The organism is Pseudomonas chlororaphis subsp. chlororaphis, from assembly GCF_003945765.1.
Lineage (GTDB): Bacteria > Pseudomonadota > Gammaproteobacteria > Pseudomonadales > Pseudomonadaceae > Aquipseudomonas > Aquipseudomonas chlororaphis.
Genome location: NZ_CP027712.1, coordinates 6,264,614 through 6,716,040 on the forward strand (window position 1 = coordinate 6,264,614; position 451,427 = coordinate 6,716,040).

Genomic DNA, 451,427 nt, shown 5'->3' on the forward strand with positions numbered 1-451,427 from the left:
GGCTTACCCGCGCCCGCCAGCCCCCGCCACCGACCAGTGGCGCGACAAGTTTCGGGTTGGCGTGTCGCCTCTGTAGCCGCTGCCGAGCCTGCGAGGCTGCGCTCGAGGACGCAGTCCTCGCAAAACCTGAGCACGCGATATGCCTGGAAGAACAGGTTGCCTGGTTTTACGACCGCTTCGCGGCCGAGCGCAGCCTCGCCAGCTCGGCAGCGGCTACAGGGCGTTCGCAGCGACAACACTCACCGTCAGGCCAGCAGGTTGCGCAGCATCAGCAGCAGGAGGAAATGCCCGGGATACAGCAGATAGGCCCAGCGCCGCATCGGTGGCGGCGAAAAACCGCGCATCCGGCGCAGGATCGCCAGCCCCAGCCACGGCGCCAGCACGCAGGCGAACAGCGCCCAGGCGGCCACCTGATTACCCAGTCGCGCCGCCGGCAGCAGGCTTTGCCACTGGTTGGCCGCCAGGCACAGCAGCCCCGGCAGCAGCGCCCAGTACCAGCGGCGCTGGAGCACCAGCAACATCGCCAGCGGCAGCAAGACGCCGAACAGGCCGAACATCAGGTACCGGTCGAACAGCCCGCCGAGCAAGGCCGCGCCGATCCCCAGCCACAGCACCAGCCCGCCGCGACGCTGCCAGGCGCGGGCCACCAACAGGCCCAGGGCCAGGGTCGGCAGCACATTCAGGGTGTCGGGGCCGGGAATGTACAGCCGGTACGGCACCTCGCTGAGCAGGCTGAACAACAGCAGCCAGCCCAGGTAACGCCATTGCCCCGCGCCCTCGCGACCCACCGCGCCGGCCCGCGCCACATTGGCCGCCAGCGCCAGGCAGAACCAGGGAAATGCCAGGCGCCCGGGCACATACAGCAGATCGAGGCTCCAGCCGACGTAGCGCAGGTGATCGAGCAGCATGCTCAGCAGCGCCAGCCACTTGAGCAGGTCCAGGGCGCCATCGCGCCGGGCGGCCAGCGGCGTCAGCAGCGGGTCTGGCATATATCCTCATGGCCTGTGCATTTTTCACCCATAAACAGAGCGTGTGCTCCCCCCTCAATCTTGGGTAAAGTGGCGCTCCACCGATCTCTGCGGGGCCTGCGCTGTCCTGCCGGCCCAGACCTCGTTGCGGACGCTTTACCCAAGGGCTCCTTACCCAGGAGCGCCTTATCCGGAGCCCTTTATCGAAGGACTCCCCTCTCGGACCCTTAGCACGGAAGACGGCCATGACCGACAAGAGCCAACAATTCGCCAGCGACAACTATTCCGGCATTTGCCCCGAGGCCTGGGCGGCCATGGACCAGGCCAACCGCGGCCACGAACGCGCCTATGGCGACGACCAGTGGACCGCGCGCGCCGCCGATTATTTCCGCAAGCTGTTCGAGACCAACTGCGAGGTGTTCTTCGCCTTCAACGGCACCGCCGCCAACTCCCTGGCCCTGTCGTCGCTGTGCCAGAGTTACCACAGCGTCATCTGCTCGGAAACCGCTCACGTCGAAACCGACGAATGCGGCGCGCCGGAATTCTTCTCCAACGGTTCCAAGCTGCTGATCGCCGGCACCGAGAACGGCAAGCTGACCCCGGACTCGATCCGCGACATCGCCCTCAAGCGCCAGGACATCCACTACCCCAAGCCACGGGTGGTGACCCTGACCCAGGCCACCGAGGTCGGCAGCGTCTATACCCCGGAAGAAATCCGCGCCATCAGCGCCACCTGCAAGGAGCTGGGGCTGAACCTGCACATGGACGGCGCGCGCTTCTCCAACGCCTGCGCCTTCCTTGGCTGCTCGCCCGCCGACCTGACCTGGAAAGCCGGGGTCGACGTGCTGTGCTTCGGCGGTACGAAAAACGGCATGGCGGTGGGCGAGGCGATTCTGTTCTTCAACCACAAGCTGGCCGAAGACTTCGACTACCGCTGCAAGCAGGCCGGCCAGCTGGCCTCGAAGATGCGCTTCCTGTCGGCGCCCTGGGTCGGCCTGCTGGAAAACGACGCCTGGCTCAAATACGCCCGCCACGCCAACCATTGCGCGCAATTGCTGGCCGAGCTGGTGGCGGACATTCCAGGGGTGGAGCTGATGTTCCCGGTGCAGGCCAACGGCGTGTTCCTGCAACTCTCGGAACCGGCCATCGCCGCACTGACCGCCAAGGGCTGGCGCTTCTACACCTTCATCGGTAAAGGCGGCGCGCGCTTCATGTGCTCGTGGGACACCGAAGAAGCGCGGGTCCGCGAACTGGCCGCGGACATTCGCCAGGTCATGGCCGGCTGAATGCCCTCGTCGGCCTGCCGCCTCCTGTCGAGATCGGGAGCGGTGGGCCGGCACTGCGTGACATCAGTTCACAAATTCCTGAACTGATTATTTCCCTCCACTGATTCAACATCACAGGCGTATATCCGAGACTCCGGGGTCAATTTATAAAAACAAGGCACTGCCCCATGACCAGCCTGCCCGCGGCAACGGAAAAAGCCCCGTCCCCCAGCCTCAAGATCGAAACCCGCTCCATCGACTACGTGCCGCGCCACGAGCGCCACGGCAAGGTCTGGCACCAGGGCCCGTTCTGGTTCACCGGCAACTTCGTCCTGACCACCATGGTCACCGGCTTCACCGGCGCCGCCCTCGGCCTGAGCCTGCACTACTCGATCCTGGCCATCGTCCTCGGCGTGTGCCTGGGCACCTTCTGCATGGCCTTCCACGCCAACCAGGGGCCACGCATGGGCCTGCCGCAGATGATCCAGTCGCGGGCGCAATTCGGCCTGCGCGGGGCCATCGTGCCCTTTACCGCGGTGGTCTTCGTCTACATCGGCTTCAACGTGTTCAACGTGATCCTCGCCACCGACGCCATCAACACCGTGGTGCCTGGCGCGCGGGCGCCCTGGTACAGCCTGATGATCATCCTCGCGGTGATCATCGCTGTGGTCGGGCATGACCTGCTGCACGCCGTGCAGCGCTGGCTGACCTACATCATGATCAGCGTGCTCACCGTGCTGACCATCAGCGCGCTGATGACCCTGCAGGCCGACGCCGCCGTGGCCGACGCGCACTTCTCCTGGTCGGCGTTCCTGATCCAGCTGTCGGCGGCCGCCGGCTACCAGATCAGCTACTCGGTGTATGTCTCGGACTATTCGCGCTACCTGCCGCACAAGACCTCGTCGCGCCAGGTGATTTTCTGGACCTACCTGGGCGCCGCGGGCTCGGCGCTGTGGCTGATGTCCCTGGGTGCCTTCCTCGCGTCCGCCCTGCCGTCCCCGGACGCCATCGGCAGCGTTCGCGAAGTCGGCAACCAGATGATCCCGGGCTTCGGCACCTTTACCGTGCTGATCGCCGTGCCCGCCTTGGTCGGCATCATGGCGGTCAACTGCTACGGCGCGATGCTCACCGGCATCAGCGCCATCGACGGCTTCCTGCAGATCCAGCCGAACCTCAAGAGCCGGGTGGTGGGCATCGCCCTGGTGGCGGTGGTGATCTTCCTGATCGCCATGAACATTCCCGACAGCTACCTGGCGAGCTTCAACACCTTCGTGCTGCTGATGCTGTATTTCCTGGTGCCCTGGACCGCGGTCAACCTGGCGGACTTCTACGTGGTGCGCAAAGGTCACTACGCCATCAGCGACATCTTCAACCCGGCCGGCATCTATGGCCGCTGGGCCATGCCCGGGCTCATCGCCTATTTCCTCGGCCTGGTCGCGATGATTCCGTTCATGTCCCTGAGCTTCTACCAGGGCCCGGCGGCCCGGGCGCTGGAGGGCGCGGACATTGCCTTTGTCATCGGCCTGGCCGTGGCCGGCGTGGCCTACTGGGCGCTGACCCGTGGCCTGGACCTGGACGCCGAGCGCCTGGCGATCCAGGCCAGCGAACGCCAACTGGAAGGAGCCGGCCAATGACTGGATTGCCCACCCTGAAAGTCGCCTGCCAGCAGATCGCCCCACGGGTGGGCGAGCTCGACTACAACCGCGAGCTGGGCCAGCGGGCCATTCGCCAGGCCGCTGCCCAGGGCGCCCAGGTGGTGGTGCTGCCGGAACTGGTGCAAAGCGGTTACGTGTTCACCGATCGGCAGGAGGCGCTGGCGCTGTCCGAGGCCCTCGACGGGCCGACGCTGACCCTGTGGAAGGCCCTGGCCGCAGAGCTGCAGGTGGTGATCGTCGGCGGTTTCTGCGAGCGCCTGAATGCCGGGCAGGTGGCCAACAGCGCCGCGCTGGTCGAGCCCGAAGGACGGGTGACGGTGTATCGCAAGGCCCATCTGTGGGACCGGGAAAAGCGGGTATTCACCGTGGGCGAACAGCCGCCACCGGTGGTCGAAACCCGTTTTGGCGCGATCGCGATGCTGATCTGCTACGACCTGGAGTTCCCGGAATGGGTGCGCCTGCCCGCGCTGGCCGGCGCCGCCCTGCTCTGCGCCCCGGTCAACTGGCCGGACGGGCCACGCCCGGCGGGCGAACGCCCGGCGGAAATGGTCCGGGTCCAGGCCAACGCCGCGGTCAACCGCATGTTCATCGCTGCTTGCGACCGCTGCGGCGACGAGCGTGGTGTGGCCTGGGTCGGCGGCTCGCTGATCGTCGACGCCGACGGTTATCCGCTGGCCGGCAGCGCCCGTCATCCCCAGCAGCAACTGCTGCTGGCGGAGCTGCCCCTGGCGGACGCCCGGCACAAGCACATCAGCGCCCACAACCACGTGCATCTGGACCGCCGCCCGGCGTTGTACTGAGCCCTCTCCCGGCCGCAGGCAACGCCCTCGGCCCTTCGCCTTTTCGCCCCTGATCCGCGCGCGCCGCCAGACATGAACTAGATTGTCTGGCGAGCCGCTGTACCCGCTCGGATAACGACAATAATCAGGAGCGCATCCATGTCCTTACAAGGCAAGACCCTGTTCATCACCGGCGCCAGTCGTGGCATCGGCCGTGAAATCGCCCTGCGGGCGGCGCGGGACGGGGCCAATATCGTGATCGCGGCGAAAAGCGCCGACCCTCATCCCAAGCTGCCCGGCACCATCTTCAGCGTGGCCCGCGAGGTCGAGGCGGCGGGCGGCAAGGCCCTGGCGTTGCAGGTGGACGTGCGTGACGAAGAGACGGTGCGCCAGGCCCTGGCCAAGGCCGCCGAGCAGTTCGGCGGCATCGATGCGCTGGTCAACAATGCCGGGGCGATCAAGCTGACCGGGGTGCAGCACATCGAGCTCAAGCGCTTCGACCTGATGCACCAGATCAACACCCGCGCCGTGCTGCTGTGCAGCCAGGCGGCCCTGCCCTACCTGAAAACCAGCGGTGGGCACATCCTCAACCTGTCGCCGCCGCTGAATCTGGCGAGCAAATGGTTCGCCCAGTACAGCCCCTACACCGTGACCAAGTACGGCATGAGCATGCTGACCCTGGGCATGAGCGAGGAATTCAAGAACTACGGCATCAGCGTCAACTCGCTGTGGCCGCAGACCATGATCGCCACCGCCGCCATCGAGTTCCAGCTGGGTTCGCGCGAGTCGTTCAAACATGCGCGCACGCCGGCAATCATGGCCGACGCGGCCCACGCGATCCTTTCCAGCAGCCAGCGCCGCATCACCGGGCGCTTGCTGATCGACGAAGAAATACTGCGCGAACAGGGGGTGAGCGACTTCGCCCATTACCGCTTCGATCCCGACAGCAGCGAAACGCTGATGACGGATCTGTTTATCGATTGAGCGAGCGGATCAATCTGTAGCCGCTGCCGAGCCCGCGAGGCTGCGAGCGAGGTGGGCGGCATTCCGACGCAGTCCTCGCAAAACCTGAACACGCGCTGTTCCAGAAAGAACGGGCTGTACGGTTTTACGACTGCTTCGCAGTCGATCGCAGCCTCGTACCTCGGCAGCGGCTACGGGTTACCGGTCCGCCGCTCAATACTCGACCCGCACATCCCCCTTCGGCACGCTGCAGCAGGACAGGATGTAGCCTTCGGCTTCGTCTTCCTCGGTGATCCCACCGTTGTGGTCCATCTCCACTTCACCGCCCAGCTTGAGCACCTTGCAGGTGCCGCAGATGCCCATACCGCAGGCTTTGGGGATCATCAGGCCGAGCTTGGCCGCGGCGGCGTGGACGGTCTCGCCCGGCGCCACGCGGATGCTCTTGCCAGACGCGGTGAACTCCACCTGGTGCAGGTCGGCGACGTCGATTTCCGGCGCCTCGGCGGCCTGCTCGGCCTGTTCCACGGCGTCGGCACGGGCTTCCGCCGGCGTCGCGCCGAAGGATTCCTCGTGGTAGCGCGACATGTCGAAGCCGCTGGCTTCGAGCAGGCGCTTGACCGCGTTCATGTACGGCGTCGGGCCGCAGCAGAACACCTCGCGCTCGAGGAAGTCCGGCGCCATCAGCTCCAGCATCTTGTGGTTCAGGTAGCCGCGATAACCGGCCCAGGGCTCGCCCAGGCCATGTTTCTCGCAAATCAGGTGCAGGCTGAAGTTGTCGATCCGCGACGCCATGTGCTCCAGCTCGCGGTGATAGATGATGTCCTTCGGCGAACGGGCGCTGTGGATAAACACCATGTCGACATTGCCGTTGGTGTCGTAGAACCAGCGCGCCATGGACATCACCGGCGTGATGCCGACGCCGCCGCTGAGGTAGAGAACTTTCGGGCTCGGGAAGTCGATGGCGTTGAACAGCCCCACCGGCCCGTGCACCGCCAGTTCCTGGCCTTCGTGCAAGGTGTCGTGCAGCCAGTTGGAAACCTTGCCGCCCGGGACGCGCTTGATGGTCACCGAGAAACTGTATGGCACCGAGGGCGAGCTGGAAATGGTGTAGGAACGCATGATCGGCTGGCCTTCGATCTCCAGCTCCAGGGTGACGAACTGCCCCGGCTTGAAGAAGAACATGATCGGCTGGTCGGCCATGAAACAGAAGGTGCGCACGTCCCAGGTTTCCTGGATGACTTTGACGCAACGGACGATGTGTCGGCCATTGGCCCAGGTCTGGGTGGTTACCGGGTTCAGGAAGTTGTTGGACATGCTGATCTCCACGGCCGACTGCCGGCCTTTATGGTGGCGATTGTGCGCAGGCCCATAAACGCCCATTTACCTATCTGCGACATTCACATACTTATCGCGACCAGCCCCCAACCACCGGGGCTTGCGCGTCGGGAACAGATTGGGCCATGTCGCCCATGGATAAGGTTCCGGGCCGCGCCGGCCCCACACTCGCCTCAACTGAGAACCGCTGATTTTTCAGCCTTGCGTCGTAACCGTGGCCGGTGTGACGGGCTTGTGCGGAGCAAGCCCGTTACACCGGCCACACTGCCACTTTCGCCGGCCACACAGATGGCCATGAGGACCAAAACGATGGACGTCACCGCAACCCTGAGCCTGGGCGATCCGCTGGAACCCGCACGCAAGGCCACCGCGCAAATGCTCCAAGAACGCGAGCGGACCTTTTCCCTGCCGCAGCCGTTCTACTGCGACGAGCGCCTGTTCGATATCGACATGCAGGAGATCTTCCAGAAGGAATGGCTGATCGCCGGCATGACCTGCGAGATTCCGACCAAGGGCAACTACATGACCCTGCAGGTCGGCAAGAACCCGATCATCGTGATCCGTGGCGCCGACGGCGTGGTCCATGCCTTCCACAACGTCTGCCGCCACCGCGGTTCGCGCTTGTGCACCAGCGACAAGGGCAAGGTCGCCAAGCTGGTCTGCCACTACCACCAGTGGACCTACGAGCTGGACGGTCGCCTGCTGTTCGCCGGCACCGAGATGGGCGCCGACTTCGACATGAAGCAATACGGCCTCAAGCCAGTGAACGTGAAGACCGCCGGTGGCTACATCTTCATCTCGCTGGCCGAGAACCCGCCGGCCATCGATGACTTCCTGGCGACCCTGACGCACTACATGGAACCCTACGACATGGAGAACACCAAGGTGGCGGTGCAAACCACCTTGATGGAAAAGGCCAACTGGAAGCTGGTGCTGGAAAACAACCGCGAGTGCTACCACTGCGGCGGTTCGCACCCGGAACTGCTGAAGACCCTGCTGGAGTGGGACGACGTCACCGACCCGCGTGCTGACCAGGCGTTCAAGGACCACGTGGCCGCCTCCGCTGCCGCCTGGGAAGCCGAGAAGATCCCTTATGCCCACGCCAGCTTCGGCCTGCGCAACCGCATCGTGCGCATGCCGCTGCTCAAGGGCACCGTGTCCATGACCATGGACGGCAAGCAGGGCTGCGCCAAGCTGATGGGCCGGATCAAGAACCCCGATCTGGGCTCGATGCGCATCCTGCACCTGCCGCACTCGTGGAACCACTGCATGGGCGACCACATCATCGTGTTCACCGTGTGGCCGATCAGCGCCCAGGAAACCATGGTCACCACCAAGTGGCTGGTGCACAAGGACGCGGTCGAAGGCGTGGACTACGACGTCGCGCGCATGCGCCAGGTGTGGGACGCCACCAACGACCAGGACCGTCGCCTGGCCGAAGAGAACCAGCGCGGCATCAACTCCACCGCCTACCAGCCAGGCCCGTACTCCAAGACCTACGAGTTCGGCGTGGTCAACTTCGTGGACTGGTACAGCGAGCGCATGCTGAGCAACCTCGGCGCCGAACCGGCTCCGTACCTCAAGGGCGTGCCGGTTCACGGCTGATCCCGGGCTGGGCTTCTGTAGGAGCGAGGCTTGCCCGCGAAGGCCGCGACACGGTGTACCCGAACCACCGCGTTAGCGTTCATCGCGAGCAAGCTTCGCTCCTACAGGGGCAAGCTTGCTGTACGTTTTTTGATCGGAATCCCTCCCGGCCATGGCCGACAAGGCTCCCAGCCTTCCGCGAACAAGTTATCCACACCTCCACCCACAGCAAATGTGGGCAACTCGGCTTTCAGCCGGCGGATCCACTGGCAGAACCTGAAGAAAATCCGTGACTTATCCGGAAAGGCCTTTTTCACAAGACTTTGTTCATTTTTTGAACAGCGCTCTGTAAGCCACGTTTTTAAAGGCCCGCAGATGAAGGCGAACACCTTATCCACAGAAGCGCCAACAGACTTTGGGGGCAACTTTGCGGCCAAGGGCCGCGAGCTGTGGAAAACCGCCGAATAGCACGAAATATCGAGGCTTCAGTGCCGCCGGCGGGGCAAAACTTCGGATTTGCCTGTTTTTTGACCAGACCTCTGCAGACCACTGTTTATAAGGCCCTCAGCGGATAGCGAACATCTTATCCACAAAGAGGCCAACAGACTTTGGGGGCAACTCGGCAGCGGCAGAGGACCGAGGGAATTCCTTATCCACAGAAAAACCTTCGGAAAAACCTCGACTTAGCTTGATCGTTTTTCGTACAACGCGCTGTAGCGCTTGATTGGCGAGGCTTGCAGAGAGGGACGAACATCTTATCCACAGAGGCGCGCACAGGGATTGTGGGTAACAGTGGATACAGGAGGGAAATCAGTCACAAGCAAGCCACGCCCCTGCAGGAGCGAAGCTTGCTCGCGATAACGATAGTGCGACAGGCCTGGCCCTAACGGACCACGCCTTCTTCGATCAGCAGCTTGAGGATGGCCTCGGCCCCGGCTTCGGCGCTGACGCCCTTGAGCACCTGGCCGCCACCGCCGCTGGCCTTGGCGGTCGCGGCTTTCATGCGGTCGGCGCCGCTCTTGGCCTTGATCACTTTCAGACGCTTGGGCCGCGGTTTGGCCGGTTGCAGGGTGGCGCTGGTGAATAACTCATCGTCGAGCACTTCCACCTGCCGCGCCTGCAGCAGCCCACGCCGGGCCGGGCCGTAGGCGCTCTGCCGTGGCTTGGGCGCGGCGTTATCCACAGTGGCGAGGAACGGCAGGCGCACCTTCAGCCGACGGCGCTGGCCGCGCGGCAGGGCCTGCAGCACCAGGGCCACGCCACTGTCGATGGATTCCACCTGGGCCAGACCCACCACCAGTGGCCAACCGAGGTTTTCCGCCAGCAGGAACGGCAGCATGCCCGAGCCTTCGCCGGTTTCCGCCTGGCTGCCGGTCAGCACCACTTGCGCCCCGGCATCGCGCAGATAATCGGTCAGCGCCGGCAGCGCATCGGCACCGGCCGACTGCTCCAGCACGTGCATCTGTTCCAGGCCCATGCCCAGGTACGCGCGCAGGGCCGGCTCGGCAATATCGCCGGCGTGCAGCACCTGCAGCCTGTCCCCGGCCAGTTGCAGCCCCAGCTCGACCGCCCGCGCATCCTGCTCGGCGCGCCGGGGCCGGCCGGAAGTCGGGTGGGCGCCGATGGACACCAGGCTGATCACATTGGTACTCATAAGCTCTGTCCTTCCCTTAAGCCGCATCGCGCTTGGCGCCGTTGCGGTAGGCCTCTACCGCCGCGATCAAGGCTTGAAGCAGCTCGGCGCTTTCGCCAATCACCGACAGGTCGGCGCGTTTGATCATGTCGCAGCCCGGATCGAGGTTGATCGCCACCACCTTGTCGCAGGCACCGATGCCCTGCAGGTGCTGGATCGCCCCGGAAATCCCCACCGCCACGTACACCCGGGCGGTAACCCAGGTGCCCGAGGCGCCGACCTGACGGTCGCGGGCCATGAAGCCATCGTCCACCGCCACCCGCGACGCGCCTTCGGTGGCGCCCAGGGCCGCGGCGGTTTTGTGGAACAGCTCCCAGTCCTTGACCCCGTTGCCGCCGGAGAAAATGAATTCGGCCTCGGCCATGGGAATCGCCGCCGGGTCCACCGCCACCGCGCCCAGGTCCTCGATTCGCGCCAGGCTGCGCGCCACCGTTGTGGATAACTCCACCGGCAGGGCTTCGTGGCGGGTTTCACTGACCGGCTCCGCGCATTCGGCAGCGGCCAGGATCAAGCGCGCCAACGGTCGCGCCAGGTCCTGCAAGCCGGCACCGGCGCGGCCGATGCATTGCGCGTCCTTGACCTGCCAAACCCGCGTGGCCGGGCGTTCGCCCAGGGCCGCGGCAAAACGCCGGCCCAGTTCGCCGCCACCGGTGCGGCTGTCGGGCAGCAACCAGTGGCGTGGGCTGAACTGGTTATCCACAGCCCGCAGGCCCTGGACTCGCTGTTCCGGTGCATAACCGCTGAATTCGTTGCCTTCGAGCACCAGCAGACGGTCGACGCCGGCCGTGGCGAAGGCGTTTTCCTTGTGCTCGCCAAACACCACCGCCAGCACCGCGCCGTCCTTGCCGGCCAGCTGGTGGGCCAGGCCCAGCAGGTCGCGGTCGTGGCTGCTCAGGCGGCCGCCGACCATGTCCGGCACCACGCTGATGTAGAACGCCGGCTGCGCCACCTGATGCAGCGGCAGCTGGACTTCGACCGCGGCGCTGCGCTTGACCGCCCCGCCCTGCTGGGCGCCGCTGCGGTCGATGCGCTTGATACCGTTGGGGCCGATGAAACCGATCCCGTGGGGGTTCTTGCGGATGATGCCGTTGGGCCCCATCCAGCTGTGCTGCGCCGGCTGCATGGCCGCGTGCAGCGGGTGCAGGCGGTTACGGGCGATCCATTCGGCCCGCGGATCGCGGCGGATAATGTCGCTCATCAGTGGGCCTCCGCAGGTTCACGTTTGGCCGGGGTCACCGGCTTGCCAGGCGCGGCGTCTTCGAGCAAGGCGTCGGCCACCAGTTCGGCGATGTCCTTGATCAACGGTCGCGGCTCGACCACGCCTTCGAGCATCGCGGTGCATTGTGGACAACCCACGGCCACCAGCTCGGCGCCGGTTTCGCGGATGTCGTCCATGCGCATGTCGGGGATCCGCTGCTTGCCCGGGATGTCGGTGATCGGCGCGCCGCCGCCACCGCCGCAGCAGCGCGAGCGGAAACCGGAGCGTTGCATTTCCTTGACCTCGATCCCCAGCGCCCGCAGCACTTCGCGCGGTGCTTCGTACTCGCCGTTGTAGCGGCCCAGGTAGCACGGGTCGTGATAGGTCACGCTGTTGCCTTTGTGCTGGCCCAGATTCAGGGCGCCGCCGGCGATCAGCTCGGCCATGTAGGTGCTGTGGTGCTGCACCACGTACTCGCCGCCGAGGGCGCCGTATTCGTTTTTCAGCACATGGAAACTGTGGGGATCGCAGGTGACGATGCGCTTGAAGCTGTACTTGGCCAGGGTCTGGATATTGCGCTTGGCCAGCAGCTGGAAGGTCGCCTCGTCGCCCAGGCGCCGGGCCACGTCGCCGCTGTCACGTTCTTCCAGGCCCAGCACCGCGAAGTCGACCTTGGCCGCTTTCAGCACTTTGACGAACGCGCGCAGGGTGCGCTGGTTGCGCATGTCGAAGGCACCGTCGCCCACCCAGAACAGCACGTCGGTGGTTTTCTTCTCACCCAGCAGCGCCAGGTTGAGGTCCGCCGCCCAGTTCATCCGCCCGCCCGGGGCAAAACCGCCCGGGTTGTCGGTGGCGATCAGGTTTTCCAGGACTTCGGCGCCCTTGTTCGGGGTAGCGCCCTTTTCCAGGGTCAGATGACGGCGCATGTCGACGATGGCATCGACGTGCTCGATCATCATCGGGCATTCCTCGACGCAGGCGCGGCAGGTGGTGCAGGACCACAGGGTCTCGGCGTCCACCAGGCCGTTGACGATTGGCTGGTGCGGATTGCCGCTGTGTTCGCCAATGGCTTTGCCGGGATATGGGCTGCCAGCGAACTTGGCATCGGTACCGCCAGCCAGGCCGACGACCATGTCCTGGATCAGCTTTTTCGGGTTCAGCGGCTGGCCGGCGGCAAAGGCCGGGCACGCGGCTTCGCATTTACCGCACTGCACGCAGGCGTCGAAGCCCAGCAGTTGGTTCCAGGTGAAGTCCTTGGGTTTTTCCACCCCCAGCGGGGCGTTCGGATCTTCCAGGTCCAGCGGCTTGAGGCCGGTGGAGCGGCCACCACCAAAGCGTTCGGCGCGGCGGTGCCAGGCCAGGTGCAGGGCACCGGCGAAGGCGTGCTTCATCGGGCCGCCCCAGGTCATGCCGAAGAACAGCTCGGACACGCCCCACAACACACCGATGCCGAGGATCGTGGCCAATACCCAGCCACCGAAGTTTTCCGGGAGGATCCCGGCCACCGGCAGGGTCACCAGGAAGAACGACGCCGAGAACGCCAGCAGGCTTTTCGGCAGGCGCATCCACGGGCCTTTCGACAGGCGCGCCGGCGGGTTGCGACGGCGCAGGTAGACGAAGATCGCGCCGACGAACATCACCGCCGACATCAGCAGCAAGGCGTAGCCGAGGATGCGGTTATGCAGGCCGAAACCATGCACCAGGATCGCCAGCACGATGGACGCCACCGCGCCGCCGGCCGTGGCCACGTGGGTGTTGGCGATGTATTTGTCCCGCGCCACCACATGGTGCAGGTCGACCATGTAGCGCTTGGGCATGGCCAGCAGGCCGCCGATCAGGTCGACCTTGGACGCACGGCCCCGGCGCCACATGGCCACCCGCCGCAACGCGCCCAGGACAGCCAGGCCGATGGCTGCGAACAGCAGGATGGGAAGAAGGGTGTTCAACATGGTGGAGCTCCCAAAGACCAGCTCGGTCGTTGTAGCCGTTGCCGCAGGCTGCGATGAAGTCCGCAGGACTTCCCTGCGAACTCAAGAGCACGACTGCTTCGCAGTCGATCGCAGCCTTCGGCAGCGGCTACAGGTATGGCTTAGAAATCCTTGCAGATCCGCAGGGCGTCATAGATGGCCGCGTGGGTGTTGCGCTGCGCCACGCAGTCACCGATGCGGAACAGCAGATAACCGTCGCCCGCCTGGCTCAACGAAGGCTGCGGCTTGATCGCGAACAGCGCTTCGACATCGACCTGGCCCTTGTTGCGCGAGCCTTCCTTGAGCGCGTAGTAGATCGCTTCGTCGGGCCGCACGCCGTTCTCCACCACCACCTGGTCGACCACCCGCTCCTCCTTGGCGCCGGTGTATTCGTTCTCCAGCACCGCCACCAGCTTGTCGCCTTCGCGGTAGACCTTTTCCAGCATCATGTCGCCGGTCATGATCACTTCCTTGGGGTACATGCTGCGGTAGTAGGTCGGGAACGACGTACCGCCGATGGCCACGCCCGGCTTGATGTCGTCGGTGACGATCTCGACCTGGCTGCCCTTGTCGGCGAGGAAGTCGGCCACCGACATGCCGGTGAACTCGCAGATGGTGTCGTAGACCAGCACGTTCTTGCCCGGCGCAACCTTGCCGTCGAGCACGTCCCAGCTGCTGACCACCAGCCCTTCGGCGGCGCCCCAGTGTTCGTTCTGCTCAAGGAACGGATGCCCGCCGACGGCCAGCACCACGATGTCCGGACGCAGGTCGAGGATGGTCTCGGCATCGGCCGCGGTGCCCAGGCGCAGGTCGACCTTCAGGCGTGCCAGCTCCAGCTGATACCAGCGGGTGATACCGGCGATCTGGTCGCGCTGCGGCGCTTTCGACGCAGTGGTGATCTGCCCGCCGATGGCCTCTTTCTTCTCGAACAGGGTCACGTCGTGGCCACGTTCGGCCGCCACCCGCGCCGATTCCATGCCGGCCGGGCCGGCACCGACCACCACCACCTTGCGTTTCGGCCCGGTGGACTTCTCGATGATGTGCGGCACGCCCATGTATTCACGGGAGGTCGCGGCGTTCTGGATGCACAGCACATCCAGGCCCTGGTACTGGCGGTCGATGCAATAGTTGGCACCCACGCACTGCTTGATCTGGTCGACCTGGCCCATCTTGATCTTGGCGATCAGGTGCGGGTCGGCGATGTGCGCACGGGTCATGCCGACCATGTCGACATAGCCGCCTTCCAGGATACGGGTGGCCTGGTTCGGGTCCTTGATGTTCTGCGCATGCAGTACCGGAACCTTGATCACTTCCTTGATCCCGGCAGCCAGGTGCAGGAACGGCTCCGGTGGATAACTCATGTTCGGAATCACGTTGGCCAGGGTGTTGTGGGTGTCGCAACCCGAACCCACGACGCCGATGAAATCGAGCATGCCGGTGTCGTCGTAATACTTGGCAATCTGCTTCATGTCCTCGTGGGACAGGCCGTCCGGGTGGAACTCGTCACCACAGATACGCATGCCCACGCAGAAATCGTCGCCGACTTCGGCGCGCACCGCCTTGAGCACTTCCAGGCCGAACTTCATCCGGCCTTCGAAGCTGCCGCCCCATTCGTCGGTCCGCTTGTTGACCCGCGGGCTCCAGAACTGGTCGATCATGTGCTGGTGCACGGCGGACAGCTCGACGCCGTCCAGGCCACCGGCCTTTGCGCGACGGGCAGCTTGCGCGTAGTTGCCGATTACCCGCCAGATCTCCTCCGGCTCGATGGTCTTGCAGGTGGCGCGATGCACCGGTTCGCGGATGCCCGACGGCGACATCAGGGTCGGCCAGTTGAAACCGTCCCAGCGCGAGCGGCGGCCCATGTGGGTAATCTGGATCATGATCTTGGCGCCATGCTTGTGCATGGCGTCGGCCAGGTTCTGGAAGTGCGGAATGATGCGGTCGGTGGACAGGTTCACCGAGCTCCACCATTCCTGCGGGCTGTCGATGGCCACCACGGACGAACCGCCACAGATCGCCAGGCCGATACCGCCCTTGGCTTTCTCTTCGTAATACTTCACGTAGCGGTCGGTGGTCATGCCGCCATCGGTGGCGTAGACCTCGGCGTGCGCGGTGCTGAGCACCCGGTTGCGGATGGTCAGTTTGCCGATCTGGATCGGCTGGAACATCGCTTCGAAAGCCATTTTTCTTAACTCCGCTTACAACGGCTTGACGGTGAACAGGCCATCGTCGTGGCCTTCTTCGGAACCGCCGTAGACCTGTTCGGCGACGGTGCGGATCTTGCTGCCGCGGGCCGCCAGGATCTGGTCCATGGCGCCGGCGAACCAGCCGGTGAACATGTAGTCGACCTTGCGCCCGACCTTGCCGTACACATAGACGAAGGCCGAGTGTTCGAGCTTGACGCTGGCGGTGCCCTTGTCGAGGTCGATGTCCTGGATCTTGAACAGACCCCAGCCGCGCTGCGACAGGCGCTTCATGTAGTGCTCGAACACCGCGACGCCTTCCAGGCCGTGGCATTCGGCTTCTTTTTCACACCAGTGCCAGGCGGATTTGTAGCCAGCCTTGTAGAGGATCTCGGCGTAGGCGTCGGCGCCCAGTACTTCCTCGATGCCCATGTGGTTGTTGACGAAGAAGTGACGCGGCACGTACAGCATCGGCAGGGCGTCGGAGGTCCAGACACCGGTTTCGCTGTCGACTTCGATGGGCAGTTGCGGGGCGATCTTGGCCATGTTTCAAAACTCCGGAATTCTTTTGGATTGGTGCATCCGTAGCCGCTGCGAAGGCTGCGATAAGACTCGAAGAGCCTTCCGAGGGCCGCAGGAGCGCGTCTCCTTCGGAGCCGATCGCAGTCTTCGGCAGCGGCTACAGGTGTGTGCTGTGGAGGGTTGGCGTTATTCGCCCCAGACGTCCTTGAGGACGTTCACCCAGTTCTCGCCCATGATCTTGCGTACCACACGCTCGGAGTGACCGCGCTTGAGCAGGGTCTCGGTGAGGTTGGGGAACTCGCCCACGGTGCGGATGCCCAGCGGGTTGATGATCTTGCCGAAGTTGGTCAGGCGACGGGCGTAGCCCTTGTCGTGGGTCAGGTATTCGAAGAAGTCCTGGCCATGGCCCTGGGTGAAGTCGGTGCCGATGCCGATGGCGTCTTCGCCGACGATGTTCATGGTGTATTCGATGGCCTCGGCGTAGTCGTCGATGGTCGAGTCGATGCCCTTGGCCAGGAACGGCGCGAACATGGTCACGCCGACGAAACCGCCGTGGTCGGCGATGAACTTCAGCTCTTCATCGGACTTGTTGCGCGGGTGTTCCTTGAGGCCCGACGGCAGGCAGTGGGAGTAGCAGACCGGCTTTTTCGATTCGAGGATGACTTCCTCGGAGGTCTTGGAGCCGACGTGGGACAGGTCGCACATGACGCCGACGCGGTTCATCTCGGCGACGATCTCGCGACCGAAGCCCGACAGGCCGCCATCGCGCTCGTAGCAGCCGGTACCCACCAGGTTCTGGGTGTTGTAGCACATCTGCACGATCCCCACGCCCAGCTGCTTGAACACCTCGACGTAGCCGATCTGGTCCTCGTAGGCGTGGGCATTCTGGAAGCCGAACAGGATGCCGGTCTTGCCCAGTTCCTTGGCCTTGCGGATGTCGGCGGTGGTGCGCACCGGCATCACCAGGTCGCTGTTCTCGCGGATCAGCTTCTGGCTGGAGGCGATATTGTTGACCGTGGCCTGGAAGCCCTCCCACACCGACACGGTGCAGTTGGCCGCGGTCAGGCCGCCCTTGCGCATGTCTTCGAACAGCTCACGGTTCCACTTGGCAATGATCAGCCCGTCGATAACGATGCTGTCGGCGTGCAATTCGGCTGGGCTCATCAGGCAGTCCCCTTATTGGCAATTCATGCGCCGAATCGTCTGCCGGCGCTTTGGGGTCAGCATATGCCTCGGTGCCCGGGCAGCCGGGTGCAAAAACGACAGGGGAATTGCCGAAAGCGTCAATCCGCGACAAAGGGTCTGCCGGGCGTCCCTTGCCCCATCTGTTCTTTGTCATGCGCATGGGCCAGAATCCGCCGCATCACTGGATTAGAGGGGGCTGCGACGCAATGAAATCGATCTTCCTGGCTTTGGCACTGCTGGCGACGGGCGCACAGGCGGCTGAAGAAGCCGACAACTCCCCGTGCGACAGCGTCGAACAGGATCAACAGACTCTGGAATGCGCCACCTTCAACAAAACCACCGCCGAGCAACTGCTGAGCGACAACCTGCAGGGCCTGCTCGAACGCCTGGGCACGCAATACGGCAGCGACAAGGCGCAGCTGGCCGACATCACCGCCAAGGTGCAGAACGCCCAGCAGCTGTGGCAGAAACAGCGCGACGCCGACTGCGCCGTCGACACCTTCCCCGCCAAACCCGGCAGCAAGGCCTACGCCATTGCCCAGGCCGATTGCCTGGCGCGCATGAGCGATGAACGGTCGGAATTTCTTGAGTCGATCGGGCAGGAGTAACGAGTCGGCCGCAAGTTTTTCTACAACAGGAATACCGCAATCGCGGGCAAGGACTGGGCGTCCCCCCTGCTCCTACAGAAACATGAGCAATACCCGGACAAGGTTCTCGCCTTGGCCCGCGAGCGAATATAAGCAAAGATTGATTAATCTTATAAAAGACTTATATTCGTTCATGAACAGCATCCTGTGGACCCGTAAGGCCGTCAAACAACTGCTGCGATTGCACAGCGCCCATCAGGTACAGATCCGTGACGCGGTGACCTTGCTCGGCGACATGCCCGACACCGGCAACGTCAAGGCGCTCAGCGGCCACGCCTATGCCTACCGCCTGCGAGTAGGCAGCTATCGAATCCTGTTCGACTGGGATGGCGCTATCAGAGTGGTCAGTATTCAAGAGGTCAAGAAACGTGACGAACGCACCTACTGACATCCAGATCATCAACGGCACGGACGGCAAGCCGGCGTTCGTGGTGATCCCTTATGCGGACTATGTGGCGCAACGCCAAGAGCGGGACCTGATCCCCCATGACGTGGTCAGCCGCATCGTTGACGGCGCCACGCCGATCCGCGCCTGGCGCGAGCACCTGCACCTGACCCAGGACGAGGTCGCCAGGCGCCTGGGCATTTCCCAGCCGGCCTTCGCCCAGCAGGAAAGCGTCGCCAAGCCCCGCCGCGCCACCCGCGAGAAGATCGCCGCGGCCTTCGGCATTCGCGCCGACCAGCTGGAACTGTAAGCTGCACGCCATTCATCGAGAAAAGGTTTTCCCATGAGCATCTGCGGCATCGAAATCAAAGGCAGCGAAGCCATCTTCGCCCTGGCCACCCTGCAAGACGGCACGGCGCAACACCTGGCCAACACCTGTAAGAAAATCGCCCTGGACGACGATGACGAAGCCGCCAACGTCAAAGCCTTCGCGGCCCAGGTGGCAGCCTTCGTCCGCGACAACGGCATCAGCCGCATCGCCATCAAGAAGCGCAGCAAAAAAGGCGAATTCGCCGGCGGCCCGACCACCTTCAAGATCGAAGGCGTGTTCCAGCTGCTGGACAACTGCGAGGTGACCCTGCTGTCGCCGCAGACCATCAATGCGCAGAACAAAAAGCACAACTTCGACCTGCCGGCGACGCTGAACAAGTATCAGCATGAGGCGTACAAGACCGCCTGTGCGGCGTTGCTGAAAAAGTAATCCTGTCTCTGTAGGAGCAGTCCTTGCTCGCGATGCAGGCAACGCGCTGGGTCAGGCAGACCGCCATCGCGGGCAAGCCTCGCTCCTACAGAATCAGCAGCTTAGGCCTTCAGGCTTTGGCGCCGGTCTTCCCGCGGGCACTGGGCAAAGCGCGCGCGATAGCTGCGGGTGAAATACGAGGGTGATTCGAAGCCGCAGGCGATACTGACTTCCAGCACGCTCATGTCGGTCTGGCGCAGCAGTTGCCGGGCCTTTTCCAGGCGCAGCCCCAGGTAGAAGTTGCTCGGGGTGTCGTTCAGGTGCAGGCGGAACAGGCGTTCGAGCTGGCGTCGGGTGACCTTGATCGACTCGGCCAGTTGCAGGGTGCTCAGGGGCGGCTCGCTGTGCTGTTCCATCTCGCCGATCACCTGCACCAGCTTCTTGTTGCGGATGCCGTAGCGGGTGGCGACCTCCATGCGCTGGTGGTCCTTGCGCGGGCGGATGCGCCCGAGCACGAACTGTTCGCTGACCTGGATCGCCAGCTCCGGGCCGTGGGCCTGGCCGATCAGGTCGAGCATCATGTCGATGGACGCGGTGCCGCCGGCCGAGGTGATGCGCCGCCGGTCGATCTCGAACAGCTCCTGGGTCACGCTGAGCTGGGGGTAGGACTCCTTGAACGCCTCGATCGCTTCCCAGTGCAGGGTCACGCGGTGGCCTTCGAGCAGCCCGGCCTGCGCCAGGACCACGCTGCCGGTGTCGATGCCACCCAGGGTCACGCCTTCCACATCCAGGCGGCGCAACCAGTGCACCAGCGCCGGGGTGACGAACTTCAATGGTTCGAAGCCGGCCACCACCAGCAGGGTCGCGCCCTTCTTCAATGGCTCCAGCGCCGCGTCGGCGTTGACCGACATGCCGTTGCTCGCCAATACCGCGCCGCCATCGGCGCTCAGAACATGCCAGCGATACAGCTCGCCGCGAAAGCGATTGGCCACGCGCAGCGGTTCGATGGCCGAGATGAACCCGATGGCCGAGAAGCCCGGCATCAGCAAGAAATAGAAATCCTGGGACATGGAACGCACTCGGATGACGGGCAGCGTGGCCACTGTGATACGCCGTTTCCACGCCGGGTTCAAGACGAAGGTCGCTGCAGTGCAAGAGCCGGTCGCCGCTGTGCGTTTTCAGCGCCCGCCGGCTGCGTAACGTGGCATCACCGGCGCACATAGACGCCGGAACCGACAATAACGACCTGCCGAGGAAACCTTCATGAAACGACTGATCAGCAGTTGCGTCCTTGCACTCAGCGGTACCGTCTTTCTCAGCTCCGGCGCCATGGCCGCCGACGCCGCCAGCTGCCAGAACGTGCGCCTCGGCGTGGTCAACTGGACCGACGTGATCGCCACCAGCGCCATGGCCCAGGTGCTGCTCGACGGCCTCGGCTACAAGACCAAGCAGACCAGCGCCTCGCAGCAGATCATTTTCGCCGGCATCCGCGACCAGCGCCTGGACCTGTTCCTCGGCTACTGGAACCCGCTGATGACCCAGACCATCACCCCCTTCGTCGACGCCAAGCAGGTCAAGGTGCTGGCCGAGCCCAGCCTCAAGGACGCCCGCGCCACCCTCGCCGTGCCCACCTACCTGGCGGACAAGGGCCTGAAAACCTTCGCCGACATCGCCACATTCGAGAAGGAACTGGGCGGCAAGATCTACGGCATCGAGCCCGGCTCGGGCGCCAATACCCAGATCAAGGCGATGATCACCAAGAACCAGTTCGGCCTGGGCAAATTCCAGCTGGTCGAATCCAGCGAGGCCGGCATGCTGGCGGCGGTGGATCGCGCGGTGCGACGCAAGGAAGCCGTGGTGTTCTTCGGCTGGGCGCCGCACCCGATGAACGTCAATGTGCAGATGACCTACCTCACTGGCAGCGACGACGCCCTGGGCCCGAATGAAGGCATGGCCACGGTGTGGACCGTCACCGCGCCGACCTACGCCGAGCAGTGCCCGAATGTCAGCCGGCTGCTGAGCAACCTGACCTTCAGCGCCGAGGACGAGAGCCGCATGATGCAACCGCTGCTCGACCACAAGGACGCCCTGGAATCGGCCAGGCAATGGCTGGCCGAGCATCCGCAGGACAAGGCGCGCTGGCTCCAAGGGGTCACCACCTTCGACGGCAAGCCGGCCGCCGACAACCTGAAACTGACCAGCCAATAACCACCCCGAACTCCCTCTGCGCAGCGCCAAACGCCTGCGCAGCGACCCACCACGCCTGTAAGGAACCCGCACCATGAACCACGACGTCATCATCACCTGCGCACTCACCGGTGCTGGCGACACGACCGCCAAGAGCCCCCACGTGCCGGTCACCCCGAAACAGATTGCCGCCGCCGCGGTGGAAGCGGCCAAGGCCGGCGCCACCGTGGTCCACTGCCACGTGCGCAACCCGGACACCGGCAAGTTCAGCCGCGATGTCGCGCTGTACCGCGAAGTGATGGAGCGTATCCGCGAGGCGGACGTCGACATCATCGTCAACCTCACCGCCGGGATGGGCGGCGACCTGGAGATCGGCGGCGGCGAAAACCCGATGGAGTTCGGCCCCAATACCGACCTGGTCGGCCCGTTGACCCGCCTGGCCCACGTCGAGGAACTGCTGCCGGAAATCTGCACCCTGGACTGCGGCACCCTGAACTTCGGCGACGGCGACACCATTTACGTGTCCACCCCGGCGCAACTGCGCGCCGGCGCCAAGCGCATCCAAGAGCTGGGGGTGAAGGCCGAGCTGGAAATCTTCGACACCGGCCACCTGTGGTTCGCCAAACAGATGATCAAGGAAGGCCTGCTGGACGACCCGCTGTTCCAGCTGTGCCTGGGCATTCCCTGGGGTGCGCCGGCCGACACCACCACCATGAAGGCCATGGTCGACAACCTGCCGGCCGGCGCGGTCTGGGCCGGCTTCGGTATCGGCCGCATGCAGATGCCGATGGCCGCGCAGGCGGTGCTGCTGGGCGGCAACGTGCGGGTCGGCCTGGAGGACAACCTGTGGCTGGACAAGGGCGTACTGGCGACCAACGGCCAGTTGGTGGAGCGCGCCGGCGAGATCCTCAGCCGCCTCGGCGCCCGCGTCCTGACCCCGGCCGAGGGCCGGGCCAAGATGGGCCTGCGCAAGCGCGGCTGACCCCGAAGGCGGTTGCCTGTAGCCGCTGCCGAGCAACGCGAGGCTGCGCACGGTTGCAACACAGCCGCCACAAGGGCCACCACGAATGACCTGATTTACCGCGCCGTCTGGCCTTACGACTGCTGCGCAGCCGCACGCAGCCTCGCGTTGCCCGGCAGCGGCTACAGATACGTCCACTTTTGACTTTCAGGAAATGACCATGAGCTTTATCACCGAAATCAAAACCTTCGCCGCCCTGGGCAGCGGTGTCATCGGCAGCGGCTGGGTAGCGCGCGCCCTCGCCCACGGCCTGGACGTGGTGGCCTGGGACCCGGCGCCCGGCGCCGAGGTGGCCCTGCGCAAGCGCGTGGCCAATGCCTGGGGCGCCCTGGAGAAACAGGGCCTGGCACCGGGCGCGTCCCAGGATCGCCTGCGCTTTGTCGCGACCATCGAGGAGTGCGTGAAAGACGCCGACTTCATCCAGGAAAGCGCCCCGGAACGCCTGGAGCTGAAGCTCGAGCTGCACGCCAGGATCAGCGCCGCGGCCAAGCCCAATGCGCTGATCGGCTCCAGCACTTCCGGCCTGCTGCCGAGCGAGTTCTACGAGAGCTCCACCCACCCGGAACGCTGCGTGGTCGGCCACCCGTTCAACCCGGTGTACCTGCTACCGCTGGTGGAAGTGGTCGGCGGCAAGAACACCGCGCCAGAAGCCGTGCAGGCCGCGATCAAGGTCTATGAATCCCTCGGCATGCGCCCGCTGCATGTGCGCAAGGAAGTCCCGGGCTTTATCGCCGACCGTCTTTTGGAGGCGCTGTGGCGCGAGGCCTTGCACCTGGTCAACGACGGCGTCGCCACTACCGGCGAAATCGACGACGCGATCCGCTTCGGCGCCGGCCTGCGCTGGTCGTTCATGGGCACTTTCCTGACCTACACCCTGGCCGGGGGCGATGCCGGCATGCGCCACTTCATGGCCCAGTTCGGCCCGGCCCTGCAGCTGCCGTGGACCTACCTGCCGGCCCCGGAACTGACCGACAAGCTGATCGACGACGTGGTCGAAGGCACCGCCGAGCAGCTCGGCACCCACAGCATTTCGGCGCTGGAGCGCTATCGTGATGACTGCCTGCTCGCCGTGCTCGAAGCGGTTAAAACCACCAAGGCCAAACACGGCATGAGCTTCAGCGAGTAACCCTGACGCCCCCTGTAGCCGCTGCCGCAGGCTGCGATAAGGCTCGAAGAGCCTTCCAGGGGCCGCAAGAGCGCGTCTCCTGCGGAGCCGATCGCAGCCTTCGGCAGCGGCTACAGGTTCAGCCCGCCATTTTCGTGAGCCCATGACATGCCCGCACTCACCACCTACACCACCCGCATCAGCCCCGACTGGGTCGATTACAACGGCCACCTGCGGGACGCTTTCTACCTGCTGATTTTCAGCTACGCCACCGACGCCCTGATGGACCAACTGGGCATGGACAGCAACCACCGCGAAGCCAGCGGCAACTCGCTGTTCACCCTGGAGCTGCACCTCAATTACCTGCATGAAGTGAAGCTCGATACCGAGGTCGAAGTGCACACCCAAATCATCGGCCACGACCGTAAGCGCCTGCACCTGTACCACAGCCTGCACAAGGTCGGTGACAACCTGGAACTGGCCGGCAACGAGCAGATGCTGCTCCACGTCGACCTCGCCGGCCCGCGCTCGGCGCCGTTCAGCGAGCCGGTGCTGAACAGGCTGCGAGCCATCGCCGCCGAGCAGGCCGACCTGCCCGCCCCCGCCTGGATCGGTCGGGTGATTGCCCTGCATCCGGAAAAATAACCGCCCATAAACAGGAGCGCACCGTGAATACCTCCACCGCTTTTGCCGACTTCCGCAGTTACCCGTTGATCAGCGCGTTGACCGCCGTACAAGCCCAGGCGGACCGTGTTCAGGTGCAGTGGGCCGACGGTCGCTCGAGCCCCTTTCATCATCAGTGGCTGCGCGACAACTGCCCCTGCGCGCACTGCGTCTACAGCGTGACCCGCGAGCAGGTTCTGGAGATCGTCGACGTCGCCGAAGACCTGGCCCCGGCCGCCAGCCGGATCGACGCCCAGGGCTGCCTGAGCATCGACTGGCAGGACGGCCACCTCAGCCGCTTCGATCCGGGTTGGCTGCGGGCCCACGCCTACGACGATGAAAGCCGCGCCGAGCGCCGCGCGCGTCGCCCGCACAGCCAACTGTGGGACAGCCGGCTGCAACTGCCGGTGTTCGAGTACCAGGCGCTGATGGAGGACCCGCAGGCGCTGTTGCAATGGTTGCTGGCAGTGCGCGACATCGGCCTGACGCAGGTCCGTGGGATGCCCACCGAACCGGGGTCGCTGGCCCAGGTCGCCAAGCGCATCGCCTTTATCCGCGAGAGCAATTTTGGCGTGCTGTTCAACGTGCAATCCAAGGCCGACGCCGACAGCAACGCCTACACCGCCTTCAACCTGCCGTTGCACACCGACTTGCCCACCCGCGAGTTGCAACCGGGCCTGCAGTTCCTGCACTGCCTGGTGAACGACGCCGAAGGCGGCGAAAGCATTTTTGTCGACGGTTTTGCCATCGCCGACGCCTTGCGCCGCGAAGACCCCGAGGCGTTTCGCGCGTTGTGCGAGATCCCCGTGGAGTTTCGCAACAAGGACCGCCACAGCGACTACCGCTGCCTGGCGCCGGTGATCGCCCTGGATGCGCTGGGCGAGGTCACGGAGATCCGCATGGCCAACTTCCTGCGCGGGCCATTCGAGGCCTCGGTGGACGACATGCCCCGGCTCTACCGCGCTTATCGACGCTTTATCGCCATGACCCGCGAGCCGCGCTTTCGCCTGATCCAGCGCCTCAACCCGGGCGAGCTGTGGTGCTTCGATAACCGCCGCACCCTGCACGCGCGCAACGCCTTCGACCCCGCCACCGGCGCGCGGCATTTCCAGGGTTGCTACATCGACCGCGACGAGTTGCTGTCGCGGATCCTGGTGTTGCAGCGCTAGACCGCGTCGCGTCAATCGCGAGCAAGCTCGCTCCTACAGGTTCGCGTCGTAGCACGATGCTGGGTACGACATCGCCTCTGTAGGAGCGAGCTTGCTCGCGAAAAAATCTCCCAGGCAGCACCTTTTTCCCAGACAAAAAAAGACCCCGATCAAGCCGTGACAGGATCGGGGCAGAGGAGGTTTTCTGAGGAGCCGACACGAGGGTGACCAAACCTTCGATGACCGAGCTGGAATCCAGTGTGCCCAGTCGCCTTCAAGCCAAGTTAGCCGAAAACGACCTGTTCATAGGCATCCCGGCCATTGCGACAATTCGCCCTTGCCGACTGTCCGGGTGGCTACCAGAATCGGCTCACGACCACGCTCCCTGAACAAGGATAAGAGTCATGATGCACGCGGATCTGATTGACCAGGACGACCTGCTCGGCCAGCTGAGGGCCCTGGGTTTTGAAATGCCGGCCGGCGCCACGGCCGACCAGGCCTGCGAGTGTGCGGTGCGCGGCTTGAGCGATGCCCGGGCCAAGGCCCTCAAGGGCATGGTCGAGCAGATGCTCACCGGCAATGCCACCATCTTGCCGGCCGTGCGCCAGGCCATCGACAAACAACTGTTGCCGGCCCTGGCCCAATTCCAGAACAGCCGCGCCTGAGCCTTCGCCGGGAGCGGATCGCGGAGTAGAGTGCGGTGCCTGCACACCAAGGAGCCGCCCCCATGATTCGAATCGAACCCTGCCAGCCAGCCCATCAAGCGGGCTGGCTGCCGTTGCGCCAGGCGCTGTGGCCCGACTGTCCGGCCGAGGAACACCGGGACGAAATCGCCAGTTTGCTGGACGACCCGCGGCGCTATATCAACCTGCTCGCTTATACCGCCGATGGGCAGCCAGTAGGGTTGGCCGAGGCTTCGTTGCGCCACGACTACGTGAACGGCACCGAGCATTCGCCGGTGGTGTTTCTGGAGGGTTTGTATGTCAGCGCCGAACAGCGGCGCCAGGGCATTGCCGAACGACTGATCGATGCCGTCGCCCAATGGGGGCGGGATCAGGGCTGCGTGGAAATGGCTTCGGATACCGGCCTGGAAAACCTGGTGAGCCAGACCGTGCACAAGGCGCTCGGTTTCGAGGAAACCGAGCGCGTCGTGTACTTCAGGAAAAGCCTGTGATTACAGCCTGACGCTGGCGAAGGTCGATTCGTTGCGCGCCTGGCTCAGCGAGGACATCGGGCCAGCCAGCACCAGCGCCTGCGGAATCGGCATCATCGCCACCTGCTGGGCGGTGTTGGAGCCCACGCGTTCGTCACGCGGAGGAATGCCGAAGTACTCGCGGTAGCACTTGGAGAAGTGCGGCGTGGAGACAAAACCGCAGACCGAAGCCACTTCGATGATCGACATCGGCGTCTGCTTGAGCAGTTGCCGGGCGCGGATCAGCCGCAGCTTCAGGTAGTAGCGCGATGGCGAGCAGTGCAGGTATTTCTGGAACAGCCGCTCCAGCTGGCGACGGGATACCGAAACGTAGACCGCCAGCTCGTCAAGGTCGATCGGCTCTTCCAGGTTGGCTTCCATCAGCGCAACGATTTCCTGCAGTTTCGGCTGGTTGGTGCCGAGCATGTGCTTGAGCGGCACGCGCTGGTGATCCTGCTCGTTGCGGATACGTTCGTAGACGAACATTTCCGAGATCGCCGCCGACAGTTCACGGCCGTGATCGCGGCTGATCAGGTGCAGCATCATGTCCAGCGGCGCGGTGCCGCCGGAACTGGTGAAGCGGTTGCGGTCGAGGGTGAACAGACGGGTGCTCATGGCCACCCGCGGGAAGGCTTCCTGCATCGAGGCCAGGCATTCCCAGTGCACGCTGCAATCGAAGCCGTCGAGCAGGCCGGCGCAGGCCAGGGCCCAACTGCCGGTGCAGACCGCGCCGAGACGGCGGGACTGGCGCGCCTGGCTTTGCAGCCACGACACATGTTCGCGGGTCACGGTGCGCTGGATGCCGATGCCGCCGCAGACGATCACGGTGTCCAGGGCCGGGGCTTTGTGCATGGAGGCGTCGGGGGTGATCTGCAGGCCATCACTGGCCCAGACCTGGCCGCCGTCGACGCTGAGGGTGGTCCAGCGATACAGCTCGCGGCCGGACAACTGGTTGGCCATGCGCAGCGGTTCGACCGCGGACGCCAGGGAAATCAGCGTGAAATTGTCCAGCAGCAAAAAGCCGATGGATTGAGGCGCACGGTTCTGGGGTTGAGCCCCGGAGTTGAACGTCGTCATCGCGGTATCTCCTCACACAAAGCAGGTGATGGCCTCAGGCGGAGGCTCTTGTTATTGCCATCATTCTCACGCGGGAGACGGGCTTTGTGAGGACAGAGCAATTGCCATGCCTAAAATTGAATGGCCATTCAATAACTCCTGAAAACGACGTCGCGATGCGTCTATATAAGCCGTGCGCAATGTGCGGGTTATCAGTGTCGAATCGGCCTGGAAGGGCCCTGGCCCGGTGGCTGTGAGCAAATCGGTAGCACTTGTGGGAACGGCGAGAAACGTCCCGGGAAAAGAGTGTCACCGCAAGCACAGGTGGGCGCTCAGCCGAGGTCAGCGAAAAACCTGACCGATGGGCCTTGGGACTTACCTGTTTGCGACGCTCCAAAAGGTGGCGAGGGCGTCGCGGGGTGTTCAATTTATGAGCAGTGGGCTGGAAACAGGCGGTGGACTGCGCAGCAGTCCCGCTGTTAAAGCATCAACACTCCACAGCGCTGACCGCCAAGCCGCCGCGGGATGTCTCCTTGTATTTGTCGTGCATGTCGGCGCCGGTATCGCGCATGGTGCGGATCACCCGGTCCAGGGAAATGAAGTGCTGGCCGTCGCCGCGCAGGGCCATTTGCGCGGCGTTGATGGCCTTCACAGCGGCAATCGCGTTGCGCTCGATGCACGGCACCTGCACCAGGCCGCCGACCGGGTCGCAGGTCAGGCCGAGGTTATGTTCCAGGCCGATTTCCGCGGCGTTGCACAACTGCTCCGGCGACGCCCCGAGAATCTCCGCCAGGCCGGCGGCGGCCATGGCGCAGGCGGAACCCACCTCGCCCTGGCAGCCGACTTCGGCGCCGGAGATCGAGGCGTTTTTCTTGCAGAGGATGCCCACCGCCGCCGCACCGAGGAAAAAGTCCACCACGTTGGCGTCGGTGACGTCCTCGCTGAAGCGCATGAAGTAATGCAGCACCGCCGGGATGATCCCCGCCGCGCCGTTGGTCGGCGCCGTCACCATGCGTCCGCCGGCGGCGTTTTCCTCGTTCACCGCCAGGGCGAACAGGTTGACCCACTCCATGGCGCTCAGGGTCGAGCCGATCACATTGGGTTTGTTCAATTCCTGCAGGCTGCGATGCAGCTTGGCCGCGCGGCGCCGCACATTGAGCCCGCCGGGCAGGATGCCTTCGTGTTTCAGGCCCTGCTCGACGCAATCCTGCATGGCCTGCCAGAGCTTCATCAGGCCGGCGCGGATCTCCTCCTCCGAACGCCAGACCTTCTCGTTGGCCATCATCAGTTCGGCCACCCGCAGGTTGTGCTTCTGGCACAGGCTCAGCAGCTCCACGGCGCTGGAGAAGTCATAGGGCAATTCGGTGCGATCCAGGTCCACCACGCCGCTGCTGGCCTGGGCCTGGTCGACGACAAAACCGCCGCCCACGGAATAATAGGTATCGCGGTGCAGCTCCCCGGAGTCGCCTTCGACCACCAGGGTCATGGCGTTGGGATGGAACGGCAGGTTCTCGTCGATCAGCAGCATGTCGCGCGCCCAGACGAAGGGAATCGGCAGGCGGTTGTCGAGCAGCAGGGTATTGGTTTCGCGCAGGGTCTCGATGCGACAGCCGATCTGCGACGGATCGATCGCATCCGGCCATTCGCCCATCAGCCCCATGATCACCGCGTTGTCGCTGCCATGGCCGATGCCGGTGGCCGACAGCGAACCGTAGAGCCGTACCTCGATGCGGCGCACCTGGCCCAGCAGGTCTTTCTCACGCAGGGCCTGGACGAACAGCGCCGCGGCGCGCATGGGTCCGACGGTGTGGGAACTGGAGGGGCCGATGCCGATTTTGAACAGGTCGAAAACACTGATAGCCATGACTGCGAAACTCCTCGATGAGCACACGCCGGGCGCCAAAACGCCCGGTGGCGAAGCTGCTACGCTCAAGCAGTAATCCGCCGAGATACGCGCATCATCAGGCTTTTGCAGTGTCGTTCGACGTCTCACACCGACTCACTCATGCTCACCAACGCCGTGGCCCGCCGACCTCCGGTTCTGGCCGTTTTTTTGCGGTTCAGATGGGCAAAAAGTGCTGAAAAAAGCTGTAAGCGACCTCACCGACACTGGATGCGACCCTCCCTGTACTGGATACGACGCACCCTGTAGGCGTCAGATTTTCACTGGTACATGATCAGTCTCGACTCGATTGCAAGGCACTGTGGTAGAGCTGTCCCACTCGCCCCAACCGCAACACTTATAAGTGCGGTCAGACACACCGCCAGAAAACACCCAGGAGTCCACCCCATGAAAGGTTCCCCGTCGTTGTTGTTGGCCGCCATGCTGAGTCTGCCGCTTCTGGCGCACGCCGCAGAACCGGCGCAATGCAGCACCGTAAACTTCTCCGATGTCGGCTGGACCGACATCACCGTCACCACCGCGACCACCAGCGTCGTGCTCGATGCCCTTGGCTACAAGACCAAGACCACGATGATTTCCGTACCGGTGACCTACAAGTCCCTGGCCGACGGCAAGAACATGGACGTGTTCCTCGGCAACTGGATGCCGACCATGGAAAACGACATCAAGCCCTACCGCGATGCCGGCACCGTGGAAACCATCCGCGCCAACCTGGAGAACGCCAAGTACACCCTGGCGGTCCCGGAAGAGCTGTACAACAAGGGCCTGAAGGATTTCGCCGACATCGCCAAGTTCAAGAAAGAACTGGACGGCAAGATCTACGGCATCGAGCCGGGCAACGACGGCAACCGCATGATCCAGAGCATGATCGACAAGAACGCCTTCGGCCTCAAGGACGCCGGCTTCAAGGTGGTCGAGTCCAGCGAGGCGGGCATGCTGTCCCAGGTCGAGCGCGCGCAACGGCGCAGCACCGCGGTGGTGTTCCTGGGCTGGGAACCGCATCCGATGAACACCCGTTTCAAGATGAAGTACCTGACCGGCGGCGACGATTTCTTCGGCCCCAACTACGGCCAGGCGACCATCTACACCAACACCCGCAAGGGCTACGCCGAGGAATGCAGCAACGTCGGTCAGTTGCTGAAGAATCTGTCGTTCACCCTGAACATGGAAAGCACCCTGATGGGTAACGTCCTGGACGACAAGATGAAGCCCGAGGCGGCCGCCAAGGCCTGGCTGAAGAAAAACCCCGAGGTACTCGATACCTGGCTCGCTGGCGTGACCACCATTGACGGAAAACCTGGCCTGGAGGCCGTGAAAGCCAAGCTTGCACAGTAAGTCGCTTATGCCGGGCGGGGTCGCCCGCCCGGGCTGTTTATTCCTTGCATGCGGACGTTCAATACCATGCTCATTGATCAGAAAATCCCTTTAGGCCAGTACATCGCTGCCTTCGTCGAATGGTTGACGCAACACGGCGCCAACACATTCGATGCGATCGCATCGACCCTGGAAACGATGATCCACGGCGTGACGTTTGCGCTGACCTGGTTCAACCCACTGGCCTTGATCGGCCTGATTGCCTTGCTGGCGCACATCATTCAACGCAAATGGGGCCTGACCGCCTTCGTCGTGCTGTCCTTCCTGCTGATCCTCAATCTGGGTTACTGGCAGGAAACCATGGAAACCCTGGCCCAGGTGCTATTCGCCACCCTGGTCTGCGTGCTCATTGGCGTGCCGTTGGGCATCGTCGCCGCGCATAAGCCGATGTTCTACACCATGATGCGTCCGGTGCTCGATCTGATGCAGACCGTACCGACCTTCGTTTACCTCATTCCTACCCTGACCCTGTTCGGTCTGGGCGTGGTACCAGGCCTGATTTCCACGGTGGTGTTCGCCATTGCCGCGCCGATCCGCCTGACCTACCTGGGCATCCGCGATGTACCACAAGAGTTGATGGACGCCGGCAAGGCCTTTGGCTGCTCCCGCCGTCAACTGTTGTCGCGTATCGAGCTGCCCCATGCCATGCCGAGCATCGCCGCCGGCATCACCCAGTGCATCATGCTGTCGTTGTCGATGGTGGTGATCGCGGCCCTGGTGGGCGCCGACGGCCTGGGCAAACCCGTGGTCAACGCACTGAACACCGCCGATATCGCCCTGGGCTTCGAAGCAGGCCTGGCAATCGTACTGCTGGCGATCATGCTCGACCGTATCTGCAAACAACCCGAAGCCAAAGTAGGGGGTGACGCATGAGCATAATCCGCTTCGATAACGTCGACGTTATCTTCTCCAAGGATCCACGCGAGGCGCTCAAGCTGCTGGATCAGGGCATGACCCGCAACGAGATCCTGAAAAAGACCGGCCTGATCGTCGGTGTGGAAAAGGCCAGCCTGGACATCGAGAAAGGCGAAATCTGCGTGCTGATGGGCCTCTCCGGTTCCGGCAAGTCGAGCCTGCTGCGCTGCATCAACGGCCTCAACACCGTCAGCCGCGGCAAGCTGTTCGTCGAGCATGAGGGCAAGCAGATCGACATCGCTTCCTGTACCCCGGCGGAACTGAAGATGATGCGCACCAAGCGCATCGCCATGGTGTTCCAGAAGTTCGCCCTGATGCCCTGGCTAACCGTTCGCGAGAACATCAGCTTCGGCCTGGAAATGCAGGGCCGGCCGGAAAAGGAACGGCGCAAGCTGGTGGACGAGAAACTCGAGCTGGTGGGCCTGACCCAGTGGCGCAACAAGAAGCCCGACGAGCTGTCCGGCGGTATGCAGCAACGTGTCGGCCTGGCCCGCGCCCTGGCGATGGACGCCGACATCCTGCTGATGGACGAACCCTTCTCCGCCCTCGACCCGCTGATCCGCCAGGGCCTGCAGGACGAACTGCTGGAGCTGCAACGCAAGCTGAGCAAGACCATCGTGTTCGTCAGCCATGACCTCGACGAGGCCCTGAAACTGGGCAGCCGCATCGCCATCATGAAAGACGGGCGGATCATCCAGTACAGCAAGCCGGAAGAAATCGTGCTGAACCCGGCGGACGACTATGTGCGCACCTTCGTCGCCCATACCAACCCGCTCAACGTGCTCTGCGGCCGCAGCCTGATGCGCACCCTGGACAACTGCAAGCGCATCAACGGCTCGGTGTGCCTGGACCCGGGTGGCGACTCTTGGCTCGACCTGGCCGAGGGCAACACCATCAAGGGCGCACGCCAGAACGGCGCCAGCCTCGACCTGCAGAACTGGATCCCGGGCCAGGCGGTGGAAGGCCTGGGCCGCAAGCCGACCCTTGTCGACTCCAACATCGGCATGCGCGACGCGCTGCAGATCCGCTACCAGACCGGCAACAAGCTGGTGCTGCATGACAACAACAAGGTGGTGGGGATCCTCGGCGACAGCGAGCTCTACCACGCGCTGCTCGGCAAGAACCTGGGGTAATAGCGACACGCAAACAAAACGCCGCGACATCAATCGCGGCGTTTTTGTTTTATCGGGTAAGGCTTCAGCAGATCGCCCCCCTGTTGCAGGAGCCAGCTTGCTGGCGATGGGGACGTTGCTGATGTTGCAGTGAGCCAGATGGATCGCGATGAACGCGACGCGGTACCCGGTGAACCCGGACCCGCGTCTTTTTCAGACCTTAGCTGTAGACCCGGCCAAGGAGCTGCCGATGGCTTTCGAACTGATCGAGCACGTCACGGGTGATCTGCTCCTGCGTGAAGCCCATCAAGTCGTATTCCTGGCTGCCGTTGTGCAGGTAGACCTCGGCGCGGTAGTAGCGCGCACGCTCTTCGGGCGCATCGGCCGATTCGCTCGGCGCCGCCAGATAGCCGTCCAGGCTCACTTCATAGACAAAAGGGTTGCCCTCTTCCATCTCGATCCGCACGCCCATGCAACGCTTGGACTTGCCCAGCAGGGTTTGCACATCCAGGCCCTGGTTGCGCAGCTGGGTCGCGGCCTCTTCCAGTGCCGGCGTCACGTGCTTGTCCATGAAACGCTGGACCACCGCCTGGGTCGGCTGCAGGTCCAGCTGGGTCAAGCGCTCGCTGAAACCACGACGACCACGGGCCGCCAGTTCCGCCTGTTCCTGTTCGATCTGCGTGTCCTGGCGCATGGCCTTGTGCAGGCCGAACATGAAGCACACCAGCACCACCGAGAACGGCAGGCCGGCCAGCACCACCATGGTCTGCATGGCTTCGAAGTTACCGGCGAACAGCAGGCCGACGGTCACCAGGGTGATCACCACCGACCAGAAGATCCGCAGCCAGTGCGGGGCGTCTTCGTCGACGTTGCCGCCCTTGCAGGACAGGTTGGCCATCATCACCGCGCCGGAGTCGGCCGGGGTCAGGAACAGCACGAAGCCGACGAAAATCGACACGCCGATGACAATCTTCGACGCCGGGTAATGATCCAGCAGCTGGTAGATCGCCATGGACGGCTGTTCCAGCGCCGTCTTGCCCAGCTCCACCGCGCCATGGTTCATCACCAGGTCCAGGGCCGAGTTACCGAACACCGACAGCCAGGCCAGGGTGAAGCCCAGCGGAATCAGCAGCACGCCCGCCACCAGTTCGCGCACGGTACGGCCGCGGGAAATACGCGCGATGAACATACCGACGAATGGCGCCCAGGAAATCCACCAGGCCCAGTAGAACAGGGTCCACAGGCCCAGCCAGCGGTCGGACTTGGCACTGTCGCCTTCGTACACATAGAGGTCGAAGGTCTTGAGCACCACACCGTTGAGGTAATCGCCGACGTTTTGCACGAAACCGTTGAGCAGGTGCAGGGTCGGACCAAACAGCAGCACGAAGATCAGCAGGCCGCTGAACAGCACGATGTTCAGGTTGGACAGGCGGCGGATGCCGTTTTCCACACCGGATACCGCGGCGATAGTGGCCACGGTGCTCATGACGATGATCACGATCAGCAGGTTGGTGTTGCTGTGTTCCATGCCGAACAGGTTTTCCAGGCCGGAAGACACCTGCATCGAGCCGATGCCCAGGTTGGTCACCAGGCCCAGCAGGGTCACGAACATGCCGAAACCGTCCACCGCGTGGCCTGCCGCGCCCTTGACCCAGCGCTCGCCCACCAGCGGGTACAACGCCGAACGCAGCGCCAGCGGCTGGTTGTGGCGGTAGGCGAAGTAGGCCACGGCCAGGCCGACCAGGGCGTAGATCGCCCAGCCGTGCAGGCCCCAGTGCAGGAACGTCAGTTGCAGCGCCGAACGCGCGGCCTGGTTGCTGCCCGGTACGCCTTCAGGCGGGTTGAAGTAGTGGTCCAGCGGTTCGGAAGCGCCGAAGTACAGCAGCGAAATGCCGATACCGGACGAGAACAGCATGCCGGCCCAGGCGCCATAGCTGAAATCCGGAGTGTCTTGCTTGGTCCCCAGCTTGAGCTTGCCGTAGGAGGAAAACGCCAGGCCGACGACGAACACCAGGTAGGCGGCGATCACCACCATGTAGTACCAGCCGAAGCTGCGGGACAACCAGGCCTGGGCAATGCCGAGCAGTCTGCCGGCCTCTTGCGGGGCGATGATCAGAATGGCGGTCAGCAGCAGGATCAGCGCGGTGGAGGTGTAGAACACCCAACCGTTGACCCGCACCTTTTCCGGTGGGGTCTTTATAAGAGAGGCAGAACTCATGGCACAGATGCTCCAGGCAGTGCGAGAGAAGAACACAAGGCAACACGGCACCCGACCAATCGGTTAGTTGGCAGCCGACCGACGGGTGATATAAAGACACCCCGAAAAAAGCCGAACCCGCAGGGGTTGCGTTGAGAACCAGCGTCGAGGGCCTTGTGCAAACGTGCAGTTCGTCACCTGGCCTTAAGCGTCTTGCCCATTCAACACATCCGTCCTCGCTGGCTCACGCTATGCCCTGCTTGGGTTTCAGACTTTTTCGGAGGTCGCTTTTCCGCCATCTACGCGCAGGAAGGACCTGGAGGCAGCGACGATTTGTCGCAGATCTTATTCTTTGTTGATTGAACGTTCAATCAAAACAAAATAGACTGGCCCTCACGCCGGTAGCCGTTTCACGACTGCCAGCAGGCCTAAGGAGATGTGCAAGATGCCCAAGGTCGGTATGCAACCCATACGCCGCCAGCAGTTGATCGAAGCCACGTTGCTGGCGGTCGATCAGGTCGGGATGGGGGACGCCAGCATTGCGCTGATCGCCCGTTTGGCCGGTGTCTCGAACGGCATCATCAGTCACTACTTTCAGGACAAGAACGGCCTGATCGCCGCCACGGCGCAGTATCTGATGAGTGTCCTCAGCGAGAACGTCACCGCGCGCCGTCAGGCGCTGGAGGACAGCAGCCCGCGGGCGCACCTCCAGGTGATCATCGAAGGCAACTTCGACGCCAGCCAGGTCAATGGCCCGGCAATGAAAACCTGGCTGGCCTTCTGGGCCACCAGCATGCACCACCCGTCTTTGCACAGGTTGCAGCGGATCAACGATCACCGCCTGTATTCCAACCTGTGCTGTCAGTTCCGCCGCGTCCTGCCGCTGGATGATGCACGCAGCGCGGCGCGAGGCCTGGCAGCCCTGATCGACGGTTTGTGGTTGCGCGGCGCGCTGTCGGGAGACGCTTTCGACACCGAGCAGGCGCACCGGATCGCTTACGAATACATGGATTTCCAACTGGCTAAGCAGGAGCGCTAGAGCACATTACAAGACGCTCGGCCCCCTGAACCGCCACTGACCAGCGCGCCCAGGCTACACGGCGCGCCCAGTGGTCAACGCCAACCACTCATGCACTTGCGAGGACTATCATGGCCCGTTTCGAACTGCAAAAACTCTACATTGACGGCGGCTACACCGACGCCGGCAGCGACGCCACCTTCGACGCCATCAACCCGGCCAACGGTGAAGTTCTCGCTCAAGTGCAACGTGCGACCTTTGATGACGTCGAGCGTGCAGTCGTCAGCGCCGAAAAAGGCCAGAAGATCTGGGCCGCGATGACCGCCATGGAGCGTTCGCGCATCCTGCGTCGCGCCGTGGACATCCTGCGCGAGCGCAACGATGAACTGGCCGCCCTGGAAACCCTGGACACCGGCAAGGCCTACTCCGAAACCAAGTATGTCGACATCGTCACCGGCGCCGACGTGCTGGAATACTACGCGGGCCTGGTACCGGCCATCGAAGGCGAGCAGATCCCGCTGCGCACCACTTCGTTCGTCTACACCCGTCGCGAGCCACTGGGCGTCGTGGCCGGTATCGGCGCGTGGAACTACCCGATCCAGATCGCCCTGTGGAAATCCGCGCCAGCCCTGGCGGCCGGTAACGCGATGATCTTCAAGCCAAGCGAAGTCACTTCGCTGACCACCCTGAAACTGGCCGAGATCTACACCGAAGCCGGCGTTCCGGCTGGCGTGTTCAACGTCCTGACCGGTAGCGGCCGTGAAGTCGGCACCTGGCTGACCGAGCACCCGCGCATCGAGAAAGTCTCCTTCACCGGCGGCACCGACACCGGCAAGAAGGTCATGGCCAGCGCTTCCAGCTCCTCGCTGAAAGACGTGACCATGGAACTGGGCGGCAAGTCGCCGCTGATCATCTTCGACGACGCCGACCTGGATCGCGCCGCCGACACCGCGATGATGGCCAACTTCTACAGCTCCGGCCAGGTCTGCACCAACGGTACCCGCGTCTTCGTACCGAGCCACCTGAAAGCCGCTTTCGAAGCCAAGATCGTCGAGCGCGTCGCGCGCATTCGCGTTGGCAACCCGGAAGATGAAAACACCAACTTCGGCCCTCTGGTCAGCTTCGCCCACATGGAAAGCGTGCTGGGCTACATCGCCAAGGGCAAGGAAGAAGGCGCCCGCCTGCTGTGCGGCGGCGAACGCCTGACCGACGGCGCATTCGCCAAAGGCGCATTCGTGGCGCCGACCGTGTTCACCGACTGCACCGACGAGATGACCATCGTTCGCGAAGAAATCTTCGGCCCGGTGATGAGCATCCTGACCTACGAAACCGAAGAAGAAGTGATCCGTCGCGCCAACGACACCGACTTCGGCCTGGCCGCCGGTGTGGTAACCCGTGACCTGAACCGCGCGCACCGCGTGATTCATCAGCTCGAAGCCGGTATCTGCTGGATCAACGCCTGGGGCGAATCCGACGCCAAGATGCCGGTCGGCGGCTACAAGCAGTCGGGTGTTGGCCGTGAGAACGGGATCAGCTCGCTGAACAACTTCACCCGCATCAAATCGGTACAGGTCGAGCTGGGCGACTACGCCTCGGTGTTCTAAGACACCCAGCCTGAACGACAACCTGTAGCCGCTGCCGAGCTTGCGAGGCTGCGACAAGGCCCGCAGGGCCTTCGAGGGCCTCAAGAGCGCGTCCCGTTCCGGGCCGATCGCAGCCTTCGGCAACGGCTACAGGCCTATTGCTCGTCCGATCTGACCCCATCTCAAAGAGGGTGCATTCAATGTCCCAAGAATACGATTACATCATCATCGGTGCCGGCTCCGCCGGTAACACCCTGGCGACCCGTCTGACTGAAGACGAAGGCGTCACCGTGCTGCTGCTCGAAGCCGGCGGCCCGGACTACCGTTTCGACTTCCGCACGCAGATGCCGGCCGCCCTGGCGTTCCCGCTGCAAGGCCGTCGCTACAACTGGGCCTACGAAACCGACCCAGAGCCACACATGAACGGTCGCCGGATGGAATGCGGCCGCGGCAAGGGCCTGGGCGGTTCCTCGCTGATCAACGGCATGTGCTACATCCGCGGCAACGCCATGGACTACGACGGCTGGGCAAAACTGCCAGGTCTGGAGGACTGGACCTACCTGGACTGCCTGCCGTACTTCCGTAAAGCCGAAACCCGCGACATCGGCCCGAACGACTACCACGGCGGCGAAGGCCCGGTCAGCGTGACCACGCCGAAAGCCGGCAACAACCCGCTGTTCCACGCCATGGTCGAAGCCGGCGTGCAGGCCGGTTACCCGCGTACCGAAGACCTCAACGGCTACCAGCAGGAAGGTTTCGGCCCGATGGACCGTACCGTGACGCCTAAAGGCCGTCGCGCCAGTACCGCCCGCGGTTACCTCGACGTGGCGAAAAAACGTTCGACCCTGAGCATCGTCACCCACGCCCTGACCGACAAGATCCTGTTCGAAGGCAAGCGTGCCGTTGGCGTGCGTTACCTGGTCGGCTCCGCCGAAGAGCGCGTCGAAGCCCGTGCCCGCAAGGAAGTGCTGCTGTGCTCCGGCGCCATCGCCTCGCCACAGATCCTGCAACGTTCCGGCGTCGGCCCGGCCAAGCTCCTGGAAAGCCTGGACATCCCGGTGGTCCACGACCTGCCGGGCGTCGGCGAGAACCTGCAAGACCACCTGGAACTGTACCTGCAGTACGCCTGCACCCAGCCGGTCTCGCTGTACCCGTCGCTGCTCTGGTACAACCAGCCGGCCATCGGTGCCGAATGGCTGTTCAACGGCACCGGTATCGGCGCCAGCAACCAGTTCGAAGCCGGCGGCTTCATCCGCACTCGCGAAGAGTTCGAATGGCCGAACATCCAGTACCACTTCCTGCCGGTGGCGATTAACTACAACGGCAGCAACGGTGTGCAGGAGCACGGTTTCCAGGCGCACATGGGCTCCATGCGTTCGCCAAGCCGCGGCCGGATCCAGCTCAAGTCGAAGAACCCGCGCGATTACCCGAGCATTCTCTTCAACTACATGGCCACCGAGCAGGACTGGCAGGAATTCCGCGACGGCATTCGCCTGACCCGGGAAATCATGCAACAGCCGGCGCTGGACGCCTTCCGCGGCCGCGAAATCAGCCCGGGCATCGAGGTGCAGACCGACGAGCAGCTGGATAAATTCATCCGCGAGCACGCCGAAACCGCGTTCCACCCATCCTGCTCGTGCAAGATGGGCACCGACGAAATGGCCGTGGTCGATGGCCAGGGTCGCGTGCATGGCATGCAGGGTCTGCGCGTGGTCGATGCCTCAATCATGCCGATCATCACCACCGGCAACCTGAACGCGCCGACGATCATGATGGCCGAGAAAATCGCCGACAAGATCCGTGGCCGTCAGCCTCTGCCACGCAGCAAGGCCGCCTACTACGTGGCGGGCGATGCCCCGGTACGTGGCAAGCCGGTACGTGAAGTGAGCGCTACCGCGCAGTAACTTCGAACGGCGCCGATCGCAACGATCGGCGCCCTTTTGCTGTATCCGACCTGTAGCCGCTGCCGCAGGCTGCGATCGGCGGCGCAGCCGACGTAAACCAGCCACCACGATTCACCAGGCAAGAACCCGATTGCCGAATCACAGCCCTTGGCCACAACTACAGTTCTCCAACATTTCCCTGCCCCTCCCCGCTTGATACCGCCCATCGCACAGGCCTAATCTAGGCGCTCGCAGCATTCCCCAGCACCTTTTCCGACCTGGCTTCAAAGCCCTTCGGGCTTTATCGCGAGCAATCGAGCGTCGACCGGCTGCTCCTACAGAAAACCCCTGGCCCGACGCCCGCTTGCTCTCGATAAGGCCTGCAACAGCCAGACTGTTCACATGGAGGTTCCTCAGATGTTCGATTTTCACCCCCAGCTCAAGCAGCGCTTCGCTGCCTTGCGCACGGGCGCCGAATTCTTTTCCCTGCGCTACGTGCGCGAATCCGGCCAGTACCTGTCGGTGCGCAAGAACGTCGCGGAGCCGCCGAGCCTGAGCCGCGACGAAGGCGCGATGCTCACCGTGCGGGTCAATGGCGTCGAGGCTTACGCCGCCACCAACGACCTGTCGCAAAGCGGTCTGCAGGCCGCGCTGCAACGCGCCGAGCAACAAGCCCGGCTGATCGCCGTCCATGCCCTGCTCGACCTGCGCGAACAAGCGGTGTCCAGCGACCGTGCCGATTACTTCTCGCCCAACCTCGAGCAGCCCTTCCCGTCCCTGAGCGACTGCTACCAGTTGCTCGGCGACGAGTCAGCGGCCGTGCCCAAGGACGAGCGCCTGGTGAACTGGCAGGTCAGCCTCGGCCTCACCCAGGTCGAGCAGATCTACCTCAACAGCGCCGGCGCCGAACTGCGCCAGGCCCAGCGCTTCGTCTACCCGGGCATGGACGTCACCGCCTACGACGGCAGCGACAGCCAGACCCGCAGCCTGGGCCGCGAAAACTTCGGCCAGCAGGGCGGCGCCGACGTGATCAGCCGCTGCGGGCTGATCGGCGCCGGGGCCCAGGTCGCCTACCAGGCGCTGCAATTGCTGCTGGCGCCCAATACGCCCCAAGGCCCGCGCGACCTGTTGCTGATGCCGGACCAGATGATGCTGCAGATCCACGAATCCATCGGCCACCCGCTGGAGCTGGACCGTATCCTCGGCGACGAGCGCAACTACGCCGGCACCAGCTTCGTGAAAAGCAGCGACTTCGGCAGCCTGCAATACGGCTCCAGCCTGCTCAACGTGACCTTCGACCCGGACATTCCCGAGCAGTTGGCCAGCTACGGCCATGACGACGACGGCACGCCCGCCAGCAAGCAGTTCCTGATCAAGCGAGGCCTGCTGCTGCGCCCGCTGGGTGGCGCGCTCTCGCAATTTCGCGCCGGCCTCGACGGCGTGGCCAACAGCCGCGCCTGCAGCTGGAACCGCCCGCCCATCGACCGCATGGCCAACCTCAATATCGAACCCGGCGACCAGTCGCTGGAGAAGCTGATCGGCGGTATCGAGAACGGCATCCTGATGTCCACCAACCGTTCCTGGTCCATCGACGATGCGCGCAACAAGTTCCAGTTCGGCTGTGAATGGGGCCAGTTGATCGAGAACGGCGAACTCAAGGGCGTGGTGAAAAACCCCAACTACCGGGCGATTTCCGCGCACTTCTGGAAAAACCTCAGCGCCGTCGGCGACGCCAGCACCTTCAAGGTCCTGGGCACGCCGAACTGCGGCAAGGGCGAACCGAACCAGGTGATCCGCGTCGGCCATGCCTCGCCGGCCTGTGTGTTCAGCCATGTCGATGTATTTGGAGGAGATGCCTGATGAGTACGTCCCTGAATCAGGCCGAGCAGTTCAAGGCTTTGGTGGACTGGCTGCGCGATGCCGTGCGCGAGCCCGAACAGTTCACCCTGAGCTACGCCGCCGAGTCTTCGCAGTTCATCCGTTTCAACCACGCCAAGGTGCGCCAGGCCGGGCAAGTGCAGCAGGCCAGCCTCGGCTTCAAGCTGATCGACGACGGGCGCCATGCCGACCTCGAGATCACCCTCGCCGGCGACCCGCAGGTCGATGCCCAGCGCCTGGCCGAAGGCCTGCAGCAGTTGCGCGAGACCCTGCCGCTGCTGCCCCGGGACCCGTACCTGCTGCTCAACCCCGATGCCTGGAACACCCACAATGTGCAGGAGCACCCGCTGCCCAGCAGCGAGCAGGTAGTGGCCGAAATCGGTCAGGCCGCCGCCGGGCTGGACCTGGTGGGGTTCTATGCGGCCGGCCCGATCAGCCGTGGTTTTGCCAGCTCCTCGGGAGCCTTTGGCTGGCACCAGGCCAACAGCTTCAACTTCGATTTCAGCCTGTTCCACGAAAATGGCCAGGCCGTCAAAGCCAGCTACGCCGGGCACGAATGGAGCAGCCAGGGCTTCGCCCAGCGTTTCCAGCAGGCCCGGGAACAGCTGGCGTTTCTCGGACGACCGTTGCGCACCCTGGCGCCCGGGCAGTATCGCGCCTACCTGGCGCCGGCGGCCCTGGAAGAAATCATGGGCATGCTGAGCTGGGGCGGGTTTTCCGCGCAGTCCATCGCCAGCAAGCACAGCCCGCTGCAAAAGCTCTATGCCGGCGATGCCAGCCTGAGCCCCCTGGTGTCGCTGGACGAGCAGGTCAGTGGCTCGTTGAGCCCGGCGTTTTCCGATGAAGGCTACCCGCGCAGCGACCTGTCGCTGATCGCCGGCGGCGTCGCCCAAGGGCAACTGATCAACTCGCGCAGCGCCGCCGAATACAGCCTGGCCACCAACGGTGCCGGCAGCGGCGAATACCCCAGCGCGTTGAACATGGCGCCCGGGCAGTTGTCGCAGCAGGAGATTCTCAAGCAACTGGGGACCGGCCTGTACATCAGCAACCTGTGGTACCTGAACTACTCGGACCAGCCGGCGGCGCGCCTGACCGGCATGACCCGCTTCGCTACCTTCTGGGTGGAGAACGGCGAGATCCAGGCTCCGGTCAGCACCATGCGTTTCGATGACAGCGTCTACAGCCTGCTGGGTTCGCACCTGGAAGGCCTGACCCGGGAGCGCGAGCTGCTGCTGTCGGCCAGTACCTACAGCCAGCGCCAGACCGCCTCGGCGCAATTGCCGGGCGCGCTGGTGAGCCGGCTGACGTTGACCTTGTAACCGCTGTCGCACGCAAATCTCGCTCCTACGGGATGGCGTCTGTAGGAGCGAGGCTTGCCCGCGATGCGGTTGCAGGGGGGATAGGTGTTCACCACAAGAAAGAGGTCCCATGCCCAACCGTGCCGAACTTGACGCCACCACCGCCCGCTGGCTGCCGTGGGTGGTGGCCATCGCCTTTTTCATGCAATCCCTCGACGGGACCATCCTCAATACCGCCCTGCCGGCCATGGCCCGCGACCTGGCGGAAGATCCGTTGCGCATGCAGGGCGTGGTCATCGCCTACATGCTCACCGTGGCGCTGCTGATCCCGGCCTCGGGCTGGATCGCCGACCGTTTCGGCACCAAGAAGATCTTCTTCGGCGCCATCCTGCTGTTCAGCATCGGCTCGTTGCTCTGTGCCCTGTCCAACTCCCTGAGCATGCTGGTCGGCGCTCGGGTGATCCAGGGCCTGGGCGGCGCCCTGATGCTGCCCGTCGGCCGGCTGGTGGTGCTGCGCGCCTACCCGCGCTCGGAACTGGTGCGGATCATGGGTTTCATCACCATTCCCGGGCTGCTCGGCCCGCTGATCGGCCCGACCATGGGCGGCTGGATGGTGCAGTACCTGACCTGGCACTGGATCTTCCTGATCAACCTGCCGGTGGGCGCGATCGGCTGTTATGCCGTCTGGCGCTTCATTCCCGACCTGCGCGGCAGCGAGCGCACGCGTTTCGACGGCCTGGGCTTTTTGTTGTTCGGCGCGGCGATGGTGCTGATCACCATCGCCATGGAGGGCCTGGGCGAACTGCACCTGCCGCACCTGCGGGTGATGTTGCTGCTGTTCGGCGGCCTGGCCTGCCTCGCGGCCTACTGGCTGCGGGCCGGGCATATCGACAACCCGCTGTTCGCGCCTTCGCTGTTCAAGGTGCGGACCTTTGCCGTAGGCATCCTCGGCAACCTGTTCGCCCGCCTCGGCAGCGGCGCCCTGCCGTTCCTGGTGCCCTTGCTGCTGCAAGTGGCCCTCGGTTATTCACCATCCCAGGCCGGGATGAGCATGCTGCCGCTGGCCGCCGCGGCGATGCTCGCCAAGTCCATCGCCCGTCCGCTGATCGAACGCCTGGGCTACCGCATCGTCCTCACCGGCAACACCCTGGCGTTGGGGATCATGCTCGCCAGCATGGGTCTAGTGACGGAACAGACCCCCTACCCGCTGCTGCTGGGCATGCTGGCGGTGCTGGGGGCGATCAACTCGCTGCAGTTCACGGCGATGAACACCGTGACCCTGATCGACCTCGACGACGCCTCCGCCAGCAGCGGCAACAGCCTGCTATCGGTGGTGGCGCAACTGTCCCTGAGCCTGGGGGTGGCCTGCGCCGGCGCGCTGCTCGGCGGCTTCACCGCCGAAGTCGGCAACGATGGCGTGAACACCGTGCTCGGCGCCTTCCAGCTGACCTTCCTCACGGTGGGGATCATGGCAATGCTGGCGGCGGCGATCTTCCTGCAGCTGTCGCCCAAGGACGGCCGACGGGCGAAGAAGGTCCAGGAGCATATCGAGCACTGAGCCGCATCGGATAAAACATGCAGCTCGATTGACGTCGGCTGCGCCACCGATCGCAGCCTTCGGCAGCGGCTACAGGAGCGAGCGATGGCTCGCTCGTCCAGAAATTGCAGGTAAAGGGAGCGGGACTGATACACTGCGCGACATTTTGTTTTGCAGGCCCGTCCCGTGACCACCATTGCCACCGCTTTTAATACTTTGCCGCTGTCCGCCGCCATGCTGGCTAACCTCGACTCACTCGGTTATGCCCAGATGACGCCGGTCCAGGCGCAAAGCTTGCCGGTGATCCTCAAGGGGATGGACCTGATCGCCCAGGCCAAGACCGGCAGCGGCAAGACCGCCGCCTTCGGCATCGGCCTGCTGAATCCGATCAATCCGCGCTACTTCGGTTGCCAGGCCCTGGTGATCTGCCCGACCCGCGAGCTGGCCGACCAGGTGGCCAAGGAAATCCGCCGCCTGGCCCGCGCCGAAGACAACATCAAGGTCCTGACCCTGTGCGGTGGCGTGTCCTTCGGCCCGCAGATCGCCTCGCTGGAACACGGCGCGCACATCATCGTCGGCACCCCGGGCCGCCTGTCCCAGCACCTGCGCAAGGGCTCGCTGAAACTCGACGGTCTCAACACCCTGGTCCTCGACGAAGCCGACCGCATGCTGGACATGGGCTTCTACGACCCGATCGAAGAAATCATCGCCTACACCCCCGAGCGCCGGCAGACCCTGCTGTTCTCCGCCACCTACCCGGTGGGCATCAAGCAGTTGGCCTCGAAGTTCATGCGCGACCCGCAGCAGGTGAAGGCCGAAGCCCTGCACGCCGACAGCCAGATCGAGCAGCGTTTCTACGAGATCTCGCCGGAAGAACGCATCGACGCTGTGGTCAAGGTACTGAACCACTTCCGTCCAGAGTCCTGCGTGGCCTTCTGCTTCACCAAGCAGCAGGTCCAGGAAACCGTCGACCACCTGACCGCCAAGGGCATGTCCGCAGTGGGCCTGCACGGCGACCTGGAACAGCGCGACCGCGACCAGGTATTGGCGATGTTCGCCAACCGCAGCACCTCGGTGCTGGTGGCCACCGACGTGGCCGCCCGCGGCCTGGACATCGATGCCCTGGACATGGTGATCAACGTCGAGCTGGCGCGGGATTCGGAGATCCACATCCACCGCGTCGGCCGCACCGGCCGCGCCGGCGAGAAGGGCCTGGCGGTCAGCCTGGTGGCGCCGTCCGAGGCGCACCGTGCCCAGGCCATCGAGCAATTGCAGAAGTCGCCCTTGAACTGGGAACAGATCGACAGCCTGAAATCCCAGGGCGGCGGCCCGCTGCTGCCGGCCATGAGCACCCTGTGCATCGGCGCCGGGCGCAAGGACAAAGTGCGTCCGGGCGACATCCTCGGCGCCCTGACCGGTGAAGCCGGCATCCCCGGCACCCAGGTCGGCAAGATCGCGATTTTCGACTTCCAGGCCTATGTCGCCGTGGACCGCGGCATTGCCAAGCAGGCCCTGCAACGCCTGAACAGCGGCAAGATCAAGGGTCGTTCGCTGCGCGTGCGCATCCTGTAATACCACCGCGGCCAATGCCTGCTCTCCTGTAGGAGCGAGGCTTGCCCGCGATCAAGGCACCGCGGTCTGCCAGGTACAACCGCATCATCGTTCATCGCGGGCAAGCCTCGCTCCTACGGGAACGGGGTTGCCTCGACACTTGTGTGAGGACACCGTTTTGCGCTCTACCGAAGTCGTGATCATTGGCGCTGGCGCCGCAGGGTTGATGTGCGCGCTGACCGCGGCCGGCCGTGGCCGCCAGGTGCTGCTGCTGGACCACGCCAACAAGGCCGGCAAGAAGATCCTCATGTCCGGCGGCGGGCGCTGCAACTTCACCAATATGTACACCGAGCCGGGCAATTTCCTCTCGCACAACCCGCATTTCTGCAAGTCGGCCCTGGCCCGCTACACCCAGTGGGATTTCATCGGCCTGGTGGCCAAGCACGGCGTGCCGTACCACGAGAAAAAACTCGGCCAGCTGTTCTGCGACAACAAGTCCAGCGACATCCTCGGCATGCTGCTCGACGAGTGCGACCAGGTCGGCGTCCAACTGCACCTGGACACCTCGATCCAGCAGATCGAGAAGCTCGACAGCGGCTACCTGCTGGAAACCACCCTCGGCCAGCTCCAGTGCCAATCCCTGGTGATCGCCACCGGCGGCCTGTCGATTCCGACCCTGGGCGCCACCGGCTTCGGCTATCAGGTGGCCAGGCAGTTCGGCCACGAGCTGCTGCCGACCCGCGCGGGCCTGGTGCCGTTCACCATCACCGACCAGCTCAAGGAGCTGTGCGGCGAGCTGTCCGGCACCTCGGTGGACTGCCTGGTGAGCTGCAACGACATGAGCTTTCGCGAGAACATCCTGTTCACCCACCGAGGCCTGAGCGGTCCGGCGATCCTGCAGATTTCCTCGTTCTGGGAATCCGGCGACACGGTGGAGATCAACCTGCTGCCGGACCACGACGCCGCAAGCTGGCTGCAACAGCAACAGGCCGAACGCCCGAACAGCGAGCTGAAGACCCTGCTCGGCGAGATCTTCACCAAGAAGATGGCCGGCCTGCTGGCAGACAACTGGTTCGTCTCCAAACCGATGAAGCAGTACACCCACGCCGAACTGGCGCAGATCGCCGAGCAACTGGCGTGCTGGAAAGTGGTCCCGGCCGGCACCGAGGGTTATCGCACCGCCGAAGTGACCCTGGGCGGCGTCGACACTCGCGAGGTGTCGTCCAAGACCATGGAGTCGCTGAAGAGCCCAGGGCTGTATTTCATCGGCGAGGTGCTGGACGTCACCGGCCACCTGGGCGGCTTCAACTTCCAGTGGGCATGGGCCTCCGGCTACGCGGCCGCACAGTACGTCTGATCCGCCGTTCACCTGGCCTGTAGCCTCTGCCCCAGGAGCCGCAGAACCGGCCACTGCGGTGGGACAGGCCGAACACAGTCGCCTGTTATGCGGCCGCTGCGCGCCCGATCGCAGCCTCGCGGGGCTCGGCAGCGGCTACAAGGTTTCCCCATTTCCTGTAGCCGCTGCCGCAGGCTGCGATCGACCCGAAGGGGCGCTGCGATCTGACGCCTCCCTGAAGTCCTGCGGACCTATCGCAGCCTTCGGCAGCGGCTACAGGTACCGATGAAGATCAGCGGGAACAGAATTTGCTGTCGGATGTGACGACCCCATTGCGCGGTCGTCAATACTGGCTCAATTTAGCGGCATCGCCCCGGAAGGCTTTCTCACTTCATGTCATCGACCAGCTTTCGTCAGTCACTGCGGCGCCTTTGGGCGCTGGATAAATTCAGCTACAGCGTGCGGGTGTTCATCGCTCTGACCGGGAGCATGGCGCTGTGCTGGTACCAGGACGAAATGGCCTTGCTGATCCCCTTGTTCCTGGGGATTATCGCCAGCGCCCTGGCCGAGACCGACGACAGCTGGCAAGGCCGGATCAATGCCCTGGCCGTGACCCTGGTGTGTTTCAGCGTCGCTGCCCTTTCCGTCGAACTGTTGTTCCCCTACCCCTGGATCTTCGTCATCGCCCTGGCGCTGGCCAGCTTTGGCCTGACCATGCTCGGCGCCCTGGGCGAACGTTACGGGGCGATTGCCTCCGCAACCCTGATCCTGTCGGTCTACACCATGATCGGCGTGGACCAGCGCGGCGGCGCCGTCACCGACTTCTGGCACGAACCGCTGCTGTTGGTGGCCGGTGCCGCCTGGTACGGCCTGCTGTCGGTACTCTGGCAGGCGATGTTTTCCAACCAACCGGTGCAGCAGAGCCTGGCACGCCTGTTCCGCGAGCTGGGCTATTACCTCAAGCTCAAGTCGTCGCTGTTCGAGCCGATCCGCCAGCTGGACGTGGAAGCACGCCGGCTGGAACTGGCGCAGCAGAACGGCCGGGTAGTGGCGGCCCTGAACGCCGCCAAGGAAATCATCCTGCACCGGGTCGGCAACGGCCGGCCGGGCTCGAAAGTCAGCCGCTACCTGAAGCTGTACTTCCTCGCCCAGGACATCCACGAACGCGCCAGCTCGTCCCACTACCCCTACAACGCCCTGGCCGATGCGTTCTTCCACAGCGACGTACTGTTCCGCTGCCAGCGCCTGCTGCGCCAGCAGGGCAAGGCTTGCCGGGCCCTGGGCGAATCCATCCAGCTGCGCCAGCCCTTCGTCTACGACGCCAGCTTCGCCGAGGCCCTGAGCGACCTGCACGCCTCCCTGGAACACCTGCGCATCCAGAGCAACCCGGCCTGGCGCGGCCTGCTGCGTTCGCTGCGGGCGCTGGCCGCCAACCTCGGCACCCTCGACCGCCTGCTCAGTGACGCCAGCAACCCCGACGCCCTCGCCGACGCCACCGACAGCAGCCTGCTGGACCGTTCGCCGCGCAACCTCAAGGACGTCTGGACCCGCCTGCGCACCCAGCTGACCCCGACATCGCTGCTGTTTCGCCACGCCCTGCGCCTGCCCCTGGCCCTGAGCATCGGCTACGGCATGGTGCACCTGATACACCCCTCCCAGGGTTACTGGATCATCCTCACCACCCTGTTCGTCTGCCAGCCGAACTATGGCGCCACGCGGCGCAAGCTGGGCCAGCGAATCATCGGCACCGCCATCGGCCTGGTGGTCGCCTGGGCGCTGTTCGACCTGTTCCCCAGCCCGCTGGTGCAGTCGCTGTTCGCGATTGCCGCCGGGGTGGTGTTCTTTACCAACCGCACCACCCGCTACACCCTGGCCACCGGCGCCATCACCATCATGGTGCTGTTCTGCTTCAACCAGGTGGGCGACGGCTACGGGCTGTTGCTGCCGCGCCTGTTCGATACCCTGCTGGGCAGCCTGATCGCCGGCCTGGCGGTGTTCCTGTTCCTGCCGGACTGGCAGGGCCGACGCCTGAACAAGGTGCTGGCCAATACCCTGACCTGCAACAGCATCTACCTGCGGCAGATCATGCAGCAGTACGCGGCCGGCAAGAGCGACGACCTGGCTTACCGCCTGGCCCGGCGCAACGCCCACAACGCCGACGCGGCGCTGTCCACCACCCTGGCCAACATGCTGATGGAGCCCGGGCATTTCCGTAAGGAAGCGGACGTGGGCTTTCGCTTCCTGGTGCTCTCGCACACCCTGCTCAGTTACCTCTCCGGCCTCGGCGCGCATCGGGAAACCCAGCTGCCGGCGGAAGTCCGCGAGCACCTGATCGGCGGGGCCGGGGTCAGCCTGGCCAGCAGCATCGATGAAATCGCCCAGGGCCTGGCGAGCAAGCAGCCGGTGGCGATCCAGAGCGATGCCGAAGAGGCCCTGGCCAATGAGCTGGAGCAGATGCCGGACGAAATCGATGAAGGCCAGCGGCTGGTGCAGACCCAACTGGCGCTGATCTGCCGCCAACTGGGCCCCTTGCGGACCCTGGCGGCGCATCTGATCAAGGACACCGGCGAAGAACAGGCCGCGTAGCCGCTGCCGCAGGCTGCGATCGCCTCCGCAGGAGGCGCAAGCTTTCAAGAACGCCACAGAGGTTTCGGCCTCGGCGCCAGCCTGCTGCAGCAGCTTTAATGGCGCCGTTTCACATCCCGTGCTGGCGCAGCAAGCGGTCGTAGCTGCCGTCGGCTTTCATCGCCTCGATCTCTCGATCGAACCCCGCCACGATCTGCGCATGTGCGGGGTTCTTCAGGCTGACCAGGATATGCAGGCCGTTCTCGCTCAGGGAATTGGGCAGGAACTCCACCGCGTTACGCACCCGCGGCGACTCCCGCGCCAGGTAATAGCGGGCAACGTACTCGTCCTCCAGGGTCAGCTTGACCCGGTTGGCTGCCAGCATGCGCACCGCCATCGCGAAGTTGTGCACCAGGACCTTCTGCAGCTCTGGATCGTTGTCAAAATCGGGGGAGTAGGCATAACCGCGCACCACCGCGATGGGGTACTGGTGCAGTTGCTTGAGGGTGGTGTATTCGATGGGGGCATCCTTGCGCCGGATGAAACGCACCCGATTGACCAGGTACTCCGAGGAGAATTGCCCCAGCTGGGTACGGGCCTCATTGAACCAGGCATTCACCAGCACGTCGTAACGCCCCTCGCCGACGCCAAGCAAGGCCCGCGCCCAGGGCACCTGTTCGAACTCGCTGGCATAACCGGCCCGCGCCAGCGCGGTGCTGACGATGTCGGTGGCCAGCCCGCCGTTGACCAGCGTCGCATCCGTGAAGGGTGGCCAGGCGTCGGCGACCAATCGCAATTTTTCCGCATAAGCGCTCTGGCCCAGCAACAGCAATCCGATCAAAGCAAAGGCTCGATGCAATCGCGGCATGCTAAAAGATCCTTAGCGGGCGGACAGCCCTGCGTGTTTTTTGCCCAGACTCGAGGTTCTCCGGCCGGTGGACGGCCGCGACCCAGCTCCTAACAGTAGCTTATGGGCGCCACTGCACAGCGCTTCAGCGCAGATTACACAAAGAAGACCGCCACGAACCAATGCGATGATGGCATTTTGACCTACCTCACAGAAACGCCACTCCAGCGCCAGACAAGACAAGCCACCCGCCAGGCGCTTAACATCCGGGCACCGCTTTCCAAAGGATGAAACGATGACAATCGAATGGGTCTGCAAACACCACACCGATCTGGGCAAGGAGCAGTTGTACGCGATCCTGCAGTTGCGTACCGAAGTCTTCGTGGTCGAGCAGAAATGCGCCTACCAGGAAGTCGATGGCCAGGACCTGGAAGGCGACACCTGCCACCTGATGGCCTGGGATGATGACCAGCTGGTGGCTTATCTGCGCCTGCTCGACCCGACCTCCCAGGGCGGCGACGTGGTCATCGGCCGCGTGGTGATCGCCCCGCAAGCGCGGGGCAAGGGGCTGGGCCATGAACTGATGGAGCACGCCCTGAAACAGGCGCAGAAACACTGGCCGCACACGCCGATCTATCTGTCGGCCCAGGCGCATTTGCAGGGGTATTACGGGCGCTACGGCTTCAACGTCGTGGGCGAGGAGTATCTGGAAGACGATATCCCCCATATCGGCATGCGCCGGGCCTGACAGGACAATCGCAAGCCTGCTGGCGCCAGCGGGCTTGCATTCAGATCGAGTCCCTCAGGGATACTCCAGCACCGTCTTGATCCGCGACAGGTTCGCCTCGATCCAGCCCTTGTCGATCGCGCCCCAGCTTTTGATCCGATAGCTGCCGGCATGATTGCGCGCGCCGTCCTGCTGCTCGAACTCACAGACGATATCCAGATCCGCCAGGGCGGCGATGGTGTCCTGCGCCGTGCGCCGCGGCATGCCGGTGGCCTCGGTCAGGGCCGGGACATTGCTGGCCAGGTCGCTGTCGATCAGGTACGCCACATACAGCCGGCGGTAAAAGCTGCTCTTGGTCTTGCTCACGTCCATCGCCCGTTCCTTGTACAGGGTTACTCGGAACCACCTGCCCTGGCTTGCAGGTCGCGCCAGGTCAGGTAGACCCGCAGGTCGAATTCCAGTTGGTGATAGCCCGGCAGCATGTGCTCGCAGAGCTTATAGAACGCCTTGTTGTGCTCGCTTTCCTTGAAGTGCGCCAGCTCGTGGACAACGATCATGCGCAGGAACTCCGGCGCCGCCTCCTTGAACAGCGAAGCGATGCGGATTTCCTTCTTGGCCTTGAGCTTGCCGCCCTGGACCCGCGAGATCGTGGTGTGCAGCCCCAGGGCGCGGTGCGTCAGGTCCAGGCGGTTGTCGAACAGCACCTTGTCGATGGCCGGGGCGTTGCGCAGGTACTCCTGCTTCAACTCCAGGGCATAGCCGTACAGCGCCTTGTCACTCTGCACCCCGTGCTTGCCGGGGTACCGCTGGCTCAGGTAATCGCCCAGCCGCCCTTGCGCAATCAGCTGGCGCACTTGCTCTTGCAGGGTGGCAGGATAGGCCTGGAGGTATTTCAACGCGGTCATGGGGCGCCAATGCAATCACGAAAGGCCGCCAGTGTAGCGAATTCAACCCGGCAACGCGCTCCAGTCGAAAGGCTCGGCAAAGCGCTCGGCATCCGCGGCGATCAACGGCCGGGCCACCAGGAAGCCCTGCACGTACTCGCAGCCGTTGGCCTGCAGCCAGCGGTACTGCTCCAGGGTCTCCACGCCCTCGGCGATCACCAGCACGCCGAACGCCTTGCACAGGTCGATCACGCAGCGCGCCAGCGCCGCATCCCGTGCCGAATCCGGCAACCTGGCGATCAGGTGACGGTCGAGCTTGAGGGTATCGAGCTGCAGATCCCGCAGGTGGGCCAGCGAACAGGCGCCCGAACCGAAGTCATCCAGCGCCACCCGCACCCCGAGACTGCGCAACAGGCGCAGCTGCTTGCGCGACTCGTCGAGGTTCTGGGTCAGGGCGTCTTCGGTGATCTCGACCTCCAACTGCCGAGGTTCCAGGCCATGACGCTCCAGGACCTGGCGCAGTTCGGTGGCGAGGTTCGGCATGGCGAACTGGGTGCCGCTCAAACTCACACCCAGCACGGTCTGCTCGGCGAACAGCGTTTTCCAGGACGCCCGCTGGCTCGCACTCTGCTGATAGATCCAGCTCCCCAGGCGGCTGATCAGCCGCGCCTCCTCCAGCAGCGGCAGAAACAACCCCGGCGGCACATCGCCAACGCTCGGATGCCGCCAACGCAACAGGGCTTCAAAACCGCGCAGGCGCCCATCGGCAATCGCCACCTGGGGCTGGTACACCAGGTTGAACTCCTTGTGCTCGACCGCGCTGCGCACGCTTTCCTCGAGCATCAGCCGCGAGCGGGCACGGCCGTTCATTTCGTGGTCGTAATAACGATATTGCTGGCGCCCGGCACGCTTGGACTCGTACATGGCGATGTCCGCCGCGCGCATCAGGCCATCCAGATTGGAACCGCAATCGGGGTAGATGGCGATACCGATACTGGCCCCCAGCGCGACCTCCAGGCCATCGAACTGCTGACAGATCGATATGCGCTCGATGAGCTTCTCGGAAATCTTCGCCGCCTGTTCCGGAAACTCCAGCTCCAGCAAAGCGGTGAACTCATCGCCGCCTATGCGCGCCAGGATGTCGAAGGAACGCAGGCAGGCCTTTATCTGTTCGGACACCCAGCGCAGCACCCGGTCCCCCGCATCATGCCCCAGGGAGTCGTTGACCCGCTTGAAACCGTCCAGGTCCAGGTACAGCAGCACCAGCGACTTGTCGGAGCGCTCGCTGCGCAACAACAGGCTTTCCACGGTCTGGTAGAAGCCACGACGGTTGAGCAGGCCGGTCAGCGGATCGGTCACTGCCTGGTATTCCAGTTGCTGGTGCAGATGACGGACTTCCGACATGTCGAGCAGGGTCACCACCATCGCCTTCTGCTCGCTCGGCAGTGGCGCGCAGGACAACGCCACCGACACCTGCTGGCCCGGAGCCGTACGCAACGTGGCGTCGTGCAGGCGGTAGGTCTCGCCCTTGCGATAGCTGGCATACAGCTCGGATTCGGCCCACTGCGGCACATGGGGCTTTTGCAGATAGTCGAGCAGCCACGCCCCCTCCAGCTCATTCACCGGAGCGTTGAGCAAGCGTGAAATCGCCGGATTGGCAAAGCGGATGACCCCGCCCTCATCCACCACCAGAATCCCCTCCGCCGCGTTCTCCAGCACCGAGGCATTGAAGGCCCTGGCACTCTCCAGGTCATGGCTCAGGCGCTGCAGTGCGCGGCGATTGCGTTGCTGCTCCAGTAGCGCCTGTACCTTGGGCTTGAGAATCTGCGGATCGAACGGCTTGAACAGATAATCCACCGCGCCGCTGGCGTAGCCCTTGATCACCGCGTCCTTGGACTGCTCGTTGGCGGTGAGGAAAATGATCGGGGTCAGGCGGGTTCGCTGGCTGCCGCGCATCAGGCGGGCGACTTCGAAACCGTCCATTTCCGGCATCTGTACATCCAGCAACACCAGATCGATGTCGTGTTCCAGTAACAGACCCAGGGCCTCGACACCCGAGGCGGCGGTCATGACCTGCCAGTCGTGGCGCTGCAGGAGTGCACGCATGCTGAGCAGATTTTCGGGGTAATCATCAACAATCAGTAAGACCGAGCGGGCTTCACCTGGCCGAGTTTGCGCGCATTCCATGCTGCTTCTCTTGTCTGTGTAGGGTCGGCCTGCGAACAAGACCGGACAAATACTGAGACTTCACTCTAGACCTGGATCCAATAAAGCAGAAGCTGTCACAGCGCCATCATTTAGCCAAAGCCCGAGGCACCCGACTAACGGTCAGCCCCATAGCTGCTGAAACCGCTGGAGGCGTTTTTTCGACAGATGGTTGACGCCAATTATCCGCCGGACGGGCATTAACAAAAGTCCCTTCTACGCTTATAAAGATCGCCTTCAAAAGCGCAGGCTAAAGCCTTTGTCGGTTTTTTATCCGGCATCAAATCGGGAAGCTTTGACTATGATCGACCTCGCAACCTGGAATCTGAGCATTCCCGAAGGCAGTCCACCGGCGACTATCGACACCCCCCGACTGGTGGAGGGCTTCAAGGATCAATATTTCCATTCCGACACCGGCACCCTGTTCTTCTGGTCGCCCGTCACCGGTTCCCGCACCGCCAACGCCATCTACCCGCGCAGCGAACTGCGTGAAACCTACTCCAACGGCACCCTGAAGAACTGGACCTACCCGGAAGCCGACAACCTGCTCTACGCCACCCTGGCGGTGAACCAGGTGCCGTCCACGGGCAAGATCGTCATCGGCCAGATCCACGCCTACAACAGCACCAAGCCCCTGGTGAAGGTCGAGTACCAGTACAAGACCACCACCCAGAGCGGCAACATAGTCGCCAAGGTCCGCATGCATCCGGACGATACCGATAGCCGGGTGATCATCGTCGCCGAAAACGTGCCGCTGGATCGCGAGTTCTCCTACCTGATCCACCTGAGCCCGGGCGGTGCCCTGGGCGTCAGCGCCGCGGGCTATCAATGGGACACCCAGCTCAGCAGCACCTGGCGCGACAAGCCGCTGTACTTCAAGGCCGGGGTGTATGTGCAGGACAACACCGGCTACACCACCGAAGGCGGCAAGGTGACCTTCTACAGGCTGGATATCGATCACAACGAAACCTGATCTTCTGTAGGAGCGAGGCTTGCCCGCGCGACATCCATGGCGAATGTCAGGCCCTCGTCGCGGGCAAGCCTCGCTCCTGCACGATGAGGTGTTTGCCACAGGCACAAAAAAGCCCGCATCGCTGCGGGCTTTTTCGTTCAACACAAAGGCTTAGTTGACCTTGGCGTTCAGCTCACCTTTGAGGTAACGCTGGAACATCGCTTCCAGGGAGATCGGCTTGATCTTCGAGGCGTTGCCAGCGGTGCCGAAGGCTTCGTAACGGGCGATGCACACGTCGCGCATGGCGGTCACGGTGGCGCCGAAGAACTTGCGCGGGTCGAACTCGCTCGGGTTGGTGGCCATCAGGCGACGCATCGCACCGGTGGACGCCAGGCGCAGGTCGGTGTCGATGTTGACCTTGCGCACGCCGTACTTGATGCCTTCGACGATTTCTTCAACCGGCACGCCGTAGGTTTCTTTGATGTCGCCGCCGTATTGGTTGATGATCGCCAGCCACTCTTGCGGAACCGAAGACGAACCGTGCATCACCAGGTGGGTGTTGGGGATGCGCTTGTGGATCTCTTTGATGCGGTCGATGGCCAGTACGTCGCCGGTAGGCGGCTTGGTGAACTTGTAGGCACCGTGGCTGGTACCGATGGCGATGGCCAGGGCGTCGACCTGGGTCTTCTTGACGAAGTCCGCGGCTTCTTCCGGGTCGGTCAGCATCTGGCTGTGGTCCAGCACGCCTTCGGCGCCGATGCCGTCTTCTTCACCAGCCATGCCGGTTTCCAGGGAACCCAGGCAGCCCAGCTCGCCTTCCACCGAAACGCCGCAGGCGTGAGCCATGGCCACGGTCTGCTGGGTCACGCGAACGTTGTACTCGTAGTCGGTCGGGGTCTTGCCGTCTTCGCCGAGGGAGCCGTCCATCATGACCGAGGAGAAGCCCAGCTGGATCGAACGCTGGCAGACGTCAGGGCTGGTGCCGTGGTCCTGGTGCATGCACACCGGGATATGCGGGAATTCTTCGATCGCCGCCAGGATCAGGTGGCGCAGGAAAGGCGCGCCGGCGTATTTGCGGGCACCGGCCGAAGCCTGGACGATCACCGGAGAGTCAGTCTTGTCAGCTGCTTCCATGATGGCGCGCATCTGTTCAAGGTTGTTGACGTTGAAGGCTGGAACGCCGTAGCCGAATTCGGCTGCGTGGTCCAACATCTGGCGCATGCTGATGAGTGCCATTGTGTGTATCTCTCCCGGTCGAGGGTCGTTAATCGTGCAAGCCTGCCGTAGCGGCGGCTGCTATTCAAGTGATTGCAGATCGGGGGTCAACCCGGCCTGCCGATTCGTTACTGCATCAATCTTGCGAGCCACGCCTATCTCTGTAGGAGCGAAGCTTGCTCGCGATCAGGGTCATCACATTCAACATTCCTGTTGACGGTTGGATCGCTATCGCGAGCAAGCTTCGCCCCTACAGGTTCAGCATCGGCTCCCGGCCTACGGCGCTTTACAGCCGCGGCCGATCAAATCGTTGGTGGCGACCCAGTAAACCAGGCCTTCGTCACCTTTTTCGTGAAACGCCAGCATGTCGTTGCTGTACAGCGAACCGGAACCGCTCGGCTCCAGCTTCAGGCGATAGACCTGATCGGCCCCGCCCAACCGCACATCGACTTCCTTGCGGCTGCTGTCGGTGTAGCGCCAGACCACTTGCGCCTGGCTGTCGCACACCCAGGTCGTCCAGTTGTCCGTCTCGGCCGGCTTGAACAGGTCGAAGTTGGCGCAACCTGCCAGCAATCCCAGCGCAGCCACGGCGATAAAGCCTTTCATCGGTGTTCCTCGGCTGACGGCCCACGGCCGCCAGCACAACGCGTTATCGAATCAGACCCGTCAAGGGCAACCATGTTCCTTGGCCTTGGCTGGAGTCTCGTACTTGTCCAGACCATCGGGTCCCATGCGCTTGTTGATCACAGGCGCGGTCTCGGCCTGCCAGTCGGCCTGATAGCAACCTCTCTCAGGCTCTCCCGACTCGGGCTCCGGCTGGGCCGGATGGCTGCCGCAACCGGCCAGCAAGCCCGCGACGATCAACAGCGGTAACGTCTTGACCATATGAACACTCCTTTGCCTGGCCATCGGGACTTCAGGCTTTGGCCCGGCTTTCCAGGACTTCGACCGCCGGCAGCACCTTGCCCTCGACGAATTCGAGGAAAGCGCCACCGCCGGTAGAAATGTAGGAGATTTGCTCGGCCACGCCATATTTATCGATGGCTGCCAGGGTGTCGCCGCCGCCAGCGATGGAGAACGCCGCGCTCTCCGCGATGGCCTGGGCCAGCACCTTGGTGCCGTTACCGAACTGGTCGAACTCGAACACGCCGACCGGACCGTTCCACAGGATGGTCTTCGACGACTTCAGCAGCTCGGCGAAGTTCGCCGCGGTTTGCGGGCCGATGTCCAGGATCATGTCGTCGGCCGCCACCTCGGCAATCAGCTTGACGGTAGCGGTCGCGCTTTCGGCGAATTCCTTGGCCACCACCACGTCCACCGGCAGCGGCACGCTGACCTTGGCGGCGATGGCGCGCGCGGTATCCAGCAGGTCCGGCTCGTACAGCGACTTGCCGACCGGGTGACCGGCAGCGGCGAGGAAGGTGTTGGCGATGCCGCCGCCAACGATCAGTTGGTCGCAGATCTGGCTCAGGCTATTGAGCACGTCGAGCTTGGTCGACACCTTGGAGCCGGCGACGATAGCGGCCATCGGCTTGGCCGGGGCGCCCAGGGCCTTGCCCAGCGCGTCCAGCTCGGCAGCCAGCAGCGGGCCGGCAGCGGCGACCTTGGCGAACTTGGCCACGCCGTGGGTCGAACCCTCGGCGCGGTGCGCGGTGCCGAAGGCGTCCATCACGAACACGTCGCACAGGTCGGCGTATTGCCGGGCCAGTTCGTCGGCGTTCTTTTTCTCGCCCTTGTTGAAGCGCACGTTCTCGAACAGCACGATGTCGCCGGCCTTGACGTCGACGCCGCCCAGGTAGTCGGCCACCAGCGGCACTTCACGACCCAGGGCACGGCTCAGGTAGTCGGCCACTGGTTTGAGGCTGTTCTCGGCGGAGAACTCGCCTTCGGTCGGACGGCCGAGGTGCGAGCAGACCATCACGGCCGCGCCTTTTTCCAGGGCCAGCTTGATGGTCGGCAGCGAAGCCAGGATACGCGCATCGCTGGTGACAACACCGTCCTTGACTGGGACGTTGAGGTCTTCGCGGATCAGTACGCGCTTACCTTGCAGATCGAGGTCGGACATCTTCAACACGGTCATGGGTCGCAATTCCTGGGTTACTGTTTTTTTGGAAACGGGAAGTTAAGAGACAGCTTTGGGTGCGGCTGTTTGCAGATAGTGTCCTGCAACGTCCAGCATTCGGTTGGCAAAACCCCATTCGTTGTCGAACCAGGCCAGGATGTTCACCAGCCGCGGGCCGGAAACACGGGTCTGGCTGGCATCGACGATCGCCGAATGCGGATCATGGTTGAAATCACAACTGGCGTGCGGCAACTCGGTATAGGCCAACAGGCCCTTGAGCGGACCGCTGGTGGCGGCCTCGCGCAGGATCCGGTTGACTTCGCCGGTGTCGGTATCGCTCACGGTCTGCATCGTGATGTCGAGGCAGGACACGTTGACGGTCGGCACGCGCACAGCTTTGGCCTGAATTCGCCCGGCAAGTTCCGGCAGCAGCCGTTCGATACCGCGCGCCAGACCAGTGGACACCGGGATCACCGACTGGAACGCCGAACGGGTGCGGCGCAGGTCTTCATGGTGATAGGCGTCGATCACCGGCTGGTCATTCATCGCCGAGTGGATGGTGGTGATCGACACGTATTCCAGACCAATGGCCTGGTCCAGCAGGCGCAACAGCGGCACGCCGCAGTTGGTGGTGCAGGACGCGTTGGACACCAGCAGCTCGGCGCCGGTCAGGCAGTCCTGGTTGACGCCGTAGACGATGGTGGCGTCGACATCCGCCTCGCTGGCCATCGGCTGGGAAAACAGCACCCGCGGCGCACCGGCGTCGAGGAAACGCTGGCCGTCTTCACGGGTGTGATAGGCGCCGGAGCATTCGAGCACCAGATCGACGCCCAGGGACGCCCAATCGATGCCTTCGGGGGTGGCACTGCGCAGGACCTTCACGCAGTTGCCATTGATATGCAGACAGTCGCCGTCGACCTTCACTTCGCCAGGAAACCGGCCGTGGGTGGAGTCGAAGCGTGTCAGGTATTCCACGCTGGCCATGTCGGCCAGATCGTTGATCGCGACAATCTCGAACCCGGCCGCAGCCCCCCGTTCGAACAGGGCACGCAAGACACAACGACCGATCCGGCCGTAGCCGTTGAGTGCAACTTTGTAGGGACGCAGTTGAGGCATGGGGTTCTCGATTACCGGGGTGAATCCGTCACGGTCGCGTTGCCTGTTCCATTGTCATCGTCGGATCGCCGCCCGGACCGAGCCTCGCTCCTACAGATCATCACGATCCCGTAGGAGCGAGGCTTGCCCGCGAAGAACAGCAGACAACGCGGCTGGCGGACTTAGTCTTCCAGCAGCTCTTCGGCCTGACCCAGGATGTTTTCCAGGGTGAAACCGAACTCTTCGAACAAGGCCGGCGCAGGCGCCGACTCGCCGTAGGTGGTCATGCCGATGACGCGACCTTCCAGGCCGACGTACTTGTACCAGTAGTCCGCGTGAGCGGCCTCGATGGCGATACGCGCGCTGACCTGCAGCGGCAGGACCGACTGCTTGTAGCCGGCGTCCTGGGCATCGAACACGCTGGTGCATGGCATGGACACCACGCGCACCTTGCGGCCCTGCTCGGTCAGCTTGTCGAAAGCCTGCACCGCCAGGCCGACTTCGGAACCGGTGGCGATCAGGATCAGCTCAGGCTCGCCTGCGCAGTCCTTGAGCACGTAGCCGCCGCGGCTGATTTCAGCGATCTGCACGGCATTGCGGGTCTGATGCTGCAGGTTCTGGCGGGAGAAGATCAGCGCCGAAGGACCGTCCTTGCGCTCGATCGCGTTTTTCCAGGCCACCGCCGATTCCACGGCATCGGCTGGACGCCAGGTGTCGAGGTTCGGGGTGCAGCGCAGGCTGGCGATCTGCTCGATCGGCTGGTGCGTCGGGCCGTCTTCGCCCAGACCGATGGAGTCGTGGGTGTAGACATGGATCACGCGCTGCTTCATCAGGGCCGACATGCGTACCGCGTTGCGCGCGTATTCCATGAACATCAGGAAGGTCGCGCCGTAAGGCACCAGGCCGCCGTGCAGGGCCACGCCGTTCATGATGGCGGTCATGCCGAACTCACGAACGCCGTAGTACATGTAGTTGCCGCTGGCATCTTCGGCGCTGACGCCCTTGCAGCCTTTCCACAGGGTCAGGTTGGAACCGGCCAGGTCAGCCGAACCGCCGAGGAATTCCGGCAGCAGCGGGCCAAACGCGTTCAAGGCGTTCTGGCTGGCCTTACGGCTGGCGATGGTTTCGCCCTTGGCCGCGACTTCGGCGATGTAGGCATCGGCCTTCTCGGAGAAATCGGCCGGCAGGTCGCCGCTCAGGCGACGCACCAGCTCGTTGGCCAGCTCAGGGAATTCGGCGGAGTAGGCGGAGAAACGCTGGTCCCACTCGGCTTCGACGGCGCGACCGGCTTCCTTGGCATCCCATTCGGCATAGATGTCGGCCGGGATTTCGAACGGACCGTGGTTCCACTTCAGCGCGGCGCGGGTCAGGGCGATTTCCTCGGCGCCCAGTGGCGCACCGTGGCAGTCTTCCTTGCCTTGCTTGTTCGGCGAACCGAAGCCGATGGTGGTCTTGCAGCAGATCAGGGTTGGCTGCTCGCTTTTGCGCGCGGTGTCGATTGCGGTCTTGATCTCTTCCGGGTCGTGACCGTCGACGTTGCGGATCACCTGCCAGTTGTAGGCTTCGAAACGCTTTGGCGTATCGTCGGTGAACCAGCCTTCGACTTCGCCGTCGATGGAGATGCCGTTGTCATCGTAGAAGGCAATCAGCTTGCCCAGGCCCAGGGTGCCGGCCAGGGAAGCGACTTCATGGGAAATGCCTTCCATCATGCAGCCATCACCCAGGAACACGTAGGTGTGGTGGTCGACGACGTTGTGGCCGGGACGGTTGAACTGCGCCGCCAGGACCTTTTCCGCCAGGGCGAAGCCCACGGCATTGGCCAGACCTTGGCCCAGCGGGCCGGTGGTGGTCTCGACGCCCGGGGTGTAGCCGAATTCCGGGTGGCCCGGAGTGCGGCTGTGCAGCTGGCGGAAGCTCTTCAGGTCGTCGATGGTGACGTCGTAGCCGGTCAGGTGCAGCAGCGAGTAGATCAGCATCGAGCCGTGGCCGTTGGACAGCACGAAGCGGTCACGGTCGGCGAAAGATGGATTGCTCGGGTTGTGCTTCAGGTAGTCACGCCAAAGTACCTCGGCGATATCCGCCATCCCCATGGGGGCGCCGGGATGGCCGCTGTTGGCTTTTTGCACGGCATCCATGCTGAGGGCACGAATGGCGTTGGCACGCTCACGACGGCTTGGCATCGCTGATCTCCTGGGGGTTATCTAAGTCGGGTTGGATAAAACGAATCGGAAAAAGGCGTGCATTTTCCCTCAGCGGTAGGCCGGGGGCAATGACAGATAGTGACTCTGGCGCGTTTTTCCGGTCGATAAAGGGGCAATCGCCTGATGAAACCATTCCGCGGTTCGTTTGTAGAACACAGGGACCTGCGTTAAGTGCCACCTATCGACCAATATCAAAACTTTTTGATATTGGTCTTGCGAGGTTGGGGGTGCGTCACTAGACTGCTGGCCTTATGAATTTACGCGCGCCTTCCATGAAGCATGACGACTGCGACGAGCTGGCGACCCTGTGCAAGGCCGGCGGCGATCCGCTGCGGTTGAATGTATTGCGCGCGCTGGCCAACGACTCGTTCGGCGTACTGGAACTGGCACAGATCTTCGCCATCGGCCAATCCGGCATGAGCCACCACCTGAAGGTCCTGGCCCAGGCCGACCTGGTGGCAACCCGCCGCGAAGGCAACGCGATCTTCTACCGGCGCGCCCTGCCCCACACCGAACTGCTGGGCGGCAGGCTGCACGCCGCCCTGCTGGATGAAGTGGACAACCTGACGCTGCCCGGCGAAGTGCAATCGCGTATCGGCCTGGTGCACCGCCAGCGGGCGGCCGCCAGCCAGGACTTTTTCTCACGGGTCGCGGAGAAGTTTCGCGCCCAGCAGGACCTGATCGCAGGACTGCCCCAGTACCGCGAAAGCGTGCTGGCGCTGCTCGACAAGCTGCACTTCACAGACACCGCCACGGCGATCGAAGTCGGCCCCGGGGATGGCAGTTTCCTGCCGGAACTGGCCCGTCGTTTCGCCCGGGTGACCGCGCTGGACAACAGCCCGGCCATGCTCGAACTGGCACGCCAGGTCTGTGAACGCGAAACGCTGGCTAACGTCAGCCTGCAATTGGCCGATGCACTGAATGGCGTGAGCCTGGCGGCCGACTGCGTGGTGCTGAACATGGTCCTGCACCATTTCGCCGCGCCAGCCGATGCGCTAAAACGCCTGGCCGGCTTGCTGCAACCGGGCGGCAGCCTGTTAGTGACAGAGCTGTGCAGCCACAACCAGAGTTGGGCCAGGGAGGCCTGCGGTGATCTCTGGCTGGGGTTTGACCAGGATGATCTGGCCCGCTGGGCCACCGCTGCGGGACTGGTTCCCGGAGAAAGTCTGTATGTAGGTTTACGTAATGGTTTCCAGATCCAGGTCCGCCACTTTCAGCGACCGGCTGGCGACACTCACCATCGGTAAATTTTAGGAAACCGTCGAGATGAGCGAATACTCCCTTTTCACCTCCGAGTCCGTGTCTGAAGGGCATCCGGACAAAATCGCCGACCAGATTTCCGATGCGGTGCTGGACGCCATCATTGCCCAGGACAAGCACGCCCGCGTAGCGGTGGAAACCCTGGTCAAGACCGGTGTGGCCATCGTCGCCGGCGAAGTCACCACCTCGGCCTGGGTTGACCTGGAGCAGATCGTTCGTGACGTCATCACCGACATCGGCTACACCAGCTCCGACGTCGGTTTCGACGGTGCGACCTGCGGCGTGCTGAACATCATCGGCAAGCAGTCCCCCGACATCAACCAGGGTGTCGACCGCGCCAAGCCTGAAGACCAGGGCGCCGGCGACCAGGGCCTGATGTTCGGCTACGCCAGCAACGAAACCGATGTGCTGATGCCGGCCCCGATCACCTTCTCGCACCAACTGGTGCAGCGCCAGGCCGAAGCCCGCAAGTCCGGCCTGCTGCCGTGGCTGCGTCCGGATGCCAAGTCCCAGGTCACCTGCCGCTACGAAGGCGGCAAGGTGGTCGGCATCGACGCCGTGGTCCTGTCGACCCAGCACAACCCTGACGTGTCGTACAAAGACCTGCGCGAAGGCGTGATGGAACTGATCGTCAAGCACGTGCTGCCGGCCGAGCTGCTGTCCAAGGACACCCAGTTCCACATCAACCCGACTGGCCAGTTCATCATCGGCGGCCCGGTCGGCGACTGCGGCCTGACCGGTCGCAAGATCATCGTCGACAGCTACGGCGGCATGGCCCGTCACGGCGGCGGCGCGTTCTCCGGCAAGGACCCATCGAAGGTCGACCGTTCGGCCGCCTATGCCGGTCGTTACGTGGCCAAGAACATCGTCGCCGCCGGCCTGGCCGAGCGCTGCGAGATCCAGGTGTCCTACGCCATCGGCGTGGCGCAACCGACTTCGATCTCGCTGAACACCTTCGGCACCGGCAAGATCAGCGACGACAAGATCATCAAGCTGGTGCGCGAAGTGTTCGACCTGCGTCCGTACGCGATCACCACCATGCTCGACCTGCTGCACCCGATGTACCGCGAAACCGCGGCCTACGGCCACTTCGGCCGTACCCCGCAAACCAAGACCGTGGGTGATGACACCTTCACCACCTTCACCTGGGAAAAGACCGACCGCGCCGAAACCCTGCGCGCCGCTGCCAACCTGTAATCCCGGCAGCGCTTACCCAAGCCCCGCACGGCTCGCCTTGCGGGGCTTTTTTGTGGCTGAAGGTTTCATGATTTGCAGGGCGCTCCTACGGGGTCAGCCTGATTTCTAGGGGTATAAGGCGGCTCGCGAAAAAACTGGCGCATCGTCCAACCAGCCCGCGAAATACCCGGCAATCCATACGCCCTTTCTCCCTCCCGCCCACCCCTCTAGCCTGCAGCCTGACTCCCCCGAGCAAGGATGCTCCCCATGCCCTACAGAGCCACACTATTGGCCGCAATCCTCCTGAGCGCCATCGCCCTGCCAAGCGTCGCCAGCCCGTGCCCCGACTGGACACCTGCCCAGGCGCAAACCGAAACGGCCACCCTGCAACAGCAAATCAATCGCTGGGACGACAGCTACCACCGTGAAGGCCTGTCGCCGGTGACTGACGAGCTCTACGACCAGTCCCGCGCCCGGCTCGAACATTGGCAAAGCTGTTTCCCCACCGTCAGCGCAGACCGCGCCAACCCGCTACGCACCGCACGCGGTACTGTCCCGCACCCCATTCCCCATACCGGCGTGGAGAAACTGGCCGATGAAAGTGCCGTACGCCAGTGGCTCGCCGGCCGCGAGGAGGTCTGGGTCCAGCCCAAGATCGACGGCGTGGCCGTGACCCTGATCTATCACCAGGGACGCTTCCAGCAAGCCATCAGCCGCGGGGATGGCCTTCAGGGCCAGGACTGGACCGGGCCCGCGCAACTGATAAGCGCCATCCCCAAACGCCTGCCCGAACCTCGGGATCTGCTGCTACAGGGCGAGCTCTATTGGCGCCAGAACGATCACATACAGGCCAAGGCCGGCAGCCTGAATGCCCGCGGCCAGGTCGCCGGCCTATTGGCCCGCAACCAGCTGGACCCTCAGCAAGCCAGCCGGATCGGCCTGTTCGTCTGGGACTGGCCCCAAGGCCCGAGCACCCTGGCGCAGCGCCTGGCCGACCTCAAGGCCCTGGGGTTTACCCACAGCAGCGAATACAGCCAGCGCGTCAGTACGTTCGCCGAGGTCCGGCACTGGCGAGAGCACTGGTATCGCTCGGCCCTGCCCTTCGCCAGCGATGGCATCGTCCTGCGCCAGAGCCGACGTCCAGAGGCGCAACGCTGGCAGGCCAAGGCGCCCTATTGGATCGCCGCGTGGAAATACCCGTTCGCCCAGGCCCTGGCCAGGGTGCGCAAGGTCGACTTCAAGATCGGCCGCACTGGCCGGATCACCCCGATGCTCGAACTGGAGCCGGTCCTGCTCGACGACCGGCAGATCAGGCGGGTCAGCGTCGGCTCGCTGCCGCGCTGGCAAAAGCTGGATATCCGCCCTGGCGATCAGGTGTCGATCAGCCTCGCCGGCCTGACCATCCCGCGCCTGAACGCGGTGATACTGCGCACGCCCCAGCGTGTTCCGCTGCAGGTTCCGGATGCCTCGGCCTTCCATGCGCTCAGTTGCTGGCACCCCCTGCCCGGCTGTGAGAGCCAGTTCCTCGCACGCTTGACCTGGCTGAGCGGAAAATCCGGGCTGGACCTGCCCCATGTCGGCGCCGGCACCTGGGAGAAGCTGGTGGACGCCGGACTGATCAACGGCTTGGTCGATTGGTTGACCCTTGAACCTGCAGAGCTTGCTAACATTACCGGCCTTGGCGAACGCAGCATCGCGCGTTTGCTGAGCAGCCTGCACAGCGCCCGCCGGCAGCCGTTTCATCGCTGGCTCAAAGCCCTTGGACTGCCACCGACCGGCGACGCCAGGCTCGAAGATGGCTGGGCGGCGCTGGCGGCCAGAACCACCGAACAATGGCAGGCCCAAAGCGCTATCGGCCCGGGACGCGCCGCTCAGTTGAGCGCCTTTTTCCGCGATCCGCAGGTCCTGGCCTTGAGTGAAGAATTACGTGCCGCCGGAATCGAAGGCTTCTGAGGCTTTTACAGCCGGCAGCGTTGAACCCCGGGGACGCAGATGGCTCAAACAGCCCGTCGCCCCACTCCTGCTATTCATCTTTTCACATGGAGCCTTTATGAAATTTCTTGCACCGCTCACCCTCTTCGCCGCATTCGCCCTGACAACCCCAGCCCTGATGGCCGCCGAGCAGGCCCCGGAACTCACCGGCTGCGCCGCCAAGCGCCAGGCCATCAGCACCCAGTTCGAACAGGCCAAGGCCCACGGCAACAGCGAACAACAGGCCGGCCTGGAAAAAGCCCTGAACGAAGTCACCGCGAACTGCACCGACGCCTCGCTGAAAAAGGAACGCGAAAACAAGGTGCTGGACGCCAAGCACGAAGTCAGCCGGCGCCAGACCGACCTGGACAAGGCCATGAAAAAAGGCGACGCCGAGAAGATCAACAAGCGCAAGGACAAGCTGGCCGAGTCCCGCAAGGAATTGCAGGAAGCCCTCGACGAACTGGACAAGTAAGTTCGAGCCGCTGCGGCAGATGTGCCCGCCGCAGACACCTCAGGCGACAGGATCAGTGATCACGAAACTCTTTATGGCAGGCGCTGCAGGCATCTTCGACTTTCTGCACCGCCGGCCCCAGGTTGCTGGCCTTGTATGGCTGGACCTTGCTGGCGATGACCAGTTCACCGGTGGCCGCCTCGAGGGTACGGGCCAGTTCCTGGAAACGTGCCTGCTTCTGCCAGACATCGTCAGTCGCGCTGCTGTGCTCCTGTTCCTTGACCTGCGGGAAGTGCTTCCAGGGTTCGTGGGACAGGTTGTCCAGCTTGATCGCGCCTTCGGTAAAGCGCGGGCCGTCGAACGGGATACGCCCACGGAGCATGCCGCCCAGGTCTTCACCGGTCTTGAGCATCTGTTTGAAGATCGCCTTGCGCTGACCCAGCGGGGAGTTCGGATCGACACCGCCGCAGGCGGACAACGTCAGGCAGGCCAGCAATACAACAGAGAGTCTTTTAAGCGTCATGGCGGCTTCGGGTCACGGGAAACGGCCGCCAGTATCCTCGCCTGTCCGGCAAAGACCAATAGCCCTATTAACAATATGGATTGCCTGACGTTGCCATGTGCCCAGGCAAGCCACAAAGGAAGTACCCAATGAACACCCGTTTCAAGCTGTGGCGTCGACACCTGGCCTGGGCCTTGCCGACCGCGATCCTGCTGGCCGGATGCAATGGCGGCGAAGTCGGCAAGCCACCCCAGCCCCATGCCATCGCCACCTATACCAGCGCCAGTTGGGAAACCTTGCCCACTGTGTCCGACGACGACCTGCTGGCCGGCTTCGGTTCCTGGCGCAGCGCCTGCACCCGGCTGAAAGCCGACCCGGTGTGGGGCCCGACCTGCGCGACGGCGGCCAATGTGCCGCTCACCGCCCTCGATGTCCGCAGCTTTCTCAAGCAGCACCTGGACGTCTACGGCCTGCGCTCGGCCAGTGGCAGCAGCAACGGCCTGATCACCGGCTACTACGAGCCGGTCTATCCGGGCAGCCTGACCCAGACCCAGGCCGCGTCAGTACCGGTCTATGGCGTGCCGGAAGACATGATCATCGTCGCCCTCGACAGCATTTATCCCGAACTCAAGGGCAAGCGCCTGCGCGGCCGCCTCGAAGGCCGGGTGCTGAAACCCTACGACGATGCCGCGACCATCGAGACCAAGGGGGTCAAGGCGCCGGTGATTGCCTGGCTGACTGACCCGATGAACCTGCAATTCCTGCAGATCCAGGGCTCGGGTCGTATCCAGCTGGAAGACGGGCGCCAGTTGCGCATCGGTTATGCCGACCAGAACGGCCACCCCTACCGCCCCATCGGCCGCTGGCTGGTGGATCAGGGCGAGCTGAAGAAAGAAGACGTGACCATGGGCACCATCGCGGCCTGGGCCAAGGCCAACCCCAATCGCATCCCGGAATTGCTGGGCAGCAACCCCAGCTACGTGTTCTTCAACCGCAACCCGGACAGCAACGAAGGCCCGCGCGGCTCGCTGAACGTACCGCTGACGTCCGGCTACAGCGTGGCGGTGGACCGCAAGGTGATTCCGCTGGGCAGCCTGTTATGGCTCTCCACCACCAGGCCCGATGGCAGCAGCCTGATCCGCCCGGTGGCGGCACAGGACACCGGTGGCGCGATCGCCGGCGAAGTTCGCGCCGACCTGTTCTGGGGCACCGGCGACGCGGCCGGGCAACTGGCGGGAGACATGAAACAGCAGGGCCAGATCTGGATGCTCTGGCCCAAGGGCGCCACGCTGCCGAAAGTGCCTGAAGTCACCGACAGCAAATAGCCCTGGCACCGCTGCCGCCTCTTCGAGAGGCGGCGGCAGTGACGAAGGTCAGATCGAAACGAAAAAGAAGCTGGCAATCAGCGCCATGCCGACGAACCACACCAGCGACCGCAGGATCGCCCAGTCCGCCAGGTAGCAGATGATGTACAGCAGGCGGCTGGTGATGAACAGCACCGCCAGCACATCGATGGTCACCAGTTCGGCGACGTTGGCGATGTGGGCAATGATCACCCCCGCGGCAAAGGCCGGGGTCACTTCAAAACTGTTGAGCTGCGCCGCTTGCGCCCGCCGGGCGAAACCCTCGAGGGTCTCGAGGTAGGCCCGCGGGTCATGGTTCTGCCGCAGGCCAAAGTTGCCCCCGCTGAACTTGGCGATGCTGTTGCACAGGTACGGCAGGAAGATGGCGATCAATACACACCAGAAAGCGACGGTCATGGCAGAGTCCTTTTTAAAGTCATGAGGGGAGCGGGGTCAGAACTTCATCACCAGCATGCCGATCAGCACCAGCCCACAAGCTAAGAGCCGAGGTCGGCCGAAAGGTTCTTTCAGGTAACGCATACCGAACAACACCACCAGGATCACGCTGATTTCCCGCAGCGCCGCCGCCTCGGCGATCGATCCCAGCTGCATGGCCCACAGCACCAGAGCGTAGCTGAACAATACGCAGAACCCGACGCTCAACCCCAGCCTCCATTGCTCGCGCCAGAACAGGCTGAAGGCCGCACGCTTGCGCAACAGCGCCAGCAACGGAAAGGGCCAGGCGCTGAGCAGCGTCACCCACACCAGGTAATCCAGCGGATGGGACCAGCGGCGCAATGCCTGGCCGTCGATAAAGGTGTAGCAACCGATGCACAGGCCGATCAGCGCCACCACCGGCAACATCGACCATGGCAGGCGGTCGCCGCCACCGCCCTGCCACAGCAGGCACAGCATGCCGAAAGGGATCAACAGGATGCCGAGGATCTGCTGGGGGCTGAGCACCTCGCCCGCGAAGATCAGGGTCAGGGCCAGCACCACCAGGGGCGAAAGGCCGCGCATCAGTGGATAAACCAGACCCAGGTCACCAACCCGATAGGCCTGGATCAGCAGGTAGCGGTAGAGCAACTCGAAAACCGCCGACGCCAGGATCCACGGCCAGACCTGCAACGGCGGCCACTCGACGAACCCCAGCATCAATGCCACGAACAACAAGGCGACGCTGTCCATGCAGGCCACCACCAATAACCGTTCGCCACTGAATTTGATCAGGGTATTCCACACCGCATGCAGCAGCGCCGCCGCCAGAACCAGAGTTGTCGCCAGCACCTCACACTCCCTGTTTGCGATAAGAGAATCGATTCACCTAAGGGCCTCGGCTGTCTATACTGACGCCGACCACGCCGCACTCAGTTGCGCATATCCATTCCAATAATTCCTGCCGCTGCCGATCCGCCGGACCTGATCCGATGGAGGAGCAATGCCGGCATGCGTATGCCTGATCAGGGCGTCAAGACTACAGACAGAGAATCCTCGCATGCCACTCGCCTTGCTCGCACTGGCTGTTGCCGCCTTCGGCATCGGTACCACTGAATTCGTCATCATGGGCCTGCTGCCCGATGTCGCCCGCGACCTGTCCGTCAGCATTCCCCATGCCGGCCTGCTGATTACCGGTTACGCCCTGGGCGTGGTGTTCGGCGCGCCGATCCTCGCCGTCGGCACCGCCAACATGCCGCGCAAGGCCACGCTGCTGGGCATGACCCTGATGTTCATCCTCGGCAACGTGCTCTGCGCGCTGGCGCCGAACTACGCCACGCTGATGGCCGCGCGGGTGATCACCGCGCTGTGCCACGGCGCGTTTTTCGGCATCGGTTCGGTGGTCGCCGCCAGCCTGGTGGCGCCGAACAAACGCGCCCAGGCGATCGCCATGATGTTCACCGGCCTGACCCTGGCCAATGTGCTCGGCGTGCCGCTGGGCACGGCACTGGGGCAATACGCCGGCTGGCGCTCGACCTTCTGGGCGGTGTCGGTGATCGGGGTGCTCGCCGCCATTGCCCAGTGGTTCTGGCTGCCCCGGCACATCGCCATGGACAAGGCCAACCTGGCCAGCGAGTTCAAGGTCCTGGGCAAGACCAACGTGCTGCTGGCCCTGGGCATGAGCGTGCTGGCCTCCACCAGCCTGTTCAGCGTCTTCACCTATATCGCGCCGATCCTGCAGGACGTCACCGGCGTCAGCCCCCATGGCGTGACCATCATGTTGCTGCTGTTCGGCGTCGGCCTGACGGCCGGCAGCATGCTCGGCGGCCGCCTGGCCGACAGCCGCCTGCTGCCGTCGCTGGTGGCCATGGCGCTGGCCGTGGTGTTGGTGCTGGCCGCGTTCAGCCAGACCAGCCACATGCTGATCCCGGCGGCGATCACGTTGCTGCTGTGGGGGATTTTCGCCTTCGCCCTGTGCCCGATCCTGCAATTGCTGATCATCGACCAGGCCCATGAAGCGCCCAACCTGGGCTCGACCCTGAACCAGAGCGCCTTCAACCTGGGTAACGCTGCCGGTGCCTGGATCGGCGGCCTGGTCGTCGCCAGCGGTGCCGACCTGGCCGACCTGCCGTGGACCGGCGCACTGGTCGGCGGACTGACGGTGCTGACCGCGCTGCTGTTCATTCACCTGCAACGTCGCCAGGCGGCCGCGATCAATGTATCCGGCTGAGCCCCGACGAGCGCGCGACTGACCCACGGTCGCCTGCAGAACCGCGCACTGGCCGACCGGCTCACCGACAGAAGAATCTGAACTTTCCTTGTCGGTGTGCCCCGGGCCGCCAGCAGCCCATCAAACCCTTGCCCGATGGCTTTCGGGCTTTCTTTTCACGTTTCTATCCAAGGGACTCCGGATGCTTGAACTCGTTGCCGCCTTCATCTGCCTGACCACCCTGCTCACCTACGTCAACTTCCGCTTCATCGGCCTGCCGCCGACCATCGGGGTAATGGTCACCGCCCTGCTGTTTTCCCTGCTGCTGCAAGGCTTGAGCTTCCTCGGCTATCCCGGCCTGGAAGAGCATGTGCAACAGCTGATCGGCCAGATCGACTTCGGCGACCTGCTGATGAACTGGATGCTGTCGTTCCTGCTGTTCGCCGGCGCCTTGCACGTCAACCTCAACGACCTGCGCAGCTATCGCTGGCCCATCGGCCTGTTGGCCACGGTCGGCGTACTGATCGCCACGTTCGTCATCGGCAGCCTGGCCTACTGGATCTTCGGCCTGTTCGGCTGGCACGTGAGCTTCCTCTATTGCCTGCTGTTCGGCGCCCTGATCTCGCCGACCGACCCGATCGCGGTGCTCGGCGTGCTGCGTACCGCCAACGCCTCCAAGCCGCTGAAAACCACCATCGTCGGCGAGTCGCTGTTCAACGACGGCACCGCGGTGGTGGTGTTCACCGTGCTGCTGGGTATCGCCCAGCTCGGCGAAACCCCGACCATCGGCGCCACCGCCCTGCTGTTTGCCCATGAGGCCATCGGCGGCGTGGTGTTCGGCGGGCTGATCGGCTACCTGGTGTACCTGATGATCAAGAGCATCGAGCAACACCAGATCGAGGTGATGCTGACCCTGGCCCTGGTGATCGGCGGCTCGGCGATGGCCAGCGAACTGCACGTCTCGGCACCGATCGCGATGGTGGTGGCGGGCCTGATCATCGGCAACCTGGGACGCAACCTGGCGATGAACGACATGACCCGGCGTTACCTGGACGGTTTCTGGGAACTGCTCGACGACATGCTCAACGCCCTGCTGTTCGCCCTGATCGGCATGGAGCTGTTGCTGCTGCCGTTCAACTGGCTGCACCTGCTGGCCGCGAGTCTGCTGGCGGTGGCGATCGTGCTGTCGCGCCTGCTCACCGTGGCTCCGGCCATCGTCCTGCTGCGCCGCTGGCGCAGCGTGCCGCGCGGCACTATCCGGGTACTGACCTGGGGCGGCCTGCGCGGCGGGGTTTCGGTGGCGCTGGCCCTGGCCCTGCCATTGGGCCCGGAGCGCGACCTGGTGCTGAGCATCACCTACATCGTGGTGCTGTCGTCGATCCTCCTGCAGGGCCTGACCATCGGCAAACTGGTGCGCCATGTCACCCAGGATGCACCGGAGGTCACCCAGGACACTCACTGATCGTTTTTTGATCGATCGCGGACCCGCCCAGGGTCCGCAGTCGTTTTTGGCAGGCCACTTTCACTGCGCACCTGGGCATGGCTGATCAGGGCGAAGATGAAGCTGCCGCCGATGATGTTCCCCGCCAGCGTCGGCCCGGCGAACACCCACCAGAAATCCCGCCACGGCAACTCACCGGCGAACACCAGGTACGAGACCTCCACCGAACCGACCACGATATGAGTGAAGTCCCCCAGGGCCATCAGGTAAGTGATCAGGATGATGATCCACATCTTGGCGCTCTCCATGGACGGGATCATCCAGACCATGGTGGCGATCATCCAGCCGGAGACGATGCCCTTGGCGAACATCTGTCCGGCATCGTTCTCCATGACCTTGCGCCCGATATCGAGGAAGGCCAGGTCGGTCCTGGTGTCGAAAATCGGCAGGTGCAGCATCACGTAGGCCACCAGCAGCGTGCCGCACAGGTTGCCCACCAGGACCACGCCCCACAAGCGACACAGGCGCGCGAAATTGCCCAGGGTGGGTTTGCTCATGATCGGCAGCACAGCCGTCAGGGTGTTTTCGGTGAACAGTTGCTGGCGCGCCAGGATCACCGCCAGGAAACCCGCGCAGTAACCGAAACTGGCAATCACCTTGAACCCTTCGCCGTCGGGCAGGCGCGAGTCGAGCAGGCCCATGCCCATCAGCGACAGGCCCATGGTCAGGCCGGCGGCCAGGGCCGACCACCAGAGCGCCGCGACGCTGCGCTCCAGCTCCTTGTCGCCCTGGGTGCGGATGATCTCGTGCAAGACCGCCGCGCGGGGCGGCTGGTTCTTGTCTACGTCGTGCTGCTCTTCGGAAGAAAGGCCCGGGGTCTTGCCGTCTGTCTGCACGTTAATGGCTCCTGAACCTGTGGGTACCTTGTCAGGTACGACATCCGGGGTTCAGGGCTCGTTCAGTGCCCTCATGCAGGAGCCGACAGACTCACGCCCACAGCGGTCAGGCGATGGGCTCGTCGTCCTTGAACTGGTCTTTCACGTACCGGATCTCGGTACGACCGTGAGGAGCCGGCAAACCGTCCTCGCCCAGGTTGACGAAGACCATCTTCTCGACGGTGAGGATGCTCTTGCGGGTGATCTTGTTGCGCACTTCACAGGTCAGGGTGATCGAGGTCCTGCCGAACTCGGTGGCGGTGATGCCCAGCTCGATGATGTCGCCCTGGCGCGAGGCGCTGACGAAGTTGATTTCGGAAATGTACTTGGTGACCACGCGCTGGTTGCCCAGCTGGACGATGGCGTAGATCGCCGCTTCTTCGTCGATCCAGCGCAACAGGCTGCCGCCGAACAGCGTGCCGTTGGGGTTGAGGTCTTCGGGTTTTACCCATTTGCGGGTGTGGAAATTCATACTCACTCCTGACCGTCTTGCCGATTGATGCCGGCATCATGGCAGACCCCGGCGCAGAGCTCTATTGAGCTTCTACTATGGTCGCGATAACCGTTCGATCATCGTCCGACAGAAATCCTTGGGAAGTCGCTGGCAGACGGCTATAATCGCCTCCGTTTCAAAACGGTAACGATCACCTGATACCGTTTTCCCGCCACCTGTCCGAGGGGCGCTGCAGCAGGTTCGACCTGTCAGGCTCGGATGGGGCGTTGTCTGGCCGTGATGGTTCGGTCAGTCACTAAACGCACAACGGCGCCCATTCGCATACTTACGAATGGAGGCTCTTCATGAGCGCTGTCATCACGCCTGCAGATTTTACCGACTACAAAGTCGCCGACATGTCCCTGGCCGCCTGGGGCCGTCGCGAAACCATCATCGCCGAATCGGAGATGCCGGCCCTGATGGGTCTGCGTCGCAAGTACGCCGCTGAACAACCGCTCAAGGGCGCGAAGATTCTCGGCTGCATCCACATGACCATCCAGACTGCCGTGCTGATCGAAACCCTGGTTGCCCTGGGTGCCGAAGTACGCTGGTCATCCTGCAACATCTTCTCGACCCAGGACCAGGCCGCTGCCTCCATCGCCGCCGCCGGTATCCCGGTATTCGCCTGGAAAGGCGAGACCGAGCAAGAGTACGAGTGGTGCCTGGAGCAGACCATCCTCAAGGATGGCAAGCCTTGGGACGCCAACATGATCCTCGACGACGGCGGCGACCTGACCGAGCTGCTGCACAAGAAGTACCCGCAGGTGCTGGATCGCGTCCACGGCGTGACCGAAGAAACCACCACCGGCGTGCACCGCCTGCTGGACATGCTGGCCAAGGGCGAGCTGAAGATCCCGGCCATCAACGTCAACGACTCGGTGACCAAGAGCAAGAACGACAACAAGTACGGCTGCCGTCACAGCCTGAACGATGCGATCAAGCGCGGTACCGACCACCTGCTGTCCGGCAAGCAAGCGCTGGTCATCGGCTACGGTGACGTGGGCAAGGGCTCGGCCCAGTCCCTGCGCCAGGAAGGCATGATCGTCAAGGTTTCCGAAGTCGACCCGATCTGCGCCATGCAGGCCTGCATGGACGGTTTCGAACTGGTTTCGCCGTTCATCGACGGCATCAACACCGGCACCGAAGCGAGCATCGACAAGGCTCTGCTGGGCAAGATCGACCTGATCGTGACCACCACCGGTAACGTCAATGTTTGCGACGCAAACATGCTCAAGGCCCTGAAGAAGCGCGCCGTTGTCTGCAACATCGGTCACTTCGACAACGAAATCGACACCGCTTTCATGCGCAAGAACTGGGCATGGGAAGAAGTGAAGCCGCAGGTGCACAAGGTTCACCGCACCGGCCCAGGCGCTTTCGACGCCCAGAACGACGACTACCTGATCCTGCTGGCCGAAGGCCGCCTGGTGAACCTGGGCAACGCCACCGGTCACCCAAGCCGCATCATGGACGGTTCGTTCGCCAACCAGGTTCTGGCGCAGATCTTCCTGTTCGGCCAGAAGTACGCCGACCTGTCGCCAGCCCAGAAAGCCGAGCGCCTGACCGTTGAAGTACTGCCCAAGAAACTCGACGAAGAAGTGGCCCTGGAAATGGTCCGCGGCTTCGGTGGCGTGGTCACCCAACTGACCAAGCAGCAGGCTGACTACATCGGCGTCACCGTCGAAGGCCCGTTCAAGCCGCACGCTTATCGGTACTAAGAGCAGTTGCAAGCCTTGAGCTTCAAGCGGCAAGCAAAGGCCACAAGCCGTGCTTGTCGCTCGAAGCTTTCGGCTTCGTCCCTATTTGCTTAAACAGTTTCAAGCAGCCCGTTCCAGGCACAAGAGCTGAGCGCACCTCCGCTACTCTTGCAGCTTGTGGCTTGCAGCTTGTAGCTGGAGGTTCCCTCCATGTCCCAAGACCGTCGCTACAGCTTCGAGTTCTTCCCGACCAAGACCGATGCTGGGCATGAAAAACTGCTCGCCACTGCCCGCCAGCTGGCCAGTTACAACCCCGACTTCTTCTCCTGCACCTACGGTGCCGGTGGCTCGACCCGCGACCGCACGATGAACACCGTGCTGCAGCTCGAAAGCGAAGTGAAGATCCCCGCCGCACCGCACCTGTCTTGCGTGGGTGACAGCAAGGCCGACCTGCGTGGCCTGTTGACCCAGTACAAGGCCGCCGGCATCAACCGTATCGTTGCCCTGCGCGGCGACCTGCCTTCGGGCATGGGCATGGCCAGCGGCGAGTTGCGTCACGCCAACGACCTGGTGAGCTTCATTCGTGAAGAGACTGGCGACCACTTCCACATCGAAGTGGCGGCGTACCCGGAAATGCACCCACAGGCGCGCAATTTCGAAGACGACCTCAACAACTTCGTGCGCAAGGCCAACGCCGGCGCCAACAGTGCGATCACCCAGTATTTCTTCAACGCCGACAGTTATTTCTACTTCGTCGAACGCGTGCAACAAATGGGTGTGAACATCCCGATCGTGCCCGGCATCATGCCAATCACCAACTACAGCAAGCTGGCGCGTTTCTCCGACGCCTGCGGCGCGGAAATCCCGCGCTGGATCCGCAAGCAACTGGAAGCCTACGGCGACGACAGCCAAAGCATTCAGGCGTTCGGCGAACAGGTCATCACCGAAATGTGTGAGCGTTTGTTGCAAGGCGGTGCGCCAGGATTGCACTTCTATACTCTGAACCAAGCCGAGCCAAGCCTGGCCGTCTGGAACAACCTGAAGCTGCCGCGTTAACCGCCCGACAGCATCGGAAAAAGGCCTTGGCGAAATCCAGGGCCTTTTTTTTAACCCCCATACATCCGAAGGATCGCCGTAGATGTCCACAGGCAGCACCGCAGCACGCCCACAATTGATCTATCTGGTTTACGGCGCCGCGACCTATCACCAGGAAGCCGCGTTCAGTATTGCCAGCGCCCTGGCCGGGCTGCGCGAAACACCGGGCGAAGCCCTCGATATCCAGGTCTTCACCGACAATCCCGCGCCTTACCGCGACCTGCCTGTGCGCGTGCGCCCCTTGGACGAAAACACCCGCCAGGCCTGGATCGCCCCACACGGCTACCACTTTCGCGCCAAGCACGTGGTGATGCAGCAGGTACTGCAAGAGTCCGAACTGGCGTTGCTGATCGACACCGATACCTTTTTCCACTGCTCGCCGCTGGAGCTGTTTCGCCGCATCCAGCCCGGCACCCTGCTGTGTAACGCATTCGGCATGTGCTACGGCGCCAACAAGGAGTCCGGCCTCTACCAGTGCCTGGCCGGCTTGCTGCGGGAACGCAAACTCGCCGACGACCAGATGCCGTTGCTGAACTCCGGCGTGATCGGCCTGCACCGCGCGGACGCCGATGTGCTGGACCGTTCCATCGCCCTGATGGACGAGCTGTACCCGCTGGCCAACGGCGCCTACACCCTCGAAGAGTTCTGCCTGTCGGTGGCGGCTTATCGCACCAAGAAGGTCCGCGAATGCCCCGACCTGATCCACCACTACTGGAGCCGCAAGCAGCTGTTTCGCGCCAAGATCAAGGCCTGGCTGGACAAGCACGGCGCAGCACCCACCAACACTGTCGCCCTGGACGAAACCCGCCTGGTCACCGCGACCCTGCCACGCCCGCCGGCGTTGCAACGCCTGGCCTACAAGATCGTGACCCTGGCCCTGCCCGGGCACCAGCGGCAGTTCATGCGCGAAATCCTCTACGGCTGCTACCGCCACACCAACGAATTCGACCAGGCCTGCGCCCCGGTCTGGTGGGAGAAAGCCCGGGAAAACGCCGAAGGCCGCCTGAAAAAACCGCTCAACAGCCATCAACTCGAGCGCTGGTTCAACCACCCGGTGATTCGCCTGGTACTGGGCCAGCGGCGCAAGGCCATCTACCTGCATCTGATCGAGACAAAGGCTGACTGAGGCTTGAGCTAGACGGCCTCTAGCATTGGACGACCTCCCGTCGTAATCTCCAGCGATGCCCGTCATTGCCCAGCTGCTGACAGCCTGTATCTGCGCTTGCCTGAGCCTCACCGCCCATGGCGAGAAGCTGCGCATTGTCACCGAGCCCTGGGCCCCTTATGTCTATGAGGAACAGGGCAAGGCCCAGGGCCTGGATTACGAAACCACGGCGATCGTCTTCCAGCGCCTGGGGATCGAAGTCGAATGGCAGTTCCTGCCCTGGAAACGTTGCCTGGCCATGCTCGAACAAGGCCAGGCCGACGGTGCCCTGGACATCTTTCACAGCAACGAACGCGAAAGCAGCCTGCTCTACCCCAGCGAGCCGCTGTCGGACGTCGAGTTCGTGATGTTCTATGCCAACGCCCGGCCCTTTCCGTTCCGTACCCTGGAAGACTTGCGCGGGCTCACCGTGGGCACCTCCCCCGGCTACCTGTACAGCCAGGACTTCAGGGAATCCACCCTGTTCAAGCACGAACCGGCGCCGACCCACGAAGCCAACTTCGGCAAGCTGCTGCGCGGCCGTATCGACCTGCTGATCACCGATCGCCGGGTCGGCCAGCACCTGCTCGACCAACTGAACATTCGCCAGCAGATCACCGAGAATCCGGTGGTCATCAGCCGCCAGAGCCAGTTTCTGGCGGTGCGGCGCAATGCCGGCATGGACTTGCTGGTGCAGCGTTTCGGCGCCGAACTCAAGCGCTTCAAGCGCGAGCCGGCCTACGCCGAACTGAGCGCCCGCTATGGCGCGGCGCCGGCCATCGCCGACTCAAGCGCAATGCCGCCCGGCACACCGCGCAAAACCGTTGAGCAGCAGGAAAGCAGCGCACGCTGATTGCTCTGTTATACTCCGGCCTTCCCGCCAGGCTCACGCCCGGACGCTCGATCCTGTTCAAGGCATCTCGATACCGCTACAGCGCAGCCACAAGGCCCGCGCGAGCCCTCGCCGATGAGCCTTCAGGAGCCAGCAGGACCGGACGGGATTGCGTCCTCTTAAACGCCATTCGCGCCAGGCAAGACTATCCCTCTGGGCCAAGCCCTCACTAAAACAGGATTACTCATGTCCTTTGCTTCCCTCGGTCTCTCCGAGGCTTTAGTCGGCGCCATCGAAGCCGCCGGCTACACCCAGCCTACTCCGGTGCAACAGCGGGCCATTCCCGCCGTGTTGCAAGGTCGCGACCTGATGGTCGCGGCACAGACAGGTACTGGTAAAACCGGCGGTTTCGCCCTTCCGATCCTGGAACGGTTGTTTCCCAACGGTCACCCGGACAAATCCCAGCGTCACGGCCCGCGCCAACCGCGCGTACTGGTCCTGACCCCGACCCGCGAACTGGCCGCGCAAGTGCACGAGAGCTTCAAGGTCTATGCCCGCGACCTGAAGTTCGTCAGTGCCTGCATCTTCGGTGGCGTCGGCATGAACCCACAGGTTCAGGCCATGGCCCGTGGCGTCGACGTGCTGGTGGCCTGCCCCGGCCGCCTGCTCGACCTGGCCGGCCAGGGCAGCGTCGACCTGTCCCACGTGGAAATCCTCGTGCTCGACGAAGCCGACCGCATGCTTGACATGGGCTTTGTCCATGACGTGAAGAAAGTCCTCGCGCGCCTGCCCGCCAAGCGCCAGAACCTGCTGTTCTCCGCGACCTTCTCCAAGGACATCACGGACCTGGCCGGCAAGCTGCTGCACAACCCCGAGCGCATCGAAGTCACGCCGCCGAACACCACGGTCGAGCGTATCGAGCAACGGGTGTTCCGCCTGGCCGCCAGCCACAAGCGTGCCTTGCTGGCCCACCTGATCACCGCCGGCGCCTGGGAACAGGTGCTGGTCTTCACCCGCACCAAGCACGGCGCCAACCGCCTGGCCGAGTACCTGGACAAGCACGGCCTGACCGCCGTCGCCATCCACGGCAACAAGAGCCAGAACGCCCGTACCAAGGCCCTGGCCGACTTCAAGGCCGGTGAAGTGCGGATCCTGGTCGCCACCGATATCGCCGCCCGTGGCCTGGACATCGACCAGCTGCCACACGTGGTCAACTTCGAGCTGCCGAACGTCGACGAAGACTACGTGCACCGTATCGGCCGTACCGGCCGTGCCGGTCGTTCGGGCGAAGCGATCTCGCTGGTCGCGCCAGACGAAGAGAAGCTGCTCAAGAGCATCGAGCGCATGACCAAGCAGAAGATCCCCGACGGCGATCTGATGGGCTTCGATGCCAGCGCCGTGGAAGCCGAGAAACCGGAAGTGCGCGAGCGTCCGGACGTGCGTAACCCACGCAATTCCCGTGGCCCGCGTGGCGACGGTCCGAATGGCGGCGGTGGCGGCGGCGGCCGTAAAGACAAAGGCAAGGACAAGGGCAAGGACAAACCGGCCGCTCGCGGCGACCGTCCGGCCCGTGAGCAGAAGCCTCGCGAAGGCACCCCGGCCCGCGAACAGCGCCAGCCGACGCCACGCGCCGACCGCGCCCCGGATGAGTTCCTGGACGACGACGTGGATAACTTCGGCAATCGCGCCGACTACGTCAGCCCGTACCAGAACAAGAACAACCAGGGCCGCGGCCGTCGTCCTGGCGCGCCAGCCCAGGGTGCAACCAGCAGCAACGCGCCACGCAGCGGCGGCCAGGGTCGCTCCGGCGGTCCGCGCACCAGCAACGGTGCCAGCACCGGCACCCCGCCTGCCAAGCGCAACGGCCCACGCAGCGGCGCTCCACGTGACGGCCAGGCCCGTCGCGAAGAGTCGCGCAATCGTCGTCCGGCCCGTGACGACCAGTCGCGTCAGGAGCCGGCGGTGCAGAACCCGCGCGGCAACCAGCCGAAGATCATGCACAAGGAGTCGAAAGCCGACCGCTTCCCGACACCCGAGCAGCTCGATCAACTGCCAAGCCGTCCACGTGGCGAGAAACCAGCCTTGCTGACCCGCAATCGCTGAAGTTTTCGCGACAATAAAAAACGCCCCTGATCTCGCGATCAGGGGCGTTTTTTTATGATCTCTGTAGCCGCTGCCGAGCCTGCGAGGCTGCGGCTACAGGCGAAGCATTACTTCGCTTTCACACCTTCGAAGGTGATGTACAGCTGAACGGTGTCGGACTGCGGGCCAACATCCATCCCGTCCTTGTTGAACTCTTTACGGCTGATGCTGGTGGTGCCTTCAAAACCGGCACGGTAGCCGCCCCATGGATCCTTGCCTTCACCCAGGAAGGTGGCCTTGACCACGATAGGCTTGGTCACACCGTGGAAAGTCAGGTCGCCAGCCACATCGGCGGTCTGCTTGCCATCAGCATTCTTGCCGGTTGGCTTGACGCTGGTGGAAACGAACTTCGCGTCAGGGAATTTGCCCGACTCCAGGAAGTCCTTGCTGTTGACGTGCTTGTCACGCTCGGCGTGGTTGGTGAACACGCTGGCGGTGCGCACGTTGACTTCGATCTTGGCGTCTTCAGGCTTGGCCGCGTCGAAGCTGAACTTGCCGTCCAGGTCCTTGAAAGTACCGGTGATGAAGCTGTAGCCCAGGTGGCTGATCTTGAAGTCGACGAAGGCGTGCTGGCCTTCCTTGTCGATCACGTAGTCCGCGGCCATCGCCTGACCGGCAGACAACAGAGCAGAACCGATTGCCAGAGCGGCGAGAGTCTTTTTCAACATGCTTTCTATTCCTTTTGAGTCGAGGTTGAGCATCAGGCTTTTTTGCGCCCCAGCATACGAGCCAGGGTCGCGTCACGATCGATAAAGTGGTGTTTCAAGGCAGCCAGAGCATGCACTCCGGCGAAGATCACCAGGGCCCAGGCCAGGTACAGATGCACCTCGCCGGCCACATCTGCCTGGTCCGGCAGTCCGGAAACCAGGGCAGGAATTTCAAACAGGCCAAACACCGGAATCCCGACACCGTCTGCGGTGGAAATCAGGTAACCGGCAATCATCACAGCGAACAGACTGAGATAAAGGAAGGCATGGCCGAAGGTGGCGCCCAGGCGCGTCAGGCGACCGTGGTTGGCCGGTGCCGGCGGCGGCGGGCTGACAAAGCGCCACAGCACCCGCAGCAACATGATCGCGAACAGCGTCAAGCCAATGCTCTTGTGCAGGTCCGGCGCATCTTTGCGCCAGGCACTGTAGTAATCCAGGCCGACCATCCACAGGCCCAGGGCGAACAATCCAAAGACTGCCAGCGCCACGCTCCAGTGCAGAAAAATGCTTACCCAGCCGTAGCGGGAAGAAGAGTTACCTAGCTGCATCACTTGAATCCTGTAAGAACTGCTGCCCAAGACTATCGATTTAACTATCGAATTAAAGCGGAAATTTTCGCTTTGAAATATCGAGAAATACGATGTTGATCCTACGAACACTAAATTAACCAGGCATTAAGGTCTACGGGGGAAAAACGTGACAGACCGTCCTGCGACCGCGACCAATTCGCCCTTCCGGGCATGCAATGGGTTGTGACACGGCCTGGCATTGCATAGGCTTGCGCGATTGTTTGCTCGCGTACTTCGAGCCGCCTCCAGGAGACTGAACATGGGCCTCAACAACCAGTGGATGCAACGCGATCTCGCGGTGTTATGGCATCCCTGCACCCAGATGAAAGACCACGAGCAGCTGCCGCTGATCCCGATCAAGCGCGGCGAAGGCGTGTGGCTGGAGGACTTCGAAGGCAAACGCTACCTCGACGCGGTCAGTTCCTGGTGGGTCAACGTGTTCGGCCACGCCAATCCGCGCATCAACCAACGCATCAAGGATCAGGTCGATCAACTGGAGCACGTGATCCTCGCCGGCTTCAGCCATCAGCCGGTGATCGAGCTGTCCGAGCGCCTGGTGAAAATGACTCCCGAAGGCCTGACCCGCTGCTTCTATGCCGATAACGGCTCGTCGTGCATCGAAGTGGCGATGAAGATGAGCTTCCACTACTGGTTCAACCGCGGTCAGAAAGACAAGAAGCGCTTCGTCACCCTGACCAACAGCTACCACGGCGAAACCATCGCCGCGATGTCGGTGGGCGATGTACCGCTGTTCACCGAGACCTACAAGGCCCTGCTGCTGGACACTATCAAGGTGCCAAGCCCGGACTGCTACCTGCGCCCCGAAGGCATGAGCTGGGAAGAACACTCGCGCAACATGTTCGCGGCCATGGAGCAGACCCTGGCGGAACACCACGACAGCGTTGCCGCGGTGATAGTCGAGCCGCTGATCCAGGGCGCCGGCGGCATGCGCATGTACCACCCGGTGTACCTCAAGCTGCTGCGCGAGGCCTGCGACCGCTACGGCGTGCACCTGATCCATGATGAGATCGCCGTCGGCTTCGGCCGCACCGGCACGATGTTCGCCTGCGAACAGGCCGGCATCCGCCCGGACTTCCTCTGCCTGTCCAAGGCCCTGACCGGCGGCTACCTGCCGCTGGCCGCGTGCCTGACCACCGACGAAGTCTATAGCGCCTTCTACGACGACTACCCGACCCTGCGCGCCTTCCTCCACTCCCACAGCTACACCGGCAACCCGCTGGCCTGTGCGGCGGCGCTGGCGACCCTGGATATCTTCGAGCAGGACAACGTCATCGAGAACAACCAGGCGCTGGCCCAGCGCATGGCCAGCTCGACCGCGCACCTGGCGGATCACCCGCACGTTGCCGAAGTCCGCCAGACCGGCATGGTGCTGGCCATCGAGATGGTCCAGGACAAAGCGAGCAAGACGGCTTATCCGTGGCAGGAACGCCGTGGCCTGAAAGTCTTCCAGCACGCCCTGGAGCGTGGCGCCCTGCTGCGTCCGCTGGGCAGCGTGGTGTATTTCCTGCCGCCCTACGTGATCACCCCGGAGCAGATCGACTTCCTCGCCATCGTTGCCAGCGAAGGCATCGATATCGCCACCAGCGACAAGGTCAGCGTGGCGGTGCCCAAGGACTTCCACCCAGGCTTCCGCGATCCGGGTTGAGCCCCTCGCCGGCAAGCCCGCCGTTCTGCAGAAGCGGGCTTGACGCAAAGATCCATTGACCCACCTCGAACCGAATTTTCCCAGAGAACCACCATGAGACTGTCCCGCTTCTTTATCGACGCCCCCCTGAGCCTCGGCGAGCACGAGCTGCCGGAAGCCCAGGCCCACTACATCGGGCGCGTACTGCGCATGGCCGAGGGCGACGCGCTGCAGCTGTTCGACGGTTCGGGCAACGAATTTCGCGGCACGCTGCTGGAAGTCGGCAAGAAGCGCGTGGTGGTCCGGCTCGATGAAAGCTTCGCCGGGCAGGTCGAGTCGCCGCTGCAGATCCACCTCGGCCAGGGCCTGTCCCGGGGCGAGCGCATGGACTGGGCGATTCAGAAGGCCACCGAGCTGGGGGTGAATGAAATCACCCCGATCTTCAGCGAACGCTGCGAGGTGCGGCTCAAGGACGAGCGCGCCGACAAGCGCCTGGCCCACTGGCGCCAGGTGGCCGTCAGCGCCTGCGAGCAATGCGGACGCTCGCGGGTGCCGGTGATTCATCCGCCGGTGCTGCTGGCCGACTGGATCAAGCAGACCCAGGCCGACCTCAAGCTGGTGCTGCACCCGGAGGCCGAGCCGCTGGTGAGCCACGCCAAGCCTGCGACCCTGGCGTTCCTGATCGGCCCGGAAGGCGGTTTGTCCGATGCCGAAGTGGACCAGGCCCAGGGTGCGGGTTTCCTGCCGGCGCGCCTCGGGCCGCGGGTGCTGCGCACCGAAACCGCGCCAGTAGTGGCGCTGGCCGTGGCGCAGCAACTGTGGGGCGATTTCTAACCCGCCCCCGCCTCTGTAGGAGCCAGGCTTGCCGGCGATGGTGGCGCTGCGGTGAGTCAGGCAAAACGCTTCGCGGGCAAGCCTCGCTCCTACAGAGGCGACTCAACGCTTACTCCACCGGATCGCTTACTGGTTTGGCGATGATCGCCTTCAGCTCGCTGGTCATCGGAAATTCCAGGTTCAGGCCCTTGGGCGGAATCGGCTGTTCGAACCAGCGCTGGTAGATGCCGTTGATTTCCCCTGAGCGGTACAGGTCCGCCAGGGTGGCGTTCACCAGTTCCAGGAACTGCGGATCGTCCTTGCGCACCATGCAGCTGTAGATTTCCCGCGACTGCTCCTCGCCGACTACCACCCAGTTGTGCGGATCGCGGGCCTTGGCCCGTTCGCCGTAGAGCAGCGCGTCATCCATGTAGAACGCCGCGGCGCGACCCGATTGCAGCATCTGGAAGGCTTCGCCGTGGTCCTTGGCGCTGATCACGAACATGTCGATCTTGTGCTCGACGTTGTAGCTCTTGAGGAAGCGCTCGTTGGTGGTGCCGGCGGTGGTCACCACGTTCTTGCCGCGCAGGTCGGCAAAACTCTTGATCCCACTGTCCCTGGCGGTCAGCAACTGGCCTTTGACGTAGATGAAGCCGTAGGAAAACGCCACCTGCTTCTGCCGTTCGGCGGTCACCCCGGTGGAGCCGCATTCCAGGTCCACGGTGCCGTTCTGCACCAGCGGAATGCGCGTCTGCGACGTCACCAGGTTGTACTTCACCGCCAGTTGCGGCAGCGCCAGCTTGTCGCGGATGCGTTCGACGACCTTGCTCGCCAGGTCCACCGAATAGCCCATGGGTTTGCCACTGTTGTCACCCACGTAGGAAAACGGCACCGAGGCATCGCGATAACCCAGGGTAATACTGCCGGCGGTGGCGATCTTGCCCAGGGTGCCGGTCAGCGGCGCCTCGCTGGCGTACAGCGGGGAGCCGAGCAACAGGCCCAGGGTGCAGCCGAGCAACGTGATTTTTTGCATTGTTATTCTCCGTTGTGGGTGAAGGCGTTAGCGGCGAACCGCGATGACAGTGATTTCCACCAGGATGTCCGGGCGCGCCAGGGCGGCCTGCACGGTGGTGCGGCTTGGCGCCTGGCCTGGGGACAGCCAGGCCGACCAGACCTCGTTCATCGCGGCAAAGTCCTGCTGGATGTTTTTCAGGTAGAGGGTCGCACTGAGCAGATGATCCTTGTCGCTGCCGGCCTCGGCCAGCAAGGCGTCGATCTTTGCCAGCACTTCGCGGGTCTGGCCGGCGGCATCGGTGGCCTGGCCCGGCACCTGGCCGGAGAGAAACAGCAGATCGGCAAAACCCACGACAGCGCTAAGGCGGTCATTGCTGTGGAGACGCTGGATGGTCATGGGACAGCTCCTTGTACGTGAAAGAAATCAGGCGGCATGGGGCGCGAGCCCCTGCATGTCGATGGAAGTGCGGCGCTGGCCGATCAGCTCGGCCAGCAGGCGCCCGCTGCCACAGGCCAGGGTGAAACCCAGGGCGCCGTGGCCGAGGTTGAGCCACAGGTTGCGGTAGCCGGTGGCGCCGATCAGCGGTACGCCGCTGGGAGTCGCCGGGCGCATGCCGGCCCACTCGATGGCGGCATCGTAGTCACCGGCATTGGCGAAGGTTTCCCGGGCCTGGCGCTGCATCAGGGCCAGGCGCTTGGGGTCCAGGGCCGGGTCGAAACCGACGATATCGACCATGGCCGCCACCCGCAGCTGCTGGCCGATCCGCGCGTAGACGATCTTGCGGTTGTAGTCGGTGATGCTGATTTCCGGCGCCCGGTGCCCCGCGCCGATCGGCACGCTGAGGCTGTAGCCCTTGAGCGGATACAGCGGCAGCTTCAGCCCGGGCAACGCCAGTTCGCCACTGCGATGACCGGCGGCGAGTATCAGTTGGTCCACCGCCAGCACCTCGTCGCCCAGCTCGATGGCCTGCACCTGGCCGCCGGCCTGACGAATACCGGTGACCTGGCGCCCGGTCAGCAGCTGGCAACGGCCGGAAGCCTGCAACCGCGCCACCAGTTGCTGGCAGAAGGCGTGGCAGTCGGCCACTTCTTCGTCCGGGGTGAAGATGCCGCCGACAAAGGGCGCGCCGCCAAGGGTCGGCTCCAGTTCCGTGCATTCACCAGCGGACAGCACCTGCTGCTGGCGCGGATCGGCCAGGCCGTGGCGGGCGTGCTCGAAGCTCGTGGTTTCACGAAAGGTCACCAGCTTGCCGTTGCGCCGCCAGTGAAAACCGTCGAGCCGGTCCTCCTCGCGCCAGCTCTGCAAGGTAGCCTGGCTCAGCAGCGCCAGGCGCAGCAGATGGGCACCGTTGCGGCGGTTGACCGAGCCGCGGCAGGCCGCCAGGAACCCGGCCATCCAGCGCCACTGCGCCGGGTCCAGGCGCAGGCGCAGCTTCAGCGGCGAGTCGCCACGCAGCATCCAGCCCAGGGCCTGCCAGGGCACGCCGGCATCGGCCAGCGGCGCCACGTAGCGGTACGACAGCTGGCCGCCGTTGGCGAAGCTGGTCTGGCTGGCGAAGGCGTCGCGCGCCTCCACCAGGCTGACGTCGAACCCCTCGTGAACCAGGGCGTAGGCGCTGGCCAGGCCAATGACCCCGCCGCCGATGATGCAAACCCGCTGTGCCATGTCAGTCCTTAAAGCCTTGTTGAGCGGGCTTCAGGTTAGGACCAGGTGACAGGCCCGGGACAATGAATAAAGATGGACCACCCATAAACAAAGGTTATGGACCCATCATGCGACTGCGCCATATCGAGATTTTCCAGGCCATCCGCCAGACCGGCTCGATCAGCGGCGCGGCGCAACTGCTGCACGTCTCCCAGCCAGCGGTGACCAAGGTCTTGCAGCACGCCGAGCAGCAGCTGGGCTTCCCGCTGTTCCTGCGGGTCAAGGGCAAGTTGCAGGCCACCCCGGAAGCCCTGGAGCTGGAGCGCGAGGTCGACAAGGTCAGCGAAAGCCTGCAAGGGGTACGGCGCCTGGCCCAGAGCCTGCGTCGCGAGCCGGGCCACAGCCTGCGGATCGGCGCCACGCCGGCGCTGGCCTTGTCCTTGTTGCCGCCGGCCATCAACCAGTGGACCCGGCGCTACCCGGACATCGTCTGCGAGCTGTCCAGCGCCCACAGCCGCGAGCTGGTGCAGAACCTGCTGATGCGCGAGATCGATGTGGCCCTGACCCTGCAACGCCCGGATCATCCGGGGCTGACCGCCCAGGCCCTGGCCAGCGGGGTGCTGGTGGCGCTGGCGCCGCTGGATTACTGGCCCCAGGCGGCCAGGGGCACGCCGCTGCCGCTGATGGAGCTGGCGGGGGCGCCCTTGATCGGCCTGTCCAGCGCCGACCCTCTGGCGGCGAAACTCGACGGTTACCTGAAAGCCGTGGAACCGGCGCCGCGGGTCAGCATCGCTGTGCAGACCTACTCCCTGGCCCGGGCCATGGTCGAATCCGGGGCCGGGCTGGCGGTGATCGACCCCTTCACCGCCCTCGGCGCCTCGCCCGCCAGCACCGCGATTCGCCCGCTGACCCCGGCGCTGCCGATCACCCTGTATGCCGTGACCCGCGCGGCGGAGGCCCTGCCGCACACCTTGAGCAGCCTGCTGGAGATCTTCGGTGGCCGGGCGCAGGAGCAGCTGGATCGGTTGATGACCGGGGATTGAGGCGGCCCTGCCGGGCCTTAATCGCGAGCAAGCTTCGCTCCTACAGGGATGTACGCTACCCGTTGTAGGAGCGAAGCTTGCTCGCGATGAACGATCACGCGCTCGCCGATCAGAGCACGTAGAACAAGATCGCCACGAAGTGCAGCAGGCTGCCGGCGATCACGAACAGGTGCCAGATCCCGTGAGCATGGCGCAAACGGCTGTCGAGGGCGAAGAAGATGATGCCCACGGTGTAGAGCACCCCGCCCGAGGCCAGCCAGGCGAAGCCGGCGGGGCCCAGGGCCGCCAGCAGCGGCTTGACCGCCACCAGCACGATCCAGCCCATCACCGCGTAGATCACGATGGACAGGATGCGCGCCTCGGAGCGCGGCTTGATCTCCTGCAGGATGCCGATCAGCGCCAGCCCCCAGACGATCCCGAACAGCGTCCAGCCCCAGGGCCCGCGCAGGGTCACCAGGCAGAACGGCGTATAGCTGCCGGCGATCAGCAGGTAGATGGAGAAGTGATCGACCTTCTGCATGATGCTTTTCGCCCGCCCGCGCACGCTGTGGTACAGGGTCGAGGCGCTGTACAGCACCAGCAAGGTGAAGCCGTAGATCGCCACGCTGACGATTTTCCAAGGGCTGCCGTCGAGGCTGGCCAGCACCACCAGCCAGATCCCCCCGACCAGTGCCGCAATCGCGCCCACCAGATGCGTCCAGGCGTTGAGTCTTTCCCCGTGATACATGTGCCACTCACCTCCCAAGGCGAAAATCTGCGCAAGGCTCAGGCCTGTAGCCTGAAAGCGCAATGTTTCCAAATAAAGCCATGGACGAAAAAACCTCCAGCCAAGTCATGACCCGGCAGGCACAATCGAAGCATTCGAATAAGAGCGCCCATCATGCTGATCGATGAAGAGTTGACCCTGAAAAAGCTCGAAGTGTTTCTGGCGTTCATGCGCACCGGCAATCTGGCACGCGCCGCCGCCGAGTTGCAGACCAGCAATGTCAGCGTGCACCGGGCCATTCACTCCCTGGAAAGCGCCCTGCGCTGCCCGCTGTTCAAGCATGAAGGACGTAACCTGACGCCGCTGGAAAGCGCCTTCGTCTTAGAAGAACGGGCGCAGAAGCTGATCCAGGACGTACTCGAAAGCGTGCGCCTGACCCGCGAAGCCGCTGGTTTCTCGGCGGAACGCTTCAAGCTCGGCTCGTTGTATTCATTGACGGTGAAGACCGTGCCGCAGCTGATCATGGGCCTGAAGCTGCGCCGTAGCGAGCTGAATATCGACCTGATCCTGGGCTCCAACATCGACCTGCTGTACAAGCTGAAGAACATGGAGGTCGACGCGATCCTGGTGTCCCTGGACGACAGCGTCAGCGACCCGGACTGCGAGCAGATCCCGCTGTTTTCCGACGATATCTTCCTCGCCACGCCGGCCGACTCGCCGTTCGCCCGGCAGGCGGAAGTCGACCTCAGCGATGTGCGCGACGCGACCTTCATCACCCTGACCCAGGGCTTCGCCACCCATCAGGACGGGGTGCGGGTGTTCAAGCAGGCGGGGTTCGAGCCGAAGGTGGCGATGCAGGTCAACGACATCTTCACCCTGCTGAGCATGGTCAGCTCGGGGGTGGGCTATGCCCTGCTGCCGGGAAGGATTGCCGCGGTGTACGAAAACCGCGTGAAGTTGATTCCGCTGCAGGCGCGCTATCGGCTGCAACAGCATATCGGCGTGGTGTTCCTCAAGGCCAAGGAGCGCGACCCGAACCTGCTGGCGCTCTTGGCGGAGTGCCGGATGTATTCGCGGGGGTCATAAAGACGCTATCGCGGGCAAGCCTCGCTCCTACAGAGGTATGCAATCACCTGTAGGAGCGAGGCTTGCCCGCGATGAGGCCAGGAGGCCCTACCCCACCAACCCGCGCACGATGAAATACAGCAACGAAGGCCCGAGCAGGCAACCCAGCCCGGTATGGAAGGTCGCGGTCAGCGCGCCGTAGGGCACCAGGCGCCGGTCGGTCGCCGCCAGGCCCGCGGTCACCCCGCTGACGGTGCCGGCCAGGCCGCCGAAGACCATCGCCGAACGCGGGTTGTCCAGGCCCATCCAGCGCGCCGCCATGGGCGTGCCGACCATCACCAGGATCGCCTTGATCAGTCCCGTGGCGATGGACAGCGCCACCACATCGGAGCTGGCGCCGATCGCCGCCCCGGTCACCGGGCCGACAATGTAGGTCACCGCGCCGGCGCCGATGGTGGTCATGCTCACCGCATCGCGATAGCCGAAGGCCCAGGCGATGCTCGCCCCGACAATGAACGGCAGCACCGTGCCGAGAAACAGCGCGATGGCGCCGATCATCCCGGCCTTGCGCGCCTCGGTGGCCTGGACCTCGAAGGCCGTGGCGACAATCGCGAAGTCGCGCAGCATCGCGCCGCCCATCAGGCCGATGCCGGAGAACAGCGCCAGGTCCGCCAGGCCCTTTTGCCCACCGGTGATCGTACCGCCAACCCAAGCCAGCACCAGGCCGATGACGATGGCGATGGCCGAGCCGTGCACCCGGCCGAACGTCAGGCGCTTGGACAGCAGCACCGAGACCCACATGATCACGCCGACGAAGGCGAAGGCGGTGACCAGGCCGTTGTGTTCCAGGCCTTTCTCGATCAGATCCCACATATCAACGTCCCCCTGCCGGAGCGGCACCAGGGGCGACAGCGTCCGGTTCGTCCGGCAACGGTTCGCCTTTGTTGGTGCGGCTGATCAGGGCGATGGTGCAACCACAGAGCACCACCGAACCAATGGCCGCCAACACCGCCACTGGGCCACCGTGCAGGGCGGTCACCACGTTCTGTTGCGCGGCCATGGCCACCACCACCGGGATGTACATGGCGCCCCAGAAGCCGACGCCCATCTCGCAGTCCTTGGTCATGCCGCCGTGCCTGTGCATCCACAGCCGCGCGCAAATCAGCAGGATCATGGCGATGCCGACACCGCCGACGTTGGATTTCACCCCCAGCAGGACGCCGAGCATGTCACCGATAATCACCCCTGCCAGCGTACAGATCGCCAGCAGCGCCACACCGTAAATAATCATTGTTGTAGTCCTCAAAGTGCATCGTCGAAGTTGTTGTTCTTGTGCTTCGCCAGCTTGAGTCGGTGTCTAGGGTTGGCGGTTTCCCTCCTCACGCAACAGCGCTTGCAAGGTGTCGAGCCGGGCCCCGTCGCAGGCCATCACGGTGCCCTGCTCGAACACCCGGCGCGCCAGAGCGGTCAACACCGCGCCGGGCGGCAGTTCGATCTGTAGCCGCACGCCGCGCTCGTAGGCGCTTTGCACGGTGCCGCGCCAATCCACCACCCGGCACATGTTGAACGCCAGGTCGTCGCGCAACTGCTCCGGCGTACGCAGCGGCCGCGCGCGGCTGCCGCTCAGGTAACCCAGGCGCGGCGGCTGCAACGCCACCCTGGCGAACGCCTCGGCCAGGGCCTGGGCCGGCTGCTCCAGCAGCGGGCAATGGGACGGCACGCTGACCGCCAGACGCTTGGCCACGCCGACCCCGCAGCCGCGGGCCAGCTCGGCGACCTGGGCCATGGCGGCATCGCCGCCGGCGATCACCACCTGGCTATCGGCATTGATATTGGCCAGGTACACCGGGTTGTCCGGGCTGTGCACCTGGGCCAGCAAGGCCTCCACCGTCGCCAGTTGCAGGCCGACGATCGCGGTCATGCCATAACCCTGTGGGTAGGCCTGCTGCATCAGCTCGCCGCGCAGGCTGACCAGACGCAGCGCATCGCCGAAATCCAGGGCGCCGGCCACCACCGCGGCGGGGTAGGCCCCGATCGACAGGCCCGCCACGTAATCCGCGCCCGGCCCGTTTTCCAGCAACACCCGGGCATGGGCCACGCCGGCGATCAGCAGGCACAACTGCACCGCCCGGGTAGTCGCCAGGGCCTGGGGCGAATCCAGGGCCAGGGCATCCTCGCCCAGGACCTCGCTCGCCTGTTGCAGGCAGGCCTCGGCCAGGGCGCTGGGCGGCAGCCGATGCAGCATCCCCGGCTGCTGCGCGCCCTGGCCCGGAAACACCAGCAGGCTGCTCACGCCACCTGCTCCAGGGCCTGCCACGGATCGCCGACCAGACGCGCGCCACTGGCGCTTTTCAGCAGCACCCGCGCCGATGTCCCGGCCCACTCGCGCAGGGCCACGGCGCCGTTGGGTGTCTGCAATTGCAGGTCCACCGGGCAGACGGCGGCGTCGAGCAGCGCCAGCAACGCCCGGGCCTCGGCCCGGGCCATGGGCTGGGCAGTGCGCAGGATCAGGTCCAGGTCACTCTGTCGATGCAGCGCCGGCACACCACTGGCCAGTTCAAAACCGGCGCTGCCGCTGACACCCCAGGCCAGGCCGAGGGCATCCAGAGGTTCACGCAACCGAGCCAGTGCCTGGAGTGCTGGCCAGGCCCGATCCGACTCGGCATAACGCAGCTCTTCCGGCCGCACCCGGCGCTCGATGGCCGTCACCGCCATCAGCGTCCCGTAGCGCTGTTCCCGCAGCCGCCCACGCACGCCCACCGCCACCTGCCCGGGCGCGGTCAAGGCGCGTCGCACCACCACCGGTTGCCCGGCGGCCATGGCCGCCACCGCCCAGGCCGGGGCATCGGCGGGCAACTGCCGAGAGGACAGGCCCCACAGCAGGTCATGGGGCAGCAAGGCGCTGGTCATGGCGCTCACCATTGCTCGCGCAACAGCTGGCGGACCCGGCTGGAAGCGCCGCGGTTGCTGGCCCCCAGGCGTCCCGACAGATCGCGGCCGTGGGTGCGCACATCGGCAATCGCCTGGCCCAGGCATTGCCGCACCAGGGTCAGGTCGTCGGCGCTCGGCTGTTCGATCTGGCTGACCGACAAGGTTTCCCAGAGCAGGCCGAGGCTGGCATAGCTGTCGATGTCGTAGGCCATGGGCGGCACGCTGGCGGCCAGGGCCTCCAGTTCCTCGACGCTGCGCAGGGTGACCCGCGCCGCCGAGACCTTGCCCATGGCGTGCACCATCACCCCCGGGTCGCGCAGGGCGATCAGGCGGTTGGCCTGGTAACCGTGGGCCAGGAAGGCCCCGGACATGGCCTTGCCCACCAGCAGGCCGATCACCGGATGCCCGGCCAGCCGGGCCCGGGCATAGCTGTCGGCGGCCGCGGCCAGGGCCTGATGGATGCCCAGGGCCTCTTCGCGACGCCCATAGGCCTGGCTCGGCACGTCGACTATGGCGATCAGCGCGCGCTTGACGCTCTGCTCGCGGTCGGCCTCGATCGCGTCGTCCACCGCCTTGGCCAGGCCCCAGCCTTCCAGCAGGCCGACCTCGCCATTGCGCGCCCGCACAAAAGGGTTGGCCGGGTCGGCGACCACGGCGATAAACCGTACCGGTTGCTGCTCCAGGGTGGCGTCCGCCACCTTCAACGAGGCCGGCAAACCCGCTACCGGGGCGGCACCCGCGCTCAGGGCCGTGAACCAATGCAGGCCCCGCAGGGAATAAGCACTCATGAGCGGTCTCCTCGATACAGCTGGCGAACCGTCGCCGGGTCGATCTGTGGGTGACTGTCCAGCCGGGCCAGGCGTTGCAGGTACAGCTCGGCCTGCCGGCTGCGTTGCGCGCTGGGCAGGCCCTGGGCCAGCAGTTCGCCGAGCTGTTGGCGGATCTGCGCCACGTCGTCGGCCACATAGCGGTCCGCCAGGCCGCTGGCGAAACGCTGCTCGCCGCCGGTCAGGCTCCAGATAAAGGGCCGGTCGCGGGAGTCATATTCCTCGAGGCCGGCTTCCTGCTCGATCACCTGCGGACCGTTGAGGCCCAGGCGCGCCTCCTGGGTCACCAGCAGGTAGCTGCACAGCCCGGCGGCAATCGACATGCCGCCAAAACAGCCGACGCTGCCGGCCACCACGCCTATCACCGGCTGGTACTGGCGCAGGTCGACGATGGCTGCGTGAATGTCGGCAATCGCCGCCAGCCCGAGATTGGCTTCCTGCAGGCGCACGCCACCGGTTTCCAGCAGCAGTACGGCGCGGGTAGCAATGCCCTTGCGGTTGTCTTCGGCCGCCAGCTCCAGGGCGCCGGCAATCTTCGCCCCGCCGACCTCGCCGAGGCTGCCGCCCTGGAACGCGCCTTCGATGGCGGCGATCACCACCGGCAGGCCGTCGATGCGGCCCTTGGCGATCACCACCCCGTCATCGGCCTGGGGCACCACGCCCTGGCGCGCCAGCCACGGCGACATGACGCGCTGGAACGGGTCGAGCAACTCGCGAAAGCTGCCGGCGTCGAGCAGGGCCTTGGCGCGCTGCCGGGCACCGAGTTCGACGAAGCTGTGTTTGTTGAGCAAACGGGCGCTATCAGTCATGGCCGATCTCCTCGAAGCCCTGCTCCAGGCGCAGGCGTACCACGCCCGGGGTGGCGCCGAAATCATGGATGTCGATGCTCAGGGCCGGCGGTGTCTGGCCGTCGAACATGCGCTCGAACAGATGCTGCCAGCGCGACGCGCTGCCGTTGACCGAGGTCTGCACCTGAATGCTCAGCTTGCCGGGCTGCCCGGGTTCGAGCAGCACCTCCAGGTCGCCCGAGCCGACACAGCCCACCAACGCCCGGCCCCGGGCGGGTTGCCCGGCGGGAAATTCGAAAGACAAGGTTTCCATCACACTGCTCCCTGGATGAAGGCGGCGCCGGAGGCGATCCGGTCGATCAACAGGCAGGCCGCGAGCAAGTCCGCGGCGCCACCGGGCGAGGCGTTCAAGGCCACCAGGCACTGGTCCAGCTCATGCAGGCGGCGACGCCCGGCCAGGCTGGCGCTGCCGCCGGCGTCGAGCACCGCCTGGGCCCCCTGTTGCATGGCCCGCAGGCCCGCCTCGCCGGCGCGATAGAGCACGCAGGTATCGGCCAGGCCGGTCATGATCGCCAGCAGCGCATCGAGCCGGGCGTTCTGTTCGCCATGCCCCTGGGCACGGCTGCGTTCGAGTTGCGGCAGGCCCCGTTGCAGCACCGCCGGAAAACCCAGCTGGGCTTCTTCGCGGGCGCCGCGCACGCCATAGCGCAGCGCCACTTGCGCGCCGTGGCTGAGGGGCCGTGGCGCGTAACGGTCGTCCAGCAGCGCCAGGCGCGCGGCCCGCAGGCACAGGGCGCCGGCGCTGTTGGCCTGAGGTTGCAGCGCGGCGGCGGCCACCAACAGGCCCAGGGCCCAGATCGCGCCACGATGAGTGTTCACCCCGTGAGTCGTAGCAAGCATCGCCGCTTCGCCTTCACGGCCAATGCGGCCCAGGGCTTCGCGCAGGGGCAGGCCGACCGTGCCGAACGTGCTGGCGGCATCGGCCATTTCCTTGAAGGCCGGCCACAGCGACAGCGCCGAGGCGTGCATCAGCCCCAGGTGCAGATCGCTATGGGCGCCGTTGCCGCGACGGTCGACCAGGGCCGGTTTCGGCGACAGGTCGGCTTCGTCGATCAGCGCGTCCACTGCCAGGTCCGCCAGGCGCTCGGCCAGGCTCAGGGGTTTGCTTTGCAGGTTGAAGGCGTGCATTTACCAGCTCCTGAACTTGGCGGGCGGGTTGTACAGGCCACCCGACCACTCCACCAGATCGGCGACGCTTTTCGCCGCCAGCAGCTCGCGGCTGGCGTCGGTGCGGCGGATACCGAGGTCTTCGGGCAAGGCGATTAGGCCTTCGCGGCGCATCCGCGCGGTGTCTTTCGGATTGTGGCGCAGGCCGATGGCAGTCACCCCGGCCACCGCCGCGATCATCGCCTGGCGCTCTTCGAGGGAACGCGCCTTGTACAGGTAGGCGATGCCCTCCTCGGTCAGCAGGTGGGTGACGTCGTCGCCATAGATCATGATCGGCGCCAGGGGCATGCCGCTTTTCTTCGCCACTTCCACGGCGTCGAGGGTTTCGACGAAGGTGGGTTTGCCGCCTTCCTGGAAAGTCTCGACCATCTGCACCACCAGCTTCTTGCCTCGCTCCAGCATCGGTTGTTGCGAGTCGTCGTGGCGCATATCCAGCCAGGCCGGGGTGCCGTGGCGCCGGCCACGGGGGTCGTGGCCCATGTTCGGCGCGCCGCCGAAGCCGGCCAGGCGGCCGCGGGTCACGGTGGAGGAATGGCCGTCGCCATCGACCTGCAGGGTCGCGCCGATAAACAGGTCCACCGCGTACTGGCCGGCCAGCTGGCAGAACATCCGGTTGGAACGCAACGAGCCGTCGCGCCCGGTGAAGAACACATCCGGCCGCGCGGCGATGTAATTTTCCATGCCCAGTTCGGTGCCGAAGCAATGCACGCTTTGCACCCAGCCGCTTTCGATGGCCGGGATCAGGGTCGGGTGGGGGTTGAGGGTCCAGTTGCGGCAGATCTTGCCTTTCAGGCCCAGGGATTCGCCGTAGGTCGGCAGGATCAGCTCGATGGCCGCGGTGTTGAAGCCGATGCCGTGGTTCAGCGACTGGACCTTGTGTTTTTCATAGATGCCGCGGATCGCCATCATCGCCATCAGCACGTGCACCGGCTTGATATGGCGCGGGTCGCGGGTGAACAGCGGCTCGATGTAGAACGGCTTGTCGGCCACCACCACGAAGTCGACCCAGGAGGCCGGGATATCCACCCGCGGCAGCTCGCTGACGTCGTCCACCAGCTGGTTGACCTGGACGATGACGATGCCATCGCTGAACGCCGCCGGCTCGATCAGCGCCGGGGTGTCCTCGGTGCTCGGCCCGGTGTAGATGTTGCCCGCGCGGTCGGCCATGAACCCGGCCGAGAGCACCACGTTGGGGATCAGGTCCACCACCAGCCGCGCATAGAGTTCGATGTAGGTATGGATCGCGCCGATTTCCAGCAGGCCGTCTTCCAGCAACTGGCTGATGCGCAGGCTCTGGGTGCCGGCGAAGGAGAAGTCGAGCTTGCGGGCGATGCCGCGTTCGAACAGGTCCAGGTGCTCCGAGCGGCCGACGCTGGGCATGATCATATGCAGGTCGTGCAGGCGGCCCGGGTCGGCCTTGGCCAGGGAGCGCGACAGGAAATCCGCCTGCTTCTGGTTATTGCCCTCCAGCACCACGCGGTCGCCAGGCAGAATCAACGCCTCCAGCGCCGCGACTATCTTGTCGGTGGGCAACACCGCGCCATCGGCGAGACCCCGCACCTGCTCGAGACGCCGCTGCTTTTCAGCGCGCCGCCGCGTCCAGCGCGAGTCGGGGGATATTATTGTTGTCATGCTCACTCCACGGGTTCGCTGTCGTGGCCGCTACCTTAGGAGCGCAGGAGGCATGGCATCAATCAAGCAGAGTGATGGATCGTTACGGTGAGGGTAATGATCAAGGGCGCAGGCCATCGCGCCTACGCCCCATAAACAACCTTGCGCTTAAGCCTCGATCCGCCACTGCAACGCATCCAACGCATCGCAGCCATCCTGCAACAGCAGATGGGCTGCATTGACGATGTGGTGCAGGTCCTGGTCGTTTACGCCTTTGAGACTCAGGCAGTTGAGGCTGTGCATCAGGTCGCGGGTGGCCTTGACGCGCTGGACGGCACAGCCGTGCAGGTCGGATGCCGGGGCGTTGGGGTTGAGGTAAAGCACGGGGGTGGTGGTGAGATTGCTGTGTAGCGGGATGAAGTCCGTCATGGGTGTTTCTCCATCTTGTGTAGAGCAACCACCCTTTGCGGCTAAACAAAATAGGTGGCAGCTGGGCGCGGGTTAGCCGGCCGGGACAAGAATGGAAGCCCGACACACCCGAAGGTGTCCCGCGCACAGCCGCCATAGCAAATGCCAAGCGACAAGCGCTCGGTATTATACGGGGCACTGATGCATCCATTAACTTGTTTCGACCGGCTAAGATCGGTCGCCGATGCGTCGGCGACAGCCCGGACTATGGAGCCTGATATCCGCCCCAGCAACCGGCAAACTGTTGCCACTCTCTACGGCTGAAATGCCCGCTAACACCTCCGGACACTGCATGTAGCCGCTGCCGAGCCTGCGAGGCTGCGCACGACCGCGAAGCGGGCGCAAAAGCAGACACCTCATTTCTCCCGATAGACCGCGTCGCCAGGTTTGGCGAGGACTACGTCCTCGTACGCAGCCTCGCAGGCTCGGCAGCGGCTACAGGGTTTGCGCCGACCGGTAGGTCGCGCCAGCGCCAGCTTTTGATCTTGATCTACCCGCCCCATCGGGAGGCCGAGTGGAGGTGTTCATCAGGGGGATGGCGCGCAGCGCCCCTCGACGCAGTCGAGGACATCGTATGGAGGTCGAAGCGAAGCCGACCGGAGTCGATGCCCCCTGATGGACGCCGGAGCGAGGGAACCTGAGCGCAGCGAAGGCCGTACGCAGGGGCAAGCGTTTTTTGGTTACTTTTTTTGGCGTTTGAAAAAAAGTGACTCGCCGTAAGGGCGAAACCGCCAGCCGCCGTTACCGCAGGAATGGATATGCACCCCGTCCAAAAAATGCAGCGCCAGGATGGGCGCCATCGCGAGCAAGCTCGCTCCTACAGGTCCGATGTCACACCAAAAACCAGAGGCTACGTCGCCCAACATAGTTGCCCCCATCAGTCCCAAATAGGGACCGATCGGTCCCTTTCTGGGACCGATCAAGCCGCTCGAAAGGATCTAGGACAACCCCGCCTTCACTAGCATCTCCTCCAACCCCAACAAATCCGGAATCTTCACCACCTGCTCCCCCACCTGCACCGCGGCCTTCTCCAGCCGGCACAGCGGCACGTCGACATAGCTCAGCTGGCTGTCGAGCCGGCAGGAGCGCGGGATGCCCTGGATCACCAGGGCGATGAACTTCAGGCGCTCGCGACCGCCCAGGGTATTGAGCACGACGATGCGCGCGCGCTCGCCAATGGCCAGGGGTTGGCCGCAAGCGGCCTCGAAGCTAATCAGCGGCAGCTGGCGGTCGCGCCAGGCAACAGAGCGCAGGTACCAGGGTGGCGCGTCGCTGGCCGGCTCGCCGCGTTGATAGTCGATCAATTCGGCCACCGCGACGTTGGGCAGGATCAGGGTGCGGTCGGCCAGGGGCAGCAGCAGCCCGGTGAGGAAGCTGGCGCGATAGTCATGCATGGGGTCTGCTCCACTGGGCGATGCTCTCCAGCAGCACCGACTCCTGGTAAGGCTTGCCGAGGTAGTCGTTGACGCCGATGGCCATGGCCCGGTCGCGGTGTTTCTGCCCGGTGCGCGAGGTGATCATGATGATCGGCAGCTGGTGCAGGCGCGGGTCGGCGCGCACCTGCATCGCCACCTCGAAGCCATCCATGCGCGGCATTTCGATGTCCAGCAGCATCAGGTCCGGGGTATGCTCCTGCAGCAACGCCATGGCATCGACCCCGTCCTTGGCGGTCAGCACGTTCATGCCGTGGCGTTCCAGCAGGCGGCTGGTGACCTTGCGCACCGTCACCGAATCGTCGACCACCAGCACCAGCCTCGGCCGCAATGGTTCGACCTCGACGCTCACTTCATCGCCAGCCGCCATGCGCGGCGCCGGCAAGCGCATTTGCAGGGCGCGGATATGCGCCAGCAGATCAAGGATCAGCACCACCCGGCCATCGCCGAGGATGGTCGCGCCGGACAGCCCCTGCACCGCCGCGAACTGCGGCCCCAGACTCTTGACCACAATCTCCCGGGTGCCGGCCATGGCATCCACCTGCACGGCGATCCGGTGCTCGTTGTAATGCACCAGCAGAACCGGCAGCGGCAGGCTCTGCCCCAGCAGCTTCGGCCGGGCCACGGTGTGCAGCAGCTCGCCGAGGTAGCACAGCTCATAGCGCTGGCCGGCGTATACGTAATGGGGCGGGTCGAGCTGGTAATGGCTTTCCAGTTCGTTGGGCAGCACCCGCACGATGCCCTCGATGGTGTTCAGCGGGATCGCGTACTGCTCCTCCAGGCACTGCACCATCAGCGCGCGGTTGACCGACAGGGTGAACGGCAGGCGGATGCGGAAATGCACGCCCTGCCCCGGGATCGAGTCGATGGTCATCGAGCCGCCGAGCTGGCGCACCTCTTCATGGACCACGTCCATGCCCACCCCGCGCCCGGAAATCTGGGTGATTTTCTCCGCCGTGGAAAACCCCGGCTGCATGATGAATTGCAGCACGTCACGGTCGCTGATCTCGGCATTGGGGGCGAGCAGGCCACGCTTGATCGCCTTGCGCCGCACCGCCTCCAGCGGCACCCCGGCGCCGTCGTCGCGCATGTCGAAAACGATATCGCCACCTTCGTGGGACAGGTCCAGGGTGATCCGCCCCTGCTCCGGCTTGCCCGAGGCGCGCCGCACCTCGGCGGACTCCAGGCCATGGTCGACGGCGTTGCGCAGCATGTGCTCCAGGGGCGCGACCATGCGCTCCAGCACGTTGCGGTCCATCTCACCCTCGGCGTTGCCGACGCTGAACGAGACATCCTTGCCCAACTCCTCGGCCACCTGGCGGACGATGCGCTTGAGGCGCGGCACCAGGCGCTCGAACGGCACCATGCGTGTGCGCATCAGGCCTTCCTGCAATTCGGTATTGACCCGCCCTTGCTGCTGCAACAGGTTTTCCGCGTCCTGGTTGCGCCGGTCCAGGGTTTCCTTGAGGTCGAGCAGGTCGGACGCCGACTCGAACAGGGCCCGCGACAGTTGCTGCAACTGCGAATGGCGGTCCATCTCCAGCGGGTCGAATTCCTCGTAGCCCAGGCGCTCGGCCTCGACCTGCTGGCGGCTGAGAATCCGCCCCTGGGTTTCGGTGTCCAGGCGGCGCAACTGGTCACGGATACGCTCGATGGTGGTTTCCATTTCGCTCAGGGCCACCCGCGCATCGTTGACCTGTTGCTCGATGCGCCCGCGGAAGATCGAGGTTTCCCCGGCCAGGTTGACCAGGTCGTCCAGCAGCTCGGCCGAGACCTTGACCATATCCCCGGCCACCGCCGCTTCCGCCTGCGCCACCGGCGGTTCGGGCTTGCTCGGCGGGCTAAGGTCGGGCAGCAACAGAGGCGGCGCTTCGGCCTGGGCCGGATGAGTAAAGCCGCGAATCGCCTCGATCAGGCTGTCGGCCGGCTTGATCGGTTGCTCGGCGCGGGCGGCGTCGAGCATCTGCGCCAGGCGGTCCTGGCTTTTCTGCAACAGGCCGAACAGCGCCGGGCTCGGTTGCAGCAGGCCCGCGGACAGGCCTTCATAGAGAAACTCCAGTTCATGGGCCAGATCGCCGATCGGCACGATCTCCACCATGCGCGCGCCGCCCTTGAGGGTGTGCAGGTCGCGCAGCAGGGTTTCCACTTCCTGGCGGCTGGCCGGCTCGGCCTGCCAGCGCGTCAGCGCCGCCCCCGAACTGTCGAGGATGTCGAAGCCTTCTTCGAGGAAGATCTCCAGCAGCTCCGGATCGTGGGCCGCCGAATCGTCGGTCACCGCGGCCTCGGGCACCTCGCTGGTGACCCCGCTGCGCTGGCGAAAACCGCGAATCGCTTCGATCAGCGCCTTGGGGTCGCTCAGCGCTTGCTGCGCCTGCAACTGCTGCAACAGCAGCGCCAGTTGCGCATGGCTGCGTTGCAGCAGGTCGACCAAGGCCTCGCCATGCTGGTAACGGCGATCCACCAGGCCTTCGTAGAGGTTTTCCAGTTCCTGGGCCAGGTCACCCACCGGGCCGACTTCAGCCATGCGCGCACCGCCCTTGAGGGTGTGCAGGTCGCGCTGCAGGGAAGACAGCGGCGCGCCGTTGTCCGGATCGGCCAGCCAGCGCTGCAAGGCCTGGCCGGCGCTTTCGAGAATATCCATCGCCTCTTCGAGGAAGATCGCCACGATTTCATCGTCCGGCTCCTCCACCTCGATCTGCGCCCTCTGCTCCATCTCGGCGGTGGCACTGGCCAGGTCGGTGATGCTCAGGGTGCGGCTGCCGTCGCTGCGGATCAGGCCCATGGCCGCAGGGTCGAGGCTTTCCTCGAGCAGTTCGCGCAAGGCCCGGACCATGGCCGGTTGCGGGCTGATTTCCTGGCCGGCGGCCAGTTCGTCGAGCATGTTGATCAGGGCTTCGTGGGCGTTTTCCGCCTCATGGAAAAACCGTTCGCCCACCGCCAGGCTGCTTTCTTCCACGGCGCCGTACAGGTCCAGCAGCGCTTCGCACAGCTCATCCATCGGCTGCAGGTCCGCCAGGTGCGCGCCTTCGCCAAGGGTGGTCAACTCGTCCAGCAGGGCGCTGAGTTCCTGGCGCTCGCCGGGGTGCTGTTGCCAGCGGCGCAGCAGGTTTTCGGCATCCAGCAGGATGTCCATGCCCTGGGCCAGGAAGCTGCTGATCAACTGCGCATCGCGCTTGACCCGCAGCCCGGTATTGGGCGCGTTGAGCAGGGCTTCCAGGCGCTCGGCGGTCAGTGCCTTGACCCGTTCGATCAGGTCGGCGGCGCCTTCGATGGGCGCCAGCGGATCGCTGCCCAGCTGTTGCAGGCCGCGGCGAAACAGGCCTTCGGCTTCCAGCAGCAGTTCGACCTCGTCCAGGTCCAGGGCCATCAGGTGCGCGCGATATTCCCGGGCCAGCAGGTCCAGCGGTGCCGCCAGCTCGGCGATCGGCAGCACGCCGGCCATGTAGGCGCTGCCCTTAAGGGTGTGCAAGGCGCGCTGCAATTCGTCGCTGGCCTGCAGCGGCAGATGCTCGGCAGCCTGATCGAGAAAGCGCTTGATGCCCTCCAGATGGGTTTCGGCCTCGTTGCGGAAGATCTCCAGCAACTGCGGGTCGAGCTCGTCTGCCAAGCCGTCTAGCGACGCCGTGTCGCCCTTGGCCAGGGCATGCGCCCGGGCAGCCAGGCGGTCGACATCGTCGCGCTGGCGCTGGGCCTGGGCGGCGAACTCGGCGACCAGCTCCGGCAGCAACTGCACGACCTCTTCAAGCAATTGCCGCACCTGCGGCCCTGGTTCCACGCTGTGTTCCAGGACCCGGTTGAGCAGGTTCTCCACGGCCCAGGCCAACTCGCCCAGCACCAGCGCACGCACCATCCGCCCGCTGCCCTTGAGGGTGTGGAAGGCCCGGCGGATTTCGCCCAGCGCCGCCTTGCCGTGAGGATCGGCGGCCCAGCGCGGCAGGTACTCGCGCAGCACATCGAGCACTTCGTCGGTCTCTTCGAGGAAGACTTCGCGCAGCTCGTCGTCCACCGGCGCTTCATCGCCCGGCGGCGGCAACAGGCTGCCCGGCGTGTCCAGCGCCGGCGGGTTGAGCGCCGAGACCGGGCTGGCCAGCACATCGGCCAGGGACTGCACCACTTCCGGGCTGTCCAGCTCCTGCAGGTCCTGCATCACCAAGGCTTCGTTGGGGCCGAGCACATCGCTGAGCAGCGGCACCTGTTCGCTTGCTACCCACTCGTCCGGTGCCTGCTTTTGTGGCGCATAGCCCAGCGCGGCCAGGCCCTGCTCGGCCACGTCGAGAATCTTTTCCCCCGGCGCCTGGGGATCGTCGCTCAGGCGCTCCAGGTAATACTCGATGCTGGTGATCACGTCGGCCAGATTGTCCAGCTGCTGCCAGCCGGGCTGGCGCGGGTCCAGCAGCAGGTGTTCGCGCACAAAACCATTGCAGGCTTGCAGCAGGCCCGCTGCCCGGCTCAAGGGAATCATCGCCAGGGCGCCGCGCACCTGGGTCAACAGCTCCGGCAGCGCCTGCAAGTGTTCGCGGTCCCAGCCGGCGTCGATGTAGTCGACAATCAGGTCCTTGGCCTGTTGCAGGCAGATCCGCGCCTCCTTGATCACCAGTTGGTGGATCTGGGTCAGGTCGGTGGTCGGCAGGCGACTTTCTTCGCGACTCTCGGGTTCGGCCGGGCCGACCATGCCGGCCAGGGTCGCCTCGACATACAGCAGCGCTCCGGCCACATCCATCAGCACCGCGTCATTCGGTTCGCGCTGGCCCTGGGCCAGGCTCAGCACCACCGCCAGCTGGTCGATGATCACCTTGCGCGGCTGACCGAAACCCAGCACCGCCAGGGTGTCGGCGATCTGCCGCAGGGGCGCCAGCAGGCTGTCCAGGTCCGACGCGTGCTGGCGGTCGCTGCGCACGAACAGGTCCAGGCGTTCCTTGACCCGCACCAGCTCTTCGCACAGGGCCGCCAGCACCGAGCGCATGGCGTCGCGGTCGGGACCGGCCATGCGCGCCCGCTCCTGGTCGACCAGCGCATTGTCGGGCAAAGCGTCATCGAGTCCGTAGGTGTCTTTCATGGTCTGCATCTGCGCGGTGGGGTAGCGGGCCTTGGCGATGTAAAACAGCAGGCTTTTCAGCAGTTCGTCGGGGGCCGCCTGGTTGACCCCGGCGATGCCTTGTTCATAGAGACGCTTGAGTTCGCGGTCGGCATCCTTGAGCAGGCTGCGCACCGCCGGGCTGTTGGCGATCGCCCCGCTGCCCATACCTTCCACCAGGGCCAGGGCGATCTGCCACAAGGGCCCCAGCGGGGCGTTCTGGCACAACACCTGAAGGCGCTCGAAGACCTTGGCCATGTAGCCCAGGCTGTTTTTTACATCCTGTTCGCGCAGCAGGTCGACCAACACGGTTTGCAGCATGTGCCGCAGCTTGCGCAGCAGGATGGTCAGGTCGGGGGGCGCCAGGCGGTTCAGTGCCGCCTGGTCCAGCGCCGGCAGGTCCGGCAGCTGCGGGCTGAACAGGCTGGTTTCGCTCAGCAGGCCTTCACCCCGGGCGCTGCGCAGGTCGTTGAGCAGCGGCAACACCACCAACGGCAGGTCGCGACGCGCGCTTTGCACCCGGTCGAGGTACTGCGGCAACTGGCTGATGGCTTGGCGCAGCAGATAGATCGCCTCGTCCCGCTGGGCCACGCGGTGCTCGCGCAGGGCCAGGGTCAGGGCTTCCATTTCTTCGGCGAGCAGCGCCGCGCCATAGAACTCGACCATCTGCAGGCTGCCGTGGACCTGATGGATACAGTCCAGGCACTGCTCGAGCGCTTCCACCGCCTGCGGCTCGTCGACCAGATGATCGAGCGCCTGGTGGGCCTGCTTCAGCGTTTCGGCAATTTCGCCCTTGACCCATTCCAGGGCCACATAGTCGTGCCGATCACCCATTACCATTCCCATCAAAGTCGTGCTCCGGCCTCAGCGGTTGTCCCGCGGCGTCTGCTCGCGACTGGCCGGCAAGGTGAAACCGGACACCGAGCGCCGCAGCTGGCTGGCCATTTTCGCCAGGTTACCGATGCTCTCGGCCGTCGCGGTCGAGCCGGACGAAGTCTGTGAAGTGATCTGCTGGATCACGTTCATGGTCAAGGATATCTGTCCGGCCGACGACGTCTGCTGCTGGGCGGCGTTGGAGATGCTCTGGATCAGCGCCGCCAGGGTCTTGGAGACGCCTTCGATTTCTTCCAGGGCCACCCCGGCATCCTGCGCCAGCCGGGCGCCGCGCACCACTTCCGAGGTGGTCTGCTCCATGGAGATCACCGCCTCGTTGGTGTCGGTCTGGATCGCCCGCACCAGGGTCTCGATCTGCCGGGTCGCAGCCGAAGAACGTTCCGCCAGGCGCTGCACCTCATCGGCCACCACCGCGAAGCCACGCCCGGCATCCCCGGCCATGGAGGCCTGGATCGCCGCGTTGAGGGCGAGGATGTTGGTCTGGTCGGCAATGTCATCGATCAGGCTGACAATGTCGCCAATTTCCTGGGACGACTCGCCCAGGCGCTTGATGCGCTTGGCAGTGTCCTGGATCTGCTCGCGAATGTTGTCCATGCCGTGGATGGTGTTGTGCACCACCTCGTTGCCCTTGTTGGCGATCTCCACCGAACGCTCGGCCACCGCCGAGGACTCGGCGGCGTTGGCCGACACCTGATCGATCGACTGGGCCATTTCGTTGATCGCGGTGGAGGCTTCGGAAATCTGCTGGGCCTGATGCTCCGAGGCTTCGGCCAGTTGCATCGCGGTGGCCTGGGTTTCCTGCACCGCGCCGGCGACCTGGCCGGCGGTGAGGTTGATGGTCGCCACCAGGTCGCGCAGCTGGTCCACGGAATAGTTGATCGAGTCGGCGATGGTACCGGTGAAGTCCTCGGTCACCGAGGCGGTCACGGTGAGGTCGCCGTCGGCCAGGTCTTCGATCTCGTCCAGCAAACGCATGATCGCGTTCTGGTTGCGTTCGTTCTTCTCCGCGGTCTCGTGCAGTTGGCGATTGGTTTCGCGGACCATCACCAGGCCAATGAGGATGATCGAGGCCAGCGCCGCCAGGCCCAGGACATAACCGCCGATGGTGTCCAGCGAACGGCCGCCGGCCAGGTTCTCGAAGCCGATGGCCAGGTGCGAGGCCTCGTCGAGCAGGGTCTGCGACAGGCTGAAGATATTGCTCGCCGACTCGCGGACCTGGAACAGCTCGGGGGAGGTTTCGAGGATTTCGTCCACTGAGCCGGAGACGAACTGGAACAGCTCGCTGATCTCGGTCAGGCGCGCCCGCGCATCGCGGTCCTCGACCTGGCTGATCTTCAGGGTCGGGTTGCCCTGGAGCATGCCGCTGAGCACCTGGCCGAAGCGCGCCGCGTCACGGCCGAAGGCATCCGCGGCCTGCACCGCGTTTTCGTCGCCGGCCAGCACAGTATTCACCGCGCCGAGAATGCGCTCGGCGAGCAACGACTGGCGTTGCGCCATGGCCACCTGGGCGGCCGGAGCGCCGCGCTGGAGGAGGATTTCCACGACCTTTTCATACTCGACCTGCAACTGCGGCACGGTTTCCGCCAGGGTCGCGGCCACCTGATGCAGGGACAATACGGTCTGTTCACTGGCCAGGATCGCGTCGGCGTTGTGCAGCAGCTTGTCCCAGTCCTGCTGCACCGCGCGCATTTCCTGACGCACCGCCACCGGCGCGGCGGGCAGCCCGGTGGCCGGGTCGCCTTTTTTCAGGTAGCCCCAGCGCTGGGCGAAATCGTTGCGCGCATCGCCCAGCAGCTTGAAGGCCGCGGCCTTGCCCGCGGCGGCCTCCGTGGCGTTCTTGGCAATGCGCTGGGACAGCACCCGCAACTCGCCGGCGTGGCCGATGTACTGCTTGTCGTACGTGGCCTGGGTGTTGAGGTAAGCGAAGTTGGCGAACAGCAGCATGATGAACACGATCAGGGCGATGAACAGCACGATGATCTGCGAGCGGCTGCGCGATCCTTCCATTGGCTTGCCTGGGTTGGCTTTTAGCATCTGCACACCTGAATTCCGGTTGTTCTGTTGCCCGCACAATGGACGGCGCGGTCCTGCAGGTTCATCGCGCAATATTCATCGCGAGCAGGTCTCGCGCCTACAGCGCCACATCCAGGAACCCCGGCGACTGCGCCAGGGCGAAGGGACTGAATACCCACCAGACCTGCTCGCACGGGAAATACCCCCGCAGGTACGGCGTGATGGCGCCCTGTTCGCTAGCGCTGGCCGCGGTTTCCAGGCTGCTCTGCTCGAAGTGCTGCATGCCGGCCACCTCGTCCACCATCAAGCCGGCGAACACCTCTTTGTGCTCGACCACCAGCACCCGCCGCTGCTTGCGCAGGGCCGACAGCTCATGGCCGAAGAACCCGCACAGGTCCATGACCGGCAGCAGCCGTCCGCGCAGGTTGGCCACGCCTTTCACCCAGGGCTTGACCCCGGGCAGCAGGGTGTAACGGGGCTCGTGCAGGACTTCGCTGACTTCGCCCATCGGCGCCACATACCAATGCTCGCCGATGCGAAAGCCGATACCGCTCCAGCCGTGCTGGCGGGTTTCCTGGGAAGGCAGGTCGGCTGCCAGCAGGCGGCAGCGCTGGTCGATCTCGAGCAGCAGTTCGAAGGCGGTTTGCGACTCGGCCATGGCGCGGGCGGTCAGCCGGCCAGGACGTTGTTCAGGGTCTTGATCAGGGTGTCTTCGTCGACCGGCTTGGTCAGGTAATCCTTGGCGCCCTGGCGAGTACCCCAGACCTTGTCGGTTTCCTGATCCTTGGTGGTGATGATGATCACCGGGATATGGCTGGTTTCCGCGTCCTTGGTCAACTGACGGGTAGCCTGGAAACCATTGAGGCCGGGCATGACGATGTCCATCAGGACCGCGTCGGGCTTTTCCTGGCGCGCCAGGGCCACGCCGTCGGCGCCGTTTTCGGCCTTCAGGACTTCATGGCCGTGCTTTTCCAGCATGCCGGTCAGTTTGTACATTTCAGTCGGCGAGTCATCGACGATCAGAATACGAGCCATGGTCTTCCCCATACGAATAGGCGTGCGGCCCGCTGGCCGAACCTCAATGTGCTTGTTCTACTGCGGCGAACCCCGGCACATGGGCCTTGATCGCGCTCAGCAGCTCTTCCTTGCTGAAAGGCTTGGTCAAAAACTGGTCAGAGCCGACGATGCGACCCTTGGCCTTGTCGAACAGACCGTCCTTGGAGGACAGCATAATCACCGGCGTGGACTTGAACGCGCTGTTGTTCTTGATCAACGCGCAGGTCTGATAGCCATCGAGCCGCGGCATCATGATGTCGACGAAAATGATGCCCGGGTGGTTGTCGGCGATCTTGGCCAGGGCCTCGAAACCGTCGACCGCGGTGATGACTTCACAGCCCACATTCTTCAGCAGCGTTTCGGCCGTGCGGCGAATCGTCTTCGAATCATCGATCACCATCACCTTGAGGGCGCTGGATTGCTGTTCCATATCTGCTCTACCATCGCCACAGCGAATCGATTTTCTGCCCGTACTGGTGGCCAATGCCTCAAGCCCTTGATGTTCAAGGCCTGAGCACGGCATGCGAGCCTTTTTAGCATACTCTCCCCATGCAATCTATCGGCCGACCGGCGCGGTGGTTTTTCCTTGACCGGGAACCGCCCGGACGCCACTCTGACGCCAATTTTGCAAGCCATTGCGCCCACTAATTTTCGAGGAAACCGCCCATGAGCGTTCGCGTCGGGATTGTCATGGACCCTATCGCCAGCATCTCCTATAAGAAGGACAGCTCGCTGGCCATGCTGCTGGCCGCCCAGGAGCGCGGCTGGACCCTGTTCTATATGGAACAGCGCGACCTGTACCAGGCGACCGGTGGCGTGGCCCGGGCGCGGATGCGTCCGCTGAAGGTGTTCGCCGACCCGCACAAGTGGTTCGAACTGGAAGCCGAGACCGACAGCGCCCTGAGCGAGCTGGACGTGATCCTGATGCGCAAGGACCCACCGTTCGACATGGAGTTCGTCTACTCCACCTACCTGCTGGAACAGGCCGAGCGCGACGGCGTGCTGGTGGTCAACAAGCCGCAGAGCCTGCGTGACTGCAATGAAAAGCTGTTCGCCACCCTGTTCCCGCAGTGCACGCCGCCGACCATCGTCAGCCGTCGTCCGGACGTGTTGCGCGAATTCGCCGACCATCACGGCGACGTGATCCTCAAGCCGCTGGACGGCATGGGCGGTTCGTCGATCTTCCGTCACACCGCTGGCCACCCGAACCTCTCGGTGATCCTCGAAACCCTGACCCAGCATGGCAAGCAGCAGATCATGATCCAGGAGTACCTGCCGGCCATCGTCGATGGCGACAAACGCATCCTGATGATCGACGGCGAACCTGTGGATTACTGCCTGGCGCGGATTCCCGCCCAGGGTGAAACCCGTGGCAACCTTGCCGCCGGTGGCCGTGGCGAAGCCCGGCCGCTGACCGAGAAAGATCGCTGGATCGCCGCACAGGTCGGCCCGACCCTGCGCGAGAAAGGCCTGCTGTTCGTGGGGCTCGACGTGATCGGCGAGCACCTGACCGAAATCAACGTCACCAGCCCGACCTGCATCCGCGAGATCGACAACGCCTTTGGCACCAACATCGGCGCAATGCTGATGGATGCCATCGATCAGAAGCTCAAGGCTCGTTGATCCAGAACTGCCAAGCACAAACCAACATTGCGTTATCATGCGCCGCCTGTGAAACGCGCGATGTTGGTCTTGTGATGCTTTTTGTGATGTTGAACCGCTGATGACTTTTGTGAACCGCTGATGGCTCTCCCTTCCGATCTGCCCCCCGAGCTGGCCCACAGCGGCGTGCGCCCGGCCGATCGCCTGGGGTTTACCCTGTTCCTGGCCGCCCTGCTGCATATCGCGCTGATTCTCGGCCTGGGTTTCTCCTTCGCCGAACCCAAGCAGATCAGCAAGACCCTGGAAATTACCCTGGCCACTTTCAAGAGCGAGACCAAGCCGAAGAAGGCCGATTTCCTCGCCCAGGAAAACCAGCAAGGCAGCGGCACCCTGGACAAGAAAGCGATCCCGAAGACCACCGAAGTGGCGCCGTTCCAGGAAAACAAAGTCAATAAGGTCACCCCGCCGCCTCCGGCCAAGACCGAGGTCAAGGAAGCCGCGCCCAAGGCCGCGGTCGCCACTACCGCGCCGAAGCCGAAAAAGACCGTCACCAAGCGTGAAGAGGTCAAGACCGAGGCCAAACCCAAGGTTCCCGTGCCGACGTTCGACAGCGAGCAGCTGTCCAGCGACATCGCCAGCCTGGAGGCCGAACTGGCCCAGGAGCAGCAGCTGTACGCCAAGCGCCCGCGCATCCACCGCCTGAGCGCGGCCTCGACCATGCGCGACAAGGGCGCCTGGTACAAGGACGAGTGGCGCAAGAAGGTCGAGCGCATCGGCAACCTCAACTACCCGGAAGAAGCCCGGCGCAAGCAGATCTACGGCAACCTGCGGCTGATGGTCTCGATCAACCGCGACGGTTCTCTGTACGAGGTGCTGGTGCTGGAGTCCTCCGGCCAGCCGCTGCTGGACCAGGCGGCGCAACGCATCGTACGCCTGGCGGCACCGTTCGCGCCCTTTACCGGTGACCTGTCGGATATCGACCGCCTGGAGATCATCCGCACCTGGAAGTTCGCCCGCGGCGACCGGCTGTCCAGCAACTGACTCCCTACCTCTTGTAGCCGCTGCCGAGCCTGCGAGGCTGCGTACGGGCGCGTAGCGGCGGCAAAAAATGTCCATGCGGTGTGCCAGGCAAACCGTGCGGGCAGATTTGCGCCTGCTGCGCAGTCGTACGCAGCCTCGCAGGCTCGACAGCGGCTACAGGATTCATGGGGAATGAGAGCATCCCCAGCTTGTCAGTTCGCCCCTCCACCGCCACACTAGCGCTCATGAAAAACGTCAGCCCCAGCTACCTCAAGCATCACTTCCTGATCGCCATGCCGCACATGGCCGACCCGAACTTTGCGCACACCTTGACCTACATCGTCGAGCACAATGCCAATGGCGCCATGGGGTTGGTGGTCAACCGTCCGCAGGACCTGAACCTCGCCGATATCCTCGAGCAATTGCGCCCCGAGATCGACCCGCCAGCGCTCTGCCAGCATGTGCCGATCTTCATCGGCGGCCCGGTGCAGACCGATCGCGGTTTTGTCCTGCACCCCAGCGGCCCGACCTTCCAGGCCACGGTCGAGCTTGATGGCCTGTCGCTGTCGACGTCCCAGGACGTGCTGTTCGCCATCGCCGATGGCGTCGGTCCGGCCAAAAGCCTGATCGCCCTCGGTTATGCCGGCTGGGAAGCCGGGCAGCTGGAAGCCGAGCTGGCGGACAACGCCTGGCTGACCTGCCCGTTCGACGCCGACATCCTGTTCAACACCAGCAGCGAACTGCGCCTGGAGGCGGCGGCCAGGCACCTGGGCATCAACCTCGCCCTGCTGACCAGCCAGGCGGGCCACGCCTGATGGCCCTGCGACTGATCCTCGGGTTCGACTACGGCACCAAGCAGATCGGCGTGGCGGTAGGCCAGGCCATCACCGGCCAGGCCCGCGAGCTGTGCACCCTGAAGGCGCAGAACGGCGTGCCGGACTGGAATCAGGTCGAAGCCCTGATCAAGGAATGGAAGCCGGATGCGGTGGTGGTCGGCCTGCCATTGAACATGGACGGCACCCCGAGCGAGATGTGCGTGCGCGCCGAGAAATTCGCCCGGCGCCTCAATGGCCGCTACAACCTGCCCTTCTATACCCATGACGAACGCCTGACCACCTTCGAGGCCAAGGGCGAACGCCTGGCCCGCGGCGGCCAGAAAGGCAGTTACCGCGACAACCCGGTCGACGCCATCGCCGCCGCCCTGCTGCTGCAAGGCTGGCTCGACGAAAACGCAGCGCTGTTGAACAACTGAAACGCCGAATCCTGAAGATGCGTGGTCAACCCCCGACCACGCGCCTCCTGGCCACAACACCAGCCGTAAGACCCTGCGCCTTGCTGCATGCAACCAGGCGCGGGCCCACGAAGGAGCAATCATGAGCCTGCCCAATCCCGCCGAACTGATCAGCCAGATGGCCGTGCGTCTCACCGCCCACCTGGAACAACGCGCCATCAGCGAGCCCCGCTATATCGGCATCCGTACCGGCGGCGTCTGGGTCGCCCAGGCCCTGCTCGCCGAACTGGGCAGCGACGCGCCGCTGGGCACCCTGGATGTGTCCTTCTACCGCGACGACTTCAGCCAGAACGGCCTGCATCCGCAAGTGCGCCCTTCCGAGCTGCCGTTCGAGATCGAGGGCCAGCACCTGATCCTGATCGACGACGTGCTGATGAGCGGCCGCACCATCCGCGCCGCCCTCAACGAGCTGTTCGACTACGGCCGCCCGGCCAGCGTGACCCTGGTCTGCCTGCTGGACCTGGACGCCGCCGAGCTGCCGATTCGTCCGAACGTGGTCGGCGCCACCCTGTCGCTGGCCGCCCACGAGCGGGTAAAATTGTCCGGTCCTGCGCCGCTTCAACTCGAGCTTCAAGACCTCGCCCTTTAATTCGCCCCTCTAAAGAGTCCATTGCGATGACGCCTCTAGACGCCAAGCGCCCGCTGCAGCTCAACGATCAGGGCCAGCTGCGCCACTTCCTCTCGCTCGACGGTCTGCGTCGCGAGCTGCTGACGGAAATCCTCGACACCGCCGACTCCTTCCTCGAAGTCGGCGCCCGGGCGGTGAAGAAAGTCCCTCTGCTGCGCGGCAAGACCGTGTGCAACGTGTTCTTCGAAAACTCCACCCGCACCCGCACCACCTTCGAACTGGCGGCCCAGCGCCTGTCGGCGGACGTGATCACGCTCAACGTGTCCACCTCCTCGGCCAGCAAGGGTGAAACCCTGCTCGACACCCTGCGCAACCTCGAAGCCATGGCCGCCGACATGTTCGTCGTGCGCCACGGCGACTCCGGCGCCGCGCACTTCATCGCCGAGCATGTGTGCCCGCAGGTGGCGATCATCAACGGCGGCGACGGCCGCCACGCCCACCCGACCCAGGGCATGCTCGACATGCTCACCATCCGTCGGCACAAGGGCGGTTTCGAAAACCTCTCGGTGGCCATCGTCGGCGACATCCTGCACTCGCGGGTGGCGCGCTCGAACATGCTGGCCCTGAGAACCCTGGGTTGCCCGGACATCCGCGTGATCGCGCCCAAGACCCTGCTGCCGATCGGCATCGAGCAATACGGGGTGAAGGTTTACACCGACATGGCCGAAGGCCTGAAAGACGTCGACGTGGTGATCATGCTGCGCCTGCAGCGTGAGCGCATGCAGGGCGGCCTGCTGCCGAGCGAGGGCGAGTTCTACCGCCTGTTCGGCCTGACCACCGCGCGCCTGGCCGGCGCCAAGCCGGACGCCATCGTCATGCACCCGGGCCCGATCAACCGCGGCGTGGAGATCGAATCGGCGGTGGCCGACGGTCCGCACTCGGTGATCCTCAACCAGGTGACCTACGGCATCGCGGTACGCATGGCCGTACTGTCCATGGCCATGAGCGGGCAGACCGCCCAGCGACAATTCGAGCAGGAGAACGCCCAGTGAAGCTCAGCATTCTCGGCGCCCGTGTCATCGATCCAAGCAGCGGCCTGGATCAAGTCAGCGATATCCATCTGGAAGCCGGCAAGATCGTCGCCATCGGCGCCGCGCCCGCCGGTTTCAGCGCGGTTGAAAGCCTCGACGCCAAGGGCCTGGTGGCCGCGCCCGGGCTGGTGGACCTGAACGTCTCCCTGCGCGAGCCGGGCTACAGCCGCAAAGGCACCATCGCCAGCGAAACCCGCGCCGCCGCGGCCGGTGGCGTCACCAGCCTGTGCTGCCCGCCGCGCACCAAGCCGGTGCTGGACACCTCGGCGGTGGCCGAGCTGATCCTCGATCGCGCCCGCGAGGCCGGCAACACCAAGGTGTTCCCGATCGGCGCCCTGAGCAAAGGCCTGGACGGCGAACAGCTGGCCGAGCTGATCGCCCTGCGCGACGCCGGTTGCGTGGCCTTCGGCAACGGCCTGGAGGGCTTTCGCAGCACCCGTACGCTGTGCCGGGCGCTGGAGTACGCGGCGACCTTCGACCTGACGGTGATTTTCCACTCCCAGGACCGCGACCTGGCCGAAGGCGGCCTGGCCCACGAAGGCGCCACCGCCAGCTTCCTCGGCCTGCCGGGCATTCCGGAAACCGCGGAAACCGTGGCCCTGGCCCGTGACCTGCTGCTGGTGGAGCAAAGCGGCGTGCGCGCCCACTTCAGCCAGCTGACCAGCGCCCGGGGCGTGGCCCTGATCGCCCAGGCCCAGGCCCGTGGCCTGCCGGTGACCGCCGACGTGGCCCTGTACCAGCTGATCCTCACCGACGACGCGCTGATCGACTTCTCCAGCCTCTATCACGTCCAGCCGCCGCTGCGCTCGCGCGCCGACCGCGAAGGCCTGCGCGAGGCCGTGAAGTCCGGGGTGGTCCAGGCCATCTCCAGCCATCACCAGCCCCACGAACGCGACGCCAAGCTGGCGCCTTTCGGCGCCACCGAGCCGGGCATCAGCAGCGTCGAGCTGCTGCTGCCGCTGGCCATGACCCTGGTGGAAGACGGTCTGCTCGACTTGTCGACCCTGCTGGCCCGCCTGAGCAGCGGCCCGGCCGACGCCCTGCGCCTGCCAGCCGGCAAGCTGGCGGTGGGCGCTCCGGCGGACCTGGTGCTGTTCGACCCGAGCACGTCCACGGTGGCTGGCGAACACTGGTTGTCGAAAGGCGAGAACTGCCCGTTCCTCGGCCATAGCCTGCCGGGCGTGGTGCGTTACACCCTGGTGGATGGACGGATCAGCCACAAGGGCTGAGTCCTGCGGCACCTGTTATCGCGGACAAGTCGGATCGCCGCCCGCTCGCTCCTACAGATAAAACATCCGTAGGAGCGGGGCTTGCCCGCGATGACGCTCTCGATACTTAACGCCGCTGCGCGTTACGCAACGACACCTGGTCGTTCAGCGTCCAGAAGTCATACAAGACCCCCAGAAAGAACACCCCGCCAGTCAGCAGGTACAGCAGGCCGCTGATCCATTTGCCCTGATACATGCGGTGCACGCCGAAGATCCCGAGAAAGGTCAGGAGGATCCAGGCGACGCTGTATTCGATGGGTCCCGGGGTAAAACGCAGGTCGGCCTCACGGTCCATGGCCGGGATCAGGAACAGGTCGATCAGCCAGCCGATGCCCAGCAAGCCCAGGGTGAAAAACCAGATGGTTCCGGTAACTGGCTTGCCGTAATAGAAGCGGTGGGAGCCGGTAAAACCGAAAATCCACAACAGGTAACCGATCACCTTGCTGTGGGTGTCATGGGTCGAACCGTCCGGGCGATAGGTGTTCATTGAGTACCTCGTTCCACGCAATAGATAAATTTTCTTTAATTCTTTGTGACTTTTTTACAGGCAGCCGACGTGTGGCAAATGTTAAGGTCGCTGCCATGAAACCCTTGTACTGCCTGACTTCTGTCGGACAATTGCGTCAATTTGCCGCCTCTTCAGCGAATTTGACCTCCAGGTTGAATCGACCAACGGCCTGAGAAGTGACAAAAAAGCTGTTATAAAGTTGCGCGCTAACCCATATGAGCCTTGCCTAATGCGTCCATTTTTCAAGACATGGCTAACCATTTGCCTATTGATGCCACTGGCTGCCCACGCCACCAATCGTGAGCAACGTCTTCCCAACGTGAACGGCTTCACTCCAAAAGCCCACGTCACCCAAATCAGCAAGAACAGCTCCAAGAACAAGCTGTCGGTCAAACGCCCGACTCACCTGAGCAGCGTCAGCAGCAAGCCGGTACCGCAGATGGCGGCCAAGCAGAGCAGCACCGTGCTCAGCCGTGCCGTCAACGTACTGGGTACTCCTTACCGTTGGGGCGGCAGCAGCCCAAGTAAAGGCTTCGACTGCAGCGGCCTGGTGAAATACGCCTTCAACGACGTCGCCGCCGTCGATCTGCCGCGCACCTCGAACGCCATGGCCAGCGGTCACGGGCAGAAAGTCGAGCGCAAGGACCTCAAGCCTGGCGACCTGCTGTTCTTCAACCTCAAGAGCCGCCGGGTCAACCACGTCGCCATCTACCTGGGCAACGATCGCTTCATCCACGCGCCGCGCCGCGGCAAGTCGGTGACCATCGATACCCTGAAGAAGCCGTACTGGGACAAGAACTACGTAGTGGCCAAGCGGGTCCTGCCAAAAGAGCAGAACACCCTGCGCATCGTTCAGCGCTGATCGCCCTCCCTGATCGCGAGTCATCGAGCCACCACGCTCGATGGCTCGCGATTGCATTTGCCGCCCCGATACCTCTTCAAATACTGTCCGGCGCCCGCGCCTTTTCCCGGGCGTGCTCCCGGCTGACCAGCCCCGCATCCACCAGCGCCTTCAGGCTCATGTCCAGGGTCTGCATCCCCAGTGCCCCGCCGGTCTGGATCGCCGAGTACATCTGCGCCACCTTGTCCTCGCGGATCAGGTTACGGATCGCCGCGCTGCCCAGCATGATCTCGTGAGCCGCTACCCGGCCTCCACCGATACGCTTCACCAGCGTCTGGGAAACCACCGCCTGCAGCGACTCCGAGAGCATGGAGCGAACCATCGCCTTCTCCTCGGCCGGAAACACGTCCACCACCCGGTCCACAGTTTTCGCCGCCGACGTGGTGTGCAGGGTGCCGAACACCAGATGCCCGGTCTCCGCGGCGGTCAGCGCCAGGCGGATGGTTTCCAGATCGCGCATTTCCCCCACCAGAATCACATCCGGGTCTTCGCGCAGGGCCGAGCGCAGGGCCGTGGAGAAGCTGCGGGTGTCGCGATGCACCTCGCGCTGGTTGATCAGGCACTTCTTCGATTCGTGGATGAACTCGATGGGGTCCTCGATGGTGAGGATGTGCTGGTGCCGGCTCTGGTTCAGGTGATCGATCATCGCCGCCAGGGTGGTCGACTTGCCCGAACCGGTCGGCCCGGTCACCAGCACCAGGCCGCGGGGCACTTCGCTGATGCGCCGAAAGACCTCACCCATGCCCAGCTCGTCCAGGCCCGGCACCTTGGCCGCAATGCTGCGAAAGACCGCGCCACCGCCACGCTGATGGTTGAAGGCATTGACCCGAAAGCGCGCCAGGCCCGGCACCGCGAAGGAAAAGTCGATCTCCAGCGCGGCCTTGAACTCGGCCCGTTGCGGATCAGTCATGCTGGCCAGGATCAGCTCATGCACCTGTTGCGCCTCCAGCACCGGCAGGTTGATCCGGCGAATATCGCCGTCGATGCGAATCATCGGCGGCAAACCGGCCGAGAGGTGCAGGTCCGAAGCGCCCTGTTTGACGCTGAAGGCCAGCAACTCAGTGATATCCATAGCGTTCCCCAATTCCAGTAGAATGCCGCGAACCCAAGACCCGCTGGCGTACATCGAATGTCCACGATAGCAGACAACATCGCCCTGGTTAGCGCACGGATCCGTGCCGCGGCGCAGGCCTCGCAACGTGACGAAAGCAGCATCCATCTGCTGGCCGTGAGCAAGACCAAGCCCGCCGCGGCGCTGCGTGAAGCCTACGCGGCCGGTCTGCGCGACTTCGGCGAGAACTACCTGCAAGAAGCCCTGGGCAAACAGGCGGAACTTGGCGACCTGCCCTTGAGTTGGCACTTCATCGGCCCCATTCAGTCGAACAAGACGCGAGCTATCGCCGAGAACTTCGCCTGGGTGCATTCCGTGGATCGCTTGAAAATCGCTCAACGCCTGTCCGAGCAACGCCCGGCCGACTTGCCGCCGTTGAACATCTGCATTCAGGTCAATGTCAGTGGCGAGGCCAGCAAGTCTGGCTGTACGCCGGCCGACCTGCCGGCCCTGGCCAGCGCCATCAGCGCCTTGCCGCGCCTGAAACTGCGCGGGCTGATGGCGATTCCCGAGCCGACTGAAGATCGTGCCGCCCAGGACGCTGCCTTCGCGGCCGTGCGCAGCCTGAACGAAAACCTGCGCGAAAGCCTGGACCTGCCAACCGACACACTTTCCATGGGCATGAGCCACGACCTCGAAGCGGCCATTGCCCAAGGCGCCACCTGGGTACGTATCGGTACCGCCCTGTTTGGTGCCCGCGATTATGGCCAGCCATGACTGTGGCGGCCTCACCTCTGAATAAGGACCTGTCATGAGCAAGACTCGTATCGCCTTTATCGGCGCCGGCAACATGGCTGCCAGCTTGATCGGCGGCCTGCGCGCCAAGGGCCTGGACGCCAGCCAGATCCGCGCCAGCGACCCGGGTGCCGAAACCCGCGCCAAGGTCCAGGCCGAGCACGGAATTGAACTGTTCGCCGACAACGCCGAAGCCATCGACGGCGTCGACGTGGTGGTGCTGGCGGTCAAGCCACAGGCCATGAAGGCCGTGTGCGAAGCCCTGCGCCCCAGCCTGAAACCGCACCAGTTGATCGTGTCCATCGCCGCCGGCATCACCTGCGCCAGCATGAACAAGTGGCTCGGCGAGCAGCCGATCGTGCGCTGCATGCCCAACACCCCGGCCCTGCTGCGCCAGGGCGCCAGCGGCCTGTACGCCACCGCCGCGGTGAGCGCGGCGCAACGCCAGCAGGCCGAAGAACTGCTGTCGGCCGTGGGCATCGTCCTGTGGCTGGAACAGGAGCAGCAACTGGACGCGGTGACCGCGGTGTCCGGCAGCGGCCCGGCGTATTTCTTCCTGCTGATCGAAGCCATGACCGCCGCCGGCGAGAAACTCGGTCTGCCACGGGAAACCGCCCGCCAACTGACCCTGCAAACCGCGCTGGGCGCGGCGCACATGGCGGTGTCCAGCGACGTGGACGCGGCTGAACTGCGCCGCCGCGTGACCTCGCCGGCCGGGACCACGGAAGCCGCGATCAAGTCGTTCCAGGCCAGTGGCTTCGAAGCCCTGGTGGAAAAAGCATTGGGTGCCGCCGCGCACCGCTCGGCCGAGATGGCCGAACAACTGGGCCAATAAGGAGCCAATGATGATTGGATTGAACACTGCGGCGGTGTACGTGCTGCAAACCCTGGGCAGCCTGTACCTGCTGATCGTGCTGCTGCGCTTCGTGCTGCAACTGGTACGCGCCGACTTCTACAACCCGCTGTGCCAGTTCGCCGTGCGCGCCACCCAGCCGCTGCTCAAGCCGATGCGCCGGGTCATCCCGAGCCTGTTCGGCCTGGACATGTCGTCGCTGATCCTGGCGATCGTCGTGCAACTGCTGCTGATGGCCCTGACCCTGCTGCTGACCTACGGCACCACCGGCAACCCGCTGCAACTGCTGATCTGGTCGATCATTGGTGTGACCGCACTGTTCATGAAGATTTTCTTCTTCGCCCTGATCATCAGCGTGATCCTTTCCTGGGTCGCCCCGGGCAGCCATAACCCGGGCGCCGAGCTGGTCAACCAGATCTGCGAGCCGGCCCTGGCGCCGTTCCGTCGCATCCTGCCGAGCATGGGCGGCCTGGATATCTCGCCGATCCTGGCGTTCATGGTGCTCAAGCTGATCGACATGCTGGTGATCAACAACCTGGCGGCCATGACCATGATGCCGGAAATCCTGCGTCTGCTGATCTGACCCGGCCTCTGTGATGAGTTACTTTCGCTGGGACGGCGACGATCTGATCCTGGAGTGCCACCTGCAACCTGCGGCCCGTAGCGATGATTTCGCCGGGCTGCATGGCGAGCGCCTGAAGATCCGCCTCACCGCGCCGCCGGTGGAGGGCAAGGCCAACGCCTATCTGATGGCGTTCCTGGCCAAGGCGTTCGGCGTGTCCAAGAGCCAGGTCAGCCTGATCAGCGGCGAGCTGAACCGGCAGAAACGGGTGCGGATCAACGCGCCGAAGAAACTGCCGGACCTGCCGGAATTACAGCGTCCATCCTGATCACTCTCTGTAGCCGCTGCCGTAGGCTGCGATAAGGGCCGAAGGCCCTTCGAGGCCCTCAAGAGCACGTCTCCTGTGGAGCCGATCGCAGCCTGCGGCAGCGGCTACAAGGTTCGTCACAAGTCGCGGGAGAATCAGCCCCGGCCTTTGCTTGCCGCTGGGGGCAGCGGTCTTTAGACTTACGCCTCATTTAAACGAGAGCAGGGTCGATGCCAACTGCCTTTCCCGCCGATTCCGTTGGTCTGGTGACGCCGCAAGTGGCGCATTTCAGCGAGCCCCTGGCCCTGGCCTGCGGCCGCTCCCTGCCAGCCTATGATCTGATCTACGAGACCTACGGCCAGCTGAACGCCACGGCGAGCAATGCCGTGCTGATCTGCCACGCCCTGTCCGGCCATCACCACGCCGCCGGCTACCACAGCCCCGACGACCGCAAACCGGGCTGGTGGGACAGCTGCATCGGCCCGGGCAAGCCGATCGACACCAACAAGTTCTTCGTCGTCAGCCTGAACAACCTCGGCGGCTGCAACGGCTCCACCGGCCCTAGCAGCGTCAACCCGGACACCGGCAAGCCGTTCGGCGCCGATTTCCCGGTGCTGACCGTGGAAGACTGGGTGCACAGCCAGGCGCGCCTGGCCGACCGCATCGGCATCCCGCAGTGGGCCGCTGTGATCGGCGGCAGCCTGGGCGGCATGCAGGCCCTGCAATGGACCATCACCTACCCGGACCGGGTGCGCCATTGCCTGGCCATCGCTTCGGCGCCCAAGCTGTCGGCGCAGAACATCGCCTTCAACGAAGTGGCGCGCCAGGCCATCCTCACCGACCCCGAATTCCACGGCGGTTCGTTCCAGGAACAGGGCGTGATCCCCAAGCGCGGGCTGATGCTGGCGCGGATGGTCGGGCACATCACCTACCTGTCCGACGACTCCATGGGCGAGAAATTCGGCCGTGGCCTGAAGAGCGAAAAGCTCAACTACGACTTCCACAGCGTCGAGTTCCAGGTCGAAAGCTACCTGCGTTATCAGGGCGAGGAGTTCTCCGGGCGGTTCGACGCCAACACCTACCTACTGATGACCAAGGCCCTGGATTACTTCGATCCGGCGGCGAACTTCGACGATAACCTGGCGAAAACCTTCGAAGGCGCCAAGGCCAAGTTCTGCGTGATGTCCTTCACCACCGACTGGCGCTTCTCCCCGGCCCGCTCGCGGGAGCTGGTGGATGCCCTGATGGCCGCGCGCAAGGACGTCAGCTACCTGGAAATCGATGCCCCACAGGGCCACGACGCCTTTCTGATTCCGATCCCGCGTTACCTGCAGGCGTTCGGCAACTACATGAACCGTATAACGCTGTGAGGACGCCATGAGAGCCGATCTGGAAATCATCCAAGAATGGATCCCCGCCGGCAGCCGCGTGCTCGACCTCGGTTGCGGCAATGGCGAACTGCTGAGCTGGCTGCGCGATCACAAGCAAGTCACCGGCTACGGCCTGGAAAACGACCCGGACAACATCGCCGAGTGCGTGGCCAAGGGCATCAACGTCATCGAGCAGGACCTGGACAAGGGCCTGGGCAACTTCGCCAGCAACAGCTTCGACATCGTGGTCATGACCCAGGCCCTGCAGGCCGTGCACTACCCGGACCGGATCCTCGACGAAATGCTGCGGGTCGGCCGCCAGTGCATCATCACCTTCCCCAACTTCGGCCACTGGCGCTGCCGCTGGTACCTGGCCAGCAAGGGGCGGATGCCGGTCTCCGAATTCCTGCCGTACACCTGGTACAACACGCCGAACATTCACTTCTGCACGTTCGAGGACTTTGAAGAGCTTTGCCGCGAACGTGAAGCCAAGGTCATCGATCGCCTTGCGGTGGATCAACAGCACCGGCACGGGTGGGCCAGTAAGCTATGGCCTAATCTGTTAGGTGAGATCGGCATCTACCGCGTCAGCAGCCCCGGCCTGCAGGATCACCAGATCGCGGTATAAACCAGGTTCAAAAGGAGAACGATCATGGGTCGCTTGGTTACTTTTCTATTGGCAGCGTGCCTGAGCGCATCGGCGATGGCCGCCGAGCCCATCAAGGGCGAGCGCCAGGAAGTGTTCGGTGACGTGACCGTGCACTACAACACCTTCAACTCCACCTTCCTGCAACCGGATATCGCCAAGGCCGCGGAGCTGGTGCGCAGCAAGAACCAGGGCGTGATCAACGTTTCCGTGCTCAAGGCCGGCAAACCGCTGGTCGCCCAGGTCACCGGGACCGTCAAGGACCTGACCAGCCAGTCGGTGCCGCTGAAATTCAAGCAGGTCACCGAACAGGGCGCGATCTACTACATCGCCCAGTACCCGGTGGAACAGCAGGAAACCCGCACCTTCGAAATCAAGGTGCAGACCGGTGACGCGATCAACACCATCAACTTCAACCAAGAGCTTTTCCCCGGCGAATGATGACTTTTACCCAACTTGTACTGGCCAGCCATAACGCCGGCAAGCTCAAGGAACTCCAGGCCATGCTCGGCGACTCGGTGCACCTGCGCTCGATCGGCGAGTTCAGCAGCGTCGAACCGGAAGAAACCGGCCTGTCGTTCGTCGAGAACGCCATCCTCAAGGCCCGCAACGCTTCGCGCATTTCCGGCCTGCCGGCGCTGGCGGACGATTCCGGCCTGGCGGTGGACTTCCTCGGCGGCGCGCCAGGCATCTACTCGGCGCGTTACGCCGACGGCCAGGGCGACGCGGCGAACAACGCCAAGCTGCTGGACGCCCTGAAGGACGTTCCCGAGGCCGAGCGCGGCGCGCAGTTCGTCTGTGTGCTGGCGCTGGTGCGGCATGCCGAGGATCCACTGCCGATCCTCTGCGAAGGCCTGTGGCACGGGCGCATCCTCACGGCCGCCAGCGGCGAACACGGTTTCGGCTACGACCCGCTGTTCTGGGTGCCGGAGCGCAACTGCTCCAGCGCCGAGCTGGACCCGATCCAAAAGAACCAACTCAGCCATCGCGCCCGCGCCATGGCCATTCTGCGGCAACGCCTGAGCCTGCAATGACCATTGATTCGTCCGCGCCACCGCTGATTCTCGGCGGTGCGCAAACGCCCCGGGCGGCCCTGCCCCAGCTGCCGCCCCTGGCGCTGTACATCCACATCCCGTGGTGTGTACGCAAATGCCCTTACTGCGACTTCAACTCCCACGCCGCCAGCCCGGTGCTGCCGGAAGAAGAGTACGTCGACGCCCTGCTGGCCGACCTCGACCAGGACCTGTCCGCCGTCTACGGCCGCGAGCTGAGTTCGATCTTCTTCGGCGGCGGTACGCCGAGCCTGTTCAGCGCCCAGGCCCTGGGCCGGTTGCTCAAAGGCGTGGAGCAACGCATCCCGTTCGCCCGCGACATCGAGATCACCCTGGAAGCCAACCCCGGGACCTTCGAACAGGAGAAGTTCACCGCCTATCGCGCCCTGGGCATCAATCGCCTGTCGATCGGCATCCAGAGCTTCCAGGAAGACAAGCTCAAGGCCCTGGGCCGCATCCACAATGGCGACGAAGCCGTGCGCGCCGCCGGCATGGCGCGCCAGGCCGGGTTCGACAACTTCAACCTGGACCTGATGCACGGCCTGCCCGACCAGTCCCTGGACGACGCCCTGGGCGACCTGCGCCAGGCCATCGCCATGAAGCCGACCCACCTGTCCTGGTACCAGCTGACCCTGGAACCCAATACGGTGTTCTGGAACCAGCCGCCGACGCTGCCGGAAGACGACACCCTGTGGGACATCCAGGAAGCCGGCCAGGCGCTTTTGGCCGAGCATGGCTACGTCCAGTACGAAGTCTCGGCCTATGCCCAGCCCGGCCGGGCAGCCCGGCACAACCTCAATTACTGGAGCTTCGGCGACTTCATTGGCATCGGCGCCGGGGCACACGGCAAGCTCAGCCATCCGGACGGGCGCATCGTGCGCACCTGGAAGACCCGCCTGCCCAAGGACTACCTCAACCCGACGAAAAACTTCAAGGCCGGCGAGAAGGACCTGAGCAACGAAGAGCTGCCGTTCGAGTTTCTGATGAACGCCCTGCGCCTGACCGAAGGCGTCGAGGCGCGGCTGTATCCGGAGCGTACCGGGCTGCCCCTGGAAAGCCTCGCCGAAGGTCGCCGCGACGCCGAACAAAGCGGCCTGTTGCAGGTCGAACCGTCACGCCTGGCCGCCACCCCGCGCGGCCAGCTGTTCCTCAATGACTTGCTGCAGAAATTTCTGAGCTGATTTCAGCCCTAAGGGAAAACGAATGGATTTGATACTCGACCTGCTCGCTACCGTGTCCCGCTGGAGTCGCAGCAACCTTTCAGAAATCTCCCTGGCCCTCGTCGGCTGCCTGTTGGTGCTGTTCGGCGCCGATATCAAGGGCTGGGTCGAAGCACGCCTGGGCGGCCTCGCCGGCGCCCTGCGCGTACCGATGATGGCGCTGCTGTGCATGATCGGCAGCGGTGCCGCACTGATCTACGCCACGCCGTGGATCGTCCGCGGCCTGAGCCAGTTCAACAACTACAGCCTGGCGCCGGTGCTGTTGGTTGTCCTGATACTCATTGGGGTCGTCGCCGATCGTCGCTGAGCCGAAAACAACCCAAAATGAATATGGACGCCATGCTTCCCGCCCACAGGGGTCATCTATTTAACGCTGGATTTGACCTCATGGCGGATCATCGCGCTGAGCCCGTAATAGTCCTGGCAGCCCAGCGCTTCAGCGTTATCCAGATACACAATGCTCTGACTGTCGTGCCGGTCGCTGGCGTTTACCCGTGTCAGCGCAAGAATGTAATTGGCTTCAGCCCGATATTGTTCTTCTGACAACATCAACGCGACAGCGCGGGCGCGCATGGCCGCCGCCACACCTTGCTGCGTTTGCGGCGCCCTTTCGTCCAGGAAACACAGGGAGCGCTTGGCCTGAAGCGGATAATCGCCAGCATGAGCGTCGGATTTGCTCAACAACTGTTCCAGCGACCGCAGGAATTTCAAATGATCGGCGTTGTGCAAATCAGACCGTTCATAGGCTTTGTCGCACAAATGGTAGTAACCCACCGCGGCAGCCAGTAACCCTTGATCCATGGCTTTCTGGTACAGGCCGCAAGTCTCCAGGCGGGTTCGCTCAGAGAACATCGGATTGTCCTGCAGACTGGCCAGCATGTACGTTGCCAGCGTGTGTCCGCCATCCGATGCGTGCTTCAAATTATCGGCAAGCGCTTCAATATCGCCCTCTGCAACGCGCAATTGCTCCGGGGTGTATTCGAGCGTTTCCCCGGCGGCCTCTCGCCTGATGCGCTCATTGGCTTCCCGCTCGATCTTTACCGCCGTTCTCTGCGCACTTGCAAAGTATTCCTCAGGGGTGACTACCCGTTCGCAGGCTGCGCAAAACAATAAACCCAGAACCAGCGTACAGGCGAAAATGGCTTTCAAGACTCGTCTTCCTTTACAAGTGGTGGACGTAGAGCTTTCGGCGGATCGCCACCAATCTTGAATGCACCCCAAAAACGACTGTAGGAGGTATTGCGTGATGCTTAGGACTGCTTTTCGAACTTCAGATCCCACACCCCATGGCCCAGGCGCTCGCCGCGGCGCTCGAACTTGGTGATCGGACGCTCGGCCGGGCGTGGCACACACTTGCCGTCTTCGGCCAGGTTGCGGTAACCCGGCGCGACATTCATCACTTCCAGCATGTACTCGGCATAAGGCTCCCAGTCGGTGGCCATATGCAGGATGCCGCCGACCTTCAGCTTGCTGCGCACCAGCTCGGCGAAGGACGCCTGGACGATACGCCGCTTGTGGTGACGGCTCTTGTGCCACGGATCGGGGAAAAACAGCATCAGGCGATCCAGGCTGTTATCAGCGATGCAGCGGTTGAGCACTTCAATCGCATCGCAATCGTAGACCCGCAGGTTGGTCAGGCCCTGGGTCAGCACGCCGTTGAGCAACGCGCCGACACCCGGACGGTGCACTTCCACACCAATGAAATCCTGCTCCGGCGCGGCCGCGGCCATTTCCAGCAGCGAGTGGCCCATGCCGAAGCCGATTTCCAGGGAGCGTGGCGCCGAGCGACCAAACACCTGATCGAAATCCACCGGCGCGTCGGCCAGCGGCAGCACATACAGCGGCGCGCCCTGCTCCAAGCCGCGCTGCTGGCCTTCGGTCATGCGCCCGGCGCGCATCACGAAACTCTTGATGCGGCGGTGTTGGCGCTCGTCGCCGGCTTCCGGCTGGATTGGCGTGTCGTTTGATTCAGTCATCAATGGCTCTTACTTGATCAGACCATCCAGCGGCGAGGAGGCGCTGGCATAGAGTTTCTTCGGCATGCGACCGGCGAGGTACGCCAGGCGGCCTGCCACAATGGCGTGCTTCATGGCTTCGGCCATCAGCACCGGTTGTTGCGCATGGGCGATGGCCGAGTTCATCAGCACCGCTTCGCAACCCAGTTCCATGGCAATGGTGGCGTCGGAGGCAGTGCCGACACCGGCATCCACCAGCACCGGGACCTTGGCTTCTTCGAGAATGATCTGCAGGTTGTACGGGTTGCAGATCCCCAGGCCAGTACCGATCAGGCCGGCCAGCGGCATGACCGCGATGCAGCCCATTTCCGCCAGCTGGCGGGCGATGATCGGGTCATCGCTGGTGTACACCATCACGTCGAAACCTTCCTTGACCAGCACTTCGGCGGCCTTGAGGGTTTCCAGCACGTTGGGGAACAGGGTTTTCTGGTCGGCCAGCACTTCCAGCTTCACCAGATTGTGACCGTCGAGCAGCTCACGGGCCAGGCGGCAGGTGCGCACGGCCTCGACCGCGTCATAGCAGCCGGCGGTGTTCGGCAGGATGGTGTAGCGATCCGGCGGCAGGATATCCAGCAGGTTCGGTTCGCCCGGGTTCTGCCCGATATTGGTCCGGCGCACGGCGACGGTGACGATCTCGGCCCCCGAGGCTTCGATGGCCAGGCGGGTTTCTTCCATGTCACGGTACTTGCCGGTGCCTACCAGCAAACGCGACTGGTAAGTACGACCGGCCAGGACGAAAGGCTTGTCGCTGCGAACGTTGCTCATCGGAAATCCTCTGTTGGGGTGAGGTTCTTGCAGAATGCGTGGGTGGGGCCAGCCCTGGCCCGGGTGGCTAGCCGCCGCCGATGGCGTGCACTACTTCGACCTGATCGCCCTCGTTGAGGGTGGTCTCGGCGTGCTGGCTGCGCGGGACGATATCCAGGTTGAGTTCGACCGCGATCCGGCGTCCGGTCAGGTCCAGACGGGTCAGCAGGGCCGCAACGGTTTCTCCGTCGGGCAGTTCAAAGGATTCGCCGTTCAATTGAATGCGCATGCCGAATGCCGCCATCATTTTTAGGGGCCAGCATTCTAGCCCGATCAGTCTGGCCGACCCAAGCCATTCGTCTCGAAATGGACCTGCCGGTCAGCTCAACCGCCAGGCGGCAAGACCCAGGCACAACCAGCCGACCAGGAAGGCCAGGCCACCGAAGGGGGTGACGATGCCCAGCTTGCTGAAACCGGTCAGGGTCAGCAGGTAGAGGCTGCCGGAAAACAGCAGGATGCCGATGGCGAATGAAGCACCGGCCCAGGCCACCAGGCGGCCGGGAATCTGCGTGGCCAGCAGCGCCACACCCAGCAGCGCCAGGGTATGCACCAGCTGGTAGGTGACGCCAGTATGGAAAATCGCCAGGTATTCCGCGCTCAGGCGATTTTTCAGGCCGTGGGCGGCAAATGCGCCCAGGGCAACGCCGGTAAAGCCGAAAAAGGCGGCCAGCATCAGGAAGCCACGCAGCATGAGGAACTCCAGTCAGAATCGTCGGTCGGGCCTGTATAATGGCGCGCTCAATGGGTTCGGCCAAGCCATCTCTATGCTGCGTTTATTTTTCCGTCGTTTCTCTAAAGCCCTGCTCTGGTTCGCCGCCGGCAGCGTTTTGCTGGTGCTGGTGTTCCGCGTCGTGCCGCCTCCGGGCACGGCCTTGATGGTCGAACGCAAGATCGAATCCTGGATCGACGGCGAACCCATCGACCTGCAACGCAGCTGGAAACCCTGGGACGAAATCTCCGACGACCTGAAGGTGGCGGTGATCGCCGGCGAAGACCAGAAGTTCCCTGAGCACTGGGGGTTCGACATTGGCGCGATCCAGGCCGCCTTTGCCCACAACGAGCGCGGCGGCTCGATTCGCGGCGCCAGCACCCTGAGCCAGCAGGTGGCGAAGAACCTGTTCCTGTGGTCTGGGCGCAGTTGGCTGCGCAAAGGGCTGGAAGCCTGGTTCACCGGACTGATCGAGATCTTCTGGCCCAAACAACGGATTCTCGAGGTCTACCTCAACAGCGCCGAGTGGGACGAAGGCGTATTTGGCGCCGAGGCCGCGGCGCGGCACCACTTCGGTGTCAGCGCGGGCTCGCTGTCGCGGCAACAGGCCAGCCTGCTGGCCGCGGTCCTGCCCAACCCTCGGGTATGGAGCGCCAGCCATCCGAGCGGCTACGTGGCACAACGGGCCGGCTGGATCCGCCGGCAGATGAGCCAGTTGGGTGGCGACAGCTACCTGCTGGGCCTGAACGATTCGCGCAAGGCGCTGTGGGCGCAGTGATGCCCAGGATCTGATCGCGCCACAGGCCCGCGTCTTCTTCTGTAGGAGCGAAGCTTGCTCGCAATAGCATCCCCACAGACACCACCGCTCCAACGCCACAAACAAAAACGCCCCGATCGGATCGGGGCGTTTTTTATTGCGTGGTGTATTACGCGGCAATCGACAGTTTGAGCTTGTTCATCGCGCTCTTCTCGAGCTGACGGATACGCTCGGCCGAGACGTTGTACTTCTGCGCCAGGTCGTGCAGCGTGGCTTTCTCTTCCGCCAGCCAGCGCTGGTAGAGAATGTCGCGGCTGCGGTCGTCCAGCACTTCCAGCGCCTCGTGCAGGTTGCTGGTGGAGTTGTCGGTCCAGTCGGCATCTTCCAGCTGACGGGCCGGATCGTACCGGTGGTCTTCCAGGTAGTTGGCCGGCGATTGAAAGGCGCTGTCGTCATCCGCTTCGGCGGCTGGGTCGAAGGCCATGTCATGGCCGGTCAGGCGGCTTTCCATCTCGCGCACTTCGCGCGGCTCCACACCGAGGCTTTCCGCCACACGATGGACTTCTTCGTTGTTCAACCAGGCCAGACGCTTCTTCTGGCTGCGCAGGTTGAAGAACAGCTTGCGCTGGGCCTTGGTGGTCGCGACTTTCACGATGCGCCAGTTGCGCAGGATGAACTCGTGGATTTCCGCCTTGATCCAGTGCACGGCGAACGAAACCAGACGCACACCCATTTCCGGGTTGAAGCGTTTTACAGCCTTCATCAGCCCGACATTGCCTTCCTGAATCAGGTCGGCCTGGGCCAGACCGTAGCCGGAATAGCTACGGGCGATATGTACGACAAAACGCAGGTGGGCGAGCACCATCTGCCGAGCCGCCTCAAGATCCTGCTCATAGTAGAGACTCTCGGCCAGTTCACGCTCCTGCTCGGGCGTCAGCAATGGAATGCTGTTCACCGTGTGCACATAGGCCTCCAGGTTCGCACCTGGGACCAAGGCATAAGCAGGTTGCAAAGAAGTGGTCATACGAAAAAACCTCCGACTCACATAACTCGTGCTTATTCAGCACTGCTGAAAATTGACCGGAAACCGCAAAACAAGTTCCCAAAAATTCTAAAAGGTCAATACAAGCAAAAAGACACTATTTCGGCGCCAGCTCCCGCAAGTGGCGGGCGACTGCAATCCACGCACCGATATACCCCAACAACACCGCGCCAAGCAAGAGTGATAGACCATCGGCGACCGGCACGCCAGCCAGGGCAAAATCACTGCCGTACAAACCGGCCAGCCCCACTACCGCGTCGTTCAGCCAGTCGAGGCCGAACGCCAGAACACCCCAGGACAGAATCCCCGCACCGAAGCCATACAGGGCGCCCATATAAAGGAAGGGACGCCGCACATAACTGTCCGTGCCGCCGACGAGTTTAATCACTTCTATCTCGGTGCGGCGGTTTTCAATATGAAGACGAATGGTATTGCCTATCACCAAAAGTAATGCAGAAACCAGCAACACCGTCAGACCGAAGACAAACCGGTCGCCCAGCTTGAGGATCGCCGCCAGCCGCTCGACCCACACCAGGTCCAGTTGCGCCTGTTGCACCTTGGGCATTTGGGCCAGGCGCTGACGCAAGGCTTCCAGGGTTGCCTTATCCACTTCGTTCGGCGTGACCAGGACCACGCCCGGCAGCGGGTTCTGCGGCAACTCCTTGAGCGCCTCGCCCAGCCCGGACTGCTGCTGGAACTCGTCCAGGGCCTTGTCCTTGCTGATGAACTCGGCATCCGCCACGCCCGGCATGGCCTTGATCTGCTCGCTCAGGCTTTCGCCCTCGGTGGCGCTGGCGTCGAGTTCCAGGTACAGGGAAATCTGCGCCGCGCGCTGCCAGGACCCGCCCAGGCGCTCGACGTTGTTGAGCAACAACGACAAGCCCATCGGCAGGCTCAGGGCCACGGCCATCACCAGGCAGGTGAAGAAGCTGCCGATCGGCTGCTTGCCCAGGCGACGCAGGCTGTCCAGCAGGCTGGCGCGGTGGCTTTCGATCCAGGCGTGCAGCAGGGTGCCGAAATCCGGACCGTCGTCTTCGTCGCGCTTTTTCTTCTGCGGCGGCTGGTCCGAGGCTTTCGGAGCCACGCGTTCGGCCACTTTGGGGCTACGGGTCGCACTCATACGCCAGCCTCCCCGTCGCCGATCAATCGGCCGCGTTGCAGGGTCAGCATGCGGTGACGCATGCGCGCGATCAGCGCCAGGTCGTGACTGGCGATCAGCACGCTGGTGCCCAGACGGTTGATATCTTCGAATACGCCCATGATTTCCGCCGCCAGACGCGGGTCGAGGTTACCTGTGGGTTCGTCCGCCAGCAGCAAGGCCGGACGGTGCACGATGGCGCGGGCAATGCCGACGCGCTGCTGCTGACCGGTGGACAGGTCGCCCGGGTAGAGATCGGTCTTGTCCGAGAGCGCCACGCGCTCCAGGGCCGAGTCCACGCGCTTGGCGATTTCAGCCTTGGACAGGCCGAGGATCTGCAGTGGCAAGGCGACGTTGTTGAAAACGGTGCGATCGAACAGCAGTTGGTGGTTCTGGAACACCACGCCGATCTGCCGCCGCAGGAACGGAATCTGCGCATTGCTGATGGTGCTCAGGTCCTGACCGGCCAACAGCAGCTTGCCGCTGGTTGGGCGCTCCATGGCCAGCAGCAACCGCAGCAGCGTGGACTTGCCGGCGCCGGAGTGGCCGGTGACGAACAGAAACTCGCCGCGACGAACCCGGAAACTCAGCTCGTGCAGGCCGACATGGCCATTCGAGTAACGCTTACCGACCTGTTCGAAACGAATCATGAACGCTCCCGCTCGGCAAACAGTGCCTGGACAAAGGGTTCGGCCTCAAAGGTACGCAGGTCGTCAATGCCCTCACCGACGCCGATGTAACGGATCGGCAGGCCGAACTGCTTGGCCAGGGCGAAGATCACCCCGCCCTTGGCGGTGCCATCGAGCTTGGTCAGGGCCAGGCCGGTCAGCTCGACCGTCTGGTTGAACTGCTTGGCCTGGTTGATGGCGTTCTGGCCGGTACCGGCATCGAGCACCAGCAGCACTTCGTGCGGCGCGTCGGCGTCCAGCTTGCCGATCACCCGGCGAACCTTCTTCAACTCTTCCATCAGGTTGTCTTTGGTGTGCAGGCGACCGGCGGTGTCGGCGATCAGCACATCGATGCCACGGGCCTTGGCGGCCTGCACGGCGTCGAAGATCACCGAAGCCGAATCGGCGCCGGTGTGCTGGGCGATGACCGGGATCTTGTTGCGCTCGCCCCAGACTTGCAGCTGTTCCACCGCCGCGGCGCGGAAGGTGTCGCCCGCGGCGAGCATGACCTTCTTGCCTTCGAGCTGCAGCTTCTTGGCCAGCTTGCCGATGGTGGTGGTCTTGCCGGCGCCGTTGACGCCCACCACCAGAATCACGAACGGCTTGGTTTGCGAAGCGATCCGCAGCGGCTGCTCCACCGGCTTGAGCATGCTCGCCAGTTCGGCCTGCAGCGACTTGTACAGCGCATCGACATCGGTCAGCTGTTTACGCGCGACCTTCTGAGTCAGGTTCTGAATGATCACCGCGGTGGCTTCCACGCCCACGTCGGCGGTCAGCAGGCGGGTCTCGATATCTTCCAGCAACTCGTCGTCAATGGTCTTCTTGCCCAGGAACAGGCTGGCCATGCCTTCGCCGATGCTGGCGCTGGTCTTGGACAGGCCCTGCTTGAGGCGGGCGAAGAAGCCGACCTTGTTTTCCTCGGCACGGGGCGGCTCAGCGACAGCGGGCGCTTCGACCGCCGCAACTGGAGCAACTGGAGCAACTGGAGCAACTGGAGCAACTGGAGCAACTGGAGCAACGACAACCGGGGCAGGCTCCGGTTCTGGAACAGGTTCGGGCTTCACGAAAGCCGCGATCACCGGTTGTGGCACGTCCTCTTCTTCGATCTGCGCCTGGGCTTCAGTTGGCTCGCTGCTGTGTGCCAACTCGGCCACCAACAGCTCGGCGGCTTGCTGCAGATCGGTCGCGGCCGGAATCGGCGGAGTAATGTGCGGCGCCTGCTCGTCTTCCACCAGCGCCACCGGTTCTTCCGCCACCGGCAGGGTCAGCCAGGGCTTGTGCTCGGGATCGGGGGTCAGCGGCAGTTCTGGCGCAGGAGCAGCTTCGGCCGCTGGTGCGGGCTGTTCAGGCTGTTCAGGCTGCCGGATCGGCTCGACGATCGGCGACACCACAGGAGCGGAGACTTCGGCAACCGGGGCTTGCTCTATCACGGGAGCGGGAGCCGGGGCAGGCTCGACAGGGACTTGTGGCTGTTCGACGACGGTTTCCTGCGGCTTTTTGCGCAGCCATCCGAACAGGCCTTTCTTTTCGCCAGCCGCGGCTGGGGTCTTCTTGTCGTCGTTGGAACCAAACATGGAGGACGGCTATCTCAAGGTAGCGACGCGCCATCAAGGCGCACCGGCAAATAAATATTCGATGCAGAACAGACTGCGTTTCCGCCGGCTTGTTCACGCGCAACATTTTGTCGAGGTGCCCAATGGCATCTCAAGGATCGATTTTACTAAAGGACTGAAACGGCAAAATCGGCGAAAAGTCGAAGTCTAGTCGATAAAACAGCACTTCTTGCCGGGAACCCATACAACCTGCTCAAGCACACATTGATCCATGCGAGCCTGATAGGCGTGGCCGCCAGTAAAACGGATCAGTATCCTAGCATCTCCTCGCCCGCCGACGCTAAGACCAAGCGGGCAGTCCAACAGGTTTAAAAAACGAATGAATGCTCTAGCCCGCCGCGCCGCAGGCCTGCTGCTCAGTACGGTTTGTCTGCCCCTTTCAGCCTTGGCTGCCGATCCACAACCCACCCACGAATTCACCCTCGATAACGGCCTCAAGGTCGTGGTCCGCGAAGACCATCGGGCTCCGGTCGTGGTCTCCCAGGTCTGGTACAAAGTCGGCTCCAGCTACGAAACCCCGGGCCAGACCGGTTTGTCCCACGCCCTGGAACACATGATGTTCAAAGGCAGCGAAAAGGTCGGCCCCGGCGAAGCCTCGCTGATCCTGCGCGACCTGGGCGCCGAAGAGAACGCCTTCACCAGCGACGATTTCACCGCCTATTACCAGGTGCTGGCCCGTGACCGCCTGGGCGTGGCCTTCGAGCTGGAAGCCGATCGCATGGCCAGCCTGCGCCTGCCGCCCGACGAGTTCAGCCGCGAAATCGAAGTGATCAAGGAAGAGCGCCGCCTGCGCACCGACGACAAGCCGATGTCCAGGGCCTTCGAGCGCTTCAAGGCGATGGCCTACCCGGCCAGCGGCTACCACACGCCGACCATCGGCTGGATGGCCGACCTCAACCGGATGAAGGTCGAGGAACTGCGCCACTGGTATGAATCCTGGTACGTGCCGAACAACGCCACCCTGGTGGTGGTCGGCGACGTGACCCCGGACGAAGTCAAAACCCTGGCCCAACGTTATTTCGGCGCCATTCCCAAGCGCGCCGTGCCCGCGGCGAAGATCCCCCTGGAACTGGCCGAGCCCGGCGAGCGGCAGATCACCCTGCGGGTGAAGACCCAGCTGCCGAGCGTGATGCTGGCCTTCAACGTGCCGAGCATCGCCACCGCCGAAGACAAGCATTCGGTGCACGCCCTGCGCCTGATCGCCGCGCTGCTCGACGGCGGCTACAGCGCCCGCATTCCGACCCGCCTGGAGCGCGGCGAAGAGCTGGTGTCCGGCGGCTCGTCGAGCTTCGACGCCTACACCCGCGGCGACAGCCTGTTCCTGCTTTCGGCCATGCCCAACAGTCAGAAGAAGAAAACCATCGCCCAGGCCGAAGCCGGGCTGTGGCGCCTGCTCGAAGAGCTGAAAACCACCCCGCCGACCGCCGAAGAACTGGAACGCGTGCGCGCCCAGGTGATCGCCGGCCTGGTCTACGAACGTGACTCCATCACCAGCCAGGCCACCGCCATCGGCCAGCTGGAGACCGTCGGCCTGTCCTGGAAACTCATGGACACCGAACTCGCCGAACTGCAAAGCGTGACCCCTGAAGACATCCAGAAGGCCGCTCGTACCTATTTCACCCGCGAACGCCTGAGCGTTGCCCACGTATTGCCTGAGGAGTCCGCTCATGAGTAAGCGCAAAAGCGCCAGCCCGGTCCTGCTCGGCCTGGCACTCGTGGCCCTGATCACCGCCGCCGGCCTTTATCTGCTGCGCGCGGACCAATCCGACGCCAGCCAGGCGCTGGACAAGGCCAAGAGCAGCCAGAAACTGCAATCCTTGACCGAGCTCGACGGCAAGGCCCCAAGCCGCCGCAGCCTCGACATCAAGACCTGGAGCACCGCCGAAGGCGCCAAGGTGCTGTTCGTCGAAGCCCATGAGCTGCCGATGTTCGACATGCGCCTGACCTTCGCCGCCGGCAGCAGCCAGGATGGCGACGCGCCAGGCTTGGCGATGCTGACCAACGCCATGCTCAACGAAGGCGTGGCCGGCAAGGATGTCGGCGCAATCGCCGAAGGTTTCGAGGGCCTGGGTGCCGATTTCGGCAACGGTGCCTACAAGGACATGGCCATCGCGTCCCTGCGCAGCCTCAGCGCGCCGGACAAACGCACGCCGGCCCTGCAGCTGTTCGCCGATGTCGTCGGCAAGCCGACCTTCCCGGCCGACTCCCTGGCGCGCATCAAGAACCAGATGCTCGCCGGCTTCGAGTACCAGAAGCAGAACCCCGGCAAGCTGGCGAGCCTGGAACTGATGAAGCGCCTGTACGGCAGCCATCCGTATGCCCATTCCAGCGATGGCACCGCGCAGAGCGTGCCGCCGATCAGCCTGGCCCAACTGCGGGCGTTCCACGCCAAGGCCTATGCCGCCGGCAACGTGGTGATCGCATTGGTGGGCGACCTGTCGCGCAGCGATGCCGAGGCGATTGCCGCGCAGATCTCCGCCGCCCTGCCCAAAGGCCCGGCGCTGGCGAAAATCCCGCAACCGAGCGAGCCACAAGCCAGCATCGGCCATATCGAATACCCCTCCAGCCAGACCAGCCTGCTGCTGGCGCAACTGGGCATCGATCGTGACGACCCGGACTACGCCGCGTTGTCCCTGGGCAACCAGATCCTTGGCGGTGGCGGTTTTGGCACCCGACTGATGAGCGAGGTGCGCGAGAAGCGCGGCCTGACCTACGGCGTCTATTCCGGCTTCAGCCCGATGCAGGCCCGTGGCCCGTTCATGATCAACCTGCAGACCCGTGCCGAAATGAGCGAGGGCACCCTCAAGCTGGTGCAGGACGTGCTCGCCGACTACCTCAAGACCGGCCCGACCCAGAAGGAACTCGACGACGCCAAGCGCGAACTGGCCGGCAGCTTCCCGCTGTCCACCGCCAGCAACGCCGACATCGTCGGCCAACTGGGCGCCATCGGCTTCTACAACCTGCCGCTGAGCTATCTTGAAGACTTCATGCAGCAGTCCCAGAGCCTGACCGTGGAGCAGGTCCGGGACGTGCTGAACAAGCACCTGGGCGCCGACAAGATGGTCATCGTCACCGCCGGCCCGACCGTGCCGCAAAAGCCGTTGCCGGCCCCAACTGACAAACCCGCCGAGCAGCCGCTCGGGGTTCCGGAGCACTAATGGCCAGCCCATCGCGTCCCAGCAAGAAACCCGTCCATAACCAGCACAACGGTGTGGGCCAACTGCGCATCATCGGCGGCGAGTGGCGCAGCCGCCGCCTGAGCTTCCCCGATGTGCCGGGCCTGCGCCCGACTCCGGACCGGGTGCGCGAGACCCTGTTCAACTGGCTGGCGCCCTATGTCGCCGGGGCCAAGGTGCTCGACCTGTTCGCCGGCAGCGGCGCGCTGTTTCTCGAAGCCCTGTCCCGTGGCGCCGCCATGGGCCAGGCGCTGGATGCCAGCAACCTGGCCGTGTCGCGCCTGCGCGAACACCTGGGCACCCTGCGCTGCACCGTCGGCCAGGTGCAGACCGCCGACGCCCTGCGTTACCTGGAAACCCAGCCGGCCAGCCGTTTCGACCTGGTGTTCCTCGACCCGCCGTTCCATCAGAACCTGCTGCCGGCCACCTGTGCCCTGCTGGAAGAACGCGACTGGCTGGCCGACGACGCCTGGGTCTATACCGAAAGTGAAACCGCGCCTTCGACCCTCGGCCTCCCGGCGAACTGGCGCCTGCACCGCGAGCAAAAATCCGGGCAGGTGTACTACGCCTTGTGGCAACGTACGGCAGAGATCGCCGGTTAAACCACTGGCCTGAAAAGGTGCGCAACCCCGCCGGGGACGCGCACCGCTGCTACGAGAATCACCGTGCCTACTCCGTCAGATCGTTTCATTCCCGCCTTCGGCCTCGGCAACCCGCACCTGCAGACCCTGTGGGGCCCGCTATGGCGCAAGACCACTCACCTCGAGCGCCAGCGCGAACGCCTGTGGCTCGACGACGGCGACTTTCTCGATCTCGACTGGCACGGCCCGCACTCCGCCACCGCGCCCCTGGTGCTGGTGCTGCACGGCCTGACCGGCTCTTCCAACTCGCCTTACGTGGCCGGCCTGCAAAAGGCCCTGGCGGGCCAGGGCTGGGCCAGCGCGGCGTTGAACTGGCGCGGCTGCTCGGGCGAACCCAACCTGCTGCCGCGCAGTTACCACTCGGGGGCCAGCGAAGACCTGGCCGCCGCCATCGACCACCTGCGCAGCAAACGCCCGCAGGCCCCGCTGTTCGCGGTGGGCTACTCGCTGGGCGGCAATGTATTGCTCAAGCACCTGGGTGAAAGCGGCAGCGCCAGCCAGCTGCAAGGCGCCGTCGCGGTGTCGGTGCCGTTTCGCCTGGACCAGTGCGCCGACCGCATCGGCCAGGGGTTTTCCAAGGTCTACCAGGCGCATTTCATGCGCGAGATGCTGGCCTACATCAAGGACAAGCAACGCCAGTTCCAGCACGACGGGCGCCATGAGGGCCTGGCCGTGCTGGAGCGGCTCGGTCCGCTGGAGAAGATGCGCACCTTCTGGGACTTCGACGGCCGGGTCACCGCGCCGCTGAATGGCTTCGCCGATGCCCAGGACTATTACCGGCGCGCCTCCAGCCGTTATTTCCTCGGGGAAATCCGCACGCAAACCCTGATTATCCAGGCCGCGGACGATCCTTTCGTGTTCCCCCACAGCCTGCCGGAAGCCGGCGAGCTGTCCGACAGCACCCACCTCGAGCTGCAGGCCAAGGGTGGGCACGTCGGTTTTGTCGAGGGTTCGGTGAAGACTCCGGGTTACTACCTGGAGCGGCGCATTCCCCAGTGGCTGTCCAACCTGGGGGGCGAGTTGCGATGAACGGCGGCCAGGGCGAGTCGATCCGTTTCTGGCAGACCGCGCCCCTGGCCGGCGTGGAGTTGCTGGCCGCGCGTTACATCGAACATCGCTTCGTGCCCCATGTGCATGACGGCTATGTGATCGGCATGATCATGGACGGCGCCCAGCGCTACCGTTATCGCGGCGCCGAGCACCTGGCGGGACGTGGCACCCTGGTGCTGATCAACCCGGACGAGCTGCACACCGGCCACAAAGGCACCGAGGACGGCTGGCTGTACCGGGCGTTTTATCCGGACAACGCGCAGATCCTCGCCATGCTCGGCGAGCTGGAACTACCCACCGACAGCCTGCCGGCCTTCGGCGCCACGCTGTATCGCGACCCCGATCTGGTCAGCGGTTTCTGCCAGTTGCATCAACTGTTGGAAAGCCCGGCCACCGCTCTGCAACAACAGACCCTGTGGCGGGAAATGATGCTCTTGCTGCTGCGGCGTCACGCCGGAGTCAAGGCGCCGGGCAAACCCGGGCGGGAACACCGGGCGATCGTCCAGGCCAAGGAGTTGCTGCAAGCGCAGCTGGCCGCCCCGCCCTCCCTGGAGGAACTGGCCGCGGCGGTGAATCTCTCGCCGTTCCATTTCGCCCGGGTGTTCCGCCGCGCCACCGGCATGCCGCCGCACACCTGGCTGATGCAACAGCGCATCGCCCAGGCCCGGGCACTGCTGCGCGACGGCTGCCTGCCGCTGGAAGTGGCGACACAATTGGGGTTCGCCGACCAGAGCCATCTGAGCCGGCAGTTCAAGCAGGTCTACGGCGTGGGGCCGGCGGCCTATCGCAGCGCCCGCCAGTCCCTCTGAAACAGCGCCTGCCCCTGTAGGAGCGAAGCTTGCTCGCGAAGAATATCTCAGGCGACGCGGTCCGGCAGAAACAACGCAGCGCCTGGATCGCGCGCAAGCTTCGCTCCTACGGTGAGGGGCCTCAGTCGCCCGTGGCGACCGCGCGCTGCGGATCGGTGATCCATTCGCTCCAGGAGCCGGCATACAGCCTGCCCAGGGGATAACCGGCCAGGCACAAGGCGAACAGGTTGTGACAGGCGGTCACGCCCGAGCCGCAGTACGCTACCAGTTCGCTCGGCGAACGCTCGCCCAGCTTCGCGGCAAAGCGCTTCTTGAGCTGATCGGCCGGCAGGAAACGGCCGTCGCTGTCCAGGTTGTCGGTGAAAGCCGCGCATTGCGCGCCGGGGATATGTCCGGCCACCGGGTCGATCGGCTCCACCTCGCCGCGAAAACGTGGCTGGCCGCGGGCGTCGAGCAGGGTCAGGGTCGGCTGGCCGAGGCGCTTTTGCAGTTGCTCGGCAGTCAACAACAGGGTTTTGTCGGGCTGGCCCGTGAAATGGCCGAGAACATTGGTCGGCGGATCCAGGCTCAACGGCAGGCCTGCGGCGTGCCAGGCTTTCAAGCCGCCATCGAGAATGAACATACCGTCGCGCTTGCCCAGCCAGGCCAGCAGCCACCAGGCGCGGGCGGCATAGGCACCGGGGCCGTCGTCGTAAAGCACGATGTCGCTGTCGGCGTCGATGCCCCAGGCTTGCAGGCGCGCGACCAGCGTCGCCGGTTCGGGCAGCGGATGGCGCCCGGTCACGCCCTTGACCACCCGGCCACTGAGGTCGCGTTCCAGATCGGCAAAATGCGCGCCGGCCAGATGCCCCCCGGCATAACTGCGCTGGCCGTAATCCGGGTCTTCCAGGGCAAAACGACAATCGAGAATCACCAGCCCGGGCTGCTCCAGGCGAGCGGCCAATTGCTGCGGACTGATCAGTTGCGCGATGGGCATGACGGGCTCCAGTAATTGAACGATGACTTGATCCAATGATGTGCACGCAAACGCGTAGCCAGTTTGTTTGCGATCCTACTGCACTTCTTCCAGGGCTTGCCCCAGGGGCACGTAAAACTCGCCGAACAGCGCGTTGACCGCCCCCCGGGCCTGGTCGGTGACAAATCCGGCTTCCAGCACCAGCACCTGATACACGCCGCGCTTGATGGCTTCTTCGCTCAGGTGCGCGGAGTTTTCCCGGGTGGTGCACAAAAAACGCACCCAGGAGGTAAGGATGATCCAGGCATTGAGGGTCAGGGACTCGATCTGCACCTTGTCCATCCGCAGGATGCCGGCCTCGACGAAACCTTCGTAGATCGCCGTGCCGTGGATCAGGCAGCGCTGGGAGAAGCGCCGATAACGAGCGGCCAGTTCGGCGTCGCTGTCGAGCAGGTGTTCCAGGTCGCGGTGCAGGAAGCGATAGCGCCACATGGCGGCCAGCAGCTCCTGCAGGTAATAGCGCTTGTCCTCGACGGTCACGGTACGACCCTGGGGCAGGCGCAGGAAGCTGTCGACCAGGGCTTCGTACTCGCAGAACAGCACGGCGATGATCGCCTGCTTGTTGGGGAAGTGGTAATACAGGTTGCCCGGCGAAATCTCCATGTGGGCCGCAATGTGATTGGTGCTGACACTGCGTTCGCCTTGCTGGTTGAACAGCTCCAGGCTGTTCTGGACGATACGTTCGCGGGTTTTTATGCGTGGGGCCATGAGCGTGGGCTTTAATCGAGAAGGCGTTGCCCGGCATCTTACGACCTATCCCCAACGGGATAAATCAAAGCCGGCCCGGGATGTCATTTGACATTTTAGAGCATAAACTCTAAAAATCTCCCACCCACCAAAACCGGAGCCGCCCATGTCTGCCGAAATCGCCTACTTGCCGGAAGCCCACCAGCAGCTGGATGAGCTCCACCGTCTGTTCGCCGCCCAGCGCCAGGCCTTCGCGGCCAACCCCATGCCGCCCGCCGCCCAGCGCCAGCAATGGCTCAAGAGCCTGCGCGAACTGCTCGACAGCGAACGCCAGGCCCTGATCGATGCCATCAGCGAAGATTTCAGCCATCGCAGCGCCGACGAAACCCTGCTCGCCGAAATCATGCCCAGCCTGCATGGCATCCACTACGCCAGCAAACACCTCAAGGGCTGGATGAAACCTTCGCGGCGCAAGGTCGGCGTTGCCTTCCAGCCGGCCTCGGCCAAGGTCGTCTACCAGCCATTGGGCGTGGTCGGGGTGATCGTGCCGTGGAACTACCCCCTGTACCTGGCCATCGGCCCGCTGGTGGGCGCGCTCGCCGCCGGCAACCGGGTGCTGCTCAAGCTTAGCGAATCGACCCCCGCCACCGGCCTGCTGCTCAAGCGCCTGCTGGCCAAGGCGTTCCCCGAGGACCTGGTCGCCGTGGTGCTGGGCGAAGCCGACGTGGGCGTGGCCTTCTCCCGGCTGCCCTTCGATCACCTGCTGTTCACCGGCGCCACCAGCATCGGCAAGCATGTGATGCGCGCCGCGGCGGAAAACCTGACCCCGGTGACCCTGGAGCTGGGCGGCAAGTCTCCGGCCATCGTGTCCGACGACGTACCGCTCAAGGACGCCGCCGAACGCATCGCCTTCGGCAAGACCATGAACGCCGGCCAGACCTGCGTCGCCCCGGACTACGTGCTGGTCCCGGAACACCGCGTCGGCGCCTTCGTCGACGCCTATCGCCAGGTGGTCCGGGGTTTCTTCCCGACCCTGGTCGACAACCCCGACTACACCGCGATCATCAACCCGCGGCAACTGGCGCGCCTGAACAGCTACATCAGCGACGCCACCAGCAAGGGTGCGCTGCTGATCCCGCTGTTCGAAGAGAACCAGGAACGGCGCATGGGCCACAGCCTGATGCTCAATGTCAGCGACGACATGACGGTGATGCAGGATGAGATCTTCGGCCCGATCCTGCCGATCGTACCCTACACCGGCCTGGACCAGGCCTTCGCCTACATCAACCAGCGCCCTCGCCCACTGGCGCTCTATTACTTCGGCTACGACAAGGCCGAGCAGGACCGGGTACTCAACGAAACCCACTCGGGCGGGGTCTGCCTCAACGACACCCTGCTGCACGTCGCCCAGGACGACATGCCGTTCGGCGGCATCGGCCACTCGGGCATGGGCCATTACCACGGTCACGAGGGTTTCCTGACCTTCAGCAAGGCCAAGGGAGTGCTGAGCAAGCAGCGCCTGAATGCCGCGCGGCTGATCTACCCGCCCTATGGCAAACCGATCCAGAAGCTGATCCAGAAGCTGTTCATCCGTTAACCAGACCATTGCGGGTAATAACAATAATGACTCCCAGCCTGCCTGCCGCACCCGTACTGTCGCGCCGTGGCCTGTTGAAAATCGGCCTGTGCGCCAGCGCGTTCCTGACCACCGCCGGCCTCGGCGCCAGCCTCAGCGGTTGCTCGTCCAGCACCCCTGCCAGCGGCTTTGCCGCATTGCGCAGCAGTGACCTGCCGATTCTGCGGGCGCTGCTCCCGGTCATGCTCGACGGTGCCGTGGCCGCCGAGAAGCTGCCGGCGGCGCTCGACGCCACCCTGAAAAGCCTGGATTACAGCCTCGACCACCTGTCGCCGGAAATGCTCAAGCTCACCCAGCAGCTGTTCGACGTGCTGGGCATGGGCATCACGCGCGGCCCCCTGACCGGCATCTGGGGCAGTTGGGAAAACGCCAGCGCCGCAGACATCCGCCAGTTTCTCAAGCGCTGGGAAAACAGCTCCCTCAGCCTGCTGCGCATGGGCCACGCGTCCCTGCTGCAACTGGTGATGATGGCCTGGTACAGCCGCCCCGAATCCTGGGCCCATTGCGGTTATCCCGGGCCGCCCAGGATCTGAAGACTGCTCGCTCTGTAGCCGCTGCCGAAGGCTGCGATCGGCTCCGCAGGAGACGCGCTCCTAAAGCCCTCGGAAGGTCCTACGGACCTTGTCGCAGCCTTCGGCAGCGGCTACACAAGCACCCAGAAGCCCCAGAACAACTAGAGAGTGCCTGATATGCCTGTACCCGATCTGTTTCGCGAAGGCCTGGCCCGAGGCTGGAAAACCTACAACGGCGCGCAATTGCAGGAGGACCTGACCCTCGAAGCGGATGTCGCCATCATCGGCAGCGGCGCGGGCGGCGGCACCACCGCCGAGATCCTCAGCGCCGCCGGCTACAAGGTGCTGCTGATCGAGGAAGGGCCACTCAAGACCAGCGACGACTTCAAGATGCTCGAGGACCAGGCCTACGCCAGCCTCTATCAGGAAGGCATCGGCCGCATGAGCAAGGATGGCGCCATCACCATCCTGCAAGGCCGCGCGGTCGGCGGCACCACCCTGATCAACTGGACGTCCAGCTTCCGTACCCCTGAGCCGACCCTGGAGCACTGGGCCAAGGAGCACGACGTCAAGGGCCACAGCCCGGCCGAGATGGCCCCCTGGTTCGCGAAGATGGAGCAACGCCTGGGGATCGCCCCGTGGGTCATGCCGCCCAACGCCAACAACGACGTGATCAGGATCGGCTGCGAGAAACTCGGCTACAGCTGGCACGTGATCCCACGCAACGTGCGCGGCTGCTGGAACCTCGGCTATTGCGGCATGGGCTGCCCGACCAACGCCAAGCAGTCGATGATGGTCACCACCATTCCCGCGACCCTGGAGAAAGGCGGCGAGCTGCTGTACCTGGCCCGCGCCGAGCGCCTGCAGATCAAGGGCGACCGGGTCGAAAACCTGCTCTGCCTGGCCATGGACGAGCGCTGCGTGGCGCCCACCGGGCGCACCATCAAGGTCAAGGCCCGGCACTATGTGCTGGCCGGTGGCGGGATCAACAGCCCGGCCCTGCTGCTGCGCTCCGACGCGGCCGACCCGCACAAGCGCCTGGGCAAACGCACCTTCCTGCATCTGGTGAATTTTTCCGCCGGGCAGTTCGACCAGGTGATCAACCCCTTTTACGGGGCGCCGCAGTCGATCTACTCCGATCATTTCCAGTGGCTGGACGGCACCACCGGCAAAATGTCCTACAAGCTCGAGGTGCCGCCGCTGCAACCGGCGCTGGCCGCCACCCTGCTCGGCGGTTTCGGCCCGCAGAGCGCCCTGAACATGCAGCAGTTGCCCCATACCCACGCCATGCTCGCGCTGCTGCGCGACGGTTTTCACCCGGACAGCAGCGGCGGCAGTGTGGAACTGCGCGGCGACGGCTCGCCGGTGCTCGACTACCAGGTCTCGGACTACGCCTGGGACGGCGTGCGGCGGGCCTTTCACAGCATGGCGCAGATCCAGTTCGCCGGCGGCGCCAAGGCGGTCATGCCGATGCACAGCGATGCCCGCTACGTGAAGACCCTGGCCGAGGCCAAGACCCTGATCGACGGCCTGAACCTTGCGCTGTACCGCACCCGCCTGGGCAGCGCCCATGTGATGGGCGGTTGCGCCATGGGCGAAGACCCGAAGAACGCTGTCACCGACAGCCTGGGCCGGCATCACCAGTTGGCCAATCTGTCGATCCACGACGGTTCGCTGTTCCCCACCAGCATCGGCGCCAACCCGCAATTGTCGGTCTACGGCCTGACCGCGCAACTGGCCACGGCCCTGGCCGAACGGCTGAAAAGCGGGTGAAAACGCCGCTTATTTTCGTCGTCTATAGTGCTTTCTTCCGTTACAGGCGACTTGGCCGACCGGAAAGGCTGCGATACCATCCGACTCCCCAACGGACTCCCGCCAGGACGACGCGATGAACCGAGTGTTGTACCCAGGTACCTTCGACCCTATTACCAAGGGCCATGGCGATCTGGTCGAACGCGCCTCGCGCCTGTTCGATCATGTGATCATCGCCGTCGCCGCCAGCCCGAAGAAAAACCCGCTTTTTCCCCTGGAACAGCGTGTGGAACTGGCTCGCGAGGTCACCAAGCATCTGCCGAACGTTGAAGTCGTCGGTTTTTCCACGCTGCTGGCGCATTTCGCCAAGGAGCAGAACGCCAATGTCTTCCTGCGGGGGCTGCGGGCGGTTTCGGACTTCGAATACGAATTCCAGCTGGCCAACATGAACCGCCAACTGGCGCCGGACGTGGAAAGCCTGTTCCTCACACCGTCGGAGCGTTATTCGTTCATTTCCTCGACCCTGGTCCGGGAAATCGCGGCATTGGGCGGCGATATCAGCAAGTTCGTGCATCCGGCCGTGGCCGACGCCCTGACCCTGCGCTTCAAGAAATAACCCCCGCGGGAGCTGGCGCAGCCCGCACCAGCTCCCGCGCAGTCGACCTGCAAACGCCCCTCCCATCGCGCCCGCGTGCACTGCGCTCGCCAATGCGGCACAATTGCGCCATTGGTTTTTCAAATGCCTGGGCCCGCCGCCCCGGCCGGAGTGCCCCATGTCCCTGATCATCACCGACGATTGCATCAACTGCGACGTCTGCGAACCCGAGTGCCCGAACGCCGCGATTTCTCAAGGCGAAGAGATCTACGTGATCGACCCGAACCTGTGCACCCAATGCGTCGGCCACTATGACGAGCCGCAATGCCAGCAGGTCTGCCCGGTGGATTGCATCCCGCTGGACGAGGCCCACCCGGAAACCGAAGAAGAGTTGATGGCCAAGTACCGGAAGATCACCGGCAAGGCATAACACAGCCATCGAGACTTGCGACCGTAGCCGCTGCCGAAGGCTGCGATCGGCCGAAACGGCCGCGACGCCAGTAAGATCGCCACAGGTCCTACGGACCTATCGAGGCCTTCGGCAGCGGCTACAGGCGATCAGCTCTGGCATTTAGGGCAATACACGCTCGCACGCTGCCCCAGCTTGATCTCCCGCAGCCCCGTGCCACAGACCTTGCAGTGTTCCCCGCCGCGCCCGTAGACGAACAATTCCTGCTGGAAATAGCCCGGCTGCCCGTCGCCGCCGATAAAGTCGCGCAGGGTGGTGCCGCCGCGCTCGATGGCCGCGGCCAGGATGCGCTTGATCTCGATCGCCAGCTTCAGGTAGCGCGCCCGGGAAATCCCCTTGGCTTCGCGACGCGGATCGATGCCGGCGGCGAACAGCGCTTCGGTCGCATAGATGTTGCCCACCCCCACCACCACCGCGTTGTCCATGATGAACGGCTTGACCGCCATCGAACGTCCCCGCGACAGCTGATACAGGCGCTCGCCGTCGAACAGGTCGGTCAGCGGCTCCGGCCCCAGGCGGATCAGCAGTTCGTGGTTGAGCGGGTCCAGGCTCCAGAGCATCGCGCCAAAGCGCCGCGGGTCGGTGTAGCGCAGGGCCAGGCCGGACTCCAGCTCGATGTCGACGTGCTCGTGCTTGGCCGCCGGCAAGCCGACCTCCACCAGGCGCAGGTTGCCCGACATGCCCAGGTGACTGATCAGGGTGCCGACTTCGGCATTGATCAGCAGGTACTTGGCGCGGCGCTCGACCTTGACGATCTGCTGGCCGGACAGGCGCACATCGAGGTCCTCCGGAATCGGCCAGCGCAAGCGCCGCTCGCGCACGATCACGCGGCTGACGCGCTGCCCTTCCAGGTGCGGCGCGATACCGCGCCGGGTGGTTTCGACTTCCGGTAATTCAGGCATGTGCGCCTCGTGTTCTCTATAACGTGGTCGGGAATCAGTGCGCGCCCAGTTCGCGCACGGTTTCCTTGAGGTTCTCGAAGTCGTAGTCGGACAGGCCGACGTAATCGAGGATCAGATGGCCGATGCTGTTCCATTCATGATCATCGACCTGATTGCCCAGCACCCGGTAGGACGCGCAGATATGCTCGGCCATTTTCAGGATCGCCAGCAGGTTCTTCAGCTGGCTGTTGCGCGACGACTCGTCGCTGAAGATCGCCAGGGCGTTGTGGTGATTGGCGATGGCATTGGTCACGTGCTCCGGCAGGCGCCAGGACTTGGCCGTGTAGTAACCGACCACCGCGTGGTTGGTATTGAACGCACGGTTTTCCGTATCCACCACGCGGTTCTCGGGGCCCGCGCTGGCGTAGGCCTCTTCCAGCACTGTCATGTAGTCGGGGAAGCGCTTGAGCATCAGCGGCACGCCGCAATCGTGGAACAGGCCCAGGGCATAAGCCTCGTCGACCGCTTGCGAGCCGGTGCGCTTGGCCAGGGTCAGGCAAGTCATCGCCACATCCTGGGCGGTGTCCCAGAAGCGGTTGAGGGTGACGATGGTTTCGTCGCTCATCTCGCCCTTGATCGACTGCGCGTTGATCAGGTTGATGATCGAACGGCTGCCCAGCAGGTTCACCGCGCGCTGGATCGAGGCGATCTTGTTGCTCAGCCCGTAATACGGCGAGTTGACGATTTTCAGCAGGGCGCCGGAAAGGCCCGGGTCCTGGGAGATCAGCCGCGCGATCACTTCCAGGTCAGGGTCGGGCATGTACTGCTCCATCTGCAAATCCACCATGATCTGCGGTTGGGGCGGCACACTGATGCCTTGCAGGGCCTGTTGAATCTGTTCGGCGGAAAGCTCTTGGGACATCGCTTGGGACATAGGTACGCACTCTGGGCTAGGCGGCGATTCTAACCCTTTAGATGGCGCCCATGGCCAGCCGAAAGGAACTTTACAACGGGCGCCTCGGGGCAATGCCGGGCCGGCGCGGGATATCCACGGCGGGTTTGCCCTGTCACCGCATATCCACTCGCCAGCCTCTCGGCGAGCGCAACACGTTATACTCCCGCTCTTTTTTCCGGAGCGACGTCATGTCCCTGCCAAGCCTGCGCCTCAAAGCCAACGCCGATCGCCGCCTGCGCGCCGGCCACCTGTGGGTCTACAGCAACGAAATCGATGTAGCCGCCACCCCACTCCACGGCTTCAAGGCAGGCGACCAGGCAGTGCTGGAAGCCGCCGGCGGCAAGCCGCTGGGCGTCGTCGCCATGAGCCCGAACAACCTGATCTGCGCCCGCCTGCTGTCGCGCGACGCCAAGCTGGCGCTGGACAAGTCGCTGCTGGTACACCGCCTGAACGTGGCCCTGTCGCTGCGCGAGCGCCTGTTCGACAAGCCGTTCTACCGCCTGGTGTACGGCGACTCCGACCTGCTGCCGGGCCTGGTGGTCGACCGTTTCGGCGACATCCTCGTCGTGCAGCTGGCTTCGGCGACCATGGAACAGCACAAGGACGACGTGATCGCCGCCCTGGTCCAGGTCCTCAAGCCAAGCGGCATCCTGTTCAAGAACGACTCCGCCGCGCGTGATGCCGAAGGCCTCAACCGCTACGTGGAAACCGTGTTCGGCCTGGTGCCGGAGTGGGTCGCCCTGGAAGAGAACGGCGTGAAGTTCGAGGCCCCGGTGATGGAAGGCCAGAAGACCGGCTGGTTCTACGACCACCGCATGAACCGCGCCCGCCTGGCGCCTTACGCCAAGGGCAAGCGCGTACTGGACCTGTTCAGCTACATCGGCGGCTGGGGTGTACAGGCCGGCGCCTTCGGTGCCAGCGAAGTGTTCTGCGTCGATGCCTCGGGTTTCGCCCTTGACGGTGTCGAGCGCAACGCCGCGCTCAACGGCATCGCCGAGAAAGTCACCTGCATCGAAGGCGACGTGTTCGAAGCCCTGAAAGAGCTCAAGGCCGCCGAAGAACGTTTCGACGTGATCGTGGCCGACCCGCCGGCCTTCATCAAACGCAAGAAAGACCTGAAGAACGGCGAAGGCGCCTACCGCCGCCTGAACGAACAGGCCATGCGCCTGCTCAGCAAGGACGGCATCCTGGTCAGCGCTTCGTGCTCGATGCACCTGCCCGAAGACGACCTGCAGAACATCCTGCTCACCAGCGCCCGCCACCTGGACCGCAATATCCAACTGCTGGAACGCGGCGGCCAGGGCCCGGACCATCCGGTACACCCGGCCATCCCGGAAACCCGCTACATCAAGAGCATCACCTGCCGCCTGCTGCCTAACAGCTGAGCCTGACCGGACGCCCCTTGCCCCTCGCGGCAAGGGGCGCCCAAGCCGATTGCCCCCTCCTCACCCAAGACTCAGCGCTCAGGCGACCTGCGCCCGACGGCGCGCGCACCATAAATTGCCGAGGAACATGGCGCCGGAGAACGCGAGGGTCGGTGCGGCAAAAAACGCCAGGGACAGCAACCCGCTCTTGAACGGGTCGAGGTGGCGGTGCTGGATCCATAGCTTGAACAGCCACTGCACCAGCCAGGGCATCGGTAAAGCCAGCAGCACCCAGGCACCGTTAGCCAGCAGGCGCCGCCACAGGTCAGCACGCCCCCGCAGCAGCGTGGCACTGAGCAGGGTCATCAGCAGCAGGCCGGCCATCACACCCAACCCCACGCCAAGGGTGAAGGGCAGGCGACGACAGGCCCACACCAGCCCCGCCGCACCCAGCGCCACCAACAGCATCGCGATCCAGATCCGCGGCTGGCGTCGCTGCTCGGCCAGCAGCTGCAGCAGCCCGCCGCCCGCCAACAGGGCAGCCGCCAGCGCGGCCATGGCGACACCGGACAAGTCGCTGTAGAGGACGGTCCACATCAGCAGCAGGCCCTGCGCCAGGCCGATGGCAAGGTAGAACCTCAGGGATCGCAGCGTCGCGGACATTCCAGCTCCATTGGAAGGTGATCGAAGGCCGGCGAGTCTAAACCAGTCCCTGATCGCCGGCTGCCCATTTCCATATCCAGGCATTCGACGCCGTAGAGCGGCCACGGCATTCCTTCCTGGCGCCAGCGGTGTAGAATCGCGAGATTCATCGCCAGTCATCCCCCGGCGGGTTTATGAGCTCAGGCTGAGGCGCACGGCGATCCCGCGGCGTCATCGGCAGCTTCAGGACACACGGCCATTTCTGAGTGTTCCAGGGGTCAATAGAAGCTCACTCCCCATTTGTTACCTGATTAGCCGCCCGGAGTGCTCCATGCCTGATTACCGCTCGAAAACATCCACCCACGGCCGCAACATGGCCGGCGCCCGCGCGCTGTGGCGCGCCACGGGGATGAAAGATGACGACTTCAAGAAGCCGATCATCGCCATTGCCAACTCCTTCACCCAGTTCGTCCCGGGCCACGTGCACCTCAAGGACCTGGGCCAGCTGGTCGCCCGCGAAATCGAACGCGCCGGCGGCGTGGCCAAGGAATTCAATACCATCGCCGTGGATGACGGCATCGCCATGGGCCACGACGGCATGCTGTATTCGCTGCCAAGCCGCGAGATCATCGCCGACTCCGTGGAGTACATGGTCAACGCCCACTGCGCCGACGCCATCGTCTGCATCTCCAACTGCGACAAGATCACCCCCGGCATGCTGATGGCCGCCCTGCGCCTGAACATCCCGGTGATCTTCGTTTCCGGCGGCCCGATGGAAGCCGGCAAGACCAAGCTCGCCGCCCACGGCCTCGACCTGGTCGACGCCATGGTGATCGCCGCCGACTCCAGCGCTTCTGACGAGAAGGTCGCCGAGTACGAACGCAGCGCCTGCCCGACCTGCGGTTCCTGCTCCGGCATGTTCACCGCCAACTCGATGAACTGCCTGACCGAGGCCCTGGGCCTGGCCCTGCCGGGCAACGGTTCGACCCTGGCCACTCACAGCGACCGCGAACAGCTGTTCCTGCAGGCCGGGCGGACCATCGTCGAGCTGTGCAAGCGCTACTACGGCGACAACGACGAGTCGGTGCTGCCGCGCAACATCGCCAACTTCAAGGCGTTCGAGAACGCCATGATGCTCGACATCGCCATGGGCGGTTCGACCAACACCATCCTGCACCTGCTGGCCGCCGCCCAGGAAGCCGAAATCGATTTCGACCTGCGCGACATCGACCGCCTGTCCCGCAGCGTGCCGCAACTGTGCAAGGTGGCGCCGAACATCCAGAAGTACCACATGGAAGACGTGCACCGTGCCGGCGGCATCTTCAGCATCCTCGGCTCCCTGGCGCGCGGCGGCCTGCTGCACACCGACCTGCCGACCGTGCACAGCCGCAGCATGGAAGAAGCCATCGCCAAGTGGGACATTACCCAGACCAACGACGAAGCGGTGCATCACTTCTTCAAGGCGGGCCCGGCCGGTATCCCGACCCAGACCGCGTTCAGCCAGTCGACCCGTTGGGAAACCCTCGACGACGACCGTGAAAACGGCTGCATCCGCAGCGTCGAACATGCCTACTCGAAAGAAGGCGGCCTGGCCGTGCTGTACGGCAACATCGCCCTGGACGGCTGCGTGGTGAAGACCGCCGGCGTCGACGAGTCGATCCACGTCTTCGAAGGTAACGCGAAGATCTTCGAAAGCCAGGACAGCGCGGTGCGCGGCATCCTCGCCGACGAAGTGAAGGAAGGCGACATCGTCATCATTCGCTACGAAGGTCCGAAAGGCGGCCCGGGCATGCAGGAAATGCTCTACCCGACCTCCTACCTGAAGTCCAAGGGCCTGGGCAAAGCCTGCGCCCTGCTGACCGACGGCCGCTTCTCCGGCGGCACCTCGGGCCTGTCCATCGGCCATGCTTCGCCAGAGGCAGCAGCGGGCGGCGCCATCGGCCTGGTACAGGACGGCGACAAGGTGCTGATCGACATTCCGAACCGCTCGATCAACCTGTTGGTCAGCGACGAAGAACTGGCTGCCCGCCGCGTCGAGCAGGACAAGAAAGGCTGGAAGCCGGTGGAAAAACGCCCACGCAAGGTGACCACCGCCCTGAAGGCCTATGCCCTGCTGGCCACCAGCGCCGACAAGGGCGCGGTGCGCAACAAGGCGATGCTCGACGGTCTGTGATTGCCAGCCACTGAATGAAAATGCCCCGCCAAGTGCGGGGCATTTTTTTGTCTGGAGATCGGCCTCTGCGAGGCCTGTCGCGGGTAAGTCGGATCGCCGCCCGCTCGTTCCTACAGGCGGCACTGATCCTGTAGGAGCGAGGCTTGCCCGCGATGGATTCAACCCGTTCTTACTGAATGTCCTCCGGCTTGACGATCACCCAGTTCTTGTCCGCCGTCACCGGCAGCCCTTCCTTGGCCTGGGCCGCGGCGTGCTTGGCCATCATGCCGTTGATCTGGGCCATGTACTTGTCCTTGCGGTTGACCCAGAGGTGGATGCCGCCCTTGGCCACATCGACACCGTGGAACAGCATGTAGCCATCGCTGGTCGGGGTGTCGCCGCCCACCAGCACCGGTTTTTTCCACTCGTCGATGTAGGTCAGGATCGCTGCGTGCTTGCCGGCCATCCAGGTCGCCGGGGTCCACAGGTAAGGGGTCAGTTCCAGGCCGAGATTGGCCTTCTCGTCATACTTGCCGGCGGTGATCTGCTTGCGCGCGGTGGTCAGCTCTCCGGTCTTGCGGTCCTTGAGCAGGGTGGTCACGCCGATGACGTTCTGCGGCTTGACGTTGTAGCCGTACTTCGGATCGGACGCGACCATGCGCACCAGTTCCTCGGAGGCGGCGGTCATCACGTAGACCTCGATACCGTTCTCCATCAGCTTGTTGTACAGCTCTTTCTGGCCGGTGAAGATTTTCGGCGGATTGATCTCGGTGCTCTTGACCACGTCGCCTTCGAAATAGGTGGCCGGCACCGGCTTGCCCGAGGCCATCAATTCGTCGACATAGCCCTTGAGTTCCTTGAGGGTGAATCCGGAGAATACCTGCGCCACCCAGGGGTAGCAGACCATGTCGTCGATTTCACAGAGGCGGTAGTAATAGCTGAACAGGCTTTCCTTGTGCTCGGCGGTGTCCTTGAACGGCATCAGCTTCAGGGAGGGGTCGAGGGTCTCGCGGGTGATCAGGCCCTTGTTCTCCATGAACGGCAGCAGCGACTCTTCCAGGTCGTAGCGGTAACTGGTGTTGTCCATGTCGAACACCGCGTAGTTACCCTTGTTGGCGTTGGCCGCGATCATCGCGTCCAGTTGCTTGGCCTGGTCCGCGGGCCAGTGCTGCAAGTCGGTGGCGAGAACCTGGCCGGCAAGGCCCAGGCAGAGTGCGGCAACCAGAAATTTCGGAGCGAGTTTCATCGGCGTTTTCTCCCTGATTTAAAGAGATCGACGCTAACAAATCGCTGTGACAATCCTCGCCTGTGGGCGACCGTCCGCGTCCTGATCCCGTCACCGGCATGTGCCTGAGCGTCAGCGGCTTATTCCAAAAACGACAGTCTCAATGCGTTTTTGATATTAATTCATTAGATATCAAGCTGTTAGGCTTGCCGGTTCGCAATCGCAGTCATAAGCGATTGGCACAAGTCTTATGGAGCTTTAATGAACCTGCCGCTGATCCTCAACCTGCTGGTGTTCCTCGCCTTGCTGCTGGGCCTGGCACAAACCCGTCATACCACCTGGAGCCTGGCCAAGAAGGTCCTGCTGGCACTGGTGCTGGGCGTGGTTTTCGGTGTTGCCCTGCACGGCATCTACGGTGCCGGCAACCCCGTCCTGAAAACCTCCATCGGCTGGTTCGACCTGGTGGGCAACGGTTATGTGCAATTGCTGCAGATGATCGTGATCCCGCTGGTGTTCGCCTCGATCCTCAGTGCCGTGGCGCGCCTGCACAATGCCTCGTCCCTGGGCAGGATCAGCTTCCTGACCATCGGCACCCTGCTGTTCACCACCGCCATCGCCGCGCTGATCGGCATCGCCCTGACCAACCTGTTCGGCCTGACCGCCGAAGGGCTGGTGGCCGGGACCCAGGAAATGGCCCGCCTGCAGGTGATCCAGAGCGATTACGCGGGCAAGGTCGCCGACCTGAATATCCCGCAACTGCTACTGTCGTTCATTCCGCAGAACCCCTTCGCCGACCTGGCCCGGGCCAAGCCGACCTCGATCATCAGCGTGGTGATCTTCGCCGCCTTCCTCGGCGTCGCCGCCCTGCAGCTGCTCAAGGACGACGCCGACAAGGGCCAGAAAGTGGTCAACGCCATCGACACCCTGCAAGCCTGGGTCACCCGCCTGGTACGCCTGGTGATGAAGCTGACCCCTTACGGCGTGCTGGCGCTGATGACCAAGGTGGTCGCCAGCTCCAACCTGCAGGACATCATCAAGCTCGGCAGTTTCGTGGTGGTGTCGTACATCGGCCTGGGCCTGATGTTCGTGGTCCACGGCCTGCTCGTTTCGCTGGCCGGGATCAACCCGCTGCGCTTCTTCCGCAAGGTCTGGCCGGTGCTGACCTTCGCCTTCACCAGCCGCTCCAGCGCCGCGAGCATCCCGCTGAGCATCGAGGCACAGACCAGCCGCCTGGGCATTCCGCAGTCCATCGCCAGCTTCGCCGCCTCGTTCGGCGCGACCATCGGCCAGAACGGCTGCGCCGGCCTGTACCCGGCCATGCTGGCGGTCATGGTGGCCCCGACCGTGGGCATCGACCCGCTGGACCCGCTGTGGATCGCGACCCTGGTGGCGATAGTAACCTTGAGTTCGGCCGGTGTGGCCGGGGTAGGCGGTGGCGCGACGTTCGCCGCGCTGATCGTGCTGCCGGCCATGGGCTTGCCGGTGTCCCTGGTGGCGCTGCTGATTTCCGTGGAGCCGCTGATCGACATGGGCCGCACCGCGCTGAACGTCAGCGGTTCGATGACCGCCGGGGCGATCACCAGCCAGATCATGCAGCAGACCGACAAGCAAAAGCTCGATGCCGATGAGCATGCGGAGCTGGCGCAGGCTTGATTCCAGCCCCGTTCCGGGTTCACGCCCGGAACGGGACTGCGACCTGTAGCCGCTGCCGAGCCCGCGAGGCTGCGATCGAGGACGAAGTCCTCGCAAAACCCGAGCACGCGGTGTTTCAGGAAGAACAGGTTGTCTGGTTTTACGACTGCTTCGCAATCGATCGCAGCCTCGCAGGCTCGGCAGCGGCTACAGGGCTACAGGGCTACAGGGCTAAACCCTTTCCCAGACTTCGAAGCTGTAGGCCGGCTTGTCGCCTTCCGCCGGGTTCGGCACGTCAGACACCAGTTTCCACTGCTGCTGATCGAACTCCGGAAACCACGCATCGCCCTCCGGGCTCAGCGCCACTCGCGTCAGGTACAGGCGATCGGCCTGCTCCAGGCCCTGGGCATACAGCTGCGCACCGCCGATCAGCATCAGCTCGGTAACACCCTGTTCCAGCGCCCACTGCTCGGCACGCGCCACCGCGGCTTCCAGCGACGGGTACACCTCGGCGCCTTCGAGCCGCAGGTCGGCCTGGCGACTGACCACTATATTCAGCCGCCCCGGCAGCGGACGCCCCAGCGAATCCCAGGTCTTGCGACCCATGATGATCGGCTTGCCCAGGGTGGTGGCCTTGAAGTATTTGAAATCCCCCGGCAAGTGCCAGGGCATGCTGTTGTCGACGCCGATCACGCGATTTTCACCGAGGGCCGCGATCAGGCTGAGAGGGAGAGATTTTTTCATGCCGGCGAGGATACCAGAGGCTCGGTGCCCCGCAACGTACCCCGATCAGCGTGACAGCGGTTATGCTCACCCCTCATTTGAGCAACGGAATGACGCGTGACAGCACTGACCCCACTGCAAAAACTCTGGCTCACCGAAGCCGTACGCCTGCGTGAAGAACACGCCGGCGCCCTGGAGGACCAGGAAGCCAATCGCCTGGCGCGCACCGCGGGCGGCGACCTGGCGAGCCGCCTCCAATACCGCGCGCTGTGGCTGGCCGAACGCGACGGCCTGGCCGCTGCCCTGCGCCACTGGGTCCAGGGCGCGCGCCTGGCGCTGTTGCTGATGGCCGTGTTGGCCATGGTCAGCGGTGCCGGCCTGGCCTTCGCCGCCCTGGGTAACGGGCAGGCGCCGGTCAACGTGTTCTGGGCCCTGGGCAGCCTGCTCGGCCTCAACCTGCTTCTGCTGCTGAGCTGGGCCATCGGCCTGCTGTTCGCCGGCGAACACGGCGCCAGCCTCGGCCGCCTGTGGCTGTGGCTCAGCGCCAAGCTCGCCCGCGACGCCAAGGCCGCGCAGCTGGCGCCCGCCCTGCTGCTGTTGCTGCAACGGCGCAAACTCAATCGCTGGGCCATCGGCACCCTGGTCAACGGCCTGTGGCTGCTGGCCCTGCTCAGCGCCGTGGCGATCCTGCTGATGCTGCTGATCACCAAGCGCTACGGGTTCTACTGGGAAAGCACCCTGCTCGGCGCGGATGCTTTCGTGGCGATCACCAACGCCCTCAGCGCCATACCCCGGGCCATAGGTTTCGGGGTACCGACCGTAGAGATGATTCACGCCAGCACCCGGGATGTTTACAACACTGAACTGGTGCGCCAGATGTGGGCCGTCTGGCTGGTGGCCTCGCTGATCATTTACGGCGTGCTGCCGCGCCTGCTGCTGATGCTGTTCTGTCGCTGGCGCTGGAGGCACGGGCAGGCGCGCCTGCAACTGGACCTCAACCTCCCTGGCTACAGCCAGCTGCGCGAAGCGCTGATGCCCAGCAGCGAACGCCTGGGGATCAACGATGCCGCCCCCGACTTGCTGCACCGCATCGAAGGCGGCGTCAGCGCGCAGGACAGTGATGGCGCCCTGCTGGTGGCCATCGAACTGGACGACCAGCGCCCCTGGCCACCGCAATTGCCGGCCACGGTGAAAGACGCCGGCGTCCTCGACAGCCGCGAATCCCGGCACAAGCTGCTGGAACAGATGAGCCGCTTTCCGCCGGCGCGCCTGGCCATCGCCTGCGATCCACGGCGCTCGCCGGACCGTGGCAGCCTGGCGCTGATCGCCGAACTGGCCCGCAGCGCCACTGCCACCCGGGTCTGGCTATTGCAGGCGCCGCCCGGCGAAGCGCTGGACGCCGAACGCCTGGGCGACTGGCACGTGGCGCTGCAACAGCTGGAGCTGCCATTCGCCGATTGCGCACCGCTGAACTGGCTGGAGACCGGGCATGACTGATCCTCGCAAACCGCCGTTGAAGCTGGCGGTGGTCGGCCACACCAACGTCGGCAAGACCTCCCTGCTGCGTACCCTGACCCGGGACGTGGGGTTCGGCGAGGTCTCCCATCGCCCCAGTACCACCCGCCATGTCGAGGGCGCGCGGCTGTCGGTGGACGGCGAACCGCTGCTCGACCTGTACGACACCCCCGGCCTGGAAGACGCCATTGCCCTGCTCGACTACCTGGAACGCCTGGAGCACCCCGGCGAGCGCCTGGATGGCCCGGCCCGCCTGGCGCGGTTTCTCGAAGGCAGCGAGGCGCGCCAGCGTTTCGAACAGGAAGCCAAGGTGCTGCGCCAGCTGCTGGACTCCGACGCCGGGCTGTATGTGATCGACGCTCGCGAGCCGGTACTGGCCAAGTACCGCGACGAGCTGGAAGTCCTCGCCAGCTGCGGCAAGCCGTTGCTGCCGGTGCTGAACTTCGTCAGCAGCGCCAATCACCGTGAGCCGGACTGGCGCGAAGCCCTGGCCCGCCTGGGCCTGCACGCGCTGGTGCGCTTCGACAGCGTGGCACCGCCGGAGGATGGCGAGCGGCGGCTGTATGAAAGCCTGGCGTTGCTTTTGGAAAGCTCGCGGCCGCAGCTGGAACGCCTGATCGCCGACCAGCAGGCGCAACGCCTGGCCCGCCAGCAAAGCGCCGCGCGGCTGATCGCCGAACTGCTGATCGATTGCGCCGCCTGCCGGCGCAGTGTGGTCAGCGAGGTCGAGCAGGAACAACAGGCCATCGGCGAGCTGCGCAAGGCCGTGCGTCAGCGCGAACAACGCTGCGTCGAGGCGCTGCTCAAGCTCTACGCCTTCCGCCCGCAGGATGCCGCCGCCAGCGATGTGCCGCTGCTCGACGGACGCTGGGGCGATGACCTGTTCAACCCGGAAACCCTCAAGCAACTGGGCGTGCGGGTCGGTGGCGGGATCGCCGCCGGCGCGGCGGCCGGGGCTGGCGTCGATCTGCTGGTGGGCGGCCTGACCCTGGGCGCGGCGGCCCTGGCCGGGGCGATTGCCGGTGGCGCGCTGCAAACCGCTCGCAGCTACGGCGGCCGCCTGCTGGGCAAGCTCAAGGGCCAGCGCGAACTGACCGTGGACGACAGCGTGCTGCGCCTCTTGGCCCTGCGCCAACGGCAACTGGTGCAGGCGTTGAATGCGCGCGGGCATGCGGCGCTGGGCAGCATCCAGCTGGCCACGCCCCAGGACCAGAGCTGGCGCGAGGGCAAGCTGCCGGAAGCCCTGAACAAGGCCCGCGCCCACCCGCAGTGGTCGTCGCTGAACCCGGCGCCGCGCCTGAGCCAGGCGGAGCGCCAGGAGCAGATCGAGGTATTGGCGCAGAAGCTGGTGGTCGAGGATTAGGTCATCCATGCGTTCAGCAGACGCGCCGCCTTGTCCTTGAGCACCTGCAAATCCATCACCGGCACCCACAGCTCCTTGGCCTGTTCGTCCCAATGGCGCAGGCGCAGGCTGACCGCGCATAGCGGGTCCTGCTCGAAGGCCCGGGCCTCCTCGGCGTTCATCACCCCGCCCTGGTATTCCAGGGTGCGCCGGCTGGCTTGACTGAGCCGCTCGTAGTAACCCGGCTCCTTGCAGGTCAGGTAACGCTTGGCCTGCACGTGGTACTCCACCAGCCGCGCCAGGCGCTCGCTGAAACCGGCGCGGCGCAGGTAGTCGGCGCCCAGCCGCTCATGGCCGGCCACGCCGAAACCGCCCATGTTCTCGGCATCCTGCCCACAGATATGCCCGATATCGTGGAAGAACGCCGCCAGCACCACTTCGTCGTCGAAGCCCTCGGCCATGGCCAGCTGTGCGGCCTGGGACATGTGTTCGATCTGCGACACCGGCTCGCCGATGTAGTCGCTGTCGCCAAAGCGCTCGTACAGGCCGAACAGCTCGGCGATCCGCTGCTCAGGCCCCATCAGGCTTCCTCCAGCAAACGGGCGATATTGCCCTCGGCCATGGCCGGGCCGACGCTCATACCCACGCCGGTATGCATCAGGGCCACGCTGACCCCGACGGCCGGGCGCAGGAACGAAAACGGCCCCGGGCCGCGGGCGCCATAGACACCTTGCCAGCGCTCGATCACCTGCACCTTGCAGCCCAGGGTGTGCTCGGCTAGCTCGAGCATCCAGGTGTCCACCTGCTCGGCATTGAACGGCGACGGGTCGCTGCCGTAATGGTGGGAGTCGCCGATGATCAGCTCGCCGTAGGGCGTCGGGCTGATCAGCAGGTGGATGCCGTTTTCGTGCAGGTGCGGCGCATCCCGCAGGATCTGCGCCTGCACCGCCGCCGCTTCGGGCAGATCGGCAAAGGCGCCGTAATGCACGCAACTCAGGCCGGTGAGCAGCGCATGTTGCAGGTCCAGCTGCACCTCGGGCCGGGCGCGGAGCATTTGCAGGCGGCAGACCTGCGGCGCCAGCGCGGCAATCGGCTCGGCCAGCAGGGTCTGGTAGTCATGCCCGGAACAGACCAGGATCTGCCCCGCGCGAAAGCTGCCGGCGGTGCTGTGCAACTGGCCGGGCTCGATGTCGCGCACCAGGGTGGAAAAATGAAACTCCACCCCCAGGTCGCGGCGCAGGTAGTCGATCAGCATCGGCATGGCTTCGCGGGAATACAGCTGCTGGTCATCCAGGCCGTGCAGCGCCGCGCGATGATGGCGGAAACGGCCGCCGTACAGATCGTTCAACGCCGCCCCGCGCAGCAGTTCGACCCGGTAGCCGTGTTCCCGCGCGCGTCCGGCGCAGAAGGCCTGTAGCAATTGCTCCTCGGCCTCGGTGCGGGCGAACAGGTAAGAGCCGTTGCGCTTGAGCGGCAGGCCGGCCAATTGCGCCCAGTCGCCCCAGATGCCGCGGCTGGCCCTGGCCAGGTCGAGCATCACGCCCGGCGGCTGGCCGGTCACCAGGGCCTGGCCGAAATTGCGCACCGACGCGCCCAGGGGCGTGGCGCTGCGCTCGAAAACCTTGACCCGCAAACCGCGCTTGGCCGCGGCATAGGCATGGGACAGCCCGAGGATGCCGGCGCCGACGATCAGCAGGTCGTTGTGGTTGCTCATGGGTGTGGTCCTTGGACGATGACCTCGGCGAGGTCAAATCGCGGGCAAGTCGGATCGCCGCCCGCTCGCTCCTACAGAAGCATCCATAGAAGCGAGGCGGCCCGCGACAGGGGCTGTCGATTACTGGGCGGCGACCTTCTCGGACTTGCCGTCATAACGCTTGCGCCACTCGGCGAGGATCTGGTCGCGGTTCTTCGAGGCCCAGGCGAAGTCGTTCTTGATCAGGCGCTGCTCGTAGTCGGCCGGCAGTTCGGTCTGCGGCTTGGCGATCCCCGGCTGGGCCAGCACGGCGAAGTTTTCCTTGTACAGCTCCATGGCCGCGGGGCTGGCAGAGAAGTCGGCGAGCTTCTTCGCCGCTTCTTCATGAGGGGTGCCCTTGATCACCGCGGTGGCTTCGATTTCCCAGCCCAGGCCTTCCTTGGGCAGCACGATGTCCAGCGGCGCGCCCTGGCGCTTGAGCTGCACGGCCGGGTATTCGAAGGAGATGCCGATCGGGAATTCGCCGGCCGCCGCCAGCTTGCACGGCTTGGAACCGGAGTGAACGTACTGGCCGATGTTCTGGTGCAGGTCGTCCATGTACTGCCAGCCCTGCTTCTCGCCGAAGGTCTGCAACCAGGCGCTGACGTCGAGGAAGCCGGTGCCGGACGAGGCCGGGTTGGGCATGACGATCTTGCCCTTGTACTCAGGCTTGGTCAGGTCCTGCCAGCTCACCGGCTTGGTCAGGCCCTGTTTTTCGGCTTCGACGGTGTTGAAGCAGATGGTCGCGGCCCAGACGTCCATGCCGACCCAGGCCGGCGGGTTGGCGGCGTCGCGGTAGTTGCCGCCGATCTTGCCCAGATCCTTCGGTGCATAGCTTTGCAGCATGCCCTGCTGATCGAGGATCGCCAGGCTGGAGGCCGCCAGGCCCCACACCGCGTCCGCCTGCGGCCGGGCTTTTTCCGCCAGCAGCTTGGCGGTGATGATCCCGGTGGAGTCACGCACCCATTTGATTTCCACATCCGGGTTGGCGGCTTCGAAGGCTTGCTTGTAGCTCTTGAGCTGTTCGGCTTCGAGGGCGGTATAGACCGTCAGTTCGGTCTTCGCGGCAAAGGCGTTCATGCTGAAGGCAGTGAGGACAGCAGCGGCAACAGCCAGGGGCTTGAACATGGTGCGGTTCCTTTCTGGGGTGGGGGCTTGTAGTAGGGGTTGGGCAGATTCAGTGGCCGGGCGCGGTCCGCCGCCAAGCCTGGGAGCGGCGCAGCAAGCCGTGCGAAGCCCAGGCCAGGAGCAGGGACACGCCCGCCGAGGTCAAGAGGATCAGGGTCGACATGGCGGCCGCGCCGCCGACGTTGCCGGCGTCGTCCATGTTCAGCACCGCCACCGCCGCGAGGATGGTGTCGGGGCTGTAGAGGAAGATCGCCGCCGAGACGGTGGTCATGGCCGAGACGAACAGGTAGCGCAGGATATCCAGCAGCGCCGGCAGGCAGATCGGCACCGTGACCCGCAGGTAGTGGCGATACAGCGGCGCCTTGAGCGACAGCGCCGCGGCCTCGAATTCGGCATCGAGCTGGCGCAGCGCGGTGGTGGCGGTCATCTGCGCGGTAGTCAGGTAGTGGGCTATGGTGCACACCACCAGCAGGGTCATGCTGCCGTAGAATACATGCAGCGGGTTGCCGCTGAGGTTGAAGAAGAAGACGTAACCCAGGCCTAGCACCAGGCCCGGCACCGCCATCGGCACGAAGCTGAGCATGCGCAGCGCCAGGTTGAGGCCGCGCTGGGTGTGGGTCTTCTCCATCAGGTAGGCGCCGGTGAAGATCAGCGCGCTGCCGATCAGCGCCGTGCACAGGGCCATGGTCAGGCTGTTGCGGTAGGCCAGCCAGCCGCCGCCGGCGGTGTCGTTGAACTGGTAGTGATTGAGCGACAGCGAAAGGTTATAGGGCCAGAACTTCACCAGCGACGAGAACACCGCCATGCCGAACACCAGCAGCAGCGCCGCGCAGATCAGCAGGACGATCGCCAGGTAGCAGCCGTCCCGCAGCCGGGAAGGCGCCGGCTGGAACACCTGGGCCCGGCCGCTCATGGAATCGCCATGACGACGGCGCAGCCAGGCATCGACACCGAAGCTGAACAGTGCCGGCAGCAACAGCACCATGCCGATCAAGGCGCCACGGCCGAACTGTTGCTGGCCGACCACCGCCTTGTAGGCTTCCAGCGCCAAGACCTGATAGTCGCCACCAACCACCACCGGAACGCCGAAATCGGTGATGCTCAGGGTGAACACCAGACAGAACGCGGCGAACACCGCCTGCCGGGTGGCCGGCCAGGTGATGCTGCGAAAGGCCTTGGCCGGGCTGGCGCCCATGCTCGACGCGGCATCGAACAGCCGCGCATCGGCCAGGGACAGGGCCGACAGCAGGATCATCAGGGCGTGGGGAAAGGTGTAGATCACCTCGCCGAGAACGATGCCCCAGAAGCCGTAGATATTGTCCGAGAGCAGGCCACGGAGCAGGCCCTGGTTGCCGAACAGATAGACCAGGGCGATCCCCGGCAGCATCGACGGCGCCATCAGCGGCAGCAACGACAGCCCGCGCCAGATCGCCTTACCGGGAATCAGCGTGCGTTGCAGGGCATAGGCGAACAGGTAGGCCAGCGGCACCACGATGGCGGCGACGCTGAGGGAGACTTTCAGGCTGTTGCCCAACAGCCAGTGGAAGTTGGCGCCGGTCACCAGCTCACGGGCGGCGACCAGGCCGCCGCCCTGCCCGGCTTCGCCGCTGAAACCGCGCCAGAAGATCGCCAGCAACGGCAGCAACACCGCCAGGCCCAGCAACACCAGCAGGACCAGCTTGCCGCCGAGCACGAAGAGGCGATCGCCGATTTGCGCACGGGCCGCCTGGCGCGCCCGTTTTGCGGGTAGCGGCAGGGTCAGTTCAACGGCCATCTCAGGCAAACACCTGCAGGCTGCGCGGTGGCAAGGCGACCCAGATGTCCTGGGCACCGAGGCGCGGCATGGCTTCCGGGGCCAGCTCGGCCAGCAGCGGATGGCCGGGCAATTGGTTGAGTTCAAAACTCATGCGGCAGCGGTTGCCGAGGAAGGTGATCTCCCGGACCTTGGCCGGGAACAGGTTTTCCTCGTGCACCGGCGGGTTGACGCTGATCGCCTCCGGGCGGCAGAACAACCGACCCGAGGCGGCCTTGCCGGAGTCGGCCGCCAACCGCACGTTCATCCCGCCGACCTGGGCGTGGCTGTCGCCGCTGCGGCGGAACGGCAGCCAGTTGCCCTGGCCGACGAATTCGGCGACGAACGGGGTGGCCGGACGATCGTAGATTTCCTGCGGCGTGGCGTACTGCTCGACCTTGCCATTGTTCATCACCGCGATACGGTCGGCCATCAACATGGCCTCGTCCTGGTTGTGGGTGACCATCAGGGTGGTGATGCCCAGGCGCCGCTGCAGCTGGCGCAGCTCGGTGCACAGGTGCTCGCGCACCCGGGCATCCAGCGCCGACATCGGTTCATCCAGCAACAATAACGAAGGCGCCGGGGCCAGGGCCCGTGCCAGGGCCACCCGCTGCTGCTGGCCGCCCGACAGCTGGCCGGGGTATTTCTTTTCGCTGCCGGTCAGGCCCACCAGTTCCAGCATTTGCGCCACGCGCTTGCGCACTTCGTCGCGACCGCTGCCGGCCAGGCCATAGGCAATGTTGGCTTCGACGCTGAGGTTGGGGAACAGCGCATAGGACTGGAACAGAATGCCGTAGTCCCGGGCCTGGGGCGCCAGGTGCGAGACGTCGCGGCTGCCCAGGTACAACTCGCCCCGGTCCTGGCGCTCGAGGCCGGCGATGCAGCGCAGCAAGGTAGTCTTGCCGCAGCCCGACGGGCCGAGCAGGCACACCAGCTCGCCGGCCGCCACGTCCAGGGAGACGTTATCCAGCGCGGTGAACGCGCCAAAGCGTTTCTGCATGCCGCGCACTTTCATCGGCGCGCCGGGGTTGCTCAGGGCAGTTGCGATCGGATTGTTCATGGACGGGCCTCATCAAGCAGATGCAGGCCATCCTAGGGCGCGAATGCGTAGTTACTGTGGCAGTGAGGCAAAAGCTGCCGATAGTGGTATTGGCGGATTTGGGTTCAAGAGAACGCAGAGCCTTGTAGCCGCTGCCGAGCCCGCGAGGCTGCGAACGGTTGCGCAGCAACCGCAGGTCCGACAACGCGATCTGGCGAGGTAACTGCAGGGCGCCTTTTGCGGGCGCTGCGCACCCGTTCGCAGCCTCGCTGCGCTCGGCAGCGGCTACGGATGAGGTGTGGGCGGATCAGGCTGGCGCCATTTCCTGCGCCAGCCCGAGGAAGGCCGCCGGCAGGCGCGCGCCCTTGCGCTCCTTGAGGCAGTACAGGTATTCGGCGATCTGCGGCGCGTTCTCGATGGTCAGCACCCGCAGTTGCGGATCGTGGGGGACTTCCTGGCGGGCAATGATGCTGATGCCGATATTGCGCAGCACCGCCTCGCGGATCGACTCGCGGCTGCCGATCTCCAGCAGCGGCCCGAAGCTGACCCGGGCGCCGTCGAGCAGCTCTTCGGTCAGGCGCCGGGTGGTGGAGCCCGGCTCGCGCATCAGCAGGGTATGCCCGACCAGGGCGTTCAAGGGCACGTGATCGAGGGCCGCCAACGGATGATTGCGGTGCACCGCCAGCACCAGCGGGTCGCTGCCGAGCACCCGGCGGATCAAGCGCGAATCTTCCAGTAACTGCGACGACGCGGCGATGTCGACCCGGTACTCCTCCAGCGATTCCAGGACCTGCTGCGAGTTGCCGATTTCCACCGACACTTCCACCTGGGGCAGGCGCTCGCGGAAGGTCTTCACCAGATCGAGGATGTAATACGGCGCCGTGGCGGCAATCCGCAGGGTGCCTTGCAGCTGGCCGCTATTGCGCAGGAAAAACTCGATATCGGCTTCCTGCTGCAACAGCGCCTTGACCATCGGCAACAGCCGGGCACCCTCTTCGCTGACGCTGAGGCGGCGGCCGCCGCGATAGAACAGCTCGACCGCATACTGGCTTTCCAGATGACGGATCTGGGTGGTCACCGTGGGCTGGCTCAGGCCGAGCTTTTTCGCCGCCAGGGTGATGCTGCCCAGGCGGGCCACCAGGTAAAACGCCTTCAGCTCGGCACTCAGCACTGCGTCCTCTCATCGTCTATTTGCGCAACAGGCGCAAACCGTTGAAGACCACCAACAGGCTGACGCCCATGTCGGCGAACACGGCCATCCACATGGTGGCCAACCCGAAGAAGGTTACCCCAAGAAAGATCGCCTTGATGACCAGGGCCAGGGCGATATTTTGTACGAGGATGTTCGAGGTCTGCCGGGACAGCCGGACAAAGGTCGGAATCTTGCGCAGATCGTCGTCCATCAGGGCGACATCGGCGGTCTCGATGGCGGTGTCGGTGCCTGCCGCGGCCATGGCGAAACCGATCTCCGCGCGGGCCAGGGCCGGGGCGTCATTGATGCCGTCGCCGACCATGCCGACCCGGTGCCCTTGGGCGTACAGGTCTTCGATGGCTTGCAGTTTATCGGTGGGCAGCAGGTCGCCGCGGGCCTGATCGATGCCCACCTGGGCGGCGATGGCTTCGGCGGTGTGCGGGTTGTCGCCAGTCAGCATAAGGGTCTTGATGCCCAGTTCGTGCAACTGCTGGATCGCTTCGCGGCTGGACTCCTTGACCGTGTCCGCCACGGCGAACAGGGCCAGGGGGCCGGCGCTGTCGAGCAAAAGCACCACAGTCTTGCCCTGTTTCTCCAGGGCGAACAGCTGCTCTTCCAGCTCCGGCGAGCACAGCCCCAGCTCCTCCACCAGGCGGTGATTGCCCAGGTGGTAGAGCTGGCCGTTGATTTCGCCACGCACACCGCGGCCGGCCAGGGCTTCGAAGTTATCCACAAGGTGCAGGCTCAGTTGTTTATCCACAGCCGCATTGGCGATGGCCAAAGACACCGGGTGGTCGGAACGGGACGCCAGGCTGGCGGCGATGGCCGGGGCGCTATTGTCCGCCAGCGGGTCGAGGGACAGGAAATCGGTCTGCACCGGCTTGCCGTGGGTGATGGTGCCGGTCTTGTCCAGCGCCAGGTAGTCGAGCTTGTAACCGCCCTCCAGGTAGACCCCGCCCTTGATCAGGATGCCTTTGCGCGCCGCCGCGGCCAGGCCGCTGACGATGGTCACCGGGGTGGAAATCACCAGCGCGCACGGGCACGCCACCACCAACAGCACCAGGGCGCGGTAGATCCAGTCGAACCAGGCGGCGCCCATGAACAGCGGTGGAATCACCGCCACGGCCAGGGCAAAGGCAAACACCGCGGGGGTGTAGAGTTTCGAGAAGCTGTCGACGAAGCGCTGGGTCGGCGCGCGCGCGCCCTGGGCTTGTTCCACGGCATGGATGATCCGCGCCAGGGTCGAGTTGTTGGCCGCCGCGGTCACCTTGTATTCCAGCGAGCCGGCCTGGTTGATGGTGCCGGCGAAGACCTTGTCGCCCAGGGTCTTTTCCACCGGCAGGCTTTCGCCGGTGATCGGTGCCTGGTCGATGGTCGAGCTGCCGGCCACCACCTCGCCGTCGAGGCCGATGCGTTCACCCGGACGTACCCGTACCAACGCGCCCAGCTCGATGCTTTTCGCTTCCCGTTCGACCCAACTGCCGTCCGCCTCCTGCACCGTGACCCGTTCCGGGGTCATCTGCATCAGGCCACTGATGGCATTGCGCGCGCGGTCCAGGGACCGGGCCTCGATCAACTCGGCCACGGTGAACAGGAACATCACCATCGCCGCTTCCGGCCATTGGCCGATCAGCACGGCGCCGGTCACGGCGATGCTCATCAAGGCATTGATGTTGAGGTTGCGGTTCTTCAGGGCGATCCAGCCCTTCTTGTAAGTGCCGAGGCCACCACTGAGGATCGATACCAGGGCGATCACCGCCACCACCCAGGTCGGCGCGGCGCTGGTGAAGTGGATCACCTCCGCGGCCAGCGCGCCGACACCGGACAGCGCCAGCGGCCACCAGTGCTTTTTCACCGGCGCCGCGACCGGGGCATCGGACTCGCCGCCCAGGCCGATGGGCTCGGCCTCCATGCCCAGGGACTTGATGGCGGCGATGATCGGGGCGACGTCCTGCAGGTCATGGGTCACGCCCAGCACCCGGTTGATCAGGTTGAACTCCAGTTGCTGCACGCCCGCCAGCTTGCCCAGCTTGTTCTGGATCAGCGTCTGCTCGGTCGGGCAGTCCATGGCCTCGATGCGAAAACTGCTCAGGCGCGCATTGGCGCTCGACGCCGCGCTGAGCACAACCCGCGACGGCGCGGCGGCCGACGAACAGCAGGAATCGCCATGACTGGCAGCCTGGGGCTCGCTCAACTGGACCAGCGACGGCGACGAGCAGCAGGAAGCGCCGTGGCCAGCATGGTCGTGTTTTTTCAGCGGATGCAGTTTTGCGCCATGGCCATGATCATGATCATGATCATGATCGTGGCCAGCATGCTTGGAGTCAGCGCCGGGCTTGCCGTGGGTGTGCAGGGAATCGCTCATAAGGTCGCGTCCGAAAAGGTGCCTGTTGCCAAGTGAACACCCTGTAGCCACTATAGGGTCAAGCACCCTTTCGGAGATTGTCGCGATGAAAATTGGCGAGCTGGCGAAACTGACCGACTGTCAGGTCGAAACCATCCGTTACTACGAGCGCGAAGGCCTGCTGCCGGAGCCGGCCCGCAGCGAGGGCAATTACCGTCTGTATACCCAGGCCCACACCGAACGCCTGACCTTCATCCGCAACTGCCGCAGCCTGGACATGACCCTCGAGGAAATCCGCAGCCTGCTGAACCTGCGCGACAGCCCCCAGGACCAGTGCCAGAACGTGAATGCGCTGATCGACGAACACATCCACCACGTCAAGGCGCGGATCGACGGGCTGCTGGCCTTGCAGACACAGTTGCTCGACCTGCGCCAACGCTGCAGCGAAGGGCCGGACCTGGATCAGTGCGGGATTTTGCAGCGCCTGGAAGTCAGCGGCTCGGTGGCCCCCAGCGAAGCCGAGGACTCTCATGTGGGCCGTAGCCACGGGCATTGAAACCATCACCCCCCTACAGAGAGGCAGATGCCCCGTATCGACCACGTGTAGGCGTGGTCTCCGGGATTGCTAGAAGGCCCTGCGGGCCTTATCGCAGCCTGCGGCAGCGGCTACAGAAGCCGCCGCCGGGTGTATCGATCAGACCGCCATCGGCGCGGTCATCGGCGCGTGGTGCTCGTAGCCTTCCAGCGAGAAGTCGCTCGGTTCGACCTTTTCCAGCCACTCCGGCTGGTACACACCGGTCTTGGCGAACTCCGGTACACGTTCGGAAATCACCAGCTTCGGCATCGGGAACGGCTCGCGCTTGAGCTGTTCGTTGAGCATGTCCAGGTGGTTTTCGTAGACGTGGGCGTCGCCGATGAAATAGGTGAACCAGCGCGGGGTGTAGCCGGTCAGGCGACCGATCAGGCTCAGCAGCGCCGCGCCTTCGGTGAGGTTGAACGGTGTGCCCAGGCCCAGGTCGTTGGAGCGGATGTAGAGGGTCAGGGAAATTTCCCGGGTCTCGACATTCGGGTGGAACTGGTACAGCAGGTGGCACGGCGGCAGGGCCATTTCATCCAGCTGGGCGCAGTTCCAACCGTGGAACAGGATACGACGGCTGCCCGGGTCCTTGATGATGGTGTCCACGCACTGGCGCACTTGGTCGATGGCCTTGTACAGCACCACATAGGCCTGGCCGTTTTCCTCGCCTTCGGCGATCTGCCGGTAGCCCTGGGCCAGGGTCTGCTCGATGGCGGCCGGGTTGCTCAGGGGGATCTGCTTGTACGCCGGCCACTTGCGCCATTGCACGCCGTAGATTTCACCCAGGTCGTCCTCGCCCTGGCGGAAGGGGTTGGCCAGCCACTGGGCGTTTTCGTTGGCGTTCTGGTCCCAGACCTTGCAGCCCAGGGCACGGAATTCGGCGGCGTTGTTCACCCCACGGAGGAAACCGCACATCTCGCCGATGGCCGACTTGAAGGCCATCTTGCGGGTGGTGATCGCCGGGAAACCGTCTTTCAGGTCGTAACGCAGCATCGCGCCGGGGAAGCTGATGGTGTTCACGCCCGTGCGGTTGGCCTGTTTGGTGCCATTCTTGATGACGTGGGCGACCAGATCGAGATATTGCTTCATGTATTACCTGTGTCCTTGAAGGCAGGGCTCGCGCCCTGCGATCCGAATTAGAGCGCGGCGTCTTTCGCCGCCGGTGCCGCTGGAGCGCGGTGATAGGCCAGCCAGATCAGGAACAGGCCGCCAATGATCATCGGCAGGCACAGCACCTGGCCCATGGTCAGCCAGTTCCACGCCAGATAGCCCAGCTGCGCATCCGGGACCCGGACGAACTCGACGATAAAACGGAAAATACCGTAAAACAGGGCGAACATCCCGGAAACCGCCATGGTTGGACGGGGCTTGCGCGAGAACAGCCAGAGGATGAGGAACAGTGCCACGCCTTCCAGGGCGAACTGATACAGCTGCGAAGGGTGGCGCGGCAGCTGGGCCGGGTCGCTGAACGGCGGGAAGATCATCGCCCACGGCAGGTCGGTCGGCTTGCCCCACAGCTCGGCGTTGATGAAGTTGCCGATGCGCCCGGCGCCCAGGCCGATCGGCACCATCGGCGCGACGAAGTCCATCAGCTGGAAGAACGACTTGCCGTTCTTCTTGCCGAACCACAAGGCCGCGAGCATCACCCCGATGAAACCGCCGTGGAACGACATGCCACCTTTCCAGACCTCGAAGATCAGCGTCGGGTTGGCCAGGTAGGCGCTCAGGTCATAGAACAGCACATAGCCCAGGCGCCCGCCGACAATGACCCCCATCGACATCCAGAACACCATGTCGGAGAGCTTCTCCTTGGTCCAGGTTGGGTCGAAGCGGTTCAACCGGCGCGACGCCAGCAGCCAGGCGCCACCGATGCCGATCAGGTACATCAGGCCGTACCAGTGAATTTTCAGCGGGCCGATGGCCAGGGCCACCGGGTCGATCTGCGGGTAAGGCAGCATTGCGACTCCTCGTTAGAGTGAAACTCGATTGCGCCGCGACCATGTCACGCGCGGATTAAGCCAGGATTGCGGAACCTGTCAGAGCAGGAACGTCAGCCCGACCACAAACAGCAGGCCGGCGAACAAGCGCTTCAACAGGCGCGCCGACAGCCGATGGGCCAGGCGTGCGCCGAACCGGGCAAAGACCATGCTGGTCAGGGCGATGCCCAGCAGCGCCGGCAAATACACAAAACCCAGACTATGAGCCGGCAGCAACGGATCATGCCAGCCCAGAATCATGAAACTTATTGCACTGGCCACGGCAATCGGCAAACCACAGGCCGAGGACGTGGCCACCGCCTGCTGCATCGGCACGCTGCGCCAGGTCAGGAACGGCACGGTCAGCGAGCCGCCGCCGATGCCGAAAATCGCCGAGGCCCAGCCGATCACACTGCCGGCCAGGGTCAGCCCGAGCTTGCCGGGAACGTCGCGGCTGGCCTTGGGCCGCAGGTCCAGGGTCATCTGCAGGGCCACCACCAGGGCGAAGACGCCGATGATTTTCTGCAGGTTCGGCCCGGAGATCGCTTCGGCCGTCAGCGCCCCGACTCCGGCGCCGAGCAGGATGCCCAGGGTCATCCAGGCAAAGATCGGCCAGCGCACCGCGCCCCTGCGCTGGTGTTCGCGAACCGCGTTGACCGAGGTAAAAATGATGGTCGCCAGCGACGTGCCAACGGCCAGGTGGGTCAGGATCGACGGATCGAAACCTTGCAGGGTGAAGCTGAACACCAGCACGGGAACGATGATGATGCCGCCACCTACGCCAAACAGACCGGCCAATATGCCCGCGCAGGCCCCCAGCAGCAGATAGAGCAGAAATTCCATGGAGGCATCCCGAAAAGAGAGCGGCATGGTAACGGATGCACGGCCCTTGGCTCCACTGGATGGCGATGGATACCCAGTCGTTCTGTGCGTAAAGTGAGCAAAAAACACAAAAGGGACAACCTGATGTGCTTGATCGTATTCGCCTGGCGGCCGGGCCACGCCCTGCCCCTGATCGTCGCGGCCAACCGTGACGAGTTCTACGCCCGCCCCAGCCTGCCGTTGGCGCAATGGCCCGAAGCCCCCGATATCTACGCCGGACGCGACCTGGAAGCGGGCGGCACCTGGCTCGGCCTGGGCGCCGACGGACGCTTCGCCGCCCTGACCAATATCCGCAATCCCCATCAGCCCCCCGCGCGCCGCTCCAGAGGCGAACTGGTAGCGCGTTTTCTCAGCAGCAAGATGTCGATAGACGACTATTTCAGCGACGTTGTCGGCCGATCACTGGAATATGCCGGCTTCAACCTGCTGGTGGGCACCCCCGATCAGCTCTGGCACTACAACGCCCAGGCCCGTGAGCCGCAGCAACTGGGCAGTGGCGTGTACGGCCTGTCGAACGCCGGGCTCGATACGCCCTGGCCCAAGCTGCTCAAGGCCAAGACAGCATTACAGGAAGTACTGCACGACCCGCAGCCCCAGGCTCTGCTCGCCCTGCTCAGCGATGCGCAGACCGCGCCGTTTGCCGACCTTCCCGATACCGGGGTCGGCCTGGCCACCGAGAGCCTGCTGTCGAGCGTGTTTATCGCCAGCCCCAGCTACGGCACGCGGGCCAGCACAGCGCTGATCGTTCGGGCCGATGGTTCCAGGCACATAGTCGAGCGCAGCTTCGGGCCCTATGGCGGGCATCTGGGGGAAGTGGAGCTGAGGGTTTAGCGGACGCTATCGCGAACAAGCCCGCTCCTGCTGCTGTAGGAGCGGGCTTGTTTGCAATGGAAACAACGGAAATTAAAGGGTCTTGGCCGACGCCGGATTGATCATCCGCGCCAAGCCCAGGTTCTTCAGCGCCAGTTGCAGCGAGCTGTGGATAACTTGCGGGTTGTCGATGGTCATCAGCTCGGCCAGCAGTTCCCTGGCCTTGCTGAGATTGATCTGACGCAGCATCCACTTCACTTTCGGCAGGTTGGTGGCGTTCATCGACAGGCTGTCGAAGCCCATCGCCATCAGCAGCACCGCCGCCGCCGGATCGCCGGCCATCTCGCCGCAGATACTCACCGGCTTGCCTTCGGCATGGGCGTCGCGCACCACAGTCTGCAAGGCTTGCAGCACCGCCGGATGCAGGTAGTCGTAGAGGTCCGCCACCCGTGGGTTGTTACGGTCCACGGCCAGCAGGTACTGGGTCAGGTCGTTGGAGCCGACCGACAGGAAGTCCACCTGGCGCGCCAGTTCCTTGGTCTGGTACACCGCGGCCGGGATCTCGATCATCACCCCGATCGGCGGCATCGGCACGTCGGTGCCTTCGTCGCGCACTTCGCCCCAGGCGCGGTGGATCAGGTGCAACGCTTCTTCCAGCTCATGGGTGCCGGAAATCATCGGCAGGAGGATGCGCAGGTTGTTCAGGCCTTCGCTGGCCTTGAGCATGGCGCGGGTCTGGACGAGGAAAATCTCGGGATGGTCGAGGGTGACGCGAATGCCGCGCCAGCCGAGGAAGGGGTTGTCTTCCTTGATCGGGAAATACGACAGTGACTTGTCGCCGCCAATGTCCAGGCTGCGCATCGTCACCGGTTGCGGGTGGAAGGCCGCGAGTTGCTCGCGATAGATCGCCAGCTGCTCCTTTTCGCTCGGGAAGCGTTGGTTGATCATGAACGGCACTTCGGTGCGGTACAGGCCCACGCCTTCGGCGCCACGCTTCTGCGCCCGCGCCACGTCCGCCAGCAGGCCGGTGTTGACCCACAGCGGCATGCGGTGGCCGTCCAGGGTCACGCATGGCAGGTCGCGCAGAGCATCCAGGCCCTGGGCCAGTTGCCGTTCTTCCTCGACCACATCGGCGAACTGCTTGCGCAGCACGTCGCTGGGGTTGGTGTAGACCTCGCCGTGGTAGCCGTCGACGATCATCTGGATGCCGTCGACTTTCGAGTACGGCAGGTCGACCAGGCCCATCACCGTCGGAATGCCCATGGCCCGGGCCAGGATCGCCACGTGGGAGTTGCCCGAACCCAATACCGAGACCAGGCCGACCAGCTTGCCTTCGGGCACCTCGCCGAGCATGGCCGGCGTCAGTTCTTCGCTGACCAGGATGGTGTTGTCGGGGTAGACCAGGGTCTGCTGGCGCTCTTCCTGCAGGTAGGCCAGCAGGCGCCGGCCCAGGTCCTTGACGTCCGATGCCCGCTCGCGCAGGTAGGCATCGTCCATCAGCTCGAAACGGTTGACGTGATCGGTGACCACCTGGCGCAACGCACCCTGGGCCCATTGGCCGGTCTTGATCACGGTGGTCACTTCGCTGCCCAGAGAGGCATCGTCGAGCATCATCAGGTAGACGTCGAACAGCGCCCGTTCTTCGGGACGCAGCTGGGTGGCGAGTTTTTCCGAGAGGGTGCGCATGTCGGCGCGCACGCCTTCGATGGCGGTCTTGAACAACGCCAGCTCGGCGTCGATGTCGGTAATGCTCTTGTCAGGCACCACGTCCAGGTCGGCCGGCGGCAGCATGACCACCGCGGTACCGACCGCCGCGCCAGGCGAGCCGGGCACGCCGACGAACTTGGCTTCCTGGATGCCCTTGCCCTGGCGGCCCAGGCCACGGATCGAACCGGTGGCTTCGGCGTGGGCGATAACCCCCGCCAGCTGCGCGCTCATGGTCACCAGGAAGGCTTCTTCGCCCTCGTCGAACTGACGACGCTCCTTTTGCTGGATGACCAGGACGCCGACGACCCGGCGGTGGTGAATGATCGGCGCACCGAGGAAGGAGGCATAACGCTCCTCGCCGGTCTCGGCGAAGTAGCGATAACGCGGGTGATCGGCGGCGTTTTCGAGGTTCAGCGGTTCTTCGCGCGTACCGACCAGGCCGACCAGACCTTCGTTGGGTGCCATGCTGACCTTGCCGATCGAGCGCTTGTTCAAGCCCTCGGTGGCCATCAGGACAAAACGGTTGGTCTCCGGATCCAGCAGATAGACCGAGCAGACCTGGCTGCCCATGGCCTCTTTGACGCGCAACACAATAATCCCCAACGCCGCCTTGAGATCCTTGGCGGAGTTAACTTCCTGGACGATCTTGCGCAGCGTATTGAGCATGGCTCGGGGTCGAACTCCGTCGTCAGTCGCGCGCTAGAAGGCGCGGGGCAAGCTCTTTGAGAGCGCGGCGGTAAACCTCGCGCTTGAATGTCACCACCTGGCCCAACGGATACCAATAACTGACCCAGCGCCAGCCATCGAACTCCGGTTTACCGGTCAAATCCATCCGCACCCGCTGCTCGTTGGAGATCAGGCGCAGGAGAAACCATTTCTGTTTCTGGCCGATGCACAGCGGTTGGCTGTGGGTACGGACCAGGCGTTGCGGCAAACGATAGCGCAACCAGCCCCGGGTGCAGGCGAGAATTTGCACATCTTCGCGTTCCAGGCCTACTTCTTCGTTCAACTCGCGGTACAAAGCGTCTTCCGGCGTCTCTTCGGGGTTGATCCCCCCTTGCGGAAACTGCCAGGCATCTTGATTGATACGGCGAGCCCATAGCACCTGGCCGGCATCATTCGTCAGAATGATCCCGACATTGGGGCGGAAACCATCGGGGTCGATCACGGCAACAACCTCGCAAACGCATGTCGCCGCATTGTTCCACAAAGGTTGTGAAAGCAGCAACGAGGCTTCCTACCTTATGTGCACTCTTGTGAAAAGACCGTATTCTGATCGCCTTTTTTCAGACTTATCAGCGAGTAACCGTGATGCGCCTGGCTTTATTCGACTTGGACAACACCCTTCTGGGCGGCGACAGTGACCACGCCTGGGGCGATTACCTGTGCGAACGAGGCTTCCTCGACGCCGTCACCTACAAGGCCCGCAACGACGAGTTCTACCAGGACTACCTGGCCGGCAAGCTCGACAATGCCGCCTACCTGAACTTCTGCCTGGAGGTTCTCGGCCGCACCGAGATGGACGTGCTCGACCAATGGCATCGCGACTACATGCGCGACTGCATCGAGCCGCTGCTGCTGCCCAAGGCCGCGCAACTACTGGCCAAGCACAAGGCCGCCGGCGACAAGCTGGTGATCATCACCGCCACCAACCGCTTCGTCACCGCGCCGATCGCCGAACGCCTGGGCGTGGAAACCCTGATCGCCACCGAGTGCGAGATGCAGGATGGCCGCTACACCGGTCGCAGCACCGACGTCCCGTGCTTTCGCGAAGGCAAGGTCACCCGCCTGACGCGCTGGCTCGAGGAAACCGGCCACAGCCTGGAAGACAGCTACTTCTATAGCGATTCGATGAATGACTTGCCGTTGCTGGATCTGGTGGCGAACCCGATCGCCGTGGACCCGGACCCGAACCTGCGGGCCCTGGCCCTGCAGCGTGGCTGGCCGGTGATCAGCCTGCGCGACTGAGAAAGCTAGCGCGAGCTGGCCCCTATAGGAGCAAGCTCGCGATCAGGCCGTCAAACCGGCTTGGCGCCCATCAACCCGGCAATGGCGAAGAAACACACGAAGCTGAACACCGCCAGCGCCAGGGTGAACTTCGGACTCCCCACACCCGAAGCGATCCGCAGCCGATTGAGCCGCGCCAGCAGCCAGAAACAGCTCAGGGCACCCACGGTGTAGATCAGGCTGGAGGCCAGGATCCAGGTCTGCCCCAGCGACCAGCCCAGCAGATGCACCAGCCACCAGCCGCTGAACGGCAGGCTGGCCAGGCAGATCACCAGTAACAGCCAGACGAACACCAGCGGCCGGCGCAACAGCCGGCTGTAGATGCTTGCGTCACCCTTGCTACGAGCGCGCCAGACCCAGATCGCCAGCCCCAGCGCGCTGCCCAGCAGCAACACGGTGGCCAGGATATGGACGGTTTTGAGGACGGTCAGCGTTTCCATGTCATTAACTCCTTGAGGCCTTGCCCACCAGCGTAGCCGTTCAGCCGAGGAACAGCTGATACGCAGGGTTATCACTCTCGTCCCAGTACGGGTAACCGATCTGCGCCAGCGCCGCCGGTACCAGGTGGCGTTCGCTCGCCGGTACTTGCAGGCCGGCGACCACCCGGCCATCGGCCGCGCCATGGTTGCGGTAGTGGAACATCGAGATGTTCCAGCGCCCGCCGAGCTTGTTGAGGAAGTTGAACAGCGCGCCCGGGCGTTCCGGGAACTCGAAGCGGAACACCACTTCATCGCTGACCCGCGCGGCATGGCCACCGACCATGTGACGGATATGCAGCTTGGCCAGTTCGTTGTCGGTCAGGTCGGTCACCGGGAAGCCCTGTTCGGACAGGCTGGCGATCAGCGCGCTGCGTGGATCGTTTTCCGGGTGAGTCTGCACGCCCACGAAGATGTGCGCTTCGCTGCCGGTGTTGTAGCGGTAATTGAATTCGGTGATCTGGCGCTTGCCGATGGCTTCGCAGAAGGCCTTGAAGCTGCCCGGCTTCTCCGGGATCGTCACGGCGATGATGGCCTCGCGGCCCTCGCCCAGCTCGGCGCGCTCGGCGACATGGCGCAGGCGGTCGAAGTTGACGTTGGCACCGGAGTCGATGGCCACCAGGGTCTGCCCGCTGACGCCACGCTGCTCGACGTATTTCTTGATCCCGGCCACGCCCAGGGCGCCAGCCGGCTCGGTGATGGAGCGGGTGTCATCGTAGATGTCCTTGATCGCCGCGCAGATCTCGTCGGTGCTGACGGTGATCACTTCATCCACGTAGTCCTTGCAGATGTCGAAGGTGTGCTGGCCGATCTGCGCCACCGCGACACCGTCGGCGAAGATGCCCACGGTCGGCAGTACCACGCGTTCGCCGGCGGCCATGGCCGCTTGCAGGCAGTTGGAGTCGTCCGGCTCGACGCCGATGATCTTGATTTCCGGCCGCAGGTATTTGACGTAGGCTGCGATTCCGGCAATCAGGCCGCCACCGCCGACCGGCACGAAGATCGCGTCCAGGCGCCCTGGATGCTGGCGTAAAATTTCCATCGCCACGGTGCCCTGCCCGGCAATGGTGTGTGGATCGTCGTACGGGTGGATATAGACATAGCCTTTTTCGTCCACCAGCTTCAGCGAGTAGGCCAGGGCTTCCGGGAAAGTATCGCCGTGCAGCACCACTTTGCCGCCGCGCGAACGCACGCCTTCGACCTTGATCTCCGGGGTGGTCTTGGGCATCACGATGGTCGCCTTCACCCCCAGCACCTTGGCAGCCAGGGCCAGACCCTGGGCATGGTTGCCGGCCGAGGCGGTGACCACGCCACGGGCGCGCTCGGCATCGCTGAGCTGGGTCAGCTTGTTGTAGGCGCCGCGAATCTTGAACGAGAACACCGGCTGCAAGTCTTCGCGCTTGAGCCAGATCTGATTGCCCAGCCGCTCGGAGAGCTGGCGGGCAGTCTGCAACGGGGTTTCTACGGCAACGTCGTAAACGCGCGAGGTGAGGATCTTTTTGACGTACTGTTCGAGCATCGGAAAGCATCACTGAGCGGGTTGGGCAGGGCCAGCGAGTCTAACCCAGCGTTTACCCGGGCGACCACACGAATCCAGAGGTTTTAAAAGCCTCGTAGCCGCTGTCGGAGGCTGCGATAGGTCTGCAGGTCCTCCGGCCACTCGCGTCTGTCACGACCTGACGATCGATCGAAGCCTTCGGCAGCGGCTACCAAAAGCGGTTCGCCAAACGGGCAATGACCTGCTCAGGACACCGGCCTATAATGCCGGCCTTTCCGTTCCCCCTTGCCCGCTTCCGGAGCCCGCATGACCCAGGATCAACTCAAACAGGCCGTGGCCCAGGCTGCCGTCGACCTCATCCTCCCGAAACTCGGTGACAAGAGCATCGTCGGGGTCGGCACCGGCTCTACCGCCAACTGCTTCATCGACGCCCTGGCCCAGCACAAGGCCGCCTTCGACGGCGCGGTCGCCAGCTCCGAAGCCACCGCGGCGCGCCTCAAGGGCCACGGCATCCCGGTGTACGAACTGAACACCGTCAGCGACCTGGAGTTCTACATCGACGGCGCCGACGAAAGCGACGAACACCTGAACCTGATCAAGGGCGGCGGCGCGGCCCTGACCCGCGAGAAAATCGTCGCGGCGGTAGCCAAGACCTTTATCTGCATCGCCGACGCCAGCAAGCTGGTGCCGGTGCTGGGCGCCTTCCCGCTGCCGGTGGAAGTGATCCCCATGGCCCGCAGCCACGTGGCCCGCGAGCTGGTGAAGCTCGGTGGCGACCCGGTCTACCGCGAAGGCGTGATCACCGACAACGGCAACATCATCCTCGATGTGCACAACATGCAGATCACCAATCCGGTGGAGCTGGAAACGCAGATCAACGCGATTGTCGGCGTGGTCACCAACGGCCTGTTCGCCGCCCGCCCGGCCGACGTGCTGCTGCTGGGCACCCGCGACGGCGTGAAGACCCTCACCGCCTGATGCCGCCGATTTCGCCCCTGCCGCAATGGCGGGGGCGAAAGCTCTCCCATCCAGCCCCGCCCTGCCCTCCCGCACCAACCTCGCCACTACTGCTACTTTTCGCTGCATTTAGCCGCAGAAATATCCGGATTCGCGCACCAGGTCTCAGTGCGACCCACGACTTCCGGTATCAAATCCGTTACAAATTAGCGCCAGGCGACATTCGGTTTAAGCAATGCGCCAATACAAGGTCGCCCAAGGAATGAGGCGCGCATTGTGCAACTGCCCCCGTTTTTTCATCCCTCAAGGAAGATCACCGTGCTCAAGCCCCTCACGCTTGCCGTCAGTCTCGCCAGCGTTCTGCTGTCCACCCAGGCCTTCGCCTATGAATACGGCGAACACGCCGCCGCCACCCTCGACAAACTGATCAACGACTACCCCGGCCGCTACCGTGGCACCGCCAACTTCGCCGGTGCCGCCGACTGGATGCAGAGCCAGATGGGCAGCGCCTACGGCATCAGCCGCCAGGACTTTTCCTGGACCGCCGGCGGCAACAGCCGCAGCTCGCAAAACGTGGTGGCCTACGCCGCCGGGACCAAGCCGCAATACGTGGTGGTCGGCGCGCACTTCGATACCTATTTCGGCCGCCCGACCCTGCAAGGCCTGGACGACAACGGCTCCGGCGCCAGTGTGCTGACCGAGATCGCCCGTAACCTCGGCGGGCTGCAGCTGGAAAACGGCTTGCAGGTGGTCGGCTTCGGCGCCGAGGAGGAAGGCCTGCGCGGCTCCAGGGCGTTCGTCGATTCCCTCAGCGCCAGCCAGCGCGCCAACATGCTGGCCATGATCAACCTCGACAGCCTGATCACCGGCGACATGATGTATGCCCACGCCGGACAGAACAGCAGCGCCAACCCGGCCCTGGCCTCGTTGCGCGAACATACCCTGCAGATCGCCAGGGAACTGCAGATCAATCTGTTCACCAACCCCGGACTCGACCCGGCATACCCCGCGGGCACCGGTTGCTGCAGCGACGGCGAAGCCTTCGAAGGGCTGAACATCCCGATTCTCTATATCGAGGCCACCAACTGGGAAATCGGCGACCTGGACGGCTACACCCAGACCACCAACCCGGCCATCCCCGGCGGCTCCACCTGGCACGATCCCGCCGAGGACAATAAGGCGGTGCTGACCAACGCCTTCGGCCAGGAACGCATCGACCAGCGCCTGCGCGATTACTCGCGCCTGCTCAGCCGCCTGGTCCTGGAGCTGACCAACGCCGACCTGCTGGCCTCCACCGCCTCCGGCGGCGCTGTGGCGCGCAACCAGCAGGATCATCTGCAACGCCAGCATCAGGCCATGCTCCGGCTGCACGACCGGCGCTGGCTGACCTTGCAGGCGATGGGCCGGGAAGTCGGCAGTTTCGATGGCGAGATCGGCATCGACGGCGAATACAGCCCCGACAGCGGTTTCGACAGCGCGCCCAATCCCGAGGCGCGTCGGCTGGGGGTGCATGCCTTGGGCGACTACCAGCTCAATTCGAGCCTGAATGTCGGCGCCAGCCTCAGCTACCAGAACGGTCGCGACAAACTCGAGCACCGCGGCAAGCTCGACAGCGATACCTGGCAGGCGGCGGTCTACGCCTTGCTCAATGATGGCGGCCCGCAATGGCTGGCCGGCGACCTGAGCGTCGGTCGCACCCGCTTCGAATCCAAGCGCAACCTGGTGATCCAGGCCAACGGCGGCCCGGTGCTGTTGAACCAGAAACTGACGGGCGATACCGACGCCCTGACCCTGGGCGCCCGCGTGCTCGGCGGTTACGACCTGGACTTCGGCGCGATCAAGAGCGGCCCCTTCGCCGGCCTGGATTACACCCACTACCGCATCGACCGCTTCCACGAGAAGCAGGACCTGCGCACGGCGCTGAGTTATGAGGAGCAGTCATTCGATTCGCTGGAAGCCAGCCTCGGCTGGCGTGTTCGCGGCGCCGTGGCCCTGCCTTACGGCATGAGCCTGCTGCCCTATGGCGACCTGGCCTGGGTCAAGGAGTTGGCGGATGGCCGCCTGGACGACCTGGACCTGACCAGCCGCGCCGATGGTCAAGTGCGCGTGGCTCGCCTGGGCGGCGTGGACAAGAGCTTCGGCCGCGCCCAGCTCGGCAGCCAGCTGGCGATCACCCCGCAGCTGGGGCTGTACGCCGAGGTCAACGGCCGGATCGGCCACGCCGAAGGCAGCCAGACCGGCTACTCCCTCGGCGTGCAGTGGCAGTTTTGAACGCGCTTTGGTAGCCGCTGGCGAGCCTGCGAGGCCGCACACGAGGTGGGCGGCATTGCGCGACGCAGTCCTCGCTGATCCGGGGTAGGCGGACGGTCTGGGAGGCTGGGGTTGTCTGGTTTGCGGCCGCTGCGCGCCCGGGCGCAGCCTCGCGGGCTCGGCAGCGGCTACAGAGCTACAGGGTTACGGGGCGGGCTTCTTGAAGACGTAGAACAGGTTCGGCTCACTGACCAGGTACAGGGTACCGTCGTCGTCCATGGCAATGCCTTCGGCCTGCGGCACCGTGGCCTGCAAGCCTTGCCGGCCCTTGCGCAGCGACATGGTGCTCAGGGGCCGACCATCCACGTCCAGTTCCAGCACCAGCCACGACTCATCCGACAGCGCCAGCAGATGCCCGGTGCGCTCGTCGTATTGCAGGCTGGACAGGTCACGCACGAACAACCCGGCATCGCGCTTGGGGTTGTTGACCACATGCACCGCGTAGGACTTCTCCGGGTCGTAATGCGGGAACCCCTTGACCTCGTAGATCAGCATCGGGTCACGTTCCTTGGCGACGAACAGGCGCTTGCCCACCGAATCGTAGGCCAGGCCCTCGAAGCCCTTGTTGCCGCTCATGTGCACACCCAGGGTCATCTGCTCGGCGTCCGCCGCGTCGAGGAACACCGTGTCCTCCTCCAGATGGATCTTGATCAGCCGCTGCTGGCGCTCGTCGGTGATCACATAGGTGTCGGCGCTGATGAACTCGACCGCTTCCGGGTCGCCAAACCCGGTCAGGGCGATACGCCGCAGGATGCGCCCGTCGAGCGACAGCTCGATCAGCTCGGCATTCTTGTTGGTCACGGTGAACAGGCTTTTGCGCACCGGGTCGTAGGTCAGCGCCGAGACGTCATCCAGGCCTTCGATCTTTTGTGCTTCGAGAGTCACCCGATAGCCATCCAGGCCAATGGCATCGGTGTTGGCCGGCTGCGACATGACCCGCCAGTTGAACCACAGGCGCTCGAAGTAGCGGTGGTGCTGCCCGGCAATGCCCAGCAGCACCAGCACGATAAAACACAGGAGGAGGAACAGCGGTTTGGGATAGGCGAGTCGACGCATGCTGGCAAGCTCAAATACAAATCAGGCGGATGAAATATCACAGCCGGATGAATTTAAACTTAATCGCAGCGGGCGTATGCCTGATTATGGCCTTTTGCCGCCAGAAACCTCTGAATCAGTGCTTCTCAAAGCGATAGAACAGATTGGGTTCGCTGACCATGTACAGGTTGCCCTGCTCATCCATGGCCACGCCCTCGGCCCGCGGAATGGTGTCTTTGAGGCCATTGAAACCGCCCAGCAAGGTCATGAAGCTGACTTGCTCGCCGGTTTCGTCCAGCTCCAGCAACATGTGCGAATCGGCGGACAGCACCAGGGTATGACCGGTGCGAGGGTCGATGCTCAGGGCGGACAGGTTGCGCAGGTCCAGCTCATCGCTTTCCAGTTTCTGCTTGTCACCCTTGAGGGTCTGGCTGCCGTCGCTGTTCCAGGTAAACAGCGCCGGCGGACGCTCCTCGCCCAGCAGCAACTGCTGCTTGCGCGCATCCCAGGCCACGGCTTCGAATGCCTTGTTCTGGTCCTGCGAAGGCCCCAGGTCGTATTTCGGGAAATCGGAAATATTCAGCTCGCGGGTATTGGCATCCACCTTGACGATGGTCAGCAGGTGATCGCGCTCGTCGACAATCCCCAGCAGGCCGTTCCCCATGACCGTCACCCCTTCCGGGTTGCTCCAGCCCACCAGCGGCATCTTGCGCAGCACATCGCCCTGCAGGTTCAGCTCGACCAGGAATGGGTTCTTGCCCATCACCGCAAACAGGGTCTTGGTCTGCGGGTTGTAGGCCAGGTCGGAGGCCTCGTCCTTCTCCATGCCCGGCAGTACCTTGGCGTCGATGACCGCGCGGTAATCCGGCAGCCAGACACTTTCCTGACGCTCGGCCGGGGTTTCGAAACGCTCCAGCACCCACAGCAGGCCACGGTCGTCCCAGTGCATGGCGATCGCGACGCCATACATCACCACGCCTGACAGCAGCAGCCAGGAATACCAGCGCATGGCGAACAATCCGCGGCGGCGAACAGTTTGAAGCTCGGGGGTGTGAGGCACGGACATGGGACGCGTTCCAGAAAACCAGCTATGGGTAATAGCACATCGGGGCAGACTCAGACGTCTGTAATCGGAAAATTATCCAGAACGGATGTGAAAAAAACGGCAAAAGGTCGGAAATGCCCCAGCGCCGGTACTTTCGCTGAAGAGGTCCGCCCATTGCAGGCGGGCCTCGCGTCGAAAACCGCTGGATCAGCTAACGCGACTCTCGAAGCGGCTGACGCCCGGCAGCTCCAGCACCAACTCGTCGCCCACGTTCAGCGGACCGACGCCCACCGGCGTACCGGTCAGGATCACGTCGCCCGCCTGCAGGGAGAAGCAGCCGGCCATGTACTGGATCATCGGTACGATCGGGTTGAGCATGATGCTGCTATTGCCGTCCTGGCGGACCTCGCCGTTGATGGTCAGGCGAATATTGATGTCGGTCAGGTCCGGGAACGTACTGCCGACCACAAAGGGCGCCAGCACGCAGGCGCCGTCGAAGCACTTGGAGATTTCCCACGGCAGGCCCTTGGCCTTGAGCTCGGCCTGCTTGTCGCGCAGGGTCAGGTCCAGGGCCGGGGCGAAACCGGAGATGGCATCCAGCACTTCTTCGCGGCTGGGCTGGGTCGACAGTGGCTTGCCGATCAATACCGCGATTTCCGCCTCGTAATGCACGGAGCCACGCTCGGTGGGGATGGCAAAACCGCCTTCCAGCGGCACCACGCAACTGCCCGGCTTGATAAACAGCAGCGGCTCGCTCGGCACCGGATTGTCCAGTTCCTTGGCGTGCTCGGCATAGTTGCGCCCGATGCACACGATCTTGCCGACCGGGAAATGAATACGGGTACCGTCGACATACTGGTGCTGATAGCTCATTACCGACTCCTGCTCGTTTGGTTCATCAGGTACCGCTGCTTGAGTGACCCTGAGGTCAAACAGCGAAAATCTTGCCCGGGTTCATGATGCCGTTCGGGTCGAACACAGCCTTGACCGCCTTCATGTAGTCGATTTCCACCGGCGAACGGCTGTAGGTCAGGTAATCGCGCTTGGTCATGCCCACCCCGTGCTCGGCGGAAATCGAGCCGTTGTACTTCTCGACAGTCTCGAACACCCACTTGTTGACGGTGGCGCACTTTGCGAAGAACTCGTCTTTGCTCAGGTCGTCCGGCTTGAGGATGTTCAGGTGCAGGTTGCCGTCGCCGATGTGGCCATACCAGACCACTTCGAAGTCCGGGTAGTTTTTCGCGACAATCGCGTCAATATCCTTCAGGAAAGCCGGCACCTTCGACACCGTGACCGAAATGTCGTTCTTGTACGGGGTCCAATGCGAGATGGTCTCGGAGATGTACTCGCGCAATTTCCACAGGTTCTGCAGTTGCTGCTCGCTCTGGCTCATCACGCCGTCCAGCACCCAGCCCTGCTCCACGCAATGCTCGAAGGTGGCCAGGGCGTCGTTGGCCACGTCCTCGTTGCTGGCTTCGAACTCCAGCAACACATAGAACGGGCAGTCGGTCTCGAACGGCGCCGGGACGTCGCCGCGGCCGAGGATCTTGGCCAGGGCCTTGTCGGAGAAAAATTCGAAGGCGGTCAGGTCGAGCTTGCCCTGGAAGGCATGCAGCACCGGCATGATCGAGTCGAAATCCGGCGTACCGAGCACCATCGCCGTGAGGTTGTTCGGCGCGCGTTCCAGGCGCATGGTGGCCTCGACCACGAAGCCCAGGGTGCCCTCGGCACCGATGAACAGCTGGCGCAGGTCATAGCCGGTGGCGTTCTTGACCAGGTCCTTGTTCAGCTCCAGCAGGTCGCCCTTGCCGGTGACCACTTTCAGACCGGCCACCCAGTTGCGGGTCATGCCGTAGCGAATCACCTTGATCCCGCCGGCATTGGTAGCGATATTGCCGCCAATCTGGCTGGAACCGGCGGAAGCGAAGTCCACCGGGTAATACAGGCCGCTTTCTTCGGCGCGGTTCTGCAACTGCTCGGTCACCACGCCCGGCTGGCAGACCGCGGTGCGGTCGGTCAGGTTCAGGTCGAGGATCTGGTTCATGTAGTCGAAAGACACCACCACTTCGCCATTGGCCGCCACGGCGGCAGCCGACAGGCCGGTACGGCCGCCGGACGGCACCAGCGCGACCTGGTGCCGGTTGGCCCAGCGCACGATGGCCTGGACCTGCTCGATGCTCTTGGGAAAGACGATGGCGCTCGGCGCCGGCGCGAAGTGTTTGGTCCAATCCTTGCCGTAAGCATTCAGGGAGTCGGCATCGGTCAGGACCTTGCCAGCCTCGACCAGGGTCTTCAGCTCATCAATCAGCGCAGGATTGGTCATCGACAGAACTCTCGAACAATTCATGGTCATCCTGAGAACGCTTCACGTCGCAGGAACGAGTGTTTCGCGGGGTCCGTATGCTAGCATACGCCCCCCCGCAGAATAGTGCCGAAGGGCGTTCTGCGGCGACGGCTTTCCTGCCGTCCGGGTCAGCATCTGTTGACCATTTCCTGCCATTTTTCTCCGGGACACAGGTTTACGCAGATGAGCAAGACTTCTCTCGATAAGAGCAAGATCAAGTTCCTTCTTCTCGAAGGCGTCCACCAATCGGCTGTCGACGTCCTCAAGGCCGCGGGCTACACCAGTATCGAGTACCTCACCGGTTCTCTGCCGGAAGCCCAACTGAAGGAAAAGATCGCCGATGCGCACTTCATCGGCATTCGCTCCCGCACCCAACTGACTGAAGAAATCTTCGATCACGCGAAGAAGCTCGTCGCTGTTGGCTGCTTCTGCATCGGCACCAACCAGGTCGACCTCGACGCGGCTCGCGAGCGCGGTATCGCGGTGTTCAACGCACCGTACTCCAACACCCGTTCCGTAGCCGAACTGGTGCTGGCCGAAGCGATCCTGCTGCTGCGCGGTATCCCGGAGAAGAACGCCTCCTGCCACCGTGGCGGATGGATCAAGAGCGCGGCCAACTCCTTCGAGATCCGTGGCAAGAAACTGGGCATCGTCGGCTACGGCTCGATCGGCACCCAACTGTCGGTCCTGGCCGAAGGCCTGGGCATGCAGGTGTTCTTCTACGACACCGTGACCAAGCTGCCACTGGGTAACGCCACCCAGGTCGGCAACCTGCACGAGCTGCTGGGCATGTCCGACATCGTCACCCTGCACGTTCCGGAAACCGCTGCCACCCAGTGGATGATCGGCGAGAAGGAAATCCGCGCCATCAAGAAAGGCGGCATCCTGATCAACGCCGCCCGCGGCACCGTGGTCGAACTGGACCACCTGGCCGCAGCGATCAAGGACAAGCACCTGATCGGCGCCGCCATCGACGTGTTCCCGGTGGAGCCACGCTCCAACGACGAAGAGTTCGAAAGCCCGCTGCGCGGCCTGGACAACGTGATCCTGACCCCGCACATCGGCGGCTCGACCGCCGAAGCCCAGGCCAACATCGGCCTGGAAGTGGCGGAGAAGCTGGTCAAGTACAGCGACAACGGTACTTCGGTATCGTCCGTGAACTTCCCGGAAGTGGCCCTGCCGGCTCACCCTGGCAAGCACCGTCTGCTGCACATCCACGAGAACATCCCGGGTGTGATGAGCGAGATCAACAAGGTCTTCGCCGAAAACGGCATCAACATCTCCGGTCAGTTCCTGCAGACCAACGAGAAGGTTGGCTACGTGGTGATCGACGTCGACGCCGAATACTCGGAGCTGGCGCAAGAGAAGCTGCAACACGTCAACGGCACCATCCGCAGCCGCGTGCTGTTCTAAGCACTCGCTGGCAATAAAAAGGGAGGCCCTGGGGCCTCCCTTTTTGTTTACAGGCAGTTTCGTTTACAGGCAGTTTTTACCGCCCGCGCTTACTTGACGGTGATGGTGATCTTTTCCGAAACGATTGGCGGGTCGAACGGCACGTGGTTCTTGTCGCCCAGCTCCAGCTGCAGGGTGTGCTTGCCCGGGGCCAGGGTCAGCTCGGTTTCGGTCTGGGCCTTGCCGAAGTGGATATGCTGGGCGTCGGCCGGGATCGGCATGTTTTCGGCTGGCAGCTTGTCGACGTCGACCAGCAGGTGGTGGTGCCCGGTGTGCGGAGTCTGGTCGCCGGCGGGCGCCAGGGAGATGTCGCTGACGCCGAACTTGACCTTGAAGGTCTTGGCCACGGTATCGCCATTGACCGGGGTGACGATAAATACAGAAGCGCCTTCCGGCGCCTTGGTGCGAGGAATATCCGCCGCACAAGCCAGCATAGAAGCCCCCAGCATCAGGCCGGTCAACGCAGCACGAGATATAAAGGTTTTCATTCTATTCTCCAGTTTTTCCGCAAAATCGGTACGGTTATGACAACTTCGTGGCATATCGTTGTCGAAGGGCAATCAACACCATAGCAAAGCGAGCCTGAACAGCGCATCGCACATATAAATTCAAGGAGTGACCATGCGTTTCCTGCCTGGCCTGATACTTTTGCTACCTCTTGTGAGCACTTACGCTCAAGCCGAACTGATCGACGATGTGAACGATCGCGGGGAACTGCGTATCGCGCTGGAAGCCAACACCCCGCCCTTCAACTTCAAGGACGACGGCAAACTCACCGGCTTCGAAGTCGAGCTGGGCCAACTGCTCGCCCGGGAACTGGATGTGCGGGCGGACTTCGTGGTCGCCGACGCTGCCGACCTGCTACCTGGCGTCGAAAGCGGCCGCTACGACATCGCCATCAATCACGTAGCAATGACCCCGGAACTCAAGGATCGTTTCGACTTCAGCGAGCCTTACAGTTATTCCAGTGCACAATTGATCGTACGCAAGGAAGAAGCGCGCGCGTTGGGCAGCCTGCAGGCGCTCCAGGGCCAGGCCCTCGGTGTGGCCCAGGGCAGCCAGTTCGCCGAGCAGGCACGCACCGTTGAAGGCATCGACCTGCGCAGCTACCCGAACGCCCAGCAACCCATCAAGGATGTGGCCGACAAGCAGCTCGACGCGGCCATCAGCGATCGCCTGCTGATCCCCTACGCCATTCGCGACAGCCGCTTGCCGGTGAAGGAAGGCGCCAAGGTCGGGCCGACCCTGAGCCTGGCGATCCCGTTCCAGAAAGGTAACCCGGCGTTCCAGGCGAGCCTCGATGGCGCGCTGCAGCGCATCAAGGCCGATGGTCGGTTGATGGCGTTGTCGGAAAAATGGTTCGGCATGGATGCGAGCAAGCCGCCCAAGCCTTGATGCTGTAGTCGCTGCCGCAAGGCCGAGATCGGCCGGTACGGCCGCGTCGAACGTGGTATCGCTGAGCTCCTGCGGAGCTTTCGCAGCCTGCGGCAGCGGCTACAGGGGCTAGAGCGCCGCCAGGGCCGCGGCGGCCTCGGCCAGTTCCAGCTCGCTGAACACTTGCACCCCGGCGCGCTTGAGCAAGGCGGCGGTGACGCCCTCGCCGCTGACCTTGACCCCGCTGAAGCTGCCGTCATAGGTCAGCAGGTTGCCGCAGGACGGGCTGTTGGCCTTGAGCACGGCGATGCGAATCCCATGCTCGCGTACCAACTCCAGCGCCTGCCGGGCGCCGCTGAGGAACTCGGCGCTGACATCCTCGCCCTCGGTAGTAATGACCTGCGCCAGGCCATCGAGCACTTCGCCGCCCTGCCCGCCGGGTATTTCCGCGGCCGCCCGTGGCGTCGGCAAGCCGCCGGCGACTTCCGGACACAGTGCGACCACCCGGCCCTCGGCCTGCCAGCGCGCCAATTGATCGAACGGCCCGCTGGCCGCCCCGTCGTAACGCACGCGATGGCCCAACAGGCAGCGACTGACCAGGATCTTGTGCATGATCAGAACGGCTCGTTGCCACGACGGCGGAACCAGCCCGTCAAGGACAGGCGCTCCCGGGTCGCGGGCAGGACTTCGTGGGGCACCTCGCCGGAGAGGAACACCACCAGCCGGCCGCCGGCGGGATCCACGTCGTATTCGCTCTCGCCATCGAAGTACATGCGCAGTTGCCCGCCCTGCTCCGGCAGCCAGTCCTGGTTGAGGTAGATCACCGCCGACACCATGCGCCGGTCATCGTCGCGGAAACGGTCGACGTGCTTGAGGTAGAACGCCCCTGGCGGGTACAGCGCGAAATGGCTTTCGAAGTCTTCCAGGCCGAGGAACAGCCCGCGGTTCAGCGCCTCGCGCAGGCTGTCCATCAACCCCAGGTAGGTATCGCAGCAGTCGGCCTGGCCGGGCTCGAGCCACTGGATGTGATCGCCACGGATCCCCTCGCGAATCTCCTGCGCCGGACCACGGCCAACCGCCGCCGGCGCCAGCTCGCCTTCGGCCGCGCGCTTACGGCACTCGGCCGCCAGCTCCAGGGTCAGGGCTTCTGGCAGGAAGATGTTCTGCTGCGACCAGCCACGGGTGGCCAGGTCATCGACAATGCGTAACAGCAGGGGGTGATCAGAGGGTATTTGCATGGCGCGCATAGTATCCACACCCAGATGAATCCGACAGATCCGCGAGAGAATTCTGACCAAGCAGCCTGGCGCCGCCTCTGTTCGTCGTTCGATCGAACAGTTTGCGTACTGAACCTGATACGAATTCTCGACAACCATCGCCTCGCCCCGGAGAATAGTGGGCTGCCGACAGGAGTCCTTATGCGCCGTTTGCTTTTTTCACTGTTGATGTTCTGTGTGTTGCCCGCCTGGGCAGACGGCCACGACCAGTTGTACAAGGTCGCCGGCTGGCCGGAACAACGCGCGCATTTCAACGATGCTCTTACCGCCGCCCAGCAGCGTTACCAGAATAGCCTGCCGCCAGCGGTCTATCAGGCCCTGGTCAATAACAGCAACCAGCGCTTCGCGCCGCAGGCCATGGACCGCCGCGCCCAGGCGCAGCTGCGGCAGAATCTCGCCGACCCGAAACCGGCCCTGGCGTTTTTCCAGTCGCCGCTGGGGCGCAAGATCGTTGCCGCCGAACTGCTGGCGACCCGCCGCGACCAACTGGCGAAGAATGCCCAAGGCTTGCCGAAGATGCAGGCCAGCGATACCCGTCAATTGATTATCGGCCACCTGGCCCAGGCGCTGCCGGCCCGTGAAGCCGGCGCGGAAGTCAGCCTGGCCATCGCCGGGGTGGCTGCCGACAGCCTGAGCCAGATGATCCCCGGCCTGCTGGGGGCCGGCCAGGCGCAGAACATGCTCAACGGCCAGCGCCAGCGGCTGATGGTGCAGATCGGCAACGACCTGAACAACACCCTGCTGTACGTCTATCGCGACCTGTCCGACCCCGAGCTGGAAGAGTTCGCCAACTTCGCCGAGTCCGCCGAAGGCAAGGCCTACTACCAAGCCGCCCTCGCCGCGATCCGCGCCGGGCTGGCCGTCGGCCAGAGCACTTCGAGCCTCGCGCCCTAGGCGCCCCTTGTAGCCGCTGCCGCAGGCTCGGGCCGCGTTCGGACGATCACCGGTACGGTCGCGCCGATCTTGCGACCACTGAGGTCCTACGGACCTGTCGCAGCCTTCGGCAGCGGCTACAGGCGCGTAAATCCATTCAAAGATGCTGGTTCAGGAAGGCGAAGTATTCCTGGCGAATGCACGCCGCCTCGTTCGCCAGGTGATGCCGCGCCTCGGGCAGCATCAGCACCTGGGGCTGCTGGAACTTCTGCCGGATCACCTGCAGGTTGTGCTGCCAATCCACTGTCATGTCCGCCTGCCCCTGAACGATCAGCGGCTGCCGGCTACTGCGCGGGGCCAGCTCGATGCGCTTGATCCACTGCGCCAGCGCGCCGACCCAGGCGGTCGGCAGGCGCAGGGGTTGCAACGGGTCGCGCTGCAGGAACGGCAGGAAATCGGGGTCGGTGGAGTTCTCGCTGAAGCGCCGGGCGATGCCTTTGACAAAAGGCCGGAGCATGTAATAGCTGAGCTTCGACCAGCCCCAGGCACGCGGGCGCACCAGCGGCGAGAGCAGGATCACCTGGCCCTGGGCCGGGCTCTGCGTGCCCTGGTTGAGCAAGTGATCGATCACGATCGCCCCGCCCGTGCTTTGCCCGCACAGGTGCCAGGGCTGGGGCAGATCGAGGGACCGGGCTTCGTCGAACAAGCCTTGCAGCACCGCCTGGTACACCGCGAAATCATCGATGCTGGCGCGCTCGCCGCTGGACAGGCCATGACCCGGCAGGTCGCAGGCAATCACCACCCACTGCCGCTGCAGCGCCCACTCGATCACATGCCGGTACAAGCCCATGTGATCGTAGAAACCGTGCAACAGAAACAAGGTCGCCACCGGCTGCTCGGGCCACCAGACCTGGCCAACCACCTCAAAACCATCGACCGCGAAACGCCCCAGTCCACGCTTGACCGGCAGATCCAGCCCATAGAAACGCTGATAGGCCTGCGCCTGGGCCGAGAGCGGCTGCGCCTCGGCCAAGGGCCGCAGGCTGGCGCGCAGAAGGTCGGGGTCGAAGGTCGCAGACATAAGGGTTTCCCAGGGTGGCGCGGAACGCGAAACAGGCTTTATCGGCCTGCGATATTCATCTGTCGGGGCAAGCATGGCAAGCTACGCGACCTTCGAGGAATGATCCGTATGCGTCTGCCCTACCGCACGACCCTGCTTGCCAGCCTGCTCGCCCTCCTGTGCGCCGGGGTGCTGTGGGTCGCCTACGACTGGTTCCAGGGACGTTTTCTGCGCACCTTCAGCGAACACACCGCGGTGTTTTCCGGCGACCCGCTGCAACTGCCGCCCGGGCTGGCCGGCAAAGGCGCCATCCGCCTGGTGCATTTCTGGGACCCGGCCTGCCCGTGCAATGTCGGTAACCAGCAGCATCTGGCCGAGCTGATCGAACACTACGGCCCGCAGGGCGTGGAGTTCTACTCGGTGCAGAAGGCCGGCAGCCACGGCCAGTTGCCCGCCACCCTGAGCCGTCTGAAAATCCTCGACGGCTTGCCCGGCTCGGAGCAGATCCCCGCCAGCCCGGCCGTGGCGATCTGGGACCGCAACGGCACCCTGGCCTATTTCGGCCCCTACAGCGAAGGCCTGACCTGCAATTCCAGCAACAGTTTTATCGAACCTATCCTCCAGGCCCTGCACGAAGGCCGCGCGGTCAGCGCCACCCACACCTTGGCGGTGGGCTGTTATTGTCCATGGCCGAAACAGACGGATTAAGGCATTCCTGACTTTTCGCAGACAACGGATGCCCGGCACAGAAGGCCTGTGCTAAATGTTTGCCTTCCCCACGGCAGGCAAATCGCAGAAAGAACAAGGAGTCGCCATGAAACGCAGCCTGACCGTACTCGTCGTCCTGATCCTTGCCCTTGCTGCGGGAGGGGGCTGGTACCTGTACAGCAAGCAGCCGTCGCGCCAGGGCCAGGTCGAACTGGAGCGCCTGCAGGGCTCGGTCACGGTGCGCTACGACGAACGCGGCGTGCCGCATATCCGCGCGGAAAACGAAACCGACCTGTACCGCGCGCTGGGTTATGTCCACGCCCAGGACCGGCTGTTCCAGATGGAAGTCATGCGGCGCCTGGCCCGCGGCGAGCTGGCCGAGATACTCGGCCCCAAACTGCTCGACACCGACAAACTGTTCCGCAGCCTGCGCATCCGCGAGCGCGCCGACAGCTATGTCGCCGGGCTGGATCGCCAGTCCCCTGCCTGGAAGGGCCTGCAAGCCTACCTGGACGGGGTCAACCAGTATCAGAACAGCCATCCGCAACCGATCGAATTTGATGTCCTCGGCATTCCCAAGCGTTCCTTCACTGCCGAAGACAGCATCAGCGTCGCCGGCTACATGGCCTACAGCTTCGCCGCGGCCTTCCGCACCGAACCGCTGCTGACCTACGTGCGCGACCAGCTCGGCAGCGACTACCTGAAAGTCTTCGACCTCGACTGGCAGCCCAAGGGCGCCCTGGCCAAGGGCCGTGGCCCGCTGGCGCCAAGCCTGGCCTCCAGCGACTGGCAGGACCTGGGCGCCATCGCCCGGCTGAGCGAGCAGGCCCTGGCCGACGCCGGCCTGCCGCAATTCGAGGGCAGCAACGCCTGGGCGGTGTCCGGCAGCCGCACCAAGAGCGGCAAACCGTTGCTGGCCGGCGACCCGCACATCCGCTTCGCGGTGCCGTCGGTGTGGTACGAGGCCCAGCTGTCGGCACCGGGCTTCGAACTCTACGGTCATCACCAGGCGCTGGTGCCCTTCGCCTTTCTCGGCCACAACCTGGACTTCGGCTGGAGCCTGACCATGTTCCAGAACGACGATCTGGACCTGATCGCCGAGAAGGTCAACCCGAACAACGCCAACCAGGTCTGGTACCGCGGCAAGTGGGTCGACCTGGTCAACAGCGAGCAGCAGATCGCGGTGAAGGGGCAGCCGCCGGTCACCCAGATCCTGCGCCAGTCGCCCCACGGGCCGATCGTCAACGACGTGCTCGGGGCCAATGCCGGCAAGACGCCGATCGCCATGTGGTGGGCCTTCCTCGAGACGCCGAACCCGATCCTCGACGGCTTCTACCAGCTCAACCGCGCCGACACCCTGGCCAAGGCCCGCAGTGCCGCGTCCAAGGTCCAGGCGCCGGGCTTGAACATCGTCTGGGCCAACGCCAAGGGCGACATCGGCTGGTGGGCCGCGGCACTGCTGCCGAAACGCCCGATCGGCGCCAAGGGCACGTTCATCCTCGACGGCAGCACTTCGCTGGCGGACAAAGAGGGCTTCTACCCATTCAGCGCCAACCCCCAGGAAGAAAACCCGGCGCGCGGCTATATCGTTTCGGCCAACTTCCAGCCGGTCTCACCCACCGGCATGGAGATTCCCGGCTACTACAACCTCGCCGACCGTGGCCAGCAACTGGACCGCCAGCTCGGCGACAAGAGCGTGAAATGGGATATCGACGCCAGCCAGAAACTCCAGCTGGGCACCACCACTGCCTATGGCCCGCGCCTGCTGGCGCCGCTGCTGCCAGTCCTGCGCGAAGTAGTGAGCGACCCGCAGGAGCTCAAGCTGGTGGAGCAACTGGCGCAGTGGAAAGGCGACTACCCGCTGGACTCCACCAGCGCCACCCTGTTCAACCAGTTCCTGTTCAACCTCACCGACGCAGCCTTCCATGACGAGCTGGGCGACGCCTTCTTCGACACCCTGCTGTCCACCCGGGTGATCGACGCCGCGCTGCCACGCCTGGTCGCCTCCGCCGATTCGCCGTGGTGGGACAACCGCAACACCCTGGGCCAGGAAAGTCGCGCCGACACCGTCAGGGTCGCCTGGCGCGCCAGCCTCGCTCATCTCAAGGCGACCTTTGGCGACGACTCGACGAAGTGGCTGTGGGGCCAGGCGCATACCCTGACCCACGGTCATCCGCTGGGCCTGCAGAAGCCCCTGGACCGGGTGTTCAACGTCGGCCCGTTCGCCGCGCCGGGCACCCACGAAGTGCCGAACAATCAATCGGCCAAGATCGGCCCCGCGCCCTGGCCAGTGACCTATGGTCCGTCCACCCGGCGCCTGATCGACTTCGCCGATCCGGCCCACAGCCTGAGCATCAACCCGGTCGGGCAAAGCGGCGTGCTGTTCGACAAGCACTATCAGGATCAGGCCGAGGCTTATATCGAAGGGGTGTACCAGCAGGCGCACTTCAACGAAGAAGAGGTCACGGCCAATACCCACAGCACCCTGAAGCTGTTGCCGGCGCGGACGACGCAGTAACCCCTGTGGTGAACGACGCCTGACCCGCAGCAGCTAGCTTGGCTGGCGATCCAGTCGACGCAGCACTCAAGGCCGGGGCCACCCCCGAAAACGACATCGCCCCTGAACAGGGGCGATGTCTTGTTGCGGTCAACGCCTTGCGGCTGTCGCGTATCAGGCCGCTTCCGGGGCCTGTGCGCGGCGCACGTCCGGCTGCTTCCAGGAATCGGCCGCGGCCTCTTCGATGGCTTGCTGGATGGCGCGCTTGCGCCGCTCTTCGGCCTGGCGGCTGAAGTACCAGACCAGGAAGGTCACCAGCGACACCGCCAGCAGGATCAGGCTGGCCACGGCGTTGATTTCCGGTTTCACCCCCAGGCGCACCGCCGAGAACACTTCCATCGGCAAGGTGGTGGAGCCCGGGCCGGAGACGAAGCTCGCCAGCACCAGGTCGTCCAGGGACAGGGCGAAGGACATCATGCCGCCGGCCGCCAGCGACGGGGCGATCATCGGGATGGTGATCAGGAAGAACACCTTCCACGGCCGCGCACCCAGGTCCATGGCCGCCTCTTCGATGGACAAGTCCAGCTCGCGCAGACGCGCCGACACCACCACCGCCACATAGGCCGCGCAGAACGTGGTGTGGGCGATCCAGATGGTGACGATGCCACGCTCCTGCGGCCAACCGATCATCTGCGCCATGGCCACGAACAGCAGCAACAGCGACAGGCCGGTAATCACTTCCGGCATTACCAGCGGCGCGGTGACCAGGCCGCCGAACAGCGTGCGGCCCTTGAAGTGGGTGATACGGGTCAGGACGAAGGCCGCCAGGGTACCCAGGGCTACCGCGGCGATCGCGGTGTAACAGGCGATCTCCAGGGAACGCACCACCGAGCCCATCAGTTGCGAGTTGTCCAGCAGGCCGACGTACCACTTCACCGACCAGCCGCCCCAGACCGTCACCAGCTTGGAGGCGTTGAACGAGTAGATCACCAGGATCAGCATCGGCAGGTAGATGAACAGCAGACCCACCACCAGCATCAGGTTCGAGAAACTGAAGCGCTTCATTCCTTGCCCTCCATTTCTTTGGCCTGACTGCGGTTGAAGAGGATGATCGGCACAATCAGGATCGCCAGCATCACCACTGCCAGGGCCGATGCCACCGGCCAGTCACGGTTGTTGAAGAACTCTTGCCAGAGCACTTTACCGATCATCAGGGTTTCCGGACCGCCGAGCAGTTCCGGGATCACGAACTCGCCCACCACCGGGATGAACACCAGCATGCAGCCGGCGATGATGCCGTTCTTCGACAGCGGCACGGTGATTTTCCAGAAGCTGTTGAAAGTGCTCGAACCCAGGTCCGAAGCGGCTTCCAGCAGGCTGGTATCGTGCTTCACCAGGTTGGCGTAGAGCGGCAGGATCATGAACGGCAGGTACGAATAGACCACGCCGATATACACCGCCAGGTTGGTGTTGAGGATCTGCAGCGGCTCGTCGATCAAGCCCATGCTCATCAGGAAGCCGTTGAGCAGGCCGTTGTTGCTGAGGATGCCCATCCAGGCGTAGACGCGGATCAGGATCGCGGTCCAGGTCGGCATCATGATCAGCAGCACCAGCACGGTCTGCAGCTCTTTGCGGGCGCTGGCGATGGCATAGGCCATCGGGTAGCCGATCAACAGGCACAGCAGGGTGCTGAAGAACGCCATCTTCAACGAGCCGAGGTAGGCGGCGATATACAGCTCGTCGTCGCCGAGCATCGCGTAGTTGCCTAGGTTGAGCAGCACCTGCAGCTTCTGGTCGATGAAGCTGTAGATCTCGGTGTACGGCGGAATGGCTACGTCCGCTTCGGCGAAGCTGATCTTCAGGACGATGAAGAACGGCAGCATGAAGAACAGGAACAGCCAGAGGAACGGAACCCCGATGACCATCTGACGGCCACCGGGAATTATTCGATTGAGTCGGCGCTTGAGCTTTCGCATGTTCATGAGCGCAGTACCACGCCGCTGTCGTCTTCCCACCAGACGTACACCTGGTCACCCCAGGTCGGACGCGCGCCGCGACGCTCGGCGTTGGCCACGAACGACTGCACCAGCTTGCCGCTCGGCAGCTCGACGTAGAACACCGAGTGGCCACCCAGGTAGGCGATGTCGTGCACCTTGCCGCTCGACCAGTTGTATTCGCAGGTCGGCATGTCCGGGGTCACCAGGAGTTTTTCCGGGCGGATGGCGTAGGTCACCGACTTGTCCTGCACCGAGGTGCTGATGCCGTGGCCCACGTAGATGTTGCGGTCCAGGTCCTTGCAGGTGATGGTGGCGTGGCCTTCGGCGTCGTCGATCACTTCACCTTCGAAGATGTTGACGTTGCCGATGAACTCGCAGACCAGGCGGCTGGTCGGGGTTTCGTAGATGTCGATCGGGCTGCCGATCTGGGCGATCCAGCCCAAGTGCATGATCGCGATACGCTCGGCCATGGTCATGGCTTCTTCCTGGTCGTGGGTCACCATCACGCAGGTCACGCCGACCCGCTCGATGATCTCCACCAGCTCCAGTTGCATCTGCGAGCGCAGCTTTTTATCCAGGGCGCCCATCGGTTCGTCGAGCAGCAGCAGTTTCGGCCGCTTGGCCAGGGAACGGGCCAGGGCCACGCGCTGGCGCTGGCCGCCGGACAGCTGGTGCGGCTTGCGCTTGGCGTACTGGCTCATCTGCACCAGCTTGAGCATCTCGGCCACGCGGGCATCGATCTCGGCCTTGGGAATCTTGTCCTGCTGCAGGCCGAAGGCGATGTTCTGCGCCACGGTCATGTGCGGGAACAAGGCATAGGACTGGAACATCATGTTGATCGGCCGCTCGTAGGGCGGCATGTCGGTGATATCCACACCGTCCAGGTAGATGCGCCCCTCCGTGGGCCGTTCGAACCCCGCGAGCATCCGCAGCAGGGTGGACTTACCCGAGCCAGAACCGCCGAGCAGGGCGAAGATCTCGCCTTTCTTGATTTCCAGGGACACGTCGTCCACGGCAATCGTCTCGTCGAACTTCTTCGTGACCCGGTCGATCTTGACCAACACCTGCTTCGGTGTCTGGTCGCCCTCGAGGGCTTTCTTGTAGGCGCCGGAGGCAACTGCCATTTACGAAACTCCCAACAGAATTTGCAGTTCGCCCCATGCGGGCGAACTCTGGATAGTTTGAGCGATTGACGCTATTTGCCCGACTTGACCTTGGTCCAGCTGCGGGTCATGAGTCGTTGGATCTTGGGCGGCAACTCTGAGTTGACGTACAGCTTGTCGACAATCTCCTGCGCCGGGTAAACGGCTTCGTCCTTGCGGACCGACTGGTCCATCAGCTCGCCCGCCTTGGGGTTCGGGTTGGCATAACCGACGGAATCGCTGACCTGGGCGATCACCTCAGGCTTGAGCAGGTAATTGATGAAGGCATGGGCCTGCTTGACGTTACCGGCGTCCTTGGGAATGGCCAGCATGTCGAACCAGAGGTTGCCGCCTTCCTTGGGAATCACATAGGCGATTTCGATGCCCTTGCCGGCTTCGGCCGCGCGCGCCTTGGCCTGGAACACATCGCCGGAGAAACCCGCGGCCACGCAGATTTCGCCATTGGCCAGGTCGGAGATGTATTTCGAGGAGTTGAAGTAGGTCACGTAAGGCCGCACCGCCAGCAACTTGGCTTCGGCCTTCTTGTAGTCGTCGGGGTTCTGGCTGTTGGGGTCCAGGCCCATGTAGTTGAGCACCGCCGGGAGCATTTCATCGGCGGAGTCGAGGAAAGCCACGCCGCAGCTCGACAGCTTCTTGATGTTTTCCGGCTCGAACAGCATGGCCCAGGAGTCGATCTTGTCCACGCCCAGCGCGGCCTTGACCTTCTCGACGTTGTAGCCGATGCCGTTGGTGCCCCACAGGTAAGGCACGGCGTACTGGTTGCCCGGGTCGTTCTTTTCCAGGCGCTTGAGCAGCACCGGATCGAGATTGGAATAGTTGGGCAACTGCGCCTTGTCGAGCTTCTGGAACGCCCCGGCCTTGATCTGCTTGCCCAGGAAGTGGTTGGACGGCACGACCACGTCATAACCGGTACGACCGGCGAGCAACTTGCCTTCCAGGGTTTCGTTGGAATCGAACACGTCGTACAGCGGCTTGATGCCGGTGGCCTTTTCGAAGTCCGCCAATGTGCTCTGACCGATATAGTCAGACCAGTTATAAATATGCACGGTCGGCGCGGCATAAGCGCTGACGGCCAGCGTCAGCCCGGCGCCCACCAGAATGGCTTTGCGAAATAAAGAAATAGGCAAGTGGAGGTCCTCTCAACAATTGGGCCTGAGTTGCCCGCACTACATGACAGCCAAGAGCTGCCCAGCAACAAAACCGGCGCGCAACTTACCTTCGATAAACCGATCCAGCAAAACTTTCTGTCATTTAATTGCACCGCTGACCGCCCTCGCGGGGACGACGGCCAGCGGTTGCTGCCTCAAACCGGTTTATTTGCCGGATTTGATCTTGGTCCAGCTGCGGGTCAGCTCACGCTGGGTAGCGGCCGGCAGATCGGCGATCGCATACAGCTTGGCCTGCACGTCGGCTGGCGGGTAGATGCCCGGATCGCTGGTGATGTCTTTTTCTACCAGTGCCGTTGCGGCGGCGTTGCCGTTCGGGAAACGCACGGCGTTGGTGATGCCGGCCATGACTTCAGGCTTCTGCAGGAAGGTCATGAACTTGTAGGCGCCCTCGACGTTTTCCGCATCCTTGGGGATAGCGACCATGTCGTAGAAGGTGCCGGCGCCTTCTTTCGGAATGACGTAGCTGACTTTTACCTTGTCGCCGGCTTCGGCGGCGCGGGACTTGGCCTGCTGCACGTCACCCGAGTAACCGACCGCTACGCAGATGTTGCCGTTGGCCAGGTCCGAGATGTACTTGGAGGAGTGGAAGTAGGTGATCGAAGGACGGATCTTGAGGAACAGCTCTTCGGCTTTCTTGATGTCGTCTTTCTTCTGGCTGTCGGTCGGCAGGCCCAGGTAATGCAGGGCGACCGGGATCATTTCGGTTGGCGAGTCGAGGAAGCTCACGCCGCAGCCCTTGAGCTTGGCGATGTTCTCGGGCTTGAGCAGGGTGTCCCAGGAATCGATCTTGTCGACGCCCAGCGCAGCCTTGACCTTCTCCGGGTTATAGCCGATGCCGATGGAACCCCACATGTATGGGAAAGCGTGCTTGTTGCCCGGGTCACTGACCGAAACCGCCTTGAGCAGATCCTGGTTCAGGTTTTTCCAGTTGGGCAACTTGGAGACGTCCAGCTCCTGATAAACACCGGCCTTGATCTGTTTGGCCAGGAAGTTGTTCGACGGCACGACCACGTCGTAACCGGACTTGCCTGCCAGCAGTTTCGCTTCCAGGGTCTCGTTGCTATCGAAAACGTCGTAGACCACCTTGATCCCGGACTCTTTCTCGAAGTTCGCGATGGTGTCAGGTGCGATGTAGTCGGACCAGTTGTAAACGTGCAGCACTTTGTCGTCTGCCTGGGCCACTGCCGCCATCGCGCCCATCAGGGACATGGCGAGGAGGGTCTTGCCAGCTTTCTTCATACCTATTGCCTTCATGCGTCATGCTCCAATTATTCTTTTTAACCTTGTGTTCAGCGACCGGTTGCCAGGCAACTAAAAACAGGCGGTAGTCTGGCAAGTTCCAAGGCGGGCTTTCAACAGAAGACCCCATCCTTTATGGCCGCCCCGAGCGAAGTACCGCGGGGTACTCCGCTCAGAGCCTAGCACTTAGCCCTGTAACGCACTCAAGGTCAGGTCCAGGCACTTGCGGGCCTTGCTCACCAGCTCATCGATCTCCTCCTTGGTGATCACCAGGGGCGGAGCGATGATCATGGTGTCGCCCACGGCGCGCATGATCAGGCCATTGTCGAAGCAGAACTGCCGGCAGATCATGCCGACGCCTTTTCCGACATACCGCGCACGGGTGGCCTTGTCCTGAACCAGCTCGATGGCGCCCAACAGGCCGACTCCGCGAACCTCACCCACCAGCGGGTGATCGTTCAGTTCCCGCAGGCGTTTCTGCAAATAAGGTGCCGTTTCTGCCTTGACGCGCTCGATAATTTTTTCGTCGCGCATGATGCGGATGTTTTCCAGGGCCACGGCGGCGGCCACCGGGTGCCCGGAATAGGTGAAACCGTGGTTGAAATCGCCGCCCTCGTTGAGCACCGCCACCACTTCGTCGCGCACGATCAGGCCACCCATGGGGATGTAGCCGGAGGTCAGGCCCTTGGCGATGGTCATCATGTCCGGCTTGAGGTCGTAGAAATCGCTACCGAACCACTCACCGGTACGCCCGAACCCACAGATCACCTCGTCGGCGACGAACAGGATGTCGTACTTGGCGAGGATTTCCTTGATCCGCGGCCAGTAGCTTTCTGGCGGCACGATCACGCCGCCCGCGCCCTGGATCGGCTCGGCGATGAAGGCACCGACGTTATCGACGCCGACTTCGAGAATTTTTTCTTCCAGCTGGTTGGCCGCCCAGATCCCGAACTCGTCCGGGGTCATGTCGCCGCCTTCGCCGAACCAGTAAGGCTGCGGGATATGCACGATGCCCGGGATCGGCAAGTCGCCCTGTTCGTGCATATAGGTCATGCCGCCCAGGCTCGCGCCGGCCACGGTGGAGCCGTGATAGCCGTTGACGCGGCTGATGATGGTTTTCTTCTTCGGCTGGCCCTTGATCGCCCAGTAGTGGCGAACCATGCGCAGCATGGTGTCGTTGCCTTCGGAACCGGAACCGGTGAAGAACACATGGTTCATGCCCTTGGGGGCCACATCGGAGATGGCCTTGGCCAGTTCCAGCGCCGGCGGGTGGGCGGTCTGGAAGAACAGGTTGTAGTACGGCAGCTCGCGCATCTGCTTGCTGGCGGCGTCGGCCAGTTCTTCGCGGCCGTAGCCGATGGCCACGCACCACAGCCCGGCCATGCCGTCGAGGATCTTGTTGCCCTCGCTGTCCCAGAGATAAACGCCCTCGGCGTTGGTGATGATCCGCGGGCCCTTCTCCTTCAATTGCTTGAAGTCGCTGAACGGGGCCAGGTGGTGCTCGCTGCTGAGGGTTTGCCACTCACGGGTTTGCGGGTTGTTGCTGGTCATTGGAACTCTCCTGATTTTCCGGTGAGGGCGCCGCCGTTGACGGCGGCGCCCCGCGCATCAGACGGCGAAGAGCAGGAATTCCCGCTCCCACGAACTGATGACGCGCTTGAAGTTTTCATGCTCGGCCCGCTTGACCGCGACGTAGCCAGTGATGAATTTCTTGCCCAGGTACTTCTCGATGGTCTTGCTGTTTTCCATGCGCTCCAGGGCGTCCTCGATGGTCAACGGCAGGCGCAGATTGCGGCGCTCGTAACCGCGGCCGACCACCGGCGCGCTCGGGTTGTGGCCTTCGACCATGCCGATGAACCCGCACAGCAGGCTGGCGGCGATGGCCAGGTAAGGGTTGGCGTCGGCGCCCGGCAGGCGGTTTTCCACCCGACGGTTCTGCGGCCCGGCATCCGGCACGCGCAGGCCCACGGTGCGGTTCTCTTCGCCCCACTCCACGTTCACCGGTGCCGAGGTGTCCGGCAGGAAGCGGCGGAACGAGTTGACGTTGGGCGCGAACAGCGGCAGCAACTCAGGGATGAACTTCTGCAGGCCGCCGATGTGATTGAGGAACAGCTGGCTCATGGTCCCGTCTTCATTGGAGAAGACGTTCTTGCCGGTCTCGATGTCGATGATGCTCTGGTGCAGGTGCATGGCGCTGCCCGGCTCGCCGGTCATCGGCTTGGCCATGAAGGTGGCGGCTACCTCGTGCTTGAGCGCGGCTTCGCGCATGGTGCGCTTGAACACCAGGATCTGGTCGGCCAGGGACAGGGCATCACCGTGACGGAAGTTGATTTCCATCTGCGCCGTGCCGTCTTCGTGGATCAGCGTGTCGAGGTCCAGCTCCTGCAGTTCACACCAGTCGTAGACGTCCTCGAACAGCGGGTCGAATTCGTTGGCCGCTTCAATGGAGAACGACTGGCGACCGGTTTCCGGGCGCCCGGAGCGACCGACCGGTGGCTGCAACGGGTAGTCCGGGTCGTCGCTGCGCTTGGTCAGGTAGAACTCCATCTCCGGCGCCACGATCGGCTGCCAGCCGTGGTCGGCGTAGAGTTTCAGGACCTTCTTGAGCACGTTGCGCGGCGACAGTTCGATCGGGTTGCCCTGCTTGTCGTAGGTGTCGTGGATCACCTGGGCGGTCGGCTCGATGGCCCAGGGCACGAGGAATACCGCGTTCTGGTCCGGACGGCAGACCATGTCGATGTCGGCCGGGTCCAGCAGTTCGTAATAGATGTCGTCTTCGACATAGTCGCCGGTCACCGTCTGCAACAGCACGCTCTCGGGCAGGCGCATGCCTTTTTCGGCGATGAACTTGTTGGTCGGCGAGATCTTGCCCCGGGTAATCCCGGTCAGATCGCCAATCATGCATTCGACTTCTGTGATCTTGTGGTCTTTCAACCAATCGGTGAGCTGGTCGAGGTTGTTACTCATAAATGCCTCTAGGCGTGAGTTTCCTGGCTCTTATAAGCCAGGTTTTTGTGACGCATTGGCGTCGCGTTGAATGACCCGCTTGCGACAGGCATCGCCAAATGCCTGGAAGATGGCGAGGTAGTGAGGGTTAGAGCTTACCTGCCATTCGGGGTGCCATTGCACCCCCAAAGCAAAAGCCTTGCCTCCCTCGATCGGCGCCCCCTCGACAGAGAAGGCCTCAATCAACCCATCGGGTGCCAGGGCCTCTATCTTCAGGCCCGGCGCCAGACGTTCAACGCCTTGGCCATGAATAGAATTGACTTCAATCTGCGCCGGCAGGCCGAGGCCGGCCAGCACCCCGCCCGGCTGTACATGCAGCGCATGGGCCGGAGCGTATTGCACTTCCACCGGCTGGCTATCGTCCTCACGGTGGTCCATGAACGGACCGGCTTCGTGGACCCGCTGATGCAGGCTGCCGCCGAAGGCCACGTTCATTTCCTGAAAACCGCGGCAGATCCCCAGTACCGGAACCCCGGCCGCCACCGCGGCGCGGATCAGCGGCAGGGTGCTGGCATCACGGGCAGGGTCGTGCGCGGTTCCCGGCGCGCTGGCGGGACCGCTATAGTGAAAAGGTTCGATATTGGAGGGTGAACCGGTAAAGAGGATGCCATCCAGACCGTCCAGAATATCGGACGGGCTCAGAATATCGGCCAGGGACGGGAGGATCATGGGCACGCCCTTGGCGGCTACTGCCACGGCGCGGACGTACTTGTCGCCACTGATGTGATAAGCATGCAGACCGATCTGCCTGGAGCAGGCGGTGACGCCGATTAACGGCAGGCGAGACATGAAACACCCCGGTATTATTGCTGTTATGGGTTTAAATCGAGCTTAGCCTTGTTCATTTTTTTACACAACACCCCCGTAAAAAATACAACACGGCCCGCTCAAGGCTGCGGCGGCCAAGCCCTCCGAAGCCAGAAAAGCGCCCCAAAAATGCCCCGCAGGCGCTTTTTTAGGGCAAAAAAGGCCTCGCTTGACTTCGGCATGCCGTTCGGGTTGACTGAAACCTGAAAAGATCAATGATTGATATTTTTAACAACAAAGGTGTTGCATCATGTCGGTACCCCCGCGTGCCGTTCAGCTTAACGAAGCGAACGCGTTCCTTAAGGAACATCCTGAGGTTCTGTACGTTGACCTTCTGATTGCGGATATGAATGGTGTGGTGCGCGGCAAGCGCATCGAACGCACCAGCCTCCACAAGGTTTACGAGAAAGGCATCAACCTGCCGGCCTCTTTATTTGCTCTGGATATCAATGGCTCGACGGTGGAAAGCACCGGCCTGGGCCTGGACATCGGCGACGCCGATCGAATCTGCTATCCAATCCCCGATACCCTGTGCAATGAACCCTGGCAGAAGCGCCCCACCGCGCAACTGCTGATGACCATGCACGAACTCGAAGGCGACCCTTTCTTCGCCGACCCGCGCGAAGTGCTGCGTCAAGTCGTTGCCAAGTTCGACGAGCTGGGCCTGACCATCTGCGCGGCTTTCGAGCTGGAGTTCTACCTGATCGACCAGGAGAACGTGAATGGCCGGCCACAGCCGCCCCGCTCGCCAATCTCCGGCAAGCGCCCGCATTCGACCCAGGTCTACCTGATCGACGACCTCGACGAGTACGTCGACTGCCTGCAGGACATTCTCGAAGGCGCGAAAGAACAAGGCATCCCGGCCGACGCCATCGTCAAGGAAAGTGCTCCGGCGCAGTTCGAAGTGAACCTGCACCACGTCGCCGACCCGATCAAGGCTTGCGACTATGCGGTACTGCTCAAGCGTCTGATCAAGAACATCGCCTACGACCATGAGATGGACACCACCTTCATGGCCAAGCCTTACCCAGGCCAGGCGGGTAATGGTCTGCACGTCCACATTTCGGTCCTGGACAAGGACGGCAAGAATATTTTTGCCAGCGAGGATCCCGAGCAGAACGCCGCACTGCGTCACGCGATCGGCGGTGTGCTCGAGACCCTACCGGCGCAGATGGCTTTCCTCTGCCCGAACGTCAACTCCTACCGTCGTTTCGGCGCGCAGTTCTATGTGCCGAACTCGCCGAGCTGGGGCCTGGACAACCGTACCGTGGCCATTCGCGTACCGACCGGTTCTTCCGATGCCGTGCGCATCGAACACCGTGTCGCCGGTGCCGATGCCAACCCGTACCTGCTGATGGCTTCGGTGCTGGCGGGCGTGCACCACGGTCTGGTCAACAAGGTGGAACCGGGCGCGCCAACCGAAGGCAACTCCTACGAGCAGAACGAGCAGAGCCTGCCGAACAACCTGCGCGATGCGTTGCGCGAGCTGGACGACAGCGAAGTCATGGCCAAGTACATCGATCCGAAATACATCGATATCTTCGTGGCCTGTAAAGAAAGCGAGCTGGAGGAGTTCGAGCACTCGATCTCCGACCTCGAGTACAACTGGTACCTGCACACCGTGTAAGCGGCTGCTGCAAAAAAACGCCACCGGCCGCAAAGGCCCGTGGCGTTTTTTTATGGCCGCCTTGCGGCGGATCGCGGGCAAGCCTCGCTCCTACAGGATCGGAGCGTATGCCATTTCCATCTTGCAGGAGCGAGGCTTGCCCGCGAAGGCGTCCTGGCAGACAACACCCGACACGCCTCGTACAATGCCCGCTGCCCCGCAGGAGACTCCCATGACACGCGTAGCCACCCCCCGCAAACCCCGCGCACGCAGCCAGGCCCGGATCGACTCGATACTCGATGCCGCCCGCACCCTGCTTGCCGCCGAGGGCGTGGCCAGCCTGTCGATCTACAGCGTGGCCGAGCGCGCGGAGATTCCGCCCTCCTCGGTCTACCACTTCTTCGCCAGCGTTCCCGCCCTGCTCGAAGCCCTGACCGCCGACGTCCACGCCGCGTTCCGCGCCTGCCTGCAAGAACCCATCGACCACGCAGCCCTGGGCAACTGGCACGACCTGTCGCGCCTGGTCGAACAGCGCATGCTCGCCATCTACAGCGCCGACGCCGCGGCCCGCCAGTTGATCCTGGCCCAGCATGGCCTCACCGAGGTCACCCAGGCCGACCGCCAGCACGACATCGAACTGGGCGACCTGATGCACAAGCTGTTCGACCAGCACTTCCAGCTGCCAGCGCTGCCCGCGGACGTCGATGTGTTCGCCCTGGCCATGGAACTGGGCGACCGCGTCTACGCGCGCTCGGTCCAGCAGCATGGGCAAATCACTGAGCGCATGGCCGAGGAAGGCATGCGGGTGTTCGATGCCTACCTGGGGCTGTACCTGCCGCCTTACCTGCCAAAGCGCACGCCCCTGTAGCCGCTGCCGAGCTCGCGAGGCTGCGTCCGGCCGCAACGCGGCCGCAAAACCAGGCCATGCATGCCCTCGGATAAACCACCGATACCAAGCTTGCAAAGGCTGCGTCGGAATGCCGCCCACCTCGATCGCAGCCTCGCAGGGCTCGGCAGCGGCTACAGCCGTCAGCGCCCACAAAAAAGCCCCGAAGGGCTCACGCCATCCGGGGCCGGTTGTCGCGCACCGGTCACAACTTGGCGATCGATACCTCGGTGGATTTCACGAACGCGATCACTTCGCTGCCGATCGCCAGCTCCAGCTCCCGCACCGAACGGGTGGTAATCACCGACGTGACGATACCGGAGGCGGTCTGCACGTCGATTTCCGAGAGCACGTCGCCTTCGACGATTTCCTTGATGGTGCCTTTGAACTGGTTGCGAACGTTGATGGCCTTGATAGTCATGATGTTGATTCCTGTCGTGGTAGAGGGAGTGAGGTTATTACTGAGCCCAGCGCAATTGCGTGGGCAAGGGTGAAACGGGTTCCGGCTCGGGCGGCGACCCGGGCAGCGACAACACGCGGTTGAGTACTTCGGCTTCCAGCGCCGCCAATCGATGGGAGCCACGCACCCGTGGGCGCGGCAGCTCCACCAGCAGATCGAGACCGACCTCGCCTTCTTCGATCAGGATCACCCGGTCGGCCACCGCCACCGCTTCGCTGACATCGTGGGTCACCAGCAGGACGGTGAAACCATGCTGCTGCCACAGGCGCTCGATCAGTTGCTGCATCTCGATCCGGGTCAGGGCATCCAGCGCGCCCAGGGGCTCGTCCAGCAGCAACAGGCGTGGCTGGTGAATCAGCGCCCGGGCCAGAGCCACACGCTGCTTCTGGCCACCGGACAAGGCGGCCGGCCACTCATTGGCGCGGTCGGCCAGGCCCACCGCCTCCAGGGCTTCCAGGGCCTGCGGGCGCCAGTCGCCCGTGAGGCCCAGGCCGACGTTGTCGATGACTTTCTTCCAGGGCAGCAGGCGCGCCTCCTGGAACATCAGGCGGGTGTCCTCGATGGCCTGGCTCAGCGGCGCGGCACCGGCCAGCAATTCGCCGCCGGTGGGTTTGTCGAGGCCGGCCAGCAAGCGCAGCAAGGTGCTCTTGCCGCAGCCGCTACGGCCGACCACCGCGACGAATTGCCCGGCCGGAATATGCAGGTCGATCTCGCGCAACACCTGGCGCGAACCGAAGGTCTTTTGCAGCTTGCGCACCGCCAGCGGAATACCGCGCAGCAGGCGTGGAGGTTGTTGAGCCGTCATTGCGCACCTCCCTTGGCCACTTGATAGGCCGGATGCCAACGCAGCCAGGCACGCTCCAGACCACGCGCGGCGAGGTCCGCCAGTTTGCCGAGCACGGCATACAGGACGATGGCCAGTACCACCACGTCGGTCTGCAGGAACTCCCGGGCGTTCATCGCCAGATAACCGATGCCCGAGCTGGCGGAGATGGTTTCCGCGACGATCAGCGTCAGCCACATAAAGCCCAGGGCGAAACGCACGCCCACCAGGATCGAAGGCAAGGCGCCCGGCAGGATCACCTGGCGGAACAGGGCGAAGCCGGACAGGCCATAGCTGCGCGCCATTTCCACCAGCGCCGGGTCGACGTTGCGGATGCCGTGATAAGTGTTCAGGTAGATCGGGAACAGGGTGCCCAGGGCCACCAGGAAAATCTTCGCCGACTCATCGATGCCGAACCACAGGATCACCAGGGGAATCAGCGCCAGGTGCGGCACGTTGCGGATCATCTGCACCGAGCTGTCCAGCAGGCGCTCGCCCCACTTCGACAGGCCGGTGATAAAGCCCAGGGCCAGGCCGATGCCGCCGCCGATCAGGAAACCGATCGCCGCGCGCCAGCCGCTGATAGCCAGGTGGGTCCAGATTTCGCCGCTGCGCACCAGGCCGACCCCGGCTTCGATCACTGCGCTGGGTGCCGGCAGGATCCGCGTCGACAGCCAGCCGGCCGAGACCGACAACTGCCATACCGCCAGTAACAGCAGCGGCAGGGCCCAGGGCGCCAGGCGATGGAACAAGGTTTGTCTGTTCATGGCCGCGCCTCAGCTCTGGGACGCAGCTTTGGGGATGATGTCGTTGGCGACCATTTCGCCGAACGGGCTGACGTACCCGGCGCCCTTGGGCAACTCGGGACGTTCGATATCCAGGTGCGGGAACAGCAGCTCGGCCACCCGGTACGACTCTTCCAGGTGGGGATAACCGGAGAAGATAAAGGTGTCGATACCGAGGTCCGCGTACTCCTGCATCCGCGCCGCCACGGTCGGGCCATCGCCGACCAGCGCAGTGCCCGCGCCGCCCCGCACCAGGCCAACGCCGGCCCAGAGGTTGGGGCTGACTTCCAGTTTGTCGCGGCGCCCGCCATGCAGGGCCGCCATGCGTTGCTGGCCGACCGAATCGAAGCGCGCCAGGGACGCCTGGGCGCGGGCGATGGTGTCGTCGTCCAGATGGGAGATCAGGCGCTCGGCCGCCTGCCAGGCCTCGGCGTTGGTTTCGCGCACGATCACGTGCAGGCGAATGCCAAAGCGCACGCTGCGCCCCTGCTTGGCGGCCTTGGCCCGGACCTGCTCGATCTTCTCGGCCACCGCGGCCGGTGGTTCGCCCCAGGTCAGGACCATGTCCACCTGCTCGGCGGCCAGGTCCTGCGCGGCTTCCGAAGAGCCGCCGAAGTACAGCGGCGGACGCGGTTGCTGGATCGGCGGATAAAGCAACTTGGCGCCCTTCACGCTGATGTGCTGGCCGTCGTAATCGACGGTTTCGCCTTCCAGCACCCGGCGCCAGATGCGGGTGAATTCCACCGAAGCCTGGTAGCGCTCTTCATGGCTGAGGAACAGGCCGTCGCCGGCCAGTTCGTCCGGATCGCCGCCGGTCACCAGATTGAACAGCGCCCGGCCACCGGACAGGCGATCCAGGGTCGCCGCCTGGCGCGCCGCCACCGTCGGAGAAATGATCCCGGGGCGCAGGGCGACCAGGAACTTCAGGCGCTGGGTCACCGGGATCAGCGAGGCCGCCACCAGCCAGGAGTCCTCGCAGGAGCGTCCGGTGGGGATCAGCACGCCGCCGAAACCGAGGCGGTCGGCCGCCTGAGCGATCTGCTGCAGATAGCCGTGGTCGACGACGCGAGCGCCTTCGGCGGTGCCAAGGTAATGGCCGTCGCCGTGGGTGGGCAGGAACCAGAAAATATTGAGGCTCATGGAGTTGTCTCCTAAGGGGATCGAGTTACGGCGCTTTGGCAACGGCGGCTGGAGGCGTCCAGATCACGTCTTTGATACTCAGGGGTTTGGGAATCAGCTTGAGCTGGTGGAAGCTGTCGGCGATTTTCTGCTGGGCCGCCACCACGTCCGGGGTCAGGAAGTGCGCGCCATAGCCCTGGCGCTTCACCGAGGTCAGGGTGATGTCCGCCGGCAGGCCGAGCAGTGGCGCCACCTGCTGGGTCACTTCGTCCGGGTTGGCCTTGGACCACTCGCCCACCATGCGCACTTCTTCCACCAGGGTCTTGATCACCTCGGGATGCTGTTGCGCGTAGGGTTTGGTCGCCAGGTAGAACTGGTGGTTGTCGACGATGCCGCTGCCATCACGCAGGGTGCGGGCTTGCAGCTGCTTCTCGGCCGCCGCCTGATAGGGGTCCCAGATCACCCAGGCATCGACGCTGCCACGCTCGAAGGCGGCGCGGGCATCGGCGGGCGGCAGGAACACGGTCTGGATGTCGCTGTACTTGAGGCCGGCGTCTTCGAGGGCGCGGACCAGCAGGTAGTGCACGTTGGAGCCCTTGTTGAGGACCACCTTCTTGCCCTTGAGCTCCGCCACCGACTTGATAGGCGAATCCTTGGGGACCAGGATCGCTTCGCTGGTCGGCGCCGGTGGCTCGTAGGCCACGTACAACAGGTCGGCACCGGCGGCCTGGGCGAATACGGGAGGAGTCTCGCCGGTGACGCCGAAGTCGATGGAGCCGACGTTCAGCCCTTCCAGCAGTTGCGGGCCACCGGGGAACTCAGTCCATTGCACCTGCACGCCCTGCTCCGCCAGGCGCTTCTCCAGCGAGCCCTTGGCCTTGAGCAGCACCAGGGTGCCGTATTTCTGATAGCCGATACGCAGGGTCTCGGCCGCTTGGGCTTGAACGATGGCGCCGAAGGACACAGCCGCAGCAAACAGAGCGACCAGACCACGACGCAAAATCACAGGGCGCATGGCGCTCTCCTTTTTGCTGTTGGGTTTTGGCTGCACCTGCTAGGCCGTTGGCGGCTAAGTAAGGCCAGTACTTCGGACTCAAATGCTCCAGCGAGCACTCAACAAACGGTCATTCAACAGATTCGGGTCCAGCGGCTTGGGACGCCGCGCCATGGCGCTGTGGAACTGTTCCAGGGCTTCGCGCAGACGCTGCTCCAGCGCTGGCGCCAGCTGCGCCTGGGCGCTGCCTTCGCCGTAGGCGATCTGGCTGTCCTCGGCGAAGATGCCCTGGAGCATCTCCTGGGCCTTCAGGGCCGACAGCACCGGCTTGAGCGCGTAGTCCACCGCCAGCATGTGGGCGATGCTGCCGCCCGTGGCCATCGGCAGCACCACCTTGTGGTTCAGGGCGCGTTCCGGCAGCAGGTCGAGCACGGTTTTCAGCGCGCCGGAAAACGATGCCTTGTAGACCGGGGTGGCGATCAGCAAGCCGTCGGCCTGTTCGATCTGTTGCAACAGGTCGATCACCATCGGGCTGTCGAAGCGCGCATGGAGCAGGTCCTCGGCCGGGAAATCCCGGACCTGATAGTCGACCACTTCCACACCTTGTTGCTGCAACCAGCGTTTGGCGTGTTCCAGCAGCACCCCGGAGCGGGAGCGTTGGCTGGGACTGCCACCGAGTGAGACGACCAGCATGCAGAGGTTTCCTTTAGCGGTAATGGGCGATTCGCGGTTTGCGATCTCGCTGAGCTGAGCAGACCTTAACAGCCTATTTATATATCCATAAATCTTATTTTTTCATTTGTTTATTCATTAAATGAATATAAGAAAAGCCATTTTCCAGGCAAAAAAATAGGCCGTCGAAACGGCCCAAAAACCCCTGCTTTGTGAATACGGCCCCGTAGGAGCGAGGCTTGCCCGCGATAGCGTCATCCCTGACCCAGCGCGCCGAATCGCGCTTTTCGCGGGCAAGTCGGATCGCCGCCCGCTCGCTCCTACGGTCTTGGGTCAGCGATTCGGCTGTGGAGTCAGGCGCAGGTAGGGTTTGACCGCGCGATAACCTTTGGGGAAGCGTTTCTTGATTTCCTCTTCGTCCTTGAGCGACGGCACGATCACCACTTCATCACCGTCCTGCCAGTTGGCCGGGGTGGCCACCTTGTAGTTGTCGGTGAGTTGCAGCGAGTCGATCACCCGCAGGATCTCGTGGAAGTTGCGCCCGGTGCTGGCCGGATAAGTGATGGTCAGGCGCACCTTCTTGTTCGGGTCGATGACGAACAGCGAACGCACGGTCAGGGTGTCGTTGGCATTCGGGTGGATCAGGTCGTACAGGTCCGAGACCTTGCGGTCGGCGTCGGCCAGGATCGGGAAGTTGACGAGGGTGTTCTGGGTTTCGTTGATGTCCTCGATCCACTTGTGGTGCGAGTCCACCGGGTCCACCGACAGGGCAATGGCTTTCACGCCGCGCTGGGCGAACTGGTCCTTGAGCTTGGCGGTGAATCCCAGTTCGGTGGTGCACACTGGGGTGAAGTCCGCCGGATGGGAAAACAGCACGCCCCAACTGTCGCCGAGCCACTCGTGGAAGCGAATCTTGCCGGCACTGGAATCCTGTTCGAAGTCGGGGGCGATGTCGCCAAGTCTGAGGCTCATGTTGCTGCTCCTGTGAGTGCGTTATGAGCCCTACTGTGCCTGTGCCTGGGAATATTTAAAAAGAATAAATATCGATTTATTTAGACTGTAAAGGAATATTAAAAATCTCTTCACTGGATTCGCGCACGCCCAGGGCACACCATCCTCGACAAGGTTCGAGAAGGCCTTGAGTAGCTGTAAAGAGGGGTTTCGGGGAGGACCTGCGGGGGTGGGTCCGACCTGGATGACAACACCTCGCCCGGCATTGCGCCGGGCGAGGTTTTAACGTCGGATTACAACAGCGGGATCGAGTAGCTGACGATCAGGCGGTTTTCGTCCTGCGAGCGCTGGCCCGGAATGTCGTTACGCCACATGGCGTTTTTCCAGGTCAGGCCCAGGTTCTTCAGAGGACCTTCCGGAATCACGTAGGCCACGGTCAGGTCGCGTTCCCACTCGCTGGCGTTGGTCGCCGAAACAGTCCGCTGAGGGGTAACGGAACCCTCTTTGCCGGAAGTGTCGATGTTATCGCCACGCAGATAGATCACACCAGCGGTCAAGCCGGGCACGCCTACCTTGGCGAAATCGTAGGAGTAGCGAGCTTGCCAGGTACGTTCGCCAGCACGGGCGAACTTGGCGATCTGCATGTCGGTAGTCAGGTAAGCCGACGAACCGTCACCCTGGTTCAGCCAAGGGAAATCGCTGTCACCGTTACTGACCTGGTAGCCACCACCGAAGGTATGGCCGGCAACCGAGTACAGGAACAAGCCGCTGATCAGGTTGTTATCAACCTTGCCCTTGGTGATGCCGGTACCGTAGTCGCCCGTGGTGTAGTAGGCCGAGTCGTGGCCGTTGGCACCGTCGTCACGGCTGTTGAAGTAGCGCAGGTCAGACTTCAATACGCCCGGGCCGATAGCCCAGTTGTGCAGCAGGCCAACGAAGTGCTGCTTGTAGAAGTCTTTCAGGTTGCCGTAGTAGTACTGAGCGGTCAGATCTTTAGTGATCTTGTAGTCACCACCACCGTAGATGAACTTGTTGCTGTCACGACCAGCAGCGGTGTGGGCGTTGGCGCCGGCAATCGACAGTTCTTCGTTGTTGCTGGAGTTACGCCCCTTGGCATGCTCGATCTGACCGCCAACCAGTGTCAGGTCCTTGATGTCGTTCGAGGTGATCTGACCGCCCTGGAAGGTTTGCGGCAGCATACGGCCATCGTTGGTCACGATGACTGGCAGTTTTGGCTGCAGGGTACCGAGCTTCAGCTCAGTCTGAGAGATCTTGGCTTTAGCAGTCAGGCCCAGGCTGGAGTAGTTATCAACTGCTTTGCCGTTGGACTCGCTCGGGAAGACGGTGCCGCCGTAAGAAGTAGCAGAGGCGCCGTTGGTGCCGCCGCCCGAGTCCAGCTTGATACCCAGCAGGCCGATGGCGTCGAGACCGAAACCAACGGTGCCTTCGGTGTAACCGGAAATGAAGTTGAGCTGGAAGCCTTGGCCCCACTCTTCCTGCTTGTTCTGTGCGCCGGACGCCTTGGTATCGGCATCACGGTTATCAGTATTGATATAGAAGTTACGCAGACCCAGAGTGGCCTTGCTGTCTTCGATGAAACCGGCGGCGCCTGCCTGCTGCGCCAGAACCCCAACGGCCACAGCCAGGGCCAAGGTGGACTTGTTCATGTTTCGCTCCTCTCGTTTCTAATTCTTGTGTACTCAGGCCCAGGGTCTGCTGCCCCGGGTCCATCGGTGGGCGATTAGCGCCAGACCGTGACTCATAAGTCAATCGTAACCAACTGTGTCTACGACCAAGGTCTAATCGCGATGATTTGCTCCTTGCAGGGTAATGAGTTTTTCATAATCCCAAAAAGAATTATTTCATTCTTTTTCATACCGTTCTGGAATATCAGTAGATATGCCTGCTCGAGCCGTGGCACAAGGTATCGGCGTACCGTCTGATTCCTGAATGGTATTTCCCCGCTGATCTTTAGATCGATCAGTTAAAACATAAGCCAGATACGTCAACCAGTATCAAAAAGGCGACGCAATAATGGCTTCGCGCCGATGGTCGCGTCAATTTGTTACAGTTTTTGTGTCACGCGAATTTATTTTTCTGAAACATAAATCGCTTGCGGCGGGCACAGCAAAAACCCGCTCCTGTCAAGAGCGGGTTGCCGAAGGGAATGATGCTCAGAGGGCTTTTTCGAAGATCTTCGAGTTGCGCTGGTAGTTGTACAGCGAGGCCCGCGCGGAAGGCAGGCGCTCGACACTGCTAGGTGCGAAACCGCGTTCGCGGAACCAGTGGGCGGTACGGGTGGTGAGGACAAACAGGGTTTTCAGGCCCTGGGCCCGGGCCCGGGTTTCGATCCTTTCCAACAGTTCGTCGCCGCGACCGCCGTGGCGGTATTCCGGGTTCACCGCCAGGCAGGCCAGCTCCCCGGCGTCGGAGTCGGCGATCTGGTAGAGCGCGGCACAGGCGATGATCATCCCCTCGCGCTCGACCACGCTGAACTGTTCGATCTCACGCTCCAGCACCTCGCGGGAACGCCGCACCAGAATCCCCTGTTCTTCCAGCGGGCTGATCAGATCCAGCAGACCGCCGACGTCCTCGATGGCCGCCTCGCGGACCAGTTCGAACTGCTCCTGGGCCACCAGCGTACCGCCACCGTCACGGGTGAACAGCTCGGTCAGCAGCGCGCCGTCTTCGGCGTAGCTGACGATATGGCTGCGCCCTACTCCGCCCCGACAGGCTTCGGCCGCGGCATCCAGCAGTTCCGCCTGATAGTTGCCGCCCAGACGCTGCAAATGCGCCGGCACCTGCTGCGGACGCAGTTCGCGCACCAGGTTGCCGCTTTCATCCAGCAGGCCACGCTCGGCGCCGAACAGCAGCAGCTTGTCGGCAGCCAGGTCGATGGCCGCGCGGGTGGCGACGTCTTCGCAGGCGAGGTTGAAGATTTCCCCGGTCGGCGAGTAGCCCAAGGGCGACAGCAGCACGATCGAGCGCTCGTCGAGCAGGCGGTTGATGCCCTTGCGATCAACCCGGCGCACTTCGCCGGTGTGGTGATAGTCGACACCTTCGAGCACGCCGATCGGCCGGGCGGTCACCAGGTTGCCGCTGGCGACCCGCAGCCGCGAACCCTGCATCGGCGAGGACGCCATGTCCATGGACAACCGCGCTTCGATGGCGATGCGCAACTGGCCGACGGCGTCGATCACACATTCCAGGGTCGCCGCATCGGTGATGCGCATGCCGTGGTGGTAATGCGGGGTCAGGCCACGGGCGGCCAGGCGGGCTTCGATCTGTGGACGCGAGCCGTGCACCAGCACCAGGCGCACACCCATGCTGTGCAGCAGCACCAGGTCATGGACGATGTTGCCGAAGTTCGGATGTTCTACGCCGTCGCCGGGCAGCATGACCACGAAGGTGCAGTCGCGGTGGGCATTGATATAAGGAGAAGCGTGACGAAGCCAATTGACGTAATCGGGCATAACCTGAGCCTGTAAATAAGAAGCAGCCTATAAAAGGACGAAACGGGAAAACGCACAGCGGGCTGGTGGTTATCGTCGGAACAGGCTTGGCGACACGCTCGCTCTCCTTGAGGTACGGGCTTGGCCGTCGGTGATTTAGTAGAAATCAGGCCGGCGTCAGGCAGTAATGGTTAATCAGTTCACGTAGTAGATGCACGGTAGGCTGCAAGCGTGACATTTCGAGGTATTCCCCCGGCTGGTGAGCACAGGCGATGTCGCCCGGGCCCAGCACCACTGTCTCGCAGCCAAGGCGCTGAAGATAAGGCGCTTCGGTGCCGAACGCCACTGCTTCGGCGCGATGGCCGGTCAGGCGTTCGGCCACCCGCACCAGTTCGCAGTCTTCGGCCTGCTCGAAGGCCGGCGCTTCGGGGAACAGCGGCGCATAGTCGATCTTCACCTGATGCCGCTCGGCCACGGGCACCAGCTTCTGCCGAATGGCCGCGCGCAGCGCCTGCGGGTCCATGCCCGGCAACGGCCGCAGGTCGAACTCCAGCGAGCACTGACCGCAGATCCGGTTCGGGTTGTCGCCACCGTGGATACACCCAAGGTTCAGGGTCGGCTGCGGCACGCTGAACTGCGGGTTACGAAATTCTCGCTGCCACGCCAGGCGCAGGCCGCGCAGTTCACCGATGGCATCGTGCATGGCTTCCAGGGCGCTATGGCCCAGGCTCGGGTCGGAGGAATGGCCGCTGCGCCCGAGAATATCGATGCGCTCCATCATCACGCCTTTGTGCATGCGGATCGGCCGCAGCCCGGTCGGCTCGCCGATCACCGCGGCGCGCCCCAGTGGCCGGCCGGCTTCGGCCAGGGCCCGGGCGCCGGCCATGGAGCTTTCCTCGTCACAGGTGGCGAGGATCAGCAATGGCTGCTTGAAAGGCTGGTCCAGCAGCGGCCGGACCGCCTCGATAACCAGGGCGAAAAAGCCTTTCATGTCGCAGCTGCCCAGACCGACCCAGCGTCCGTCGACCTCGGTGAGCTTCAGCGGGTCGGTCTGCCACAGCGCGCCGTCGTAGGGCACGGTGTCGCTGTGTCCGGCCAGCACCAGGCCGCCGGGGCCGCTGCCGAAACTGGCGAGCAGATTGAACTTGCCGGGGCTGACCTGCTGGATATCGCAGGCAAAACCCAGGTCGCCGAGCCAGCTCGCCAGCAGGTCTATGACCGCACGATTGGACTGATCCAGCGCCGGCTGGGTACAGCTGACCGAAGGTGTGGCAATCAGCGCAGCGAACTGCTCTTTCATGGACGGCAATGGCATGCGCTGGCTCCCGGGCTCCAAGATGAAGTCCATCATAGAGCCATCCTGCGACAGGAATAAACCGCCACGGCACCTCGACGCGGCGAGTCCTGTACACTGCACGGCCTTGGCAGCCACACATTTCCCCCGGCTGCGCTCCCGATCCTGGATTTTCCGGCCATGCAGAAAGAAACCGAAATCAAACTCCGCGTCAGCCGCGAAACCCTCGCCGCCCTGCGTGAGCACCCGCTCCTGAAAAAACGCAACAAAAGTGGCTGGGAACACCGCGAACTGATGAACCAGTACTTCGACACGCCCGAGCGCGACCTAGCCCACGCCAAGGTCGCCCTGCGCCTGCGCCGCGACGGCGAAGAAGTGATCCAGACCCTCAAGACCCGCGGCCAGAGCGTCGCCGGCCTGTCGGAACGCAACGAGTACGACTGGCACCTGGCCAAAGCCAAGCTCGACCTGAAGAAACTCGACGGCGAATGCTGGCCCGAGCAACTGGCCGAGCTGGACAAGAAGACCCTCAAGCCGATCTTCACCACTGATTTCGTCCGCGAGCGCGCGGAAATCGCCTGGGGCCGCGGCAAGGCCAAGGTGGTGATCGAAGCCGCCCTGGACCTGGGCCACGTGATCGCCGGCAAGCAGAAGGAAGAGATCTGCGAGCTGGAACTGGAACTGCGCGAAGGCGAACCAGCCGCCCTGCTGGAGCTGGCCGCCGAACTGGCCGCCACCCTGCCGCTGATGCCCTGCGACATCAGCAAGGCCGAGCGCGGCTACCGCCTGTTCGACGCCAACAGCTACTCCCTGAGCCTGCCGGCCCCGGAACTGAGCGCACAAACGCCGCTGGACGACGCCTTCGCCGCACTGACCTGGCACCTGCTGGGCAGCAGCCAGCGCCTGGCCGAGCAGTATCGCTTCAACGGTCACTGGCGCCTGCTGCAGGACTGGGTCGAGAACCTGGCGGAACTGCGCGCCCTGGTCAGCAGCCTGGGCCAGGCCGCGCCGCGCCAGGCGACCGCCGAGTTGCGCGCGTCGCTGGACGGCCTGCTGGAAGACTGGCGTCCGCTGGTACAAGCCGGCCTGGACGACGAAGACGTGCGCAAGGCCGCGCCCGAACAGTTCATCGAAGAGCTGCAGGACGTGCGCTGGGGCCTGTTCTCGCTGAACACCTCGCGCTGGTTGCTGGCCCGCAGCTGGACCGCCGAGCGCAATACCCGTGGCAACCGCCAGGGTGCGGCGCAACTGGGCAGCTGGTTGCCGCGCCTGCTGGCCGACGAAGCCAGCGCCCTGCAACTGCCACGCTACCAGCAACAGCCGGAAGACCTGGCCGAACAACTGCCGCGCATCGAACGCATCCAGTCCTGGTTGCATCACGCGCGCAACGTGCTGGAAATCCCGGAGCTGGATCGCCTGTACGGCGAGTTGAACAAGCTGGCGCAGCTGGCCAACGAGCCGATCACCGACGAAACCCTGGATGCCCGCAAGCAACAGGCGATCACGGTGTTCCAGAACCGCGCATGGAAGACCTTGCTGCGCATGTAACGGCCTGATCGCGAGCAAGCTCGCTCCTACAGGTTGGCGGTAACCCCTTGTAGGAACGAGCTTGCTCGCGATAGCGCCAACTGCATCAACGCAGGACGGGCAGGCTGGTCGTGGACTTGATTTCCGACAGCGCCACGATCGAATTCACTTCCTGGATCCCCGGCACCATCGACAGTTTCTCGAAGAAGAAACGCTCGTACGCCTCGATGTCCGCCGTGACGATGCGCAACAGGAAATCCACCGCCCCCATCAGCACATAACACTCCAGCACTTCCGGAAAACCGCGGATCGCCTCGGTGAATTCGGTGAAGTTGGAACGGCCGTGAGCGTTGAGTTTGACCTCGGCGAAGATCTGCGTGTTGAGGCCGATCTTCTTGCGGTCGAGCAAGGTCACCTGGCCACGGATCACCCCCTCCTCCTTGAGCCGCTGGATCCGCCGCCAGCAAGGTGACTGCGACAAGCCCACCTGCTCGGCGATCTGCGCGCTGGACAGCGAAGCGTCCTCTTGCAGCAGCGCCAGGATGCGGCGGTCGTAAGCGTCCAGCTCGCTATGCATAGAAAACCCTCAATAATCTTTAAAGACGAATTATCCAATTCGATAATCCGGAAAATACGTTCATCTTAGATAAGAAATACCCGCAACCGAATGTAAAAATTTCTCCATTGATCTGGAGAACCCCATGCCCTCTCTCGAAGCCGTCAGTTCCCGCGCCGATGTGTGGAATGTCGCCAACACCCATTGCCGGGTGCATTACCAACTGGTCACCGACGCCGAAGCCGATGTGCTGTGCCGGGTGCTCAATCATTTCGCCTTGCAGTCCCTGCTGCCGCAGCAGGTCCAGGTGCAACAGCAGGACGGCTCGCTGCTGATGGAAGTGCTGCTCGACGGCCTGAGCTGGCACCGCGCGCAGGTCATCGCGGAAAAACTGCGCAACCTGATCAGCGTGTGTTCGGTACAGCTGCAACTGGCCGAGCGCGAGCCGTTGCAGGCCGCCGGCTGAGGGCGCCAGGCAAAACCCTGCAACGCTTGGGCGACTGGCGGTCGCCATCCCGGGACTATTCTTGGCATTGCGTGGTCAGAGGCGCATCTAACCCGCCTGCTGCCGGATTGTTCAAAGGAGCCCGCATGTCCGTTCCTCTCGTTACCCAGGACCACTGGCTGGATCTCAACGACCTGCTGCGCGACCTGGTCGCCCAGGGTTTCATCAGCCAGGACTCGGCCGAACACGCCCTGACCACCCGTCGTAATGCCGCCAACAGCCAGCTGCACCCGCTGGATTTTCTCGCCAGCCAGCACCTGGACGACCTCAGCCGGCCCGGCAGGCGCCTGGACCTGGAAAGCCTGACCCTGTGGCTGGCGCAACAGGCCGGCCAGCCGTACCTGCGCATCGACCCGCTGAAAATCGACGTCGCCGCCGTGACCCCGCTGATGTCCTACGCCTTCGCCCAGCGCCACAAGATCCTCGCGGTGTCGATCGACGCCGAGGCGATCACGGTGGCCAGCGCCCAGCCTTATGTCAGTGCCTGGGAAGCCGACCTGACCCACGTGTTGAAACTGCCGATCAAGCGGGTGGTGGCCAACCCGGTGGAAATCCAGCGGCTGACCGTGGAGTTCTTCCGCCTGGCCAAGTCGGTCACCGGCGCCAGCGCCGACCAGAAAAGCCACGCCCCGGGCAATTTCGAACAACTGCTCAACCTCGGTGCCAGCGATCAGGAGCCCGACGCCAACGACGCGCACATCGTCAACATCGTCGATTGGCTGTTCCAGTACGCGTTCCAGCAACGGGCCAGCGATATCCACATCGAGCCGCGCCGCGAACAAGGCACCGTGCGCTTTCGCATCGACGGGGTGCTGCACAACGTCTATCAGTTCCCGCCCCAGGTCACCATGGCCGTGGTCAGCCGCCTGAAAAGCCTGGGCCGGATGAACGTCGCGGAAAAACGCAAACCCCAGGACGGCCGGGTCAAGACCAAGACCCCGGAAGGCGGCGAAGTGGAATTGCGCCTGTCGACACTGCCCACCGCCTTCGGCGAAAAAATGGTCATGCGCATCTTCGACCCCGAGGTGCTGCTCAAGGACTTCGACCAGTTGGGGTTCTCCAGCGACGACCTGCGGCGCTGGCAGGAAATGACCCGCCAGCCCAACGGCATCATCCTGGTCACCGGCCCCACCGGTTCGGGCAAGACCACCACCCTGTACACCACCCTGAAGAAGCTGGCGACGCCGGAGGTCAACCTCTGCACCATCGAGGACCCGATCGAGATGGTCGAGCCGGCGTTCAACCAGATGCAGGTCCAGCACAACATCGAGCTGACCTTCGCCAGCGGCGTGCGCGCGCTGATGCGCCAGGACCCGGACATCATCATGATCGGCGAGATCCGCGACCTGGAAACCGCGGAGATGGCGATCCAGGCCGCGCTCACCGGCCACCTGGTGCTGTCGACCCTGCACACCAACGACGCGCCCGGCGCCATCAGCCGCCTGCTGGAACTGGGCGTCGCGCCTTACCTGATCAAAGCCACGCTGCTGGGAGTCATGGCCCAGCGCCTGGTGCGCACCCTGTGCCCGCACTGCAAGACCCCGCTGACCCTGGACGAAGGCGACTGGCAAAGCCTGACCCGGCCCTGGCAGGCACCGCTGCCCAGCCATGCCCACGGCGCCACCGGCTGCCTGGAATGCCGCGATACCGGCTACCGGGGCCGCGCCGGGGTATATGAAATCATGCAGTTGAGCGACAGCCTCAAAGCCCTGATCAGCACCGACGCCGACCTGCTCGCCATACGCCGCCAGGCCTTCTTGGAAGGCATGCGCAGCCTGCGCCTGTCCGGGGCGCAGAAAGTCGCGGCCGGGCTGACCACCCTCGAGGAAATATTGCGGGTCACGCCACAAAGCGAGCAGCGATGAGCTATCCCACTACCAGTCGAGTACACCCAACCCGGCATTGGGCTTGATCCACAGCACCGCGCCGCTTTCCCGGCGTTGCTGTATCGAGTGCCCCGCGTCGAGCGTTTCCCCCGTACGCAGGTTCTGCGCGCGGTCCGACTTGCTCGGGCTGAACATCAGGGTTCCCGGCGTGTCCTGGCGAACCCTCATGCCGCGGGGGTAGTGCCAATCGCCCAGGGTCAGGTCTTGCGCCAGTTGCCCGCGCCAACGTCCGGGTTGCCGCTGCTCGTCGAGGTCCAGGCTCAGGTCCGACAGCGCTATCCCCTGGATAACCACCGCCGGTGAAGCCAGACCGATGGTGTCGATGCTGAACCTGCCGTCGTACTGCCTGACCTCGCTGGAGTCCGGCCACTTCACCCCGGCCACATCGGCCCCGGTCACCAGGGTGCAGGCAGAGAAGCGCCAGCGGCTGGGCTGCAAGCGGTCCGCGTCGGCAATGTCCAGCGTTACCCAGGTGCCGCCAGCGCAGGGCCAGCCCGCAACGACCTGGTCACGGCTCAGCAGCATCTTTGAGAAAGGGCCGCTGCCGTACATCTGCAACTCTGTAACCTCCACACCGTTGATCCTGTGTGGTGCAGCAAATTCGGCGTAATAGAGGCTACGCAGTCCATGAGATTGCGGCCGGCCTTGCGCATCCAGAGGTTCAAGCGTTCCCAGATTCAGCTTGGCACCTGCGGGCAATTGCAGGCCATCAAGCTGTACGTCCTGCTCAAGTTGCGGGTGGTGCGCCTTATTCAGTTGATTGTCCCGGTGGATTTTCCACAGTACGCAAACCACGATGATTACGCATACCCCTGCAAGCACACCGAAGTGCAGGGGCTGACGACGCATCCGGTGTCGGCAGGCCGGAATGAGCAAGGCAATCAACAGCAAGGGAAGTCCGATAAAGGACAGCAACACCAGGTTCAGCAGGGTTCCATACATCATCGCGCCAAAAATCAAGGCAAGCATCCGTGCAGTCGAGAAAGTCGCCCATGGTGACAAATGCGACTGCTGCGTTCCAGTGCGCCGACTCAGCGCCAAAGTGCCGCTCAGCCCCTGTCCACACAGGCGAAAGCTTGTTGGAGCAGCAGGGAACTCAATCGGGCCAACGCCTATCAAAGGGCTCAGTTTTCCCCCCTAGTTGGAGTCACCCACCATGCGTCTCAAAACAGCTGTCGCCACCCTGGCCCTGCTTTCCCTGCCTGTAGGTTCGGCAATGGCCGACAGCTTCTGGCGTAACATCCTTTCCACCGGCGCCACCACCGCGTCCACCTACCTGACTTCCAAGGATCACAAGCTGATCGGCGCCGCCCAGGACGACGCCAGCAGCTTCGTCGCCAGCGAAGGCAACATCCGCGGTCCGTACCTGGAAGCCGCGATGCAGAAAGTCCGGGCCGACAACCCGGGCCTGCAGGCCACCGACATGGAGCTGGCCAACGCGATCCTGGCGAAAAACGCCGTCGCCCAGTGACCGCCAGCCTGTAGCCAGGCTGACGCAACGAAAAATGCCGCTCACGAGAGCGGCATTTTTTTGCCCGCCGTTCGAGCTCAGCGATAGGCATCCACCGGTACGCAGGCGCAGAACAGGTTGCGGTCGCCGTAGACATTGTCGACCCGGTTCACCGTCGGCCAGTACTTGTGCGCCCTGGCGTGGGGGCTGGGGATCACCGCCTGCTCGATGCTGTAGGGCCGCTCCCAGACCCCGGCGATGTCCGCCAGGGTATGGGGCGAGCGCTTGAGCGGGTTGTCTTCGGCCGGCCAGTTGCCTTCCTGGACCTGGGCGATTTCGGCGCGAATGCTCAGCATGGCCTCGATAAAACGGTCCAGCTCGGCCTTGGACTCGCTTTCGGTGGGCTCCACCATCAGCGTGCCCGGCACCGGGAACGACATGGTCGGCGCGTGGAAACCGTAGTCCATCAGGCGCTTGGCCACGTCCTCCTCGCTGATGCCGGTCTGCGCCTTGAGCGGCCGCAGGTCGAGAATGCATTCGTGGGCGACCCGGCCGTTGCGCCCGCTGTAGAGCACCGCAAAGGCCCCGCTCAGGTGTTCGGCCAGGTAGTTCGCCGAGAGGATCGCCACCTCGCTGGCATCCGCCAGCTGCGGGCCCATCAGGGCGATGTACATCCAACTGATCGGCAGGATGCTCGCGCTGCCCCAGGGCGCCGCGCTGACCGCGCCGTTCTGCGGCAGCGGCCCGTCGATGGCCACCACCGGGTGGTTGGCCACGAACGGCGCCAGGTGCGCCCGCACGCCGATCGGTCCCATGCCCGGGCCACCGCCGCCGTGGGGAATGCAGAAGGTCTTGTGCAGGTTCATGTGGGAAACGTCGGCGCCGATATCGGCCGGCCGCGTCAGCCCGACCTGGGCATTGAGGTTGGCGCCGTCCATGTACACCTGGCCGCCGTGACTGTGGATCACCTCGCAGATCTCACTGATGCCCTCTTCGTACACCCCGTGGGTCGAAGGATAAGTGGCCATCAGGCACGCCAGGTGTCCGCCCGCAATCTGCGCCTTGTCCTTGAGGTCTTGCAGGTCGACGTTGCCGGCGGCGTCGCAATCGACGATCACCACCTGCATGCCGGCCATCTGCGCCGAGGCCGGGTTGGTGCCGTGGGCCGAGGCGGGAATCAGGCAGATATTGCGCTCGCCCTGCTGGCGGCTCTCGTGGTATTTGCGGATCGCCAGCAACCCGGCGTACTCGCCCTGGGCCCCGGAGTTGGGCTGCATGCAGATCGCATCGAAGCCGGTAATGGCGCATAACCAGCGCTCCAGCTCCTCGATCATCAGCGAATAGCCGAGGGCCTGTTCCGGCGGGACAAAGGGATGCAGGTTGGCGAAGCCAGGCCAGGTGATGGGGATCATCTCGCTGCTGGCATTGAGCTTCATGGTGCAGGAGCCTAGCGGGATCATCGACTGGTTCAGCGCCAGGTCCTTGTTCTCCAGCTGCTTGAGATAGCGCAGCATCTCGGTTTCGCTGTGATGGCTGTTGAACACCGGATGGTTCAGGTAAGACGTGCTGCGCAGCAGGTCCTGGGGGATGCCCGGGACCAGGGTTTCAGCATCCAGTTGCGCGACGTCCAGCCCGTGGTCGGCGCCGAGGAACACATCGAACAGCCGGGCGACGGTGCTCTCGTCGCAGGTTTCATCCAGGCTCAGGCCCAGGTGCCCGCGCCCGAGGATCCGCAGATTGATCTGCGCGGCCTTGGCGCTCTCGATGATGGCCGTCTGGCTACCGCCGACCTCCAGCGTCAGGGTGTCGAAGAACTGCCGGTTCAGCCGCTCGATGCCCTTGCGTTCAAGGCCGGCGGCGAGGATGCAGGTCAGGCGATGGACGCGCTGGGCGATGCGCCGCAAGCCTTCCGGGCCGTGATAGACCGCGTAGAAACTGGCGATATTGGCCAGCAGCACCTGGGCGGTGCAGATGTTCGAGTTGGCCTTCTCGCGACGGATATGCTGCTCGCGGGTCTGCAGGGCCATGCGCAGCGCCACGTTGCCCCGGGCATCCTTGGACACGCCGATGATCCGTCCCGGAATCGCCCGCTTGTACTCCTCGCGACTGGCGAAGAACGCCGCGTGGGGCCCGCCATAGCCCATGGGCACGCCAAAGCGCTGGGACGAACCGAACACCACGTCGGCCCCCAGCTCGCCCGGCGGCGTCAGCAGCAACAGGCTCAACAGATCGGCCGCCACGCAGGCCAGCGCCTGCTGCGCGTGCAGGTGATCGATCAGCGGCCGCAGGTCGCGAATCTCGCCGTGGGTGTCCGGGTATTGCAACAAGGCGCCGAACACCTGGTGCCGCTTGAGGTTGTCCAGGCTGTCGACCACCAGTTCGAAGCCGAACCCTTCGGCGCGGGTCTGCACCACCGAGAGGGTCTGCGGATGGCAGTTCTGGTCGACGAAGAACAGATTGCTTTTCGACTTGGCCACGCGCTTGGCCAGGGCCATGGCTTCGGCGGCGGCCGTGGCTTCGTCCAGCAGCGAGGCGTTGGCCAGTTCCAGGCCGGTGAGGTCGATGGTCAGTTGCTGGAAATTGAGCAGGGCTTCGAGCCGGCCCTGGGCGATTTCCGGTTGGTAGGGCGTGTAGGCGGTGTACCAACCGGGATTTTCCAGCACGTTGCGCAAGATCACCGTGGGGGTCAGGGTGCCGTGATAACCCATGCCGATCAGGCTGGTCCAGACCTGGTTCTGCTCGGCGTAACCGCGCAGTTTGGCCAGGGCGGCCTGCTCGTCCAGCGCTGGCGGCAGGTCCAGCGGACGGTTGAAACGGATGCCCGGCGGCACGGTCTGTTCGATCAGCTCGACCCGGCTGCCCAGGCCCAGGCTGTCGAGCATCGCTTGCTGCTCGGCGGCGTCGGGCCCGAGGTGACGCCGCAGAAAGGCATTGGGATCGCGTAACTGGCTCAAGGACGGCAACTGGGACATGACGGGCTCTCTCTCAGGCGGCGCTCGGCGTCGATGGAACACGGTCAAAGCAGCATAGCAGCCGATCCCGCACGCCGACGGTCTGGCACCCCGGGCGAACCGGTAGCATGATGCTCGACTCCGGCGCGGCCCGCCGCCCTGCCTCGACCACTGTTTATCGGGTATCCCATCGTCATGAGCCAGCTGCCTTTCCTGCCGTTTTCCAAACCCACCATCGATGAAGCCACCATCGCCAGCGTTGGCGAAGTGCTGCGTTCGGGCTGGATCACCAGCGGGCCCAAGGTCCAGGCCTTCGAGGCGCAACTCTCGCAGTACTGCGGCGGGCGCCCGGTGCGCACCTTCAATTCCGGCACCTGCACCATGGAAATCGCCCTGCGTATCGCCGGCATCGGCCCTGGCGATGAAGTCATCACCACGCCGATCTCCTGGGTGGCCACGGCCAACGTGATTCTCGAGGTCGGCGCCACCCCGGTGTTCGCCGACATCGACCCGATCACCCGCAACATCGACCTGGCCCAGGTGGAAGCAGCCATCACGCCCCGGACCAAGGCCATCATCCCGGTGTTTCTCGCCGGCCTGCCGGTCGATATGGCACGCCTCTACGCCCTGGCGCGCAAGCACGGCCTGCGGGTCGTGGAAGATGCCGCCCAGGCATTGGGCTCAAGCTGGAATGGCGAGCGCATCGGCGCTGGCGGCGACCTGGTCTCTTTCAGTTTCCAGGCCAACAAGAACGTCACCTGCAGCGAAGGCGGCGCCCTGGTGCTGAACACCGCCGAAGAGGCTCGCCTGGCGGAGAAGTATCGACTGCAGGGCGTGACCCGACATGGCTTCGACGGCCTGGACGTGGACGTGCTGGGCGGCAAATTCAACATGACCGACGTCGCGGCCGCCATCGGCCTGGGCCAGTTCGCCCACCTCGAAACCCTCACCGCTCATCGCCGCGAACTGGCCCGGCATTACTTCGAATGCCTGGGCAGCGACTTCGAAACCCGCTACGGCGCCCAACTGCCCCCGGCGGACTTCAGCAACAGCAACTGGCACCTGTTCCAGCTGGTACTGCCGCAGCGGCATGACGGCAAACCGGCGCGGGCGACCTTTATGGAGCAGATGCAGGAGCGCGGGATCGGCATCGGCTATCACTACCCGCCGATTCACCTGCTGAGCCTGTACCGCGAGCGCGGTTTCAAGGAGGGGATGTTCCCGGTGGCGGAACGGGTGGGACGCCTGATCGTCTCGTTGCCGATGTTCACGGCCATGAGCAAGGGCGATGTCGAACGCTCGGTAGCGACGGTGAAGGCTGTTTTGCAAGAGACATAAATAGACACCCAGCCCTTGAACGGCTGGTTTCTACACTATTCAAGACGCTCAATATCCCGTTTTGGGCGTTTTTATTTCAGCAATAAATACAGTTGCCAATAGTTATATAAATATCCACTTGTCTGATCCTTTGCGCCAAAAACCAGACTCCCGGCGGCACTCACTTTAACCGCACACATAAGCACATGATAAATCAGCACGAACCCATACATAAAATTTCCGAAATACAGACGACTTCAAAACAATAGCCAATCATTCTATAGACCAACTTTCCGCCTGCTATGTTTACTTATGACTGCGCCCTGGAGACAAAAGGCCATTACGCAGTTGCAAAGACCGTCACAAAATCCATGTTTCAATTTATTCGAAATGGAGTTCAAAGAAATGAGCAGCCAACAAATAGTTGTATACATCGAAGAAGAACAGTTGATTGCGCAAAAGAACAACAACTACAGCCTCTATCTGGCCAAGAAAGTAAATAATGACTTTACGGTCATCTGGCAATCAAAAGGCCCCGTTGCCACAGTCAACAACCCTAGTTACCAATATAGAAACACCTTTGATATCGCCACCCCGTCCTTCATGGTCAACTTCACCAATGACCCGGTCAGCAGTGGCGATGTCACCTTCACCTCCGGCGGGAAAAACCTGCCCATCAGTACTGGCCAGACCACGACGCTCGATGCGAACGGCGTGTTCACTCCGGCCAAGAATGGCGGCGTACCCTCGGATGTTCTCATCAAAAATGAGCTGCAAGGCAATCCGCATGCAATCCTCCTGGATTCCAACGGCAACAACATCTGGGTGAACCGTCAGAGCGGCATGAACATCGGCCCTGCGACGCTGACACCAAAGAGCCAATATCAACTCTGGTTCGGCAACATTCAGGAAACCGGTTCGTTGATCGCCATCAACCTGTCCAACCCCTATGTAGCGACCCTGCAGGATGGCGGCAGCGTCACCATTACCTACACCGACAGTGGCACCTGGGTGACCGGCGAACCGGCCAGAGTCCTGAGCGCCTCTGAAGTCAGGGCGCTGCACGCCAGGCTCGGGATCGCGGCCTAGTCCGCCGGGCGGATCGAGCATCGGTTGCGCGAAGGACTTAGAGCACTGCGCGATGCCATTGGCAGTCTTCCGTTCGCACGTTGCGCTCATGCAAGAAAAACCCTGTATATCGTAGATCTACAGGGTTTTTTATTGATGATGTCGAACTCATGGTTGAACGGGCCAGGTGGGGTCGAGACTCTGTATATAAATCATCCACAGGATGAGCGTGAGATTAGCCATGAGTAAGCAAACCATAATTGTCTATATTGAAGAAGAGCAACTTGTTGCGCAAAAGATAAATAACTACAGCCTCTACCTGGCCAAGAAAGTAAACAGTTCCTTCACTGTCATCTGGCTTTCAAAACCGCCATTCGCCGCCCCCAACCAACCGACTTATCAATACAAGAATATCTTTAATATCACCAATGATTCCTACATGGTGAATTTCACCAACACACCGCTGCAAGAAGGAGACATCAATTTTACTTCAGGCGGAAAGAACCTACCCATCAACACAGGCCAGATAACCACCCTGGATCAATATGGTGTATTCAGCCCGGCAAGGAATGCTGGAACGCCAGGAGATGTTTCAATAAATAACGAACTTCCGGCCAACCCCAGCAATATATTATTGGACTCCACCGGACTCAGTCTCTGGGTGAACCGCTCAGGTGGCATGAATATAGGCATAACCACCATGACCCCCAAAAACGAGTTTCAACTATGGTTCGGTCCAGCCCAGGCAGCGGGTTCGCTGATCCCCAGCAGTCTGTCCAATCCTTACAACATGAGCGTGAACGACGGAGAAACCAAAACCGTCACCTACAACAATCAGGGCGCCTGGGTTAGCGGCGAACCCGCGACGAGTTTGACGGCAGAAGAAGTGGCAGAGCTTCACATCAGGGTGAACAAAGCCGTGCTGCGGGCCAGATCGCTCCGCCGCTAGGCCAGCCCCCAAGAGGTCGCCTGCAAACGAAAAACGCCGCGTACCCGATAAGGGCAGCACGGCGCTCTTGTAGCGGATTCGCGTCTGGCAGGGATTATTCGCCGATAGCGGCCTTATAACCGGCTGCGTCGAGCAGCTTCTCAAGATCAGCAGCGTTGGCCGGCTTGAGCTTGAAGATCCAGGCGCCGTACGGGTCGCTGTTGAGCAGCTCCGGGCTGCCGCTCAGGTCTTCATTGACCGCGATCACTTCGCCGGCCACTGGCGCGTAGATGTCGGAAGCGGCCTTCACCGATTCCACCACACCGGCCTGGTCGCCAGCGCCGAAGACATTGCCGACTTCGGTCAGCTCGACGAACACCACGTCGCCCAGGGCTTCCTGAGCGTGGTCGCTGATGCCCACGGTCACGGTGCCATCGGCTTCCAGACGGGCCCATTCGTGACTTTCGGCAAAACGCAGGTCAGCAGGGATATCACTCATGTTCTGTGTCCTCAAGAAGAAATGTCAGCGGTAGATCCCGCCGGAAATAAGTTAGATCAGGGTTTTGCCATGACGCACGAAGGTCGGTTTTACCACCCGGACCGGGTACCACTTGCCACGGATTTCCACTTCTGCACGGTCGGCGGTAGCCATGGGCACCCGTGCCAGGGCGATCGATTTGCTAAGCGTAGGAGAGAAACTACCACTGGTGATCTCTCCTTCGCCAACATCGGCGATGCGAACCACCTGATGGGCACGCAGCACGCCGCGTTCTTCCAGCACCAGGCCGACCAGTTTGTGCTTCACCCCACCCGCGCGCTCGGCCTCCAGCGCGGTGCGCCCGATGAACTTGCGCGACGCCGGCTCCCAGGCGATGCTCCAGGCCATGTTGGCCACCAGCGGTGAAACCTCCTGGTGAATATCCTGACCGTACAGGTTCATGCCGGCCTCCAGGCGCAAGGTATCGCGGGCGCCGAGGCCGATCGGCGAGATCCCCGCGCCCACCAGATCGTTGAAGAACGCCGGGGCCTGGTCGGCCGGCAGGACGATTTCCAGGCCATCCTCACCGGTGTAGCCGGTGCGCGCGATGAACCAGTCGCCATCGGCCTGGCCTTCGAAGGGCTTGAGTTGCTGGATCAGCGTGCCGCGCGACTGGGTCACCAGCTCGGCGATCTTGTGGCGGGCGTGGGGCCCCTGGATCGCCAGCATCGCCAGCTCGGAGCGTTCGTGCAGTTGCACCTGGAAAGCGCCCAGTTGCGCCTGCATCCAGGCCATGTCCTGGTCACGGGTGGCGGCGTTGACCACCAGCCGGTAACCGGATTCGGTGCGGTAGACGATCATGTCGTCGACGATACCGCCGTGCTCGTTGAGCATGGCGCTGTACAAGGCCCTGCCGGGGCTTTGCAGGCGTTCGACATCGTTGGCCAGCAGGTGCTGGAGCCAGGCCTTGGCCTGGGGGCCGTCGACATCGATCACGGTCATGTGGGATACATCGAAAACCCCGCAATCGCGTCGCACCTGATGGTGCTCCTCGACCTGCGAGCCGTAATGCAGAGGCATATCCCAACCGCCAAAATCGACCATCTTCGCGCCGAGGGCGAGATGAAGGTCATACAGAGGCGTGCGCTGTCCCATGGGTTTCTCCTTCCGGGCGTGGCGAAGGTGCGGGCGGTCGCTGTATGAGCTGGAAGCCTTGAAATAGAAGGCTCTCAGATAATTCAAAAGACCCGATCAGAAAGATCGACCACACCGAATGCCGCGCATTGTAGCCGCAAGGTGTGACACTGGCACCTAACCGATTCGATGAGCGGAGCGTCGGATCAGTCCGATCACCGGCAACAATCCCACCAGGACCAGGGTCAGGGCCGGCAACGCGGCACGCGCCCACTCACCCTCGCTGGTCATCTCGAAGATCCGCACCGCCAGCGTGTCCCAACCGAACGGGCGCATCAGCAGGGTGGCGGGCATTTCCTTGAGCACATCGACGAATACCAGCAGCGCCGCGCTCAGAGTGCCGGGCAGCAACAGCGGCAGATACACTTTGAAAAACAGTCGCGGTCCGCTGACCCCCAGGCTGCGCGCCGCTTCCGGCAACGAGGGGCGGATCCGCGCCAGGCTGCTTTCCAGCGGCCCGTAGGCCACCGCGATAAACCGCACCAGATAGGCCAGCAGCAACGCCGCCAGGCTACCCAGCAGCAACGGCTTGCCCGCCCCACCCAGCCAGCCCGACAGCGGGATCACCAGCTCGCGGTCCAGATAACTGAAGGCCAGCATGATCGACACCGCCAGCACCGAACCCGGCAAGGCGTACCCCAGGTTGGCCAGGCTGACGCCGGAGCGGATCGCCCGGGTCGGCGCCAGCCGTCGGGCGAACGCCAGCAGCAGGGCCACGCTGACCGTGATCAGGGCCGCCATGGCGCCCAGGTACAGGGTGTGCAGGATCAGCCCGGCATAACGCTCGTCGAGGTCGAAACGGCCACGCTGCCAGAACCACACCACCAGTTGCAGCACTGGGATGACAAAGGCGCAGGCAAACACCAACGCGCACCAACTGGTGGCTGCCAGGGCCTTGAGGCCATGCAGGTGGTACAGCGCCTTGCCCCGCGGCCGCTCGTTGCCGGAGCGACTGGCGCCACGGGCGCGACGCTCGCCGTACAGCACCAGCATCACCGCCAGCAGCAACAGGCTGGCCAGCTGCGCGGCGCTGGACAGGCTGAAGAAGCCATACCAGGTCTTGTAGATGGCGGTGGTGAAGGTGTCGAAGTTGAACACCGCCACCGCGCCGAAATCGGCCAGGGTTTCCATCAGCGCCAGGGCCACACCGGCACCGATGGCCGGCCGCGCCATGGGCAGGGCCACGCGCCAGAACGCCTGCCAGGGCGTCTGCCCAAGCACGCGCGCGGCTTCCATCAGGCCTTTGCCCTGGGCCAAGAACGCAGTGCGCGCCAGCAGGTACACATAGGGATAGAACACCAGCACCAAGACCAGGATCACCCCGCCGGTGGAACGCACCCGCGGCAGGCGCAGGCCCATGCCGAACCATTCGCGCAGCAGGGTCTGCACCGGGCCGGAAAAATCCAGCAGGCCGACGAAGACAAAGGCCAGCACGTAGGCCGGAATCGCAAAGGGCAGCATCAGCGCCCAGTCCAGCCAGCGCCTTCCGGGAAACTCGCAGAGGCTGGTCAGCCAGGCCAGGCTCACCCCCAGCAGCGTCACGCCGACACCGACGCCCAGCACCAGGGTCAGGGTGTTGCCCAGCAGGCGCGGCATCTGGGTCTCCCACAGGTGCGACCAGATCTGCTGGTCGATCACCTGCCACGACAGCAGCAGCACGCTCAGCGGCAGCAGCACCAGGGCGGCGACGGCAAAAACCAGCGGGTACCAGCGACGTTGGGCGGGATGGGCCACGAAAGACTCTCGAACGAGATGGATCAATAAAAGGCAATTACGAACCGGTTAAACAAAACGCCCCGCAAAGGCGGGGCGCAGTATAACCAGCGGATCAGTTCCAGCCAGCACGGTCCATCAGGCGAATGGCCTCGGCCTGGCGCTTGCCGGCGACTTCCACCGGCAGGGTGTCAGCCACGAACTTGCCCCAGGCGGCCACTTCGGCGGACGGCGGCACGCTCGGGTTGGCCGGGAATTCCTGGTTCACGTCGGCGAAGATCTTCTGCGCTTCCTCGGTGGTCATCCACTCCACCAGGGCCTTGGCGGCTTCCGGGTGCGGTGCGTGCTTGGTCAGGCCGATGCCCGACAGGTTGACGTGCACGCCGCGGTCGCCCTGGTTCGGCCAGAACAGTTTGACCGGCAGATCCGGCTTCTGCTTGTGCAGGCGGCCGTAGTAGTAGGTGTTGACGATGCCCACGTCGCACTGGCCGGCGCTGATCGCCTCGAGCACCGCGACGTCGTCGGAGAACACGTCGGTGGACAGGTTGTTGACCCAGCCCTTGACGATTTCTTCGGTTTTCGCCGCGCCGTGGGTTTCGATCAGGGTCGCGGTCAGCGACTGGTTGTAGACCTTCTTCGCCGTGCGCAGGCACAGGCGGCCTTCCCACTGCTTGTCAGCCAGGGCTTCGTAGGTGGTCAGTTCGGACGGTTTCACCCGCGCGGTGGAGTAGGCGATGGTCCGCGCCCGCAGGCTCAGGCCGGTCCAGGCGTGCGAGGCGGCGCGGTATTGCAGGGGGATGTTGGTGTCGATCACCTTGGAGGTGAACGGCTGCAGGATACCCATCTGCTCGGCTTGCCACAGGTTGCCGGCATCGACGGTGAGCAGCAGGTCGGCGGTGGCGTTCTCGCCCTCGGCCTTGATCCGCTGCATCAGCGGCGCTTCCTTGTCGGTGATGAACTTCACCTGGACCCCGGTTTTCTGGGTGTAGAGATCGAAGACCGGCTTGATCAGCTCGTCGATACGTGAGGAGTAGACCACCACTTCGTCGGCTGCCTGGACAGTACCGCCAATGAGGGTGAGGGCCAGGGCGGTCAGTAGACGCTTCGGTGCCAACATGGGAGCGGTCTCTCGAAATCAAAGGGGAGTAAATGATAAGGACTACTATTTAGCTTCTCAAACTGAACCGGAGACCGAGGCGTTACGAGATGTTGCTGATGCATCGCCAGCGTGGGGTTCAGAGCAGACGCGCGCCCACACATGTCCGCGCGGCCCCTGCGGGAGCCGCCGGTTGAGCGGTTCGACTACTCGCGATAACGGTCAGGCCTTGGCCAGTTCCGGCAGATCCCCGCTGAGGCCCAACGCCTGGCGCACGAACAGCGCCTTGGCCTCGGGCATCTGGTCGACCATTTTCAACCCGGTATTACGCAACCAGCGCAGCGGCAGCGGATCGGCCTGGAACAACCGTTCGAAGCCTTCCATCGCCGCCATCAACGCCAGGTTGTGCGGCATGCGCCGCCGCTCGTAACGGCTGAGCACCTTGGTGTCGGCCAGGTGTTCGCCGCGGCTGGCCGCCTGCAGCAGCACCTCGGCCAGCACCGCGGCATCGAGGAAGCCCAGGTTGACCCCCTGCCCGGCCAGCGGATGGATGGTATGGGCCGCGTCGCCGATCAGGGCCAGGCCCTCTGCCACGTAACGCTTGGCATGACGCTGGCGCAACGGCACGCAGAGCCGCGGGTCGGCGCTCAACACCGCGCCCAGGCGGCCTTCGAAGGCGCGTTCCAGCTCACGGCAGAAGTCGCTGTCGTCCAGCGCCATCAGGCGTTCGGCCTCGCTGGGCGTGGTCGACCAGACGATCGAACACCAATCGTGCAGCCCGTCGCGCTCCAGCGGCAGGAACGCCAGCGGGCCGTTGTCGGTGAAACGCTGCCAGGCGGTCCTCTGGTGCGGCTCGGCGCAACGCACGCTGGTGACGATGGCGTGATGCAGGTAATCCCATTCGCGAGTGGCGCAGCCGGTCAGGCGCCGCACCGCCGAATTGGCGCCGTCGGCGGCGATTACCAGCGGGGCGCGCAGGCTGCGGCCATCGGCCAGGGTCAGTAGCCAGTCGTCGCCGGAACGGCGCATCTGCTCCAGGCGGGCGTTGGCCAGCAGGCCGATGTCGCAGTTGTGCAGACGCTCCAGCAGCGCGTCCTGGACCACGCGGTTTTCCACGATGTGGCCCAGCGCCTCGGCATGCACGCTGGCGGCCGAGAAGTGAATCTGCCCGGTGCCGCTGCCATCCCAGACCTGCATCTCGGCATACGGGCTGCAGCGCCGCCGGGTCACCCCTTCCCAGACACCCAGGCGCTCGAGAATCCGCTGGCTGGCCGCCGACAATGCACTCACCCGCGGCTCGAACGGTGCTTCGTCGTCGAAGGGCTTGACCTTCAGCGGGCTGCCATCGAGCAGCAGCACTTCCAGGCCGCTGTCCTGCAACGCCAGCGCCAGGGCGCTCCCGACCATTCCGGCCCCGACAATCAGCAGATCTGCACGCATTTCCATGCTTTAAGCCTGTCTCGCTTGCGGCTTGAGCCGCACGTAAAGGGTTTTGTCGAACCGCGCTACCTGGCTGCCGACACTGTGCTGGATTTCCATGCCCGGTCGCGGGCTCAGCCACTCACGCATCGGGACGGGTACCCAGGCCCATGGCTTGCCGCGCGAACCAGCGTTTGGCCGGTGGCAGCAGGTCCAGGCCCAGCAGCCCGATATTGCGCCCCAGGGACACCAGCGGCAGCTTGCTGCCAAACAGCCGGGTGACCTGGTCGGAGAAGCCCACGGTCAGGTCCTGGTCCAGGCGCTGCCGCTCGCGGTAGGCCTGCAAGATACTGAAATCGCCCGGCGGCGTCGGGCTGACCAGCAAGGCATCGGCCAGCGCCTGGGCGTCGCGCAACGACAGGTTGAAACCCTGCCCGGCAATCGGGTGCAGGCTATGGGCGGCGTTGCCCAGCACCACCAGGTGAGGACGCACCTGCTCCTCGGCCTCCACCAGCGCCAGCGGGTAAAGATGCCGCGCGCCGACCTGTTTCAGGGTGCCCAGGCGATAACCGAATACCCCCTGCAACTCGCCGAGGAAGCTGCGTTCGTCCAGCGCGGCCAGGCGCTGCGCGTCCATGCCCAGGCGGGTCCAGACCAACGCGCAGCGGTTCTCCGGCAGCGGCAGCAGGGCCATTGGGCCGTCGTCGGTGAAGCGCTCGAAGGCCATGCCGTTATGGGCTTCGCTCGGGGTGATATTGGCGATCAGCGCGCTCTGGTTGTAGGGGCGCTTTTTCACCCCGATTCCCAGTTGCTCGCGCAGCCCCGAGCGACCGCCGTCGGCCAGTACCGCCAGTTCGCAATCCAGGCTGGTTTCATCGTTGAGGGTCAGGCGGTAGCCGTCTTCCAGCGGCTCCATGCGCATGACCTCGGCCGGGCAGCGCCAGCTCACCACGTCCTTGTCCAGCCCCTGCCACAGGCATTGGCCGAGCCAGGCGTTTTCCACCACATAACCCAGGGCGGGAACGCCCTCCTCCATGGCCGACAGCCGTGCGGTGGAAAACCGCCCACGGTCGGAGACATGGATCTGTTTGATCGGCTCGGCGCGGCGGGAGATTTCCTGCCACACACCCAGCCGTTGATAGATCTGCCGCGCGCCGAACGACAGCGCCGAAGAGCGCGCATCGTAGCTGGGCTGATAGGTATCGCCCGGAGCGAACGGCTCGATCAGCACGATCTTCCAGCCGCGCTCCTTGGCGCCGGCCTGCAAGGCCAGGGCCAGGCTGGCACCGACCAGGCCACCGCCGATGATCGCCAGATTGACCCGGTTCATGCTGCGCAGCTCCGGGCGGCGGCCATCAGGGCCTCGATCTCGGCCACGGTCTTGGGCACGCCACCGGTGAGAATTTCACAGCCTTGCTTGGTTACCACCACGTCATCCTCGATGCGCACGCCAATGCCGCGCCATTTCTTCGCCACGTTCTGATTGTCCGGCGCGATGTAGATGCCCGGCTCGACCGTCAGGGCCATGCCGACTTCCAGCACCCGCCATTCACCGCCGACCTTGTACTCGCCGACGTCATGTACATCCATGCCCAGCCAGTGGCCGGCGCGGTGCATGTAAAACGCCTTGTAGGCTTCGCTGGCGATCAACTCGTCCACCTCGCCTTCGAGCAGCCCCAGTCTGACCAACCCGGAGGTGATCACCCTGACGGTCGCTTCATGGGCCTGGTTCCAGTGCTTGTTCGGCGCGATCTCGGCAAAGGCGGCTTCCTGGGAGGCCAGCACCAGCTCGTAGATCGCCTTCTGCTCGGCGGAAAACCTGCCGTTCACCGGCCAGGTGCGGGTGATATCGCTGGCATAACAATCGATCTCGCAACCGGCGTCGATCAGCACCAGGTCGCCGTCCTTGAGCAACGCGTCGTTCTGCTGGTAATGCAGGATGCAGCTGTTGCGCCCGGCGGCGACGATCGAGCCGTAGGCCGGCATCTTCGCCCCGCCCCGGCGGAACTCGTAGTCCAGCTCGGCTTCCAGGCTGAACTCGTACAGACCGGCGCGGCTGGCCTGCATGGCTCGAATATGGGCCTGGGCGGAAATCCGCGCGGCCTCGCGCATCACCTTCACTTCCGCCGCCGATTTATACAGACGCATGTCGTGCAGCAGATGATCCAGGGCAACGAATTCGTTCGGCGGCTGAGCGCCCAGGTGCGCCTTGGAGCGGATCACGTTGATCCATTCCATCAGGTGGCGATCGAACTCGGGGTTGCTGCCCATGGCCGAATACACCCGGTCGCGGCCTTCGATAAGACCCGGCAGGATGTCGTCGATATCGGTAATGGGGAAGGCATCGTCGGCGCCGTAATCGCGGATCGCGCCCTCCTGGCCAGCCCGCAGACCGTCCCAGAGTTCGCGCTCGGCATTACGCTCACGGCAGAACAGGATGTACTCGCCATGCTCGCGACCGGGCATCAGCACGATCACCGCCTGGGGTTCCGGGAAACCGCTTAGGTACTGGAAATCGCTGTCCTGGCGGTAGACATGCTCGACGTCGCGGTTGCGGATCGCCACCGCGGCAGCCGGCAGGATCGCGATGCTGTTGGGTTCCATCTGCGCCATGAGCGCCTTGCGGCGGCGGGTGTATTCCGATTTCGGGATATGGATCATGGGCAGACGGATTTCCCTATCGAGCGATCAGTGCAGAGAAGGCTTGGCGGCCGGTTCAACCGTCTTGTTGGTCTCGGTGAACAGCAGCAGCGGGGCGACCCGCAGGTATTCCATCACTTCCATGTAGTCGCTTTCGCCGTCGTCGGACTCTTCCAGCGCGTCCTGTACCTGGGCGATCGCCGCCAGGTCCTGCAGCACTTCCGTGGCCTCGGTGCTCAGGGCACTGCTGTCGCGGGAGTTCAGGCCGAAGCCGGTGAGGAAACCCTGGCACCACTGCCCCAGGGCCGCGGCGCGCTCGGCCAGTGGGGCGTCGTCGGTGGGCAGCAGCAGGACGACAGTCATGTCATCGCTGGTCAGCTCGCCCTTGACCATTTCCTGCAGGCCGATCAAGGCGTTGCGAACATTGTCCTGCGGCTCGCCTTCGAGCAGCTCGGCGGCGTCGATCAGCCAGCCGTCGACTTCGAAGCCGGCGCCGGCGCAGCTGCGCCCCAGCAACAGGCCATGCAATTCGGCGGGCGAGACAGGGTGACCGCTGCTGCTGAGCAGGGTGGCGAAGGCGTTGTACGGGGAATTCTGAATGGGCATGGGCAGCTAGGCGCCAAGCGGCGCAATGTCTAGAATGGAGGCCTTGTATCCTAGCATCGGCAGACGCGCCAAGACCATCGAGGCCGTCAACTCGTTTGCCCAGGCAGTTGCCACTCATCAGACAAATCCAGTGGGATCCAATGGAAGACACCGATCTGCAAGCGCTGATGGCTAGACTCGAACTGCTAATTGGCCGGGTCGAGCAACTAAAGAGTCAAAACGCACTCTTATTAGCTCAGGAAAAGACTTGGCGCGAGGAACGCGCGCACCTCATTGAAAAAAACGAAATCGCCCGGCGTAAGGTCGAATCGATGATTTCGCGCCTCAAGGCCCTGGAGCAAGACTCATGAGTTCAAGCAATAGCGTTACCGTGCAGATCCTCGACAAAGAGTATTCGATCATCTGCCCCCAGGAAGAGCGTAGCAATCTGGTGAGCGCCGCCCGGTACCTGGATGGCAAGATGCGCGAGATCCGCAGCAGCGGCAAAGTCATTGGCGCCGATCGTATCGCGGTGATGGCCGCCCTCAATATCACCCACGATCTGCTGCACAAGCAGGACCGCCCTGACGTGCAAGCCAGCGGTTCGACCCGCGAACAGGTGCGCGACCTGCTCGAACGCGTGGATCTGGTGCTCGCCACCGACACCGATACAACCAAGGCTGATTCCTGAGGGTGGTTGCGGTATAATCCCCACCACTCCCTGGGGTGCTTGCCAGTTGGCGATGTCCCTGAGCCGATTCGCACTACCCTGGAAGTTGCACGTTGGGCCGGTGTGCATGTCCGCTAGACGGAAAGCCTTAACGCCTACTGCATCTTCCGCCTTGAACTTTCGGGTTCAAGGGCTAAGTCGACAGCGGTTCATCCGGGGAGCCTGAATTCCATGCCAATGCCAGCTATGCAAATAGCTGGCATTGTTTTTTGGGGCTCCGCTTTTTCGGTTCCGTTTTTTTCGGCTCCGTTTTTTTCGATCAAGGGTTATTTGGTACGCTGTCCTGCCGTACCCGACCCGGACCCGAGCGACCATGACCGAACCGGCGCCGCTTTCCCGCCCGCAACTTCGACGCATACTGCGCAAAGCCCGCCGCGCCCTCACCGCCAGCGAACAACGCCAGGCCTCTCGTGGGCTGTATCGACAACTGGCGCAGCATCCGTTGTTCCGCCGCGCCAAACACATCTCCCTTTACCTGCCCATGGACGGTGAAATCGACCCGCGCCCGCTGCTGCTGGCTGCGCAACGCCGGGGCAAGGCGACTTATCTGCCGGTGCTCAGCGCCTGGCCACGGACCAAGATGGTGTTTCAGCGGGTTCGCCCCGGCGAAAAGCTGCGCCCCAATCGCTTCCGCATTCCCGAGCCACGGGTGAGCCTGGCCCGGCAACGCAAGGTCTGGGCCCTGGATCTGGTGCTGTTGCCGCTGGTCGGCTTCGATGAGGCGGGCGGACGCCTGGGAATGGGCGGTGGTTTCTATGATCGCAGCCTGGCCTATCTGGCGCGGCGCAAAAGCTGGCGCAAGCCGACGCTACTGGGGCTGGCCCACGAATGTCAGAAAGTCGCGCAACTGGATCAGGCGAGCTGGGATGTACCGCTGCAAGGAACGGTGACTGACAAGAAATGGTATTTCGCGAAATAGGCGCCACCAGGAGAGAGCGGCGCCTTGGAAGGAATCAACGCTTGTAAGGCTGCTGCTGTTGCGCGAGCTCGACCGATGCGTCGGTCTTGTTGGCCCACAGGCTCTGCGCATAACCGGTTGTCACTACGCCCAAACCGAACAAAATAACCAAAATCCATAGTAAATCCGGTTTGCGTTGCATCGATTGCCCCCCTCAGGCAAATCCCACACGATGACAGCGACGGTTTCCATAACAGGCCGTGCAGCAGCGTCAAGCTTAAAATCCCGGCATTCTGCGATAACGTGAACCGACACGCAAATGCTGGCGTCAACCGACTGTCGGTTTGTCATAAAATTGCCCGACAGCTTGCCCACGTCCCTCTGGAGAGCACAGAAAATGGCCTATTGGCTGATGAAATCCGAACCGGAAGAACTCTCGATCGAGGGCCTGGCGCTCAAGAAACAGGCGCGCTGGGACGGCGTACGCAACTACCAGGCACGAAACTTCCTGCGCAACATGGCGGTGGGTGACCAATTCTTCTTTTATCACTCCAGCTGTCCCGAACCGGGCATCGCCGGGATCGGCCAAATCATCGAGGCCGCCTACCCCGACCCGACCGCCCTGGAACCGGAAAACCCGCATTTCGATCCCAAGGCCAGCGCCGAGAAAAACGCCTGGAGCGCCGTCGACGTCGCCCATGTCGAAACCTTCCCCAAGGTGCTGCGCCTGGATTATCTGAAGCAGCAAACCGCCCTCGCCGAACTGCCCCTGGTGCAGAAAGGCAGCCGGCTGTCCGTGATGCCAGTGACCGCCGAACAGTGGGCGGCGGTACTCGCGCTGCGCTGAACAGGCCGCAAGCGATACTCAGGCAGGTATCTCGCGCACAACGTACTAGGCTTGCCCGTTCATTTGACGGACATCAAGTCGCCCAACGGCTTGAGCCGCCAGACTAGGACGCTATAGCCGCAGGGATGCCCCCCAATGCCGACGAATCACCGCTCCTCCCGCCTTTTTGCCTTCGCCTTGCTGGCATTGCTGCTGATCGCGGGCGGCTTTGGTTACTGGAAGTCCACCCTGGACCGCCTGCCCGAAGGCCTGAGCATGGGCAACGGCCGGCTTGAAGCCACAGAGGTGCAGATCGCCAGCAAGACGCCCGGACGCCTGGCTGAAGTGCTCGTCGACGAAGGCGACAGAGTGTCCAAGGACCAGCTGCTGGCCCGCATGGATACCCGCACCCTGGAGGCCCAGCGCGCCCAGGCCGAGGCCGACGTGGTGCGCACCCGGGAAAACCTCGCGGCGGCCGAAGCCAATGTGCAGCTGCGCCAGAGCGAACTGCTGCTGGCCAACCAGGAACTCAAGCGTTCCCGGGAACTGTTCAACCGTGGTTACGCCAGCCAGCAGATCATCGACCAGCAGCAGGCGCGCCTGAACACCGGCAACGCCGCCGTCCAGGCAGCCCAGGCCCAGGTCGCCGCAGTGCGCGCCGCCATTGGCTCGGCCAAGGCCATGGTCGCCCAGCTGACCAGCGAGATCGACGACAGCAGCCTGCGCGCGCCCATCGACGGCATCATCCAGTTGCGCCTGGCCGAACCGGGCGAGGTGCTGGGCGCCGGCGGTCGGGTGTTGCTGCTGATCGACCCGAGCGACCAGTACATGAACCTCTACCTGTCCGCCTCGGTGACCGGCCGCCTGGCTGTCGGCAGCGAGGCGCGGATCCTGCTCGACGCCCTGCCCGATCAGCCGCTGCCGGCGAAGATCAGCTTTGTCGCGGCCAAGTCCCAATTCACCCCCAAGGAAGTGGAAACCCGCGATGAGCGCCAAAAACTGGTGTTCCGCGTCAAGCTGCGGCTGACCCAACCCAGCGCCGTACCGCAGGCCAAGCCGGGCATGCCCGGCGCCGGTTACGTGCGCACCGCGACCGTGGCCTGGCCGGCCAACCTGCAATGAACGAACTGGCGCTGCAGGCCACGGGCATCAACCACCGTTATGGCTCGCAACAGGCCCTGGTCGACCTTGCCTTCAGCCTGCCCGGCGGCACCCGCTGCGGATTGATCGGCCCGGATGGCGCCGGCAAGTCGAGCCTGCTGGGCTTGATCGCCGGGGTGAAGAAGTTGCAGCAGGGTCAACTGCAGGTGCTCGGCGGCTCCATCGAACAACGCCGCCATCGCAACAGCCTGTACGCGCGGATCGCCTTCATGCCTCAGGGCCTGGGTGGCAACCTGTATCCCGAGCTGTCGATCGAGGAAAACATTCGCTTCTTCGCCACCCTGTTCGGCCTGTCGAAAACCGAATGTGAACAGCGCATGCGCAACCTGTTGCTGGCCACCGACCTGCTGCGTTTCGCCGAACGGCCCGCGGGCAAGCTGTCCGGCGGGATGAAGCAGAAGCTCGGGCTGTGCTGCGCATTGATCCATGAGCCAGACCTGCTGATCCTCGACGAACCCACCACGGGCGTCGATCCGCTGTCCCGCCGGCGCTTCTGGGAACTGGTGGACGAGGTTCGCCGCCAGCGCCCGCAACTGACGCTGCTGGTGGCCACCGCCTATATGGAGGAAGCCGAGCAGTTCGAGCACTGCCTGATGCTCGACCGCGGCCGGCTGATTGCCCAGGGCTTGAGCCGGGAACTGGCCATCGCTACGCCCAGCGGCAAGCTCGACGATGCCTTCACCCACTTTCAAGGCGACAGCGGGCACGACAACCAGCCGCTGGTGATCCCGCCAAGAACCACGGACAACCAACAAATTGCTATCGAAGCCCATGAGCTGACCCTGCGTTTCGGCGACTTCACGGCCGTGAACAAGGTCAGCTTCGCCATTGGCCGGGGCGAGATTTTCGGCTTTCTCGGCTCCAACGGCTGCGGCAAGACCACCACCATGAAGGTCCTGACCGGGTTGATGCCGGCCACCGAAGGCAGCGCCAGGCTGCTGGGCAATCCGGTGGACGCCAGGGACCTGGCCACCCGCAAGCGCGTGGGTTTCATGTCCCAGAGCTTTTCGCTGTACGGCGAACTCAGCGTGCGCCAGAACCTGGTGCTGCACGCCCGGCTGTTCGACCTGCCCAAGGCCGAGAGCGGCCCGCGGATCGAAGAGCTGATCCGCCGCTTCACTCTCCAGGAGATCGCCGATCAACCCTCCGGCTCCCTGCCCCTGGGCTTGCGCCAACGCCTGTCCCTGGCGGTGGCGGTGCTGCACCGCCCGGAAGTGTTGATTCTCGACGAGCCGACCTCGGGCGTGGACCCGGCGGCCCGCGACGACTTCTGGCGGCTGTTGATCGAGCTGTCGCGGGAACAGGAGGTAACGATCTTCCTGTCCACCCACTTCATGAACGAAGCCCAGCGCTGCGACCGCATCTCGCTGATGCACGCCGGCAAGGTACTGGCCTGCGATACACCGACCGCCCTGCAGCAACAGTTCGCCGGGGAAACCCTGGAAGCCGCTTTTGTCCGCTGCCTGGAAGACGCCCAGGGCGCGCCGGAACCTGCTCCCCCGGCGACCGCCCAACCCGAAGTCAGCAGCGCCATTCACAGCGACAGTCGGCGCTTGCGCCTGTCGCGCCTGATCGCCGTCGCCACCCGCGAAGGCAAGGAGCTGTTGCGCGACCGGGTGCGCCTGGGGTTCGCCTTGCTCGGGGCGCTGTTCATGATGGTGATCTTTGGCTACGGCATTTCCCTGGACGTGGAAAACCTCGCCTTCGCCGTCTACGACCAGGACCAGACCCCGCAAAGCCGCGCTTACCTGGAAGCCTTCCGCAGCTCCCGCTACTTCAAGGAGCAGCAGCCGATCCGCGATGCCGCCGAACTGCATCGGCGCCTGCAACGCTCGGAGATCAAGCTGGCCCTGGAGATTCCCCCCGGTTTCGGTCGCGACCTGTACGCCGGGCGCCAGCCCGCGGTGGCCGCCTGGCTCGACGGCGGCATGCCGTTTCGCGCCGAGACCAGCCGCAACTATGTCGAGGCGGTGCATCAGGCCAATATCGAATTGCTCGCCGAACACAGCAGCCCGGCCCTGGGGCGAGCACCCGCGGCCCGCCTGGAAACCCGCTTTCGCTACAACCAGGACGTGGTCAGCGTGAATGCCATCGGCCCTGGCGTGATGGCGCTGATCCTGGCGTTCATCCCGGCGATGCTCACGGCGCTGGGCATCGTGCGCGAGAAGGAGCTGGGCTCGATCACCAATTTCTACGCCACGCCACTCAAGCGCCTGGAGTTTCTCCTGGGTAAGCAGGCGCCCTACCTGGGCCTGAGCCTGATCAACCTGGCGCTGCTGGTGGCCATGAACCGCTGGCTGTTCGGCGTACCCTTCAAGGGCAGCGGCCTGACCCTGGCCTTCGGCGGCCTGCTGTATGTGCTCGCCACCACCAGCCTGGGCCTGCTGATTTCCGCATTCACCCGTACCCAGATCGCGGCGATCCTCGGCACCATGATCATCACCAGCCTGCCGACCATCCAGTTCTCCGGGCTGATCGTGCCGCGCTCGTCGCTGGACGGCGCCGCGGCGCTGATGGGGCAGCTGTTCCCCGCCGGTTACTTCCTCGACATTGCCGTCGGCACCTTCACCAAGGCCCTGGACCTGCGCCAGCTGTGGCCGCAGTGTCTGGCGCTGTTCGGGTTCTTCCTCGGGTTCACCGGGCTGAGCCTGGCGATGCTGAAAAAACAGGAGGCCTGATGCACCGGTTCAACCACATCCTGCGCCTGGGCCTCAAGGAGCTCACCAGCCTGCGACACGACAGCGTGTTGCTGCTGTTTCTACTGTACGCCTTCACCGTGGCCATCTACATGCCGGCGGCCGGTTCGGTGATCGGCGTGCACAACGCCAGCGTGGCGCTGGTGGACGAAGACCACAGCCAGCTCTCGCGCCAGCTGGCCGAGGCCCTGCAACCACCGGAATTCCAGAGCCCGGTGCAGTTGCCCTACGACCAGTTGGACCAGGTCCTGGACAGCGGCCAGTTCACCTTCGTCATCAATGTGCCGGCCAACTTCCAGAGCGATCTACTGGCCGGGCGCCAACCCAGCGTGCAAGTGAATGTCGACGCCACGGCCATGAGCCAGGCCTTCATGGGCGCCGGTTATATCGGGCGGATTTTCCAGCGCGAACTGCTCAACTACAGCCAGGCCGACCCGGCGAGCCGGATGCCCGCACTGTTGACCAGTCGCGCGCTGTTCAACACCAATCTGCAGGGCGGCTGGTTTCTCGCGGTGATTCAGATCGTCAACAACATCACCATCCTGGCCATTGTCCTGACCGGCACGGCGCTGCTGCGCGAGCGCGAGCACGGCACCCTCGACCATCTGCTGGTGCTGCCGCTGACCGCCCTGGAAATCATGCTGGCGAAGATCTGGAGCAACATGCTGGTGGTGGTGCTCTGCACCTGGGTGTCGCTGGAGGTGATCGTCAAGGGTGTGCTGGGCGTGCCGCTTGCCGGCTCGCTGGCGCTGTTCCTCGCGGTGACCGGGCTTTACCTGTTCGCCAGCACCGCGCTGGGGATCTTTCTCGCCACGCTGGCGCGCTCGACCCCGCAATTCGGCTTGCTGGCGATTCCGGTGATCATCCCGATGTTGCTGCTGTCGGGCGGCAGCACCCCGCTGGACAGCATGCCCCAGTGGCTGCAATGGGTGATGCAGGGCTCGCCGTCGACCCACTTCGTCAGCCTCAGCGCCGCGATCCTGTTTCGCGACGCCGGCATTGAAGTGGTCTGGCCAGACCTGCTAGCCCTGGCGGTGATCGGCCTGCTGTTCTTCGGCATCGCCTTGGCGCGGTTCCGCAAGAGCCTGGCGTCCTGAGGTGATCTCGATGACTTGTAGGAGCGAAGCTTGCTCGCGATCAGCCGCCAGGCTGGAACTGGGCGGGGCTCGCCCTATTGCTATCGCAGGCAAGCCTCGCTCCTACAGATCCAGCATTACTGGATGATCAGGTTATTGAACAGCAGGTCTTCCACCACCGGCTTGCCGGTTTCGTCGTTCATCACCTGCTGGGTCTGCTTCAGGGCTTCCTGACGCAGTTTTTCCTTGGCTTCGACGTTGTTCATGGTTTCCGTGGTCTGCTGGGCGAACAGCGCCACCAGCTGGTTGCGGATCAACGGCTCGTTGGCCTTCACCGCCTGGGCGGCGGCATCGCCGGTCACCCGCAGGGCGACGTCGGCCTTGTACACCTTGAGCTTCGGGCCACCATCCAGACCGTAGTTGCCCACGAACGGCGGGTTCAGGCTGATGTAACTGACTTTCGGTGCTTCGCCCTCTTTGGCTTCCTCGGCCATGGCTGCCATCGGCAGAGACAGGGCCAGCATCAACATGATCCACGCTTTCACAATTCGCTCCTTATCCGGTAGGCGGTCTAGCATAAAGGCCCCTGCGCCTGTGCCCAAGCACAAAGCTTATGGCTGGCTATCAGGCCGGGGCATGCTCGTTGACCGCGTTATTCACCCACCTACACTTATCGGCCATCACTCCCAAAGGAATAGCCCTGATGAAAGCCGTGCTGTGCAAAGCCTTCGGCCCCGCCGAAACGCTGGTGCTGGAAGACGTCGCGAGTCCTGTGCCGAAGAAGAACGAAATCCTGCTGCAAGTGCACGCGGCCGGGGTGAACTTCCCGGACACGCTGATCATCGAGGGCAAATACCAGTTCAAGCCGCCCTTCCCGTTCTCGCCCGGTGGCGAGGCCGCGGGGGTGGTCGGCGCCGTCGGCGAGAAGGTCGGCCACCTCAAGGTCGGCGACCGGGTCATGGCGCTGACCGGCTGGGGCAGCTTTGCCGAGGAAGTAGCGGTACCGGGCTACAACGTGCTGCCGATTCCAGCGTCGATGGACTTCAACACCGCCGCCGCCTTCAGCATGACCTACGGCACCTCGATGCATGCCCTCAAGCAACGCGGCAACCTGCAGCCGGGTGAAACCCTGCTGGTGCTCGGCGCTTCCGGCGGTGTCGGCCTGGCGGCGGTGGAAATCGGCAAGGCCATGGGCGCCCGGGTCATCGCCGCCGCCAGCAGCGCCGAGAAACTCGCGGTGGCCAAGGCCGCCGGCGCCGACGAATTGATCAACTACAGCGAAACCAGCCTGAAGGACGAGATCAAGCGCCTGACCGACGGCCAGGGCGCCGATGTGATCTACGACCCGGTCGGCGGCGACCTGTTCGACCAGGCCATCCGCGCCATCGCCTGGAACGGCCGGCTGCTGGTGGTGGGTTTCGCCAGCGGGCGCATTCCCGAGCTGCCGGTCAACCTGGCGCTGCTCAAGGGCGCCGCGGTGATCGGCGTGTTCTGGGGTTCGTTCGCCCAGCGCCAGCCCCAGGACAACGCGGCGAACTTCCAGCAGCTGTTCGGCTGGTTCGCCGAAGGCAAGTTGAAACCGCTGGTCTCGCAGGTCTACCCGCTGAGCAACGCCGCCAGCGCCATCAATGATCTTGGCCAGCGCAAGGCGGTGGGCAAGGTGGTGGTCCAGGTTCGCTGAATCCCTTCTGCTTTATAGAAGCTTGCTCGCGATAACGGGCTGACCGTCAGCCGCAACGGCGACTCGCGAGCAAGCGCTCTTCTCCCCAACCGCAGCCGCCGGCACCAGAAACGCCCCCTACTTGTCTTTAAGCGACATGTTCGTAAAAGAACATGCAAATGCTCCAGCGTTGCGTGCTCCCAGATAAGATGCAGTGCTATTTTCGGTAACGAAACTGTAACATTCGCATCCGCAGTCAAAACAAGAAATTTGGAGCTCTTGAATGTTTGCTTTCTTTCGACCTGCCGCACATCAGGCGCCCCTGCCTGACGAAAAAATAGACAGTACCTACCGCCGCCTGCGCTGGCAGATCTTCGCCGGGATCTTCATCGGCTACGCCGGCTACTACCTGCTGCGCAAGAACTTCTCCCTGGCCATGCCGTACCTGATCGAAGAGGGTTACACCCGCGGTCAGCTGGGCCTGGCCATGTCGGCGATCGCCATCGCCTACGGCCTGTCCAAGTTCCTCATGGGCCTGGTGTCCGACCGCTCCAACCCGCGCTACTTCCTGCCCTTCGGACTGCTGGTGTCGGCCGGGGTGATGTTCATTTTCGGTTTCGCACCCTGGGCCACGTCCAGCGTGACCATGATGTTCATCCTGCTGTTCATCAACGGCTGGGCCCAGGGCATGGGCTGGCCGCCAAGCGGACGGACCATGGTGCACTGGTGGTCGCAGAAGGAACGCGGCGGCGTGGTTTCGGTATGGAACGTGGCGCACAACGTCGGCGGCGGCCTGATCGGCCCGCTGTTCCTGCTCGGCATGGGCTGGTTCAACGACTGGCACGCGGCGTTCTACGTCCCGGCCGCCGTGGCACTGATGGTGGCGCTGTTCGCCTTCGTCACCATGCGCGACACCCCGCAATCGGTTGGCCTGCCGCCGATCGAGAAGTACAAGAACGACTACCCGGAAGGCTACGACGCCAGCCACGAAGAAGAATTCAGCGCCAAGGAAATCTTCGTCAAATACGTGCTGCGCAACAAAATGCTCTGGTACATCGCCATGGCCAACGTCTTCGTCTACCTGCTGCGCTATGGCGTACTGGACTGGGCGCCGACCTACCTCAAGGAAGCCAAGCACTTCACCGTGGATAAAACCTCGTGGGCGTACTTCTTCTACGAATGGGCGGGGATCCCGGGCACGCTGCTGTGCGGCTGGATGTCAGACAAGATCTTCCGCGGCAACCGTGGCCTGACCGGCATGGTGTTCATGGCCCTGGTGACCGTGGCGACCCTGGTGTACTGGCTGAACCCGGCCGGCAACCCGACCATCGACATGATCGCGCTGTTCTCCATCGGTTTCCTGATCTATGGCCCGGTGATGCTGATCGGCCTGCAGGCCCTGGAACTGGCGCCGAAGAAAGCCGCCGGCACCGCCGCGGGCTTCACCGGTCTGTTCGGCTATTTGGGTGGTTCGGTCGCGGCCAGCGCGGCGATGGGCTACACCGTGGACCATTTCGGCTGGGACGGCGGTTTTGTCCTGCTGGTAGGCGCCTGCCTGCTGTCGATGGCCTTCCTGGCTCCGACCTTGTGGCATAAACAGGTCGCCAGCCAGAGTCGCGAAGCCATTGCTTAGTGGGTGGCTGACTTACAGCGCTTGAGCCGCGCCTCCAGATTACGGTCTGGCATGGCGTGGCTACGCAGGGCGTGCACGGTCTGCTCGACATAATCGCGAGTGGTGCCGTAGCGCCCGCAGGCGTTTTCAAATACCTGGCTCAGCACATGGTCCGGCAGGTTGCCGGCATAGCTGGGCAGGTGTCGCTCCAGAACGAACCCCAGGGCCTGAACCCGGCTACCGTCTTCGAGGCGGCAGTTGAGCCAGTGCGGGCGATAGGACGGGTATGGCATCTCGCGCTGCCACAGCGCATACAGCGAGGTTTCCAGCTGCTCTTGCGGCAGACGGTAGGCGAAGCCGCTGCAGGAACCGCCACGATCCAGGCCAAAGACCAGCCCCGGCTTCTCCGGCGTGCCACGGTGTTCGTGGGACCACAGGTACAGACCGCGATGGTAGCCATGCACCCGCCCGCGCATGCGCTCGACCGCCGAACATTCAGGGCGCCAGATCAGCGAACCGTAGGCAAACAGCCAGACCGGCCCGCCCTTGTGGCGCGCCATGGTGGACTGCATCGAGCTGAGAAGCTGTTCGTGGGTGAGCTGCGGCCCCAGGTCGAGCCGCGGAGGGTAAGCCAGATTCAAAAAACTGGATTCTATGGCTGTCATGGCGAATAGCGTTCGGCTCCCCGCGTATAAAGAATTACTTAATAGAACGCACGGCTGTAACTCCAAGACACATATGTTTCAAGGCAAGTTAAGTGCCATCGAAGAGTTTTAACTTTCAATAATGCGTGACATATAACCTACCGGCATTTATCTAATTAAATAAATACCGATGGGCTATATAGGAAGTTATAACGAGGGACAGCCCCGAGAACTCAGGACCGAGGAGCGTAGGCAAATACATCCGCGCGCATCTGATGCGCATCCATGCCCGCTTCGACCAGCGCGTCGAGGGTCGCGTAAATCATCGCTGGCGAGCCGCTGGCATAGACATGCACCGCCGACAGGTCGGCAATGTCCTCGCTCACCGCCTCGTGCAGCATGCCGCAGCGCCCTTCCCAGCCACAGAGGTCGCTGACCACCTTGTGCAGGAACAGGTTGGGCAGCTTCTTCCATTCGTCCCAGTGTTCGATCTGGTAGAAGTCGTCCGGTCGGCGCACACCCCAGTACAGGTGCACCGGGTATTTGAAGCCCTTGGCCCGGCAATGCTCGATCAGGCTGTGCATCTGCGCCATGCCGGTACCGGCGGCGATCAGCACCAGCGGCCCGTCCGGCAGCTCGGCCAGGTGGGTATCGCCAAACGGCAGCTCGACGCGCACGTTGCCATTGCGCTGCAACTGTTCGATCAGGCTTTGTGCACTGCTTTCGCGCACCAGTACGTGCAGCTCCAGCTCACGCCCGGCATGCGGCGCCGAGGCCAGGGAGAATGCCGACTTCTCGCCATTCTCCCGCTCGAGCATCAGGTACTGGCCAGCGTGATAACGCGGTGGCTTGCCTGCGGGCGCCCGCAGGCAGACCCGCCAGACATCGCCGCCGACTTCCAGACACTCGGTGACCTGACACGACAGACTGCGCACCGGCAGTTCTCCCAGCGCAAGGACGCCATCCCACAGCACGATGCAGTCTTCCAGCGGCTCTGCAATGCAAGTGTAGAACTCGCCATGATCGCGCACATCGCCGGCCTGCAGGACACGGCCCTCCACCAGCAGGGCGCAGCACACATGACAGTTGCCATTGCGGCAGCTTTGCGGGCATTCATAGCCCAGGCGCCGCGCCGCATCGAGAATCCGCTCGCCGGGCAGCGTCTCAAGCACCGCTCCGGAGGGCTGCAAGGTTACACGCATCAATCTATTCCTAACTGATTCCAGATGGCATCGATCCGGCGGGTCACTGCCTCATCCTTGACGATCACCCGGCCCCACTCGCGGGTGGTTTCACCGGGCCATTTATGCGTGGCATCGAGCCCCATCTTCGAGCCCAGGCCGGAGACCGGCGAGGCGAAGTCGAGGTAGTCGATCGGCGTGTTATCGATCATCACCGTATCGCGCTTGGGGTCCATGCGCGTGGTAATGGCCCAGATCACGTCGTTCCAGTCGCGCGCGTTGATATCGTCGTCAGTGACGATAACGAACTTGGTGTACATGAACTGTCGCAAAAACGACCAGACACCGAGCATTACCCGCTTGGCGTGGCCGGGGTACTGCTTCTTCATGGTCACCACCGCCATGCGGTACGAGCAGCCTTCGGGCGGCAGGTAGAAGTCGGTGATTTCCGGGAACTGTTTTTGCAGGATAGGCACGAACACTTCGTTCAGCGCCACGCCGAGAATCGCCGGCTCATCCGGCGGACGGCCGGTGTAGGTGCTGTGGTAGATCGGCTTGATCCGGTGGGTGATGCGCTCGACGGTGAACACCGGGAAGCTGTCGACTTCGTTGTAGTAGCCAGTGTGGTCGCCATACGGGCCTTCATCGGCCATCTCGCCCGGATGGATCACCCCTTCCAGGATGATTTCCGCGGTGGCCGGCACTTGCAGGTCGTTGCCGCGGCATTTCACCAGCTCGGTGCGGTTGCCCCGCAACAGGCCGGCGAAGGCGTATTCGGAGAGGCTGTCCGGCACCGGCGTCACGGCGCCGAGGATGGTCGCCGGATCGGCGCCCAGGGCCACGGACACCGGGAACGGCTGGCCCGGGTGTTTCTCGCACCATTCGCGGTAATCCAGCGCGCCGCCACGGTGGCTCAACCAGCGCATGATCACCTTGTTGCGGCCGATCACCTGCTGGCGATAGATACCGAGGTTCTGCCGGTCCTTGTTCGGCCCCTTGGTGACGGTCAGGCCCCAGGTGATCAGCGGGCCGACATCGCCCGGCCAGCAGGTCTGCACCGGCAGCATCGCCAGGTCGACGTCATCGCCTTCGATGACCACTTCCTGGCAGATGGCATCCTTGACGACTTTTGGCGCCATGGAAATGATCTTGCGAAAGATCGGCAGCTTGGACCAGGCATCCTTGAGCCCCTTGGGCGGCTCGGGCTCCTTGAGGAACGCCAGCAGCTTGCCGATTTCCCGCAGTTCGCTGACCGCCTCGGCACCCATGCCCAGCGCCACGCGCTCCGGGGTGCCGAACAGGTTGCCCAGCACCGGAATGTCGTAGCCGGTGGGGTTTTCAAACAACAGGGCCGGACCTTTGGCACGCAAGGTGCGATCGCAGACCTCGGTCATTTCCAGCACTGGGGACACCGGAACCTGGATGCGCTTGAGTTCGCCGCGCTGTTCCAGACCGCTGATAAAGTCGCGCAAGTCGCGATACTGCATGCGTGAGCCTCGTTTTGGCCGTGGCGTTCGGGGCTGGCAGTTTAGCGCCGAACCCGACTGTTCAGAACAGTGAACTGCCGTTCATCAATAATCAGATAGCAAAAAGCCGGGTTTCCCCGGCTTTTGCGGTCCCGCTCGACTTACTTGCGTTTCATCGACAGGAAGAACTCATCGTTGGTCTTGGTCTGTTTCAGCTTGTCGACCAGGAACTCGATGGCGGCGACTTCATCCATCGGATGCAGCAGCTTGCGCAGGATCCACATGCGCTGCAGCTCGTCGTCGGCGGTCAGCAACTCTTCGCGGCGGGTGCCGGAACGGTTGATGTTGATGGCCGGGAATACGCGCTTCTCGGCGATCTTGCGGTCCAGGGGCAGCTCCATGTTGCCGGTACCCTTGAACTCTTCGTAGATCACTTCGTCCATCTTCGAGCCGGTTTCAACCAGCGCGGTGGCGATGATGGTCAGCGAGCCGCCTTCTTCGATGTTCCGCGCAGCACCGAAGAAACGCTTCGGTTTTTCCAGGGCGTGGGCATCGACACCACCGGTCAGCACCTTGCCGGAGCTCGGGATCACGGTGTTGTAGGCACGGGCCAGACGGGTGATGGAGTCGAGCAGGATCACCACGTCCTTCTTGTGTTCGACCAGGCGCTTGGCCTTCTCGATCACCATCTCGGCAACCTGCACGTGGCGGGTTGGCGGTTCGTCGAAGGTGGAGGCGACCACTTCGCCGCGCACGGTGCGCTGCATCTCGGTCACTTCTTCCGGACGTTCGTCGATCAGCAGCACGATCAGATGAACTTCAGGGTTGTTACGGGTGATGTTCGACGCGATGTTCTGCAGCATGATGGTCTTGCCCGCTTTCGGCGGAGCAACGATCAGACCGCGCTGGCCTTTACCGATCGGGGCGCACAGGTCGATGACACGACCGGTCAGGTCTTCGGTGGAGCCGTTGCCAGCTTCCATCTTCATGCGCACGGTCGGGAACAGCGGCGTCAGGTTTTCGAACAGGATCTTGTTCTTCGCGTTCTCGGGACGATCGTAGTTGATCGTGTCGACCTTCAGCAGTGCGAAGTAACGCTCGCCTTCCTTTGGAGGGCGGATCTTGCCAACGATGGTGTCACCGGTGCGCAAGTTGAAACGACGGATCTGGCTCGGGGAGACGTAGATATCGTCTGGGCCGGCCAGATAGGAGGCGTCGGAGGAGCGAAGAAAGCCGAAGCCGTCCTGGAGGATCTCCAGCACGCCATCACCGGAGATTTCCTCGCCGCTTTTAGCGTGCTTTTTCAGCAGGGAGAAAATCACGTCCTGCTTGCGCGAACGGGCCATATTTTCTATGCCCATCTGTTCGGCCAATTCGAGCAGTTCGGTAATCGGCTTTTGCTTGAGTTCAGTCAGATTCATATAGGAATGACGTAATCATTTATGGAGGGGGGAAATTAAGCTTTTGGCTTAATGATGCCGCGCCGCGGAGAAGGCGACAGGATCGCGTACTTATTCGAAAAGGAGAGCGTCGGCGACGGCTTGCAGGGGGCAGAGGAGAAACCAGTGCGGGGCCGAATGTAACACCTGAGTTTCTGAGCGTCTAGCCCTGAATAATGAAAAAGCCCCGCTATTTACGGGGCTTTTTTGATGCGATTTACAACGACGCTTAGATGTTGGCGTCGAGGAAAGCAGCCAGTTGCGACTTGGACAGTGCGCCGACCTTGGTGGCTTCGACGTTGCCGTTCTTGAACAGCATCAGCGTCGGGATACCACGCACGCCATGCTTGGCCGGGGTTTCCTGGTTTTCGTCGATGTTCAGCTTGGCAACGGTCAGCTTGCCTTTGTAGGTTTCAGCGATTTCGTCCAGGACCGGAGCGATCATTTTGCATGGGCCGCACCACTCAGCCCAGTAGTCGACCAGTACAGCGCCTTCGGCCTTGAGTACGTCAGCCTCGAAGCTAGCGTCGCTAACGTGTTTGATAAGATCGCTGCTCATGGAAGTCTCCAGGTTGTAAGCAAAAAAACGTGGCCCATCATAGCCGCCCTTCCCGCGTTCAGGAAGCCGGAGTTGATTGACTCTCGCTATGGTGCCCGATGAATTTGGGTATAGCTCAACTGGAAACTATGCGGGGGTGACGAAGGCGATTCCGGTGCGCAGGGCCGCGCCGCGCACATGCTCCTGCATGGCCTTCTGCGCCGCCCCAGAGGCATGCCGGGCCAGCCCGCGGAGGATCTTGCGGTGCTCCTGCCAGGTTTCCATGGCCCGCTCGGGCCGGATGAACGGTAGTTTCTGGCTCTCCAGGAAGATCTCGGCGCTGGTGCTGAGAATGCTCACCATTGCCTGATTGCCGCTGGCTTGCAGGATCTTCTGGTGAAACTCGAAATCCAGCCGCGCCGCCGCTTCGAAATCCGCCGCCCGCAGCTCGTTGCGCATGGCCTCGACATTATCCTGCAGCGCATCCAGCTCATCTGCGGTCAGGGTCACGGCCGCCAGCCCCGCGGCGAAGCCTTCCAGGGCGTAGCGCAATTGGAAGATATCCGTCGGCGACGCCTGGGCCGCGAACGGCCAGCTCAGCCCCGCGCCATTGACCGGCGATTCCGCGGCCTGCACGAACACGCCTTTGCCGGGCTGCACGCTGATCACCCCCAAGGCGCTCAAGGACGACAGCGCCTCGCGCAATGAAGCCCGACTGACCCCCAGTTGCACGGCCAGATCGCGCTGCGACGGCAGTGCATCGCCCGGGCCGAAGCCGCGCTCGTTGATCAATTGGCGGATGGCTTGCAGCGCCACCTCGGGTACGGCGCGGGAGATCGAGTTCATAGAATGCAGGCTGGCCGGTCCAGGAAAAGGCTAGTTGTAAAGCTATTCGCCGAGCCCGGCAAGTCGTGCCCCAAGGGGGTTCGGGCGCCTCTCCGGACGCTCGATAAGGGGGCAGAAACGCCATCAACTGTTCAGACCAGTAAGACCGAAGGACGCCAGCAAAACCCGGCGCTCCAGGGCTTTTTCCGGCGTTTGGCACGGGCTGTGCTGTGTCGCTGCGCAGAAATCACTTCCCGTGAATCCGGAGATTTGCCATGACCAAGCGTTTCAGCGCCCTGCTCTCTGCCCTGTTTGCCAGTCTGATGCTGAGTCAGACGCCCGCCCACGCCAGCGGCCTGGACGATGTCGTCGCCCGTGGCACCCTCAAGGTGGCCGTGCCCCAGGATTTCCCACCCTTCGGCTCGGTCGGTCCGGACATGAAACCCCGCGGCCTGGATATCGACACCGCGAAACTGCTGGCCGACCAGCTCAAGGTCAAGCTCGAACTGACCCCGGTCAACAGCACCAACCGCATTCCGTTCCTGACCACCGGCAAGGTCGACCTGGTGATCTCCAGCCTCGGCAAAAACCCGGAGCGCGAGAAGGTCATCGACTTCTCCCAGGCCTACGCGCCCTTCTACCTGGCAGTATTCGGCCCACCCGAAGCACCAGTCGCCACCCTCGACGATCTCAAGGGCAAGACCATCAGCGTCACCCGTGGCGCCATCGAAGACATCGAATTGACCGCCGTGGCCCCGCAAGGCGTGACCATCAAGCGCTTCGAGGACAACAACTCGACCATCGCCGCCTACCTGGCCGGCCAGGTCGACCTGATCGCCAGCGGCAACGTGGTGATGGTCGCCATCAGCGAGCGCAACCCGAAACGCATCCCGGCGATGAAGGTCAAGCTCAAGGATTCCCCGGTCTATGTCGGTGTGAACAAGAACCAGCCGGAGCTGCTGGACAAGGTCAACCAGATCCTCACCACCGCCAAGGCCGACGGCAGCCTGGAAAAGAACGCCCAGCTGTGGCTCAAGCAGCCATTGCCGGCTGGCCTCTGATCGCGGTCGCGGAGGTTATCCATGGCTTATCAGTTCGACTTTCTACCGGTGCTGGAAAACACCAGCCTGCTGCTGCGCGGCGCCCTGTTCACCCTTGAGCTGACCGCCATCGGCGCATTGCTCGGGGTCGGCCTGGGCATAGTCGGCGCGGTGGTGCGGGCCTGGAAGATCCAGCCCTTCTCTGCTCTCTTCGGCGTCTACGTCGAGCTGATCCGCAACACCCCGTTCCTGGTGCAGCTGTTCTTCATCTTCTTCGGCCTGCCGTCCCTGGGGCTGCAGATATCCGAGTGGCAGGCGGCGGTGCTGGCGATGGTGATCAACCTGGGCGCCTACTCCACTGAAATCATTCGCGCCGGCATCCAGGCCATCCCCCGCGGCCAACTGGAGGCCGCGGCGGCCCTGGCCATGACGCGCCTGGAAGCCTTCCGCCATGTGGTATTGCTGCCGGCGCTGGGCAAGGTGTGGCCGGCCCTGAGCAGCCAGATCATCATCGTCATGCTCGGTTCGGCGGTGTGTTCGCAGATCGCCACCGAGGAGCTGAGCTTCGCCGCCAACTTCATTCAGTCGCGCAACTTCCGCGCCTTTGAAACCTACGCCCTGACCACGCTGATCTACCTGTGCATGGCCCTGCTGATCCGGCAGCTGCTGAACTGGGTCGGGCGCCGCTATATCGCGAGGAGCAGCCAATGAGTGATTTCAGCTTCTGGGACATCGTGCGCAACCTGCTGACCGGCCTGCAATGGACCCTGCTGCTGTCGCTGGTGGCCTTTGTCGGCGGCGGGCTGATCGGTTTGCTGATCATGACCCTGCGCATTTCCAAGAAGGCTTTCCCCAGCGGTTTCGCCCGCCTGTACATCGAGCTGTTCCAGGGCACGCCGCTGTTGATGCAGCTGTTCCTGGTGTTCTTCGGCATCGCCCTGCTGGGGGTGGATATCTCGCCCTGGCTGGCGGCGGCCATCGCCCTGACGCTGTTCACCAGCGCCTACCTGGCGGAGATCTGGCGCGGCTGCGTCGACTCGATCCCCAACGGCCAGTGGGAAGCCTCCTCCAGCCTGGCGCTCAACCCTTATGAACAGCTGCGCCATGTGATCCTGCCGCAGGCGCTGCGGATTGCCGTGGCGCCTACCGTGGGCTTCTCGGTGCAGGTGGTCAAAGGCACCGCGGTGACCTCGATCATCGGCTTCACCGAGCTGACCAAGACCGGCGGCATGCTCGCCAACGCCACCTTCGAGCCCTTCATGGTCTACGGCCTGGTAGCGCTCGGTTACTTCCTGCTGTGCTACCCCCTGTCCCTCAGTGCGCGCTACCTGGAAAGGAGACTGCATGCCTCTGCTTAGAATTTCCGCCCTGCATAAATATTACGGCGACCATCATGTGCTCAAGGGCATCGACCTCAGTATCGAGGAAGGCCAGGTGGTGGCGATCATCGGCCGCAGCGGCTCGGGCAAGAGCACCTTGCTGCGCACCCTCAACGGCCTGGAATCGATCAACGACGGGGTCATCGAAGTCGACGGCGAATACCTCGACGCCGCCCGCGCCGACCTGCGTAGCCTGCGGCAGAAGGTCGGCATGGTGTTCCAGCAGTTCAACCTGTTCCCGCACCTGACCGTCGGCGAGAACGTCATGCTCGCCCCGCAGGTGGTACAGAAGGTGCCCAAGGCCAGGGCCGCCGAGCTGGCGCGGGAGATGCTGAAGCGGGTCGGCCTGGAGGAGAAGTTCGACGCCTTCCCCGACCGTTTGTCCGGCGGCCAACAACAGCGAGTGGCGATCGCCCGGGCGCTGGCCATGTCGCCCAAGGTGCTGCTGTGCGACGAGATCACCTCGGCCCTGGACCCGGAGCTGGTCAACGAAGTCCTGAGCGTGGTGCGCCAGCTGGCCAAGGACGGCATGACCCTGATCATGGTGACCCACGAGATGCGTTTCGCCCGGGAAGTGGGCGACAAGCTGGTGTTCATGCATCAGGGCAAGGTGCATGAAGTGGGCGACCCGAAAGTGCTGTTCGCCAACCCGCAGACGCCGGAACTGGCGAATTTCATCGGGACCAATGAAAGCGCTTGATGCTACCTGTAGCCACTGCCGCAGGCTGCGATGGTCCGGGCCACGCTGGTCGCAGGGCCTCCCTGGGCTCTCAAGAACAGCGCCTGCTGCGCAGTCGGTCGCAGCCTGCGGCAGCGGCTACAGGGAGCTGTGGCGTAAGGATTCATGCGTTGAATCAACGCATTGGACACTGCGCGTTGGCGCGAGCGATTGATCGTGGCAGGATGGCAAGGTTATCGACCGAGACCCCCAAACCATGCCGCAAACCCAAGCCAAGAATCTGTCCCTGATCGCCGCCATCGACCTGGGCTCCAACAGCTTTCACATGGTCGTGGCCAAGGCTCACCATAATGAAATCCGCATTCTCGAGCGGCTCGGTGAAAAGGTTCAGCTGGCCGCCGGGATCGACGAAGACCGTCAACTCAACGAAGAATCCATGCAACGCGGGCTCGATTGCCTGAAGCGCTTCGCCCAACTGATCAACGGCATGCCCCTGGGCGCGGTACGCATCGTCGGCACCAACGCCCTGCGCGAAGCCCGCAACCGCGGCGAATTCATCCGCCGCGCCGAGGAAATCCTCGGCCACCCGGTGGAAGTCATCTCCGGTCGTGAAGAAGCCCGCCTCATCTACCTGGGCGTGTCCCATACCCTCGCCGATACCCCGGGCAAGCGCCTGGTCGCCGACATCGGCGGCGGCAGTACCGAATTCATCATTGGCCAGCGCTTCGAGCCGCTGCTGCGCGAAAGCCTGCAGATGGGCTGCGTCAGCTTCACCCAGCGCTATTTCCGCGACGGCAAGATCACCCCGGCGCGCTACGCCCAGGCCTACACCGCAGCGCGCCTGGAAATCATGAGCATCGAACACGCCCTGCATCGCCTGACCTGGGATGAAGCCATCGGCTCCTCGGGCACCATCCGCGCCATTGGCCTGGCGCTCAAAGCCGGCGGCCACGGCAGTGGCGAAGTCAACGCCGAAGGCCTGGCTTGGCTCAAGCGTCGGCTGTTCAAGCTGGGCGATGCCGAGAAAATCGACTTCGAAGGCATCAAGCCGGATCGCCGGGCGATCTTCCCCGCCGGCCTGGCGATTCTCGAAGCCATCTTCGACGCCCTCGAACTGCAGCGCATGGACCATTGCGAAGGCGCCCTGCGCGAAGGCGTGCTCTACGACCTGCTGGGCCGCCATCACCACGAAGACGTGCGCGAGCGCACTCTGGGCTCGTTGATGGAGCGTTATCACGTCGACCTGGAACAGGCCGCCCGGGTCGAGCGCAAGGCGCTCCACGCCTTCGACCAGGTGGCCGAGGACTGGGACCTGGAGGACGGCGTCTGGCGCGAACTGCTGGGCTGGGCCGCCAAGGTCCATGAAGTGGGCCTGGATATCGCCCACTACCATTACCACAAGCACGGCGCCTACCTGATCGAGCACTCGGACCTCGCCGGCTTCTCCCGCGAAGACCAGCAAATGCTCGCGCTACTGGTACGCGGTCACCGCCGCAACATTCCCAAGGACAAGTTCGCCGAATTCGGCGAGGAAGGCAGCAAGCTGATCCGCCTGTGCGTGCTGCTGCGTTTCGCCATCCTGTTCCACCACATCCGCGGTACCCAGGAAATGCCCCAGGTGAAGCTGCACGCCGCCGGCGACAGCCTGGAGGTGATGTTCCCGGCAAACTGGCTCGACGAGAACCAGCTGACCCAGGCCGACTTCGCCCTGGAAGCGGAATGGCTGACCCGGGTCGGGATCACCCTCAACGTGCACTGAAACGCCCCGCACAAAAAAGCCGGCTTGCCGGCGATGGGCTCCTTCCAAAGGGCACCATCGCCGGCAAGCCGGCTTTTTCATGGGCTGAATAAGCCCCGGGCTCAGCGCACCGCCAGCACCGGGTTGCTCAGGCGCTCCAGCAGGGTGGCCTGGGCGCTGCGCGGGTTCTGGTTGCCGGTCGGGGTGTTGCGGATATAGCGACCGTCCGACTGCAGGCTCCAGCTGTGGGTGTTATCGGTGAGATAACTTTCCAGCTCCTTCTTGACCCGCAGGATCAGCTTCTTGCCCTCGACCGGGAAGCAAGTCTCGACGCGCTTGTCGAGGTTGCGCTCCATCCAGTCGGCACTGGAGAGGAACATCTGCTCCTCGCCGCCATTGAGGAAGTAGAACACCCGGGTGTGCTCCAGGAAGCGGCCGATGATCGAGCGCACATGGATATTGTGCGACACGCCGGCGATCCCCGGACGCAGGCAGCACATGCCCCGCACCACCAGGTCGATGCGCACGCCCGACTGGCTGGCCTTGTACAGCGCGCGGATGATCTTCGGATCGGTCAGCGAGTTGAACTTGGCGATGATGTGCGCCGGCTTGCCGTCGAGGGCGAACTGGGTCTCCCGGGCAATCATGTCGAGCATGCCCTTCTTCAGGGTGAAGGGCGCGTGCAGCAGCTTCTTCATGCGCAGGGTCTTGCCCATGCCGATCAACTGGCTGAAGAGCTTGCCGACGTCCTCGCACAAGGCGTCGTCGGAGGTCAGCAGGCTGTAGTCGGTATACAGGCGGGCGTTGCCGGCATGGTAGTTACCGGTGCCCAGGTGGGCGTAGCGCACGATCTCACCGGCTTCGCGCCGCAGGATCAACATCATCTTGGCGTGGGTCTTGAAGCCGACCACGCCGTAGATCACCACCGCGCCGGCCGCTTGCAGGCGGCTGGCCAGTTGCAGGTTGGACTCTTCGTCGAAGCGCGCGCGCAACTCGATCACCGCGGTGACTTCCTTGCCGTTACGCGCCGCATCCACCAGCGCATCGACGATTTCCGAGTTGGCGCCGGAGCGGTACAGGGTCTGGCGCACCGCCAGCACATGCGGATCCTTGGCCGCCTGACGCAGCAGGTCGACCACCGGGGTGAAGGACTCGAACGGGTGCAGCAGCAGGATGTCCTGCTTGCTGATCACGCTGAAGATGTTCTCGCTGTTCTGCAACAGCTTGGGAATCTGCGGGGTGAACGGCGTGTATTGTAGCTCCGGGTGGCTGTCCAGGCCGGTGATGCTGAACAGGCGCGTCAGGTTCACCGGACCGTTGACCTGGTACAGCTCGGTCTCGCTCAGGTTGAACTGCTTGAGCAGGTAGTCGGACAGGTGTTTCGGGCAAGTGTCGGCCACTTCCAGACGCACCGCGTCGCCGTAACGACGGGAGAACAGCTCGCCGCGCAGGGCGCGGGCCAGGTCTTCGACGTCCTCGGTGTCCACCGCCAGGTCGGCGTTGCGGGTCAGGCGGAACTGATAGCAGCCCTTTACCTTCATGCCCTGGAACAGGTCATCGGCGTGGGCGTGGATCATCGACGAGAGGAACACATAGTTGTCGCCAGGGCCGCCGACTTCTTCCGGCACCTTGATGATCCGCGGCAGCAGGCGCGGCGCCGGGATGATCGCCAGGCCGGAGTCGCGACCGAAGGCGTCGATCCCTTCGAGTTCGACGATGAAGTTCAGGCTCTTGTTCACCAGCAGCGGGAACGGGTGCGTCGGGTCGAGGCCGATCGGGGTGATGATCGGCGCGATCTCGTCGCGAAAGTAACGACGGACCCAGGTCTTGAGCTTGGTGGTCCAGTAACGGCGACGGATGAAGCGGACCTGATGTTTCTCAAGCTCCGGCAACAGGATGTCGTTGAGGATCGCGTACTGGCGGTCGACGTGACCGTGCACCAGGTCGCTGATGCGCGCCAGGGCCTGGTGCGGCTGCAGGCCATCGGCACCGGCCTGTTCACGGGCGAAGGTGATCTGCTTCTTCAGGCCGGCGACGCGGATCTCGAAGAACTCGTCCAGGTTGCTGGAGAAGATCAGCAGGAACTTCAGGCGCTCCAGCAACGGATAGGACTCATCCAGCGCCTGCTCCAGCACGCGGATGTTGAACTGCAGTTGCGACAGCTCGCGATGGATATACAGGCTGCTGTCATCCAGGCTCGGGATGACCAGGGTCGGCATCGCCACATGCGGTGCGTCCGCTTGCACCGGCGGGGCTTCCAGCTCCGGTGGTGTTTCAACGACCTGCTCGACCACGGGTTGAGCTTCTTTTACGGCAACTTCAGTGAGTCCTTCGGTATTCATCGCGTGTTCCTGGGAGGGCTATTTTTGCTCTCGTAACAATTGAGCAGCACGAACGGCAAAGTAAGTCAGGATGCCATCGGCACCCGCGCGTTTAAAGGCGGTCAAGGATTCGAGAATAACCCCTTCGCTCAACCAGCCATTCTGGATCGCCGCCATGTGCATGGCGTATTCGCCGCTGACCTGATAGACAAAAGTCGGCACCTTGAATTCATCCTTGACCCGCCAAAGGATGTCCAGGTACGGCATGCCCGGCTTGACCATGACCATGTCCGCGCCTTCGGCGAGGTCGGCGGCCACTTCATGCAGGGCTTCGTGGCTGTTGGCCGGGTCCATCTGGTAGGAGGCCTTGTTGGCCTTGCCCAGGTTCAGCGCCGAGCCGACCGCATCGCGGAACGGACCGTAATAGGCGCTGGCGTACTTGGCCGAATAGGCCATGATCCGCACGTTGACATGCCCGGCCAACTCCAGGGCTTCGCGGATCGCCTGGATGCGGCCGTCCATCATGTCCGAAGGCGCGACCACCTGGGCGCCGGCTTCGGCATGGGACAGGGCTTGCTTGACCAGTGCATCGACGGTGATGTCGTTCTGCACATAGCCTTCTTCGTCGAGGATGCCGTCCTGACCGTGGGTAGTGAACGGGTCGAGCGCCACGTCGGTGATCACCCCCAGTTCAGGGAAACGCTCACGCAGCGCGCGGGTGGCGCGCTGGGCAATGCCTTCCGGGTTCCAGGCTTCGGCGGCGTCCAGCGACTTGAGATCCGCCGGGGTCACCGGGAACAAAGCCAGCGCGGGAATCCCCAGCTCGACCCACTTCGCCGCTTCCTCCAGCAGCAGGTCGATGGTCAGGCGTTCGACGCCCGGCATCGAGGCCACCGCTTCCCGACGACTCTCACCGTCGAGCACGAATACCGGCAGGATCAGGTCATCGGTGGTCAGGACGTTTTCACGCACCAGGCGACGAGAAAAATCATCACGGCGATTGCGACGCAGGCGAGTGGCGGGAAACAAACGGTTGGCTGGGGTAAAGCTCACGACAGACTCCTGAGCCCGCACAGGCGGGCGAGCGTGACAGTTATAAGCGCCCATTATGACGAACGGATGACAGTTGTGCTTAACCCTGTGACCGGTAGTCGCAGCTATTGTCCAGCCAGCATTTGTTCACGTCGAGACACATTTGGATACTTTCCTCCATGGGCCCGAAGGGTTAGGCTGCGCGTTCATTTCGCCAGCATCCAGACAATGCTCCAACAATTTCTTCAGGAATTCGGCTACTTCGCCCTCTTTCTCGGCACATTCTTCGAAGGCGAGACCATCCTGGTCCTGGCCGGCTTCCTCGCGTTTCGCGGATACATGGACATCAACCTGGTGGTGGTCGTGGCGTTCTTCGGCAGCTATGCCGGCGACCAGCTGTGGTACTTCCTGGGACGCAAGCACGGGCGCAAGCTGCTGGCGCGCAAGCCGCGCTGGCAATTGATGGGCGATCGTGCGCTGGAGCATATCCGCAAACATCCGGACATCTGGGTGCTGAGTTTCCGCTTCGTTTACGGCCTGCGTACCGTGATGCCGGTGGCCATCGGCCTGTCGGGGTATCCGCCGGGACGTTATCTGTTGCTCAACGGCATTGGCGCGGCGATCTGGGCCGCAGCCCTGGCCGCCGCGGCCTATCACTTCGGCGCCGTGCTCGAAGGCATGCTGGGCAGCATCAAGAAGTACGAACTGTGGGTGCTCGGCGCCTTGCTGGTCCTGGGTTTCGCCCTGTGGCTGCGCCGCCGCTTCAAAAATGCGCGACTGGCCAAGGCGATCTACGAAGCCGAACAGGTCAAGCAGAACGAGCAGAGCGATTGCTGCAAGTCTAAGACGCCAGTCGAGTAAGACGACCCCGGCAGCAGTAAAGCGCAATGCCACTGAGCAGGCTGTAACTGATCAGGCCGACCCAGCCCAAGGCGCTGGCCGGCCACAGCCCGACCAGAGGCGCCAGCCACACCAGCGGCAGATTCGACGCCAGCCGCAGCAGCTCCCTCTTCAACGCCCACGGGCGATTCTCCAGCGCCACCCCCAATACGAACAGACCAAAGGCCATGGCGCTCCAGCCCAGCATCAGGTAGCTGCCAAGAGCCGCGTACACCGCGCATCGTCAGCAAACTGCAGATTGGCCCACACCGGGTTCCAGCTGGCCAGGGGCGTGGTGACGCCGAAGACCACCGGCTCGTTGTCGTCCGCCTCCTGAAAGGTGCCGAACAGCCGGTCCCAAATAATGAACACGCCGCCGTAGTTGCGATCCATGTAGAGAGCGTCCGCGACCCGATAGTTGTTCCCCCGCCAGCGGTCGGCCAGCAGCTCGAGGACTATCAGCACGAAGAAGAACTGCGCCGCATACAGAATGAAATTCATCACACGACCTGATCGCAATCCTGATCGAAGATTAGGTCGGGCGGCGGGATAACCCTATGGCAACGGGCAACAAATTAGTGGACATTTAACGCCATGAATCTGGAGAAAAAACCATGAGCAAAAAAGTTGCAGTGATCCTTTCCGGCTGTGGCGTCTACGACGGTGCCGAGATCCATGAAAGCGTCATCACCCTGCTGCGCCTGGACCAGCGTGGCGCCCAGGTGCAGTGCTTCGCCCCGAACATCGCCCAGCTGCATGTGATCAACCACCTGACCGGTGAAGAGATGCCCGAATCGCGCAATGTCCTGGTGGAATCGGCGCGCATCGCCCGCGGCCAAGTCAAAGACATCCGCGAGGCCAACGCCGAAGACTTCGACGCGCTGATCGTGCCTGGCGGTTTTGGCGCGGCGAAAAACCTTTCCAACTTCGCCGTGGAAGGGGCCGGCTGCACGGTCCAGCCGGATGTCCTGGCACTGACCGAAGCCTTCGCCGAAGCCGGCAAGCCGGTGGGCCTGATCTGCATCTCGCCGGCATTGGCGGCGAAGATCTATGGCCCGGGCGTCACCTGCACCATCGGCAACGACGCCGACACCGCGGCCGCCGTCAGCAAGATGGGCGCGACCCATGCAGAGTGCACCGTCGGCGACATCATCGAGGACAAGGCGCGCAAGCTGGTCAGCACCCCGGCCTACATGCTCGCGCAGTCCATCAGCGAAGCCGCGGCCGGAATCAATAAGCTGGTGGATCGGGTGCTGGAACTGACCCACGAAAACGACAAGTAACCCAAAAGCCGTGGCGAGCGGCAAGCGCCCTCGCGGGAATTGTCAGGCCTGACGCGCCAGCCGCGTCAGGATCCGGTCCAGGGCATTGGCGAAGGCCTGCTTCTCGCGATCCCCATAAGCGCCTTGCCCGCCACCGACCTGCCCCTGCTCGCGCAGATCGGTAAACAGGTTACGCACCGCCAGCCGCTCGCCCATGTTCTGCGCATCGAACTCCTTGCCCCGCGGGTCGAGGGCGGCGACGCCCTTCTTCACCAGCCGGTCGGCCAGGGGCACGTCGCTGCAGATCACCAGTTCGCCCGGCACCGCGTGTTCCACCAGATAATCGTCAGCCGCATCCGGGCCGCTGGGCACCACGATCAGCTTGACGCAGGCAAAGGCCGGCTTGATCTGCGGCTGCCCCGCCACCAGCACCAGCTCGAACTGGCGCTTGAGGGCAAACCTCACCACCTGATCCTTCGCCGCCTTGGGGCAGGCGTCGGCATCGATCCACACACGCATTGCGTGACTCCTCCTGAAAAGCATCGCGGGCAAGCCTCGCGCCTACAGTTCTCGATGAACCGTAGGCACAAGGCTTGCCCGCGATAATGAGCGAAACGGATGCCTCAGGAAACCTGGGTCCGCCGTTTCTCGGCGATGCGGCTGCGACTGTAGAGCACGATGATCGCCACGATCGCCACCGCCTGTGCCGTCAGCGAGTAGGCATCGGCGTGAATGCCCAGCCAGTCGAAGTCGAAGAACGCCACCGGCCGCGTACCGAAGATTCCAGCCTCCTGCAGCGCCTTGACACCATGCCCGGCAAACACCACCGACAAGGCGCACAGCAACGCCGCGTTGATGCCGAAGAACAGCGCCAGCGGCAACTTGGCCGAACCGCGCAGGATCACCCAGGCCAGGCCGACCAGCAGCACCAGCGCCGTGGCGCCGCCGGCCAGCACTGCGTTGTGGCCCGCCGGGCCGGCCTGCAGCCACAGGGTTTCGTAGAACAGGATCACCTCGAACAGCTCGCGATAGACCGAGAAGAACGCCAGCACCGCAAAACCGAAACGGCCGCCGCCGCCCACCAGGCTGCTCTTGATGTAGTCCTGCCAGGCCGCGGCGTGCCGGCGGTCGTGCATCCACACCCCGAGCCAGAGCACCATGACACTGGCGAACAAGGCCGTGGCGCCTTCCAGCAACTCGCGCTGGGAGCCGCTGACGTCGATCACATACGCCGCCAGCGCCCAGGTCGCCAGGCCGGCCAGCAACGCCAGCCCCCAACCGACGTTGACGCTGCGTACCGCCGACTGCTGGCCGGTATTGCGCAGGAAGGCCAGGATCGCCGCCAGCACCAGGATCGCTTCCAGGCCTTCGCGCAGCAGGATCAGCAGGCCAGAAATGTAGCTCAGGGACCAGCTCAGGCCATCGCTGCCCAGCAGGCCCGCCGACTCTTTCAGCTTGGCCTTGGCGGCATCCAGGCGCTGCTCGGCCTGCTCTGCCGGCAAGCCGTCCTGCAGCGCCTGACGGTAGGCCATCAGGGCTTTCTCGGTGTCCTTGCGCACATTGGCATCGACGTTGTCGAGGGAGCTTTCCACCAGCTCGAAGCCTTCCAGGTACGCCGCCACCGACAGGTCGTAGGCTTGTTCGCGGTCACCGGCGCGGTAGGCGGTCAGGCTCTTGTCCAGGGTCGAGGCAGTGTAGTCGAGCAGTTGCGCCGGGCCGCGCTTGACCTGTGGCGGCTGGGCGCGCTGGGCCCGGAAGGTGGCCGCGGCCTGCGGGCCTTCGGCGGCCTGCACTTCGCTTGGGGTCTGGCGGGCCAGGTCGGCGAGGTTGTAGCTCTTGTCACCCTTCGCCGCGGCCGGGTCGGCAGTGAAGCCGGCGATATAGGTCGCCAGGTCCCAGCGCTGGCGGTCATCCAGCTGATCGGCGAACGACGGCATGTCGGTGCCTTCGACGCCCAGGCCGAGGGTGTTGTAGATCGCGTAGAGGCTCAGGTGATCCGTGCGCGCCGCATCCCGCAGGTTGGCCGGTGGCGGCGTCAGGCCGACCCCAGCCGGGCCATCGCCGGCACCGGTGTCGCCGTGACACACCGAGCAATGCTGGGCATACAAAGGCGCGCCACGGCTCGGGTCCGGAGTGATGATCGGCGCCTGGCTGACCTCATAGGCCACCGCCAGCTTGGCGCCCAGCTGCCGCGCCTGACGGGCGACGAGGGCGCCGTCCGCCTTGGCCTTGACCGCGTCGTTCAGGCTGGCGATGCCCTGCTCCAGCTCGGCCTTCTCCGGCTTGGCCGGCAAATCGGCGACCAGCCCCTGCAACACGCCGAGAAACTCGACCTGTTCACGGTACTCGGAGTCGTCAATGACCTTGCCCGCCTCGACTGTCGGAGGGTAGTCCGCGCCAATGTAGTCGAGCAGGTGCAGCGCCTTGGGCGCGCCTTCTACGGTGTCCGCCAGCAGGTTGGCGCTGCACAGGGCCAATACCGGCAGCACGAGCCACGCCAGGAAACGGGAGGGGGCAGTCATGAACGAATCTCAAATGGAAATACGAAGTAACACATTGTTCACTTCCAATGAGTTTCACTCAAGCTCTGTCATACAGACACCCAGGCGCCGTGGTTCCTGATGCCGGGCCAAAGCCTTGAATCACCTGGGGTCCGGGGTTTCCTGAACAAAGATGAAATAAATCCGGGCGCGGCCGGGACGGGTTCATGCTCGCGGTTTCCCTGAGGCGCACGCACAAAAAAGGCGCCCTCGATGGGCGCCTTTTTTATGTGACCGGCCTCTTAGACCGGCGCTTTGCGAATGGTCGCCAGCAACCCGGCGGCGCCGAGGAACAGACCGGCGAAGGTGCGGTTCATGCGCCGTTGCTGGGTAGGCGTGCGCAGCAGGCGCAGGACCTTGGAGGCCAGGCCGGTGTAGCCGGCCATGACGATCAGGTCGACGGCAATCATGGTCGCGCCGAGGATCAGGTACTGCTTCACCAGCGGTGCGTGAGGATCGATGAACTGCGGCAGGACCGCCAGCATGAACACCAGCGCCTTGGGGTTGCTGATGTTGACCAGGAACCCGCGGAACACCAGCGCCAGCGGTTTGCCGATCGGTCGGATCGCGGCGTCGTCGCTCAGGTCGCTGGGCAGCGCGCGCCACTGTTTGACCGCGAGGTAGACCAGATAAGCCACGCCGAACCATTTGATCGCGTAAAAGGCGGTCGAGGATGCCGCGAGAATCGCCCCCACGCCGGCGGCGACAATCGCAATCTGCATGGCCAGGCCCAGTTGCAGGCCCAGGGCGTTCCAGTAACCGCGCCAGAAACCGTATTGCAGACCGCAAGACATCGACGCAATCGCGCCGGCCCCCGGGGAAAGGCTGATCACCCAGCAGGCGGCAAAAAACGCCAGCCATGTCTCAAGAACCATCGCACACCTCGGCTCGAATTCGTCGTAGATGCCTAAGCTAATGCGCCGGCGGGCGGATGACCATAGATTTTTGTCGGACAGGCATCGCCGGCCACCTGTAGCCACTGCCGAAGGCTGCGATAGGCCGGGGTCGCGCTCGACACGCAGGAGCTTCCTGCGATCTCAAGAGCACGTCTGCGTCGCAGCCGATCGCAGCCTCGCGATGCTCGGCTGCGGCTACAGAGACGGCGCAGCAGGACTATTTCTCGCCGGAGCCCACCGACAGCGCATCGCTACCGCGCCAGCGGCGCACCGAACGCTGGAAGAACAGGCTGTTGGGCACTTGCACCATGACGCCGCCGGTGCCGGCTTCCTCGGCCTCGATCAACGAGGTGTACAGCAGGTTGATTGCCACCACCCGGCCCTTGATGCCCGGTTTGTCGAGGGTATCCACCAGTTCGACCACATCGCCGATGCGGAAAGGGCCCACGGTGAAGATCAGGATGGCGCAGAGCAGATTGGACAGCACGCTCCACATGGCGAAGAAGGCCACCGCAGCCACGGCGACAAAACCGGACAGGGCAGTCCAGAGCACCGTCGCCGACACCCCGAGCCGCTCCAGGACGAAGATCAGCGCGCTGCCCATGATCAGCCAGCGCAAGCCGCCGCGCAGCGGCATCAGCAACTGCGGCGGGAACGGGTAACGTTCACCCAGGCGGGTCAGGCAGCGCGCGACAAACCGCTGGGTGACGTAGCCAGCCAGCAGGATCAGCAGGATTTGCACGGTGACCCACAGCGGCTCGACCCACGTGATAGGCACAGGCAACTTGAACGCTTCCATCAGGACAAGGCTTCCAGTTCCGCCTGCATGCTTTCCAGCAGTTCCAGGGCTTCCATCCAGGCCTCTTCCAGTTCGCCTTCGCGCACCTTCAGCCTGGCCTGTTCGGCCAGCAGATCACGCAACTCGTCCTTGCGCGCGGCTTCGTAGATACCACTGTCGCCGAGGCTGGCTTCGATTTTCGCCAGCCGCTCGTGGACCTTGCCCAGCTCGGTTTCCAGCTTGTCGGCTTCGCGCTTGTGCGGCGCCAGCTGCTGGCGCAGGGCCGCGGCGGCCTGGCGCTGGGCCTTCTTGTCGGTCTTGTCCGGGTTGACCGTGGTCGTGCTGACCGGCGCGTTGCGCTGGCGGTAGTCCACCAGCCAGCGCGCGTAGTCGTCCAGGTCGCCGTCGAACTCTTCGACCTTGCCGTCGGCCACCAGGTAGAAGTTGTCGGTGGTGCTTTTCAACAGGTGACGGTCGTGGGAGACCACCAGCACCGCGCCGCTGAACTCTTGCAAGGCCATGGTCAGGGCCAGGCGCATCTCCAGGTCCAGGTGGTTGGTCGGTTCGTCGAGCAGCAGCAGGTTCGGGCGGTCCCAGGCAATCAGGGCCAGGGCCAGGCGCGCCTTTTCGCCACCGGAGAAATTCAGCACCGGCTCGTCGATACGCGCGCCGCGGAAGTCGAAACCACCGAGGAAGTCGCGCAGGGTCTGCTCGCGCTCGGTCGGCGCCAGGCGCTGCAAATGCAGCAACGGGCTGGCCTTGGCATCGAGCGAGTCCAGCTGGTGCTGGGCGAAATAACCGACCACGGTATTCTCGCCGCGGGTCAGGCGGCCGCCCAGGGGCGACAGCTCGCCGGAGAGGTTCTTGATCAGGGTCGACTTGCCCGCACCGTTGGGGCCGAGCAGACCGATGCGCGCACCCGGGGTCAGTTGCAGCTTGACCTTCTCCAGCACGGTCTTCTCGCCGTAACCCAGACGGGCATCGGACAGGTCGAGCAGCGGGCTGGAGATCTTTTCCGACTCGCGGAAAACGAAGTCGAACGGCGAGTCGACGTGGGCGGCGGACAGCTCTTCCATCCGCTCCAGGGCCTTGATCCGGCTCTGGGCCTGGCGGGCCTTGGTGGCCTGGGCCTTGAAGCGCGCAATGTACTTTTCCATGTGCGCGCGTTGCGCCTGCTGCTTCTCATAGGCTTGCTGCTGTTGCGCCAGGCGTTCGGCACGGGCGCGCTCGAAGGCGCTGTAGCCACCGCGATAGAGGGTGATCTTGCGCTGATCGACGTGAGCCACATGGTCGACCACGGCATCGAGGAAATCGCGGTCGTGGGAAATCAGCAGCAAAGTGCCGGGGTAGCCCTTGAGCCAGTCCTCCAGCCAGAGGATCGCATCGAGGTCCAAGTGGTTGGTCGGTTCGTCGAGCAACAGCAGGTCCGACGGGCACATCAGCGCCTGCGCCAGGTTCAGGCGCATCCGCCAGCCACCGGAGAAGTCGCCGACCTGGCGGTCCATCTGCTCGTTGCTGAAACCCAGGCCGGCCAGCAGCTTGCGCGCCCGGGCGTCGGCGGTATAACCGTCGGCGCTGTCCAGCTCGGCATGCAGGCGCGCCAGGGCCGCACCGTCATGGGCCGCTTCGGCGGCGGCCAGCTCACGCTGCACCTGACGCAGGCGCAGGTCGCCATCGAGCACGTAGTCGACCGCCAGCCGCTCGAGGGTATCGACCTCCTGGCGCATATGGGCGATGCGCCAGTCGGCGGGCAGGAAGCAGTCGCCCGAATCCGGGTGCAACTCGCCACGCAGCAAGGCGAACAGGCTGGATTTGCCGGCGCCGTTGGCACCGATCAGGCCGGCTTTCTGGCCGGCGTGCAGGGTCAGCTCGGCGTCTTCTAGCAGACGTTGCGGACCACGCTGTAAAGTCAGGTTCTGAAGTCGAATCATAATGGCGGCGGAGTCTACCAGCTTCGTTCGCAACTGGCGCGAGTAGCACTATGTCCTCTGACCTGTGGAGCTTCACCCTCAAGACCTACGCCCGCCCGGGCGTCGAAGAAGCCTGCCTGAACCTTCAGGCGGCCGGGGCCAATGTCTGCCTTCTACTCTGCGCGGCCTGGCTCGGCGCGCGCGGGGTGGCCTGCACTTCGCAGCGCCTGCAACAGCTGCGAACCCTGGGCCAGCCCTGGCACGACGAAGTCGTCAGGCCGCTGCGCGAGCTGCGCACGCAATGGCGCCCGGCCGCGAGCGCGGATCCGGAACTGACGGTCTTGCGCGAACAGGTCAAGGCATTGGAACTGGAGGCCGAGCGGCAACTGCTGCTGCGCCTGGAGGCGCTGGCGGGAGAATGGTCGGAGGGTGAAGCGCAGGATCTGACGGACTGGCTGGAAGGACTGGCGGCCGAAGCCGCCAACCTCAACCGCGACGCGCTGCAGGCGCTGTGCGTCGCGGTGACCGGCGCTTAGGAAGCGCTGGTTGGCGTGGTGCTGGCGGGAGCGGCAGTCGGAGCTGGCGCAGCAGTCGCCGCTGGAGCTGGCGAAGAGACCGGTGCCGTCGGCTTGGCTGCCGGAGTTGCCGGGGTGGCTGGTTTGGCGGCGGCTGGAGCGGTGGCCGGTTTGGCAGCAGCAGGCTTGGCGGCGGCTGGCTTCTTCGCGGCTGGTTTTGCAGCCGGCTTGGCGGCTGGTTTGGCTGCAGCCGGTTTAGCGGCTGCTGGCTTGGCGGCAGTGGAAGCCGCTGGCTTGGCTGCTGCAGGTTTAGCTGCCGGTTTGGCCGCGGGTTTCGCTGCTGCCTTCACCGGAGCTTTGGCCGCAGCCGGTTTGGCGGCCGGCTTCGCAGCCGTTTTTGCCGCTACCGGTTTAGCCGCTGGCTTGGCAGCAGCAGGCTTGGCCGCTGCGGTTTTAGCCGCTGGCTTGGCGGCGGGTTTGGCCGCTGGTTTTGCTGCAGCCGGTTTGGCAGCCGCCGTTTTCGCAACGGGTTTGGCAGCAGGTTTCGCAGGTGCTTTTGCAGGTGCTTTTGCAGCAGCCGGTTTAGCCGCTGGCTTGGCAGCTGCAGGTTTGGCGGCGGCGGTTTTTGCCACTGGCTTGGCGGCAGGTTTGGCAGCCGGTTTGCTGGCAGCTTTTGCCGGTGCTTTAGCGGCAGGTTTGGCCGGGGCTTTTGCCGCCGGCTTGGCTGCGGCTTTCTGTGCTGGAGCGGCAGCCGGTTTGGCGGAGCGAGTGCTCAGCACCTTGGCTGCGGCTTCTTTCACACGACCGACGCCCTGGGCCAGTTTCAGGCTTTCCTGAGCGTCGCGCTTGAGTTGCAGAATGTAGGCGCGGGTTTCGGATTGACGTGCCTTGAGTGCATCGAGCAGGTCTTCAAGTTCTTTCACTGCGTCCTTGGCTTTGGCTTGTGCCTTGGCCTTGCCGGCCGCCGCGGCGTCCTGCAATTTGGTGCGCGATTTGTGCAGTTTTTCCTGTGCCTTACCGCGTTGCTTTTCCAGTTTGGCGAGCAGTTTTTCAGCATCAGCCAAGGCTTGGGAACAAGCGTTTTCCAAATGTTCGAGCAGGCTGCTCGAAAGCTGTTGGAGCAAATGCAACGGAGTATTTACAGGCTTCTTATTGGCCGACATGGTTTACCTCCTGGCTGACGTGAGTTGCGGCTCATACTAGACCTCTGCTGCTACCGCCGCTAGGGCATGTTGACAGTATCGAATGCCATGCGTTGCAGAGGATCGAAAATGTTCTTCGCGCACAAGAAAGTTACTCACCAGCCGCCACATCCACGCTGGCATAATCCACCTTGTCTCAGGCCGGAGAACGCCTATGTCGCGTTACCTTTTTTTATCCTTGTGTGTGTTGTTGCCACTGGCTCAGGCCGCCGAAGATTCGCAAAAAAACGATGCTCACGATCTCGCCTACAGCCTGGGCGCCAGCCTCGGTGAGCGCCTGCGCCAGGAGGTGCCGGACCTGCAGATCCAGGCATTGGTGGAGGGCTTGAAACAGGCCTACCAAGGCAAGCCCCTGGCACTCAAGGACGAGCGTATCGAACAGATCCTCGCCCAGCATGAAGCACAGGTCAGCGAGCAAGCAGACAAGCCGCGAATCGAAGTGGCGCTGGAAAACGAACAGCGTTTTCTCTCGGCCGAAAAGGCCAAGCCGGGCGTACGCGAACTGGAGAACGGCATCCTGTTGACCGAGCTGGCACCCGGCAACGGAGTACGGCCGGGAGCCAATGGTTCGGTACAGGTTCGCTACACCGGACGCCTGCCTGACGGCACAGTATTCGATCAGAATCAGCAGCCGCAGTGGTTTCGCCTGGACAGTGTGATTGCCGGATGGCGCAGCGCCTTGCAGCAGATGCCGACGGGGGCGAAGTGGCGCCTGGTGATTCCTTCGGCCCAGGCTTACGGCGCCGATGGCGCGGGCGACCTGATCGCGCCTTACACGCCACTGGTGTTTGAAATCGAGCTGCTGGGGGCTACCGGTTAGGGGGCGCAGAAACGAAAAACGGTGCGCAATGCGCACCGTTTCGGTAAAGCTTTCGCTGCAAGTCAGGCCTGAACGGCGGCCTCTTCCTTGTGAGCGTTGTGCAGCACTTCGATCAGGCAATCTTCCAGCTCGAAGCGTTCATGCAACAGACCACCCAGCTCCTTGAACTTCTCCGCCACGCATTTTCCTTCGTCGCACAGATCGTTGAACGCCAGCAGCTTTTCAGTGATGACATCGATCCGTGGATAAATGGTTTCGGCCAGTTCGAGCCCGCGCTGGTCATTGAAGGCCTTGGCCTCGCCGGTCAACTGTTCGTAGATTTCAAAGTGGCCGGCGGAGACGTAGTCCACCAGGATTGCGCAGAACTCCTGCAGCGGCTGTCGATTTTCAGCCAGCGTCTCAGGCTCCGCGCCGAGAGCATCATAGGCCCGAACCAGTTCGTGACGCTCCTGCAACCAGCGATCGATCAGCAGATGCACTCCACCCCAGCGTTCCTGAGCATTCTGACAACTTTCGAGCATGGCGATCTCTCTTCCCTTATGGGTCATGCCGCTCTGAATCCGCCACTGGACTGAACATCAGCATCCGGCCAGGCAGAACAGCATCGAGCAACGTAATTGCGGTGACACGTGCGGGCCAGATTATGCCCGCTCGACAGCCGCTTCAAGGTACGCAGGAGATAAAGTTCATACAAGTGTTTAATCTTGCGCCCCATCGCAAATCGACGACTCAGGTCGCGGCCGCCCTGCGCCGGCCCCATGGTAGAAGCCGCGCCAGACGATAGGCGCTCAAAATCATCACAGCGATGAAAAACAGCAGGCTCCACTCCGCAGCACTCATGTCCAGCAACGTCCAGGTGACCTCCGCGCACTGCGCGGTCCCGGTGAAAACCAGCTGCAAGGCACGCCCCCAGGACAGGTTGCCGAGCATGAACGGCATGTCCGGCAAACACGCCAGCAACTGATCCGAAGGAATGTTCTGCAATAGCACATGGCGCCCTGCCGTAACGACACCCGCCAGGCTGCAGAGCAGCTCCAGCATCCAGTACAGGGCACTCGCCGGGTATTGTGGCCCCTGCAGGGCCGCGACCAGGCTGATCGAGGTCAACAGCAACGCGAAGAAACGTTGCGCCACCCACAACAGGCAAGGCTCGAGCCCAACCCCGAACTCCAGGTGAAACGAAGCCCACAGGGCCAAGGCACCGGTAAAAAACACAAGGGAGAACAGCAAGCGTGAGCCGGCCAGCGACATGGTGTATCCACAACGGAAGAAACAGGCTGCCACGGTAGAGAAAGCGCTCGGCCCTTTCAAGGCGCGCCATGACAAGATCGAGCGCGGCAAACCGGCACAGAGGCCAGATCGGGGGGAGTCGCGGGACGGGCCGCCCCTCCGGGGACGGCCCAGCCTTGCGGGCTTATACCCTGGCGGGCACCGGCAGCGGCGATGCCAGGAGGCGCTCGTCCAACAACCCCAGACCTTCCTGGAACAGCTGGTTGCTGCGCTCGGTATCGCCCAGCTGCGCCAGCAACCGGGCCAGCTCGGCACAGGCTTCAGGGTTGCGCTGCAGGCGCAGGCTGCTTTCCAGGTAGTCCCGCGCCTTGCCCCAGAGACTGGTTTGCAGGCACAGGCGGCCCAGGGTCAGCAGCAGGCTCGGGTCGTTCGGGTGGTCTTTGAGGCACTGCTCGGCGAACTGCAGTTGCCGCGCCGGGTCACTGCCCCGCAGCAAGCCGTAAAGCCGCGCCAGATGACTGTCGTACTTGCGCTTGAGAGCGACGCGCAGCACTTCTTCGGCCTCGGCCCCGGCGCCCAATTGCCGCAGTTGCTCGGCGTAGGCCAGCACCAGCTGCGGTTCCTGACGCTGAGCCGCGGTCAGTTGCTGCCAAGCGCGGTTGAGCGATTGCAGGCCGACCGTACCGTCCTCTTCGCGATGTGCCGCGAGGGTCAGGTTCTCGCCCCAGGCCCTACGTTCCAGCTCGGCCAGTTCATTGGCGGGCAGGACCTTGTCCTTGCGCAGCTCGGGCAACAGGCGAATCACCGCCGACCAATCGCCCCGCTGCTGGTGCAGACGCTGCAACTGCCGCAGCACCTGGACACTGTGCGGATGACGCTCGTGCATGGCTTGCAGGGTACTCAGGGCGCCTTCGGTATCACCGCGATCGGTCTGCAGCTGGGCATGACTCAAGGCCACCGCCAACTCAGCCTGGGGCTGGCGCTCGAGGGCACGCTCCAGCAGGCTGTCGCACTGTTCGTAATTTCCCAGCTCGTTCGCCGCCCGCGCCGCGCCGAGGTAGTACAAAAGAGGCTGGCGCTCGGCTTCCGCGGCACGATGCAAGTGCTTCTGGGCGCTGGCCCAACGGCCTTCGGCAAGATCCATCTGGCCCTGCTCGATGGCGATCTGCACGCGACGGCTGCGGTTGCGTCGCGACCAGGGATTGACCACGCCGCTGGAGGTCATCACCAGTTCGATCAGTGCCTTGATACCCCAGATCACCAGCCAGATCACCGCGACCAGCGCCAGGGTCGCCCACAGGCTCGACTCATAACGGAAGCTGTCGTAGGCAATCAGGATGTACCCGGAATGCTCGGCAATCGCCAACCCCAGCAATCCCGAGGCGGCGATCACCAGGAACAGAATCACGTACAGGCGCTTCATGGGCTGGTCTCCTGCGGGGCATTCGCAGCAGGTTTGGCCAGTGGTTTCACCGACTCTTCAGCGCTCAGGTTGCGTCGCTCCAGGTAGGCCTGAACGGCGCTCAGGGTCTTGGCCAGGTCCGGCGTCTGCACGGTGACCGGCTGTTTGCTCAGTTCGGACACGCGCTCGAGCATGAGTTTGCTCTGCGGATTGTCCTGATTGAAGTTGCCCTTCAACACGTCGCGAGCTTCCGCCAGGGCCTGGGTGTACACCGGCGCCTGGCCATTCAGAGCCGCCCATTGCGCCTGCTCCAGGGCCAGGCTCAAGGCCAGGCGCACCTGCGTCAGGCTTTGCCCGGCGAGCAACGGCCGCACATTCTTGTCCGCGTTGAAGTCGATACGAATGTAACGCGAGATCTGGTCCCACCATTGCGCCCAGCGGCTGGCGCCGTCGCCGTCGGCGGTCAGGCCCAGCAACGAATCGCCACGGTCGCGGTACTCGGGGGCCAGCTCGGTGAGCTCGGTCACCTGGTCGCGCAGTGCGCCCAGTTGCAGGAACAGCCCGGTGCGATCCGGTTGTTCGGTACTGCGCAGGGCCGCAAGGCTCTTGGCCAGCTGTTCGCGCGCGGCGAAAGAACCGGGATCGTTCTGCTCGCGCAGGATCTCGTCGGCCCCCTGCACCAGAGCCTGGGCGCTGCTGATGTCCTGCAAGGCCGAAAGACGCAGGCTGGCCAGACGCAACAGATGTTCCGCCTCGGCCAGACGCCAGTCCTTGCGGCTGGCACCCAGCACGCTCTCCAGCTTCTGACTGAGTCGCTGCTGGTCGCCCTGCAACTGCGCGACCAGACGACGGCGCTCTTCCAGCTCATCGGCCGCCGGCAACTGCTCCAGACGCGCCGTCAGGCGCTGCTCGTTGAGCTTCAGGCTCTGCGCCTCGTCACCCAGGGCCTGCAACTGCCCCAGCTGCTGTTGATTGTTGGCCTGCAGGCTGCGCACCTGCCAGACACCCCAGCCGCCGGCAGCGACGCCGGCCGCCCCCAGCAGCAGAGCGAGGATCGCCAACCCGTTGCCACGGCGCTGCGGAGCAGGGGTTGCGGGTTCAGCCGGTGCATCGACTACCGGCTGGACATCATCTTTAGGCAAGGCTGTTTCGCTCACGTATCCATCCTTTGCATTTAGAGAACGGGCACGGGTTGCTCCCGTAGCACCGTTAGCAAGGCCGCGGCGCTGGCGCCACGACAATCCACAACTTTCTCGGCCCCGGCGGCACGCGCCATCTCGGCGACCCGGGGGCTCGGTACAAACAACGGCAGCCGCGCCACCTGTGGCCAGGCCTCGCCGGCCAACTGCTGCAAGTGCTCGAAACCCTGCCCACTGCTGACCACCAGCCCATTCAAGCGTTCAGCTCGAATGCGTTGCATCAGGACCCCGTCGGCATAGCGCGGCAGGTCGCGGCGGTACAGTTCCAGATAGTCGACACTAGCACCTTGGCCGCGCAAACGCTCAGCCAGCAGCTCGCGGCCACCCTCCCCGCGCACGATCAGCACCCGCGGGTCGGGCCGTGCAATAGCCTCGCGCAACTGGGGAAGTTCAAGCAAGGCTTCGCTGTCATCGCCTTGCTCGGGAAAAAAAACATCCAGGCCGTGATCGGCCAGAATCTGCGCCGTGCCGGCACCCACACTGAACCAGCGCTGGCTCGGCGGCTGCGGCCAGAACTGCTCGAGCAGTTGCACGGCCATTCGCGCGGCCGGCTTGCTGACCACGATCACCGCGCAGTACCGGTGCAACTCAAGCATCCTGGCGTGTTGGGTATCGCCAACAGGCAGGGCTTGGATTTCCAGCAATGGCAGGCTGCTGCTGAACACCCCTGCTTCGCCCAGAACCTCAGCCAGCAGCGCCGACTCGTCCGTGGGCCGGGTCAGCAGCACACGCCAGTCGCTCACTCTTCGCCAGCCTCGCCATAGACCGCGCGCAGAATATCGTCGGCGCCCTGGGCCAGCAGATCCTCCGCGACCTGCACGCCGAGCGCCGCCGCAGCGCTACGTGGAGCACGGGCCTCGGCGCTGAGCAGCACACCGCCGCTCGGTTCGCCGACCAGGCCACGCAGCCACAGCTGGTCGCCTTCGAGTACCGCATAGCAGGCGATCGGTACCTGGCAGCCGCCATTCAGATGCTTGTTGAGGGCCCGCTCGGCGGTGACTCGATCCGCGGTATCGACATGATGCAGTGGCGCCAGCAGCTTATGGATCTCGCTGTCGGCCGTGCGGCATTCGATGCCCACCGCGCCCTGGCCGCCAGCCGGAAGGCTGTCGTCGACGCTGATCGAAGAGCTGATGCGATCTTCGAAGCCAAGACGGATCAAGCCCGCAGCGGCCAGGATGATGGCGTCGTACTCGCCGGCGTCGAGCTTGGCCAGGCGAGTATTGACGTTGCCGCGCAGGAAGCGGATCTGCAGGTCCGGACGACGAGCCAGCAACTGCGCCTGGCGACGCAGGCTGGAGGTGCCCACCACGCTGCCCACGGGCAGATCGTCGAGACTGGAATAGGTATTGGAGACAAAGGCATCGCGCGGGTCTTCACGCTCGCAGATGCAGAACAGGCCCAGGCCTTCAGGGAAGTCCATGGGCACGTCTTTCATCGAATGCACGGCGATATCCGCTTCGTTTTCCAGCAGCGCGGTTTCCAGCTCCTTGACGAACAGTCCCTTGCCGCCGATTTTCGACAACGGCGAGTCGAGCAGCTTGTCGCCGCGACTGACCATGGGCACCAGCGTCACGATCAACCCCGGGTGAGCGGCTTCCAGACGAGCTTTGACGTATTCGGCTTGCCACAAGGCCAAGGCACTTTTGCGGGTAGCGATGCGGATTTCGCGAGAGGACATGGATCAATCCGTACTGATGAAAATACGGCAGATGATAACAGCTCAGCCAAATCAGCTTTGACTTGTATCAGGAACTACAGCCCCTCCCTGGCTGCAGGAACATTGCGGGCGGGGCGCATGACCCGCCCGGCCGCCCGGATCTAGAGCTGCTGCATCATCTTGCGCACGCCGGCCACATGCCGTCGGCTGACGATCAACGCATCGCCATTGAGACCTTTGAGGAACAGCTGGAAATGCCCCAGCGGCGTACGCTGCAGGCGTTCGATGCGTTCACGGGCCACCAGGGCGTTGCGATGGATGCGCACGAAACGCTCGCCAAACTCGTCCTCCAGCGCCTTCAGGGGTTCGTCCAGCAGGACTTCGCCGCTTTCATGGCGCAAGGTCACGTATTTGTGGTCGGCAATGAAATAGACGACCTGATCCAGCGGGATCAGCTCGATACCTTTGCGGGTCCGCGCACTGATATGGCTGCGAGGGCCGCTGCCGCTTTCCGCGGCGGGCCGGGTCAGGGCCGCCAGCTGGACCCTGTTGGGGCGATCGGCCTTTTTCAGCGCCTCGAGCAGATGCTCGGAACGCACCGGTTTGAGCAGGTGACCTACCTCGCTGACATCAAAAGCCTCGAGGGCGAATTCATCAGGGGCGGCACAAAACACCACGGCTGGCGGCGCTTCGCGCTCACACAAACGGGCGGCAACCTGCAGGCCATCGAGACCCGGCATGCGGATGTCGAGAAGCACGATATCCGGCTTCAGGCTGTCGATCAGGGCCAATGCCTCTTCGCCATTGGTGGCGCTGGGCTCCAGGACACTGTATCCCTCAAGCTCACTGACCATACGGCTCAGTCGCTCGCGGGCTAGGGGTTCGTCATCAACGATCAGGACATTCATATTGCGCTGGATTCCTGCGTGAGTCTCGCACAAGGATAGCGTAGACAGGTGAAGTGACGTCCGTCACGGCGATCCACGCTAAGACTAGTGCGAGGGCCAAAAAGTGCCCCACGACGGGCACCATTATTTACCCGGGCCTGCTCGATACCGTTCAAGGCCCGCCACTGCACGACATGGTCATGGGGACTGCTGATACAGGACACAAACACCCCCTCTCTTATAGTCGGCTTCCACTCCGACCGCCTCCCTCGCGAATCGCGAGGTGGCGGCGGGACCGGAGCGCATGCGACAACGGTTGCGTAATCAGCGACCAGACTCGATGAAACATCCGGGATTGCGCTGTTCCTTCAGTCCAACTGTAGACGGTTGCCAAGACGATATTGCTCTATCGATAAATATCGTTACATCACTCCTCACACCCCGCCTTCGCTCGCCTAGTCTCTGCGCGCCCGAGGTCGGCGACAAGCGCCCGCGACCCCATGGCAGAAATAAAAACCTGCCGACCGGTGCCAGCTACAGGATTGGCAACCCTGTTATTATCCGCGGCAACTTTTCACCTCATTTCCCTTCCAGCCGATCACGAGCGAATTCATGAGCACTGACAAGACCAATCAGTCCTGGGGCGGCCGCTTCAGTGAGCCCGTCGACGCCTTCGTCGCCCGCTTCACCGCCTCCGTCACTTTCGACCAGCGCCTCTATCGTCACGACATCATGGGCTCGATCGCCCACGCCACCATGCTGGCCAAGGTCGGCGTACTGACCGATGCCGAACGCGACAGCATCATCGACGGCCTGAAAACCATCCAGGGCGAAATCGAGGCCGGCACCCTCGACTGGCGCGTCGATCTGGAAGACGTGCACATGAACATCGAGGCACGCCTGACCGACCGCATCGGCGTCACCGGCAAGAAGCTGCACACCGGCCGCAGCCGCAACGACCAGGTGGCCACCGATATCCGTCTGTGGCTGCGCGACGAAATCGATCTGATCCTGGCGGAAATCACCCGCTTGCAAAAAGGCCTGCTGGAACAGGCCGAGCGCGAAGCCGGCACCATCATGCCGGGCTTCACTCACCTGCAAACCGCGCAGCCTGTGACCTTCGGTCATCACATGCTGGCCTGGTTCGAGATGCTTAGCCGCGACTACGAGCGCCTGGTCGATTGCCGCAAGCGCACCAACCGCATGCCGCTGGGCAGCGCCGCACTGGCCGGCACCACCTACCCGATCGACCGCGAGCTGACCTGCCAACTGCTGGGCTTCGACGCCGTCGGTGGCAACTCGCTGGACAATGTGTCTGATCGCGATTTCGCCATTGAGTTCTGCGCCGCCGCCAGCGTGGCCATGATGCACCTGTCGCGCTTCTCCGAAGAGCTGGTGCTGTGGACCAGCGCGCAGTTCCAGTTCATCGATCTGCCCGACCGTTTCTGCACCGGCAGCTCGATCATGCCGCAAAAGAAAAACCCGGACGTTCCGGAGCTGGTTCGTGGCAAGAGCGGCCGCGTGTTCGGCGCCCTGATGGGCCTGCTGACCCTGATGAAGGGCCAGCCCCTGGCCTACAACAAGGACAACCAGGAAGACAAGGAACCGCTGTTCGACGCTGCCGACACCCTGCGTGACTCACTGCGGGCCTTCGCCGACATGATTCCGGCGATCAAGCCCAAGCACGCGATGATGCGCGAAGCGGCACTGCGCGGTTTCTCCACCGCCACCGACCTGGCGGACTACCTGGTGCGCCGTGGCCTGCCATTCCGCGATTGCCACGAGATCGTCGGCCACGCCGTGAAGTATGGCGTGGAGACCGGCAAGGACCTGGCGGAAATGAGCCTGGAGGAACTGCGCAAGTTCAGCGACCAGATCGACCAGGACGTGTTTGCCGTGCTGACCCTGGAAGGCTCGGTCAATGCCCGAGACCACATCGGCGGCACGGCCCCGGCTCAAGTCAAGGCGGCGGTGGTTCGCGGCCAGGCGTTGCTGAGCAGCCGCTAAAAGCTAGCGCGGGCAAGCCACGCTCCTGCTAAGAGCGTGGCTTGCCCGCAGTCAGCGACCTGAAACCTTCCTACTTCTTGCTGGCGATCATCGCCAGGAACTGCGGCATCGCCGCGTCCTTGTCCGCCGCGACCCGCTGCACATTGGGCATCTGCTCCAAACGCGCCATCAAGGCCTTGGCTGCCGGTATTTCGGCCAGATAGTCCACACCGAACAGCTTCTGCCCTACCGCGCAGGCCAGGCTCACGCTGTACAGGAAATACAGGTCCGCCACGCTCAGGCTGCTGCCCGCCACATAAGGGGCGAACTTGCCGTGCCTGGCCAGCGAGGCGAACCCCTGCACCAGCTCGTTGCGGGACTTCTCCTTGATAGCCTCGGGGACCGCCATCCCGAAGAACGCCTCGCCGTAACAGGCCCGCGCCGGCAACTCGATGTAAAGCTCGATCTCCTTGGCCAGCGCCAGCACCTGGGCACGCGCGAACGGGTCACTGGGCAGCAGCGCCGGCCCAGGCTGGCTTTCAAGGTATTCGAGGATCACGCTGGTTTCATTGATAAAGCCCTGCTCCACCCTTAGCACCGGCACCTTGCCGCGCGGGCTGATGGCCAACGCCTCAGGGCTTTGTCCGGCGTAGAACGGCACTTCCTCGAAAGGCAGATCTTTTTCCAGCAATGCCAGTTTCACCATGTTGTAGTAATTGCTGACGGCGAATCCATAAAGCTTGAGCATCACATAGCCTCCAGGCCGGGTGCGGGGTTGGCAGCCACTCTTATAGATCCTCGACAGCCGACTGGCCAGCAGCATCAGGCTCCTGAATACGGGTAAACTGGCGACCTTTCCTTGAGGAGCCTGCCATGAGCGAGCCAACCCCCGGTATCAGCAACGACGACAGCGACGAAGAAGCGTTCGCCGAAAACACCCTGATCGAAGCGATCGAAAACCAGATCGAAAGCGACAACCCGCCCGCGGCCAAGGCCACCTTCAATAAGCTGACCCTGGTCGGGTATGAGCGTGACGAAATCCTCAACCTCATGGCTCACGTCCTGGCAGTGGAAATCGACGCGATCCTCGAAGAAGACCGCGCGTTCGACACCCAATGGTACGAAGCCGCGCTGCGCGCCCTGCCCGAGCTGCCGCCCGAGAAGAAATAAGCCCGCCACGCCTCGCGTCCGCCCCTGGCCGGCGCGATGGCGAGCCTTGACTACACTGGTACGCGCCCTGCGGCCAAATACCGCCGCCCAGGGGCGTAAAAGTCCGCAGCGGACACTGGACAGGCTGCCCAACTGCGGTCACCTTAAGGACGCTGTCGTCTAATTCCTAGAAAGTCTGGAGTCCTTATGTCGTATACCCCTGAGTTGGTTGCCGAACTGGAAATCCTTGCACTCTTCAACCTGGACAGTTCCCAGGAAGGCCTGAAAATCCATCAGACCGCTGCCCCCCAAGCTATCGCCGCCGCACGACGCCTGTTCGAAAAAGAGCTCATTACCCAGCCCGATGGTGGTTACCTGACCAGCCTGGGCCGCGATGCCGCCGAGCATGCCCAAGGCCTGCTGACCATTCTGACGGTCAAAGAAGCCGCCTGAACGCTTTCCCCTACGGCCCTCGGAATCCCCGCCTGTCGGATTCCGCGGGCAAGCTCCAGTTGCCCGCTGGAAATCTGACGTCAAAAATAAAATTCAGCTTAAAGCTCGCCCTCGACTGGCTGTAAACTCCTCCACCTATAAGACCTCCCACGTTCAAGCTTCGCGAGCCTGTTTGAATGACCCGCACCCATGAAATCCGCCCAGATCTGGACGAGGGAATCGATCGCAAGGTTCTCAGCCAGCTGCGTGCGCGCTTTCTGAAGCTCAACGAAGGGCGTCTGGATCGGGCCATGGAGGGGTTATCGCCGCGCCAGCAACTGGTGCTCAACCTGTTGCCGCTATTCTTTCACGTCAACCACCCGTTATTGCCGGGTTATGTGTCGGGTGGCACACCCGCCGGGCTGTCGAACTACGAACCCGACACCTCAACGCTCAACGAAGCCCAGCGCCTGACTCGCTCGTTTTCCTACAAGGTCCGGCCCGGCAATGCACCGCGACCTATCCATGGCCTGTTCCTGATGGGCAGCCTGGGCACCCTGGCCCAGGCTGACCAGAGCGATATGGATGTGTGGGTCTGCCATGCGCCCGATCTCGGCGAGAACGAACTCGCCGAACTGCGCAAGAAATGCCTGCTACTGGAAACCTGGGCCGCCGGCCAGGGTGCCGAGGCGCACTTCTTCCTGATCGACCCGAGCCGCTTTGTCCGTGGCGATCGCGACACCCAGCTGAGCTCGGACGATTGCGGCACCACTCAGCACTATCTGCTGCTGGACGAGTTCTATCGCACGGCCATCTGGCTGGCCGGGCGTACGCCACTGTGGTGGCTGGTGCCGGTGTACGAAGAAGCCCGCTACCAGCAGTACACCCATACGCTGCTGTCCAAGCGTTTCATCCCTGCCGACGAAAACCTCGACCTTGGCCATCTGGCTCATATTCCGCCGGGCGAATTCATCGGCGCCGGGCTCTGGCAGTTGTTCAAGGGCATCGAGTCGCCGTACAAGTCGGTGCTCAAGCTGCTGCTGACCGAGGTCTACGCCAGCGAACACCCGCGGGTGGAATGCCTGAGCCTGCGCTTCAAGCAGGCGGTGTTCGCCAATCGCCTGGACCTCGACGAGCTGGATCCGTACATCGTGGTCTACCGGCGCATCGAGGAATACCTCAAGGCCCGCGGCGAACCGGAGCGCCTGGAGCTGGTACGGCGCAGCCTGTACCTGAAGGTCAACCGCAAGCTCACCGGCAATAACGGCGCGCGCAACCCGAGCTGGCAGCGCTCGCTGCTCGAACGGCTGGCCCACGAATGGGGCTGGGATCAACGCCAGCTGGCAATGCTCGACAGCCGCAGCCAGTGGAAAGTCCGCCAGGTCAGCGCCGAACGCCGAGCCCTGGTCAATGAGCTGAACTACAGCTACCGCTTCCTGACCCAGTTCGCCCGTACCGAGCAGACCCTCGGCCTGGTCAACAAGCGCGACCTGAATATCCTCGGCCGCCGCCTGTACGCAGCCTTTGAACGCAAGGCCGGCAAGATCGAATTCATCAACCCCGGCATAGCCCCGGACCTGGCCGAAGACACCCTGACCCTGGTGCAGTCGCCCAACAAGAAAGAACCGGGGCAAACTCACTGGGGCCTGTACAACGGCAGCCTTAATGCCCTGGAGTGGGAACACTTCGCGCCGATCAAGCGCAGCCGCGAACTGCTGGAGCTGCTGACCTGGTGCCATCGCAACGGCGTGATCGACAGCAGCACGCGCCTGGCGCTGCACCCGGGCAGCAGCGACTTGAGCGAGTTCGAGCTGTTCAATCTGCTGGGCAGCCTGCAACAGACCATCGCCCTGCCCCTGGGCACCGTCAGCGAAGAACGCCTGCTGCACAGCAGCGTGCCCAGCGAAGTGCTGATCCTGGTGAACGTCGGCCGCGACCCGCTCAAGCATCACCGCGACCTGAACATCCTGATGACTACCGAGCGCACCGATTCTTTGAGCTACGCCGGGGTGCGGGAGAACCTCGTGCTGACTCTCGACCAGGTGACGCTCAACAGCTGGAACGAGGTATTAGTCGGCCGTTACGACGGCGCCCATGCCCTGCTCGACTGCCTGCGCGACTACCTCAACAATCTGCCGCGCGGCCCTGAGCAACCGAAGCTGCGAGTGCGCTGCTTCTGCCACAACCGCGCGCAGTTCATCGCCCAACGGGTCGAAGAGCTGTTCGACACGGCGCAGAACCTGTTGCTCAGCCAGCTCAACCACCGCTACCTGATCCAGGTCCAGCAGCATTACCACGTGCTGGAGTTGGTGCCGGGCCAGGTCAATCATGTGGCGCTGGCAAGCCTGCCGGCGCTGATCGACTACCTCGGCGAAGAGCAGTCGAGCTACAGCCCGCTGCACCTGGACCCGATGGCCCTGGAAGAACACGACCTGGCGCTGATCCTGCCGATGGGCCAGCCTGATTGCATCCAGGTGTTCTACCGTGTCGTCGAGGCTCAGGCCGAGCTGTATGTGCTGGATGAATTCAATGCGCTCTGGCAGCAACGCCTGCCCTACCACGACGAACAGAGCCTGTTGGTCCCCCTGCAACGCTTCCTGCAGTCGATCCTTTACCGGCGCGATGCCCAACTGCCGATGGAGGCCTCCCAGGCTCTGGTGCCACTGGATATTTTGTATTACCAGATATTGCCCTCAGGCAGCACAAGAGCCCGTCGAATCGAGCCACGCCCAGCCCCCCAGACACCAGCGAACAAAGCCTTTTATGACGTGCAGGGCATCATCGGCAAAGCCGCACCGGGGCAGGTGCAGGTCACTCTGTATTGCAATCAACGGGAGTTTTCCGAGCTGGAGCATGGCGACCAGTTGTTCGCTGCGGTCGCCCAGGAGATTGTCGGCCAGCGTCGCGAAACCGAGCGCTATCGCTGCTATATCACTGACCTGGACCTGTCCGGCTTACTCGGCGACCACCATGGTTCAAGCAATCTCTACCTGCGCTACAAGGCCGACCTGGAGCGCGCCTTGAACGACGCGCTCGAGCAGGTCTAGCCGTCAGCGGCGCCCTTCAGAGGTGAAAGTCGCCAGCCGCTTCGGGTTGGTATTCCACTTCCAGCAGGGTCAGCTTCAGGGTCTTGCCGCCGGGCGCCGGCCAGTCGATGTACTGCCCGACCTGCAAACCGAGCAAGGCGCTGCCCACCGGCGCCAGGATAGAGATCCGGCCCTCGTCGGCGTTGGCGTCCTGCGGATACACCAGGGTCAGGTGATAGTCCTTGCCGCTGCCCTCTTCGCGGCAATGCACACGCGAATTCATGGTCACGACACCAGGCGGGACTTCATCGTGGCCCACCAGGGTTTCGGCGCGATCCAGCTCGGTCTGCAACGCAATGACGCCAGGCAGCGTGTCGTCCAGGCTGTCGATCAGGCGCTCCAGACGCTGCACGTCGAGGCGGGTGAGAATGATGGAAGGTGCGGTGCTCATGATCCAGGCAGACTCCTTTTTTCGGCACAAAAAAGCAAAACCCCGTCCAGATAAGACGGGGTTTTCACTGGCCTCGATGTGGCGAGGCGTAACCGGACACTACCACAGCAGCACAAATAAACAAGCCGCCGGGCTTTTGTGCCCGGGCTAGCCCATACCGGGCGCCGCAGCCCGCTTGCGCTCCAGCGCCTGGCGACAGATGACTCGCCGTCGCTCATCGTCCGCCGAGCGCCATTCGCGAATGTCTTCCACATGCCGGAAACAGCCCTTGCAGACTTTTTCCTCATCCAGCCGGCACAGGCTGATGCAGGGCGAGGCCACGGCCGGGCTGACATTGCTGTACAGCGGCTTGGGCGGGCGCGCCGGGGCGGTTGGCGTCACAGTCTCAGAGCCCTTCGAACTCGAGCTTGATATCGGCCTGCTCGAGGACGATGCGCTCGAGCATTTCGCCCAGCTGCTCTTCGCTCTTGTCGCACATCCAGCGCTCGCTTTCTTCGTCGTAATCGAAGTGGAAACCACCGGAGCGCGCGGCCAGCCACAGCTGACGCAGCGGCTCCTGGCGGCTGAAGATCACCTGGCTGCCGTTTTCGAACTTGACGGTGAGCACACCGGCGGAGCTCTCCAGATCGATATCCAGGTCACTCTCCTCGAAAATGTCCTCCAGCGTCTGCTGGGTGGCATCGACCAGGTCGTGGAAACGGGCTTCAGTCAAACTCATTGCGGGAACCTCGAAAAGTGTCTACTCACGCTCAAGCGCCGCAAGATACGGGCGCATCCGGGCGAATGCAAAGGATACCGATCAAGGGCGCGGGCGGCAGAGAAAATATCCCCGCAACCGCCGCGTCCAGCGCCCGTGCCCGGGGCAAAGGCCCGCCGGACGGGTGTTCCAGCGCATAGGCAAGCCGTCGGGTGGCCGGTATACTCGGGCGCAATTAACGCATTCTCAAGGATTTCGCCATGAAGCGCCTGATCTCTTCCCTTGCTGCGCTCGTCGCGGTTGCCTGCCTTGTCACTGCCTGCGGTCAAAAAGGCCCGCTGTATCTTCCCGATGACAGCAAATCCCCTGAAGACCAAGGTCACTCGCAGTCGCACAAGCACGACACCAACTAAGGGAACCCCATGGACGCTTTTAACTACCGCGACGGGCTGCTGTTCGCGGAAGGTGTAGCGTTGTCCGCCATTGCCGAGCGCTTTGGCACGCCGACCTACGTCTATTCCCGAGCGCATATCGAAGCGCAGTACCGCGCGTACGCCGATGCCCTCGCCGGCATGCCGCACCTGGTCTGCTTCGCGGTAAAGGCCAACTCCAACCTGGGTGTACTGAATGTCCTGGCGCGTCTGGGCGCCGGTTTCGACATCGTCTCCCGGGGCGAGCTGGAACGCGTCCTGGCCGCTGGCGGCGCGGCCGACAAGATTGTCTTCTCCGGTGTCGGCAAGACCCGTGACGACATGCGTCGCGCCCTGGAAGTCGGCGTGCACTGCTTCAACGTCGAGTCCAGCGACGAGCTGGAACGCCTGCAACAGGTCGCCGCCGAACTCAAGGTTCGCGCGCCGGTTTCGCTGCGGGTCAACCCGGATGTCGATGCTGGCACCCACCCGTACATTTCCACCGGCCTGAAGGAAAACAAGTTCGGTATCGCCATCGCCGATGCCGAAGACGTGTACATCCGCGCGGCACAGCTGCCGAACCTGGAAGTGGTCGGCGTCGACTGCCATATCGGCTCGCAACTGACCACCCTGGCCCCCTTCATCGATGCCCTCGACCGTCTGCTGGACCTGGTCGACCGCCTGGGCGAGTGCGGCATCTACCTGCGCCACATCGACCTCGGTGGCGGCCTGGGCGTGCGTTATCGCGATGAAGAGCCACCGCTGGCCGCCGACTACGTCAAGGCCGTGCGCGAACGCCTCGACGGCCGCGACCTGGAACTGCTCTTCGAACCCGGCCGTTTCATCGTCGCCAACGCCGGAGTACTGCTGACCCGGGTCGAGTACCTCAAGCACACCGAACACAAGGACTTCGCCATCGTCGACGCGGCGATGAACGACCTGATCCGCCCGGCCCTGTACCAGGCCTGGATGGACGTCAGCGCCGTACGCCCGCGCGATGGCCAGGCACGTACCTACGACATCGTCGGCCCGATCTGCGAAACCGGCGACTTCCTGGCCAAGGAACGTCAGCTGGTCCTGGAAGAGGGCGACCTGCTGGCCGTGCATTCGGCCGGTGCCTACGGTTTCGTCATGAGCTCCAACTACAACACCCGCGGTCGCGCTGCTGAAGTGCTGGTCGATGGTGAACAGGCTGTTGAAGTGCGTCGCCGCGAGACGGTAGCCGAGTTGTTTGCTGGCGAAAGCCTGCTGCCGGAGTAAAACCATGCTGCTGCGTTTTACCAAGATGCACGGCCTGGGCAATGACTTCATGGTCCTCGACCTGGTCAGCCAGCACGCGCACATCCTGCCCAAACATGCCAAGCAATGGGGCGATCGCAACACCGGAGTCGGTTTCGACCAGTTGCTGATCGTCGAGGCGCCGAGTAATCCGGATGTGGATTTCCGCTACCGGATCTTCAATTCCGACGGCTCCGAAGTGGAGCAATGCGGCAACGGTGCGCGCTGTTTCGCCCGTTTCGTGCTGGACAAGCGCCTGACCACCAAGCGCCAGATCCGCGTCGAGACCAAAAGCGGCATCATCGAACTGGATGTGCGCAACGACGGTCAGATCAGCGTCGACATGGGCGCGCCGCGCCTGGTGCCCGAGCAGATTCCATTCGTGGCACCGGCCCAGGCCCTGAGTTATCAGGTCGAAGTCGATGGCCAGACCGTCGAATTGGCCGCGGTGTCCATGGGCAACCCCCATGCGGTGCTGCGGGTCAACGACATCAACAGCGCGCCGGTGCATGAGCTGGGACCGAAGATCGAACATCACCCGCGCTTCCCGGCCCGGGTCAATGTCGGCTTCATCCAGATCATCGACCGTCAGCGCGCGCAGCTGCGGGTCTGGGAACGTGGCGCCGGGGAAACCCAGGCCTGCGGTACCGGCGCCTGCGCCGCCGCAGTGGCCGCGATCAGCCAGGGGTGGATGGATTCGCCGCTATTGATCGACCTGCCGGGCGGGCGCCTGTCCATCGAATGGGCAGGCCCTGGCCAACCGGTGAAGATGACCGGCCCGGCAGTGCGCGTATACGAAGGACAGGTGCGTCTTTGAATGAGCGAAAACCATGACTGATCAGCCTCAGGTTCCAGCCGAACAACCCGACGAATCTCCTGCCGAAAACCTCGAGGCGGCGGCGATCGCCGCGTACCTGGAGGCTCATCCGGACTTCTTCGTCGAGCATGAAGAACTGCTCCCGGCGTTGCGCATTCCCCATCAGCGCGGTGACACCATCTCGCTGGTGGAGCGGCAAATGAAGATCCTGCGCGAGCGCAACATCGAGATGCGCCACCGGCTTTCGCAGTTGATGGACGTGGCCCGCGACAACGACCGGCTCTTCGAGAAGACCCGGCGCCTGATTCTCGCGCTGATGGACGCCAACAGCCTGGAAGACGTGGTGATGAGCGTCGAAGACAGCCTGCGCCAGGACTTCCAGGTGCCATTCGTGAGCCTGATCCTGTTCAGCGACAGCGCCATGCCGGTAGGCCGCTGGGTCACCGCCGCCGACGCCCAGACCGCCATCGGCGGCTTGCTGACCGAAGGCAAGAGCGTCAGCGGCAGCCTGCGCGAGCATGAGCTGGACTTCCTGTTCGGCGAAGAACAGCGCCAGCAGATCGGCTCGAGCGCCGTGGTCGCCATCGCCCATCAGGGCATTCACGGCGTGCTGGCCATCGCCAGCCGCGACCCGCAGCACTACAAAAGCTCGGTGGGGACGCTGTTCCTCAGCTATATCGCCGAAGTCATGGGCCGCGTGCTGCCGCGCTTCACTCACTCGCTACGCTCGGTTCGCTGACCATGGAACGACAACTGGACGCCTACTGCGAGCACCTGCGCAGTGAGCGCCAAGTGTCGCCCCATACGCTGCAAGCCTACCGCCGCGACCTGGAAAAAGTGCTGGCCTTCTGCGCCAAGCAGCAGGTTTGCAACTGGTCCGACCTGGACATCCAGGGCCTGCGCAGCATGATTGCGCGCCTGCACCAGCAGGGCCAATCCTCTCGCAGCCTGGCGCGCCTGCTCTCCGCCGTACGCGGCCTGTACCACTACCTGAACCGCGAAGGTCTGTGCAATCACGACCCGGCCAACGGCCTGGCGCCACCCAAGGGCGAGCGCCGCCTGCCCAAGACCCTGGACACCGATCGCGCGCTGCAATTGCTCGATGGCGCGGTGGAGGATGATTTCCTCGCGCACCGCGACCAGGCGATTCTCGAGCTGTTCTATTCCTCCGGGCTGCGCCTGTCGGAGCTGACCAGCCTCGACCTCGAACAATTGGACCTGGCCGATGGCCTGGTGCAGGTCCACGGCAAAGGCAGCAAGACCCGGGTCCTGCCGATTGGCAAGAAGGCCCGCGAGGCGCTGCAGCTGTGGCTACCGCTGCGGGCGCTGAGCAATCCGCCGGATGACGCAGTGTTCGTCAGCCAGCAGGGCCGGCGCCTGGGCCCCCGGGCGATTCAGCTGCGGGTCAAGGCCGCCGGCGAGCGCGAGCTGGGACAGAACCTGCATCCGCACATGCTGCGACACTCCTTCGCCAGTCACATGCTGGAATCCTCCCAGGACCTGCGCGCGGTACAGGAACTGCTGGGGCACTCGGATATCAAGACCACCCAGATCTATACCCACCTGGACTTCCAGCACCTGGCAGCGGTCTACGACAGCGCCCACCCACGGGCCAAACGCAACAAAGGCGGTGAGTAATGACGATCAAGCTGATCACCTTCGACCTCGACGACACGCTGTGGGATACCGCGCCCGTGATCGTCAGCGCCGAAGCCGTGCTGCGCCAGTGGCTGACCGACCACGCTCCGCAACTGGGCGGCGTACCGGTGGAGCATCTCTGGACCATCCGTGAGCGGGTGCTGAACAACGAGCCGGGGCTCAAGTACCGCATCAGCGCGCTGCGCCGACGGGTGCTGTTTCATGCACTGGAGGAAGCCGGCTACGACCAGGGCCAGGCCAATGCCCTGGCCGACCAGAGTTTTGAAGTGTTCCTGCATGCGCGGCACCAGCTGGATATCTTTCCCGAGGTGCAGCCGACCCTGGAAGCGCTGGCCAACCACTTCGCCCTGGGCGTGGTCACCAATGGCAACGCCGACGTGCGCCGCCTGGGGCTGGCGGATTACTTCAAGTTCGCCCTGTGCGCCGAAGACATCGGCATCGCCAAGCCCGATGCACGGCTGTTTCACGAAGCCCTGCAACGGGGCGAGGCGACACCGGACACCGCCGTGCACATCGGCGACCACCCGGGCGACGACATCGCCGGGGCCCAGCAGGCCGGCTTGCGGGCCATCTGGTTCAACCCGGCCGGCAAGGCCTGGGAGGCGGACCGGTTGCCGGATGCGGAAATCCGCAGCCTGACTGAGCTGCCGAAACTGCTGGCGCGCTGGCACAACGGCGCCTGATCGGACGCTGTCGCAATCACTGCAACACCGCACTCTCGCCAACAAACGCCCATGAAAAAGCCCGCAGCGACGGCGGGCTTTTTCAGCAAGCAAGTGGCAGGCGCTCAGATAGGCCGGCTACCGTACTTGTTATCAGGCTTCTTGGGCGGATCGGCAACCACATTGGCCTCGACTTCCTGCACTTTACCGCCACGGGCCAGGAACTCCTCCATGGCGCGCGCCAGTGCATCACGCTCTTTGTTCTTGGCTTCGACACTCGGCAGCTCGTCTACCGAGACGGCAGCCTTGGCCTTGCCTTTGGCGGTCGGGGCAGGAACATCACTGCCATCGTCTTCCGCCACATCGTCGGCGGCCGCTTCAAGACCTTCTTCGGTTTCGTCTTCGTCGCCTACTTCGAGGTCGTCGTTTTCCAGATCATCGTCGCTCATGTTCTACCTCATGACTTGCGAAAAGCAGATTAGTTATAGCCCAGCTGAGCCGACTGTCGAAGGCCGCTGGAAAAAAATCAACATCCACTGATAACCAGCGGCTTATGCCTTATCACCGTGCAAGGTGGCAAGGACTTTGCGGGCACCGCCATGATCGCGATGCTCGCCCAGATAAACGCCTTGCCAGCTGCCTAACGCCAAGCGACCCGCCGATACCGGCAAGCTCAATTGACAGCCTAGCAAACTGGCCTTGAAGTGCGCCGGCAGATCATCGGGCCCTTCGTCGTCATGTTCATACCCGGCCATGCCTTGAGGCACCAGGGAGTTGAAGAAACGCTCGAAGTCACGACGAACCGCAGGGTCGGCATTCTCGTTGATGGTCAACGAGGCCGAGGTATGCTGCAGCCACAAATGCAACAGACCGACCCGACATGCCTTCAGTTCAGGCAGGCCGGCGAGCAACTCGTCCGTTACCAGATGAAAGCCCCGGGGCCTTGCCCGCAGAGTAATCAGAGTCTGTTGCCACATACAGTTCTCCGCACATTCGGCGCGCATTCTAGCGCGCTCTGGGAAAAAACAAAGTGCCGAATATTCCTCCAATGCTGTAAGTCATTGACCCGAAAAAAAAGCAGTCATCAAACTGGCTGACAAGCTCTGGAAAAAACCTTTCAGCTGTCTCTCAATGACAAAACGCAGACAAAAAAATGCCCGGCAAGCCGGGCATTTTTTCTAGCGAGATTACAGGTTGTAACCGCGCTCGTTGTGTTGCGCCAGGTCGAGGCCGACCGACTCTTCTTCCTCGGTGACACGCAGCCCGATGACCACATCCAGCACCTTGAGGATGATGAAGGTGACGATCGCGGTGTAGATCACCGTGAAGCCCACGCCTTTGCACTGGATCCACACTTGCGCGGCGATGTCGGTCACGGTGCCGAAGCCGCCCAGCGATGGCGCAGCGAACACGCCGGTGAGGATCGCGCCGAGGATACCGCCGATACCGTGCACGCCGAAGGCGTCCAGGGAGTCGTCGTAGCCCAGCTTGCGTTTCAGAGTGGTGGCGCAGAAGAAGCACACCACGCCCGCTGCCAGGCCGATCACCAGGGCGCCCATCGGGCCTACGGTGCCAGCGGCAGGCGTGATCGCCACCAGGCCGGCAACCACACCCGAGGCGATGCCCAGGGCGCTTGGCTTACCGTGGGTCAGCCATTCGGCGAACATCCAGCCCAGCGCTGCGGCGGCGGTGGCGATCTGGGTTACCAGCATCGCCATGCCGGCGGTGCCGTTGGCGGCGGCGGCGGAACCGGCGTTGAAACCGAACCAGCCGATCCACAGCATGGCCGCGCCCATCAGGGTGTAACCCAGGTTGTGCGGCGCCATCGGGGTGGTCGGGAAGCCTTTGCGCTTGCCCAGCACCAGGCAGGCCACCAGGCCGGCGATACCGGCGTTGATGTGCACCACGGTGCCGCCGGCGAAGTCCAGCACGCCCCAGTCCCACATCAGGCCGCCGTTGCCGGACCAGACCATGTGCGCGATCGGCGCGTAGACCAGGGTGAACCAGATGGCCATGAAGATCAGCATGGCGGAGAACTTCATCCGCTCGGCGAAGGCACCGACGATCAGCGCCGGGGTGATGATGGCGAAGGTCATCTGGAAGGTGATGAACACCGCCTCGGGGAACAGCGCCGCCGGGCCGGTCAGGCTCGCCGGGGTGACGCCGGCCAGGAAGGCCTTGCCCAGGCCGCCGACGAAGGAGTTGAAGTTGACGACGCCCTGCTCCATGCCGGTGGTGTCGAACGCAATGCTGTAGCCATAAATGACCCACAGGATGCTGATCAGACCGGTAATGGCGAAGCACTGCATCATCACGGAAAGAATGTTTTTCGAACGCACCATGCCGCCGTAGAACAGCGCCAGGCCGGGAATGGTCATGAACAGCACCAGGGCCGTCGAGGTCAGCATCCAGGCGGTGTCGCCGGAGTTGAGGACTGGGGCTGCCACTTCGTCCGCCGCCATGGCCAGGCCAGGCATTACGAGGGACAACAGGGCTCCTAGCCCTGCGATTTTACGCAGAGTCATATTGTTTTCTCCTGGGGCGTTGGGTTTGGGGCGGCTTAGATGGCGTCGGTATCGGTTTCGCCGGTACGGATGCGAATAGCCTGTTCCAGATTGACCACGAAGATCTTGCCGTCACCGATCTTGCCGGTGTTGGCGGCCTTGGTTATCGCCTCGATGACCCGATCAAGATCCTTGTCGTCGATGGCGACGTCGATCTTCACCTTGGGCAGGAAGTCGACTACGTACTCCGCGCCGCGATACAGCTCGGTGTGCCCCTTCTGCCGGCCGAAGCCTTTGACCTCAGTAACGGTAATGCCCTGCACGCCGATCTCGGACAGCGACTCGCGCACGTCGTCCAACTTGAACGGCTTGATGATGGCAGTGACTAGCTTCATGAAACTTTCTCCCGAATTGGTGGACTTGCCCCAGGAAAACAAACCCGACTCAAGTCTAAGCGCAGTGCCTGGCTTTGTAACGCATCGTCGGCCTTCCTCGACCAGACCGACGCCAGCTAACCGCTCCTGACGAAACACTTCCCCGCTCCGCCTGCCGCACTGCATTCGTCACAGCGACTGCATCAGTGCATGGGTCATCGGGGACTAAGCAGAAACCTTGCCATCTCGCGAAAACCCACTGATTTCAGTCCCTTGGCCGCCACGACAGAAACCACTTCGCCATCATCGCCACGGATACGCACAACAACGGTGCGCCACTGCCCGGCGCGATGCGCGAAAAGCGTGCATCCCCGCCTGCCGATTGACTATAGACAGTGCGTGATACACTGCCCGTCATTGTTTTCAGGACACTCCCCATGCTCGCGCCCAAAGACCTCCTCGATGCCCTGAGCGGCCATGCCGCCCGCCTGTTCAGCGGCGATACCCCACTGCCCCGCGCCGAAATCGAAAGCCAGTTCAAGGCCCTGCTGCAAAGCGGCTTCAGCAAGCTGGACCTGGTCAGCCGGGAAGAATTCGACAGCCAGATGGTCGTCCTGGCCCGCACCCGGGCCCGCCTGGAAAGCCTGGAGGCGAAGGTCGCCGAGCTGGAAGCCAAGCTCAACCCGAGCGAGCAATAACCACCTCGACCGCGCCCCTGCGCATAGGCTCGACCATGCAGTGCCTGCCGCCGGTCGAGCCGGACCCCGCCAGCAAAGATTTTCCGCTCTGCCCGTTCATTTCCCGCCCGCTTCGCCGATAACATATCCAGCGTTTGCGATCCTGGCCACCCTCGGGGCGAGCCATGCCCCACGACACCGCCAAGCAACGCCAACGCTTGCCTCGACGTATTCTTTGTTGTGCACCAGGTAGCCCTATGACCGCGCCAAAACCCTTCAGCCGCTTGGCCTTCTTCGTTCATACCGCCGAGATGCTCAATCACTATCAGGCGGTCTGGAGCCTGTTGGGGGCCGATGCTTTCGATGTGGTCCTGCACGGCACCCATGAAGAGCGCGCGCAAAGCCGCGAACTGATTGGCGGCCTGGGCTACAGCTGTCACGGCAGCCTGGATGTGATCAAGGCCAATCACCGCTATGACGTGGTGGTCTCCAACCACAGCATGTACGACCACGGCTCGCAGCCGATGATCAAGGCGCTGGGCCATCGCCAGGTGCGCTTCATGTACGCCCTGGGCAAGTACAAACACAACTTCTCCAGCTGGAACCGGCATTACGACCTGATCCTGTGCTTCGGCCCCTGGCAGGCCGAGCGCCTGCGCGAATGCTGCGATGCCGTAACCTTCCAGATGGGCTACCCGCGCTACGACGCCTACTTCCGCGAAACCTCGCTGCAAGGCCAGCACCCGGCAGACTTGGGCCTGGACCCGACGAAAACGACCGTGCTGTGGCTGCCGACCTGGATGGAGCTGTCGTCGATCAGCCGCTTCGCCGACGCCATGGCCGGGTTGTGCGATCGCTACAACGTCATCGTGAAGACCCACCCGCTGTCGGTCGAGGCCGATCCCGAGGCGCTGAAACTGCTCGAGCAATACCCGTTCACCGCGGTAATTACCCGCGTCTACGACAACCTCAGCCTGTTCCGTTGCGCCGACTATGTGGTTTCGGACTACGGCGGAACCGCGTTCGGCGCCCTGTACCTGGACAAGAACCTGCTGCTGTTGAACGTACCGGACGCCGAGCAGGACGCGCTGACCGGCGAGGAATCGCCCGATGTGCTGCTGCGCAACGACATCGTCAACCTCGACCCCGAGGCGCGCTGGCAACTGGCCGACCTGCTGGGGGACGAGAGCCTCTGGCAACGGCAGGCCGCGGTCCGTCAGCGCCTGCGTCGCCATTACTTCGCCCCCAGCTATGGTTTCTCGGCGGAGCTGGCGGTACTGGCGCTGCGCAACATCGAAAACATACTCAAGCAGGGGTGAAAGCATGGTGATCTGGCTGGTCGGCATGTCGGGCGCGGGCAAAACCACGATTGGCCGGGCCCTGTATGCCAGCCTGAAAGCGCAACGGCCGCAGACCGTATTCGTCGACGGCGACGAGATTCGCGCGCTGTTCCGCCATGATCAGCAGGCGGACGCCTACAGCGTCGCCGGACGCCGGGTCAACGCCGAGCGGATCCAGGCCCTGTGCGGCTGGCTCGATAGCCAGGGCATCGATGTGGTCTGCTGCATCCTGTCGATGTTCCAGGACATCAGCGACGACAACCGCCAGCGTTTCTCCAGCTACCGTGAAGTGTTCGTCGATGTGCCGCTGAGCACCCTGATCAGCCGTGACAACAAGGGGCTTTACCAGTCCGCCCTGCGAGGCGAACAGAGCAACGTGGTGGGCGTGGACATCGAGTATCCACCGCCGCAACGCCCGGACCTGGTGCTGCATAACCGTCACGAGCCCGACGACATCCCGGGCTATGTGGAACGCATTCGCCAGCTCTGTGGGTATCCACCATCATGCTGAACTACGCCTACAGCGACGGGGACCTGCTGGAAACCCCGCAGACCTACCGCTACAGCAGCTTCCAGGGTGAAGCCTTCGTCGACGCCTGGCGCGCCTCGCGCCTGGCTGCATGCGCCCACCTGCCGGCGCCAGCCTTGCCTGCGCTATATCCACAAGGCCCGGCGCACGCCGGGGACAGCACGACGCTGCTGGGCTACCTGTGCCTGGAAATGCGCGCGGACGCTGGCGTCTCCGGCCCGCTGGCGACCTACTGGCTGCCGCGCCTGCTGAAGAAATTCGAAGTGAGCAAACGCCTGTATACCGGCTATGAAGCCACGGCTCCGCACCGTCCGCTGCCACACGGCAGCTATGGATCCGCACAGCCTTACCTGTTGCTGGCCGAGTGCATGCTGCACGGCTGGCAGGCGAGCGGCGCAGCCTACTACCTCAGCGGCCTGCTCAAGCTGACGGATACCCTGGTGTCGCAGCAGGGCCGCCTCGCCCCGGACCAGGGCGCCTACCTGGCCTGGCTGCTGACCCAGGAACAACAGCTGCTGGCCACAGTCGCCCGGGAGGCCGGCCTATGAGTCGCGCCCGCCTGCTGATCCTCTGCGCCCGCACCGCGCGCTCGGTCGCCTACCTGCAAGGCTTGGCGGCGGCCGGAATCGAACCTGAAGCGGTGATTGTCTACGGCCAGGGCGGCGGCCCGTTGCAAACCACCCGCGAGTTACAGGTGCAGCCACTGGCGGGGCTGTTCTGCCCGGACCTGAGCCAGGACCTCGACACCTGCCTGGCGGCCCTGGACTGGCCCCACGAGGTGTCCCCGGCCCAGGCTCTCGACGATCCGCAACTGCTCACACTCATCGCCCGCCAGGCGCCGGACCTGGTCGTCTACTCCGGCTACGGCGGGCAACTGGTGCCGGCGGCCCTGCTGAGTCACTACCCGGTGCTGCATATCCACTCAGGCTGGCTGCCGGACTATCGCGGCAGCACCACCCTGTACTACCAGATCATCGAGCAGCGTGAATGCGCCGCCAGCGCCCTGCTGCTCGACGAGCAGATCGACACCGGCCCGGTGCTGGCGCGCAAGGCCTATCCCCTGCCCCCGCCAGGCATGGATGTCGACTACCTGTATGACAATGCGATCCGCGCCGACCTGCTGGTGGAAGTCCTCGGCCACTGGCGACGCGAAGGCGAGCGAGCCCTGCGGCCCCTGCCGGCCGAAGCCGAAAAGCCGCCTTACTTCATCATTCACCCGTTGCTCAAACACCTGGCCCTGCTGGCGGTGGACAAGCACAAGGACGCGCCATGAACCGGACCGCCGAAAACATCGTTCGTTTCGGGACCAAGTCCGAAACCCTGGAGCGCCTGCAGCCGCGGGTCACCCGCTCGCAGATCCTGCCGCTGTATTTCTTCACCGCGCGGCAGTGGCTTGACGCCCCCGCGGACGTGCTGCTGAACATCGCCAGGATGGAGCATGGCGGTTGCGTGATCGTGCGCAGCAGCGCGCAGAACGAAGACAGCGTCAACAGCTCGATGGCCGGCCTGTTCACCAGTTGCCTGAACGTCAGCGCCACGGATCCACGGGCCCTAAACGCGGCCATCGAACAGGTGATCGCGTCCTTTGCCGAACACCGTTGCGAGGACAACCAGATCCTGATCCAGCCGATGCTGACCTCGATCCAGATGAGCGGCGTGGTGATGACCCACGACCTGGAGCATGGCGCCCCTTATTACGTGGTGAACTACGACGACGAGAGCGGCCTGACCGATACCATCACCGGCGGCCAGGGTATCCAGAAAACCGTGCTGGTCTACCGCGACACCGAGAGCGCCCAACTGCGCTCCCCGCGCTTGCAGGCAGTGATCGATGCCTGCCGGGAGCTGGAAACGCTTTGCGGTAATGTGCCGCTGGACATCGAGTTCGCCGTCGACCGCCACCAGCAGGTCTATGTCCTGCAGGTGCGGCGCATCACCCTGTGCAACACCTGGCACCCGGTCACCGAACGGCGGGTGGCGCGCCAGCTGGAGCACATCCAGCGCTTCCTGGCCAAACGCCTGGCGCCCCAGGCCGGCCTGTATGGCGGCAGCACCTTGCTGGGGGTGATGCCTGACTGGAATCCGGCGGAAATCATCGGCACCACCCCGCGCCCGCTGGCGGCCTCGCTGTATCGGCGCCTGGTGACGGATTCGACCTGGCGCGAAGCCCGCGCCCTGATGGGTTACCACCACCCGCGACACCAGGCCCTGATGGTGATGCTCGGCCATCATCCGTATATCGACGTGCGTTGCAGCTTCAACTCATTCCTGCCGGCGGGCCTGGAACCGGGGTTGTGCACTCGCCTGGTCAACGCCTGGCTGCAGCGCCTGCAGGCCCATCCGCAATGGCACGACAAGGTCGAGTTCGAAGTCGTCCAGACCTGCCTGGACTTCACCTTCGACGCCGACTTCGCCGAGCGTTATGGCGACAGTCTCAGCGCCGTCGAACAACGGGCCTATCGCACGGCCCTCGACCAACTGACGCTGCGGGCGCTGAGCGGTGAGGGAGCCGGCGCGCTGCCGCCCTTGCTCGATCGGGTACGCGCCCACGAGCGCCAGCAGCAAAGCCGGCGCCTCGACGTCCTGCCAGCCGACCTCGACAGCATCCACCGCCTGCTGCTGGACTGTCGCGAGCAAGGCACGCTGCCGTTCGCCATGCTCGCCCGGCACGCGTTCATCGCCGAAACCCTGCTGCGCTCGGCCTGCCGCCGGGGCGCCCTGAGCAACGAGCGCCTGCTGGCCTGGAAGCAGTCGATCCACACCGTCACCACCGAATTGACGCGCGAATACGCCCAGGTCTGCGCCGATACCCATACCCTGCCGGCGTTCGTCGCCAAGTTCGGCCATCTGCGCCCCGGCACCTACGACATCACCTCACTGCGCTACGACGAGCGCCACGACCTGTTCGCTGCCGCGACCGTCGAGCTGGGTCACGGCGAGAGCCCGCAGACGGCATTCCAGCTACAACCCGAAGAACGCCAGGCCCTGCAATGGCTGATCGACGAGCAGGGCTGGCCGCTGTCGACCGAACACCTGCTGGACTACGCCAGCCAGGCCATCCAGGCCCGGGAATACGCCAAGCTGGTGTTCACCCGGGACCTGTCCGATGCCCTGCAATTGCTGGTGAGCTGGGGCGCCGACGTCGGCCTGGCCAGGGAAGACCTGTCCTTTCTCGATATCCACCCGCTGCTCGACAGTCTCACTGCGCCCCTGATGGACGACACCGATCGGGTCCTGCTGGAGTCGGCCAGCCAGGCGCGGCGCAGCTATGAACAGGGCATCTCGCTGAAGCTCGGGCACCTGATCAGCGCGGTCGACGATGTGTTCGTCGCGCCGCTGCATCGCAGCCTGCCCAACTTCATCACCCGGCAGAACGTCGAAGCCATCGGCATGGAACTGCGCCAGGACACCCCGGCCTCGGCGCCGCTCAAGGGCAAGATCGTCTGCATCGAGAATGCCGACCCCGGCTACGACTGGGTCTTCACCCGTGGTATCGCCGGGCTGGTCACCCAATACGGCGGGGCCAACTCGCACATGGCCATCCGCTGCGCCGAATTCGGCATCCCGGCGGCCATCGGCTGCGGTGAACAGTTGTTCAAGCGGATCCTGCGCAGCCCGCGCATCGCCCTCAATTGTCGCGACAAGACCCTGAACCCGGTGCAGCCATGAAACGTCTCGGCATCACCCTGAGAACCTGCAACCCGCAGGCCTACGACGAACCGCGCGATGGCCTGGCCAGGGACTGGTACCGTTTTTTTGCCGAGCTCGGCTGCGGCCACCAATGGCTGCTGCTGCCCAACCTGGGCGAAGACACCGTGGCCTATGCCCGGGCCCAGGGCGTGCAAGGCGTGATCTTCAGCGGCGGCGACGATCTCCGCAGCGACCCGTTGCGCGATCAGAGCGAACAGGCGCTGCTGGCCCACTGCGTGGCCGAGCGGCTGCCGGTGCTGGGGGTCTGCCGCGGGTTGCAACTGATCCACGACTTTTTCGGCGGCCGGCTGGCCGATGCCGATCGCGACGTGCACGTCGCACAACGCCACCTCATCACCGTGCTGGCCGCCGCCGAGCTGCCCTGGCTACAGGGCCAGGCGGCTTCGCGCTCGGTCAATTCCTTCCACGGCAAACAGTTGCTCGGCCCGTTGCCCGCCGCCCTGCGCCCCTGGGCCGTGGACGCTGCCGGGACTTGCGAGGCCCTGGTGCATACCCACCTCAAGGTGGCCGGCATCATGTGGCATCCCGAGCGCGAAGCAGCGCTGGACGACGCCGATCGACAACTGTGCCAATGGCTCTTTGAGTGACCTGACATGAAAGCCGTAATTCTCGCCGCCGGCCGCGGCTCCCGCCTGAAACACCTGACCGCCGCGCAACCCAAGCCCCTGGCCCGCCTGGCTGGCAAGCCGCTGCTCGAATGGCAGCTGCAAGCCCTGGAAAACGCCGGGGTCGACGAGGTGCATCTGGTCAGCGGTTATTGCAGCGAAGCCCTTGAAGGCTACGGCCAGAGCCGGCTGTACAACCCGCATTGGGCCAGCAGCAACATGGTGCGCAGCCTGATACGCGCCGACGCCCTGCTGTCCAGCGAACCGACCCTGGTGTGCTACGGCGACATCGTCTATCGCCCGGACATCGTCCGTGACCTGATGGCCTCCCAGGCGCCCCTGAGCATCACCTACGACCTCGACTGGTGGGACCTGTGGTCCACGCGCTTCGACGACCCCCTCAGCGATGCCGAAAGCTTCCGCCAACAGGCCGGCCAACTGCTGGGTATCGGTGAAAGGGTCACCAGCCACGAGGAAATCGAAGGCCAGTACATGGGCCTGCTGAAATTCACCCCCGCGGGCTGGAGCCAGGTCCAGGCGCTGCTGGCCGGCATGAGCGAGCAGCAGATCGACAAACTGGACATGACCAGCCTGCTGCGCGCCCTGCTCCAGGCCGGCACCGCTATCGCCACCGTGGCCATTCGCGGCGGTTGGGTGGAAGTCGACAATCAGTCGGACATCGCCCTGTACGAACAGCGCATAGCCCAACCGGGTTGGTCCCACGACTGGCGCGGCTGAGCCGCCCGCCGCAACATCCTGAGCCGATTTTCCGACGCGATGATGCTCCGGCCGGGGCTAGGCTTGCACAACCGCAGGACGCGGTTTCCCAGCCTCAAGGAACGAGTCATGTCTCTGGCCATTGTCCACAGCCGTGCCCAGACCGGCGTGCAAGCGCCGGCCGTGTCGGTCGAAGTCCATCTGGCCAACGGCCTGCCGGCCCTGACCCTGGTGGGCCTGCCCGAAGCGGCGGTCAAGGAAAGCAAGGACCGGGTGCGCAGCGCCATTCTCAATGCCGGCTTCGATTTTCCGGCCCGGCGCATCACCCTCAACCTCGCCCCGGCCGACCTGCCCAAGGACGGCGGGCGCTTCGATTTGGCCATTGCCCTGGGCATTCTCGCCGCCAGCGTGCAGGTGCCGACCCTGGCCCTGGAGGAAGTCGAATGCCTGGGCGAGCTGGCGCTTTCCGGCGCGGTGCGTCCAGTGCGCGGTGTGCTGCCGGCAGCCCTGGCCGCGCGCCAGGCCGGACGCACGCTGATGGTCCCGCGCGCGAATGCCGAGGAAGCCTGCCTGGCGTCGGGACTGAAGGTGATCGCCGTCGAGCACTTGCTGGAAGCCGTTGCGCATTTCAACGGCCATACACCAATCGAACCCTATGTTTCGGACGGCCTGCTCCAGCAGAACCGGCCCTACCCCGACCTGAATGAAGTACAGGGCCAGCTGGCCGCCAAACGCGCGCTGCTGGTAGCCGCGGCCGGTGCGCACAACCTGCTGTTCAGTGGTCCGCCGGGCACCGGCAAGACCTTGCTGGCCAGCCGCCTGCCCGGCCTGTTGCCGCCGCTGGAGGAGCAGGAAGCCCTGGAAGTGGCCGCCATCCAGTCGGTCACCAGCCACACTCCGCTGAGCCATTGGCCGCAGCGGCCGTTTCGCCAGCCGCACCACTCTGCGTCAGGGCCAGCCCTGGTGGGCGGAGGCTCAAAACCACAACCCGGGGAAATTACCCTGGCCCACCACGGTGTGCTGTTTCTCGATGAGTTGCCGGAATTCGATCGCAAGGTATTGGAGGTGCTGCGCGAACCGCTGGAGTCTGGGCAGATCGTCATCGCCCGGGCTCGCGACCGGGTGCATTTTCCGGCGCGTTTCCAGCTGGTGGCGGCGATGAACCCTTGCCCCTGTGGATATCTTGGCGAGCCCAGTGGCCGCTGCCGCTGCACCCCGGAGCAGATCCAGCGCTATCGCAACAAACTCTCCGGGCCGCTGCTCGACCGCATCGACCTGCACCTGACCGTGGCCCGGGAAAGCACCGCCCTCAACCCCAAGCCCCAGGCTGGGGATAACAGCGCGCAAGCCGCGGCCCTGGTGGCCCGCGCCAGGGAGCGGCAACAACGGCGCCAGGGTTGCGCCAATGCTTTTCTCGACCTGCCGGGCCTGCGCCGGCATTGCCAGTTATCCACAACCGACGAGCGCTGGCTGGAAACCGCCTGCGAACGCCTGACCCTGTCCCTGCGCGCCGCCCACCGCCTGCTCAAGGTCGCCCGTACCCTGGCGGACCTCGAGCAGGCCGAGCAGATCAGCCGCGAGCACCTGGCCGAAGCGCTGCAATACCGGCCGGCCGCGAGTTGAGGAGAATCACTCCTTGCTCAGGTCCACCAGCGGCGTCGGCCGTACTTCGGTCTGCCGACCGTTCTGGATCTGGCTGATCTCGGCCAGGGACTTATCCACAGCCGCCTTGTCGGCCAGCAGGCTGTAGTGGATCTGGAATTGCTTGCTCTGCCCGGCCTCGATGGTCGGCACCAGGCCCAGCGGACGCTGGTAGCGACGGTTGTAGGAGAAACTGGTGCCCGGTTCCAGGCCGGTCACGTAGCCCTGGCCCTGGGTATCGGTGTTTTTCCACAGGGAGAACACCGGCAACTGCCGGGTATTGAAGCCCACCGCCACACCGAGGCTGCCGGCCTTGTTGTGCAACACCGTCAGGGTGTCGCCCTGGGCATCGGCGTACGGCACCACGTTGTAGACAGTCTCGTCGTAATCCCGGGTCGGGCCGCGGTAGGTCTGCCAATCAGCAAGGTCGGCCTTGGCCTTGTCATTGAACGGCGACACCTGCTTCACCGCAGCGGCGAACTTCGCCCCCTCTTCGAGGAACGGCGTGCTGAAGTTGCTGTGATACAGCGCCTGGTATTCCTTCGGATAGTCGCCGTTGTTGGTCAGGGTGTCGTTGAGGGCGAAACTGACGCTGCCCGGCTCGGTCACCAGCTCGGTGACCACCGAGAAATCGACCTTCTTGAACGCCTGTTCCTTGAGCTCGCCGCGCAGGCTGATGGCGTACGGCGGCTTCTCGTCGATATGCAGGGTGACCTTGTTCGCCGGGATGTTCGCCGCGCGACCGTGCAGGGTCAGCAGCTCGCCGTTATCCATCCCCGGGTGCCCGACCCACTCGTAGCCACAGCGGGTCACCAGTTCGTTGAAGCCTTCCAGCCAGCCCAGGCCGCCGCGACCGTTAAGCTCGATGAACGCCGGGTTGACCACTTCCTTGACCGGCGAATCCCAGCCCATGCGCACCTTGCCGACGGAAGCCTGCAGAACATTCATGCCACGGGTCGGCACTACCGAGAGCTTCATCGCACCGTTGTCGATATCGACGATGCTCACCCCCTCCTGCCGCCCGCCATGCAGGGTGCGCAGGGTCACGGAAAAAGGCTTGGCGGTTTTTACTCCCAGCTGCGCGCTGGTGATATGGAAGTCCTGGGCGGCCTTGTCGGTATCGAGCAGGACATAGTCCCAGGCCATGGCATGGGAAGCAGCGGTGAACGCGGAAAGAGCGACCAGCAGTCGGAGTGGAGTCATGGGCGTGTGCCTTTATTGGAGTTGTGGGATTTTTATAGCGCTGATGAATCGTTTCAGCAACTTAATTTCCGCAACTGGTTGGCACACACGAACACCTCTCCAGGGCTCAGCGAATCCTCAATAACAACTCGACCACTTCCATCACCTCATCCATCGCCGCTGCGGCGGCCTCGGCCGAGGGCCGCAGCAACAGGCCATCGGCATAACCCATGATCTGGGCGAAGATCTGCCGGGCTGTGCGCGCGGGTGATGCGCACTGGAACACCTGGGCCTGCACGCCGGCTTCGATGATGCTGGCGAGCATGGCCTGCCACTGCTCATCCACCTTCTGGTAGGCCTCGGCCAGCGCGGTGTCGTGCATGGCTTCATCCCAGGCATCGAGCCACAGCGCCCAGCTGTCTTCGGCAGAAACCGGCAGGCAATCGCGCAGGAATCCATGCAGAGCCTCCAGCGGCGGCAAGCCAACCAGGGGCGCGCCTACAGCGTCCAGTTGCTCGTTGGCAAAACGCACGAAAGCTTCGCGACGCAATTCATTCCAGTCGCTGAAGTAGTGATAGATGTGGCTGCGGGACAAGCCGGCGTGGTCCGCCAGGTCGCGGGTGGAAACATCGGCGAAACCCTTGCTGTGGAACAGCTCCAGGGCGGCGGCGATGATCTGGTCTTTGCGGTCGGTACGGGACATGCGGGCATTACCTCTGGGCGCCGGTAGATGGACGGCGCTTGCGCTTTGAGCGATCGCTCAAATACTATTGAGCAGTCGCTCAATAATAGCGCTTATCTTCCCTCCGGTGCACTCATGCCAGCCGTTACCCCACAAATCCTGATCGATGAAAGCAAGAAAATCGGCCAGCAATCCGCCAGCCAGACCCTGAAAGCCATCGCCCGCGCCTACCCCGGCAAGCTGTTCTGCACCTTATCGCTGGTGGCGCTGGAGAACGCGTTGCTGCTGGCCTACCCATTGTTTGCCGGGTTCGCCGTGGACTCGATCATTCGCGGCGACGCCGGCAGCGCGTTGGCCTATGCCCTGGTGGTGCTGGCGTTCTGGGTGGTCGGGGCCGCGCGGCGAGCGGTGGATACCCGCACCTTCACGCGGATCTACGCCGACCTCGCGGTGCCGGTGATCCTCAACCAGCGCCTGCAGAACCAGAGCACCTCCATCGCCGCGGCGCGGGTGGTGCTGGCCCGGGAGTTCGTCGACTTCTTCGAGAAACACGTTCCGACCATCGCCACCGCGCTGGTCTCGATTGTCGGCGCGGCGGTGATGCTGCTGATGATCGAACCCTGGGTCGGCCTGGCCTGCCTGGTGGCCTTGCTGCTGTGCGTCACCCTGCTGCCGCGCTTCGCCCGGCGCAATCAGGAGCTGCATGAGCGCCTGAACGACCGGCTGGAAAAGGAAATCGGCCTGGTGGCCAAGGTCGGCGCCACGTCCCTGCAACGGCACTACCGGGTACTGTCGCGGCTGCGGATCTGGCTGTCGGACCGCGAGGCGGCGGCCTATCTGCTGCTTGGCTCGGCGGCCGCGCTGCTGTTCGTGATCGCCATCAGCCAGTTGGCCCTGACCGAGGGGGTCAAGGCCGGGCATGTATACGCGGTGATGACCTACCTGTGGACCTTTGTCAGCAGCCTGGATGAAGCGCCGACCATGGTCGACCAACTGGCGCGCCTGCGGGATATCGGCAAGCGGGTGGACCCGGGGCTCGCCGAACCGGCCGAGCCCCTCTGAAACCTCAGAACGGCCGGATGCGATAGCCGTTGCCATCCTTGGCCTCGGCGAATTTGTAATACGCCGACAGATTGACCTTCTCGGCGATGTGCTGGGTGAATGACACGCCGTCATCGCCCCACACGCGACCGATGTGGCTGTAGGCAAAGGCTTGCGCGGCCCACTGCTTGTCGCCCTTGCCCATGTTGTTCATGGCCACGTAGCCGGACGACGTCCTGGACATGCCGCTGACCTCGCCACTGACATCGTTCTGGCCGTTGGTGACCGGGGAAATGAACACCTTGGCGCTGGTGGTGCGGGCCTCGGCGTATTGCGAGAGCTTCTGGTTCTCCGAGTGGTTGAGCACCAACAGCACCTTGCCCTGCAGTTGGCTGGCGGTCGGCCAGGACTTGCCCTTGAGCGAGCCCTGCAAGGCACTGCTGCTGACACCCAGGTGCTGGGCCAGGTCGCCCGGGGTGTAGAGCTTGCCCTGGAAAATCCGGCTGACCAGGTCATCGAAGTCTTTCGGCGTACGCCCGGAGCTTTCCTTCGACCAGCCCTGCTTCTTGTCGAGGATCAGGGTAATCGGGAAGTGCCCGGGATGGCTGTCGCTCCAGAGTTTGATGTCGTTGAGGCAGGCCTCGAGGTCGTTGGTGCCGTTGCCGTCGCCGGTGCAATTGTTGTCATTGCCGGACTGGAACAGGCTGCCGGGGTTGTGCCGCACGAACCAGTGGCGGGGCGAACCTCCGGTGACCGCATCGCGTTGGTCCCAGAAGTCCAGCTCCAGGGTGCGCACGCTATCGAGCACGCTGGTAAAGGTGCCGGCGTACTGTTTTTCGTAGCAGTTATGGCATGCCACCTGGGCGATAGCGTTGAAGGCGGTGTACCAGGACGCCGGGGAAATGAATCCCACGGCCTCCTGGCTGGACGCCATCTGGCTGGCCAGTGCCAGGGGCAGCACGGCGGTACGGAGGGCAAAACCAGTGAGACGGGACATGTCAGCTCCTGCCGGGAAGGCATCCTGTAGGGAAATCGCCCCTATGGTTTAGCCCAGCCCCGCGCATTTGCAATCTGCCTCCCCAGCCGCGGCCAACGGCCACGCAACCGCTATCAACGGAACCGATCGACCTCCTGGCGCAAGTCCGCCGCCAGCTTCTCCAGCTCCTTGGCGGTGATCGCCAGGTTCGATACCACTTCGCGCTGTTCGCTGTTGGCCAGGGCAATGCTCTGCAGATTGCTGCTGAGCAGGGTCGCCGTGCTGCTCTGCTCCTGGGTCGCGGTGGTGATCGCGGCGAACTGCTGGCCGGCCGAGCGGCTCTGTTCGTCGATGCGCGCCAGGGCCGAGGCGACATTGGCGTTGCGCGACAGGCCTTCCTGCATCAACACATTGCCCTGCTCCATGGTGGCGATGGCGTTGCCGGTTTCCTGCTGGATGCTGTTGATCATCCCCGAGATTTCGTCGGTGGCTTCGCGGGTGCGCGAGGCCAGATTGCGTACCTCGTCGGCGACCACTGCAAAGCCGCGGCCTTGCTCGCCGGCGCGTGCGGCCTCGATGGCGGCGTTGAGCGCCAGCAGGTTGGTCTGGTCGGCAATCGCGGTGATCACCCCGACGATGCCACCAATTTCCTCGGAGCGCTGGCCCAGGGTATTGATCACCGTGGCCGTGCTGTTCAAGGCGCCGGCGATCTGCTCCAGCGACGCCGAGGCTTCCTCCATCGAGGTGCGGCCAATCCGGGTCTGCTGGGCATTTTCCTGGGCCAGGCGCTCGGTGTTGCCCATGTTGTCGGCGATATTCAGCGAGGTGGCGCTGAACTCCTCCACCGCCCCGGCCATGCTGCTGATCTCGCCCGACTGCTGTTCCATGCCCTCGTACGCCCCGCCCGACAACCCGGACAACGCCTGGGCCCGGCCATTGACCTCCGCGGCGGCCTTGCGGATGTGCTCGACCATGGTCGACAGGGCCTGGCCCATCTGGTTGAAGCTGCCTGCCAACTGGCCGATCTCATCCTGGCTGGAGACATTCAGGCGCGCACTCAGGTCGCCTTTGCCCAAGGCATCGGCCTGGCGCACCAGGTCGCCCAGCGGCGCAAGCTTGCTGCGCAGCAGCCAGACCGTGGCGCCCACCGCCAGCAGCATTGCCAACAGGCTGCCGATGACCAGCCGCAGACCGACGCTCCAGGTCACCGCACGGATTTCGGCCTTCGGCATGCTCGCCACCACCGACCAGGGCCCACCTTCGAAAGGGACGGCGACACTGTAGAAGTCCTCGTTCTTGTCGCTCCAGAAGTTGCCCTTGCCCGGCTGCCTGGCCAGTTCAGCGATGGTCGCCCCCGCCGGTTCCAGGGCCTGCACGCCGGCCGGCGGCACCAGCCACTTTTGCTGTTCGTCGAGCAACGCCAGGGAACCGGTCTGGCCGATGCGGAAGCGCTTGAGGTTGTCGAACTGGGCGTTCTGCGCGTCGGTGTAGTCGAAGCCGACGAACAGCACCGCAATCACCTGGCCGGCGCTGTCCCTCACCGGCGTGTATTGGGTCATGTACAGGCGCTCGAAGAGCAGCGCGCGGCCGACATAGCTCTGCCCCGCCATGAGTTTCTGGTAAGCCGGGTGCGCGTGGTCCAGCAGGGTGCCGATGGCGCGGCTGCCGTCCTGCTTACTCAGCGAGGTGCTGACGCGGATGAAGTCGTCACCGCTGCGCACGAACACCGTCGCCACGCCGGCGGTCATCTGCTTGAACTCGTCGACCTCCTCGAAATTGTTGTTCAGCACAACATCACCCAGGTGCAGGCCCGGGGTCTGGGTACCGGCCACGGTCACCGGCTGGTCCGGATGCAGGCTCAGGCCGCCGCTGAAACGCTTTTCGAACAGCCCGCTCAGGCGCTGGGTGCTTTCGCGCAAGGTGCCGTGGAAGGTATTGAGCTGGTCGGCCAGCAGCCGTGCCTCACTGGCCAGGTGTTCTTCCCGGGTGGCGAGGTTGGCGGCGTCCAGCGAGCGCAGGGCGAAGACAGTACTGCCGCTGATCACGATCGCCAGTACCACGGCGAGTGCGAGACCAAGCTGCGAGGCGATCCGGGCACGAGGTTGAGGCATGACAGCTCCTGGCCGAGAGACCGGATCGTCCTGATCGCGTCACACGCTCGGCAATGGTTCTAATAAGAATGAGATGTCGAAACCTTTCAGAACGAAGGTTCCACTTCCAAGGATTCGGCGGCGCCGCTCAATACTTGAGCGAGTTGCACGGGTATCGCGCAGGCCCCTGGTCACGGGGCCTTCATCGTTTCAGCCGAGACGCTCTACGTCGGGCAATTGCATGGCGCGGACCTCGTTCTGGAGAAAATCGCTCAGGCGGCGCAAACGTTCACCTCCAGGCCGGGTCTTGGGCCAGACCAGGTAGTAATTCTCGCCACTGGCCACCGCCGTCGGCCAGGGCAGGCTCAGGCGCCCCTGGGCCACATCCTCGGCCACCATCAGCAGGTCGCCCATGGAAACCCCGTAGCCGCGGGCCGCGGCGATCATGCCCAGTTCCAAGGTGTCGAAGACCTGCCCGCCCTTGAGCGAGACCTGCTCGGACAGGCCCATGCGCTCCAGCCAGTTGCGCCAGTCGCGGCGATCCGGGGTCGGGTGCAGCAGCTCGGTGGCCGCCAGCCGCGCTACATCCCACGGCTGGTCGTTGAGCAGGTTCGGCGCGCCCACCGGGATCAGCAGTTCCGGAAACAGGTAGCTGGCCTCCCAGTCCGGCGGAAAGTGGCCGTTGCTCAGCAGCACCGCGCAGTCGAAGGGCTCCTGGTTGAAGTCCACCGAATCGACGTCCATCCAGGCACTGGTCAGTTGCACCTCGTTGCCCGGTTGCAGATGGCGGAACCGGCTCAGGCGCGCCAGCAGCCAGCGCATGGTCAGGGTCGAGGGCGCCTTCATGCGCAGGATGCCGTCTTCGGCGCGCAAGGTATTGCAGGCGCGCTCGAGAGCGGTGAAGCCCTCGCGGATGCCTGGCAGCAGCAGGCGCGCGGCTTCGGTCAGTTGCAGATTGCGCCCGCTGCGCTGGAACAGCCGGCAGGCGAAGTGGTCTTCCAGGGTACGGATATGCCGGCTGACCGCACTCTGGGTGATCGACAGCTCCTCGGCCGCGCGGGTGAACGAGCTGTATCGCGCCGCGGCTTCAAAGGCGCGCAAGGCATACAGGGGCGGAAGACGACGGGGCATGGCAGCACTCCACAGGCGCAATGGCGCCAACTTACCAGAATCCGCAAGCATGAGTTTTAATCATGCCACCAATCGTTTTTATCCCTTTGTGAAAGTCGCCCAGAGCGCTGAGAATCAACCCTCTTAACTGCCTCCCCCGTATCGAGACCGATGACCATGCAGCATCCAGCACGCACCGAACTCTGGGCCATCCTGCGGCTGGCCGGGCCGCTGATCGCCTCACAGTTGGCGCATATGCTGATGGTGCTGACCGACACCCTGATGATGGCCCGCCTCAGCCCGGAAGCCCTGGCCGGCGGTGGCCTGGGCGCGGCCACCTATTCGTTCGTGTCGATCTTCTGCATCGGCGTGATCGCAGCGGTCGGCACCCTGGTCGCGATTCGCCAGGGCGCCGGCGACATCGAAGGCGCCGCGCGCCTGACCCAGGCCGGCCTCTGGCTGGCGTGGCTGATGGCGCTGGTCGCCGGCCTGCTGCTGTGGAACCTCAAGCCGGTGTTGCTGCTGTTCGGCCAGACCGAAACCAACGTGCAGTCCGCCGGCCAGTTCCTGCTGATCCTGCCGTTCGCCCTACCCGGCTACCTGAGCTTCATGGCCCTGCGCGGCTTCACCAGCGCCATCGGCCGCGCCACGCCGGTGATGGTCATCAGCCTGGCCGGCACCGTGGCCAACTTCCTGCTCAACTACGCCTTGATCACCGGCATGTTCGGCCTGCCGAAGCTGGGCCTGGTGGGGATCGGCCTGGTCACCGCAATCGTCGCCAACTGCATGGCCCTGGCGCTGGCCTGGCACATCAAGCGTCACCCGGCCTATGCCGCCTACCCGCTGCGCCAGGGCCTGGCGCGGCCCAATCGCCAGTATCTGCAGGAGCTCTGGCGACTGGGCCTGCCCATCGGCGGCACCTACGCGGTGGAAGTCGGGCTGTTCGCCTTCGCCGCGCTGTGCATGGGCACCATGGGCAGCACCCAGCTGGCGGCGCACCAGATCGCCCTGCAGATCGTTTCCGTGGCCTTCATGGTGCCGGCCGGGATCTCCTACGCGATCACCATGCGCATCGGCCAGCACTACGGTGCCGGGCAGTTGTTGCACGCGCGTATGGCCGGCCGGGTCGGGATCGCCTTTGGCGGCGCGGCCATGCTGGGTTTCGCCATGGTCTTCTGGCTGCTGCCGAACCAGTTGATCGGGCTGTTCCTCGACCATAACGACCCAGCCTTTCGCGACGTGATCAACCTCGCGGTCAGCCTGCTGGCGGTCGCGGCCTGGTTCGAGCTGTTCGATGGCACGCAGACCATCGCCATGGGCGCGATTCGCGGGCTCAAGGACGCCAAGACCACCTTCCTCGTGGGCCTGGGTTGCTATTGGCTGATCGGTGCGCCGGCGGCCTGGCTGATGGCATTCACCCTGGGCTGGGGCGCGACTGGTGTGTGGTGGGGCCTGGCATCGGGGCTGGCGTGCGCCGCCATCAGCCTGACCCTGGCTTTCGAATGGAAGATGCGCCGGATGATTCGCTGGGAAAGCGCGGAGCCTGCCGCGCGGGATAACTTCCAAACCGCCCGGGATTCCCTGTAGCGGCAGGTTCTCCGGCCACTACGGTAGGGTGCCGTCAGATGACCTCGCCGACCAGGACCTGCTGGCTCCTGCCGAAGGTGAGGTACTCCACCAGTTCCGTCAGCGGCAGCGGCTTGCTGATCAGGTAGCCCTGCGCCTGGTCGCAGCCGAAGCTGCGCAGCAAGGCCAGTTGCTCGGGGGTTTCCACGCCTTCGGCCACCACCTCGAGATGGAGGTTGTGGGCCAGGTTGATCATGGCGTGCACCAGCTTGCGGTTCTCTTCGCGCTGCTCCATGCCGCCGACGAAGCTTTTGTCGATCTTCAGCAAGGCAATCGGCAGGCTGTTGAGGTGCACGAAGGACGAGAACCCGGTGCCGAAATCGTCCAGGGAAAACCGCACCCCCAGCCGCCCCAGCGCGTCCATGGTCTGCTTGACCAGGTCGCTGCGGCGCATCACCGCGGTTTCGGTCAGCTCGAATTCCAGCCATTGCGCCTCGACACCACGCTCGGCAATCAGCCGGCTGAGGGTCGACAGCAGCTGGCTGTCCTGGAACTGGCGGAACGACAGGTTGACCGCCATGTGCAGCGGCGCCAGGCCGCGTTCGCGCAGGGCCTGCATGTCGCGCAGCGCCCGGGAAATCACCCAGTAGCCCAGCGGCACGATCAGGCCGCTCTGCTCGGCCAGGGGCACGAACTCGCTCGGCGGCAACAGCCCGCGCTCGCCGTGGCGCCAGCGCACCAGGGCCTCCAGACCGACGATCTGCCCGTCATGCAGATTCAGGCGCGGCTGGTAGTGCAACTCCAGCTCGTCGCGGCGCAAGGCCCGGCGCAGTTCGCTTTCCAGGTCGGCGAGGCTGCGGGCATTGCGATTGATGCGTTCGTTGAAGATGTGAAAGGTACAGCCCTGGGTACTTTTGGCCTGCTGCATGGCGATGTGCGCGTGCCACATCAGCGGGTCGGCGCCGGCATTCGCCCTCGCGTGGGCGATGCCCAGGCTGCAGCCGATCAGCAGGCTTTCGCCATCGATCCAGTACGGCTCGGCCATGACTTCGGCGATGCGTTCGGCCATCCACTCGGCGCGTTGCGGCGCCCGGCGGGTATCGATCAGCAGGGCGAATTCGTCGCTGCCCAGGCGCGCCAGCTGGTCGCCGGCCTCAAGCTGGCTCTTGAGCCGCGAGACCACTTGCAGGATCAACCGGTCGCCGGCCTGGTGGCCCAGCGCATCGTTGGCATGGCGGAAGTTGTCCAGGTCCAGGTGCCCCAGGGCCAGCCCGCGTCCTTCGTTTTCCGCCAGGCGCGCCGCCAGCAGGGTCTGGAAGCCCTGGCGGTTGGCGATGCCGGTCAGCGGGTCCTGCTCGGCCAGGCGCAACAGGGTGTTTTCCAGCACCCCGCGCTCGCGCACATGGCGCAGGCAACGGCGCACCGTATCGGCAGTGAGGTTTTTATTCACCAGCCAGTCGCTGGCGCCGGCGGGCGTGTTCAGCGGCTCCTGCTCCAGCAGCAATACCGTGGGCAGGCTGCAACGACCGGGAGCCGGTTGCAGTTGGGGAACGGTTAACAGAATCGCGGAGCGGTCTTCATCGAACAGACGGCTGACAGATTCCCAGGTCGGCGCACTGATCAGCACCACCGAGTCTCCCAACGGAGCGAGACACTCGCGCAACAACGCTGCCCACGCCGGCTCTTCGGCCAGCAGCAGCAAGCGCAAGGGTTCGACAGGCTTGGACAAGCTAGCTCCCTAGACTCTGTAATAGAAGTTGGCGGCGGGCATTATGACGCGTAGATAAACAATGACAAATGATATTGATTATCAAACGCAATTTCTTGTACCGCTCTAACTCGAACATTAGACGCATATTCAGCGCGCATCCTGAGGGAAAGTATCAAAACCGGCAAATTTAGATAGCGTGCTGCGTCACAAGTCGGAGAGAGCAGCAGAATCCGTCCATCCTGTTAAAATGCCCGCCCATTTCGCTACAGACCCCTTTTTTCGTCATGTCCCGACTCAATCCCCGGCAGCAAGAAGCCGTGAACTACGTCGGCGGCCCTCTTTTGGTGCTCGCCGGTGCTGGCTCCGGCAAGACCAGTGTAATCACGCGCAAGATCGCCCACCTGATCCAGAACTGCGGCATTCGCGCGCAGTACATCGTCGCCATGACCTTCACCAACAAGGCCGCGCGGGAGATGAAGGAACGGGTCGGCACCCTGCTGCGCAGTGGCGAGGGCCGCGGCCTGACCGTGTCGACCTTCCACAACCTGGGGCTGAACATCATCCGCAAGGAGCATGTGCGGCTGGGCTACAAGCCGGGCTTCTCGATCTTCGACGAGACCGACGTCAAGGCCCTGATGACCGACATCATGCAAAAGGAATACTCGGGCGACGACGGCGTCGACGAGATCAAGAACATGATCGGCGCCTGGAAGAACGACCTGATCCTGCCGGCCCAGGCCCTGGAAAACGCGCGCAACCCCAAGGAGCAGACCGCGGCCATCGTCTACACCCACTACCAGCGCACGCTCAAGGCGTTCAACGCGGTGGACTTCGACGACCTGATCCTGCTGCCGGTGAAGCTGTTCGAGGAACACGCCGACATCCTGGAGAAGTGGCAGAACAAGGTGCGCTACCTGCTGGTGGACGAATACCAGGACACCAACGCCAGCCAGTACCTGCTGGTGAAAATGCTCATCGGCAAGCGCAACCAGTTCACCGTGGTGGGCGACGACGACCAGTCGATCTATGCCTGGCGCGGCGCCCGCCCGGAAAACCTGATGCTGCTCAAGGAAGACTACCCGTCCTTGAAGGTGGTGATGCTCGAGCAGAACTACCGCTCCACCAGCCGCATCCTGCGCTGCGCCAACGTGCTGATCTCCAACAACCCCCACGAGTTCGAGAAACAGCTGTGGAGCGAGATGGGCCATGGCGACGAGATCCGCGTGATCCGCTGCCGCAACGAGGACGCCGAGGCCGAGCGGGTGGCCATGGAAATCCTCAGCCTGCACCTGCGCACCGACCGGCCCTACAGCGATTTCGCGATCCTCTATCGCGGCAACTACCAGGCCAAGCTGATCGAGCTGAAGCTGCAGCATCACCAGATCCCCTATCGCCTGTCGGGTGGCAACAGCTTCTTCGGGCGCCAGGAAGTGAAGGACCTGATGGCCTACTTCCGCCTGATCGTGAACCCGGACGACGACAACGCCTTCCTGCGGGTGATCAACGTGCCGCGCCGGGAAATCGGCTCGACCACCCTGGAAAAGCTCGGCAACTACGCCACCGAACGCAAGATCTCGATGTACGCCGCCACCGACGAAATCGGCCTGGGCGAGCACCTGGACAGCCGCTTCACCGACCGCCTGGCGCGCTTCAAGCGCTTCATGGACAAGGTGCGCGAGCAATGCGCCGGCGAAGACCCGATTTCCGCCCTGCGCAGCATGGTCATGGACATCGACTACGAGAACTGGCTGCGCACCAACAGCTCCAGCGACAAGGCCGCCGACTACCGCATGGGTAACGTGTGGTTCCTGATCGAAGCGCTGAAGAACACCCTGGAAAAAGACGAAGACGGCGAAATGACTGTCGAAGACGCCATCGGCAAACTGGTGTTGCGCGACATGCTGGAGCGTCAGCAGGAAGAGGAAGACGGCGCCGAAGGCGTGCAGATGATGACCCTGCATGCCTCCAAGGGCCTGGAATTCCCCTATGTGTTCATCATGGGCATGGAGGAGGAAATCCTTCCCCACCGCTCCAGTATCGAAGCCGACACCATCGAGGAAGAACGCCGCCTGGCCTACGTGGGCATCACCCGCGCGCGCCAGACCCTGGCCTTCACCTTCGCCGCCAAGCGCAAGCAGTACGGTGAAGTCATCGACTGCGCGCCCAGCCGCTTCCTCGACGAACTGCCGCCGGACGACCTGGCGTGGGAAGGCAACGACGACACCCCGACCGAAGTCAAAGCCGTGCGCGGCAATAACGCACTGGCGGATATACGGGCGATGTTAAAGCGCTAGAATTGGCCATTTTTTAACCGCAGCATTTTTAACCGAACACCTTTTATCAGAGCTCAGGCGCACAAGGCGTCAACAGAGGAAAGCTTCATGGAAGCACTGCACAAGAAAATCCGCGAAGAAGGCATCGTGCTTTCCGACCAGGTCCTGAAAGTCGACGCCTTTCTGAACCACCAGATCGATCCGGCCTTGATGAAGCTGATCGGCGACGAATTCGCCACGCTGTTCAAGGACTCGGGCATCACCAAGATCGTCACCATCGAAGCCTCGGGCATCGCCCCGGCGATCATGACCGGCCTGAACCTGGGCGTACCGGTGATCTTCGCGCGCAAGCACCAGTCCCTGACCCTGACCGAGAACCTGCTGTCGGCGACCGTGTACTCGTTCACCAAGCAGACCGAAAGCACCGTGGCGATTTCCCCGCGCCACCTGACCAGCAGCGACCGCGTGCTGATCATCGATGACTTCCTGGCCAACGGTAAGGCGTCCCAGGCGCTGATCTCGATCATCAAGCAGGCGGGCGCCACCGTGGCCGGCCTGGGCATCGTGATCGAGAAGTCGTTCCAGGGCGGCCGCGCCGAACTGGACGCGCAAGGCTACCGCGTGGAATCCCTGGCCCGGGTCAAGTCCCTGGCCGATGGCGTGGTGACCTTTATCTAAGAGGCTTCGCCTCTTGATCGCGGGCAAGCCTCGCTCCTACAGAGACCACCCGCTTCTGTAGGAGCAGCCGGTCGACGCTCGATTGCCCGCGATGACGCCGCCAGGCGTCTACCTCATGCCTGCGCCGTCTCCCGCAGCGCCGCCAGCAGCAAACGCTGATAGATCTCCTCGCGCCAGCCATCGGGTTTCACCAGTTGCATCCGCTGCAGATGCGCCAGAAACGCCTCGGGCGGTGGGGCATCCAGCGCCGCCTTGCCCAATTCGAGAATCTCGCTGAGCTTGAACTTGCTCTTCAGCCAGTTCAGCGCCCGCAGCAAATCCCGCTCCTCTGCGCTGAAGTCGCTGCCCAACGGATATTCCGGGAACAGGTGCCGGCGCCGCGCCTGGATCGCCAGCAGGCGTTGCGGGTGGTTGTCGGTAAAACGCGGATCGAGGCGGAAATCCCTGGGCAGCTTGCCGGCCTTCTGCGCCTGTTCGATCAGGCCCGGCTGGAAACGCGAGTCGCTGATATTGAGCAGCGCTTCGATGACCTTCGCATCGGTCTTGCCGCGCAGATCGGCGATGCCGTACTCGGTGACCACGATGTCCCGCAGGTGCCGCGGGATAGTGCAGTGGCCGTATTCCCAGACGATGTTGGAGCTGACCAGGCCCGCGGATTCGCGCCAGCTGCGCAGGATCAGAATCGAGCGCGCGCCTCGCAGCGCATGGCCCTGGGCGACGAAGTTGTATTGTCCGCCGACGCCACTGAGCACCCGGCCGTCTTCCAGCTGATCCGCCACCCCAGCCCCCAGCAGGGTGACCATGATCGAGCTGTTGATAAAGCGCGCGTCCAGGCGCTGCAGGCGCTTGAGTTCTTCGTGGCCGTACAGCTCGTTGATGTAGCTGATGGCGGTCATGTTGAACTCGCCGAGCTTGCTCTTGGGCAGATCCCTGAGGCGCTGGTAGAAGCTGCGCGGCCCGAGGAAAAAGCCGCCATGCACCGATACCCCGCCCAGCGCCTGGTTTTCATCCAGGGTCCCGGCGTTGGCCTGCTGCTGCAGGGCCACCGAAGGGTAGACCTTGCGCCGTACAATGCCGGCATCGGCCAGGGCCAGCAGGCCGTTGACGAACATCTCGCTGCAGCCATACAGGCCCCTGGCGAAAGGCTCCACCCCGCCTTCGCGCTCGATCAACGGCTTCCAGCCCTGGATCTCCAGGTCCGCCAGCAGCGCCCGATAGCCGTCGTTGTCCGCCTGGCGCGCCAGCAACGCTGCCGTCAACGCATCGCCCATGGAGCCGATGCCGATCTGCAGGGTGCCGCCGTCGCGCACCAGGGTGCTGGCGTGCAGGCCGATAAAATGATCCTGGAACCCCACCGGCATGTTCGGCGTGGAAAACAGCGTGCTGCCCTCCTCTTCGTCGATCAACAGGTCGAAGGTGGTGGCGTCGATCTCGGCGTCGCCCGGCATGTAAGGCAAGTCGCGATGCACCTGGCCCAGCAGCAGGATGGTTTCGCCGGCGGCACGCCGCTCGGAGATCATCGGCAACAGGTCGAGGGTGATGTCCGGGTTGCAACTCAGGCTCAGGCGGTCGGCTTGCTGCGGGTCCCGGGCCACCAGTTGCGCGACCAGGTTCAGGCCGGCGGCATTGATGTCGCGCGCGGCGTGGCTGTAGTTGCTGCAGACATAATCCTGCTGCGCCGCCGAGCTGTTGAGCAGGCTGCCGGGCTGCATGAAGAACTGTTCGATATGGATATTGGCCGGCACCTGGTTGCGGTGCAGGTCGGCGAGGAAGTCCAGCTCGGGGTAGTCGCCGAAGACCTGCTCGATGAAAGGCTCGAGGAAGCGCCGTTGCAGGCCATCGCCCAGCGGCGGGCGGCCCAGGCTCAGGGCGGTGTAAATGGTCAGTTGGCGTTCGGGCAGCTGTGCGATGCGACGATACAGGGCATTGGCGAAGCGGTTGGGTTTGCCCAGCCCCAGGGGCATGCCCAGGTGAATATGCGCCGGCAAGCGTGCCAGGACCTCATCGACCGCCAGCTCGATAGAACATGACTGCACCATCCGATCCTCCAGAACCTTCCATGAATTTGAGGTTGGACCGAGCTTGCCGGGTCTTTGCTGCAATGAACAGTAGCGGCCGAATCGCAGGCATGAAAAAAGCCGCTCGTGAGCGGCTTTTTTGCGCAAGATCCGTGCTTATTTCAAACCGGACATCTTCTGGATGGCGCCTTTGAGCTCTTCATCGGAGCAGTCGGCGCAGGTGCCTTTAGGCGGCATCGCGTTGATACCGGTAATGGCCTTGGCCAGGATGCCGTCGAGGCCACCCTGGTGATCCGCGCGCTCTTTCCAGGCAGCGGCGTCGCCGATTTTCGGCGCGCCCAGCAGGCCGGAGCCGTGGCAAGCATTGCAATGCTTGGCAATCACTTCGTCTGGAGTCTTCGCACCACCGCCACCGGCGGCAACAGCGACTTCCATCCCCTTGCATTCCTGACCCTGGACGCAGACCTGGCCAACCGGCTCGAGGCGCTTGGCAATGTCGTCGTTGGTCGCAGCTTGAGCGCTGACAGCCCAGAGGGCCAATACGGTTGCTGGTGCAGCCAGCATTTTCATAATTAGGTTCACGCGTACACCCTCAATGGTGGCTAGTCACGCCCACGGCCACGGTTTCGCGGGCGGGCGCAAGTATAGCGGTTAGCCCGCCACTCTGAAACAACCCTAGATTCAAAGGGGGATTAGAGAGAGGCGAAATGCTGCTTCGGGCACCGCTGCAATCCTTGCAGGACGCCTCTTCTATTAGAAGTTCGCGGGCGTGGCTGCGCTGATTAGTCGCGCGGGTGCATCGAAAGGATTACGGAAACGGTGCGGCTTGGTGCTTTCGAAATAGTAGCTGTCACCGGCTTCGAGCACGAATGTCTCAAGACCCACCACCAGCTCCAGGCGTCCTTCCACGAGAATCCCGGTTTCCTCGCCTTCATGGGTGAGCATCTCTTCACCGGTATCGGCGCCCGGCGGATAGATCTCGTTGAGAAAAGCGATCGCCCGGCTCGGATGCGCCCGCCCCACCAGCTTCATGGTCACCGCGCCATCGGAAATATCGATCAACTCGTTGGCTTTGTAGACGATCTGGGTGGGTTTTTCCTGGAGGATTTCTTCCGAGAAAAACTCGACCATCGACATGGGAATGCCGCCAAGAACCTTTCTCAGCGAACTGATCGAGGGGCTGACGCTGTTCTTCTCGATCATCGAAATGGTGCTGTTGGTGACGCCCGCGCGCTTGGCGAGTTCACGCTGGGAAAGGCCTTTGAGTTTACGGATGGATTGCAGTCGTTCACCGACGTCCAATGCGGCAGCCTCCTAGGGATCAGGCGTTGTTGTAGTTGAGCGTTATCATGGCGATAGCGTTCAGTATTTACAACACTTGGGCCCCAATCCCAGGGGGCAAGGCGACTTTCGGCAATGCGCTGTGCCGCTCAGTCCCCGGAATAGACGCGTGGCACCCGGCGCAGGTTGCAGAACAGCTGGTAAGGAATGGTATCGGCGGCGGCCGCCAGCTCGCTGGCAAGGATGTTCTTGCCCCACAGCTCGACGGTAGAACCCAGCCCGGCCTCTGGCACGTCGGTCAGGTCGATGCACAGCATGTCCATGGAAACCCGGCCGAGCAGCTGGGTACGCTGTCCCGCCACCAGCACTGGCGCACCGGTCGGCGCATGCCGCGGATAACCGTCGGCGTACCCCATGGCCACCACGCCGATCCGCATCGGCCGTGGTGTGACGAATTTGGCGCCGTACCCCACCGGCTCGCCGGCCGGCAGTTCGCGCACGCAGATCACCTTCGACTCCAGGGTCATTACCGGTTGCAGGCGCGCGGCCAGTGGATGCGGTTCTTCGAACGGGGTCGAGCCATACAGCATGATGCCGGGGCGCACCCAGTCGCTGGGGATGTGCGGCCAGCCGAGCACGGCCGGCGAGTTGCGCAGGCTGATCTCGGCGGACAAGCCCTGGCGCGCCGCCTCGAACACCGCGACCTGCTCGTCGCTGCTGCTGCAGCTGAGCTCGTCGGCGCGGGCGAAGTGGCTCATCAATACGATCTTCGCCACCTTGCCGCTGGCCAGCAGCCGCTGATAGGCCGGCTGGTAATCCTTGGGATGCAGGCCGACGCGGTGCATGCCCGAATCCAGCTTGAGCCATACCGTCAACGGCTTGGCGACGGTGGCCTGCTCGATGGCCTCCAGCTGCCACAGCGAATGCACCACGCACCAGAAATCATGTTCGACGATCAGGTCCAGCTCATCGGCCTCGAAAAAACCTTCAAGCAGCAATATCGGCGCACGAATCCCCGCCGCACGCAGCTCCAGGGCTTCTTCGATACAGGCCACGGCAAAGCCGTCGGCCTCGGCTTCCAGCGCCTGGGCACAGCGCACCGCGCCATGGCCATAGGCATCGGCCTTGATCACCGCGAGCGCACGGGCGCCCGGCGAGGCTTCGCGGGCCAGTTGGTAGTTGTGACGCAGGGCTTGAAGATCGATCAGGGCACGGGCAGGACGCATGGCGGCAGACTTCTAGGCGGTCATGTGGGAAGAAAAAACCGGCGTCGGCCGATAGCGTTAACCACCAGTGGCACCGGGAGAGGGATCTTGCTTAAGGCAGAGCGGCCACGACAGACAGCTCGACCAGGATTTCCGGTTCGCAGAGCTTGGCCTCAACGGTTGCGCGGGCCGGGGCGACGCCTTTTGGCAGCCACTGGTCCCATACGCTGTTCATCCCGGCGAAGTGTGCATCGATGTCCTTCAGGTAGATGGTCACCGACAGCAGGCGCGACTTGTCGGTGCCGGCCAGGTCCAGCAAACGCTCGATGTTGGCGAGGGTTTCACGGGTCTGCTGCTCAATCCCCGCGTTCAGGTCGTCGCCGACTTGCCCGGCCAGATACACGGTACCGCTGTGGACAACGATCTGGCTCATGCGCTCATTGGTGAGCTGGCGCTGGATTGACATGTTTTGCAGGCTCCTGAGGATTACCGTAACGAGAAATATCGAGACCTTCGGCGCTGATCTGCGGCTTTTTCTTCGCCATCAGATCGGCCAGCAGACGACCGGAACCACAGGCCATGGTCCAGCCAAGCGTGCCATGGCCAGTGTTCAAGAACAGGTTGCGCATGGGCGTGGCGCCGACGATCGGCGTGCCGTCCGGGGTGGTGGGACGCAGGCCGGTCCAGAAACTGGCCTGAGACAGATCACCGCCCTGAGGATAAAGATCGTTGACGATCATCTCCAGCGTTTCGCGCCGACGCGGGTTCAGCGAGAGGTCAAAACCGGCGATTTCCGCCATGCCGCCAACGCGAATACGGTTGTCGAAACGGGTGATCGCCACCTTGTAGGTTTCGTCGAGAATGGTCGAAGTCGGGGCCATGGCCGGGTTGGTGATCGGCACGGTCAGCGAGTAACCCTTGAGCGGATACACCGGGGCCTTGATGCCCAGCGGCTTGAGCAGTTGCGGCGAGTAGCTGCCCAGGGCCAGCACGTAGCGGTCGGCGGTTTCCAGCTTGCCGTCGATCCAGACGCCGTTGATGCGGTCGCCAGCGAAATCCAGGCGCTGGATGTCCTGGTCGAAGCGGAACTCCACACCCAGCTTGGTGCACATTTGCGCCAGGCGCGTGGTGAACATCTGGCAGTCGCCAGTCTGGTCGTTCGGCAAGCGCAGGGCGCCGGCCAGGATGTCGGTCACGCTGGCCAGGGCCGGCTCGACGCGGGCGATGCCCTCGCGGTCCAGCAGCTCGAAAGGCACGCCGGACTCCTTGAGCACGGCGATATCCTTGGCCGCGCCATCCAGTTGCGCCTGGGTGCGGAACAGCTGGGTGGTCCCCAGGCTGCGGCCTTCATAGGCGATGCCGGTTTCCGCGCGCAGTTCGTCGAGGCAGTCGCGGCTGTACTCGGACAGGCGGACCATGCGCTCCTTGTTCACCGCATAGCGGGCCGCGGTGCAGTTGCGCAGCATCTGCGCCATCCACAGGTATTGATCGATGTCGGCGGTGGCCTTGATCGCCAGCGGCGCGTGACGCTGCAGCAACCACTTGATGGCCTTGAGCGGCACGCCCGGCGCGGCCCAGGGCGAGGCATAACCCGGCGAAACCTGGCCGGCGTTGGCGAAGCTGGTTTCCATGGCAACGGCCGGCTGACGGTCGACGACGGTCACTTCGAAACCGGCACGGGCCAGATAGTAGGCACTGGTGGTACCGATCACGCCGCTACCCAAGACCAGAACGCGCATTTTCATATCCCTCATCGCGGATAACCGCTGACGTTTGTTATTCAGAGCGAAGATGCGCGCAGTATAAAAAGCAACGGCCAGTGCTTTTCACTATATAAACGCCTATATTTGGCGAGAATTCTCGGCAAAAACCCTTTTCACGGAGGCGCATCCCCTATGCGTACCAACCACCAGACAAAGCGTGAGCTGGACAAGATAGATCGCAATATCCTGCGCATCCTGCAGGCCGATGGGCGCATCTCCTTTACCGAGCTGGGGGAAAAGGTCGGGCTGTCGACCACGCCATGCACCGAGCGGGTCCGCCGCCTGGAGCGCGAAGGCATCATCATGGGCTACAACGCCCGGCTCAACCCGCAGCACCTCAAGGGTAGCCTGCTGGTGTTCGTCGAAATCAGCCTGGACTACAAGTCCGGCGACACCTTCGAGGAGTTCCGCCGCGCCGTGCTGAAACTGCCGCACGTACTGGAATGCCACCTGGTGTCGGGGGACTTCGACTACCTGGTGAAGGCGCGGATTTCCGAAATGGCCTCGTACCGCAAACTGCTGGGCGACATCCTGCTCAAGCTGCCCCACGTGCGCGAATCCAAGAGCTATATCGTGATGGAAGAGGTGAAAGAGAGCCTGAGCCTGCCGATTCCGGATTGATTACAACGGGCCGGGACCAGTGTTGTCAGGGTAATCGCTACGCGGGCAATCGAGCGTCGACCGGCCGCTCCTACGGGACCTGTGCAACCTGTAGGAGCGAGGCTTGCCCGCGATGGCTTTGGGTCAGACCAGCACCTGCCGGGTGCTCGCCATGTATTCATGGATCTGCTTCTCCACCCGCGGGTGGATCAGCTCCACCGGGCGCCGGCCATTGGGGCATGGCAGGCTCGGCGTGGTGCCGAACAGGCGACAGATCAGCGGCCGCTCGTCATACACCGTGCAACCATTGGGCCCCAGGTGCACACAGTTCAGCTCTTCCATCGCCGCGTCCTGCTCGGCCCGGGTCTTGCGCGGCAGGCGCGACATCTCTTCGGTCGAAGTAGTGACCGGACCACAGCAGTCGTGACAGCCGGGCACGCACTCGAAAGAGGGGATCTGCTGTCGGAGCGTGCGGATTTTCTGGCTGTTGCAGCTCATCGAAGCGTTTACCGGGAGTCTGGAGAGGCCGCGATTTTGCCCTAAAAGCCTTGTGGCAGACAGCACTGGCCGACCAATGTTGCCGCGCCGGAAAGGTCCGGCTTATGCTCCGTCAAATTTTCCAAACACACGAATCAGGATGATCCACATGAACACCCGTGTTCAGCCGTCGGGGCCAGGCCATCCGCACCCCGCCTCCTACTACGCCGCCAGCAGCCTGCCCCAGCCCGATTATCCGGCGCTGGCCGGCGAGCATCAGGCGGACGTATGCGTGGTCGGCGGCGGCTTCTCCGGGCTCAACACCGCGATCGAGCTGGCCGAGCGCGGGCTCAGCGTCATTCTGCTGGAAGCGCGCAAGATCGGCTGGGGCGCCAGCGGGCGCAACGGCGGGCAACTGATTCGCGGAGTGGGTCACGGCCTCGAGCAGTTCGCCTCAATAATCGGCGAAGACGGCGTACGCCAGATGAAACTGATGGGCCTGGAAGCGGTGGAAATCGTCCGCCAGCGTATCGAGCGTTTCCAGATTCCCTGCGACCTGACCTGGGGTTATTGCGACCTGGCCAACAAACCGCGCGACCTCGAAGGTTTCGCCGAAGACGCCCAGGAGCTGCGCGACCTGGGCTATCGCCATGCAACCCGCCTGCTGCAAGCCCATGAGATGCACAGTGTGGTGGGTTCCGACCGTTACGTCGGCGGCCTGATCGACATGGGCTCGGGGCACCTGCACCCGCTGAACCTGGCCCTGGGCGAAGCCGCGGTCGCGCAGCAACTGGGCGTGCGCCTGTTCGAACACTCGGCCGTGACCCGCATCGATTACGGGCCGCAGGTCAAAGTCCATACCGCCCAGGGCTCGGTGCGCGCCCGCACCCTGGTGCTGGGCTGCAACGCCTACCTCAACGATCTCAACCCGCATCTGGGTGGCAAGGTGCTGCCCGCCGGCAGTTACATCATCGCCACCGAACCCTTGAGCGAAGAGCTGGCCCACGCCCTGTTGCCGCAGAACATGGCGGTCTGCGACCAGCGGGTGGCCCTGGACTATTACCGCCTTTCGGCTGATCGACGCTTGCTGTTCGGCGGCGCCTGCCACTATTCCGGCCGCGACCCGCGGGACATTGCCGCTTATATGCGGCCGAAGATGCTGCAGGTGTTCCCGCAACTGGCGGCGGTGAAGATCGACTATCAATGGGGCGGCATGATCGGCATCGGCGCCAACCGCCTGCCGCAGATCGGCCGCCTAAAAGACCAACCCAATGTGTATTACGCCCAGGCCTACTCGGGCCACGGCGTGAATGCCACGCACCTGGCCGGCAAGTTGCTGGCCGAAGCCATCAGCGGCCAGCAGGGCGGTGGTTTCGATCTGTTCGCCCAGGTCCCGCACATCACCTTCCCGGGCGGCAAGCACCTGCGTTCGCCGCTGCTGGCGCTGGGGATGCTCTGGCATCGGTTGAAAGAACTGGTCTGAAGGCATTTGTAGCCGCCACACGACAGGCATGAAAAGGCCGCATCCGGGGAAATCGGATGCGGCCTTTTGCGGTCGCTGCGCAACCGATCGCAGGCTGCGTCAGCGGCTACCGATCAGCAAGGGCCTTCAAAGCCGCCAGAACGGCTTGAGTCCTTCCTGCCGGGCCTGTTCGCGACTCAGGCCGATATCGCGCAACTGTTCGGTGGTCAGCTCAAGCAGCGCCTTGCGTGTACGCAGTCGGTGCCAGTACAGGCCCCAGAGACCGAGGCCGGACGGCGCATTGTGGACGGACGTCGCCCCTGCTGCCCGCTCCTGCCCAGCCGCCAGTTCCTGACTGTGTAACGACAGACGCACATCGCTCAAGCCGTTCATTTTTGCTGCTCCTGTTTACTTGGGTCGCTATGAGCAGACATCATGCGCGGGAGCCAAAAACCATTACAGATTCAAAGCACCGCTATTATCTCCATACAGAATTTCCCCTATCCGGGCTGAATCCTGTAATTTTGCGCCATCTGTACTGGTTACCCGATTCAATCACCCCGAGGCTGCGCCATGACCCTGTATGTCAATCTCGCCGAACTGCTGGGCACACGTATCGAACAAGGCTTCTATCGCCCCGGCGACCGACTGCCGTCGGTACGGGCCTTGAGTGTCGAACACGGGGTCAGCCTGAGTACCGTGCAGCAGGCTTATCGGGTGCTGGAAGACAGCGGCCTGGCGACGCCCAAGCCCAAGTCCGGCTATTTCGTGCCGGTCAGCCGTGAGCTGCCGGCACTGCCCGCAGTGGGTCGCCCGGCGCAGCGGCCGGTGGAGATTTCGCAGTGGGACCAGGTGCTGGAACTGATCCGCAGCGTGCCGCGCAAGGACATCGTCCAGCTGGGCCGCGGCATGCCCGACGTCACCAGCCCGACCCTCAAGCCCCTGCTGCGCGGGCTCGCCCGCATTAGCCGGCGCCAGGACATGCCCGGTCTGTATTACGACACCATCTACGGCGTGCACGAACTGCGTGAACAGCTGGCGCGGCTGATGCTCGATTCCGGCTGCCAGCTCGGCGCCAACGACCTGGTGATCACCACCGGCTGCCATGAAGCCTTGTCCACCAGCATCCGTGCCACCTGCGAGCCCGGGGATATCGTCGCCGTCGACTCGCCGAGCTTCCATGGCGCCATGCAGACCCTCAAGGGCCTGGGCATGAAGGCCCTGGAAATCCCCACCGACCCACTCACCGGCATCAGCCTCGACGCCCTGGAACTGGCCCTGGAGCAATGGCCGATCAAGGCCATACAGTTGACCCCCAACTGCAACAACCCGCTGGGCTATATCATGCCGGAGTCGCGCAAGCGGGCCCTGCTGACCCTGGCCCAGCGCTTCGATGTGGCGATCATCGAAGACGATGTGTATGGCGAGCTGTCCTACACCTACCCGCGCCCGCGGACCATCAAGTCGTTCGACGACGATGGCCGGGTGCTGCTGTGCAGCTCCTTCTCCAAGACCCTGGCGCCGGGCCTGCGCATCGGCTGGGTCGCCCCCGGGCGCTATCTGGAACGAGTGCTGCACATGAAATACATCAGTACCGGCTCCACCGCGCCGCAGCCGCAGATCGCCATCGCCGAGTTCCTCAAGAGCGGCAATTTCGAGCCGCACCTGCGGCGCATGCGCACCCAGTACCAGCGCAATCGCGACCTGATGATCGACTGGGTCAGCCGCTATTTCCCCACGGGTACCCGCGCCAGCCGGCCGCAGGGCGGGTTCATGCTGTGGGTCGAACTGCCGGAAGGTTTCGATACCCTGCGCCTGAACCGCGCGCTGCTCGGCCAGGGCGTGCAGATTGCCGTGGGCAGCATCTTTTCGGCCTCGGGCAAGTACCGCAACTGCCTGCGGATGAACTACGCTGCCAAGCCAACGGCACAGATCGAGGAAGCCGTGCGCAAAGTCGGCGCAGCCGCCATCAAGCTGCTGGCTGAAGATTGCGCAACGGACTGACCTTTTCCTGTGAAACCGGCGTCACAGCTAGACCATCGCAGCGATTCGAGATGAGCTGACTTGAGATCCAGACAGGCCCTGGCCTTCCTTATGCTGATCGCGCTGTGCCTGAGCGGCTGCGTCAGCCTCGATGTGCCTCGCGAGCCCAGCCAGGCTCTGCCGGCCGCCGACTCGGCCTTCGGTCGCTCGATCCAGGCCCAGGCCGCCCCCTATCAGGGACGTTCGGGCTTTCGCCTGCTGTCCGACAGCAGCGAAGCCTTCATGGCCCGCGCCGAACTGATCCGCAACGCCCAAAGCAGCCTCGACCTGCAGTACTACATCGTCCATGACGGCATCAGCACCCGGATGCTGGTGGACGAACTGCTCAAGGCCGCCGACCGCGGCGTGCGCATCCGCATTCTGCTGGATGACACCACCAGCGACGGCCTGGACCAGATCATGGCCACCCTCGCCGCCCATCCGCGGATACAGATCCGCCTGTTCAACCCCCTGCACCTGGGGCGCAGCACTGGCGTGACCCGTGCCATGGGGCGTCTGTTCAACCTGTCGCTGCAACATCGACGCATGCACAACAAGCTGTGGCTGGCGGACAACAGCGCGGCCATCGTTGGCGGGCGCAACCTGGGGGACGAGTACTTCGACGCCGAACCCAACCTGAACTTCACCGACATCGACATCCTCGGTTTCGGCCCGGTGGCCGAACAGCTCGGGCACAGCTTCGACCAGTACTGGAACAGCGCCCTGAGCAAACCCATCGGCGAGTTTATGTCGCGCCTGCCATCGGCCTGGGAGCTGGCCAACACCCGGCTGCGCCTGCAGCAATCGCTGGACGACGCCCAGCAGCAGGAGCATGCCCTGTTCCAGGAGCTCAAGGCCTATCGGACCCAGCCGCGCATGGATGTCTGGCGCAAAGAGCTGATCTGGGCCTGGAACCAGGCGCTGTGGGACGCCCCCAGCAAGGTCCTGTCCAACGGCGAGCCCGACCCGCACCTGCTGTTGACCACCCAGCTGGCGCCGGAGCTACAGAGCGTCAGTAAAGAGTTGATGATGGTTTCGGCCTATTTCGTCCCCGGCCAGCCAGGCCTGGTCTACCTCACCGGACGTGCCGACGCCGGGGTTGCGGTGAGCCTGCTGACCAACTCCCTGGAAGCCACCGACGTGCCGGCGGTCCACGGCGGCTACGCGCCGTATCGCAAGGCGCTGCTGCAACACGGCGTGAAACTCTATGAACTGCGACGCCAACCCGGTAACGGCGGCGGCAGCGGCCCTCATCTGTTCCACAGCGCGTCATATCCTGGCTCGGACTCCAGCCTGCACAGCAAGGCGATGATTTTCGATCGCCAGAAGTCCTTTATCGGCTCCTTCAATTTCGACCCGCGCTCGGTGCTGTGGAACACCGAAGTCGGGGTGCTGGTGGACAGCCCCGAGCTGGCCGAGCGCGTTCGCGGCCTGGCGCTGCAAGGCATGGCGCCGGCCCTGAGCTACGAGGCGAAACTGCAGGATGGCAAGCTGGTCTGGGTCACCGAAGACAACCAGCAACTGCACACCCTGACCCGCGAGCCTGGCAGCTGGTGGCGGCGCTTCAATGCCTGGATGAGCAATACCATCGGCCTCGAACGGATGCTCTGAGCCCAGCCCTTGCAGGAGCGAGGCTTGCCCGCGATAGCGGAACTGCATTCAATCAAGATGTTGACTGTCAGACCCTTATCGCGGGCAAGCCTCGCTCCTACAGGGTTTGTGGCTGGGCCGCGCCAAACGCGCCTTCGCGCAACAACAGCACAATCAGCCCCAGGGCCCCGGCCGCCATCAGCAACAGCAAGGCATGCCCGCTGACCCACTGGCTGCCCGCCCCCGCCACCAGCGGCCCGATCAGGCAGCCGATGCCCCACAGCTGGGCGACGTGGGCATTGGCGCGCACCAGCGCATCGTCGCGGTAGCGCTCGCCGATCAGAATCAACGACAAGGTGAACAGGCCCCCGGCGCTGGCGCCGAACAACACCCACAGCGGCCAGATCAGCAGGGTGTCGAGCAGCAACGGAATGGCCAGGCTCGACAGCAGCAGGATTACCGCGCAGCCGGCGAACAAGGCGCGCCGCGATACGCGGTCGGCCAGGGCACCGATGGGCAGCTGCAACAAGGCATCGCCCACCACCACGGTGCTGACCATCGCCAGGGCGATGTCCTCGGTAAACCCCTGGCGCAGGCAATAGACCGGCAGCAGGGTCAGAATCATCGCCTCGAACGCGGCGAACAGCGCCACCGCCCAGCCAATGGCCGGCAGGCCACGGCAGAACCGCCATAGGTCACCGAAGGTCACGCTGCAAGACTCGCTGCTCGGCGCGCCGCTGCGGCCCATCAGCAACAGAGGCGACACCACCAGCAGCACGACGCCCACCCAGAAACCGTAGTCATGCTCGGTGCCCAAGGCGCCCAGCAGCAGCGGGCCAGCCAATTGGCTCAAGGCATAGCTACTGCCATACAGCGCCACCAGGCGACCGCGCCACTGCTCCACCACCAACTGGTTGATCCAGCTTTCGCCGAGGATGAAGACGATGGTCAGCACCACGCCGATCATCAGCCGCAGCACCAGCCACAGGGGATAACTCGGCAACAGCGCCAGCAGGCCGATGGAGATCGCCCCGCCCCACAGGCACAGGCGCATCAGCCCCGCCGTGCCAAAGCGCGCCGCCAGTCGGCTGGAAACCTTCGCCCCGAGCAAGACGCCAATCGCCGGCATCGAGGCCATCACGCCGATTGCAAAGGGCCCATACCCCCAGCTCTCCAGGCGGAACGACACCAGCGGCATGCTCACGCCCAAGGCCAGCCCCACACTCAGGACAGCCGCCAAAACGGCGAAATAAGTTGCCCAGCGCATTTCCACGCTCCTGTGGATGGTTTTTTTCATGACAGAGACAACGCAGCCGGACCTCCCTGGCGGAAAGTCCGGCTGCGATATGGATCGGCTAACGGTGCGCGGGGTGGCGTCTGTTCAGACGCCCGATATCCGCGCCCCTTGAATTACAGCTTGATCCAGGTCGCCTTCAGTTCGGTGTACTTGTCGAACGCGTGCAACGACTTGTCACGACCGTTGCCCGACTGCTTGAAGCCGCCGAACGGCGCGGTCATGTCGCCGCCGTCATACTGGTTGACCCAGACACTGCCGGCCCGCAGCGCCTTGGCGGTCAGGTGAGCCTTGGAGATATTGGCCGTCCATACCGCCGCGGCCAGGCCATACGGCGTGTCGTTGGCGATCTGGATGGCTTCTTCCACGGTGTCGAAGGCGATGACCGAGAGCACCGGGCCAAAGATCTCTTCCTGGGCGATCTTCATTGCGTTGCTGACGCCGTCGAAGATGGTCGGTTCAACGTAGGTCCCGCCGGTTTCCTGCAGGGTGCGCTTGCCGCCCACCACCAGCTTGGCGCCGTCGGCATGACCGGACTCGATGTACGACAGCACGGTGTTCATCTGCTGGGTATCTACCAGCGCGCCGACGTTGGTGGCCGGGTCCAGCGGGTTGCCCGGTTTCCAGGCCCTGAGGGCCTCGATCACCAGCGGCAGGAATTTATCCTTGATCGAACGCTCCACCAGCAGGCGCGAACCGGCGGTGCAGACTTCGCCCTGGTTGAAGGCAATGGCGCTGGCCGCGGATTCGGCCGCGGCCTGCAGGTCCGGGGCATCGGCGAACACGATGTTCGGGCTCTTGCCGCCCGCCTCCAGCCAGACGCGCTTCATGTTCGATTCGCCGGAGTAGACCATCAGCTGCTTGGCGATCTTGGTCGAACCGGTGAACACCAGGGTATCGACGTCCATGTGCAGGGCCAGGGCCTTGCCCACGGTGTGGCCATAACCTGGCAGCACGTTGAGCACGCCGGCCGGGATCCCGGCCTCGACAGCCAGCGCGGCGACGCGGATAGCGGTCAGCGGCGATTTTTCCGACGGCTTGAGGATCACCGAGTTACCGGTGGACAGCGCCGGCCCGAGTTTCCAGCAGGCCATCATCAACGGGAAGTTCCACGGCACGATGGCGCCGACCACGCCCACCGGCTCGCGAGTCACCAGGCCCAGTTGGTCGTGGGGCGTGGCGGCGACTTCGTCGTAGATCTTGTCGATGGCTTCGCCGCTCCAGCTCAGCGCTTGCGCCGCGCCGGGAACGTCGATACCCAGCGAGTCGCTGATCGGCTTACCCATGTCCAGGGTTTCGAGCAGGGCCAGTTCTTCGGCATGCTGCTTCAGCAGGCCGGCAAAACGAATCATGGTGGCTTTACGCTTGGCCGGCGCCAGGCGCGACCAGACACCGGAATTGAAAGTGGCGCGGGCGTTTTCCACCGCGCGTTGTGCGTCGGCGGCGTCACAGCTGGCAATACTCGCCAGCAGACGGCCATCGACCGGGCTGATGCATTCGAAGGTTTCGTTGGAAACGGCGGCGGTGTATTCGCCATTGATGTAGGCGCGGCCTTCGATTTTCAGCTCGCGGGCGCGTTGTTCCCAATCGGCTCGAGTCAGGGTGGTCATGCGAGTGTCCTCCTCTTGTTGGATACAGGCGCCACGCGATCGATGCCGGCACCTTCAGGAATTCTGCCCGGCCAGCCTGCTTCGGCCCATGGCATTCGCCACCCTAAACCAGCGGCACCCGAAGTTTCAATATATTTGACAGCGGCTAGGAAAACGCCATTGCTATGTTCATTTTAATAAACATAGACTTTGGGCTTTCCAGCCATTCGCAGCGCAATCAGGGGGGGAATACCTGCATGAGCATCCAGGACATCGTCGACTTCAATCAGGCCAACACTGCGCCCGAGCGGTATCGCCCCGCCCAGGAAAAAGTCCTCAAGGGCGACCCTGAGCAAACCGTCTTCAACCACTACAACAGTCCGTGCGGCCAGATGAACGCCGGGGTGTGGGAAGGCGCGATCGGCCAGTGGACGGTGAACTACACCGAGCACGAGTACTGCGAGATCGTGCAGGGGGTTTCGGTCCTGCGTGACGGCGAAGGCAATGCCAAGACCTTGCGCGCCGGCGATCGCTTCGTCATTCCCGCAGGCTTTCGCGGCACCTGGGAGGTGCTGGAACCGTGCCGCAAGATCTATGTGATCTTCGAACCGAAAGCCTGAATCGCAGGCACAAAAAAACCCGCTTGAAGGCGGGTTTTTTTGTCAGAAGAAAAATCAATTACTTGATTTTGCCTTCCTTGTAGATCACGTGCTTACGAACAACCGGATCATATTTCTTGATCTCGATTTTGTCCGGAGTAGTGCGCTTGTTCTTGTCGGTAGTGTAGAAGTGACCAGTACCGGCGCTCGAAATCAAACGAATCAATTCACGCATGATTAGCTCCCTTAAACCTTGCCATCGCGACGAAGTTCGGCCAGCACGACATCAATGCCACGCTTGTCGATGATACGCATGCCTTTGGCAGATACGCGCAGACGCACAAAACGTTTCTCGGACTCAACCCAGAAGCGGTGATGCTGCAGGTTCGGCAGGAAACGACGACGGGTTTTGTTGTTTGCGTGGGAAATGTTATTCCCAGTCACCGGACCCTTACCGGTAACTTGACAGACTCTCGACATGCCTCAGCCCTCTAAAACCACATGCCCAACCCGGCATGGGTTGGCCGCTTAATCTCTCAGTCATTTGGCGCCAGGCGCCGCGTTTCTTTAGGGTCTTACCGGCTACACCTACAAGCGAAGGAACCGGGCCCCTAGAAAAGAGCGCTGCTTTATACCAGAAAGACCCCGTAGCAACAACAGCCGGTGTGCTTTGGATTTCGAAAAGTCCCTGTTTTCTTGCTACGGATGCCTGCACCAAAGGCTGGCGCCATGGCTGACCGCTCGTCGCAGAATAAATTCTGCGAGGGTGAAACAGGCGGCAAAATCACCATACACAGCCGCCGCACCGCTCGTTCCACGTCAATATATGGAAAAAACCTCTGTCAATTCATGCCTAATGTGGCCATGACTGCCGGCCGCCAACAGGTTCGACGCTGCAATAAAAGCCAACGTATCCGGCCCACGAGCGAAAAAAGGGGATAGTCATTTTTCAACGGGGCCACTAGGGTAAGCCTTTTTCCAGACTGCACTCGCAGATGGGCCTTCGATCTGCAAAGGAAGCCAAACATGCGCCTCGCTGCCCTCCCGCTCCTGTTCGCCCCTCTTCTTCTGAGCCCGCTGGCCCACGCCGCCGCATTAAGCGTATGCACCGAGGCCAGCCCGGAAGGTTTCGACGTAGTGCAGTACAACTCGCTGACCACCACCAACGCATCGGCCGATGTGCTGATGAATCGCCTGGTGGAGTTCGACGCCAGCAGCGGCAAGGTGGTACCGAGCCTGGCCGATAGCTGGGAAGTCTCGGCCGACGGCCTGACCTATGTGTTCAAGCTGCACCCGAAAGTGAAGTTTCATCGCACCGCGTATTTCAATCCGAGCCGCGAGCTGACCGCCGAAGACGTGAAGTTCAGCTTCGACCGCATGCTCGACCCGGCCAACCCCTGGCATAAAGTGGCGCAGAGCGGCTATCCCCATGCCCAGTCGCTACAGCTGCCGGCGCTGATCAAGAAGATCGACGCCCTGGATCCGCTGACCGTGCGCTTCACCCTTGATCATGCCGATTCGACCTTCCTCGCCACCCTGAGCATGGGGTTTGCGTCGATCTACTCCGCCGAATACGCCGACCAGTTGCTCAAAGCCGGCACCCAGGACAAGCTCAACAGCCAGCCGATCGGCACCGGCCCCTTCGTTTTCGGCCGTTTCCAGAAGGACGCATCGATCCGCTACAAGGCCAACCCCGACTATTTTGCCGGCAAGCCGGCGGTGGACTCGCTGATCTTCGCCATCACCCCGGACGCCAACGTGCGCCTGCAGAAGCTGCGCCGCAACGAATGCCAGATCGCCCTGTCGCCCAAGCCGCTGGACGTGACCGCCGCGCTTGAGGAGCCTGCGCTCAAGGTCGAGAAAACCGCGGCCTTCATGACCGCGTTCGTCGCCATCAACAGCCAGCACCCACCGCTGGACAAACCTGAAGTGCGCCAGGCCATCAACCTCGCCTTCGACAAGGCCAACTACCTGAAAGCGGTCTTCGAAAATACCGCCGAACCCGCCAACGGCCCCTTCCCGCCCAACACCTGGAGCTACGCCAAGGAGCTGCCTGGGTACGCCCATGATCCGGCGAAGGCCCGCCAATTGCTGGCCAAGGCCGGCCTGAAAGACGGCTTCCAGACCACAATCTGGACCCGCCCTTCCGGCAGTCTGTTGAACCCCAACCCGAGCCTGGGCGCGCAACAGCTGCAAGCAGACTTGGCACAAGTCGGGATCCAGGCGGAGATCCGCGTGATCGAATGGGGCGAACTGATCCGTCGGGCCAAGGCCGGCGAGCACGACCTGCTGTTCATGGGCTGGGCCGGCGACAACGGCGATCCGGATAACTTCCTCACCCCGCAGTTCACCTGCGCGGCGGTGAAGTCCGGGACCAACTTCGCCCGCTACTGCGACCCCGGCCTGGACAAGCTGATCACCGCCGGCAAGACCACCACCGAGCAGGGCGTGCGCAGCAAGCTTTACCAGCAGGCGCAAACCCAGATCCAGCAGCAGGCCCTGTGGCTACCGCTTGCCCACCCGACCGCCTTCGCCCTGACGCGCAAGGATGTCCATGGGTATCAGGTCAGCCCGTTCGGTCGCCAGGACTACTCGAAGGTCAGCCTCAAGCCCTGAGCCGCGAGCTACATCCAGCCGTACTCGGCCATCGACAGCGGCTCGCCCTCGCCGACAATGAAATGGTCGAGTACGCGCACATCCACCAGGTCCAGCGCCTCCGTGAGCCTGCGGGTCAGCACCCGATCCGCCTGGCTCGGCTCGGAAACGCCCGAAGGATGGTTGTGACACAGGATCAGCGCGGCCGCGTTGTGCGCCAGGGCACGCTTGACCACTTGCCGCGGATAGACGCTGGTGGTGTTGATGGAACCCTGGAACAACGCCTCGAACGCCAGCACCCGGTGCTTGGAGTCGAGAAACAGGCAACCGAAGACCTCATGCGGTTCATGGCGCAACATCGCCTTGAGGTAGTCGCGGACCGCCACCGGGCTTTCCAGCACCGAATTGCGACTGAGTTTTTCCGCCAGATGCCGGCGCGCCATTTCCAGCACCGCCTGCAATTGCGCGAACTTGGCCGGGCCCAGGCCAAGCTGCCGACTGAAGGTCAATTGGTCCGCCTCGAGCAGGCCACGCAGGCTGCCGAACTGATGCAACAGGTGTCGCGCCAGGTCGACCGCGCTTTTTCCGGCGACCCCGGTGCGCAGGAAAATCGCCAGCAATTCGGCGTCGGAAAGGGCCAGCGCGCCCTGCTCGAGAAGCTTCTCCCGCGGGCGCTCCGCCGCAGGCCAGTCGCGAATGCTCATAGCACCTCCATGTGTGTGGGCGCCGCTGTTCCATAGCGGTCGCTGTGCTATCTTAGCCCATCTTTTTGCGTGGAATTTCCCCTGGGGAGGGGGTGTTACACGCAGCAATCATTGAACTGAAAGGCAGGCCTATGCAGCGGCTGTATCGGAAACGCATCGTTCTCGGCGTCGGCGGCGGCATCGCTGCCTATAAGAGCGCCGAGCTGGTTCGCCGACTCCTCGACCACGGCGCGGAAGTGCGTGTGGTCATGACCCGTGGCGGCAGTGAATTCATCACCCCGCTGACCATGCAGGCCCTGTCCGGGCACCCGGTCCACCTGGACCTGCTCGACCCCGCGGCCGAAGCCGCCATGGGCCATATCGAACTGGCCAAATGGGCCGACCTGGTGCTGATCGCCCCGGCCACCGCCGACCTGATCGCCCGCCTGGCCCAAGGCATCGCCGACGACCTGCTGACCACCCTGGTCCTGGCCACCGACGCCACCGTCGCCATCGCCCCGGCCATGAACCAGGCCATGTGGCGCGACCCTGCCACCCAGGCCAACACCCAGCTGCTGCAAAGCCGTGGCCTGAAAGTCTTCGGCCCGGCTTCCGGCAGCCAGGCCTGTGGCGACGTCGGCCTGGGCCGCATGCTCGAAGCCAACGATCTGGCGCTGTGCGCCGCCGACTGCTTCCAGCATCTGGCGCTGACTGGCAAACACGTGCTGATTACCGCCGGCCCGACCCAGGAAAACATCGACCCGGTGCGCTACATCACCAACCACAGCTCCGGAAAAATGGGCTTTGCCCTGGCCGAAGCAGCGGTCGAAGCCGGTGCTCGGGTCACCCTGATCACCGGTCCCGTGCACCTGCCGACCCCGGATCGCGTGACCCGGATCGACGTGGTCAGTGCCCGCGACATGCTCGCCGCCTGCGAGGCCGCCATCCCATGCGACCTGTTCATCGCCTCGGCGGCGGTCGCGGACTACCGCCCGGAAGTCGTCGCCCCACAGAAATTGAAGAAAGACCCTACGAACGGCGACGGCCTGCTGCTGCAGATGGTGCGCAACCCGGACATCCTGGCCACCATCGCCACCCGCCCCGACCGTCCGTTCAGCGTCGGCTTCGCCGCTGAAACCGAACACTTGCTCGACTACGCTGCACGCAAACTCAAAGACAAGAACCTCGACCTGATCGTCGCCAACGACGTGGCCAACCCGAGCATTGGCTTCAACAGCGAGGAAAACGCCTGCAGCGTGATTGACCGGGAGTTGCACGCAACTCTCTTCGCCCAGACCAGCAAGGGCAAGATTGCCCGCCAACTGATCTCTTTCATCGCCGAACGGCTGAACCAGGTTTAACTCGCATGCACGCTTTACAAGCCAAGATCCTCGACCCACGCATCGGCAACGAATTCCCCCTGCCGCAGTACGCCACGCCAGGCTCCGCCGGCCTCGACCTGCGCGCCATGCTCAAGCAGGACACCCTCCTGGAACCGGGCCAGACCCTGCTGATTCCTACCGGCCTGTCCGTCTACATCGGCGACCCAGGCCTCGCCGCGCTGATCCTGCCGCGCTCCGGCCTGGGTCACAAGCACGGCATCGTCCTGGGCAACCTGGTCGGCCTGATCGACTCCGATTACCAGGGCGAACTCATGGTCTCCTGCTGGAACCGTGGCCAGACCGCCTTCAACATTGCGGTGGGCGAACGCATTGCCCAGTTGGTACTGGTACCCGTGGTCCAGGCGCACTTCGAAGTGGTCGAAGCCTTCGACGAAAGCCAGCGCGGCGCGGGCGGTTTCGGTCACTCCGGCAGCCATTAAGAAAAAAAACGGGCCGAGCCAACAACTCGGCCCTAGATTGGCGGGCTGTGTTTCAACACTAAAATTCTGCTGCTTTACTCAGAGACTGAGCCGCCCGGAATCAAGGCTGAAGGTGGTCGAAAAAGAGCTGACGCTCATCAGATGGCATTTTTGCACCATGAACCCAAGGGCAAAAACGCCGTCATACCCTTCAGTTTGAGCCTTCCGGTCAGTATTCCGGCCTGTCCTGCCCCCTTTTAGACGGAGCACCCCCAGTGATGAGCAATGCAGCCAAAGTCGTACCCAAGTTCCCTGAAAGCATCTTTCGCGCTTACGACATTCGCGGAACCGTTCCGGAAACCCTGAACGCTGAAACCGCCTACTGGATCGGTCGCGCCATTGGCTCCGAGAGCCTGGCCCAAGGCGAACCCAACGTTTGCGTAGGCCGTGACGGTCGCCTGTCCGGCCCCGAGCTGGTGGCGCAACTGATCCAGGGCCTGCACGACAGTGGTTGCCACGTCAGCGATGTCGGCCTGGTACCGACACCGGCGCTGTATTACGCGGCCAATGTGCTGGCTGGCAAATCCGGGGTGATGCTGACCGGTAGCCACAACCCGTCGAACTACAACGGCTTCAAGATCGTCATTGCCGGCGACACCCTGGCCAACGAACAGATCCAGGCCCTGCACGATCGCCTCAAGACCAACAACCTGAGCAGCGGCCAGGGCAGCATCACCAAGGTCGACATCCTCGATCGCTACGGCAAGGAAATCACTGCCGACGTCAAACTCGCCCGTCGCCTGAAAGTGGTGGTCGATTGCGGCAACGGCGCGGCCGGCGTCATCGCGCCTCAGCTGATCGAAGCGCTGAATTGCGAAGTCATCCCGCTGTTCTGCGAAGTGGACGGCAACTTCCCCAACCACCACCCGGACCCGGGCAAGCCCGAGAACCTGGAAGACCTGATCGCCAAGGTCGCCGAGACCAACGCCGATATCGGCCTGGCCTTCGACGGCGACGGCGACCGCGTTGGCGTCGTGACCAACACCGGCAGCATCGTCTTCCCCGATCGCCTGTTGATGCTGTTCGCCAAGGATGTCGTAGCGCGCAACCCGGGCGCGGAGATCATCTTCGACGTCAAATGTACCCGCCGCCTGATCCCGCTGATCAAGGAATACGGCGGTCGCCCACTCATGTGGAAGACCGGTCACTCGCTGATCAAAAAGAAAATGAAGCAGACCGGTGCGTTGCTGGCCGGTGAAATGAGCGGGCATGTGTTCTTCAAGGAACGCTGGTTCGGTTTCGACGACGGTATCTACAGCGCCGCGCGGCTGCTGGAGATCCTCAGCAAGGAAAAATCCAACGCGGAAGAGCTGTTCGCCACCTTCCCGAATGATATTTCTACGCCGGAAATCAATATCCATGTGACCGAAGAGAGCAAATTCAGCATCATTGATGCGCTGCACGACGCGCAATGGGGCGAAGGCGCCGACCTGACCACCATCGACGGCGTACGAGTCGACTACCCCAAAGGCTGGGGCCTGGTTCGCGCCTCCAACACCACACCGGTGCTGGTACTGCGCTTCGAAGCCGATGACGAAGCCGAACTGCAGCGCATCAAGGATGTGTTCCACACCCAGCTGAAACGTGTTGCACCTGACCTCCAACTACCGTTTTGATTTTCTTCAAGCGCCTTTATTGAAGTGCCGGAGCCCTGAATGACCCTCGAACGCGATGCCGCCGCCAATACCGCCAAGGTCCTGTCCGAAGCGCTGCCTTATATTCGCCGCTATGTCGGCAAGACCCTGGTGATCAAATACGGCGGCAACGCGATGGAAAGCGAGGAGCTGAAGACCGGCTTCGCCCGCGACATCGTGCTGATGAAGGCTGTCGGGATCAACCCGGTGGTGGTGCATGGCGGCGGCCCGCAAATCGGTGACCTGCTCAAGCGCCTGTCCATCGAAAGCCACTTCATCGATGGCATGCGCGTCACCGACGCGGCGACCATGGACGTGGTGGAGATGGTCCTCGGCGGCCAGGTGAACAAGGACATCGTCAACCTGATCAACCGCCATGGCGGCAGCGCCATCGGCCTGACCGGCAAGGACGCGGAGCTGATTCGCGCGAAGAAGCTCACCGTCACCCGCAAGACGCCGGAAATGACCACCCCGGAAATCATCGACATCGGCCACGTAGGCGAAGTGGTCGGCATCAACACCGACCTGCTGAACCTGCTGGTCAAAGGTGATTTCATCCCGGTGATCGCCCCGATCGGCGTCGGCGCCAACGGCGAGTCGTACAACATCAACGCCGACCTGGTGGCCGGCAAGGTGGCCGAGGCGCTGAAAGCCGAGAAGCTGATGCTGCTGACCAACATCGCCGGCCTGATGGACAAGTCGGGCAAGGTGCTGACCGGCTTGACCACCCAGCAGGTCGATGCCCTGATCGAAGACGGCACCATCTACGGCGGCATGCTGCCGAAGATTCGCTGCGCGCTGGAAGCGGTACAGGGTGGCGTGGGCAGCTCGCTGATCATCGACGGTCGGGTACCCAATGCGATTCTGCTGGAGATCTTCACCGATACCGGTGTCGGCACCCTGATCAGCAATCGCAAGCGTCCTTAAGCAACACAAACAAAAAGACCCCGTTCAGCCTGGCTGGGCGGGGTCTTTTTTTGCCTGTGCGATCCCTACAAGTCGGTATCAGACGCCGAATTGCGCGCGGTAGGCTTCCACCGCCGGCAGATGCTGCTTGAGCGCCGGATCGTCCGCCAGGAACTGCAGGACCTGGGTCAGGGAAACGATGCTCACCACAGGAATGCCGAAGTCGCGCTCGACTTCCTGGATCGCCGACAACTCACCATTGCCACGCTCCTGACGGTTCAGGGCGATCAGCACACCCGCGGCCTTGGCGCCTTCCTGGGATCCGATGATCTGCATCACTTCGCGGATCGCCGTGCCCGCGGTGATCACGTCGTCGATGATCAGCACGTCGCCAGTCAATGGCGCGCCGACCAGGCTGCCGCCTTCGCCGTGAGCCTTGGCTTCCTTGCGGTTGAAACACCATGGCAGATCGCGCTGATGATGCTCGGCCAGGGCCACGGCCGTCGCCGCCGCCAAAGGAATGCCTTTGTACGCAGGACCGAAAAGCACATCGAAAGAAATGCCGCTGTCGACGATCGCCGCGGCATAAAAACGCCCCAGCTGCGCCAGGGCCGAGCCGCTGTTGAACAGGCCGGCATTGAAGAAGTAAGGACTGGTACGCCCGGACTTCAGGGTGAACTCACCGAAGCGCAAAACCCCGCGATCGATGGCAAAACGAATGAAATCGCGCTGATACGCCTGCATGAAAAAGCCCCAAATACCACGGATTTAGCTAATTAGGTAGACCTCGGGTATCATACACGCACGTGATTTTTGGGGCCATTTATGCGGATCATCAGTGTGAACGTCAATGGTATTCAGGCTGCAGTGGAGCGAGGTTTGCTCAGTTGGCTGCAAGCACAGAATGCCGACGTCATCTGCCTGCAGGACACCCGCGCCTCCGCCTTTGAACTGGACGATCCAGCCTTCCAACTGGATGGCTACTTCCTTTATGCCTGCGATGCCGAAGTTCCCGCCCAAGGCGGTGTGGCTTTGTATTCGCGGTTGCAACCGAAGGCTGTCATCAGCGGTCTCGGCTTCGAGACGGCCGACCGCTACGGGCGCTACCTGCAAGCCGATTTCGACAAGGTCAGCATCGCGACCTTGCTGCTTCCTTCCGGGCAGAACGGCGATGAAGACTTGAACCAGAAGTTCAAGCTTATGGACGACTTCGCCCGTTACCTGGATAAACAGCGGCGCAAACGTCGCGAGTACATTTATTGTGGCTCGCTGTACGTGGCGCAACAGAAGCTGGATATCAAGAACTGGCGTGACAGCCAACAATCTCCGGGTTTCCTGGCGCCTGAGCGTGCCTGGATGGACGAGATTGTCGGCAACATGGGTTATGTCGACGCCCTGCGCGAAGTCAGCCGCGAAGGCGATCAATACAGCTGGTGGCCGGACAACGAACAGGCCGAGATGCTCAACCTGGGCTGGCGCTTCGACTATCAGCTGCTGACCCCGGGCCTGCGTCGCTTCGTGCGCAGCGCACGCCTGCCACGCCAGCCGCGCTTCTCGCAGCACGCGCCGCTGATCGTGGACTACGACTGGACGCTGACCATCTAAGCATCTTTTCGCAGCCACAAAAAAGCCGACATCAGTGTCGGCTTTTTTGTGGGCGCTCGGCCTATTTGATCAATCGCCAGGTGAACGGGTAACGGTACGCCACCCCTTCATTGGCCTTGACCCCGGCGATGATAGTCAGCACCAGGGCGCCGATCGCCAACAGACCAAAAAGCAGGAAACCCACCAGCACCACCATCAGCAGGAAGCAGACCAGCGAGGCAAGGGCCACGGTGATCTGAAAGTTCAACGCTTCCTTGCCCTGGGCATCGATGAACGGATCGGTCTCGCGCTTCATCTGCCAGAGCACCAACGGACCGATCAGGGTGCCGAACGGAATCCAGATGCCCAGCAAGGCCGACAGGTGACAGAACATCGCCCACTGACGCACCTCATGGCTCGGGACAGGTTGCGGAAGCTGGTCGTCGTTCATGCGGCTCTCCTTGCTGAAAGCTACCGGGCAATCAGTCAGCCAGGGCTGCCTGTTGCAATTCAAAGATCTCGCTCATGCCTTTCTTGGCCAGCGCCAGCATGGCGTTCAGTTCTTCCGGCTGGAACGGCGCGCCTTCGGCAGTGCCCTGGACTTCGATGAAACCGCCAGTGCTGGTCATGACCACGTTGAGGTCAGTCTCGGCCGCCGAGTCTTCCAGGTAATCCAGATCCAGCACCGGCTCGCCCTGGTACATGCCCACGGACACCGCCGCGATCATTTGCTTGATCGGGTCGCCGCCCTTCAGGCCGCCCCGCTTCTTGATCACTTTCAGCGCATCCACCAGGGCCACCATGGCACCGGTGATCGACGCGGTACGGGTACCGCCATCGGCCTGGATCACATCGCAGTCGACATACAGGGTGACGTCGCCCAGCTTGGTCATGTCCAGCGCAGCGCGCAGGGAACGACCGATCAGACGCTGGATCTCCAGGGTGCGGCCGCCTTGCTTGCCGCGACTGGCTTCACGCTGGTTACGCTCGCCGGTGGCGCGCGGCAGCATGCCGTATTCGGCGGTCAACCAACCCTGGCCCTGGCCCTTGAGGAAGCGGGGTACGCCGTTCTCGACGCTGACCGTGCAGATCACTTTGGTATCACCGAACTCGACCAGTACAGATCCCTCGGCGTGTTTGGTGTAGTTGCGGGTGATGCGGATCGAGCGGAGCTGATCGGCAGCGCGACCACTTGGACGTTTCATAGGGAAATACCTGTACGGGGACGGAAAACTGCCGATCATTATAGAGCCCGCGGCCCTGCCTGGGCAGTTCTAAAAACCCCGGCCCGTCGGCGACGCCTCTGGAACAGCCCTCCGGTCGCCCCGCAGCGCTTTGTCACACCCGCAGTTTGGGAGCATCCACCGCACTGCGCTACAATCCTGCGCCTTCGCAGCCTGTCGGCTTCAATTCATTCATATCGGGCCCGTGCAACCCTCCGCGGTTGGCGGCGGACCTGTATCGGAGGTACCTCCATGGTGCACAGCATGACCGCCTTCGCCCGGGTAGAACGGGCCGGCACTCAGGGCACCCTGAGCTGGGAACTGCGCTCGGTCAACAGCCGTTACCTGGAACCGCACCTGCGCTTGCCGGAATCCTTTCGCGACCTGGAAGGCGCGGTCCGTGAGGCGCTGCGCCAGGGACTGTCGCGCGGCAAGCTCGAATGCACCTTGCGCTTCACCGAAGAAACCACCGGCAAACCATTGCAGGTCGACCGGGAGCGCGCCGCGCAACTGGTGGCGGCAGCCGAGTCCGTTGCCAGCCTGATCAAACAGCCGGCGGCGCTGAACCCACTGGAAGTGCTGGCCTGGCCCGGCGTCCTGGTGGCCGATGCCAGCGACCCGCAGGCGCTGAACAACGAAGCCCTGAGCCTGTTCAACCAGGGGCTGAAAGAGCTGAAGAGCGGCCGTGAACGCGAAGGCGCGGAGCTGGCCCGCCTGATCAACGACCGCCTGACCTCCATCGAGGAAGACGTCGTGACCCTGCGCGAGCTGGTCCCGCAGATGCTCGCCACCCAGCGCCAAAAGGTTCTCGACCGCTTCGCCGACATGCAGGCCGAGCTGGACCCAACACGCCTGGAACAGGAAATGGTGCTGCTCGCCCAGAAGAGCGACGTCGCCGAAGAACTGGACCGCCTGAGCACCCACATCATCGAAGTTCGCCGCGTGCTCAAGTCCGGCGGCGCCGCCGGCCGGCGCCTGGACTTCCTGATGCAGGAGCTCAACCGCGAAGCCAACACACTGGGCTCCAAGGCCTTCGACCCGCGCAGCACCCAGGCTGCGGTCAACCTCAAGGTGTTGATCGAGCAGATGCGCGAACAAGTACAGAATATTGAGTAAGGCTACCCCGACATGAACCACAGCACCGGCACCCTCTACATCATTTCCGCCCCTTCGGGCGCGGGCAAGACCAGCCTGGTCAAGGCCCTGATCGACGCCGATCCGTCGATCCGCGTTTCCGTGTCCCACACCACCCGCGCCATGCGCCCGGGCGAAGTGGACGGCGTGAACTACCACTTCGTCTCGCGCGAAGCGTTCGTGAAGATGGGTGAACACGGCGACTTCCTCGAGCGCGCCGAAGTCTTCGGCAATCTCTATGGCACCTCCCAAAGCCACTTGCAGCAGACCCTGGACGAAGGTCACGACCTGATCCTGGAGATCGACTGGCAAGGCGCCGAGCAGGTGCGCAAGCTGATGCCCCAGGCTCGTTCGATCTTCATCCTGCCGCCGTCCCAGCAGGCCTTGCGCCAGCGCCTGACCAACCGCGGCCAGGACAGCGACGAGATCATCGAAGGCCGGATGCGCGAAGCGGTCAGCGAGATGAGCCACTACGTCGACTACGACTACCTGATCATCAACGACGATTTCGCCCATGCGCTGGACGATCTGAAGGCGATTTTCCGCACCAACCAGCTGCAGCAGAAGCGCCAGCAGCAGCGTTTCGGCAAATTGCTCGCCGAATTGCTGGGCTGAATAGCACTTCCCAAAACCGCTGCAAGGGCTTTACATTGGCACTTGTAGCGGGCCGGAAAGCTTGGTTAAAAAATCAGCGCTTCCCTAATCGCTGGTGATTTTTTAAACTGTTGAGTCCGCTCGCCCATCCGGGCAGCGCGCATATTGCATTTGCTACGAGGAAGACCATGGCCCGCGTAACCGTTGAAGACTGTCTAGAACACGTGGATAACCGCTTTGAGCTGGTCATGCTCTCTACCAAGCGTGCCCGTCAACTGGCAACCGGCGGCAAAGAGCCGAAAGTAGCATGGGAAAACGACAAGCCTACCGTCGTCGCCCTGCGCGAAATCGCTGAAGGCCTGATCGACTACGCAGCTATCGCCGAAGCCGAAATCGTTGAAGATGAACCGCTTTTTGCTGCATTCGAGGACGAGTCCAACGAGGCCGTCTAAGCCTATGCCTGGTCGACGTAGCACGGCGCGGGATCACAGCTTACGGCAGGAGTCATCATGCCGAGCATAGACGCCCTCGCCGATCGCTTATCGACCTATCTCGGCACGGACCAGGTCAATCTGGTCCGCCGAGCGTATTTCTACGCCGAACAAGCCCATGACGGTCAGCGCCGTCGCAGCGGCGAGGCGTACGTCACGCACCCGTTAGCGGTCGCAAACATTCTCGCCGACATGCATATGGACCATCAGAGCCTGATGGCGGCCATGCTGCATGACGTGATCGAAGACACCGGTATCGCCAAGGAAGCGCTGCAAGCGCAGTTTGGTGAAACCGTGGCCGAACTGGTCGACGGGGTCAGCAAACTGACCCAGATGAATTTCGAGACCAAGGCCGAAGCCCAAGCGGAAAACTTCCAGAAGATGGCCATGGCCATGGCGCGCGACATTCGCGTGATCCTGGTCAAGCTGGCCGACCGCCTGCACAACATGCGCACCCTGGAAGTGCTGTCCGGCGAAAAACGCCGGCGGATCGCCAAGGAAACCCTGGAGATCTATGCGCCCATCGCCAACCGCCTGGGCATGCACAGCATCCGCATCGAATTCGAAGACCTCGGTTTCAAGGCCATGCATCCGATGCGTTCCGCGCGGATCTACCAGGCGGTCAAGCGCGCCCGGGGCAACCGCAAGGAAATCGTCAACAAGATCGAAGAATCCCTGAGCCACTGCCTGGCCATCGACGGCATCCAGGGCGAGGTCAGCGGCCGCCAGAAGCACTTGTATGGCATCTATAAAAAGATGCGCGGCAAACGCCGGGCCTTCAACGAGATCATGGACGTCTACGCGTTCCGGATCATCGTCGACAAGGTCGACACCTGCTACCGCGTGCTCGGCGCCGTACACAACCTGTACAAGCCGCTGCCGGGTCGCTTCAAGGATTACATCGCGATCCCCAAGGCCAACGGCTACCAGTCGCTGCATACCACGCTGTTCGGCATGCACGGCGTGCCGATCGAGATCCAGATCCGCACCCGCGAAATGGAAGAGATGGCCAACAACGGCATCGCCGCCCACTGGCTGTACAAATCCAGCGGCGACGAGCAGCCCAAGGGCACCCACGCCCGGGCTCGCCAATGGGTCAAGGGCGTGCTGGAGATGCAGCAACGCGCCGGCAACTCCCTGGAATTCATCGAAAGCGTGAAAATCGACCTGTTCCCGGACGAGGTCTACGTGTTCACGCCGAAAGGCCGGATCATGGAGCTGCCCAAAGGCTCCACGGCGGTGGACTTCGCCTATGCGGTACACACTGACGTCGGCAACAGCTGCATCGCCTGTCGGATCAATCGCCGCTTGGCGCCGCTGTCCGAACCGCTGCAAAGCGGCTCCACCGTGGAAATCGTCAGCGCCCCGGGCGCACGCCCCAACCCGGCCTGGCTCAACTTCGTGGTCACCGGCAAGGCTCGCACCCACATCCGCCACGCCCTGAAACTGCAACGCCGCTCCGAGTCCATCAGCCTGGGCGAACGCCTGCTGAACAAGGTGCTCAACGGTTTTGACAGCGCCCTGGAAAAGATCCCGGCCGAACGCGTGCAAGCGATGCTCACCGAGTATCGCCTGGAGCTGATCGAAGACCTGCTGGAAGACATCGGCCTGGGCAATCGCATGGCTTATGTGGTCGCCCGCCGCCTGCTCGGCGAAGGCGAACAGCTGCCAAGCCCGGAAGGTCCGCTGGCCATTCGCGGCACCGAAGGCCTGGTCCTGAGCTACGCCAAGTGCTGCACGCCGATCCCGGGCGACCCGATTGTCGGCCACCTGTCCGCGGGCAAAGGGATGGTGGTGCACCTGGACAACTGCCGCAACATCAGCGAAATCCGCCACAACCCGGAAAAATGCATCCAGCTTTCGTGGGCCAAGGATGTCACCGGCGAATTCAACGTCGAGCTGCGCGTCGAGCTGGAGCACCAGCGCGGCCTGATCGCCCTGCTGGCCAGCAGCGTCAACGCGGCCGACGGCAATATCGAGAAAATCAGCATGGACGAACGGGATGGTCGCATCAGCGTGGTCCAACTGGTGGTCAGCGTGCACGACCGCGTGCACCTGGCCCGCGTGATCAAGAAACTGCGCGCCCTGACCGGGGTCATTCGCATCACTCGCATGCGTGCATAGCTCGCTATATAGCCCGCCCATTACAAGGAGTCATTCATGACCAAGACCGTTATCACCAGCGACAAGGCACCCGCCGCGATCGGCACCTATTCCCAGGCGATCAAGGCAGGCAACACCGTCTACATGTCCGGCCAGATCCCGCTCGATCCAAAGACCATGGAACTGGTGGAAGGCTTCGAAGCCCAGACCGTCCAGGTATTCGAGAACCTCAAGTCCGTGGCCGAGGCTGCCGGTGGTTCGTTCAAGGACATCGTCAAACTCAACATCTTCCTCACCGACCTGAGCCACTTCGCCAAGGTCAACGAGATCATGGGCAAGTACTTCCAGCAGCCTTACCCTGCCCGCGCCGCCATCGGCGTTGCCGCCCTGCCAAAAGGTGCGCAGGTTGAAATGGATGCCATCCTGGTCATCGAGTAACACGTCCGGCGCGGCTACCCAGGCCGCGCCGTCTCCGTTCTGAAAGGATTTCCTCATGCGCAAAGCGCTAGCCCTCTCGTTGTGCGCCCTGTTCCTCGGTGGCTGCGCCAGCGATCCCGCCGACCGTGACATCAGTGGTACCTGGATCAACCAGGTCGCCATCGACGCCGCCGCCAAAGGCGGACCGCTGCGCGAAGCCCTGCAAGGCTACGGCCCGAACCTGGAATGGGACGTCAACACCGAGGCCAGCCAGGCGCGCTACACCAATGGCTTCGAAAACGTCGAAGGCAAGGTGCTGGCTGAAGAGTCCGGCGCCTGGAAAATCGATTTCTACGGCAGCTCCGCCAGCGAATTGAAACGCGACGGCAAACAACTGCTGCAAGAAGCCAACGACAACGAGCCGGAACAGGTCTTCGATCGTCCCAAGGACCCGGCCCCGGAAGGCGCGCCACTGGGCGCCAACTTCGAGCGCGCCCTGTACTCGGCTTACCTGGGCGGCGAATGGAAAATCGTCAACGGCCCGGGCGAAGGCGGCACCGTGCTGTTCCAGTCCAACGGCCAGGTCATGGGCCTGCCGGGCGCCGATCGCTACGCACTGTGCCTCGCCGGCGACTGCGCCTCGATGAGCGGCGGCTACGACAACCTGTGGCTGCAGCTCAACGGCCAGGGCAACCCGTGGATCTTTGCGCGCAATGGCAAGCAACTGGAGATCTTCCAGCCCATCAACGCCTCCCAGGCGAACGAGGTACCTTCCCTCACCCCGGGTACGCGCCAGTGGCTACTGGAAAAACAGTGATCCAGCAAAAAGGAGCCGCAAGGCTCCTTTTTCTTTATCCATGATGCGGCTCAGCCCTGCCCTTCGATAATCTGCGCATACCCCTCGCGAAAACTCGGATAACGCGGCACCCAGCCCAGGGCCCTGGCGCGGGCATTGCTGCAGCGCTTGCTGCCGGAACGCCGCACGCTCGAGCTGTCCGCCCACTCGGTCACGCCCAGGTACTCCCGCAGCCAGCCCACCACCTCGGCCAAAGGCACCGGTGCATCGTCGACACCGATATAGCAATTCTCAAGCACCACGCCGCGCCGATCGGCCTGCAACAGGAAGGCCAGCAACCCCGCGGCATCGTCGGCATGAATGCGGTTGCCATACAGCGGTGGATCGATGGCGACGCGATACCCCTGACGCACCTGATTCAACAGCCATTCCCGCCCCGGGCCGTAAATCCCAGTCAACCGCACCAGGCTGGCTGGAATGCCACTCTGCAAGGCCACTTGCTCGGCCTCGAGCATCAGCCGCCCGGAATAGCCGTCGGCCTGGGCCGGCGAGGTCTCGTCGATCCACTCGCCATTTTTCTGCCCGTATACGCTGCTGCTGGAAACGAACAGCAAGCGTTTCGGCAACTGCCCGTTCTGCTTGAGCCAACCCAGGACATGGGTCAGCCCCTCGACATAGGCCGCACGATAGCCCGCCTCGTCATGCTCGGTGGCGGCCGCGCTGTACACCAGGTAATCCAGCGACGTGGTGGGCCAGGCTGGCGGACACTGCTCACTGAAAAGATCGCCCGCCACGCCGATCACCCCTTCCGGCAATTGCGAAACCGCGCGCCGCAGGCCGTAGACCTGCCAGTTTTCAACCAGCAGTTGCTTCGCCAGACGGCTGCCGACATCACCGCAGCCAGCGATCAGAACAGAAGGGGCGGACATCAGAAAACTCCTATCAGAAAGGCACAGACTAGCGTCGGCAATGGACGAGCGGCTAGCAATCAAAGAAAAAAAGATACTCTATTACTTCTGTTAACAAGAATTAGTTGCAATAATGACGGCCCATTTGTTCTCGGCCCTGCGAGGCCTAGAAGGACACTTACCCTTTTCCCTCCCAGGTCCGGCCAGCATGACACGCAATCAATTCTCCGCTTCGCCAACCCAACGCCCAAGCCCGCTGCGCACCATGAGCGCGGCCGCAGCGTTGCTGTTCAGCCTGCTGCTGGCACCGACCGCGGCCTTCGCCGATGAGCAGGCCCCGGCAGGCACCGCGACACCTGCGGCAGCCCACGCGCCGGCCGACGCCACGGCGCCGGTAGCCACTCCGGTCGCTGCAGCGCCGGCACCTGCCGAAGGCGAAGCAGCCGTTGATGCACCTGAAGTCCTCGAAGCGGACAACTCCCTGGGCATGGCCCACGACCTGTCTCCCTGGGGCATGTACCAGAACGCCGACATCATCGTGAAGCTCGTGATGATCGGCCTGGCCATCGCCTCGATCATCACCTGGACCATCTGGATCGCCAAAGGCTTCGAGCTGATGGGCGCCAAGCGTCGCCTGCGCGGTGAAATCCTCAACCTGAAAAAGGCCACCACTCTCAAGGAAGCCAGCGTCACCGCCGCCAAAGAAGGCACCCTGGCCAACCTGCTGGTCCACGACGCCCTGGAAGAAATGCGCCTGTCGGCCAACAGCCGTGAGAAAGAAGGCATCAAGGAACGCGTCAGCTTCCGCCTCGAGCGCCTGGTAGCCGCCTGCGGCCGCAACATGAGCAGCGGCACCGGCGTGCTCGCCACCATCGGTTCCACCGCGCCCTTCGTCGGCCTGTTCGGTACCGTGTGGGGCATCATGAACAGCTTCATCGGCATCGCCAAAACCCAGACCACCAACCTCGCCGTCGTCGCCCCCGGCATCGCCGAAGCCCTGCTGGCAACCGCCCTGGGTCTGGTCGCGGCCATTCCGGCGGTGGTCATCTACAACGTCTTCGCCCGCTCCATCGCCGGCTACAAGGCCCAGGTCTCCGACGCTTCCGCAGAAGTCCTGCTGCTGGTCAGCCGTGATCTCGATCACCTGCCGACCGCCGAGCGCTCTGCGCAACCTCATGTGGCCAAAGTAGGGTAATCCGCCATGGGCCTGCATTTGAAAGAAGGCGCAGAAGACGATCTCGCCGAAAACCACGAAATCAACGTCACACCGTTCATCGACGTGATGCTGGTGCTGCTGATCATCTTCATGGTCGCCGCGCCGCTGGCGACCGTGGACATCAAGGTCGATCTCCCGGCCTCGACGGCCAAACCGGCACCACGCCCCGAGAAACCGGTGTTTCTCAGCGTCAAGGCCGACCAACGCCTGTACCTCGGCGACGACGAAGTGAAGGCCGAAGCCCTCGGCGCCACCCTCGACGCCAAGACCCAGGGCAAGAAAGACACGACGATCTTCTTCCAGGCCGACAAAGGCGTGGATTACGGCGACCTGATGAGCGTGATGGATGCCCTGCGGGCCGCCGGATACCTGAAGGTCGGCCTGGTCGGACTTGAGACGGCTACCAAGAAATGATCACGACGCGCCAAAAACTGACGCGTTACAGCGGTAGCCTGGCCATCGTACTGGGGGTCCATGCGGTCGCGATCCTGCTCGCGCTCAACTGGAGCTCCCCCATGCCGGTCGAGCTGCCACCGCAGGCGATGATGGTCGAGCTGGCGCCGCTTCCGGCACCGCCTCCTCCCGCGCCGCCCAAGGTCGTGACGCCACCGCAGCCGCCGGCTCCGGTCGAAGAGTTGCCGCTGCCCAAACTCGCGGAAGCGCCGAAACCGACGATTTCCGTGCCCAAGCCGGTCAAACCCAAGCCCAAGCCTCAACCGCCCAAGCCGGTGGAGAAAAAGCCGGAACCGCCGAAGGAAAAGCCGAGCGAAGAGAAGCCTAGCGACGCTCCGCCGACGCCCACCGCGGCACCGTCCTCGGCACCTGCTCCGGGCCCGTCGCCGGCCCAGATCGCCGCCAAGGAAAGCTGGCAAGGCACGCTGCTGGCGCACCTGGCCAAGTACAAGAAGTACCCGCCGGGTGCCCAGGCGCGCGGCAAGGAAGGCCTGAACCGGCTGCGCTTCGTGGTCGACGCGCAAGGCAACGTGCTGTCCTATGAACTGGTAGGACGCTCGGGCAACGCCGATCTGGACCGGGCCACCCTGGAAATGATCCGCCGCGCCCAGCCGCTGCCCAAGCCACCGGCGGACATGCTCAACAACGGCTCGATCGAGATCGTCGCGCCCTTCGTTTACTCCCTGGAGAAACGTCGCCGCTGAGCATGACGCCCAGGCAATCCCCAGCAAAAAGGCACCCAAAGGTGCCTTTTTGCTTTTCCAGGCATGAGCGGCATGCATTGCCCGGTGTCACAGCGAGCATTGAGTCTGATAACGTGCGTCTATCGATTGCAGCCGGTATGCTTGGCCCGCAACCTCATGGACGTCCGCTATGACTCTTACTGAATTACGCTACATCGTTACCCTCGCCCAAGAGCAGCACTTCGGCCACGCGGCCGAGCGTTGCCATGTCAGCCAGCCGACCCTGTCGGTGGGCGTGAAGAAGCTTGAAGACGAACTCGGTGTGCTGATTTTCGAGCGCAGCAAGAGTGCGGTACGTCTGACGCCGGTCGGCGAAGGCATTGTCGCCCAGGCGCAAAAGGTCCTCGAACAGGCCCAGGGCATTCGCGAACTGGCCCAGGCCGGCAAGAACCAGCTGACCGCCCCGCTGAAGGTCGGCGCGATCTACACCGTCGGCCCGTACCTGTTCCCGCACCTGATCCCGCAACTGCACCGGGTCGCCCCGCAGATGCCGTTGTATATCGAAGAGAACTTCACCCATGTGCTGCGCGACAAGCTGCGCAACGGCGAACTGGACGCGATCATCATCGCCCTGCCGTTCAACGAAGCCGACGTGCTGACCCTGCCGCTGTACGACGAACCCTTCTACGTGCTGATGCCAAGCACCCACCCCTGGACCCAGAAAGAGACCATCGACGCCAACCTGCTCAACGACAAGAGCCTGTTGCTGCTGGGCGAAGGCCACTGTTTCCGCGACCAGGTCCTGGAAGCCTGCCCGACCCTGACCAAGGGCAACGACGGCGCCAAGCACACCACGGTGGAATCCAGCTCCCTGGAAACCATCCGCCATATGGTCGCTTCCGGCCTTGGCGTCTCGATCCTGCCGCTCTCGGCGGTGGACAGCCATCACTACGCTCCGGGCGTGATCGAAGTGCGGCCGCTGACCGCGCCCGTGCCGTTCCGCACCGTGGCGATCGCCTGGCGCGCCAGCTTCCCGCGGCCGAAAGCCATCGAGATCCTCGCCGACTCGATCCGCCTGTGTTCGGTGGCCAAGCCGCCTGCCGCGAGTTAAACCGTCGCGATGACTGAGCTGTCGAATGTGCCGGTCACGGCACTCAAGGGCGTCGGCGAAGCCATGGCCGAGAAGCTGGCCAAGGTCGGCCTGGAGAACCTGCAGGACGTACTGTTCCACCTGCCCCTGCGCTATCAGGACCGCACCCGCGTAGTACCGATCGGCGCGCTGCGTCCCGGGCAGGACGCGGTGATCGAAGGCACCGTCAGCGGCGCCGACGTGGTGATGGGCAAGCGCCGCAGCCTGCTGGTGCGCCTGCAGGACGGCACCGGCGGGCTCAGCCTGCGCTTCTACCATTTCAGCAACGCGCAGAAGGAAGGCCTCAAGCGCGGCACCCGCGTGCGCTGTTATGGCGAAGCCCGTCCCGGCGCCTCGGGGCTGGAAATCTACCACCCGGAATACCGCGCCATCAGCGGTGATGAACCGCCGCCCGTGGACCAGACCCTGACCCCCATCTACCCACTCACCGAAGGCCTGACCCAGCAGCGCCTGCGCATGCTGTGCCAGCAGAGCCTGGCCCTGCTCGGCCCGCGCAGCCTGCCGGACTGGCTGCCGCAAGAGCTGGCGCGGGATTACCAGCTGGCGCCGCTGGACGATGCGATTCGTTACCTGCATCACCCGCCGGCCGACGCCGATGTCGACGAACTGGCCCTGGGTCACCATTGGGCCCAGCATCGCCTGGCGTTCGAGGAGCTGCTGACCCATCAGCTGTCCCAGCAGCGCCTGCGCGAAAGCCTGCGCTCGCAACTCGCCCCGGCGCTGCCCAAAGCCACCCGGCTGCCGGCGCTGTACCTGAAGAACCTCGGCTTTGCGCCCACCGGCGCGCAACAGCGGGTCGGCAACGAGATCGCCTATGACCTCAGCCAACCCGAGCCGATGCTGCGGCTGATCCAGGGCGACGTAGGGGCCGGCAAGACCGTGGTCGCCGCCCTCGCCGCCCTGCAGGCGCTGGAGGCTGGCTATCAGGTGGCGCTGATGGCGCCGACCGAGATCCTCGCCGAGCAGCACTTCATCACCTTCAAGCGCTGGCTCGAACCGCTGGGGCTGGAAGTCGCCTGGCTGGCCGGCAAGCTCAAGGGCAAGAACCGCACAGCGGCCCTGGAACAGATCGCCGCCGGCGCGCCGATGGTGGTCGGCACCCACGCGCTGTTCCAGGACGAAGTGCAGTTCAAGAACCTGGCGCTGGTGATCATCGACGAACAACACCGCTTCGGCGTGCAGCAGCGCCTGGCCCTGCGCCAGAAAGGCGTGGGCGGACGCCTGTGCCCGCACCAGCTGATCATGACCGCCACGCCGATCCCACGGACCCTGGCGATGAGTGCCTACGCCGACCTGGACACCTCGATCCTCGACGAGCTGCCCCCTGGCCGTACGCCGGTGAACACCGTGCTGGTGACCGACTCGCGGCGCGTCGAAGTCATCGAGCGGGTGCGCGCCGCCTGCGCCGAAGGGCGCCAGGCCTATTGGGTGTGCACGCTGATCGAGGAATCCGAAGAGCTGACCTGCCAGGCCGCGCAAACCACTTACGAAGACCTGAGCAGTGCCCTGGGCGAACTGCGGGTCGGCTTGATCCACGGGCGCATGAAGCCGACGGAAAAGGCCGAGGTCATGGGCCAGTTCAAAGCCGGTGAATTGCAGCTGCTGGTGGCCACTACCGTGATCGAAGTCGGCGTCGATGTGCCCAACGCCAGCCTGATGATCATCGAGAACCCCGAGCGCCTGGGCCTGGCCCAGCTGCACCAGCTGCGCGGTCGCGTGGGTCGGGGCAGCGCCGCCAGCCATTGCGTCATGCTCTACCATCCTCCCTTGTCGCAGATCGGCCGCCAGCGCCTGGGCATCATGCGCGAAACCAACGACGGTTTTGTCATCGCCGAAAAGGACCTGGAACTGCGCGGCCCCGGCGAGATGCTCGGCACCCGCCAGACCGGCCTGCTGCAATTCAAGGTCGCCGACCTGATGCGCGATGCCGACCTGCTGCCGGCCGTGCGCGATGCCGCCCAGGCCTTGCTCGAGCGCTGGCCGCACCACGTCAGCCCGCTGCTGGAACGCTGGCTGCGCCACGGGCAGCAATACGGCCAAGTGTGAGCAGCGTCTCAGTTAAGGGGCGAATGCCCCGATCAAGCTGGTTATACTCCTGAAATTGTTTGAAAACGGATACAGACCATGACAGAAGTTGCCCTCGCCACCGCAGCCCCGCACGCTCCGTCTGTAATCCGGCTGCTGCTCGGCAAGCTGAACATCGGCTTCACGGAAGTCCTCGACCATCCTGGCCTGCCGGCAGCGCGCAAGGTACAGGCCGTCCTGCTGGACGACGCCGTCGGCGCGCTGATGGTGCTGTTCCCGCAGAGCCAGTTGCTGGACCTCAATCGCCTCGCCGAACTGACCGGCCGCCGCCTGACCGCCGTCTCCACGGAACGCCTGGAGCGCATGCTCGGCAAACATAACCTGAGCCTGCTGCCCGGCCTGCCGGCGCTCACCAGCTCGCCCTGCCTGTATGACGAAAGCCTGCTGCGCGAGCCGACCCTGCTGATCAACTCCGGCGAGCCGGGCCTGCTGCTGGAAATCACCAGCGACGCCTTCAAGAGCATGCTGAGCAAGGCCAGCGCCGGCAATTTCGGCGAGGCCCTGAGCAGCATCCGCCCGAACCTCGACCGCCCGGACGACGACCGCGAGGAAATCACCCAGGCGATGCAGGCCTTCACCGCCCGGCGCATCCAGCAACGCCTGGAAGCGACCATCGAGATTCCGCCGCTGGCCGAAACCGCGCAGAAGATCATCAAGCTGCGGGTCGACCCCAACGCCACCATCGACGACATCACCGGCGTGGTGGAAACCGACCCGGCCCTGGCTGCGCAAGTGGTGAGCTGGGCGGCTTCGCCCTACTACGCCTCGCCGGGCAAGATCCGCTCGGTGGAAGACGCCATCGTCCGCGTGCTGGGCTTCGACCTGGTGATCAACCTGGCGCTGGGCCTGGCCCTGGGCAAGACCCTGAGCCTGCCCAAGGACCACCCGCAACACAGCACGCCGTACTGGCAGCAGTCGATCTATACCGCCGCCGTCATCGAAGGCCTGACCCGCGCCATGCCGCGCGCCCAGCGCCCGGAAGCCGGCCTGACCTACCTCGCCGGCCTGCTGCACAACTTCGGCTACCTGCTGCTGGCCCACGTCTTCCCGCCGCACTTCTCGCTGATCTGCCGCCACCTGGAGGTCAACCCGCACCTGTGCCACAGCTACGTCGAACAGCACCTGCTGGGCATCAGCCGCGAACAGATCGGCGCCTGGCTGATGCGCTACTGGGACATGCCGGACGAGTTGTCCACCGCCCTGCGCTTCCAGCACGACCCGAGCTATGACGGCGCCTACGCCGAATACCCGAACCTGGTGTGCCTGGCCGTGCGCCTGCTGCGCAGCCGCGGCATCGGCTCCGGCCCTGTCGAAGACATCCCTGACGCTCTGCTCGAACGCCTTGGCCTGTCCCGCGACAAGGCCGAAGACGTGGTCAGCAAAGTCCTGGAAGCCGAAGTGCTGTTGCGCGAACTGGCCTCGCAGTTCAGCCAGCACTGACCCCAGAAAAAAGCCCCGCTCCCGTAGGAGCGAGGCTTGCCCGCGATCATCTTGCGGCGTGTATACCGCTCGCCTTCAAGCCTTCGGCTTGGCCTTCTTCGGCTTCAGGTACTTGGTCAGCCCCTGGAACCAGATCACCAGCGCCGGGTTGCCCTTGATCTGGATCGACTTATCCTGGATCCCGGTCATAAAGGCCAGTTGCTTGTTCTTCGCCTGCATCGTGGCAAAACCATAGGCCGCGTCTTTAAAGGCAATGGCAAATGCCGGCTCGGGATGCACCCCCGATTTGCTGGTAATCCGCTGATCCTTCACCAAAAAATGCCGCGCCACCTTGCCATCCAGCGTCTGCAGCTGGAACACCAGTTCCTTGTCACCCAACTGCTGCTGGAACGCCGGATTGGTCCGGCTGGCCTTGCCCATCAACAGCCCCAGCATCCACAGAAGAAAACGAAATTTCATGCGCAAAGCCCCAAAGGAAAAATGAACGGCTGGCGCAGTGTAGCGGCTTCGGAGGGGAACACCACAGTTATGCAATGTTAAGGGAAGATGAAGGCGTTATTGGTGATTATGACTACCAAGTCACGCTCGTTTATCAGCTGCCTTAATGAGTCCGGCATGCAGAGGTCTGTTCATAACCCCGTGAATCCTTAAACCAGTCCTGGCTTCACCCGCTCCTGGGCCAGGCAATAGCCAGCACTCCAGACAACAGGCTCAAGGCGAGCAGCACTTTGGCAATCAAGAACGCAACGTCAACGGAGTCGGAAATGCTCCCACTACCACTTGCCCCACCAGCAATACCACCCAGGCCGAGCAACGCGCTGAGTATCGAGATGGCAAGCAGCAAAATCGCCAGTACCGTGAATATCTTATGCATTGTGCGGCTCCTTTATCGGGACAGCCCATAAGTCGCGTTTTGATGCTTCGCATAGGCTCGTTGTGGGTTTCTCTTAATAATCGTCATCGCGTCCGGTTGGTTTCCAGTTGATGTCTTTATCGGCGTGATAGCCCTGCACAGGGTTCGGTGGCAGTGGGTGGTCTTTGGCCAGATTGGGGAAGCGCAAGTCTGGATTATTGGCTAGCTCCCTGGACACTTTGTAGTATGCATCTTCAGTCTTCTTGTCTTTATTATAAGAAAACTTACCATTTTGAAATACATCTTCTATTTCCATGGCACCTTTCCGTTCACCTAGAGCTGCAGCTCTCTGATAGTAATGCAAGGCAACAGGGTAGTTTCTATCCAAGATCTCGTAGTATGTGGCCAACTCATAATTTGCGTTTGCATCGCTCTGATCTGCAGCACAGCGTAGGTAGGAAATCCCTAGATCTCTTTTCTTAGCCTCATAAATATAGATATTTCCTAACCTGACTTGAGCCATAGGACTACCTACATCTCCCGCCTTGAGCAAATATATTACTGATTGCCTATCAGACTGCACCACACCGACGCCTCTTTTGGTCATTACACTCATATCGTAATAACCCAGCGGTACCTGTAGCTTGATCATTTCCAGATACAAATCAATAGCCTTGTTCGTATCCTTAACAACCCCATCACCACGTAAGTATAGCTCTGCAAGATTATGCATTGCTTTCCAATGGTTCTTTTCTACAGCCTGCTGGTACAGGCTGGCCACTTCGATCCAGTCAACCGGGCGTTTTTTGCTAAGCACCCGAGCTTGTTTAAACCATTGGTCTGCTTGCTGATCCAGGGGTGGAGCAATATCTTTCTCATGAACACACTTGAAATCGTATGCCATGGAAAAGCCACTGCTGCCCAGTAGCACAGTAACCAGAAGTGCTTTAATAGTCGTCATCACGTCCGGTTGGCTTCCAGTTGATGTCTTTATCCGCGTGATAACCCTGAATAGGGTGCGGTGGAAGTGGATGATCTTTTGCTAAATTAGGTAGCCGTAGTTCAGGATTTTTGTAAAAACGACTAGATATATCATCGTAGGCCTTAGCTACCTTCAAATTCTTTGAGTAATCGTGTAGCCCTTTCTCAAAAACATTTCTGATCTCCGTAGCTCCCTTCGGCTCCCCTAGCGCCGCAGCACGCTGATAATAGTGCATGGAAACAGGATAGTTCTCATCCACAACCTCATAATACGACCCTAACTTATATGCTGCATCTGCATAATCCTGTCTCTCCGCGCACTTCAAGTATCCCAACCCTACAGCATCCTTTCTCTTATCATAGATATAAATGTAGCCAATTCTAGTTTGTGCTTGAGGGCTACCTAAATCAGCCGCCTTAATCAAAAACAGCATAGCCTCTTTATCTGACTGTACAACACCTACTCCCCGCTGTGTCATTACACTCATATCATAATAACCGAGAGGCACTTGTAGATTGACCATTCGCATATACAGATCAATAGCCTTGTTAGTATCCTTTAATACACCATCACCCCGCAGATACAGCTCTGCTAGATTATGCATAGCTTTCCAGTGGTCCTTATCTGCAGCCTGCTGATATAACCTGGAAACTTCCGACCAGTCTGGAAATCGCTCTTTACTGATAGAGCGAGCGCGTTGAAACCATTGATCAGCCTGCGGATCCAAAGGCGGGGCATTTTTTTGCTCATGTACGCATTTGAACTCATAAGCCATAGCATCAGCTCCAAAAAGAAAAAAAGAAAAAATCAGCAGTAAATTAATCAACGGCTTTTGCATAAGGCGTCACCACATCCCAGAATCTGACTAAATTTCCATTTAATTTTTTATTTATTTTTTGCCTTTCCCAATTCTTGCTAATCACCGACTCCCAGTTCCTAAAATCTTCAACGATATTCTCCGCAGGTGTTGGTTTACTTACACTAATCTCGTTTCCCGAATGCATCCCCCACAACCGCTCCCGCCAGGTCCGGGTGGTTTGCGGGCTTGGCATGGCGATATTCAGTTCGGAGTCGGAGTTCAGGCTGCGCTCGTTGATGTTGGCGGAGCCCAGGGTGAAGAACAGGTCGTCCACCAGCAGCAGCTTGCTGTGTACATAGATGGACTTGTACTGCGCCATTCCTTGTTCCGGGCCGAGATGTTCGGTGATATCGCGTTCGGTCTGGCGCTGCTCGCGCGTCTTGGGAGTAGCGGTTTCGCCGCCGTCCTTGCAACTGACCAGAGTCGCGACAATGATTTTCAACCCCTTGGGCGGCAGCATCTCCGGCTCCAGTTCGCGAGCCGCGGCCTGGTTGTAGTGTTTGTTGGGGTCCATGGCCAGGAGTTCATCGGCGCGACTCGGATCGATACCCTGCTCATGCATTTGCGTCTGTACCTTGGCCAGCTCCTGATCGCGTGTCGGCGATTCGTCGCGGGCCTTCAGTTCGCGCTGGCGATAGGCAAGCTGGCGTTGATCGTAGAGCAGGTCGCGGTGGGCCAGGGGCATCAGTTCGCCCTGGCCAAGGGTGTCGAGCATCTCGTAGGTGGAACTGGAGAAATGCCCGCTCTCCGGGTTGTTGGTGACCACGAACAGGTGCAAGTCCTGTTGTTTGCCGGCAGCGACGTAGTCGGCGGCAACTTTCTTCAGGCGTTCGGCCAGCGGTTTGTAGCGGAAGTATTGGTTCTCGATATAGGCGTACTGATGCACATTGCCCAGGGCCTTTTCATATATCTCGAGAATGGTTTTTTCCGGACCTTCTTCCGGTTGAGTCCGGCAAATCTGCGCGGGCTCTCCACCATCGAGGATCAGGCTCAGTGGTTTGACCGACGAGCGCTCGTGATTCAGGGTGCCCTTGAAGACCCGGCGTATCCAGCTGCTGCTCTTGTCCCAGGCATTGCAGAAGTTGTGATTAAGGTCGAATAGCACCGGGCCGCGTACAAATAGGGAAAGGTCCTGCCAGGGGCCGAAGCCCAGATCGCGCTTGCCGGCTGCATCGTCGTAGGCGTGGGCGGTGGTGTCCCAGTAGTTGCGCTGCAGGTTGTGGCCCATCACAAGACCTTTCGCTTTTTGCGGGTCCATGTAGTCGACCACCAGGGTTTTCTGGTGATGGCTGGGAAATAGGCTCAGGGCCAGCATCTGCATGAAGGGCACATCGTGAGACTCGTCCTTGAGCAGTCGCCACAGGATGGCAAGACGCCCCCAATGCATGCGCAGGCCATTTTGATCGTCGTAGGTCAACTCTCCTACGAGTTTGAAGTCCCGCGTACGAAACTCGATATTGCGGGCTTCGCGGCTGTGTACCCAGCGATACCAATCTCGGGTCTCGACCTGTTCGTTCGGGGCTTGAACCGTCCCTCCCGAATCACGGCCCTTGGTGTAGCCGCTGTCCAGGGCATCCAGGCTTTGCTGGATGTCGATCAGACGGTCGCGCGTGGCTCGTCGGCCGGCCTCGTCGTTTGCCGGAAGTTTTTCCAGGCGTGCCTGCTCCTGCTGCTGTTTTTCCAGGAGCTTTTTCCGTTTTTCACCCAGGGCGCTGGTGTCAGCCGGCTTGCCCGCGGTCATTCCGGAACCCATCGATGTTCCGCCGGCGCCGCTCCAGCCCTCACCGATCACCGAGTTTTCACCGAGCTGGGCCAGTCGGTTGTTCCAGATCAGTACCCGTACCTCGACACCACTTTCGGCCTTCTGCCTGAGCAGTTTTCCCAGACAGGGGCTGTCGGTCGAGGCCCGGTCGAGACGCAATCCCGGATCGAAGCCCCAACTGATAAGGTCAATGCTTTTCGTAGCTGCCTGGATGCATTCATAGACCTTCTTGAAGGCTTCCTCGCCACACACCAGCGGCGTCACCACGTTGCCTGCCGGACGTGGCGGGCTTAGCGGATTGTTCTTGTGGGCGAACCAATCCGAAGTCAGGGTTGCGGCGCTTTCTTCAAGCGAGATCGACAGTTTCTGATCGAGGTATGTCATGGAGTGCTTCCTTTACTCTTTCTGCTCGCTTTGATCCGCCCACAATTGGCGGAACGCCTCACTGCTGCTCAACGCCTCCAGAGAGGCAGCCGCACCCGGGAAGTCGCGGTATCCCTCACGCCCCAGGCGCTCACTGCGTTGGCGCGTCTGTTCGGTCGAGGTTTCGCTCATATCCAGGTTGAAACGGTGTCCGTTCACCGTTTCCACCGAATAGTTGCGGGTACCGGGGATATGCTGGAAAAGCACATTGCCCTTCTCGTCGCTGAAGCCTTTGTCGATAAGTGCGCCATCGGCGTAGAGCTGATAGGGCTCATCCGGATACCCCGGCATGTTGGGCAACGGGGAAATACGAATGCACAGCTGACCCGGTACGGTTTCTTTCGCCGGGTTGGCCAACGCCTCCTCCATCAGGCTGCCAGCCTTGTCCGCATCGGCCACCCCTGGCAGACCGGGTATCTTGATCCCAATCCCCGCCCCACTCCCCGGCGAGCCCCCCGCATTGATCTTCACCACCGGCCCCACCACCGTGACGCCGCCGGCATCGAGTTTGATAAAACTGCCCCCGGCCTTGATCGTCAGTTCGCTGCCCGCCTCGATCACCATCTTGGCGCCGGCCTTGAGGTGGATTTCCTGGCCGGCTTTGGTCAGCTGGGCGGTGCCGAGTTTGATGTGCTGGTTTTCGCCCACGGTCAGGTGGTCGTCGACCTTGGTTTCGGTCTTGCGGTCGGCGTGGGTGATCCGATGTTCTTCGGCCTTGAGTTCGGTGTAGGTGTTCTTTTCCACCGTGTCGTGGCGTTCGTGGCCGATGCGGATTTTCTGGTCGTGCTCGATGTTTTCATCCCAGTCGCGCTGGGCATGGATGAAGATCTGTTCGGCGCCTTTTTTGTCTTCGATGCGCAGTTCGTTGTAGCCGGCGCCACCCGGCGAGCTCATGGACTTGAATACCGTGCGGGTCTTGTTCGCCGGCAGGGCGTAAGGCACCGGGTGTTCCTTGTGGTACAGGCAGCCAGTGATCAGCGGCTGGTCGGGGTCGCCTTCGAGGAAGGTCACCAGCACTTCCATGCCGATGCGCGGGATGACCAGGGCGCCGTAGCGGTCGCCGGCCCAGCTGGAGGACACCCGCAGCCAGCAGCTGGTCTTGTCGTCGGCTTTGCCTTCGCGGTCCCAGTGGAACTGCACCTTCACCCGGCCGTACTGGTCGCAGTGGATTTCTTCGCCCTTGGGCCCGGTGACCACCGCGGTCTGGCTGCCGAGGACGCGGGGTTTCGGGTGGTTCAGGGCCGGGCGGTAGAACACCTGCCAGGGCGTGGCGAGGAAGCGGTTGCGGTAGCCCTGGTGGAAGTCGTCCTTGTTGTCGGTGGTGTCGCTGGTCACCGACTCTTCCAGCACCTGCGGCTGCTTGCCTTCGTGGACGATATGGGTCAGCAGCCAGAGGTCGTTCCACTCACTGCGCGGGTGCTCGGACAGTTCCAGGAAGTGGCCGCTGACCAGTCGCGTCTGGTCGCCCCAGCCTTCGGCCTGCTGGTAGTCGGCGCGGTGGCGTTCGAGGGCGCGCTGGCTGAGGAACTTGCCGCGCGCGCGGTCGGTGAAGCGGCCCGGGTAGTCGTAGTCTTCCAGGTCCGGTTCTTCACTGTCGGTCTCGGGTTTATAGGCGGCCTCCAGTTGCAGGCGCGGCTTCTCGAAGTCGTAATCGCGTCGAGTAGTACGGCGGGTGCGGGTCTCCAGGCGCAGGTTGAAACCCTTGATCACCGGCTCGTCGGCGACCATGCCGCTGCCCTGGATATAGGCGGTGGGCTGGCCGAGCTTGGGAAATACCGTCTGGTCGTCGCCGAACACCAGCAAGTGGCCCTGCGGGCTGTGCTGGAAGTGGTAATGCAGACCTTCCTCTTCGCACAGGCGCTGGATGAAGTGCAGGTCGGTCTCGTCGTACTGCACGCAGTAGTCGCGCTCCGGGCACGGGGTGCCGAGCTGGAACCGGTAGGCGTTGCCCTGGATGCCGTGCTCTTCGAGGATCAACGCGATGATCTTCGGCGCCGACAGCTGCTGATAGATGCGCTGGTTGGTGCGGTGTTCGAGATAGGCCAGTTGCGGCACCAGCGACACCTTGTAGCGGGTCAGGCGCTTGCCGGCATCGCCCTGGGCCACGCGGTAGATCTGGCCGTGGATGCCACTGCCTTGCGGATCAAACGCTAGAAAAGCCTGCTTGTGCAGCAGGGTTTCCAGGTCCAGGTCGGGGTTCTCGCTGACCAGCTCCAGATCGAAACGGAACGGCTGGCTGATGCCTTCGATCCCCTCGAAAGACAGCACCTGCAAGTCACCCTGGAAGTCGTCGACCGTCAGGCTGAAGTGGGTTTCATTGGAAGGATTGAACATAGCTTGCTCCCTGTTCGATGGTCATCCGTTACGCCGATGGAACCAGCGTTGCAGCCAGGACGAATCCGCGCGCATGGCGTCGCGCAATGCTTGGGCGGAAATGGTGCGCTCCGCCGCGTCGAGGGCCAGCGCCGCGCGCAGGGCTGGCCAACAGTGTCTGGGTAGATGCCTGGGCGCCTGCAGCGAGCGGTCCAGGCGTTCGTCGCGGGCCTGGGTCGACGGCAACCGGCGATACGGGTGCTTGCCGCAGGCCAGTTCATAGATCACACAGGCCACCGCGTACAGGTCGGCGCTGGCCGACAAGGCGCCGCCCTCCAGCAATTCGGGGGCGGCATAGCCGGGCGTCCAGGCGTTGAAGCGGCTGCGGCTCAGTTGCGGCAGGCCGGGAAGGATGCCCTCCTCGGCCTGGCTCAGGCCGAAGTCGAACAGCCGCACGCCGTCTTCGCAGAGCATCACGTTGCTCGGCTTCAGGTCGCCGTGCAGCACACCGCGAGCGTGGCTGTACGCCAGGGCATCGAGCAGTGGCCGCACCACATCGCGCAGCTCTTCCCACGGCAGGCCCAATGGCCGCTCGCAGAGCAGTTTGTCCAGGGTCAGGCCGCGCATCAGCTCCATGGTGATGAAGGCGCGCTGGCACTGGGTGTCCACTTCGAAGCTGTGCAGGCGCACGACGTTCGGGTGGCGCAGGCGCCGGGTCAGGGCGAACTCGCTGTAGAGCAAGGCGCTGGCATCCGGCGTCTCGGAAAATTCTTCGCTCATAACTTTGAGCGCTATGTAAGGGTCGGGATCGCCGAACTGCTCATGCAGCAGGTCCCGCGCGCGGTAGACCGCGCCCATGCCACCGGCCCCGAGCAGGCGCTCGAGGCGGTAACGTCCGGCCAATACGTCCGGCAACCCGCCCACAGGCGCCCCGGCCTGGGCCTTGGAACGGGGGCGGTTCCTGGAGCGGTTGCGGCCTTTGCCCTTGGCCTTGGGCGCCACGGGACGCGGCGCCTCATTGGCCTTGGCGAAGGCGAAATAGGTCAGGTTGCTGGCCTCTTCCTCGCTCATCAGGATGTTATCCAGACCGGATTTGAGATCACTCATTGGCGGATCACCACGGCTGTCAGGTTGTCCCGCGCCGAGCCGCGCAGGGCGCCGTCGAACAGACGCTCCAGCGCCACCTGCGGCGAAGCCAGGCTCAAGGCATTGCCCAGCGCGTCGCTGGTCAGGCCCTGGTACAGGCCGTCGCTGCACAGCAGGAAGGCATCGCCGGGGTAGACCTGCAACTCCAGCACATCCAGGGTCAGCTGCTCGCTGGCGCCCACCGCCCGGGTCAGGGCATTGGCCGCCGGATGGGCCCGCGCCTGCTCGACGCTCATCTGCTGCTCGTCGATCAGTTGCTGCTGCAGCGAATGGTCCTTGGACAGCTGATACAGACGCTGCCCGCGCCACAGGTAACAGCGGCTGTCGCCGGCCCAGATGCACGCCGCGCGGTCGCCTTCCAGCAACAGCGCGACCACGGTGCTGCCCATGATGCTGTCGTGGCGCTCGGCGGTGACAGTCAACTCCTGGCCCAGGCGCCGGTTGAGCCAGTGCAGGCACTGGCGCAGGCCCTTGAGCCGCTCGTCGAAGCTGTCTTGCGCCGGCAACTCGGCCAGGCTGGCGACGATCAACTGGCTGGCGATGTCGCCACCCTGATGCCCGCCCATGCCGTCCGCGACCACCCAGAGCCCCTGCTCCGGACAGTCGAGGAAGGCATCTTCGTTGCGCGCCCGAACCTTGCCCGGGTCGGTGCGCGCAGCGCTGCGCCAGGTACTGGCAACCAGCATCAGAGCTGCACCGGCATGCGGAAGGTACGCAGCACGCCCATGTCGAACGGGTTCGGCGTGCGCTGGCTCATCAGCAGGTAGTTGGCGCGCAGGCCGCCCAGGTCGGCCTTGAGCACCAGCACGTCACGGCCGGTCAGGTACTCGGTCTGCATCAGGTCGAACAGACGGAACAGCGACCAGGGGCCGGTGTTCTTTTCGATGCCCACCGGGCGCCCGGCCATCTTGTCCAGCACCAGGCTGGTGCGGCCGTCTTCGGCGTCGGTCGGCCACTTGAAGGACACCGGCACGATCGGGCCGTGACGGTATTCCATGGTCTTGTCGCCGAAACGGAACTCGGAACGGCTCACCGCCGGGTCCAGGGTGTAGGGCTCCAGCTTGAACTGCACCTGCGGCTCCGCCGGGTTCTCCGAGAAGAAGCTCTGGCGGATCACCTGGGCCGCGGCCATCTGGTCGAGGTAGACCTTGGACATCGGCAGGCTGTGGCCGTCGATGCTGCGCAGGCGGTAGTTGCCCGGATCGCCGCTGACGAAAGGCCGCATGTAGGTTTCGAAGAAGCGATCGGCGATGCCCTGGGCCTTGAAGAACTCGCGGAAATCGCTGATGGCGACATCGCTGGTGCTGTGGGCGCTGAACGGATAACGCTTGCTGATGGCCTTGCCGTAGAAGCTGTACAGCTCGCTCTGGTAGCGCTGGTTCAGGTACTGGTAGGAGTCGTTGAGCACCAGGCGCCAGGTGTCTTCCGCCAGCACGTTGAACCATACGCTCACCGGACGCGGCAGGCGCACCGAGGCGTTGCGCAGGTTGCTCAGGGCATCGCGCTGACCGCTCATGCGGGTCTTGGCCATTTCGAACGCCGCCTGCTCGGGCGCGCTGGCACGGGCCAGGCCGGCCAGTTGCAGTTGCAGGTCGTTCAACGCTTGCAGCGCCGGCGTCAGGTCCGCCGCCGGGCCGTTGTTGTCGTCCAGCAGACGGTGCAGCGGTTCGAAGCGACGTTGCAGCGACTTCTTCGCGGTGTCCGGCAGGTTCTTGGCCAAAGCTTCCTGGGCCTTGCCCGCGGCAGCCGCCGCGACCTTGCCCAGCGCCCCGCCCTTCTCGGCGGCTTTATCCGCCGCGGCGGTCACGTCTTCGGCGCTTTCGGCGATGGCCTGGAAGCGGGTGTTCTCACGCACTTCCACCAACAGTTGCAGCACCGGCGAGTTGGCCGAGGTCAGGCCGGCGACCTGATCGGCGCCTTCGCCGGCATCGTTGAACGGCTGCAGGCCGACCTGGCCCACCGCTTCGCTCCAGAAGTTGGCGTAGTCGCGGAAGTACAGCTGCTCCAACTCCACCATCAGGCGGCGCAGGTCCATGCCGCTGATGCCGCTGCCTTCGCCCAGCACCCAGTTGTCACGCAGGATATCGGTGACCAGCGCCGTGCCCTGGACCGAGAAATACTGCTGATAACCCTGCTGGGTGTAGAAGCCCGGGATCGCGTAGTCGGTGCCGACGAACAGGCTGCCCTGCGGTCCCAGGTGCTGGCTCAGGCGGTACTCCGGCAGGCTCCGCGCCTGTTCGCGCAGCACGCGATAGACCACGTTGGCCAGCGACTCGCTGCGCAGCACCTGGCGCGCCTGGGCCACCAGCGTGTCGTTGAGCGGGTAGCTGAACGGCAGCTTGAGCAGGCGTTCGAAGTGCGCGTTCAGGCCGTTCTGCACCGCGGTGTTGCCGGCGTAACGCGTCGACCAGTCGCTGGCCACCCAATCCTTGAGCCAGGACGGATCGCGACGGTCCTGCATGTTCAGCATCAGGTACGCCCGCAGGCTGTTGAGCAGGCGGTCGCGGTCACGCATGTTGCTGCGGATCTGCCCTTCGAGCATCTGCGCCACTCGTGGCAACAGCTGGGCTTGCAGCTCACGCTCGTAGGCGCTGAGCACCACCGGGTTGCTTTCCTCGCCCTGGTACAGGCCGACCCGCTCGTGCAGTGATACATCACCCTTGGCCGGGAACACCTTGGTGGCTTCGAAGCTGGTGTCGAGGGTCTTGAGCGCCGCCATCGCGTCGTCACGGGCGGTCAGCGCGGTGCGCTGCTGGTTCCAGTTCTGCGCCAGGGAGCGCAGGTTTTCCAGGCGCTCGTAGTTGGCGGAGAAACCGCCGGCCCACAGCAGGCCGAACAAGGCCAGGGCCACCAGCGCGCCTACGTACAGCGCACGCTGGCCCCAATGGATGCGATTACGCTCGCGCTTGTCCAGGCCAGCCAGGTCGGCCTCGGGGAAAATCACCCGGCTCAGCAGGTGGTGAATGAAGCGCGAACGGCCGCTGCGCAGGGTCGGCAGCACGCCGGCCGCCATGCCCAGGCTGGCGCCGATGCTGGCGGTGTCGGGGTCGAGCTTTTCGGTCAGGTGCGGCGCGCTGGTCAGGTAGAAACCGCGCAGCTGGCTGGCCCGCTGGTAGCGGTTGCCGGTGAACGCCATGTCGACGAACAGGCACAGGTGCTCGCCGATCTGGCCCAACTGGTGCGGGAAGTCGAGGATGCGGCCACGGCGCTGGGTGTCGCGCTCCTGGTGCATGCGCATGATCACCTGGCTGTTCAGGCGCCGCAGCAGTTCTTCGAACTCCTGGCGCAGCACGGCGACGTCGGTGCCGTTCTGTTCCTTGCGGAAGCTGGTGCCAAGCACCTGGTCGCTTTCCTCGCGGCTCAGCTGGTCGAAGAACTCGTCGAAGCCCAACAACTGGTCGGCCTTGCTCAGCACCAGGTACACCGGCACATCGACATGCAGTTTCTGGTGCACGTCCTGCAGGCGCGCGCGGACCTGGCGCGCCAGGGTCTCGAGATCCTGCTCGTTGCCGCTCAGCAGCAGCTCCACCGGAATGGTCACCAGCACGCCATTGAGCGGACGCCCGCGACGGCGCTTGCGCAGCAGGTTGAGCAAGGTGCTCCAGGCACTGCCGTCAACTTCCGCGTCGGACTGGGTCAGGTAGCGGCCGGCGGTGTCGATCAGCACGCCATGGTCAGCGAAGTACCAGTCGCAATGCCGGGTGCCGACGGTGTCGCGGGTCAGCTTGCGGTCGATCTTGTTGATCGGGAACTCAAGGCCCGAGAAGTCCAGCAGGCTGGTCTTGCCGCTGCTCTGCGGACCGATCAGCAGGTACCAGGGCAGGTCGTTGCGCCAGCGCTCGCTGCGCCCGCGGTACAGGCTGGAGGTCTTGAGGGTGCGCATGGCTTCCTTGAAGCGGCTGCGCAGCTCTTTCTGTTCCTCGTCGATCAGCTCTTCGCGGCGCAGGCGTTCCTGGCCGTCTTCGCTGTCTTCCATTTCTTTCTTGCGGACCCCGGCGCGCCAGCTGACGAAGACCATGGTCAGGCCCCAGATCAGGAACAGCACGCTGATGGTCAGCAGGCGCGAGGTCGCGCTTTCCCAGAACTTGTAGTCGTTGACCGCCAGCAGCGGCCCGACGAACCACACCAGCAGTGCCACGAACAGCACCAGCAACAGCGTCCAGACCCACGTCTTGCGCAGGAAGGCGCCGACTTTCTTGAAGAAGTTTTTCATCACACGTCCCTGTATTACGGCTGGGGCTGGACCACGGCCGGGTCAAGCTGCTGATAAGGTTGCAGAACGGTCTCGCGCTGCTCGCCCAGAACCCAGGCGAACCCCGAATACATCACCACCAGGCAGACCACCGTGAACAGCGCGACCATCCACCACGGCACGATGCGCACCAGGCTGCGGCGCTTGTCGTGCAAGCCTTCCCAGTGTGGCGACAGCTCGCGCGGCACGTCGCCACGCAGCTGGCGGATCTGCCGGTACAGCGCGTCGCGAATGCCTTCGAGTTCGAGCATGCCGCGGGCCATGACCCGGTACTTGCCCTCGAAGCCCAGCGACAGGCACAGGTACATCAGCTCCAGCATCGGCAGGTGCTTGACCGGGTTCTTCGACAGCCGGTCCAGTAGCTGGAAGAACTTCTCGCCACCAAAGGTCTCGTTGTGGAAGCTGCTGAGCAGGCTCATCTGCGACCACTCGCTTTCATTGCCCCACGGGGTGGTGACCACCGCCTCGTCGACCACGGTGCACAGCACGTAGCGGGCGGCCATGACCTGGCTGCTTTCGGCGCCGTTGTGCAGGGCGCGCACCTCGAACAGCTTCAGCGCCGAGGTCAGGCGCTCGTTGAGCGCGTACAGGTCTTCGCGGGTGTCGCTGTGCTTGAGGCGCACCACTTCCGACAACAGGTCCGAGGCCGCCGCCACCAGCGCGTTCAGGCTGATGTTGAAAGCCTCGGCCGGGCGCAGGCGCGCGGCGTAGATCATCCGTTCTTCCAGTTGCTCGAAGCGCGGCGGCGCGGCGAAATCGGTCAGCGGACTCTGCGCCGGGCCATGGCCCTGGCGATCGAGCAAGACGGTCTTGTCGTCCTGGTTGTGTTCCATGTCCTTGATCATGTCGGTCAGTTCCTGATGGCCCAGAATTTCAGTTCAAGCTCGGCGAATTCGCCGGACACGTGGAAGGCGAAACCGCCGGAACGCTCCAGTTGCGCCAGGTCTTCGGAACTGAGTTCGAGGATGAAATAGGTTTTGTTGGAGTGGAACGCGATCTGCCGTGGCGCCACCGGCAAGGGTTTGACCTTGATCCCCGGCAGATGCAGGTTGACCAGCTGGCGAATCCGCTCCACCGGGCCGACCTTGAGGTGCGCCGGCAAGCGATGGCGCAGTTCTTCGGAGTCGCAGTTGGCACTGGCGGCCAGGACGAACGAGGCCGACCCCAGCAGCTTGTGGTCGTGCAACGGCGACACGATGATCCCGTACTGACGCGCCTGCAGCACCAGCTCGATGGCGTGCTGTTCGAGCACCATCGACAGCACCTGGCGGATCGCGTCCATCAACTTGCGAAAGCTCGCGCCCTGGTCGCTGTGCTGGTAGCGGCTGTCCAGGCGCGGGCGCTTGCTGTCGCTGGCGAAGGTCGCCAGATCGCCGAGCATGGTCAGCAGCGTGCGGTACAGCTCTTCCGGGTGCACCTGCTCCAGGCCCAGGTAGTGGCGCAGCAGCAGTTCGGTGCGGTTGATCAGTTGCAGCATCATGAAGTCGCCGACTTCGGCGCCTCCGACCTTGCCGTTGGAGCGGATCCGGTCGGCAATGGTGTCGCCGCGGTGGCTGAGCATGCTGATCACTTCTTTCAGGCACGACAGCAGGTAGCTCGAGGCATGGGCGTGGATGAAGGTCGGCACGAAGTCCGGGTCGAGGCTGATCACCCCGTCGGGAGTGGTGTCGAGGACTTCGCAGAGCTTGAGCTTCACATAGGCCTGGTCGCTCTGTTGCTCGCCCAGCAGCAGGCGGAAGTCCGGCCGGGCGCAACTGACCTGGCTGCTGGAATCGTCGCCGGCGTTGGAGTCGGCCACTTCCGCCTCGTAGGCGGTGTAGCGCGCCAGCACGTCGGACTGCTCCGGACGGCGCGACTCGATGTGGTTGCCGGTCACCAGCGGCAAGGCCAGGTAGACCGGGGTGTTGCCGGTGTTCGGCGGCACGTCGAGGGCCAGCGGCTCGGTGTTGCCCCCCAGCTCGAACAGGCTGCCGTCGGGCAGGATGCCGGAGGCCTGGCTGATCACCAGCTTGCCCATGTTGAGGAACTGCAAGTCGATCTCCAGGCTCAGGAAACCCCAGGAATAACTGCCCAGCAACTGGGTGCGGGTTTTCATCTGGTAGTCGTAGTAGCGATCGTTGTGCTGGAAGTGCTGCGGGCGCAGCAACATGCCTTCCTGCCAAATGACTTTATGCACGTTCATGATTACTTGTCCGCCTTGGCGAGCGTTGCGTTGCTGGTGCGGATACCGGCCTGGTCGAGGGTCAGATCGGCTTCGGTCAGCTCCACCGGAGTGAGCTGCACCACATAGCGCCACTGGGCTTCGGAGATATCGCGGTAGGCCGCCAGCACGCCGACATAGCGGCTGCCTTCTTCGACGCTGAGCTTGAGCTCCACGGTTTCACCCGGGCGCAGTTCCAGCTCTTCACTGGCCACCATGTCCGGGCTCAGGGATTCCTTGGCGCGCTCGTAGAGGCTAAAGAAATCGGCGTTCTCGAAGGCCACCGGATGCTTGAGCTCGATCAGCCGCACCACGATCGGCGACGGGCGACCGTTGAGGTCCGGGTTGAGCTGGTCGCTGGCGGTCAGCTTGAGGTTCAGCTTGGTCATGGTCGAGTACGGCGACAGCGACGAGCAGCCGGCCAGCAACGCCAGGGCGGTCAGCATGGCCAGCGTCTTGAGTAACAGGGTCGAGCAGCGAGACATGCGCATCATCCTTGGTGTTCGGTGTGAAGGGTGGAGATCAGGCGGATCTGTTCTTCGTAGGCCTGGGCGAAGTCACGGGCCAGCAGGCGTTCGCTCCAGTCATCGTCCTGACGCAGGGCCTGGTGATAGCGGTTGTAGGCTCTCCAGCGGCTGCCGGAGGTGGCCAGCAACGGCTTGTTGTCGCGCTCGAAACGCAGGGTCAGCTGCTGCGGCGAGAAATGCTCGAGGGTGCCGCGCACGGCCGCGCGGCTGGCGGTCAGCAGCGCCACCTGGTGCGCCTGCAGATCGCGGAAGGCACGGGAGATCGCCTGCTCGGCCGGCAGCTGGCCAGGCTTGTTGCCTTGCAGCAGGATGCCCAGCGCTTCGCTGGCGTCCACGGCGAACTTCAGTGGGTTCTTGCTGCCGCCCTGGGCGGTGGTCAGGGCCAGGCGCAGTTCGTTTTTCAGCTCGCTGCGGGTGCGCAGGCTCTGCTGCAGGCCACCGATGCTTTGCTTGAGCAGGCGCGCGGCATCAATCGCCAGGGCTTCGCGGGCGTCGTGATCGAGGCCTTTGAGGTCCACCCCCAGCGCCGCGCCGAAATGCTCCCAGAAGCCTTCGCTCTGGCGTTCCACCGGGGCCGGCTCGACGGCGACCGGCGCCTCGGGCTGCGCCACCAGTTCCGGCACCAGCAGGCTTTCCATGTCGATCCGCGCATAGTCCGCGCGCTGGCGTGGTTCCTGGCGCGGCGTGTTGAGCGCGGTCAGCTCGTCGATTTCCGAATACACCCGCTCCTGCTGATCCAGCGCGTTGAGCGGGTCGAGGTCGAGGAATGCGTCATCGGGAATGATGCTGCCAGCGGCCTGCGGACGCCCGACTTCGGCGTCGAAGGTCGCCGGATCGCGCACCAGGCGCGCACGGATCTCGAAATCCCCCAGCACATAGATGCTGCCGTGCTCGATACGCTGCGGCTCGCCCTTGCGCAGGCGCGCGCCGCTGTCGCTGGCCTGGATACCATTGCTGCTGGTATCGGTGAGGAAGAACGTACCGTCGCGGTAGCTGACAATCGCGTGGTGATTGGACAGGTGACGCTTGCGGTCCGGAATGATCCAGTCGCAATCCTCGCCCCGCCCGATCACCCCGCCGGCCTGCTTGAAGGTTTTGCTGCTCAACTCCGTGGGCACGAACTGCTTGGTGTTCAGCATTTCGAAAACCAGTTCCATGATGATGCTCCTTGCGGTCACTTGCCGCGATTGACCGCCTGCGGATCACCCAATGGGCGATAGGTGTTGTCGTTGAATTTGTAATTACCGCTACAGCCGCCGAGGCCGCTGAGAACGATCAGAGCCAGCAGGGCGGCTTGCCAGTGACGAACAGACATCAGAGGGTCTCCATGGGTAGACAATGCACAAAGCGCCGACCCTTGCGGGCGACGCCTGGCGAAACGAAAAAGGCGCTGGGGAAAGTCATGTCGCGCTAACCCTCGAAGTCGCCAAGATTGATGTTCAGCCGCCCGAGGCGGTACAGCAGCGTGCGCCTGGGCAACCCCAGCTCGCGGGCCGCCAGGGTCTGGTTGCCGTCGTTCTTGCGCAGGCAATCGAGCAGCAGATGACGCTCGACCTTCTCCAGGCGTTCGCGCAGGTTCAGCCCGGGTTCCTCCGGCAACGCTTCGATGCTCAGGGAGAAATGCTCGGCCAGCAGCTCGCCGCCTTCGCACAGCAGCACCGCCCGCTCCACCAGGCCCTTGAGCTCGCGCACGTTGCCCGGGAAGGTGTAGCCCGAGAGGTGATTGAGGGCGGTTTCCGACCAGCTCACCGGGTCGCGCTGGAGGAAGGCGCAGGCCTTGTCGGCGAAGTGCCGGGCCAGGTCGAGGATGTCGCCTTCGCGCTGGCGCAGGGCCGGCAGCTCGATCGGGAACTGCGCCAGGCGGTAGTACAGGTCCTCGCGGAACTTGCCCTCGCTGACCAGCACCGCCAGGTCGCGGTGGGTCGCGGCGATGATGCGCACGTCGATCTTGTGGGTGTCGTTGGAACCCAGCGGACGGATCTCGCCCTCCTGCAGCACACGCAGCAGCTTGGCCTGCAGGGACAGCGGCATGTCGCCGATCTCGTCCAGCAACAGGGTGCCGCCATTGGCCGCGTCGAACAGCCCCGGACGGTCGCGATCGGCGCCGGTGAAGGCGCCCCTTCGGTAGCCGAACAGCTCGCTCTCCAGCAGGTTCTCCGGGAACGCCGCGCAGTTCTGCACGATGAACGCCTGGGAGCGCCGCGGACCGTAGTCGTGGATGGCCCGCGCCACCACTTCCTTGCCGGTACCGGTCTCGCCACGCAGCAATACGGTGTAGGGGCTGTGCAGCACCTTGCTGATCAACTGGTAGGTCTGGCGCATGGCCGTGCTGTTGCCGATCAGCCCGTAGCCGCTGGCACTGACCGGGGTGCTGGCCACCGGCGCCGCGTCGCCCACCGGACGCCGCAGGCGTTGCAGCAGATGCAGTTGCCCAAGCACGAACGAACCCAGTTGGCCCATGGAATCGGCGAAGCCCTGCAGGTCGACATGTTCGCGACTGGCGCACAGCAGCAGGCCCTCGACAGCCTTTTGCGTGTTCACCAACGGCACGCACAACAGCGACTGCCAAGGCGTGTCCCGGGCCGGCAGGAAGCTGGTTTCGTGCAGGCTGCCGCTCAGCCCCACCAGGCTCACCACGCGGTTCTGGCACAGGGCGAACTGCAGCAGCTGCTCACCGTTGTAGTCCGCCGGCAGGCTTGCCGCTTCCCGCGGTTGCAGGATGCCGCCCAGGCATTCGGCGCTCAGGCCGAGCCGGGTATGGGTGGCATCGAGCAGGTACAGCTGGCTCAGCTCGCAACCGCTGAGCCCGGCCACGCCGCGCACGAAATCGCCCAGCAGCGCGCCACCGTCGGCCGCCCGCGACAGGCTGGCGAACTGCGCCAGCAGCGCCTCGGCGTAGATCAGCGGTTGCGGTACACGAGTGAACATCACACCCACCTCAGGCGAACTCGCAGGTCACGCCGCCGCTGCTGTCGAGCGTCGCGTGCACGCGCTTGAGGTTCTCGCCGGTGGCCATGGCGTCCAGCAGGCGGTCGGCTACCAGCGGCAGTACGTGCAGATCGAGCAGATGGTCGATCAGGCGCGCGCCGCTTTCGCTCTGGGTGCAGCGCTCGGCCAGATGGTCGACCAGGTTCTGGCAGTGAGTGAAATCCAGCTGGCGACGGTTCAGGCGCTCACCTAAACGGCCCAGCTTGATTTCGATCAGTTCGCGCAGCACCGGGCCGCCCACCGGGTAGTACGGCACCACGCGCATGCGCGCCAGCAGCGCCGGCTTGAAGTGCTTGCTGAGCACCGGGCGGATGGTCTCTTCCAGGGTCTCGGCGCTCGGCCGCTCGCCGTTCTCGCACAGGGCGCTGATGCGGTCGCTGGCCAGGTTCGAGGTCATCAGGATCAGCGTGTTGCGAAAATCGATCTCGCGCCCTTCGCCGTCGTTGGCCACGCCCTTGTCGAAGATCTGATAGAACAGGTTGAGCACGTCCGGGTCGGCTTTCTCAACCTCGTCGAGCAGAATCACCGAATAGGGTTTCTGCCGCACCGCCTCGGTGAGCATGCCGCCTTCGCCATAGCCGACGTAGCCTGGAGGCGCGCCGATCAGACGCGACACGGTGTGCTTCTCCTGGAACTCGGACATGTTGATGGTGGTGATGAAACGATCGCCGCCATACAGCAGGTCGGCCAGGGCCAGGGCGGTTTCGGTCTTGCCGACGCCGCTCGGACCCACCAGCAGGAACACGCCCACCGGCGCGTCCGGCTTGTTCAGGCCGGCGGCGGTGGCGCGCATCGAACGATCCAGCGCATGCACCGCCTGCTCCTGACCACGAATGCGTGCGCGCAGGTCGGTGGCGAAGCTCGCGACCTTGGCGTTGTGCTCGCGGGCCAGTTGCGTCAGCGGCACGCCGGTCCAGGCGCTGATCACTTCGGCCACCAGGCGCGGGCAGACTTCGAAGCTGACCAGGCGTTCCTGGCTCTGGGCATCGCTCAGGGCGCGATGGGTTTCGTTGAGGGCGGCTTCCAGTGCCTCGACGCTCTGCCCCTCTTCCACCTCGGCGGCGAGGGTCTCGATCACCGTGCCTTCGGCATCTTCTTCAACACTGACGGTCGGCTCGACCGCCGCGGCCTCGCGGGCCTTGGCCAGTTGCTGGCGCAGTTCGAGCAGGCGCTCGGCCAGGGTGCGCTGTTCGCTCCACAGGGTTTCCAGGGCTTGCTGCTCAGCCTCGGCCTCGGCCAGACGGGCCTCCAGCGCGTCCAGGGCTTCCTGGTCAATCACCAGGCCGGCTTCGGCGTCGCGGCGCAGCGCCTGACGCTGACGGCCACCTTCGGCCAGCTCGCCACGCAGGCGCTCCAGGCTCTCCGGCGCCGCCGCCAGGCTGATGCGCACCCGGGCACAGGCTGTGTCGAGCACGTCCACCGCCTTGTCCGGCAGCTGGCGGCCGGCCAGGTAGCGGGCCGACAGTTCGGCCGCGGCCACCACTGCGTCGTCGCGCAGGTAGATACCGTGGCTCTTCTCGTAGACCTGGGCCAGGCCACGCAGGATGGTCACCGCCTCGCTGACGGTCGGCTCGTGCAACTGCACCGGCTGGAAGCGACGGGCCAGGGCCGGGTCTTTCTCGAAGTACTTCTTGTACTCGGCCCAGGTGGTGGCGGCGATGGTGCGCAGCTCGCCACGGGCCAGGGCTGGCTTGAGCAGGTTGGCCGCGTCGGAACCGCCGGCGTTGCCACCGGCGCCGATCAGGGTGTGGGCTTCGTCGATAAACAGAATGATCGGCTTAGGCGAAGCCTTGACCTCGTCGATCACGCCCTTGAGGCGGCGCTCGAACTCGCCCTTCACGCTGGCGCCCGCTTGCAGCAGGCCCATGTCCAGCGACAGCAGCTCGACGCCCTTGAGCACTTGCGGCACTTCACCGGCGGCGATGCGCGAGGCCAGGCCTTCGACCACCGCGGTCTTACCAACACCGGCTTCGCCGACCACGATCGGGTTGTTCTTGCGGCGACGGGCAAGGATGTCGACCATCTGGCGGATCGCGCCATCGCGGCACAGCACCGGGTCAAGCTTGCCCTCGCGCGCCTGCTGGGTCAGGTTGTGGGTGAAGCGCTGCAACAGCGATTCGCCCGGCGCCGCCGGCTTGCCGCTGGCCGGCTCCTCCTTCTGCGACAGGGCGAAATCCTTCAGGCGCTCGATGTTCAGCTTGGCCAGCAGCGGCTGGTAACGGCTACCGGCATAACGCATCGGGTTGCGCAGCAGCGCGAGGATCAGCGCCGCCTGCTCGACCTGGCTCTGGCCCAGTTCGAGGTTGGCCACCAGCAAGGCGTCCTGCAGCCACTGCACCAGCTCCGGGGCGAACACCGGGTTGCGCGAGGCACTGTGCTCGACCCGCGATTGCAGCGCCGCGCTCAGCTCGCCGGCATCCACTTCGGCGTCCTGCAACGCGCGTGCGAGCAAGCCTTGCGGACGCTCCAGCAAGCCCAGCAGCAGGTCTTCGACCAGGATCTTGCTGCCGCCCCGGGCGACGCAGCGTTCGGCACAGCTTTCCAGGTCACGGCGGGTTTCGGCGTCCAGCGCCTGGATCAGTTGCTGCAGGTCTACGTTGATCATGTCATCTGTCCTTAATGAATTTTGCTGCCCAGGGTCACCACGCCGTCCGCGCGTTCGCGGCCGAGCCAACTGGTCCACCCCAGGCGACAGGCGTTCTGCTCACCGATGCGCAGTTCGCGGATTTCTTCCTGGCGCAGGACCAGGCGAATGTCGTAGTCCAGCGGGTCACGCAGGGTGAACCGCACCAGCGCGCACAGCGGCTGGTAGCCGAAACCGATCGGCAGGAATTCGTGGAAGCGTTGCCAGTCGAGCTGGCGGATATGGATGCGGAACTTGCCGCTGCGGTCGCGCACCCGTTCGCCCAGCACCAGGTCTTCGCCGAGCTGGCTGTTGGCGCGGCCGAGGCGGTTGCGCTGCTCTTCGAGAATCTCCACCCGGCGCTCGATGCACTGCTCGATCACCAGGTCCGCATGCTTGAAGTAGTAGCGCAGCACGGCCTCGATCAATGCCGCCGAGTGGGCCCGCAGGCTGAGCAGGCCGAGGTACGGCAGCAGGCGCTTCCAGTTCAGCTCCTTGGCCTTGCGGATGTCCTCGCCACCGAGGCCGATCAAGGCGAACAGCTGGGCGGAAAACGGGTCGAGCGCGCCGCTCTTGAAGCTGGCGCGGTAGCGGTACTTGCGCCAGATCGGCAGCATCAGCCGTTGCAGGCGATGGTGGAACAGGTCGAGGAAGTTGCGGGTCGGGTTGCCGTCTTCGCTGTCGCCCAGGGCTTGTTCACCGTAGAACGCCGGCAGCGGCGAGCCGGAGCCGAACAGCCCGATCAGGTTGAACCGCAGGCGCGCGCGCATCTGCCCGTGCTCTTCGAAAAACTCCACGCGATCGACGTCGCTGCCAGGGAAACCCAGGCTCGGATTGGCCTGGAATTCCAGCTGGTCGTAGAGATCCTCTTCGCTCAGGCCCGGATGGGAATCGCGCAGCCGGTCCACCACCAGCAGCACGGCCTGAAACAGCGAGTACTCGCGAATGACCCGGGTCAGCCCGCTTAAAGCAGGGGCTGTAGACCCATACGTGGTGTCCATTGGTACACCTCTCCCTGTGTACTTTTTACCCGCAGCTCGTGGTACGAGTTGAGACTGGCGTAAAGAGCGAAAAACTCGTTGAGAACCGAGGCGAAGACGAACATGTCGCCCTCACCGATATAGCCTTCCGGATCGATGGTCAGCTCGGTGCGCAAACCGCGCAGCGGCAGGCCCCGATGCAGCCGGTCGACATGCTCGTGGCGGATCGACTTGAGTCCGCCCAGCAGGCGCTTGCTGACCTTTTCCAGGTGCTGGTCGTAGTAGCGCGGCAAGTCGTAGGTTTCGAGAATCACCTTGAGCGCATCGACGTTGGCCAGCGACAGATAGTTGAGCGACATGTTGCTGATCAGCTTCCACAGGAAGTCGCGATTCAGCGGTGGCGCGTAGCTCGAGGTGGCCGGGGTGATATTGCGGAAACTGAGGAACTCCGGGGTTTCCTCGCACGCCTGGTTGATCTCGCCGAGCTTGAGCCGGCGCGGCAGGTTCTGATTGGTGCAGGTCAGCTCGATGGACAGGGTTTCGTGGGCCTCGGTGTGGCGGATGCCGAAGCTCAGGTAAGTGTCCAGGCCGTCGTGCAGCAGCGAGGAACGCTGGCGGATACTGTAGTGCGGGCGGCTTTGCGGGACGTCGAAACTCGGGTCGTGCTCGAAGGATTCGAACGGCACGTATTCCTGGTAACCCAGGCCGCCGGGCTTCCAGCCGGTCACGGTTTCCACCGAGAACACGCCGCAGTTTTCCAGGTCGTACTCGGCCGGCAGCAGCAGGTACTCGTCCTGCTTGCCGTCGAGGCGGATCGGCAGGGCGTCGTGCTTGAACAGGTTGGCGATCGGCGTGCAATACAGCTTCACGTTGTCCAGGGTCGGCCGCAGGCGCTGGATGCCGCTCTTGCGAATGTCGAAGCGCACTTCCAGGCCGTGCAGCTGCTTGAGGGTGTCCTCCGGCAGCGATTTGAGCAGGTCCAGGCCGTTCAGGTCGACGAACAGGAACTTGTCCTGGAAGGCGAAATACTCCTGCAAGTAGCGATAGCCGCGGAAGGTATTCAGCGGATACGGGATCAACGCCTCTTCCTCGGCGAAGCCCACCGGCTGCACGCGGTTGCCGGGCATCTTGAACGACATGGCATTGCCGCTGACACCCGGGAACGGCTTGCCGTCCATGCCCAGCGGCACCAGCTCGATACCTTCGAGGTTGCGCAGCAGGCTCAGGTAGAGCATCTGGCTGATGTAGCGCTCACCCGCCAGATGCAGGCGCAGGCGGCTGAGGTTCAGCTCGCCGAGGTGGCCGTCGCAGCTCATCTCCAGGCGCAGGCTGAGCAGCGCGCCGTCGCCTTTCACCGAGTAATTCAGCGCCGTCAGGTCCAGCGGCAGGACTTCGGTCGGGTAGCACGTGCGGAAGCGGCAGCGCACGTCATCGATGGGCTTGCTCTCCACCGGCGTATCACGCTCCACGCGCAGGGCCGGCCCGGACTGCTTCAGCGGGTCAAACTGCAAAATGCTGAACGCCGGCAACGGCCGCATGTAGTTCGGCCACAGCAAGTGCATCAGCGAGTGGCTGAGTTCCGGTAGCTCGTCATCGAGCTTCTGTCGCAGGCGACCAGTGAGAAAGGCGAAACCTTCGAGCAGGCGCTCCACATCCGGATCCCGCCCGGCCTGGCCCAGGAACGGCGCCAGGGCCGGACTACGCTCGGCGAAACGGCGACCCAGCTGGCGCAGCGCGGTGAGTTCGCTTTGGTAGTAGTGGTTAAAGGACACGGGTTACCTGCCTGGTATTGAATCTCATCAAAAAAGCCATCCTGTAGATCGCGACTGTCAGCTCTGACACAGCCAGTCGGCGGCGCGCGTTGATCATGCGACTACCCCTTGAGCAGGGCTCACGGGCGTTGCTTGCCGAATCAACGCGCGTCGCTCCCAGCGCAGCTCGATGACCTGTGTAATCAGAATCGCCAGCAGCGTCACCCCACCCTGAGCCACGGTGTAGAAGAGCGCACGCAGCGGATTGTCCGGAACCATGGTGAACAGAATGAAACTGACCATTAGCGCCAACACGCACAACTTGGCCCACAGATTCGGGAACAGCGCGACGACCAGATTCACCCCGAAAAAAATGTAAATGAACATGTAGTGAGCGATGCCGATGCCTACCCCACGAGTGGTGAATCCGCCGTTAAACGCTTTATAGGCGACGACAACCGCGTCATTCAGAAAGACGTATGCAACGCATCCAGCGGCGTGGAAAGCCAGGCACATGGCAAAACGGACATAGATGTTCATGCCGGATTCGAATTCCCATACCAGGTGCCCGCGACAAACATGGCGACAACGCTGGCCAAAACAATGAATGTCAGGACGCGGTGCAGATACGTTTCTTGAGCCCTCCGATGCAATGCCGTTACGAGCAATGCAAGACTCAAGAAGGCCAGGCAGCCGAACAGATCACTGTCGGCAACAACGGCCAGGTAGCCTTCCATTTCACCTTTCCCGTACATGTCGGTCAGTTTTCCAAGTGGGTATATGGCGTATTACTGATAAAAATATTCAACCAACTCTCTTCCCATTGCAGCATGAAAATAGTGAGCGCCTTATCTTTACGGTCGAGACCGGATAACTCGGAACAGCAACACTTCCTCCTTGGCCGCTCATTAACCAGAAACTAAAACAACTCACTGAACACCCACTTGTTAAAACTATAAAGTGCTATGGAAGCTACAATAGAAACTAGCAATGCAGATGCACCCACCCGTAAACTTCGTTGCTTCAGAGACAGGCTGATACCTTTCAGAAAACAATAAAAAGCCACTCCCATCATGGGAATGAAAAGCACAGTACAAACCAAAAACAGGAATTCGTACCAATCCCTAGGAAAAGACAGACCTGCCCAACTCAAGTTGCTCGACTGTTGCGCGCGCGGATGAGTAAAGGACATCAGCAACAAAAGCGCCGATACAGCCAGATAAAGATAAAGGAACATGCGACGCATTCCCTTTTCACACATGGCTACCGTCGGTATGGTTTTCTGCTTGCATAGTTTTTTCACCTCAGCCCGAAATCCTGCAAGAAAACAATTCTGCAATAGTGTCTGGGACACTAAGGAAAAACTAGCACGCATAGCCATATCACTTCACTATCTTCGGATTCAGAGTTAGAACCGTTCCGTCTTGCAGATAAACAACATCTCCACCATCGTAGCCAAGCAAGTCCTTATTGGTGAATTTCTCCCCAGCTTTCACAACATGCTTTACCCAGCCCTCAGACCAGATATTTCCACTCTCATAACGGATCTCTATGTAATACGCTGGAGGGTCAGCCTTGGTTATCTCAAAGAAAACTCCGCCGTCCTGTGCACCACTCCAATGAGCATTTGGATGATCTTTCAATGTCGGCACCTTTTCGTCTACGCGCTCAAGCAACGTATAAGCAGCAACTATAAAAACGATCAACAGAGTGATCACAGAAATAACAAGCCACTTCAGAACCTTCACTTGGTTATCTCCAGAGTGTCCGTGGAGTAGATATAGTCCAAATCCGGCTCACTAAACTGGAACTGCGCCATATATGCACTAGGTACAACAACACGAGTACGAAAAGGTATTGAAAAACCCACTGCCTCTGCCAAGTCAGTAGCAAAAGTTACACAGTTGTGGTTACCAAGATCATACTCCTGCCGTTTACTATCGGTATTTTCTGCCTCTTTCGCCTTCAACCAAGCAAGCGCTTTATCGTAGACAACGCCTCTCAGTACCACTCCGGTAATGTTTCCAGACTGGCCATGCTCAGTGGCGATATGCCTTAACGTTTTTTTAAGAGACGACTCAGTAATCGCTCCCCCCTTCAGCACAACATCAGGAATTCGGCCAACGCGCACACGCCCAGCAGGTCCCGGGCCGGGGTAACGACCATATTCATAATATTTGGACTGGCCTGTTTTACCGTTAATAACAAGAACACCAGCATGCCCAAGATAGGGAGCCTTACCACCAGGTATTTCAATCTTCTTACCGAAAAACGTAGCCTGATATCCGTCGATATGGATTTTATAGTCAGGAAAAACAATAGGAATAACGTAATCCTGATCACCCACTAAATAGACTTGAACAGGCGCCACTTCCGCAGCAGGTGTCGTGACTACAGTTGTGACCTGAGCAGCTTGTGCCATCTCATTCTCCTCGCAAAAGCCAGTTCGGCTTGGCAGCGAACTGAACATTTTGTGGTTGAGCCTTTTTACCTAAAGGCTTGGAGAGTCCTGCCTCATCTGTAATCCCTTGCACCTCAGTGCCATCTTCAAGAGTCGCAATATAGGGGACATTCTTGAGTGGGCTTCCGGAGGATGAGTCCAACAACTGAACACGCACATCAAACCCGAATATATTCAACGGAACCGGCGCCTCAAACGGCGCCGCCGAATGCGAATTCCCGATAATCACCGTCCCCGACCCACCGATAACGATATTTCCATGAGTCCCGACCGAATCAACTGTGGCCGCCGGCTTGCCGTTGATCAGCACCGTGGTCGCCAGGCCGCCGGACATCGCACCGCCACACGCCGAGGCATCGCCTTGGCGGGCGGCCGCGAGGCCGTCGAAAAACACATCGCCGGAACCGGCGGCGATCGGGTTGGTTGCGTGGCCGGGGAGCGGGCAGGCGGTGGGGTCGCTGACGCGTGCTGCGGGTTTACCTGACATCCTCGTCTCCTTAACTGACCTTGACCTGACCGCTGCCATCCAGGCGCGCGGAAAAACTGACCTGGCGCTTGAACCCGTCCACCTCAAGCAGGCCTTCGATATTGAAAGCCAGCTTGAGCTGGTCGTGATCGCGCGGCAGGGAAACGACACGCACATTGCTCAGACGCGGCTCGTAGGCTTCGATGAAGCTTTCGATGGCCAGGCGGGCCTGGCTCAGGGCGTCGTGCAGGCTCAGGCGCATGTCGTTGAGATCGGGCAACCCGTAGTCGGACAGCGTCTGCACGCTGCCCGCACGGGTGCTGAGCATCTTGCCCAGATGGGCAGCCACCGACGCCATGGCGGAAACCTCGCGGCTCCAGCCGACACGTTTGTCGGCCTCGCCACTCAGGCGTTCGAAAAGGCTGCCGTATCCGGTCATGACCTAGCTCCTGGTTACTCTTTGTCCAGCTTGCCAACCAGCGACAGGGTGAAATCGGCACCCATGTACTTGAAGTGCGGGCGCACGTTCAGGCTGACGCGGTACCAGCCCGGCTCACCTTCCACATCGCTGACGATGATCTGCGCGGCGCGCAGCGGACGACGGCCACGCACTTCGGCGCTCGGGTTTTCCTGGTCGGCGACGTACTGGCGGATCCACTTGTTGAGTTCCAGCTCGAGGTCGGTACGTTCTTTCCACGAACCGAGTTGCTCGCGCTGCAGCACTTTGAGGTAGTGAGCCAGGCGGTTGACGATCATCATGTACGGCAGCTGGGTGCCGAGCTTGTAGTTCAGCTCCGCGGCCTTGCCTTCGGCGCTGATGCCGAAGAACTTCGGCTTCTGCACCGAGCTGGCGGAGAAGAACGCCGCGTTGTCGCTGCCTTTACGCATGGTCAGGGAGATGAAGCCTTCCTCGGCCAGTTCGTATTCACGACGGTCGCTGACCAGTACCTCGGTCGGGATCTTGGTTTCGATTTCGCCCATGCTTTCGAAGTGGTGCAGCGGCAGGTCTTCTACCGCGCCACCGCTCTGCGGGCCGATGATGTTCGGGCACCAGCGGAACTTGGCGAAGCTGTCGGTCAGCTTGGTACCGAACGCGTACGCGGTGTTGCCCCACAGGTAATGCTCGTGACTGTTGGCAACGGTTTCCTTGTAGACGAAGGATTTGACCGGGTTCTCTTCCGGATCGTACGGGTTGCGCAGCAGGAAGCGCGGTACGGTCAGGCCGATGTAGCGCGAGTCTTCCGACTGGCGGAAGCTCTGCCATTTGGCGAATTGCGGGCCTTCGAAGTGATCTTTCAGATCCTTGAGGTCCGGCAGGCCGGTGAAGCTTTCCAGACCGAAGAATTTCGGACCGGCCGCGGCGATGAACGGCGCGTGGGACATGCAGGCAACGCTGGACACGTACTGCATCAGCTTCACGTCTGGCGAGCTTGGCGACATGAAGTAGTTGGCGATGATCGCGCCCACCGGCTGGCCACCGAACTGGCCGTATTCAGCGGTGTAGATGTGCTTGTACAGGCCAGCCTGCATCACTTCCGGCGAATCTTCGAAGTCGTCCAGCAGGTCCTGCTTGGAGACGTTGAGGATTTCGATCTTGATGTTTTCGCGGAAGTTGGTGCGATCGACCAGCAACTGCAGGCCGCGCCAGGCCGATTCCAGGGACTGGAAGTCTTCGTGGTGGAGGATTTCGTCCATCTGGCGGCTGAGCTTGGCATCGATCTCGGCGATCATGCGGTCGACCATGGCCTTCTTGACTGGCTCGCCATTGTTCTGAGGCTTGAGCAGCTCTTCGATGAAGGCCGACACGCCGCGCTTGGCGATGTCGTAGGCTTCGTCGTCCGGAGTCAGGCGGGTTTCGGCGATGATGCTGTCGAGAATGCTGTACTCGCCGTTCTCGTTGCTTTTCTGTTGTGCTGCACTAGTGCTCATAGTGTTTGGCTTCCTTGACTGATAGAGACTCAGGCTTCGGTGGCTGCGGCGTTCAGGCCCAGCTCACCGAGTACACGACCGCGCGATTCGTCGTCGGCGAGTACGCCTTCGATGGCTTTACGGAATGCAGGGGCGTTACCCAGCGGACCCTTGAGGGCCACCAGCGCGTCGCGCAGTTCCATCAGTTTTTTCAGCTCAGGCACTTGCTCGACCAGGCTGGCCGGGTTGAAGTCCTTCATCGAGTTGACGCGCAGCTTGACCGCCAGCTCTTCGGTGTCGCCCTCTTCCTGAAGACGGTTAGGCACGCTCAGCGTCAGGCTCAGCTCCTGCTTGGCCAGCACTTCGTCGAACGTCATTTTGTCGATGCTGATCGGCTTGCGGTCTTCCACTTTGCGCTCGTCCACGCGCTGGGTGTAATCACCGATTGCCAGTAGCTTCAACGGCAGTTCAATCTCTTCCTGAGCACCGCCGGTGGCGGGTTTGAAGGTGACGTTGATGCGTTCCTTGGGGGCTACCGAGCCTTCTTTGGCCATGGCTTTTCTCCTTGCGGTTGTTGGCCCTGGGGCCTATTCGAGTACCACTTCGAGGTCGAGGTGGCACAGCCTGCGATAAATCTCTTCCTTGCGTTCTCGCACTGCGTGGTTCTGCGGCAACAACTCACAGCAGCTATGCAGGAGGTGCAGCACTTCCAACGCAAGATCCGGCTCCCAGGCATGCAGGCCCGAGCTCAGTAATTCTTGATCGAGGGTTTCGAGCTGGGTCTTGGCCAGCTCGTATTTCTTGGCCATGAAGCACAGCCGCGCCAGGCTGAACTGCCAGAAAAACCTCACCCGCCCGCCATGGGCGTTCTGCAGGCCTTGCTTGAGGATCTGCACGGCGGCCTTGAGGCCGTCCTTGCGCAGGATCGGCAAGACCTCTTCGAGGGCTTCTTCCCAGGCAGGCTGGCTGGCGGTCGCTTCGACCTTGCGCGGCGCGCTGGCGCTTTGCAGATGGGGCATGACATGGGCGCTGATCCAGCCGCGGGTGGCCGGGTCGGCGAAAGGCGCGCCGTCGTGGAAACGCAACTCGACCACCCCCGGCAGGCGCTGCAACAGGAGCGCGAAGTGAAACTCCACTTCGCGCATCGCCTGGTCGGCGTTCAGCCCCTGCAGGCATTCCCAGACCATGCGCTGGCCGTCGAACCAGAACGGCGCCCTGGCCAGGCTGGCTTCGAGCTCCACCAACAGGTCGGCGTATTGCCCATTGGCAAAACGCTCCTGGTAGATCTTGAGCTTGTCGGCCGGCAGCCCGCGCAACGCAGTGATCTGCTCGGCGTTGCGCTCCGGGACGGCATCGATGGGCAACCACAGCATGGTGCGGTTCAGGCGCAAGGCGCGTACGTCAGTGGCCTTCTGCTTGAGCCACCAGGCGCTCAGCGGGCGGGCGTTTTCCTGCATCGCACGCAGGGCCTTCTGCGCTTCCTTCTCGTTGTCGATCGGCGCGCCAGGCGTGAACAGCTGGGTCGCGGCCTGCTTGACCTGGGCCACCACCGCGCCCACGGCGCCGGGTTCCGGCTGGTTGTCGGCGGCGCGCTGGACCATGGTCGACAGCCGCCGGCAGATCGGCAGCAGCAAGGGCGCGTTGTCACCCAGATGCTCGGTGAGCGCGGCATCGAGCCCTTCCAGGTGTTCCACCAGGCGGCGGAACAGCGGCAACTGCTCCTTGATCGCGATGTTTTCGCCCAGCACCTGCTCAAGACGCGGCACCAGCCAGCCGATGGCGGCAGCCCGGGTGCGCAGTTTGGCGGGGTGAATCTGCGCCCAATGCTGTTCGCACAGGTGCTGCAGAAGACCAAGGCCGGCCAGCAGGCCGGGGAAGGATTCACGCTGATACAAGGCCCAGGTGAGCCAGGCGGCCACCCGCAGATCCTTGGACTGGGTACGCAGCAGCGCTTCACTGTTTTCGAGGATTTTCAGCCAGTCGATCTGACCGCTTTCGTGCATGGATTGGGCTTTGCCCAGCTCACTTTCCAGTGCCTCGTATTCGCTGGAGAAGCGAACGTCCTCGCCCGCAAAACTCTCTTTGGAAACAGAGGCTTTGGCGAGTTCGAGGTAATGGGCAGAAAGTTTACTTGAGTAGGACATCCATGGCCTTTTTTGAGATTACGGTCTATACGCACGCGAGATTTTTTTCGCGGGCTGGACAGTATCGAAGAGCAATTGCTGGTACTCATCCAATTGAGTCTTGCTCTTTCAAGAGCGCGCATCGTAATCAGTATGATGGCCACTAGCAAGCATCCCCTCAAACAACAAGACGAACTGTCATCGGCTATTCGTAAGAGATTGCCTTATATATGGCAGGGTTTCCCCCTAGGCAGCCAGTTGAATCCCTATTCCAACCAGCAATACCAGAAGCCGCGGGCCAGAGCCTTGCGCGATATAAACCAGAGAGCGATTCAATGATTAAGGGGCAATGCCAGGCAGAATCGAAAGTGCCGGATACGGAAATAAGTCCTAATTCTGAACTTTTATGAAAGAGTGCAGTCGCGGACGCCCCTAACTTTGGAAAGTGCCACTAATATGATGGCACTCAAGACGGTAGTTTGTCATCAAACAGTCTGTATGTTTTTTGAGCAGTACCGATGTAGTTCCTAGCGAAACTTGCTGCATGCATTCCCGTTCTTTATATGCCGAACAACCATTCATAAAAAATGGGCATCCGAATTATCGGCTTGCCCATTTTTCAATACGGTTCTCCCTGCTATCGAGGGAGTTCGCAACAGTTATGGATTGACGCTGTCTTTCAGCGATTTTCCTGGCTTGAAGGCTACGGTGTTGCTGGCCTTGATCTTCACCGGCTCACCGGTTTGCGGGTTCTTGCCGGTACGGGCGCCACGGTGACGCTGCAGGAAGGTTCCAAAACCTACCAGGGTGACGCTGTCTTTGCGATGCAGGGCGCCAGTGATTTCTTCGAGAACGGCATTGAGAACGCGGTTGGCTTGTTCTTTGGTCAGATCCGCTTTTTCAGCAATTGCAGCGGCGAGTTCTGGTTTACGCATAGTGAAGCCTCTTTGACGGTTTTTTGTTGTTATGTCCGTGCTGTTCTTCCGGAACAGCGCCCAAGGCGCCGCAGGCTCTACTCTGCGGCAGACGGGTGTGAGGATGGCACGCAGTTAGGAGTGGCGCCAGTCTCTGCGCGACCTTTGTAGTGGCAAACACATGATTATTCCGACAGAACGACCGGTATTTAGGCCAACAAGCCGGGAAGCTCCTTGTTCAGGGCCAGTTTGTCCATGACCGCGGCCCCGGTCAGCGCATAGCCCAGCAGTTTGCCGCTGGCATCGCGGCACAGCGCCTTGATGTCGGCGCCCTGCCCTTCGACTGTCCACACGCCTTCCAAGCCGCGTGGCGGTGGCGAAACCACCAGCGGGCAGACCGGGGTTTTCACGGTGATCGGCATCGGGCCGTAGCTGACTGCCGTCGAGTTGCCCGCCAGGGTCTGCGCCAGCGCTCGCGCACAACTCATGAGGGGCATGACGTACAACAGATTCAGCCCATCGACCTCGGCGCAGTCGCCCAAGGCATAAATGTTGGCGTGGGAGGTCTTGAGATGCCGGTCAACCACCACCCCACGGTTGACCATCACCCCCGCGGCGGCGGCCAGGTCGATGCGCGGACGCAGGCCGATCGCCGACACCACCAGGTCGCAGGCAATCACTTCACCGTCGGACAGATGTGCCTCGAGGCCATCCGCCGTGCGCTGCAAGCGATTGAGTACCGGCCCCAGGTGGAAGCGCGCGCCCAGGCTTTCCAGCCCGGCCTGCACCGCGGCGGCGGCCGCAGGGTGCAGCAGCGTCGGCATGACCTGCTCGCAGGGCGCCACAAGGTCCACTGCATAACCGCCGAGGATCAGGTCGTTGGCGAACTCGCAGCCGATCAGGCCGGCGCCCAGCAGCAACACCCGGCGCTTGCCGGCCGCGGCTGCGCGAAAGCGCGCGTAGTCCTCCAGGTCGTTGATCGGGAAGATCAGGTCGCCGGCATCACCCTCCACCGGTACGCGCACGGTTTCCGCGCCCCAGGCGAGGATCAGGTCGCGGTAGTTCACCGCTTCTTCACCCATCCACAGGCGCTTGTGGCCAGGGTCGATGCCGCTGATGCGGGTATGGGTGCGCACCTCGGCCTTCAATTGCTCGGCCATGGCGCCGGGTTCGGCCATGCTCAGGCCGTCGGCTTCCTTGTTCTTGCCAAAACCGGTGGAAAGCATCGGTTTGGAATAGGAACGCCCGTCATCGGCGGTGATCAGCAGCAGCGGCGTTTCGCTATCGAGCTTGCGAAACTCCCGGGCCAGGTTGTAGCCGGCCAGCCCGGTGCCCACGATGACGACAGGTGCGTTCATTCCTTACTCCTTCAGGTTCAGGGGATCACAGGGTGTGATCAGCCGATTTCGATCATTTCGAAATCCATTTTGCCGACGCCGCAATCCGGGCAGAGCCAGTCTTCAGGCACGTCTTCCCAGCGGGTACCGGGCAAGATTCCGTCGTCCGGCCAGCCATCGGCTTCGTTGTAGATCAGGCCGCAGACCACACATTGCCACTTTTTCATTTACGCGTTTCCTCAGGTTCTCAGGCTGTTGCCGGCGGGATGGTCGATGAATCGACTCTGGATGACGCCAGGGGGCGCGTCCGGCCCAGCGCGTTTTGTACTGATGAGCACCGACGGATGCAAGCACGTTCGCTGCGGGCGGCCGCTCCATTGCGGCAAAATCGCCTGGCGCCATGCTAAGCTCGCGGCCTCATTTGCTGCCAATAATGACCCACTGTGCCGCACTCAATCTCTGCATTTTCCACCCCGGACTGGCTCTCGCAAAGCCGGCTGATGCCCCTCCCCGACGCACAGACCCTCGACTGGCTGTTCGATGAAGGTTCGCTGACCCGGCGCCTGACCCGTCTCTCCGACGACGGCTTCAGCGTGACGCCGCTGGTCGAGGGCTGGCAGCCCCTGCGCGCCGACGAATGCGCCGCGCTGGACCTGCAGCCAGGCAGCCAGGGCTGGGTACGCGAGGTGTATCTGCGCGGTCACGGCCAGGCCTGGGTATTCGCCCGCAGCGTGGCGGCCCGCAGTGCCCTGCAAGATGGCGGGCTGAACATGGACGAACTGGGTAGCCGCTCCCTGGGAGAACTGCTGTTCTGTGACCAGGCCTTTCAGCGCCGCCCCATCGAGGTCTGCCATTACCCACGCCTGTGGCTGCCCGACGAAGTGCAGGCCGACGAGCTCTGGGCCCGCCGTTCGCGCTTCGATCGCGCAACCCTGAGCGTGCTGGTCGCCGAAATCTTCCTGCCGTCCCTGTGGAGCGCCGTCGGCGCCCAGCCGGAGAACCGCTGATGTATCAGAGCCTGCTCAAATCCCTCAACCACCTGAATCCACGCGCCTGGGACTTTATCCAGCTGACCCGCATGGACAAGCCGATCGGCATCTACCTGCTGCTCTGGCCGACCCTCTGGGCCCTGTGGATTGCCGGCAAAGGCTCGCCTTCGCTGGCCAATATCGTGATTTTCGTCCTTGGCGTAACCCTCACCCGGGCCGGCGGCTGCGTGATCAACGACTGGGCCGACCGCAAGGTCGACGGCCATGTGAAGCGCACCGAACAGCGCCCGCTGGTCAGCGGCAAGATCAGTTCCAGGGAAGCCCTGATGTTCTTCGCCGTGCTGATGTTCATCAGCTTCCTGCTGGTGCTGTGCACCAACGCGACGACCATCTGGCTGTCGCTGGGCGGCCTGGCCCTGGCGGCCAGCTACCCCTTCATGAAGCGCTACACCTATTACCCGCAAGTGGTGCTGGGCGCGGCGTTCTCCTGGGGCATCCCGATGGCCTTTACCGCCGAGACCGGCGAGCTGCCGGCCACCGCCTGGCTGCTGTACATCGCCAACCTGCTGTGGACCGTGGGTTATGACACCTATTACGCAATGACCGACCGCGACGACGACCTGAAGATCGGGGTGAAATCCACCGCGATCCTGTTCGGCGAAGCCGACCGGGTAATCATCCTGACCCTACAGGGCCTGGCGCTGGTGTGCCTGCTGCTGGTGGGCGCGCGCTTCGAATTGGGTGTCTGGTTTCACCTGGGCCTGCTGGTGGCGGCCGGGTGTTTTGCCTGGGAGTTCTGGTACACCCGCGATCGCGACCGGATGAAGTGCTTCAAGGCCTTCCTGCATAACCACTGGGCGGGATTGGCGATTTTCCTGGGGATAGTCGTGGATTACGCGGTGCGCTGAAGATCGTTATCGCGGGCAAGCCTCGCTCCTACGTAGGAGCGAGGCTGGCCCGCGATGAAAGCACCAAGGTCAATCAGGCTTGGCCACTTTCCAGGCGCCATCCATCTTGCCGTCGCCGGTCATGTCACCGGCTTTCTTGTCCATCACGAAGGTGTACAGCGGCTTGCCGTCGTAGGCCCACTGCATGGAGCCGTCGTCACGCTTGATGACGGTCCACTCGCCCATCGCCTTGTCACCGCTGGCGGCCATCAGCGGCGGCCAGTTGGCGGCGCACTTGTCGTTGCACATGGACTTGCCGCCGCTGTCCTTGGCAAAGGTGTACAAGGTCATGCCCTTGTGGTCGACGAACATACCGTCTTTGGTCATCGCCGGTTCCGCAGCGAACGCCAGCCCCGGCAGGGCCAGCGCAGCGCTCAGCAACAGGGCTTTCCAGGATTGCGTGTGTTGAGTCATGGAAACCTTCTTTGGTGGTTGTCAGGATTCGGACCCAAAGCTTAGTCCACGAATGCAGCCCTCGCACCAGCACCTAAAATACTGTCACACGACTGCAATAATTCCGTTATCTAATGCGGCGCAAGACAGTTAAATGACAAGAGGATTAAGCATGGTTGGCAGGAGCATTCTGATCGTTGACGACGAAGCGCCCATTCGCGAAATGATCGCCGTTGCGTTGGAAATGGCCGGCTACGACTGCCTGGAGGCGGAGAACTCCCAGCAGGCCCATGCCATTATCGTCGACCGCAAGCCCGACCTGATCCTGCTCGACTGGATGCTGCCCGGCACCTCCGGCATCGAGCTGGCGCGGCGCCTGAAACGCGATGAGCTGACCGGTGACATACCGATCATCATGCTCACCGCCAAGGGCGAAGAGGACAACAAGATCCAGGGCCTGGAAGTCGGCGCCGACGACTACATCACCAAGCCATTCTCCCCTCGCGAGCTGGTCGCGCGCCTCAAGGCCGTGCTGCGCCGCGCTGGCCCGACCGACGGCGAGGCACCGATCGAAGTCGGCGGCCTGCTACTGGACCCGATCAGCCACCGCGTGACCATCGACGGCAAACCGGCCGAGATGGGCCCGACCGAATACCGCCTGCTGCAATTTTTCATGACCCACCAGGAACGCGCCTACACCCGTGGCCAGTTGCTTGACCAGGTCTGGGGCGGCAACGTCTATGTCGAAGAGCGTACCGTCGACGTGCATATCCGCCGCCTGCGCAAAGCCTTGGGCGATGCCTACGAGAATCTGGTACAAACCGTGCGCGGCACCGGCTACCGTTTTTCCACCAAGGCCTGAAGCCGGCCCCTTATTCGCCAGACGCTTACAAGGACGCGTGTTAAGTGAACCAGAACTGGCATGGCACCCTGATTCGCCACATGCTGCTGTTGGTCACCGGCTGCCTGCTGGTGGGCCTGATCAGCGGTTACTACGGCTGGAGCCTGGCCATCGGCCTGGGGATCTATCTGGCCTGGACCCTCAAGCAACTGCTGCGCCTGCACGAATGGCTGCGCCTGCACCAACCCGATGAAGCACCGCCCGATGGCTACGGCCTGTGGGGCGAGGTGTTCGACAGCATCTACCACCTGCAACGCCGCGACCAACGGGTGCGCGGGCGCCTGCAAGCCGTGATAGACCGGGTCCAGGAGTCCACCGCGGCGCTGAAAGACGCGGTGATCATGCTCGACAGCGACGGCAACCTGGAATGGTGGAACCGCGCGGCGGAAACCCTGCTGGGCCTGAAGACTCCACAGGACAGCGGCCAGCCGGTGACCAACCTGGTGCGCCATCCGCGCTTCAAGGAATATTTCGAGCAGGACAATTACAACGAGCCGCTGGAAATCCCCTCGCCGACCAACGACCGGGTCCGCATTCAGCTGTACATCACCCGCTACGGCAACAACGAACACCTGATGCTGGTGCGCGACGTGACCCGCATCCACCAGCTGGAACAGATGCGCAAAGACTTCATCGCCAACGTCTCCCACGAGCTGCGCACGCCGCTGACGGTGATCTGCGGCTACCTGGAAACCCTGCTCGATAACGTCGAGGAAGTGAATCCGCGCTGGAGCCGCGCCCTGCAGCAGATGCAGCAGCAAGGCGGGCGCATGCAGACCCTGCTCAACGACCTGCTGCTGTTGGCCAAGCTGGAAGCCACCGACTACCCGTCGGACAACCAGCCGGTGCCGATCGACGTGCTGCTGCAGTCGATCAAGAGCGATGCCCAGGCGCTGTCCGGGGAGCGCAACCAGCGCATCACCCTGGAAGCCGACGCGCAGATCCAGCTCAAGGGTAGCGAGGCGGAACTGCGCAGCGCCTTTTCCAACCTGGTGTTCAACGCTGTGAAATACACCCCGGCCGAGGGCAACATCCGCATCCGCTGGTGGGGCGACGAGCAAGGCGCGCACCTGAGCGTGCAGGATTCGGGGATCGGCATCGACAGCAAGCACTTGCCACGCCTGACCGAACGCTTCTACCGGGTCGACTCCAGCCGCAACTCCAACACCGGCGGCACCGGCCTGGGCCTGGCCATCGTCAAGCATGTGCTGCTGCGCCATCGGGCGCGCCTGGAGATCAGCAGCGTACCGGGCCACGGCAGCACTTTTACCTGCCATTTCGCCCCGGCCCAGGTGAAAAGATTGCGTGCCAACACCCTGACCGACCAGCGGTGACAGCCACGCACTACTAGGCAATCGCCCTGCCAGCCGCTACATTGGCTGGCTTGCGCCGGCCATTGCGCCGCGCATTTCTCTCTTTTTCGAATACACGGAACCCGCAAAACTCCATCATGGACCCTTCCCCTGGTTTTACCCTCGCGTCTCTTTTCGCCGACTTCGGCATGATTCTTTTTGCACTGCTCCTGGTTCTGCTCAACGGCTTTTTCGTAGCCGCCGAGTTCGCCATGGTCAAACTGCGCTCGACCCGGGTCGAGGCCATCGCCCATAAGAACGGCTGGCGCGGGCAGATCCTGCGCACCGTACACAGCCAGCTGGATGCCTACCTTTCCGCGTGCCAGCTGGGGATCACCCTGGCCTCCCTCGGCCTGGGCTGGGTCGGTGAGCCGGCCTTCGCGCATTTGCTGGCGCCGCTGCTCAGCGCCGTGGGCGTGGATTCGGCGGAAGTGGTCAAGGGCGTGTCGTTCTTTACCGCCTTCTTCATCATTTCCTACCTGCACATCGTGGTCGGCGAACTGGCGCCCAAGTCCTGGGCCATCCGCAAGCCCGAGCTGCTGTCGCTGTGGACGGCGGTGCCGCTGTACCTGTTCTACTGGCTGATGTACCCGGCGATCTACCTGCTCAACGCCAGCGCCAACACCATCCTGCGCATCGCCGGCCAGGGCGAGCCCGGCCCGCATCACGAGCACCACTACAGCCGCGAAGAACTGAAGCTGATCCTGCACTCCAGCCGGGGCCAGGACCCCAGCGACCAGGGCATGCGCGTACTGGCCTCGGCCGTGGAAATGGGCGAGCTGGAAGTGGTGGACTGGGCCAACTCCCGGGAAGACCTGATCAGCGTGGAATTCAACGCGCCGCTGAAGCAGATCCTCGCCCTGTTCCGCCGCCACAAGTTCAGCCGCTACCCGGTCTACGACAGCGAGCGCAACGAGTTCGTCGGCCTGCTGCACATCAAGGACCTGCTGCTGGAACTGGCGGCGCTGGACCACATCCCCGAATCGTTCAACCTGGCCGAGCTGACCCGCCCGCTGGAGCGCGTTTCCCGGCACATGCCGCTGTCGCAGCTGCTGGAACAGTTCCGTAAAGGCGGTTCGCACTTCGCCCTGGTGGAAGAAGCCGACGGCAAGATCATCGGCTACCTGACCATGGAAGACGTGCTGGAAGTACTGGTCGGCGATATCCAGGACGAACACCGCAAGGCCGAGCGCGGCATCCTCGCCTACCAGCCCGGCAAGTTGCTGGTGCGCGGCGATACCCCGCTGTTCAAGGTGGAACGCCTGCTGGGCATCGACCTGGACCATATCGAGGCCGAAACCCTCGCCGGCCTGGTCTACGAGACCCTGAAACGGGTGCCGGAAGAAGAAGAGGTCATGGAAGTCGAAGGCTTGCGCATCATCATCAAGAAGATGAAAGGCCCGAAAATCGTCCTGGCCAAGGTGTTGATGCTCGATTGAGCACGGTCTGACACCTCATCGCGAGCAAGCTCACTCCTACAATGAACCGCGTTCATCTGTAGGAGCAGCTGGTCGAGGCTCGATTGCTCGCGATCCCCTGCCCCGATTATCACCTGCTCCGCCGATCACCCCGTAGCCGCTGCCGAAGGCTGCGATCGACCTGGGCGGCACTCCGACGAAGCGGGCGCAGGCTCTTGAGGCCGCTGAAGGCCTTCGGCCTTATCGCAGCCTTCGGCAGCGGCTACATGGCTACTTTTTGCCCAGCGCGAAATTCGGCAGGCTGCCGATGGGCTGGTTGAACTGATAGGGAATCGACACCAGCCCCAGCCCCGTATTGCGCTGCACCACGAAGTGCAGGTGCGGGCCGCTGCTGTTGCCGGTGTTGCCCGACAACGCCAGCGGGCTGCCCACCACGACCCGCTGGCCTTCACGCACGCTTACCGAGCCGCGCTTGAGGTGCAGGTACACCCCCATGGTGCCGTCGTTGTGCAACACCCGCACGAAATTGCCGGAAGGGTCGGTGCCGCGCCCGCTCTGGCGGTTCTCGGTCTTCACCACCACCCCGCCACGCGCCGCGATGATCGGCGTGCCCTCGGGCATGGCGATGTCCATGGCATAGCGGCTCTTGGGGCCGAAATGGCTGTACCGGCCGTTGGCGCCCTGGGTCAGGCGAAAGGGGCCGCCACGCCAGGGCAGCGGGTAACGATAGGCCTGGGCGGCGCCCGCAGGGTCGCCCAGGGAGTAACGAAACTGCGGGACATAGATCAGCGGCTTGCCCGCCTGCATAGCCGTGAGCTGCGCCAGGCGCTGTCGGCTGCGGGCCGGCAGTACCCGGCGAATCGGCTGCCTGGGGGCACTGCGGATGTTCTTCAGGCCGGTAAACCCCAGCTCGATCTCCACCGGCGCATACAGGTCGTTACGCACAAAGACGCTGTCCACGCCCCAGCTCTTCTCGACGTCCAGACGCACCTGGCGTTCCAGGTGCTCGACCATGCGATCGCGAAACACGAACACCTGGGCGCCCGGCGACGGACGGTCGCTGTAGGACACCACGCCGTTGGCGTCGGTGGACTTGTAGATGGTCATGGCCATGGCCGAGGTGGCAGCCAGCAACAGACCGCAGGAAAACAGCAGGTGCATGAACATGGGCAAGATTCTGAGGAAAGCCTGAAGTCAGGCTAGCAGCCCGACGTGGACTTTGTATGAATCAACCCTGCACCAGAGGTTCCATTGCCGACGGACTGAAACTGATATCGACCCCCAGGTGCGCGGCGTCGGAGAGGTTGACCAGCGCATCCAGGGAAAACTTGTTGATCTTGCCGCTGAGCACGTCGTTGAGCCGCGGCTGGGTGATATTGAGCCGCCTGGCGGCCTCCTTCTGCGAAACACCCCAGGCCTTGATGGTCTTGCCCAGCTCCAGCATGAGCTTGGAGCGCAGGCGCATATTGGCGGCTTCCTGAGGCGAACCTTCGAGCGCGTCCCAGACACTGGCGAAACGCTCGGTATGCATGTGATCGGTCATGGCGTGCACTTATCTCCTGAAGTCTGGCCCGAGCCAGCTCGATGTCCCGCGCTTCGGTCTTGCGGGTGGTCTTGCGCATGGCGTGCAGCACATAAATGGCCGCGGGCCGGTTGGCCACGTAAAACACCCGAAACGCTCCTGAATCCTCACTGATCCTGATCTCGAACACCCCCGGCCCCACGGTTTTCATCGACCGGCAGTCATAGGGCGGCTCGCCCTGCTGCAACAGATCCAGCTGAAAACCCGCGGCCCTTCGCGCATCCAGCGGAAAAGCCCGAAGGTCCCGGAGCGTGCTCCCGACAAACACCACATCCTTGTGCCTAGGCATCGAACCTCTCCCGTTACTGACCCCAGAGAGGTTAAACAACCCGACCGCCACAGCGCGCGACCGGGTTGTTTCAAAGCGTGGCCAGGCACAAGAAAAGCCAAAAGCACAGATCACAACCTATATCAGTACAGATATAAATCAACCTGAAAAACAGAGAATCGGACACACGGCATCAAACCACTGCCCCCTCCCCCAACGCCTTGCACTGCGCCGCCTGCAATACATCACAACCATCGTCCAACAACAGATACAAGGCCTGGGTGATACGCCCCAGGTCACCCTCGTCAGCGTGCAAAAGCGTGGTACAGGAAAGTGTTTGCAGTAGGTTTCGCGCCGAGTTCAGACGCAGGCTGGCACTGGGCGTGGATGTTGAAGCCGCCGCAGGCTGCGATCGGTTTGAGCGGTACTCCGGCGAAGCGGACGCAAGGTTTTGAGATAGCTGAAGGCCTTCGGCCTTATCGCAGCCTGCGGCAGCGGCTACAGGGGCGGGGTCAGCGGGCCGGAAAATGTAGCGGCAGAATAGACGTCATCGCGGGCAAGCCTCGCTCCTACAGAAGCGTGGTTGCCCGCGAGATAGTGCTCAGGAACGGGGCTGAGAGGGGCTCAGGCGCCGGGGACGAAGTGCTTCTGCGCCGTGCCGCGGGCGATCAGGCGGGAGATGTAGTCGAGCTTCTGCGCATCCTGGTCGACGAAGCGGAAGGTCAGTTGCAACCACTCGCTGTCCGGCTTTGGCTCATAGGCCACCACCGCATGCAGGTAGCCGTTCAGGCGCGCCACTTCGGCATTGTCGCCCTGCTCCAGGTCCAGCACGGCGCTGTCGAGCACCTGCGGCAGCGTGTCGGTGCGTTTCACCACCAACAGCGCCTCCTTGATGCTCAGCGCCTTGATCACGCACTGCTGGGTACCGCTGGGCAGACGCAATTGCCCCTGGCCACGCCCCCCAGCAGACGCAGCGGCGGCAGGAGCCGGCGCCTTCACCGGCGGACTGTTGAGCAACCCACGAGACGGGGCTGCAGCGGGAGCAGGAGCGGACACCACGGCAGGCTTGGCAAACGGATTGACCGCCGCAGCCGCCGGCGCGGCGCCGATGACTTCGGCCTTGCCGCCGGTCAGGGCACTCAGGGAGTCATTGCCGAACGCCGAGTTCATCTTGGTCGGCGCGCTGTTCATCAGGGTGTCGAGCTTGCCGACCTTGTTCAGCGCCTGCTTGACCTTGGTCAGCAACTGCTCGTTGGTGAACGGCTTGCTGACGTAGCCGGAGACGCCGGCCTGGATCGCCTGCACCACGTTCTCCTTGTCGCCGCGACTGGTGACCATGATGAACGGCATGGCCTTCATCGCCTCCTGGCCGCGGCACCAGGTCAACAGCTCCAGGCCGGACATTTCCGGCATTTCCCAGTCGCACAGGACCAGGTCGAAGGCTTCACGGGCCAGCAGGGCCTGGGCTTTACGGCCGTTGATGGCGTCCTCGATCTTGATGCCAGGGAAGTAGTTGCGCAGACATTTCTTCACCAGGTCACGAATGAACGAAGCGTCATCCACCACCAACACACTTACCTTACTCATCGACCACCCCTTTAAAAATCCCGGCTAGCATAACGCTTTACTGATGGCACTTTGCCAAAACTCTTCAGTCACGCCGGGACTTTTCGTTCGCGGGCGCTGCTTTTCAAGTTAAATCCCCATAAACGAAAACGCCCGGCCAAAGGGCCGGGCGCTTCTCTCAGGCAACCTTACTTATCGTCAGCTTCACCCGGAACATTAGCGCTTTCGGCACTGGTGCCTTCAACTTCTTCCTTCATCCGCTTCAGGCCCAGATGGCGCACATCGGTGCCGCGCACCAGGTAAATCACCAGCTCCGAGATGTTGCGCGCGTGGTCGCCGATCCGCTCCAGGGAGCGCAGGACCCAGATGATGCTCAGAACGCGCGAGATCGAGCGCGGATCTTCCATCATGTAGGTGGCCAGCTCGCGCAGCGCGGTCTTGTACTCGCGGTCGATGACCTTGTCGTACTGGGCCACCGACAGCGCCAGGTCGGCGTCGAAGCGGGCAAAAGCATCCAGCGCGTCGCGGACCATGTTGCGCACCTGGTCGCCGATATGCCGCACTTCCACATAGCCGCGCGGGGCTTCGCCTTCTTCGCACAGCTGAATGGCGCGACGGGCGATCTTGGTCGATTCGTCGCCGATGCGCTCCAGGTCGATCACCGACTTGGAGATGCTGATGATCAGGCGCAGGTCGGAAGCCGCCGGCTGGCGACGGGCGAGAATGCGCAGGCATTCTTCGTCGATGTTGCGTTCCATCTGGTTGATCTGGTCGTCGATCTCGCGCACCTGCTGGGCAAGCCCCGAGTCGGCTTCGATCAGCGCGGTGACGGCGTCGTTGACTTGTTTCTCGACCAGCCCACCCATCGCCAGGAGGTGGCTGCGCACCTCCTCGAGCTCGGCGTTGAACTGCTGGGAGATGTGATGCGTGAGGCCTTCTTTACTAATCATGGTTGGCGTCCTTGGAGCGTCCGGTAAGGTGCGGTGGACCGCAGCGTCAGTTCAGTGAGCAACAACAGCTTCCTAGCCGTAACGACCGGTGATGTAGTCTTCGGTCTGCTTCTTCGCCGGATTGGTGAACAGCGTATCGGTGTCGCCGAATTCCACCAGTTTGCCCATGTACATGAACGCCGTGTAGTCGGAGACACGCGCGGCCTGTTGCATGTTGTGGGTCACGATCACGATGGTGAACTTCGATTTCAGTTCGTAGATCAGCTCTTCGACCTTCAAGGTGGAGATCGGATCGAGCGCCGAGCACGGTTCGTCGAGCAGCAGCACTTCCGGTTCCACGGCGATGGTGCGGGCGATCACCAGACGCTGCTGCTGACCACCGGACAGGCCGAGTGCCGATTCATGCAGGCGATCCTTGACCTCGTCCCACAGCGCCGCACCCTTGAGGGCCCACTCGACGGCTTCGTCGAGGATGCGCTTCTTGTTGATGCCCTGGATGCGCAGGCCGTAGACCACGTTCTCGTAGATGGTTTTCGGGAACGGGTTGGGCTTCTGGAACACCATGCCCACGCGGCGGCGCAGCTCGGCCACGTCTTCGCCCTTGCGGTAGATGTTGTTGCCGTAGAGGTTGATCTCGCCTTCCACGCGGCAGCCGTCCACCAGGTCGTTCATCCGGTTGAAGGTACGCAGCAGGGTCGACTTGCCGCAGCCGGACGGGCCGATGAAGGCGGTCACGCGCTGCTTCGGAATGTTCATGCTGACGTCGAACAGCGCCTGTTTCTCACCGTAGAACAGGCTCAGGCCCGGGACTTCGATGGCCACGGTTTCCTGGTCCAGGTTCAGGCTCTGCTTGTCGCGGCCCAGGGCCGACATGTTGATGCCGTGGGTATGTGCTTCTTGCTGCATGGGTCACTCCCTACGCTAACAAATTCATTTCAATGAGCCGCTGGCCTCACAAAATGGGCCAGCGGTGTTGCCGTTCTGTAGGAGCGGTATTAACTATCCAGCGCCTTATATTTCTCGCGCAGGTGGTTACGAATCCACACTGCCGACAGGTTGAGCGTCGCGATCACCAGCACCAGCAGCAGCGCCGTGGCGTACACCAGCGGCCGCGCGGCCTCGACGTTGGGGCTCTGGAAGCCGACGTCATAGATATGGAAGCCCAGGTGCATGATCTTCTGGTCCAGGTGCAGGTACGGGTAGTTGCCGTCCACCGGCAGCGACGGCGCCAGTTTCACCACACCCACCAGCATCAGCGGCGCCACTTCACCGGCGGCGCGGGCTACCGCGAGGATCATGCCGGTCATCATCGCCGGGCTGGCCATTGGCAGTACGATCTTCCACAGGGTTTCCGCCTTGGTCGCGCCCAGGGCCAAGGAACCTTCACGCACGGTGCGGGGAATCCGCGCCAGGCCTTCCTCGGTGGCCACGATCACCACCGGCACCGCCAGCAGCGCCAGGGTCAGGGAAGCCCAGAGCAGGCCCGGGGTGCCGAAGGTCGGCGCCGGCAGCGCTTCGGGGAAGAACAAGCGGTCGAGGGAACCGCCCAGCACATAGACGAAGAAGCCCAGGCCGAACACGCCGTAGACGATGGCCGGCACGCCCGCCAGGTTGTTCACCGCGATGCGGATCACCCGGGTCAGGGTGTTCTGCTTGGCGTATTCGCGCAGGTACACCGCCGCCAGCACGCCGAACGGGGTGACGATCATCGCCATGATCAGGGTCATCATCACGGTACCGAAGATCGCCGGGAAGATACCGCCCTCGGTGTTGGCTTCACGCGGGTCGTCGCTGAGGAATTCCCAGACCTTGCTGAAGTAGAAACCCAGCTTGGTGAAGGTGCCCATGGCGTTCGGCTGGTAGGCGTGCACCACCTTGCCCAGGCTGATCTCGATCTCTTTGCCGTTGGCGTCGCGGGCGGTGAGGCTGTCACGGTTGAACTGCGCGTGCAGGTCGCTCAGGCGGGCCTCGACGTCCTGGTAACGGGCGTTCAGCTCGGCGCGTTCGCTTTCCATGTCGGCCTGGGCGGCGGCATCGAGCTTGCCGTCCAGTTCCAGCTTGCGACCGTGCAGGCGGATGCGCTCGAGGCCGGCGTTGATCGCGCCGATGTCGACTTTCTCCAGGGTCTTGAGCTGGGCCGCCAGCTTGTTCACTCGCTCGATCCGCGCCTGCAGTTCCGGCCAGGCCGCTTCGCCTTCGGCGATGACCTTGCCATCCTGCTTGACGTTGACCAGGTAGCCGTAGAAGTTGCCCCACTCGCGCCGCTCGATGGCCATCAGCTCCGGCGGCGTGGTCTGGTTGGTCAGCCAGTCGCCGACGATCCAGGTGAAGTCGTTGCCGTTCAGGTCACGGTTGCCGACCTTGATCAGCTCGCGGGTCATGAACTCGGGGCCTTCGTCCGGCACCGGCAGGCCGGCGCTCTTCAGGCGTGCCCGCGGCACTTCTTCTTTCTGCACCACTTCACCGATGACCAGGTGGTTGGCCTGGCCCGGCACGTCGTAGTGGGCATGCACCAGGTCCGCCGGCCAGAAGTGGCCCAGACCGCGCACGGCGATCACCGCCAACAGGCCGATAGTCATGATGACCGCGATGGACACCGCGCCACCGCTGATCCAGACGCCCGGGGCGCCGCTCTTGAACCATCCATTCAGGGAGTTCTGTTTCACAGACTTCTACCTTTCTTAAAGCGACGAGTATTTCTTGCGCAGACGCTGACGGATCAGCTCGGCGAGGGTGTTCATGACGAAGGTGAACAGCAGCAGCACCAGCGCCGAGAGGAACAGCACGCGGTAGTGGCTGCCGCCGACTTCCGACTCCGGCATTTCCACCGCGACGTTGGCCGCCAGAGTGCGCAGGCCTTCGAACAGGTTCATTTCCATGACCGGGGTGTTGCCGGTGGCCATCAGCACGATCATGGTTTCGCCGACCGCGCGGCCCATGCCGATCATCAGCGCCGAGAAGATGCCCGGGCTGGCGGTGAGGATCACCACGCGGGTCATGGTCTGCCACGGCGTGGCGCCCAGGGCCAGGGAACCCAGGGTCAGGCCGCGCGGCACGCTGAACACGGCGTCTTCGGCGATCGAGTAGATGTTCGGAATCACCGCAAAACCCATGGCCAGGCCGACCACCAGGGCGTTGCGCTGGTCGTAGGTGATGCCCAGGTCATGGGAGATCCACATGCGCATGTCGCCGCCGAAGAACCAGTTCTCCATGAACGGGCTCATGTACAGCGAGAACCAGCCCACCAGGATGATCACCGGGATCAGGATCGCGCTTTCCCAACCATCCGGCACCTTGAGGCGCACCGACTCAGGCAGGCGGCTGAAGACGAAACCGGCCACCAGGATGCCGATCGGCAGCAGCATCAGCAGGCTGAAGATGCCCGGCAGATGGCCTTCGACGTAAGGCGCGAGGAACAGGCCGGCGAAGAAGCCGAGGATCACCGTCGGCATCGCTTCCATCAGCTCGATCACCGGCTTGACCTTGCGGCGCATGCCCGGAGCCATGAAGTAAGCGGTGTAGATCGCCGCGGCCACCGCCAGCGGGGCTGCCAGCAGCATCGCGTAGAACGCTGCCTTCAACGTACCGAAGGTCAGCGGCGAAAGGCTCAGCTTGGGTTCGAAGTCGGTGTTGGCCGCGGTCGATTGCCAGACGTATTTAGGCTCGTCGTAGTTCTCGTACCAGACCTTGCTCCACAGCGCGCTCCAGGACACTTCCGGGTGCGGGTTGTCGAGCACCAGCGGTTGCAGCTTGCCGCCGGCTTCGACGATCACCCGGTTGGCCCGTGGCGACAGGCCGAACAGGCCTTCGCCCTCGACCACCTGGTCCACCAGCAGGGTGCGGTGCGCGGTGCTGTGGAACACGCCGAGCTTGCCCGAGGCGTCCAGGGCGACGAAGCCCTTGCGGCGCTCTTCGGCAGTGATTTCGATGATCGGCGTGGTGCCCATCTGGAAGGTGCGGATCTGCTTCAGGCGCAGTTCGCCGTCCGGGTCGCGGGCCATGAACCACTGGGCCAGGCCGCCCTTGGAAGTACCGATGATCAGCGAGATACCGCCCACCAGCTGGGTGCTGGCCGTCACTTCGGCATCGGCATCCTCCAGCAGTTTGTAGCGACCGTTGAGGCTCTTGTCGCGCAGGCTGAACACGTCGGCCTGGGCACGCCCGTTGATCACGTACAGCCACTGCTGGCGCGGGTCGATGTACATGGCCTTGACCGGTTCGGTCATCTGCGGCAGCTCGATGCGGTTCTGCTCGCTGGTGACCTCGCCGGTCATCATGTTTTCTTCGCGGGTCAGCTGCAGCACGTGCAGTTGCGCGCCGCTGGAACCGGCCACCACCAGCGCCGAATCGGTGGCGTTGAGGTTGACGTGCTCCAGGGCACCGCCCTGCTCGTTCAGCACGATCGGGGTTTCGCCGTAGGGGTATTCGATGGCCGGCGAGATGGTTTTCTTGCCTTCCGGATAGCTGACCTTATAGGTGTGACGGAACACCAGCGCCTGGCCGTTGGACAGGCCAACCACCACCAGCGGGCTGCCCGGCTGATCCTTGCCGATAGCGGTCACGGTGGTGCCGGCCGGGATCGGCAGGTCGACGCGGCGCAGCTCGGCACCGTTGTCGATGTCGAAGAACAGCGCCTGGCCCTTGTCGGAAACCCGCATGCCGACCTGGTTCTGCTCTTCCAGGGAGAACATCAGCGGCTTGCCGGCGTCCTGCATCCAGGCTGGCGTCAGCGGGTCCTTGGCGGTCAGGTCGGCGCCCTGGAACAGGGGCAGCACGACATAGGCGAGGAAGAAGAAGATCAGGGTGATCGCGGCCAGCACGGCCAGACCGCCAACGAGGACGTACCAGCGGGTCAGGCGATCTTTCAGCGCGCGGATGCGGCGCTTGCGTTGCAGCTCAGGCGTATTGAAGTCAATGCGCTTGGGGGGAGAGGTCGGAGTCATGGTGGAGTTGGCCAGATCATTCATGCGCACACCCTAGCGATCCTGTATGACAGAAAGATGACAATGCAGTGACGCAACAAATCCGCCGCGGAGCAGAGCTGGCAGCGGATCGAAAATGGGGGGGGTGTAGGAGCGAGCCCGCTCACTCCTACAAGGTCCGGGACAGGCCCGGACCTAGGGTGTTACTTCTTTACGACTGCAGCGCCTTCCTGCAGGCCCAGGTCAGCCAGTGCCTTGGCGGCGACTTTGGCTGGCAGTGGGATGTAGCCGTCTTTCACTACCACTTCCTGGCCCTGTTTCGACAGAACCAGTTTCACGAACTCGGCTTCCAGCGGGGCCAGAGGCTTGTTCGGGGCCTTGTTGATGTACACGTACAGGAAGCGGGACAGCGGGTACTTGCCGTTCAGGGCGTTTTCTTCGGTGTCTTCGATGAAGTCGCTGCTGCCTTTCTTGGCCAGGGCCACGGTCTTCACGCTGGCGGTCTTGTAGCCGATGCCCGAGTAGCCGATGCCGTTCAGCGAGGAGCTGATGGACTGGACCACCGAAGCCGAACCAGGCTGTTCGTTGACATTAGGCTTGTAGTCGCCTTTGCACAGGGCTTCTTCCTTGAAGTAGCCGTAGGTGCCGGATACCGAGTTACGACCGAACAGCTGGACCGGCTTGTTGGCCAGGTCGCCGGTCACGCCCAGGTCGCCCCAGGTCTTGACGTCGGCCTTGGCGCCGCACAGGCGGGTCGACGAGAAGATCGCATCAACCTGTTCCATGGTCAGGTGCTGGATCGGGTTGTCCTTGTGCACGAACACCGCCAGGGCGTCCACCGCAACCGGGATGGCGGTTGGCTTGTAACCGTACTTCTGCTCGAAGGCAGCCAGTTCGGTGTCCTTCATCTTGCGGCTCATCGGGCCCAGGTTGGAGGTGCCTTCGGTCAGCGCAGGTGGCGCGGTGGCGGAGCCAGCGGCCTGAATCTGGATGTTTACGTTCGGGTATTCTTTTTTGTAGTGCTCGGCCCACAGGGTCATGAGGTTGGCCAGGGTATCGGAGCCGACGCTGGACAGGTTGCCCGACACACCAGTGGTCTTGGTGTAGCTCGGGATAGCAGGGTCAACAGCGGCAACCGCGTGGGCAGTCGCAACGCCAGCAGCGACAAAAGTCATTGCCGCCATCAAACGCTTCAGTTTCATGCCTTACTCCTAGCAGATAGGGTGTGTTAAGTCGGGCCAAGTATCTGTAGGCCGTGTGAACACTCTATGGCTGAAATATGACAATTAAATGAAAGGCCAGCATTCGCGATGGAAGGCTGGCCTTTCTTTATAGAGCGTTTTGTAGCCGCCGCCGAAGGCTGCGATAGGTCTGCAGGATCTCCAGGGCCCTGAAGATCGCCGCGCCCCTTCGGGTCGTTCGCAGCCTTCGGCAGCGGCTACAGGGTCACAGGATCAGCGATCCTTTTTCCACAGGTACAGGCCGACCAGGATCCCGATGCTGCAAATAATTGCAACATAATAGGCCGGGCCCATCGGACTCTCCTTGAGCAGCGCGGTCACCACCATCGGCGTCAGGCCACCGAAGATCGCGTAGGCCAGGTTGTAGGAGAATGACAGGCCGCTGAAGCGCACCACCGCCGGGAAGGCCTTGACCATCACATACGGCACCGCGCCGATGGTGCCCACCAGCAGGCCGGTCAGCGCGTACAACGGGAACAGCCAGTCCGGGTGATCCAGCAGGCTGTGGTAGAAGGTCCAGGAAGTCGCCAGCAGCAACGCGCTGCCGAACACGAATACCCGGCCGGCGCCAAAACGGTCGGCCAGCGCGCCGGACGCCACGCAACCCAGGCTCAGGAACACGATCGCCAGGCTGTTGGCCTGCAACGCGGTGGTCGGGGTGAAGTGATAGACCGTCTGCAGCACGGTCGGGGTCATCAGGATCACCACGATGATCCCGGCGGACAGCAGCCAGGTCAGCAGCATCGAGAGAATGATCGCGCTGCGGTGGTCGCGCAGCACCGCGCGCAGCGGCACTTCCTCGGCCAGGGCCTTGCGCAGCTGCAGCTCGGCGAATACCGGGGTTTCGTGCAGCCAGCGGCGCAGGTACACCGAGAACAGGCCGAACACGCCGCCGAGCAGGAACGGAATCCGCCAGGCGTAATCGGCGACTTCGCCCGGGGTATAGATGCTGTTGATCGCGGTGGCCACCAGCGAACCCAGGAGAATGCCAGCCGTCAGGCCCGAGGTCAGGGTGCCGCAGGCGTAGCCGATATGCCGCTGCGGCACATGCTCGGAAACGAACACCCAGGCGCCCGGCACTTCACCGCCGATGGCCGCGCCCTGGATCACCCGCATCAGCAGCAACAGGATCGGCGCCCACATGCCGATCTGCGCGTAGGTCGGCAGCAGGCCCATGATCAGGGTCGGCACCGCCATCATGAAAATGCTCAGGGTGAACATCTTCTTGCGCCCGAGCAGGTCGCCGAAGTGCGCCATGACGATCCCGCCCAGGGGCCGGGCCAGATAGCCGGCGGCGAAGATGCCGAAGGTCTGCATCAGGCGCAGCCACTCGGGCATGTCCGCGGGGAAGAACAGCTTGCCGACCACCGTGGCGAAGAACACGAAAATGATGAAGTCGTAGAACTCCAGCGCGCCGCCCAGGGCGGACAGCGACAGGGTCTTGTAGTCATTGCGGGTCAACGGACGAGCAGGTTGCGCGGGCTGCGCGACGCTCGAAGGCACAGTGGTCATGGCAAGGGCTTCTCTTATAGTCGGTTCTGGAAGCCGCAACAGCGCTGGTTGTGGCCTGGCAGGTTCGGCACGATAGCAAATTGTTCGAAAAAGCACATAGACGGGCACAATTGACAATCAAAATCAGAACCGGATGGTCGTCGCCGGGCCTGTCGACCGATATACTCGCAGGCATTGGAGCAACGCCGCCCCGGCAAGGGTTGCTGTGCGAAAACGCCGCTGGGCGCCCCAGGCGCCGACTGGGCCAGCCGGTTTCGCAGAGTTTCCCTTTAGTACGCCTTACGAAGAACGTGACGAACGTAGTATGTTCGGGCTGAATCGTTTTTCCTCAAGACGGCTATTCACCTGAAGTACCAATGAAGAGTCACGGGTCAGAGGCACCCCCGGCATGATAGAGCTCGAACAAGAAGATCCGATCCCGCAAGGCGACCTGGCCTTGCAAATCACCGCGCTTCCCCGCGAAACCAACGGCTTTGGCGATATTTTCGGCGGCTGGCTGGTGGCGCAGATGGACCTGGCGGGTACCGCCATGGCCAGTCGCGTGGCCGGCGGGCGTGTCGCCACGGTCGCCATCGACCGTATGGCATTCCTGGTGCCGGTCGCGGTCGGCGCGCAGCTTTCCTTTTATACCCAGACCCTGGAAATCGGTCGCAGCTCGATCCAGATGATGGTCGAGGTCTGGAGCGACGATCCGCTGTCCAGCGAATGGCGCAAGGTCACCGAGGCGGTGTTCGTGTTCGTTGCCATCGACGGCAGTGGCCGCACCCGCTCGGTTCCACCCAGGGCCCGTTAAATTCGGCGTGGGTTAAACCCGGCGGCTGTTACGTGGTCCATAGCAGCCCTGCTTTTGAACGAGAACAGCACCATGCCTACCCCTCACGTTGAAACGGTGAAACTGGATGAACTGAACTGCTGGCGCATCCGCCACGGTCAGGCCGAACTGCTGGTGGCCCAGCAAGGCGCGCACATCCTCAGCTATCAATTGGCCGGGCAACCGCCGCTGATCTGGCTCAACGACGAGGCCGTGTTCAAGACCGGCAAAAGCATCCGCGCCGGCGTTCCGGTGTGCTGGCCGTGGTTCGGCAACTTCGCGCGCAACCCGCAAAGCGTCCAGGCCATGCGCCAGGGCAGCGAGCCGGCCGGCGCCCACGGCCTGGTCCGCGCCACCGACTGGGAACTGCTGGGCATCCAGGCCGAAGGCGAAAGTCTGCTGGTGGAACTGCAACTGCCGATCCCCGAAGGCGGGCTGCCAGGCTGGCCGCACCAGGTCGAACTGAAGCTGAGCATCCGCCTCGACGACCAACTGCACATCAACCTCACCAGCCACAACCTGGGCGACGACACAGTCACCATCAGCCAGGCGCTGCACAGCTACTTTGCGGTCAGCGATGTGCGCAAGGTGCATGTCGAAGGGTTGGACGGCCTGAATTACATCGAGACCCTGGATGACTGGAAGACTGCACAGCAGTCCGGCGACCTGCATTTCACCGGCGAGACCGACCGTATCTACCTCGACCCTCCGCCACAGCTGAGCATCGTCGACCCGGCCTGGGAGCGGCGCATCCAGTTGACCAGCAACGGCTCGCGCTCGGCGGTGATCTGGAACCCGTGGATCGCTCGCGCCGAGCAGTTCAGCGACATGGCCGACGATGGCTGGCAACGCATGCTGTGCATCGAGACCGCCAACGTGATGGATGACGTGGTGACCCTGGCGCCAGGCGCCAGTCATACCCTGGGCGTGAGCGTTACCAGCGTAGCGCTGTAACGCCGTCCTACAGATCCGACTCCTGCACCACCCGCACTTTCTGCGCATCCAGCGCATAGGCTGCGTCGGCCAGGTCGTTGCTGACCGTCTCGATCTTCAGGTGGCCGGTCACCCACAGCGGCGTGTAGATATCGTCCAGCTTCACGCCCTTGGGGAAACGCACCAGCACCAGTTGATTGGGTGGCGGTGGCGGCACATGGATGCAGGCGCCCGGGTAAGGCACGAGGAAAAACAGGGTGCTGCGCCCCTTGGCATCGGACTCCAGCGGCACCGGATAACCGCCGATGCGGATGTCCTTGCCGTTCATGGCCGGCACGGTCTTGGTCGAATACATCACCGCCGGCAACCCCTTGCTCTGCTTCAGGCCGCCCTTTTCGGTAAAGGTGCCATTGGCTTCGGGGGAGTTGTGATCGATTTCCGGCATTTGCTCGAGGGCTTTCTGGTCCGACTTGGGCATCAGTTCGAGCCAGTCGGTTTCCGGCAGTTCACCGGCATGAGCCAGGCCCGGGCCCAGCAGAACAAGAGTCAACAGAAGACGGCGCATGGAGGAGCTCGGCAAGAAAGGGACAAGACAACGCCGGGCATTCTAGCCCTCTCTACCTGCGCAGCAGAGAGGGCTTTGTCGCTAAATCAGTTCTTTTTGACCAGGCCGTAGATCACCAGCAGCACGACCGCGCCAACCAGCGCGCCGATGAAGCCCGCGCCCTGGCCCGCCTGGTAGATGCCCAGGGCCTGGCCGCCGTAGGTGGCTGCCAGCGAACCGCCGATACCGAGCAGGATGGTCATGATCCAGCCCATGCTGTCATCGCCCGGTTTCAGGAAGCGAGCCAGCAGGCCAACGATCAAGCCGATAAAGATGGTTCCAATAATTCCCATGGCATTTCCCTCTGTATGAGTTAGGTATGCCAAAGCCTAGTTAGCGCATTGGCATCCTGCCATCAGAGAACGGCGGCCCCGATTGGTTCCACCGCAGCCTCAGGAAGTTATTCGGCGATCAGCGCTTCGACCTTGAGGATCTGCGCCTCGAGGGTTGCCTTGTCCTTGCAGCGCAGGTTGGCGTGACCGACCTTGCGCCCGACCTTGAAGGCCTTGCCGTAGTGATGCAGGTGGCAATCGTCGATGGCGATGACTTTCTCCACCGCCGGCACTTCGCCGATGAAGTTGATCATCGCGCTCTCGCCGACCTTGGCGGTCGAGCCCAGCGGCAGGCCGGCGACAGCCCGCAGGTGGTTCTCGAACTGGCTGCACTCGGCGCCTTCGGTGGTCCAGTGCCCGGAGTTGTGCACCCGTGGCGCGATCTCGTTGGCCTTGAGGCCACCGTCGACTTCAAAGAACTCGAACGCCATCACGCCGACGTAGTCCAGCTGCTTGAGCACGCGGCTGGAATAGTCTTCGGCCAGGGCCTGTAGCGGGTGATCGCTGCTGGCCACGGACAGCTTGAGGATGCCGCTGTGGTGAGTGTTGTGCACCAGCGGGTAGAAGCGGGTTTCGCCATCGCGGGCGCGCACGGCGATCAGCGAGACTTCGCCGGTGAACGGCACGAAGCCCTCCAGCAGGCACCCCACGCTGCCCAGCTCGGCGAAAGTGCCGACCACGTCTTCAGGGCTGCGCAGGACTTTCTGGCCCTTGCCGTCGTAACCCAGGGTGCGGGTTTTCAGCACGGCCGGCAGGCCGATGCTGGCCACGGCGGCCTCCAGGTCGGCTTGCGACTGGATGTCGGCGAACGCCGGGGTCGGAATCCCCAGGTCCTTGAACATGCTCTTCTCGAACCAGCGATCGCGGGCGATGCGCAGGGCTTCGGCACTCGGGTAGACCGGGACGAACTGCGACAGGAAGGCCACGGTTTCCGCCGGCACGCTTTCGAACTCGAAGGTCACCAGGTCCACTTCGTCAGCCAGCTGGCGCAGGTGATCCTGATCGCCGTAGTCGGCTCGCAGGTGTTCGCCCAGGGCAGCGGCACAGGCGTCCGGAGCCGGGTCGAGAAAAGCGAAGTTCATCCCCAGCGGAGTGCCCGCCAGAGCCAACATGCGACCCAGTTGGCCGCCACCGATTACACCGATCTTCATCGTCAAAAACCTCAGGCGATGCGTGGGTCTGGATTGTCCAGGACGCTGTCTGTCTGCTCAGCGCGGAATTTTTTCAGCACAGTATGAAATTGCGGATGCTTGGCGCCAAGGATGCTCGCCGACAGCAGCGCGGCGTTGATCGCGCCGGCCTTGCCGATGGCCAGGGTGGCGACCGGAATGCCCGCGGGCATCTGCACGATGGAGAGCAGCGAGTCGACGCCCGAGAGCATCGACGACTGCACCGGAACGCCCAGCACCGGCAGGTGGGTCTTGGCCGCGCACATGCCTGGCAGGTGGGCCGCGCCACCGGCACCGGCGATGATCACCTCGATGCCACGTGCTTCGGCATCGGTGGCGTACTGGAACAGCAGGTCCGGGGTGCGGTGGGCAGAGACCACTTTCACCTCGTAAGGGATGCCGAGCTTTTCCAGCATATCGGCGGTGTGGCTAAGGGTGGACCAATCGGACTTGGAGCCCATGATCACGCCAACCAATGCACTCATCGTCGTGCCTCTTCTCTCTGGGCGCCCGCGGGCGCGTCAAAAACAACAAGCCACGCGGAGTGCGTGGCTTGAATGTGCGAATTATGGCCGGACGAACCGGCCGAAGGCCGCGCAGTATACCGAAAAAGGTGCATTAAACGCACTTTTGCCGACCATCTGTCATACACCATGTTTCAAGCGCAAAGCGGCGGTTTTATTGACTTCGGGGTCAGTCAGCATAGGCCAGGATCGTTGCCAGATTCCTGTAGCCGCTGCCGCAGGCTGCGATCGACGGCGAAGCCGGCGCAAAGGGGGTATTCCCACTCCTTCAGACAGACCGCGTCGCCAGGTTTTGCGGCCCCTGCGACGGAGTGCCGCCCAGAGCGAGCGCAGCCTTCGGCAGCGGCTACAGGTCAGGTGTTGCCTGTGCCCTGCGCCGCGCCGCCTTCGAGCTTGCGCCACAGCAGCCGGACGTTGGCCTTGCGCACCAGGGCGCAGCGGTACAGGCGGATCTCCAGCGGCACATGCCATTGCGCGCCGCCGCAGACCACCAGTTCGCCACGGGCCAGTTCGGCGCGCACGCTCAGGTGCGGCACCCAGGCAATCCCCAGGCCTTCCAGGGCCATGCTCTTGAGGCTGTCGGCCATGGCGGTTTCATAGACCGTGGTGAAGCGCAGGTTGCGCTGGCGCAGCAGCTGGTTCACCGAACGCCCGAGAAACGCCCCGGCGCTGTACGCCAGCAGCGGCACGCTGGCCTCGCCTTCCAGGTCGAACAGCGGCTTGCCGGCGGCATCCGCCGCGCACACTGGCAGCATCTCGGTCTGGCCCAGGTGTAGCGAAGGAAAGATTTCCGGGTCCATCTGCATGGCCGAGTCCGGGTCATAGAAGGCCAGCATCAGGTCGCAGCCGCCTTCGCGCAGGGCATGCACGGCGTCGCCGACGTTGGTCGCCACCAGCCGCGTGGCGATGTTCAGGCCTTCGTTACGCAACTGGGCGATCCAGCGCGGGAAAAAGCCCAGGGCCAGGGAGTGCGCCGCGGCGACTTGCATCACTTCGCCCTGCCCGCCTTCGAGGTGATGCAAGTGCCGCAGCACTTCGCCCAGTTGCTCGACCACCGTGCGCGCGGTCACCAGGAACAGCTGCCCCGCCGCCGTCAGTTCGATCGGCGTGCGCGAGCGGTTGACCAGGGTCAGCCCCAGCGCCGCTTCCAGGCTGCGGATCCGTCGGCTGAAAGCCGGCTGGGTCACGAAGCGCCGTTCGGCGGCCTGCGAGAAGCTGCGGGTGGCGGCCAGGGCACTGAAGTCCTCGAGCCATTTGCTTTCCAGATTCATCACGTCCTCCCGGGGAACGCACCATTTTAGATCACACGCTTGCCGCGCAAGCGGCGTCACACGGGCATTATGCCGTTTATGCATAGGCCAGTGTTTAACAGCATTGGCCCAAATTTTCCCGCAGGCCTAGGATTCGCAGCGTTCCGGCACAGACCGGGTCCATATCGAGATGATTTCTATCATGTCCTCCGCTGCATCTTTCCGCACAGAAAAAGACCTGCTTGGCGTACTCGAAGTACCTGCTCAAGCGTATTACGGCATCCAGACCCTGCGAGCGGTGAACAACTTCCGCCTCTCCGGCGTTCCGATTTCGCACTACCCAAAACTGGTCGTGGCCCTGGCAATGGTCAAGCAGGCAGCTGCTGACGCCAACCGCGAGCTGGGTCACCTGAGCGAAGCCAAGCACGCTGCCATCAGCGAAGCCTGTGCCCGTCTGATCCGCGGCGACTTCCACGAAGAATTCGTGGTGGACATGATTCAAGGCGGCGCTGGCACTTCGACCAACATGAATGCCAACGAAGTCATCGCCAACATCGCGCTGGAGGCCATGGGCCACAGCAAGGGCGAATACCAGTACCTGCACCCGAACAACGACGTGAACATGGCGCAGTCGACCAACGACGCCTACCCGACCGCGATCCGCCTGGGTCTGCTGCTGGGCCACGACGCGCTGCTGGCCAGCCTCGACAGCCTGATCCAGTCGTTCGCCGCCAAGGGTGAAGAATTCAGCCACGTCCTGAAGATGGGCCGTACCCAGCTGCAAGACGCCGTGCCGATGACCCTGGGCCAGGAGTTCCGCGCCTTCGCCACCACCCTGAGCGAAGACCTGGCCCGCCTGAAGACCCTGGCGCCGGAAGTGCTGACCGAAGTGAACCTGGGCGGTACCGCCATCGGTACCGGCATCAACGCCGACCCGCGTTACCAGGCCCTGGCCGTCCAGCGCCTGGCCACCATCAGCGGCCAGCCGCTGGTACCGGCCGCCGACCTGATCGAAGCCACCTCCGACATGGGCGCCTTCGTGCTGTTCTCCGGCATGCTCAAGCGCACCGCGGTCAAGCTGTCGAAGATCTGCAACGACCTGCGCCTGCTGTCCAGCGGCCCGCGTACCGGGATCAACGAGATCAACCTGCCAGCGCGTCAGCCAGGCAGCTCGATCATGCCCGGCAAGGTCAACCCGGTGATCCCGGAAGCGGTCAACCAGGTGGCGTTCCAGATCATCGGCAACGACCTGGCCCTGACCATCGCGGCCGAAGGCGGCCAGCTGCAACTGAACGTGATGGAGCCGCTGATCGCCTTCAAGATCTTCGACTCGATCCGCCTGCTGCAACGCGCCATGGACATGCTGCGCGAGCACTGCATCACCGGCATCACCGCCAACGAGCAGCGCTGCCGCGAACTGGTCGAGCACTCGATCGGCCTGGTCACCGCGCTGAACCCGTACATCGGCTATGAAAACGCCACCCGTATCGCCCGCATCGCCCTGGAAAGCGGCCGCGGCGTACTGGAACTGGTGCGCGAAGAAGGCTTGCTCGACGACGCCATGCTCGCCGACATCCTGCGCCCGGAAAACATGATTGCCCCGCGTCTGGTCCCGCTCAAAGCCTGACCAACGCCCGCCCTGGCCACAGGGCACCGCTCACCAGGTCGAGGGACTAGACACCTCTCACCTTTTGAGGGCTTGGAGATTCTTCTCCAAGCCCTTTTTTTTGCCTGCTCCTTTACCTGCCCTTGAAACCGCCGCGCCCGCTTCGCGGTCGATCGCAGCCTGCGGCAGCGGCTACAGATCCAGGCCTTTGCGATACTTCGCCCAGGCTTTGGCCAAGCACAACCGGCCATCAGGGTAGATAATCGACCTCCCGCCGCGACCGGCAACGAATACCAAGGCATCCCGTCGATGGACCCGACGCACATCCAGGCCCTTCAACACCTGCGCAACCTGATCCCCATCGGCCTGCGCCACGCCCAAACCCTGCTGGCCCGCTGCGCGGGCAATCCCCAGCAAGCCGCCGAGCTCTACAAGTCCGAGCTGTTGCAGTTACTGTTGGACAAGTCCGGCCTGCCTCCCGAGCAAGCCCGCGAACACCTGCACAACGCCGGCTACGACCTGAACCGTGCCCTGCACGCTATAGAAGAAGCACGCTTCACCCTGACCCAGCGCATCCTGCGCAAACATCACCGAGACAAGGGCCGGGCCCTGGACCTGATCGCCCAGGCCATCGAAACCGAGGAGCAACTGCCGCGCCAGTACTGGCTGGCCTTCGAGGCGCTGGAACAACTGGCACCGGCGCCGCGCTGCTTCATGGTGCTCCACGAGTGGCTGGCCTTTGAGGACTGGGAAGGCTTTGACAGTGCCCTGCACTTTCACCTGCCCCAGGTCATCGCCCAATTCAGGCACCTGCAACTGGACGCCCTGGCGGACACCCTGGAACAGGCCGATCAGCGACAGAAACACCTGAGGGCGAGCCATACCGGGAGCGACAGCCCTGCCGCGCTGGCCGCGCGGGTCAATCAGGACCCGCTCTTCAACAGCCATCAGGACGCCTACAACCGCTACCGAGCGCTGCTCGACGAGCGCCTGTTCCAGTGGGTGGAACAACATATACAGCAGTTTCCAGCCTGAGCGGCGAGCGGCCGGGCGTTGCCCAAACCGCTAGACTGCCGCCCTCAACCGAACATGGACATCGGAATCAGCCCCCATGGAACTGCAGTTCAGCATCACCCCCGCACACACCGAAACCAGGCTCGCCGAAAAACTGCGGCAGGCAATGCTCGAGCATGATCAGCAGCAGGCGCGGATCATGGGCAGCGTCGCCCATTGGCAGAGCCGCCTGCTCGGGCCCCTGCTGCTCGTCCTGTGCCTGGTCGGCGGCGCCCTGGCGATCTATTTCCCCGAGCAGCGCTTCACGCCAGAGAAGCTCATCGCCCTGGCGCTGTTCGCGCTGGTCTTCATCCCGCTCTGGTGGCGCTATTGCGAGCGCTGGCTCCAGCACCTGCAAGCCCGTATCGCCGCCAAGCCTGCCAAGCCCCACCCACCGTTGCGCGGGCTGAACCAACGCTTGATCGAATCCAGGTTGCGCGCGTCCCTGAAGGCCGCCGAAGGCATTTATTGCCTGGCGTTCGACGACCGGGGCTTTACGTTGAGCAACGCCAAGGGCGGCAAGAGCACGCTGGCCTGGGAGCAGATCGCGCACCTGCGGGAAACGCCCGACTTCTACGCCGTGGCCTGCGCCGAGCTGGAACATAAGGGCCTGGCCTATCACATCGCCAAACACAGTGACCTCATGCAGCCCCAGGCATATCAACAAGGACTGCAACAGTTCTTGAGCAAATGCCCGCCCAGAGCAGTTACAGCGTCGAGCTGAAAAAGTCCGGCAAGCCCCTGTCCGTGGAGCCCGGCCTGAGCCTGCTGGATGTGCTGCTCGAAGCCGGCTGCGACATCGACCACAGCTGTCGCGAAGGGGTCTGCGGCTCCTGTGAAACGCGGGTGGTGGAAGGCGAGATCGACCACCGCGACGGTGTTCTGACCAAGGCCGAACGGGCAGCCAACCGATCGATGATGGTCTGCGTTTCCGGTTGCAAGAGCCGGGCCTGGTGCTGGACCTCTAGCGCGCTATGTAATTGCTACGTAACGGTTACGTAATTGCTACGTAATCGTTGCGAGGCAAAGGCTGTACGGCCGTTACGTACCGCCAAACCCACAAAACCGCTGAGAGGCTGCAAAACGGCTGTTGTAGCCGCTGCCGAGCCTGCGAGGCTGCGATCGGTTGCGCAGCAGCCGCAAAACCTGCCAACCGCGCTTCCATTGATGCACCGCAGCGCCCGGATGGCGGCCCCTGCGGTGCCGTTCGCAGCCTCGCCAGCTCGGCAGCGGCTACAGCCGGATGATGAAAAACCAAAGAGGCTGGGACGACTCGCAGATGTACACCGTGGGCGCGCAGTTCCTGGCCATGCCGATCATGGCCTGGGTCGACCTGACCTGGGCCCGGAACGCCAACCCCTACGGTGGCGCGGAGAACGGCAGCGGCTTCACCAGCACCAGCTCGGTGGGGCAGCAACCAGTGGTACTACCGGACCAACGTCAATATCGGCTACTACTTCTGAGGCCTGCCGGACCGCGCCGCATTTTCGTTGACGTTCATCGCGAGCAAGCTTCGCTCCTACGGAGGCGGTAAAGCGTGCCGAGGCGCCGGCGCAAGAACCGATTCAGCCCCTTTCCCCGCCTGCCGTTCCTCGGCTCGACGCGCTACATGCAGACGGCGGGCGCGCGCACCGGTATAGTGCGCCCCCTCTTCACATGGACAGCCGTCGGTAACGAGGCTCAACCCCATGGGAAACCCGAACTAATAACAACCCGCGAATTGGAACCGGGACGAACACTCGCCCCACCTGTCGTGCTGCCCGCGCGACGGTGTGTAACTCGATGTTTCGGACCGCCCAGCTTCTGCCTTTACAAAAAACAGCGAGGAATACTCCATGCTCGAAGTCATCAACGACTTCCTCTCAGGGAAAGTACTGATCGTGCTCATTGTCGGGCTCGGTAGCTACTTCACGATCCGCTCGCGTTTCGTTCAATTGCGCCACTTCCTCCACATGTTCGCGGTGTTCCGCGACAGCCTCAAAGGCAGCGCCGGGCAACTCAGCTCGTTCCAGGCCCTGATGCTCAGCCTTGCCGGCCGTGTCGGTGCAGGCAACATCGCCGGTGTCGGCATCGCCGTGACCCTCGGTGGTCCGGGTGCGGTGTTCTGGATGTGGGTGACCGCACTGGTCGGCATGTCCAGCAGCTTCTTCGAATGTACCCTGGCCCAGGTCTACAAGCGCGCCGATGGCGACGGCCTGTACCGTGGAGGTCCGGCTTACTACATCCAGCACGGCCTGAAGCTCAAAGGCATGGCGGTGGTGTTCTCGATCCTGCTGCTGGTCACCTACGGCTTCGCCTTCATCGGCCTGCAGTCCTACACCGTGACCCACTCGCTGCAGAACGCCTTTGCCTTCGACCCACAACACACCGGTATCGTCCTGGCGGTGCTGCTGGCCATCACCTTCATCGGCGGTATCAAGCGCATCGCCTCGGTGTCCGACCTGCTGGTACCGATCAAGACTCTGGCCTATATCGGCGTGACCCTGTACGTGATCGGCACCCAGATCGAACAGGTCCCAGCCATGCTGGAAACCATCTTCAAGAGCGCCTTCGGTCTCGACCCGGCCTTCGGTGGCTTGCTCGGCAGCGCAATTGTCATGGGCGTGAAGCGTGGCGTGTTCGCCAACGAAGCGGGCCTGGGCAGTGCGCCGAACGTCGCCGCCGTGGCCGCCGTGAAGCACCCGGGCGCCCAAGGCGTGGTCCAGGCTTTCAGCGTGTTCCTCGACACCTTCGTGATCTGCACCTGCACCGCGCTGCTGATCCTGCTGTCGGGCTTCTACACCCCTGGCTTCGAAGGTGACGGCATCGTCCTGACCCAGAACTCGCTGGCCGCCGTGGTCGGTGACTGGGGCCGCATGTTCGTCAGCGTCGCGCTGTCGCTGTTCGTCTTCACCTGCATCCTCTACAACTACTACCTGGGCGAGAACAGCCTGCAGTTCCTCACCCGCAACCGCACTGCGCTGATGACTTTCCGCGGCCTGGTGCTGGCGCTGGTGGTCTGGGGTTCGATGCAGGACCTGTCGACCGTGTTCGCCTTCGCCGACATCACCATGACCTGCCTGGCCTTCGTCAACCTGGTGGCCCTGGCCATGCTGTTCAAGGTCGGCCTGCGCGTGATGCGCGACTACGACGAGCAGCGCCGCGCCGGCGTCAGCCAGCCAGTGTTCGACTCCAGCAAATTTACCGATCTGGACCTGGACCTGAAGGCCTGGCCGACCAGCCCGTCGGTTGCTGCCGAGGCCGACGTTCAGCCGCAAGGTATTCCCGCAGCGCAACGCTGATCGGGTAAAAACCGGGCGCATGTCTTGCGCCCGACGTGACACTCCCTGCGGTCGGCGTCATGCTCGACCGCACGCTGTCATCGTTCCGGAGACTCCCCAATGAATGCCAACACCTATCCTGCCGCGCAGAACGTCATGGTGCTCTACACCGGCGGCACCATCGGCATGCAGGCCAGCGCCCACGGCCTGGCCCCGGCCTCGGGTTTCGAGGCGCGGATGCGCGACTACCTGCACAGCCAGCCCGAGCTGGTGGTGCCCGACTGGCGCTTTCGCGAGATGGCGCCGCTGATCGACAGCGCCAACATGACCCCAGCCTACTGGCAGCGCCTGCGCGAAGCCGTGGTCGATGCGGTCGACGTGCAGGGCTGCGACAGCGTGCTGATCCTGCACGGCACCGACACCCTGGCCTACAGCGCCGCGGCCATGAGCTTCCAGCTGCTGGGCCTGCCCGCCCGCGTGGTGTTCACCGGCTCGATGCTGCCGGCCGGGGTGACCGACAGCGATGCCTGGGAAAACCTCGGCGGCGCCCTGGTCGCCCTCGGCCAGGGCCTGGCGCCGGGCGTGCACCTGTACTTCCACGGTGAACTACTGGCGCCGACCCGCTGCGCGAAGATCCGCAGCTTCGGCCGTCATCCGTTCGCGGCGTTGCAGCGCCAGGGTGGCGCAGCCAAGGCGACCTCGATTCCAGCGCAGCTGGATTACCGCCAGGGCAAGCAACTGGCCAGGGTCGGCGTATTGCCGCTGGTGCCGGGGATCGCTGCCGAACAGCTCGACGCCCTGCTGGGCAGCGGCATCCAGGCGCTGGTGCTGGAGTGCTTCGGCAGCGGCACCGGGCCGAGCGATAACCCGCAGTTCCTGGCCAGCCTGCAACGCGCCCGGGAACAGGGCATCGTGATCGTGGCCATCACCCAATGCCATGAAGGCGGCGTGGAACTGGACATCTACGAGGCCGGCAGCCGCCTGCGCGGCGTCGGCGTACTGTCCGGCGGCGGCATGACCCGCGAAGCGGCCTTCGGCAAGCTCAACGCCCTGCTGGGCGCCGGCCTGGACAGCGCCGAAGTGCGGCGCCTGGTGGAACTGGACCTGTGCGGCGAGCTGAGCTGATCCCTCCCCTCGCTCCTGCCGAATTCCCCTGTAGGAGCGAGGCTTGCCCGCGAAGGACGTCAACGATGATGCGGTGTAGCTGATAGACCGCCGCTGCGCGGCTATCGCGAGCAATCGAACGTCGACCGGCCGCTCCTGCAGAAACGTAGCGCGGCATACAAATTGCTCCGTTTTCGGCATCCCCCGGGCTGGAAACGGACATGCTGCATTCCCACCTCACCACCCTCAACGCCGTGTCGCTGATGCTCAACACCTTCAAGGACCAAGGGCTGCCCAGTGACGCGCTGCTGGCCGGCAGCGGCATCAACGCCGCCGACCTGAGCCGCGCCGACACCCGCATCACCACCAACCAGGAAATGCTGGTGTGCGCCAACGCCGTGGCCCTGCAACGGGATATCGGCCTGGAGCTGGGCCGGCGCATGCACGTCTCCAGCTACGGCATGCTCGGTTATGCCCTGCTCACCAGTGCCACCTTAGGTGACGCTTTGCGCCTGGCGCTGCGTTATCCGGCGCTGTTGGGAACACTTTTCGAGCTGAGCCTGGAAGCGGACGGCGAGCTGATCTGGCTGACCGCCGCGGATTACCGCGAGAACCCGGCGCTGGCGACCTTCAATATCGAGTTCTGCCTGGTGTCGTTGAAGGTCATCTGCGATGACCTGCTGGGCCATCCGCTGCCCTTGCGCGGCGCCCGCTTCGACTACCCCGCGCCCGACTACCAGCGCCGCTACGCCGAGCGCTTCGACTGCCCGCTGCAATTCGATGCAACCTGCAATGCCTTCGCCTTCGACCGGCGCTGGCTCGAACAGCCGCTACCCCTGGCGGACGCCATCACCCACCAGGCCATGGCCGAACGCTGCCGCAAGCAGAACACCGAATTCACCGGGCGCCAGGCCTGGCTCGGACGCATCCGCCAGCTGCTGGCGGCGCAACTGGACGCCGCGCCGGGCCTGGAAGGCCTGGCCGAACAGATGAACTGCTCGGCCCGCACCCTGCGCCGGCACCTCAAGGACCTGGGGTGCAGCTATCAGGAACTGCTCGACGAGCTGCGCTTCGAACGAGCCAAGCAGATGCTCTGCGAGGACGACCTGCCGATCTACCGCATCGCCGAAGCCCTGGGCTTCAGCGAAACCGCGAGCTTCCGCCATGCCTTCGTGCGCTGGAGCGGCGTCGCCCCGAGCCAGTTCCGGCCCTGACACAAACCCCGGCATAAAACCGCCGATTGCATTACATTGCCGGCCTTTCATACCGGCAAGGGACTGCAAACGTGAACTTCTTTACAGGCATCGTTGCCAGGCACATCCGCTTTTGCGCGAGCAGCCTGGCGCTGCTGATGCTCGCCATCTCTCCCGCCGTCCAGGCATTCGACCTGGACCTGGCCAAGATCAAATGGTGGCAAGTCTCCCGCGGCATCGTCCTGGACGAACCGGAAACCGCCACCCTGCAGATCAAACCGTTCCCCCTGCCAGGCCTTGAGCAGCTGCCGGCGCGGATCGTGCTCAGCCAGTACCGCGGGCTGTTTTATCTCAACGCCTACCAGGACGCGCAGTACCAGCAGCGCATCTACAAGTCGCCGCCCTTGCCGCTGTTCAGCCCCGAGGAACTGCGGGCCTGCGTCTCTCCGGACGACCCGATCCAGGTCTCGGACAACTGGCCGCCGAGCAATCAGCTCGAAGTCGGGCTGAGCCTGACGCCCTTGAGCTTCAATTGCATCAGCCCGGACTGGCAGCTCAGCCAGCGTTATCTGCTGATCGACCAACGCTATCCGCAGCAGCCGATGCTGGCCGTCAGTCACCGCCGCGACCTGACCCAGATGGACTTCACGCCGCTGCAACCGATCGGCACCGAGATCGAGCAACAGTGGTTGTACGCCCTGCAGCGCTTTCCCCAGTGGTTCCGCCCCTTCAGCAGCGGCACGGGCCCGATCACCTTCAATGCCTATGCGCCAGCGGCCACGGCGGACGACGTCTGGGCGCGGTTCCGCGAACTCCACGAGCAACTGCGCAAAGCCAAGGACAAGGGGCCGGGCATCCGCCAGGTGGAAGACTTCTTCGCCGCCCATGACTTTCGCACCATGGCCCAGGACCGCAGCGAATACCCGGGCCTGCTCAACGACATCGCCTACTGGACCAGCGAGGCCGGCCAGCTGAAAACCGCCCGCCCCTGGCTGTTGGAGGTGTTGCGCCGGGAACCCGGGCGCATGCCGACCTACCTCAACCTGGCCGACCTGGACTGGGCTCAGTTCGAACAACGGCCGCTGGACAACATCCACCAGGGCCGCGCTATCGAGCGCTATCGGCTGTATTGCGGCCTGCGCCTGCAACGCCAGTTGAGCGTGCCGCCGCACGTATTGCAGCGCCTGGGCCTGAAGTCCGCCAACCCGCAGGCGTGCCAGGGCTTCTGGCCGCTGGTGGCCGCCGTGGATGCCGGCGACGCGGCCGAGGTCCGGCGCTTGCTGGCCAGCGGCGTCAGTGGCGAAGTCATGGCCGACGACGGGCGCAGTGCCCTGCTGCACGCCCTGGATGCGCCAAACCTGGAGATCGCCCGACTGCTGCTGGCCCACGGCGCCCATACCAGCGGCCAGTACAAATGGACCACCCTGGCCCTGCAGGCCATGGAGCGCGACCTCAAGGACAGCCCCGACCTGAACCAGGGCGGGCGTCTCAAATTCCTCCTGGAAGCCGGCGTCGCCATCGACGAGCAAAACAGCCGGGGCTACACCCCGCTGATGCAACTGGCCGAGCAGAAGCGCAACCTCGAAGGCTTCACCTGGCTGCTGCAACACCCGCAGAACCTCGAACTGCGCACCGTGGATGACAACGAAACCGCGCTGTACCGGGCGTTCTGGGGAAACAACTACACGGCCATGAGGCAACTGATCGAAGCCGGTGCCAATCTCAACCTGAACTACGGTCGTGGCACCTGCTCCAACCAGCAACCCGGCGGCCAGAGCCTGCTGACGTTCGTCGCCGACAAGACCTCCGCCGACGACAAGTCCCCCACTGTCAGCCAGCAGGAGACCCTGGACATGTTCACCCTGCTGCTGGAGAAAGGCGCCGATCCGAATGCCGGCCAGCGCTGCGAGAAAAACGGCCGCGCCCTGCTGCTGGGTATCCTCACCCGGAAAAAACGCGAGGACATGCTCCAGGTGCTGCAGCGCTTCGATCAAGCGCCGCCCGCAAGCTGACCCCGCTGGCGCCCCGCAATGGGGCGCCGTGCTGTTTCAAGGGGCGAATTGCGGACACAGGTTTTGGCCATATCGATCCCCTTTTGGCCGCTCCTGCCGTTCTCCAAAAGCCCCGGCGCCGCAAGACTGTGAGCACCGAACCAGCCTGCGGAGAACAAGAAATGCTGACGATCTACTCGGACGATCACCACCTGCACCACGGCCGCTGCGAACTGATCGACGGGCAACTGATGCCCTGCTTCGAAATGCCGTCGCGCGCCGACCACGTGCTGGACCGCGTGAAGTATCGCAACCTGGGCCCGGTCGAGGCGCCCAGGGACTTCGGCCTGGGGCCCATCGAGCGCATCCACAGCCGCGCCTACCTGGACTTCTTCAAGGGCGCCTGGGACCGCTGGGCCGCCCAGGGCATCGACGGCGACCTGCTGCCCTACACCTGGCCGGCGCGCACCCTGCGCAGCGTGATCCCCACCAGCCTGCACGGCCAGCTTGGCTACTACAGCTTCGACGGCGGCGCGCCGATCACCGCCGGCACCTGGCAGGCGGCCTACAGCGCCGCGCAAGTCGCCCTGACCGCCCAGGCGGTGATCCAGCGCGGCGCGCGCAGTGCCTTCGCCCTGTGCCGGCCACCGGGACACCATGCCGCCGGCGACCTGATGGGCGGCTACTGCTACCTGAACAACGCGGCCATCGCCGCCCAGGCCTTCCTTGACCAGGGCCACAAGAAGGTCGCGATCCTCGACGTCGACTATCACCATGGCAACGGCACCCAGTCGATTTTCTACGAACGCAGCGACGTGCTGTTCACCTCGATCCACGGCCACCCGGAAGCCGAATTCCCGTTCTTCCTGGGGTACGCGGACGAACTCGGCGAAGGTGCCGGCGAGGGCTTCAACTTCAACTACCCGCTGCCCGCCGGCAGCGGCTGGGACAGCTGGAGCGCGGCGCTGGAACAGGCCTGCGAGGAAATCCGCCGTTATGGCGCCGACATAGTGGTCGTATCGCTGGGCGTGGACACCTTCAAGGACGACCCGATCTCGCAGTTCAAGCTCGACAGCCCGGACTACCTGGCCATGGGGCAACGCATTGCCGCCCTGGGCACGCCGACGCTGTTCGTCATGGAAGGCGGCTACGCCGTGGAAGAGATCGGCATCAACGCCGTCAACGTTCTCGAAGGCTTTCAAAACGCCCAGTGAAGGAAACCCGCCACATGAACAGGCTCAAAAGCTACCTCTTGCCCGCGCTCTGCGCGGCGCTGCTGGGCGGTGCCGCACAGGCTGAAGAGCGCACCCTGCGCGTCTACAACTGGTTCGACTACATCACCCCCAAGGCCCTGGAAGACTTCAAGGCCGAGAACAGCCAGGTCAAGCTGGTCTACGACATCTTCGACACCAACGAGGCGCTGGAAGCCAAACTGCTGACCGGCAACTCCGGCTACGACGTGGTGGTGCCATCCAACGTGTTCCTCGCCAAGCAGATCGAGGCCGGGGTGTTCCAGCCGCTGGACCGCAGCAAGCTGCCGAACTGGAACCACCTCGATCCCAAGCTGATGCAGCTGATCGAGGCCAACGACCCGGGCAACCAGTTCGCCGTGCCCTACATGTACGGCACTATCCTGATCGGCTTCAACCCAGCCAAGGTCAAGGCCGCCCTCGGCGAGAACGCGCCGGTGGACAGCTGGGACCTGATCTTCAAGGAAGAGAACATCAGCAAGCTCAAGCAGTGCGGCGTGGCCCTGCTCGACTCGCCGTCGGAGATCCTGCCGCTGGCCCTGCAGCACCTGGGCCTGGACCCCAACAGCAAGCAGCCGGCGGACTACGCCAAGGCCGAAGCGCTGCTGCTGAAGATCCGCCCCTACGTCACCTACTTCCACTCGTCCAAGTACATGGCCGACATCGCCAATGGCGATATCTGCGTGGCGGTGGGGTATTCCGGCAGCTTCTCCCAGGCCGCCAACCGCGCCAAGGAAGCCAAGAACGGCGTGGTGGTGGACATGCGCCTGCCCAAGGAAGGGGCGCCGATCTGGTTCGACATGCTGGCGATCCCCAAAGGGGCGAAGAACCCGGACGATGCCTACCGCTTCATCAACTACCTGCTGCAGCCGAAGGTGATCGCCCCGGTCAGCGACTTCGTCGGCTACCCGAACCCGAACAAGGACGCCACTGAGCGGGTCGATCCGTCGATCCGCAACAACCCCAACCTGTACCCGACCGACGCGGCGATGAGCACGCTGTACACCCTGCGGCCGCTACCTCGCGACGCGGAACGGGCACGGACCCGGGCCTGGACCAAGATCAAGGCCGGGACCTGATTACCCGGTTCTTCCGTGGGAACGAAGCTTGCTCGCGATAGCCGCGCAGCGGCGATCTGGCCGCTATACCGCACCATCGTTTACGCCCTTCGCGGGCAAGCCTCGCTCCTACAGAAGCTTGGATACACGGCGTTTCAGCACCCCGTCAGCCCTTGCGGTTGACGCTCCTCGGCAAAGAACCACGGCCGCAGGCGCACGCCTACGCCATTGCCGATAAAGGCCGCTACCAGCCACAGCCAGCCGTGCAGGCTGCCGGAGGCGATACCGCTGAAGTAGGCGCCGATGTTGCAGCCGTAGGCCAGGCGCGCACCGTAACCCAGCAGCAAACCACCAATCACCGCCGCCACCAGCGAGCGCGCGGGAATCTTCAGGCTTGGCGCGAAACGCCCGGCCAGGCCCGCCGCCAGCAAGGCGCCGAAGACGATGCCGATATCCATCACGCTGGTGATGTCCTGCCACACCGGCGCGGCCAGGGCCTTGGCGTTCGCCGCGCCCTGCCAGAACACCCAGCTGCCGACATCCACCCCCAGCCCGCTGGCGACCTTGGCGCCCCACAGGGCAAACGCCGAGGTGATGCCCCAGGGCCGTCCGGCCAGGGCCAGGGTGGCGAAGTTCAACAGGGCCAGGGCGACCGCGCCCCACACCAGCGGCCAGGGCCCGCGCAGCAGGCGGCGCCAGCCCTGGTGCGCGCTGTCGACCGGCGCTTCCAGCGTGCCGTGGCGGCTCTTCTCCAGGCGTACCGTAACCAGGGCGATCAGGGCGAACAGACCGAGGCTGAGCCCCAATGCCGGCGCTACGCCGAAGCGCTGCACGATGGACACCGGCGGCAGCGACGGCAAGGCGAACCACCAGTCCACATGGTGGGTGGCGATCAGCGAACCGCAGATGAAAAACAGCAGGGTCACCAGCATCCGCGCGTTACCGCCGCCCACGGTAAACAGCGTGCCGGACGCGCAACCGCCGCCCAGCTGCATGCCGATGCCGAAGATGAACGCACCGACAATCACCGAGACCCCGGCCGGCGCCACCAGCCCCGTGACCGGCGAACCGAACAGGCTGCCCGCGCCCAGGGCCGGGAAGAACAGCAGCACCGCCAGCGCCAGCATGACCATCTGCGCCCGCAGGCCGGCGCCGCGACGATCGCGGATAAACACCCGCCAGGCCGAAGTGAAACCGAAGGCGGCGTGATACAGAGTCAGGCCCAGGGCCGCGCCCAGCAGCAACAGCCACACCTGGCGCGAGCCGACCTGGGCCTGCAGGAATACAGCGCCGGCCAGCAGCACGATCAAAGCGAACAAGGGCGCGCCGAACTTGCGTTCGGGCGTCGCGGAAAGAGTCAGGCTCATAAGGGTTCTCGGCAAAGACAATGGCCGCGAGTATAGCCGTCACACGCCCCAGGCCCGGCGCAGACGCTCCAGGGCACAGGCGATATCGGCTTCGGGCACCGCGGCGAAGCCCAGCACCAGGCCAGCGCGCTGGTCCGCCGGCTGGGGCGAGTCCGGCAGCCAGTAGTTGCTCAGGCCGTTGATCTCGACATCCACGGCGGCGGCCTGCGCCACCAGTTCGCGCTCCCGCGCCAGGCTCTGCACCGGGATCGTCAGGTGCAGGCCCGCCGCCACATTCGGTAACTTGCCCACCCCGGGGATATCCACAGGCCAGCCGGCCAGCAAGGCGTTGCGCCGACTCAGGGCGGCGCGGCGCATGCGCCGGATATGCCGCTGGAAATGCCCGGCGGCCATGAACTCGGCCATCACCGCCTGGGTGCTGACCTCGGAATGGCGCACATCCACCGCCCGGCGCTGAGCGAAGGGTTGCACCAGCGCCGGTGGCAGCACCAGGTAACCCAGGCGCAAGGCCGGGAACGCGACCTTGCCGAAGGTGCCGACGTACAGCACCCGGCCCTGCCGGTCGAGCGCCGCCAAGGGGGCCAGCGGCGCGCCGCTGTAGCGGTACTCGCCGTCATAGTCGTCCTCGACTATCCAGCCGTTGGTGCGCTCGGCCCAGGCCAGCAGTTCCAGGCGCCGGGCCAGGCTCAGGGTGACCCCGGTGGGGTACTGATGGGACGGCGTAACGTAGGCCAGTCGGCAATCGCTCAGGGCTGCCAGCGCCCCGCAGTCGAAGCCCTCGTTATCCACGGCCACCCCGTGCAGGCGCGCGCCGGCAATCGCAAAGGCATGCCCCGCCGCCCGATAGCCGGGGTTTTCCACAGCCACGCCGTCGCCAGGGTTCACCAGCAACTGTGCACAAAGGCTTATGCCCTGTTGTGCACCACTGGTGATCACAATTTGTTCAGCCGTGCATTGCATGCCGCGCGAACTGCGCAAGTAGGCGGCGATCAATCCGCGCAGGCGCTCCTCGCCGGCCGAATCGCCATAACACAGCTGGCCCAGATCCGGTTTGCGCCAGAAAGCCGCATTCAGCTTGGCCCAGACCTCGAACGGAAACAGATCGAAGGCCGGAATCCCCACCCGAAAAGCCCGTGGCGGACCGCTTTGCGAAGTCGCCAAATGGTGCTGTTCGACCCGCTCCAACGCCTCGCTGTGGATAACTTTACTGGATGTAATCCCAGGCAAACCCGGGCATTTTGTGGATAACCCTGTGGGTAAGCCTGGTGATAACCCTGTGGATACTTTTGTGGATAAATTTCTCGCCGACTTTTTGATCGGCAGCCGGCTCTCGGGCAATTGCGCCACATAGGTGCCATCGCCCACCCGGCCTTCGATAAAACCTTCGGCGTACAGCTGGTCGTAGGCGCGCACCACGCTGTTGCGGGAAATCTCCAGGGCCGCCGCCAGGTCGCGGCTGGCCGGCAGGCGCGTGCCGCTGGCCAGCCGGCCGTCCAGCACCCGCTGGCGCAAGGCCTGGTACAGCTGGCGGCTGAGCCCCTGGCCGCGGTCCAGCTCGATACCGGCGGGGTTGAAGGAAAGCGGCAATGTCGGGCTGTTCATGGACTCCCCCGGCCGGCTGAATGGACCCGCCAATGGACCTATGAAAATGACTGAAGATGGCTCTTACAACAGACCAATAGCCTGCCTAGGATGCAGCCATTCGCCAAGGATATTTTTCCATGTACCTACCCCGCGCTTTCGCCGAAGAAGACCTGCCTACCCTGCACCAGCTGATCGGGGAAACCCGCCTTGCCACCCTGGTGACCTACGGGGAGCGCGGCCTGCAGGCCAATCACCTGCCGCTGTCGTTCGCCCCGGACCAGGGCCCGTACGGCACCCTCTACGGCCACCTGGCCAGGGCCAACCCGCAATGGCAGGAACTGGCCAGCGGCGCCGAGGCGCTGCTGATCTTCCAGGGCGCCGAAGCCTACGTCAGCCCGTCGCTGTACCCGAGCAAGGCCGAGCACGGCAAAGTGGTGCCGACCTGGAACTACGTGAGCGTGCATGCCTACGGCGTGGCCGAGGTGTTCCACGATCCGCAGCGCATCCGCGAAGTGGTCAGCGCCCTGACCGACCAGCATGAAGCCGGCCGCGCCAGCCCCTGGAAATTCGAGGACGCCCCCGCCGAGTTCATGGACAGCATGCTGCGCGCCATCGTCGGCTTCGCCCTGCCGATCCAGCGCCTGGAGGGCAAGCGCAAACTCAGCCAGAACCGCACCGCCGCCGACATCGCCAGCGTGCGCGAAGGGTTGGCCGCCAGCGCCGATCCCCATGACCAGAGCATTTCCCAACTGATGCGCCAGGAGCAGCCATGAGCCAGATCCAGATTCGTTCCGTCACCGCCGCTGACCACGCAGCCTGGCTGCCGCTGTGGCAGGCCTACCTGCGTTTCTACGAGACCGAGCTGGCCGACGCGGTCACCCGCAGCACCTGGCAGCGCTTCCTCGATCCCGCCGAGCCGACCCACGCCGCCCTGGCCTGGGACGGCGAGCAGGCGGTGGGCATGGTGCATTTCATCTACCATCGCTCCAACTGGAGCATCGAGAACTCCTGCTACCTGCAGGACTTGCTGGTGGTCCCGGAGCAACGCGGCACCGGCGTCGGTCGCCAACTGATCGAATTCGTCTACGCCACCGCCAAGGCCGACGGCTGCTGCAAGGTCCACTGGCTGACCCACGAAACCAACGCCACCGCCATCCAGCTCTACGAGCGGATCGCCGAACGCCCGGGTTTCATTCAATTTCGCAAAGCCCTTTAAGTGTTCAAGGAGAACCCCATGCCGACCTCACTCGCCGACTGGAAAGGCGTGCCGCCGCCGTCGACCACCCTGCTCGAAGGGCACTTTATCCGCCTGGAAAAACTCGACCCGGCGCGCCACGCCGACGACCTGTGGCACGCCTTCCAGGGCCCGGGCGCCGACCCCAGGCTGTGGGACTACCTGCCCTACGGGCCCTTTACCGAGCGCAGCGCCTTCAATGACTGGCTGAACAACCATGCGGCCAACAGCGACCCGTATTTCTTCAGCGTGGTCGACCGGGCCAGCGGCCAGGTGCAGGGCCTGCTCAGCCTGATGTCGATCGTCCCGGCCCAGGGCCGCATCGAGATCGGCCACGTCACCTTCGGCGCACCCATGCAACGCTCGCCCAAGAGCACCGAAGCGGTGTACCTGCTGGCCAAGGAAGCCTTCGCCCTGGGCTATCGCCGCCTGGAGTGGAAGTGCAACAACGCCAACGCCCGCTCGCGTTATGCGGCCGAGCGCCTGGGTTTCAGTTTCGAAGGGGTGTTCCGCCAGCACATGGTGGTCAAGGGCCAGAACCGCGATACCGCCTGGTTCTCGATCCTCGATTCCGAATGGCCGAAGGTCGGCGCCGGGTTCGAGCGCTGGTTGAGCGAGGACAACCAGAGCGGCTCGGGGCAGTTGAAAGGGTTGGCGGAGTGCCGAGGGTAAGCCTGCGATAGACCCGCAGGGTCTCCGGCGGTTGCAGGATCCCCGCGAGCGTGCCGCTCGATCGCAGCCTTCGGCAGCGGCTACACAAAGCATGAGCACGACTCCATTATCGTGCCTGGCACTGCCCCTGTAGCCGCTGGCGCAGCCTGCGATAGACCCGCAGGGTCTTTGGCGGTTGCAAGATCCCCGCGAGCGTGCCGCTCGATCGCAGCCTTCGGCAGCGGCTACATAAAGCATCGAGCATGGTCGGGATATAGGAGTCGCACGGTTTAGGCCAGCTGCTGCGCCAGCACCGCAATGTGCTCCGGCCCGATACCGCAGCAACCGCCCAGGTGGCTGGCGCCGCGTTGCCGCCAGTCGGCCGCCCATTGCAGGTAACCCGGCGGGTCGAGGTCGTCGCGCAGCGGGTCGAGGCCATCGTTGGCCGTGGCTTCTTTCGGTTGCGGCGGGAAGGCGTTGGCGTAGGCGCCGATATGGATCTTCACCCCCAGCCGCTCGAAGGTTGCCCGCGCCGCGTCGATCGCCGCGCCTATCACTTCCGGCTGGCTGCAATTGAACAGCAGGGTTTCCACCCCCAGCTCGGCGGCCACCGCCGCCGCGTCCGCCACCGGCTCGCCGGAGCGCAGGCGTGGCACCTGGTCAGGGTTCTCATCGTGCAAGGTGAACGATAGCCAGAAGGGTTTGCCGTCCTTGGGCAGGCCGGCGTGGATCGCCCGCGCCTCGACCGTGGAGCTCTGGGTTTCCGCCAGCCACAGGTCGACATGCGGGGCCAGGCCGTTGACCAGCGGTGCCAGCAACTCGGCGGCACGACCGGCCTCGAACAGGTCCGGGCGATAGGAGCCGAACAGCGGCGGTAGCGAACCGGCTACCCGCACCGGTTTGCCGGAAGCCTGTACCGCGCGCCGCGCCAGTTCGCCGGCCAACGCCGCCAGCGCCTGGCCTTCGGCGGCAAAACGCGCTTCGCCGATGTGGAACGGCACCACTGCGTAGCTGTTGCTGGTGATGACGTTGGCACCGCTTTCGATATAAGCCGCATGCACCGCTTCCACTGCCTGCGGTGCTTCGCTCAGGGCCAGCGCCGACCACTCGGGCTGCCTGAACGGCGCCCCGCGGCGTTGCAGTTCACGACCCATGCCGCCATCCAGAATTACCCTGCTTTCTGCGCCCATATGCTTTTTTCTCATATGCTTATGAAAATAACTCACTACCTGAGTCGTTCTTATAACTATTTAATACGCACCATTCAGTTAATAACAACTTTTTTTCTGCCCGGGATTCCAATGAAATTCAAACCGCTGCTGGCCCTGGGCCTGACGATTCTCGCTGCCTCCAGCCAGGCTTTTGCCGGTGCCACCCTGGACCGTATCGAACAGAAAAAAGAGTTGGTCGGCGTGCTGATGGAAAGCTACCCGCCCTTCTCCTTCCTCAATGATCAGAATCAGCTCGATGGCTTCGACGTGGACGTGGCCAAGGCCGTGGCCGACAAACTGGGGGTGAAGCTGCGCCTGGAAACACCGTCCTGGGACGTGATCGCCGCCGGCCGCTGGAGCGGCCGCTACGACATCTGCATCTGCTCCATGACCCCGAGCAAGGCCCGCGCCGAAGTCTTCGACTTTCCAGTGCAGTACTACGCCTCGCCAGCGGTGATCGTAGTCAACGCCAAGGACGATCGTATCCACGGCGCCAAGGACCTGAGCGACAAGAAGGTCGGCCTGACCAGCGCGTCCAGCTACGAGAGCTACCTGAACAAGAACCTGGTGATCGAGGGTGCCGAGGACACCCGGTTGCAGTACCCGTTCGACAACGTGCAGATCGCCCCGTACGACACCGACAACGTGGCCTTCCAGGACCTCGGCCTGGGCGCTGGCGTGCGCCTGGACGCGATCCTCACCAACCTGGTAACGGCCCAGCCGCGCCTGGCCCAGGACCCGCGCTTCAAGCTCGCCGGCGAGCCGCTGTACGCCGAACCCAACTCGGTGGCCATCGAAAAAGGCGACGCCCAGTGGCATGCCAAGGTCCGTGAGGTGTTCGCCCAGCTGAAGCAGGACGGCACCCTGAGCAAGCTCTCGCAGAAATGGATCGGCGCCGACATCAGCCAATGACTTCTCTTTCGCAACCACCTCGGCCACCGCAAGCGCTGGCCGAGCCGCTGGTCAAACGCCTCTTCGGTTTCCGCACCCGCCTGTACCTGACCTGGGCGGTGCTGTTCGGCCTGTTCGCCAGTTTCTTCCTGAGCTTCGACCTGAAGTTCTCGATCATCCTCGACAAGCTGCCCAACCTGCTCGGCATCACCCTGGCCCCCAACGGGTTTCTGCAAGGCGCGGCGCTGACCCTGTTCCTCTGCCTCTGCTCAATCGTGCTGTCGTCGCTGCTGGGCTTCGTCACCGCGCTGGCCCGGTTGTCGAAAAGCGCCGTGGCCTTTGGCATCGCCAGCTTCTACGCCTCGTTCTTTCGCGGCACGCCGCTGTTGATCCAGATCCTGCTGATCTACCTCGGCCTGCCGCAACTGGGCGTGGTGCCGGGCGCCATCGCCGCGGGGATCATCGCCCTGTCGCTGAACTACGGCGCCTACCTCAGCGAGATCTTCCGCGCCGGCATCCTCGGCGTGCCCCACGGCCAACGCCAGGCGGCCCTGGCCCTGGGCATGAGTGACAGCGTGATCTTCTGGCAGGTGACCCTGCCCCAGGCCATGCGCACCATCATCCCGCCGGCCACCAACCAGTTCATCTCGATGCTCAAGGATTCGTCGCTGATCTCGGTGATGGGCGTCTGGGAAGTGATGTTCCTGGCCCAGTCCTACGGCCGCTCCAGCTACCGCTACATCGAAATGCTCAGCACCGCGGCGATCATCTACTGGCTGCTGTCGATCGGCCTGGAACTGATCCAGGCGCGGATGGAAAGGCATTACGGCAAGGCCTACGCCGAGCGCGACTGAGGCTCAGTGGGGTGCCGAGGGCTCGGGCGTACCCGGGCCCTTTTCCAGGCGCTCGAGATCATTGAGCAGCGAGCGGGCGCGACTGGTTTTCTGCACAGCCACCACCCCCATCTGCAAACCGAAGGGCCTGAACACCGCGTTCAACGACTTGAGGGTCGGGTTGCCGTCACCGTGTTCGATGTGGATCAGGGTGCGCAGGGAAATCCGGCACATCCTGGCGAACTGGCTCTGATGCAGCCCCGTGACTTCGCTGCGCAGGCGCCTGACCGCATCGCCAAGCGGCAAGCGGCCGGCCGCCAGCTCCTGCTGGATGTTGTCGATCAGCGCACCGCGCTCTTCCAGGGTTGTACTCATCGCAGTCCCCACTCCTGCAGGCGTCGGTCCAAGTGGCGCAAGTGAATGCGCGGGTGATTCAGGGTGGCGTCGGGCAAGCCGCTGGCGTGCAACAGGTCCGGCAAGGCCCGCAGCCGTTCGGCATCTTCCCGCAGGCGCGCCAGGGCGGCTTCAGGGTCGAGCAGCGGCTTCAGGCTCGCGCATACCAGGCGCCAGTCCACGTCGCCCGCCACTTCCATGCGCCCGGGCCATTTGATGGTCCGGGTAATGCCCTCATCGTCCATGACCGTGGGTGCCAGATCGTAGATCGGCGCCAGCTGCACCCGACTGTCGGTGCGGATGACCGAGAGGTTACGTCCATGATTGTCCGAGTTGCCGAGGATCTTGTTGAGCAGGTCCCGGCGCAGGTAATCCGCCACCAGCTCGGGGATCGCCGATTCCTGGCCCGTGGCTCGCCACAGTTCGGCGAGGATCCCCAGCACCTCGGTGTGCCTCATGCCCTGGCCATGGCCCACCAGCCCCGCCAGGGAATAGATCGACTCCACCGCCAGGCGCTCCACCCCCGCCGGCGTTACCCGACGGTCGAAGCGCTGCATCCACAGGCTGGGCCTGGGGCCTTCTTCCAGGGCCAGGCCCTCGGCCGGCAGCGTATCGATGCCCAACTGTTGCAGCGCCCGGTAATAGTGGAATTCGCTCCTGAGGATGTCGCCGTCATTCTGCGTGGCCGGGTTACGGGGAAACTTCACCCACCAGTGGCACGCCGCCGAGGCATCGTCGAGCAACGCGTCGGGGTACAGCAGGCCCTCGCGGTTTTGAGCCAGCAGCAGCTTGGGTGCTTCGTCGCCGATGCTCGCAGTACCGCCGAACGCCGCGCCCTGCTCGTGGGCGTACTCGAGAAAGCGGTTATCGAGGGCGATCACCTGGTCCCGGGAAAACCCCAGCGCCGGGCGCCTGCGCAAGCCCGCCAGCGACTCCTTGATCCGCAGGTTGCCGATGGGCGCCGCGCTGGACCGGCTCAAGAGGAACAACTCGACGCCCATGCCGTCCGGCCGCTCGTGGCCAATCTGGCGCAGCAGGAAGCGCCCGGTCGCTGCCGCCGGGGCAAGGTCATAGAGAAAGGCCGGGGCTCGTTCTTCCCGCCACGACTCCCAGCCCAATGGGATCTGCGCACTGACCGACCTGGCCAGCGGGCTGGCGACAGCCTCCAGGTTATCCACCAGGTACTGCTGGACATAACCAAAACGGCAGGGGCTGGAGAAGCCCTCTTCGGGCCTGTCGAAGGTCAGGGTCATGGCGTCGTTCCATGCCCCTGCGCAGTAGAGCTGCAAAGTCAGCCGAAGCACTTTGTTACCTGCATTTTAGTGCACTTTTAATGAGCCATAAGGCATTTAAGTGCATTGTAATGCATATATATAAAATTCAGAACGGAATAAGTGCACTAAAATACACTCATATGATGTTCGTTCCAGCCTGGAAATATCCCTCAAGCCGCCTGTAGCGGCACGCGCATCGCTCCCCGCCGTCCCGGGCAACAGGCAAAAAAAAAGGGAGGCCGTAGCCCCCCCGAGGTAAAACGTTACCGATGAAGGATTGAAAATCAGCCTTCGATCTCGATCAGGATTTCACCCGGGTTGACCCGGTCGCCCTTGGCCACGTGGATGGCGGTGACCTTGCCGGCGATGGCCGCCTGGACTTCGGTTTCCATCTTCATGGCTTCGGTGATCAGCACCGCCTGGCCGGCCTTGACGGTGTCACCTTCCTTGACCAGCACGTCGACGATGTTGCCCGGCATGGTGGTGCTGACGTGGCCCGGCGCGCTGGCCTGCTTGCGCTTGCTGCTGCCACCGCCGACGAACTCGTTGAGCGGCTCGAACACCACTTCTTCCGGCATGCCGTCGATGGACAGGTAGAAGTGGCGCTTGCCTTCGGCCTTCACGCCGACACCGGTGATGTCGACGCGGTAGGTCTCGCCGTGCACGTCGATGACGAACTCGGTCGGTACGCCTTCGCCGCCGGCCGAGCTCACGCCGCCCGCTTCCGGAATCGGCAGCAGCACTTCCGGCGTCAGGGTGCCGGCTTCGCGTTCTTCGAGGAACTTGCGCCCGATGTCCGGGAACATGGCGTAGGTCAGCACGTCTTCTTCGGATTTGGCCAGGGCGCCGATGTCATTGCGCAGCTTGGTCATTTCCGGCTTCAGCAGGTCGGCCGGGCGCACGTCGATCACTTCTTCGCTGCCGATGGCCTGGCGCCGCAGCTTCTCGTCCACCTCGCCCGGTGCCTTGCCGTAGCCACCTTGCAGGTACAGCTTCACCTCGTTGGTGATGGTCTTGTAGCGCTCGCCGGCCAGCACGTTGAAGAACGCCTGGGTGCCGACGATCTGCGAAGTCGGGGTCACCAGCGGCGGGTAGCCGAGGTCGTGACGCACCCGCGGGATCTCCGCCAGCACTTCGTTCATGCGGTTCAGGGCGCCCTGCTCCTTGAGCTGGTTGGCCAGGTTGGAAATCATCCCGCCCGGCACCTGGTTGACCTGCACCCGGGTGTCGACCGCGGTGAATTCGCTTTCGAACTGGTGGTACTTCTTGCGCACGGCATAGAAGTACAGGCCGATCTCCTGCAGCAGTTCCAGGTCCAGGCCGGTGTCGAATTCGCTGCCTTTGAGGGCGGCGACCATCGACTCGGTGCCCGGGTGGCTGGTGCCCCAGGCGAAGCTGGAGATCGCGGTGTCGATATGGTCGGCGCCGTTCTCGATAGCCTTGAGCTGGCACATCGCGGCCAGGCCGGCGGTGTCATGGGAGTGGACGAACACCGGCAGCGATTGCTCGGCCTTCAGCGCCTTGACCAGTTCGCCAGTGGCATAAGGGGTCAGCAGGCCGGCCATGTCCTTGATCGCCACCGAGTCGCAACCCATGGATTCCATCTGCTTGGCCTGGGCCACGAACGCCTCGATGGTGTGCACCGGGCTGGTGGTGTAGGCGATGGTGCCCTGGGCGTGCTTGCCGGCGGCTTTCACCGCTTCGATGGCCACCCGCAGGTTACGCACGTCGTTCATGGCGTCGAAGATGCGGAACACGTCGATGCCGTTGACCGCCGCCTTGGCGACGAAGGCCTTGACCACGTCGTCGCTGTAATGGCGGTAGCCCAGCAGGTTCTGCCCGCGCAGGAGCATTTGCAGGCGGGTGTTGGGCAGCGCGGCGCGCAGTTTGCGCAGGCGCTCCCACGGGTCTTCCTTGAGGAAGCGCACGCAGGCGTCGAAGGTCGCGCCGCCCCAGACTTCCAGCGACCAGTAGCCGACTTTGTCGAGCTTGTCGCAGATCGGCAGCATGTCTTCGGTGCGCATGCGGGTCGCCAGCAGCGATTGGTGGGCGTCACGCAGGATGGTGTCGGTAACAAAAATCTTCTTGCTCATTGTTCTTTTCCTCACAGGCCTGCGTGGGCGGCGATGGCGGCGGCAATGGCCAGGGCCAGCTCTTCGGGTTTGCGCTTGATCGAGTAGTTGGTCAGCTCAGGGTGGCTTTCCACAAAACTGGTGTTGAACTGGCCGCTACGGAATTCCGGGTTACGCAGGATTTCCTGGTAATAGGCGGCAGTGGTCTTGACCCCTTGCAGACGCATGTCGTCCAGGGCGCGCAAGCCACGGTCCATCGCCTCTTCCCAGGTCAGGGCCCAGACCACCAGCTTCAGACACATGGAGTCGTAGAACGGCGGAATGGTGTAGCCGGTGTAGATCGCCGTGTCGGTCCGCACGCCGGGGCCGCCGGGCGCGTAGTAACGGGTGATCTTGCCGAAGCTCGGCAGGAAGTTGTTTTTCGGGTCTTCGGCGTTGATCCGGAACTGCAGGGCGAAACCGCGGTGGTGGATGTCTTCCTGCTTCACCGACAGCGGCAGGCCGGAAGCGATGCGGATCTGCTCGCGAACGATGTCGATGCCGGTGATTTCTTCGGTGATGGTGTGTTCCACCTGCACCCGGGTGTTCATCTCCATGAAGTACACCTCGCCGTCGGCGAGCAGGAACTCCACGGTACCGGCGTTCTCGTAGCCCACGGCCTTGGCCGCGCGCACCGACAGGTCGCCGATGTAGGCGCGCTGTTCCGGGGTCAGTTGCGGGCTGGGGGCGATCTCGATCAGCTTCTGGTTGCGGCGCTGGATCGAGCAGTCGCGCTCGAACAGGTGCACCACGTTGCCGAAGCTGTCGCCGAGGATCTGCGCCTCGATGTGCTTGGGATTGACGATGCACTTTTCCAGGAACACTTCGGCGGAACCGAACGCCTTGGTCGCCTCGGAAATCACCCGTGGGAACGCCTGTTCCAGTTCGTCGCGGCTGTTGCAGCGACGAATGCCGCGGCCGCCACCGCCGGAAGTGGCCTTGAGCATCACCGGGTAACCGATGCGGTCGCCTTCGCTCAGGGCTTCATGAATATCCGCGACGTTGCCTTCGGTGCCCGGGGTGACCGGCACGCCTGCCTTGATCATGCTGCGGCGGGCTTCGGTCTTGTCGCCCATGCGGCGAATCACTTCAGCCGATGGACCGATGAATTTGATCCCACGTTCGGCGCAGATGTCCGCCAACTCGGCGTTTTCCGAAAGGAAGCCATAGCCGGGGTGCAGCGCGTCGCAGCCGGTTTCCACGGCCAGGTTCACCAGCTTGCGCGGGTTCAGGTAGCCGGCCAGGGGTTCGGCACCGATGCTGTGGGCTTCATCCGCGCGCTTCACATGCAGGGCATGGCGATCGGCGTCGGAGAAGATCGCGACCGAGCGAATGCCCATCTCGGCGCAGGCACGCACGATTCGTACGGCAATCTCACCACGGTTGGCGATCAGGATCTTTTTTATCACTTGGAGGTACCCTTGAGCCGTTGGAACAAAAGACCCGCTAGACCGGGTCGGCGCGTGACCAAATGTTTCAAGCCAGTCGCAGGCCCACACTAATCCTGTCGATGAATTAACAAAAATCAATAATTATTGGGTCGCTCATAAGCAAAGACTTATAGTTGATCCGACAGCCTTCGGCGCGAGACCTTAGATAATGCGTAAGTCCTTGATGCGTATGACATTACGCCAGTTGCAGATTTTCAATGAGGTCTGCGATCTGCGCTCCTACAGCCGGGCGGCCGACGAAATGTCTCTGACCCAGCCCGCCGTCAGCCTGCAGATTCGCCAGCTGGAGGAGCTGATCGGCCAGCCCCTGTTCGATTACGTCGGCAAGAAGCTCTATATGACCGAGGCCGCCGAGGCGCTGCAACGGGCCAGCCGCGACATCTTCGGGCGCCTGGAAAACCTCGACATGCAACTGTCGGACATGCAGGGCTCCTTGCAGGGCCAGCTGAAACTGGCGGTGGAATCCAGCGCCAAGTACTTCGTGCCGCACCTGTTCGCCGCCTTCAAGCGCCAGCACCCGGAGGTCAACCTGCAACTGACGGTGGTCAATCGGGGCCAGGTGATCCGCCGCCTCTCGGACAACCGCGACGACCTGGTGATCATGTCCATGGTCCCGCAGGACATGGGCCTGGAATTCCTGCCGTTTCTCAATAACCCGATCGTCGCCGTGGCGCCGCCCGACCATCCGCTGTGCCACCTCGGGCCGCTGCGCCTGCAGGACCTGGAACCCTACAACCTGCTGGTGCGCGAACAGGGTTCGGGCACGCGCCTGGCCTGCGAGGAATATTTCAAGGAAAAGCGCGTGCACTTCACCCAGACCCTGGAAGTGTCGTCGGCCGAGGCTCAGCGCGAGTGTGTGCTGGCGGGTCTGGGCGTGGCGCTGTTGACGCGCCACGCCCTGAACCTTGAGTTGGCGACCGGGGGACTCGTCGAGTTGCCGGTCGAAGAGCTGCCGTTGTATCGCAGCTGGTGCCTGGTGCAGGCCAAGGCAAAACGCCTGTCACCGGTAGCGCATGCGTTCCTGGGGTTTATCCGCAGCGAACGGGTGCAGATCAGCGGGCTTGTTGAGCGTTTTGACGGGAAGCTGCCGAGGCTGCCTGCCAGTAATTGACGGCGTCCAGCTCGGGGTAGTCGTTGATTTCCTGCTGCAGACGGCGCAGCTCACAGCGATGTTCGATCGCGCGGCGAAATTCCATGCGGCGCTGGTCTTCCTGTTGACGACGGGTCTTGACTGCGCTGTTGCTCTCTTCGTAAGGCCGGGCCATTTCGAGTCTCCCAATGCGAGTACGGGAGCTTCACGATGACGCCTGCCAATGACGATTTGGCTGCGGGTCGGTTACAGGATGATGAAAGTTGCCCCCACCGCCTGCAGGAGCGAGGCTTGCCCGCGAAGGCCCCGCCGCTGGGTTTCTGGCCCACCGCGCCATCATTCTTCGCGGGCAAGCCTCGCTCCTACGGAAGGCCGGGCTAGTCGTCCAGGGCTTTTACCGACTTGGGCGACAGGCGCAGGCTGCGAAGGCTGCGCTTGACGCTCTTGAGGTGGTTGACCAGGCTCGGGCCGCGGGCCATGGCCACGCCCATCGCCAGGACGTCGATCACCACCAGGTGGGCGATGCGCGAGGTCAGCGGGGTGTAGATTTCGGTGTCTTCGTGCACGTCGATCGCCAGGTTGACGGTCGACAGCTCGGCCAGCGGCGTCTGGCTCGGGCACAGGGTGATCAGCGAGGCGCCGCTTTCACGCACCAGGTTGGCGGTGATCAGCAGGTCCTTGGAACGCCCGGACTGGGAAATGCAGATCGCCACGTCGGTGGGCTTCAAGGTCACCGCCGACATCGCCTGCATATGCGGGTCGGAATAGGCCGCCGCGGTCAGCAGCAGGCGGAAGAATTTGTGCTGGGCGTCCGCCGCCACCGCGCCCGAGGCGCCGAAGCCGTAAAACTCCACGCGCTGGGCCTGGGACATGAGGGTCACAGCCCGTTGCAACTCCACCGGATCGAGCTTCTCGCGAACCTCCATCAGGGTGTGCAGGGTGGTGTCGAAGATTTTCAGGCTGTAGTCGGCGACCGAGTCGTCTTCATGAATCGCGAACTGGCCGAAGCTCGCCCCGGCGGCCAGGCTCTGGGCCAGCTTGAGCTTCAGGTCCTGGAACCCCGAGCAACCGATGGCGCGGCAGAAGCGCACGATGGTCGGCTCGCTGATACCCACGCTGTGGGCCAGGTCGGCCATGGAACTGTGCATCACAGCCGCAGGGTCGAGCAGCACATGATCGGCGACCTTGAGCTCCGACTTGCGCAAGAGATGGCGTGATTGGGCAATGTGCTGCAACAGATTCAAAGGGCTGGACTCATTGTTATGGGGCAGACGCCCAAGGATGTAGCAATTTTGTAGTTATACTACATGAATTCGCTTTTTGCCTGCTCAATGCGTAACTGAATCACCTTTGCGCCCCACTGTTTTAGCCTCGCCTGCTCTTTGTAGCTGCTGGAGCCGGGCAGCCGGTATTCGTAAAAACTTCAGATATTCCTGGCCTTTTGCGGCCGCTGCGCAGCCGATCGCAGCCTGCGGCAGCGGCTACAGGGTCTCGGCCCGCAACAGCACCGCAAGCCCCTCGGCTTCCACCGGCCGACTGATCAGGTAGCCCTGCACCTCATCGCATTTCTGCTCCTTGAGAAATGCCAGCTGCTCCGGATGCTCCACCCCTTCGGCCACCACCTTCAGCGACAGCCCATGGGCCATGGCGATGATCGCCCGGGTGATCGCCGCGTCGGCGCCGCCTTCGCTCAGGCCGCGGATGAATGCCTGGTCGATCTTCACGTAGTCCACCGGAATCCGCTTGAGGTAGCTCAGCGAGGAATAACCGGTGCCGAAGTCGTCGATGGCCAGCTTCACCCCCAGGTCACGCAGTTGCTGGAAGGTCGAAACGATGTGTTCGACGCTGTCGAGCAGATGGCTTTCGGTCAGCTCCAGCTCGAGGAAATGCGGCGCCAGCCCGGTCTCTTCCAGCACGCTGCGCACCTGGCTGACCAGCTTGCCCTGGCGCAGTTGATGCACCGACAGGTTCACCGAAACCCGAATCGCCGGCAGCCCCTGGCGCTGCCACTCGCAGGCTTGCCAGCAGGCCTGGCGCAAGACGAATTCGCCGATCGGGCCGATCAGACCGATCTCTTCCGCCAGGCCGATAAAGTCCCCCGGCGGCACCCGCCCCAGGTCGGGATGGTCCCAGCGCACCAGGGCTTCGGCGGCGTTCATGCGGCCGGTGGCGAGGCACAGTTTCGGCTGGTAGAACACCTTCAGTTGGCGCTCCTCGACCGCCTTGCGCAGCTGGTTCTCCAGTTGCAGGCGCTCCAGAGTGCTGGCTTGCAGGCTGGCGGTGTAGAACTGGAAGTTGTTGCCGCCCAGGTGCTTGGCGTGTTGCATGGCGATGTTCGACTGGCTGATCAGCGCCGGAATTTCCCGCGCGCTGTCGGGCAGCATGCTGATGCCCATGGAAGCGCTGACCACCAGCTCATGGCCTTCCACGGTAATCGGCAGGCGCAGCTTCGCCGACAAGCGGGTGGCCACCCGGGTCAGGCTCGACAGGCAGCCATAGGCATCGAACAGCACCGCGAACTCATCGCCGGACAAGCGGGCAATGGTGTCGGCTTCCGGCAGCGCGTTGACCAGCCGCCGCGCCATTTTCTGCAACAGCTGGTCGGCGATGTCGTGGCCCAGGCTGTCGTTGAGCAGCTTGAAACGGTCCAGGTTGATATGCACCAGGGCCAGGCTGCGGCCGCCCTGGCGCATCCGTTGATGGGCTTCGCGCAAGCGTTCGCGAAACAGCGAACGGTTGGCCAGGCCGGTGAGCTCGTCGTAATGGGTCAGGTAGCGCATGCGCTCCTCGGATTCGCGCCGCGCCGACAGATCGGCGAAGAAGCCCACAATATGGCTTACCTTTCCCCGGGTATCGCGCACCACGTTCAATTGCAGCCACTGCGGGTACAGCTCGCCGTTCTTGCGTGCCTCCACCAATTCGCCCTGCCAGCTGCCATGCTGTTCGAGAGTTTGATGAATCACCGGAAAGTGCCGCCGTGCGTCGCGACTGCACGGCAGGTCGACCACATTGCGCCCGAGCATGTCCTCGATCTGGTAACCGGTAACCCGGCTGAACGCCTGATTGACCGCCAGCAGCACGTAATCGGGGTCGAGGATCACGATGCCCTCGCTGGCCGCCTCGAACACCATCGCCGACAGGCGGCGCTGCTCTTCCTGTTGCTTACTGGCGCTGATATCGCGCCGGGTGCCGACCATGCGCAGCACCCGCCCGCCTGGGCCGCGCTCCACGGCGCGGCCACGGTCCTCGATCCAGACCCAGCGGCCATCGGCATGCCGCACGCGATATTCCACCAGGTAATCCTCGGTGCGCCCCTTCAGGTGCTCCACCAGCGCGCGCTTGAGCAGCGGCAGGTCTTCGGGATGCAGCAGCGGCTTGAGGTGGCTGAGCATCGCCCGCACGAACTCCGGCTCCAGGCCGAACAGCTCCTTGATATGGCTGTGATGGACCTCGTCGGTCTGCAGGTTCCAGTCCCACAGCCCCAGCTGGCTGGCCTTGAGGGCCAGGGCCAGGCGCGCTTCGCTCTTGCTCAGGGCCTGGTTGGCCGCGTCCAGCTCGAGGCTGCGCTGGGCCACTCGGCTTTCCAGGCCGACCTGGGCTTCGCGCAATTGCTCTTCGGCGCGGCGACGCTGCTCGACTTCCCGCAACAGCTCGCTGTTGAGCTGTTCGCTGCGACTCTGCGCCTGTTGCAGATGTTCGATCAGGGCCTGGTTCTGGAAACGCCGCAGCAAGCCCATCTGGATCAGGCGGTTGACCTGCCAGGCCACCACGCTCAGCGACACCAGCAGGATCAACCCCAGCCAGCCCCAGCCGCGCTGCTGATCGTCGCCGCCCCAGAACAGGTAGCCGATCGCCGGTAGCAAACAGGGCAAGGTAAAGGACAGGAAGGCCGGCAGGCTGACCGCGTAGGCCACGCTGGCCGAGAGGATCGCCGCGCCGATCAGGCCGAAGACCCAGGCCTGCTGCAGGAAATTGTCGGTGGGCATCAGGGCGATGCCGGCGCAGGCCAGGGTCAGGCCGCTGACGGCGGAGCCGAGCAGGAACATGCGGCGCCAGACCGGCTGCGCCTGGCGGCTGGGAATCGCCGAGTCGAACGCCGCCACCTGGATCACCCGCAGGGCGACCAGGGCCAGCAACCAGACCATCCACACGCTGACCAGCCAATAACGCTCGGGGCTCCACAGCAGCCAGGCGCAGACCAGGCCGTTGAGCAGCATGAACAGGGTGGGCAACAGGGAGCCCTGATAAAGCAGGCGCGTGCGCTCTACCGCCATCTCCATGGCGTATTGCTTGCGAACAACCCGAGGCTCCACGAAGGGTCCGGACGGGCCAGTGCTGAGTGTCATAGGCAGTGTTCTTATAATGATTGAGCCCGAAACGTCGCCGGAGCATACACAAGCAACCGCCCGGACCAAACTGCCTGGAATCATAAAATCGGCAAATCCGCGCGAGCGCCGATCCCTGCGAAATTCCTCCAGCCAAGCCCGGCCAACGGCTGCAGCCCGTGACCGACCGGTCGTCCCTGGCGTTCTTTTATCGGCTAAACCAAAGCTTGGTTTGCCCGGTGTGCGCCAGCCCCCTAGAATGCCCCGATGCGCGATGATCTCTCCCTTCTGCTGAACTCCCTCAACGATGCCCAACGCCAGGCCGTAGCCGCCTCCTTGGGTCGTCAGTTGGTCCTGGCCGGTGCTGGCTCCGGTAAAACCCGAGTGCTGGTGCACCGTATCGCCTGGTTGATCCAGGTCGAGAACGCCTCGCCCCACTCCATCCTGTCGGTGACCTTCACCAACAAGGCCGCTGCCGAGATGCGCCAGCGTATCGAGCAGTTGATGGGTATCAACCCGGCCGGCATGTGGGTCGGTACCTTCCACGGCCTGGCGCACCGCCTGCTGCGGGCGCACTGGCAAGAGGCCGGCCTGAGCCAGACCTTCCAGATCCTCGACAGCGACGACCAGCAACGCCTGGTCAAGCGGGTGATCCGCGACCTGGGCCTGGACGAGCAGCGCTGGCCGGCCCGGCAGGCCCAGTGGTTCATCAACGGGCAGAAGGACGAAGGCCTGCGTCCGCAACACATTCAAGCCAGCGGCGACCTGTTCCTGGCCACCATGCGCGGCATCTACGAAGCCTACGAGGCCGCCTGCCAGCGCGCCGGGGTCATCGACTTCTCCGAGCTGCTGCTGCGTGCCCTGGACCTGTGGCGCGACCACCCGGGCCTGCTGGCGCACTACCAGAAGCGTTTCCGCCACGTGCTGGTGGACGAATTCCAGGACACCAACGCCGTGCAGTACGCCTGGTTGCGCCTGCTGGCCAAGGGCGGCGACAGCCTGATGGTGGTGGGCGACGACGACCAGTCGATCTACGGCTGGCGCGGGGCGAAGATCGAGAACATTCACCAGTATTCCGAAGACTTCCCGGACACCGAAGTGATCCGCCTGGAGCAGAACTACCGCTCCACCGCCGGCATCCTCAAGGCCGCCAACGCCCTGATCGCCAATAACACCGGGCGCCTGGGCAAGGAGTTGTGGACCGACGGCGGCGAAGGCGAAGCGATCAACCTGTACGCCGCCTTCAACGAACACGATGAAGCGCGCTACGTGGTGGAAACCATCGAAAGCGCCCTGAAGACCGGCCTGGCCCGTAGCGATATCGCCATCCTCTATCGCTCCAACGCCCAGTCGCGGGTGCTGGAAGAAGCGCTGCTGCGCGAGCGCATTCCGTACCGCATCTACGGCGGCCAGCGCTTCTTCGAACGCGCCGAAATCAAGAACGCCATGGCCTATATGCGCCTGCTGGAAGGTCGCGGCAACGACGCGGCCCTGGAGCGGGTGATCAACGTGCCGACCCGCGGCATTGGCGAAAAGACCGTCGAAGCGATTCGCGAACACGCGCGCCACAGCCATGTGTCGATGTGGGAAGCGATGCGCCAGCTGGTGGCCAATAAAGGCGTGACCGGGCGTGCCGCCGGTGCCCTGGGCGCCTTCATGGAGCTGATCGAGCACCTGGCGGCGAAAACCGCCGAGATGCCGTTGCACCTGATGACCCAGACCGTTATCGAGCAGTCCGGCCTGATCGCCTACCACGAAGCGGAAAAAGGCGAGAAAGGCCAGGCCCGGGTAGAAAACCTCGAGGAACTGGTCAGCGCCGCGCGCAACTTCGAGCACACCGAAGAAGACCAGGAACTGACGCCGCTGGCGGCCTTCCTCGGCCACGCTTCGCTGGAAGCCGGCGACACCCAGGCCGACGAGCACGAAGACAGCATCCAGCTGATGACCCTGCACAGTGCCAAGGGCCTGGAATTCCCTTACGTGTTCCTGGTGGGCATGGAAGAAGGCCTGTTCCCGCACAAGATGAGCCTGGAAGAGCCCGGCCGCCTTGAAGAGGAACGCCGCCTGGCCTACGTCGGCATCACCCGGGCGATGCAGAACCTGGTGATGACCTACGCCGAAACCCGACGCCTGTATGGGAGCGAGACCTACAACAAGGTGTCGCGTTTCGTACGGGAGGTACCGAAGGGGCTGATCCAGGAAGTGCGCCTGTCCAACAGCGTCAGCCGTCCGTTCGGCGGTGGCCAGTCGCAGAGCACCAGCAGCCTGTTCGGCGGCAGCGAGATCCCGGACACCGGCCTCAGCCTCGGCCAGGCGGTACGCCACTCGGTATTCGGCGACGGTGTGATCCTCAACTTCGAAGGCGCCGGCGCCCAGGCCCGGGTCCAGGTGAACTTCAGCGAAGGCAGCAAGTGGCTGATGCTCGGCTACGCCAAGCTCGAAGCCATCTGACGCCTTGACCTCCTTCGCCATGCCGGGGCGATGCTTCTGAACCAGAAGCATGCCCCGCGGCATGGGGCGAAATCGGGCTGACCGGCCACTGAGCCGTTGCATCCGCCCAACGGACAAACCTGTACAGGGCCCACTTGCCTCGACCCAAGCTGAACCGTGGCTGTCAGGCAAAAGCCCGAAACACTCTGCCGCTAGCCAGTGACACTTCACCTGTGCAACATGGCGCGCGTGCCATCCACAAATGGGAATTCCCTTTATGAAACGTTTTCTTAGCATCGCCATGGCGTTGTGCATCGGCCTGACGATGAGCCTCGACGCCAACGCCAAGCGCTTCGGTGGCGGCAAAAGCGCTGGCGCCGCGCCGACCCACCAGACCAGCCAGATGGCTCCGTCCTCTTCCGGCATGGGTTCCACTGCCGCGACCGCCGGTGCTGCCGGTGCCGCGGGCGCTGCCACCAAGGCCAGCGGCGCTTCGCGCTGGCTCGGCCCATTGGCCGGTATCGCCGCAGGCGGCCTGCTGGCCTCCATGTTCATGGGCGACGGCTTCCAGGGCATGCAGATCTTCGACATCCTGATCATGGCGGTCATCGCCTTCCTGGTCTTCCGCTTTATCGCCGCCCGTCGTCGCAAGCAGCAGGAGCAGTACGCTCCAGCCGGCCACGCACCGATGCAGCGTGAAGCCTTCGAGCCAAAACCTGCCTCCGGTTCGATCTTCGGTGGTTCGGCTGCACCTGCCGCCGTGGCCCGTCCGGTAATCAACGCGCCAGCCTGGTTCAACGAAGAGCGTTTCGTCGAAGCCGCGCGCAACCACTTCCAGTCCCTGCAGCAACACTGGGACGCCAACGAAATGGACAAGATCGCCGAGTTCGTGACCCCGCAGATGCTGCAATTCCTGAAGCAGGAACGTGCCGATCTGGGCGACGGCTTCCAGTCGACCTACATCGACAACCTCAATGTGCAACTGGAAGGCGTCGACGACCGCGCCGACAAGACCATCGCAACCCTGACCTTCACCGGCGTGTCGAAGACCTCGCGTTTCGACCAGGGCGAAGTGTTCAGTGAAAGCTGGAACATGGAGCGCGCCCAGGGCGAAAATCAGCCTTGGCTGGTTGCAGGTATCCGCCAGAACGGCTGATTCTCTCCAGTGTCACATCGGTAATCGCAAAACCCCGGCTCAGGTCGGGGTTTTGCATTTCACGATTGCACTTATAGCGAGCTACTGTATAAACCGCCGTCTATTAAACCGCGCCATAGAGCTAAGAGGACCCAGGCCGTGGAAGAAGTCATCGAGCAACTCCGTGAAGCAAACGAACCGGTACCCGTTCCCCTGGAACTGCCGGATGAAGACCTGCTGGTGGAAATCGAAGAACAGCTGTTCATCAATATCCCCTTCGTCTTCAAAGAGTTCCTGTTGACCGTGAGCGATGTCGTCTACGGCAGCCTGGAGCCGGTCACCGTGACCGACCCGCAATCCCACACCTACCTGCCGGAAGTGGCGGCTACCGCCTGGGACATGGGCGTGCCGCGCGAGCTGATCCCGATCTGCCAGGACGGTGACGACTACTACTGCGTCGAGGAAGACGGCACCGTGGTGTTGTGGTCCGGCGAAGAAGAGCTGATCACCGAAGAATCCTGGGAATCGGTGTGGCACTGGGCGCGGGACGTCTGGCTGGAAAGCTGATCGGCCTTGCGCGGTTTCGCCCCGCGGGCGCAGGCGCATGGATCGACTGCCACCCGTTGCATGACGTTCACAAGCGGTCGCGCCACCCGGTCGATCGCCGCATTGACACTACTCGCCAGCAGCCTGCTGGCGGGTTGTCAGTCGCCCATGGCTCAGTTGCAAAGCCTGAGCACGCAGTACGCCCATCAGGTCGAAGTCCTGCCCACCTCACCCTTCCCGCTCGCCAGCAGCCTGCCCCAGCACTTATCCAAACAACCCCGCCTGCGCGTCTACCTTGAAGGCGACGGCCATGCCTGGGAGACAGCCCGCCAACCCAGCCTCGCCCCCAGTCCGCAGCACCTGCTGATGGTGTAACTGGCGCTGAGCGATCCCCGTCCCAGCGTCTATCTGGCCCGCCCCTGCCAATTCGTCAGGGCGGCTGACTGCACGGCGACCATCTGGACCGACCAGCGCTTTTCCCCAGCGGTACTGCGCAGCCTCGACCAGGCCCTCGACCGCCTCAAACAGCGTTACGGCAATCAGGATTTCGAACTGATCGGCTATTCAGGTGGCGCGGCACTGGCCCTGTTGCTGGCCGCGCGGCGAGACGATATTATCCAGGTGCAAACCCTGGCCGGCAACCTGAGCCCTCGGCTATGGGTCAGTGCGCTGGGGCTGAGCCCGCTGCACGGCTCCCTCGAGCCGCTGGACCAGGCACCCAAGCTGGCCCTGGTGGCGCAACGGCATTTGCTCGGCCAGGCCGACCGCAGCGTGCCTGCCAGCCTCTACCCCGCCTATCGGCAGGCACTGGGGGACGCAAGCCTTCTGCGTACAATCCGTCAGCCTGCCCGGGGTCACCCACGACCAGGGCTGGGTCGAAGCCTGGCGACACTGGCGCGACCAACCGCTGAGTTGTGCATCACCGGGCAATTAGTGCCCATTGTCTTCCTTGTGGTTATCCAGGGTATCCAGCAAGGCCACCTGCATGCGGGTGTGCACGCGGATGAACCAGCGCCACAGCAGCGCGGCCACCGCCGCCGTCACCACCGCAATCAGCACCAGCAGCTCGGTGGTCGGCAGGATGCTCGAAGACAGCGCCGCCAGCAGCAGGAAGATCACCAGCAGCGACAGCACCGGAATCACCTCGGCGATCACCCGGCGCACGCGCTGGGTGTGACGCCCGGCCATTTCCGGCTTCACCCCCATCTCCGCCAGCAGCATCGACAGGGCCTTGAGCTTGCGATAGGCGGCGATCAGGAACGGCAGCGACAGCAGCAGCGCCCCGCCCCAGATCAGCGCCTTCTGCCAGCTCGGATCACTGATCCAGTCCTGCAGGTATTCGCCGATGCGCGCGGCGAAATAACCGCCGGAGAAGAAGATCGCCACCACCAGCGCCAGATTGACCCCGACCTGCAACAGGATCCGCCGGATCATCGACGCCAGCAGCGCCCCCTCGCCATGGGGCTGGATACTGCGCAACCATTCGCCGTACATGCCCAACACCCGGCTCAGGCGGGTCGGCATCACGGCGGCGAGCTTCAGCGACAGCGGGTCGGCGGCGCGGATCAGGTAAGGCGTGAGCAAGGTGGTAATGGCCGACACGGCGACCGCCACCGGGTAGAGAAAGTCGCTGGTGACCTGCAGGGTCATGCCCAGCGCCGCGATGATGAAGGAGAACTCGCCGATCTGCGACAGGCCCATGCCGACCCGTAGCGAGGTGCGGCCATCGTTGCCGGCGATAAAGGCGCCCAGGCCGCAGGACAGCATCTTGCCCAGCACCACCGCGACGGTGATCACCGCGATCGGCCAGGCGTACTGCAGGAGGATCTGCGGGTCGATCATCAGGCCGATGGCGACGAAGAAGATGGCGCTGAACATGTCGCGTACCGGCTCGATCAGGCGCTCGATCTTCAGCAATTGCCGCGACTCGGCCATGATCGCGCCGATCAGGAAGGCGCCGAGCACCATGCTGTACTCCAGCTTGACCACCAGCAGGCAGAAGCCGAAGCACAGCCCCA

The 451,427-nt window shown here is 63.5% G+C and carries 416 protein-coding genes, 1 other RNA gene, 8 pseudogenes and 1 riboswitch (1 of these 426 cut by a window edge); of the genes and pseudogenes, 193 read left to right on the forward strand and 232 right to left on the reverse strand.

The window, feature by feature from the left end:
* Positions 1-245 precede the first annotated feature (245 nt).
* Positions 246-989, reverse strand: coding sequence for a TraX family protein (locus tag C4K27_RS28550; RefSeq protein WP_053262921.1), 744 nt, complete (start codon positions 987-989; stop codon positions 246-248).
* A 224-nt stretch (positions 990-1,213) separates the two neighbouring features.
* Between C4K27_RS28550 and C4K27_RS28555 the strand changes: the two genes are divergently transcribed.
* The 4 genes from C4K27_RS28555 to C4K27_RS28570 all read left to right on the forward strand — a co-directional run bounded on the left by C4K27_RS28555 (position 1,214) and on the right by C4K27_RS28570 (position 5,651).
* Complete coding sequence (locus tag C4K27_RS28555; protein WP_053262922.1) at positions 1,214-2,254, forward strand: threonine aldolase family protein; 1,041 nt, start codon at positions 1,214-1,216, stop codon at positions 2,252-2,254.
* Positions 2,255-2,421: 167 nt separating this feature from the next.
* Positions 2,422-3,867 carry a purine-cytosine permease family protein gene (locus tag C4K27_RS28560; RefSeq protein ID WP_053262923.1) on the forward strand — a complete coding sequence of 482 codons (1,446 nt, stop codon included), beginning with the start codon at positions 2,422-2,424 and terminating at the stop codon, positions 3,865-3,867.
* Positions 3,864-4,688: a nitrilase-related carbon-nitrogen hydrolase gene (locus tag C4K27_RS28565; protein WP_053262924.1), complete on the forward strand. Its 825-nt coding sequence runs from the start codon at positions 3,864-3,866 to the stop codon at positions 4,686-4,688. Before C4K27_RS28560 ends, C4K27_RS28565 begins: the two co-directional genes overlap by 4 nt.
* 138 nt (positions 4,689-4,826) lie before the next feature.
* Positions 4,827-5,651, forward strand: coding sequence for an SDR family oxidoreductase (locus tag C4K27_RS28570; protein ID WP_007926369.1), 825 nt, complete (start codon positions 4,827-4,829; stop codon positions 5,649-5,651).
* Positions 5,652-5,843: 192 nt separating this feature from the next.
* Here the strand turns inward: C4K27_RS28570 and gbcB are convergent, their stop codons facing one another.
* Positions 5,844-6,944 (reverse strand): glycine betaine monooxygenase reductase subunit, encoded by a 1,101-nt coding sequence (gene gbcB, locus C4K27_RS28575; protein WP_007926368.1) that lies wholly within the window; start codon positions 6,942-6,944, stop codon positions 5,844-5,846.
* 330 nt (positions 6,945-7,274) lie between these two features.
* Here gbcB and gbcA point away from each other — a divergent pair, with 330 nt between their 5' ends.
* Complete coding sequence (gbcA, locus tag C4K27_RS28580; RefSeq protein ID WP_007926366.1) at positions 7,275-8,570, forward strand: glycine betaine monooxygenase oxygenase subunit; 1,296 nt, start codon at positions 7,275-7,277, stop codon at positions 8,568-8,570.
* Between the two features lie 30 nt (positions 8,571-8,600).
* Positions 8,601-9,017 carry a hypothetical protein gene (locus C4K27_RS28585; protein ID WP_125738118.1) on the forward strand — a complete coding sequence of 139 codons (417 nt, stop codon included), beginning with the start codon at positions 8,601-8,603 and terminating at the stop codon, positions 9,015-9,017.
* A gap of 415 nt (positions 9,018-9,432) precedes the next feature.
* Here the strand turns inward: C4K27_RS28585 and etfB are convergent, their stop codons facing one another.
* From etfB to C4K27_RS28615, 6 genes are all read right to left on the reverse strand, one after another.
* Positions 9,433-10,203: an electron transfer flavoprotein subunit beta gene (etfB, locus tag C4K27_RS28590; protein WP_053262925.1), complete on the reverse strand. Its 771-nt coding sequence runs from the start codon at positions 10,201-10,203 to the stop codon at positions 9,433-9,435.
* A gap of 16 nt (positions 10,204-10,219) precedes the next feature.
* Positions 10,220-11,440 carry an electron transfer flavoprotein subunit alpha gene (gene etfA / locus C4K27_RS28595; RefSeq protein ID WP_053262926.1) on the reverse strand — a complete coding sequence of 407 codons (1,221 nt, stop codon included), beginning with the start codon at positions 11,438-11,440 and terminating at the stop codon, positions 10,220-10,222.
* Positions 11,440-13,389: a dimethylglycine demethylation protein DgcB gene (gene dgcB / locus C4K27_RS28600; RefSeq protein WP_053262927.1), complete on the reverse strand. Its 1,950-nt coding sequence runs from the start codon at positions 13,387-13,389 to the stop codon at positions 11,440-11,442. Before dgcB ends, etfA begins: the two co-directional genes overlap by 1 nt.
* Positions 13,390-13,529: 140 nt before the next feature.
* On the reverse strand, positions 13,530-15,590 hold the full coding sequence (gene dgcA, locus C4K27_RS28605) for a dimethylglycine demethylation protein DgcA (RefSeq protein ID WP_053262928.1): 2,061 nt from the start codon (positions 15,588-15,590) through the stop codon (positions 13,530-13,532).
* 15 nt (positions 15,591-15,605) lie between these two features.
* On the reverse strand, positions 15,606-16,136 hold the full coding sequence (locus tag C4K27_RS28610; protein ID WP_007926354.1) for a DUF5943 domain-containing protein: 531 nt from the start codon (positions 16,134-16,136) through the stop codon (positions 15,606-15,608).
* A 162-nt stretch (positions 16,137-16,298) separates the two neighbouring features.
* Positions 16,299-17,276 carry a dipeptidase gene (locus C4K27_RS28615; protein ID WP_007926352.1) on the reverse strand — a complete coding sequence of 326 codons (978 nt, stop codon included), beginning with the start codon at positions 17,274-17,276 and terminating at the stop codon, positions 16,299-16,301.
* A gap of 227 nt (positions 17,277-17,503) precedes the next feature.
* On the opposite strand from C4K27_RS28615, the gene C4K27_RS28625 reads away from it, so the two are divergent.
* The 4 genes from C4K27_RS28625 (at position 17,504) to C4K27_RS28640 (ending at position 19,089) form a co-directional block, all read left to right on the forward strand.
* On the forward strand, positions 17,504-17,905 hold the full coding sequence (locus tag C4K27_RS28625; protein ID WP_009045953.1) for a lysozyme inhibitor LprI family protein: 402 nt from the start codon (positions 17,504-17,506) through the stop codon (positions 17,903-17,905).
* Positions 17,906-18,077: 172 nt separating this feature from the next.
* Entirely contained in the window at positions 18,078-18,332 is a 255-nt protein-coding gene (locus tag C4K27_RS28630) for a type II toxin-antitoxin system RelE family toxin (protein WP_053262929.1), read from the forward strand.
* Positions 18,271-18,639: a helix-turn-helix domain-containing protein gene (locus C4K27_RS28635; protein ID WP_053262930.1), complete on the forward strand. Its 369-nt coding sequence runs from the start codon at positions 18,271-18,273 to the stop codon at positions 18,637-18,639. Before C4K27_RS28630 ends, C4K27_RS28635 begins: the two co-directional genes overlap by 62 nt.
* 33 nt (positions 18,640-18,672) lie before the next feature.
* Positions 18,673-19,089: a DUF3010 family protein gene (locus tag C4K27_RS28640; protein WP_007926348.1), complete on the forward strand. Its 417-nt coding sequence runs from the start codon at positions 18,673-18,675 to the stop codon at positions 19,087-19,089.
* A gap of 101 nt (positions 19,090-19,190) precedes the next feature.
* Here C4K27_RS28640 and C4K27_RS28645 read toward each other — a convergent pair whose 3' ends face one another.
* Positions 19,191-20,138 carry a GlxA family transcriptional regulator gene (locus tag C4K27_RS28645; protein ID WP_007926347.1) on the reverse strand — a complete coding sequence of 316 codons (948 nt, stop codon included), beginning with the start codon at positions 20,136-20,138 and terminating at the stop codon, positions 19,191-19,193.
* A gap of 193 nt (positions 20,139-20,331) precedes the next feature.
* Between C4K27_RS28645 and choX the strand changes: the two genes are divergently transcribed.
* The 7 genes from choX (at position 20,332) to aac(6') (ending at position 26,366) form a co-directional block, all read left to right on the forward strand.
* Positions 20,332-21,276, forward strand: a complete 945-nt coding sequence (gene choX / locus C4K27_RS28650; protein WP_053262931.1) for a choline ABC transporter substrate-binding protein — start codon at positions 20,332-20,334, stop codon at positions 21,274-21,276.
* Positions 21,277-21,349: 73 nt separating this feature from the next.
* On the forward strand, positions 21,350-22,237 hold the full coding sequence (locus tag C4K27_RS28655; protein WP_053262932.1) for a 3-dehydrocarnitine:acetyl-CoA trimethylamine transferase CdhC: 888 nt from the start codon (positions 21,350-21,352) through the stop codon (positions 22,235-22,237).
* A 199-nt stretch (positions 22,238-22,436) separates the two neighbouring features.
* Entirely contained in the window at positions 22,437-23,402 is a 966-nt protein-coding gene (locus C4K27_RS28660; RefSeq protein ID WP_053262933.1) for an L-carnitine dehydrogenase, read from the forward strand.
* 147 nt (positions 23,403-23,549) lie between these two features.
* Complete coding sequence (locus tag C4K27_RS28665) at positions 23,550-24,026, forward strand: thioesterase family protein (RefSeq protein ID WP_053262934.1); 477 nt, start codon at positions 23,550-23,552, stop codon at positions 24,024-24,026.
* Between the two features lie 23 nt (positions 24,027-24,049).
* Entirely contained in the window at positions 24,050-25,213 is a 1,164-nt protein-coding gene (locus tag C4K27_RS28670) for a gamma-butyrobetaine dioxygenase (RefSeq protein WP_053262935.1), read from the forward strand.
* A gap of 383 nt (positions 25,214-25,596) precedes the next feature.
* Positions 25,597-25,857, forward strand: coding sequence for a hypothetical protein (locus tag C4K27_RS28675; RefSeq protein WP_007925996.1), 261 nt, complete (start codon positions 25,597-25,599; stop codon positions 25,855-25,857).
* 62 nt (positions 25,858-25,919) lie between these two features.
* Positions 25,920-26,366, forward strand: a complete 447-nt coding sequence (gene aac(6') / locus C4K27_RS28680; RefSeq protein WP_053262936.1) for an aminoglycoside 6'-N-acetyltransferase — start codon at positions 25,920-25,922, stop codon at positions 26,364-26,366.
* Here the strand turns inward: aac(6') and gbdR are convergent, their stop codons facing one another.
* Both gbdR and C4K27_RS28690 read right to left on the reverse strand, forming a co-directional pair.
* Positions 26,367-27,461: a choline metabolism transcriptional regulator GbdR gene (gene gbdR, locus C4K27_RS28685; protein WP_009045963.1), complete on the reverse strand. Its 1,095-nt coding sequence runs from the start codon at positions 27,459-27,461 to the stop codon at positions 26,367-26,369.
* 466 nt (positions 27,462-27,927) lie between these two features.
* Positions 27,928-29,304, reverse strand: a complete 1,377-nt coding sequence (locus C4K27_RS28690; protein WP_053262937.1) for an L-serine ammonia-lyase — start codon at positions 29,302-29,304, stop codon at positions 27,928-27,930.
* A gap of 426 nt (positions 29,305-29,730) precedes the next feature.
* On the opposite strand from C4K27_RS28690, the gene C4K27_RS28695 reads away from it, so the two are divergent.
* The 3 genes from C4K27_RS28695 (at position 29,731) to choV (ending at position 32,765) form a co-directional block, all read left to right on the forward strand.
* The gene (locus C4K27_RS28695) at positions 29,731-30,678 is read left to right on the forward strand and encodes a choline ABC transporter substrate-binding protein (protein WP_053262938.1); all 948 of its coding nucleotides are present in this window, start codon (positions 29,731-29,733) and stop codon (positions 30,676-30,678) included.
* 66 nt (positions 30,679-30,744) lie between these two features.
* On the forward strand, positions 30,745-31,590 hold the full coding sequence (gene choW, locus C4K27_RS28700) for a choline ABC transporter permease subunit (RefSeq protein ID WP_007925985.1): 846 nt from the start codon (positions 30,745-30,747) through the stop codon (positions 31,588-31,590).
* Entirely contained in the window at positions 31,587-32,765 is a 1,179-nt protein-coding gene (gene choV / locus C4K27_RS28705; protein WP_007925983.1) for a choline ABC transporter ATP-binding protein, read from the forward strand. Before choW ends, choV begins: the two co-directional genes overlap by 4 nt.
* Positions 32,766-32,964: 199 nt before the next feature.
* Here the strand turns inward: choV and betT are convergent, their stop codons facing one another.
* Positions 32,965-34,962 carry a choline BCCT transporter BetT gene (gene betT / locus C4K27_RS28710; RefSeq protein WP_007925980.1) on the reverse strand — a complete coding sequence of 666 codons (1,998 nt, stop codon included), beginning with the start codon at positions 34,960-34,962 and terminating at the stop codon, positions 32,965-32,967.
* Positions 34,963-35,386: 424 nt separating this feature from the next.
* Between betT and betI the strand changes: the two genes are divergently transcribed.
* The 9 genes from betI to yccS all read left to right on the forward strand — a co-directional run bounded on the left by betI (position 35,387) and on the right by yccS (position 49,611).
* Positions 35,387-35,980, forward strand: a complete 594-nt coding sequence (gene betI, locus C4K27_RS28715; protein ID WP_007925978.1) for a transcriptional regulator BetI — start codon at positions 35,387-35,389, stop codon at positions 35,978-35,980.
* Between the two features lie 110 nt (positions 35,981-36,090).
* Complete coding sequence (gene betB / locus C4K27_RS28720; RefSeq protein ID WP_016704222.1) at positions 36,091-37,563, forward strand: betaine-aldehyde dehydrogenase; 1,473 nt, start codon at positions 36,091-36,093, stop codon at positions 37,561-37,563.
* A gap of 179 nt (positions 37,564-37,742) precedes the next feature.
* Positions 37,743-39,446, forward strand: a complete 1,704-nt coding sequence (gene betA / locus C4K27_RS28725) for a choline dehydrogenase (protein ID WP_053262939.1) — start codon at positions 37,743-37,745, stop codon at positions 39,444-39,446.
* A gap of 396 nt (positions 39,447-39,842) precedes the next feature.
* Positions 39,843-41,285, forward strand: a complete 1,443-nt coding sequence (locus tag C4K27_RS28735; protein ID WP_053262940.1) for a TldD/PmbA family protein — start codon at positions 39,843-39,845, stop codon at positions 41,283-41,285.
* Positions 41,285-42,622, forward strand: a complete 1,338-nt coding sequence (locus C4K27_RS28740; protein ID WP_053262941.1) for a TldD/PmbA family protein — start codon at positions 41,285-41,287, stop codon at positions 42,620-42,622. Before C4K27_RS28735 ends, C4K27_RS28740 begins: the two co-directional genes overlap by 1 nt.
* A gap of 16 nt (positions 42,623-42,638) precedes the next feature.
* Positions 42,639-44,159, forward strand: coding sequence for a multidrug transporter subunit MdtD (gene mdtD / locus C4K27_RS28745; RefSeq protein WP_255313568.1), 1,521 nt, complete (start codon positions 42,639-42,641; stop codon positions 44,157-44,159).
* Between the two features lie 213 nt (positions 44,160-44,372).
* Positions 44,373-45,710, forward strand: a complete 1,338-nt coding sequence (dbpA, locus tag C4K27_RS28750; RefSeq protein ID WP_238437657.1) for an ATP-dependent RNA helicase DbpA — start codon at positions 44,373-44,375, stop codon at positions 45,708-45,710.
* A 157-nt stretch (positions 45,711-45,867) separates the two neighbouring features.
* A complete protein-coding gene (locus tag C4K27_RS28755; RefSeq protein ID WP_007922295.1) occupies positions 45,868-47,046 on the forward strand; it encodes a BaiN/RdsA family NAD(P)/FAD-dependent oxidoreductase in 1,179 nt (392 codons plus the stop codon).
* 372 nt (positions 47,047-47,418) lie between these two features.
* The gene (gene yccS, locus C4K27_RS28760) at positions 47,419-49,611 is read left to right on the forward strand and encodes a YccS family putative transporter (RefSeq protein ID WP_007922296.1); all 2,193 of its coding nucleotides are present in this window, start codon (positions 47,419-47,421) and stop codon (positions 49,609-49,611) included.
* A 109-nt stretch (positions 49,612-49,720) separates the two neighbouring features.
* Here the strand turns inward: yccS and C4K27_RS28765 are convergent, their stop codons facing one another.
* Positions 49,721-50,458, reverse strand: coding sequence for a substrate-binding periplasmic protein (locus tag C4K27_RS28765; protein ID WP_053262943.1), 738 nt, complete (start codon positions 50,456-50,458; stop codon positions 49,721-49,723).
* Positions 50,459-50,732: 274 nt separating this feature from the next.
* Between C4K27_RS28765 and C4K27_RS28770 the strand changes: the two genes are divergently transcribed.
* Positions 50,733-51,185 carry a GNAT family N-acetyltransferase gene (locus C4K27_RS28770; RefSeq protein ID WP_053262944.1) on the forward strand — a complete coding sequence of 151 codons (453 nt, stop codon included), beginning with the start codon at positions 50,733-50,735 and terminating at the stop codon, positions 51,183-51,185.
* Positions 51,186-51,239: 54 nt separating this feature from the next.
* On the opposite strand, the gene C4K27_RS28775 is transcribed toward C4K27_RS28770, so the two are convergent.
* Genes C4K27_RS28775 through C4K27_RS28785 form a run of 3 tightly spaced genes read right to left on the reverse strand, consistent with a single transcriptional unit; the run spans position 51,240 to position 54,235 of the window.
* Positions 51,240-51,536: a winged helix-turn-helix domain-containing protein gene (locus C4K27_RS28775; RefSeq protein WP_053262945.1), complete on the reverse strand. Its 297-nt coding sequence runs from the start codon at positions 51,534-51,536 to the stop codon at positions 51,240-51,242.
* A 20-nt stretch (positions 51,537-51,556) separates the two neighbouring features.
* Positions 51,557-52,069: a M48 metallopeptidase family protein gene (locus tag C4K27_RS28780; protein WP_007922309.1), complete on the reverse strand. Its 513-nt coding sequence runs from the start codon at positions 52,067-52,069 to the stop codon at positions 51,557-51,559.
* A gap of 42 nt (positions 52,070-52,111) precedes the next feature.
* Positions 52,112-54,235, reverse strand: a complete 2,124-nt coding sequence (locus tag C4K27_RS28785; protein ID WP_053262946.1) for a putative bifunctional diguanylate cyclase/phosphodiesterase — start codon at positions 54,233-54,235, stop codon at positions 52,112-52,114.
* A gap of 319 nt (positions 54,236-54,554) precedes the next feature.
* Here C4K27_RS28785 and C4K27_RS28790 point away from each other — a divergent pair, with 319 nt between their 5' ends.
* Positions 54,555-55,226: a polysaccharide lyase family 7 protein gene (locus tag C4K27_RS28790; protein ID WP_053262947.1), complete on the forward strand. Its 672-nt coding sequence runs from the start codon at positions 54,555-54,557 to the stop codon at positions 55,224-55,226.
* Between the two features lie 150 nt (positions 55,227-55,376).
* Here the strand turns inward: C4K27_RS28790 and fba are convergent, their stop codons facing one another.
* The 6 genes from fba to tkt form a co-directional block, all read right to left on the reverse strand.
* On the reverse strand, positions 55,377-56,441 hold the full coding sequence (gene fba, locus C4K27_RS28795) for a class II fructose-bisphosphate aldolase (RefSeq protein ID WP_003229012.1): 1,065 nt from the start codon (positions 56,439-56,441) through the stop codon (positions 55,377-55,379).
* 255 nt (positions 56,442-56,696) lie between these two features.
* Positions 56,697-57,026 (reverse strand): MliC family protein, encoded by a 330-nt coding sequence (locus C4K27_RS28800; RefSeq protein ID WP_007922315.1) that lies wholly within the window; start codon positions 57,024-57,026, stop codon positions 56,697-56,699.
* 60 nt (positions 57,027-57,086) lie between these two features.
* A complete protein-coding gene (locus tag C4K27_RS28805) occupies positions 57,087-57,305 on the reverse strand; it encodes a hypothetical protein (protein WP_053262948.1) in 219 nt (72 codons plus the stop codon).
* 31 nt (positions 57,306-57,336) lie between these two features.
* Positions 57,337-58,500, reverse strand: coding sequence for a phosphoglycerate kinase (locus C4K27_RS28810; RefSeq protein ID WP_053262949.1), 1,164 nt, complete (start codon positions 58,498-58,500; stop codon positions 57,337-57,339).
* A 42-nt stretch (positions 58,501-58,542) separates the two neighbouring features.
* A complete protein-coding gene (gene epd, locus C4K27_RS28815) occupies positions 58,543-59,598 on the reverse strand; it encodes an erythrose-4-phosphate dehydrogenase (RefSeq protein WP_053262950.1) in 1,056 nt (351 codons plus the stop codon).
* 161 nt (positions 59,599-59,759) lie between these two features.
* Complete coding sequence (tkt, locus tag C4K27_RS28820; RefSeq protein WP_007922335.1) at positions 59,760-61,757, reverse strand: transketolase; 1,998 nt, start codon at positions 61,755-61,757, stop codon at positions 59,760-59,762.
* Positions 61,758-62,029: 272 nt separating this feature from the next.
* Between tkt and C4K27_RS28825 the strand changes: the two genes are divergently transcribed.
* From C4K27_RS28825 to C4K27_RS28840, 4 genes are all read left to right on the forward strand, one after another.
* The gene (locus C4K27_RS28825) at positions 62,030-63,025 is read left to right on the forward strand and encodes an ArsR/SmtB family transcription factor (RefSeq protein ID WP_053262951.1); all 996 of its coding nucleotides are present in this window, start codon (positions 62,030-62,032) and stop codon (positions 63,023-63,025) included.
* Positions 63,026-63,044: 19 nt separating this feature from the next.
* Positions 63,045-64,235, forward strand: coding sequence for a methionine adenosyltransferase (gene metK, locus C4K27_RS28830; protein WP_053262952.1), 1,191 nt, complete (start codon positions 63,045-63,047; stop codon positions 64,233-64,235).
* 246 nt (positions 64,236-64,481) lie between these two features.
* Entirely contained in the window at positions 64,482-66,167 is a 1,686-nt protein-coding gene (ligB, locus tag C4K27_RS28835; protein WP_053262953.1) for an NAD-dependent DNA ligase LigB, read from the forward strand.
* Between the two features lie 97 nt (positions 66,168-66,264).
* Positions 66,265-66,660 carry a DUF1090 domain-containing protein gene (locus tag C4K27_RS28840; RefSeq protein ID WP_053262954.1) on the forward strand — a complete coding sequence of 132 codons (396 nt, stop codon included), beginning with the start codon at positions 66,265-66,267 and terminating at the stop codon, positions 66,658-66,660.
* Positions 66,661-66,712: 52 nt separating this feature from the next.
* On the opposite strand, the gene C4K27_RS28845 is transcribed toward C4K27_RS28840, so the two are convergent.
* Positions 66,713-67,162, reverse strand: coding sequence for a c-type cytochrome (locus C4K27_RS28845; RefSeq protein ID WP_007922344.1), 450 nt, complete (start codon positions 67,160-67,162; stop codon positions 66,713-66,715).
* 128 nt (positions 67,163-67,290) lie between these two features.
* Between C4K27_RS28845 and mltA the strand changes: the two genes are divergently transcribed.
* Positions 67,291-68,466 (forward strand): murein transglycosylase A, encoded by a 1,176-nt coding sequence (mltA, locus tag C4K27_RS28850; RefSeq protein ID WP_009045987.1) that lies wholly within the window; start codon positions 67,291-67,293, stop codon positions 68,464-68,466.
* Between the two features lie 48 nt (positions 68,467-68,514).
* Here the strand turns inward: mltA and C4K27_RS28855 are convergent, their stop codons facing one another.
* Both C4K27_RS28855 and C4K27_RS28860 read right to left on the reverse strand, forming a co-directional pair.
* Positions 68,515-68,901 (reverse strand): MAPEG family protein, encoded by a 387-nt coding sequence (locus tag C4K27_RS28855; RefSeq protein ID WP_007922347.1) that lies wholly within the window; start codon positions 68,899-68,901, stop codon positions 68,515-68,517.
* A gap of 36 nt (positions 68,902-68,937) precedes the next feature.
* The gene (locus tag C4K27_RS28860; RefSeq protein ID WP_053262955.1) at positions 68,938-69,771 is read right to left on the reverse strand and encodes an EamA family transporter; all 834 of its coding nucleotides are present in this window, start codon (positions 69,769-69,771) and stop codon (positions 68,938-68,940) included.
* Between the two features lie 208 nt (positions 69,772-69,979).
* On the opposite strand from C4K27_RS28860, the gene C4K27_RS28865 reads away from it, so the two are divergent.
* Both C4K27_RS28865 and C4K27_RS28870 read left to right on the forward strand, forming a co-directional pair.
* The gene (locus tag C4K27_RS28865) at positions 69,980-71,149 is read left to right on the forward strand and encodes an MFS transporter (RefSeq protein WP_053262956.1); all 1,170 of its coding nucleotides are present in this window, start codon (positions 69,980-69,982) and stop codon (positions 71,147-71,149) included.
* A gap of 181 nt (positions 71,150-71,330) precedes the next feature.
* On the forward strand, positions 71,331-72,590 hold the full coding sequence (locus C4K27_RS28870) for a cation:proton antiporter (protein WP_053262957.1): 1,260 nt from the start codon (positions 71,331-71,333) through the stop codon (positions 72,588-72,590).
* Here the strand turns inward: C4K27_RS28870 and C4K27_RS28875 are convergent.
* Complete coding sequence (locus tag C4K27_RS28875; protein WP_053262958.1) at positions 72,584-73,471, reverse strand: formate/nitrite transporter family protein; 888 nt, start codon at positions 73,469-73,471, stop codon at positions 72,584-72,586. The two genes, C4K27_RS28870 and C4K27_RS28875, sit on opposite strands and share 7 nt — an antisense overlap.
* A gap of 100 nt (positions 73,472-73,571) precedes the next feature.
* Positions 73,572-73,976 carry an acyl-CoA thioesterase gene (locus tag C4K27_RS28880; RefSeq protein WP_007932525.1) on the reverse strand — a complete coding sequence of 135 codons (405 nt, stop codon included), beginning with the start codon at positions 73,974-73,976 and terminating at the stop codon, positions 73,572-73,574.
* Between the two features lie 197 nt (positions 73,977-74,173).
* Positions 74,174-74,280: riboswitch (S-adenosyl-L-homocysteine riboswitch) on the forward strand.
* 22 nt (positions 74,281-74,302) lie between these two features.
* Here C4K27_RS28880 and ahcY point away from each other — a divergent pair.
* From ahcY to C4K27_RS28905, 5 genes are all read left to right on the forward strand, one after another.
* Positions 74,303-75,712 (forward strand): adenosylhomocysteinase, encoded by a 1,410-nt coding sequence (gene ahcY, locus C4K27_RS28885; protein WP_009045993.1) that lies wholly within the window; start codon positions 74,303-74,305, stop codon positions 75,710-75,712.
* A 189-nt stretch (positions 75,713-75,901) separates the two neighbouring features.
* Positions 75,902-76,747, forward strand: coding sequence for a methylenetetrahydrofolate reductase [NAD(P)H] (gene metF / locus C4K27_RS28890; protein ID WP_007932530.1), 846 nt, complete (start codon positions 75,902-75,904; stop codon positions 76,745-76,747).
* A gap of 82 nt (positions 76,748-76,829) precedes the next feature.
* Positions 76,830-77,912, forward strand: a complete 1,083-nt coding sequence (locus tag C4K27_RS28895) for a hypothetical protein (protein WP_053262959.1) — start codon at positions 76,830-76,832, stop codon at positions 77,910-77,912.
* A gap of 55 nt (positions 77,913-77,967) precedes the next feature.
* Complete coding sequence (locus C4K27_RS28900) at positions 77,968-78,783, forward strand: substrate-binding periplasmic protein (protein WP_053262960.1); 816 nt, start codon at positions 77,968-77,970, stop codon at positions 78,781-78,783.
* A 225-nt stretch (positions 78,784-79,008) separates the two neighbouring features.
* Positions 79,009-80,865, forward strand: a complete 1,857-nt coding sequence (locus C4K27_RS28905; RefSeq protein WP_053262961.1) for an RNA helicase RhlE2 — start codon at positions 79,009-79,011, stop codon at positions 80,863-80,865.
* Between the two features lie 107 nt (positions 80,866-80,972).
* Here the strand turns inward: C4K27_RS28905 and C4K27_RS28910 are convergent, their stop codons facing one another.
* Together C4K27_RS28910 and C4K27_RS28915 are read right to left on the reverse strand one after the other, a co-directional pair.
* The gene (locus C4K27_RS28910) at positions 80,973-81,572 is read right to left on the reverse strand and encodes a YceI family protein (protein WP_007932534.1); all 600 of its coding nucleotides are present in this window, start codon (positions 81,570-81,572) and stop codon (positions 80,973-80,975) included.
* A gap of 32 nt (positions 81,573-81,604) precedes the next feature.
* Positions 81,605-82,159, reverse strand: coding sequence for a cytochrome b (locus C4K27_RS28915; protein ID WP_053262962.1), 555 nt, complete (start codon positions 82,157-82,159; stop codon positions 81,605-81,607).
* Between the two features lie 280 nt (positions 82,160-82,439).
* Between C4K27_RS28915 and C4K27_RS28920 the strand changes: the two genes are divergently transcribed.
* The gene (locus C4K27_RS28920; protein WP_053262963.1) at positions 82,440-83,846 is read left to right on the forward strand and encodes an adenosylmethionine--8-amino-7-oxononanoate transaminase; all 1,407 of its coding nucleotides are present in this window, start codon (positions 82,440-82,442) and stop codon (positions 83,844-83,846) included.
* A gap of 93 nt (positions 83,847-83,939) precedes the next feature.
* Positions 83,940-84,659 (forward strand): 16S rRNA (uracil(1498)-N(3))-methyltransferase, encoded by a 720-nt coding sequence (locus tag C4K27_RS28925; RefSeq protein ID WP_053262964.1) that lies wholly within the window; start codon positions 83,940-83,942, stop codon positions 84,657-84,659.
* Positions 84,660-84,768: 109 nt separating this feature from the next.
* Here C4K27_RS28925 and C4K27_RS28930 read toward each other — a convergent pair whose 3' ends face one another.
* Genes C4K27_RS28930 through C4K27_RS28940 form a run of 3 tightly spaced genes read right to left on the reverse strand, consistent with a single transcriptional unit; the run spans position 84,769 to position 87,318 of the window.
* Complete coding sequence (locus C4K27_RS28930; RefSeq protein ID WP_007932538.1) at positions 84,769-85,671, reverse strand: transporter substrate-binding domain-containing protein; 903 nt, start codon at positions 85,669-85,671, stop codon at positions 84,769-84,771.
* 27 nt (positions 85,672-85,698) lie between these two features.
* Positions 85,699-86,049: a RidA family protein gene (locus tag C4K27_RS28935; RefSeq protein WP_007932539.1), complete on the reverse strand. Its 351-nt coding sequence runs from the start codon at positions 86,047-86,049 to the stop codon at positions 85,699-85,701.
* A 27-nt stretch (positions 86,050-86,076) separates the two neighbouring features.
* A complete protein-coding gene (locus C4K27_RS28940; protein ID WP_053262965.1) occupies positions 86,077-87,318 on the reverse strand; it encodes a D-amino acid dehydrogenase in 1,242 nt (413 codons plus the stop codon).
* Between the two features lie 107 nt (positions 87,319-87,425).
* Here C4K27_RS28940 and C4K27_RS28945 point away from each other — a divergent pair, with 107 nt between their 5' ends.
* Positions 87,426-88,340 (forward strand): LysR family transcriptional regulator, encoded by a 915-nt coding sequence (locus tag C4K27_RS28945; protein ID WP_009051293.1) that lies wholly within the window; start codon positions 87,426-87,428, stop codon positions 88,338-88,340.
* Positions 88,341-88,449: 109 nt separating this feature from the next.
* On the opposite strand, the gene trhA is transcribed toward C4K27_RS28945, so the two are convergent.
* Entirely contained in the window at positions 88,450-89,067 is a 618-nt protein-coding gene (gene trhA, locus C4K27_RS28950; protein ID WP_053262966.1) for a PAQR family membrane homeostasis protein TrhA, read from the reverse strand.
* A gap of 153 nt (positions 89,068-89,220) precedes the next feature.
* On the opposite strand from trhA, the gene C4K27_RS28955 reads away from it, so the two are divergent.
* Entirely contained in the window at positions 89,221-90,132 is a 912-nt protein-coding gene (locus C4K27_RS28955) for a LysR family transcriptional regulator (protein ID WP_053262967.1), read from the forward strand.
* Positions 90,133-90,219: 87 nt separating this feature from the next.
* Here C4K27_RS28955 and madM read toward each other — a convergent pair whose 3' ends face one another.
* The 16 genes from madM to pilG all read right to left on the reverse strand — a co-directional run bounded on the left by madM (position 90,220) and on the right by pilG (position 108,863).
* Positions 90,220-90,984 (reverse strand): malonate transporter subunit MadM, encoded by a 765-nt coding sequence (madM, locus tag C4K27_RS28960; protein ID WP_025807207.1) that lies wholly within the window; start codon positions 90,982-90,984, stop codon positions 90,220-90,222.
* Between the two features lies 1 nt (position 90,985).
* The gene (gene madL, locus C4K27_RS28965) at positions 90,986-91,402 is read right to left on the reverse strand and encodes a malonate transporter subunit MadL (RefSeq protein ID WP_053262968.1); all 417 of its coding nucleotides are present in this window, start codon (positions 91,400-91,402) and stop codon (positions 90,986-90,988) included.
* Between the two features lie 66 nt (positions 91,403-91,468).
* Positions 91,469-92,404 carry a malonate decarboxylase subunit epsilon gene (gene mdcH, locus C4K27_RS28970; protein ID WP_053262969.1) on the reverse strand — a complete coding sequence of 312 codons (936 nt, stop codon included), beginning with the start codon at positions 92,402-92,404 and terminating at the stop codon, positions 91,469-91,471.
* Positions 92,401-93,021, reverse strand: a complete 621-nt coding sequence (locus tag C4K27_RS28975) for a malonate decarboxylase holo-ACP synthase (RefSeq protein ID WP_053263271.1) — start codon at positions 93,019-93,021, stop codon at positions 92,401-92,403. Before C4K27_RS28975 ends, mdcH begins: the two co-directional genes overlap by 4 nt.
* A gap of 5 nt (positions 93,022-93,026) precedes the next feature.
* On the reverse strand, positions 93,027-93,830 hold the full coding sequence (gene mdcE, locus C4K27_RS28980; protein ID WP_053262970.1) for a biotin-independent malonate decarboxylase subunit gamma: 804 nt from the start codon (positions 93,828-93,830) through the stop codon (positions 93,027-93,029).
* The gene (locus tag C4K27_RS28985; protein WP_053262971.1) at positions 93,827-94,678 is read right to left on the reverse strand and encodes a biotin-independent malonate decarboxylase subunit beta; all 852 of its coding nucleotides are present in this window, start codon (positions 94,676-94,678) and stop codon (positions 93,827-93,829) included. Before C4K27_RS28985 ends, mdcE begins: the two co-directional genes overlap by 4 nt.
* A complete protein-coding gene (locus C4K27_RS28990; protein ID WP_007932573.1) occupies positions 94,671-94,970 on the reverse strand; it encodes a malonate decarboxylase subunit delta in 300 nt (99 codons plus the stop codon). The genes C4K27_RS28985 and C4K27_RS28990 overlap by 8 nt, the downstream gene beginning before the upstream one ends.
* Positions 94,970-95,845, reverse strand: coding sequence for a triphosphoribosyl-dephospho-CoA synthase (locus tag C4K27_RS28995; protein ID WP_053262972.1), 876 nt, complete (start codon positions 95,843-95,845; stop codon positions 94,970-94,972). The genes C4K27_RS28990 and C4K27_RS28995 overlap by 1 nt, the downstream gene beginning before the upstream one ends.
* Positions 95,846-97,516 carry a malonate decarboxylase subunit alpha gene (mdcA, locus tag C4K27_RS29000; RefSeq protein ID WP_053262973.1) on the reverse strand — a complete coding sequence of 557 codons (1,671 nt, stop codon included), beginning with the start codon at positions 97,514-97,516 and terminating at the stop codon, positions 95,846-95,848.
* Between the two features lie 147 nt (positions 97,517-97,663).
* Complete coding sequence (locus tag C4K27_RS29005) at positions 97,664-97,924, reverse strand: hypothetical protein (protein ID WP_053262974.1); 261 nt, start codon at positions 97,922-97,924, stop codon at positions 97,664-97,666.
* A 977-nt stretch (positions 97,925-98,901) separates the two neighbouring features.
* On the reverse strand, positions 98,902-99,357 hold the full coding sequence (locus tag C4K27_RS29010) for a chemotaxis protein CheW (RefSeq protein ID WP_007929955.1): 456 nt from the start codon (positions 99,355-99,357) through the stop codon (positions 98,902-98,904).
* Entirely contained in the window at positions 99,350-105,304 is a 5,955-nt protein-coding gene (locus C4K27_RS29015) for a hybrid sensor histidine kinase/response regulator (RefSeq protein ID WP_053262975.1), read from the reverse strand. The genes C4K27_RS29010 and C4K27_RS29015 overlap by 8 nt, the downstream gene beginning before the upstream one ends.
* Before the next feature lie 30 nt (positions 105,305-105,334).
* Positions 105,335-107,398 carry a methyl-accepting chemotaxis protein gene (locus C4K27_RS29020; protein WP_053262976.1) on the reverse strand — a complete coding sequence of 688 codons (2,064 nt, stop codon included), beginning with the start codon at positions 107,396-107,398 and terminating at the stop codon, positions 105,335-105,337.
* Positions 107,399-107,495: 97 nt separating this feature from the next.
* Entirely contained in the window at positions 107,496-108,035 is a 540-nt protein-coding gene (locus C4K27_RS29025; protein ID WP_053262977.1) for a chemotaxis protein CheW, read from the reverse strand.
* A gap of 11 nt (positions 108,036-108,046) precedes the next feature.
* Complete coding sequence (gene pilH, locus C4K27_RS29030) at positions 108,047-108,412, reverse strand: twitching motility response regulator PilH (RefSeq protein WP_007953328.1); 366 nt, start codon at positions 108,410-108,412, stop codon at positions 108,047-108,049.
* 43 nt (positions 108,413-108,455) lie between these two features.
* The gene (pilG, locus tag C4K27_RS29035) at positions 108,456-108,863 is read right to left on the reverse strand and encodes a twitching motility response regulator PilG (RefSeq protein WP_007929962.1); all 408 of its coding nucleotides are present in this window, start codon (positions 108,861-108,863) and stop codon (positions 108,456-108,458) included.
* A 236-nt stretch (positions 108,864-109,099) separates the two neighbouring features.
* On the opposite strand from pilG, the gene gshB reads away from it, so the two are divergent.
* The 7 genes from gshB to C4K27_RS29070 all read left to right on the forward strand — a co-directional run bounded on the left by gshB (position 109,100) and on the right by C4K27_RS29070 (position 115,234).
* Entirely contained in the window at positions 109,100-110,056 is a 957-nt protein-coding gene (gene gshB, locus C4K27_RS29040) for a glutathione synthase (protein ID WP_053262978.1), read from the forward strand.
* A gap of 120 nt (positions 110,057-110,176) precedes the next feature.
* Positions 110,177-111,076: an energy transducer TonB gene (locus C4K27_RS29045; protein WP_007929970.1), complete on the forward strand. Its 900-nt coding sequence runs from the start codon at positions 110,177-110,179 to the stop codon at positions 111,074-111,076.
* 224 nt (positions 111,077-111,300) lie between these two features.
* Complete coding sequence (locus tag C4K27_RS29050; RefSeq protein ID WP_053262979.1) at positions 111,301-111,870, forward strand: YqgE/AlgH family protein; 570 nt, start codon at positions 111,301-111,303, stop codon at positions 111,868-111,870.
* Entirely contained in the window at positions 111,870-112,307 is a 438-nt protein-coding gene (gene ruvX, locus C4K27_RS29055; RefSeq protein ID WP_009046019.1) for a Holliday junction resolvase RuvX, read from the forward strand. The genes C4K27_RS29050 and ruvX overlap by 1 nt, the downstream gene beginning before the upstream one ends.
* Positions 112,308-112,428: 121 nt before the next feature.
* Complete coding sequence (gene pyrR / locus C4K27_RS29060) at positions 112,429-112,935, forward strand: bifunctional pyr operon transcriptional regulator/uracil phosphoribosyltransferase PyrR (protein ID WP_007929976.1); 507 nt, start codon at positions 112,429-112,431, stop codon at positions 112,933-112,935.
* Positions 112,936-112,961: 26 nt separating this feature from the next.
* Positions 112,962-113,966 carry an aspartate carbamoyltransferase catalytic subunit gene (locus tag C4K27_RS29065; RefSeq protein WP_053262980.1) on the forward strand — a complete coding sequence of 335 codons (1,005 nt, stop codon included), beginning with the start codon at positions 112,962-112,964 and terminating at the stop codon, positions 113,964-113,966.
* On the forward strand, positions 113,963-115,234 hold the full coding sequence (locus tag C4K27_RS29070) for a dihydroorotase (protein ID WP_053262981.1): 1,272 nt from the start codon (positions 113,963-113,965) through the stop codon (positions 115,232-115,234). Before C4K27_RS29065 ends, C4K27_RS29070 begins: the two co-directional genes overlap by 4 nt.
* 106 nt (positions 115,235-115,340) lie before the next feature.
* Here the strand turns inward: C4K27_RS29070 and C4K27_RS29075 are convergent, their stop codons facing one another.
* Positions 115,341-115,760 (reverse strand): NINE protein, encoded by a 420-nt coding sequence (locus C4K27_RS29075; RefSeq protein ID WP_007929980.1) that lies wholly within the window; start codon positions 115,758-115,760, stop codon positions 115,341-115,343.
* Between the two features lie 250 nt (positions 115,761-116,010).
* Between C4K27_RS29075 and C4K27_RS29080 the strand changes: the two genes are divergently transcribed.
* Entirely contained in the window at positions 116,011-116,643 is a 633-nt protein-coding gene (locus C4K27_RS29080) for a C40 family peptidase (protein WP_007929981.1), read from the forward strand.
* Positions 116,644-116,719: 76 nt separating this feature from the next.
* On the opposite strand, the gene C4K27_RS29085 is transcribed toward C4K27_RS29080, so the two are convergent.
* Positions 116,720-117,754: a type IV pilus twitching motility protein PilT gene (locus C4K27_RS29085; protein WP_053262982.1), complete on the reverse strand. Its 1,035-nt coding sequence runs from the start codon at positions 117,752-117,754 to the stop codon at positions 116,720-116,722.
* 57 nt (positions 117,755-117,811) lie between these two features.
* On the opposite strand from C4K27_RS29085, the gene C4K27_RS29090 reads away from it, so the two are divergent.
* The 10 genes from C4K27_RS29090 to C4K27_RS29135 all read left to right on the forward strand — a co-directional run bounded on the left by C4K27_RS29090 (position 117,812) and on the right by C4K27_RS29135 (position 124,845).
* Positions 117,812-118,510: a YggS family pyridoxal phosphate-dependent enzyme gene (locus tag C4K27_RS29090; protein WP_053262983.1), complete on the forward strand. Its 699-nt coding sequence runs from the start codon at positions 117,812-117,814 to the stop codon at positions 118,508-118,510.
* A 34-nt stretch (positions 118,511-118,544) separates the two neighbouring features.
* Complete coding sequence (gene proC / locus C4K27_RS29095; RefSeq protein ID WP_007929984.1) at positions 118,545-119,363, forward strand: pyrroline-5-carboxylate reductase; 819 nt, start codon at positions 118,545-118,547, stop codon at positions 119,361-119,363.
* Positions 119,364-119,373: 10 nt separating this feature from the next.
* Entirely contained in the window at positions 119,374-119,964 is a 591-nt protein-coding gene (locus C4K27_RS29100) for a YggT family protein (RefSeq protein ID WP_007929986.1), read from the forward strand.
* A gap of 13 nt (positions 119,965-119,977) precedes the next feature.
* On the forward strand, positions 119,978-120,271 hold the full coding sequence (locus tag C4K27_RS29105) for a DUF167 domain-containing protein (protein ID WP_053262984.1): 294 nt from the start codon (positions 119,978-119,980) through the stop codon (positions 120,269-120,271).
* Between the two features lie 209 nt (positions 120,272-120,480).
* Positions 120,481-121,620, forward strand: coding sequence for a homoserine O-succinyltransferase MetX (gene metX / locus C4K27_RS29110; RefSeq protein ID WP_053262985.1), 1,140 nt, complete (start codon positions 120,481-120,483; stop codon positions 121,618-121,620).
* A gap of 7 nt (positions 121,621-121,627) precedes the next feature.
* Positions 121,628-122,248 carry a methionine biosynthesis protein MetW gene (gene metW / locus C4K27_RS29115; protein ID WP_007921185.1) on the forward strand — a complete coding sequence of 207 codons (621 nt, stop codon included), beginning with the start codon at positions 121,628-121,630 and terminating at the stop codon, positions 122,246-122,248.
* A 24-nt stretch (positions 122,249-122,272) separates the two neighbouring features.
* The gene (locus C4K27_RS29120; protein ID WP_007921193.1) at positions 122,273-122,707 is read left to right on the forward strand and encodes a DUF4426 domain-containing protein; all 435 of its coding nucleotides are present in this window, start codon (positions 122,273-122,275) and stop codon (positions 122,705-122,707) included.
* On the forward strand, positions 122,704-123,300 hold the full coding sequence (gene rdgB / locus C4K27_RS29125; protein ID WP_009046030.1) for an RdgB/HAM1 family non-canonical purine NTP pyrophosphatase: 597 nt from the start codon (positions 122,704-122,706) through the stop codon (positions 123,298-123,300). Before C4K27_RS29120 ends, rdgB begins: the two co-directional genes overlap by 4 nt.
* Positions 123,297-124,499: a radical SAM family heme chaperone HemW gene (hemW, locus tag C4K27_RS29130; protein ID WP_053262986.1), complete on the forward strand. Its 1,203-nt coding sequence runs from the start codon at positions 123,297-123,299 to the stop codon at positions 124,497-124,499. Before rdgB ends, hemW begins: the two co-directional genes overlap by 4 nt.
* A 22-nt stretch (positions 124,500-124,521) precedes the next feature.
* Positions 124,522-124,845 (forward strand): DUF3392 domain-containing protein, encoded by a 324-nt coding sequence (locus C4K27_RS29135; protein ID WP_053262987.1) that lies wholly within the window; start codon positions 124,522-124,524, stop codon positions 124,843-124,845.
* Between the two features lie 56 nt (positions 124,846-124,901).
* Here C4K27_RS29135 and C4K27_RS29140 read toward each other — a convergent pair whose 3' ends face one another.
* The 5 genes from C4K27_RS29140 to C4K27_RS29160 form a co-directional block, all read right to left on the reverse strand.
* The gene (locus C4K27_RS29140; protein ID WP_053262988.1) at positions 124,902-125,687 is read right to left on the reverse strand and encodes a hypothetical protein; all 786 of its coding nucleotides are present in this window, start codon (positions 125,685-125,687) and stop codon (positions 124,902-124,904) included.
* Between the two features lie 101 nt (positions 125,688-125,788).
* Positions 125,789-126,514: a tRNA (guanosine(46)-N7)-methyltransferase TrmB gene (gene trmB / locus C4K27_RS29145; protein ID WP_053262989.1), complete on the reverse strand. Its 726-nt coding sequence runs from the start codon at positions 126,512-126,514 to the stop codon at positions 125,789-125,791.
* A 9-nt stretch (positions 126,515-126,523) separates the two neighbouring features.
* Entirely contained in the window at positions 126,524-127,318 is a 795-nt protein-coding gene (locus C4K27_RS29150) for a thiazole synthase (protein ID WP_007921204.1), read from the reverse strand.
* A gap of 67 nt (positions 127,319-127,385) precedes the next feature.
* Positions 127,386-127,586, reverse strand: a complete 201-nt coding sequence (gene thiS / locus C4K27_RS29155; RefSeq protein WP_007921206.1) for a sulfur carrier protein ThiS — start codon at positions 127,584-127,586, stop codon at positions 127,386-127,388.
* 90 nt (positions 127,587-127,676) lie between these two features.
* Positions 127,677-128,048 (reverse strand): DUF423 domain-containing protein, encoded by a 372-nt coding sequence (locus C4K27_RS29160; protein WP_053262990.1) that lies wholly within the window; start codon positions 128,046-128,048, stop codon positions 127,677-127,679.
* Between the two features lie 73 nt (positions 128,049-128,121).
* On the opposite strand from C4K27_RS29160, the gene mtgA reads away from it, so the two are divergent.
* The gene (gene mtgA, locus C4K27_RS29165) at positions 128,122-128,844 is read left to right on the forward strand and encodes a monofunctional biosynthetic peptidoglycan transglycosylase (protein WP_009046037.1); all 723 of its coding nucleotides are present in this window, start codon (positions 128,122-128,124) and stop codon (positions 128,842-128,844) included.
* Between the two features lie 148 nt (positions 128,845-128,992).
* Here the strand turns inward: mtgA and rpoH are convergent, their stop codons facing one another.
* From rpoH to ftsY, 4 genes are all read right to left on the reverse strand, one after another.
* A complete protein-coding gene (gene rpoH, locus C4K27_RS29170; protein WP_007921212.1) occupies positions 128,993-129,847 on the reverse strand; it encodes an RNA polymerase sigma factor RpoH in 855 nt (284 codons plus the stop codon).
* Positions 129,848-129,962: 115 nt separating this feature from the next.
* Entirely contained in the window at positions 129,963-130,985 is a 1,023-nt protein-coding gene (gene ftsX, locus C4K27_RS29175) for a permease-like cell division protein FtsX (protein ID WP_053262991.1), read from the reverse strand.
* Positions 130,982-131,653: a cell division ATP-binding protein FtsE gene (ftsE, locus tag C4K27_RS29180; RefSeq protein ID WP_007921216.1), complete on the reverse strand. Its 672-nt coding sequence runs from the start codon at positions 131,651-131,653 to the stop codon at positions 130,982-130,984. The genes ftsX and ftsE overlap by 4 nt, the downstream gene beginning before the upstream one ends.
* Positions 131,650-133,245 (reverse strand): signal recognition particle-docking protein FtsY, encoded by a 1,596-nt coding sequence (gene ftsY / locus C4K27_RS29185; RefSeq protein ID WP_053262992.1) that lies wholly within the window; start codon positions 133,243-133,245, stop codon positions 131,650-131,652. The genes ftsE and ftsY overlap by 4 nt, the downstream gene beginning before the upstream one ends.
* Positions 133,246-133,603: 358 nt before the next feature.
* Here ftsY and C4K27_RS29190 point away from each other — a divergent pair, with 358 nt between their 5' ends.
* From C4K27_RS29190 to C4K27_RS29210, 5 genes are all read left to right on the forward strand, one after another.
* Positions 133,604-134,959, forward strand: coding sequence for a M16 family metallopeptidase (locus tag C4K27_RS29190; RefSeq protein ID WP_053262993.1), 1,356 nt, complete (start codon positions 133,604-133,606; stop codon positions 134,957-134,959).
* Positions 134,952-136,442, forward strand: a complete 1,491-nt coding sequence (locus tag C4K27_RS29195) for a M16 family metallopeptidase (protein ID WP_053262994.1) — start codon at positions 134,952-134,954, stop codon at positions 136,440-136,442. The genes C4K27_RS29190 and C4K27_RS29195 overlap by 8 nt, the downstream gene beginning before the upstream one ends.
* On the forward strand, positions 136,442-137,062 hold the full coding sequence (gene rsmD / locus C4K27_RS29200; RefSeq protein ID WP_053262995.1) for a 16S rRNA (guanine(966)-N(2))-methyltransferase RsmD: 621 nt from the start codon (positions 136,442-136,444) through the stop codon (positions 137,060-137,062). The genes C4K27_RS29195 and rsmD overlap by 1 nt, the downstream gene beginning before the upstream one ends.
* A gap of 63 nt (positions 137,063-137,125) precedes the next feature.
* Positions 137,126-138,130 carry a hydrolase gene (locus C4K27_RS29205; RefSeq protein WP_053262996.1) on the forward strand — a complete coding sequence of 335 codons (1,005 nt, stop codon included), beginning with the start codon at positions 137,126-137,128 and terminating at the stop codon, positions 138,128-138,130.
* On the forward strand, positions 138,127-138,960 hold the full coding sequence (locus tag C4K27_RS29210) for an AraC family transcriptional regulator (RefSeq protein ID WP_053262997.1): 834 nt from the start codon (positions 138,127-138,129) through the stop codon (positions 138,958-138,960). Before C4K27_RS29205 ends, C4K27_RS29210 begins: the two co-directional genes overlap by 4 nt.
* Positions 138,961-139,081: 121 nt before the next feature.
* Here C4K27_RS29210 and C4K27_RS29215 read toward each other — a convergent pair whose 3' ends face one another.
* Together C4K27_RS29215 and C4K27_RS29220 are read right to left on the reverse strand one after the other, a co-directional pair.
* Positions 139,082-139,936, reverse strand: coding sequence for a sulfurtransferase (locus C4K27_RS29215; protein WP_053262998.1), 855 nt, complete (start codon positions 139,934-139,936; stop codon positions 139,082-139,084).
* A 75-nt stretch (positions 139,937-140,011) separates the two neighbouring features.
* Positions 140,012-140,683 (reverse strand): TetR/AcrR family transcriptional regulator, encoded by a 672-nt coding sequence (locus C4K27_RS29220; protein ID WP_053262999.1) that lies wholly within the window; start codon positions 140,681-140,683, stop codon positions 140,012-140,014.
* A 145-nt stretch (positions 140,684-140,828) separates the two neighbouring features.
* On the opposite strand from C4K27_RS29220, the gene C4K27_RS29225 reads away from it, so the two are divergent.
* From C4K27_RS29225 to C4K27_RS29245, 5 genes are all read left to right on the forward strand, one after another.
* Entirely contained in the window at positions 140,829-142,259 is a 1,431-nt protein-coding gene (locus C4K27_RS29225) for a coniferyl aldehyde dehydrogenase (RefSeq protein WP_053263000.1), read from the forward strand.
* A 26-nt stretch (positions 142,260-142,285) separates the two neighbouring features.
* Entirely contained in the window at positions 142,286-142,831 is a 546-nt protein-coding gene (locus tag C4K27_RS29230) for a hypothetical protein (protein ID WP_053263001.1), read from the forward strand.
* Positions 142,832-142,987: 156 nt separating this feature from the next.
* The gene (locus C4K27_RS29235) at positions 142,988-144,583 is read left to right on the forward strand and encodes a GMC family oxidoreductase (protein ID WP_053263002.1); all 1,596 of its coding nucleotides are present in this window, start codon (positions 142,988-142,990) and stop codon (positions 144,581-144,583) included.
* A gap of 115 nt (positions 144,584-144,698) precedes the next feature.
* On the forward strand, positions 144,699-145,178 hold the full coding sequence (coaD, locus tag C4K27_RS29240) for a pantetheine-phosphate adenylyltransferase (protein WP_003229157.1): 480 nt from the start codon (positions 144,699-144,701) through the stop codon (positions 145,176-145,178).
* Between the two features lie 157 nt (positions 145,179-145,335).
* On the forward strand, positions 145,336-145,587 hold the full coding sequence (locus C4K27_RS29245) for a YfhL family 4Fe-4S dicluster ferredoxin (protein ID WP_007921257.1): 252 nt from the start codon (positions 145,336-145,338) through the stop codon (positions 145,585-145,587).
* A 128-nt stretch (positions 145,588-145,715) separates the two neighbouring features.
* Here the strand turns inward: C4K27_RS29245 and mutM are convergent, their stop codons facing one another.
* Both mutM and C4K27_RS29255 read right to left on the reverse strand, forming a co-directional pair.
* On the reverse strand, positions 145,716-146,528 hold the full coding sequence (mutM, locus tag C4K27_RS29250; protein WP_053263003.1) for a bifunctional DNA-formamidopyrimidine glycosylase/DNA-(apurinic or apyrimidinic site) lyase: 813 nt from the start codon (positions 146,526-146,528) through the stop codon (positions 145,716-145,718).
* A gap of 34 nt (positions 146,529-146,562) precedes the next feature.
* Complete coding sequence (locus tag C4K27_RS29255; protein ID WP_164485824.1) at positions 146,563-147,375, reverse strand: HDOD domain-containing protein; 813 nt, start codon at positions 147,373-147,375, stop codon at positions 146,563-146,565.
* A 275-nt stretch (positions 147,376-147,650) separates the two neighbouring features.
* Between C4K27_RS29255 and C4K27_RS29260 the strand changes: the two genes are divergently transcribed.
* A complete protein-coding gene (locus tag C4K27_RS29260) occupies positions 147,651-148,847 on the forward strand; it encodes a class I SAM-dependent rRNA methyltransferase (protein ID WP_007921262.1) in 1,197 nt (398 codons plus the stop codon).
* A gap of 78 nt (positions 148,848-148,925) precedes the next feature.
* On the opposite strand, the gene C4K27_RS29265 is transcribed toward C4K27_RS29260, so the two are convergent.
* Complete coding sequence (locus tag C4K27_RS29265) at positions 148,926-149,489, reverse strand: hypothetical protein (RefSeq protein WP_053263004.1); 564 nt, start codon at positions 149,487-149,489, stop codon at positions 148,926-148,928.
* A 310-nt stretch (positions 149,490-149,799) separates the two neighbouring features.
* Here C4K27_RS29265 and ilvD point away from each other — a divergent pair, with 310 nt between their 5' ends.
* A complete protein-coding gene (gene ilvD, locus C4K27_RS29270) occupies positions 149,800-151,641 on the forward strand; it encodes a dihydroxy-acid dehydratase (protein ID WP_007921265.1) in 1,842 nt (613 codons plus the stop codon).
* Between the two features lie 169 nt (positions 151,642-151,810).
* On the opposite strand, the gene C4K27_RS29275 is transcribed toward ilvD, so the two are convergent.
* On the reverse strand, positions 151,811-152,866 hold the full coding sequence (locus C4K27_RS29275; protein ID WP_053263005.1) for an HAD family hydrolase: 1,056 nt from the start codon (positions 152,864-152,866) through the stop codon (positions 151,811-151,813).
* A 240-nt stretch (positions 152,867-153,106) separates the two neighbouring features.
* Here C4K27_RS29275 and C4K27_RS29280 point away from each other — a divergent pair, with 240 nt between their 5' ends.
* Positions 153,107-154,498 (forward strand): L-cystine transporter, encoded by a 1,392-nt coding sequence (locus tag C4K27_RS29280; protein ID WP_007921267.1) that lies wholly within the window; start codon positions 153,107-153,109, stop codon positions 154,496-154,498.
* 210 nt (positions 154,499-154,708) lie between these two features.
* Here C4K27_RS29280 and C4K27_RS29285 read toward each other — a convergent pair whose 3' ends face one another.
* Positions 154,709-155,221 carry a dihydrofolate reductase gene (locus C4K27_RS29285; protein WP_053263006.1) on the reverse strand — a complete coding sequence of 171 codons (513 nt, stop codon included), beginning with the start codon at positions 155,219-155,221 and terminating at the stop codon, positions 154,709-154,711.
* 96 nt (positions 155,222-155,317) lie between these two features.
* Here C4K27_RS29285 and C4K27_RS29290 point away from each other — a divergent pair, with 96 nt between their 5' ends.
* Positions 155,318-156,697 (forward strand): DUF2868 domain-containing protein, encoded by a 1,380-nt coding sequence (locus C4K27_RS29290; protein WP_053263007.1) that lies wholly within the window; start codon positions 155,318-155,320, stop codon positions 156,695-156,697.
* Positions 156,690-158,078, forward strand: coding sequence for a GTPase/DUF3482 domain-containing protein (locus C4K27_RS29295; protein ID WP_053263008.1), 1,389 nt, complete (start codon positions 156,690-156,692; stop codon positions 158,076-158,078). The genes C4K27_RS29290 and C4K27_RS29295 overlap by 8 nt, the downstream gene beginning before the upstream one ends.
* Here the strand turns inward: C4K27_RS29295 and C4K27_RS29300 are convergent.
* The 7 genes from C4K27_RS29300 to C4K27_RS29330 form a co-directional block, all read right to left on the reverse strand.
* Positions 158,075-158,638 carry a phosphonate degradation HD-domain oxygenase gene (locus C4K27_RS29300; protein ID WP_053263009.1) on the reverse strand — a complete coding sequence of 188 codons (564 nt, stop codon included), beginning with the start codon at positions 158,636-158,638 and terminating at the stop codon, positions 158,075-158,077. The two genes, C4K27_RS29295 and C4K27_RS29300, sit on opposite strands and share 4 nt — an antisense overlap.
* On the reverse strand, positions 158,638-159,771 hold the full coding sequence (locus C4K27_RS29305; protein WP_053263010.1) for a TIGR03364 family FAD-dependent oxidoreductase: 1,134 nt from the start codon (positions 159,769-159,771) through the stop codon (positions 158,638-158,640). The genes C4K27_RS29300 and C4K27_RS29305 overlap by 1 nt, the downstream gene beginning before the upstream one ends.
* A 120-nt stretch (positions 159,772-159,891) precedes the next feature.
* Positions 159,892-160,917 (reverse strand): putative 2-aminoethylphosphonate ABC transporter substrate-binding protein, encoded by a 1,026-nt coding sequence (locus C4K27_RS29310; RefSeq protein ID WP_053263011.1) that lies wholly within the window; start codon positions 160,915-160,917, stop codon positions 159,892-159,894.
* Between the two features lie 49 nt (positions 160,918-160,966).
* Entirely contained in the window at positions 160,967-162,691 is a 1,725-nt protein-coding gene (locus C4K27_RS29315; protein ID WP_053263012.1) for a putative 2-aminoethylphosphonate ABC transporter permease subunit, read from the reverse strand.
* Between the two features lies 1 nt (position 162,692).
* Positions 162,693-163,769, reverse strand: coding sequence for a putative 2-aminoethylphosphonate ABC transporter ATP-binding protein (locus C4K27_RS29320; RefSeq protein ID WP_053263013.1), 1,077 nt, complete (start codon positions 163,767-163,769; stop codon positions 162,693-162,695).
* A 286-nt stretch (positions 163,770-164,055) separates the two neighbouring features.
* Positions 164,056-164,919 carry a LysR family transcriptional regulator gene (locus tag C4K27_RS29325; RefSeq protein WP_053263014.1) on the reverse strand — a complete coding sequence of 288 codons (864 nt, stop codon included), beginning with the start codon at positions 164,917-164,919 and terminating at the stop codon, positions 164,056-164,058.
* A gap of 16 nt (positions 164,920-164,935) precedes the next feature.
* Positions 164,936-167,305 carry a heavy metal translocating P-type ATPase gene (locus C4K27_RS29330; protein ID WP_053263015.1) on the reverse strand — a complete coding sequence of 790 codons (2,370 nt, stop codon included), beginning with the start codon at positions 167,303-167,305 and terminating at the stop codon, positions 164,936-164,938.
* Positions 167,306-167,390: 85 nt separating this feature from the next.
* Here C4K27_RS29330 and cadR point away from each other — a divergent pair, with 85 nt between their 5' ends.
* On the forward strand, positions 167,391-167,840 hold the full coding sequence (gene cadR, locus C4K27_RS29335) for a Cd(II)/Pb(II)-responsive transcriptional regulator (RefSeq protein ID WP_007930346.1): 450 nt from the start codon (positions 167,391-167,393) through the stop codon (positions 167,838-167,840).
* A gap of 138 nt (positions 167,841-167,978) precedes the next feature.
* Here cadR and C4K27_RS29340 read toward each other — a convergent pair whose 3' ends face one another.
* The 3 genes from C4K27_RS29340 to C4K27_RS29350 all read right to left on the reverse strand — a co-directional run bounded on the left by C4K27_RS29340 (position 167,979) and on the right by C4K27_RS29350 (position 170,680).
* Complete coding sequence (locus tag C4K27_RS29340; RefSeq protein ID WP_053263016.1) at positions 167,979-168,950, reverse strand: thymidylate synthase; 972 nt, start codon at positions 168,948-168,950, stop codon at positions 167,979-167,981.
* A 47-nt stretch (positions 168,951-168,997) separates the two neighbouring features.
* The gene (gene lgt, locus C4K27_RS29345) at positions 168,998-169,819 is read right to left on the reverse strand and encodes a prolipoprotein diacylglyceryl transferase (RefSeq protein ID WP_007927350.1); all 822 of its coding nucleotides are present in this window, start codon (positions 169,817-169,819) and stop codon (positions 168,998-169,000) included.
* A gap of 78 nt (positions 169,820-169,897) precedes the next feature.
* Positions 169,898-170,680, reverse strand: a complete 783-nt coding sequence (locus C4K27_RS29350) for a sulfite exporter TauE/SafE family protein (protein WP_053263017.1) — start codon at positions 170,678-170,680, stop codon at positions 169,898-169,900.
* Positions 170,681-170,803: 123 nt separating this feature from the next.
* Here C4K27_RS29350 and C4K27_RS29355 point away from each other — a divergent pair, with 123 nt between their 5' ends.
* A complete protein-coding gene (locus C4K27_RS29355; protein WP_053263018.1) occupies positions 170,804-171,550 on the forward strand; it encodes an NRDE family protein in 747 nt (248 codons plus the stop codon).
* 72 nt (positions 171,551-171,622) lie between these two features.
* Here the strand turns inward: C4K27_RS29355 and ptsP are convergent, their stop codons facing one another.
* The gene (gene ptsP, locus C4K27_RS29360) at positions 171,623-173,902 is read right to left on the reverse strand and encodes a phosphoenolpyruvate--protein phosphotransferase (RefSeq protein ID WP_053263019.1); all 2,280 of its coding nucleotides are present in this window, start codon (positions 173,900-173,902) and stop codon (positions 171,623-171,625) included.
* A gap of 22 nt (positions 173,903-173,924) precedes the next feature.
* Complete coding sequence (locus C4K27_RS29365; RefSeq protein ID WP_007927344.1) at positions 173,925-174,404, reverse strand: RNA pyrophosphohydrolase; 480 nt, start codon at positions 174,402-174,404, stop codon at positions 173,925-173,927.
* 143 nt (positions 174,405-174,547) lie between these two features.
* On the opposite strand from C4K27_RS29365, the gene C4K27_RS29370 reads away from it, so the two are divergent.
* On the forward strand, positions 174,548-175,204 hold the full coding sequence (locus C4K27_RS29370; protein WP_053263020.1) for a histidinol-phosphatase: 657 nt from the start codon (positions 174,548-174,550) through the stop codon (positions 175,202-175,204).
* A 50-nt stretch (positions 175,205-175,254) separates the two neighbouring features.
* Here the strand turns inward: C4K27_RS29370 and C4K27_RS29375 are convergent, their stop codons facing one another.
* Complete coding sequence (locus C4K27_RS29375; protein WP_009046070.1) at positions 175,255-175,683, reverse strand: DUF2269 family protein; 429 nt, start codon at positions 175,681-175,683, stop codon at positions 175,255-175,257.
* Positions 175,684-175,723: 40 nt separating this feature from the next.
* Positions 175,724-177,238, reverse strand: a complete 1,515-nt coding sequence (gene ilvA, locus C4K27_RS29380) for a threonine ammonia-lyase, biosynthetic (RefSeq protein WP_007927333.1) — start codon at positions 177,236-177,238, stop codon at positions 175,724-175,726.
* 285 nt (positions 177,239-177,523) lie between these two features.
* Here ilvA and rpiA point away from each other — a divergent pair, with 285 nt between their 5' ends.
* Together rpiA and C4K27_RS29390 are read left to right on the forward strand one after the other, a co-directional pair.
* Positions 177,524-178,195 carry a ribose-5-phosphate isomerase RpiA gene (gene rpiA / locus C4K27_RS29385; RefSeq protein WP_053263021.1) on the forward strand — a complete coding sequence of 224 codons (672 nt, stop codon included), beginning with the start codon at positions 177,524-177,526 and terminating at the stop codon, positions 178,193-178,195.
* A 297-nt stretch (positions 178,196-178,492) separates the two neighbouring features.
* Positions 178,493-180,445 (forward strand): autotransporter domain-containing protein, encoded by a 1,953-nt coding sequence (locus tag C4K27_RS29390; RefSeq protein WP_053263022.1) that lies wholly within the window; start codon positions 178,493-178,495, stop codon positions 180,443-180,445.
* 183 nt (positions 180,446-180,628) lie between these two features.
* Here the strand turns inward: C4K27_RS29390 and C4K27_RS29395 are convergent, their stop codons facing one another.
* From C4K27_RS29395 to C4K27_RS29410, 4 genes are all read right to left on the reverse strand, one after another.
* Positions 180,629-181,540, reverse strand: a complete 912-nt coding sequence (locus tag C4K27_RS29395) for an SdiA-regulated domain-containing protein (protein ID WP_053263023.1) — start codon at positions 181,538-181,540, stop codon at positions 180,629-180,631.
* Between the two features lie 115 nt (positions 181,541-181,655).
* On the reverse strand, positions 181,656-182,585 hold the full coding sequence (locus C4K27_RS29400; RefSeq protein WP_053263024.1) for an SdiA-regulated domain-containing protein: 930 nt from the start codon (positions 182,583-182,585) through the stop codon (positions 181,656-181,658).
* A 186-nt stretch (positions 182,586-182,771) separates the two neighbouring features.
* A complete protein-coding gene (locus C4K27_RS29405; RefSeq protein WP_053263025.1) occupies positions 182,772-183,437 on the reverse strand; it encodes a fumarylacetoacetate hydrolase family protein in 666 nt (221 codons plus the stop codon).
* A gap of 55 nt (positions 183,438-183,492) precedes the next feature.
* Positions 183,493-184,887: a D-2-hydroxyglutarate dehydrogenase gene (locus C4K27_RS29410; RefSeq protein WP_053263026.1), complete on the reverse strand. Its 1,395-nt coding sequence runs from the start codon at positions 184,885-184,887 to the stop codon at positions 183,493-183,495.
* A 204-nt stretch (positions 184,888-185,091) separates the two neighbouring features.
* Here C4K27_RS29410 and serA point away from each other — a divergent pair, with 204 nt between their 5' ends.
* Positions 185,092-186,321: a phosphoglycerate dehydrogenase gene (gene serA / locus C4K27_RS29415; RefSeq protein WP_007932850.1), complete on the forward strand. Its 1,230-nt coding sequence runs from the start codon at positions 185,092-185,094 to the stop codon at positions 186,319-186,321.
* 89 nt (positions 186,322-186,410) lie between these two features.
* Here the strand turns inward: serA and C4K27_RS29420 are convergent, their stop codons facing one another.
* Entirely contained in the window at positions 186,411-186,848 is a 438-nt protein-coding gene (locus C4K27_RS29420; protein ID WP_007932860.1) for a DUF4399 domain-containing protein, read from the reverse strand.
* A 133-nt stretch (positions 186,849-186,981) separates the two neighbouring features.
* Here C4K27_RS29420 and C4K27_RS29425 point away from each other — a divergent pair, with 133 nt between their 5' ends.
* Complete coding sequence (locus C4K27_RS29425; RefSeq protein WP_053263027.1) at positions 186,982-187,755, forward strand: transporter substrate-binding domain-containing protein; 774 nt, start codon at positions 186,982-186,984, stop codon at positions 187,753-187,755.
* Between the two features lie 108 nt (positions 187,756-187,863).
* Here C4K27_RS29425 and C4K27_RS29430 read toward each other — a convergent pair whose 3' ends face one another.
* A complete protein-coding gene (locus C4K27_RS29430) occupies positions 187,864-188,346 on the reverse strand; it encodes a 2-thiouracil desulfurase family protein (protein ID WP_053263028.1) in 483 nt (160 codons plus the stop codon).
* 2 nt (positions 188,347-188,348) lie between these two features.
* Positions 188,349-188,981 carry a 2OG-Fe(II) oxygenase gene (locus C4K27_RS29435; protein ID WP_009051368.1) on the reverse strand — a complete coding sequence of 211 codons (633 nt, stop codon included), beginning with the start codon at positions 188,979-188,981 and terminating at the stop codon, positions 188,349-188,351.
* 171 nt (positions 188,982-189,152) lie between these two features.
* Here C4K27_RS29435 and C4K27_RS29440 point away from each other — a divergent pair, with 171 nt between their 5' ends.
* Positions 189,153-189,905, forward strand: a complete 753-nt coding sequence (locus C4K27_RS29440; protein WP_053263029.1) for a DUF2059 domain-containing protein — start codon at positions 189,153-189,155, stop codon at positions 189,903-189,905.
* Between the two features lie 136 nt (positions 189,906-190,041).
* Here the strand turns inward: C4K27_RS29440 and bipL are convergent, their stop codons facing one another.
* The gene (bipL, locus tag C4K27_RS29445) at positions 190,042-190,965 is read right to left on the reverse strand and encodes a phospholipase BipL (protein ID WP_053263030.1); all 924 of its coding nucleotides are present in this window, start codon (positions 190,963-190,965) and stop codon (positions 190,042-190,044) included.
* A 108-nt stretch (positions 190,966-191,073) separates the two neighbouring features.
* Between bipL and C4K27_RS29450 the strand changes: the two genes are divergently transcribed.
* Together C4K27_RS29450 and C4K27_RS29455 are read left to right on the forward strand one after the other, a co-directional pair.
* The gene (locus C4K27_RS29450) at positions 191,074-191,652 is read left to right on the forward strand and encodes a DUF6436 domain-containing protein (protein WP_053263031.1); all 579 of its coding nucleotides are present in this window, start codon (positions 191,074-191,076) and stop codon (positions 191,650-191,652) included.
* Between the two features lie 106 nt (positions 191,653-191,758).
* Positions 191,759-194,170, forward strand: coding sequence for a penicillin acylase family protein (locus C4K27_RS29455; RefSeq protein ID WP_053263032.1), 2,412 nt, complete (start codon positions 191,759-191,761; stop codon positions 194,168-194,170).
* A 153-nt stretch (positions 194,171-194,323) separates the two neighbouring features.
* On the opposite strand, the gene C4K27_RS29460 is transcribed toward C4K27_RS29455, so the two are convergent.
* The 8 genes from C4K27_RS29460 to C4K27_RS29495 form a co-directional block, all read right to left on the reverse strand.
* Positions 194,324-195,214, reverse strand: coding sequence for an ABC transporter permease subunit (locus C4K27_RS29460; RefSeq protein WP_023967929.1), 891 nt, complete (start codon positions 195,212-195,214; stop codon positions 194,324-194,326).
* Complete coding sequence (locus C4K27_RS29465; protein ID WP_169916015.1) at positions 195,211-196,092, reverse strand: ABC transporter permease subunit; 882 nt, start codon at positions 196,090-196,092, stop codon at positions 195,211-195,213. Before C4K27_RS29465 ends, C4K27_RS29460 begins: the two co-directional genes overlap by 4 nt.
* Positions 196,093-196,127: 35 nt before the next feature.
* Positions 196,128-197,270 carry an ABC transporter ATP-binding protein gene (locus tag C4K27_RS29470; RefSeq protein WP_007928322.1) on the reverse strand — a complete coding sequence of 381 codons (1,143 nt, stop codon included), beginning with the start codon at positions 197,268-197,270 and terminating at the stop codon, positions 196,128-196,130.
* Between the two features lie 71 nt (positions 197,271-197,341).
* A complete protein-coding gene (locus C4K27_RS29475; protein ID WP_053263033.1) occupies positions 197,342-198,436 on the reverse strand; it encodes a polyamine ABC transporter substrate-binding protein in 1,095 nt (364 codons plus the stop codon).
* Positions 198,437-198,622: 186 nt separating this feature from the next.
* Entirely contained in the window at positions 198,623-199,717 is a 1,095-nt protein-coding gene (locus C4K27_RS29480) for a polyamine ABC transporter substrate-binding protein (protein ID WP_053263034.1), read from the reverse strand.
* A 186-nt stretch (positions 199,718-199,903) separates the two neighbouring features.
* Positions 199,904-201,268: an aspartate aminotransferase family protein gene (locus tag C4K27_RS29485; protein ID WP_053263035.1), complete on the reverse strand. Its 1,365-nt coding sequence runs from the start codon at positions 201,266-201,268 to the stop codon at positions 199,904-199,906.
* 57 nt (positions 201,269-201,325) lie between these two features.
* A complete protein-coding gene (locus tag C4K27_RS29490) occupies positions 201,326-202,684 on the reverse strand; it encodes a glutamine synthetase family protein (protein ID WP_007928318.1) in 1,359 nt (452 codons plus the stop codon).
* Between the two features lie 30 nt (positions 202,685-202,714).
* Complete coding sequence (locus C4K27_RS29495) at positions 202,715-203,512, reverse strand: gamma-glutamyl-gamma-aminobutyrate hydrolase family protein (protein WP_053263036.1); 798 nt, start codon at positions 203,510-203,512, stop codon at positions 202,715-202,717.
* Positions 203,513-203,780: 268 nt separating this feature from the next.
* Between C4K27_RS29495 and C4K27_RS29500 the strand changes: the two genes are divergently transcribed.
* The gene (locus C4K27_RS29500) at positions 203,781-205,157 is read left to right on the forward strand and encodes a glutamine synthetase family protein (RefSeq protein WP_007928314.1); all 1,377 of its coding nucleotides are present in this window, start codon (positions 203,781-203,783) and stop codon (positions 205,155-205,157) included.
* A gap of 211 nt (positions 205,158-205,368) precedes the next feature.
* Entirely contained in the window at positions 205,369-206,004 is a 636-nt protein-coding gene (locus C4K27_RS29505) for a TetR/AcrR family transcriptional regulator (RefSeq protein WP_053263037.1), read from the forward strand.
* Positions 206,005-206,227: 223 nt separating this feature from the next.
* On the opposite strand, the gene C4K27_RS29510 is transcribed toward C4K27_RS29505, so the two are convergent.
* The 10 genes from C4K27_RS29510 to argE form a co-directional block, all read right to left on the reverse strand.
* Positions 206,228-206,443 carry a TOBE domain-containing protein gene (locus C4K27_RS29510; protein WP_007928303.1) on the reverse strand — a complete coding sequence of 72 codons (216 nt, stop codon included), beginning with the start codon at positions 206,441-206,443 and terminating at the stop codon, positions 206,228-206,230.
* A 37-nt stretch (positions 206,444-206,480) separates the two neighbouring features.
* On the reverse strand, positions 206,481-207,287 hold the full coding sequence (ssuB, locus tag C4K27_RS29515; RefSeq protein WP_053263038.1) for an aliphatic sulfonates ABC transporter ATP-binding protein: 807 nt from the start codon (positions 207,285-207,287) through the stop codon (positions 206,481-206,483).
* Positions 207,284-208,072 carry an aliphatic sulfonate ABC transporter permease SsuC gene (gene ssuC, locus C4K27_RS29520; protein ID WP_053263039.1) on the reverse strand — a complete coding sequence of 263 codons (789 nt, stop codon included), beginning with the start codon at positions 208,070-208,072 and terminating at the stop codon, positions 207,284-207,286. The genes ssuB and ssuC overlap by 4 nt, the downstream gene beginning before the upstream one ends.
* A 9-nt stretch (positions 208,073-208,081) precedes the next feature.
* On the reverse strand, positions 208,082-209,230 hold the full coding sequence (gene ssuD / locus C4K27_RS29525; RefSeq protein ID WP_053263040.1) for an FMNH2-dependent alkanesulfonate monooxygenase: 1,149 nt from the start codon (positions 209,228-209,230) through the stop codon (positions 208,082-208,084).
* A 25-nt stretch (positions 209,231-209,255) separates the two neighbouring features.
* Entirely contained in the window at positions 209,256-210,224 is a 969-nt protein-coding gene (locus C4K27_RS29530; protein ID WP_053263041.1) for a sulfonate ABC transporter substrate-binding protein, read from the reverse strand.
* 78 nt (positions 210,225-210,302) lie between these two features.
* Positions 210,303-210,896: an NADPH-dependent FMN reductase gene (ssuE, locus tag C4K27_RS29535; protein ID WP_007928287.1), complete on the reverse strand. Its 594-nt coding sequence runs from the start codon at positions 210,894-210,896 to the stop codon at positions 210,303-210,305.
* A 312-nt stretch (positions 210,897-211,208) separates the two neighbouring features.
* The gene (locus C4K27_RS29540) at positions 211,209-211,847 is read right to left on the reverse strand and encodes a peroxiredoxin (protein ID WP_009046096.1); all 639 of its coding nucleotides are present in this window, start codon (positions 211,845-211,847) and stop codon (positions 211,209-211,211) included.
* Between the two features lie 272 nt (positions 211,848-212,119).
* Positions 212,120-213,493, reverse strand: coding sequence for an OprD family porin (locus tag C4K27_RS29545; RefSeq protein WP_007928274.1), 1,374 nt, complete (start codon positions 213,491-213,493; stop codon positions 212,120-212,122).
* A gap of 507 nt (positions 213,494-214,000) precedes the next feature.
* Positions 214,001-215,299: an amino-acid N-acetyltransferase gene (gene argA, locus C4K27_RS29550; protein ID WP_009046098.1), complete on the reverse strand. Its 1,299-nt coding sequence runs from the start codon at positions 215,297-215,299 to the stop codon at positions 214,001-214,003.
* A gap of 145 nt (positions 215,300-215,444) precedes the next feature.
* Positions 215,445-216,593 (reverse strand): acetylornithine deacetylase, encoded by a 1,149-nt coding sequence (argE, locus tag C4K27_RS29555; RefSeq protein ID WP_037035237.1) that lies wholly within the window; start codon positions 216,591-216,593, stop codon positions 215,445-215,447.
* A 159-nt stretch (positions 216,594-216,752) separates the two neighbouring features.
* Between argE and C4K27_RS29560 the strand changes: the two genes are divergently transcribed.
* Positions 216,753-218,120, forward strand: coding sequence for a CYTH domain-containing protein (locus tag C4K27_RS29560; protein ID WP_053263042.1), 1,368 nt, complete (start codon positions 216,753-216,755; stop codon positions 218,118-218,120).
* Positions 218,121-218,205: 85 nt separating this feature from the next.
* On the opposite strand, the gene C4K27_RS29565 is transcribed toward C4K27_RS29560, so the two are convergent.
* Positions 218,206-218,676, reverse strand: coding sequence for an Lrp/AsnC family transcriptional regulator (locus C4K27_RS29565; protein WP_007928270.1), 471 nt, complete (start codon positions 218,674-218,676; stop codon positions 218,206-218,208).
* 124 nt (positions 218,677-218,800) lie between these two features.
* Here C4K27_RS29565 and C4K27_RS29570 point away from each other — a divergent pair, with 124 nt between their 5' ends.
* Positions 218,801-219,121, forward strand: a complete 321-nt coding sequence (locus C4K27_RS29570) for an ACT-like domain-containing protein (RefSeq protein ID WP_009046101.1) — start codon at positions 218,801-218,803, stop codon at positions 219,119-219,121.
* A gap of 125 nt (positions 219,122-219,246) precedes the next feature.
* The gene (locus C4K27_RS29575; protein WP_053263043.1) at positions 219,247-221,025 is read left to right on the forward strand and encodes a type IV pilus assembly ATPase TfpB; all 1,779 of its coding nucleotides are present in this window, start codon (positions 219,247-219,249) and stop codon (positions 221,023-221,025) included.
* 9 nt (positions 221,026-221,034) lie between these two features.
* Here C4K27_RS29575 and C4K27_RS29580 read toward each other — a convergent pair whose 3' ends face one another.
* Positions 221,035-222,015, reverse strand: coding sequence for a hypothetical protein (locus C4K27_RS29580; RefSeq protein ID WP_053263044.1), 981 nt, complete (start codon positions 222,013-222,015; stop codon positions 221,035-221,037).
* A 187-nt stretch (positions 222,016-222,202) separates the two neighbouring features.
* Between C4K27_RS29580 and C4K27_RS29585 the strand changes: the two genes are divergently transcribed.
* Positions 222,203-222,517, forward strand: coding sequence for a DUF2388 domain-containing protein (locus C4K27_RS29585; protein ID WP_007928261.1), 315 nt, complete (start codon positions 222,203-222,205; stop codon positions 222,515-222,517).
* Positions 222,518-222,594: 77 nt separating this feature from the next.
* Here C4K27_RS29585 and gcvP read toward each other — a convergent pair whose 3' ends face one another.
* On the reverse strand, positions 222,595-225,468 hold the full coding sequence (gene gcvP, locus C4K27_RS29590) for an aminomethyl-transferring glycine dehydrogenase (protein WP_053263045.1): 2,874 nt from the start codon (positions 225,466-225,468) through the stop codon (positions 222,595-222,597).
* Between the two features lie 174 nt (positions 225,469-225,642).
* Between gcvP and C4K27_RS29595 the strand changes: the two genes are divergently transcribed.
* From C4K27_RS29595 to C4K27_RS29605, 3 genes are all read left to right on the forward strand, one after another.
* Positions 225,643-226,785 carry a DegT/DnrJ/EryC1/StrS family aminotransferase gene (locus C4K27_RS29595; RefSeq protein WP_053263046.1) on the forward strand — a complete coding sequence of 381 codons (1,143 nt, stop codon included), beginning with the start codon at positions 225,643-225,645 and terminating at the stop codon, positions 226,783-226,785.
* Between the two features lie 384 nt (positions 226,786-227,169).
* Positions 227,170-227,853 carry a hypothetical protein gene (locus C4K27_RS29600; protein WP_009051397.1) on the forward strand — a complete coding sequence of 228 codons (684 nt, stop codon included), beginning with the start codon at positions 227,170-227,172 and terminating at the stop codon, positions 227,851-227,853.
* Positions 227,854-228,073: 220 nt separating this feature from the next.
* The gene (locus C4K27_RS29605; RefSeq protein WP_053263047.1) at positions 228,074-228,781 is read left to right on the forward strand and encodes a hypothetical protein; all 708 of its coding nucleotides are present in this window, start codon (positions 228,074-228,076) and stop codon (positions 228,779-228,781) included.
* 94 nt (positions 228,782-228,875) lie between these two features.
* On the opposite strand, the gene gcvH is transcribed toward C4K27_RS29605, so the two are convergent.
* The 8 genes from gcvH to C4K27_RS29645 form a co-directional block, all read right to left on the reverse strand.
* Positions 228,876-229,259 carry a glycine cleavage system protein GcvH gene (gcvH, locus tag C4K27_RS29610; protein ID WP_009046109.1) on the reverse strand — a complete coding sequence of 128 codons (384 nt, stop codon included), beginning with the start codon at positions 229,257-229,259 and terminating at the stop codon, positions 228,876-228,878.
* 51 nt (positions 229,260-229,310) lie between these two features.
* Positions 229,311-230,393: a glycine cleavage system aminomethyltransferase GcvT gene (gene gcvT, locus C4K27_RS29615; RefSeq protein WP_053263048.1), complete on the reverse strand. Its 1,083-nt coding sequence runs from the start codon at positions 230,391-230,393 to the stop codon at positions 229,311-229,313.
* 156 nt (positions 230,394-230,549) lie between these two features.
* Complete coding sequence (locus C4K27_RS29620; RefSeq protein ID WP_053263049.1) at positions 230,550-232,166, reverse strand: ABC transporter permease; 1,617 nt, start codon at positions 232,164-232,166, stop codon at positions 230,550-230,552.
* Between the two features lie 94 nt (positions 232,167-232,260).
* A complete protein-coding gene (locus C4K27_RS29625; RefSeq protein ID WP_053263050.1) occupies positions 232,261-233,262 on the reverse strand; it encodes an extracellular solute-binding protein in 1,002 nt (333 codons plus the stop codon).
* 201 nt (positions 233,263-233,463) lie between these two features.
* A complete protein-coding gene (locus C4K27_RS29630) occupies positions 233,464-234,681 on the reverse strand; it encodes a 2-octaprenyl-3-methyl-6-methoxy-1,4-benzoquinol hydroxylase (RefSeq protein WP_164523785.1) in 1,218 nt (405 codons plus the stop codon).
* Positions 234,682-234,802: 121 nt separating this feature from the next.
* Complete coding sequence (gene ubiH, locus C4K27_RS29635) at positions 234,803-235,990, reverse strand: 2-octaprenyl-6-methoxyphenyl hydroxylase (protein WP_053263052.1); 1,188 nt, start codon at positions 235,988-235,990, stop codon at positions 234,803-234,805.
* The gene (gene pepP, locus C4K27_RS29640) at positions 235,987-237,321 is read right to left on the reverse strand and encodes a Xaa-Pro aminopeptidase (RefSeq protein WP_053263053.1); all 1,335 of its coding nucleotides are present in this window, start codon (positions 237,319-237,321) and stop codon (positions 235,987-235,989) included. Before pepP ends, ubiH begins: the two co-directional genes overlap by 4 nt.
* A gap of 27 nt (positions 237,322-237,348) precedes the next feature.
* On the reverse strand, positions 237,349-237,906 hold the full coding sequence (locus C4K27_RS29645; protein WP_007926743.1) for a YecA/YgfB family protein: 558 nt from the start codon (positions 237,904-237,906) through the stop codon (positions 237,349-237,351).
* Positions 237,907-238,046: 140 nt separating this feature from the next.
* On the opposite strand from C4K27_RS29645, the gene C4K27_RS29650 reads away from it, so the two are divergent.
* The 4 genes from C4K27_RS29650 to C4K27_RS29665 all read left to right on the forward strand — a co-directional run bounded on the left by C4K27_RS29650 (position 238,047) and on the right by C4K27_RS29665 (position 239,534).
* On the forward strand, positions 238,047-238,256 hold the full coding sequence (locus C4K27_RS29650) for a TIGR02449 family protein (protein WP_007911197.1): 210 nt from the start codon (positions 238,047-238,049) through the stop codon (positions 238,254-238,256).
* Positions 238,253-238,576 carry a cell division protein ZapA gene (locus C4K27_RS29655; RefSeq protein ID WP_007926742.1) on the forward strand — a complete coding sequence of 108 codons (324 nt, stop codon included), beginning with the start codon at positions 238,253-238,255 and terminating at the stop codon, positions 238,574-238,576. The genes C4K27_RS29650 and C4K27_RS29655 overlap by 4 nt, the downstream gene beginning before the upstream one ends.
* Positions 238,577-238,600: 24 nt before the next feature.
* Positions 238,601-238,779: non-coding RNA, 6S RNA (gene ssrS / locus C4K27_RS29660), on the forward strand.
* A gap of 149 nt (positions 238,780-238,928) precedes the next feature.
* On the forward strand, positions 238,929-239,534 hold the full coding sequence (locus C4K27_RS29665; RefSeq protein ID WP_053263054.1) for a 5-formyltetrahydrofolate cyclo-ligase: 606 nt from the start codon (positions 238,929-238,931) through the stop codon (positions 239,532-239,534).
* A 34-nt stretch (positions 239,535-239,568) separates the two neighbouring features.
* Here C4K27_RS29665 and C4K27_RS31330 read toward each other — a convergent pair whose 3' ends face one another.
* The gene (locus C4K27_RS31330; RefSeq protein ID WP_164523773.1) at positions 239,569-239,715 is read right to left on the reverse strand and encodes a hypothetical protein; all 147 of its coding nucleotides are present in this window, start codon (positions 239,713-239,715) and stop codon (positions 239,569-239,571) included.
* A 195-nt stretch (positions 239,716-239,910) separates the two neighbouring features.
* Between C4K27_RS31330 and C4K27_RS29670 the strand changes: the two genes are divergently transcribed.
* The 4 genes from C4K27_RS29670 (at position 239,911) to C4K27_RS29685 (ending at position 245,293) form a co-directional block, all read left to right on the forward strand.
* Positions 239,911-240,360, forward strand: coding sequence for an EVE domain-containing protein (locus tag C4K27_RS29670; protein WP_053263055.1), 450 nt, complete (start codon positions 239,911-239,913; stop codon positions 240,358-240,360).
* A 135-nt stretch (positions 240,361-240,495) separates the two neighbouring features.
* A complete protein-coding gene (locus C4K27_RS29675) occupies positions 240,496-241,461 on the forward strand; it encodes an HlyD family secretion protein (protein WP_053263056.1) in 966 nt (321 codons plus the stop codon).
* Positions 241,458-244,178, forward strand: a complete 2,721-nt coding sequence (rbbA, locus tag C4K27_RS29680) for a ribosome-associated ATPase/putative transporter RbbA (RefSeq protein WP_053263057.1) — start codon at positions 241,458-241,460, stop codon at positions 244,176-244,178. The genes C4K27_RS29675 and rbbA overlap by 4 nt, the downstream gene beginning before the upstream one ends.
* Positions 244,178-245,293 (forward strand): ABC transporter permease, encoded by a 1,116-nt coding sequence (locus tag C4K27_RS29685; protein WP_053263058.1) that lies wholly within the window; start codon positions 244,178-244,180, stop codon positions 245,291-245,293. Before rbbA ends, C4K27_RS29685 begins: the two co-directional genes overlap by 1 nt.
* Positions 245,294-245,409: 116 nt before the next feature.
* On the opposite strand, the gene C4K27_RS29690 is transcribed toward C4K27_RS29685, so the two are convergent.
* On the reverse strand, positions 245,410-245,817 hold the full coding sequence (locus tag C4K27_RS29690; RefSeq protein WP_007926735.1) for a flagellar basal body-associated protein FliL: 408 nt from the start codon (positions 245,815-245,817) through the stop codon (positions 245,410-245,412).
* A gap of 158 nt (positions 245,818-245,975) precedes the next feature.
* Here C4K27_RS29690 and C4K27_RS29695 point away from each other — a divergent pair, with 158 nt between their 5' ends.
* Together C4K27_RS29695 and glpT are read left to right on the forward strand one after the other, a co-directional pair.
* Positions 245,976-246,953 carry an NADPH:quinone oxidoreductase family protein gene (locus C4K27_RS29695; RefSeq protein ID WP_007926734.1) on the forward strand — a complete coding sequence of 326 codons (978 nt, stop codon included), beginning with the start codon at positions 245,976-245,978 and terminating at the stop codon, positions 246,951-246,953.
* 262 nt (positions 246,954-247,215) lie between these two features.
* Positions 247,216-248,565 carry a glycerol-3-phosphate transporter gene (gene glpT, locus C4K27_RS29700; RefSeq protein ID WP_007926732.1) on the forward strand — a complete coding sequence of 450 codons (1,350 nt, stop codon included), beginning with the start codon at positions 247,216-247,218 and terminating at the stop codon, positions 248,563-248,565.
* Here the strand turns inward: glpT and C4K27_RS29705 are convergent.
* The 6 genes from C4K27_RS29705 to C4K27_RS29730 all read right to left on the reverse strand — a co-directional run bounded on the left by C4K27_RS29705 (position 248,562) and on the right by C4K27_RS29730 (position 254,658).
* A complete protein-coding gene (locus tag C4K27_RS29705) occupies positions 248,562-249,209 on the reverse strand; it encodes a gamma-glutamylcyclotransferase (RefSeq protein ID WP_007926730.1) in 648 nt (215 codons plus the stop codon). The genes glpT and C4K27_RS29705 overlap by 4 nt on opposite strands.
* 212 nt (positions 249,210-249,421) lie before the next feature.
* Positions 249,422-250,390: a CDP-6-deoxy-delta-3,4-glucoseen reductase gene (locus C4K27_RS29710; protein WP_053263059.1), complete on the reverse strand. Its 969-nt coding sequence runs from the start codon at positions 250,388-250,390 to the stop codon at positions 249,422-249,424.
* Complete coding sequence (gene ubiD, locus C4K27_RS29715; RefSeq protein ID WP_053263060.1) at positions 250,390-251,856, reverse strand: 4-hydroxy-3-polyprenylbenzoate decarboxylase; 1,467 nt, start codon at positions 251,854-251,856, stop codon at positions 250,390-250,392. The genes C4K27_RS29710 and ubiD overlap by 1 nt, the downstream gene beginning before the upstream one ends.
* A 140-nt stretch (positions 251,857-251,996) precedes the next feature.
* A complete protein-coding gene (rho, locus tag C4K27_RS29720) occupies positions 251,997-253,256 on the reverse strand; it encodes a transcription termination factor Rho (protein WP_007926725.1) in 1,260 nt (419 codons plus the stop codon).
* Positions 253,257-253,503: 247 nt separating this feature from the next.
* The gene (trxA, locus tag C4K27_RS29725) at positions 253,504-253,833 is read right to left on the reverse strand and encodes a thioredoxin TrxA (protein ID WP_003206727.1); all 330 of its coding nucleotides are present in this window, start codon (positions 253,831-253,833) and stop codon (positions 253,504-253,506) included.
* A gap of 126 nt (positions 253,834-253,959) precedes the next feature.
* The gene (locus tag C4K27_RS29730; protein ID WP_016703203.1) at positions 253,960-254,658 is read right to left on the reverse strand and encodes a FadR/GntR family transcriptional regulator; all 699 of its coding nucleotides are present in this window, start codon (positions 254,656-254,658) and stop codon (positions 253,960-253,962) included.
* 254 nt (positions 254,659-254,912) lie between these two features.
* Here C4K27_RS29730 and C4K27_RS29735 point away from each other — a divergent pair, with 254 nt between their 5' ends.
* The 5 genes from C4K27_RS29735 (at position 254,913) to ppx (ending at position 259,494) form a co-directional block, all read left to right on the forward strand.
* Positions 254,913-255,698 (forward strand): transporter substrate-binding domain-containing protein, encoded by a 786-nt coding sequence (locus tag C4K27_RS29735; protein WP_025807077.1) that lies wholly within the window; start codon positions 254,913-254,915, stop codon positions 255,696-255,698.
* A gap of 21 nt (positions 255,699-255,719) precedes the next feature.
* Positions 255,720-256,388 carry an amino acid ABC transporter permease gene (locus tag C4K27_RS29740; protein WP_053263061.1) on the forward strand — a complete coding sequence of 223 codons (669 nt, stop codon included), beginning with the start codon at positions 255,720-255,722 and terminating at the stop codon, positions 256,386-256,388.
* On the forward strand, positions 256,385-257,035 hold the full coding sequence (locus C4K27_RS29745; RefSeq protein ID WP_007926721.1) for an amino acid ABC transporter permease: 651 nt from the start codon (positions 256,385-256,387) through the stop codon (positions 257,033-257,035). Before C4K27_RS29740 ends, C4K27_RS29745 begins: the two co-directional genes overlap by 4 nt.
* A complete protein-coding gene (locus C4K27_RS29750) occupies positions 257,022-257,756 on the forward strand; it encodes an amino acid ABC transporter ATP-binding protein (protein ID WP_007926719.1) in 735 nt (244 codons plus the stop codon). The genes C4K27_RS29745 and C4K27_RS29750 overlap by 14 nt, the downstream gene beginning before the upstream one ends.
* A gap of 235 nt (positions 257,757-257,991) precedes the next feature.
* Positions 257,992-259,494, forward strand: coding sequence for an exopolyphosphatase (gene ppx, locus C4K27_RS29755; protein ID WP_009046130.1), 1,503 nt, complete (start codon positions 257,992-257,994; stop codon positions 259,492-259,494).
* Positions 259,495-259,595: 101 nt separating this feature from the next.
* Here the strand turns inward: ppx and ppk1 are convergent, their stop codons facing one another.
* Both ppk1 and hemB read right to left on the reverse strand, forming a co-directional pair.
* Positions 259,596-261,815, reverse strand: coding sequence for a polyphosphate kinase 1 (gene ppk1, locus C4K27_RS29760; protein ID WP_009046131.1), 2,220 nt, complete (start codon positions 261,813-261,815; stop codon positions 259,596-259,598).
* Between the two features lie 18 nt (positions 261,816-261,833).
* The gene (hemB, locus tag C4K27_RS29765) at positions 261,834-262,847 is read right to left on the reverse strand and encodes a porphobilinogen synthase (RefSeq protein WP_053263062.1); all 1,014 of its coding nucleotides are present in this window, start codon (positions 262,845-262,847) and stop codon (positions 261,834-261,836) included.
* A 207-nt stretch (positions 262,848-263,054) separates the two neighbouring features.
* On the opposite strand from hemB, the gene C4K27_RS29770 reads away from it, so the two are divergent.
* Positions 263,055-263,687: a DedA family protein gene (locus C4K27_RS29770; protein ID WP_007926712.1), complete on the forward strand. Its 633-nt coding sequence runs from the start codon at positions 263,055-263,057 to the stop codon at positions 263,685-263,687.
* Here the strand turns inward: C4K27_RS29770 and C4K27_RS29775 are convergent.
* Positions 263,668-264,122: pseudogene (locus C4K27_RS29775) on the reverse strand (sterol desaturase family protein); the annotation flags it as partial. The gene C4K27_RS29770 and the pseudogene C4K27_RS29775 sit on opposite strands and share 20 nt — an antisense overlap.
* A gap of 197 nt (positions 264,123-264,319) precedes the next feature.
* On the opposite strand from C4K27_RS29775, the gene elbB reads away from it, so the two are divergent.
* Entirely contained in the window at positions 264,320-264,988 is a 669-nt protein-coding gene (gene elbB / locus C4K27_RS29780; protein ID WP_053263064.1) for an isoprenoid biosynthesis glyoxalase ElbB, read from the forward strand.
* Between the two features lie 42 nt (positions 264,989-265,030).
* On the opposite strand, the gene C4K27_RS29785 is transcribed toward elbB, so the two are convergent.
* From C4K27_RS29785 to C4K27_RS29805, 5 genes are all read right to left on the reverse strand, one after another.
* On the reverse strand, positions 265,031-265,486 hold the full coding sequence (locus tag C4K27_RS29785) for a YaiI/YqxD family protein (protein WP_053263065.1): 456 nt from the start codon (positions 265,484-265,486) through the stop codon (positions 265,031-265,033).
* A gap of 104 nt (positions 265,487-265,590) precedes the next feature.
* Complete coding sequence (locus tag C4K27_RS29790) at positions 265,591-267,489, reverse strand: FTR1 family protein (RefSeq protein WP_053263066.1); 1,899 nt, start codon at positions 267,487-267,489, stop codon at positions 265,591-265,593.
* Between the two features lie 260 nt (positions 267,490-267,749).
* Positions 267,750-268,382: a LysE family transporter gene (locus tag C4K27_RS29795; protein ID WP_007926706.1), complete on the reverse strand. Its 633-nt coding sequence runs from the start codon at positions 268,380-268,382 to the stop codon at positions 267,750-267,752.
* 238 nt (positions 268,383-268,620) lie between these two features.
* Positions 268,621-269,202 carry a mechanosensitive ion channel family protein gene (locus C4K27_RS29800; RefSeq protein WP_053263067.1) on the reverse strand — a complete coding sequence of 194 codons (582 nt, stop codon included), beginning with the start codon at positions 269,200-269,202 and terminating at the stop codon, positions 268,621-268,623.
* Entirely contained in the window at positions 269,202-271,112 is a 1,911-nt protein-coding gene (locus C4K27_RS29805) for an ATP-binding cassette domain-containing protein (protein ID WP_053263068.1), read from the reverse strand. The genes C4K27_RS29800 and C4K27_RS29805 overlap by 1 nt, the downstream gene beginning before the upstream one ends.
* A gap of 50 nt (positions 271,113-271,162) precedes the next feature.
* On the opposite strand from C4K27_RS29805, the gene C4K27_RS29810 reads away from it, so the two are divergent.
* Positions 271,163-271,627, forward strand: a complete 465-nt coding sequence (locus C4K27_RS29810) for a TIGR02444 family protein (protein WP_053263069.1) — start codon at positions 271,163-271,165, stop codon at positions 271,625-271,627.
* On the opposite strand, the gene C4K27_RS29815 is transcribed toward C4K27_RS29810, so the two are convergent.
* Positions 271,624-272,769, reverse strand: coding sequence for an AlgP family protein (locus C4K27_RS29815; RefSeq protein ID WP_081002348.1), 1,146 nt, complete (start codon positions 272,767-272,769; stop codon positions 271,624-271,626). The two genes, C4K27_RS29810 and C4K27_RS29815, sit on opposite strands and share 4 nt — an antisense overlap.
* 193 nt (positions 272,770-272,962) lie before the next feature.
* Between C4K27_RS29815 and C4K27_RS29820 the strand changes: the two genes are divergently transcribed.
* Positions 272,963-273,628 carry an FKBP-type peptidyl-prolyl cis-trans isomerase gene (locus C4K27_RS29820; RefSeq protein ID WP_053263070.1) on the forward strand — a complete coding sequence of 222 codons (666 nt, stop codon included), beginning with the start codon at positions 272,963-272,965 and terminating at the stop codon, positions 273,626-273,628.
* Between the two features lie 62 nt (positions 273,629-273,690).
* Here the strand turns inward: C4K27_RS29820 and C4K27_RS29825 are convergent, their stop codons facing one another.
* The 8 genes and pseudogenes from C4K27_RS29825 to C4K27_RS31830 all read right to left on the reverse strand — a co-directional run.
* A complete protein-coding gene (locus C4K27_RS29825) occupies positions 273,691-274,149 on the reverse strand; it encodes an Rsd/AlgQ family anti-sigma factor (RefSeq protein ID WP_007926697.1) in 459 nt (152 codons plus the stop codon).
* A 208-nt stretch (positions 274,150-274,357) separates the two neighbouring features.
* Positions 274,358-274,879: a disulfide bond formation protein B gene (locus C4K27_RS29830; RefSeq protein ID WP_053263071.1), complete on the reverse strand. Its 522-nt coding sequence runs from the start codon at positions 274,877-274,879 to the stop codon at positions 274,358-274,360.
* Between the two features lie 163 nt (positions 274,880-275,042).
* Entirely contained in the window at positions 275,043-276,281 is a 1,239-nt protein-coding gene (locus tag C4K27_RS29835; protein ID WP_053263072.1) for a heme biosynthesis protein HemY, read from the reverse strand.
* A complete protein-coding gene (locus C4K27_RS29840; RefSeq protein WP_053263073.1) occupies positions 276,278-277,417 on the reverse strand; it encodes a uroporphyrinogen-III C-methyltransferase in 1,140 nt (379 codons plus the stop codon). The genes C4K27_RS29835 and C4K27_RS29840 overlap by 4 nt, the downstream gene beginning before the upstream one ends.
* A 17-nt stretch (positions 277,418-277,434) precedes the next feature.
* On the reverse strand, positions 277,435-278,202 hold the full coding sequence (locus C4K27_RS29845) for a uroporphyrinogen-III synthase (RefSeq protein ID WP_053263074.1): 768 nt from the start codon (positions 278,200-278,202) through the stop codon (positions 277,435-277,437).
* Entirely contained in the window at positions 278,199-279,140 is a 942-nt protein-coding gene (gene hemC / locus C4K27_RS29850) for a hydroxymethylbilane synthase (protein WP_007926692.1), read from the reverse strand. Before hemC ends, C4K27_RS29845 begins: the two co-directional genes overlap by 4 nt.
* 140 nt (positions 279,141-279,280) lie before the next feature.
* Positions 279,281-280,027, reverse strand: coding sequence for a LytR/AlgR family response regulator transcription factor (locus C4K27_RS29855; protein WP_016703190.1), 747 nt, complete (start codon positions 280,025-280,027; stop codon positions 279,281-279,283).
* Positions 280,024-280,428, reverse strand: a pseudogene (locus tag C4K27_RS31830) (sensor histidine kinase); the annotation flags it as partial. The gene C4K27_RS29855 and the pseudogene C4K27_RS31830, both read right to left, overlap by 4 nt.
* A gap of 190 nt (positions 280,429-280,618) precedes the next feature.
* On the opposite strand from C4K27_RS31830, the gene argH reads away from it, so the two are divergent.
* Entirely contained in the window at positions 280,619-282,013 is a 1,395-nt protein-coding gene (gene argH / locus C4K27_RS29860; protein ID WP_053263075.1) for an argininosuccinate lyase, read from the forward strand.
* A gap of 70 nt (positions 282,014-282,083) precedes the next feature.
* On the opposite strand, the gene C4K27_RS29865 is transcribed toward argH, so the two are convergent.
* Positions 282,084-282,740: a glutathione S-transferase family protein gene (locus tag C4K27_RS29865; protein WP_053263076.1), complete on the reverse strand. Its 657-nt coding sequence runs from the start codon at positions 282,738-282,740 to the stop codon at positions 282,084-282,086.
* Between the two features lie 125 nt (positions 282,741-282,865).
* Here C4K27_RS29865 and C4K27_RS29870 point away from each other — a divergent pair, with 125 nt between their 5' ends.
* The 3 genes from C4K27_RS29870 (at position 282,866) to C4K27_RS29880 (ending at position 286,620) form a co-directional block, all read left to right on the forward strand.
* Positions 282,866-283,162 carry a hypothetical protein gene (locus C4K27_RS29870; protein WP_053263077.1) on the forward strand — a complete coding sequence of 99 codons (297 nt, stop codon included), beginning with the start codon at positions 282,866-282,868 and terminating at the stop codon, positions 283,160-283,162.
* A 186-nt stretch (positions 283,163-283,348) separates the two neighbouring features.
* Positions 283,349-283,594: a TIGR02647 family protein gene (locus C4K27_RS29875; RefSeq protein WP_007926676.1), complete on the forward strand. Its 246-nt coding sequence runs from the start codon at positions 283,349-283,351 to the stop codon at positions 283,592-283,594.
* A 176-nt stretch (positions 283,595-283,770) separates the two neighbouring features.
* On the forward strand, positions 283,771-286,620 hold the full coding sequence (locus C4K27_RS29880; RefSeq protein ID WP_053263078.1) for a class I adenylate cyclase: 2,850 nt from the start codon (positions 283,771-283,773) through the stop codon (positions 286,618-286,620).
* Positions 286,621-286,636: 16 nt separating this feature from the next.
* Here C4K27_RS29880 and rnk read toward each other — a convergent pair whose 3' ends face one another.
* From rnk to cyaY, 3 genes are all read right to left on the reverse strand, one after another.
* A complete protein-coding gene (gene rnk / locus C4K27_RS29885; protein WP_007926672.1) occupies positions 286,637-287,050 on the reverse strand; it encodes a nucleoside diphosphate kinase regulator in 414 nt (137 codons plus the stop codon).
* 147 nt (positions 287,051-287,197) lie between these two features.
* Complete coding sequence (locus C4K27_RS29890; RefSeq protein WP_053263079.1) at positions 287,198-287,431, reverse strand: DUF1289 domain-containing protein; 234 nt, start codon at positions 287,429-287,431, stop codon at positions 287,198-287,200.
* 4 nt (positions 287,432-287,435) lie between these two features.
* Entirely contained in the window at positions 287,436-287,768 is a 333-nt protein-coding gene (gene cyaY, locus C4K27_RS29895; protein WP_007926670.1) for an iron donor protein CyaY, read from the reverse strand.
* Positions 287,769-288,007: 239 nt separating this feature from the next.
* Here cyaY and lptM point away from each other — a divergent pair, with 239 nt between their 5' ends.
* From lptM to C4K27_RS29925, 6 genes are read left to right on the forward strand one after another with little or no spacing between them, the layout of a single operon-like run.
* Complete coding sequence (lptM, locus tag C4K27_RS29900) at positions 288,008-288,160, forward strand: LPS translocon maturation chaperone LptM (protein ID WP_007926668.1); 153 nt, start codon at positions 288,008-288,010, stop codon at positions 288,158-288,160.
* A gap of 9 nt (positions 288,161-288,169) precedes the next feature.
* Positions 288,170-289,417: a diaminopimelate decarboxylase gene (gene lysA / locus C4K27_RS29905; RefSeq protein WP_053263080.1), complete on the forward strand. Its 1,248-nt coding sequence runs from the start codon at positions 288,170-288,172 to the stop codon at positions 289,415-289,417.
* Positions 289,418-289,421: 4 nt separating this feature from the next.
* Complete coding sequence (gene dapF, locus C4K27_RS29910) at positions 289,422-290,252, forward strand: diaminopimelate epimerase (protein ID WP_053263081.1); 831 nt, start codon at positions 289,422-289,424, stop codon at positions 290,250-290,252.
* A gap of 13 nt (positions 290,253-290,265) precedes the next feature.
* A complete protein-coding gene (locus C4K27_RS29915; RefSeq protein ID WP_009051448.1) occupies positions 290,266-290,991 on the forward strand; it encodes a DUF484 family protein in 726 nt (241 codons plus the stop codon).
* Positions 290,992-290,993: 2 nt separating this feature from the next.
* Positions 290,994-291,890 (forward strand): tyrosine recombinase XerC, encoded by an 897-nt coding sequence (xerC, locus tag C4K27_RS29920; protein ID WP_053263082.1) that lies wholly within the window; start codon positions 290,994-290,996, stop codon positions 291,888-291,890.
* Positions 291,890-292,594: an HAD family hydrolase gene (locus tag C4K27_RS29925; RefSeq protein WP_053263083.1), complete on the forward strand. Its 705-nt coding sequence runs from the start codon at positions 291,890-291,892 to the stop codon at positions 292,592-292,594. The genes xerC and C4K27_RS29925 overlap by 1 nt, the downstream gene beginning before the upstream one ends.
* A gap of 104 nt (positions 292,595-292,698) precedes the next feature.
* Here C4K27_RS29925 and sutA read toward each other — a convergent pair whose 3' ends face one another.
* The 4 genes from sutA to glnK form a co-directional block, all read right to left on the reverse strand.
* Entirely contained in the window at positions 292,699-293,022 is a 324-nt protein-coding gene (gene sutA / locus C4K27_RS29930; RefSeq protein ID WP_007926654.1) for a dormancy-specific transcriptional regulator SutA, read from the reverse strand.
* Between the two features lie 102 nt (positions 293,023-293,124).
* The gene (locus C4K27_RS29935; protein ID WP_007926650.1) at positions 293,125-293,550 is read right to left on the reverse strand and encodes a secondary thiamine-phosphate synthase enzyme YjbQ; all 426 of its coding nucleotides are present in this window, start codon (positions 293,548-293,550) and stop codon (positions 293,125-293,127) included.
* Positions 293,551-293,760: 210 nt separating this feature from the next.
* Complete coding sequence (locus C4K27_RS29940; RefSeq protein ID WP_007926649.1) at positions 293,761-295,098, reverse strand: ammonium transporter; 1,338 nt, start codon at positions 295,096-295,098, stop codon at positions 293,761-293,763.
* 35 nt (positions 295,099-295,133) lie between these two features.
* Complete coding sequence (gene glnK, locus C4K27_RS29945; RefSeq protein ID WP_002555808.1) at positions 295,134-295,472, reverse strand: P-II family nitrogen regulator; 339 nt, start codon at positions 295,470-295,472, stop codon at positions 295,134-295,136.
* A gap of 416 nt (positions 295,473-295,888) precedes the next feature.
* Between glnK and C4K27_RS29950 the strand changes: the two genes are divergently transcribed.
* The 9 genes from C4K27_RS29950 to C4K27_RS29990 all read left to right on the forward strand — a co-directional run bounded on the left by C4K27_RS29950 (position 295,889) and on the right by C4K27_RS29990 (position 304,653).
* A complete protein-coding gene (locus tag C4K27_RS29950) occupies positions 295,889-296,149 on the forward strand; it encodes an accessory factor UbiK family protein (RefSeq protein ID WP_007926648.1) in 261 nt (86 codons plus the stop codon).
* 236 nt (positions 296,150-296,385) lie between these two features.
* Positions 296,386-297,447: a CDP-glycerol glycerophosphotransferase family protein gene (locus C4K27_RS29955; protein WP_053263084.1), complete on the forward strand. Its 1,062-nt coding sequence runs from the start codon at positions 296,386-296,388 to the stop codon at positions 297,445-297,447.
* 4 nt (positions 297,448-297,451) lie between these two features.
* Positions 297,452-297,979: an adenylyl-sulfate kinase gene (locus C4K27_RS29960; protein ID WP_009046159.1), complete on the forward strand. Its 528-nt coding sequence runs from the start codon at positions 297,452-297,454 to the stop codon at positions 297,977-297,979.
* Positions 297,973-298,545 (forward strand): hypothetical protein, encoded by a 573-nt coding sequence (locus C4K27_RS29965; RefSeq protein ID WP_053263085.1) that lies wholly within the window; start codon positions 297,973-297,975, stop codon positions 298,543-298,545. Before C4K27_RS29960 ends, C4K27_RS29965 begins: the two co-directional genes overlap by 7 nt.
* A complete protein-coding gene (locus C4K27_RS29970; protein ID WP_053263086.1) occupies positions 298,542-299,270 on the forward strand; it encodes a formyltransferase family protein in 729 nt (242 codons plus the stop codon). Before C4K27_RS29965 ends, C4K27_RS29970 begins: the two co-directional genes overlap by 4 nt.
* Positions 299,267-301,666 carry a PEP/pyruvate-binding domain-containing protein gene (locus tag C4K27_RS29975; protein WP_053263087.1) on the forward strand — a complete coding sequence of 800 codons (2,400 nt, stop codon included), beginning with the start codon at positions 299,267-299,269 and terminating at the stop codon, positions 301,664-301,666. The genes C4K27_RS29970 and C4K27_RS29975 overlap by 4 nt, the downstream gene beginning before the upstream one ends.
* Positions 301,663-302,295 carry a gamma-glutamyl-gamma-aminobutyrate hydrolase family protein gene (locus C4K27_RS29980; RefSeq protein WP_053263088.1) on the forward strand — a complete coding sequence of 211 codons (633 nt, stop codon included), beginning with the start codon at positions 301,663-301,665 and terminating at the stop codon, positions 302,293-302,295. The genes C4K27_RS29975 and C4K27_RS29980 overlap by 4 nt, the downstream gene beginning before the upstream one ends.
* A 6-nt stretch (positions 302,296-302,301) precedes the next feature.
* Entirely contained in the window at positions 302,302-303,051 is a 750-nt protein-coding gene (locus C4K27_RS29985) for a phosphocholine cytidylyltransferase family protein (protein ID WP_053263089.1), read from the forward strand.
* 108 nt (positions 303,052-303,159) lie between these two features.
* Positions 303,160-304,653, forward strand: coding sequence for a YifB family Mg chelatase-like AAA ATPase (locus C4K27_RS29990; RefSeq protein WP_053263090.1), 1,494 nt, complete (start codon positions 303,160-303,162; stop codon positions 304,651-304,653).
* A 6-nt stretch (positions 304,654-304,659) separates the two neighbouring features.
* Here C4K27_RS29990 and C4K27_RS29995 read toward each other — a convergent pair whose 3' ends face one another.
* Together C4K27_RS29995 and C4K27_RS30000 are read right to left on the reverse strand one after the other, a co-directional pair.
* Complete coding sequence (locus C4K27_RS29995) at positions 304,660-305,874, reverse strand: aldose 1-epimerase family protein (protein WP_053263091.1); 1,215 nt, start codon at positions 305,872-305,874, stop codon at positions 304,660-304,662.
* Positions 305,875-305,980: 106 nt separating this feature from the next.
* Positions 305,981-306,556 (reverse strand): TetR/AcrR family transcriptional regulator, encoded by a 576-nt coding sequence (locus tag C4K27_RS30000; protein ID WP_053263092.1) that lies wholly within the window; start codon positions 306,554-306,556, stop codon positions 305,981-305,983.
* Positions 306,557-306,670: 114 nt separating this feature from the next.
* Here C4K27_RS30000 and C4K27_RS30005 point away from each other — a divergent pair, with 114 nt between their 5' ends.
* Entirely contained in the window at positions 306,671-307,597 is a 927-nt protein-coding gene (locus C4K27_RS30005) for an ABC transporter six-transmembrane domain-containing protein (protein ID WP_173613369.1), read from the forward strand.
* A 4-nt stretch (positions 307,598-307,601) separates the two neighbouring features.
* Here the strand turns inward: C4K27_RS30005 and C4K27_RS30010 are convergent, their stop codons facing one another.
* The 3 genes from C4K27_RS30010 to C4K27_RS30020 form a co-directional block, all read right to left on the reverse strand.
* Entirely contained in the window at positions 307,602-308,573 is a 972-nt protein-coding gene (locus tag C4K27_RS30010) for a Ca2+-dependent phosphoinositide-specific phospholipase C (RefSeq protein WP_053263094.1), read from the reverse strand.
* A gap of 113 nt (positions 308,574-308,686) precedes the next feature.
* A complete protein-coding gene (locus C4K27_RS30015; RefSeq protein ID WP_053263095.1) occupies positions 308,687-310,663 on the reverse strand; it encodes a methyl-accepting chemotaxis protein in 1,977 nt (658 codons plus the stop codon).
* Between the two features lie 189 nt (positions 310,664-310,852).
* Entirely contained in the window at positions 310,853-311,773 is a 921-nt protein-coding gene (locus C4K27_RS30020) for a LysR substrate-binding domain-containing protein (protein ID WP_053263096.1), read from the reverse strand.
* A 156-nt stretch (positions 311,774-311,929) separates the two neighbouring features.
* On the opposite strand from C4K27_RS30020, the gene C4K27_RS30025 reads away from it, so the two are divergent.
* Complete coding sequence (locus C4K27_RS30025) at positions 311,930-313,339, forward strand: NorM family multidrug efflux MATE transporter (protein WP_173613370.1); 1,410 nt, start codon at positions 311,930-311,932, stop codon at positions 313,337-313,339.
* Between the two features lie 34 nt (positions 313,340-313,373).
* Here C4K27_RS30025 and C4K27_RS30030 read toward each other — a convergent pair whose 3' ends face one another.
* On the reverse strand, positions 313,374-315,047 hold the full coding sequence (locus C4K27_RS30030; protein WP_007932415.1) for a putative bifunctional diguanylate cyclase/phosphodiesterase: 1,674 nt from the start codon (positions 315,045-315,047) through the stop codon (positions 313,374-313,376).
* 266 nt (positions 315,048-315,313) lie between these two features.
* Here C4K27_RS30030 and rep point away from each other — a divergent pair, with 266 nt between their 5' ends.
* Together rep and C4K27_RS30040 are read left to right on the forward strand one after the other, a co-directional pair.
* Positions 315,314-317,323, forward strand: a complete 2,010-nt coding sequence (gene rep, locus C4K27_RS30035) for a DNA helicase Rep (RefSeq protein ID WP_007932416.1) — start codon at positions 315,314-315,316, stop codon at positions 317,321-317,323.
* 87 nt (positions 317,324-317,410) lie between these two features.
* Positions 317,411-317,980, forward strand: coding sequence for a xanthine phosphoribosyltransferase (locus tag C4K27_RS30040; RefSeq protein ID WP_007932417.1), 570 nt, complete (start codon positions 317,411-317,413; stop codon positions 317,978-317,980).
* Between the two features lie 113 nt (positions 317,981-318,093).
* On the opposite strand, the gene C4K27_RS30045 is transcribed toward C4K27_RS30040, so the two are convergent.
* The 6 genes from C4K27_RS30045 to dadA all read right to left on the reverse strand — a co-directional run bounded on the left by C4K27_RS30045 (position 318,094) and on the right by dadA (position 324,223).
* Positions 318,094-320,019, reverse strand: coding sequence for an acetyl-CoA hydrolase/transferase C-terminal domain-containing protein (locus tag C4K27_RS30045; RefSeq protein WP_053263098.1), 1,926 nt, complete (start codon positions 320,017-320,019; stop codon positions 318,094-318,096).
* Positions 320,020-320,154: 135 nt separating this feature from the next.
* Complete coding sequence (locus C4K27_RS30050) at positions 320,155-320,568, reverse strand: c-type cytochrome (RefSeq protein WP_009046174.1); 414 nt, start codon at positions 320,566-320,568, stop codon at positions 320,155-320,157.
* A 183-nt stretch (positions 320,569-320,751) separates the two neighbouring features.
* A complete protein-coding gene (locus C4K27_RS30055; protein WP_007932420.1) occupies positions 320,752-321,300 on the reverse strand; it encodes a cupin domain-containing protein in 549 nt (182 codons plus the stop codon).
* A 128-nt stretch (positions 321,301-321,428) separates the two neighbouring features.
* Positions 321,429-322,505, reverse strand: a complete 1,077-nt coding sequence (gene alr, locus C4K27_RS30060) for an alanine racemase (RefSeq protein ID WP_053263099.1) — start codon at positions 322,503-322,505, stop codon at positions 321,429-321,431.
* A gap of 91 nt (positions 322,506-322,596) precedes the next feature.
* Positions 322,597-322,950, reverse strand: coding sequence for a RidA family protein (locus C4K27_RS30065; protein ID WP_009046176.1), 354 nt, complete (start codon positions 322,948-322,950; stop codon positions 322,597-322,599).
* Entirely contained in the window at positions 322,922-324,223 is a 1,302-nt protein-coding gene (gene dadA / locus C4K27_RS30070) for a D-amino acid dehydrogenase (RefSeq protein WP_053263273.1), read from the reverse strand. Before dadA ends, C4K27_RS30065 begins: the two co-directional genes overlap by 29 nt.
* A 156-nt stretch (positions 324,224-324,379) precedes the next feature.
* Here dadA and C4K27_RS30075 point away from each other — a divergent pair, with 156 nt between their 5' ends.
* Entirely contained in the window at positions 324,380-324,868 is a 489-nt protein-coding gene (locus C4K27_RS30075; RefSeq protein WP_007932443.1) for an Lrp/AsnC ligand binding domain-containing protein, read from the forward strand.
* Positions 324,869-324,991: 123 nt separating this feature from the next.
* Here C4K27_RS30075 and C4K27_RS30080 read toward each other — a convergent pair whose 3' ends face one another.
* A complete protein-coding gene (locus C4K27_RS30080; RefSeq protein ID WP_007932445.1) occupies positions 324,992-325,345 on the reverse strand; it encodes a YkgJ family cysteine cluster protein in 354 nt (117 codons plus the stop codon).
* Positions 325,346-325,493: 148 nt separating this feature from the next.
* On the opposite strand from C4K27_RS30080, the gene C4K27_RS30085 reads away from it, so the two are divergent.
* Positions 325,494-326,807 (forward strand): NAD(P)/FAD-dependent oxidoreductase, encoded by a 1,314-nt coding sequence (locus tag C4K27_RS30085; RefSeq protein WP_053263100.1) that lies wholly within the window; start codon positions 325,494-325,496, stop codon positions 326,805-326,807.
* A 126-nt stretch (positions 326,808-326,933) separates the two neighbouring features.
* On the opposite strand, the gene C4K27_RS30090 is transcribed toward C4K27_RS30085, so the two are convergent.
* Positions 326,934-327,179: a DUF1127 domain-containing protein gene (locus tag C4K27_RS30090; RefSeq protein WP_007921094.1), complete on the reverse strand. Its 246-nt coding sequence runs from the start codon at positions 327,177-327,179 to the stop codon at positions 326,934-326,936.
* 180 nt (positions 327,180-327,359) lie between these two features.
* On the opposite strand from C4K27_RS30090, the gene C4K27_RS30095 reads away from it, so the two are divergent.
* A complete protein-coding gene (locus C4K27_RS30095) occupies positions 327,360-328,790 on the forward strand; it encodes an aminotransferase-like domain-containing protein (protein ID WP_007921095.1) in 1,431 nt (476 codons plus the stop codon).
* A gap of 90 nt (positions 328,791-328,880) precedes the next feature.
* Positions 328,881-330,419, forward strand: coding sequence for a phospholipase D family protein (locus tag C4K27_RS30100; protein WP_053263101.1), 1,539 nt, complete (start codon positions 328,881-328,883; stop codon positions 330,417-330,419).
* Positions 330,420-330,516: 97 nt separating this feature from the next.
* On the opposite strand, the gene C4K27_RS30105 is transcribed toward C4K27_RS30100, so the two are convergent.
* Both C4K27_RS30105 and C4K27_RS30110 read right to left on the reverse strand, forming a co-directional pair.
* Positions 330,517-331,665: an MFS transporter gene (locus tag C4K27_RS30105; RefSeq protein ID WP_053263102.1), complete on the reverse strand. Its 1,149-nt coding sequence runs from the start codon at positions 331,663-331,665 to the stop codon at positions 330,517-330,519.
* A gap of 143 nt (positions 331,666-331,808) precedes the next feature.
* Positions 331,809-333,302, reverse strand: coding sequence for an aldehyde dehydrogenase (locus tag C4K27_RS30110; RefSeq protein ID WP_053263103.1), 1,494 nt, complete (start codon positions 333,300-333,302; stop codon positions 331,809-331,811).
* A 236-nt stretch (positions 333,303-333,538) separates the two neighbouring features.
* On the opposite strand from C4K27_RS30110, the gene C4K27_RS30115 reads away from it, so the two are divergent.
* On the forward strand, positions 333,539-333,901 hold the full coding sequence (locus C4K27_RS30115) for a cupin domain-containing protein (protein WP_038574716.1): 363 nt from the start codon (positions 333,539-333,541) through the stop codon (positions 333,899-333,901).
* Positions 333,902-333,959: 58 nt separating this feature from the next.
* On the opposite strand, the gene rpmG is transcribed toward C4K27_RS30115, so the two are convergent.
* Both rpmG and rpmB read right to left on the reverse strand, forming a co-directional pair.
* Positions 333,960-334,115, reverse strand: a complete 156-nt coding sequence (gene rpmG, locus C4K27_RS30120; protein ID WP_003177274.1) for a 50S ribosomal protein L33 — start codon at positions 334,113-334,115, stop codon at positions 333,960-333,962.
* A gap of 11 nt (positions 334,116-334,126) precedes the next feature.
* Positions 334,127-334,360 carry a 50S ribosomal protein L28 gene (gene rpmB, locus C4K27_RS30125; RefSeq protein WP_007921114.1) on the reverse strand — a complete coding sequence of 78 codons (234 nt, stop codon included), beginning with the start codon at positions 334,358-334,360 and terminating at the stop codon, positions 334,127-334,129.
* A 546-nt stretch (positions 334,361-334,906) separates the two neighbouring features.
* Here rpmB and C4K27_RS30130 point away from each other — a divergent pair.
* Entirely contained in the window at positions 334,907-336,496 is a 1,590-nt protein-coding gene (locus C4K27_RS30130; RefSeq protein WP_053263104.1) for an ABC transporter substrate-binding protein, read from the forward strand.
* 8 nt (positions 336,497-336,504) lie between these two features.
* Here the strand turns inward: C4K27_RS30130 and radC are convergent, their stop codons facing one another.
* The gene (gene radC / locus C4K27_RS30135; RefSeq protein WP_007921116.1) at positions 336,505-337,179 is read right to left on the reverse strand and encodes a RadC family protein; all 675 of its coding nucleotides are present in this window, start codon (positions 337,177-337,179) and stop codon (positions 336,505-336,507) included.
* 131 nt (positions 337,180-337,310) lie between these two features.
* Here radC and coaBC point away from each other — a divergent pair, with 131 nt between their 5' ends.
* The 4 genes and pseudogenes from coaBC (at position 337,311) to argB (ending at position 341,580) form a co-directional block, all read left to right on the forward strand.
* Positions 337,311-338,519, forward strand: coding sequence for a bifunctional phosphopantothenoylcysteine decarboxylase/phosphopantothenate--cysteine ligase CoaBC (coaBC, locus tag C4K27_RS30140; RefSeq protein WP_007921117.1), 1,209 nt, complete (start codon positions 337,311-337,313; stop codon positions 338,517-338,519).
* A gap of 5 nt (positions 338,520-338,524) precedes the next feature.
* Positions 338,525-338,980 carry a dUTP diphosphatase gene (gene dut / locus C4K27_RS30145; RefSeq protein WP_009046184.1) on the forward strand — a complete coding sequence of 152 codons (456 nt, stop codon included), beginning with the start codon at positions 338,525-338,527 and terminating at the stop codon, positions 338,978-338,980.
* 251 nt (positions 338,981-339,231) lie between these two features.
* Positions 339,232-340,635: pseudogene (locus tag C4K27_RS30150) on the forward strand (phosphomannomutase/phosphoglucomutase); the annotation flags it as partial.
* 39 nt (positions 340,636-340,674) lie between these two features.
* Positions 340,675-341,580: an acetylglutamate kinase gene (gene argB, locus C4K27_RS30155; RefSeq protein ID WP_007921120.1), complete on the forward strand. Its 906-nt coding sequence runs from the start codon at positions 340,675-340,677 to the stop codon at positions 341,578-341,580.
* A 78-nt stretch (positions 341,581-341,658) separates the two neighbouring features.
* On the opposite strand, the gene pyrE is transcribed toward argB, so the two are convergent.
* Complete coding sequence (gene pyrE / locus C4K27_RS30160; RefSeq protein ID WP_053263106.1) at positions 341,659-342,303, reverse strand: orotate phosphoribosyltransferase; 645 nt, start codon at positions 342,301-342,303, stop codon at positions 341,659-341,661.
* Between the two features lie 81 nt (positions 342,304-342,384).
* Here pyrE and C4K27_RS30165 point away from each other — a divergent pair, with 81 nt between their 5' ends.
* Positions 342,385-343,164, forward strand: coding sequence for a catabolite repression control protein Crc (locus C4K27_RS30165; protein WP_003176915.1), 780 nt, complete (start codon positions 342,385-342,387; stop codon positions 343,162-343,164).
* A 61-nt stretch (positions 343,165-343,225) separates the two neighbouring features.
* Here C4K27_RS30165 and C4K27_RS30170 read toward each other — a convergent pair whose 3' ends face one another.
* Entirely contained in the window at positions 343,226-343,594 is a 369-nt protein-coding gene (locus tag C4K27_RS30170) for a DUF4870 domain-containing protein (RefSeq protein ID WP_007921123.1), read from the reverse strand.
* Positions 343,595-343,625: 31 nt separating this feature from the next.
* Positions 343,626-344,348, reverse strand: coding sequence for a ribonuclease PH (rph, locus tag C4K27_RS30175; RefSeq protein WP_007921124.1), 723 nt, complete (start codon positions 344,346-344,348; stop codon positions 343,626-343,628).
* A gap of 270 nt (positions 344,349-344,618) precedes the next feature.
* Between rph and C4K27_RS30180 the strand changes: the two genes are divergently transcribed.
* The 6 genes from C4K27_RS30180 (at position 344,619) to C4K27_RS30205 (ending at position 349,922) form a co-directional block, all read left to right on the forward strand.
* Positions 344,619-345,482 (forward strand): YicC/YloC family endoribonuclease, encoded by an 864-nt coding sequence (locus C4K27_RS30180; RefSeq protein ID WP_009046187.1) that lies wholly within the window; start codon positions 344,619-344,621, stop codon positions 345,480-345,482.
* A 12-nt stretch (positions 345,483-345,494) separates the two neighbouring features.
* Complete coding sequence (gmk, locus tag C4K27_RS30185) at positions 345,495-346,115, forward strand: guanylate kinase (protein WP_053263107.1); 621 nt, start codon at positions 345,495-345,497, stop codon at positions 346,113-346,115.
* Between the two features lie 167 nt (positions 346,116-346,282).
* Positions 346,283-346,546, forward strand: coding sequence for a DNA-directed RNA polymerase subunit omega (rpoZ, locus tag C4K27_RS30190; RefSeq protein ID WP_007921129.1), 264 nt, complete (start codon positions 346,283-346,285; stop codon positions 346,544-346,546).
* A gap of 57 nt (positions 346,547-346,603) precedes the next feature.
* Positions 346,604-348,709: a bifunctional GTP diphosphokinase/guanosine-3',5'-bis pyrophosphate 3'-pyrophosphohydrolase gene (spoT, locus tag C4K27_RS30195; protein ID WP_007921131.1), complete on the forward strand. Its 2,106-nt coding sequence runs from the start codon at positions 346,604-346,606 to the stop codon at positions 348,707-348,709.
* Between the two features lie 36 nt (positions 348,710-348,745).
* Positions 348,746-349,126, forward strand: coding sequence for a RidA family protein (locus C4K27_RS30200; RefSeq protein ID WP_007921133.1), 381 nt, complete (start codon positions 348,746-348,748; stop codon positions 349,124-349,126).
* A gap of 55 nt (positions 349,127-349,181) precedes the next feature.
* Positions 349,182-349,922, forward strand: a complete 741-nt coding sequence (locus tag C4K27_RS30205) for a putative periplasmic lipoprotein (RefSeq protein WP_053263108.1) — start codon at positions 349,182-349,184, stop codon at positions 349,920-349,922.
* Between the two features lie 50 nt (positions 349,923-349,972).
* Here C4K27_RS30205 and C4K27_RS30210 read toward each other — a convergent pair whose 3' ends face one another.
* Positions 349,973-350,830 (reverse strand): SDR family oxidoreductase, encoded by an 858-nt coding sequence (locus tag C4K27_RS30210; RefSeq protein WP_053263109.1) that lies wholly within the window; start codon positions 350,828-350,830, stop codon positions 349,973-349,975.
* Between the two features lie 187 nt (positions 350,831-351,017).
* On the opposite strand from C4K27_RS30210, the gene exbB reads away from it, so the two are divergent.
* The 6 genes from exbB (at position 351,018) to C4K27_RS30240 (ending at position 357,836) form a co-directional block, all read left to right on the forward strand.
* Positions 351,018-352,004 carry a tonB-system energizer ExbB gene (gene exbB / locus C4K27_RS30215; protein ID WP_053263110.1) on the forward strand — a complete coding sequence of 329 codons (987 nt, stop codon included), beginning with the start codon at positions 351,018-351,020 and terminating at the stop codon, positions 352,002-352,004.
* 6 nt (positions 352,005-352,010) lie between these two features.
* Positions 352,011-352,439 carry a TonB system transport protein ExbD gene (exbD, locus tag C4K27_RS30220; RefSeq protein ID WP_007921142.1) on the forward strand — a complete coding sequence of 143 codons (429 nt, stop codon included), beginning with the start codon at positions 352,011-352,013 and terminating at the stop codon, positions 352,437-352,439.
* Positions 352,436-353,182: an energy transducer TonB family protein gene (locus tag C4K27_RS30225; protein ID WP_007921144.1), complete on the forward strand. Its 747-nt coding sequence runs from the start codon at positions 352,436-352,438 to the stop codon at positions 353,180-353,182. The genes exbD and C4K27_RS30225 overlap by 4 nt, the downstream gene beginning before the upstream one ends.
* A gap of 169 nt (positions 353,183-353,351) precedes the next feature.
* Entirely contained in the window at positions 353,352-354,272 is a 921-nt protein-coding gene (locus tag C4K27_RS30230) for a hydrogen peroxide-inducible genes activator (protein ID WP_007921147.1), read from the forward strand.
* Between the two features lie 9 nt (positions 354,273-354,281).
* Positions 354,282-356,357 (forward strand): ATP-dependent DNA helicase RecG, encoded by a 2,076-nt coding sequence (gene recG, locus C4K27_RS30235; protein ID WP_009046191.1) that lies wholly within the window; start codon positions 354,282-354,284, stop codon positions 356,355-356,357.
* 78 nt (positions 356,358-356,435) lie between these two features.
* Entirely contained in the window at positions 356,436-357,836 is a 1,401-nt protein-coding gene (locus C4K27_RS30240) for an aminoacyl-tRNA deacylase and HDOD domain-containing protein (RefSeq protein ID WP_053263111.1), read from the forward strand.
* 75 nt (positions 357,837-357,911) lie between these two features.
* Here the strand turns inward: C4K27_RS30240 and C4K27_RS30245 are convergent, their stop codons facing one another.
* From C4K27_RS30245 to C4K27_RS30395, 31 genes are all read right to left on the reverse strand, one after another.
* The gene (locus C4K27_RS30245) at positions 357,912-358,295 is read right to left on the reverse strand and encodes a hypothetical protein (RefSeq protein WP_053263112.1); all 384 of its coding nucleotides are present in this window, start codon (positions 358,293-358,295) and stop codon (positions 357,912-357,914) included.
* A gap of 205 nt (positions 358,296-358,500) precedes the next feature.
* Positions 358,501-358,710 (reverse strand): hypothetical protein, encoded by a 210-nt coding sequence (locus C4K27_RS30250; RefSeq protein ID WP_053263113.1) that lies wholly within the window; start codon positions 358,708-358,710, stop codon positions 358,501-358,503.
* 73 nt (positions 358,711-358,783) lie between these two features.
* Positions 358,784-359,650 carry a tetratricopeptide repeat protein gene (locus C4K27_RS30255; protein ID WP_053263114.1) on the reverse strand — a complete coding sequence of 289 codons (867 nt, stop codon included), beginning with the start codon at positions 359,648-359,650 and terminating at the stop codon, positions 358,784-358,786.
* Positions 359,637-360,509 carry a tetratricopeptide repeat protein gene (locus tag C4K27_RS30260; RefSeq protein WP_081002349.1) on the reverse strand — a complete coding sequence of 291 codons (873 nt, stop codon included), beginning with the start codon at positions 360,507-360,509 and terminating at the stop codon, positions 359,637-359,639. The genes C4K27_RS30255 and C4K27_RS30260 overlap by 14 nt, the downstream gene beginning before the upstream one ends.
* On the reverse strand, positions 360,490-362,676 hold the full coding sequence (locus C4K27_RS30265) for a phospholipase D-like domain-containing protein (RefSeq protein ID WP_053263115.1): 2,187 nt from the start codon (positions 362,674-362,676) through the stop codon (positions 360,490-360,492). The genes C4K27_RS30260 and C4K27_RS30265 overlap by 20 nt, the downstream gene beginning before the upstream one ends.
* 12 nt (positions 362,677-362,688) lie before the next feature.
* Positions 362,689-365,049, reverse strand: coding sequence for a type VI secretion system Vgr family protein (locus tag C4K27_RS30270; RefSeq protein WP_053263116.1), 2,361 nt, complete (start codon positions 365,047-365,049; stop codon positions 362,689-362,691).
* 21 nt (positions 365,050-365,070) lie between these two features.
* Positions 365,071-366,135, reverse strand: a complete 1,065-nt coding sequence (locus C4K27_RS30275) for a serine/threonine-protein kinase (protein WP_053263117.1) — start codon at positions 366,133-366,135, stop codon at positions 365,071-365,073.
* The gene (locus tag C4K27_RS30280; protein WP_007930264.1) at positions 366,132-366,860 is read right to left on the reverse strand and encodes a PP2C family protein-serine/threonine phosphatase; all 729 of its coding nucleotides are present in this window, start codon (positions 366,858-366,860) and stop codon (positions 366,132-366,134) included. The genes C4K27_RS30275 and C4K27_RS30280 overlap by 4 nt, the downstream gene beginning before the upstream one ends.
* Positions 366,860-370,387: a type VI secretion system membrane subunit TssM gene (gene tssM / locus C4K27_RS30285; protein ID WP_053263118.1), complete on the reverse strand. Its 3,528-nt coding sequence runs from the start codon at positions 370,385-370,387 to the stop codon at positions 366,860-366,862. The genes C4K27_RS30280 and tssM overlap by 1 nt, the downstream gene beginning before the upstream one ends.
* Positions 370,388-370,401: 14 nt before the next feature.
* Entirely contained in the window at positions 370,402-371,271 is an 870-nt protein-coding gene (gene icmH, locus C4K27_RS30290; protein ID WP_007930266.1) for a type IVB secretion system protein IcmH/DotU, read from the reverse strand.
* A 5-nt stretch (positions 371,272-371,276) separates the two neighbouring features.
* The gene (gene tssK / locus C4K27_RS30295) at positions 371,277-372,608 is read right to left on the reverse strand and encodes a type VI secretion system baseplate subunit TssK (protein WP_007930267.1); all 1,332 of its coding nucleotides are present in this window, start codon (positions 372,606-372,608) and stop codon (positions 371,277-371,279) included.
* Between the two features lie 2 nt (positions 372,609-372,610).
* On the reverse strand, positions 372,611-373,111 hold the full coding sequence (tssJ, locus tag C4K27_RS30300; RefSeq protein ID WP_053263119.1) for a type VI secretion system lipoprotein TssJ: 501 nt from the start codon (positions 373,109-373,111) through the stop codon (positions 372,611-372,613).
* Positions 373,112-373,116: 5 nt separating this feature from the next.
* On the reverse strand, positions 373,117-374,310 hold the full coding sequence (gene tagH / locus C4K27_RS30305) for a type VI secretion system-associated FHA domain protein TagH (protein WP_007930269.1): 1,194 nt from the start codon (positions 374,308-374,310) through the stop codon (positions 373,117-373,119).
* Positions 374,311-374,327: 17 nt separating this feature from the next.
* Positions 374,328-374,468 carry a hypothetical protein gene (locus C4K27_RS30310; protein WP_007930271.1) on the reverse strand — a complete coding sequence of 47 codons (141 nt, stop codon included), beginning with the start codon at positions 374,466-374,468 and terminating at the stop codon, positions 374,328-374,330.
* Positions 374,469-374,563: 95 nt separating this feature from the next.
* Complete coding sequence (locus C4K27_RS30315) at positions 374,564-376,081, reverse strand: sigma-54 interaction domain-containing protein (protein WP_007930274.1); 1,518 nt, start codon at positions 376,079-376,081, stop codon at positions 374,564-374,566.
* A gap of 10 nt (positions 376,082-376,091) precedes the next feature.
* On the reverse strand, positions 376,092-378,746 hold the full coding sequence (tssH, locus tag C4K27_RS30320) for a type VI secretion system ATPase TssH (protein WP_053263120.1): 2,655 nt from the start codon (positions 378,744-378,746) through the stop codon (positions 376,092-376,094).
* 11 nt (positions 378,747-378,757) lie between these two features.
* Positions 378,758-379,765, reverse strand: a complete 1,008-nt coding sequence (gene tssG, locus C4K27_RS30325; RefSeq protein WP_007930277.1) for a type VI secretion system baseplate subunit TssG — start codon at positions 379,763-379,765, stop codon at positions 378,758-378,760.
* Entirely contained in the window at positions 379,729-381,516 is a 1,788-nt protein-coding gene (tssF, locus tag C4K27_RS30330; RefSeq protein ID WP_007930278.1) for a type VI secretion system baseplate subunit TssF, read from the reverse strand. Before tssF ends, tssG begins: the two co-directional genes overlap by 37 nt.
* A 93-nt stretch (positions 381,517-381,609) precedes the next feature.
* Entirely contained in the window at positions 381,610-382,035 is a 426-nt protein-coding gene (locus tag C4K27_RS30335; RefSeq protein WP_053263121.1) for a hypothetical protein, read from the reverse strand.
* Positions 382,032-382,232: a hypothetical protein gene (locus C4K27_RS30340; RefSeq protein WP_173613371.1), complete on the reverse strand. Its 201-nt coding sequence runs from the start codon at positions 382,230-382,232 to the stop codon at positions 382,032-382,034. The genes C4K27_RS30335 and C4K27_RS30340 overlap by 4 nt, the downstream gene beginning before the upstream one ends.
* A gap of 182 nt (positions 382,233-382,414) precedes the next feature.
* Entirely contained in the window at positions 382,415-382,876 is a 462-nt protein-coding gene (locus C4K27_RS30345) for a hypothetical protein (protein WP_125738122.1), read from the reverse strand.
* Position 382,877: 1 nt separating this feature from the next.
* A complete protein-coding gene (locus C4K27_RS30350) occupies positions 382,878-383,243 on the reverse strand; it encodes a hypothetical protein (protein ID WP_053263123.1) in 366 nt (121 codons plus the stop codon).
* Positions 383,240-383,917 (reverse strand): DUF6695 family protein, encoded by a 678-nt coding sequence (locus C4K27_RS31385; protein ID WP_203031560.1) that lies wholly within the window; start codon positions 383,915-383,917, stop codon positions 383,240-383,242. The genes C4K27_RS30350 and C4K27_RS31385 overlap by 4 nt, the downstream gene beginning before the upstream one ends.
* 1 nt (position 383,918) lies before the next feature.
* Positions 383,919-384,443, reverse strand: coding sequence for a PAAR domain-containing protein (locus C4K27_RS30360; protein WP_053263124.1), 525 nt, complete (start codon positions 384,441-384,443; stop codon positions 383,919-383,921).
* A 10-nt stretch (positions 384,444-384,453) separates the two neighbouring features.
* The gene (gene tssE / locus C4K27_RS30365; protein WP_007930282.1) at positions 384,454-384,861 is read right to left on the reverse strand and encodes a type VI secretion system baseplate subunit TssE; all 408 of its coding nucleotides are present in this window, start codon (positions 384,859-384,861) and stop codon (positions 384,454-384,456) included.
* Positions 384,862-384,875: 14 nt separating this feature from the next.
* Entirely contained in the window at positions 384,876-386,351 is a 1,476-nt protein-coding gene (tssC, locus tag C4K27_RS30370; protein ID WP_053263125.1) for a type VI secretion system contractile sheath large subunit, read from the reverse strand.
* 29 nt (positions 386,352-386,380) lie between these two features.
* On the reverse strand, positions 386,381-386,884 hold the full coding sequence (gene tssB, locus C4K27_RS30375) for a type VI secretion system contractile sheath small subunit (RefSeq protein ID WP_007930286.1): 504 nt from the start codon (positions 386,882-386,884) through the stop codon (positions 386,381-386,383).
* 33 nt (positions 386,885-386,917) lie between these two features.
* On the reverse strand, positions 386,918-388,474 hold the full coding sequence (tssA, locus tag C4K27_RS30380; protein ID WP_053263126.1) for a type VI secretion system protein TssA: 1,557 nt from the start codon (positions 388,472-388,474) through the stop codon (positions 386,918-386,920).
* Between the two features lie 638 nt (positions 388,475-389,112).
* Positions 389,113-389,388 carry an HU family DNA-binding protein gene (locus tag C4K27_RS30385; RefSeq protein ID WP_003213368.1) on the reverse strand — a complete coding sequence of 92 codons (276 nt, stop codon included), beginning with the start codon at positions 389,386-389,388 and terminating at the stop codon, positions 389,113-389,115.
* A 188-nt stretch (positions 389,389-389,576) separates the two neighbouring features.
* On the reverse strand, positions 389,577-390,725 hold the full coding sequence (locus C4K27_RS30390; protein WP_053263127.1) for an NAD(P)/FAD-dependent oxidoreductase: 1,149 nt from the start codon (positions 390,723-390,725) through the stop codon (positions 389,577-389,579).
* A 38-nt stretch (positions 390,726-390,763) separates the two neighbouring features.
* On the reverse strand, positions 390,764-390,931 hold the full coding sequence (locus C4K27_RS30395) for a rubredoxin (RefSeq protein ID WP_007930291.1): 168 nt from the start codon (positions 390,929-390,931) through the stop codon (positions 390,764-390,766).
* 216 nt (positions 390,932-391,147) lie between these two features.
* Here C4K27_RS30395 and C4K27_RS30400 point away from each other — a divergent pair, with 216 nt between their 5' ends.
* Positions 391,148-391,711, forward strand: a complete 564-nt coding sequence (locus C4K27_RS30400; RefSeq protein ID WP_053263128.1) for a chorismate--pyruvate lyase family protein — start codon at positions 391,148-391,150, stop codon at positions 391,709-391,711.
* A complete protein-coding gene (gene ubiA / locus C4K27_RS30405; protein WP_053263129.1) occupies positions 391,711-392,601 on the forward strand; it encodes a 4-hydroxybenzoate octaprenyltransferase in 891 nt (296 codons plus the stop codon). Before C4K27_RS30400 ends, ubiA begins: the two co-directional genes overlap by 1 nt.
* A gap of 69 nt (positions 392,602-392,670) precedes the next feature.
* Here the strand turns inward: ubiA and C4K27_RS30410 are convergent, their stop codons facing one another.
* Positions 392,671-393,054, reverse strand: a complete 384-nt coding sequence (locus tag C4K27_RS30410) for a COG4315 family predicted lipoprotein (protein ID WP_007930297.1) — start codon at positions 393,052-393,054, stop codon at positions 392,671-392,673.
* Positions 393,055-393,205: 151 nt separating this feature from the next.
* Between C4K27_RS30410 and phoB the strand changes: the two genes are divergently transcribed.
* The 3 genes from phoB (at position 393,206) to C4K27_RS30425 (ending at position 396,725) form a co-directional block, all read left to right on the forward strand.
* Positions 393,206-393,895: a phosphate regulon transcriptional regulator PhoB gene (gene phoB, locus C4K27_RS30415; RefSeq protein ID WP_007896474.1), complete on the forward strand. Its 690-nt coding sequence runs from the start codon at positions 393,206-393,208 to the stop codon at positions 393,893-393,895.
* 80 nt (positions 393,896-393,975) lie between these two features.
* Complete coding sequence (gene phoR / locus C4K27_RS30420) at positions 393,976-395,268, forward strand: phosphate regulon sensor histidine kinase PhoR (protein ID WP_238437595.1); 1,293 nt, start codon at positions 393,976-393,978, stop codon at positions 395,266-395,268.
* 116 nt (positions 395,269-395,384) lie between these two features.
* A complete protein-coding gene (locus C4K27_RS30425) occupies positions 395,385-396,725 on the forward strand; it encodes a hemolysin family protein (RefSeq protein ID WP_007930300.1) in 1,341 nt (446 codons plus the stop codon).
* 249 nt (positions 396,726-396,974) lie between these two features.
* Here C4K27_RS30425 and C4K27_RS30430 read toward each other — a convergent pair whose 3' ends face one another.
* The 10 genes and pseudogenes from C4K27_RS30430 to C4K27_RS30475 form a co-directional block, all read right to left on the reverse strand.
* Positions 396,975-397,871 (reverse strand): peptidoglycan DD-metalloendopeptidase family protein, encoded by an 897-nt coding sequence (locus C4K27_RS30430; RefSeq protein WP_007928535.1) that lies wholly within the window; start codon positions 397,869-397,871, stop codon positions 396,975-396,977.
* Positions 397,872-397,932: 61 nt separating this feature from the next.
* Positions 397,933-398,247, reverse strand: coding sequence for a helix-turn-helix domain-containing protein (locus tag C4K27_RS30435; protein WP_037004383.1), 315 nt, complete (start codon positions 398,245-398,247; stop codon positions 397,933-397,935).
* 4 nt (positions 398,248-398,251) lie between these two features.
* Positions 398,252-398,575: pseudogene (locus C4K27_RS30440) on the reverse strand (type II toxin-antitoxin system RelE/ParE family toxin); the annotation flags it as partial.
* Between the two features lie 603 nt (positions 398,576-399,178).
* Entirely contained in the window at positions 399,179-400,141 is a 963-nt protein-coding gene (locus tag C4K27_RS30445) for a response regulator (protein WP_053263131.1), read from the reverse strand.
* Positions 400,142-400,308: 167 nt separating this feature from the next.
* Entirely contained in the window at positions 400,309-401,070 is a 762-nt protein-coding gene (gene phoU, locus C4K27_RS30450; RefSeq protein ID WP_053263132.1) for a phosphate signaling complex protein PhoU, read from the reverse strand.
* A 72-nt stretch (positions 401,071-401,142) separates the two neighbouring features.
* Positions 401,143-401,976 (reverse strand): phosphate ABC transporter ATP-binding protein PstB, encoded by an 834-nt coding sequence (gene pstB, locus C4K27_RS30455; RefSeq protein WP_007928526.1) that lies wholly within the window; start codon positions 401,974-401,976, stop codon positions 401,143-401,145.
* A gap of 89 nt (positions 401,977-402,065) precedes the next feature.
* Positions 402,066-403,736, reverse strand: coding sequence for a phosphate ABC transporter permease PstA (pstA, locus tag C4K27_RS30460; RefSeq protein ID WP_007928524.1), 1,671 nt, complete (start codon positions 403,734-403,736; stop codon positions 402,066-402,068).
* A 15-nt stretch (positions 403,737-403,751) separates the two neighbouring features.
* Positions 403,752-406,037 carry an ABC transporter permease subunit gene (locus C4K27_RS30465; RefSeq protein ID WP_009041368.1) on the reverse strand — a complete coding sequence of 762 codons (2,286 nt, stop codon included), beginning with the start codon at positions 406,035-406,037 and terminating at the stop codon, positions 403,752-403,754.
* A 158-nt stretch (positions 406,038-406,195) separates the two neighbouring features.
* A complete protein-coding gene (locus C4K27_RS30470) occupies positions 406,196-407,194 on the reverse strand; it encodes a phosphate ABC transporter substrate-binding protein PstS family protein (RefSeq protein ID WP_007928520.1) in 999 nt (332 codons plus the stop codon).
* 252 nt (positions 407,195-407,446) lie between these two features.
* On the reverse strand, positions 407,447-408,745 hold the full coding sequence (locus tag C4K27_RS30475; RefSeq protein ID WP_009041369.1) for an MFS transporter: 1,299 nt from the start codon (positions 408,743-408,745) through the stop codon (positions 407,447-407,449).
* Positions 408,746-409,133: 388 nt separating this feature from the next.
* On the opposite strand from C4K27_RS30475, the gene C4K27_RS30480 reads away from it, so the two are divergent.
* The gene (locus C4K27_RS30480) at positions 409,134-409,538 is read left to right on the forward strand and encodes an acyl-CoA thioesterase (RefSeq protein ID WP_003229628.1); all 405 of its coding nucleotides are present in this window, start codon (positions 409,134-409,136) and stop codon (positions 409,536-409,538) included.
* A 72-nt stretch (positions 409,539-409,610) separates the two neighbouring features.
* Positions 409,611-410,510, forward strand: a complete 900-nt coding sequence (locus C4K27_RS30485; RefSeq protein ID WP_053263274.1) for a D-hexose-6-phosphate mutarotase — start codon at positions 409,611-409,613, stop codon at positions 410,508-410,510.
* Between the two features lie 7 nt (positions 410,511-410,517).
* Here C4K27_RS30485 and C4K27_RS30490 read toward each other — a convergent pair whose 3' ends face one another.
* The 5 genes from C4K27_RS30490 to C4K27_RS30510 form a co-directional block, all read right to left on the reverse strand.
* Entirely contained in the window at positions 410,518-411,054 is a 537-nt protein-coding gene (locus tag C4K27_RS30490; RefSeq protein ID WP_009041371.1) for a DUF3299 domain-containing protein, read from the reverse strand.
* A gap of 86 nt (positions 411,055-411,140) precedes the next feature.
* Positions 411,141-411,386, reverse strand: coding sequence for a GlsB/YeaQ/YmgE family stress response membrane protein (locus C4K27_RS30495; protein ID WP_007928514.1), 246 nt, complete (start codon positions 411,384-411,386; stop codon positions 411,141-411,143).
* 107 nt (positions 411,387-411,493) lie between these two features.
* The gene (locus C4K27_RS30500) at positions 411,494-412,576 is read right to left on the reverse strand and encodes a 5-(carboxyamino)imidazole ribonucleotide synthase (RefSeq protein ID WP_007928513.1); all 1,083 of its coding nucleotides are present in this window, start codon (positions 412,574-412,576) and stop codon (positions 411,494-411,496) included.
* Between the two features lie 11 nt (positions 412,577-412,587).
* On the reverse strand, positions 412,588-413,079 hold the full coding sequence (gene purE / locus C4K27_RS30505; protein WP_007928512.1) for a 5-(carboxyamino)imidazole ribonucleotide mutase: 492 nt from the start codon (positions 413,077-413,079) through the stop codon (positions 412,588-412,590).
* A 392-nt stretch (positions 413,080-413,471) separates the two neighbouring features.
* Positions 413,472-414,389 carry a LysR substrate-binding domain-containing protein gene (locus C4K27_RS30510; protein ID WP_009041373.1) on the reverse strand — a complete coding sequence of 306 codons (918 nt, stop codon included), beginning with the start codon at positions 414,387-414,389 and terminating at the stop codon, positions 413,472-413,474.
* A gap of 181 nt (positions 414,390-414,570) precedes the next feature.
* On the opposite strand from C4K27_RS30510, the gene aspA reads away from it, so the two are divergent.
* The 11 genes and pseudogenes from aspA (at position 414,571) to C4K27_RS30565 (ending at position 426,904) form a co-directional block, all read left to right on the forward strand.
* A complete protein-coding gene (aspA, locus tag C4K27_RS30515; RefSeq protein WP_007928510.1) occupies positions 414,571-415,995 on the forward strand; it encodes an aspartate ammonia-lyase in 1,425 nt (474 codons plus the stop codon).
* Positions 415,996-416,283: 288 nt separating this feature from the next.
* Positions 416,284-417,009, forward strand: a complete 726-nt coding sequence (locus C4K27_RS30520; protein ID WP_053263133.1) for a hypothetical protein — start codon at positions 416,284-416,286, stop codon at positions 417,007-417,009.
* A 76-nt stretch (positions 417,010-417,085) separates the two neighbouring features.
* Complete coding sequence (locus C4K27_RS30525; RefSeq protein WP_053263134.1) at positions 417,086-417,751, forward strand: YcxB family protein; 666 nt, start codon at positions 417,086-417,088, stop codon at positions 417,749-417,751.
* Positions 417,724-417,995 (forward strand): annotated as a pseudogene (locus tag C4K27_RS30530) (2Fe-2S iron-sulfur cluster-binding protein); the annotation flags it as partial. The gene C4K27_RS30525 and the pseudogene C4K27_RS30530, both read left to right, overlap by 28 nt.
* A 251-nt stretch (positions 417,996-418,246) precedes the next feature.
* Positions 418,247-418,490 (forward strand): annotated as a pseudogene (locus tag C4K27_RS31550) (hypothetical protein); the annotation flags it as partial.
* Positions 418,491-418,862: 372 nt separating this feature from the next.
* On the forward strand, positions 418,863-420,308 hold the full coding sequence (locus tag C4K27_RS30540) for an alanine/glycine:cation symporter family protein (protein WP_053263137.1): 1,446 nt from the start codon (positions 418,863-418,865) through the stop codon (positions 420,306-420,308).
* A gap of 99 nt (positions 420,309-420,407) precedes the next feature.
* Positions 420,408-421,412 (forward strand): asparaginase, encoded by a 1,005-nt coding sequence (locus C4K27_RS30545; RefSeq protein ID WP_053263138.1) that lies wholly within the window; start codon positions 420,408-420,410, stop codon positions 421,410-421,412.
* Positions 421,413-421,612: 200 nt separating this feature from the next.
* Complete coding sequence (locus C4K27_RS30550; protein WP_053263139.1) at positions 421,613-422,605, forward strand: AraC family transcriptional regulator; 993 nt, start codon at positions 421,613-421,615, stop codon at positions 422,603-422,605.
* A gap of 71 nt (positions 422,606-422,676) precedes the next feature.
* Positions 422,677-424,596 carry an ankyrin repeat domain-containing protein gene (locus C4K27_RS30555; protein WP_053263140.1) on the forward strand — a complete coding sequence of 640 codons (1,920 nt, stop codon included), beginning with the start codon at positions 422,677-422,679 and terminating at the stop codon, positions 424,594-424,596.
* 161 nt (positions 424,597-424,757) lie between these two features.
* Positions 424,758-425,789, forward strand: coding sequence for a histone deacetylase family protein (locus C4K27_RS30560; RefSeq protein ID WP_053263141.1), 1,032 nt, complete (start codon positions 424,758-424,760; stop codon positions 425,787-425,789).
* Positions 425,790-425,803: 14 nt separating this feature from the next.
* A complete protein-coding gene (locus tag C4K27_RS30565) occupies positions 425,804-426,904 on the forward strand; it encodes a polyamine ABC transporter substrate-binding protein (RefSeq protein ID WP_053263142.1) in 1,101 nt (366 codons plus the stop codon).
* A gap of 134 nt (positions 426,905-427,038) precedes the next feature.
* Here C4K27_RS30565 and C4K27_RS30570 read toward each other — a convergent pair whose 3' ends face one another.
* Complete coding sequence (locus C4K27_RS30570; RefSeq protein WP_053263143.1) at positions 427,039-428,250, reverse strand: YeeE/YedE family protein; 1,212 nt, start codon at positions 428,248-428,250, stop codon at positions 427,039-427,041.
* 39 nt (positions 428,251-428,289) lie between these two features.
* Positions 428,290-429,852, reverse strand: a complete 1,563-nt coding sequence (gene pdxR / locus C4K27_RS30575) for a MocR-like pyridoxine biosynthesis transcription factor PdxR (RefSeq protein ID WP_053263144.1) — start codon at positions 429,850-429,852, stop codon at positions 428,290-428,292.
* Positions 429,853-429,971: 119 nt separating this feature from the next.
* On the opposite strand from pdxR, the gene C4K27_RS30580 reads away from it, so the two are divergent.
* Genes C4K27_RS30580 through C4K27_RS30590 form a run of 3 tightly spaced genes read left to right on the forward strand, consistent with a single transcriptional unit; the run spans position 429,972 to position 431,740 of the window.
* Positions 429,972-430,607, forward strand: coding sequence for an FMN-binding negative transcriptional regulator (locus C4K27_RS30580; protein WP_053263145.1), 636 nt, complete (start codon positions 429,972-429,974; stop codon positions 430,605-430,607).
* Positions 430,604-431,050 (forward strand): GNAT family N-acetyltransferase, encoded by a 447-nt coding sequence (locus tag C4K27_RS30585; protein ID WP_053263146.1) that lies wholly within the window; start codon positions 430,604-430,606, stop codon positions 431,048-431,050. The genes C4K27_RS30580 and C4K27_RS30585 overlap by 4 nt, the downstream gene beginning before the upstream one ends.
* Before the next feature lie 18 nt (positions 431,051-431,068).
* Entirely contained in the window at positions 431,069-431,740 is a 672-nt protein-coding gene (locus C4K27_RS30590) for a GNAT family N-acetyltransferase (RefSeq protein ID WP_053263147.1), read from the forward strand.
* A 269-nt stretch (positions 431,741-432,009) separates the two neighbouring features.
* Here the strand turns inward: C4K27_RS30590 and C4K27_RS30595 are convergent, their stop codons facing one another.
* Entirely contained in the window at positions 432,010-432,909 is a 900-nt protein-coding gene (locus tag C4K27_RS30595) for a homocysteine S-methyltransferase family protein (protein ID WP_053263148.1), read from the reverse strand.
* A gap of 111 nt (positions 432,910-433,020) precedes the next feature.
* On the opposite strand from C4K27_RS30595, the gene C4K27_RS30600 reads away from it, so the two are divergent.
* Together C4K27_RS30600 and C4K27_RS30605 are read left to right on the forward strand one after the other, a co-directional pair.
* Positions 433,021-433,842, forward strand: coding sequence for an ABC transporter substrate-binding protein (locus C4K27_RS30600; protein WP_053263149.1), 822 nt, complete (start codon positions 433,021-433,023; stop codon positions 433,840-433,842).
* Positions 433,839-434,675 (forward strand): amino acid ABC transporter permease, encoded by an 837-nt coding sequence (locus C4K27_RS30605; RefSeq protein WP_053263150.1) that lies wholly within the window; start codon positions 433,839-433,841, stop codon positions 434,673-434,675. The genes C4K27_RS30600 and C4K27_RS30605 overlap by 4 nt, the downstream gene beginning before the upstream one ends.
* A gap of 87 nt (positions 434,676-434,762) precedes the next feature.
* On the opposite strand, the pseudogene C4K27_RS30610 reads toward C4K27_RS30605, so the two are convergent.
* From C4K27_RS30610 to C4K27_RS30625, 4 genes and pseudogenes are all read right to left on the reverse strand, one after another.
* Positions 434,763-435,029 (reverse strand): annotated as a pseudogene (locus tag C4K27_RS30610) (helix-turn-helix domain-containing protein); the annotation flags it as partial.
* Positions 435,026-436,300 (reverse strand): type II toxin-antitoxin system HipA family toxin, encoded by a 1,275-nt coding sequence (locus C4K27_RS30615; RefSeq protein WP_053263152.1) that lies wholly within the window; start codon positions 436,298-436,300, stop codon positions 435,026-435,028. The gene C4K27_RS30615 and the pseudogene C4K27_RS30610, both read right to left, overlap by 4 nt.
* 305 nt (positions 436,301-436,605) lie before the next feature.
* Entirely contained in the window at positions 436,606-438,414 is a 1,809-nt protein-coding gene (oadA, locus tag C4K27_RS30620; RefSeq protein ID WP_009041393.1) for a sodium-extruding oxaloacetate decarboxylase subunit alpha, read from the reverse strand.
* Positions 438,415-438,425: 11 nt separating this feature from the next.
* Positions 438,426-439,841 (reverse strand): acetyl-CoA carboxylase biotin carboxylase subunit, encoded by a 1,416-nt coding sequence (locus C4K27_RS30625; RefSeq protein WP_007927582.1) that lies wholly within the window; start codon positions 439,839-439,841, stop codon positions 438,426-438,428.
* Positions 439,842-440,031: 190 nt separating this feature from the next.
* On the opposite strand from C4K27_RS30625, the gene C4K27_RS30630 reads away from it, so the two are divergent.
* Positions 440,032-440,994, forward strand: a complete 963-nt coding sequence (locus tag C4K27_RS30630) for a LysR family transcriptional regulator (RefSeq protein WP_028683627.1) — start codon at positions 440,032-440,034, stop codon at positions 440,992-440,994.
* Here C4K27_RS30630 and C4K27_RS30635 read toward each other — a convergent pair.
* The 3 genes from C4K27_RS30635 to C4K27_RS30645 all read right to left on the reverse strand — a co-directional run bounded on the left by C4K27_RS30635 (position 440,936) and on the right by C4K27_RS30645 (position 445,319).
* Positions 440,936-441,148 carry a PA3496 family putative envelope integrity protein gene (locus C4K27_RS30635; RefSeq protein WP_081002350.1) on the reverse strand — a complete coding sequence of 71 codons (213 nt, stop codon included), beginning with the start codon at positions 441,146-441,148 and terminating at the stop codon, positions 440,936-440,938. The two genes, C4K27_RS30630 and C4K27_RS30635, sit on opposite strands and share 59 nt — an antisense overlap.
* A gap of 202 nt (positions 441,149-441,350) precedes the next feature.
* Positions 441,351-442,217, reverse strand: coding sequence for a transcriptional regulator HexR (gene hexR / locus C4K27_RS30640; RefSeq protein WP_007927594.1), 867 nt, complete (start codon positions 442,215-442,217; stop codon positions 441,351-441,353).
* A 237-nt stretch (positions 442,218-442,454) separates the two neighbouring features.
* Entirely contained in the window at positions 442,455-445,319 is a 2,865-nt protein-coding gene (locus C4K27_RS30645) for an EAL domain-containing protein (RefSeq protein ID WP_053263153.1), read from the reverse strand.
* Between the two features lie 246 nt (positions 445,320-445,565).
* On the opposite strand from C4K27_RS30645, the gene uvrD reads away from it, so the two are divergent.
* From uvrD to C4K27_RS31555, 4 genes and pseudogenes are all read left to right on the forward strand, one after another.
* Positions 445,566-447,749, forward strand: coding sequence for a DNA helicase II (gene uvrD, locus C4K27_RS30650; RefSeq protein ID WP_007927596.1), 2,184 nt, complete (start codon positions 445,566-445,568; stop codon positions 447,747-447,749).
* Between the two features lie 256 nt (positions 447,750-448,005).
* The gene (locus C4K27_RS30655; RefSeq protein WP_053263154.1) at positions 448,006-448,884 is read left to right on the forward strand and encodes a Tim44 domain-containing protein; all 879 of its coding nucleotides are present in this window, start codon (positions 448,006-448,008) and stop codon (positions 448,882-448,884) included.
* Positions 448,885-449,022: 138 nt separating this feature from the next.
* Entirely contained in the window at positions 449,023-449,430 is a 408-nt protein-coding gene (locus C4K27_RS30660; protein WP_007927598.1) for an SMI1/KNR4 family protein, read from the forward strand.
* Positions 449,431-449,490: 60 nt separating this feature from the next.
* Positions 449,491-450,343 (forward strand): annotated as a pseudogene (locus C4K27_RS31555) (alpha/beta hydrolase).
* On the opposite strand, the gene C4K27_RS30675 reads toward C4K27_RS31555, so the two are convergent.
* On the reverse strand, positions 450,340-451,427 hold the 3' portion of the coding sequence (locus C4K27_RS30675) for a cation:proton antiporter (RefSeq protein WP_009041400.1). The gene runs 676 nt beyond the window's last position; 1,088 of the gene's 1,764 nt are visible here — the last part of the coding sequence; the start codon falls outside the window, past its right edge; its stop codon occupies positions 450,340-450,342. The pseudogene C4K27_RS31555 and the gene C4K27_RS30675 sit on opposite strands and share 4 nt — an antisense overlap.

Excerpts from the sequence above, each read along its gene's own strand:
- C4K27_RS28550 (WP_053262921.1), bottom strand. The coding sequence starts at position 989 with ATGCCAGACCCGCTGCTGACGCCGCTGGCCGCCCGGCGCGATGGCGCC.
- C4K27_RS28555 (WP_053262922.1), top strand. The coding sequence starts at position 1,214 with ATGACCGACAAGAGCCAACAATTCGCCAGCGACAACTATTCCGGCATT.
- C4K27_RS28560 (WP_053262923.1), top strand. The coding sequence starts at position 2,422 with ATGACCAGCCTGCCCGCGGCAACGGAAAAAGCCCCGTCCCCCAGCCTC.
- C4K27_RS28565 (WP_053262924.1), top strand. The coding sequence starts at position 3,864 with ATGACTGGATTGCCCACCCTGAAAGTCGCCTGCCAGCAGATCGCCCCA.
- C4K27_RS28570 (WP_007926369.1), top strand. The coding sequence starts at position 4,827 with ATGTCCTTACAAGGCAAGACCCTGTTCATCACCGGCGCCAGTCGTGGC.
- gbcB (WP_007926368.1), bottom strand. The coding sequence starts at position 6,944 with ATGTCCAACAACTTCCTGAACCCGGTAACCACCCAGACCTGGGCCAAT.
- gbcA (WP_007926366.1), top strand. The coding sequence starts at position 7,275 with ATGGACGTCACCGCAACCCTGAGCCTGGGCGATCCGCTGGAACCCGCA.
- etfB (WP_053262925.1), bottom strand. The coding sequence starts at position 10,203 with ATGAGTACCAATGTGATCAGCCTGGTGTCCATCGGCGCCCACCCGACT.
- etfA (WP_053262926.1), bottom strand. The coding sequence starts at position 11,440 with ATGAGCGACATTATCCGCCGCGATCCGCGGGCCGAATGGATCGCCCGT.
- dgcB (WP_053262927.1), bottom strand. The coding sequence starts at position 13,389 with ATGTTGAACACCCTTCTTCCCATCCTGCTGTTCGCAGCCATCGGCCTG.
- dgcA (WP_053262928.1), bottom strand. The coding sequence starts at position 15,590 with ATGGCTTTCGAAGCGATGTTCCAGCCGATCCAGATCGGCAAACTGACC.
- C4K27_RS28610 (WP_007926354.1), bottom strand. The coding sequence starts at position 16,136 with ATGGCCAAGATCGCCCCGCAACTGCCCATCGAAGTCGACAGCGAAACC.
- C4K27_RS28615 (WP_007926352.1), bottom strand. The coding sequence starts at position 17,276 with ATGAGCCCAGCCGAATTGCACGCCGACAGCATCGTTATCGACGGGCTG.
- C4K27_RS28625 (WP_009045953.1), top strand. The coding sequence starts at position 17,504 with ATGAAATCGATCTTCCTGGCTTTGGCACTGCTGGCGACGGGCGCACAG.
- C4K27_RS28630 (WP_053262929.1), top strand. The coding sequence starts at position 18,078 with ATGAACAGCATCCTGTGGACCCGTAAGGCCGTCAAACAACTGCTGCGA.
- C4K27_RS28635 (WP_053262930.1), top strand. The coding sequence starts at position 18,271 with ATGGCGCTATCAGAGTGGTCAGTATTCAAGAGGTCAAGAAACGTGACG.
- C4K27_RS28640 (WP_007926348.1), top strand. The coding sequence starts at position 18,673 with ATGAGCATCTGCGGCATCGAAATCAAAGGCAGCGAAGCCATCTTCGCC.
- C4K27_RS28645 (WP_007926347.1), bottom strand. The coding sequence starts at position 20,138 with ATGTCCCAGGATTTCTATTTCTTGCTGATGCCGGGCTTCTCGGCCATC.
- choX (WP_053262931.1), top strand. The coding sequence starts at position 20,332 with ATGAAACGACTGATCAGCAGTTGCGTCCTTGCACTCAGCGGTACCGTC.
- C4K27_RS28655 (WP_053262932.1), top strand. The coding sequence starts at position 21,350 with ATGAACCACGACGTCATCATCACCTGCGCACTCACCGGTGCTGGCGAC.
- C4K27_RS28660 (WP_053262933.1), top strand. The coding sequence starts at position 22,437 with ATGAGCTTTATCACCGAAATCAAAACCTTCGCCGCCCTGGGCAGCGGT.
- C4K27_RS28665 (WP_053262934.1), top strand. The coding sequence starts at position 23,550 with ATGCCCGCACTCACCACCTACACCACCCGCATCAGCCCCGACTGGGTC.
- C4K27_RS28675 (WP_007925996.1), top strand. The coding sequence starts at position 25,597 with ATGATGCACGCGGATCTGATTGACCAGGACGACCTGCTCGGCCAGCTG.
- gbdR (WP_009045963.1), bottom strand. The coding sequence starts at position 27,461 with ATGACGACGTTCAACTCCGGGGCTCAACCCCAGAACCGTGCGCCTCAA.
- C4K27_RS28690 (WP_053262937.1), bottom strand. The coding sequence starts at position 29,304 with ATGGCTATCAGTGTTTTCGACCTGTTCAAAATCGGCATCGGCCCCTCC.
- C4K27_RS28695 (WP_053262938.1), top strand. The coding sequence starts at position 29,731 with ATGAAAGGTTCCCCGTCGTTGTTGTTGGCCGCCATGCTGAGTCTGCCG.
- choW (WP_007925985.1), top strand. The coding sequence starts at position 30,745 with ATGCTCATTGATCAGAAAATCCCTTTAGGCCAGTACATCGCTGCCTTC.
- choV (WP_007925983.1), top strand. The coding sequence starts at position 31,587 with ATGAGCATAATCCGCTTCGATAACGTCGACGTTATCTTCTCCAAGGAT.
- betT (WP_007925980.1), bottom strand. The coding sequence starts at position 34,962 with ATGAGTTCTGCCTCTCTTATAAAGACCCCACCGGAAAAGGTGCGGGTC.
- betI (WP_007925978.1), top strand. The coding sequence starts at position 35,387 with ATGCCCAAGGTCGGTATGCAACCCATACGCCGCCAGCAGTTGATCGAA.
- betB (WP_016704222.1), top strand. The coding sequence starts at position 36,091 with ATGGCCCGTTTCGAACTGCAAAAACTCTACATTGACGGCGGCTACACC.
- betA (WP_053262939.1), top strand. The coding sequence starts at position 37,743 with ATGTCCCAAGAATACGATTACATCATCATCGGTGCCGGCTCCGCCGGT.
- C4K27_RS28735 (WP_053262940.1), top strand. The coding sequence starts at position 39,843 with ATGTTCGATTTTCACCCCCAGCTCAAGCAGCGCTTCGCTGCCTTGCGC.
- C4K27_RS28740 (WP_053262941.1), top strand. The coding sequence starts at position 41,285 with ATGAGTACGTCCCTGAATCAGGCCGAGCAGTTCAAGGCTTTGGTGGAC.
- dbpA (WP_238437657.1), top strand. The coding sequence starts at position 44,373 with ATGCTGGCTAACCTCGACTCACTCGGTTATGCCCAGATGACGCCGGTC.
- yccS (WP_007922296.1), top strand. The coding sequence starts at position 47,419 with ATGTCATCGACCAGCTTTCGTCAGTCACTGCGGCGCCTTTGGGCGCTG.
- C4K27_RS28765 (WP_053262943.1), bottom strand. The coding sequence starts at position 50,458 with ATGCCGCGATTGCATCGAGCCTTTGCTTTGATCGGATTGCTGTTGCTG.
- C4K27_RS28770 (WP_053262944.1), top strand. The coding sequence starts at position 50,733 with ATGACAATCGAATGGGTCTGCAAACACCACACCGATCTGGGCAAGGAG.
- C4K27_RS28775 (WP_053262945.1), bottom strand. The coding sequence starts at position 51,536 with ATGGACGTGAGCAAGACCAAGAGCAGCTTTTACCGCCGGCTGTATGTG.
- C4K27_RS28780 (WP_007922309.1), bottom strand. The coding sequence starts at position 52,069 with ATGACCGCGTTGAAATACCTCCAGGCCTATCCTGCCACCCTGCAAGAG.
- C4K27_RS28785 (WP_053262946.1), bottom strand. The coding sequence starts at position 54,235 with ATGGAATGCGCGCAAACTCGGCCAGGTGAAGCCCGCTCGGTCTTACTG.
- C4K27_RS28790 (WP_053262947.1), top strand. The coding sequence starts at position 54,555 with ATGATCGACCTCGCAACCTGGAATCTGAGCATTCCCGAAGGCAGTCCA.
- fba (WP_003229012.1), bottom strand. The coding sequence starts at position 56,441 with ATGGCACTCATCAGCATGCGCCAGATGTTGGACCACGCAGCCGAATTC.
- C4K27_RS28800 (WP_007922315.1), bottom strand. The coding sequence starts at position 57,026 with ATGAAAGGCTTTATCGCCGTGGCTGCGCTGGGATTGCTGGCAGGTTGC.
- C4K27_RS28805 (WP_053262948.1), bottom strand. The coding sequence starts at position 57,305 with ATGGTCAAGACGTTACCGCTGTTGATCGTCGCGGGCTTGCTGGCCGGT.
- C4K27_RS28810 (WP_053262949.1), bottom strand. The coding sequence starts at position 58,500 with ATGACCGTGTTGAAGATGTCCGACCTCGATCTGCAAGGTAAGCGCGTA.
- epd (WP_053262950.1), bottom strand. The coding sequence starts at position 59,598 with ATGCCTCAACTGCGTCCCTACAAAGTTGCACTCAACGGCTACGGCCGG.
- tkt (WP_007922335.1), bottom strand. The coding sequence starts at position 61,757 with ATGCCAAGCCGTCGTGAGCGTGCCAACGCCATTCGTGCCCTCAGCATG.
- C4K27_RS28825 (WP_053262951.1), top strand. The coding sequence starts at position 62,030 with ATGAATTTACGCGCGCCTTCCATGAAGCATGACGACTGCGACGAGCTG.
- metK (WP_053262952.1), top strand. The coding sequence starts at position 63,045 with ATGAGCGAATACTCCCTTTTCACCTCCGAGTCCGTGTCTGAAGGGCAT.
- ligB (WP_053262953.1), top strand. The coding sequence starts at position 64,482 with ATGCCCTACAGAGCCACACTATTGGCCGCAATCCTCCTGAGCGCCATC.
- C4K27_RS28840 (WP_053262954.1), top strand. The coding sequence starts at position 66,265 with ATGAAATTTCTTGCACCGCTCACCCTCTTCGCCGCATTCGCCCTGACA.
- C4K27_RS28845 (WP_007922344.1), bottom strand. The coding sequence starts at position 67,162 with ATGACGCTTAAAAGACTCTCTGTTGTATTGCTGGCCTGCCTGACGTTG.
- mltA (WP_009045987.1), top strand. The coding sequence starts at position 67,291 with ATGAACACCCGTTTCAAGCTGTGGCGTCGACACCTGGCCTGGGCCTTG.
- C4K27_RS28855 (WP_007922347.1), bottom strand. The coding sequence starts at position 68,901 with ATGACCGTCGCTTTCTGGTGTGTATTGATCGCCATCTTCCTGCCGTAC.
- C4K27_RS28865 (WP_053262956.1), top strand. The coding sequence starts at position 69,980 with ATGCCACTCGCCTTGCTCGCACTGGCTGTTGCCGCCTTCGGCATCGGT.
- C4K27_RS28870 (WP_053262957.1), top strand. The coding sequence starts at position 71,331 with ATGCTTGAACTCGTTGCCGCCTTCATCTGCCTGACCACCCTGCTCACC.
- C4K27_RS28880 (WP_007932525.1), bottom strand. The coding sequence starts at position 73,976 with ATGAATTTCCACACCCGCAAATGGGTAAAACCCGAAGACCTCAACCCC.
- ahcY (WP_009045993.1), top strand. The coding sequence starts at position 74,303 with ATGAGCGCTGTCATCACGCCTGCAGATTTTACCGACTACAAAGTCGCC.
- metF (WP_007932530.1), top strand. The coding sequence starts at position 75,902 with ATGTCCCAAGACCGTCGCTACAGCTTCGAGTTCTTCCCGACCAAGACC.
- C4K27_RS28895 (WP_053262959.1), top strand. The coding sequence starts at position 76,830 with ATGTCCACAGGCAGCACCGCAGCACGCCCACAATTGATCTATCTGGTT.
- C4K27_RS28900 (WP_053262960.1), top strand. The coding sequence starts at position 77,968 with ATGCCCGTCATTGCCCAGCTGCTGACAGCCTGTATCTGCGCTTGCCTG.
- C4K27_RS28905 (WP_053262961.1), top strand. The coding sequence starts at position 79,009 with ATGTCCTTTGCTTCCCTCGGTCTCTCCGAGGCTTTAGTCGGCGCCATC.
- C4K27_RS28910 (WP_007932534.1), bottom strand. The coding sequence starts at position 81,572 with ATGTTGAAAAAGACTCTCGCCGCTCTGGCAATCGGTTCTGCTCTGTTG.
- C4K27_RS28915 (WP_053262962.1), bottom strand. The coding sequence starts at position 82,159 with ATGCAGCTAGGTAACTCTTCTTCCCGCTACGGCTGGGTAAGCATTTTT.
- C4K27_RS28920 (WP_053262963.1), top strand. The coding sequence starts at position 82,440 with ATGGGCCTCAACAACCAGTGGATGCAACGCGATCTCGCGGTGTTATGG.
- C4K27_RS28925 (WP_053262964.1), top strand. The coding sequence starts at position 83,940 with ATGAGACTGTCCCGCTTCTTTATCGACGCCCCCCTGAGCCTCGGCGAG.
- C4K27_RS28930 (WP_007932538.1), bottom strand. The coding sequence starts at position 85,671 with ATGCAAAAAATCACGTTGCTCGGCTGCACCCTGGGCCTGTTGCTCGGC.
- C4K27_RS28935 (WP_007932539.1), bottom strand. The coding sequence starts at position 86,049 with ATGACCATCCAGCGTCTCCACAGCAATGACCGCCTTAGCGCTGTCGTG.
- C4K27_RS28940 (WP_053262965.1), bottom strand. The coding sequence starts at position 87,318 with ATGGCACAGCGGGTTTGCATCATCGGCGGCGGGGTCATTGGCCTGGCC.
- C4K27_RS28945 (WP_009051293.1), top strand. The coding sequence starts at position 87,426 with ATGCGACTGCGCCATATCGAGATTTTCCAGGCCATCCGCCAGACCGGC.
- trhA (WP_053262966.1), bottom strand. The coding sequence starts at position 89,067 with ATGTATCACGGGGAAAGACTCAACGCCTGGACGCATCTGGTGGGCGCG.
- C4K27_RS28955 (WP_053262967.1), top strand. The coding sequence starts at position 89,221 with ATGCTGATCGATGAAGAGTTGACCCTGAAAAAGCTCGAAGTGTTTCTG.
- madM (WP_025807207.1), bottom strand. The coding sequence starts at position 90,984 with ATGTGGGATCTGATCGAGAAAGGCCTGGAACACAACGGCCTGGTCACC.
- madL (WP_053262968.1), bottom strand. The coding sequence starts at position 91,402 with ATGATTATTTACGGTGTGGCGCTGCTGGCGATCTGTACGCTGGCAGGG.
- C4K27_RS28975 (WP_053263271.1), bottom strand. The coding sequence starts at position 93,021 with ATGACCAGCGCCTTGCTGCCCCATGACCTGCTGTGGGGCCTGTCCTCT.
- mdcE (WP_053262970.1), bottom strand. The coding sequence starts at position 93,830 with ATGAGTGCTTATTCCCTGCGGGGCCTGCATTGGTTCACGGCCCTGAGC.
- C4K27_RS28985 (WP_053262971.1), bottom strand. The coding sequence starts at position 94,678 with ATGACTGATAGCGCCCGTTTGCTCAACAAACACAGCTTCGTCGAACTC.
- C4K27_RS28990 (WP_007932573.1), bottom strand. The coding sequence starts at position 94,970 with ATGGAAACCTTGTCTTTCGAATTTCCCGCCGGGCAACCCGCCCGGGGC.
- C4K27_RS28995 (WP_053262972.1), bottom strand. The coding sequence starts at position 95,845 with ATGCACGCCTTCAACCTGCAAAGCAAACCCCTGAGCCTGGCCGAGCGC.
- mdcA (WP_053262973.1), bottom strand. The coding sequence starts at position 97,516 with ATGACAACAATAATATCCCCCGACTCGCGCTGGACGCGGCGGCGCGCT.
- C4K27_RS29005 (WP_053262974.1), bottom strand. The coding sequence starts at position 97,924 with ATGACGGACTTCATCCCGCTACACAGCAATCTCACCACCACCCCCGTG.
- C4K27_RS29010 (WP_007929955.1), bottom strand. The coding sequence starts at position 99,357 with ATGCATGACTATCGCGCCAGCTTCCTCACCGGGCTGCTGCTGCCCCTG.
- C4K27_RS29015 (WP_053262975.1), bottom strand. The coding sequence starts at position 105,304 with ATGGGTGATCGGCACGACTATGTGGCCCTGGAATGGGTCAAGGGCGAA.
- C4K27_RS29020 (WP_053262976.1), bottom strand. The coding sequence starts at position 107,398 with ATGCTAAAAGCCAACCCAGGCAAGCCAATGGAAGGATCGCGCAGCCGC.
- C4K27_RS29025 (WP_053262977.1), bottom strand. The coding sequence starts at position 108,035 with ATGGCCGAGTCGCAAACCGCCTTCGAACTGCTGCTCGAGATCGACCAG.
- pilH (WP_007953328.1), bottom strand. The coding sequence starts at position 108,412 with ATGGCTCGTATTCTGATCGTCGATGACTCGCCGACTGAAATGTACAAA.
- pilG (WP_007929962.1), bottom strand. The coding sequence starts at position 108,863 with ATGGAACAGCAATCCAGCGCCCTCAAGGTGATGGTGATCGATGATTCG.
- gshB (WP_053262978.1), top strand. The coding sequence starts at position 109,100 with ATGAGCGTTCGCGTCGGGATTGTCATGGACCCTATCGCCAGCATCTCC.
- C4K27_RS29045 (WP_007929970.1), top strand. The coding sequence starts at position 110,177 with ATGGCTCTCCCTTCCGATCTGCCCCCCGAGCTGGCCCACAGCGGCGTG.
- C4K27_RS29050 (WP_053262979.1), top strand. The coding sequence starts at position 111,301 with ATGAAAAACGTCAGCCCCAGCTACCTCAAGCATCACTTCCTGATCGCC.
- ruvX (WP_009046019.1), top strand. The coding sequence starts at position 111,870 with ATGGCCCTGCGACTGATCCTCGGGTTCGACTACGGCACCAAGCAGATC.
- pyrR (WP_007929976.1), top strand. The coding sequence starts at position 112,429 with ATGAGCCTGCCCAATCCCGCCGAACTGATCAGCCAGATGGCCGTGCGT.
- C4K27_RS29065 (WP_053262980.1), top strand. The coding sequence starts at position 112,962 with ATGACGCCTCTAGACGCCAAGCGCCCGCTGCAGCTCAACGATCAGGGC.
- C4K27_RS29075 (WP_007929980.1), bottom strand. The coding sequence starts at position 115,760 with ATGAACACCTATCGCCCGGACGGTTCGACCCATGACACCCACAGCAAG.
- C4K27_RS29080 (WP_007929981.1), top strand. The coding sequence starts at position 116,011 with ATGCGTCCATTTTTCAAGACATGGCTAACCATTTGCCTATTGATGCCA.
- C4K27_RS29085 (WP_053262982.1), bottom strand. The coding sequence starts at position 117,754 with ATGGATATCACTGAGTTGCTGGCCTTCAGCGTCAAACAGGGCGCTTCG.
- C4K27_RS29090 (WP_053262983.1), top strand. The coding sequence starts at position 117,812 with ATGTCCACGATAGCAGACAACATCGCCCTGGTTAGCGCACGGATCCGT.
- proC (WP_007929984.1), top strand. The coding sequence starts at position 118,545 with ATGAGCAAGACTCGTATCGCCTTTATCGGCGCCGGCAACATGGCTGCC.
- C4K27_RS29100 (WP_007929986.1), top strand. The coding sequence starts at position 119,374 with ATGATTGGATTGAACACTGCGGCGGTGTACGTGCTGCAAACCCTGGGC.
- C4K27_RS29105 (WP_053262984.1), top strand. The coding sequence starts at position 119,978 with ATGAGTTACTTTCGCTGGGACGGCGACGATCTGATCCTGGAGTGCCAC.
- metX (WP_053262985.1), top strand. The coding sequence starts at position 120,481 with ATGCCAACTGCCTTTCCCGCCGATTCCGTTGGTCTGGTGACGCCGCAA.
- metW (WP_007921185.1), top strand. The coding sequence starts at position 121,628 with ATGAGAGCCGATCTGGAAATCATCCAAGAATGGATCCCCGCCGGCAGC.
- C4K27_RS29120 (WP_007921193.1), top strand. The coding sequence starts at position 122,273 with ATGGGTCGCTTGGTTACTTTTCTATTGGCAGCGTGCCTGAGCGCATCG.
- rdgB (WP_009046030.1), top strand. The coding sequence starts at position 122,704 with ATGATGACTTTTACCCAACTTGTACTGGCCAGCCATAACGCCGGCAAG.
- hemW (WP_053262986.1), top strand. The coding sequence starts at position 123,297 with ATGACCATTGATTCGTCCGCGCCACCGCTGATTCTCGGCGGTGCGCAA.
- C4K27_RS29135 (WP_053262987.1), top strand. The coding sequence starts at position 124,522 with ATGGATTTGATACTCGACCTGCTCGCTACCGTGTCCCGCTGGAGTCGC.
- trmB (WP_053262989.1), bottom strand. The coding sequence starts at position 126,514 with ATGACTGAATCAAACGACACGCCAATCCAGCCGGAAGCCGGCGACGAG.
- C4K27_RS29150 (WP_007921204.1), bottom strand. The coding sequence starts at position 127,318 with ATGAGCAACGTTCGCAGCGACAAGCCTTTCGTCCTGGCCGGTCGTACT.
- thiS (WP_007921206.1), bottom strand. The coding sequence starts at position 127,586 with ATGCGCATTCAATTGAACGGCGAATCCTTTGAACTGCCCGACGGAGAA.
- C4K27_RS29160 (WP_053262990.1), bottom strand. The coding sequence starts at position 128,048 with ATGCTGCGTGGCTTCCTGATGCTGGCCGCCTTTTTCGGCTTTACCGGC.
- mtgA (WP_009046037.1), top strand. The coding sequence starts at position 128,122 with ATGCTGCGTTTATTTTTCCGTCGTTTCTCTAAAGCCCTGCTCTGGTTC.
- rpoH (WP_007921212.1), bottom strand. The coding sequence starts at position 129,847 with ATGACCACTTCTTTGCAACCTGCTTATGCCTTGGTCCCAGGTGCGAAC.
- ftsX (WP_053262991.1), bottom strand. The coding sequence starts at position 130,985 with ATGAGTGCGACCCGTAGCCCCAAAGTGGCCGAACGCGTGGCTCCGAAA.
- ftsE (WP_007921216.1), bottom strand. The coding sequence starts at position 131,653 with ATGATTCGTTTCGAACAGGTCGGTAAGCGTTACTCGAATGGCCATGTC.
- ftsY (WP_053262992.1), bottom strand. The coding sequence starts at position 133,245 with ATGTTTGGTTCCAACGACGACAAGAAGACCCCAGCCGCGGCTGGCGAA.
- C4K27_RS29190 (WP_053262993.1), top strand. The coding sequence starts at position 133,604 with ATGAATGCTCTAGCCCGCCGCGCCGCAGGCCTGCTGCTCAGTACGGTT.
- C4K27_RS29195 (WP_053262994.1), top strand. The coding sequence starts at position 134,952 with ATGAGTAAGCGCAAAAGCGCCAGCCCGGTCCTGCTCGGCCTGGCACTC.
- rsmD (WP_053262995.1), top strand. The coding sequence starts at position 136,442 with ATGGCCAGCCCATCGCGTCCCAGCAAGAAACCCGTCCATAACCAGCAC.
- C4K27_RS29210 (WP_053262997.1), top strand. The coding sequence starts at position 138,127 with ATGAACGGCGGCCAGGGCGAGTCGATCCGTTTCTGGCAGACCGCGCCC.
- C4K27_RS29215 (WP_053262998.1), bottom strand. The coding sequence starts at position 139,936 with ATGCCCATCGCGCAACTGATCAGTCCGCAGCAATTGGCCGCTCGCCTG.
- C4K27_RS29220 (WP_053262999.1), bottom strand. The coding sequence starts at position 140,683 with ATGGCCCCACGCATAAAAACCCGCGAACGTATCGTCCAGAACAGCCTG.
- C4K27_RS29225 (WP_053263000.1), top strand. The coding sequence starts at position 140,829 with ATGTCTGCCGAAATCGCCTACTTGCCGGAAGCCCACCAGCAGCTGGAT.
- C4K27_RS29230 (WP_053263001.1), top strand. The coding sequence starts at position 142,286 with ATGACTCCCAGCCTGCCTGCCGCACCCGTACTGTCGCGCCGTGGCCTG.
- C4K27_RS29235 (WP_053263002.1), top strand. The coding sequence starts at position 142,988 with ATGCCTGTACCCGATCTGTTTCGCGAAGGCCTGGCCCGAGGCTGGAAA.
- coaD (WP_003229157.1), top strand. The coding sequence starts at position 144,699 with ATGAACCGAGTGTTGTACCCAGGTACCTTCGACCCTATTACCAAGGGC.
- C4K27_RS29245 (WP_007921257.1), top strand. The coding sequence starts at position 145,336 with ATGTCCCTGATCATCACCGACGATTGCATCAACTGCGACGTCTGCGAA.
- mutM (WP_053263003.1), bottom strand. The coding sequence starts at position 146,528 with ATGCCTGAATTACCGGAAGTCGAAACCACCCGGCGCGGTATCGCGCCG.
- C4K27_RS29260 (WP_007921262.1), top strand. The coding sequence starts at position 147,651 with ATGTCCCTGCCAAGCCTGCGCCTCAAAGCCAACGCCGATCGCCGCCTG.
- C4K27_RS29265 (WP_053263004.1), bottom strand. The coding sequence starts at position 149,489 with ATGTCCGCGACGCTGCGATCCCTGAGGTTCTACCTTGCCATCGGCCTG.
- ilvD (WP_007921265.1), top strand. The coding sequence starts at position 149,800 with ATGCCTGATTACCGCTCGAAAACATCCACCCACGGCCGCAACATGGCC.
- C4K27_RS29275 (WP_053263005.1), bottom strand. The coding sequence starts at position 152,866 with ATGAAACTCGCTCCGAAATTTCTGGTTGCCGCACTCTGCCTGGGCCTT.
- C4K27_RS29280 (WP_007921267.1), top strand. The coding sequence starts at position 153,107 with ATGAACCTGCCGCTGATCCTCAACCTGCTGGTGTTCCTCGCCTTGCTG.
- C4K27_RS29285 (WP_053263006.1), bottom strand. The coding sequence starts at position 155,221 with ATGAAAAAATCTCTCCCTCTCAGCCTGATCGCGGCCCTCGGTGAAAAT.
- C4K27_RS29295 (WP_053263008.1), top strand. The coding sequence starts at position 156,690 with ATGACTGATCCTCGCAAACCGCCGTTGAAGCTGGCGGTGGTCGGCCAC.
- C4K27_RS29300 (WP_053263009.1), bottom strand. The coding sequence starts at position 158,638 with ATGGGGCCTGAGCAGCGGATCGCCGAGCTGTTCGGCCTGTACGAGCGC.
- C4K27_RS29305 (WP_053263010.1), bottom strand. The coding sequence starts at position 159,771 with ATGAGCAACCACAACGACCTGCTGATCGTCGGCGCCGGCATCCTCGGG.
- C4K27_RS29310 (WP_053263011.1), bottom strand. The coding sequence starts at position 160,917 with ATGTTCAAGCCCCTGGCTGTTGCCGCTGCTGTCCTCACTGCCTTCAGC.
- C4K27_RS29315 (WP_053263012.1), bottom strand. The coding sequence starts at position 162,691 with ATGGCCGTTGAACTGACCCTGCCGCTACCCGCAAAACGGGCGCGCCAG.
- C4K27_RS29320 (WP_053263013.1), bottom strand. The coding sequence starts at position 163,769 with ATGAACAATCCGATCGCAACTGCCCTGAGCAACCCCGGCGCGCCGATG.
- C4K27_RS29330 (WP_053263015.1), bottom strand. The coding sequence starts at position 167,305 with ATGAGCGATTCCCTGCACACCCACGGCAAGCCCGGCGCTGACTCCAAG.
- cadR (WP_007930346.1), top strand. The coding sequence starts at position 167,391 with ATGAAAATTGGCGAGCTGGCGAAACTGACCGACTGTCAGGTCGAAACC.
- C4K27_RS29340 (WP_053263016.1), bottom strand. The coding sequence starts at position 168,950 with ATGAAGCAATATCTCGATCTGGTCGCCCACGTCATCAAGAATGGCACC.
- lgt (WP_007927350.1), bottom strand. The coding sequence starts at position 169,819 with ATGCTGCCTTACCCGCAGATCGACCCGGTGGCCCTGGCCATCGGCCCG.
- C4K27_RS29350 (WP_053263017.1), bottom strand. The coding sequence starts at position 170,680 with ATGGAATTTCTGCTCTATCTGCTGCTGGGGGCCTGCGCGGGCATATTG.
- C4K27_RS29355 (WP_053263018.1), top strand. The coding sequence starts at position 170,804 with ATGTGCTTGATCGTATTCGCCTGGCGGCCGGGCCACGCCCTGCCCCTG.
- ptsP (WP_053263019.1), bottom strand. The coding sequence starts at position 173,902 with ATGCTCAATACGCTGCGCAAGATCGTCCAGGAAGTTAACTCCGCCAAG.
- C4K27_RS29370 (WP_053263020.1), top strand. The coding sequence starts at position 174,548 with ATGCGCCTGGCTTTATTCGACTTGGACAACACCCTTCTGGGCGGCGAC.
- C4K27_RS29375 (WP_009046070.1), bottom strand. The coding sequence starts at position 175,683 with ATGGAAACGCTGACCGTCCTCAAAACCGTCCATATCCTGGCCACCGTG.
- ilvA (WP_007927333.1), bottom strand. The coding sequence starts at position 177,238 with ATGCTCGAACAGTACGTCAAAAAGATCCTCACCTCGCGCGTTTACGAC.
- rpiA (WP_053263021.1), top strand. The coding sequence starts at position 177,524 with ATGACCCAGGATCAACTCAAACAGGCCGTGGCCCAGGCTGCCGTCGAC.
- C4K27_RS29395 (WP_053263023.1), bottom strand. The coding sequence starts at position 181,540 with ATGCGTCGACTCGCCTATCCCAAACCGCTGTTCCTCCTCCTGTGTTTT.
- C4K27_RS29400 (WP_053263024.1), bottom strand. The coding sequence starts at position 182,585 with ATGTCCGTGCCTCACACCCCCGAGCTTCAAACTGTTCGCCGCCGCGGA.
- C4K27_RS29405 (WP_053263025.1), bottom strand. The coding sequence starts at position 183,437 with ATGAGCTATCAGCACCAGTATGTCGACGGTACCCGTATTCATTTCCCG.
- C4K27_RS29410 (WP_053263026.1), bottom strand. The coding sequence starts at position 184,887 with ATGACCAATCCTGCGCTGATTGATGAGCTGAAGACCCTGGTCGAGGCT.
- serA (WP_007932850.1), top strand. The coding sequence starts at position 185,092 with ATGAGCAAGACTTCTCTCGATAAGAGCAAGATCAAGTTCCTTCTTCTC.
- C4K27_RS29420 (WP_007932860.1), bottom strand. The coding sequence starts at position 186,848 with ATGAAAACCTTTATATCTCGTGCTGCGTTGACCGGCCTGATGCTGGGG.
- C4K27_RS29425 (WP_053263027.1), top strand. The coding sequence starts at position 186,982 with ATGCGTTTCCTGCCTGGCCTGATACTTTTGCTACCTCTTGTGAGCACT.
- C4K27_RS29430 (WP_053263028.1), bottom strand. The coding sequence starts at position 188,346 with ATGCACAAGATCCTGGTCAGTCGCTGCCTGTTGGGCCATCGCGTGCGT.
- C4K27_RS29435 (WP_009051368.1), bottom strand. The coding sequence starts at position 188,981 with ATGCGCGCCATGCAAATACCCTCTGATCACCCCCTGCTGTTACGCATT.
- C4K27_RS29440 (WP_053263029.1), top strand. The coding sequence starts at position 189,153 with ATGCGCCGTTTGCTTTTTTCACTGTTGATGTTCTGTGTGTTGCCCGCC.
- bipL (WP_053263030.1), bottom strand. The coding sequence starts at position 190,965 with ATGTCTGCGACCTTCGACCCCGACCTTCTGCGCGCCAGCCTGCGGCCC.
- C4K27_RS29450 (WP_053263031.1), top strand. The coding sequence starts at position 191,074 with ATGCGTCTGCCCTACCGCACGACCCTGCTTGCCAGCCTGCTCGCCCTC.
- C4K27_RS29455 (WP_053263032.1), top strand. The coding sequence starts at position 191,759 with ATGAAACGCAGCCTGACCGTACTCGTCGTCCTGATCCTTGCCCTTGCT.
- C4K27_RS29460 (WP_023967929.1), bottom strand. The coding sequence starts at position 195,214 with ATGAAGCGCTTCAGTTTCTCGAACCTGATGCTGGTGGTGGGTCTGCTG.
- C4K27_RS29470 (WP_007928322.1), bottom strand. The coding sequence starts at position 197,270 with ATGGCAGTTGCCTCCGGCGCCTACAAGAAAGCCCTCGAGGGCGACCAG.
- C4K27_RS29480 (WP_053263034.1), bottom strand. The coding sequence starts at position 199,717 with ATGAAGAAAGCTGGCAAGACCCTCCTCGCCATGTCCCTGATGGGCGCG.
- C4K27_RS29485 (WP_053263035.1), bottom strand. The coding sequence starts at position 201,268 with ATGACCAGCAACAACCCGCAAACCCGTGAGTGGCAAACCCTCAGCAGC.
- C4K27_RS29490 (WP_007928318.1), bottom strand. The coding sequence starts at position 202,684 with ATGAGTAACAACCTCGACCAGCTCACCGATTGGTTGAAAGACCACAAG.
- C4K27_RS29495 (WP_053263036.1), bottom strand. The coding sequence starts at position 203,512 with ATGTCTCGCCTGCCGTTAATCGGCGTCACCGCCTGCTCCAGGCAGATC.
- C4K27_RS29500 (WP_007928314.1), top strand. The coding sequence starts at position 203,781 with ATGTCGGTACCCCCGCGTGCCGTTCAGCTTAACGAAGCGAACGCGTTC.
- C4K27_RS29505 (WP_053263037.1), top strand. The coding sequence starts at position 205,369 with ATGACACGCGTAGCCACCCCCCGCAAACCCCGCGCACGCAGCCAGGCC.
- C4K27_RS29510 (WP_007928303.1), bottom strand. The coding sequence starts at position 206,443 with ATGACTATCAAGGCCATCAACGTTCGCAACCAGTTCAAAGGCACCATC.
- ssuB (WP_053263038.1), bottom strand. The coding sequence starts at position 207,287 with ATGACGGCTCAACAACCTCCACGCCTGCTGCGCGGTATTCCGCTGGCG.
- ssuC (WP_053263039.1), bottom strand. The coding sequence starts at position 208,072 with ATGAACAGACAAACCTTGTTCCATCGCCTGGCGCCCTGGGCCCTGCCG.
- ssuD (WP_053263040.1), bottom strand. The coding sequence starts at position 209,230 with ATGAGCCTCAATATTTTCTGGTTCCTGCCCACCCACGGCGACGGCCAT.
- C4K27_RS29530 (WP_053263041.1), bottom strand. The coding sequence starts at position 210,224 with ATGCGCCCTGTGATTTTGCGTCGTGGTCTGGTCGCTCTGTTTGCTGCG.
- ssuE (WP_007928287.1), bottom strand. The coding sequence starts at position 210,896 with ATGCTGGTCGTCTCACTCGGTGGCAGTCCCAGCCAACGCTCCCGCTCC.
- C4K27_RS29540 (WP_009046096.1), bottom strand. The coding sequence starts at position 211,847 with ATGAGCCTCAGACTTGGCGACATCGCCCCCGACTTCGAACAGGATTCC.
- C4K27_RS29545 (WP_007928274.1), bottom strand. The coding sequence starts at position 213,493 with ATGAACAAGTCCACCTTGGCCCTGGCTGTGGCCGTTGGGGTTCTGGCG.
- argA (WP_009046098.1), bottom strand. The coding sequence starts at position 215,299 with ATGCCCGATTACGTCAATTGGCTTCGTCACGCTTCTCCTTATATCAAT.
- argE (WP_037035237.1), bottom strand. The coding sequence starts at position 216,593 with ATGCCATTGCCGTCCATGAAAGAGCAGTTCGCTGCGCTGATTGCCACA.
- C4K27_RS29560 (WP_053263042.1), top strand. The coding sequence starts at position 216,753 with ATGCAGAAAGAAACCGAAATCAAACTCCGCGTCAGCCGCGAAACCCTC.
- C4K27_RS29565 (WP_007928270.1), bottom strand. The coding sequence starts at position 218,676 with ATGCATAGCGAGCTGGACGCTTACGACCGCCGCATCCTGGCGCTGCTG.
- C4K27_RS29570 (WP_009046101.1), top strand. The coding sequence starts at position 218,801 with ATGCCCTCTCTCGAAGCCGTCAGTTCCCGCGCCGATGTGTGGAATGTC.
- C4K27_RS29575 (WP_053263043.1), top strand. The coding sequence starts at position 219,247 with ATGTCCGTTCCTCTCGTTACCCAGGACCACTGGCTGGATCTCAACGAC.
- C4K27_RS29580 (WP_053263044.1), bottom strand. The coding sequence starts at position 222,015 with ATGCTTGCCTTGATTTTTGGCGCGATGATGTATGGAACCCTGCTGAAC.
- C4K27_RS29585 (WP_007928261.1), top strand. The coding sequence starts at position 222,203 with ATGCGTCTCAAAACAGCTGTCGCCACCCTGGCCCTGCTTTCCCTGCCT.
- gcvP (WP_053263045.1), bottom strand. The coding sequence starts at position 225,468 with ATGTCCCAGTTGCCGTCCTTGAGCCAGTTACGCGATCCCAATGCCTTT.
- C4K27_RS29595 (WP_053263046.1), top strand. The coding sequence starts at position 225,643 with ATGAGCCAGCTGCCTTTCCTGCCGTTTTCCAAACCCACCATCGATGAA.
- C4K27_RS29600 (WP_009051397.1), top strand. The coding sequence starts at position 227,170 with ATGAGCAGCCAACAAATAGTTGTATACATCGAAGAAGAACAGTTGATT.
- C4K27_RS29605 (WP_053263047.1), top strand. The coding sequence starts at position 228,074 with ATGAGTAAGCAAACCATAATTGTCTATATTGAAGAAGAGCAACTTGTT.
- gcvH (WP_009046109.1), bottom strand. The coding sequence starts at position 229,259 with ATGAGTGATATCCCTGCTGACCTGCGTTTTGCCGAAAGTCACGAATGG.
- gcvT (WP_053263048.1), bottom strand. The coding sequence starts at position 230,393 with ATGGGACAGCGCACGCCTCTGTATGACCTTCATCTCGCCCTCGGCGCG.
- C4K27_RS29625 (WP_053263050.1), bottom strand. The coding sequence starts at position 233,262 with ATGTTGGCACCGAAGCGTCTACTGACCGCCCTGGCCCTCACCCTCATT.
- C4K27_RS29630 (WP_164523785.1), bottom strand. The coding sequence starts at position 234,681 with ATGCGTGCAGATCTGCTGATTGTCGGGGCCGGAATGGTCGGGAGCGCC.
- ubiH (WP_053263052.1), bottom strand. The coding sequence starts at position 235,990 with ATGAACCGGGTCAATCTGGCGATCATCGGCGGTGGCCTGGTCGGTGCC.
- pepP (WP_053263053.1), bottom strand. The coding sequence starts at position 237,321 with ATGATCCATATCCCGAAATCGGAATACACCCGCCGCCGCAAGGCGCTC.
- C4K27_RS29645 (WP_007926743.1), bottom strand. The coding sequence starts at position 237,906 with ATGCCCATTCAGAATTCCCCGTACAACGCCTTCGCCACCCTGCTCAGC.
- C4K27_RS29650 (WP_007911197.1), top strand. The coding sequence starts at position 238,047 with ATGGAAGACACCGATCTGCAAGCGCTGATGGCTAGACTCGAACTGCTA.
- C4K27_RS29655 (WP_007926742.1), top strand. The coding sequence starts at position 238,253 with ATGAGTTCAAGCAATAGCGTTACCGTGCAGATCCTCGACAAAGAGTAT.
- C4K27_RS29665 (WP_053263054.1), top strand. The coding sequence starts at position 238,929 with ATGACCGAACCGGCGCCGCTTTCCCGCCCGCAACTTCGACGCATACTG.
- C4K27_RS31330 (WP_164523773.1), bottom strand. The coding sequence starts at position 239,715 with ATGCAACGCAAACCGGATTTACTATGGATTTTGGTTATTTTGTTCGGT.
- C4K27_RS29670 (WP_053263055.1), top strand. The coding sequence starts at position 239,911 with ATGGCCTATTGGCTGATGAAATCCGAACCGGAAGAACTCTCGATCGAG.
- C4K27_RS29675 (WP_053263056.1), top strand. The coding sequence starts at position 240,496 with ATGCCGACGAATCACCGCTCCTCCCGCCTTTTTGCCTTCGCCTTGCTG.
- rbbA (WP_053263057.1), top strand. The coding sequence starts at position 241,458 with ATGAACGAACTGGCGCTGCAGGCCACGGGCATCAACCACCGTTATGGC.
- C4K27_RS29685 (WP_053263058.1), top strand. The coding sequence starts at position 244,178 with ATGCACCGGTTCAACCACATCCTGCGCCTGGGCCTCAAGGAGCTCACC.
- C4K27_RS29695 (WP_007926734.1), top strand. The coding sequence starts at position 245,976 with ATGAAAGCCGTGCTGTGCAAAGCCTTCGGCCCCGCCGAAACGCTGGTG.
- glpT (WP_007926732.1), top strand. The coding sequence starts at position 247,216 with ATGTTTGCTTTCTTTCGACCTGCCGCACATCAGGCGCCCCTGCCTGAC.
- C4K27_RS29705 (WP_007926730.1), bottom strand. The coding sequence starts at position 249,209 with ATGACAGCCATAGAATCCAGTTTTTTGAATCTGGCTTACCCTCCGCGG.
- C4K27_RS29710 (WP_053263059.1), bottom strand. The coding sequence starts at position 250,390 with ATGCGTGTAACCTTGCAGCCCTCCGGAGCGGTGCTTGAGACGCTGCCC.
- ubiD (WP_053263060.1), bottom strand. The coding sequence starts at position 251,856 with ATGCAGTATCGCGACTTGCGCGACTTTATCAGCGGTCTGGAACAGCGC.
- rho (WP_007926725.1), bottom strand. The coding sequence starts at position 253,256 with ATGAATCTGACTGAACTCAAGCAAAAGCCGATTACCGAACTGCTCGAA.
- trxA (WP_003206727.1), bottom strand. The coding sequence starts at position 253,833 with ATGAGCAGCGATCTTATCAAACACGTTAGCGACGCTAGCTTCGAGGCT.
- C4K27_RS29730 (WP_016703203.1), bottom strand. The coding sequence starts at position 254,658 with ATGAACTCGATCTCCCGCGCCGTACCCGAGGTGGCGCTGCAAGCCATC.
- C4K27_RS29735 (WP_025807077.1), top strand. The coding sequence starts at position 254,913 with ATGACCAAGCGTTTCAGCGCCCTGCTCTCTGCCCTGTTTGCCAGTCTG.
- C4K27_RS29740 (WP_053263061.1), top strand. The coding sequence starts at position 255,720 with ATGGCTTATCAGTTCGACTTTCTACCGGTGCTGGAAAACACCAGCCTG.
- C4K27_RS29745 (WP_007926721.1), top strand. The coding sequence starts at position 256,385 with ATGAGTGATTTCAGCTTCTGGGACATCGTGCGCAACCTGCTGACCGGC.
- C4K27_RS29750 (WP_007926719.1), top strand. The coding sequence starts at position 257,022 with ATGCCTCTGCTTAGAATTTCCGCCCTGCATAAATATTACGGCGACCAT.
- ppx (WP_009046130.1), top strand. The coding sequence starts at position 257,992 with ATGCCGCAAACCCAAGCCAAGAATCTGTCCCTGATCGCCGCCATCGAC.
- ppk1 (WP_009046131.1), bottom strand. The coding sequence starts at position 261,815 with ATGAATACCGAAGGACTCACTGAAGTTGCCGTAAAAGAAGCTCAACCC.
- C4K27_RS29770 (WP_007926712.1), top strand. The coding sequence starts at position 263,055 with ATGCTCCAACAATTTCTTCAGGAATTCGGCTACTTCGCCCTCTTTCTC.
- elbB (WP_053263064.1), top strand. The coding sequence starts at position 264,320 with ATGAGCAAAAAAGTTGCAGTGATCCTTTCCGGCTGTGGCGTCTACGAC.
- C4K27_RS29785 (WP_053263065.1), bottom strand. The coding sequence starts at position 265,486 with ATGCGTGTGTGGATCGATGCCGACGCCTGCCCCAAGGCGGCGAAGGAT.
- C4K27_RS29790 (WP_053263066.1), bottom strand. The coding sequence starts at position 267,489 with ATGACTGCCCCCTCCCGTTTCCTGGCGTGGCTCGTGCTGCCGGTATTG.
- C4K27_RS29795 (WP_007926706.1), bottom strand. The coding sequence starts at position 268,382 with ATGGTTCTTGAGACATGGCTGGCGTTTTTTGCCGCCTGCTGGGTGATC.
- C4K27_RS29800 (WP_053263067.1), bottom strand. The coding sequence starts at position 269,202 with ATGGAAGCGTTCAAGTTGCCTGTGCCTATCACGTGGGTCGAGCCGCTG.
- C4K27_RS29805 (WP_053263068.1), bottom strand. The coding sequence starts at position 271,112 with ATGATTCGACTTCAGAACCTGACTTTACAGCGTGGTCCGCAACGTCTG.
- C4K27_RS29810 (WP_053263069.1), top strand. The coding sequence starts at position 271,163 with ATGTCCTCTGACCTGTGGAGCTTCACCCTCAAGACCTACGCCCGCCCG.
- C4K27_RS29815 (WP_081002348.1), bottom strand. The coding sequence starts at position 272,769 with ATGTCGGCCAATAAGAAGCCTGTAAATACTCCGTTGCATTTGCTCCAA.
- C4K27_RS29820 (WP_053263070.1), top strand. The coding sequence starts at position 272,963 with ATGTCGCGTTACCTTTTTTTATCCTTGTGTGTGTTGTTGCCACTGGCT.
- C4K27_RS29825 (WP_007926697.1), bottom strand. The coding sequence starts at position 274,149 with ATGCTCGAAAGTTGTCAGAATGCTCAGGAACGCTGGGGTGGAGTGCAT.
- C4K27_RS29830 (WP_053263071.1), bottom strand. The coding sequence starts at position 274,879 with ATGTCGCTGGCCGGCTCACGCTTGCTGTTCTCCCTTGTGTTTTTTACC.
- C4K27_RS29835 (WP_053263072.1), bottom strand. The coding sequence starts at position 276,281 with ATGAAGCGCCTGTACGTGATTCTGTTCCTGGTGATCGCCGCCTCGGGA.
- hemC (WP_007926692.1), bottom strand. The coding sequence starts at position 279,140 with ATGTCCTCTCGCGAAATCCGCATCGCTACCCGCAAAAGTGCCTTGGCC.
- C4K27_RS29855 (WP_016703190.1), bottom strand. The coding sequence starts at position 280,027 with ATGAATGTCCTGATCGTTGATGACGAACCCCTAGCCCGCGAGCGACTG.
- argH (WP_053263075.1), top strand. The coding sequence starts at position 280,619 with ATGAGCACTGACAAGACCAATCAGTCCTGGGGCGGCCGCTTCAGTGAG.
- C4K27_RS29865 (WP_053263076.1), bottom strand. The coding sequence starts at position 282,740 with ATGCTCAAGCTTTATGGATTCGCCGTCAGCAATTACTACAACATGGTG.
- C4K27_RS29870 (WP_053263077.1), top strand. The coding sequence starts at position 282,866 with ATGAGCGAGCCAACCCCCGGTATCAGCAACGACGACAGCGACGAAGAA.
- C4K27_RS29875 (WP_007926676.1), top strand. The coding sequence starts at position 283,349 with ATGTCGTATACCCCTGAGTTGGTTGCCGAACTGGAAATCCTTGCACTC.
- C4K27_RS29880 (WP_053263078.1), top strand. The coding sequence starts at position 283,771 with ATGACCCGCACCCATGAAATCCGCCCAGATCTGGACGAGGGAATCGAT.
- rnk (WP_007926672.1), bottom strand. The coding sequence starts at position 287,050 with ATGAGCACCGCACCTTCCATCATTCTCACCCGCCTCGACGTGCAGCGT.
- cyaY (WP_007926670.1), bottom strand. The coding sequence starts at position 287,768 with ATGAGTTTGACTGAAGCCCGTTTCCACGACCTGGTCGATGCCACCCAG.
- lptM (WP_007926668.1), top strand. The coding sequence starts at position 288,008 with ATGAAGCGCCTGATCTCTTCCCTTGCTGCGCTCGTCGCGGTTGCCTGC.
- lysA (WP_053263080.1), top strand. The coding sequence starts at position 288,170 with ATGGACGCTTTTAACTACCGCGACGGGCTGCTGTTCGCGGAAGGTGTA.
- dapF (WP_053263081.1), top strand. The coding sequence starts at position 289,422 with ATGCTGCTGCGTTTTACCAAGATGCACGGCCTGGGCAATGACTTCATG.
- C4K27_RS29915 (WP_009051448.1), top strand. The coding sequence starts at position 290,266 with ATGACTGATCAGCCTCAGGTTCCAGCCGAACAACCCGACGAATCTCCT.
- xerC (WP_053263082.1), top strand. The coding sequence starts at position 290,994 with ATGGAACGACAACTGGACGCCTACTGCGAGCACCTGCGCAGTGAGCGC.
- C4K27_RS29925 (WP_053263083.1), top strand. The coding sequence starts at position 291,890 with ATGACGATCAAGCTGATCACCTTCGACCTCGACGACACGCTGTGGGAT.
- sutA (WP_007926654.1), bottom strand. The coding sequence starts at position 293,022 with ATGAGCGACGATGATCTGGAAAACGACGACCTCGAAGTAGGCGACGAA.
- C4K27_RS29935 (WP_007926650.1), bottom strand. The coding sequence starts at position 293,550 with ATGTGGCAACAGACTCTGATTACTCTGCGGGCAAGGCCCCGGGGCTTT.
- C4K27_RS29940 (WP_007926649.1), bottom strand. The coding sequence starts at position 295,098 with ATGACTCTGCGTAAAATCGCAGGGCTAGGAGCCCTGTTGTCCCTCGTA.
- glnK (WP_002555808.1), bottom strand. The coding sequence starts at position 295,472 with ATGAAGCTAGTCACTGCCATCATCAAGCCGTTCAAGTTGGACGACGTG.
- C4K27_RS29950 (WP_007926648.1), top strand. The coding sequence starts at position 295,889 with ATGCTCGCGCCCAAAGACCTCCTCGATGCCCTGAGCGGCCATGCCGCC.
- C4K27_RS29955 (WP_053263084.1), top strand. The coding sequence starts at position 296,386 with ATGACCGCGCCAAAACCCTTCAGCCGCTTGGCCTTCTTCGTTCATACC.
- C4K27_RS29960 (WP_009046159.1), top strand. The coding sequence starts at position 297,452 with ATGGTGATCTGGCTGGTCGGCATGTCGGGCGCGGGCAAAACCACGATT.
- C4K27_RS29965 (WP_053263085.1), top strand. The coding sequence starts at position 297,973 with ATGCTGAACTACGCCTACAGCGACGGGGACCTGCTGGAAACCCCGCAG.
- C4K27_RS29970 (WP_053263086.1), top strand. The coding sequence starts at position 298,542 with ATGAGTCGCGCCCGCCTGCTGATCCTCTGCGCCCGCACCGCGCGCTCG.
- C4K27_RS29975 (WP_053263087.1), top strand. The coding sequence starts at position 299,267 with ATGAACCGGACCGCCGAAAACATCGTTCGTTTCGGGACCAAGTCCGAA.
- C4K27_RS29980 (WP_053263088.1), top strand. The coding sequence starts at position 301,663 with ATGAAACGTCTCGGCATCACCCTGAGAACCTGCAACCCGCAGGCCTAC.
- C4K27_RS29985 (WP_053263089.1), top strand. The coding sequence starts at position 302,302 with ATGAAAGCCGTAATTCTCGCCGCCGGCCGCGGCTCCCGCCTGAAACAC.
- C4K27_RS29990 (WP_053263090.1), top strand. The coding sequence starts at position 303,160 with ATGTCTCTGGCCATTGTCCACAGCCGTGCCCAGACCGGCGTGCAAGCG.
- C4K27_RS29995 (WP_053263091.1), bottom strand. The coding sequence starts at position 305,874 with ATGACTCCACTCCGACTGCTGGTCGCTCTTTCCGCGTTCACCGCTGCT.
- C4K27_RS30000 (WP_053263092.1), bottom strand. The coding sequence starts at position 306,556 with ATGTCCCGTACCGACCGCAAAGACCAGATCATCGCCGCCGCCCTGGAG.
- C4K27_RS30005 (WP_173613369.1), top strand. The coding sequence starts at position 306,671 with ATGCCAGCCGTTACCCCACAAATCCTGATCGATGAAAGCAAGAAAATC.
- C4K27_RS30010 (WP_053263094.1), bottom strand. The coding sequence starts at position 308,573 with ATGTCCCGTCTCACTGGTTTTGCCCTCCGTACCGCCGTGCTGCCCCTG.
- C4K27_RS30015 (WP_053263095.1), bottom strand. The coding sequence starts at position 310,663 with ATGCCTCAACCTCGTGCCCGGATCGCCTCGCAGCTTGGTCTCGCACTC.
- C4K27_RS30020 (WP_053263096.1), bottom strand. The coding sequence starts at position 311,773 with ATGCCCCGTCGTCTTCCGCCCCTGTATGCCTTGCGCGCCTTTGAAGCC.
- C4K27_RS30025 (WP_173613370.1), top strand. The coding sequence starts at position 311,930 with ATGCAGCATCCAGCACGCACCGAACTCTGGGCCATCCTGCGGCTGGCC.
- rep (WP_007932416.1), top strand. The coding sequence starts at position 315,314 with ATGTCCCGACTCAATCCCCGGCAGCAAGAAGCCGTGAACTACGTCGGC.
- C4K27_RS30040 (WP_007932417.1), top strand. The coding sequence starts at position 317,411 with ATGGAAGCACTGCACAAGAAAATCCGCGAAGAAGGCATCGTGCTTTCC.
- C4K27_RS30045 (WP_053263098.1), bottom strand. The coding sequence starts at position 320,019 with ATGGTGCAGTCATGTTCTATCGAGCTGGCGGTCGATGAGGTCCTGGCA.
- C4K27_RS30050 (WP_009046174.1), bottom strand. The coding sequence starts at position 320,568 with ATGAAAATGCTGGCTGCACCAGCAACCGTATTGGCCCTCTGGGCTGTC.
- alr (WP_053263099.1), bottom strand. The coding sequence starts at position 322,505 with ATGCGTCCTGCCCGTGCCCTGATCGATCTTCAAGCCCTGCGTCACAAC.
- C4K27_RS30065 (WP_009046176.1), bottom strand. The coding sequence starts at position 322,950 with ATGTCAATCCAGCGCCAGCTCACCAATGAGCGCATGAGCCAGATCGTT.
- dadA (WP_053263273.1), bottom strand. The coding sequence starts at position 324,223 with ATGCGCGTTCTGGTCTTGGGTAGCGGCGTGATCGGTACCACCAGTGCC.
- C4K27_RS30075 (WP_007932443.1), top strand. The coding sequence starts at position 324,380 with ATGCGTACCAACCACCAGACAAAGCGTGAGCTGGACAAGATAGATCGC.
- C4K27_RS30080 (WP_007932445.1), bottom strand. The coding sequence starts at position 325,345 with ATGAGCTGCAACAGCCAGAAAATCCGCACGCTCCGACAGCAGATCCCC.
- C4K27_RS30085 (WP_053263100.1), top strand. The coding sequence starts at position 325,494 with ATGAACACCCGTGTTCAGCCGTCGGGGCCAGGCCATCCGCACCCCGCC.
- C4K27_RS30090 (WP_007921094.1), bottom strand. The coding sequence starts at position 327,179 with ATGAACGGCTTGAGCGATGTGCGTCTGTCGTTACACAGTCAGGAACTG.
- C4K27_RS30095 (WP_007921095.1), top strand. The coding sequence starts at position 327,360 with ATGACCCTGTATGTCAATCTCGCCGAACTGCTGGGCACACGTATCGAA.
- C4K27_RS30100 (WP_053263101.1), top strand. The coding sequence starts at position 328,881 with ATGCTGATCGCGCTGTGCCTGAGCGGCTGCGTCAGCCTCGATGTGCCT.
- C4K27_RS30105 (WP_053263102.1), bottom strand. The coding sequence starts at position 331,665 with ATGCGCTGGGCAACTTATTTCGCCGTTTTGGCGGCTGTCCTGAGTGTG.
- C4K27_RS30110 (WP_053263103.1), bottom strand. The coding sequence starts at position 333,302 with ATGACCACCCTGACTCGAGCCGATTGGGAACAACGCGCCCGCGAGCTG.
- C4K27_RS30115 (WP_038574716.1), top strand. The coding sequence starts at position 333,539 with ATGAGCATCCAGGACATCGTCGACTTCAATCAGGCCAACACTGCGCCC.
- rpmG (WP_003177274.1), bottom strand. The coding sequence starts at position 334,115 with ATGCGTGAATTGATTCGTTTGATTTCGAGCGCCGGTACTGGTCACTTC.
- rpmB (WP_007921114.1), bottom strand. The coding sequence starts at position 334,360 with ATGTCGAGAGTCTGTCAAGTTACCGGTAAGGGTCCGGTGACTGGGAAT.
- C4K27_RS30130 (WP_053263104.1), top strand. The coding sequence starts at position 334,907 with ATGCGCCTCGCTGCCCTCCCGCTCCTGTTCGCCCCTCTTCTTCTGAGC.
- radC (WP_007921116.1), bottom strand. The coding sequence starts at position 337,179 with ATGAGCATTCGCGACTGGCCTGCGGCGGAGCGCCCGCGGGAGAAGCTT.
- coaBC (WP_007921117.1), top strand. The coding sequence starts at position 337,311 with ATGCAGCGGCTGTATCGGAAACGCATCGTTCTCGGCGTCGGCGGCGGC.
- dut (WP_009046184.1), top strand. The coding sequence starts at position 338,525 with ATGCACGCTTTACAAGCCAAGATCCTCGACCCACGCATCGGCAACGAA.
- argB (WP_007921120.1), top strand. The coding sequence starts at position 340,675 with ATGACCCTCGAACGCGATGCCGCCGCCAATACCGCCAAGGTCCTGTCC.
- pyrE (WP_053263106.1), bottom strand. The coding sequence starts at position 342,303 with ATGCAGGCGTATCAGCGCGATTTCATTCGTTTTGCCATCGATCGCGGG.
- C4K27_RS30165 (WP_003176915.1), top strand. The coding sequence starts at position 342,385 with ATGCGGATCATCAGTGTGAACGTCAATGGTATTCAGGCTGCAGTGGAG.
- C4K27_RS30170 (WP_007921123.1), bottom strand. The coding sequence starts at position 343,594 with ATGAACGACGACCAGCTTCCGCAACCTGTCCCGAGCCATGAGGTGCGT.
- rph (WP_007921124.1), bottom strand. The coding sequence starts at position 344,348 with ATGAAACGTCCAAGTGGTCGCGCTGCCGATCAGCTCCGCTCGATCCGC.
- C4K27_RS30180 (WP_009046187.1), top strand. The coding sequence starts at position 344,619 with ATGGTGCACAGCATGACCGCCTTCGCCCGGGTAGAACGGGCCGGCACT.
- gmk (WP_053263107.1), top strand. The coding sequence starts at position 345,495 with ATGAACCACAGCACCGGCACCCTCTACATCATTTCCGCCCCTTCGGGC.
- rpoZ (WP_007921129.1), top strand. The coding sequence starts at position 346,283 with ATGGCCCGCGTAACCGTTGAAGACTGTCTAGAACACGTGGATAACCGC.
- spoT (WP_007921131.1), top strand. The coding sequence starts at position 346,604 with ATGCCGAGCATAGACGCCCTCGCCGATCGCTTATCGACCTATCTCGGC.
- C4K27_RS30200 (WP_007921133.1), top strand. The coding sequence starts at position 348,746 with ATGACCAAGACCGTTATCACCAGCGACAAGGCACCCGCCGCGATCGGC.
- C4K27_RS30205 (WP_053263108.1), top strand. The coding sequence starts at position 349,182 with ATGCGCAAAGCGCTAGCCCTCTCGTTGTGCGCCCTGTTCCTCGGTGGC.
- C4K27_RS30210 (WP_053263109.1), bottom strand. The coding sequence starts at position 350,830 with ATGTCCGCCCCTTCTGTTCTGATCGCTGGCTGCGGTGATGTCGGCAGC.
- exbB (WP_053263110.1), top strand. The coding sequence starts at position 351,018 with ATGACACGCAATCAATTCTCCGCTTCGCCAACCCAACGCCCAAGCCCG.
- exbD (WP_007921142.1), top strand. The coding sequence starts at position 352,011 with ATGGGCCTGCATTTGAAAGAAGGCGCAGAAGACGATCTCGCCGAAAAC.
- C4K27_RS30225 (WP_007921144.1), top strand. The coding sequence starts at position 352,436 with ATGATCACGACGCGCCAAAAACTGACGCGTTACAGCGGTAGCCTGGCC.
- C4K27_RS30230 (WP_007921147.1), top strand. The coding sequence starts at position 353,352 with ATGACTCTTACTGAATTACGCTACATCGTTACCCTCGCCCAAGAGCAG.
- recG (WP_009046191.1), top strand. The coding sequence starts at position 354,282 with ATGACTGAGCTGTCGAATGTGCCGGTCACGGCACTCAAGGGCGTCGGC.
- C4K27_RS30240 (WP_053263111.1), top strand. The coding sequence starts at position 356,436 with ATGACAGAAGTTGCCCTCGCCACCGCAGCCCCGCACGCTCCGTCTGTA.
- C4K27_RS30245 (WP_053263112.1), bottom strand. The coding sequence starts at position 358,295 with ATGAAATTTCGTTTTCTTCTGTGGATGCTGGGGCTGTTGATGGGCAAG.
- C4K27_RS30250 (WP_053263113.1), bottom strand. The coding sequence starts at position 358,710 with ATGCATAAGATATTCACGGTACTGGCGATTTTGCTGCTTGCCATCTCG.
- C4K27_RS30255 (WP_053263114.1), bottom strand. The coding sequence starts at position 359,650 with ATGACGACTATTAAAGCACTTCTGGTTACTGTGCTACTGGGCAGCAGT.
- C4K27_RS30260 (WP_081002349.1), bottom strand. The coding sequence starts at position 360,509 with ATGCAAAAGCCGTTGATTAATTTACTGCTGATTTTTTCTTTTTTTCTT.
- C4K27_RS30265 (WP_053263115.1), bottom strand. The coding sequence starts at position 362,676 with ATGACATACCTCGATCAGAAACTGTCGATCTCGCTTGAAGAAAGCGCC.
- C4K27_RS30270 (WP_053263116.1), bottom strand. The coding sequence starts at position 365,049 with ATGTTCAATCCTTCCAATGAAACCCACTTCAGCCTGACGGTCGACGAC.
- C4K27_RS30275 (WP_053263117.1), bottom strand. The coding sequence starts at position 366,135 with ATGAGTGATCTCAAATCCGGTCTGGATAACATCCTGATGAGCGAGGAA.
- C4K27_RS30280 (WP_007930264.1), bottom strand. The coding sequence starts at position 366,860 with ATGCTGGTTGCCAGTACCTGGCGCAGCGCTGCGCGCACCGACCCGGGC.
- tssM (WP_053263118.1), bottom strand. The coding sequence starts at position 370,387 with ATGAAAAACTTCTTCAAGAAAGTCGGCGCCTTCCTGCGCAAGACGTGG.
- icmH (WP_007930266.1), bottom strand. The coding sequence starts at position 371,271 with ATGATCAAGGACATGGAACACAACCAGGACGACAAGACCGTCTTGCTC.
- tssK (WP_007930267.1), bottom strand. The coding sequence starts at position 372,608 with ATGAACGTGCATAAAGTCATTTGGCAGGAAGGCATGTTGCTGCGCCCG.
- tssJ (WP_053263119.1), bottom strand. The coding sequence starts at position 373,111 with ATGTCTCGCTGCTCGACCCTGTTACTCAAGACGCTGGCCATGCTGACC.
- tagH (WP_007930269.1), bottom strand. The coding sequence starts at position 374,310 with ATGGAACTGGTTTTCGAAATGCTGAACACCAAGCAGTTCGTGCCCACG.
- C4K27_RS30310 (WP_007930271.1), bottom strand. The coding sequence starts at position 374,468 with ATGTCTGTTCGTCACTGGCAAGCCGCCCTGCTGGCTCTGATCGTTCTC.
- C4K27_RS30315 (WP_007930274.1), bottom strand. The coding sequence starts at position 376,081 with ATGTTCACTCGTGTACCGCAACCGCTGATCTACGCCGAGGCGCTGCTG.
- tssH (WP_053263120.1), bottom strand. The coding sequence starts at position 378,746 with ATGATCAACGTAGACCTGCAGCAACTGATCCAGGCGCTGGACGCCGAA.
- tssG (WP_007930277.1), bottom strand. The coding sequence starts at position 379,765 with ATGGACACCACGTATGGGTCTACAGCCCCTGCTTTAAGCGGGCTGACC.
- C4K27_RS30335 (WP_053263121.1), bottom strand. The coding sequence starts at position 382,035 with ATGAACATCTATGTCCGTTTTGCCATGTGCCTGGCTTTCCACGCCGCT.
- C4K27_RS30340 (WP_173613371.1), bottom strand. The coding sequence starts at position 382,232 with ATGGAAGGCTACCTGGCCGTTGTTGCCGACAGTGATCTGTTCGGCTGC.
- C4K27_RS30345 (WP_125738122.1), bottom strand. The coding sequence starts at position 382,876 with ATGGCTATGCGTGCTAGTTTTTCCTTAGTGTCCCAGACACTATTGCAG.
- C4K27_RS31385 (WP_203031560.1), bottom strand. The coding sequence starts at position 383,917 with ATGGCACAAGCTGCTCAGGTCACAACTGTAGTCACGACACCTGCTGCG.
- C4K27_RS30360 (WP_053263124.1), bottom strand. The coding sequence starts at position 384,443 with ATGTCAGGTAAACCCGCAGCACGCGTCAGCGACCCCACCGCCTGCCCG.
- tssE (WP_007930282.1), bottom strand. The coding sequence starts at position 384,861 with ATGACCGGATACGGCAGCCTTTTCGAACGCCTGAGTGGCGAGGCCGAC.
- tssC (WP_053263125.1), bottom strand. The coding sequence starts at position 386,351 with ATGAGCACTAGTGCAGCACAACAGAAAAGCAACGAGAACGGCGAGTAC.
- tssB (WP_007930286.1), bottom strand. The coding sequence starts at position 386,884 with ATGGCCAAAGAAGGCTCGGTAGCCCCCAAGGAACGCATCAACGTCACC.
- tssA (WP_053263126.1), bottom strand. The coding sequence starts at position 388,474 with ATGTCCTACTCAAGTAAACTTTCTGCCCATTACCTCGAACTCGCCAAA.
- C4K27_RS30385 (WP_003213368.1), bottom strand. The coding sequence starts at position 389,388 with ATGCGTAAACCAGAACTCGCCGCTGCAATTGCTGAAAAAGCGGATCTG.
- C4K27_RS30390 (WP_053263127.1), bottom strand. The coding sequence starts at position 390,725 with ATGAACGCACCTGTCGTCATCGTGGGCACCGGGCTGGCCGGCTACAAC.
- C4K27_RS30395 (WP_007930291.1), bottom strand. The coding sequence starts at position 390,931 with ATGAAAAAGTGGCAATGTGTGGTCTGCGGCCTGATCTACAACGAAGCC.
- ubiA (WP_053263129.1), top strand. The coding sequence starts at position 391,711 with ATGTATCAGAGCCTGCTCAAATCCCTCAACCACCTGAATCCACGCGCC.
- C4K27_RS30410 (WP_007930297.1), bottom strand. The coding sequence starts at position 393,054 with ATGACTCAACACACGCAATCCTGGAAAGCCCTGTTGCTGAGCGCTGCG.
- phoB (WP_007896474.1), top strand. The coding sequence starts at position 393,206 with ATGGTTGGCAGGAGCATTCTGATCGTTGACGACGAAGCGCCCATTCGC.
- phoR (WP_238437595.1), top strand. The coding sequence starts at position 393,976 with ATGCTGCTGTTGGTCACCGGCTGCCTGCTGGTGGGCCTGATCAGCGGT.
- C4K27_RS30425 (WP_007930300.1), top strand. The coding sequence starts at position 395,385 with ATGGACCCTTCCCCTGGTTTTACCCTCGCGTCTCTTTTCGCCGACTTC.
- C4K27_RS30430 (WP_007928535.1), bottom strand. The coding sequence starts at position 397,871 with ATGTTCATGCACCTGCTGTTTTCCTGCGGTCTGTTGCTGGCTGCCACC.
- C4K27_RS30435 (WP_037004383.1), bottom strand. The coding sequence starts at position 398,247 with ATGACCGATCACATGCATACCGAGCGTTTCGCCAGTGTCTGGGACGCG.
- C4K27_RS30445 (WP_053263131.1), bottom strand. The coding sequence starts at position 400,141 with ATGAGTAAGGTAAGTGTGTTGGTGGTGGATGACGCTTCGTTCATTCGT.
- phoU (WP_053263132.1), bottom strand. The coding sequence starts at position 401,070 with ATGATTAGTAAAGAAGGCCTCACGCATCACATCTCCCAGCAGTTCAAC.
- pstB (WP_007928526.1), bottom strand. The coding sequence starts at position 401,976 with ATGCAGCAAGAAGCACATACCCACGGCATCAACATGTCGGCCCTGGGC.
- C4K27_RS30465 (WP_009041368.1), bottom strand. The coding sequence starts at position 406,037 with ATGAATGATCTGGCCAACTCCACCATGACTCCGACCTCTCCCCCCAAG.
- C4K27_RS30470 (WP_007928520.1), bottom strand. The coding sequence starts at position 407,194 with ATGAAACTGAAGCGTTTGATGGCGGCAATGACTTTTGTCGCTGCTGGC.
- C4K27_RS30475 (WP_009041369.1), bottom strand. The coding sequence starts at position 408,745 with ATGACCACTGTGCCTTCGAGCGTCGCGCAGCCCGCGCAACCTGCTCGT.
- C4K27_RS30480 (WP_003229628.1), top strand. The coding sequence starts at position 409,134 with ATGATAGAGCTCGAACAAGAAGATCCGATCCCGCAAGGCGACCTGGCC.
- C4K27_RS30485 (WP_053263274.1), top strand. The coding sequence starts at position 409,611 with ATGCCTACCCCTCACGTTGAAACGGTGAAACTGGATGAACTGAACTGC.
- C4K27_RS30490 (WP_009041371.1), bottom strand. The coding sequence starts at position 411,054 with ATGCGCCGTCTTCTGTTGACTCTTGTTCTGCTGGGCCCGGGCCTGGCT.
- C4K27_RS30495 (WP_007928514.1), bottom strand. The coding sequence starts at position 411,386 with ATGGGAATTATTGGAACCATCTTTATCGGCTTGATCGTTGGCCTGCTG.
- C4K27_RS30500 (WP_007928513.1), bottom strand. The coding sequence starts at position 412,576 with ATGAAGATCGGTGTAATCGGTGGCGGCCAACTGGGTCGCATGTTGGCT.
- purE (WP_007928512.1), bottom strand. The coding sequence starts at position 413,079 with ATGAGTGCATTGGTTGGCGTGATCATGGGCTCCAAGTCCGATTGGTCC.
- C4K27_RS30510 (WP_009041373.1), bottom strand. The coding sequence starts at position 414,389 with ATGAATCTGGAAAGCAAATGGCTCGAGGACTTCAGTGCCCTGGCCGCC.
- aspA (WP_007928510.1), top strand. The coding sequence starts at position 414,571 with ATGTCCTCCGCTGCATCTTTCCGCACAGAAAAAGACCTGCTTGGCGTA.
- C4K27_RS30520 (WP_053263133.1), top strand. The coding sequence starts at position 416,284 with ATGGACCCGACGCACATCCAGGCCCTTCAACACCTGCGCAACCTGATC.
- C4K27_RS30525 (WP_053263134.1), top strand. The coding sequence starts at position 417,086 with ATGGAACTGCAGTTCAGCATCACCCCCGCACACACCGAAACCAGGCTC.
- C4K27_RS30540 (WP_053263137.1), top strand. The coding sequence starts at position 418,863 with ATGCTCGAAGTCATCAACGACTTCCTCTCAGGGAAAGTACTGATCGTG.
- C4K27_RS30545 (WP_053263138.1), top strand. The coding sequence starts at position 420,408 with ATGAATGCCAACACCTATCCTGCCGCGCAGAACGTCATGGTGCTCTAC.
- C4K27_RS30550 (WP_053263139.1), top strand. The coding sequence starts at position 421,613 with ATGCTGCATTCCCACCTCACCACCCTCAACGCCGTGTCGCTGATGCTC.
- C4K27_RS30560 (WP_053263141.1), top strand. The coding sequence starts at position 424,758 with ATGCTGACGATCTACTCGGACGATCACCACCTGCACCACGGCCGCTGC.
- C4K27_RS30565 (WP_053263142.1), top strand. The coding sequence starts at position 425,804 with ATGAACAGGCTCAAAAGCTACCTCTTGCCCGCGCTCTGCGCGGCGCTG.
- C4K27_RS30570 (WP_053263143.1), bottom strand. The coding sequence starts at position 428,250 with ATGAGCCTGACTCTTTCCGCGACGCCCGAACGCAAGTTCGGCGCGCCC.
- pdxR (WP_053263144.1), bottom strand. The coding sequence starts at position 429,852 with ATGAACAGCCCGACATTGCCGCTTTCCTTCAACCCCGCCGGTATCGAG.
- C4K27_RS30580 (WP_053263145.1), top strand. The coding sequence starts at position 429,972 with ATGTACCTACCCCGCGCTTTCGCCGAAGAAGACCTGCCTACCCTGCAC.
- C4K27_RS30585 (WP_053263146.1), top strand. The coding sequence starts at position 430,604 with ATGAGCCAGATCCAGATTCGTTCCGTCACCGCCGCTGACCACGCAGCC.
- C4K27_RS30590 (WP_053263147.1), top strand. The coding sequence starts at position 431,069 with ATGCCGACCTCACTCGCCGACTGGAAAGGCGTGCCGCCGCCGTCGACC.
- C4K27_RS30595 (WP_053263148.1), bottom strand. The coding sequence starts at position 432,909 with ATGGGCGCAGAAAGCAGGGTAATTCTGGATGGCGGCATGGGTCGTGAA.
- C4K27_RS30600 (WP_053263149.1), top strand. The coding sequence starts at position 433,021 with ATGAAATTCAAACCGCTGCTGGCCCTGGGCCTGACGATTCTCGCTGCC.
- C4K27_RS30605 (WP_053263150.1), top strand. The coding sequence starts at position 433,839 with ATGACTTCTCTTTCGCAACCACCTCGGCCACCGCAAGCGCTGGCCGAG.
- C4K27_RS30615 (WP_053263152.1), bottom strand. The coding sequence starts at position 436,300 with ATGACCCTGACCTTCGACAGGCCCGAAGAGGGCTTCTCCAGCCCCTGC.
- oadA (WP_009041393.1), bottom strand. The coding sequence starts at position 438,414 with ATGAGCAAGAAGATTTTTGTTACCGACACCATCCTGCGTGACGCCCAC.
- C4K27_RS30630 (WP_028683627.1), top strand. The coding sequence starts at position 440,032 with ATGCGTAAGTCCTTGATGCGTATGACATTACGCCAGTTGCAGATTTTC.
- C4K27_RS30635 (WP_081002350.1), bottom strand. The coding sequence starts at position 441,148 with ATGGCCCGGCCTTACGAAGAGAGCAACAGCGCAGTCAAGACCCGTCGT.
- C4K27_RS30645 (WP_053263153.1), bottom strand. The coding sequence starts at position 445,319 with ATGACACTCAGCACTGGCCCGTCCGGACCCTTCGTGGAGCCTCGGGTT.
- uvrD (WP_007927596.1), top strand. The coding sequence starts at position 445,566 with ATGCGCGATGATCTCTCCCTTCTGCTGAACTCCCTCAACGATGCCCAA.
- C4K27_RS30655 (WP_053263154.1), top strand. The coding sequence starts at position 448,006 with ATGAAACGTTTTCTTAGCATCGCCATGGCGTTGTGCATCGGCCTGACG.